371 protein-coding genes, 6 tRNA genes and 2 pseudogenes (1 of these 379 only partly in view) are annotated in these 445796 nt (G+C 68.0%); 152 read left to right on the forward strand and 227 right to left on the reverse strand.

Going from position 1 to position 445796, the window contains the following annotated elements:
- A protein-coding gene (locus tag AB0M22_RS09700; protein WP_364723078.1) for an acyl-CoA dehydrogenase family protein crosses the window boundary here: on the reverse strand, window positions 1–1077 show its 5' portion. Its footprint begins 543 nt before the window's first position; the window shows 1077 of its 1620 coding nt (coding positions 1–1077); it begins with the start codon at window positions 1075–1077; the stop codon falls past the left edge of the window.
- A complete protein-coding gene (locus tag AB0M22_RS09705) occupies window positions 1064–1711 on the reverse strand; it encodes a TetR/AcrR family transcriptional regulator (protein ID WP_364723080.1) in 648 nt (215 codons plus the stop codon). The genes AB0M22_RS09700 and AB0M22_RS09705 overlap by 14 nt, the downstream gene beginning before the upstream one ends.
- 94 nt (window positions 1712–1805) lie before the next feature.
- On the opposite strand from AB0M22_RS09705, the gene AB0M22_RS09710 reads away from it, so the two are divergent.
- Window positions 1806–2567, forward strand: a complete 762-nt coding sequence (locus tag AB0M22_RS09710; protein WP_364723082.1) for a crotonase/enoyl-CoA hydratase family protein — start codon at window positions 1806–1808, stop codon at window positions 2565–2567.
- Window positions 2564–3850, forward strand: coding sequence for a hypothetical protein (locus tag AB0M22_RS09715; protein WP_364723084.1), 1287 nt, complete (start codon window positions 2564–2566; stop codon window positions 3848–3850). Before AB0M22_RS09710 ends, AB0M22_RS09715 begins: the two co-directional genes overlap by 4 nt.
- Window positions 3851–3857: 7 nt before the next feature.
- On the opposite strand, the gene AB0M22_RS09720 is transcribed toward AB0M22_RS09715, so the two are convergent.
- Window positions 3858–5057 (reverse strand): helix-turn-helix domain-containing protein, encoded by a 1200-nt coding sequence (locus AB0M22_RS09720; protein ID WP_364723086.1) that lies wholly within the window; start codon window positions 5055–5057, stop codon window positions 3858–3860.
- Window positions 5058–5254: 197 nt separating this feature from the next.
- On the opposite strand from AB0M22_RS09720, the gene AB0M22_RS09725 reads away from it, so the two are divergent.
- Window positions 5255–6655, forward strand: a complete 1401-nt coding sequence (locus AB0M22_RS09725; RefSeq protein ID WP_364723088.1) for a lipase family protein — start codon at window positions 5255–5257, stop codon at window positions 6653–6655.
- On the opposite strand, the gene AB0M22_RS09730 is transcribed toward AB0M22_RS09725, so the two are convergent.
- Together AB0M22_RS09730 and AB0M22_RS09735 are read right to left on the reverse strand one after the other, a co-directional pair.
- On the reverse strand, window positions 6652–7542 hold the full coding sequence (locus AB0M22_RS09730; RefSeq protein ID WP_364723090.1) for a DUF4436 domain-containing protein: 891 nt from the start codon (window positions 7540–7542) through the stop codon (window positions 6652–6654). The two genes, AB0M22_RS09725 and AB0M22_RS09730, sit on opposite strands and share 4 nt — an antisense overlap.
- Before the next feature lie 75 nt (window positions 7543–7617).
- Window positions 7618–8310, reverse strand: a complete 693-nt coding sequence (locus AB0M22_RS09735; protein WP_364723092.1) for a pyridoxamine 5'-phosphate oxidase family protein — start codon at window positions 8308–8310, stop codon at window positions 7618–7620.
- 80 nt (window positions 8311–8390) lie between these two features.
- On the opposite strand from AB0M22_RS09735, the gene AB0M22_RS09740 reads away from it, so the two are divergent.
- From AB0M22_RS09740 to AB0M22_RS09755, 4 genes are read left to right on the forward strand one after another with little or no spacing between them, the layout of a single operon-like run.
- Entirely contained in the window at window positions 8391–9761 is a 1371-nt protein-coding gene (locus AB0M22_RS09740) for a PLP-dependent aminotransferase family protein (RefSeq protein WP_364723094.1), read from the forward strand.
- Window positions 9762–9771: 10 nt separating this feature from the next.
- A complete protein-coding gene (locus tag AB0M22_RS09745; RefSeq protein WP_364723096.1) occupies window positions 9772–10017 on the forward strand; it encodes a DUF2630 family protein in 246 nt (81 codons plus the stop codon).
- A 5-nt stretch (window positions 10018–10022) separates the two neighbouring features.
- Window positions 10023–11459: an NAD(P)/FAD-dependent oxidoreductase gene (locus AB0M22_RS09750; protein ID WP_364723098.1), complete on the forward strand. Its 1437-nt coding sequence runs from the start codon at window positions 10023–10025 to the stop codon at window positions 11457–11459.
- Window positions 11460–11472: 13 nt separating this feature from the next.
- Window positions 11473–12978, forward strand: a complete 1506-nt coding sequence (locus AB0M22_RS09755) for a carboxylesterase/lipase family protein (protein ID WP_364723100.1) — start codon at window positions 11473–11475, stop codon at window positions 12976–12978.
- Window positions 12979–12981: 3 nt separating this feature from the next.
- Here the strand turns inward: AB0M22_RS09755 and AB0M22_RS09760 are convergent, their stop codons facing one another.
- Window positions 12982–13851 carry a DNA-formamidopyrimidine glycosylase family protein gene (locus AB0M22_RS09760; protein WP_364723102.1) on the reverse strand — a complete coding sequence of 290 codons (870 nt, stop codon included), beginning with the start codon at window positions 13849–13851 and terminating at the stop codon, window positions 12982–12984.
- Between the two features lie 40 nt (window positions 13852–13891).
- The gene (cobF, locus tag AB0M22_RS09765; protein WP_364723105.1) at window positions 13892–14629 is read right to left on the reverse strand and encodes a precorrin-6A synthase (deacetylating); all 738 of its coding nucleotides are present in this window, start codon (window positions 14627–14629) and stop codon (window positions 13892–13894) included.
- Between the two features lie 43 nt (window positions 14630–14672).
- Here cobF and AB0M22_RS09770 point away from each other — a divergent pair, with 43 nt between their 5' ends.
- The 7 genes from AB0M22_RS09770 (at window position 14673) to AB0M22_RS09800 (ending at window position 20458) form a co-directional block, all read left to right on the forward strand.
- On the forward strand, window positions 14673–15473 hold the full coding sequence (locus AB0M22_RS09770) for a thymidylate synthase (RefSeq protein WP_364723107.1): 801 nt from the start codon (window positions 14673–14675) through the stop codon (window positions 15471–15473).
- On the forward strand, window positions 15470–15970 hold the full coding sequence (locus tag AB0M22_RS09775; protein ID WP_364723109.1) for a dihydrofolate reductase: 501 nt from the start codon (window positions 15470–15472) through the stop codon (window positions 15968–15970). Before AB0M22_RS09770 ends, AB0M22_RS09775 begins: the two co-directional genes overlap by 4 nt.
- Before the next feature lie 201 nt (window positions 15971–16171).
- Window positions 16172–16498, forward strand: coding sequence for a cupin domain-containing protein (locus AB0M22_RS09780; protein WP_150401995.1), 327 nt, complete (start codon window positions 16172–16174; stop codon window positions 16496–16498).
- Window positions 16499–16558: 60 nt separating this feature from the next.
- On the forward strand, window positions 16559–17578 hold the full coding sequence (locus AB0M22_RS09785) for a Dyp-type peroxidase (RefSeq protein ID WP_364723112.1): 1020 nt from the start codon (window positions 16559–16561) through the stop codon (window positions 17576–17578).
- Window positions 17575–18375: a family 1 encapsulin nanocompartment shell protein gene (locus tag AB0M22_RS09790; protein WP_364723115.1), complete on the forward strand. Its 801-nt coding sequence runs from the start codon at window positions 17575–17577 to the stop codon at window positions 18373–18375. The genes AB0M22_RS09785 and AB0M22_RS09790 overlap by 4 nt, the downstream gene beginning before the upstream one ends.
- Window positions 18376–18488: 113 nt before the next feature.
- Window positions 18489–19019 (forward strand): hypothetical protein, encoded by a 531-nt coding sequence (locus AB0M22_RS09795; RefSeq protein ID WP_364723118.1) that lies wholly within the window; start codon window positions 18489–18491, stop codon window positions 19017–19019.
- Window positions 19020–19066: 47 nt separating this feature from the next.
- Window positions 19067–20458: a TerD family protein gene (locus AB0M22_RS09800; protein WP_364724056.1), complete on the forward strand. Its 1392-nt coding sequence runs from the start codon at window positions 19067–19069 to the stop codon at window positions 20456–20458.
- A gap of 3 nt (window positions 20459–20461) precedes the next feature.
- Here the strand turns inward: AB0M22_RS09800 and AB0M22_RS09805 are convergent, their stop codons facing one another.
- Window positions 20462–21130 (reverse strand): TetR/AcrR family transcriptional regulator, encoded by a 669-nt coding sequence (locus AB0M22_RS09805; RefSeq protein WP_364723121.1) that lies wholly within the window; start codon window positions 21128–21130, stop codon window positions 20462–20464.
- A gap of 208 nt (window positions 21131–21338) precedes the next feature.
- Here AB0M22_RS09805 and AB0M22_RS09810 point away from each other — a divergent pair, with 208 nt between their 5' ends.
- The 4 genes from AB0M22_RS09810 to AB0M22_RS09825 all read left to right on the forward strand — a co-directional run bounded on the left by AB0M22_RS09810 (window position 21339) and on the right by AB0M22_RS09825 (window position 26393).
- Window positions 21339–22877, forward strand: coding sequence for an amino acid permease (locus AB0M22_RS09810; RefSeq protein ID WP_364723124.1), 1539 nt, complete (start codon window positions 21339–21341; stop codon window positions 22875–22877).
- Between the two features lie 71 nt (window positions 22878–22948).
- On the forward strand, window positions 22949–23704 hold the full coding sequence (locus AB0M22_RS09815; RefSeq protein WP_364723126.1) for a DUF1989 domain-containing protein: 756 nt from the start codon (window positions 22949–22951) through the stop codon (window positions 23702–23704).
- A complete protein-coding gene (locus AB0M22_RS09820; RefSeq protein ID WP_364723130.1) occupies window positions 23701–24321 on the forward strand; it encodes an urea amidolyase associated protein UAAP2 in 621 nt (206 codons plus the stop codon). Before AB0M22_RS09815 ends, AB0M22_RS09820 begins: the two co-directional genes overlap by 4 nt.
- A complete protein-coding gene (locus AB0M22_RS09825; protein WP_364723133.1) occupies window positions 24318–26393 on the forward strand; it encodes a 5-oxoprolinase/urea amidolyase family protein in 2076 nt (691 codons plus the stop codon). Before AB0M22_RS09820 ends, AB0M22_RS09825 begins: the two co-directional genes overlap by 4 nt.
- Before the next feature lie 6 nt (window positions 26394–26399).
- Here the strand turns inward: AB0M22_RS09825 and AB0M22_RS09830 are convergent, their stop codons facing one another.
- From AB0M22_RS09830 to AB0M22_RS09840, 3 genes are all read right to left on the reverse strand, one after another.
- Window positions 26400–26624 (reverse strand): hypothetical protein, encoded by a 225-nt coding sequence (locus AB0M22_RS09830; protein WP_150401986.1) that lies wholly within the window; start codon window positions 26622–26624, stop codon window positions 26400–26402.
- Window positions 26625–26681: 57 nt separating this feature from the next.
- The gene (locus AB0M22_RS09835; protein ID WP_364723135.1) at window positions 26682–26834 is read right to left on the reverse strand and encodes a hypothetical protein; all 153 of its coding nucleotides are present in this window, start codon (window positions 26832–26834) and stop codon (window positions 26682–26684) included.
- 87 nt (window positions 26835–26921) lie between these two features.
- Complete coding sequence (locus AB0M22_RS09840) at window positions 26922–28076, reverse strand: epoxide hydrolase family protein (protein ID WP_364723138.1); 1155 nt, start codon at window positions 28074–28076, stop codon at window positions 26922–26924.
- 63 nt (window positions 28077–28139) lie between these two features.
- On the opposite strand from AB0M22_RS09840, the gene AB0M22_RS09845 reads away from it, so the two are divergent.
- Window positions 28140–29090, forward strand: coding sequence for a YafY family protein (locus AB0M22_RS09845; RefSeq protein WP_364723140.1), 951 nt, complete (start codon window positions 28140–28142; stop codon window positions 29088–29090).
- A gap of 1 nt (window position 29091) precedes the next feature.
- On the opposite strand, the gene AB0M22_RS09850 is transcribed toward AB0M22_RS09845, so the two are convergent.
- Window positions 29092–30108, reverse strand: a complete 1017-nt coding sequence (locus tag AB0M22_RS09850; protein WP_364723142.1) for an NAD(P)-dependent alcohol dehydrogenase — start codon at window positions 30106–30108, stop codon at window positions 29092–29094.
- Between the two features lie 92 nt (window positions 30109–30200).
- On the opposite strand from AB0M22_RS09850, the gene AB0M22_RS09855 reads away from it, so the two are divergent.
- Window positions 30201–30866 carry a TetR/AcrR family transcriptional regulator C-terminal domain-containing protein gene (locus AB0M22_RS09855; protein WP_364723144.1) on the forward strand — a complete coding sequence of 222 codons (666 nt, stop codon included), beginning with the start codon at window positions 30201–30203 and terminating at the stop codon, window positions 30864–30866.
- 3 nt (window positions 30867–30869) lie between these two features.
- Here the strand turns inward: AB0M22_RS09855 and AB0M22_RS09860 are convergent, their stop codons facing one another.
- Window positions 30870–31358 (reverse strand): MarR family transcriptional regulator, encoded by a 489-nt coding sequence (locus AB0M22_RS09860; protein WP_364723146.1) that lies wholly within the window; start codon window positions 31356–31358, stop codon window positions 30870–30872.
- A 109-nt stretch (window positions 31359–31467) separates the two neighbouring features.
- Here AB0M22_RS09860 and AB0M22_RS09865 point away from each other — a divergent pair, with 109 nt between their 5' ends.
- Window positions 31468–32607, forward strand: a complete 1140-nt coding sequence (locus tag AB0M22_RS09865) for a GDSL-type esterase/lipase family protein (RefSeq protein WP_364723148.1) — start codon at window positions 31468–31470, stop codon at window positions 32605–32607.
- Window positions 32608–32628: 21 nt separating this feature from the next.
- Here AB0M22_RS09865 and AB0M22_RS09870 read toward each other — a convergent pair whose 3' ends face one another.
- Window positions 32629–33240, reverse strand: coding sequence for a TetR/AcrR family transcriptional regulator (locus AB0M22_RS09870; protein ID WP_364723150.1), 612 nt, complete (start codon window positions 33238–33240; stop codon window positions 32629–32631).
- Window positions 33241–33312: 72 nt separating this feature from the next.
- Here AB0M22_RS09870 and AB0M22_RS09875 point away from each other — a divergent pair, with 72 nt between their 5' ends.
- Window positions 33313–33873 (forward strand): peroxiredoxin-like family protein, encoded by a 561-nt coding sequence (locus AB0M22_RS09875; protein ID WP_364723153.1) that lies wholly within the window; start codon window positions 33313–33315, stop codon window positions 33871–33873.
- Window positions 33870–34352, forward strand: a complete 483-nt coding sequence (locus AB0M22_RS09880; RefSeq protein ID WP_364723156.1) for a DUF1772 domain-containing protein — start codon at window positions 33870–33872, stop codon at window positions 34350–34352. Before AB0M22_RS09875 ends, AB0M22_RS09880 begins: the two co-directional genes overlap by 4 nt.
- A 95-nt stretch (window positions 34353–34447) precedes the next feature.
- On the opposite strand, the gene AB0M22_RS09885 is transcribed toward AB0M22_RS09880, so the two are convergent.
- The 5 genes from AB0M22_RS09885 to AB0M22_RS09905 form a co-directional block, all read right to left on the reverse strand.
- Window positions 34448–78028, reverse strand: coding sequence for a non-ribosomal peptide synthase/polyketide synthase (locus AB0M22_RS09885; protein WP_364723158.1), 43581 nt, complete (start codon window positions 78026–78028; stop codon window positions 34448–34450).
- A 377-nt stretch (window positions 78029–78405) separates the two neighbouring features.
- The gene (gene cobM / locus AB0M22_RS09890) at window positions 78406–79155 is read right to left on the reverse strand and encodes a precorrin-4 C(11)-methyltransferase (protein WP_364723161.1); all 750 of its coding nucleotides are present in this window, start codon (window positions 79153–79155) and stop codon (window positions 78406–78408) included.
- Between the two features lie 29 nt (window positions 79156–79184).
- Window positions 79185–79610 (reverse strand): PPOX class F420-dependent oxidoreductase, encoded by a 426-nt coding sequence (locus AB0M22_RS09895; RefSeq protein WP_364723164.1) that lies wholly within the window; start codon window positions 79608–79610, stop codon window positions 79185–79187.
- 59 nt (window positions 79611–79669) lie between these two features.
- Window positions 79670–80287, reverse strand: coding sequence for a response regulator transcription factor (locus AB0M22_RS09900; RefSeq protein WP_364723167.1), 618 nt, complete (start codon window positions 80285–80287; stop codon window positions 79670–79672).
- Window positions 80284–81480: a sensor histidine kinase gene (locus AB0M22_RS09905; RefSeq protein ID WP_364723170.1), complete on the reverse strand. Its 1197-nt coding sequence runs from the start codon at window positions 81478–81480 to the stop codon at window positions 80284–80286. The genes AB0M22_RS09900 and AB0M22_RS09905 overlap by 4 nt, the downstream gene beginning before the upstream one ends.
- A gap of 130 nt (window positions 81481–81610) precedes the next feature.
- Here AB0M22_RS09905 and AB0M22_RS09910 point away from each other — a divergent pair, with 130 nt between their 5' ends.
- On the forward strand, window positions 81611–82669 hold the full coding sequence (locus AB0M22_RS09910) for an ABC transporter permease (RefSeq protein WP_364723174.1): 1059 nt from the start codon (window positions 81611–81613) through the stop codon (window positions 82667–82669).
- A 45-nt stretch (window positions 82670–82714) separates the two neighbouring features.
- Window positions 82715–83458 carry an ABC transporter ATP-binding protein gene (locus AB0M22_RS09915; protein ID WP_364723177.1) on the forward strand — a complete coding sequence of 248 codons (744 nt, stop codon included), beginning with the start codon at window positions 82715–82717 and terminating at the stop codon, window positions 83456–83458.
- A gap of 13 nt (window positions 83459–83471) precedes the next feature.
- Here AB0M22_RS09915 and AB0M22_RS09920 read toward each other — a convergent pair whose 3' ends face one another.
- Window positions 83472–84398 carry a LysR family transcriptional regulator gene (locus tag AB0M22_RS09920; RefSeq protein ID WP_364723179.1) on the reverse strand — a complete coding sequence of 309 codons (927 nt, stop codon included), beginning with the start codon at window positions 84396–84398 and terminating at the stop codon, window positions 83472–83474.
- A 140-nt stretch (window positions 84399–84538) separates the two neighbouring features.
- Between AB0M22_RS09920 and AB0M22_RS09925 the strand changes: the two genes are divergently transcribed.
- Both AB0M22_RS09925 and AB0M22_RS09930 read left to right on the forward strand, forming a co-directional pair.
- A complete protein-coding gene (locus AB0M22_RS09925; RefSeq protein WP_364723182.1) occupies window positions 84539–85921 on the forward strand; it encodes an MFS transporter in 1383 nt (460 codons plus the stop codon).
- Complete coding sequence (locus AB0M22_RS09930) at window positions 85918–86664, forward strand: 3-hydroxybutyrate dehydrogenase (protein ID WP_364723185.1); 747 nt, start codon at window positions 85918–85920, stop codon at window positions 86662–86664. The genes AB0M22_RS09925 and AB0M22_RS09930 overlap by 4 nt, the downstream gene beginning before the upstream one ends.
- A gap of 8 nt (window positions 86665–86672) precedes the next feature.
- Here AB0M22_RS09930 and AB0M22_RS09935 read toward each other — a convergent pair whose 3' ends face one another.
- Window positions 86673–87266: a TetR/AcrR family transcriptional regulator gene (locus AB0M22_RS09935; RefSeq protein WP_150408041.1), complete on the reverse strand. Its 594-nt coding sequence runs from the start codon at window positions 87264–87266 to the stop codon at window positions 86673–86675.
- Between the two features lie 93 nt (window positions 87267–87359).
- On the opposite strand from AB0M22_RS09935, the gene AB0M22_RS09940 reads away from it, so the two are divergent.
- The 9 genes from AB0M22_RS09940 (at window position 87360) to AB0M22_RS09980 (ending at window position 99777) form a co-directional block, all read left to right on the forward strand.
- Window positions 87360–88958, forward strand: coding sequence for a carboxyl transferase domain-containing protein (locus tag AB0M22_RS09940; RefSeq protein ID WP_364723189.1), 1599 nt, complete (start codon window positions 87360–87362; stop codon window positions 88956–88958).
- A 5-nt stretch (window positions 88959–88963) separates the two neighbouring features.
- On the forward strand, window positions 88964–91000 hold the full coding sequence (locus AB0M22_RS09945) for an acetyl/propionyl/methylcrotonyl-CoA carboxylase subunit alpha (protein WP_364723191.1): 2037 nt from the start codon (window positions 88964–88966) through the stop codon (window positions 90998–91000).
- Window positions 90997–92157, forward strand: coding sequence for an acyl-CoA dehydrogenase family protein (locus tag AB0M22_RS09950; protein WP_150408044.1), 1161 nt, complete (start codon window positions 90997–90999; stop codon window positions 92155–92157). Before AB0M22_RS09945 ends, AB0M22_RS09950 begins: the two co-directional genes overlap by 4 nt.
- Entirely contained in the window at window positions 92154–92654 is a 501-nt protein-coding gene (locus AB0M22_RS09955; RefSeq protein ID WP_364723193.1) for a MaoC family dehydratase, read from the forward strand. Before AB0M22_RS09950 ends, AB0M22_RS09955 begins: the two co-directional genes overlap by 4 nt.
- A complete protein-coding gene (locus AB0M22_RS09960) occupies window positions 92651–93463 on the forward strand; it encodes a CoA ester lyase (RefSeq protein ID WP_364723195.1) in 813 nt (270 codons plus the stop codon). The genes AB0M22_RS09955 and AB0M22_RS09960 overlap by 4 nt, the downstream gene beginning before the upstream one ends.
- Before the next feature lie 30 nt (window positions 93464–93493).
- Window positions 93494–95437 carry an acetoacetate--CoA ligase gene (locus tag AB0M22_RS09965; RefSeq protein ID WP_364723198.1) on the forward strand — a complete coding sequence of 648 codons (1944 nt, stop codon included), beginning with the start codon at window positions 93494–93496 and terminating at the stop codon, window positions 95435–95437.
- Between the two features lie 110 nt (window positions 95438–95547).
- Complete coding sequence (locus AB0M22_RS09970; RefSeq protein ID WP_364723201.1) at window positions 95548–96888, forward strand: cytochrome P450; 1341 nt, start codon at window positions 95548–95550, stop codon at window positions 96886–96888.
- A gap of 210 nt (window positions 96889–97098) precedes the next feature.
- Window positions 97099–98343 (forward strand): TetR family transcriptional regulator, encoded by a 1245-nt coding sequence (locus AB0M22_RS09975; RefSeq protein WP_364723203.1) that lies wholly within the window; start codon window positions 97099–97101, stop codon window positions 98341–98343.
- A 189-nt stretch (window positions 98344–98532) separates the two neighbouring features.
- Complete coding sequence (locus tag AB0M22_RS09980) at window positions 98533–99777, forward strand: helix-turn-helix domain-containing protein (RefSeq protein WP_364723206.1); 1245 nt, start codon at window positions 98533–98535, stop codon at window positions 99775–99777.
- Here AB0M22_RS09980 and AB0M22_RS09985 read toward each other — a convergent pair whose 3' ends face one another.
- Genes AB0M22_RS09985 through AB0M22_RS10035 form a run of 11 tightly spaced genes read right to left on the reverse strand, consistent with a single transcriptional unit; the run spans window position 99778 to window position 109411 of the window.
- The gene (locus AB0M22_RS09985; protein WP_364723209.1) at window positions 99778–100422 is read right to left on the reverse strand and encodes a hypothetical protein; all 645 of its coding nucleotides are present in this window, start codon (window positions 100420–100422) and stop codon (window positions 99778–99780) included.
- 11 nt (window positions 100423–100433) lie between these two features.
- Window positions 100434–101612, reverse strand: coding sequence for an MlaD family protein (locus AB0M22_RS09990; RefSeq protein WP_364723212.1), 1179 nt, complete (start codon window positions 101610–101612; stop codon window positions 100434–100436).
- Window positions 101609–102679 (reverse strand): MCE family protein, encoded by a 1071-nt coding sequence (locus AB0M22_RS09995; RefSeq protein ID WP_364724058.1) that lies wholly within the window; start codon window positions 102677–102679, stop codon window positions 101609–101611. The genes AB0M22_RS09990 and AB0M22_RS09995 overlap by 4 nt, the downstream gene beginning before the upstream one ends.
- A gap of 59 nt (window positions 102680–102738) precedes the next feature.
- Entirely contained in the window at window positions 102739–103839 is a 1101-nt protein-coding gene (locus AB0M22_RS10000; RefSeq protein WP_364723214.1) for an MCE family protein, read from the reverse strand.
- Entirely contained in the window at window positions 103839–104861 is a 1023-nt protein-coding gene (locus tag AB0M22_RS10005; RefSeq protein WP_364723217.1) for an MCE family protein, read from the reverse strand. Before AB0M22_RS10005 ends, AB0M22_RS10000 begins: the two co-directional genes overlap by 1 nt.
- Window positions 104861–105883 (reverse strand): MlaD family protein, encoded by a 1023-nt coding sequence (locus AB0M22_RS10010; protein WP_364723220.1) that lies wholly within the window; start codon window positions 105881–105883, stop codon window positions 104861–104863. Before AB0M22_RS10010 ends, AB0M22_RS10005 begins: the two co-directional genes overlap by 1 nt.
- 2 nt (window positions 105884–105885) lie before the next feature.
- A complete protein-coding gene (locus AB0M22_RS10015) occupies window positions 105886–107250 on the reverse strand; it encodes an MCE family protein (protein WP_364723222.1) in 1365 nt (454 codons plus the stop codon).
- A gap of 9 nt (window positions 107251–107259) precedes the next feature.
- The gene (locus tag AB0M22_RS10020) at window positions 107260–108123 is read right to left on the reverse strand and encodes an ABC transporter permease (RefSeq protein ID WP_364723224.1); all 864 of its coding nucleotides are present in this window, start codon (window positions 108121–108123) and stop codon (window positions 107260–107262) included.
- 1 nt (window position 108124) lies between these two features.
- Window positions 108125–108979, reverse strand: coding sequence for an ABC transporter permease (locus AB0M22_RS10025; protein ID WP_364723227.1), 855 nt, complete (start codon window positions 108977–108979; stop codon window positions 108125–108127).
- A 19-nt stretch (window positions 108980–108998) separates the two neighbouring features.
- On the reverse strand, window positions 108999–109187 hold the full coding sequence (locus tag AB0M22_RS10030) for a hypothetical protein (protein WP_364723229.1): 189 nt from the start codon (window positions 109185–109187) through the stop codon (window positions 108999–109001).
- Window positions 109187–109411: a hypothetical protein gene (locus AB0M22_RS10035; protein WP_364723231.1), complete on the reverse strand. Its 225-nt coding sequence runs from the start codon at window positions 109409–109411 to the stop codon at window positions 109187–109189. The genes AB0M22_RS10030 and AB0M22_RS10035 overlap by 1 nt, the downstream gene beginning before the upstream one ends.
- Before the next feature lie 291 nt (window positions 109412–109702).
- Between AB0M22_RS10035 and AB0M22_RS10040 the strand changes: the two genes are divergently transcribed.
- Window positions 109703–110605 carry an oxygenase MpaB family protein gene (locus AB0M22_RS10040; RefSeq protein WP_364723233.1) on the forward strand — a complete coding sequence of 301 codons (903 nt, stop codon included), beginning with the start codon at window positions 109703–109705 and terminating at the stop codon, window positions 110603–110605.
- 15 nt (window positions 110606–110620) lie between these two features.
- On the opposite strand, the gene AB0M22_RS10045 is transcribed toward AB0M22_RS10040, so the two are convergent.
- Window positions 110621–111748 carry a serine hydrolase domain-containing protein gene (locus tag AB0M22_RS10045; protein WP_364723236.1) on the reverse strand — a complete coding sequence of 376 codons (1128 nt, stop codon included), beginning with the start codon at window positions 111746–111748 and terminating at the stop codon, window positions 110621–110623.
- Between the two features lie 175 nt (window positions 111749–111923).
- A complete protein-coding gene (locus AB0M22_RS10050; protein WP_364723239.1) occupies window positions 111924–113075 on the reverse strand; it encodes a transposase in 1152 nt (383 codons plus the stop codon).
- 92 nt (window positions 113076–113167) lie between these two features.
- Here AB0M22_RS10050 and AB0M22_RS10055 point away from each other — a divergent pair, with 92 nt between their 5' ends.
- The 3 genes from AB0M22_RS10055 (at window position 113168) to AB0M22_RS10065 (ending at window position 115751) form a co-directional block, all read left to right on the forward strand.
- Window positions 113168–113989 (forward strand): carboxymuconolactone decarboxylase family protein, encoded by an 822-nt coding sequence (locus AB0M22_RS10055; protein ID WP_364723242.1) that lies wholly within the window; start codon window positions 113168–113170, stop codon window positions 113987–113989.
- A gap of 51 nt (window positions 113990–114040) precedes the next feature.
- Window positions 114041–114736, forward strand: coding sequence for a type 1 glutamine amidotransferase domain-containing protein (locus AB0M22_RS10060; protein ID WP_364723245.1), 696 nt, complete (start codon window positions 114041–114043; stop codon window positions 114734–114736).
- A 142-nt stretch (window positions 114737–114878) separates the two neighbouring features.
- The gene (locus AB0M22_RS10065; protein WP_364723248.1) at window positions 114879–115751 is read left to right on the forward strand and encodes an aldo/keto reductase; all 873 of its coding nucleotides are present in this window, start codon (window positions 114879–114881) and stop codon (window positions 115749–115751) included.
- Between the two features lie 48 nt (window positions 115752–115799).
- On the opposite strand, the gene AB0M22_RS10070 is transcribed toward AB0M22_RS10065, so the two are convergent.
- The gene (locus tag AB0M22_RS10070) at window positions 115800–115988 is read right to left on the reverse strand and encodes a hypothetical protein (RefSeq protein WP_364723250.1); all 189 of its coding nucleotides are present in this window, start codon (window positions 115986–115988) and stop codon (window positions 115800–115802) included.
- A gap of 257 nt (window positions 115989–116245) precedes the next feature.
- On the opposite strand from AB0M22_RS10070, the gene AB0M22_RS10075 reads away from it, so the two are divergent.
- On the forward strand, window positions 116246–117592 hold the full coding sequence (locus tag AB0M22_RS10075) for a helix-turn-helix transcriptional regulator (protein WP_150408067.1): 1347 nt from the start codon (window positions 116246–116248) through the stop codon (window positions 117590–117592).
- A gap of 27 nt (window positions 117593–117619) precedes the next feature.
- Here the strand turns inward: AB0M22_RS10075 and AB0M22_RS10080 are convergent, their stop codons facing one another.
- The 10 genes and pseudogenes from AB0M22_RS10080 to mftA all read right to left on the reverse strand — a co-directional run.
- On the reverse strand, window positions 117620–117781 hold the full coding sequence (locus AB0M22_RS10080; RefSeq protein WP_191094439.1) for a hypothetical protein: 162 nt from the start codon (window positions 117779–117781) through the stop codon (window positions 117620–117622).
- Window positions 117782–117904: 123 nt separating this feature from the next.
- Window positions 117905–118123: an MbtH family protein gene (locus AB0M22_RS10085; protein WP_150408068.1), complete on the reverse strand. Its 219-nt coding sequence runs from the start codon at window positions 118121–118123 to the stop codon at window positions 117905–117907.
- Window positions 118124–118162: 39 nt separating this feature from the next.
- Window positions 118163–143419, reverse strand: a complete 25257-nt coding sequence (locus AB0M22_RS10090) for a non-ribosomal peptide synthase/polyketide synthase (RefSeq protein ID WP_364723256.1) — start codon at window positions 143417–143419, stop codon at window positions 118163–118165.
- On the reverse strand, window positions 143419–161112 hold the full coding sequence (locus AB0M22_RS10095) for a non-ribosomal peptide synthase/polyketide synthase (protein ID WP_364723259.1): 17694 nt from the start codon (window positions 161110–161112) through the stop codon (window positions 143419–143421). Before AB0M22_RS10095 ends, AB0M22_RS10090 begins: the two co-directional genes overlap by 1 nt.
- Before the next feature lie 426 nt (window positions 161113–161538).
- The gene (locus AB0M22_RS10100; RefSeq protein ID WP_364723263.1) at window positions 161539–162900 is read right to left on the reverse strand and encodes a GAF domain-containing protein; all 1362 of its coding nucleotides are present in this window, start codon (window positions 162898–162900) and stop codon (window positions 161539–161541) included.
- Between the two features lie 125 nt (window positions 162901–163025).
- Complete coding sequence (gene mftG, locus AB0M22_RS10105; protein WP_364723265.1) at window positions 163026–164489, reverse strand: mycofactocin system GMC family oxidoreductase MftG; 1464 nt, start codon at window positions 164487–164489, stop codon at window positions 163026–163028.
- 33 nt (window positions 164490–164522) lie between these two features.
- Window positions 164523–165923, reverse strand: coding sequence for a mycofactocin biosynthesis glycosyltransferase MftF (mftF, locus tag AB0M22_RS10110; RefSeq protein WP_364723268.1), 1401 nt, complete (start codon window positions 165921–165923; stop codon window positions 164523–164525).
- Window positions 165924–166152: 229 nt separating this feature from the next.
- Entirely contained in the window at window positions 166153–167460 is a 1308-nt protein-coding gene (gene mftC / locus AB0M22_RS10115) for a mycofactocin radical SAM maturase (RefSeq protein WP_364724062.1), read from the reverse strand.
- 3 nt (window positions 167461–167463) lie between these two features.
- Window positions 167464–167706: pseudogene (gene mftB / locus AB0M22_RS10120) on the reverse strand (mycofactocin biosynthesis chaperone MftB); the annotation flags it as partial.
- A 17-nt stretch (window positions 167707–167723) separates the two neighbouring features.
- Window positions 167724–167789, reverse strand: a pseudogene (gene mftA, locus AB0M22_RS10125) (mycofactocin precursor MftA); the annotation flags it as partial.
- Window positions 167790–168137: 348 nt separating this feature from the next.
- Between mftA and mftR2 the strand changes: the two are divergent.
- Together mftR2 and AB0M22_RS10135 are read left to right on the forward strand one after the other, a co-directional pair.
- Window positions 168138–168761: a mycofactocin system transcriptional regulator MftR2 gene (gene mftR2, locus AB0M22_RS10130; RefSeq protein WP_150399698.1), complete on the forward strand. Its 624-nt coding sequence runs from the start codon at window positions 168138–168140 to the stop codon at window positions 168759–168761.
- Between the two features lie 61 nt (window positions 168762–168822).
- Entirely contained in the window at window positions 168823–169878 is a 1056-nt protein-coding gene (locus tag AB0M22_RS10135) for a ferredoxin--NADP reductase (protein WP_364723272.1), read from the forward strand.
- Between the two features lie 7 nt (window positions 169879–169885).
- Here AB0M22_RS10135 and AB0M22_RS10140 read toward each other — a convergent pair whose 3' ends face one another.
- From AB0M22_RS10140 to AB0M22_RS10150, 3 genes are all read right to left on the reverse strand, one after another.
- A complete protein-coding gene (locus tag AB0M22_RS10140; protein ID WP_364723274.1) occupies window positions 169886–170611 on the reverse strand; it encodes a DNA alkylation repair protein in 726 nt (241 codons plus the stop codon).
- 28 nt (window positions 170612–170639) lie between these two features.
- Window positions 170640–171401 carry an aspartate/glutamate racemase family protein gene (locus AB0M22_RS10145; RefSeq protein ID WP_364723277.1) on the reverse strand — a complete coding sequence of 254 codons (762 nt, stop codon included), beginning with the start codon at window positions 171399–171401 and terminating at the stop codon, window positions 170640–170642.
- A gap of 138 nt (window positions 171402–171539) precedes the next feature.
- Entirely contained in the window at window positions 171540–172751 is a 1212-nt protein-coding gene (locus tag AB0M22_RS10150) for an FAD-dependent oxidoreductase (RefSeq protein WP_364723280.1), read from the reverse strand.
- A gap of 154 nt (window positions 172752–172905) precedes the next feature.
- On the opposite strand from AB0M22_RS10150, the gene AB0M22_RS10155 reads away from it, so the two are divergent.
- From AB0M22_RS10155 to AB0M22_RS10165, 3 genes are all read left to right on the forward strand, one after another.
- Window positions 172906–173265 (forward strand): SPW repeat protein, encoded by a 360-nt coding sequence (locus tag AB0M22_RS10155; RefSeq protein ID WP_364723282.1) that lies wholly within the window; start codon window positions 172906–172908, stop codon window positions 173263–173265.
- Window positions 173265–173930 (forward strand): TetR/AcrR family transcriptional regulator, encoded by a 666-nt coding sequence (locus AB0M22_RS10160; protein ID WP_364723286.1) that lies wholly within the window; start codon window positions 173265–173267, stop codon window positions 173928–173930. Before AB0M22_RS10155 ends, AB0M22_RS10160 begins: the two co-directional genes overlap by 1 nt.
- Before the next feature lie 191 nt (window positions 173931–174121).
- Window positions 174122–175078, forward strand: coding sequence for a type IV toxin-antitoxin system AbiEi family antitoxin domain-containing protein (locus AB0M22_RS10165; RefSeq protein WP_364723289.1), 957 nt, complete (start codon window positions 174122–174124; stop codon window positions 175076–175078).
- A gap of 80 nt (window positions 175079–175158) precedes the next feature.
- Here AB0M22_RS10165 and AB0M22_RS10170 read toward each other — a convergent pair whose 3' ends face one another.
- Window positions 175159–175989: an alpha/beta hydrolase gene (locus AB0M22_RS10170; RefSeq protein ID WP_364723291.1), complete on the reverse strand. Its 831-nt coding sequence runs from the start codon at window positions 175987–175989 to the stop codon at window positions 175159–175161.
- A 148-nt stretch (window positions 175990–176137) separates the two neighbouring features.
- Between AB0M22_RS10170 and AB0M22_RS10175 the strand changes: the two genes are divergently transcribed.
- Window positions 176138–176809 (forward strand): hypothetical protein, encoded by a 672-nt coding sequence (locus AB0M22_RS10175; protein WP_364723294.1) that lies wholly within the window; start codon window positions 176138–176140, stop codon window positions 176807–176809.
- Window positions 176810–176863: 54 nt separating this feature from the next.
- A complete protein-coding gene (locus tag AB0M22_RS10180) occupies window positions 176864–177463 on the forward strand; it encodes a DUF4232 domain-containing protein (protein ID WP_364723296.1) in 600 nt (199 codons plus the stop codon).
- A 74-nt stretch (window positions 177464–177537) separates the two neighbouring features.
- Here the strand turns inward: AB0M22_RS10180 and AB0M22_RS10185 are convergent, their stop codons facing one another.
- The 10 genes from AB0M22_RS10185 to hppD all read right to left on the reverse strand — a co-directional run bounded on the left by AB0M22_RS10185 (window position 177538) and on the right by hppD (window position 185785).
- Window positions 177538–177891 carry a hypothetical protein gene (locus AB0M22_RS10185; RefSeq protein ID WP_364723298.1) on the reverse strand — a complete coding sequence of 118 codons (354 nt, stop codon included), beginning with the start codon at window positions 177889–177891 and terminating at the stop codon, window positions 177538–177540.
- Window positions 177888–178370, reverse strand: coding sequence for a hypothetical protein (locus AB0M22_RS10190; RefSeq protein ID WP_364723301.1), 483 nt, complete (start codon window positions 178368–178370; stop codon window positions 177888–177890). The genes AB0M22_RS10185 and AB0M22_RS10190 overlap by 4 nt, the downstream gene beginning before the upstream one ends.
- A gap of 122 nt (window positions 178371–178492) precedes the next feature.
- Complete coding sequence (gene tuf, locus AB0M22_RS10195) at window positions 178493–179683, reverse strand: elongation factor Tu (RefSeq protein WP_107659457.1); 1191 nt, start codon at window positions 179681–179683, stop codon at window positions 178493–178495.
- A 116-nt stretch (window positions 179684–179799) separates the two neighbouring features.
- The gene (fusA, locus tag AB0M22_RS10200) at window positions 179800–181902 is read right to left on the reverse strand and encodes an elongation factor G (RefSeq protein WP_364723304.1); all 2103 of its coding nucleotides are present in this window, start codon (window positions 181900–181902) and stop codon (window positions 179800–179802) included.
- A 136-nt stretch (window positions 181903–182038) separates the two neighbouring features.
- Entirely contained in the window at window positions 182039–182509 is a 471-nt protein-coding gene (gene rpsG / locus AB0M22_RS10205) for a 30S ribosomal protein S7 (RefSeq protein WP_150399709.1), read from the reverse strand.
- A gap of 1 nt (window position 182510) precedes the next feature.
- A complete protein-coding gene (gene rpsL, locus AB0M22_RS10210) occupies window positions 182511–182885 on the reverse strand; it encodes a 30S ribosomal protein S12 (protein WP_019049359.1) in 375 nt (124 codons plus the stop codon).
- A gap of 269 nt (window positions 182886–183154) precedes the next feature.
- The gene (locus AB0M22_RS10215; protein WP_364723307.1) at window positions 183155–183700 is read right to left on the reverse strand and encodes a DUF3558 domain-containing protein; all 546 of its coding nucleotides are present in this window, start codon (window positions 183698–183700) and stop codon (window positions 183155–183157) included.
- Between the two features lie 14 nt (window positions 183701–183714).
- On the reverse strand, window positions 183715–184245 hold the full coding sequence (locus tag AB0M22_RS10220; protein ID WP_364723309.1) for a DUF3558 domain-containing protein: 531 nt from the start codon (window positions 184243–184245) through the stop codon (window positions 183715–183717).
- A gap of 64 nt (window positions 184246–184309) precedes the next feature.
- Window positions 184310–184516 (reverse strand): hypothetical protein, encoded by a 207-nt coding sequence (locus AB0M22_RS10225; RefSeq protein WP_364723311.1) that lies wholly within the window; start codon window positions 184514–184516, stop codon window positions 184310–184312.
- 69 nt (window positions 184517–184585) lie between these two features.
- On the reverse strand, window positions 184586–185785 hold the full coding sequence (hppD, locus tag AB0M22_RS10230) for a 4-hydroxyphenylpyruvate dioxygenase (RefSeq protein WP_364724065.1): 1200 nt from the start codon (window positions 185783–185785) through the stop codon (window positions 184586–184588).
- Window positions 185786–185971: 186 nt separating this feature from the next.
- Here hppD and AB0M22_RS10235 point away from each other — a divergent pair, with 186 nt between their 5' ends.
- The gene (locus tag AB0M22_RS10235; RefSeq protein WP_364723314.1) at window positions 185972–186493 is read left to right on the forward strand and encodes an Lrp/AsnC ligand binding domain-containing protein; all 522 of its coding nucleotides are present in this window, start codon (window positions 185972–185974) and stop codon (window positions 186491–186493) included.
- Window positions 186494–186498: 5 nt separating this feature from the next.
- On the opposite strand, the gene AB0M22_RS10240 is transcribed toward AB0M22_RS10235, so the two are convergent.
- The 8 genes from AB0M22_RS10240 to AB0M22_RS10275 form a co-directional block, all read right to left on the reverse strand.
- Window positions 186499–187152 carry a GntR family transcriptional regulator gene (locus AB0M22_RS10240; protein WP_364723317.1) on the reverse strand — a complete coding sequence of 218 codons (654 nt, stop codon included), beginning with the start codon at window positions 187150–187152 and terminating at the stop codon, window positions 186499–186501.
- A 33-nt stretch (window positions 187153–187185) separates the two neighbouring features.
- On the reverse strand, window positions 187186–188175 hold the full coding sequence (locus tag AB0M22_RS10245) for a 2-oxoglutarate and iron-dependent oxygenase domain-containing protein (protein WP_364723320.1): 990 nt from the start codon (window positions 188173–188175) through the stop codon (window positions 187186–187188).
- A 28-nt stretch (window positions 188176–188203) separates the two neighbouring features.
- Entirely contained in the window at window positions 188204–189370 is a 1167-nt protein-coding gene (locus AB0M22_RS10250) for a nitrate ABC transporter substrate-binding protein (protein ID WP_364723323.1), read from the reverse strand.
- A gap of 20 nt (window positions 189371–189390) precedes the next feature.
- Window positions 189391–190233 (reverse strand): ABC transporter permease, encoded by an 843-nt coding sequence (locus AB0M22_RS10255; RefSeq protein WP_364723325.1) that lies wholly within the window; start codon window positions 190231–190233, stop codon window positions 189391–189393.
- Entirely contained in the window at window positions 190233–191021 is a 789-nt protein-coding gene (locus tag AB0M22_RS10260) for an ABC transporter ATP-binding protein (RefSeq protein ID WP_364723328.1), read from the reverse strand. The genes AB0M22_RS10255 and AB0M22_RS10260 overlap by 1 nt, the downstream gene beginning before the upstream one ends.
- 101 nt (window positions 191022–191122) lie before the next feature.
- Window positions 191123–192454, reverse strand: a complete 1332-nt coding sequence (locus AB0M22_RS10265; RefSeq protein ID WP_364723330.1) for an amidohydrolase family protein — start codon at window positions 192452–192454, stop codon at window positions 191123–191125.
- 124 nt (window positions 192455–192578) lie between these two features.
- Window positions 192579–193691, reverse strand: coding sequence for a winged helix DNA-binding domain-containing protein (locus AB0M22_RS10270; RefSeq protein ID WP_364723332.1), 1113 nt, complete (start codon window positions 193689–193691; stop codon window positions 192579–192581).
- A 7-nt stretch (window positions 193692–193698) separates the two neighbouring features.
- Window positions 193699–194673: an NADPH:quinone oxidoreductase family protein gene (locus tag AB0M22_RS10275; RefSeq protein WP_364723335.1), complete on the reverse strand. Its 975-nt coding sequence runs from the start codon at window positions 194671–194673 to the stop codon at window positions 193699–193701.
- Between the two features lie 193 nt (window positions 194674–194866).
- Between AB0M22_RS10275 and AB0M22_RS10280 the strand changes: the two genes are divergently transcribed.
- Together AB0M22_RS10280 and AB0M22_RS10285 are read left to right on the forward strand one after the other, a co-directional pair.
- Window positions 194867–195193, forward strand: a complete 327-nt coding sequence (locus AB0M22_RS10280) for a type VII secretion target (RefSeq protein WP_364723338.1) — start codon at window positions 194867–194869, stop codon at window positions 195191–195193.
- Window positions 195190–196335, forward strand: a complete 1146-nt coding sequence (locus AB0M22_RS10285; RefSeq protein WP_364723341.1) for a transglycosylase SLT domain-containing protein — start codon at window positions 195190–195192, stop codon at window positions 196333–196335. The genes AB0M22_RS10280 and AB0M22_RS10285 overlap by 4 nt, the downstream gene beginning before the upstream one ends.
- Here AB0M22_RS10285 and AB0M22_RS10290 read toward each other — a convergent pair.
- The 3 genes from AB0M22_RS10290 to AB0M22_RS10300 all read right to left on the reverse strand — a co-directional run bounded on the left by AB0M22_RS10290 (window position 196332) and on the right by AB0M22_RS10300 (window position 199112).
- The gene (locus AB0M22_RS10290) at window positions 196332–197549 is read right to left on the reverse strand and encodes a hypothetical protein (protein ID WP_364723344.1); all 1218 of its coding nucleotides are present in this window, start codon (window positions 197547–197549) and stop codon (window positions 196332–196334) included. The two genes, AB0M22_RS10285 and AB0M22_RS10290, sit on opposite strands and share 4 nt — an antisense overlap.
- The gene (locus AB0M22_RS10295; protein ID WP_364723347.1) at window positions 197549–198589 is read right to left on the reverse strand and encodes a hypothetical protein; all 1041 of its coding nucleotides are present in this window, start codon (window positions 198587–198589) and stop codon (window positions 197549–197551) included. Before AB0M22_RS10295 ends, AB0M22_RS10290 begins: the two co-directional genes overlap by 1 nt.
- Window positions 198590–198920: 331 nt before the next feature.
- Complete coding sequence (locus AB0M22_RS10300; RefSeq protein WP_364723350.1) at window positions 198921–199112, reverse strand: hypothetical protein; 192 nt, start codon at window positions 199110–199112, stop codon at window positions 198921–198923.
- 152 nt (window positions 199113–199264) lie between these two features.
- Between AB0M22_RS10300 and AB0M22_RS10305 the strand changes: the two genes are divergently transcribed.
- A complete protein-coding gene (locus AB0M22_RS10305; protein WP_364723353.1) occupies window positions 199265–200041 on the forward strand; it encodes an acyl-ACP thioesterase domain-containing protein in 777 nt (258 codons plus the stop codon).
- 44 nt (window positions 200042–200085) lie between these two features.
- Here AB0M22_RS10305 and AB0M22_RS10310 read toward each other — a convergent pair whose 3' ends face one another.
- A complete protein-coding gene (locus tag AB0M22_RS10310) occupies window positions 200086–201756 on the reverse strand; it encodes an FAD-dependent oxidoreductase (RefSeq protein ID WP_364723356.1) in 1671 nt (556 codons plus the stop codon).
- 158 nt (window positions 201757–201914) lie between these two features.
- Between AB0M22_RS10310 and AB0M22_RS10315 the strand changes: the two genes are divergently transcribed.
- The gene (locus AB0M22_RS10315; RefSeq protein ID WP_364723359.1) at window positions 201915–202406 is read left to right on the forward strand and encodes a histidine phosphatase family protein; all 492 of its coding nucleotides are present in this window, start codon (window positions 201915–201917) and stop codon (window positions 202404–202406) included.
- Between the two features lie 8 nt (window positions 202407–202414).
- On the opposite strand, the gene AB0M22_RS10320 is transcribed toward AB0M22_RS10315, so the two are convergent.
- Window positions 202415–202618 (reverse strand): hypothetical protein, encoded by a 204-nt coding sequence (locus AB0M22_RS10320; protein WP_150399729.1) that lies wholly within the window; start codon window positions 202616–202618, stop codon window positions 202415–202417.
- A gap of 58 nt (window positions 202619–202676) precedes the next feature.
- Here AB0M22_RS10320 and AB0M22_RS10325 point away from each other — a divergent pair, with 58 nt between their 5' ends.
- Window positions 202677–203045, forward strand: coding sequence for a glyoxalase superfamily protein (locus tag AB0M22_RS10325; protein ID WP_364723363.1), 369 nt, complete (start codon window positions 202677–202679; stop codon window positions 203043–203045).
- A 65-nt stretch (window positions 203046–203110) separates the two neighbouring features.
- Here the strand turns inward: AB0M22_RS10325 and AB0M22_RS10330 are convergent, their stop codons facing one another.
- Window positions 203111–203698, reverse strand: a complete 588-nt coding sequence (locus AB0M22_RS10330; RefSeq protein ID WP_364723366.1) for a Uma2 family endonuclease — start codon at window positions 203696–203698, stop codon at window positions 203111–203113.
- Between the two features lie 161 nt (window positions 203699–203859).
- Between AB0M22_RS10330 and AB0M22_RS10335 the strand changes: the two genes are divergently transcribed.
- The 3 genes from AB0M22_RS10335 to AB0M22_RS10345 are packed head-to-tail and all read left to right on the forward strand — an operon-like array spanning window position 203860 to window position 204808.
- Window positions 203860–204315 carry a MerR family transcriptional regulator gene (locus AB0M22_RS10335; RefSeq protein ID WP_364723370.1) on the forward strand — a complete coding sequence of 152 codons (456 nt, stop codon included), beginning with the start codon at window positions 203860–203862 and terminating at the stop codon, window positions 204313–204315.
- On the forward strand, window positions 204312–204488 hold the full coding sequence (locus AB0M22_RS10340) for a hypothetical protein (protein ID WP_364723372.1): 177 nt from the start codon (window positions 204312–204314) through the stop codon (window positions 204486–204488). Before AB0M22_RS10335 ends, AB0M22_RS10340 begins: the two co-directional genes overlap by 4 nt.
- A 29-nt stretch (window positions 204489–204517) precedes the next feature.
- Entirely contained in the window at window positions 204518–204808 is a 291-nt protein-coding gene (locus AB0M22_RS10345; RefSeq protein ID WP_364723375.1) for a putative quinol monooxygenase, read from the forward strand.
- 55 nt (window positions 204809–204863) lie between these two features.
- Here the strand turns inward: AB0M22_RS10345 and AB0M22_RS10350 are convergent, their stop codons facing one another.
- Window positions 204864–205034: a hypothetical protein gene (locus AB0M22_RS10350; RefSeq protein WP_364723377.1), complete on the reverse strand. Its 171-nt coding sequence runs from the start codon at window positions 205032–205034 to the stop codon at window positions 204864–204866.
- A gap of 173 nt (window positions 205035–205207) precedes the next feature.
- Between AB0M22_RS10350 and AB0M22_RS10355 the strand changes: the two genes are divergently transcribed.
- Together AB0M22_RS10355 and AB0M22_RS10360 are read left to right on the forward strand one after the other, a co-directional pair.
- On the forward strand, window positions 205208–206002 hold the full coding sequence (locus AB0M22_RS10355) for a GNAT family N-acetyltransferase (RefSeq protein ID WP_364723380.1): 795 nt from the start codon (window positions 205208–205210) through the stop codon (window positions 206000–206002).
- Window positions 205999–206985 (forward strand): pirin family protein, encoded by a 987-nt coding sequence (locus tag AB0M22_RS10360; RefSeq protein ID WP_364723382.1) that lies wholly within the window; start codon window positions 205999–206001, stop codon window positions 206983–206985. The genes AB0M22_RS10355 and AB0M22_RS10360 overlap by 4 nt, the downstream gene beginning before the upstream one ends.
- A 12-nt stretch (window positions 206986–206997) precedes the next feature.
- Here AB0M22_RS10360 and AB0M22_RS10365 read toward each other — a convergent pair whose 3' ends face one another.
- Window positions 206998–207369, reverse strand: coding sequence for a VOC family protein (locus tag AB0M22_RS10365; RefSeq protein WP_364723385.1), 372 nt, complete (start codon window positions 207367–207369; stop codon window positions 206998–207000).
- An 84-nt stretch (window positions 207370–207453) separates the two neighbouring features.
- On the opposite strand from AB0M22_RS10365, the gene AB0M22_RS10370 reads away from it, so the two are divergent.
- Both AB0M22_RS10370 and AB0M22_RS10375 read left to right on the forward strand, forming a co-directional pair.
- Window positions 207454–207927 (forward strand): MarR family winged helix-turn-helix transcriptional regulator, encoded by a 474-nt coding sequence (locus AB0M22_RS10370; protein WP_364723387.1) that lies wholly within the window; start codon window positions 207454–207456, stop codon window positions 207925–207927.
- A gap of 101 nt (window positions 207928–208028) precedes the next feature.
- On the forward strand, window positions 208029–208661 hold the full coding sequence (locus tag AB0M22_RS10375; RefSeq protein ID WP_364723390.1) for a hypothetical protein: 633 nt from the start codon (window positions 208029–208031) through the stop codon (window positions 208659–208661).
- Between the two features lie 80 nt (window positions 208662–208741).
- Here the strand turns inward: AB0M22_RS10375 and AB0M22_RS10380 are convergent, their stop codons facing one another.
- A complete protein-coding gene (locus AB0M22_RS10380) occupies window positions 208742–209614 on the reverse strand; it encodes a helix-turn-helix transcriptional regulator (RefSeq protein WP_364723392.1) in 873 nt (290 codons plus the stop codon).
- 100 nt (window positions 209615–209714) lie between these two features.
- On the opposite strand from AB0M22_RS10380, the gene AB0M22_RS10385 reads away from it, so the two are divergent.
- Window positions 209715–210725, forward strand: a complete 1011-nt coding sequence (locus tag AB0M22_RS10385; RefSeq protein ID WP_364723394.1) for an aldo/keto reductase — start codon at window positions 209715–209717, stop codon at window positions 210723–210725.
- A 34-nt stretch (window positions 210726–210759) separates the two neighbouring features.
- Here the strand turns inward: AB0M22_RS10385 and AB0M22_RS10390 are convergent, their stop codons facing one another.
- The 24 genes from AB0M22_RS10390 to rplJ form a co-directional block, all read right to left on the reverse strand.
- Window positions 210760–211227: a DUF4442 domain-containing protein gene (locus AB0M22_RS10390; protein ID WP_364723397.1), complete on the reverse strand. Its 468-nt coding sequence runs from the start codon at window positions 211225–211227 to the stop codon at window positions 210760–210762.
- Window positions 211228–211294: 67 nt separating this feature from the next.
- Window positions 211295–211370: transfer RNA gene (locus AB0M22_RS10395), tRNA-Glu, on the reverse strand.
- A gap of 11 nt (window positions 211371–211381) precedes the next feature.
- Window positions 211382–211457, reverse strand: a tRNA-Glu gene (locus AB0M22_RS10400).
- Window positions 211458–211716: 259 nt separating this feature from the next.
- Window positions 211717–212781, reverse strand: coding sequence for a glycerophosphodiester phosphodiesterase family protein (locus AB0M22_RS10405; protein ID WP_364723399.1), 1065 nt, complete (start codon window positions 212779–212781; stop codon window positions 211717–211719).
- A 52-nt stretch (window positions 212782–212833) separates the two neighbouring features.
- A complete protein-coding gene (locus tag AB0M22_RS10410; protein ID WP_364723401.1) occupies window positions 212834–213805 on the reverse strand; it encodes a zinc-binding dehydrogenase in 972 nt (323 codons plus the stop codon).
- A 52-nt stretch (window positions 213806–213857) separates the two neighbouring features.
- Entirely contained in the window at window positions 213858–214001 is a 144-nt protein-coding gene (locus AB0M22_RS10415) for a hypothetical protein (protein ID WP_364723403.1), read from the reverse strand.
- A 9-nt stretch (window positions 214002–214010) separates the two neighbouring features.
- Entirely contained in the window at window positions 214011–215045 is a 1035-nt protein-coding gene (locus AB0M22_RS10420; RefSeq protein ID WP_364723406.1) for an alpha/beta fold hydrolase, read from the reverse strand.
- A 256-nt stretch (window positions 215046–215301) separates the two neighbouring features.
- On the reverse strand, window positions 215302–215586 hold the full coding sequence (locus AB0M22_RS10425) for a hypothetical protein (RefSeq protein ID WP_364723408.1): 285 nt from the start codon (window positions 215584–215586) through the stop codon (window positions 215302–215304).
- A complete protein-coding gene (locus AB0M22_RS10430) occupies window positions 215573–215842 on the reverse strand; it encodes a hypothetical protein (protein WP_364723411.1) in 270 nt (89 codons plus the stop codon). Before AB0M22_RS10430 ends, AB0M22_RS10425 begins: the two co-directional genes overlap by 14 nt.
- Window positions 215843–216006: 164 nt before the next feature.
- Window positions 216007–219960, reverse strand: a complete 3954-nt coding sequence (locus tag AB0M22_RS10435; protein ID WP_364723413.1) for a DNA-directed RNA polymerase subunit beta' — start codon at window positions 219958–219960, stop codon at window positions 216007–216009.
- Window positions 219961–220065: 105 nt separating this feature from the next.
- Window positions 220066–223572, reverse strand: a complete 3507-nt coding sequence (locus AB0M22_RS10440) for a DNA-directed RNA polymerase subunit beta (protein WP_150399745.1) — start codon at window positions 223570–223572, stop codon at window positions 220066–220068.
- 387 nt (window positions 223573–223959) lie between these two features.
- Entirely contained in the window at window positions 223960–224679 is a 720-nt protein-coding gene (locus tag AB0M22_RS10445) for a hypothetical protein (RefSeq protein WP_364723416.1), read from the reverse strand.
- 11 nt (window positions 224680–224690) lie between these two features.
- Window positions 224691–225428: a hypothetical protein gene (locus AB0M22_RS10450; RefSeq protein WP_364723419.1), complete on the reverse strand. Its 738-nt coding sequence runs from the start codon at window positions 225426–225428 to the stop codon at window positions 224691–224693.
- Window positions 225429–225457: 29 nt separating this feature from the next.
- Window positions 225458–226699, reverse strand: coding sequence for an MlaD family protein (locus AB0M22_RS10455; protein ID WP_364723422.1), 1242 nt, complete (start codon window positions 226697–226699; stop codon window positions 225458–225460).
- On the reverse strand, window positions 226696–227889 hold the full coding sequence (locus AB0M22_RS10460) for an MCE family protein (protein ID WP_364724068.1): 1194 nt from the start codon (window positions 227887–227889) through the stop codon (window positions 226696–226698). Before AB0M22_RS10460 ends, AB0M22_RS10455 begins: the two co-directional genes overlap by 4 nt.
- Before the next feature lie 41 nt (window positions 227890–227930).
- Window positions 227931–229184, reverse strand: a complete 1254-nt coding sequence (locus tag AB0M22_RS10465; protein ID WP_364723425.1) for an MCE family protein — start codon at window positions 229182–229184, stop codon at window positions 227931–227933.
- 1 nt (window position 229185) lies between these two features.
- A complete protein-coding gene (locus AB0M22_RS10470; RefSeq protein WP_364723428.1) occupies window positions 229186–230196 on the reverse strand; it encodes an MCE family protein in 1011 nt (336 codons plus the stop codon).
- Window positions 230196–231272, reverse strand: coding sequence for an MCE family protein (locus AB0M22_RS10475; protein ID WP_364723431.1), 1077 nt, complete (start codon window positions 231270–231272; stop codon window positions 230196–230198). Before AB0M22_RS10475 ends, AB0M22_RS10470 begins: the two co-directional genes overlap by 1 nt.
- A complete protein-coding gene (locus tag AB0M22_RS10480; RefSeq protein ID WP_364724070.1) occupies window positions 231269–232621 on the reverse strand; it encodes an MCE family protein in 1353 nt (450 codons plus the stop codon). The genes AB0M22_RS10475 and AB0M22_RS10480 overlap by 4 nt, the downstream gene beginning before the upstream one ends.
- A complete protein-coding gene (locus AB0M22_RS10485; protein ID WP_223884852.1) occupies window positions 232618–233382 on the reverse strand; it encodes an ABC transporter permease in 765 nt (254 codons plus the stop codon). Before AB0M22_RS10485 ends, AB0M22_RS10480 begins: the two co-directional genes overlap by 4 nt.
- Window positions 233383–233487: 105 nt before the next feature.
- On the reverse strand, window positions 233488–234282 hold the full coding sequence (locus AB0M22_RS10490; RefSeq protein ID WP_364723433.1) for an ABC transporter permease: 795 nt from the start codon (window positions 234280–234282) through the stop codon (window positions 233488–233490).
- Between the two features lie 11 nt (window positions 234283–234293).
- Window positions 234294–235370, reverse strand: a complete 1077-nt coding sequence (locus AB0M22_RS10495; protein WP_150399751.1) for an ABC transporter ATP-binding protein — start codon at window positions 235368–235370, stop codon at window positions 234294–234296.
- A gap of 241 nt (window positions 235371–235611) precedes the next feature.
- The gene (rplL, locus tag AB0M22_RS10500; protein ID WP_364723436.1) at window positions 235612–235992 is read right to left on the reverse strand and encodes a 50S ribosomal protein L7/L12; all 381 of its coding nucleotides are present in this window, start codon (window positions 235990–235992) and stop codon (window positions 235612–235614) included.
- Between the two features lie 65 nt (window positions 235993–236057).
- The gene (rplJ, locus tag AB0M22_RS10505; RefSeq protein ID WP_364723439.1) at window positions 236058–236603 is read right to left on the reverse strand and encodes a 50S ribosomal protein L10; all 546 of its coding nucleotides are present in this window, start codon (window positions 236601–236603) and stop codon (window positions 236058–236060) included.
- Window positions 236604–237014: 411 nt separating this feature from the next.
- Here rplJ and AB0M22_RS10510 point away from each other — a divergent pair, with 411 nt between their 5' ends.
- Window positions 237015–238637, forward strand: a complete 1623-nt coding sequence (locus AB0M22_RS10510; protein WP_364723441.1) for an MFS transporter — start codon at window positions 237015–237017, stop codon at window positions 238635–238637.
- On the opposite strand, the gene AB0M22_RS10515 is transcribed toward AB0M22_RS10510, so the two are convergent.
- From AB0M22_RS10515 to AB0M22_RS10565, 11 genes are all read right to left on the reverse strand, one after another.
- The gene (locus AB0M22_RS10515; RefSeq protein ID WP_364723444.1) at window positions 238630–239163 is read right to left on the reverse strand and encodes an NADPH-dependent FMN reductase; all 534 of its coding nucleotides are present in this window, start codon (window positions 239161–239163) and stop codon (window positions 238630–238632) included. The genes AB0M22_RS10510 and AB0M22_RS10515 overlap by 8 nt on opposite strands.
- 104 nt (window positions 239164–239267) lie before the next feature.
- Window positions 239268–239984 carry a 50S ribosomal protein L1 gene (rplA, locus tag AB0M22_RS10520; RefSeq protein ID WP_364723446.1) on the reverse strand — a complete coding sequence of 239 codons (717 nt, stop codon included), beginning with the start codon at window positions 239982–239984 and terminating at the stop codon, window positions 239268–239270.
- 76 nt (window positions 239985–240060) lie between these two features.
- Window positions 240061–240495, reverse strand: a complete 435-nt coding sequence (gene rplK, locus AB0M22_RS10525; protein WP_150399757.1) for a 50S ribosomal protein L11 — start codon at window positions 240493–240495, stop codon at window positions 240061–240063.
- Between the two features lie 96 nt (window positions 240496–240591).
- Entirely contained in the window at window positions 240592–241302 is a 711-nt protein-coding gene (nusG, locus tag AB0M22_RS10530) for a transcription termination/antitermination protein NusG (RefSeq protein ID WP_364724074.1), read from the reverse strand.
- 221 nt (window positions 241303–241523) lie between these two features.
- Window positions 241524–241910 carry a preprotein translocase subunit SecE gene (gene secE / locus AB0M22_RS10535; protein ID WP_364723451.1) on the reverse strand — a complete coding sequence of 129 codons (387 nt, stop codon included), beginning with the start codon at window positions 241908–241910 and terminating at the stop codon, window positions 241524–241526.
- Between the two features lie 29 nt (window positions 241911–241939).
- Window positions 241940–242012, reverse strand: a tRNA-Trp gene (locus AB0M22_RS10540).
- Between the two features lie 226 nt (window positions 242013–242238).
- Window positions 242239–243297, reverse strand: a complete 1059-nt coding sequence (locus AB0M22_RS10545; RefSeq protein ID WP_364724077.1) for a fused (3R)-hydroxyacyl-ACP dehydratase subunits HadA/HadB — start codon at window positions 243295–243297, stop codon at window positions 242239–242241.
- Between the two features lie 189 nt (window positions 243298–243486).
- On the reverse strand, window positions 243487–243657 hold the full coding sequence (rpmG, locus tag AB0M22_RS10550) for a 50S ribosomal protein L33 (protein WP_150399758.1): 171 nt from the start codon (window positions 243655–243657) through the stop codon (window positions 243487–243489).
- A gap of 42 nt (window positions 243658–243699) precedes the next feature.
- Window positions 243700–243775 (reverse strand) — tRNA-Met (locus AB0M22_RS10555).
- Window positions 243776–243864: 89 nt separating this feature from the next.
- Window positions 243865–243937: transfer RNA gene (locus AB0M22_RS10560), tRNA-Thr, on the reverse strand.
- A gap of 213 nt (window positions 243938–244150) precedes the next feature.
- A tRNA-Tyr gene (locus AB0M22_RS10565) sits at window positions 244151–244233 on the reverse strand.
- 164 nt (window positions 244234–244397) lie between these two features.
- Here AB0M22_RS10565 and AB0M22_RS10570 point away from each other — a divergent pair.
- Both AB0M22_RS10570 and AB0M22_RS10575 read left to right on the forward strand, forming a co-directional pair.
- Window positions 244398–244889, forward strand: a complete 492-nt coding sequence (locus AB0M22_RS10570; RefSeq protein ID WP_357385561.1) for a YajQ family cyclic di-GMP-binding protein — start codon at window positions 244398–244400, stop codon at window positions 244887–244889.
- 20 nt (window positions 244890–244909) lie between these two features.
- Complete coding sequence (locus tag AB0M22_RS10575; RefSeq protein ID WP_364723455.1) at window positions 244910–245383, forward strand: MarR family transcriptional regulator; 474 nt, start codon at window positions 244910–244912, stop codon at window positions 245381–245383.
- Here the strand turns inward: AB0M22_RS10575 and htpX are convergent.
- Entirely contained in the window at window positions 245377–246258 is an 882-nt protein-coding gene (gene htpX / locus AB0M22_RS10580; RefSeq protein WP_364723457.1) for a zinc metalloprotease HtpX, read from the reverse strand. The two genes, AB0M22_RS10575 and htpX, sit on opposite strands and share 7 nt — an antisense overlap.
- Window positions 246259–246340: 82 nt before the next feature.
- Window positions 246341–247363 (reverse strand): polyprenyl synthetase family protein, encoded by a 1023-nt coding sequence (locus tag AB0M22_RS10585; RefSeq protein ID WP_364723460.1) that lies wholly within the window; start codon window positions 247361–247363, stop codon window positions 246341–246343.
- A 184-nt stretch (window positions 247364–247547) separates the two neighbouring features.
- On the opposite strand from AB0M22_RS10585, the gene AB0M22_RS10590 reads away from it, so the two are divergent.
- The 3 genes from AB0M22_RS10590 to AB0M22_RS10600 all read left to right on the forward strand — a co-directional run bounded on the left by AB0M22_RS10590 (window position 247548) and on the right by AB0M22_RS10600 (window position 249816).
- A complete protein-coding gene (locus AB0M22_RS10590; protein ID WP_364723462.1) occupies window positions 247548–248813 on the forward strand; it encodes a geranylgeranyl reductase family protein in 1266 nt (421 codons plus the stop codon).
- A gap of 79 nt (window positions 248814–248892) precedes the next feature.
- On the forward strand, window positions 248893–249321 hold the full coding sequence (locus AB0M22_RS10595) for a helix-turn-helix transcriptional regulator (RefSeq protein ID WP_364723465.1): 429 nt from the start codon (window positions 248893–248895) through the stop codon (window positions 249319–249321).
- A gap of 57 nt (window positions 249322–249378) precedes the next feature.
- Window positions 249379–249816: a VOC family protein gene (locus AB0M22_RS10600; RefSeq protein ID WP_364723468.1), complete on the forward strand. Its 438-nt coding sequence runs from the start codon at window positions 249379–249381 to the stop codon at window positions 249814–249816.
- 52 nt (window positions 249817–249868) lie between these two features.
- Here the strand turns inward: AB0M22_RS10600 and AB0M22_RS10605 are convergent, their stop codons facing one another.
- Window positions 249869–250375, reverse strand: coding sequence for a DUF2505 domain-containing protein (locus AB0M22_RS10605; RefSeq protein ID WP_364723470.1), 507 nt, complete (start codon window positions 250373–250375; stop codon window positions 249869–249871).
- A 40-nt stretch (window positions 250376–250415) separates the two neighbouring features.
- Between AB0M22_RS10605 and AB0M22_RS10610 the strand changes: the two genes are divergently transcribed.
- The 4 genes from AB0M22_RS10610 to AB0M22_RS10625 all read left to right on the forward strand — a co-directional run bounded on the left by AB0M22_RS10610 (window position 250416) and on the right by AB0M22_RS10625 (window position 257218).
- A complete protein-coding gene (locus AB0M22_RS10610) occupies window positions 250416–250868 on the forward strand; it encodes a DUF3592 domain-containing protein (RefSeq protein ID WP_364723473.1) in 453 nt (150 codons plus the stop codon).
- A 127-nt stretch (window positions 250869–250995) separates the two neighbouring features.
- A complete protein-coding gene (locus AB0M22_RS10615) occupies window positions 250996–252135 on the forward strand; it encodes a glycosyltransferase family 1 protein (protein WP_364723476.1) in 1140 nt (379 codons plus the stop codon).
- An 86-nt stretch (window positions 252136–252221) separates the two neighbouring features.
- The gene (locus tag AB0M22_RS10620; RefSeq protein WP_364723478.1) at window positions 252222–252926 is read left to right on the forward strand and encodes a demethylmenaquinone methyltransferase; all 705 of its coding nucleotides are present in this window, start codon (window positions 252222–252224) and stop codon (window positions 252924–252926) included.
- 113 nt (window positions 252927–253039) lie between these two features.
- The gene (locus AB0M22_RS10625) at window positions 253040–257218 is read left to right on the forward strand and encodes a bifunctional nitrate reductase/sulfite reductase flavoprotein subunit alpha (RefSeq protein ID WP_364723481.1); all 4179 of its coding nucleotides are present in this window, start codon (window positions 253040–253042) and stop codon (window positions 257216–257218) included.
- Window positions 257219–257238: 20 nt separating this feature from the next.
- On the opposite strand, the gene AB0M22_RS10630 is transcribed toward AB0M22_RS10625, so the two are convergent.
- Complete coding sequence (locus AB0M22_RS10630) at window positions 257239–258273, reverse strand: aldo/keto reductase (RefSeq protein WP_364723483.1); 1035 nt, start codon at window positions 258271–258273, stop codon at window positions 257239–257241.
- Window positions 258274–258355: 82 nt separating this feature from the next.
- On the opposite strand from AB0M22_RS10630, the gene AB0M22_RS10635 reads away from it, so the two are divergent.
- Entirely contained in the window at window positions 258356–258988 is a 633-nt protein-coding gene (locus AB0M22_RS10635; RefSeq protein ID WP_364723485.1) for a TetR-like C-terminal domain-containing protein, read from the forward strand.
- 69 nt (window positions 258989–259057) lie between these two features.
- On the opposite strand, the gene AB0M22_RS10640 is transcribed toward AB0M22_RS10635, so the two are convergent.
- A complete protein-coding gene (locus AB0M22_RS10640; protein WP_364723488.1) occupies window positions 259058–259636 on the reverse strand; it encodes a TIGR03086 family metal-binding protein in 579 nt (192 codons plus the stop codon).
- A gap of 196 nt (window positions 259637–259832) precedes the next feature.
- Between AB0M22_RS10640 and AB0M22_RS10645 the strand changes: the two genes are divergently transcribed.
- Together AB0M22_RS10645 and AB0M22_RS10650 are read left to right on the forward strand one after the other, a co-directional pair.
- Window positions 259833–260069 (forward strand): hypothetical protein, encoded by a 237-nt coding sequence (locus tag AB0M22_RS10645; RefSeq protein WP_150399775.1) that lies wholly within the window; start codon window positions 259833–259835, stop codon window positions 260067–260069.
- A 132-nt stretch (window positions 260070–260201) separates the two neighbouring features.
- Window positions 260202–260417, forward strand: coding sequence for a hypothetical protein (locus AB0M22_RS10650; protein ID WP_364723492.1), 216 nt, complete (start codon window positions 260202–260204; stop codon window positions 260415–260417).
- A gap of 18 nt (window positions 260418–260435) precedes the next feature.
- Here AB0M22_RS10650 and menD read toward each other — a convergent pair whose 3' ends face one another.
- The 3 genes from menD to AB0M22_RS10665 form a co-directional block, all read right to left on the reverse strand.
- Window positions 260436–262079, reverse strand: a complete 1644-nt coding sequence (gene menD / locus AB0M22_RS10655) for a 2-succinyl-5-enolpyruvyl-6-hydroxy-3-cyclohexene-1-carboxylic-acid synthase (protein ID WP_364723495.1) — start codon at window positions 262077–262079, stop codon at window positions 260436–260438.
- A gap of 161 nt (window positions 262080–262240) precedes the next feature.
- Entirely contained in the window at window positions 262241–262690 is a 450-nt protein-coding gene (locus AB0M22_RS10660; RefSeq protein WP_150400817.1) for a hypothetical protein, read from the reverse strand.
- Between the two features lie 85 nt (window positions 262691–262775).
- Window positions 262776–263432 carry a PaaI family thioesterase gene (locus tag AB0M22_RS10665; RefSeq protein WP_364723498.1) on the reverse strand — a complete coding sequence of 219 codons (657 nt, stop codon included), beginning with the start codon at window positions 263430–263432 and terminating at the stop codon, window positions 262776–262778.
- A gap of 93 nt (window positions 263433–263525) precedes the next feature.
- Here AB0M22_RS10665 and AB0M22_RS10670 point away from each other — a divergent pair, with 93 nt between their 5' ends.
- The 5 genes from AB0M22_RS10670 to AB0M22_RS10690 all read left to right on the forward strand — a co-directional run bounded on the left by AB0M22_RS10670 (window position 263526) and on the right by AB0M22_RS10690 (window position 268245).
- On the forward strand, window positions 263526–264419 hold the full coding sequence (locus AB0M22_RS10670; protein ID WP_364723501.1) for a 1,4-dihydroxy-2-naphthoyl-CoA synthase: 894 nt from the start codon (window positions 263526–263528) through the stop codon (window positions 264417–264419).
- Window position 264420: 1 nt separating this feature from the next.
- Entirely contained in the window at window positions 264421–264813 is a 393-nt protein-coding gene (locus tag AB0M22_RS10675; RefSeq protein WP_364723504.1) for a VOC family protein, read from the forward strand.
- A gap of 411 nt (window positions 264814–265224) precedes the next feature.
- A complete protein-coding gene (menE, locus tag AB0M22_RS10680) occupies window positions 265225–266358 on the forward strand; it encodes an o-succinylbenzoate--CoA ligase (protein WP_364724081.1) in 1134 nt (377 codons plus the stop codon).
- 67 nt (window positions 266359–266425) lie between these two features.
- Complete coding sequence (locus AB0M22_RS10685) at window positions 266426–267412, forward strand: ATP-binding cassette domain-containing protein (protein ID WP_364723506.1); 987 nt, start codon at window positions 266426–266428, stop codon at window positions 267410–267412.
- Window positions 267409–268245, forward strand: coding sequence for an ABC transporter permease (locus AB0M22_RS10690; protein ID WP_150399782.1), 837 nt, complete (start codon window positions 267409–267411; stop codon window positions 268243–268245). Before AB0M22_RS10685 ends, AB0M22_RS10690 begins: the two co-directional genes overlap by 4 nt.
- 64 nt (window positions 268246–268309) lie before the next feature.
- On the opposite strand, the gene AB0M22_RS10695 is transcribed toward AB0M22_RS10690, so the two are convergent.
- A complete protein-coding gene (locus tag AB0M22_RS10695; RefSeq protein WP_364723510.1) occupies window positions 268310–271690 on the reverse strand; it encodes a BTAD domain-containing putative transcriptional regulator in 3381 nt (1126 codons plus the stop codon).
- Between the two features lie 87 nt (window positions 271691–271777).
- On the opposite strand from AB0M22_RS10695, the gene AB0M22_RS10700 reads away from it, so the two are divergent.
- Window positions 271778–272245, forward strand: a complete 468-nt coding sequence (locus tag AB0M22_RS10700; protein ID WP_364723513.1) for an SRPBCC family protein — start codon at window positions 271778–271780, stop codon at window positions 272243–272245.
- Window positions 272246–272281: 36 nt separating this feature from the next.
- Window positions 272282–273151 (forward strand): 1,4-dihydroxy-2-naphthoate polyprenyltransferase, encoded by an 870-nt coding sequence (locus AB0M22_RS10705; RefSeq protein ID WP_364723516.1) that lies wholly within the window; start codon window positions 272282–272284, stop codon window positions 273149–273151.
- A 14-nt stretch (window positions 273152–273165) separates the two neighbouring features.
- On the opposite strand, the gene AB0M22_RS10710 is transcribed toward AB0M22_RS10705, so the two are convergent.
- The 5 genes from AB0M22_RS10710 to AB0M22_RS10730 all read right to left on the reverse strand — a co-directional run bounded on the left by AB0M22_RS10710 (window position 273166) and on the right by AB0M22_RS10730 (window position 276041).
- On the reverse strand, window positions 273166–273552 hold the full coding sequence (locus AB0M22_RS10710; protein ID WP_364723519.1) for a phage holin family protein: 387 nt from the start codon (window positions 273550–273552) through the stop codon (window positions 273166–273168).
- A gap of 83 nt (window positions 273553–273635) precedes the next feature.
- Window positions 273636–274232 carry a Clp protease N-terminal domain-containing protein gene (locus AB0M22_RS10715; RefSeq protein ID WP_364723523.1) on the reverse strand — a complete coding sequence of 199 codons (597 nt, stop codon included), beginning with the start codon at window positions 274230–274232 and terminating at the stop codon, window positions 273636–273638.
- Entirely contained in the window at window positions 274232–274453 is a 222-nt protein-coding gene (locus AB0M22_RS10720; protein WP_150399788.1) for a helix-turn-helix domain-containing protein, read from the reverse strand. The genes AB0M22_RS10715 and AB0M22_RS10720 overlap by 1 nt, the downstream gene beginning before the upstream one ends.
- Window positions 274454–274605: 152 nt before the next feature.
- Window positions 274606–275691 carry a PLP-dependent cysteine synthase family protein gene (locus AB0M22_RS10725; protein WP_364723526.1) on the reverse strand — a complete coding sequence of 362 codons (1086 nt, stop codon included), beginning with the start codon at window positions 275689–275691 and terminating at the stop codon, window positions 274606–274608.
- On the reverse strand, window positions 275688–276041 hold the full coding sequence (locus AB0M22_RS10730) for a DUF4229 domain-containing protein (RefSeq protein ID WP_364723528.1): 354 nt from the start codon (window positions 276039–276041) through the stop codon (window positions 275688–275690). The genes AB0M22_RS10725 and AB0M22_RS10730 overlap by 4 nt, the downstream gene beginning before the upstream one ends.
- 183 nt (window positions 276042–276224) lie before the next feature.
- On the opposite strand from AB0M22_RS10730, the gene AB0M22_RS10735 reads away from it, so the two are divergent.
- Together AB0M22_RS10735 and AB0M22_RS10740 are read left to right on the forward strand one after the other, a co-directional pair.
- Window positions 276225–276434 (forward strand): BldC family transcriptional regulator, encoded by a 210-nt coding sequence (locus AB0M22_RS10735; protein ID WP_040739417.1) that lies wholly within the window; start codon window positions 276225–276227, stop codon window positions 276432–276434.
- 118 nt (window positions 276435–276552) lie between these two features.
- Entirely contained in the window at window positions 276553–276762 is a 210-nt protein-coding gene (locus AB0M22_RS10740; RefSeq protein WP_364723533.1) for a hypothetical protein, read from the forward strand.
- Between the two features lie 29 nt (window positions 276763–276791).
- Here AB0M22_RS10740 and AB0M22_RS10745 read toward each other — a convergent pair whose 3' ends face one another.
- Window positions 276792–277004: a hypothetical protein gene (locus AB0M22_RS10745; RefSeq protein WP_364723536.1), complete on the reverse strand. Its 213-nt coding sequence runs from the start codon at window positions 277002–277004 to the stop codon at window positions 276792–276794.
- Window positions 277005–277576: 572 nt separating this feature from the next.
- On the opposite strand from AB0M22_RS10745, the gene AB0M22_RS10750 reads away from it, so the two are divergent.
- The 4 genes from AB0M22_RS10750 to AB0M22_RS10765 are packed head-to-tail and all read left to right on the forward strand — an operon-like array spanning window position 277577 to window position 279588.
- On the forward strand, window positions 277577–277969 hold the full coding sequence (locus tag AB0M22_RS10750; protein ID WP_364723538.1) for a hypothetical protein: 393 nt from the start codon (window positions 277577–277579) through the stop codon (window positions 277967–277969).
- The gene (locus tag AB0M22_RS10755) at window positions 277959–278735 is read left to right on the forward strand and encodes a hypothetical protein (protein WP_364723541.1); all 777 of its coding nucleotides are present in this window, start codon (window positions 277959–277961) and stop codon (window positions 278733–278735) included. The genes AB0M22_RS10750 and AB0M22_RS10755 overlap by 11 nt, the downstream gene beginning before the upstream one ends.
- Window positions 278732–279205, forward strand: a complete 474-nt coding sequence (locus AB0M22_RS10760; RefSeq protein WP_364723544.1) for a roadblock/LC7 domain-containing protein — start codon at window positions 278732–278734, stop codon at window positions 279203–279205. Before AB0M22_RS10755 ends, AB0M22_RS10760 begins: the two co-directional genes overlap by 4 nt.
- Window positions 279206–279216: 11 nt before the next feature.
- Window positions 279217–279588, forward strand: a complete 372-nt coding sequence (locus AB0M22_RS10765; protein ID WP_364723547.1) for a hypothetical protein — start codon at window positions 279217–279219, stop codon at window positions 279586–279588.
- Between the two features lie 100 nt (window positions 279589–279688).
- Here AB0M22_RS10765 and ccsB read toward each other — a convergent pair whose 3' ends face one another.
- The 7 genes from ccsB to hemL all read right to left on the reverse strand — a co-directional run bounded on the left by ccsB (window position 279689) and on the right by hemL (window position 286278).
- Complete coding sequence (gene ccsB, locus AB0M22_RS10770) at window positions 279689–280654, reverse strand: c-type cytochrome biogenesis protein CcsB (RefSeq protein ID WP_364723550.1); 966 nt, start codon at window positions 280652–280654, stop codon at window positions 279689–279691.
- 2 nt (window positions 280655–280656) lie between these two features.
- Window positions 280657–282297 (reverse strand): cytochrome c biogenesis protein ResB, encoded by a 1641-nt coding sequence (locus tag AB0M22_RS10775; RefSeq protein WP_364723552.1) that lies wholly within the window; start codon window positions 282295–282297, stop codon window positions 280657–280659.
- Window positions 282298–282359: 62 nt separating this feature from the next.
- A complete protein-coding gene (locus AB0M22_RS10780; RefSeq protein WP_364724084.1) occupies window positions 282360–283202 on the reverse strand; it encodes a cytochrome c biogenesis CcdA family protein in 843 nt (280 codons plus the stop codon).
- Window positions 283203–283230: 28 nt separating this feature from the next.
- A complete protein-coding gene (locus AB0M22_RS10785; RefSeq protein ID WP_364723555.1) occupies window positions 283231–283401 on the reverse strand; it encodes a hypothetical protein in 171 nt (56 codons plus the stop codon).
- A gap of 77 nt (window positions 283402–283478) precedes the next feature.
- Window positions 283479–284120, reverse strand: coding sequence for a TlpA disulfide reductase family protein (locus tag AB0M22_RS10790; protein ID WP_364723557.1), 642 nt, complete (start codon window positions 284118–284120; stop codon window positions 283479–283481).
- Window positions 284117–284734 (reverse strand): histidine phosphatase family protein, encoded by a 618-nt coding sequence (locus tag AB0M22_RS10795; protein ID WP_364724087.1) that lies wholly within the window; start codon window positions 284732–284734, stop codon window positions 284117–284119. Before AB0M22_RS10795 ends, AB0M22_RS10790 begins: the two co-directional genes overlap by 4 nt.
- A gap of 206 nt (window positions 284735–284940) precedes the next feature.
- Window positions 284941–286278, reverse strand: coding sequence for a glutamate-1-semialdehyde 2,1-aminomutase (gene hemL, locus AB0M22_RS10800; protein ID WP_364723560.1), 1338 nt, complete (start codon window positions 286276–286278; stop codon window positions 284941–284943).
- A gap of 176 nt (window positions 286279–286454) precedes the next feature.
- On the opposite strand from hemL, the gene AB0M22_RS10805 reads away from it, so the two are divergent.
- Entirely contained in the window at window positions 286455–286826 is a 372-nt protein-coding gene (locus AB0M22_RS10805; protein ID WP_364723563.1) for a hypothetical protein, read from the forward strand.
- Window positions 286827–286833: 7 nt separating this feature from the next.
- On the opposite strand, the gene AB0M22_RS10810 is transcribed toward AB0M22_RS10805, so the two are convergent.
- The 6 genes from AB0M22_RS10810 to hemB form a co-directional block, all read right to left on the reverse strand.
- Window positions 286834–287076 carry a hypothetical protein gene (locus tag AB0M22_RS10810; RefSeq protein WP_364723565.1) on the reverse strand — a complete coding sequence of 81 codons (243 nt, stop codon included), beginning with the start codon at window positions 287074–287076 and terminating at the stop codon, window positions 286834–286836.
- A 156-nt stretch (window positions 287077–287232) separates the two neighbouring features.
- Window positions 287233–287472, reverse strand: coding sequence for a hypothetical protein (locus AB0M22_RS10815; protein WP_364723567.1), 240 nt, complete (start codon window positions 287470–287472; stop codon window positions 287233–287235).
- A gap of 44 nt (window positions 287473–287516) precedes the next feature.
- Window positions 287517–287765, reverse strand: a complete 249-nt coding sequence (locus tag AB0M22_RS10820) for a hypothetical protein (RefSeq protein WP_364723569.1) — start codon at window positions 287763–287765, stop codon at window positions 287517–287519.
- Window positions 287762–288307, reverse strand: a complete 546-nt coding sequence (locus AB0M22_RS10825) for a hypothetical protein (RefSeq protein WP_364723572.1) — start codon at window positions 288305–288307, stop codon at window positions 287762–287764. Before AB0M22_RS10825 ends, AB0M22_RS10820 begins: the two co-directional genes overlap by 4 nt.
- A gap of 312 nt (window positions 288308–288619) precedes the next feature.
- Window positions 288620–289144, reverse strand: a complete 525-nt coding sequence (locus AB0M22_RS10830; RefSeq protein WP_364723575.1) for a hypothetical protein — start codon at window positions 289142–289144, stop codon at window positions 288620–288622.
- Window positions 289141–290118 (reverse strand): porphobilinogen synthase, encoded by a 978-nt coding sequence (gene hemB / locus AB0M22_RS10835; RefSeq protein WP_364723578.1) that lies wholly within the window; start codon window positions 290116–290118, stop codon window positions 289141–289143. The genes AB0M22_RS10830 and hemB overlap by 4 nt, the downstream gene beginning before the upstream one ends.
- A 245-nt stretch (window positions 290119–290363) precedes the next feature.
- Between hemB and AB0M22_RS10840 the strand changes: the two genes are divergently transcribed.
- The 4 genes from AB0M22_RS10840 to AB0M22_RS10855 all read left to right on the forward strand — a co-directional run bounded on the left by AB0M22_RS10840 (window position 290364) and on the right by AB0M22_RS10855 (window position 294888).
- Complete coding sequence (locus AB0M22_RS10840; protein ID WP_364723581.1) at window positions 290364–291149, forward strand: hypothetical protein; 786 nt, start codon at window positions 290364–290366, stop codon at window positions 291147–291149.
- A 10-nt stretch (window positions 291150–291159) separates the two neighbouring features.
- Window positions 291160–292242: a tetratricopeptide repeat protein gene (locus AB0M22_RS10845; protein ID WP_364723584.1), complete on the forward strand. Its 1083-nt coding sequence runs from the start codon at window positions 291160–291162 to the stop codon at window positions 292240–292242.
- Between the two features lie 502 nt (window positions 292243–292744).
- Window positions 292745–294508 (forward strand): hypothetical protein, encoded by a 1764-nt coding sequence (locus AB0M22_RS10850; RefSeq protein ID WP_364723587.1) that lies wholly within the window; start codon window positions 292745–292747, stop codon window positions 294506–294508.
- A gap of 107 nt (window positions 294509–294615) precedes the next feature.
- Window positions 294616–294888: a hypothetical protein gene (locus AB0M22_RS10855; RefSeq protein ID WP_364723590.1), complete on the forward strand. Its 273-nt coding sequence runs from the start codon at window positions 294616–294618 to the stop codon at window positions 294886–294888.
- Window positions 294889–294948: 60 nt separating this feature from the next.
- Here AB0M22_RS10855 and AB0M22_RS10860 read toward each other — a convergent pair whose 3' ends face one another.
- The 6 genes from AB0M22_RS10860 to AB0M22_RS10885 form a co-directional block, all read right to left on the reverse strand.
- The gene (locus tag AB0M22_RS10860; RefSeq protein ID WP_364723593.1) at window positions 294949–295182 is read right to left on the reverse strand and encodes a hypothetical protein; all 234 of its coding nucleotides are present in this window, start codon (window positions 295180–295182) and stop codon (window positions 294949–294951) included.
- A gap of 213 nt (window positions 295183–295395) precedes the next feature.
- Window positions 295396–296961, reverse strand: a complete 1566-nt coding sequence (locus AB0M22_RS10865) for a bifunctional uroporphyrinogen-III C-methyltransferase/uroporphyrinogen-III synthase (RefSeq protein WP_357385440.1) — start codon at window positions 296959–296961, stop codon at window positions 295396–295398.
- A 73-nt stretch (window positions 296962–297034) separates the two neighbouring features.
- Window positions 297035–298114 carry a hydroxymethylbilane synthase gene (gene hemC / locus AB0M22_RS10870; RefSeq protein WP_364723597.1) on the reverse strand — a complete coding sequence of 360 codons (1080 nt, stop codon included), beginning with the start codon at window positions 298112–298114 and terminating at the stop codon, window positions 297035–297037.
- A gap of 49 nt (window positions 298115–298163) precedes the next feature.
- Window positions 298164–299603 (reverse strand): glutamyl-tRNA reductase, encoded by a 1440-nt coding sequence (locus AB0M22_RS10875; protein ID WP_364723600.1) that lies wholly within the window; start codon window positions 299601–299603, stop codon window positions 298164–298166.
- A complete protein-coding gene (locus AB0M22_RS10880; RefSeq protein WP_364723603.1) occupies window positions 299600–300457 on the reverse strand; it encodes a redox-sensing transcriptional repressor Rex in 858 nt (285 codons plus the stop codon). The genes AB0M22_RS10875 and AB0M22_RS10880 overlap by 4 nt, the downstream gene beginning before the upstream one ends.
- Window positions 300458–300708: 251 nt before the next feature.
- The gene (locus tag AB0M22_RS10885; RefSeq protein ID WP_150399830.1) at window positions 300709–300969 is read right to left on the reverse strand and encodes a glutaredoxin family protein; all 261 of its coding nucleotides are present in this window, start codon (window positions 300967–300969) and stop codon (window positions 300709–300711) included.
- Between the two features lie 186 nt (window positions 300970–301155).
- On the opposite strand from AB0M22_RS10885, the gene AB0M22_RS10890 reads away from it, so the two are divergent.
- Window positions 301156–302109, forward strand: coding sequence for an HAD-IB family hydrolase (locus AB0M22_RS10890; protein WP_364724090.1), 954 nt, complete (start codon window positions 301156–301158; stop codon window positions 302107–302109).
- Window positions 302110–302179: 70 nt separating this feature from the next.
- Here AB0M22_RS10890 and AB0M22_RS10895 read toward each other — a convergent pair whose 3' ends face one another.
- The 9 genes from AB0M22_RS10895 to AB0M22_RS10935 form a co-directional block, all read right to left on the reverse strand.
- On the reverse strand, window positions 302180–303205 hold the full coding sequence (locus tag AB0M22_RS10895; protein ID WP_364723606.1) for a lysophospholipid acyltransferase family protein: 1026 nt from the start codon (window positions 303203–303205) through the stop codon (window positions 302180–302182).
- Window positions 303202–304236, reverse strand: coding sequence for an NAD-dependent epimerase/dehydratase family protein (locus AB0M22_RS10900; protein WP_364724092.1), 1035 nt, complete (start codon window positions 304234–304236; stop codon window positions 303202–303204). The genes AB0M22_RS10895 and AB0M22_RS10900 overlap by 4 nt, the downstream gene beginning before the upstream one ends.
- A 247-nt stretch (window positions 304237–304483) precedes the next feature.
- On the reverse strand, window positions 304484–304585 hold the full coding sequence (locus AB0M22_RS10905; protein ID WP_003402602.1) for an AURKAIP1/COX24 domain-containing protein: 102 nt from the start codon (window positions 304583–304585) through the stop codon (window positions 304484–304486).
- 263 nt (window positions 304586–304848) lie between these two features.
- Window positions 304849–305034 carry a helix-turn-helix domain-containing protein gene (locus tag AB0M22_RS10910; RefSeq protein ID WP_014988570.1) on the reverse strand — a complete coding sequence of 62 codons (186 nt, stop codon included), beginning with the start codon at window positions 305032–305034 and terminating at the stop codon, window positions 304849–304851.
- 293 nt (window positions 305035–305327) lie between these two features.
- Complete coding sequence (gene proC, locus AB0M22_RS10915; protein WP_364723609.1) at window positions 305328–306188, reverse strand: pyrroline-5-carboxylate reductase; 861 nt, start codon at window positions 306186–306188, stop codon at window positions 305328–305330.
- Between the two features lie 22 nt (window positions 306189–306210).
- The gene (locus AB0M22_RS10920) at window positions 306211–307092 is read right to left on the reverse strand and encodes a thioesterase family protein (RefSeq protein WP_364723612.1); all 882 of its coding nucleotides are present in this window, start codon (window positions 307090–307092) and stop codon (window positions 306211–306213) included.
- A 266-nt stretch (window positions 307093–307358) separates the two neighbouring features.
- Entirely contained in the window at window positions 307359–308264 is a 906-nt protein-coding gene (locus tag AB0M22_RS10925) for a sugar phosphate isomerase/epimerase (RefSeq protein WP_364723614.1), read from the reverse strand.
- 14 nt (window positions 308265–308278) lie between these two features.
- A complete protein-coding gene (locus tag AB0M22_RS10930; protein WP_364723616.1) occupies window positions 308279–309829 on the reverse strand; it encodes a hypothetical protein in 1551 nt (516 codons plus the stop codon).
- The gene (locus tag AB0M22_RS10935) at window positions 309826–310857 is read right to left on the reverse strand and encodes a Ppx/GppA phosphatase family protein (RefSeq protein WP_364723618.1); all 1032 of its coding nucleotides are present in this window, start codon (window positions 310855–310857) and stop codon (window positions 309826–309828) included. Before AB0M22_RS10935 ends, AB0M22_RS10930 begins: the two co-directional genes overlap by 4 nt.
- A gap of 143 nt (window positions 310858–311000) precedes the next feature.
- On the opposite strand from AB0M22_RS10935, the gene AB0M22_RS10940 reads away from it, so the two are divergent.
- Together AB0M22_RS10940 and AB0M22_RS10945 are read left to right on the forward strand one after the other, a co-directional pair.
- Window positions 311001–311798, forward strand: a complete 798-nt coding sequence (locus AB0M22_RS10940) for a hypothetical protein (protein ID WP_364724095.1) — start codon at window positions 311001–311003, stop codon at window positions 311796–311798.
- Between the two features lie 79 nt (window positions 311799–311877).
- On the forward strand, window positions 311878–312210 hold the full coding sequence (locus tag AB0M22_RS10945) for a hypothetical protein (RefSeq protein ID WP_364723621.1): 333 nt from the start codon (window positions 311878–311880) through the stop codon (window positions 312208–312210).
- A gap of 133 nt (window positions 312211–312343) precedes the next feature.
- Here AB0M22_RS10945 and AB0M22_RS10950 read toward each other — a convergent pair whose 3' ends face one another.
- The 3 genes from AB0M22_RS10950 to AB0M22_RS10960 form a co-directional block, all read right to left on the reverse strand.
- Window positions 312344–313033, reverse strand: coding sequence for a response regulator transcription factor (locus tag AB0M22_RS10950; RefSeq protein WP_069160635.1), 690 nt, complete (start codon window positions 313031–313033; stop codon window positions 312344–312346).
- Window positions 313030–314265 carry an ATP-binding protein gene (locus tag AB0M22_RS10955; protein ID WP_135233643.1) on the reverse strand — a complete coding sequence of 412 codons (1236 nt, stop codon included), beginning with the start codon at window positions 314263–314265 and terminating at the stop codon, window positions 313030–313032. The genes AB0M22_RS10950 and AB0M22_RS10955 overlap by 4 nt, the downstream gene beginning before the upstream one ends.
- A 153-nt stretch (window positions 314266–314418) precedes the next feature.
- Window positions 314419–314823 carry a helix-turn-helix domain-containing protein gene (locus tag AB0M22_RS10960; RefSeq protein WP_364723625.1) on the reverse strand — a complete coding sequence of 135 codons (405 nt, stop codon included), beginning with the start codon at window positions 314821–314823 and terminating at the stop codon, window positions 314419–314421.
- 92 nt (window positions 314824–314915) lie between these two features.
- Here AB0M22_RS10960 and AB0M22_RS10965 point away from each other — a divergent pair, with 92 nt between their 5' ends.
- Window positions 314916–315575 carry an NAD(P)-binding domain-containing protein gene (locus AB0M22_RS10965; protein ID WP_364723627.1) on the forward strand — a complete coding sequence of 220 codons (660 nt, stop codon included), beginning with the start codon at window positions 314916–314918 and terminating at the stop codon, window positions 315573–315575.
- 94 nt (window positions 315576–315669) lie between these two features.
- On the opposite strand, the gene AB0M22_RS10970 is transcribed toward AB0M22_RS10965, so the two are convergent.
- From AB0M22_RS10970 to AB0M22_RS11000, 7 genes are all read right to left on the reverse strand, one after another.
- Window positions 315670–317700 (reverse strand): CocE/NonD family hydrolase, encoded by a 2031-nt coding sequence (locus AB0M22_RS10970; protein WP_364723630.1) that lies wholly within the window; start codon window positions 317698–317700, stop codon window positions 315670–315672.
- 204 nt (window positions 317701–317904) lie between these two features.
- Entirely contained in the window at window positions 317905–319962 is a 2058-nt protein-coding gene (locus AB0M22_RS10975; RefSeq protein ID WP_364723633.1) for a CocE/NonD family hydrolase, read from the reverse strand.
- A 402-nt stretch (window positions 319963–320364) separates the two neighbouring features.
- A complete protein-coding gene (locus AB0M22_RS10980; protein WP_364723636.1) occupies window positions 320365–321102 on the reverse strand; it encodes a phosphoglyceromutase in 738 nt (245 codons plus the stop codon).
- Between the two features lie 24 nt (window positions 321103–321126).
- Window positions 321127–322032: an ROK family protein gene (locus tag AB0M22_RS10985; RefSeq protein WP_364723639.1), complete on the reverse strand. Its 906-nt coding sequence runs from the start codon at window positions 322030–322032 to the stop codon at window positions 321127–321129.
- Window positions 322033–322042: 10 nt separating this feature from the next.
- Window positions 322043–322537, reverse strand: a complete 495-nt coding sequence (locus tag AB0M22_RS10990) for a YbjN domain-containing protein (protein WP_364724098.1) — start codon at window positions 322535–322537, stop codon at window positions 322043–322045.
- Between the two features lie 5 nt (window positions 322538–322542).
- On the reverse strand, window positions 322543–323955 hold the full coding sequence (mshA, locus tag AB0M22_RS10995; RefSeq protein ID WP_364723642.1) for a D-inositol-3-phosphate glycosyltransferase: 1413 nt from the start codon (window positions 323953–323955) through the stop codon (window positions 322543–322545).
- A 139-nt stretch (window positions 323956–324094) separates the two neighbouring features.
- Window positions 324095–324916, reverse strand: coding sequence for an alpha/beta hydrolase (locus AB0M22_RS11000; RefSeq protein ID WP_364723645.1), 822 nt, complete (start codon window positions 324914–324916; stop codon window positions 324095–324097).
- A 72-nt stretch (window positions 324917–324988) separates the two neighbouring features.
- On the opposite strand from AB0M22_RS11000, the gene AB0M22_RS11005 reads away from it, so the two are divergent.
- Window positions 324989–325723: an SDR family NAD(P)-dependent oxidoreductase gene (locus AB0M22_RS11005; RefSeq protein ID WP_364723648.1), complete on the forward strand. Its 735-nt coding sequence runs from the start codon at window positions 324989–324991 to the stop codon at window positions 325721–325723.
- Between the two features lie 135 nt (window positions 325724–325858).
- The gene (gene mscL, locus AB0M22_RS11010) at window positions 325859–326314 is read left to right on the forward strand and encodes a large conductance mechanosensitive channel protein MscL (protein ID WP_364724101.1); all 456 of its coding nucleotides are present in this window, start codon (window positions 325859–325861) and stop codon (window positions 326312–326314) included.
- Here mscL and AB0M22_RS11015 read toward each other — a convergent pair whose 3' ends face one another.
- From AB0M22_RS11015 to AB0M22_RS11025, 3 genes are all read right to left on the reverse strand, one after another.
- Complete coding sequence (locus AB0M22_RS11015) at window positions 326315–327115, reverse strand: patatin-like phospholipase family protein (RefSeq protein ID WP_364723650.1); 801 nt, start codon at window positions 327113–327115, stop codon at window positions 326315–326317.
- Between the two features lie 47 nt (window positions 327116–327162).
- Complete coding sequence (locus tag AB0M22_RS11020) at window positions 327163–328395, reverse strand: Ig-like domain-containing protein (protein ID WP_364723652.1); 1233 nt, start codon at window positions 328393–328395, stop codon at window positions 327163–327165.
- Window positions 328396–328463: 68 nt separating this feature from the next.
- Window positions 328464–329558, reverse strand: a complete 1095-nt coding sequence (locus AB0M22_RS11025; RefSeq protein WP_364723654.1) for a UDP-N-acetylmuramate dehydrogenase — start codon at window positions 329556–329558, stop codon at window positions 328464–328466.
- 24 nt (window positions 329559–329582) lie between these two features.
- On the opposite strand from AB0M22_RS11025, the gene AB0M22_RS11030 reads away from it, so the two are divergent.
- The 3 genes from AB0M22_RS11030 (at window position 329583) to AB0M22_RS11040 (ending at window position 331496) form a co-directional block, all read left to right on the forward strand.
- Window positions 329583–330068, forward strand: coding sequence for a DUF2505 domain-containing protein (locus AB0M22_RS11030; RefSeq protein WP_364723657.1), 486 nt, complete (start codon window positions 329583–329585; stop codon window positions 330066–330068).
- Between the two features lie 112 nt (window positions 330069–330180).
- Window positions 330181–330702 (forward strand): DUF2505 domain-containing protein, encoded by a 522-nt coding sequence (locus AB0M22_RS11035; protein WP_364723659.1) that lies wholly within the window; start codon window positions 330181–330183, stop codon window positions 330700–330702.
- Window positions 330672–331496, forward strand: a complete 825-nt coding sequence (locus AB0M22_RS11040) for a class I SAM-dependent methyltransferase (RefSeq protein ID WP_364723662.1) — start codon at window positions 330672–330674, stop codon at window positions 331494–331496. The genes AB0M22_RS11035 and AB0M22_RS11040 overlap by 31 nt, the downstream gene beginning before the upstream one ends.
- A gap of 1 nt (window position 331497) precedes the next feature.
- Here the strand turns inward: AB0M22_RS11040 and AB0M22_RS11045 are convergent, their stop codons facing one another.
- On the reverse strand, window positions 331498–332106 hold the full coding sequence (locus AB0M22_RS11045) for a hypothetical protein (protein WP_364723665.1): 609 nt from the start codon (window positions 332104–332106) through the stop codon (window positions 331498–331500).
- A gap of 99 nt (window positions 332107–332205) precedes the next feature.
- Between AB0M22_RS11045 and AB0M22_RS11050 the strand changes: the two genes are divergently transcribed.
- Window positions 332206–332937 carry a DUF2993 domain-containing protein gene (locus tag AB0M22_RS11050; protein WP_364723667.1) on the forward strand — a complete coding sequence of 244 codons (732 nt, stop codon included), beginning with the start codon at window positions 332206–332208 and terminating at the stop codon, window positions 332935–332937.
- A gap of 77 nt (window positions 332938–333014) precedes the next feature.
- Here the strand turns inward: AB0M22_RS11050 and deoC are convergent, their stop codons facing one another.
- Window positions 333015–333683 (reverse strand): deoxyribose-phosphate aldolase, encoded by a 669-nt coding sequence (deoC, locus tag AB0M22_RS11055; protein WP_364723669.1) that lies wholly within the window; start codon window positions 333681–333683, stop codon window positions 333015–333017.
- Window positions 333684–333842: 159 nt separating this feature from the next.
- Here deoC and AB0M22_RS11060 point away from each other — a divergent pair, with 159 nt between their 5' ends.
- On the forward strand, window positions 333843–334403 hold the full coding sequence (locus tag AB0M22_RS11060) for an N-acetyltransferase (RefSeq protein WP_364723671.1): 561 nt from the start codon (window positions 333843–333845) through the stop codon (window positions 334401–334403).
- Between the two features lie 69 nt (window positions 334404–334472).
- Window positions 334473–335363 carry a formyltetrahydrofolate deformylase gene (gene purU, locus AB0M22_RS11065; RefSeq protein ID WP_364723674.1) on the forward strand — a complete coding sequence of 297 codons (891 nt, stop codon included), beginning with the start codon at window positions 334473–334475 and terminating at the stop codon, window positions 335361–335363.
- 8 nt (window positions 335364–335371) lie between these two features.
- Here purU and AB0M22_RS11070 read toward each other — a convergent pair whose 3' ends face one another.
- The 5 genes from AB0M22_RS11070 to AB0M22_RS11090 all read right to left on the reverse strand — a co-directional run bounded on the left by AB0M22_RS11070 (window position 335372) and on the right by AB0M22_RS11090 (window position 339590).
- Window positions 335372–336409, reverse strand: coding sequence for an alpha/beta hydrolase (locus AB0M22_RS11070; protein ID WP_364723677.1), 1038 nt, complete (start codon window positions 336407–336409; stop codon window positions 335372–335374).
- Window positions 336410–336558: 149 nt separating this feature from the next.
- Window positions 336559–336864 carry a DUF2516 family protein gene (locus AB0M22_RS11075; protein WP_150399860.1) on the reverse strand — a complete coding sequence of 102 codons (306 nt, stop codon included), beginning with the start codon at window positions 336862–336864 and terminating at the stop codon, window positions 336559–336561.
- 115 nt (window positions 336865–336979) lie between these two features.
- Window positions 336980–337648, reverse strand: coding sequence for a heparin-binding hemagglutinin (locus AB0M22_RS11080; protein WP_364723681.1), 669 nt, complete (start codon window positions 337646–337648; stop codon window positions 336980–336982).
- Complete coding sequence (locus tag AB0M22_RS11085; protein ID WP_364723684.1) at window positions 337645–338148, reverse strand: helix-turn-helix transcriptional regulator; 504 nt, start codon at window positions 338146–338148, stop codon at window positions 337645–337647. Before AB0M22_RS11085 ends, AB0M22_RS11080 begins: the two co-directional genes overlap by 4 nt.
- Before the next feature lie 104 nt (window positions 338149–338252).
- Window positions 338253–339590, reverse strand: coding sequence for a DUF445 family protein (locus AB0M22_RS11090; protein ID WP_150399862.1), 1338 nt, complete (start codon window positions 339588–339590; stop codon window positions 338253–338255).
- A 203-nt stretch (window positions 339591–339793) separates the two neighbouring features.
- Between AB0M22_RS11090 and AB0M22_RS11095 the strand changes: the two genes are divergently transcribed.
- From AB0M22_RS11095 to AB0M22_RS11115, 5 genes are all read left to right on the forward strand, one after another.
- On the forward strand, window positions 339794–340477 hold the full coding sequence (locus AB0M22_RS11095; RefSeq protein ID WP_364723687.1) for a TetR/AcrR family transcriptional regulator: 684 nt from the start codon (window positions 339794–339796) through the stop codon (window positions 340475–340477).
- Window positions 340478–340632: 155 nt separating this feature from the next.
- The gene (locus AB0M22_RS11100; protein WP_364723690.1) at window positions 340633–342069 is read left to right on the forward strand and encodes an AarF/ABC1/UbiB kinase family protein; all 1437 of its coding nucleotides are present in this window, start codon (window positions 340633–340635) and stop codon (window positions 342067–342069) included.
- Window positions 342070–342087: 18 nt separating this feature from the next.
- A complete protein-coding gene (locus AB0M22_RS11105) occupies window positions 342088–343338 on the forward strand; it encodes a saccharopine dehydrogenase NADP-binding domain-containing protein (RefSeq protein WP_364723693.1) in 1251 nt (416 codons plus the stop codon).
- A 75-nt stretch (window positions 343339–343413) separates the two neighbouring features.
- Complete coding sequence (locus AB0M22_RS11110) at window positions 343414–344046, forward strand: methyltransferase domain-containing protein (protein WP_364723696.1); 633 nt, start codon at window positions 343414–343416, stop codon at window positions 344044–344046.
- Between the two features lie 72 nt (window positions 344047–344118).
- Complete coding sequence (locus AB0M22_RS11115; protein WP_364723699.1) at window positions 344119–345246, forward strand: serine hydrolase domain-containing protein; 1128 nt, start codon at window positions 344119–344121, stop codon at window positions 345244–345246.
- 6 nt (window positions 345247–345252) lie between these two features.
- Here the strand turns inward: AB0M22_RS11115 and AB0M22_RS11120 are convergent, their stop codons facing one another.
- The 4 genes from AB0M22_RS11120 to AB0M22_RS11135 all read right to left on the reverse strand — a co-directional run bounded on the left by AB0M22_RS11120 (window position 345253) and on the right by AB0M22_RS11135 (window position 348352).
- A complete protein-coding gene (locus AB0M22_RS11120) occupies window positions 345253–345819 on the reverse strand; it encodes a hypothetical protein (RefSeq protein WP_364723702.1) in 567 nt (188 codons plus the stop codon).
- Window positions 345820–345971: 152 nt separating this feature from the next.
- On the reverse strand, window positions 345972–347225 hold the full coding sequence (locus tag AB0M22_RS11125; protein WP_364723704.1) for a serine hydrolase: 1254 nt from the start codon (window positions 347223–347225) through the stop codon (window positions 345972–345974).
- Window positions 347226–347333: 108 nt separating this feature from the next.
- The gene (locus AB0M22_RS11130) at window positions 347334–347540 is read right to left on the reverse strand and encodes a hypothetical protein (protein WP_364723707.1); all 207 of its coding nucleotides are present in this window, start codon (window positions 347538–347540) and stop codon (window positions 347334–347336) included.
- A gap of 86 nt (window positions 347541–347626) precedes the next feature.
- Window positions 347627–348352, reverse strand: a complete 726-nt coding sequence (locus tag AB0M22_RS11135) for a GntR family transcriptional regulator (RefSeq protein WP_364723710.1) — start codon at window positions 348350–348352, stop codon at window positions 347627–347629.
- Between the two features lie 169 nt (window positions 348353–348521).
- Here AB0M22_RS11135 and AB0M22_RS11140 point away from each other — a divergent pair, with 169 nt between their 5' ends.
- Genes AB0M22_RS11140 through AB0M22_RS11155 form a run of 4 tightly spaced genes read left to right on the forward strand, consistent with a single transcriptional unit; the run spans window position 348522 to window position 351184 of the window.
- The gene (locus AB0M22_RS11140) at window positions 348522–348914 is read left to right on the forward strand and encodes a hypothetical protein (RefSeq protein WP_364723713.1); all 393 of its coding nucleotides are present in this window, start codon (window positions 348522–348524) and stop codon (window positions 348912–348914) included.
- Window positions 348915–348941: 27 nt separating this feature from the next.
- A complete protein-coding gene (locus tag AB0M22_RS11145) occupies window positions 348942–349580 on the forward strand; it encodes a hypothetical protein (protein ID WP_364723715.1) in 639 nt (212 codons plus the stop codon).
- Window positions 349577–350305, forward strand: coding sequence for an ESX secretion-associated protein EspG (locus tag AB0M22_RS11150; RefSeq protein ID WP_364723718.1), 729 nt, complete (start codon window positions 349577–349579; stop codon window positions 350303–350305). Before AB0M22_RS11145 ends, AB0M22_RS11150 begins: the two co-directional genes overlap by 4 nt.
- Before the next feature lie 30 nt (window positions 350306–350335).
- Window positions 350336–351184, forward strand: coding sequence for a polyphosphate kinase 2 family protein (locus tag AB0M22_RS11155; RefSeq protein WP_364723720.1), 849 nt, complete (start codon window positions 350336–350338; stop codon window positions 351182–351184).
- A 6-nt stretch (window positions 351185–351190) separates the two neighbouring features.
- On the opposite strand, the gene AB0M22_RS11160 is transcribed toward AB0M22_RS11155, so the two are convergent.
- Window positions 351191–352051 carry an LLM class flavin-dependent oxidoreductase gene (locus AB0M22_RS11160; protein ID WP_364723723.1) on the reverse strand — a complete coding sequence of 287 codons (861 nt, stop codon included), beginning with the start codon at window positions 352049–352051 and terminating at the stop codon, window positions 351191–351193.
- Between the two features lie 192 nt (window positions 352052–352243).
- On the opposite strand from AB0M22_RS11160, the gene AB0M22_RS11165 reads away from it, so the two are divergent.
- Together AB0M22_RS11165 and AB0M22_RS11170 are read left to right on the forward strand one after the other, a co-directional pair.
- Window positions 352244–353020 (forward strand): thioredoxin domain-containing protein, encoded by a 777-nt coding sequence (locus AB0M22_RS11165; protein ID WP_364723725.1) that lies wholly within the window; start codon window positions 352244–352246, stop codon window positions 353018–353020.
- The gene (locus AB0M22_RS11170) at window positions 353017–353583 is read left to right on the forward strand and encodes a vitamin K epoxide reductase family protein (RefSeq protein WP_364723728.1); all 567 of its coding nucleotides are present in this window, start codon (window positions 353017–353019) and stop codon (window positions 353581–353583) included. Before AB0M22_RS11165 ends, AB0M22_RS11170 begins: the two co-directional genes overlap by 4 nt.
- Here AB0M22_RS11170 and AB0M22_RS11175 read toward each other — a convergent pair.
- On the reverse strand, window positions 353580–354668 hold the full coding sequence (locus tag AB0M22_RS11175) for a trypsin-like peptidase domain-containing protein (RefSeq protein WP_364723731.1): 1089 nt from the start codon (window positions 354666–354668) through the stop codon (window positions 353580–353582). The genes AB0M22_RS11170 and AB0M22_RS11175 overlap by 4 nt on opposite strands.
- Window positions 354669–354845: 177 nt before the next feature.
- Between AB0M22_RS11175 and AB0M22_RS11180 the strand changes: the two genes are divergently transcribed.
- The 3 genes from AB0M22_RS11180 to AB0M22_RS11190 all read left to right on the forward strand — a co-directional run bounded on the left by AB0M22_RS11180 (window position 354846) and on the right by AB0M22_RS11190 (window position 361369).
- Window positions 354846–355898: an NAD(P)-dependent alcohol dehydrogenase gene (locus AB0M22_RS11180; protein WP_364723734.1), complete on the forward strand. Its 1053-nt coding sequence runs from the start codon at window positions 354846–354848 to the stop codon at window positions 355896–355898.
- A 181-nt stretch (window positions 355899–356079) separates the two neighbouring features.
- Window positions 356080–360087, forward strand: a complete 4008-nt coding sequence (locus AB0M22_RS11185) for a hypothetical protein (protein ID WP_364723737.1) — start codon at window positions 356080–356082, stop codon at window positions 360085–360087.
- 67 nt (window positions 360088–360154) lie between these two features.
- Window positions 360155–361369: an AI-2E family transporter gene (locus tag AB0M22_RS11190; RefSeq protein WP_364723740.1), complete on the forward strand. Its 1215-nt coding sequence runs from the start codon at window positions 360155–360157 to the stop codon at window positions 361367–361369.
- Here AB0M22_RS11190 and AB0M22_RS11195 read toward each other — a convergent pair.
- Window positions 361344–362657: a hypothetical protein gene (locus AB0M22_RS11195; RefSeq protein WP_364723742.1), complete on the reverse strand. Its 1314-nt coding sequence runs from the start codon at window positions 362655–362657 to the stop codon at window positions 361344–361346. The two genes, AB0M22_RS11190 and AB0M22_RS11195, sit on opposite strands and share 26 nt — an antisense overlap.
- Before the next feature lie 96 nt (window positions 362658–362753).
- On the opposite strand from AB0M22_RS11195, the gene AB0M22_RS11200 reads away from it, so the two are divergent.
- On the forward strand, window positions 362754–363311 hold the full coding sequence (locus tag AB0M22_RS11200) for a TetR/AcrR family transcriptional regulator (RefSeq protein ID WP_364723745.1): 558 nt from the start codon (window positions 362754–362756) through the stop codon (window positions 363309–363311).
- A gap of 79 nt (window positions 363312–363390) precedes the next feature.
- Window positions 363391–364122 carry a ZIP family metal transporter gene (locus AB0M22_RS11205; RefSeq protein ID WP_364723748.1) on the forward strand — a complete coding sequence of 244 codons (732 nt, stop codon included), beginning with the start codon at window positions 363391–363393 and terminating at the stop codon, window positions 364120–364122.
- 4 nt (window positions 364123–364126) lie between these two features.
- Here AB0M22_RS11205 and AB0M22_RS11210 read toward each other — a convergent pair whose 3' ends face one another.
- Entirely contained in the window at window positions 364127–364540 is a 414-nt protein-coding gene (locus AB0M22_RS11210; protein ID WP_364723751.1) for a VOC family protein, read from the reverse strand.
- A 71-nt stretch (window positions 364541–364611) separates the two neighbouring features.
- Here AB0M22_RS11210 and AB0M22_RS11215 point away from each other — a divergent pair, with 71 nt between their 5' ends.
- Genes AB0M22_RS11215 through AB0M22_RS11225 form a run of 3 tightly spaced genes read left to right on the forward strand, consistent with a single transcriptional unit; the run spans window position 364612 to window position 366349 of the window.
- Window positions 364612–364842 carry a hypothetical protein gene (locus tag AB0M22_RS11215; protein ID WP_364723754.1) on the forward strand — a complete coding sequence of 77 codons (231 nt, stop codon included), beginning with the start codon at window positions 364612–364614 and terminating at the stop codon, window positions 364840–364842.
- A gap of 2 nt (window positions 364843–364844) precedes the next feature.
- Window positions 364845–365321, forward strand: a complete 477-nt coding sequence (locus AB0M22_RS11220; protein WP_364723757.1) for a Clp protease N-terminal domain-containing protein — start codon at window positions 364845–364847, stop codon at window positions 365319–365321.
- A complete protein-coding gene (locus AB0M22_RS11225; protein WP_364723760.1) occupies window positions 365318–366349 on the forward strand; it encodes a serine hydrolase domain-containing protein in 1032 nt (343 codons plus the stop codon). The genes AB0M22_RS11220 and AB0M22_RS11225 overlap by 4 nt, the downstream gene beginning before the upstream one ends.
- A gap of 34 nt (window positions 366350–366383) precedes the next feature.
- Here the strand turns inward: AB0M22_RS11225 and AB0M22_RS11230 are convergent, their stop codons facing one another.
- The 4 genes from AB0M22_RS11230 to aceA form a co-directional block, all read right to left on the reverse strand.
- Window positions 366384–367991: a DEAD/DEAH box helicase gene (locus AB0M22_RS11230; RefSeq protein ID WP_364723763.1), complete on the reverse strand. Its 1608-nt coding sequence runs from the start codon at window positions 367989–367991 to the stop codon at window positions 366384–366386.
- 323 nt (window positions 367992–368314) lie between these two features.
- Window positions 368315–370618, reverse strand: coding sequence for a 5-methyltetrahydropteroyltriglutamate--homocysteine S-methyltransferase (gene metE / locus AB0M22_RS11235; protein ID WP_364723766.1), 2304 nt, complete (start codon window positions 370616–370618; stop codon window positions 368315–368317).
- 90 nt (window positions 370619–370708) lie between these two features.
- Complete coding sequence (locus AB0M22_RS11240; RefSeq protein WP_150399891.1) at window positions 370709–371581, reverse strand: 3-hydroxybutyryl-CoA dehydrogenase; 873 nt, start codon at window positions 371579–371581, stop codon at window positions 370709–370711.
- A 195-nt stretch (window positions 371582–371776) separates the two neighbouring features.
- Entirely contained in the window at window positions 371777–373066 is a 1290-nt protein-coding gene (aceA, locus tag AB0M22_RS11245; protein WP_357385317.1) for an isocitrate lyase, read from the reverse strand.
- Between the two features lie 499 nt (window positions 373067–373565).
- Between aceA and AB0M22_RS11250 the strand changes: the two genes are divergently transcribed.
- Window positions 373566–374699, forward strand: coding sequence for a lipase family protein (locus AB0M22_RS11250; RefSeq protein WP_364723771.1), 1134 nt, complete (start codon window positions 373566–373568; stop codon window positions 374697–374699).
- Between the two features lie 50 nt (window positions 374700–374749).
- Here the strand turns inward: AB0M22_RS11250 and AB0M22_RS11255 are convergent, their stop codons facing one another.
- From AB0M22_RS11255 to AB0M22_RS11285, 7 genes are all read right to left on the reverse strand, one after another.
- Window positions 374750–374944 (reverse strand): hypothetical protein, encoded by a 195-nt coding sequence (locus AB0M22_RS11255; protein ID WP_364723774.1) that lies wholly within the window; start codon window positions 374942–374944, stop codon window positions 374750–374752.
- A gap of 118 nt (window positions 374945–375062) precedes the next feature.
- Window positions 375063–375254, reverse strand: coding sequence for a hypothetical protein (locus tag AB0M22_RS11260; protein WP_364723777.1), 192 nt, complete (start codon window positions 375252–375254; stop codon window positions 375063–375065).
- Window positions 375255–375355: 101 nt separating this feature from the next.
- A complete protein-coding gene (gene puuE, locus AB0M22_RS11265; protein ID WP_364723780.1) occupies window positions 375356–376276 on the reverse strand; it encodes an allantoinase PuuE in 921 nt (306 codons plus the stop codon).
- Complete coding sequence (gene alc / locus AB0M22_RS11270) at window positions 376273–377241, reverse strand: allantoicase (protein ID WP_364723783.1); 969 nt, start codon at window positions 377239–377241, stop codon at window positions 376273–376275. Before alc ends, puuE begins: the two co-directional genes overlap by 4 nt.
- Window positions 377238–378428, reverse strand: a complete 1191-nt coding sequence (locus AB0M22_RS11275) for an aldolase/citrate lyase family protein (protein ID WP_364724104.1) — start codon at window positions 378426–378428, stop codon at window positions 377238–377240. Before AB0M22_RS11275 ends, alc begins: the two co-directional genes overlap by 4 nt.
- A 38-nt stretch (window positions 378429–378466) precedes the next feature.
- On the reverse strand, window positions 378467–381379 hold the full coding sequence (locus tag AB0M22_RS11280) for a molybdopterin cofactor-binding domain-containing protein (RefSeq protein ID WP_364723786.1): 2913 nt from the start codon (window positions 381377–381379) through the stop codon (window positions 378467–378469).
- Entirely contained in the window at window positions 381376–382233 is an 858-nt protein-coding gene (locus AB0M22_RS11285; RefSeq protein WP_364723789.1) for an FAD binding domain-containing protein, read from the reverse strand. The genes AB0M22_RS11280 and AB0M22_RS11285 overlap by 4 nt, the downstream gene beginning before the upstream one ends.
- Before the next feature lie 615 nt (window positions 382234–382848).
- On the opposite strand from AB0M22_RS11285, the gene AB0M22_RS11290 reads away from it, so the two are divergent.
- Entirely contained in the window at window positions 382849–383535 is a 687-nt protein-coding gene (locus AB0M22_RS11290) for a 2OG-Fe dioxygenase family protein (protein ID WP_364723792.1), read from the forward strand.
- On the forward strand, window positions 383528–384760 hold the full coding sequence (locus AB0M22_RS11295) for a M20/M25/M40 family metallo-hydrolase (RefSeq protein ID WP_364723795.1): 1233 nt from the start codon (window positions 383528–383530) through the stop codon (window positions 384758–384760). The genes AB0M22_RS11290 and AB0M22_RS11295 overlap by 8 nt, the downstream gene beginning before the upstream one ends.
- A 5-nt stretch (window positions 384761–384765) precedes the next feature.
- Here the strand turns inward: AB0M22_RS11295 and AB0M22_RS11300 are convergent, their stop codons facing one another.
- Entirely contained in the window at window positions 384766–387651 is a 2886-nt protein-coding gene (locus AB0M22_RS11300) for a tetratricopeptide repeat protein (protein WP_364723798.1), read from the reverse strand.
- Window positions 387652–387882: 231 nt separating this feature from the next.
- Here AB0M22_RS11300 and AB0M22_RS11305 point away from each other — a divergent pair, with 231 nt between their 5' ends.
- Window positions 387883–388269, forward strand: coding sequence for a hypothetical protein (locus AB0M22_RS11305; RefSeq protein WP_364723801.1), 387 nt, complete (start codon window positions 387883–387885; stop codon window positions 388267–388269).
- A 4-nt stretch (window positions 388270–388273) separates the two neighbouring features.
- On the opposite strand, the gene AB0M22_RS11310 is transcribed toward AB0M22_RS11305, so the two are convergent.
- The 4 genes from AB0M22_RS11310 to uraD are packed head-to-tail and all read right to left on the reverse strand — an operon-like array spanning window position 388274 to window position 391353.
- Window positions 388274–389635 carry an 8-oxoguanine deaminase gene (locus AB0M22_RS11310; protein WP_364723804.1) on the reverse strand — a complete coding sequence of 454 codons (1362 nt, stop codon included), beginning with the start codon at window positions 389633–389635 and terminating at the stop codon, window positions 388274–388276.
- Window positions 389623–390528 carry a factor-independent urate hydroxylase gene (gene pucL / locus AB0M22_RS11315; protein WP_364723807.1) on the reverse strand — a complete coding sequence of 302 codons (906 nt, stop codon included), beginning with the start codon at window positions 390526–390528 and terminating at the stop codon, window positions 389623–389625. The genes AB0M22_RS11310 and pucL overlap by 13 nt, the downstream gene beginning before the upstream one ends.
- A 7-nt stretch (window positions 390529–390535) precedes the next feature.
- Window positions 390536–390853, reverse strand: coding sequence for a hydroxyisourate hydrolase (gene uraH, locus AB0M22_RS11320; protein ID WP_364723810.1), 318 nt, complete (start codon window positions 390851–390853; stop codon window positions 390536–390538).
- The gene (gene uraD, locus AB0M22_RS11325; protein ID WP_364723812.1) at window positions 390850–391353 is read right to left on the reverse strand and encodes a 2-oxo-4-hydroxy-4-carboxy-5-ureidoimidazoline decarboxylase; all 504 of its coding nucleotides are present in this window, start codon (window positions 391351–391353) and stop codon (window positions 390850–390852) included. Before uraD ends, uraH begins: the two co-directional genes overlap by 4 nt.
- Before the next feature lie 150 nt (window positions 391354–391503).
- On the opposite strand from uraD, the gene AB0M22_RS11330 reads away from it, so the two are divergent.
- Together AB0M22_RS11330 and AB0M22_RS11335 are read left to right on the forward strand one after the other, a co-directional pair.
- Window positions 391504–392103, forward strand: a complete 600-nt coding sequence (locus tag AB0M22_RS11330; RefSeq protein WP_364723814.1) for a nucleotidyltransferase family protein — start codon at window positions 391504–391506, stop codon at window positions 392101–392103.
- Between the two features lie 13 nt (window positions 392104–392116).
- Window positions 392117–393136, forward strand: a complete 1020-nt coding sequence (locus tag AB0M22_RS11335; protein ID WP_364723817.1) for an XdhC family protein — start codon at window positions 392117–392119, stop codon at window positions 393134–393136.
- Here AB0M22_RS11335 and AB0M22_RS11340 read toward each other — a convergent pair.
- The 4 genes from AB0M22_RS11340 to AB0M22_RS11355 form a co-directional block, all read right to left on the reverse strand.
- Window positions 393133–394227, reverse strand: coding sequence for an ABC transporter substrate-binding protein (locus AB0M22_RS11340; RefSeq protein ID WP_364723819.1), 1095 nt, complete (start codon window positions 394225–394227; stop codon window positions 393133–393135). The genes AB0M22_RS11335 and AB0M22_RS11340 overlap by 4 nt on opposite strands.
- A gap of 80 nt (window positions 394228–394307) precedes the next feature.
- On the reverse strand, window positions 394308–395129 hold the full coding sequence (locus AB0M22_RS11345; RefSeq protein ID WP_364723821.1) for an ABC transporter permease subunit: 822 nt from the start codon (window positions 395127–395129) through the stop codon (window positions 394308–394310).
- Complete coding sequence (locus tag AB0M22_RS11350; RefSeq protein WP_364723824.1) at window positions 395126–395872, reverse strand: ABC transporter permease subunit; 747 nt, start codon at window positions 395870–395872, stop codon at window positions 395126–395128. The genes AB0M22_RS11345 and AB0M22_RS11350 overlap by 4 nt, the downstream gene beginning before the upstream one ends.
- Before the next feature lie 127 nt (window positions 395873–395999).
- Window positions 396000–396842, reverse strand: coding sequence for an ABC transporter ATP-binding protein (locus AB0M22_RS11355; protein WP_364723827.1), 843 nt, complete (start codon window positions 396840–396842; stop codon window positions 396000–396002).
- Between the two features lie 160 nt (window positions 396843–397002).
- Between AB0M22_RS11355 and pnuC the strand changes: the two genes are divergently transcribed.
- Window positions 397003–397686 carry a nicotinamide riboside transporter PnuC gene (pnuC, locus tag AB0M22_RS11360; RefSeq protein ID WP_364724107.1) on the forward strand — a complete coding sequence of 228 codons (684 nt, stop codon included), beginning with the start codon at window positions 397003–397005 and terminating at the stop codon, window positions 397684–397686.
- Between the two features lie 21 nt (window positions 397687–397707).
- Here the strand turns inward: pnuC and AB0M22_RS11365 are convergent, their stop codons facing one another.
- The 10 genes from AB0M22_RS11365 to AB0M22_RS11410 all read right to left on the reverse strand — a co-directional run bounded on the left by AB0M22_RS11365 (window position 397708) and on the right by AB0M22_RS11410 (window position 410767).
- Entirely contained in the window at window positions 397708–398454 is a 747-nt protein-coding gene (locus tag AB0M22_RS11365) for a TetR/AcrR family transcriptional regulator (RefSeq protein ID WP_364723830.1), read from the reverse strand.
- An 8-nt stretch (window positions 398455–398462) separates the two neighbouring features.
- Window positions 398463–400004 (reverse strand): cytochrome P450, encoded by a 1542-nt coding sequence (locus tag AB0M22_RS11370; RefSeq protein ID WP_364723833.1) that lies wholly within the window; start codon window positions 400002–400004, stop codon window positions 398463–398465.
- Between the two features lie 460 nt (window positions 400005–400464).
- Window positions 400465–401256, reverse strand: coding sequence for a DeoR/GlpR family DNA-binding transcription regulator (locus AB0M22_RS11375; protein ID WP_364723836.1), 792 nt, complete (start codon window positions 401254–401256; stop codon window positions 400465–400467).
- Window positions 401257–401367: 111 nt separating this feature from the next.
- The gene (locus tag AB0M22_RS11380; protein ID WP_364723839.1) at window positions 401368–403485 is read right to left on the reverse strand and encodes a CocE/NonD family hydrolase; all 2118 of its coding nucleotides are present in this window, start codon (window positions 403483–403485) and stop codon (window positions 401368–401370) included.
- 147 nt (window positions 403486–403632) lie between these two features.
- Window positions 403633–405255 carry an AMP-binding protein gene (locus tag AB0M22_RS11385; RefSeq protein ID WP_364723842.1) on the reverse strand — a complete coding sequence of 541 codons (1623 nt, stop codon included), beginning with the start codon at window positions 405253–405255 and terminating at the stop codon, window positions 403633–403635.
- A gap of 138 nt (window positions 405256–405393) precedes the next feature.
- Entirely contained in the window at window positions 405394–406047 is a 654-nt protein-coding gene (locus AB0M22_RS11390) for a TetR/AcrR family transcriptional regulator (protein ID WP_364723844.1), read from the reverse strand.
- Window positions 406048–406115: 68 nt separating this feature from the next.
- A complete protein-coding gene (locus tag AB0M22_RS11395; protein ID WP_364723848.1) occupies window positions 406116–407513 on the reverse strand; it encodes a lipase family protein in 1398 nt (465 codons plus the stop codon).
- A gap of 144 nt (window positions 407514–407657) precedes the next feature.
- Window positions 407658–408566 (reverse strand): carbohydrate ABC transporter permease, encoded by a 909-nt coding sequence (locus AB0M22_RS11400; protein ID WP_364723851.1) that lies wholly within the window; start codon window positions 408564–408566, stop codon window positions 407658–407660.
- A 67-nt stretch (window positions 408567–408633) separates the two neighbouring features.
- Entirely contained in the window at window positions 408634–409461 is an 828-nt protein-coding gene (locus AB0M22_RS11405) for a sugar ABC transporter permease (protein WP_364723854.1), read from the reverse strand.
- 55 nt (window positions 409462–409516) lie between these two features.
- Entirely contained in the window at window positions 409517–410767 is a 1251-nt protein-coding gene (locus AB0M22_RS11410) for an extracellular solute-binding protein (RefSeq protein WP_364723856.1), read from the reverse strand.
- A 128-nt stretch (window positions 410768–410895) separates the two neighbouring features.
- Here AB0M22_RS11410 and AB0M22_RS11415 point away from each other — a divergent pair, with 128 nt between their 5' ends.
- The 6 genes from AB0M22_RS11415 to AB0M22_RS11440 all read left to right on the forward strand — a co-directional run bounded on the left by AB0M22_RS11415 (window position 410896) and on the right by AB0M22_RS11440 (window position 417107).
- Entirely contained in the window at window positions 410896–411840 is a 945-nt protein-coding gene (locus AB0M22_RS11415; RefSeq protein WP_364723859.1) for a sugar isomerase, read from the forward strand.
- 73 nt (window positions 411841–411913) lie between these two features.
- Window positions 411914–412960 (forward strand): ROK family protein, encoded by a 1047-nt coding sequence (locus tag AB0M22_RS11420; RefSeq protein WP_364723862.1) that lies wholly within the window; start codon window positions 411914–411916, stop codon window positions 412958–412960.
- A 24-nt stretch (window positions 412961–412984) separates the two neighbouring features.
- Window positions 412985–414136, forward strand: a complete 1152-nt coding sequence (locus AB0M22_RS11425; RefSeq protein WP_364723865.1) for an amidohydrolase family protein — start codon at window positions 412985–412987, stop codon at window positions 414134–414136.
- A complete protein-coding gene (locus tag AB0M22_RS11430) occupies window positions 414133–415086 on the forward strand; it encodes a hexose kinase (protein WP_364723868.1) in 954 nt (317 codons plus the stop codon). The genes AB0M22_RS11425 and AB0M22_RS11430 overlap by 4 nt, the downstream gene beginning before the upstream one ends.
- Window positions 415087–415152: 66 nt before the next feature.
- A complete protein-coding gene (locus tag AB0M22_RS11435) occupies window positions 415153–415980 on the forward strand; it encodes a class II fructose-bisphosphate aldolase (protein ID WP_364723871.1) in 828 nt (275 codons plus the stop codon).
- 260 nt (window positions 415981–416240) lie between these two features.
- Window positions 416241–417107 (forward strand): DUF559 domain-containing protein, encoded by an 867-nt coding sequence (locus AB0M22_RS11440; protein WP_364723873.1) that lies wholly within the window; start codon window positions 416241–416243, stop codon window positions 417105–417107.
- A 542-nt stretch (window positions 417108–417649) separates the two neighbouring features.
- Here the strand turns inward: AB0M22_RS11440 and AB0M22_RS11445 are convergent.
- A complete protein-coding gene (locus AB0M22_RS11445; RefSeq protein ID WP_364723876.1) occupies window positions 417650–417844 on the reverse strand; it encodes a DUF397 domain-containing protein in 195 nt (64 codons plus the stop codon).
- An 11-nt stretch (window positions 417845–417855) separates the two neighbouring features.
- Window positions 417856–418716, reverse strand: a complete 861-nt coding sequence (locus AB0M22_RS11450; RefSeq protein WP_364723878.1) for a DUF5753 domain-containing protein — start codon at window positions 418714–418716, stop codon at window positions 417856–417858.
- A gap of 155 nt (window positions 418717–418871) precedes the next feature.
- On the opposite strand from AB0M22_RS11450, the gene AB0M22_RS11455 reads away from it, so the two are divergent.
- Window positions 418872–419321: a DUF4254 domain-containing protein gene (locus tag AB0M22_RS11455; protein ID WP_364723881.1), complete on the forward strand. Its 450-nt coding sequence runs from the start codon at window positions 418872–418874 to the stop codon at window positions 419319–419321.
- 8 nt (window positions 419322–419329) lie between these two features.
- On the opposite strand, the gene AB0M22_RS11460 is transcribed toward AB0M22_RS11455, so the two are convergent.
- From AB0M22_RS11460 to AB0M22_RS11485, 6 genes are all read right to left on the reverse strand, one after another.
- Complete coding sequence (locus AB0M22_RS11460) at window positions 419330–419644, reverse strand: DUF3349 domain-containing protein (RefSeq protein WP_364723883.1); 315 nt, start codon at window positions 419642–419644, stop codon at window positions 419330–419332.
- A gap of 18 nt (window positions 419645–419662) precedes the next feature.
- Window positions 419663–419998 (reverse strand): DUF3349 domain-containing protein, encoded by a 336-nt coding sequence (locus AB0M22_RS11465; RefSeq protein WP_364723885.1) that lies wholly within the window; start codon window positions 419996–419998, stop codon window positions 419663–419665.
- Window positions 419999–420008: 10 nt separating this feature from the next.
- Window positions 420009–420293, reverse strand: coding sequence for a hypothetical protein (locus AB0M22_RS11470; protein ID WP_364723887.1), 285 nt, complete (start codon window positions 420291–420293; stop codon window positions 420009–420011).
- An 11-nt stretch (window positions 420294–420304) separates the two neighbouring features.
- Window positions 420305–421570: an inorganic phosphate transporter gene (locus AB0M22_RS11475; protein ID WP_364723890.1), complete on the reverse strand. Its 1266-nt coding sequence runs from the start codon at window positions 421568–421570 to the stop codon at window positions 420305–420307.
- 112 nt (window positions 421571–421682) lie between these two features.
- Window positions 421683–422918, reverse strand: a complete 1236-nt coding sequence (locus tag AB0M22_RS11480; RefSeq protein WP_364724109.1) for a lipase family protein — start codon at window positions 422916–422918, stop codon at window positions 421683–421685.
- 184 nt (window positions 422919–423102) lie between these two features.
- Entirely contained in the window at window positions 423103–424614 is a 1512-nt protein-coding gene (locus AB0M22_RS11485; protein ID WP_364723894.1) for an ATP-dependent DNA ligase, read from the reverse strand.
- A gap of 93 nt (window positions 424615–424707) precedes the next feature.
- On the opposite strand from AB0M22_RS11485, the gene ramB reads away from it, so the two are divergent.
- Window positions 424708–426114 (forward strand): acetate metabolism transcriptional regulator RamB, encoded by a 1407-nt coding sequence (ramB, locus tag AB0M22_RS11490; protein ID WP_364723897.1) that lies wholly within the window; start codon window positions 424708–424710, stop codon window positions 426112–426114.
- 95 nt (window positions 426115–426209) lie between these two features.
- Here the strand turns inward: ramB and AB0M22_RS11495 are convergent, their stop codons facing one another.
- Window positions 426210–427445, reverse strand: coding sequence for an MFS transporter (locus tag AB0M22_RS11495; protein WP_364723900.1), 1236 nt, complete (start codon window positions 427443–427445; stop codon window positions 426210–426212).
- A gap of 75 nt (window positions 427446–427520) precedes the next feature.
- Between AB0M22_RS11495 and AB0M22_RS11500 the strand changes: the two genes are divergently transcribed.
- On the forward strand, window positions 427521–428360 hold the full coding sequence (locus tag AB0M22_RS11500; protein WP_364723903.1) for a TetR/AcrR family transcriptional regulator: 840 nt from the start codon (window positions 427521–427523) through the stop codon (window positions 428358–428360).
- Window positions 428361–428416: 56 nt separating this feature from the next.
- On the opposite strand, the gene AB0M22_RS11505 is transcribed toward AB0M22_RS11500, so the two are convergent.
- A complete protein-coding gene (locus tag AB0M22_RS11505) occupies window positions 428417–430243 on the reverse strand; it encodes an acyl-CoA dehydrogenase (protein WP_364723905.1) in 1827 nt (608 codons plus the stop codon).
- Window positions 430244–430571: 328 nt separating this feature from the next.
- Here AB0M22_RS11505 and urtA point away from each other — a divergent pair, with 328 nt between their 5' ends.
- From urtA to AB0M22_RS11535, 6 genes are all read left to right on the forward strand, one after another.
- Window positions 430572–431852, forward strand: a complete 1281-nt coding sequence (gene urtA, locus AB0M22_RS11510; protein WP_364723907.1) for an urea ABC transporter substrate-binding protein — start codon at window positions 430572–430574, stop codon at window positions 431850–431852.
- A 72-nt stretch (window positions 431853–431924) separates the two neighbouring features.
- Window positions 431925–432809 (forward strand): urea ABC transporter permease subunit UrtB, encoded by an 885-nt coding sequence (gene urtB / locus AB0M22_RS11515; protein ID WP_364723910.1) that lies wholly within the window; start codon window positions 431925–431927, stop codon window positions 432807–432809.
- Window positions 432806–433954, forward strand: a complete 1149-nt coding sequence (urtC, locus tag AB0M22_RS11520; protein WP_364723912.1) for an urea ABC transporter permease subunit UrtC — start codon at window positions 432806–432808, stop codon at window positions 433952–433954. Before urtB ends, urtC begins: the two co-directional genes overlap by 4 nt.
- Window positions 433951–434793, forward strand: a complete 843-nt coding sequence (urtD, locus tag AB0M22_RS11525; RefSeq protein WP_364723914.1) for an urea ABC transporter ATP-binding protein UrtD — start codon at window positions 433951–433953, stop codon at window positions 434791–434793. Before urtC ends, urtD begins: the two co-directional genes overlap by 4 nt.
- On the forward strand, window positions 434793–435485 hold the full coding sequence (gene urtE, locus AB0M22_RS11530) for an urea ABC transporter ATP-binding subunit UrtE (protein ID WP_364723916.1): 693 nt from the start codon (window positions 434793–434795) through the stop codon (window positions 435483–435485). The genes urtD and urtE overlap by 1 nt, the downstream gene beginning before the upstream one ends.
- Window positions 435486–435495: 10 nt before the next feature.
- The gene (locus tag AB0M22_RS11535) at window positions 435496–436200 is read left to right on the forward strand and encodes a GntR family transcriptional regulator (RefSeq protein WP_364723919.1); all 705 of its coding nucleotides are present in this window, start codon (window positions 435496–435498) and stop codon (window positions 436198–436200) included.
- 3 nt (window positions 436201–436203) lie between these two features.
- Here AB0M22_RS11535 and AB0M22_RS11540 read toward each other — a convergent pair whose 3' ends face one another.
- Window positions 436204–437073 carry a nuclease-related domain-containing protein gene (locus AB0M22_RS11540; RefSeq protein WP_364723922.1) on the reverse strand — a complete coding sequence of 290 codons (870 nt, stop codon included), beginning with the start codon at window positions 437071–437073 and terminating at the stop codon, window positions 436204–436206.
- A gap of 193 nt (window positions 437074–437266) precedes the next feature.
- Here AB0M22_RS11540 and AB0M22_RS11545 point away from each other — a divergent pair, with 193 nt between their 5' ends.
- Window positions 437267–437800, forward strand: coding sequence for a carboxymuconolactone decarboxylase family protein (locus tag AB0M22_RS11545; protein WP_364724112.1), 534 nt, complete (start codon window positions 437267–437269; stop codon window positions 437798–437800).
- Window positions 437801–437823: 23 nt separating this feature from the next.
- On the opposite strand, the gene AB0M22_RS11550 is transcribed toward AB0M22_RS11545, so the two are convergent.
- Window positions 437824–438639, reverse strand: a complete 816-nt coding sequence (locus tag AB0M22_RS11550; RefSeq protein ID WP_364723924.1) for a TetR/AcrR family transcriptional regulator — start codon at window positions 438637–438639, stop codon at window positions 437824–437826.
- A gap of 128 nt (window positions 438640–438767) precedes the next feature.
- On the opposite strand from AB0M22_RS11550, the gene AB0M22_RS11555 reads away from it, so the two are divergent.
- Window positions 438768–439145 (forward strand): VOC family protein, encoded by a 378-nt coding sequence (locus tag AB0M22_RS11555; RefSeq protein WP_364723927.1) that lies wholly within the window; start codon window positions 438768–438770, stop codon window positions 439143–439145.
- Window positions 439146–439218: 73 nt separating this feature from the next.
- Here the strand turns inward: AB0M22_RS11555 and AB0M22_RS11560 are convergent, their stop codons facing one another.
- Window positions 439219–440070, reverse strand: coding sequence for an SDR family oxidoreductase (locus tag AB0M22_RS11560; RefSeq protein WP_364723930.1), 852 nt, complete (start codon window positions 440068–440070; stop codon window positions 439219–439221).
- Window positions 440071–440169: 99 nt separating this feature from the next.
- Between AB0M22_RS11560 and AB0M22_RS11565 the strand changes: the two genes are divergently transcribed.
- Window positions 440170–440568: a helix-turn-helix domain-containing protein gene (locus AB0M22_RS11565; protein WP_364723932.1), complete on the forward strand. Its 399-nt coding sequence runs from the start codon at window positions 440170–440172 to the stop codon at window positions 440566–440568.
- 47 nt (window positions 440569–440615) lie between these two features.
- Window positions 440616–441032, forward strand: a complete 417-nt coding sequence (locus AB0M22_RS11570; RefSeq protein WP_364723934.1) for a PPOX class F420-dependent oxidoreductase — start codon at window positions 440616–440618, stop codon at window positions 441030–441032.
- Here AB0M22_RS11570 and AB0M22_RS11575 read toward each other — a convergent pair whose 3' ends face one another.
- Together AB0M22_RS11575 and lpdA are read right to left on the reverse strand one after the other, a co-directional pair.
- Complete coding sequence (locus AB0M22_RS11575; protein WP_364723937.1) at window positions 441033–441734, reverse strand: polysaccharide deacetylase family protein; 702 nt, start codon at window positions 441732–441734, stop codon at window positions 441033–441035. It abuts the gene before it with no gap.
- 108 nt (window positions 441735–441842) lie between these two features.
- Window positions 441843–443246, reverse strand: coding sequence for a dihydrolipoyl dehydrogenase (gene lpdA, locus AB0M22_RS11580; RefSeq protein WP_364723940.1), 1404 nt, complete (start codon window positions 443244–443246; stop codon window positions 441843–441845).
- Between the two features lie 144 nt (window positions 443247–443390).
- Between lpdA and AB0M22_RS11585 the strand changes: the two genes are divergently transcribed.
- Window positions 443391–444440, forward strand: a complete 1050-nt coding sequence (locus AB0M22_RS11585) for an AraC family transcriptional regulator ligand-binding domain-containing protein (RefSeq protein ID WP_364723943.1) — start codon at window positions 443391–443393, stop codon at window positions 444438–444440.
- A gap of 181 nt (window positions 444441–444621) precedes the next feature.
- Window positions 444622–445662, forward strand: a complete 1041-nt coding sequence (locus AB0M22_RS11590; RefSeq protein ID WP_364723945.1) for an NADP-dependent oxidoreductase — start codon at window positions 444622–444624, stop codon at window positions 445660–445662.
- Window positions 445663–445796 lie beyond the last annotated feature (134 nt).

Consider the following 445796-nt stretch of genomic DNA (forward strand, 5'->3'; position numbering starts at 1 on the left):
GCGGTCGGTGGCGCCGGCCAGCCGCATCATCACGGTGGTCGCGGCGTCCGACTCGATCACCAAGTCCGCCAGCACATTACGCATGGCTGGTTGATCGATCAGCTTGGCGCCGAAAGCTTCTCGATGCCGCGCGTGGTGCGCGGCGAACACCACCCCGGTGCGCATGCCGGTGGCCGAGCCGATCACGCAGTCCAGCCTGGTCATGTTCACCATCTCGATGATGGTCTTGACCCCGGCGCCCTCCGCGCCGACCAGCCAGCCGGTGGCGTTCTCGTATTCGATCTCCGAGGAGGCGTTGGACTTGTTGCCCAGCTTGTCCTTGAGCCGCTGGATGCGGATGGGATTGCGGGTGCCGTCCGGCAGCACCCTGGTCAGCAGGAAGCAGGACAGTCCGCCGGGGGCCTGGGCCAGCGTGAGGAACATGTCCGACATGGGCGCCGAGGTGAACCACTTGTGCCCGACAATCCGGTACGAGCCGTCGGGTTGCGGTGTCGCCGTGGTGGTATTGGCCCGGACGTCGGAGCCGCCCTGCTTCTCGGTCATCGACATGCCCGCGATCAATCCGGCCTTCGACGACGGCTCGCGCAGGCCGAAGTCGTAGACCCGGGAGCCGAGCAGCGGTTCGAACTTCGCCGAGAGTTCCTGGTTGTGCCGCAACGCGGGCACCACGGCGTAGGTCATCGAGATTGGACACATGTGACCGGCCTCGACCGCGCCCCAGGTGAAGAACTTCGCTGCCCGCGCGACATGCGTACCCGGCCGGTCGTCCACCCAGGGCGAACCGTGCAGGCCATGGGACACAGCGACATTCATCAGGTCGTGCCAGTGCGGGTGGAACTCGACCTCGTCGATCCGATTGCCGTAGCGGTCGTGCGTGCGCAGCACCGGCGGGTACTCGTTGGCGATCCGCCCCCACTCCTGCGCCTCGGAACCGCCTGCGAGCACACCGAGTTCGCGCACCTCGGCCTCGGCCCAGCCCGCGCCCTCCCGGTGCAGACCCTCGATCAGCGCCGGGTTGCGCGAGACATCGAACGGTGCGATGTCGGGGACCTGGTTGAAGACTTCATGCGTCTGCATCGGACACTCCTGATTCCGGCCGAGCGATAACGCTCGACTCCACACGCACGCCGAGTGCGCGCAAGGCAAAGGTAATGAGTTCGGGGACAACGGATTCCCCGTGTGGCGCCGAGGCCAGCGGGCCGACCAGCACCTCGCCGATCGCGCCGACCAGCGCGGCCGCGCTCATCCGGGCGTCCTGCGCGGGCAGCTCGCCGCGCGAAACACCCTCCGCGACCGCCGATTCGAACGCGTCGGCGAAGGCCCGGCGAAAGTGCAGCCGTTCCGCGTCGACCACGGTGTCCACCGGCTCGACGAGCAGCACGTAGGCGAGCTTCGGATTCTTCAACGCACGTCCGGCGAAGGTCTCCACCGCGGCGGTCACCCGCTCCACGGCGGTGCCCTCCGCGCTCGCCGCGGCCACCGCGGCAACCTCCCAGGCGACCACCTTGCGGAACACCGCGGTGATCAATTCCGTCTTGCCCGCGAAGTTCTTGTAGACGGTTCCGGTGGCCACGCCTGCCTCGGCCGCGACGGCCGCCATGGACAACCCGGCATAGCCCGCGCTGGACAGCACCGTGGTCGCGGCCTGCACGATCAGCCCCGCCTGCGCATCCAGGCGGGCCTGCACTGCGGGGGTTCTGCGGTAGGCCACCCAAGAAGTGAACCACGAATTCATTTCTTGCCACAAGGGGGGTTTTACGGCGTATGGTCGAGGTCGTGATCGAGCGAACCTGTGCGGTGCTGTCATGAGCGTCCGAGTCGAGCGCCAAGGACCGGTGACCACGGTCATCCTGCATCGACCCGAAGCACGCAACGCGGTCGACGGACCGACGGCCGCGGCGCTGGCCGACGCCTTCCGCGAATTCGACGCCGATCCCGACGCCGCGGTGGCGGTGCTCTGGGGCGAGGGCGGCACCTTCTGCGCGGGCGCCGACCTCAAGGCCCTCGGCACCGAGCGGTCCAACCAGGTCACCGAGGACGGCGACGGCCCGATGGGGCCGACCCGGATGCGGCTGTCCAAGCCGGTGATCGCCGCCGTCTCCGGCTTCGCGGTCGCGGGCGGGCTCGAGCTCGCGCTGTGGTGCGATCTGCGAGTTGCCGAGCAGGACAGCACCTTCGGCGTGTTCTGCCGCCGCTGGGGCGTGCCGCTGATCGACGGCGGCACGTTGCGCCTGCCGCGGCTCATCGGCGGCAGCCGCGCCATGGACCTGGTGCTCACCGGCCGCCCCGTCGACGCCGCCGAGGCGTTGCAGATCGGTTTGGCGAACCGGGTCGTCCCGACCGGCGAAGCCCGCAGTGCCGCAGAACAACTCGCCGCCGAGCTGGCCGCGCTGCCGCAGGCCTGCCTGCGCTCGGATCGGATGTCGCTACTGGAACAGGACGGCATGGACGAGGAGTCCGCGCTGCGCAACGAGCTGAAGCACGGCATCACCGCGCTGACCAACGGAGCCCTCGACGGGGCGCAGCGTTTCGCCGCGGGCGAGGGCAGGCACGGCGCGCGAGCATGAGGCAGCGCAGGCTGAGCGTGGTCGACGAGATCTTCCTGCGTACCCATCGCAGCCTCGGCACTCCCATTGCGCTGCAAGGGTTGTGGCGCACGGCCGACCGGATCGATCCGGCGTTGCTGCATGCGGTGCACGCGGCGTTGCGGACCGGGCCGTTGGGGCGGCGGGTAGTTCGGCCGCGCGTGCCGGGTGCGCGACGGTTCTGGCAGCGGAATACCCGCGCCTATCCGCTCGCGCTCACCGATCGGCCGATCCGCACCGCCGAGCTGATGGAGTGGGCCGACGCACAGGGCGCTGATCTCGACCCCGAATTCGGTCCCGGCTGGAGATTGTCCGCCGTCGCGCTGGACGATGGCGGTTCCCTTGCCTCCCTTACCTGTTCGCACGCCCTTGCCGACGGTCGAGCGCTCGTACTCGCGGCGGACGATGCGCTCGGCGGTACTTCCCTGACCTCTGGCGACTCGTCCGGTCCGCCCGCAGCGCCTGGCCGAGCAGGGATCAGCGCGGCGGCACCCGACTCGGACTGGGCCGATGCGCGAATGCAGTGGTCGATCGTCTTACGCGGGACCGCCGGCGCACTGCGTCGCGGGATTCCCGACCAGCCGCCACGGGTATCGAGCCGGGTCGGCACCGATGCGCCCGTCCTGACGCACAGCGCCGTACTTCAATGCTCCGTCGCCGATTGGGATGGCGCGGCCACCGCACAATCCGGCACCGCCAACAGCTTGTTCATTGGGTTGACCGCGAACATGCTGTGGGCCAGTGGCTTTCAGCCCGACACGATCGACGCCAGCCTTCCGGTCGACACCCGCGACGAACCCCGCGTCGACAACGATCTGTCGATGACCGACATCGCCATCGACCGCGCCGATACCCCCTCGACCATCCGCGAGAAGGCCCGCGCCGCCTACGAGCGCCGCATGTCCAGCCCCGGCGGGATGCCCGAGGAACTGCTCCAGGTGATCCCCGACCGCTGGGCCTACGCGTTGTCCAAGGGCGCCGGCGAGCGAGACATCCTGTGCTCCAACATCGGAACCCTGCCCGCCACCCTGCGCACCCTGGGTCCGCATCGCTGCCTCGGCGTCGCCGCCCGCGCCATTCACCCCGGCCTGACCGCGGCACACCTCCCGCGAACCCGCCTGTCCGGCTATCTCTGCCGTATCGGCGACGACTACCTCCTGTCGCTGGTCAGTCTCGATCCGGTGGGCATCGAATCATCCACAGCCCTAACGGATTTAGCGCACCAGGCGCTGCTCGAATCCGGCTTGCGCGCTCGCCCTTGGTGACCCGCCGTCATTCCATCTCGTCGATGTCACTGGCGGTGAGCGCCGCGGCAAACAGCTGAGCATGATCCGGCCGGTTGGGGTCGTAACCGGTGACAGTCCCGATCCGGTTGAGCCGGTAGTTGAGCGTATTCCGGTGCACGACAAGCGCGGCCGCGGCCTGCTGCCGGTTGTAGTCGTTGTCGATGAGCGCCCGCAACGCCTCCATCAGGTGCGGCTGGTCGCGCAGCGGATCGAGCAGGGTGAGCAGCCACGTCCGTGCGGGCCCCGGTCGCGCGAGTTGGTACTGCAAGGCCAGGTCGGCCATCCGGTACACCGCGGTCGGCCGCCGGAGTTGGTAAGCGAGCCTGGCGATTTCCCCCGCCTCCTCCGCGGCGGCGGGCACGTCGTCCACCCCGGCCGCGGTGGCGAATCCGGCGACCGTCCGCACGCCGGTCCCCTGCGCGACCCGGGTGACGAAAGCGTCCAGGGCGGTGGCGAGTTCGCCCTCCGCACCCGGCACCAGCACCACGCCGCCGCCGCGCTCGACGGAACTCAGCACCCGGCTGGACACCGCGTCGATCTCGGTCTGCACGATGCGCAGCACCGGCCGGTTCCCACCCGACGACTCCGGCTCGGCCACCCGGAACACCAGCACATCGAACCCGCCGTCCAGCGCGATGCCGAACCGTTCGGCCAGCAGGTCGACGGGGTTGCCGCGCACCAGTGCCTGCGCCACCGCGCGTTTGGCCTCCCGCTGCTCCCAGTGCAGATCCTGCCGCTCGCTCAGATACGCGCCGGCGACGCCGGGCGTCACCGCACCGAGATAGCCGAGCACGTAAGGCACTGCGGCCAAGAGTTGTTCGCGCTGCTCCGGCGTTGTGGCCAAGGCGGCCACCGAGTTCCACGCGGCCACCGCACCCAGGTGATACACCGACAGCACGGTGTCGAGCGGGATCCCGGCCCTGGCCCGCCGCACCGCGATGTCGATCAGTTCGGTCAGCTCGTCCGGGCGCGGCGCCCGCCCCTCGGCCAGCGACCGCAGGAACAGCCGCAGGTTCGCCTCCGCCGCCAGCGGTAGATCACGGCCGATCTTGTCCGCGGACAGCTCCCGGTACGACGGCACCTCGCCGAGCACCACGGACAGCAGATCACGAGCAACATCGGGCAGCGCGGCCCGCACATAGTCGGAGAACTCGGCCAGCGCGGCGGGATCGGAGGGAGCAGTCACCCGCACATTGTTTACATACACAAACCGCTCTCGACAATAGGCACTTCCGGACAACATCGATTAGTGCACGCGGCCAACCTGGCATCCCGTCCGATGCACAAACGCCCGGCCGGTTTCCTTGTCGCACGAACGGTGACCCACAGCACATTGCCCTGCCACGGTGTATCGCATTGGGATCGCGCACAGAGAGAAGCTTGATGAGACAACCGCAACGACGCCGCGTCATCACCACCACCGCAACCGTGCTCGGCCTACTGCTATCGCTGTCCACACCCCTCCTTGCGACGGCCGAGCCGCCGGATACCGCGGTGCGCATCGAGCCGACGCCCGCCCTCACCCTGCCGCCCGAACTCGACGAGTTCTACAAGCCGGCGGCCGGCGTCGTCGCGGCCGCAGAACCGGGACAGGTGTTGCGCGCCCGCACCATCACCCCCGCGTATTTCGGCTTCGCCCAACTGAATATCGATGCCTGGCAGCTGCTCTACCGGACGACGAACAGCTTCGGCGAAGCCATCTCGACGGTCACCACCGTGCTGAAGCCGCGCGGCCGAGCGCCGGAAGGCGGCCGCAAACTGCTGTCGTATCAGATCGCCGAGGACAGTGCCGCCCAGTACTGCGCGCCGTCCTATGTCGTTCAATCCGGCTCCATCCCAGCGGATTACGTCAACGCGGCGGAGATCCTGATCCCGATCGCGGCCGGCATCGGGCAGGGCTGGACGGTCGCGCTGCCCGACTACGAGGGCCCCAATTCCGCGTACGGCGTCTCCCGGATCAGCGCGCAGGCCACGCTGGACGGAATCCGCGCGGTGGAGAGTTTCGCGCCCGCGCAACTGTCCGGCGTGGATACGCCGACGGCCCTGTGGGGTTACTCCGGCGGCACCATACCCAGTTCGTTCGCCGCCGAGCTGAAACAGCAGTACGCGCCGGAGCTGAACATCGTCGGCATCGCGGCCGGCGGAGTCGCCGCGGCAGATTTCCCGGAAGCGTTGCGGCACAACAATGGTGGCGTCTACACCGGTCTGCTCACCGGCGTCCTGGCCGGCTTCGCCAACGAGTATCCGGAATTCCGTCAGCTGATCCGGGACCGGGTCGATCCGCTCGGCCAGCTCCTGATCGGGTCGAAGTTGATCCTGTGCCATCCCATGGGTACAGCGATCGTGCCGTTCTACAACTTCTTCGGCGCCTTCCGCGGCGGCAATCCGCTCGACGAGCCGGTCGTGCGGCGCATGATCGCGGACAACGCACTGGGCCAGGCCACTCCGTCGGTGCCGGTGTACATCTACCACGCCCAGAACGACGAGATCCTGCCCGGCTCCGCCGTCGACCGCCTGGTCGACAAGTACTGCGCCGAGGGCGCGCCCAGCGTCACCTACGTGCGAGAACTATTGGCAGAGCACATCTCCGGCGTGGCAACCCATCTGCCCGGAGCTTTCCACTGGCTGCGTGATCGACTGAACGGCGTTCCCGCACAACCGGGTTGCGCGATCAGCAGCCCGGCCACCACCGTGACCGATCCGCAATTCGCCCAAGCCGCAACGGAAATCCTCCCCACCGCGGTGCAGGCTCTGCTCGGTCAGGCCATCGGCGCCGGCAACTAGGTGTCCGCGCGCTCCTTCCCGATCTCGTGCCGATACCCGACCAGCACCGTGCAGATCAACGACAGCGCCACCACGGTCTCGGCGATGAAGAAGGAGCCGAAGTCGATGATCGAGCCGATCGGCGGCGCGCCCGGCACCGCGTTGCGCAGCGGGATCATCGCGAACAACACGGCCGCCATCAGCGTGTTCGCCGGCCAGATCAGACCGCGACGGCCGGCGAGCACGTAGAACGCGGCCGTCGCTGCGGCCAAGGCCAATCCGAGCATCAGCACGATCACGAAAAGCGCGAAGGTGAGCGACGCGGTCGACCGGGCCACCGTCACGGTGGTGCCGACCGCGTCGCCGTGCTGCTCGTCGTCCACCTGCGGCACGATCTTGAAGAACGCGTCGAGGCTGTACAGGTCGATCGCCACCGGCACCGCGGTGTCGCCGATGTCCGCGGCGACGCTGAGGTGCGCGTTGTACTTGTCGAACGGATAGTCGGTGATCATTCCGCCGCCGCCCATGGCGATCCGGATCTCCGCGGCCGAGATCAGATCGCCCGCCTTCACCTTGATCGGTTCCGGTTTCATGCCGGAGGTGTAAATGGTTGCGTCGCTGCGGAATCGACCGAACTCGTCGGCCAGCGCGCCGCGCGGCGTCACCACCACCTGAACGGTCAATTCCTGCACGGCGGCGTCGATCCGGATGATCGCGACTTCGACGTCGACCCGGTCGGCCACGTCGCTGTCCCCGATGATGTGCATGGTCTGGCCGTGGTCCTTCTGCACCTGATACAGCGTCAGACTGACCACCATCGCGACCACCACGGCCAGCACCGCGGCCAGCGCCGCGAAGGTCTTGCGGAATCTCGTCACGCCGGCCTCCGGTGAGGTGGTGCGAAACATGAGCAACCACCCCACCATAGGGTCCGCTCAACCCGCCGCCTGGCTACCCCGAGGCAATCAGATTCCGTGTCGGTATCACCGCACCGGGACGCGACCGGGTTCCGCGCGCTCGAGCACGTCGTCGGGCACCGCGAGCCCCGCCTGGAGGTCGGCCGAATCTATCGGCTCGCCCCAGACCTGGCGCACCGGCAGCACACCCGCCCATACCCCACCGGTCTCGATATCCGCCGGATCGTCGTTGGGGCCACCGCTGCGGACCTTCACCGAGGCCTCGGTCAGGTCGAGCGCGAGCACGATGGTCGCGGCCAGTTCCTTCTTGTTCGGCAACCGCACCCGTGACCAAGCGCCCGGCGCGGCGTGCTCGGTGATCACCTCGAGCGCGCGCAACCGCTCCGCGGCGTCGGTGACCTCCACCGCTCGGCCGTGCACCACCGCCGAGCGGAAGTTCATCGAGAAGTGAAACGCCGAGCGGGCATAGACGACGCCGTCGACCAGCGTGACCGCGACCGAGACATCCCCGGCCAAGGCCGCGCGCAGATTGCCGGCACCGGTCGAGCCGTGCAGGTAGAGGGTGTTGCCGTCGCGTCCGTAGATGGTGGGCAGCACTACCGGGGCACCGCCGAGCAGCACGCCGAGGTGGCAGACCAGGCCCGCGTCGAGGACGGCGTCCAGGTCCGCGCGCTCGCTCCGCGCTCGTTCCTTCGACCGGGTCAGCGTGCTGCGCGGGGTCGGCGAGAGTGGGGTCCGGAGATCGGCCGATTGGGTCATAAGACCAGGATCTAATCCGGAGTGGCATTATGAAAGTGCCAATTCAAGCAAATTCGCGCAGTCCATTCGTGAGGTGACCGGTGCTCGACGAACTCCCCCTCGACCTCGACCGCGCGCTGCCGGAGCCGCTGTCGGTGCAGGTCGCCGACGGTCTGCGGGCCGCAGCGAGCAATGGGCTGCTGTGCGGCGGGGACCGGTTGCCGTCGTCGCGCTCGCTCGCCGAACGGCTCGGCGTGAGCCGCACCGTCGTGGCCGCCGCCTTCGACCAACTGCATGCCGAAGGCTGGATCAGCGGCAAGCGCGGTTCCGGCACCTACCTGACCACCGCGCCGCCGGCCGCACCGCTGCGCGCGCTCCCGCCGGACGGCGTGGACGACGGCCCGGCCCTCCTCGACCTGCAACCCGGTGCGCCGTGCGCCGACGCCATCGATCGACCCGCATGGCGGCGGGCCTGGCGGGCCGCCGCCGACCTTTCGCCGCTGGTGCGCAAGGACCGGGCGGGCGAGCCGGACTTCCGGGCGGCGATCGTCGAACATCTGCTGCGGCATCGCGGACTCGGCGCGGGCAGCGAGACGGCGGTGCTCACCACGGCCGGAACCAGTTCCGCGGTAGGCGAACTCGCGGCGGCACTGCTGTCGCCCGGCGACGCCATCGCGATGGAAGATCCCGGATATCAGCGCGCCGCAGGAGCTTTCGCCGCGGCCGGGATCCAGGTCCTCCCGGTCCCGATCGATACGCACGGTCTCCGCGTCGACCTGCTGCCGCCGAACATCAAGGCCGTGTATTGCACACCGGCACACCAGTTTCCGCTCGGCGCGCGCCTGCCCGCCGCGCGCCGGGTCGAACTCGTCGAGCACGCCCGCCGCGCGGGGCTGCTCATCATCGAGGACGACTACGACGGCGAATTGCGCTACGACACCGCGCCATTACCCTTGCTCGCCGCGATGGCGCCCGACGTGGTCGTGCATCTCGGCACCACCAGCAAGATCCTCTCGCCGAGCCTCGGCGTCGGCTGGCTGGTCGCGGCGCCGGAGATCGCCGATGCCGTTGTCGCGCACCGCCATCGGACCGGGACCAGTCCGAGCCCGGCGGGTCAGCAGGTGTTCGTCGCGCTCGCCGCGCACGGCGACCTGGCCAGGCACCTGCGCCGCCTGCGCCGCGAACTGCCGCCCCGCCGCGCCCTCATGGTGAGCGAGTTGCGCCGCCACGGGCTCGAGGTCCTCGGCGACGACGCGGGCTCGCACGTGGTGGTGCCGCTCGCCTCGGCCGAGGCGGAGGAACGCAGCGTCGCCGCCGCGCGTGCGCAGGGCGTCGCCCTCGACCCGCTCGCCCGCTACCACCTGAGCGCGCGGCGACACCACTTCGGCGTCACGCTCGGTTACACCGCGCTGTCCTGGCCCGACCTGGCCACGGCGGTGCCGATCGCCGCCGCGTGCCTGGCGCGGCCGTAGCATGGTCGCCATGACCGAACAGGACGTTTTGGCCCGGATCAAGGCACTCGTCGATCAGGAGCACGAGCTCCGCGCGCAGGCCGCCAAAGGCGACCTGGACCCCAAGGCGGAACGCCAGCAACTCGCCGAGCTCGAGGTGATGCTGGACCAGGCGTGGGATCTGCTGCGGCACCGCCGGGCGCGGATCGACCAGGGTGAATCGCCCGACGGCGCCGAACCGAGCTCCCCCGCTCAGGTCGAGGGCTACCTGCAATAACCACCATGCCGAGCGCACCTACCGAATACGACGTCATCGTGATCGGTGGCGGCCCGGCGGGCGAGAACGCCGCCGACTACGCCATCGCCGGGAGCGACCGGACCGCCGCGATCGTGGAACGCGAACTCGTCGGCGGCGAATGCTCCTACTGGGCCTGCATTCCGAGCAAGGCTCTGCTGCGACCCGGCCATGTGCTGGGCGCCGCGCAGGCCATGGACGGGATCACCGCGACCGGTCTCGACGTCGAGGCGGTGCTGCGGCGGCGTGATTCCTTCGTCAGCGACCACGACGACACCTCGCAGGTGAAGTGGGCGAACGACCATCGCATCGAGGTGATCCGCGGCGCCGGCAAGCTGGTCGGCGAACGACTGGTCGAGGTCGGCGGACGGGTGCTGCGCGCCCGGCACGCGGTGGTGCTGGCCACCGGCACCACGGCCGGTGTCCCGGACGTGCCCGGTCTGCGCGACGCGCTGCCCTGGATCTCCCGCGACGCCACCAACCTGCACGAGGTCCCCGGCCGCGTGGTGATCATCGGCGGCGGCGTGGTGGCCTGCGAGGCGGCGACCTGGCTGAGCGCGCTCGGCGCGCAGGTCAGCATGGTCGTGCGCGGCGGGGCGGTGCTCGCGTCCGCCGAACCGTTCGCGGGCGAACGCGTGGTCGCGGCGCTGAAAGAACGTGGCGTGCAGGTGCTGCTCGATACCTCGCCGACGAGCGTGCACCGACCCGACGCCAAGGACACCGGCGAAGGCCGGATTCACGGCGGCCCGGTCACCGTGCGAGTGCACAGCGCGCGGGGCGATACCGAACTCGAGGCCGACGAGATCATCGTGGCCGCCGGGCGCGCACCCGCCACCGAGGGGCTCGGCCTGGACTCCGTCGGGCTGAAAGACGGCTATGTGGCGGTCGACGATCAGCTGACCGTGCGCGAGGTGGACGGCGACTGGCTCTACTGCGTCGGCGACCTGAATCACCGTGCCGCGCTGACGCATATGGGGAAGTACCAGGCCAGGGTCTGCGGCGACGTGATCGCGGCCCGCGCCGAAGGCAGGTCGCTCGATGATGCCCGGTTCACCGCGAGCGCCGACCACGGGCAGGTTCCGCAGGTCGTGTACACCGCACCCGAGGTCGCGTCCGTCGGGCTGACCGAGGCCGCGGCCCGCGATGCCGGCCATGCCGTCGAGACCGTAGAACTCGATATCGCGGTCGCCGGTTCGTCGTTGGCGCGCAACGACTTCGCGGGCCACGCCAAGCTGGTCATCGATACCGCCACCGACACGCTGCTCGGCGCCACCTTCGTCGGCCCGGAGGCGGGCGAACAGCTGCACGCGGCCACCATCGCGGTGGTCGGCAAGGTGCCGTTGGCAACCCTGTGGCACGCGGTGCCCGCATTTCCCGCGGTGAGCGAGTTCTGGTTACGCCTGTTGGAGACACGGCGCGCGTAAGTACCATTGGCGGATGGTGGCATCGACAGATATCCAGACCGCCGACGGAGTCGTTCGGGGTCGTCGCGGCCGCCGCGTCTTGCGCTGGCGGTCCCTCCCCTACGCGGCCGCACCGGTGGGTGACTTGCGTTTTCGCGCTCCGCAACCGGTCACGCCGTGGACCGGGGTGCGGGAGAGCACCGAGTACGGGTTCGCCGCGATGCAGCATCGGGCCGGCGCGCGGATCGGGCCGCGCCGGTACCAGCCGACCCACGAGGACTCGCTGACACTCAATGTCACCGTGCCCGTGACGCCGTCGAACAAGCCGCGGCCGGTGCTGGTGTTCATCCACGGCGGCGGCTATCTCACCGGCACGTCGGCGCTCGCGCTGTACTCCGGTGGGCGGCTCGCGGTGCGCGGGGATGCCGTGCTGGTGTCGCTGAACTACCGGCTCGGCGCGTTCGGCTATGTCGATTTCGGTGAATTCTCCACGCCGGGGCACACTTTCGAGTCGAACCTCGGCCTGCGCGATCAGGTGGCCGCGCTGGAATGGGTGCGCGCCAATATCGCCGCGTTCGGCGGCGATCCCGGCAACGTCACCATCTTCGGCGAATCCGCGGGCGCCCACGCGGTACTCAGCCTGCTCGCCACACCGTCCGCGAAAGGCCTGTTCCACCAGGCCATTTCCCAGAGCCCACCGGCCGACTGGGCGATGACCGCGGACGACGCACGCCGGTTCGCCCGGCGCTGCATCGAAACGCTCGGCGCGACCCCGGATCAGGCGGCCACCGCACTGCTCACCGCGAGCGCCAACGACCTCCGACGCGCGGTCGACCGCACCAGCAACCGGGTCCTGCGCGAACGACGCGGCCTGTTCCCGATTTCTCCGGTGGTCGACGGCGTACTACTGCCGCAGGCGCCGATCGATGCGATCGTCGACGGCAATGCCCATCGGGTGCCGCTCATCATCGGCACCAACCGCGACGAAGGCACCCTGTTCGCCAAGTTCGCGGATTCGCTGCCCACTACCCCGGATCGGCTGCGCGAAGCCATCGCCGACGAGGACGCCGAATCCCGAATCGCCGCAGCCTATCCCGGTTATCCGGAGGCCAAGGCGGCCGTGCGCGCCGGTGGCGACTTCGTCTTCTGGCGCCCGTCCGTGACCGTCATGGCCGGACACAGCCGCCACGCCCCCACCTACGCCTACCGCTACGACTTCGCCCCGCGCTCAATGCATCTCGCGGGCCTGGGCGCCACCCACGCCTCGGACCTGATCCCCGTCTTCGGCGGCGGCGACGCGGCATTCGGCCGCGCCATCACCGCCGCGGGCGGCCGCCGCGGCCTCCAGTCCGTCACCCACCAATTCCAAGACAACTGGCTCGAATTCGCCCGCACCGGCGCCCCACTCCCCTCCTGGCCCGCCTACACCGAATCCCGCCGCACCACCCTGATCATCGACACCCCCACCCGCCTGGAACACGACCCGGACAAACCCAAACGCCTTGCCTGGCAAGGAGTCCGAGTACCCACCCTGACCTGACCGCTACTTGAGCAGCCGGGACATCCGTCGGTCGGCGAGGATCTTGCCGCCGGTCTGGCAGGTCGGGCAGTACTGGAAGGAACGTTCGGCGTAGGACACCTCGCGGACGGTGTCGCCGCAGACTGGGCATGGCTGGCCGGTCCGGGCGTGGACCTGCATGCCGGAACGCTTTTCGCCTTTGAGCCGGGCGGCGGCCTGGCCCGACGAACGCTGCACGGCGTCGGTGAGCACCGCGCGCATGGCGGCGTAGAGCTGGGGACCGTTGTTCGCCGCGAGGGTTTTGGTGTTGGCGAACGGGGAGATCTTGGCGGCGTGCAGGATCTCGTCGGAGTAGGCGTTGCCGATGCCGGCCAGCAGGGTCTGGTCGACGATCGCGGTCTTGATCCGCTGCGAGGTGCCGCGCAGGATTTCGATGAACTCCGCCTCGGTCACCTCGAGTGCGTCCGGTCCGAGCCGGGCGATGCCGGGCACCAGTTTCGGATCGTCGACTATGTAGACCGCGAGCCGCTTCTTGGTCCCCGCCTCGGTGAGGTCGAAGGCGGGCGTCGCGCCCTCCGGGGTGAAGAAATGCACGCGCAGCGCCAGTGGACTCTTGCCGCCCGGTTTCGGCGGCGTCTGGCTCGGTTCATCGATCCAGCGCAGCCAGCCACCCCGGGACAGGTGCGTGATCAGCCACAGTCCGCCGCAGTCCATGCCGAGAAACTTCCCCCAGCGCCCCGCCCCGGTCACGTCGCGGCCGGACAGCGCCGTCACCGGCGGCTCGAACGTCTTCACCGCGCTGAACGCCGCCACATCCACGCGCCCCACCACCGCGCCGACCGCATGCTCCCGCAGAAACTGCGCCAGCGCCTCCACCTCAGGTAGTTCGGGCACAGGGTCAGGTTACCGGCGATCACCGACAAGAGCAGGGCAGTCAGCCTCGACTGAGCAGATAGATGTCCATGATCCAGCCCTTTTCGGCGCGCAGCCGGGCGCGGCGCTCGACGATCTCCTGTTCCACCGCGCGCAGCGGGCCTTCGATCAGCGTTTCGTCCGGCATGCCGAGGTAGGCGCCCCACCAGATATGCACGTCCGCGCCCGGCACCTCGGTGAACGAGCAGTCGCAGTCCAGCATCACCACCGCGGAGTCCGCGAGCCCCTCCTCGCGCAGCCGCCTGCCGGTGGTGATGTGCACCGGTTCGCCGATCCGGTGCAGCACCATGCGATGCCGCGCGGCCAGCGCCTGCACGCTGGTGACGCCCGGAATCACCGTGTAATCGAAGTGCGCGTTCCCCCGCGCGAGCACCCGCTCGATCATCCGCAGCGTGCTGTCGTACAGCGCCGGATCACCCCACACCAGAATTCCGCCGACCCCGTCGACCTGCGCGAACGCCTCTTCCAGCAACGCCGAGCGCCGCTCGTGCCAGTCCTCGACGACGCCCTGATAGTCCGCGGGCGTCCGATCGCGCGGCGGGTCGGCGATCTCCACGATCCGATACGGCCGCTCGACGTGCTCGGCCAGGATCGCCGTCCGCACCTCGACCAGCTCGCGCTTCTCGGCGCCCTTGCCGATGACGAAGAACACCTCGACCTGCCGCATCGCCTTGATCGCCTGCACCGTCACCTGGTCGGGGTCGCCCGCGCCGATGCCGATCACGTAGAGCTTGCGCATGCGGCGAGCTTGCCAGGCGACCCGAAGACTAGAGTTGGCGACCGTGGCGACCGATACCCAGTACGAGGATCTGCTCCGGCTGGTGCTGGAGTCCGGCACGAAGAAGGCGGACCGCACCGGCACCGGCACGCGCAGCATCTTCGGCCATCAGCTGCGCTACGACCTGTCGGCGGGCTTCCCGCTGATCACCACCAAAAAGGTGCACCTGAAGTCCATCGTCTACGAGTTGCTCTGGTTCCTGCGCGGTGATTCCAACGCGCGCTGGCTACAAGAGCACGGCGTCTCGATCTGGGACGAATGGGCCGACGCGAACGGTGAACTCGGCCCGGTCTACGGCGTGCAGTGGCGGTCCTGGCCGACGCCGGACGGCATGCACATCGACCAGATCTCCGAGGTGCTGCACACCCTGCGCACCAACCCGGACTCGCGGCGCATGCTCGTCTCCGCCTGGAACGTCGCCGAGCTGGACAAGATGGCGCTCGCCCCGTGCCACGCGTTCTTCCAGTTCTATGTGGCCGACGGCAAGCTGTCCTGCCAGCTGTATCAGCGCAGCGCCGACCTGTTCCTCGGCGTGCCGTTCAATATCGCCAGCTACGCGCTGCTCACCCAGATGGTCGCGCAGCAGACCGAGCTCGAGCTCGGCGATTTCATCTGGACCGGCGGCGACTGCCACATCTACGACAACCACCTCGAGCAGGTCGGCGAACAGCTCACGCGCGATCCGTTCCCGTTCCCGAAGCTGACGCTGCGCCCGGCGACGTCGCTGTTCGACTACGTCTACGAGGACGTGGAAGTCGTTGGCTACCAGCATCATCCGGCGATCAAGGCCCCGGTGGCCGTGTGAGCCGCACGATCGGACTGATCTGGGCGCAAACCCCGGACGGGGTAATCGGTTTCGAGAACACCATCCCCTGGCGCGTGCCCGAGGACATGGCGAATTTCAAGTCGGCCACCATGGGACATCCGGTCGTGATGGGCAGGCGCACCTGGGATTCGCTGCCGCCGAAATTCCGCCCGCTGGTCGGCCGCCGCAACATCGTGGTGACCAGGCAGCCGGACTGGACCGCCGAAGGCGCCGAACGCGCCGGTTCGGTGACCGAGGCGCTCGCGCTGAGCGGACCGGACACGGTGTGGATCGCCGGCGGCGGTGAGATCTACCGCGCCGCTATGGATTTCGCGACCGACCTGCTCGTCACCGAGGTCGACACCACGGTCGCGGGCGACGCGTACGCCCCGCTCATCGGCCCGGAATGGGCGGCCGACGAGAGCGCGCGGTGGCAGGAGTCGAGCACCGGTCTGCGGTATCGGATCCAGCGCTACACCCGCCGCGAATCCGACTAGCCGGCAAACTCTCCGCATCGATCATCGCGGCCGCACAACACCGTTCGATCACAGAACGCCGCGGCCACGCAAACCCGACTCGAGACCGAGCACGGTCGGGCATACTCCTGGATAAGTGGGGCCGGGCCTTCGTCCGTCCGGACTCCCGAGCCGGTGCGACCAGCCCTCGTACCGGCTGTTGTCATTTGCGAAAGGCGGTCCATGGACAAGAAATCGCTGACTGCGGTTGCCCGGCAACAGCTCAAGATCGCGAGCACCGCCACCAGCGGGCGGAGTTCGCAAACCATCTACGGTGGGCACGCGAATTCACTGCGGCAGACCGTGGTCGGCCTCAGCGCCGGCCAGAGCCTGGCCGAGCACGACAACGCGGGTGAGGCCACGCTGCTGGTGCTCAGCGGCACGCTCACCCTGATCAGCGGCAGCAACGAATGGAAAGGTTCGACGGGCGATCTGCTCGTGGTGCCCAAGGCACGGCACAGCGTGATGGCCGTGGACGATGTGGCCTTCCTGCTGACGGTCGCGAAGTAGTAGCCGCGGTGCCCGTGCCACCTGGCCGAGGTGTCGGTGCCGGGCACTAGGCTGAAGATCATGAGTGAGCCGCAGCCGATTCTCGATCCGCTCACCCCGGCCGCGATCTTCCTGGTCGCCACCATCGATGAGGGCGGCGAGGCGGTCGTCCGGGACACCCTCGCCGATGTGCAGGGCCTGCGCCGCTCGGTCGGCTTCCGGATCCCCGGCGCCGGCCTGAACTGCGTCACCTCGATCGGCTCCGCGGCCTGGGACCGGCTCTTCGCCGGACCACGGCCCGCCGAACTGCACGACTTCCCCGGCTTCGTCGGCAAACACCACCAGGCCCCGGTGACGCCGGGCGATCTGCTGTTCCACATCCGCGCGGAAAACCAAGACGCCTGCTTCGAGCTGGCCATGACCATCGGCGACCGGCTGGCCGGCGCGGCCACGATCATCGACGAGACCGTCGGGTTCCGCTACTTCGAACAGCGCGACCTGCTCGGCTTCGTCGACGGCACGGAGAACCCGGAGGGCCAGGGCGCCTATTCCGCCGCGCTGGTCGGCGACGAAGACCCGGACTTCCGTGGCGGCAGCTACGTCATCGTGCAGAAGTACCTGCATCCGATGGCGGATTGGCGCGCGCTGTCGGTCGAGGAGCAGGAGAAGGTGATCGGCCGCACCAAGCTCGACGATTTCGAGCTGTCCGACGCCGACAAGCCCGCCGACTCGCACGTCGCGGTGAACACCATCGTCGACGCCGACGGCACCGAACGCGAGATCCTGCGCGCCAACATGCCGTTCGGCAGCGTCAAGGACGGCGAATTCGGCACCTACTACATCGCTTACGCGGCCACCCCGAGCGTCACCGAACTGATGCTCACCCGCATGTTCGTCGGCACCGACGAGGCCGCCTACGACCGCATCCTGGACTTCTCCATCGCGGTCACCGGCACCTCGTTCTTCGCGCCGTCGCTCGACTTCTTCGATGAACTTCCCCCGCCGCCGGACGAGGCCATAGCGGCAGCAGACGTGCAGCCCAACGACATCGGGTCGGGCTCACTCGGTATCGGCACGTTGAAAAGGAGCACGCAGGCATGAACAACCTCTATCGCGAACTCGCGCCGATCACCGCCGAGGCATGGTCGGCGATCGAGGAAGAGGCGACGCGCACCTTCAAGCGGCACATCGCCGGGCGTCGCGTCGTCGATCTGTCCGGCCCGCACGGCGCGGACTACTCCGCGGTCGGCACCGGGCACACCACCCCGATCACCGCGCCCGACGAGGGGGTGCAGGCCCGCCAGCGAGTGGTCGCGCCGCTGGTCGAGCTGCGGGTGCCGTTCCGGCTCTCGCGCGAGGAGCTGGACAACGTCGAACGCGGCGCCATGGATCCCGACCTGGATCCGGTGAAGGACGCCGCGAAGAAGATCGCGTTCGCCGAGGACCGGGCCATCTTCGAGGGCTACCCGGCCGCGAACATCACCGGCATCCGGAAGAGTTCGACCAATCAGGCGATCGCGCTGCCGAGCGATCCGCGGCTGGTGCCGGAGTCGGTCACCCAGGCGCTCACCGCGCTGCGCCTGGCCGGCGTCGACGGGCCGTACTCGGTGCTGCTGAGCGCGGAGCTGTTCACGGCGGTCAGCGAGACCTCCGATCACGGGCATCCGATCCGCACGCACATCGAGCGGCTCATCCCGGACGGCGAGATCATCTGGGCGCCCGCCATCGACGGCGCGTTCGTGCTGACCTGCCGCGGCGGCGACTACGACCTGCGGATCGGTCAGGACCTGTCGATCGGCTACCTGTCGCACGACGCCGAGTCGGTCGAGCTGTACTTCCAGCAGAGCCTGACGTTCCTGGTCTACACCGCCGAGGCCGCAGTCGCCCTGGAAGCCTGATCAACCCGCACACCTGCTGATCTCCCGCAGACCTGATCGCCGGGAATCAGGAGGTGTGCGGCGCAACGGCGGGCGGTAGCGTGTGCCGCAGCGAGCCGGAAGTGGTGGGTGAGATGACGATGGTGCGGGCCGGTGTGGTGCCGACGCGGCGCGCGGCGCTGTACAGCTCCCTCGGGATCCTGGTGACCGTTGCGCTGTGCGCGGGCGTGATCGCCTTGTTCGGGGTGAACCGGGTGTTCACGGGTCTACTGGCCGGTGCGGTCGCGGGCATCGCCGTCGTCGCGGCACTGTTCACCAGGGACGCCGTCGTGCTCACCGAGCGCACGATCTACCGGCGCACCCCGTGGACCGAATCCAGCGTCGACTGGGACCGGGTGGTCGCCGGACGCTTCACCCTCGACGAACGATCCCGCTGGTCGCTGGCGCTGGATCTGGCCGGCGGGGACGAGGAGCACGGTGAGCTGGTGCTGCTGTCCATCCCGCCGGTGCTCCGTCCGGTCTCCGGCGCCTACGACCTGCGCAAACGCGAGCAGGTGAACGAGATCCGGGCGCTGTTGCGGCGCAAGCGGATTCCGGTCACCGTGCTTCCCGAAATCGCCGGCGCGCTGCAGCAGCACTGGGAGATCGCGCCGCCGACCCGCTGATCAAGTACCCAATCGGCGCGTTTGCCGATACGTTGGCAAGTGTGACGATGACCAAGGGCGCCAACGTTGCGGTGCCGCAGTCCGCCGTCCGGATCGAGCTGGGTTGGCAGAGCGGGCCCGGGGTGCCCGACGCCGATGCCTCGGCGCTGCTGCTGGTGGCAGGCAAGGTGCGCGACGACAGCGACTTCGTCTTCTACAACCAGCCCGCGCATCCCTCCGGTGCGGTGCGCCACGAGGGTAAACAGCAGGGCCCGACCGTGCTCGACGTGCTGTCGGCGAACCTGGGGCAGGTCGAACCGCAGATCGAGACCATCGTGATCGCGGCCTCCGCGGACGGCGGCACCTTCGGCCAATTCCATGGGCTCTACGTGCGTTTGGTCGATCCGGGCACCGGTGCCGAGGTGGCCCGGTTCGACAGTGCCGGTGCGACCACCGAGACCGCGTTCGTGCTCGGCGAGCTGTATCGACGGCAAGGCGGCTGGAAGTTCCGCGCGGTCGGGCAGGGCTATGCCTCCGGATTGGCCGGTCTGGCCACCGATTACGGCATCTCGGTCGACGACGCCCCCGCACCGGCCGCGCCACCGCATCAATTCACCCCGCCACCGCCGCCCGCCGCGCCGCCGCATCAGTTCACCGCGCCGCCGCCCCCGGCCCCGCCGATGCCGCAATACACCCCGCCGCAGCCACAATTCCCGCCGCCGCAACAGCCGCCCGCCGGATACCCGCCGCCGCCCGGCAGTTACGGCGCGCCGCCGCCGAACCCGGCTCCCCCGCAGCAGTTTTCACCGCCGCCCGGCGCGCCGGTCAACCTGAGCAAGATCTCGCTGACCAAAGACGCCCCCTCGATCTCGCTGACCAAGCAGGGCGCGACCGGCGGCATCATGCGGATCAACCTCAACTGGACCGGCGCCGCCGCACCCGCCCCGCGCAAGTTCGGCAAGCGCAAGGGCGCGGGCGGTCTCGACCTGGATCTGTGCTGCTTCTGGGAGATGACCGACGGGACGAAGGGCTCGATCGGCCCGCTCGACAGCTTCGGCTCGCTGCGCAAGGCGCCGTTCATCCAGCTCGATCAGGACGACCGGACCGGCGCCGTCACCACGGGCGAGAACCTCGACATCAACCTCGATCACACCGCGAAGTTCCGGCGCATCCTGGTGTTCGCCTCGCTGTACGCCGGCGCGGAGGACTTCCGCGGCGTGCACGCGACGGCCACCCTGTATCCGGTCGGTTCGCCGCCGATCGAGATGCTGGTCGACGGATGCACCGACAACTCGCGCGAGATGGTGCTCGCGCTGATCGAGAACATCAACGGCGAGTTCGTCGTTCATCGCCAAGGCGTGTTCATCCGCCCGCCCGCCGGACGGCCGCTGTGGGGCAAGAAGGAAGTCGATCAGGCGTACGGGTGGGGCCTCAAGTGGGGACGTAGCGCCGGAAAGTAGGGCTTACGCCGAATCGAGCTGATCGAGCAGCCGCTGCGCGTCCTCGCGCAGCACGTTCAGATCACCCGGCCAGCCGAGCACGCGCAACGCCGCCTCGGGGATGCTCCGCTCCGCGTCCGCGGGCGCGGTGCCCTCGTCCGAGCGCAGGCTGATCACCATCTCGACCAGCCGGAACGGCAGCGCCTCGGCCCCGACGATGCCCGCGCCGCCGGCCTCGGTCAGTACCGCCGCCGCCAAAGTCTCGTAGTGCCCGCGCAGTTCGTCGCGCCGCAGCCGGAACGTCGCGAACCGCTCGGTGCGCAGTTCCGGAAGCAGGTACAGCGCACCGAGATTCCAGCGCGCGGCGCACAGTTGCCGGACGTCGAACAGCGCGAGCGCGTAAAGCCGGGTTGGCGCGGACGCCGGCACATTCCCCAGTCGCTCGGCGAGTTCCAGTGGGGCAGCTATGGTTTCAGCAAGCAGCGCATCGAGGATGTCATCCTTGGCGGCGAAGTGGTGATAGAGCGATGCCTGACGGATGCCGACCGCGTCGGCGACCACACGGGTGGAGGTGTTCGCGTAGCCATTGGTGGTGAACAGCTCCCCCGCGGCGTCCAGGATCTCGGCGCGCGGCGTCTGGCCGCGACGGCGTCGCTGTTCCACCCGGGGACGGCCGGGGCCGAGGTTTGCCACAGGCCCATTCTGGCAGGTCCGCACCGGGCCGATCCGCGACGCCCGGTGGCCCGGTAGCTGGTGAGAGGTTTCTGTCACTCGATAGAAATCTCGGCAACGCAGAAGTTACCGGAGTTACCGCAAGCGATACACGTGGGTCACCGAAAGCGCGATCGCCGACGCAAAACTGTCATCTGATAGGTATTGGCCGCTTCGCCGAAGGACCCTCATGGCCACAACGTTCGCCCCCGCCCCTCCGCCCGACACCAGCCGCGACGGCGCCGACCTGGCCCGATTCGGCTACGAACCGGTACTCCATCGCAAACTGGGCCGCTACGCCTCGTTCGCGGCCGGCTTCTCGTTCGTCTCCATCCTCACCACGATCTTCCAGTTCTTCGGCTTCGGCTACTCGTTCGGCGGCGCTGCCTTCTTCTGGACCTGGCCGATCGTGTTCGCCGGGCAGTTCCTCGTCGCGCTGAACTTCGCCGAACTGGCCGCCCGCTACCCGATCTCGGGCTGCATCTACCAGTGGTCGCGCCGGCTCGGCGGTGAGCTCATCGGCTGGTTCGCCGGCTGGATGATGGTCATCGCGCAGATCGTCACCGCCGCCGCGGCCGCGATCGCGCTCCAGGTGGTGCTGCCGTCGATTTGGAGCGGCTTCCAGCTCGTCGGCGACGACACCGCGCTCACCTCGTCCTCCGGCGCGACCAACGCGGTGCTGCTCGGCAGCATCCTGCTGGTGCTCACCACGGTGATCAACGTGATCGGCATCGACCTGATGTCGCGGATCAACTCGATCGGCGTCACCGTGGAGATCGTCGGCGTGCTCGCGATCATCGGACTGTTCTTCACCCACACCGAGCGCGGGCCCGGCGTGGTGGTGCAGACCGATCAGGCCGTGCCCGGCTCGTATTGGGCCGCGTTCCTGGTGTCCGGCCTGATGGCCGCCTACGTCATGGTCGGATTCGATTCCGCCGGTGAGCTTTCCGAGGAGACGAAGAATCCGCGCCGGGTCGCGCCGCGCACCATCCTGACCGCGCTCGCGGTGTCCGCGCTCGGCGGCGGGCTGCTGCTGATCGGCGCGCTGATGGCCGCGCCGAGCCTGTCCGACGGGTCGCTGGCCACCGAGGGCCTGGCCTACGTGCTCACCTCGAAGCTGGACAGCCCGGCGGGCACGGTGCTGCTCGGCTGTGTCGCGGTGGCGATCACGGTGTGCACCTTGGCCATTCAGACGGCGGGTTCGCGGCTGATGTTCTCGATGGCCCGCGACGGCAAGTTGCCGTTCGCCGAGCAGCTCGCCGCGGTGCACCCGCGCTTCGGCACCCCGGTGCTGCCCGCGGTCATCATCGGCGTGCTCGGCATCGGCCTGCTCGTGCTGAATCTCGGCAACGCCGCGATCTTCGCGACCCTGGCCAGCGTCTGCATCGTGACGCTGTACCTGGCCTATCTGCTGGTCACCGTGCCGCTGCTGGTCCGGCGGATCAAGGGCATGCCCGCCGACGAAGGCACCGAGGCCGGGCTGTTCAGCCTGGGGCGCTTGGGCATTCCGGTGAACGTGCTCGCCGTGCTGTGGGGCATCGCGATGGCGGTGAACCTGGCCTGGCCGCGCGCCGAGGTCTACACCCCCAACGGCGGCGGCTGGTGGATGCTCTGGGCCGCACCGTTGTTCGTGCTGCTCGTGGTCGGCGTCGGTGTCGTCGTGCACCGATTCGTCCAGCACCCGCCGAACCTCGCCGAAAACCCGGAACCCGCACCTCGATCCGCCTGACCGGTGACGCGGTGGTGGTGCCGGCCACCACCGCGCGCAGGTTCGTATCCGACCCGACGAAGGGGGCCCGAATGACCAGCAGCACCGCATCCACCGAGAGCGCGCGGGCACACGCGCGATCCCAGGCCGCCGCGGCCACCATCGAGGGACCCGACCTGCCCGCGGGCGTCGAGTCGGCGAGAATCACCTTCGCCCAGCGCATTCCACGCGACGGCTACGCGAACATCGTGCTGGGCCGCGGAACTCGGATCCGGTTGGCCGACCCGGCCGGCGCTGCCTGCGCGCACCTGCTGCTGGTGCGCCCCGAAGCACCGTGGGAACGCCTGAATGTCGCTGACACAGTGAAGGTTCCGTGGCAGGCCTATCTCGGCGACGGCCATCCGCTGCTGTCGGACCAGGGGCGCATTCTCGCCACCGTGCTCGCCGACACCTCGGGCAGCCACGACACCCTGTGCGGACCGACCGCCGAGGCGCGGCAGCTGCTGCGCCTGGCCGGCGCCAAACACGGTCTGGAACCGCGTGATATCGGACCGACGGTGTCCTTCTTCCGCGGCGTGCGCGTGGAATCCGACGGCGCACTGACCGCCACCGGCAGCGCCGCGCCCGGTTCGTCGGTAGACCTGCTGGTGCATCTGCCGGCGGTGCTGCTCGTCGCCAATGCCGCGCACCCGCTGGACGACCGCGCCGCAACGGATCTCGACGTCGTCGCCTGGGCCGCACCGGAGGATCTCGCCGTCACCCACAACACCGACCCGGAATACCAACGGGCCGTACAGAACACCGAACGCGCCTGGACGGCCGCACTGACGCTGGAGGTAAGGGAATGAACACCGCCACGGCACGCACCATCGTGCTCGACGAGACCGTCCCCGCCCGCGCACCCTGGTCCGCGGTGGTCAAGGCGGGCGAGCAGCTGGAGATCATCGACCTGCACGGCAACCAGGCGGTGGACTGCCTGCTGTACTCGGCGGCCGACCACACCGATCGCTACAGCGCGCAGGCCACCGTCGCCGCGCAGCGCAACATCTTCCTCAGCACCGGCAGCGTGCTACTGACCGACGCGGGCACCGCCCTGATGACCGTGGTCGCCGACGAGGTCGGCAATCACGACACCATCGCGGGCGCCTGCTCCCAGGAGTCGAACACGCTGCGCTACGGCCAGCACACCCGGCACCAGCACGCCTGCGTGGAGAACTTCCTCACCGCGGCACTGCAATGGGGCCTCGGCAAGCGGGACCTGGTGTCGAACATCAACTGGTTCATGAACGTTCCGGTGGAGGCCGACGGCACGCTCGGCATCGTCGACGGATTGTCCGCTCCGGGAAAGAAGGTCACGCTACGCGCCGAGATCGACACCCTCGTCCTGGTCTCCAACTGCCCGCAGATCAACAACCCCTGCAACGGTTTCGACCCCACCCCGGTGCGCATGGTGGTGTCCAAATGACCATCACCGAGCTATCCGCCGACCGGCTGGCGACCCGCACGACAACAGGCGCAGCGTGCGCGGAACCCGATTCCGTCGTCGAGGTCGTCCGGCCCGGAATGCTGACGACAGTGCAGGATTGGCCGGGACGGACCGGCTACTGGCACGTGGGCGTACCGCCGTCCGGCCCGATGGACGACCTGTCGTTCCGGCTGGGCAATCGGGTGCTCGGCAATGCCGAAGGCGCGGCCGGACTGGAATGCACCCTCGGCGGTCCCGCACTGAAGTTCTCCGCCCCGACCTGGGTGTGCGTCACCGGCGCACCGACCGACGTCTCGGTCGACGGCGTTCCCGCGGAGCAATGGCGAACCATTCAGGTGCCCGCGGGCGGCGTACTCGACGTCGGCGCGGTGCGCGGGCCGGGCATGCGCTGCTACGTACTCCTCGCCGGCGGCATCCAGTTGCCCGAATACCTCGGCAGCACCGCGACATTCACGCTCGGCCGATTCGGCGGCAGCGAGGGCAACGCCCTGCGCGTCGGCGAGTCATTGACGCTCGGACCACACCGCGACCCCGTCGCGACCGCCGTCCCGATGGACGACCAGCCGGTGCTGTCCAAGCGCTGGGAACTGGCGGTGACCGAAGGTCCGCACGGCGCACCGGAATTCTTCACCCGCGCCGACTTCGACACCATCCTCGGCACCGACTACGCGGTGCACTTCAACTCCGACCGCACCGGCGTCCGGCTGATCGGGCCGAAACCCGAGTGGGCCCGCACCGACGGCGGCGAAGCCGGGCTGCACCCGTCCAATATCCACGACACCCCGTATTCGGTAGGCGCACTGGACTTCACCGGCGACACCCCGATCCTGCTCGGTCCGGACGGCCCCAGCCTCGGCGGCTTCGTCTGCCCGGTCACCGTGGTCGCCGCCGACCGCTGGAAGCTCGGGCAGTTATCCCCTGGCGACGCAGTACGTTTCGTGCCGATCCGCAGCGAACGCGCCGCCTCGATTCGCGAACTCGGCACCGGCCGCCGAGCCAACTGGCCCATCGTGCTGTCTGCCGGTGGCGACGGTGACGACGGCATCCTGCGGCGCACCGAGGTCGACGACGAAACCGGCGTCACCTATCGCCGCGCGGGCGACGACGCCGTCCTCGTCGAATACGGCACCATGACACTGGATCTCGCGCTGCGCGCCCGCGTGCATGCCCTGCACCAGCACCTGCTGGCCGCGGGCGTGCGCGGCGTGACCGAGCTGACCCCAGGCATCCGCTCGCTACAGATCCGGGTCGACCCCCACATCCTGCCCGTCCCCACCCTGCTCGACCTGCTGGCCGAAGCCGAACAGCACCTGCCCGCCGCCGATCAGCTGATCGTCCCGAGCCGCACCGTGCACCTGCCGCTGTCCTGGGACGACCCGTCCACCCGCGAGGCCATCACCCGCTACATGCACGGCGTCCGCGCTGACGCCCCCTGGTGCCCGTGGAACATCGAATTCATCCGCCGGATGAACGGATTGGCCGCGGTGGCAGACGTTTACGACACCGTCTTCGGCGCCGAGTACCTCGTCCTCGGCCTGGGGGACGTGTACCTCGGCGCGCCCGTCGCCACCCCGACCGACCCGCGCCACCGCCTGGTCACCACCAAGTACAACCCCGCCCGCACCTGGACCCCGCAGAACGCGGTCGGCATCGGCGGCGCCTACCTGTGCATCTACGGCATGGAGGGTCCCGGCGGCTATCAGTTCGTCGGCCGCACCACCCAGGTGTGGAACCACCACGCCGGTCCGCTCGCCGGTCGCCCCGGCGCGGACCGCCATCCGTCCGGCGACGAAACCCCTTGGCTGCTGCGCTATTTCGATCGGATCCGCTGGTACCCGGTCGAGGCGGACGAATTGCTCGACCTGCGCGCCGATTTCGCCGCGGGCAATGTTCAGGTGCGGGCGGAGGACGGTGAATTCCGGCTCGCCGACTACCGCAAATTCCTCGCCGACAACGACGCCTCGATCACCGACTTCCGCACCACCCAGGCGGCCGCCTTCGCCGCCGAACGCGACTCGTGGCGGCTGGCCGGTGAACTGTCGACCGGCTAGCCGCGCTCAGGTCATCGTCGTCGGCACGACGGGCCCGCTCCACCCGCACGGCAACCCGCAGGTGGCGACCACCAGTTGCTCTACCTCGTCGTCGTCGAAATGCGCGGTGATCGTCGACGCGTGCGCGGGATACCCGCACAGCGGACACTTGCCGAAATAGTTCAGGACCGGATCCACCCGCGACGAAACCATCGTGCGGTCCCGGTGACTCGGTAACCCCGATGTGGTCATGCTCGTTCCTCCCGACCTGATGGTGCGCCACAGATCGGGCCACGGCAAGCCCCGATTTCACCAGCCGAAAAGTTCGGCCAGATCGATCGCATCGTCGTCCCACTGGCGTTCGATCGCCGCGCGCTCGGCCTCCGGGAGTTCGGGTGACCACCCGCAGCGGCGCCAGAACTCTTCCCGGTGTTCCTGGGTGAAGGGTTTGGGTTTGTCCATGGGCTGCACCTCGCCGACGGTCCGCTCCCCTGATTGTGGGCCTGCTCCGGCGGCGACATGCCGGAACAGGCCCACAGACTTCGGTTTTCAGCGCAGGTCGCGGAAGAACTCGCGGACATCGGTGGTCAGTAGCACCGGCTCCTCCAGCGCGGCGAAGTGACCGCCGTGGTCGACCTCGGTCCACCGGGTGATGGTGTTCTCGGGTTCCGAGTAGCGCCGGATGCCGACATCATGGGCGAGAATCAGTGCCGCGGTGGGCACTCCGGAGTTCGTCTTCGGCGCACCCCACGCATCGGAATGCGCGTAGCCGACGTAGGCCGCCGAACCCGCCGTACCGGTGAGCCAGTACAGCATCACGTTGGTCAGCAGCCGATCCCGGTCAATGATCTTGTCCGGGTCCACGTTTCGCGGATGCGTCCACTCCCGGAACTTGTCCATGATCCAGGCGAGCTGCCCCACCGGCGAATCCACCAGCCCGTAGGCCAGCGTCTGCGGGCGGGTGGACTGAATCGCGATGTAGCCGAACTCCTCCTGCATGAACGCCTCGATCCGGCGTACCCGATCGCGCTCGACCTCGTCCAGGCTCGCCAGCTCCGCGTCGGACAGCGGCAGCTGCGGCATCGGACCCGGTCCGCCGTTGACATGCACGCCCACAACGCTTCCCGGCGCGAGCCGGCCGACCTCCGGGCTCACGCCGGCGCCGACGTCACCGCCCTGCACGCCGTAGCGCTCGTAACCGAGCCTGCGCATGAGTTCGACCCACGCCTGCGCGGTTCGCTCGATCCGCCAGCCCGATTCCGTGACCGGTCCGGAGAAGCCGAAGCCCGGCAGCGACGGAATCACCAGGTGGAAGGCGTCTTTCGGGTCTCCGCCGTGCGCCCGCGGATCGGTCAGCGGACCGATCACGTCGAGGAATTCGACCACCGAACCGGGCCAGCCGTGGGTCAGCAGCAGCGGCAGCGCGTCCGCTTCGGGCGAACGCACGTGCAGGAAGTGGATGTGCTGCCCGTCGATCTCGGTCGTGTACTGCGGGTAGGCATTGAGCTGCGCCTCGGCCGCACGCCAGTCGTATTCGGTGCGCCAGTAGTCGACCAGTTCGCGCAGCCAGGTGGTCGGCACGCCGGTGTCCCAGCCATCGCCGGGCAGCGGTGCCGGCCAGCGCGCGCCATCGAGGCGAGTGCGCAGGTCATCGAGCTGTTGCTGCGGGATGTCGATGCGGAATTCGGTGATCTCGTTGGTCATGAAAACAACGATATGACCCACCTAGGACACCTTCTGCCCTAGGTCTGCGGCAGACTGAATTCCATGTTGGATACCTCCGCTCGACTGCTGCGGCTGCTCTCGCTGTTGCAGACTCCCCGCGACTGGACCGGCACCGACCTGGCCGAACGCCTCGAGGTCGACGTGCGCACGGTGCGCCGCGACATCGACAAGCTGCGCAGCCTCGGTTATCCGGTGGATGCCACGCCCGGCGTCGCGGGCTATCGGCTCGGCGCGGGCGCGAAGCTGCCGCCGTTGCTGCTGGACGACGACGAGGCGGTCGCGGTCGCGATCGGCCTGCGCACCGCGGCGGGCGGCACCATCACCGGGATCGAGGACAGCTCGCTGCGCGCGCTCACCAAGCTCGAGCAGGTGCTGCCGTCGCGGCTGCGTCACCGGGTCAGCCTGCTGCAATCGGTGACGGTCACGGTGCGCGCCGGCGGCGCTACCGTCGACCCCGATACGCTCACCGCGATCGCGGGCGCCATCCGGGACAGTCACCGCCTCCGGTTCGACTACCGAAGTCATGACGGCACAACCTCTTTGCGCACCACCGAGCCACATCGCCTGGCGCACATCGGCCGTCGCTGGTACCTCATCGGCTGGGACGTGGACCGCGCCGACTGGCGCAACTATCGCTGCGACCGCCTGCACCCGCGCATCCCCACCGGCCCCCGGTTCACCCCGCGCGAGGCGCCCGACGTCGACCTGTCCGGGTATCTCTCCCGGGGAGTGACGAGTTCGCCGTATCGCTACGCCGCTCGCGTCACGCTCGGCGTTTCCGCCGAGGCCGCCGCCGATCGCATCGCGCCGACCATCGGCGCCATAGAGGCGGTGGACGCCGAAACCTGCGTGCTGCGCACAGGTTCGGACTCGCTCGACGAATTAGCCGTCTACCTCGCCACTTTCGGCTTTCCGTTCCGGGTGCACGAACCGCCGGAACTCATCGCGCACATTCGCGAGCTGACCACGCGGCTCGCCGCATCGGTCGACTAACTCAGCCGACGAGCACCGTCTTGCCCTGGGCGTGCCCGTCGATGATGTGCTGCACGGCGCTGGCCGCCTCGACCAGGGGATACTGCTTCTCGATCACCGGCCGGAACCTGCCGTCCGCGGCCAGTCCGGCCAGGAACTCCAGATCGGCGCGTTGCGGACGCATGAGCAGCACGCCGATCTTCTGGCTGACGAACAGGTTGGCCAGCAAGACCTTTCCCATCCAGACCACCGGTCCCGCCCAGTTGCCGCCGGGCGCACCGGCCGAGGAGACGAAGACGCCCTTCGGCGTGAGAATCCGCCGGGAGTCCCGCAGCGATCGGTTGCCGATCAGGTCGAGCAGCACGTCGTAGCGTCGCCCGCTCGCGGTGAAATCATCAGTGGTGTAGTCGATTACGTGATCCGCGCCGAGTGACCGCAGCAGCTCGATATGGCGGGTACTGCACACGGCGGTGACTTCGGCGCCGAGCGCTTTGGCGAGCTGGATCGCGGCAGTGCCGACGCCACCGGACGCACCGTTGACGAGCACGCTCTGCCCGGCCCGCAAGCGGCCGACATCACGCAACCCCTGAAGCGCGGTCATGCCCGAATCAGGCAGCGCCGCAGCCTCTTCGATGGACAATCCGGTCGGCGCGAGCGCGAGTCGCTGCTCCGCGACACAGACGTACTCCGCGAAGGCACCCGCGTTCACCGAGCCGAAAACCTGGTCACCGCGCCGGAATCCGGTCACCTCGCGCCCGACCGCGACCACCTCGCCGGCCAGGTCGTGCCCGATGATCGGATCCTTGGGCCGGCGCAGGCCGAAGCCGAGCCGCAGCAGGTAGGGCGTTCCGGTGAGCAGATGGGCATCGCCCTGGCAGACCGCCGCGGCCCGCACCCGCACCAGAACCTCGCCGGGCCGCGGATTCGGCCGGTCCACCACCTCGGTCCGGAGCACCGAGCCGGTGCCGTATCGCGGCGCGATCACCGCCGTCATCGTGCTGATATCGACCGTCGATTGCGGGCTCTTGGCCTCGGACATGGGATTTCCTCGCCTGAAAATATGTACTTACAGCGTAAGTCTCTCCATCCGGACGGTACGCTTACACCGTAAGTACGTCAAGAGAGGGGCCCATGCCCAAGACATCCGCCAACGGCACCCAGCGCGCGCCGCTCAGCCGGGACAAGGTGCTGCGCACCGCCGTTCAGCTCGCCGATGAGCAGGGCCTGGCGGCGCTGTCCATGCGCAAACTGGCACAGACGCTCGGGGTCGAGGCGATGTCGCTGTACAACCACGTGCAGAACAAGGACGACCTGCTCGACGGCATTGCCGACCTGGTCGTCGCCGAGATGGGCGTGCCGGAGATCGGCGGGAACTGGAAGGCGGCCATGCGCGCGCGGGCGAGGGCCGCGCACGAGACGCTCCTGCGCCATCCGTGGGCGACGGGCCTGATCGGTTCGCGACTCAATGTCGGACCAGCGATGCTGCGCTATGTCGACGCCACCGTCGGCTGCCTGCATGCCGCGGGCTTCTCCTACCAGCTAGCCGACCGCGCCTGGAACGCGATGGACAGCCATATCTACGGATTCACCTTGCAGCAGGTCAACTTTCCGCTACAGCCGGACGAATACGCCTCCGCCGCAGCACAGTTCCTGCCACTCATCCCGGCGGACCGGTTCCCGTACATGAACGCGCTGTCGCAGCTGGTGATCGATGGAAAGCACACGGGCATAGCCGATTTCGACTTCGGGCTGGAGCTGATCCTGGATGGATTGGACCGGCTACTCGAGTCCGACTGACGGTCAGACCTTGGCCGATCGGTCGATGCCCTCGGTCGCCCGCGGGTTGGTGACGTCGCGAACGACCCGCAGCGCGGCGATCAGCCCGTCGAGCTGCGCGGGCGTCAGCAGTCCGGTGAACCAGCGCTCGACCGCGTCCAAATAGTCCGGCAGCACCTCTTCCAACCGCGCCGCCCCGGCGTCGGTCAGCACCGCATACGCACTGCGGCGGTCACCGGGATCGAGTTCACGCTCGACCAGCCCGGCCCGCGTCAGCCGATCGACGAGCCGGGTGACGCCGCTGGTGGACAACGTCGTCTGCGCGGCCAGATCCGTCATGCGCAGCCGCCTGTTCGGCGAACGACTCAGGCGCATCAGCGCATTCAGATCCAAGCCGGACAGGCCGTGCGACTTCCACACCGGCTCCAGGTTGGTGACCACCCCTTCGTACGCCTCGAACAGCAGACCCATCGTGGTCAGCCGGGGGTCGTCGAACAGTTCGGTCGCATCCATACCGCCAACCTACCCGAAGTACTTGCTACGAGGATAGTTGACACGGGGAATACCTCGTTGTAGAAATATGCCAACGCATTATTCCGCACGACAACTACTGGAGCTTTCGATGTCTGACACCACCGCCTGGGTCGCCGGTTTCCGTTCCGCGGTCATCAGCCCGTACGAACAGGTCAAGCTCACCGAGTCGCAGGCGTTCGCCGACCAGACCGTGCGTCAGGTGCTGCACCTGGCCGGTGGCGGCGAGCAGGTCCGGATCCACCTGACCAACCTTTACGGCCGTACCCCGCTGGTCATCGGCGCCGCCCGGGTCGGGCTGCGCAAGTCCGGCAGCGAGATCATCGCGGAGACCGATCTCGCGCTGCGGTTCGACGGCGCGGACCAGATCACCATCCCGGTCGGCGGCGCGGCAGTCAGCGATCCGGTCGAGCTGGCGGTCACCGCCGGCACCGATCTCGCGCTGAGCCTTTACCTACCCGAGCAGACCGGTCTCGCGACCCTCTCGCACCAGCCCAGCGAAATCGCCTATGTCGCAGCAGGAAACGTCACCTCGACTCCGGATCTCGCAGCCGCCGAGGAGGTTCCGGCCCGGTTCTACGTCACCGGCGTGGACGTGCTCGCCCCGGCGGGCACCGATATCGCTGTCGCACTCGGCGACTCGTGGTTCGAGGGTGTCGGCTCGACCATGAGCGCGAACCTCCGTTCCGTGGACATCATCAACAGCAGGCTCGATCGCGGCTGGGCGGTCAACCAGGGCATCGGCGGAAATCGCCTGCTCACCAACGAAATCGGCGTGCCCGGCCTGGAGCGATTCGACCGGGACGTGCTCAGCGTCCCCGGCGTCGGCACCGTCCTGATCAACTTCGGCATCAACGACCTGATCCTCGGCGGCATGTCCGGCGAGCCGCCCGCCACCACCGACCAGCTGATCGCCGGCTTCACCGAGATCGCCCGCCGCGCCCACGAGGCGAACCTGACCATCCACGCCGCCACCATCGGCCCCTACGCCGGCTGCGTCTACCCCGGCATGCCGCTCGAGGAAACCCAGCAAACCCGCAACGAAGTGAACGAATGGCTGCGCAGCACCGACGTTTTCGACTCCGTCTTCGACGTAGCCCGCGCCGTCGAAGACCCTGCCCGCCCCGGCTTCATCCTCCCCGCCTACGACAGCGGCGACGGCATGCACCTCAACGACGCAGGCCACCGCGCCATGGCCGAAACCGTAGACATCACCGCCCTGTTCAACTGAAACACGGTCCCGAGAGCCCGGCTAGGATTCCAACCCGCGCAACACGATTCGAAGACCACCGCGGAACTCCTCGTCGACCGACATCGTCCGGGCCTGCGCTGCGGTCTGCGTCAGCATCGGATACTCCTCGGGGGAGAGTTGCGCGATGGCCGTGGTCGCGGGGGCGTTGATCGACGCGTAGTGCTGGTTCTCCAGGGAGCCGAGCAGGAAGGCGACCAGCGTGCGCTGGGCGATGACTCGGTCGGGTCCGGTGAAGCCGCCGTCGTCGAGTACCGACAGCATCGCCTCCATCCAGCGCCGCGTGCCGGTCGCCGACTTCCGGTGGCGAGGTACCAGCGGCACGGTCGCCGGGTGGGCGGAGATGGCCGCCCGCATCCGCTCGAGCAGACTGGTCAGCCGGTCTCGCCAGTGCGCATCGGCGGGGGTCGACACATCGATCCCCGCGAGCACCTCGTCCACGACCAGGACCTCCAGTTCCTCCCGGTCCGAAACGTAGCGGTACAGCGCCATCGTCGCCATGTGCAGTTCCTTCGCCACCGCCCGCATGGTGAGCGCGGCCAGCCCGTCGCGGTCGATCACCGCCAATGCGGCGACGCCGAGATCGCGTTTCGTCAGCGAACGAGGACGTGGCATGGCTTGACAGCGTACAAGCTACCCGCATACTGAACGTAGGAGTACAAGGTACGCCTACGAAAGGAATCGCTCATGCCCTTGCCGACGTCCGTCTCCGATCGGGTCTTGACCACCATCGCCGGCGCACCCGTGTCCGTCCCCGACCCGGATTGCCTGATCCACCTGCAATTCCGCCGATTCGCCGGCTGCCCCGTCTGTAATCTGCACCTGCGCTCGATCGTCGCCCGCCGGTCCGAGATCGCGGCCGCGAACATCCGCGAGGTGGTCGTATTCCACTCCAGCGCAACGGAATTACGCACCTACACCGAAGACATCCCGCTCGACCTGATCGCCGACCCGACCCGCAAGCTCTACCGGGAATTCGGCGTCGAATCCTCCCCGCGAGCCCTCCTCGACCCCCGCGGCTGGCCCGCCATCCTCCGCGGCGTCACCCACGCCGCGACGGCCGCTCTCCGCAAGCAACAACCCACTCCCCCAACCAAACCCGAAGGCGGCAGCCTAGGCCTCCCTGCCGACTTCCTCATCGCCGCCGACGGCCAGGTCCTCGCGGCCAAACACGGCGTCCACGTCTACGACCAATGGTCGGTAGACGAACTGCTCTCCCTGGCAACCGTTTCGGAGCCACGCCCTTGACCACCTTCGAAAAGCCCACCCTCGCAAGAGCATCCGCGCTCTGCTTCGGCGGCCTGCTGGCCGGCGCATTCGGCTACGGCGCGATCAACGTCGTCTACGCGTTCCGCAAGGTCCCAACCGAGGTCCGATTCACCTTCCACACCGCCCTGATGTCGGTAAACGGCCTGGTCATGCAGTCCCTCATGGGCCTGACCATCCTCAGCTGCGTGGTCCTGGCGTTCCGCACGACCGCCCGCGACCGCTGGTTCGCCGGAACCGCGGCGGGCCTCGCCATCGCCTCGTTCCTCATCACCCGCCTCGGCAACGTCCCGATCAACCAGCACATCAAACAGTGGGCGGTCACCGCCCCACCACCCGACTACGCCGAGATCCTGAGCCGTTGGGAGACATTCCATTTCGCCCGCACCGCTTGCGCCCTCCTCGCCTTCCTCCTGATCGTGACCCGCACCATGGTCCCGGCGAAGAGAGCGACCCCATGATGTCCGCCGAGATGAAGCCGGCGCACTGAGCCGAAACGAAACCGCCGGTGCGGAGCGCTGCCACGCTCCGCACCGGCGGCTGGTCGTTGCCCGTCCTACTCCGCGATCACGATCTTGATCTCGGCATCCGCCGCGTCCGTCGCCTCGTTCGGGGTGACGAACCAGTGGGTGACCTCGCCGTCGGTGAGGTCGGTGGCGACCTCGCCGGTCGGGAGGACCGAGAGGGCGCCGGCGGTGGCGGAGGCCAGGAACTCGAGCATGGCGGCGCGCCCGGAGGGGGCGGTGGTGTACGTGGTCGACTCGTAGTCGATGCCGTACTCCTCGCGGACGTGCTCGGCCCGGGCCAGCGCCTCGGTCTGGGTGATCGCCAGGACACCGTCGCCGGTCGGGACGACGAAGGCCGGGTGGTCCTCGCCGAGCGGGCGGACCCGGTCCGCGTAGGAGACCGGGTGCGACGGCGCCGCGACCAGGTCGGCCTGCATGTCGGCCGGGACGAGCCAGCGAATCGGGCTGTCCGGCACCGACTTCGAACCGATGCCGAAGGTGGCTCCGGCAGCGACCAGGTCGTCGACGGCGAGATCACCGGCGAACAACAGTGCCGCACCGGCCTTCTGCACCGCCCAGGCCGCGACCACCGCGTCCAGCGAACGCGGCAGCGCCAGCGCGACGATGTCGCCCGGCCCCGCACCCCGATCGATGAGCACCCGCGCCAGCTGCGAGGAGCGTCGATCCAGGACGTGGTAAGCGATTTCGTCGCCGTCGGCGAGCAGCGCGGGCGCCTCCGGATCCTCCTCGACCACCTCGGCGAGCACCTTGGCGACCGTGTGCGCGCCGACTCGGCCGGCCGGTTCCGGCGCGGAAGTGCTTGCCGTGATGCCGGATTCGACGAGCAGGCGGGCCCGCTCACCGGCATCGAGGATGTCGATGTCGCCGACCAGGCCGTCCGGATCGCCGAGCAGCGCCTCCAGCACCCGGATCAACCGCGCGGACATGATCTCCACCTCGTCCGCGGAGAACCGGCTGCCCAGGTACTTGAGCGTCAGCTCGATGGTCGCCTCGGCGGTCACCAGCAGCGTCAGCGGGTAGTGCGTGGCGTCGTTGACACCCACACCGGTCACCGACATGCCGTCGATGGAGCTGGCGGCCGAAATGGCCTCCTTGTCCATCGGATACGACTCGAACACCAGCAGCGTGTCGAACAGCGATCCGGTGCCCGCCACCCGCTGGATGTCGGTGAGCCCCACGTAGTGGTGCTCGAGCAGATCGGCCTGATCGTGCTGCAACCGCTCCAGCAGCTTGCCGATGGTCTGGCGATCATCGATGCGCAACCGCACCGGCAGCGTATTGATGAACAGGCCGACCATCGACTCCACGCCCGGCAGTTCGGCCGGCCGCCCGGACACGGTGGCGCCGAACACGACATCGCCACGCCCGGTGAGCCTGCCGAGCAGGATGCCCCAGGCCGCCTGCACCAGCGTGTTCACCGTGACGCCCAATTCGGCGGCGTGCTTGGTGAGTTGGCGCGTGCGGTCGGTGTCGAGCTCGGTGACCAGCTTGCCGATCTCGTACTGCTCGGCCGAACGCGGTTGCGGCGCGAGCTGAGTCGGCTCGCTGACCCCGTCGAGCGCGGTCGCCCAAGCGCGCAGCGAGGCCTCGCGGTCCCGCCCGGCCAGCCAGCCGAGGAAGTTGCGGTACGAGGCCACCCGCGGCAGCGCGGTCTGATCGCCGCGCACCGCGTACAGCACCAGCAGATCCCGCATGAGCAGCGGCATCGACCAACCATCCAACAGGATGTGATGGGTGGTGATGGCCAGGTGCCACTGGCTCTCGTCGGTACGGAACAGGGTGAACCGCAGCAACGGCGGCGTCGCCATGTCGAAGTGCGTCGCCTGATCGGCCGCGACCTGCCTGCGCAGTTCCGCGGTCCGCTCGTCCGCGGCCAGCGCGGTGAGATCCACCTCGCGCCACGGCGCCTCGATCCGATCGAGCACGACCTGCACGGCCTGCCCGTCGGAGTCGGTGACGAACGCGGTCCGCAGGTTCGGGTAGCGATCGATGATGCCCTGCGCCGCCGAACGCAACCGCTCGACATCCAGCGTGCCGCCGAGATCGACCACAGCCTGCATGGTGTACACGTCGACCGTCGCCTGCGTCATCATCGCGTGGAACAGCAGACCCGACTGCAGCGGCGAGAGCGGCCACACCTCGGCCAGCGCCGGGTAGCTCCGTTCCCACAGCTCGATATCGGTCTGCTCGACCCGCACCAGCGACATGTCCGACGGCGTGAAGCCACCGGCGTCCGGCCGCTGCGCGTGCGTGGCCAGCGCGGTGAGGGCGGCGACCCAGTGGTCGGCGAACTCCTGCACCTGCTCCTTGGTCAGCAGCCCGGTCGGGAACGCGAACGCCGCGCCCAGCTCCGGACCGTCCGCACCGTCGGTGACGATCGCGTTGATGTCGATCGTCGCGTTGGCGGGCATGTCCAGATCCATGTCGCCGTCGAGCTGACCGAGGTCCGACACCGGCACCCAGCCGATCTCGGCGAGCTGCTCGGGGATCTCCCCGGCCGACATGCGACCCAGGTAGTTGAAGCTGATCTGCCCCGCGGCGCCGAGTCGCTGACCGGTCGCCGAGTTCAGGTGCCGCAGCAGGCCGTAACCGAGACCCTTGTCCGGCACCGCGAGCAGCTGCTCCTTGATCGACTTCACGATCTCGCCGAGCGCGGCGCCACCGGCGAACGCGTCGGACAGATCGGCGCCGCCCAGATCCAGCCGGACCGGGTAGGCCGTGGTGAACCAGCCGACCGTGCGCGAAAGATCCGCGCCCGGAACGACTTCCTCTTCACGACCATGGCCCTCGAGCTTCACCAATGCCGCCGAACCCGTGCCGCGCCAGCGCGCGACCGCCATGGCCAGCGCGGACAGCAGCCCGTCGTTCACCCCGCCGCGGTAGAGGCCGGGGATCGCGGTGAGCACCGCGTCGGTGACCTCGGCGGGCAGCGTGACCTCGACCCGCTCGACCGTGGCGAAGGTGTCCACCGCCGGATCGAACGGACGCGCGCCGAGCAGCGGATCCGGCGTGGTCGAGACCTGCTGCCAGAACGGCAGTTCCGCGACCCGCTCGGCCGAGGTGGCCGCCTCGACCAGGCTGTGCGCCCAGCGCCGCATCGACGTTCCGTTGGCGGGCAACGCAACGTGCTGACCGGCGGCCAGCTGCGACCACGCGACCGCGAAGTCCGGAATCAGGATCCGCCAGGACACACCGTCGACCACGAAGTGATGCGCGACGATGAGCAGCACATCGCGCCGCTCACCCTCGAACGCGAACCAGATGAACTGCGCCATCACGGCATTCGCCGGATCCAACCGGCCGAGCGCGGCGTCGAACGCCGCGCTGCCGACCCGCTTCAGCTCCGCGTCGTCGACGTCGGCGGCCAGCTCGACCCGATGCACCAGGGCATCCACGTCGACCGCACCGGTCGCCAGCGCCTCGAACGCCCACTGATCGTCGTTGCGGCGCAACCGAGTCCGCAGCACATCGTGGTGGTCGAAGACCGCCGCGATGGTCCCGACGAGCGTCGCCCGGTCGATCCCGTCCGGCAGGCGCAGCGCCATCGTCTGCGAGAAGCGTTCGTAGGACGAGCCGCTCGCGAGGATCTGCGTCATGATCGGCGTCAGCGGAATCTCGCCGACCCCGCCGCCCGGCAGTTCCTCCAGCTTGATCTGTTCGGTACCCGCGCCAAGCGAGGCGACCTCGGCCAGCGAGGCCACGCTGCGCCGCTCGAACACGTCGCGCGGGGAGAACACCACGCCGCGCGCCTTGGCCCGCGACACCAGCTGGATGGACAGGATGCTGTCGCCGCCGAGCGCGAAGAACGAGTCGTCCAGGCCGATCTGCTCGACCCCGAGCACCTCGGCGAACACCTCGGCGATGACCGCCTCGACCTCGCTGGCCGGCGCCCGGAACTCGCGCGGCGCGAGCACCGGCTCGGGCAGCGCCTTGCGATCGAGCTTGCCGACCGGGGTCAGCGGGATCTCGTCCAGCACCATGATCGCCGACGGCACCATGTGCGGCGGCAGGCTCCGCGAGGCGTGCTCGCCGAGCTTGACCGTGTCGATCTCGTGGCCGGGCACCGCGAGCACATAGGACACCAGGATCGTGGCGCCCGCCGCGGTCTGTTTGCCGAGCGTGATCGCGAACTCGACGTCCGGATGGGCCGCGAGCACGGTGTCGATCTCGCCGAGCTCGATGCGGAAGCCGCGGATCTTCACCTGGAAGTCCGAGCGCCCGACGTAGTCCAGCTCCCAGCGCACCTCGGGCACCGCGGCGTTGCCCGCGCGCTCGCCCGGTTCGGCGAACCAGCGCACCACGTCACCGGTGCGATACATCCGCGCGCCCTCGTTGCTCCACGGGTTGGCGACGAATCGCTCCGAGGTGAGGTCGGGGCGGTTGTGGTAGCCCCGCGCCACCGCGCCACCGGCGAGGTACAGCTCGCCCGCGACGCCCGGCGGCACCGGGTTGAGCCGGTTGTCCAGCACCAGCGCCGACATGCCGCGCACCGGCAGGCCGATGGTGACGTGCCGTCCCGGGGTCAGGCTCGCGTAGGACGAGATGATCGTCGTCTCGGTCGGACCGTAGGCGTTGAAGTACTTGCGGCCCGGGTACCACTTGGCCAGCAGCTCCGGCGTGGTGACATCGCCACCGACGGAGGCCACTTCGAGCGCCTCCATGCCGGCCGGATCCACCGTGCCGAGCACCGCGGGCGTGATGATCGTGTGCGTCACCCGCTCCGTGCGCAGCAGCTCGGCCAGGTCCGGGCCACCGATGATGGTCGACGGCACGATCACCAGCGTCGCGCCGGTGTACGCGGCGCACAGCCATTCGAGCACCGACGGGTCGAAGCTCGGCGAGCAGATGTGCAGGAACCGGTGGTGCGCCTCGAGCTGGTACAGGTCGGTGGCGACCCCGACCAGGCCACCCATGCCCGCGTGGGTCACGGTGACGCCCTTGGGCATACCCGTCGAACCCGACGTGTAGATGACGTACACCGGATGCCGCATGGCCAGCGACGAGATCCGGTCCGCGTCCGTCACCGAGTCCGGCGACTTGGCCTCGATCAACTCACCCAGCGCCGGATCGTCCAGGCGCAGCCATTCGACGTCGCGCGGCAGGCGATCCACATGCTCGGTCGCGGTGATGCCGATGACCGCGCCGGAGTCGTTGATCATGTGCCGCATGCGGTCTTCGGGGTAGGTCGGGTCGACCGGCACGTGCGCGCCGCCCGCCTTCGCCACCGCCCAGAACGCCGCGACCATCTCGTAGGAACGCGGGAAGGACAGCGCCACAATGCGTTCCGGACCGACACCGCGCTCGATCAGTACCCGCGCCAGCCGCGAGGAGTACTCGTCGAGCTCGCGATAGGTGATCGAGCGGCCCTGGTAGCGAACCGCGATCTGCTCCGGGTTCAGCTTGGCGCCGCGCTGCAACAGATCCGGCAGCAGCCCGGTGGCCATCACGTCTTCGCCGTGCACGTGCGTGAGCAGCTCGTACTCGTCCGCGTCGAGCAGCGGCAGGTCACCGATCGGCAGGTCGCGTTCGGTCACGATGGCGTCGAGCAGGCGGGTGAACCGCTGCGCGAACACCTCGACCGTGGCGTCGTCGAACAGGTCACGGGCGAAGGAGAACTCGGCGTACATGCCCGCGCCGTCGGCGGCGGGAGCTTCCCGAATCGTCAGCGACAGATCGAACTTCGCCGTGTCGACGTCGAAATCGACCGCGCTGACGTGCAATCCGGGCAGCTCGAAGCTCGTCTCCGGCAGGTTCTCGAACGACAGCGCCACCTGGAACAGCGGGTGCCGCGCGGTCGAGCGCTCCGGGTTGAGCAGTTCCACCAGCCGCTCGAACGGCAGGTCGGCATGCGCGAACGCCTGCAGATCCGCGTCCTTGGTCCGGGCCAGCAGCTCGCCGAAGGTGAGGTCGCCCTCGACGTGCGAGCGCAGCACCAGCGTGTTGACGAACATGCCGATCACGTCGTCGAGTTCGGCCTCGCCACGACCCGCGATCGGCGTGCCGATGGCGATGTCGTCGGTGCCGGACATGCGCGCCAGGAACAGCGCGAGCGCGGCGTGCACCAGCATGAACATGGTCGCGTTCTGTTCCCGCGCGATCTCGGTGAGCCTGCGGTGCAGCTCGCCGTCGATCGGGAACACCACGCGGCCGCCGGCGAACGACTGGGTCGTCGGCCTGGTCCGGTCGGCGGGCAGGTTCAGCTCGTCCGGCAGCCCGGCCAGCGCGGCCCGCCAGTACTCGGCCTGCTGGGAGATCAGGCTGGCCGGATCGGCCTCGGAGCCGAGCACGTCGCGCTGCCAGAGGCTGAAGTCCGCGTACTGCACCGGCAGCGGCGCCCAGCCCGGCGGCACACCGTTCGAGCGAGCCGCGTAGGCGAGCATCACGTCGCGGGTCAGCGGGCCCATCGACCAGCCGTCCGCGCTGATGTGATGCACCACGAACACCAGCACGTACTCGCCGTCGCTGATCCGGAACAGCTTGGCCCGCAACGGAATTTCCGCGGTCACGTCGAACCCGGCGGCGATCACGTCCACGATCCGCTGCTGAATGTCTTCGACGGCAACGTTTTCCGGCGTCAGGTCCGGCACCGACTGCTCGGCGGTCAGGATCACCTGACTGGCCGCGCGCCCCTGCTCCGGGTACACCGTGCGCAGCGTCTCGTGCCGGGCGATGACATCCGCGACGGCGTCTTGCAGCGCGGCGACATCGAGGTCGCCGGTCAGCCGCACGGCGACCGGGATGTTGTTGACGGCCGAGGCCACATCGAACTGGTTGAGGAACCACATGCGCTGCTGCGCGAGCGACAGCGGAACCTGGTCCGGGCGCGGGCCCGCCACCAGGGCGCGCCGGCCGCCGGCACCGGCGTGCTGTTCGACCTTCACGGCCAGGCCGGAAACGGTGGACGCCTCGAACAGGGCGCGCACCGGCACCCGCGCGTCGAGCGCCGCGCCGATCCGGGCGGCGACCTGCGTGGCCAGCAGCGAGTTGCCGCCGAGGCCGAAGAAGTCGTCGTCCGCACCGACCTGATCGACACCGAGCACCTCGGCGTACACCGAGGCCACGATCTCCTCGATCGGAGTCGACGGCGCACGGAACGCCTGCGCCTCGAACTCCGGCTCCGGCAACGCCTTTCGATCCAGCTTGCCGTTCACGTTCAACGGCAACGCATCCAGCACGACGAACGCCGCGGGCACCATGTACGACGGCAGGCCGGCGATGAGCGCCGACTTCACCTGTGCGACATCGACATCGCCATTCGACGCCACCAGGTACGCGACCAGACGATCGCCGGTCTTCGGATCGGACTTGGCCACCACCGCGGTCTGCGCGATCTCCGGCATGGCCAGCAGCGCGGCCTCGATCTCGCCCAGTTCGATGCGGAAACCACGGATCTTCACCTGGAAGTCGGTGCGGCCCCGGTACTCCAGCTCACCGGAGGCGTTCCACGCCACCAGGTCACCGGTGCGGTACATCCGCGCACCGGTCTGGAACGGGTTGGCCACGAACCGATCCGAGGTCAGATCCGCCCGACCGAAGTAGCCACGAGCCAGCTGCGCACCGGCCAGGTACAGCTCACCGGCGACACCGGCGGGCACCGGCCGCAGGCGCGAATCCAGCACGTAGACCTGGCTGTTCCACTCCGGCAGGCCGATGGACACCGAGGTCTCGTCCGCCCTGGTCACCCGATGACTGGTGATCGAGACGGCGGCCTCGGTCGGGCCGTACAGGTTGAACAGCTCGGTCCGCGAGTGCTCACGCACGAACCGCTGCGCCAGCGCACCCGGCAGCGCCTCACCGATCGCCAGCACCCGCCACAGCGAGTTCGGGAAATCGCCGGCCGTGAGTGCGTCGAGCATCGACGGCACCACATGCAGCGTGGTGACCCACTCGCGAGCCATCAACTCGTTGAGGTACGCGGGATCCTGATGCCCGTCGGGCGCGGCGATGACCAACCGGCCACCACACACCGCCGCAGACCAGAACTCCCACACCGAAAGATCGAACGTCGCAGCGGTCTTCAACAGAATCGCATCCGCCGCATCGAGACCGAACTCGGTCATCTTCCACTGCAACTGATTCGCGATCGCCGCATGCGACACCGCAACACCCTTGGGCCGACCCGTCGAACCCGACGTGAAGATCACATAAGCCGTGTTCTCCGGACGCAACGGCGCGACCCGATCGGCATCGGTGACAACCGCCTTGTCCACCTCGGCCAGATCCAGCTCATCGATCCGCACCAAAGGCGCGATATCGGTATCGAACTCGGCATCGGCGTTGGTCAGCACACACACCGGTGCCGCAGTCTCGAGGATGTAGCTCGTCCGCTCGGCGGCCTGCGCCGGATCCACCGGCACATACGCGCCACCGGACTTCGCCACCGCGTACATCGCCACGACCAGGTCGACCGAGCGACGGAACGCCAAGGCGACCCGCGACTCCGGCCCGACTCCGATCGAGATCAGGTGCCGCGCAAGACGATTCACCCTGGCATCGAGATCGCCGTAGGTGATCGACGCGCCGTCCTCGGTGACCAGCGCGACTTCCTTCGGCCCGGCCGCCACCGAGGCGTCGAGCAGCGAAACCAGCGTCGCCGCCGAATCCACCGCGTTGTCGGTCGCATTGCGGCCGGTGACCAGCTGCGTGCGCTCCGCATCCGCGAGCAGTTCGATGTCGCCGACCGCGGTGCGCGGCGCGGCGATGATCTCCCCGATCAGGCGCGCGAACCGATCGACGAAGCCCTGCACCGTGTCCCGCTCGAACATGTCGGTGGCGTAGGTGAAGAACCCGGTGATGCCCTCGGGCTCGCCGGCCTCGCTGTAGCGGTCGGTCGCGATCAGGTGCAGATCGAACTGCGACAGCGCCGTGTCGATATCGAGCCCGGCCACGGTGAGGCCCGGCAGTTCCAGCCCGGCCTGGGCCAGGTTCTGGAACGAAAGACCCACCTGGAACAGCGGATGCCGCGCGGTGGAGCGCACCGGGTTGAGTACCTCGACGAGGCGCTCGAACGGCACGTCCGCGTTGGCGAACGCCTGGATGTCGGTCTCGCGTTGCCGCGCAAGCAGTTCGGTGAACGCCTCGCCGGCATCGATCCTGGTGCGGAACACCAGCGTGTTGACGAACATGCCGATCAGGTCGTCCAGCACGGCCTCGCCACGACCCGCCATCGGCGTGCCGATGGCGATGTCGTCGGTGCCCGACAGCCGGGCCAGCAGCACCGCGAGCGCGGTGTGCACGACCATGAACAGCGTCGCGCCCTCGGTGCGGGCCAGCTCGATCAGCGCCTGATGCGTCTGCGCGTCGATGCGCAGCTCGACCTTGCCGCCGGCGAAGGACTGCACCGCGGGCCGCGGGCGATCCGACGGCAGATCCAGCTGATCCGGCAGCTCCGCCAGCGCGTCGCGCCAGTAGGCGACCTGCTTGGACGCCAGCGACTCCTGATCGTCCTCGCTGCCGAGCAGCTCACGCTGCCAGATGCTGTAGTCCGCGTACTGCACCTCGAGCGGCGCCCAGTTCGGCGCCTCGCCGGCCGAACGCGCGGCGTAGGCGATCATCAGGTCGCGGGTCAGCGGGCCGACCGACGAGCCGTCGCCGGAGATGTGGTGCACGACCATGGCCAGCACGTATTCGACGTCCGGCGTCGCGGATTCGGTTGCTTCCCCGGCGATCTGGAACAGCGCGACCTTCATCGGCACCTCGGTGGTGACGTCGAACATCGTCGAGGTCAGGGCCACCACGGCGGATTCGATCTGCGCCGGCGCGACCACGCGCACCTCCAGCCGCGGCACGGCCTGGGCCGGCGGCAGGATCACCTGCACCGGACCGCTGTCCGTCTGCGGGTAGATGGTGCGCAGGATCTCGTGCCTGCTGACCAGGTCCGCGATCGCGGCACGCAGCGCGGCCACGTCGAGGGCGCCGGTGAGCCGCACCGCGATCGGCACGTTGTAGGCCGCCGACTGGGTGTCGAACCGGTTGAGGAACCACATCCGCTGCTGCGCGAGCGAGAGCGGAATGTGTTCCGGCCGTGGGCCGGCCGTGAGCGCCTTGCGGCCACCCGCGTCGGCGTGCTGCTCGACCCGCACCGCCAGCGCGGCGACGGTCGACGCCTCGAACATCAACCGGACCGGCACCCGCGTGTTCAGCGCCTCGCCGAGGCGGGCCGCGACCTGCGTGGCCAGCAGCGAGTTACCGCCCCAGGCGAAGAAGTCGTCGTCGAGGCCGAGGCGCTTCGATTCCGCCCCTTCGCGATCGGCGAGGCGCAGCACGTCGGCGAAGGTGTTCGCGACGATCTGCTCGATCGGCGTGACCGGCGCGCGGAACACCGCCTTCTCGAAGGTGGGCTGCGGCAACGCCTTACGGTCCAGCTTGCCGTTCGCGTTGAGCGGCAGCGCGTCCAGCTGCACGAGCACCGACGGCACCATGTAGGACGGCAGCTCCGCGGCGAGCGCGGCCTGCAATCCGCGCTTGTCCAGCTGCCCCGCCCGCGGCACCACGTAGGCCACCAGGCGGTCGCCGATGCTCGGATCGGTGTGCGCGAGCACGGCCGCCGCGGTGATCGCCGGCTGCCGCAGCAGCGCGGCCTCGATCTCGCCGAGCTCGATGCGGAAGCCGCGGATCTTCACCTGGAAGTCGGTGCGGCCGCGGTAATCCAGTTCCCCGGCGGCGTTCCAGGCCACCAGGTCGCCAGTGCGGTACATGCGCTCGCCCGCCGCGCCGAACGGATCGGCGACGAACCGGTCGGCGGTCAGCTCGGCCTTGCCGAAGTAGCCGCGCGCCAATTGCGCGCCGGCCAGGTACAACTCGCCGGAGACCCCGACCGGGACCGGCCGCAACCTGGCGTCGAGCACGTAGACGCGGCTGTTCCATTCCGGCGCGCCGATCGACACCGACAGCTCGTCGGCGTCGGTGACCAGGTGGCTGGTGATGGACACCGCGGCCTCGGTCGGGCCGTACAGGTTGAACAGCTCGGCGGCGTTGTCGCGGCGGAACCGCTGCGCGGTCGCGGCGGGCAGCGCCTCGCCGATGGCCAGCACCCGGCGCAGCGAAGGCGTCAGGCGGCCTGCGGATTCGGTGAGCAGCGAGTCCAGCATCGACGGCACCACGTGCAGCGTGGTGACGCCGGTCGAACGCATCAGCTCGTTGAGGTAGGCCGGATCGCGATGGCCGTCGGCGGCCGAGATCACCAGGCGCCCACCCGATGCGGCGGCGGTCCAGAACTCCCACACCGAGAGGTCGAACGTGGCCGCGGTCTTCAGCAGGATCGCGTCGTCCGCGCCCAGGCCGAAGTTCGCGATCTCCCACTGCAATTGGTTGGCGATCGCGGCGTGCGGGACCGCGACGCCCTTCGGCTGGCCGGTCGACCCGGAGGTGAAGATCACGTACGCGGTGTTCGCCGGGGTCAGCGTGCCGCGCCGTTCGGTCGCGGTCACCGGGCTCGACGCGAGCACGGTCAGGTCGAGCGCGTCGATCTGCACCGTTTCGGTTGCCGCGGTACGGAATCCGTCCCGGCCGGTGGTCAGCACGCAGACCGGTGCCGCGGTCTCCAGGATGTAGTCGGTCCGCTCGGCCGGCTGATCCGGATCGATGGGCACATACGCCGCACCGGATTTCGCGACCGCGTACATGGCGACCACGAGATCGGTGGACCGGCGGATGGCCAGCGCCACCCGGTCCTCCGGGCCGACGCCACGCTGAATCAGGTAGCGGGCCAGGCGGTTCACCCTGGTGTCCAGCTCGGCGTAGGTCAGCTCTTGCTGACCGGTCGGCTCGTCGGCGACGAGCGCGACCGCGTCCGGAGTACCGGCAACCGAGGCATCCAGCAGCGACACCAGCGTCGCGGCCGGGTCGACCGGGTGCGCGGTGTCGTTCCAGGTGCCGAGTATGCGGGTGTGCTCGTCGGCGGCCAGCAGGTCGATCTCGCCCACCGGCAGCGTGGCATCGGCGACCACGGCGTCGAGCACGCGCACGAAGCGGTCCGCGAAGCCCTGGACCGTGTCCTCGTCGAACAGGTCGATGGCGTAACCGAATTCGGTGATGATCTCGGCCGGCGTGCCGTCCTCGGCGTAGCGGTCGTACAGCGTGACGTGCAGGTCCGTCTTGGCCAGCTGCGAGTCGAAGTTGACCGCGCTCACCGACAGGCCCGGCAGTTCGAAGGTGGTCTCGGCCAGGTTCTGGAACGAAAGACCCACCTGGAACAGCGGATTGCGCGCGGTGGAGCGGACCGGGTTGAGCACCTCGACGAGGCGCTCGAACGGCACGTCGGCGTTGGCGAACGCCTCCAGGTCGCGTTCCTTGACGTCGGCGAGCAGATCGGCGAACCGGTCGCCCGGCGCCACCCTGGTCCGGAAGACCAAGGTGTTGACGAACATACCGATCAGGTCGTCGAGTTCACGCTCGCCGCGACCCGCGATCGGGGTGCCGACCGCGATGTCGTCGGTGCCGGACAGCCGGGAGAGCAGCACGGCCAGCGCCGCGTGCACCACCATGAACAGCGACGCGTTGTTCGCGCGCGCCAGTTCGTGCAGGCGGGCGTGCCGCTCCGGGGAGATCTCGAAGCGAATCGCCTTGCCGTGGAACGACTGCGCCGGCGGGCGCGGCCGGTCAGCGGGCAGCTCGAGCTGATCCGGCAGCTCGGCCAGCGCGCTCTGCCAGTAGGCGACCTGCTGGGCGGCCAGGGATTCCGGGTCCTCTTCGGAGCCGAGCACCGCGCGCTGCCAGAGCGCGTAGTCGGCGTACTGCACCGACAGCGGAAGCCACTGCGGCACATCGCCTTGCACGCGGGCCACGTAGGCGGCCATCACGTCGCGGGCCAGCGGGCCCATCGAGGAGCCGTCGGCCGCCACGTGGTGCACGGTGAACGCCAGCACGTGCTCGTCCGGCGCGATCCGGAACAGCGCCACCGCGAGGGGCACCTCGACGGTGACGTCGAAGGTGGTCAGCGCGAACGCGATCACCGCGTTGAGCAGATCGGCCTCGGTGACGTCGACCGGGGTGAGCGCGGCCGCGGACTGAGCCGCGGGGCGGATCACCTGGTGCGGTCCCTCGGCGGAGCGCGGGTAGGTGGTGCGCAGCACCTCGTGCCGGGCGAACACGTCGCCGATCGCCTGTTCCAGCGCCGCGACATCCAGCGCGCCGGACAGCCGCACGGCGAGCGGGATGTTGTCGACCGCCGAAGTGGCCGTGTCGAACTGGTTGAGGAACCAGTAGCGCTGCTGGGCCGGCGACAGCGGGATCCGCGCGGGGCGCTCCCCCGTCTCCAGCTTCGGCCGCTGCCTGCCGGATCCGGCGTTGCGCTCGACCTGGGTGGCCAGCGCGGCCACCGTCGACGCCTCGAACAGGTCGCGGACCGCCAGGCGGGTGTCCAGCGCGGCGCCGAGCCGCGCGGTCACCTGGGTGGCCAGCAGCGAGTTGCCGCCGAGTTCGAAGAAGTCGTCGTCCAGGCCGACCCGGGCGACGCCGAGCACGTCGCCGAAGGTGCCCGCGACGATCTCCTCGATCGGGGTAGACGGCGCGCGGAACACCTTGGCCTCGAACACCGGCGCGGGCAGCGCCTTGCGGTCGAGCTTGCCGGAGGCGTTGAGCGGGAACTGGTCGAGCACCACGAACGCCGACGGCACCATGTACGCGGGCAGCTCGCCACCGAGTTCGGCGCGCACGCCGTCGAGGTCGATCGCCTGCCCCGCGGTGGGCACCACATAGCCGACGAGCTGGTCGCCGAGCCGGTCGTCCGAGCGCACCACCACGACCGCCTGCGCGATGGAATCCAGTGTGGTGAGCGCGGATTCGATCTCGCCGAGCTCGATCCGCAGGCCACGCAGCTTCACCTGGAAGTCGGTGCGGCCCAGGTATTCCAGCTCGCCACGCGAGGTCCAGGTGACCAGGTCACCGGTGCGGTACATGCGCTCGCCGCCGGCGCCGAACGGGTTGGCCACGAACCGATCCGAGGTCAGCTCCGGGCGCGCGACATAGCCGCGGGCCAACTGCACACCCGCGAGGTACAGCTCACCCGCGACGCCCACCGGCACCGGGTGCAGGCGCGAATCCAGCACGTACACCTGGGTGTTGAACACCGGGGCGCCGATCGGCACGGACACCGCGTCGGCCTCGTCCACCTCGTGGAAGGTGACGTCGACGGCGGCCTCGGTCGGGCCGTACAGGTTGTGCAGGCGCGCGCCGGTCAGTTCCTGCATCCGCTGCGCGGTGGCCGCAGGCAGCGCCTCACCGGAGGCGAAAACGTTGACCAGGCTGGTGCATTCGTCCGCGCGCTGCTCGGCGACGAACACCGAGAGCATGGACGGCACGAAGTGCGCGGTGGTGACCTCTTGCTCGGTGATCACCTGGATCAGGTAGCCGGGATCGCGGTGGCCGTCCGGCTTCGCGACGACCAGGCGCGCACCGATCTGCAAGGGCCAGAAGAACTCCCACACCGACACGTCGAAGGTCGCGGGGGTCTTCTGCAACACCACATCGTTGCGTTGCAGGTTGTACTCGGCCTGCATCCACACCAAGCGGTTGACGATCGCGCCGTGACTGACCGCGACGCCCTTCGGCCGACCGGTGGAACCGGAGGTGAAGATGACATAGGCGGTGTTCGATGGGCGCAGCGGCGCAAGGCGATCCGCATCGGTCACCGGCGCATCGGAGTACTCCGACAGCGTCAGGCGATCAATCTCGACGGCAGGCGTCTTCCCCGCGTCGAACTCGTCACGCGCAGTGGTCAGTACGCAGACCGGCCGCGCGGTATCGAGCACATAGTGAGTGCGCTCAGCCGGATGATCCGGATCCAACGGCACGTAAGCACCACCGGCAACACTCACCGCGTACATACCGACCACCAGATCGATAGACCGGCGCATACCCAGCGCGACCATCGAGTCCGGGCCGACACCCAGCGAGACCAGGTGACGTGCCAGACGATTCACCTTCGCCGAGAACTCGGCGTAGGACAGACTCGTCCCCTCGAACGTCACCGCAATCGCCTCAGGCGTCCGAACAACCTGCGCCTCGAACATCGACACCAACGTCGCCGACTCGTCCACCGCGTGCGCGGTGTCATTCCAGCGCGCGACCACCTGTGCGTGTTCAGCCGAATCCAGCAGCTCGACATCGCCGATCGCCACGGACGGATCCGCGACGACGGCGGTCAGCAGCCGGACGAGCCGCTCCGCGACCGCGGCGATCGTGCTCGCGTCGAACATGTCTGTCGCGTAAGCGAATTCCGCGGTCATGCCGTCGGCGGAGCCTTCGGCGTCGAACCGGTCGGACAGGCTCAGATGCAGATCGAACTTGGCCGTCACCACGTCCAACGGCACGCCGGCGACCTCGAGACCGGGCAGCTCGAACGAGGCCTCCCCGGTGTTCTGGAACGACAGCATGACCTGGAACAGCGGGTGCCTGGCCTGCGAGCGGGCCGGGTTGAGGATCTCGACCAGGCGCTCGAACGGCAGGTCCGCGTGGCCGAAGGCGGCCAGGTCGCGGTCCTTGGTGCGGGCGACCAGGTCCGCGAACGGCGCCGCCGGATCGACCTCGGTGCGCAGCACGAGCGTGTTGACGAACATGCCGATGGCGTCGTCGAGCACGGCCTCGCCGCGCCCCGCGACCGCGGTGCCGATGGCGATGTCGTCGCTGCCGGACAACCGGGCCAGCAGCGCGGCGAACGCGGCGTGCACCACCATGAACAGGCTCGCGCCGTGCTCCCTGGCCAGCGCGTTCAGGTCGCGCAGCAGCTGTGCGTCGAGCGAGAACTCGTACACCCCACCGCGATTCGACGCGACGGCGGGCCGCGAGCGGTCCGACGGCAGGTCGAGCTGGTCGGGCAGCCCGGCCAGGCTGCCGGACCAGTAGGCGACCTGCTGCGCGATCAGCGAGGCCGGATCGTCCTCGGAGCCAAGGGTTTCCCGCTGCCACAGCGCGTAGTCGGCGTACTGCACCGGCAGCGGCGGCCAGGCCGGGGCGTCGCCGCGCGAGCGGGCCGCGTAGGCGATCATCACGTCGCGGGCCAGCGGCCGGACCGACCAGCCGTCGCCGGAGATGTGGTGCACCACGAAGACCAGCACGTGCGTGTCGGGCTGCGAGCCGTCCATCGAGCCGGCCACCCGGAACAGCTGGGCGCGCACCGGTACCTCGGCGGTGACGTCGAAGCCGGTCAGCACCAATTCGCTGACCCGGTCCTGGATTTCGGTCTCGGACACCTCGATCGGGGTCAGGTCGATGGTTTCCTGCCCGGCGGGCAGCACCACCTGAACGCCCTGGCCGTCGGCGGTTTCCGGGTAGACGGTGCGCAGCACCTCGTGCCGGTCGACCACGTCGGCGACCGCCTGGCGCAGCGCGTCGGCGTCGAGCGAGCCGGTGAGCCGGACCGCGAGCGGGATGTTGTTGACCGCGGAGTCCGTGTCGAACCGGTTGAGGAACCACATCCGCTGCTGGGAGAGCGACAGCGGAATCCGGGCCGGACGCTGTCCCGCGACGAGTTCGCGGCGGCGTCCGGTGCCCTGGTGAGCCTCCATCCGGGCGGCCAGCGTGGCGACGGTCGGCGCCTCGAACAGCATCCGCACCGGGACGCGGGTGTCCAGTGCCGCGCCGAGACGGGCGACCACCTGGGTGGCGATGAGCGAGTTGCCACCCAGCTCGAAGAAGTCGTCGTCGACGCCGACCGCGCGTTCGCCGTCGGTGCTGATCAGCCCGAGCACCTCGGCGAAGGTGTTGGCCACGATCTCTTCGATCGGGGTGGACGGTGCGCGGAATTCCCTGGCCTCGAAGGCCGGTTCGGGCAGCGCGCGCCGATCCAGCTTGCCGTTCGGGTTGAGCGGCATGGCATCGAGCACCACGAGCGCGGCGGGCACCATGTAGGACGGCAGGCGGCCGGACAGGTGGGTGCGGAGCTCGTCCACGTCCACCGTCGCGCCGCCGACCGGCACCACATAGCCGACCAGCTGATCGCCGGTATGCGCGTCCGAGCGCACCATGGCGACCGACTGGGCCACCGAATCGTGTGCGGTGAGCGCGGTTTCGATCTCGCCGAGCTCGATCCGCAGGCCGCGCAGCTTCACCTGGAAGTCGGTGCGGCCGATGTAGACGATGGCCCCGGTGTCGTCGCGGGTGACCAGGTCACCGGTGCGGTACATCCGGGCGCCCGCGGCGCCGAACGGGTTGGCCACGAAGCGATCCGCGGTCAGGTCGGTGCGGCCGAAGTAGCCGCGCGCCAGCTGCGCGCCGGCCAGGTACAGCTCACCCGCGACGCCGGACGGCACCGGCTTCAACCGGGCATCCAGCACGTAGGCCTGGGCGTTCCACACCGGCAGGCCGATGGGCACCGCGCCGGTGACGTCGTCGGCCACCGGGCCGTGCGTGGCGTGCACGGTGAATTCTGTTGGGCCATAGAGGTTGTACAGCTCCGCCGAGCTGACCCGGCGAATCGCCTCGACCGCGTCGGCGGTGAACGCCTCACCGGCCACGAACAGCGTCCGCAGCGAGGCGAGCGCGTCGCTGCCACCGGTGACGTCGACGTTGCCGGCGAACACGGTCAGCATCGACGGCACGAACGAGGTCATGGTGACGCGTTCGGCGGCGATCACGTCCGCGAGGTACTGCGGATCGCGATGCCCGTCCGCGCTCGCGACCACGATGCGGCCGCCGGTGGTCATCGGGCCGAACAACTCCCACACCGACACGTCGAACGTGGCGGGCGTCTTGAACAGCACGATGTCGTCCGCGCCGATGCCGTACTCGCCGGTGATCCAACGGATCTGGTTGACCACGGCGGCGTGCGGCACCGCTACGCCCTTGGGGCGGCCGGTCGAGCCGGAGGTGAAGATCACGTACGCCGGGTGTTGCGGCCGCAGCGGCGCGATCCGATCGGCATCGGTCACCGGCTCGTCCGAGTAGCCGGACAGATCCAGCTCGTCGATCGTCAGCGTGGTGTGGCCGTCCGCGTCGAACGCGTCGCGGGACGTGGTCAGCACGCACACCGGAGCTGCCGAATCCAGTACGTAATTCACCCGATCGGCGGGCTGGTCCAGGTCGAGCGGCACATAACCGCCGCCGGCCTCGTGCACGGCGTACGCGGCGACCACCAGGTCGACCGAGCGCCGCAGACCGAGGGCGACCAGGGTCTCCGGGCCGACACCGGCCTCGATCAGCTTGCGCGCGAGCTGGTGCACGCGGGCACCGAACTCGGCGTAGGTCAACGAGTTTCCGGAGGCCGGGTCGACAACGGCGACCGAATCCGGAGTAGCCGCGGCCTGAGCGGCGAACTCGGCGACCAGCGTGCTGGGCGCGCCGAGGTCACGCGCGGTGTCGTTCCAGCCGCGCAGCGCCTGCTCGGTCTCCCGCTCGTCCAGCAGCGCGATGTCGCCGATCGGCCGATCCGGTTCCGCGGCAAGCGCACCCAGCAGACGGTTGAACCGCTGCCCGAGCTCCGCCATCGTCTCCGGGTCGAAAAGATCCGTGGCGTAGATGAATTCGGCACTGATCCCGGCCGGCGCGGCATGCGCGCCGTTGGCCGCCTGGGTGGCCGTCTTCTCCGACAGCGTGAGCTGCAAGTCGAACTTCGCCGTGTCGATCGGCAATTCGACGCCGCTGACCGTCAGCCCAGGCAGCTCGAGACTGTTCTGCCCGAGGTTCTGGAACGAGAGCAGCACCTGGAACAGCGGGTGCCGCGCCTGCGAGCGGGCCGGGTTCAGGATCTCGACCAGCCGCTCGAACGGCAGGTCGGCGTGCCCGAACGCGGCGATATCGGTGGCGCGCACCGTGCGCAGCAGATCGGTGAACGTGGCGCCGCTGTCGATCGGGGTCCGCAACACCAGGGTGTTGACGAACATGCCGATCAGGTCGTCGAGCGCGCGCTCGCCACGACCGGCCACCGGGGTGCCGATGGCGATGTCGTCCTCGCCGGACAGGCGGGCGAGCAGCACGGCCAGCGCGGTGTGCGTGACCATGAACAGCGTCGCGCCCCGGGTACGGGCGAGTTCGGTGAGCCTGGCGTGGGTTTCGGCGTCGATCTCGAAGCTGTGCGTCGCGCCGCGACCGGAGGCGACCGCGGGCCGCGGCCGGTCGGTCGGCAGGTCGAGCTGGTCGGGCAGCCCGGCCAGCGAGTTCGACCAATACGCGATCTGCTGGGCGATCACCGATTCCGGATCGCCCTCGTCGCCGAGGACCGCGCGCTGCCACAGCGCGAAGTCGGCGTACTGGACTTCCAGTGGCCGCCAAGCGGGTTCGCCACCCTCGACGCGAGCGCCGTAGGCGGTCATCACATCCCGGGTCAGCGGACCCATGGAGAAACCGTCGGCCGAGATGTGGTGCACCACCAGGGCGAGGATGTGCTCGGTCGGGCTGACCTCGAACAGCCTGGCCCGGAACGGCACCTCGGTGGTGACGTCGAACGCGGTCAGCACCAGCTCGGAAAGCCGTTGCGGCAGTTCGGCCTCGGTGACGTCGAACGGCGCGAGATCCGGGATCACCTTGGCGGTGGGCACGGTCACCTGATGGGCGGCGCCGTCGACCTCCGGGTAGAAGGTGCGCAGCGACTCGTGCCTGGCCAGCACGTCGGCGACGGCGATCTGCAACGCCTGCCGGTCCAGCAGACCGGACAGCCGCACCGCGGCCGGGATGTTGTCCACCGCCGAGTCGGGATCGAACCGGTTGAGGAACCACATCCGCTGCTGCGCCAGCGACAGCGGCACCTGGTCGGGCCGCTGCTGCGGCGCGAGGGCCGCCCGCGCACCGGCACCGGTGTGGGTCTCCGCCCGGGCCGCGAGCGCGACCACCGTGGACGCCTCGAACAGCTCCCGGACCCCGAGATCGGCATCCAGCGCGGCGGACAGCCGCGCGGCGACCTGGGTGGCGGTCAGCGAGTTGCCGCCGAGCGCGAAGAAGTCGTCGTCCAGGCCGACCCGCTCCAGGCCGAGCACCTCGGCGAAGGTCGCCGCGACGATCTCCTCCACCGGCGTGGTCGGCGCGCGGAACACCGCGGCCTCGAACACCGGCGCGGGCAGAGCCTTGCGATCGAGCTTGCCGGAGGCGTTGAGCGGGAACTCGTCGAGCACCAGCACCACGGACGGCACCATGTACGCGGGCAACCGCTCGGCCAGGTCCTCGCGCAGCAGCTCGGTGTCCACCCGGACATTCGGCGCGGGAACGACATACGCGACGAGCTGATCGCCGGTGTGCTGATCGCCGCGGACCACCACCACCGACTGGGCGACCTCGTCCAGCGCGGTCAGCGCGGTCTCGATCTCGCCGAGCTCGATCCGCAGGCCACGCAATTTCACCTGGAAGTCGGTGCGGCCCAAGTACTCCAGCTCACCGGTCGCCGTCCACGCGACCAGGTCGCCGGTGCGGTACATCCGCTCGCCGGTAGCACCGTACGGATTGGCCACGAACCGGTCGCTGGTCAGATCCGGACGCGCGACGTACCCGCGAGCCAGCTGGGTGCCCGCCAGATACAGCTCACCCGCGACACCCACCGGCACCGGGCGCAGACGCGAATCCAGCACGTACACCTGCGTGTTGAACACCGGCGCACCGATCGGCACCGTGTCGGTGTCGGAATCGATGACCTCGTGGAATGTGACGTCGACCGCGGCCTCGGTCGGCCCGTACAGGTTGTGCAGCGCCGCACCGGTCAGCTCGCGCAGCCGATGCGCGGGCTTGGGCGGCAACGCCTCACCGGAGGCGAACACCAGTCGCAGCGAATCACACTGTGCCGCAGCACCATCGGCGACGAACACGGCGAGCATCGACGGCACGAAGTGGGTGACGGTGATCCGCTCGCCACTGATGACCTCGGCCAGGTACGCCGGATCCCGATGACCGTCGGGCTTCGCGACCACCAGTCGCGCACCGATCTGCAAGGGCCAGAAGAACTCCCACACCGACACGTCGAACGTGGCGGGCGTCTTCTGCAACACCGCGTCCGCGGCGTTCAGCTGGTAGGCGGACTGCATCCACACCAGGCGGTTCACGATCGCCGCGTGCGAAACACCCACACCCTTGGGGCGACCGGTCGAACCGGAGGTGAAGATCACGTACGCGGTGTTCGACGGGCGCAACGGCGAGCGGCGATCCGCGTCGGTGATCGCGTCCTCGGACAACCCGCTCAGATCGAGCAGGTCGATCCGCACCTGCGCGGTATCGATGTCCAGGTCGGTGCCCGAGGTCAGCACACACACCGGATCGGCCGTGGCCAGAATGTATTCCGTGCGCTCGGCCGGATGATCCGGGTCCAGCGGCACGTACGCGCCACCGGCGACGGCGACCGCGTACATGCCGACGACCAGATCGATCGAGCGCCGCATACCCAGCGCCACATACGATTCCGCGCCGACACCGCGGGCGATCAGCCAGCGGGCCAGCTGGTTGACCCGTCCCGCGAACTCGTCGTAGGACAGATGTGTCCCCTCGAAGCTCAGCGCGGTCGCGTCGGGCGTGCGCGCGGCCTGGTCGTAGAACATCGAGACCAGGGTCGCGGCCGGATCCACCTCGTGCGCGGTGTCGTTCCAGCCGGCCACCACGAGCTCGCGCTCCACGGTGTCGAGCAGCTCGATATCGCCCACCGGCACAGCCGGTTCGGTGGTGATCGCGGTCAGCACCCGGATCAGGCGATCGGCGATGCGGCGCACGGACTGCTCGTCGAACAGGTCGCGCAGGTAGCCCGCGCGGACCCGCAGCTTCGAATCCAGCTGGGCGATCAACGTCAACGGGTAGTGCGTGGCATCGGCCGCGTCGAGGCCGACGACCGCCATGCCGTCGATGTCCGACGCCTGCGCTTGCAGCCCCTCGGCATCCACCGGGTAGGACTCGAACACCACGAGCGTGTCGAACAGGCCACCGACGCCGGCGGCGGACTGGATGTCCGCGAGACCGACGTAATGGTGATCGAGCAGATCCGCCTGCTCACCCTGGGTCCGGGCGAGCAGCTGCTGCGCCGACTCCGCCGGGTCGAAGCGCACCCGCACCGGGACGGTGTTGATGAACAGGCCGACCATCGACTCCACGCCGGACAGATCCGCCGGGCGCCCGGACACCGTGGTGCCGAACAGCACGTCGTCGCGGCCGGTCATCCGGCCGATCAGGATGCCCCACGCGGTCTGCAACACGGTGTTCGGCGTGACGCCGAGCGAACCGGCCAGCGCGGTGAGCCGCGCCGTGGCCTGCTCGTCCAGCTCGAAGAAGTACTCACCGGACAGCGAGGTGATCTCGCGTCCGGCGTCCGGCCGGGCCAGCAGCGTCGGCTCGGTGACCCCGCGCAGCGCGTGCGCCCACGCCGCGACCGAGGCCGAATGATCCTGCTGCGCAGTCCAGTCCAGGAAGTGCCGGTAGGACCGCACGGCGGGCAGCACGCTGGTGTCCGCGTGCGCCGCGTAGAGCACCAGCAGGTCCTGCATGAGCAGCGGCATAGACCAGCCGTCGAGCAGGATGTGGTGATTCGCCACCACGAACTGCCAGCGGTCGCGCGCGACCTGGATCAGTGTGAAGCGGATCAGCGGCGGCTCGGTCAGATCGAAGCGCTTGGTCCGGTCCGCGGCGATCAGGTCGTCGCCCTCGCCCTGCTCGATCCGGTCGTGCTCGGACCAGGCGACCCGGACGCTGTCCAGGACCACCTGCACCGGGCTGCCGTCGCGATCGGTGACGAACGCGGTGCGCAGGTTCTCGTAGCGATCGACCAAAGCCTGTGCGGCCGAACGCAACCGGGCCGCGTCCACCCGGCCGGTGAGGGTGAGCACCGCCTGCGCGGTGTACACATCCACCGAGGTGGCGGCGAGCCTGGCGTGGAACAGCAGACCGGCTTGCAGCGCGGACAGCGGCCAGATGTCGGCCAGGTTCGGGAAGCGACGCTCCCAGTTGTCGATATCGCCCTGCGTGCTGCGCACCAGCCCGAAGTCGGACGGCGTGTGCCCACCGGCGCCGGTCGAATTGGCGTGCCGGGCAACCGCTTCCAGCGCGGTCGTCCACAGCTCGCCGAACTCGCGGACGGCGGCGGCGTCGAGCAGCGTCGACGGGTAGCCGATGTTCGCGGTCAGCTTGTCGCCGGTGACGATCGCGTTGATGTCCAGCGGCGCCATCGCGGGCATGTCCGCGTCGTAGGCCCCGCCCAGCGCGCCCAATTCGGCGGCCGGGATCCAGCCGAAGCCGCGCAGCGACTCCGGCACATCGCCCTCGGACACGCGGCCGAGGTAGTTGAAGCTCACCTGGCCGGGCAGCTCGACGGGCAGCTCGGCGGCGGTCTCCGGGTTCAGGTAGCGCAGCAGGCCGTAGCCGACGCCCTTGTCCGGCACCGCGAGCAGCTGCTCCTTGATCGCCTTGACCGCCTGGCCGAGCGCGGGACCACCGGCCAGCGCGGCATCGATGTCGATGCCGGACAGGTCGAAGCGGACCGGGAAGATCGCGGTGAACCAGCCGACGGTGCGGGACAGGTCCGCGCCGGGCACGATGTCCTCTTCGCGGCCGTGGCCCTCCAGGCGGATGAGCAGCGAATCGCCGCGGGCGCCCGCGCGGCGCGCCCGCCATTTCGCGGTCGCCAGCGCCAGCGCGGTGAGCAGGCCGTCGTTCACGCCGCCGTGGAACAGCGCGGGCACCTTGGTCAGCAGGGCCTTGGTGACCTCGGCGGACACCTCGACCTGAAGCTTCTCGATGACGCCGGAGGTGTCGACCGACGGGTCCATCGGCCGCTCGGTGAGCAGCGGATCGGCCGCGTCGACCACCGAACGCCAGTGCTCGAGTTCGGCGACCCGCTCGGCACTGCGCGCCTCACGTTCGAGGGCGTGCGCCCAGGCGCGCATCGAGGTGGCCGGCGCGACCAGCTCGGGCTGCTGCCCCGCGGTGCGCTGGCCCCAGGCCGCGACGAAGTCCGGCACCAGGATGCGCCAGGAGACACCGTCGACCACCAGGTGGTGACCGACGACGATCAGTCGTCCGGCGCGTTCGCTGCTCGACGGCTCCAGCCAGACGAACCGAACCACCACGCCCGCGGCGGGATCCAGCAGATCCAGCGCGGAATCCAAGGCGGCCGAAGCGATCTCGATCAGCCCGGCATCATCGATGCCCGCGTCGAAGGTGTGGTGGTCGACCAGCGCGTCCACGTCGGTCGTTCCCGCAGCGGCGGTTTCGAGAATCCACTCGCCGTCGACCTGGCGCAGGCTCGACCGCAACATGTCGTGGCGGTCGATGACCGCGCCGGCCGTCGCGACGATGCCCGCCCGGTCGATGCCGACCGGCAGCTCCAGCGCGAGGGTCTGGTTGAACCGTCCGAACGAGCCGCGCCGTTCGGCCATGAACCGCACGACCGGGGTCAGCGGCATCGTGCCGACGCCGCCGCCGGGCAGCTCGGCGAGCACCACGGCCGAAGCCGCTGCGGCATCGGCGGTTTCGGCGACCGCGGCCAGCCCGGCCACCGTGCGCTGCTCGAAGACGTGCCGCGGGGTGAACACCACGCCGCGCGCCTTCGCCCGCGACACCAGCTGAATGGAGACGATGCTGTCGCCGCCCAGGGCGAAGAACGAGTCGTCGACGCCGACCCGCTCCACGCCGAGCACCTCGGCGAACACCTCGGCGATGGTCTGCTCGACCGGCGTGCGCGGCGCCCGGAACACGACCTCGGTCGCGAACACCGGCTCCGGCAACGCTTTTCGGTCCAGCTTGCCGACCGGGGTGAGTGGCACCCGGTCGATCACCATGATCGAGGACGGCACCATGTAGGCGGGCAACCGATCCTCGACGTAGGCGGTCAGCGCCGCGACATCGATCGAACGGCCGTGCGCCGCAACCACATAGGCGACCAGCGAGGTGGCGCCGGCCGAGCCCTTGTGCCCGACGGTGACCGCGAAGTCGACATTCTCGTGCGCGGCCAGCGCCGCGTCGATCTCGCCCAGTTCGATGCGGAAACCGCGCACCTTGACCTGGAAGTCGGACCGGCCGACGTATTCGACCTCGCCGGTGCGAGTCCAGCGGACCACGTCACCCGTGCGGTACATCCGGGCCCCGGCGACATACGGATTCGCCACGAACCGGTCCGCGGACAGCCCGGCCCGCGCGTGGTAGCCGCGGGCCAGCTGAACGCCCGACAGATAGAGCTCACCTGCGACACCCACCGGCACGGGCCGGAGCTGGGCATCCAGGATCAGCGACTGCATGCCGCGGGTCGGGCCACCGATGGTGACCAGATCGCCCGGCGTCAGCGCGTCGCTGATGTTGGTCATGATGGTGGTCTCGGTCGGGCCGTAACCGTTGTGGAAGCGCCGCCCGGAACCGTCCGGCGCGCCACCCCACTTGGTCACCAGGTCGGCCGGGACCGCCTCGCCGCCGGCCACGATCACCCGCATGCCGGCCAGCGCGGCCGGGTCCAGCGAGGCGAGCACGGACGGCGTGATGAACGCGTGCGTGACCCGCTCGGCGCGGATCAGCTCGGCCAGTTCCTCGCCGCCGTACACGCCGGGCGGGCAGACCACCAGGGTGCCGCCGCGGCCGATGGCCAGCAGGAACTCCAGGATCGACGCGTCGAAGCTGGGCGAGGCGAAATGCAGTGCGCGGGTGGACGAATCGACGTCGTAGCGGGCGTTCTGCTCGTCCCGGAAGTTGGCCAGACCGATGTGGGTGACCACGACGCCCTTGGGGACGCCGGTGGAACCGGAGGTGTAGATGACGTAGGCCGGATGTTCCGGCCGCACCGGCCGCACGCGCTCGGCGTCGGTGATCGGCGCGGCGTCGACGCCGGACAGATCCATCTCGTCGAGGACCAGCCATTCGACCGAATCCGGCAGGTCGGCGCGCACCGACGTCACGGTCAGGCCGACCGGGGAGCCCGAGTCGGTGACCATGTGCGCGATGCGGTCGGCCGGGTAGGTCGGGTCGATCGGCACGAAGGCGGCGCCGGACTTGGCCACCGACCACTCGGCGAAGTAGGAGTCGTCCGAACGCGGCACTGCCACCGCGACCAGATCCTCGGTGCCGAGGCCGCGCTCGATCAGCAAGCGGGCCAGGCGGTTCGAGCGCTCATCCAGTTCGGCGTAGGACAGACTGCGCCCCTGGAACACCACCGCGGGTGCCGCCGGGTCGATGGCGGCGGCCTCGGCGATCAGGTCCGGCAACGTCCGCGCCGGGGTGGCCTCGGGGCCGGTGCGCGCGGTCAGGTCGGCCAGCTCCGCGGCATCGAGCACGTCGATCTGGCCGACCGCGATCGCCGGGTTCGCGGCGATCGCCTCCAGGACCCGCTGCCAGCGCTGCGCGATCTCCGCCGCGGTCGACTCGTCGAACAGTTCGGTGGCGTAGGTGAGCGCCAAAGCCATTCCGGCCGTGCCGGGTTCACCCAGCTCGGACAGCGTGAATTGCAGGTCGAAGCGCGCGATGTTCTCTTCGAGATCGAGCGCGGACACCGAGAGCCCGGGCAGTTCGAGGCTGGTGCGGTCCAAGTTCTGGAACGCGAGCATCACCTGGAACAGCGGGTTGCGCGCCTGCGAGCGTTCCGGTGCGAGCAGCTCCACCAGTCGCTCGAACGGCACGTCGGCATTGCCGTACGCGTCCAGGTCGGTGCGCCGCACCCGGTCGACCAGCTCGGTGAACGACTCGGCGGCGTCGATCCCGGTGCGCAGCACCAGGGTGTTGACGAACATGCCGACCAGGTCGTCGAGGGCCTGCTCGCCGCGGCCCGCGATCGGCGTGCCGACCGCGATGTCGTCCGCGCCGGAGAGCCGGGACAGCAGCACGGTCAGCGCGCCGTGCATCACCATGAACAGCGACGCACCGCGTTGGCGCGCAATGTCTTCCAGCGCGGCGACCAGGTCACCGGGCAGCTCGCGGTGCAGCGTCGCGCCGCGGAACGAGGCGATCGCCGGGCGCGGCCGGTCCGCGGGCAGGGTCAGCTCGTCCGGGACACCGTCGAGGGCCCGCTGCCAGTGCGCCACCTGGCGCGCCATCAGCGAGTCCGGATCGTCTTCGGTGCCGAGCACTTCGCGCTGCCAGACCGCGAAATCGGCGTACTGCACGGCCAGCGGCGCCCAGCCGGGCGCGCTGTCCTGGGTGCGCGCCGAGTAGGCGAGCATCACGTCGCGGGTCAGCGGGCCCATGGAGAAGCCGTCGGCCGCGATGTGGTGTACCACGACGACCAGCACGTGCTCGTTCGGACCCGCGCTGTAGAGCCGGGTGCGCAGCGGAACCTGTTCGGCCACATCGAATCCGGTGGTGACGAAGTCGGTCACCACGGCGATCAACTCGGCCGGATCCACCTGCACCGGATGCAGGTCGAGCGCGATGTTCTCGGCGGGCACGATCACCTGGACCGGGGTGCCGCCGTGCTCCGGGTAGCGGGTGCGCAGCGATTCGTGCCTGCGCACCACGTCGGCCACCGCGAGCCGCAGCGCGGCCACGTCGAGCGCGCCGGTCAGGCGGATGGCGACCGGCAGGTTGTAGGCGGCCGAAGAGGTGTCGTACTTGTTCAGGAACCACATGCGCTGCTGCGCGAACGACAGCGGCACCAGTTCGTCGGCCTTGCGCGGCCGGGCCACCAGCCGGGCCCGTGCGGCACCGTCGGCGTGCGATTCCACCCGCGCGGCCAGCGCCGCGACGGTGGGCGCCTCGAACAGCGCGCGCACCGCGACCGTGGTGCCGAGCGCGGCGCCGATGCGGGACACGACCCGCGTCGCGATCAGCGAGTTGCCGCCGAGATCGAAGAAGTCGTCGTCGACGCCGACCCTGGGCAGGTCGAGCACCTCGGCGAACACCGCGGCCACCGTCTCCTGCACCGGGGTGACCGGCGCGCGGAAGGCCCGCGACTGCACTGCGGGGGCGGGCAGCGCCCGGCGATCGAGCTTTCCGTTGACGGTCAACGGAATCCACTCGAGCCGCACCAGCGCCGAGGGCACCATGTAGGACGGCAACCGCTCGGCGGCGCCGTCGCGAACCCGGTCGAGCACCGGGAGCACATCGGGCTCGGCGACCACGTAGGCCACGATCCGCTGATCGCCCGGCTGGTCCTCGCGCACGATGACCGCCGCCTGGGCGATGCCCGGCTGGGCCAGGATCGCGGACTCGATCTCGCCGAGTTCGATGCGGAAGCCGCGGACCTTCACCTGATCGTCGGCGCGGCCGAGGTATTCGAGTTCACCGAAGCGGTTCCAGCGCGCGAGGTCACCGGAGCGGTACAGGCGCGAGCCCGCCGAGTCGGAGCCGGCCAGCGGGTTGGCGACGAACCGGGTGGCGGACAGGTCGGGGCGACCGAGGTAGCCGCGGGCCAATTGCGGTCCGGCGACATACATTTCGCCGGCCACGCCGACCGGGACCGGCCGCAGCCGGTTGTCGAGCACGAACACCCGCAGACCGGCGATGGCCCGGCCGACCACGCTGCCGGAGGCGGCCGCGATGGTCGCGGCGTCCAGCGCCCGATAGGACACGTGCACCGTGGTCTCGGTGATGCCGTACATGTTTACCAGCAGCGGGGCTGAATCACCGTGGCGGGCAACCCAATCCGAGAGCCTGCGCAGTTCCAGTGCCTCGCCGCCGAACACCACGTAGCGCAGCGCGAGCGGGGTGGCGTCGGGTGCGGCGTTGCGATCAGCTTCGGCCAGTTGGTAGAACGCGGACGGGGTCTGGTTGAGCACCGTGACCCGTTCCGCACGCAGCAGTTCCAGGAACTGCTCGGGCGAACGCGAGGTGTAGTAGTCGACCACGACCAGGGTGCCGCCGAACAGCAGCGGGCCCCACAGCTCCCACACCGAGAAGTCGAAGGCGTAGGAGTGGAACAGCGTCCACACGTCGTCGGGACCGAAGTTGAAGTCGCGATCGGTATTGGCGAACAGCCGCACCACATTCCGGTGCGCGACCGCGACACCCTTCGGGCGGCCGGTCGAACCGGAGGTGTAGATGACGTAGGCGACATGATCGGGCGAGAGCGCCGCGTTGCGGTCCGCGTCGGTGATCGGCGCGTCGTCAGCGTCCTCGATATTGCCGGTTTCCACGGCGAAGCCGTCCAGCACCACGCTCGGCAGGTCCACCGGCACCGTCACCTGAACCGTCGAGTCCAGGATCACGCTGGTCGGCTGGGAATCCGCGAGCACGAAGGCGATGCGATCCGCCGGGTAGGTCGGGTCCACCGGCACGTAACCCGCGCCGGTCTTGACCACCGCGACCAGCGCGACGACCAGGTCGAGCGAGCGCGGCAGGATCACCGCGACCAGCGACTCCGGTCCGGCCCCGTCCGCGATCAGCCTGCGCGCCAGGATATTCGCGCGCCGGTCCAGCTCGCCGTAGGTCAGCGTCTCGACGCCGAAGCGGGCGGCGATCCGGTTCGGATGCGCGGCGACGGCCGCGTCGAACACGGTGACCAGGGTGGCGTCGGGTTCACCGAAAACGCCTGCGCCACCGTCCATTCCGGAGGACACCCAGCGCTGCGAGACATCGAGGCGCTCGGACTCGCCGAGCAGGTCGATGTCGCCGACCGCGATCTGCGGATCCTCGGCGATGGTGTGCAGCACGCGCACCAGCCGGTCGGCGAACGAGGCCACCGTCTCCGGATCGAACAGCTCGGTCGCGTAGTTCCAGGACAGGGCCAGCGCACCGTCCGCGGTCTCGCCGACGGTCAGCTGCACGTCGAACTTGGCGGTGCCCGCGTCGAATTCGACCACGTCGAGATCGAGGCCGGGCAGTTCCACGGTGCCCATGTCGGCGGCCGAGGCCGCCTCGAAGGTCAGCGCGACCTGGAACAGCGGGTGATGCGCCTGCGAGCGAGCCGGGCTGATGACATCCACCAGCCGCTCGAACGGCACGTCGGCGTTGCCGAACGCGGCCAGGTCGGTCCGGCGTACCTGCTCGAGCAGTTCGCTGAAGCTGGCGGCCGGATCGACCTCGCTGCGCAGCACCAGCGTGTTGACGAACATGCCGACCAGGTCATCGAGGGCCCGCTCGCCACGTCCGGCGATCGGGGTGCCGATGGCGATGTCGGAGCTGTTGGACAGCCTGCCCGCCCACGCGGCCAGCGCCGCGTGCACGACCATGAACAGCGTGACCCCGCGCCGGCGGGCCAGTTCGGCCAGCGCGGCGTGCAGCTCGGCGTCGACCGAGAAGTTGTGCGTGCCACCGGCATTGGAGGCGATCTCCGGCCGCGGCCGGTCGGCGGGCAGCTCGAGCTGATCGGGCAGGTCGCGCAGCTGCTCGACCCAGTAGGCGATCTGCTGGGCCGCAACCGATTCCGGATCGTGCTCGACGCCGAGCACGTCGCGCTGCCACAGCGCGTAGTCCGCGTACTGCACCTCCAGCGGCGCCCAGGACGGCGTCTCGCCGCGGGTGCGCTCGCTGTAGGCGACGACCACGTCCCGCAGCAGCGGCCGCAGCGAGAAGCCGTCGGCGCTGATGTGATGCATGACCAGCACCGCGACGTGGTTGCGCTCGTCCAGGCTGAGCAGGCTTGCGCGGAAGGCGATCTCGCGGGTCACGTCGAAGTGGAAGCTCGCCAGCTCGACGATGCGCGCGGGCAGTTGTTCCGCGGTCACCGCCTCCGCGACGACCTCAGACGACACCTCGGAGACCGGCAGGATGCGCTGGTAGCCGGTGCCCTCCACCTCGGGGTAGACGGTGCGCAGCGCCTCGTGGCGGGCCAGCACATCGCCGATCGCGGCATTGAGCGCCGCGATATCGAGTTCGCCGGTGAGCCGGATGGCGACCGGGATGTTGTTGACCGCGGTGCGGTTGTCGAACCGGTTGAGGAACCACATCCGCTGCTGCGCCAGCGACAGCGGCACCAGCCCGGAGCGCTCCTGCGGCACCAGCGGCGCCCGGCCGCCCTGTCCCGCAGCCGATTCCACGCGGGCGGCCAGCGTCGCGACGCTCGACGCCTCGAACAGCGCGCGCACCGGAACCTGAGTGTCCAGCGCCTCACCGAGCCGCGCCGCCACCTGGGTGGCGACCAGGGAGTTGCCGCCGAGTTCGAAGAAGTCGTCGTCCAGGCCGACCCGCTCGACGCCGAGCACCGCGGCGAAGGTGTCGGCGACGATCTCCTGCACCGGGGTGGCCGGGGCGCGGAAAGTCTTGGCCGCGAACGTCGGTTCGGGCAGCGCCCGGCGATCGAGCTTGCCGGACGGGTTCAGCGGGAACGCGTCGAGCTCCACATAGGCCGAGGGCACCATGTACGCGGGCAGCTGCGCGCCGAGTGCGGTCTTGACCGACTCGACGTCCAACGCCCGGTCCGGATCGCCGACCACATAGGCGACCAGTTGATCGCCGGTCCGCTCGTCGGTGCGCACCAGCACGACCGCCTGGGCGACGGATTCCAGTGCGGTGAGCGCGTTCTCGATCTCGCCGAGCTCGATGCGCAGACCGCGCAGCTTCACCTGGAAGTCGGTGCGGCCCAGGTACTCCAGCTCGCCGTCCTCGGTCCAGGAGACCAGGTCGCCGGTGCGGTACATGCGCTGGGCCTCGCCGAACGGGTTCGCGATGAACCGCTCGGTGGTCAGGTCCGGGCGGGCCACATAGCCGTGCGCCAGCTGCGCGCCGGCCAGGTACAGCTCACCGGGCACGCCGACCGGAACCGGCCGCAGCCGCGAATCCAGCACGTACACCTGGGTGTTGAACACCGGGGCGCCGATCGGCACCGAGCTGGTGTCGGCCTCGGTCACCTCGTGGAAGGTGACGTCGACGGCGGCCTCGGTCGGGCCGTACAGGTTGTGCAGCCGCGCACCGGTCAGGGTGCGCAGTCGTTGCGCGGTGACCGCGGGCAGCGCCTCACCGGAGGCGAAAACGTTACGCAGACTGACGCATTCGCCCGCGCGCTCCTCGGCGACGAACACCGAGAGCATGGACGGCACGAAATGCGCCGTGCTGACCCGTTCTTCGATGATCAGCCGGGCCAGGTAGGCGGGATCGCGGTGGCCGTCCGGCTTGGCGATCACCAGGCGCGCGCCGACCTGCAAGGGCCAGAAGAACTCCCACACCGACACATCGAAGGTGGCGGGCGTCTTCTGCAACACCACGTCGTAGGCGGCCAGGCCGTACTCCGCGTGCATCCAGACCAGGCGGTTGACGATCGCCGCGTGCGAGACCGCGACACCCTTCGGGCGGCCGGTCGAGCCGGACGTGAAGATCACGTACGCGGTATTGCCCGGGCGCAGCGGCTTGTGCCGGTCCGCGTCGGTCAGCGGCGCGTCCGAGAACTCGGACAGGTCGAGCTGATCGATGCGCACCTGGCGCGAGCCGGTGGACTCCAGGTCGGTGCCGGAGGTCAGCACGCAGACCGGTCGCGCGGTGTCGAGGATGTAGTCGGTGCGCTCGGCCGGGTGGTCCGGATCCAGCGGCACGTACGCGCCACCCGCGGCGTTCACCGCGTACATGCCGACGACCAGGTCGATCGAGCGCCGCATGCCAAGGGCGACATACGATTCCGGACCGACCCCGTTCTGCTTGAGCCAGCGCGCCAGCCGGTGCACCCGCCCGGCGAACTCGGCGTAGGACAGACTTGTCCCCTCGAACGTCACCGCGTGTGCTTCCGGCGTGCGCGCGACCTGGGCCTCGAACAGCGAGACCAGCGTCGCCGCGGCGTCGCCGACCGGCGAGGTCAGCGCCGCGTCCACCGGGAATTCGGTGTCGTTCCACCGCTGCACGACCAGCTCGCGCTCGGCCGCGTCCAGCAGCTCGATATCGCCCACCGCCGCGGTCGGCTCGGCGGCGACGCCGGCCAGCACGCGCAGGAAGCGCTCCGCGAAGGTGTTCGCGAACGCGTTGTCGAAAAGGTCGGTGGCGTAGAGCAATTCGGCGTCCATCGACGCCTCGGCGCCCTGCACCTCGCTCAGCGTGAGTTGCAGGTCGAACTTCGCGGTCGGCTGGTCGATGCCCAGCTCGGACACCAGCAGGCCGGGCAGCTCGAGCGACGCGCGGCCGAGGTTCTGGAACGACAGCATCACCTGGAACAGCGGATGCCGCGCCTGCGAGCGAGCCGGGTTCAGCACCTCGACCAGCCGCTCGAACGGCACGTCGGCGTGCGCGAACGCCTGGAGATCGCGTTCGCGGACCTGGGCGAGCAGGTCGGTGAACGACGCGTCGGTGTCGACCTGCGCGCGCAGCACCAGGGTGTTGACGAACATGCCGACCAGGTCGTCCAGCGCCCGCTCGCCACGACCGGCCACCGGGATACCGATGGCGATGTCGTCGGAACCGCTCAGCCGGGCCAGCAGTGCCGCGAAGGCGCTGTGCACCACCATGAACAGCGTGGTGCCGTGTGCGTGCGCGACCCGGTTCAGCTCGTCGATCAGCTCGCCGGGCACCCGGAACCGGTGTGTCCCAGCCTGATACGACGCGACCGCGGGCCGGGGGCGCCCGGCCAGGCGCAGTTCGTCGGGCAGGCCGTCGAGCGCGGTGCGCCAGTAGTCGAGCTGCTCGGAGATCAGCGAGGTCGGATCGTTCTCGGAGCCGAGGGTCTCCCGCTGCCACAGCGCGAAATCCACGTACTGGACCGCGAGCGGCGGCCAGCCCGGCTCGGATGCCGAGGTGCGCGCCACGTAGGCGGTCATCAGGTCGCGGACCAGCGGCCGCATCGAGAAGCCGTCCGTCGCGATGTGATGCACCACGACAACCAGCACGTAGTCCTGGTCGCCGAGCTGGTAGGCGCGCAGCCGCACCGGCGGCTCGGCCGTCACGTCGAAGCCGCGCTCGACGAATTCGTAGAGGGCGCCGAGCAATTGGCCCTCGGCGACCGGGAAGACCTCCAGGTCCGGGATCGCCCTGGTCGCGGGCAGCACCCGCTGGTAGGCGACGCCGTCCTGGGACGGGTAGACGGTGCGCAGCGATTCGTGCCGCGCGACCACGTCGGCGACCGCGCCGCGCAGCGCTTCCAGATCCAGCGCGCCCTCCAGCCGCACCGCGGCCGGAATGTTGTTGGCGGCCGAGTCGGCGTCGAAGCGGTTGAGGAACCACATCCGCTGCTGCGCCAGCGACAGCGGCGGCCGCTCCGGGCGCACCTGTGCCGTAAGCGCCTGGCGCGCACCGGTTCCGGCCCGCGACTCGACGCGAGCGGCCAGCGCGGCCACGGTCGGCGCCTCGAACAGCGCACGCACGCCGACCTCGGTGTCCAGCGCCGCACTCAGCCGCGCGACCACCTGGGTGGCCACGAGGGAGTTGCCGCCCAGCTCGAAGAAGTCGTCGTCCACGCCGACGCGCGCCAGTCCGAGCAGGTCGGCGAAGACCTCCGCGACGATCTCCTCGATCGGCGTGGCCGGAGCGCGGAACTGCTTGGCCTCGAACACCGGCGCGGGCAGCGCCCGGCGATCGAGCTTGCCGCTGGCGTTGACCGGGAAGGAGTCGAGCACGACCAGCGCGGCCGGAATCATGTAACCGGGCAGCAGACCAGCCAGCGCGAGCTTCACCGCGTCCGTGTCGATGACCGAATCCGACTCGGCGACAACGTAACCCACCAGCTGATCGCCGGCATGCGCGTCGGCGCGCACCACGACGACCGACTGCGCGACGCCGGGCTGGGTCAGCAGCGCGGCCTCGATCTCACCGAGCTCGATGCGCAGACCACGCAGCTTCACCTGGAAGTCGGTGCGGCCCAAGTACTCCAGCTCACCGGCCGGGGTCCAGGTGACCAAGTCACCGGTGCGGTACATCCGCTCCCCCGCGCCGCCGTACGGATTGGCGACGAAGCGATCCGAGGTCAGATCCGAACGGCCGAGGTAGCCGAGCGCGAGCTGGTCGCCCGCGAGATAGAGCTCACCCGCGACACCTGGTGCGACGGGGTGCAGCCGGGCGTCGAGCACGAAGACCCGGGTGTTCCACACCGGGGCGCCGATCGGCACCGAGACCGAATCTGCTTCCGTCACTTCGTGATACGTGACGTCGACGGCGGCCTCGGTCGGGCCGTACAGGTTGTGCAGCTTGGCGCCGGTCAGCTCGCGCAGGCGCTGCGCGGTCGGCGCGGGCAGCGCCTCACCGGAGGCGAACACCTGCCGCAGCCGCGAGGACGGGTAACCGTCCGCGTCGCCGTTCTCGTTGCCGAGGGTGGACACGAACACCGACAGCATGGACGGCACGAAATGCGCCGTGGTGATGCCGTGCTCGGCGATGATCTGCGCCAGGTACACCGGGTCGCGATGCCCGTCCGGCTTCGCGACGACCAGCCGCGCGCCGGTCTGCAAGGGCCAGAAGAACTCCCACACCGACACGTCGAAGGTGGCGGGCGTCTTCTGCAACACCGCGTCGCCGGAGCCGATCGGGTACTCGTGCTGCATCCACAGCAGCCGGTTGACGATCGCGGCATGGCTGACCGCCACGCCCTTCGGCCGACCGGTCGAACCCGAGGTGAAGATGACGTAGGCGGTGTTGCCCGGCCGAAGCGGCTGGGTGCGTTCGGCATCCGTGATCGGGGCGCCGCTGGACGCGGCCATCCCCGGCACGCCCTCGATGCCCTCGATCGCGATGACCGAGACCTCACGCTGTAGATCGATATCGAACCCGTCCGCGGAGCGGTACAGGATCATCCGCGGGCGCGCGGTGTCGACGATGTGGTTGATCCGGTCGGCGGGCTGATCCGGGTCGAGCGGCACGTACGCCGCACCCGTCTGCAACACCGCGTACATCGCGATGACCAGCTCGTTGGAGCGCCGGATCGACAGGGCGACCAGCGATTCCGGGCCGACGCCCGCCTTGATCAGCTGCCGGGCGATGCGGTTGGCCCGCACCTGTAGCTCGCGATAGGTGAGCCGCTCTTCGTCGAAGACCAGGGCCACCGCGTCCGGCGTGGCCGCGGCCTGCGCGTCGAACAGCGAGACCAGCGTCGCACCGGGCACCTGGTGCGCGGTGTCGTTCCAGTCGACCAGCACCTGCGCCTGCTCTTGCGGCGCGAGCAGATCGATGTCGCCGATCGGCACGTTCGGGTCGGCGGTGACGGCGGCCAGCACCCGGTCCAGCCTGCGCGCGAACGCGGCCACCGTGCCCTCGTCGAAAAGGTCCTCGGCGTAAGAGAATTCGGCCGACATGCCGGCCGCGTCGCCGAGTTCGTCCTGGGTCTCCTGCAAGGTCAGCTGGAGATCGAACTTGGCCAGTCGCGCGTCGTAGTCGACGCCGTTGACCGAGAGTCCGGGCAGCTCGAGGCTGGCCTGCCGGGTGTTCTGGAAGGTCAGCATCACCTGGAACAGCGGATGCCGAGCCTGCGAACGAGCCGGGTTGAGCACCTCGACCAGCCGCTCGAACGGCACGTCCGCGTGCGCGAACGCGTGCAGGTCCTTCTCCCTGGACTGCGCGAGCAGGTCGGCGAAGCTCGCCGCGCCGTCGACCTCGGTGCGCAGCACGAGCGTGTTGACGAACATGCCGATCAGGTCGTCCAGCGCGGCCTCACCACGACCGGCCACCGGCGTGCCGATGGCGATGTCGCCGGTGCCGCTGGCCCGGGCGAGCAGCACGGCCAGCGCGCTGTGCATGACCATGAACAGCGAGGCGTTGTGCCTGCGGCCCAGGTCGACCAGCGCGCGCTGGGTCTCACCGGAGATCACGAACGGGTAGGTGCCGCCGCGATAGGACGCCGCCGCGGGGCGCGGCCGGTCCGAGGGCAACACCAGTTCGTCCGGCAGATCCGCGAGTTCGCGGGCCCAGTAGCGAATCTGGTTGGCGATCAACGAACTCGGGTCGTCCTCGGAGCCGAGCACCTCGCGCTGCCACAGTGCGTAGTCCGCGTACTGCACGGGCAGCGCCGACCAGGCCGGCGCCTCCCACGAGGTGCGCGCGGCGTAGGCCACCATCACGTCGCGGGCCAGCGGGCCCATCGACCAGCCGTCGGCGGAGATGTGGTGCACCACCATGCCGAGCACGTACTCGGTCTCGCTGATCTCGAAAAGCCTTGCGTGCAAGGGCACTTCGTTGGTCACGTCGAACGCCATGGAGGCGAGCTGGACCAGGTGGTCGATCAGGTTGTGCTCGGTCACCGGGATCGGCGTCAGGTCGGGCACGATCTGCGCCGCGTCCAGCACCACCTGCACCGGACCGGTCTTGGTCTCCGGGAACACGGTACGCAGCGACTCGTGCCGGTCGATCACGTCGATGACCGCCACCTGCAACGCGGCCACGTCGAGATCGCCGGAGAGCCGGATGGCGACCGGGATGTTGTTCACCGCGGACGCGGTGTCGAACCGGTTGAGGAACCACATGCGCTGCTGCGCAAGCGAAAGCGGCACTTCCTCCGGGCGGACCCGGGCGACCAGAGCCTTGCGCGCGCCGTCACCGGCATGCGACTCCACCCGGGCCGCGAGCGCGGCGACGGTGGACGCCTCGAACAGCATGCGCACCGGGACACGGGTATCCAGCGCGATGCCGAGGCGGGAGGCGACCTGGGTCGCGATCAGCGAGTTGCCGCCGAGCTCGAAGAAGTCGTCGTCGACGCCGACCCGGTTGATGCCGAGCACCTCGCCGAAGATCTGCGCGACGATCTCTTCGATCGGCGTGGTGGGCGCGCGGAATTCGCGCACCTCGAACACCGGCGCGGGCAGCGCCTTGCGGTCGAGCTTGCCGGACGGGTTGAGCGGCAACGCCTCCAGCACCACGATCGCCGACGGCACCATGTAGGCGGGCAACGTGCGATGCAGGGCGTTCTTGATGTTGTCGATGTCGACCGGGCCGGCCGGGGTGACCACGTAGGAGACCAGCTGGTCGCCCGCGACGGTGTCCAGCACGAGCACGACCGCCTGGGTGACGGCCGGGTGGTCGAGCAGCGCGGCCTCGATCTCGCCGAGCTCGATGCGCTGGCCGCGGAACTTCACCTGGAAGTCGGTGCGGCCGATGTACTCCAGCACGCCTGCCGCGCCGACCTCGGGGTCGTGCGGCTCGACCCAGCGGACCAGGTCACCGGTGCGGTAGAGGCGGGTGCCGGGTGCGCCGAAGGGGTTGGCGACGAAGCGTTCCGCGCTCAGGTCGGGGCGGCCGTGGTAGCCGCGGGCGGTCTGCACGCCGCCCATGTACAGCTCGCCGGGCACGCCGACCGGGACCGGGTCCAGGCCCTCGTCCAGCACGTAGGCCTGCGCGTTCCACACCGGACGGCCGATCGGCACCGAGGTGGGGGCGACCTCGTTGAGGTGCCAGGCGGTGGCGTGCACGGTGAACTCGGTCGGGCCGTACAGGTTGTGCATCGCGGCGGTGGAGAACTGCCGGAACGCGGCGACGGTGGCCGGCGGCAGCGCCTCACCGGCGACGAGAACCGCACGCAGCGAAGCGCATTCGGCGGTGGACGCGGCGCCGGCGAACACCGAGAGCATGGACGGCACGAACGAGGTCATGGTGACCTGATGCCGCCCGATGATCTCGGACAGGTACATCGGATCGCGGTGCCCGTCCGGCGCGGCGATCAGCATGCGGGCGCCAACGGTCAAGGTGCCGAACAACTCCCACACCGACACGTCGAAGGTGACCGGGGTCTTCTGCAACACCACATCGGCCGGGCCCATGCGGTATTCGCCGGTGATCCAGGCGATCTGGTTCAGCACGCTGGCGTGGCTGACCGCAACGCCCTTGGGCCGGCCGGTGGAGCCGGAGGTGTAGAGCACGTACGCGGTGTTCGTCGGGCGCAGCGGTGCGCGGCGCTCGGCGTCGGTGACCGGTCCGTCGCCGAACTCGCTCAAATCCAGGGTGTCGACGGCGATCACCGGGCAGTCGGCGGACTTGACGTCGTCGGACAGCGTGGTCAGCACACACACCGGCGTCGAGTTGGCCAGCACGTAATCGGTGCGCTCGGCCGGATGATCGGGGTCGATCGGCACGTAGCCGCCGCCCGCGGTCATGGTGGCGTAGATGGCGACCAGCATGTCCACCGAGCGGCGGATGCCGACGGCGACCAGCGATTCCGGGCCGACGCCCTCGGCGATCAGCTTGCGCGCCAGGCGATTCACCCGCGCCGAGAACTCGGCGTAGGTCAGCTGGACCTGCGGGCCGAATTCGCCGGCGCTGCGGGTGCCGCCGTCGAACAGGACGGCAATGTCGTTCGGGCGCAGGCGGACCTGTTCCTCGAACAGCTCGAGCACCGTCGCCGCGGGCAGCTCGTGCGCGGTCTGGTTCCAGCCGGTGAGCACCGTGGCGCGCTCGGCGTCGTCCAGGATGTCGATGTCGCGCACCGCGGCCTGCGGTGTGCTGACCGCGGCCTCGAGCACGCGCAGGTAGCGGCGGGTGAACTCAGTGACCGTCGCGGCGTCGAACAGATCGGTGGCGAAGGAGACCACGGCGGCCATGCCGGCGGGTTCGCCTTGCGCGCCACGCTCTTCGGTGACGGTCCATTGCAGGTCGAACTTGGCGATGTCGACCTCGAGCTCGTCGGCGGTGACCGACAGTCCGGGTAATTCCACGGTCGCGTGCGACATTTCCTGGAACGACAGCATGACCTGGAACAGCGGGTGCCGCGCCTGCGAGCGGGTCGGGTTGAGCACCTCGACCAGGCGCTCGAACGGCACGTCGGCGAACGCGAACGCGGCGAGGTCGGTTTCCCTGGTGCGGGTGAGGAACTCGGTGAACGGCTCGCTGCCGTCGACCTCCGAACGCAGCACCAGGGTGTTGACGAACATGCCGATCAGGTCGTCGAGGGCCTGCTCGCCACGCCCGGCGACCGGGGTGCCGATGGCGATGTCATTGGTGCCCGACAACCGCGCGAGCAGCACGGCCAGCGAGGCGTGCATGACCATGAACAGGCTGACGCCCTGTGCGCGCGCCAAGCCCGAAAGCCGTTGGTGCAGATCGGCATCGATGTCGAAGGCGACCCGGCCACCGCTGAAGCTCTGCACCGGCGGGCGCGGGCGGTCGGCGGGCAGATCGAGCTGATCCGGCAACCCCGCCAAAGCCCTGCGCCAGTAGGCGATTTCGCGGGCGGCCATGGAGCCGGGGTCGGACTCGGCGCCGAGCAGCTCGCGCTGCCAGACGCTGAAGTCCTGGTACTGCACCGGCAGCGGCGCCCAGCTCGGCGCCTGCCCCGCGGCGCGCGCGAGGTAGGCGGCGGCGACGTCGCGGGCCAGCGGGCCGAACGAGAAACCGTCCGCGGCAATGTGATGCACCACGAACGCGACCGCGTAGTCGGCGGTGCCGTTGTCCCGGCCGCCGGTCACCGCGTAGACCCGGACCCGGATCGGCAGTTCCCGCGACACGTCGAAACCGGTGGACGCGAAAGCGGTAAGCACACCGTGCAATTCGGCTTCGTCGATCGGCTCGATCGCGATGCCGAGATCGACCTGGTCGACCGGCAGCACCTGCTGGTAGCCGCCGTCGCCGGACTCGGGGAAGATCGTGCGCAGCGACTGCTGGCGCGCGACCACATCGATCAGCGCGGCCTGCAACGCGTCCAGGTCGACCTCGCCGCGCAACCGCACCACGAACGGCAGGTTGTAGGCGGGCACGGTCGAGTCGAACTGGTTGATGAACCACATCCGCTGCTGCGACAGCGACAGCGGCACCCGCTCGGGCAGCTGCTGGGCCACCAGCGGCGGCCGGGCGCCCTCGGTCTGGCTCGCGTTCTCCGCGCGGGCGGCGATCCCGGCCACGGTCGGGGACTCGAACAGCGCCCGCACCCCGATCTGGGTACCGAACGCCACCCCGATCCGCGACACCACCTGGGTCGCGACCAGCGAGTTGCCGCCGAGATCGAAGAAGTTGTCGTCGATGCCGATCCGGTCCTGGCTGAGCACGTCGGCGAAGATGCCCGCCACGATCTGCTCGGCCTGGGTGCGCGGGGCGCGGAAGCTCGTCGCGTCCACGCTGAACACCGGCTCCGGCAACGCCTTTCGGTCCAGCTTGCCGGAGGTGTTGAGCGGGAACGCGTCCAGCACCATGATCGAGGCCGGCACCATGTAGCTCGGCAGCTTCTCGGCCGCGAACCTGGTCAACTCCGTCGGATCCACCGAATGACCCGGCGCGGGAACCACATACGCCACCAACTGCTGACCGGTGGCGGTATCCATCACCAGGACAACGGCTTGGCTCACCGCGGGATGCGCGAGCAGATCGGTCTCGATCTCGCCCAGCTCGATCCGCTGACCACGGAACTTCACCTGGAAATCGGTGCGGCCGATGTATTCCAGCGTGCCCGCGTCGTTCCAGCGCACCAGGTCGCCGGTGCGGTACATGCGTTCGCCGTTGTCCGACAACGGATTCGCGACGAAGCGGTCCGCGCTCAGATCCGGGCGGCCACGGTAACCGCGGGCCAGCTGACGGCCACCGAGGTACAGCTCACCCGGCGCACCGATCGCGGCCGGTCGCAGCCGCGAATCCAGCACGTAGACCGAGACATTCCACTCCGGGATGCCGATCGGCACGGTCACCGTGTCGGCGGCGGTCGCCTCCCAGTAGGTCACCGAGACCGCGGCCTCGGTGGGGCCGTACAGGTTGTGCAATCCGGCCGAGGTGATCGCGCGGAAACCGGCGGCGGTCTCCGGCGGCAGCGCCTCGCCGATCACGAAAACCGCACGCAGCGTGGCACATTGCGCCCGCGTCGCGTGCGAGACGAACACCGTCAGCATGGACGGCACGAAGTCGGTCACGGTGACCCCGTGCCGCTCGATCATGTCCGCGACGTACAGCGGATCGCGATGGCCGTCCGGCGAGGCGATGACCAGCTTCGCGCCGACCAGCAGCGGCAGGAAGTAACCCCACAGCGACACGTCGAACGTGGTCGCGGTCTTCTGCAGATACACGTCGTCCGCGGTCAGCCGGTACTCGTCGAGCATCCACAGCTGCTGGTTGACGATCGCGTGATGGGTGACCGCCACGCCCTTGGGGCGTCCGGTCGAACCCGAGGTGTAGATGACGTAGGCGGTGTTGTCCGGGCGCAGCGGCGCGAGCCGGTCCGCGTCGGTCACCGGCGCGGCGGAGAATTCGGACACGTCCAGGGTGTCGATCTGCACCTGCCGCACCGCATCCGGCAGTTCCAGCTCATCCGCCGACAGCGTCAATACACAGACCGGTGCCGCGCTGTCGAGGATGTAGGCGGTGCGATCGGCCGGATGATCCGGATCGATCGGCACGTACGCGCCACCGGCCTTCAGCACCGCGTGCATGCCGATGACCAGCTCCAGCGACCGCCGCATGCCCAGTGCGACCAGCGATTCCGGGCCGACGCCGTCGGCGATCAGGAACCGGGCCAGCCGGTTGACCCGCGCGTCGAACTCCGCGTAGGTCAGGGTCGCGCCCTCGAAGTCGAGCGCGATATTGTCCGGCGCCAACGGCATCTGCGCGTCCAGCAGCGCGGACAGCGTGGTGTCGGGCACCTCCTGGTCGGAGTCGTTCCACTCCAGCAGCGAGCGCTCCCGCTCGTCGGCGGTGGTGACGTCCATGGCCCAGACCGCGGCGTCGTCCACGGCCGCGAGGAACCGGTCGAAGAACTCCAGGAAGCGCGAATGATGGCGCTGCGCTTCGGCTTCGGTGTAGAGGTTCGGGTTGGTCTCGAAGTCGATGTGCGAGCGGGTGCCCGCGACCGACTGATAGAAGTTGACGCCGAGATCCTCGATGCTGCCGGTGGACAGCACGTGCAGCTGGCCGACCATCGGGCCCATCACCAGCTCGTCGTGGAACAGCATGATGTTGACCCACGGCCCGAAGAACTCGGTGGTCACCATGCCGTCGCCGGCGGTGTCGCGGCGAATGTCCTCGTGCCGGTAGCGCTGATGGCGCAGCGCGCCGGATACCTCGACCGTGACCTGCTTGAGCAGTTCGCTGACCGTGGTGTCGTGGCCGACGTGCAGCCGCAGCGGCACGATGTTCGACGAAACACCACCCGAGCGGCGCATCGCCGCGGTGGTGCGCGCGGTCACCGGAAGGCTCAGGATGACGTCCTCGACGCCGTTCCACTGCGCCAGATAACCGGCGAACGCGGCCAGCAGCAGCCCGGCGGGCGACGAATCATGGCGCCGCACAGCCGCTTCCAGCAGCGTGTTCTGCTCGTCGGACAGCGCCGCGCTGGCGATCCCGTTGATCGCGGCGGGCGGGGCGGACCGGCCGGTCAGGCTGGTGCCGTCCTCCAGGCCCGCGACCCGCTCGGTCCAGTACTTCTTGTCGGAGCTGAACCGCGTGCTCTCGCGGTAGGCCATTTCCTGCTCATAGAGCGTGTGCAGGTCGGTGGCCTTGGAGACGGCGGGCTCGGTGCCGTTGGTGTACGCGGTGTAGAGCTCGGCGATCCGGTTCAGGTTGGTCATGGCGCCGAAGCCGTCGAGCGTGACGTGATGCGCCCGGGAGTACCAGTACCAGTGGTCGTCGGCCAGTTGCAGCGCCGCGACCGCGATCAGGCGATCTTTCGTCAGATCCATCGGCCGGCTGTACTCGGCCCGCATCCACGCCATCGCGGCCGCGGCCGGATCGGCCTCGGCGCGCAGATCTACATAGGTGACCTTGTCGTAGTCGGCGATGCTGTGATCGACGTACTGCAACGGCTCGCCGTCGCGTTCGATGATGCGCAGGAAGCCCGAACCGAGCTCGTGCGAGGCGTCGATACTGGCCTGTTCCAGGATCTCGACATCCAGCGCGCCGTGCAGATCCACGTACTGCGCGATGTTGACCGGCACCTGCGGGTCGACATGCTGCGCGTACCAGATGCCCAGCTGCGCAGGAGACAGCGGGAAGTAGTCCGAACCAGCGTGTGCCCGTTCGTCACCAGCTTCGCCGTTTCCGCCGAAATCCAGCCGGTCCAACCGTAACCTCGCTTCCGGAACACCACGCAAGCGCTCCCCGACGACACCCGGACAGGACGCTCACCTATCCCAGCGTGGCGCCCGCGTCTCGGGGTTCAGTTCTCTAATCAATCAGGCAAAAAAAGCTCATTGGCACTATCTGTTCGCCAGGGTGACCTTGTTACATAGGCGCGACCGCGCCCACTACCCACCGACCGGCGATGCCGGGAATCTCGCTGCAGATCACCGAACCAATCTACCGTCGTCGCCCGCACCGAACCAACCAACCTCGATAGCCGACCGACATCATCACAGGCAGTCGAGTTGTCGGCACTTTGCGGGCCTCATGTTGCAGACCTCACATCCTGCGCGACGCGCTGCGCGGACGGCGCGGCGGGTCACCGATGGCGGGCGCGGGCCGGGTCGTAGAGGTGGGATTCGGCACACGACACCGGGCTCGCGAGGGCCTTGCCGACCAGGATGATCGCGGCCTGTCGCAGGTCGGCGGCCTCGACCTGATCGGCGATGCCGGCCAGGGTGCCGCGCAGGATCAGCTGGTCCGGCTGGCTGGCGCGGTACACCACGGCGACCGGGCAGGCACTGCCGTAGTCGGCGACCAACTCGGCGGCGAGGGTGCGGATGCGGGTGATCGCGAGGTGCAGCACGAGGGTCGCGCCGGTGGCCGCGAAGTTGGCCAGGGCCTCGGTATCGGGCATGGCCGTCGAGCGGGCCTGGGTGCGGGTCAGCACGACCGACTGCACGACCTCGGGGACGGTGAGTTCGGTGCCGAGCAGGGCGGCCGCGGCGGCGTAGGCGGGGACGCCGGGGGTGACGTCCCAGGCGATGCCGTGCGCGTCGAGCCTGCGGGTCTGTTCGGTGAGAGCCGAATAAATGGACGGGTCACCCGAACACAGCCGGGCCACGTCCTTGCCTGCGCGGTCCGCGCGCACCAGCTGCTCGGTGATCTGGTCGAGGTCCAGGTGCTGGGTGTCGATCAGTTCGGCGTCGGGCGCGCAGTGCGCGAGGACCTCGGGGTCGAGGTAGGTGCCCGCGTACAGGCACACCGGCGACGAGCCGAGCAGGGTGACCGCCCGCACGGTCAGCAGGTCGGCCGCACCCGGCCCGGCGCCGATGAAGTGCACGGTCATGCGGGTGAGTGTATTCAGGCGGGTCCGGGTCAGGCCGTCGCGTCGAAGTGGGCGATCACCTTGGTCGGGCGCAGGCGGACGACGAGTTCGCCGGGGACGCCGTTGCGCTTGCCGAATTCCTCGGCGCGGTCGGCGCCCATGTAGCGGCCGCCGATCTCGGTGGCGGTGCGGAGCAGTTCTTCCGGATCCTCGGACAGGGTTACGGTGCCTTGCAGTTGCACCGACGGGTACGGCTCGGCCTCGACGTCGACGATCACCGCGATCCGGCCGTCACGGGCGAACGCCTTGCCCTTGGCGGTGTCCTTGCCGGTGTTGAAGACCAGTTCGTCCTCCTCGAGCACGAACCAGACCGGCGTCACCATCGGCCGGCCGTCGGCGGCGGCGAACGCGACCTTGCCCGTCCGCGTGCCGTCGAGAAGGAACTCACGCACCTGAGGATCCGAGAGAGATGCCATTGCTTCACCCTAGGGGCACGCAGGCGGCCGGACGGGGCAGCCGCGGGCGCATGTCGCGCTCAGATCGCGCCTTGCTCGCGGGCGCGGGCGACGGCCGAGGTGCGGGACCGGACACCGAGTTTCGCGTAGATGTGCACCAGGTGGGACTTGACCGTGGTCTCGCTGAGGAACAGCTCCTTGGCGATCTCCCGATTGGAGCGGCCGTCGGCGACCAGCCGCAGCACCTCGATCTCGCGGGCGCTCAAGGTGGTGTCGGCGCGGCGCACCCGGGTCATCAGCTTCGAGGCGACCGCGGGCGAGAGCACGCTCTCCCCCGCGGCGGCCGAGCGGACGGCGGCGAGCAGTTCGGTGGGCGGGGTGTCCTTCAGGATGTAGCCGCAGGCGCCGGCCTCGATCGCGCCGAGGATGTCGGCGTCGGTGTCGTAGTTGGTGACCACCAGGACATTCGGCGGCTGCGGGAGCGCGCGCAGCTCGGCGGTGGCGTCCGCGCCGGAGCGGCCGGGGCCGAAGCTCAGGTCCATCAGCACCAGGTCCACCGGGGTGGTGGCGCAGAACGCGACGGCCGCCTCGCCGGTCGGCACGTCGCCGACGACGGTGATGTCGTCGCCGCCGTCGAGCAGTGCGCGCAGGCCGGCCCGGACGATCGCGTGGTCGTCGGCCAGCAGCAGGCGGATCATGCGGGCGCTCCCGGTTCGGCCGAATCCGGTTCGGGTGCGGCGGGTTCGAGGGGGAAGGCGACGGTGACGGCGGTGTGTCCCGGTTCCGATTCCACCGCCATGCTGCCGCCCTGTTGCTCGACCCGCGAGCGCATGGCGGCGAGGCCGAACGAGCCGGACGGCGAGTGGTCGAGGACGTCGGGGGCGATGCCGATGCCGTCGTCCACCACATCTAGGAGGACCTCGGCGTCGGCGTAGGTCAGGGTCAGGCGCATCCGGTCGGCTTTCGCGTGTTGCACGACGTTCGAGACCGCGCCCTGGGCGATGCGCACCAGGGCTGCCTCGATCGGCATCGGTAACCGTTCGGGGGCGCCCTCGACCACCAGTTGCGCGGCGAGGCCGGGTGCGTTGGCGCGCAAGCAGATTCGTTCCAGTGCCTGCGCGAGCGATTGCCCGTCGAGGGCGGCGGGGGTCAATTCGGCTATGAGTCTTCTGGTTTCGGCGAGGTTCTCTGCGGCAGTTTCCCTGGCCAGTTGAATCTGTTGCAGCGCAGGGTGATCCGGCGCGGATTGTTCGGCGGCGTGCAGTAGGAGCTGGATACTGCTCAGGCCCTGGGCGACGGTGTCATGGATCTCCTGAGCCAATCGCTCGCGCTCGGACAGCTTGCCCGCGGTGCGCTCCTGTTCGGCGAGTATCGCTCGGGTACTGAGCAATTCGTCGATCAGGCGCTGCCGCTCGGCGGATTCCCGGAACAGCGCTTGATAGCCGAGGCCGATGCCGACGGCGACCGCCGCGCCGAAGATCGGGCCGATCGCGCCGGCAACCGACCAGCCGCGGTGCACCCCGAAACCCACCACGGCGATCACGGTTGCCGCGCCCACCGCCACCAGGCTCCACGGGCGCGGGAGCAGATGCAGGTAGAGGAAGAAGAGGCCGAAGGCCAGGTATCCGGCGTCCGGGGCGAGCACGACGAGACAGAGCCACCATACGGTCAAGGCGGTCAACCAGATCGCGATTCCGCCGCGGCGGCCGCTCAGCACGTGGCCGGCGAAGTACGTCGCCAGGAAGCCGGCGGTCAGCGCCACCACCGGGATCGGGTGCGGCGCTCCGGGCAGCAGCGCACGCACAGCGATCACCACCGCCAGCGCCGTCATCAGCACGTGCAGTCCTAGCCGCAGCGCGGTGAAGACGGGCGTGAGCGGGGACGAGTGCACCTTGCCAGCTTATGTGCGGCTACCCCGGCGGCATCCATCGAAAGGTGTAAAACGCCACCCACCGTTCGATGGTGCGCCTTTCCTTCCCGCGCGCGATGGCCGCGGGCTCCCCGCGCGGAACAGTGAAGGCATGTTCGTCGCACTCCGAGATCTGCGCGCCGCCCGCGGCCGCTTCCTGCTCATCACCCTGGTCGTCACGCTGGTGGCGCTGCTGGTGAGCTTCCTCAGCGGGCTCACCGCCGGGCTCGCCCACCAGAACATCTCGGCCGTCGAATCGTTCCCCGGCGACACCGTCGTGTTCGCCGACACCGGCGCCGCTCCCTCGTTCGACGCCTCGGCGCTGACCGCCGAGCAGGTCGCCGCCTGGCAGGCAGCGGCAGGCCCGAACGGCGCCGTCGACCCGATCGGGATCAGCCACGGCAAGGTCGATCCGCGCGGTCGTGCCTCAGTGCAGGTCGCGTTCTTCGGCAGCACCGGAACCGCTTTCGGCAACCGGTCCGCAACCGAGAACGGAAGCGTGGTGCTCAGCACGGGTGCGGCCAAAGATCTGGGCGCGGCCACGGGTGACTCCGTCACGATCAGCGGCCGGGACTTCACCGTGGCCGCGGTGCGCGGAGACGACTGGTACAGCCACACGCCGGTGGTCTGGACGACCCTCGCCGACTGGCAGGCGATGAGCCCTCGCGCCGGCGCGGCGACCGTGCTCGCGGTCTCCGGCGTACCGGATCAGGCAGCGTTGAACGCCACCGCCCACACCCAGACGACCGACCCGTCCGGCGCGCTGTCCGCGCTCAGCGCCTACCAGGCCGAGAACGGTTCGCTGACCCTGATGACCGTGCTCCTGTTCGCCATCTCCGCCTTGGTGATCGGCGCGTTCTTCACCGTCTGGACCGTCCAGCGCATGCCCGATATCGCCACGCTCAAAGCGCTGGGCGCTACCTCCGGCTCACTGGTCCGCGACGCACTCGCCCAGGCCGCGATCGTCCTGTCCGCCGGTGTTGCCGTCGGACTCGGAATCACCGTCGCCGCAGCAGCTTTCATGGGCGACGCACTCCCCTTCGTCCTGAGCCCAGCGACCACGTTGCTCCCCGCCGTGGCCCTCATCGTCCTCGGCCTACTGGGCGCGGCCTTCGCACTCCGCTTCCTGTTCACCACCGACCCGCTGACCGCACTCGGCGCAGGACGCTGACTCGGCACCACCCAAGACTCGTTGACGCACTGGAGCTTTCGACCTATGACCACCACCCTGACCCTCGATGACGTCACCCTCACCTACCCCGACGGATCCGGCAGACTCACCGCACTCGACCACGTCGACCTGCGCGTCGCGGGCGGTGAAATCGCCGCCATCACCGGCCCGTCCGGCTCGGGCAAATCCAGCCTGCTCGCCGTCGCATCCACCTTGATCCGTCCCGACTCGGGCCGCATCGAACTCCAGACCTCAGCCGGCAACGTCGATCTCGCCACGGTCGGCCGCCGCGAAGCCGCCGAACTGCGCCGCACATCCATCGGCATCGTCTTCCAGCAACCGAACCTGATCCCCGCCCTCACCGCCGTCGAACAACTCCAGGTCATGTCCCACCTGGGCCAGCGCCTGCACACCTCAGCCCGTCAGCGCAACGAGACCCGCACCCGGGCAATGGAACTCCTGGACGCGGTCGGCCTGGCCGACCAACACGCCAAACGCCCCGCCCAACTCTCCGGCGGCCAACGTCAACGCGTCAACATCGCCCGCGCCTTGATGAACAACCCCGCCCTGCTCGTCATCGATGAACCCACCAGCGCCCTGGACACCGAACGCGGCGCCGCGATCATCGACCTGATCCTCACCATCGTCCACGACCACAACGCCGCCACCCTCCTGGTCACCCACGACCGCACCCACCTGCACCGCATGACCGCCGTCCACACCATGACCGACGGCCACCTGACCCAAAACTCGGACGTTCCGGCACAATTCGTTCCCCATCTGGCCTGAAGCCGACCGGGAATTACTTGCGGTGGCCGAGTAGGGCGTTCTGTTCGCGGTAGACCTTGGCGCGGAGGGCATCGACGAAGGCGGCCACCTCTGGGCGGCGGAGGGTTTCGGCGCGGGCGACCAGCCAGTAGACGAGTTGGACGGAGACCTCGGCGGGGAGGACACGGACAAGGTCGGGATGGCGGTCGGCCATGAAGCAAGGGAGCAGACCGATGCCCGCGGCGGCGCGGGTGGCTTCGACGTGGACGAAAACGTTAGTGGAGGTTACGGATTCGCGCATCGCCGGGGCGAAGCTCGAGGCCAGGTCGAGATCGTCGACCTGGAGCATGGAGTCGATGAAGTAGACCAGGGGGTGCTCGGCCAGGTCATCGATGGTCGCGGGAGTTCCGTGCTCGCGCAGATAGTCTCGGCTGCCGTAGAGGCCGAGGCAGTAGTCGGACAGCCGAATCGCGGTGGCGCGGTGGACCTGGGGTTCGCCGACGACCACTTCGAGATCCAGGCCGGACCGCTGGGTGGAGGCTCGCCTTGTGGTGGCGACGATTTCGACGGTGATCTTGGGGTGCAGGCGTTGGACCTCGGCGGCCGCGGGGGCGGCCAGGTAGGCGCTGAAGCCGTCGGTGGCCGAAATCCGGACCACGCCTTCCAATACCCGGCTGCCGTCGGCGTCGGCGGCGAGCGACTTGACCGCGGACTCGACCACTTCGGCGGCCGCCAGTGCTTCCTTGCCCAGTTCGGTGAGCTCCCAGCCGCCGGCGGCGCGCGTCAGCACTCGCCCGCCGAGCGTGTGTTCCAGCGCGGCGATGCGCCGGGAGATGGTGGTGTGGTTGATGCCGAGTTCCTCGGCCGCCGACACGAAGCGACCCGATCGGCCGACGGCGAGCAGCACCAGCAGGTCGTCCGCGCTCGGCCGACGGGCAGACCCCGCGGAACCGACGTTCATATCTGCATCCTCGCAGATACGTACTGCACATCTAGTCATTGCGGACAAACCGATCTGCACTAATACTTCGTTGCAGCCGAGTTTTGTGGGGGCCATCACATCTACACCCTGATGTGACCCCTGGCACGAAGGAGAGTTCGATGAGCGTGCGCAGTGCATTGTGGCCAAGCGACCCGGGCGGGGTGCCGACCGGCCTGAGACGGGTGGTCGCCGCATCGATGGCGGGCACGGTCGTCGAATGGTACGAGTTCTTCCTCTACGGCACCGCCGCGACGCTGGTGTTCAGCAAGGTGTTCTTCGCCAAGGGCACCAGCGATCTGGACGCGATCCTCGCCGCCTTCATCACCTACGCCGTCGGCTTCGCCGCACGCCCGTTGGGCGGCATCGTCTTCGGGTATTTCGGCGACAAGTACGGCCGCAAGAAGCTGCTGCAATTCAGTCTCATCCTGGTCGGCGCCTCGACGTTCCTGATGGGCTGCCTGCCGACGTTCGGCCAGATCGGTTACTGGGCGCCGGCCCTGCTGGTCGTGCTGCGCTTCATCCAGGGCTTCGCCGTCGGCGGTGAGTGGGGCGGCGCGGTTCTCCTTGTGGCCGAACACAGTCCGAGCCGCAGCCGCGGTTTCTGGGCAAGCTGGCCGCAGGCCGGCGTGCCGATGGGGAACCTACTGGCGACGGTCGTACTGCTCGCGCTGACCACCTGGCTCTCGGACGCCGCCTTCCTCAGTTGGGGCTGGCGCGTGGCCTTCTGGCTCTCGGCGGTGGTCGTGCTGGTCGGCTACTACATCCGCACCAAGGTCACCGACGCGCCCATTTTCGTTGCCGCGCAACAGGAATTGGAGCAGATCAAGGCGACCTCGCTGAGCGTCGTCGAGGTGCTCAAGCGCTACCCGCGCGGCGTGCTCACCGCCATGGGACTGCGGTTCGGCGAGAACATCCTGTACTACTTGGTCGTCACCTTCACCATCACCTATCTCAAGGTGCAGGTGCATGTCGACACCAAGGTCATCCTCTGGTGGCTGCTCGCCGCGCACGCCGTGCATTTCGTGACCGTCCCGCTGGTCGGGCGGCTGTCGGACCGCTTCGGCCGGCGGCCGATCTACCTGATCGGCGCGGTCACCGCAGGCACCTGGGGCTTCTTCGCCTTCCCGATGATGGACAGCGGGCACAACGCGGTCATCCTGTTCGCCATCATCATCGGCCTGGTCTTCCACGCCTTCATGTACGCGGGTCAGCCCGCGATCATGGCGGAGATGTTCCCGACCCGGATGCGGTATTCCGGTGTGTCCCTCGGCTATCAGGTCACCTCGATCGTGGCCGGATCGCTCGCGCCGATCATCGCGGTCCGCCTGCTGAACACCTACAAGTCCGCGGTGCCCATCGCCATCTATCTGGCCATCGCCGCGGCCGTCACGGTCGTCGCCGTCTACTTCGCCCGGGAAACGAAAGGTCTGGATTTGGAAACCGTCGATCTCGCCGATGCCGAGTACCTAGCCGGCAAGCCCGCCACAGTGGCCGCCAAATGAGCGACCTCACCGGCCGTTCCGCCCTGATCACCGGCGGCGCCAGCGGGATCGGCGCCGCCTGTGCGCGGGCCCTCGCCGCCCGCGGCGCGCAGGTCACCATCGCCGATATCGACGAGGTCGGTGCCAAGGCGCTGGCCCGCGAGCTCGACGGAAAGTCCTGGGCGGTAGACCTTCTCGAAACCGACACGCTGGAATCGCTCGGGCTCGAGATCGACATCCTGGTGAACAACGCAGGGGTGCAAAGCATCAGCCCGATCGAGGAGTTCGCCCCGTACCAGTTCCGCACCCTACTCACGCTGATGGTCGAGGCGCCGTTCCTGCTCATCCGCGCGGCCCTGCCGCACATGTACCGGCAGGGCTTCGGCCGGATCATCAACATCTCGTCGGTGCACGGACTCCGGGCCTCGGAGTTCAAGTCCGCCTACGTGACGGCCAAGCACGGACTGGAGGGCCTGTCCAAGGTCACCGCGCTGGAGGGCGGCCGGCACGGCGTCACCAGCAACTGCGTCAGCCCGGGCTACGTGCGAACCCCGTTGGTGGACAAGCAGATCGCCGACCAGGCCAAGGCGCACGACATCCCCGAGCAGGAGGTGCTGGAGAAGATCCTGCTCACCGAGAGCGCGATCAAACGCCTGGTCGAACCGGAAGAGGTGGCCTCGCTGGTGAGTTGGCTCGCCTCGGCGGACGCGGGCATGGTGACCGGCGCCTCCTACACCATGGACGGCGGGTGGAGCGCTCGATGATCGAGCCCTCACCCCAAGGCGGACAACGCCATTCGGCGCAGCACGGGCCTGGCCCGGACGGCCGTCGCGGTGCTCGCGCTGTGCGGGGTGGAGTTGATCAGCCCGAAGGCGGCGTGGGCCTGCACCCGCGCCGTCTCCTCGGGTAGCCCGGGATGCAGCTCGCGCAGCACCGTGACCCAGATTTCCACGTACTGGCGCTGGGTCCGGCGCAGTTCCCGGCGGGCGGTGGCGGGCACGTTCTCCAGATCGCGGTCCTGGATCCGGATCAGGTCCGGATCGCCGAGCGCGAAGTCGAGGTGGAAATCGACGAGCCCGTCCAGTGCCTCGGCCGCGCCGGCCGTGCGTGCGACCACCGCCTTGCCGCCGTCGAGCAGCCGCTGGCTGACCCCGACGAGCAGTTCCACCAGCAACGCTTCCTTGTTCGGGAAGTGCCGGTAGACCGCGGGCCCGCTGATGCCGACGGCCGCGCCGAGATCATCGAGGCGCATGCCGAGGAAGCCGCGGTCGGCGATGAGCCGTGCACCGGCGTCGAGGAGTTGCTGCCGCCGCTGCGCCTTCAGCTGTTCGCGGCGGGTGAGCGTGACAGGGTCAGTGCTGGTCACACGCGCTCCTTTCGCCCTACCTGGACATCTCGGTTAACCAAGATTAACCTGATTTACAGTTATCGGCGACTAACTGACCGACAGGATCACGTGATGACCGTTACTGAACAGGCCGTCGACAACCGAGTCGCCCACAAGGCACTGGTGGACGACCTGAGCGCCCGGCTTGCCGCCGCCGCGCTCGGCGGGTCTGCGAAGGCCCGGGACCGCCATGTGGCGCGCGGCAAGCTGCTGCCCCGCCAGCGGGTGGACCAGCTGCTCGACCCGGGCAGTCCATTCCTCGAACTCTCCCCACTGGCCGCGACCGGCATGTACGGCGACGAATCCCCCGGCGCCGGGATCATCACCGGGATCGGGCGGGTGTCCGGCCGCGAGTGCGTGATCGTGGCCAACGACGCCACCGTCAAGGGCGGCACCTACTACCCGATGACGGTGAAGAAGCATCTGCGCGCGCAGGAGATCGCGCTGCAGAATCAGCTGCCGTGCCTGTACCTCGTCGATTCCGGCGGCGCCTACCTGCCCGAACAGGACGAGGTGTTCCCCGATCGCGAGCACTTCGGGCGCATCTTCTTCAACCAGGCGAACATGAGCGCCAAGGGCATCCCGCAGATCGCCGCGGTGCTCGGCTCCTGCACCGCGGGCGGCGCGTACGTGCCGGCGATGAGCGACGAGGCGGTGATCGTGCGCAATCAGGGCACCATCTTCCTCGGCGGCCCGCCGCTGGTGAAGGCCGCGACCGGCGAGGTGGTCACCGCGGAGGAACTCGGCGGCGGCGAACTGCATTCGCGCACTTCGGGTGTCACCGACCATCTGGCCGAGGACGATCAGGACGCGCTGCGCATCGTGCGCCGCATCGTGGCCACCCTCGGCCCGCGCCCGTCGAGCCCCTGGGCCGTGCTGCCGCCGGTGGAACCCGCAGCCCCCGAGTCCGAGCTGTACGACGTGGTGCCGGTCGACCTGCGCACCCCGTACGACGTCCGCGAGGTGATCCATCGCCTGGTCGACGGTGACCCCAACGGGGACAGCGCGTTCCACGAGTTCAAGGCCGAGTACGGCAAGACCCTGGTCACCGGCTTCGCGCACATCCACGGCCACCCGGTCGGGATCGTCGCCAACAACGGCGTGCTGTTCAGCGAATCCGCCATGAAGGGCGCGCATTTCATCGAGCTGTGCGACAAGCGCAAGATCCCGCTGCTGTTCCTACAGAACATCACCGGCTTCATGGTCGGCCGCGACTACGAGGCGGGCGGCATCGCCAAGCACGGCGCGAAGATGGTCACCGCGGTGGCCTGCGCGCGGGTGCCGAAGCTGACCGTGGTGATCGGCGGATCCTATGGCGCGGGCAACTATTCGATGTGCGGGCGCGCGTATTCGCCGCGCTTCCTGTGGATGTGGCCGAACGCCAGGATCTCGGTGATGGGCGGCGAGCAGGCCGCCTCCGTCCTGTCGACGGTGCGCGGCGATCAGCTCGACAGCTCGGGTCAACCGTGGTCGGCCGAGGACGAGGAGGCGTTCAAGGCCCCGATCCGCGACCAGTACGAGAGCCAGGGCAATCCCTACTATTCGACGGCCCGGCTCTGGGACGACGGCGTGATCGATCCCGCGGACACCAGAACCGTCCTCGGACTTGCCCTTTCGGTCTGCGCGCAGGCGCCGCTCGAACCCGTTTCCTACGGCGTCTTCCGGATGTGAGAGCGATGCTGAACAAGTCTCATCCCGTCGGGTTCGACACCGTCCTCGTGGCCAACCGCGGCGAGATCGCGGTGCGGGTCATTCGCACGTTGCGCGCCATGGGCATTCGCTCGGTCGCGGTCTACAGCGACGCCGACGCCGACGCCAGGCATGTGCACGAGGCGGACACGGCCGTGCGCCTGGGTCCGGCCCCCGCGCGCGAAAGTTACCTCGCCATCGACAAAGTCGTGGACGCCGCGGTGCGCACCGGCGCGCAAGCCGTGCACCCCGGATACGGATTCCTCTCCGAGAACGCCGCTTTCGCCGCGGCGCTCGCGAAGGCGAACATCGTCTTCCTCGGCCCGCCCGCCCGGGCGATCGAGGTCATGGGCGACAAGATCGCGGCGAAGAACACCGTTGCCGCCTTCAATGTCCCCGTCGTGCCCGGCATCGCCCGGCCCGGCCTGACCGACGCCGACCTGATCGAGGCCGCGCGCGAGGTCGGCTACCCGGTGCTGGTCAAGCCCTCCGCCGGCGGTGGCGGCAAGGGCATGCGGCTGGTCGAGGATCCGGCGCAACTGCCGGACGCCCTGCTCAGCGCGCGCCGCGAGGCCGCGTCCGCGTTCGGCGACGACACCCTGTTCCTGGAGCGCTTCGTCACCCGGCCACGGCACATCGAGGTGCAGGTGCTCGCCGACCAGTTCGGCAACGTGCTGCACCTCGGCGAACGCGAGTGCAGCCTGCAACGCAGGCACCAGAAGGTGATCGAGGAAGCCCCGTCCCCGCTGCTCGACGCCGCGACCAGGGCCCGGATCGGCGCCGCCGCCTGCAACACCGCGCGCAGCGTCGACTACGTCGGCGCGGGCACGGTCGAGTTCATCGTCTCCGCCGACCGGCCGGACGAGTTCTTCTTCATGGAGATGAACACCCGGCTACAGGTGGAGCATCCGGTCACCGAGCTGGTCACCGGCGTCGACCTGGTGGAATGTCAGGTCCGGGTCGCGGCCGGGCAGAAGCTCGCGGTCGAGCAGGACGAGATCCGGATGATCGGGCACGCCATCGAGGCCAGGGTCTACGCCGAGGATCCCGGTCGCGGGTTCCTGCCCACCGGCGGCACGGTGCTCGATCTGGTGGAGCCCGAAGGCGTTGGCATCCGGGTGGATTCGGGCCTGCGCGCCGGGACGGTGGTCGGCAGCGACTACGACCCGATGCTGTCCAAGGTCATCACCCACGGCGCCGACCGGACCGCCGCGATCGCGAAACTCGATCGGGCGCTGGGCGATACTGTGCTGCTCGGCGTGACCAGCAATATCGAGTTCCTGCGCTTCCTGCTCGCCGACCCGAATGTCGCGGCGGGACAACTGGATACCGGGCTGCTCGATCGCCGGGTCGCCGACTTCCACCCCGCCCCCGTGCCCGACGAGCTGTTCCTGGCCGCCGCCGCCTATCGCTGGCTGCGGCGCTGGCCGGCGCCGCCGAGCGATCCCTGGCAGGTCCCGTCCGGCTGGCGCATCGGCGACGCCGCGCCGACCTCGATCCGGCTGACCGGCGGCGATCGGACCGAGCACGTGTACCTCACCGGTACCCCCGCCGCCGCGACCGCACGTATCGCCGAGGGCGAATCGACTTCGGTGACAGCGGCTTTCGCGGACAACCTGCTGACGCTGACCCTGGACGGCATCCGGCGCGAATACCGGATCGCCGAATCCGACGGCCAGCTCTGGCTCGCCGGTGCCACCGGCATCGCCATGCTGCAGGAGGTCGCCGAGGCGAGCGTGCGCGGCGCCACCGAACACGTCGGCGACGCCGAAATCAAAAGCCCCATGCCGGGTTCGGTCATCGCGGTGCAGGCCGGCACCGGCACGAAGGTAGCCGCGGGCGCGCCGGTCGTCATCGTGGAGGCGATGAAGATGGAGCACTCGCTCACCGCCCCCATCGCCGGAACCGTCGAGATCCTCGTGACGCCCGGCACCCAGGTGCGCCTCGATCAAGTACTGGCCCGCATCATCGCGGCACCCGCCGAAGACTCGAATACCGCCGAGCGAGAAGGAAACCCAGCATGACCGACTTCCTGTCCACCGGCGCCCTGCCGCAGGAGTACCGCGACCTCGCCATGACCGTGCGCGATTTCGCGCGGACGGTGGTCGCGCCGGTCGCCGCCGAACACGACGCCAAGCACACCTTCCCGTACGAGGTGGTCGCCGGCATGGCCGACATGGGCCTGTTCGGCCTGCCGTTCCCCGAGGAGTACGGCGGCATGGGCGGCGACTACTTCGCGCTGTGCCTGGCCCTGGAGGAACTCGGCAAGATCGACCAGAGCGTGGCCATCACCCTGGAGGCCGGCGTCTCGCTCGGCGCGATGCCGATCTACCGCTATGGCAACGACAAGCAGAAGCAGGAGTGGTTGCCGCAGTTGACCAGTGGGCGTTCGCTCGCCGCGTTCGGGCTCACCGAACCCGGCGCGGGCAGCGACGCGGGCGGGACCAAGACCACCGCGATCGCCGACAGCGGCGACTGGGTGATCAACGGCAGCAAGCAGTTCATCACCAACTCCGGCACCGACATCACCACGCTGGTGACGGTGACGGCGGTGACCGGTCAGGCGGGCGGCAAGAAGGAGATCTCCACCATCCTGGTGCCCACCGACACCCCCGGCTTCGTCGCCGAGCCCGCCTACAACAAGGTCGGCTGGAACGCCTCGGACACCCACCCGCTCAGCTTCACCGACGTCCGGGTGCCCGAGGAGAACCTGCTCGGCGAGCGCGGCCGCGGCTACGCCAACTTCCTGCGCATCCTGGACGAGGGCCGCATCGCCATCGCGGCGCTCGCGGTCGGCGCGGCGCAGGGCTGTGTCGACGAGAGCGTGCGCTACGCCAAGGAGCGCGAGGCGTTCGGCCAGGTCATCGGCCGCAATCAGGCCATCGCGTTCAAGATCGGCCGGATGGAGGCGCGGGCGCACACGGCCCGCACCGCCTACTATGACGCCGCAGCGCTGATGCTGGCCGGCAAGCCGTTCAAGAAGCAGGCGTCCATCGCCAAGCTGGTGGCCAGCGAGGCGGCCATGGACAACTCCCGCGACGCCACCCAGATCTTCGGCGGCTACGGCTTCATGAACGAATACCCGGTGGCCCGGCACTACCGGGACAGCAAGATCCTCGAAATCGGCGAGGGCACAACGGAGGTGCAGTTGATGCTGATCGGACGGGAGCTCGGGCTATGACCGACACCGACAACTTGCGCCGGGTCGTGCAGACCGGCATGTGGTTCGAGGAACTCGAGACCGGCGTGCTGTACGAGCACCGGCCCGGCCGCACCATGACCGAGACCGACAACGTGCTGTTCAGCACGCTGACCATGAATCCGCAGGGGCTGCACATCGACGCGGCCTACAGCGAGGCCCAGGAGCCGTTTCATCAGCGCCTGGTCAACTCGCTGTTCACCCTCGGCACCATGGTCGGCCTCGCGGTGGCGCACCTGACCCAGGGCACCACCGTCGCCAATCTCGGCTTCGCCGAGGTGAAATTCCCGGCGCCGCTGTTCCACGGGGACACCGTCTACGCCGAAACCGAGGTGCTGGACAAGCGGGTGTCGAAGAGCAGGCCGGGCGAGGGCATCGTCACCTTCCGGCACACCGCGCGCAACCAGCACGGCGCCGTCGTCGCGGTCGCGGTGCGCAACGCGATGATCCGCCTGCGTCCCGAGTCCGGCCGGTCATGACCTGGGCGATGCCGGGACCCGCGTGGTTGTTCTGCCCCGCGGATCGGCCGGAGCGCTACGAAAAGGCCGCCGCCGCAGCGGATGTGGTGATCCTCGACCTCGAGGACGGCGTCGCCGCCGGCGACAAGGCGGCCGCGCGCAAGGCGCTCGTCGAGACGCCGCTGGAGCCCGAGACCACGTTCGTCCGGGTCAATGCGGCAGGCACCGACGAGCACGCCCTCGACTTGGCCGCGCTGGCCGGCACCCGGTATCGGCGCATCATACTGCCGAAATGTGAATCGGCCGAACAGATCACGACGCTGACGGAGTACGAGGTGCTCGCGTTGATCGAATCCCCGCTCGGCGCGATCACGGTCGGCGACTCGATGACCGCGGACAACGCGATCGGCGTGATGTGGGGCGCCGAGGACCTGGTCGCCGGCCTCGGCGGCCAGTCGAGCAGGCACGCCGACGGCAGCTATCGCGATGTGGCACGCCATGTTCGGTCCACCTCGCTGCTCGCGGCCAAGGCGTACGGGAAGTTCGCGCTCGACTCGGTGTACCTCGATATCCGCGATCTCGACGGCCTGCGGGCCGAGGCGCTGGACGCGGTCGCCGTCGGTTTCGACGGGAAGGTGGCCATCCATCCCAGCCAAGTGGCGGTCATCCGCGCGGCCTACGCGCCGTCGGGGACCGAAATAGACTGGGCTCGAAGGGTACTCGACGAGGTGCCCAAGCATCGCGGTGTGTTCGCCTTCGAGGGCCGCATGGTCGACGCCCCCGTCCTGCGACATGCCGAGCAGATCGTGCGGCGCGCCGAGCGCGCCTGACCACCAGTTCGAACAGCCAGGAGGAACGCGGTGCAACCACAGTGGGTGCCGACCGAGCAGGATATCGCCGACGCCAGGATCACCGACTTCGCGAAGTTCGTCGAGGCGCGCACCGGTGTCGTCGCGCCCGACTACCACACGCTGTGGCAGTGGTCCGTCGATGAGCTGGCCGAATTCTGGCATGCGGTCTGGGACTACTTCGAGCTGGGCGAGATCGCCGGCGAGGTGCTGGCCAGTGCCGAAATGCCAGGCGCACAATGGTTTCCGGGTACGCGGCTGAACTACGTCGATCAGCTCATCCGCCAGTTCCGCAGCGACCGGCCCGCGATCATCGGAGTCTCCGAGGACGCACCGGCACGCGAGGTGTCCTGGGCCGAATTGATCGACGACACCGCGGCGCTGGCCCGCACCCTGCGCGCCATGGGCGTGCAGGCGGGCGATCGGATCGCGGGCTATCTGCCCAACATCCCGGAGACGGTCGTCGCGTTGCTGGCGACGGCCAGCATCGGCGCGGTCTGGAGCGCCTGCGGCCAGGACTACTCGGCCAAGGCCGCACTGGACCGGCTCGGTCAGCTCGAACCCACCGTGCTGATCACCGTGGACGGCTACCGCTTCGGCGGCAAGGCGCACGACAAGCGCGACGACATCGCCGCGCTGCAAGCCGGTCTCGGCACGCTGCGCGGCACGATCGCGGTCTCCCAGCTCGGCCTCGAGGTAGCGGACGCGACCGCGTGGACCGAGGCGATCGCCTACGACGAGGCCGCGCCCGCCGTGATCACCACGGAGCCGGTCGATTTCGATCATCCGCTGTGGATCGTGTTCTCCTCCGGCACCACCGGGCTGCCCAAGGGCATCGTGCACGGCCACGGCGGCGTGCTGCTCGAGCACCTCAAAGCCGTTGCGCTGCAATCCGATATCGGACCCGCCGACACCTTCTTCTGGTACACCAGCCCGAGCTGGATGATGTGGAACTTCCAGGTCTCCGGCCTGCTGACCGGCGCGACCATCGTCTGTTACGACGGCAGCCCCACCTACCCGGCTCCGGATGCGTTGTGGCGCATCGCCGCCGAGACCGGGACCACCGTGCTCGGCACCAGCCCCGGCTACGTGCTGGCCTGCATGAAGGCGGGCGCCGTGCCGCGCACCGAGCACGACCTGTCCGCGCTGCGCACGGTCGGCATCACCGGCGCCTCGCTGCCCACCTCGTCGGCGATCTGGTTGGGCGAGAACACCGGTGACCACGTCCAGGTCAACTCGCTCAGCGGCGGCACCGACGTGGTGTCGGCCTTCATGGGCGGCGCCCGCACCGTCCCGGCCTGGCCGGGCGAGCTGTCGGTCCGCTTCCTCGGCGCCGCGCTGGAATCCTTCGACGGCACCGGGCAACCGGTGCGCGACGAGGTGGGCGAGCTGGTGCTCACCAAGCCGATGCCGTCCATGCCGGTGCGCTTCTGGCACGACGCCGACGGAAAGCGTTATCACGACGCCTATTTCGACATGTATCCCGGCGTGTGGCGGCACGGCGACTGGATCACCATCACCGACCGCAACTCCATCGTCGTGCACGGCCGCTCGGACTCCACGCTCAACCGGCACGGCATCCGGATGGGCAGCGCCGACATCTATCAGTCCGTCGAGCGTCTTCCCGAGATCGCCGAGGCCCTGGTCATCGGCGCCGAGCAGCCGGACGGCGGCTATTGGATGCCGCTGTTCGTCGTGCTCGCGCCGGGCGCCGAACTCACCGACGAGCTGAAGACCCGGATCAACAGCACCATTCGCACCGAGGTCTCCCCGCGCCACGTCCCGGACGAGATCCTGCTCGCCCCCGGCATTCCGCACACCCGCACCGGCAAGAAGCTCGAGGTACCGATCAAGAAGCTGTTCCAGGGCGCGGACGCCGCCCGGGTGGTCGAACGCAGCGCCGTCGACAACCCGGACCTGCTCGACTGGTACGCCACCCAACGCCCAGGAAGCTAGCGGCGCGGGGCCAAGTACCGTTGATTACCTGCCGCGTTATAGACCGTGCGGCGTAGATCTCCTAGCGTGGTATGAAACAGGTTCGTCTCATACTCAACGAAGGTGGCACCGTGGCCGCACAGGACGTCCGAGAGCGTGACGAGACCACCGCCTACCCGCCGGGGTCGCGGCTGCCTGCCTTCGTGCAGAGCCTGCTGTTCCAGCTCGATCGCCAGCGCTTCGTGCCCGCCATCGCGCGCAAGTACGGCGACGTCTTCACGCTGCGCATCCCGCCGGTCGCCGACCACTCCGTGGTGTTCTCTCGCCCGGAGCACATCAAGGAGATCTTCGCCGGCAACCCCCGTGACCTGCACGCGGGCGAAGGCAACCAGATCCTCGGCGTGGTCATGGGCCAGCACTCGCTGCTGCTCACCGACGAGGACGAGCACGCGCGCGCCCGCCGGCTGCTGATGCCCGCCTTCAACGGCTCGGCGCTGCGCGGCTACCGCGACCTGGTCGCCGAGATCGCCGTCGCCGAGATCGACCGCTGGACACCGGGTTCCACGCTGATCACGCTCGACCGGATGAACGCGCTCACCCTCGAGGTGATGATCCAGGTGGTGTTCGGGGTCTCCGACGAACGGGCCCGCGCCGAACTCGCGCCACGACTGCGGCGCATCGTGCACCTCAACCCGCTGGTGTTCCTCGGGATCAAGTCCCCCATACTCCGCCGCATCGGGCCGTGGAAGCGGTTCGCCGAGAACCTGCACGCGGTCGACGCCCTGCTCTACGCCGAGATCGCCGGCCGGCGGCGCGCGCCGGACCTGGCCGAACGCACCGACGTCCTGTCCCGGCTGCTGCACGCGGGCACCGGCGACGACCACGACCCGCCGCTCACCGACGCCGAGCTGCGCGACCAGCTCATCACGCTGCTGCTCGCCGGACACGAGACGACCGCGTCCGCGCTGTCCTGGGCGTTGTACGAGATCGCGACGCATCCCGAGATCCAGGCGGCGGCGCTCACCGCCGCGCGCACCGGCGACGACAAATACCTCGAGGCCGTGCTGAAGGAGGCGATGCGGCTGCACGTCATCATCAACGGCACCAACCGAAAACTGACCAGGGACATGACCGTCGGCGGCCGGCGACTGCCCGCCGGCGCGGTGGTGAACACCTCGATCCTGCTCGCGCACCGCAGCCCGGACAACTATCCCGACCTCACCGTCTTCCGGCCGGACCGCTTCCTCTCCGGCGAGGTGGCCCCGAATACCTGGCTGCCCTTCGGCGGCGGGGTCCGGCGCTGCATCGGCGCGGGCTTCTCGCTCATGGAGGGCACCGCTGTGCTGCGGGAAATCATTGTGCGCCATTCCCTTTCGCGCCCGGACGGGGCGGAGCCGGAACGCGGGAAGACCCGCAACATCACCACGGTCCCCGAGGGCAAGGCCCGTCTGGTCATCACGCCGCGCGACTGATCCCGAAACCGCGCTCGGCCCCCGCGCGGCATATCGGCTGTGTCGGCCCTCACCTGCGCCGACCCGCGCCTACGGATCGGGTCGACGGCCGCAGCCTTCCGGCAGGTACCGCCCCCGATTCCGGGTGACCTGGGGCACCCGGCCGATCCGGCGGCCGCCCCGTACCGAGCCGTAGCCCGTCCCACCTGCTCGGATAAGTACGATGTCCGCATGAGTGTCGACAATCGCCGTACGGCGCGGAAGGCGAGCACCGGCGACTCGGCACCCCGGGAGATCCGGCGCAGGCCGAAGAATCGACGGGCCCAGATCGCCGCCGCCTCGGCCGCCGCGTTCGGCGCGCTCGGCTATCACGGCGTCAGCATGGAGGACATCGCCACCGGTCTCGGCATCAGTTCGGCCGCGCTGTACCGGCACTATCCGAGCAAGTACGCGCTGTTCCGGGAGGAATTGCTGCGGGTCGGCCGGGCCATGACCGAGGCGGTCGAGCTGCCCGCGGAGGCTACCGCGTGGCCGCCCGAGCGGCGGCTGCGTCACGTGCTGGACGCGCTCATCGCGGTCACCATCGAGAACCGGCCGACGGTCACGCTGGTGCGCTGGGAGGGCCGCTACCTCGAGCCCGAGGACCTGGCCACGCTGAACGACCAGCAGTTCGCCGTGCTCGGCGCGCTCGGCGACCAACTCGCCGTGCTGCGGCCGGAGCTGACCGAGGACGACATCCGCGTGCTGCGCATGGCGCTGCTGAGCACGATCACCAGCATCGCCGACCACCACGCCACGCTGCCCGCGAAATCCCTTGCCCGGCTGTTGAGTTCGGCCTGCGAGCCGATCATCGGCACGGAATTGCCGGCGGAGCGGCCCGCCGAGCCGCTCCAGGTGGTGGAGATCCCGGACTCGTTCAAACACGAGCTGCTGCTGCGCAAAGCGGTGGAGCTGTTCCACGAGCGCGGGTATCCCAATGTGAGCGTGGAGGACATCGCCACCGCCGCAGGGCTTTCCGCCGCTTCGGCGGTGTATCGGTTCTATCGCGGCAAGAGCGATCTGCTGGCCGCGGCGTTTCGCCGTGCGGCGGAACGGGTTTCGGGTGCGGTCGGTCCGGCGGTCGCGACGGCGGCGAGCCCGGAGGGCGCCCTGACCACGCTGATCGACCAGTACGTCGTGGGGTCGTTCGCCGAGCGCGCGCTGACCTACGTGTATTTCACCGAGTTCCAGCATGTTCCGGCAGAGGAACGCACGGTGCTGCGAAACATCCAGCGGCTCAGCGTCGAAGAGTGGGCGCGGCTGCTGCGCGAGGTGCGGCCGGAGCTCGCGCCGGCCGAGGCGCGTTTCCTCATTCACGCCGCGTTCGCGTTGGTGGTGGATCTGGGCCGCGCGTTCGACAACCAGCCGATGGCGGCGCAGGAACGGGTGCGCTTGTTGATGCAGGTGGTTCTTTTCGGGCGTCCCGCCGCGGCTTGAGCACCGGAGCAGACGGGCAGCACCGGGGTACCGACCGGTCGTTTATGTTACGCGCTATTCCATTGTGGTGAATCGCAAGCGGTAGAGGTAGCAGCCCAAATTATACCTCCTATTGTGATCTTCCATTCAGTTTGATTCCAAGTGATCAAGGCCCCGCTGCCGAGCGTCCGATTCGGCTACCATCGCGGCATGGGTGCCCAGGAAGGCCGCGCCGCGGACAAGGCGTCCGACGGATCCGCAGCGCGTGTGGTCCGGCGGCGGCCGCGCGATCGGCGGGCGCAGATCGCCGCCGCCTCCGCGGAGGCGTTCGGGTCGCTCGGCTACCACGGCGTGAGCATGGAGGACATCGCGTCTCGGCTCGACATCAGCTCGGCCGCGCTCTACCGCCACTATCCGAGCAAGTACGCGCTGTTCCGCGAGGAGGCCCTGCGGCTCGGCGGGCTCAGCGAAGCGGCGGTGCGCCTGCCGGACTCGGCCAGGGAGCTGCCGGCCGAGGCGCGGCTCGGACAGGTGATCGACGCGCTGATCGCGTCCTCGATCGCCAATCGGCGCAGCGCCGCGCTGTTGCGCTGGCAGCGCCGCTATCTCGAGGACGCCGATGCCGCGATCCTGGATGGTCAACTGGCACAGGTAACTTCGGCGCTCATGGCGCTGCTCGCCGAGACCCGGCCGGAGCTGGACAAGGCGGATCGGGCCGTGCTGTCGGCCGCGATTCTCAGCGTGCTCAGCAGCATCGGCGACCATCACGTGTCGATTCCGGTGCGGGCGTTGACCACTCTGCTCAGCACCGCCTGCCGTGCGGTCGCCTCGTGCACGCTGCCGCCTTCGGCCGCGCACACCGAACCCCTTGCGGCAACCGAGATTCCGCTGACCTTCAAGCACGAACTGCTGCTCGCGCGGGCCATCGAGTTGTTCCATGAGCGCGGCTATCCGAATGTGAGTGTCGAGGACATCGCCACCGCGGCCGGGTTGCCCGCCTCGTCGGCGGTGTACCGCTTCTACCGCAGCAAGGGCGATATCCTCGCGGCCGCGTTCCGCCGTGCGGCGGAACGGGTTTCGGCCGCGATCGGGCCGGCGGTCGCGGCGGCGGACGGGCCGGAGCAGGCGCTGACCACACTGATCGAGCTGTACGTCGCCGGCTCGTTCGCCGAGCGCGAGCTGACCTTCGTCTACTACGCCGAGATCAGCAATGTGCCCGCCGACGACCGGACGGTGCTGCGAAACATCCAGCGGCTCAATGTCGAAGAGTGGGCGAAGCTGCTGGCCGGCGTCCGGCCCGAGCTGTCCGCCGCCGATGCCAGGCTGCTGGTGCACGCGGCGCTGGCCCTGGTGGTCGATCTGGGGCAGCGCTTCGGCTCCGACGACCCGGTGTGCTCGCGGCAGCGGGTGATCCACCTGATGCGGGTCGTCCTGTTCGGTCCCGACGGCGAGTAGCTACTGCTGCGGCGGCGGGGCCAGCGGCGAGTTCACCTTGTTCACCAGCCAGCGGTCGCCGACCTTCTCCAGCCGCATCACCATGGACAGCTGGCCGGGCGCGGGCTTGCCCTGAGTGCCCATGCTGGTGATGGTCTGGCCGATCACCACGATGGCCTCGGCCGAGCTCTCGTCGCCGGTCTTGATCGCGCACTGCACGTCGTTGACCTTCGACACCACCTCGCCCTGGGTGAGCACCTCGCGCAATTCCTTACTGGTGCTGTCGAATTGCTTCTTCCAGTCGCCGGTCGCGCCGTCGAGCACGGCGGCGAAGTAGTCGTCCAGCTTCTTCGCGTCGTAGTCGGCCAGGATCGGGGCGTACTTGCAGGCGGCGGTGCGCGCGTCCGCGTTGGCGTCGATGGTGGCCTTGTTCCCCTTGTTCTGGAGGTAGAAGAAGACGGTCGAAGCGACTGCGGCACAGAGGAGTACGGCCGTGGCCACTTGCAGGACGAGGCGTCCGGTGCGGCCCGGGACCAGCCGACGCCATTTGCGCGCGGCCGGAGTCTGGTCTGTCTGTGCTGAAACTGGCTCAGCCACAGCATCACTGGACTCGACAGGCGTCGATCCCTCGGGTGCTGTGGCGATCTCGCCTTCGTTGTCGTTCATCGGATGTGCTCCTATCTGCCGGGTGCCGGTCGGGACAGCTCGTCGCCGGTGACGCCGGGCGGCGGGCCGGACCCGTTGTCCGGCACATTCGGTCGGGGCGCGTTCGCCGAACCACGCACCTGTAGCGCCGGATTGCTGGTGACGCAGTAGTTGTAGAGCCGCACCCTGGTGTCCACGGTCTTCGTGGTCGGCACCACGGGCACGGTGTCGTAGTCGCAACTCGGGCGCGGCCACGGGTCGACCAGGGTGTGATAGGCGTTGTCGTGGGCCGGAATTCCGATCGCCTCCGAACCCGTGCGCAGCGCGGGGAACAGGGCCGCGATGGCCGGTGCCCGCAGCTTGGCGGCCTTGGTGATCGCGACGAAGTTGGTGACCAGGTTGGTCATCGGATCCTCGGTGTCGCGCACGATGCCGTCGAGCGTGGCCAGCTGACCGGGCCCGAGGTCGAGGAACTTGCGCACCTCCTGATCCGCGGCGGTCAACTGCTGGAACAGGGCGCTGGAACCGGTGGTCAGGGTGGTCAGGTCGGGTTGTGCGTGCGCCGTCGTATCGGCGATCACCTGAAGGTTCTCGATGAGCTGGCGAGTCTGCGGCAACAGATCGGTCAGCCCGGCCATGGCCCGGCTGATCCCGGAGATCATGTTGCGCAACCGATCCGGGCCGCCGGCCAAGGCCTTGTCGAGTTCGTCGACGATCACATTGAGGCGCGCCGGGTTCATCCCGCCGATCAGGCCGCTCATGCTGCCGAGCACCGACTGCACCGTCACCGGAGCGGTCGTCCGGGCGCGCTCGACCACCGCGCCGTCGCCGAGAAACGGGCCGCCGTCCACGTCCGGCCGGAAGTCGAGATACTGCTCCCCCGCCGCGGACAGCCGGCCGACGGCGACCGTGCCGCCCACCGGAATCCTGGCCGCCTTGTCGATTTCGGCGATCGCCGCGACGCCGTCGCCGGATATCCGCACCTCGTGCACGCGGCCGACCCTGGTGCCGCGGAACGTGACGTCGTTGTTCGCCGCCAGGCCACCGGAATTCGCCAGCTCCACCCGCACCGTGTACGTGCTCGGCAGCAGATTGATCCGCAGTACGTTGGCGCCGAGATAGGCCGCCCCGAGCACGAGCACCACGATCAGGCCGAGATTGGCCACCGCGATCCGGTGCCGGACCAGCCATTGCCACAGCGGTGGATTCATCGCCCACCGCCTTGCAGCCGGCCGATGACCTTCTCGATGACCTGCGCCAAACTGCCGATAAATGCCGGCACGTCACCGATTTCGGGCGGCCTGCTGCCCTTCGGATCGGTCAGCGCGCCGACACTCAGGTAGGACACCGTGGCCGCGACCGCGAGTACCGGACCATCCAAGCTGGCCGAGATCGACGGGTAGATGGCGTGCAGCCCATCCAACGCACCCGCGAGATCGTCACCCATCTGGGCGAATCCGGACATCAACCGCTGGATGCTGTCGAACAGGCTGAGGAAATCCGGGCCGGTGGTGTCGGTGAAGTCGCCTAGCGCGGCCATGGTCACCGAGACCTTGGCGATGAGATCGGCGATGGCCTTGTTGTTTTCGGCGACCAGTCCGATCAGCGGCGGGAAGGTGTCCGCCGCCGCGCCCAATTCGGCTTTGCGCCTGGCCAATTCGCCGGTGAGCGTATTCAGCCCGGACAGCACGCCGTCGACATCGGCCGTGCGTTTGTTGAGTGCGGCGAGCACGTCGGTCATTTCGGTGATCAGATGCGATAACTCCGGCGCTCGCCCGGCGAACATCGAGTTCATCTCGGCAGTGATCCGCGCCGCCTGGTTGAGCCCACCTCCGTTCAGCAGCAACGAGACCGACATCATCAGCTGCTCCACCGACGCGCCGGTCGCGGTGTGGTCGGGCGCGATGGTGTCACCCGGGCGCAGCAGTTCGGCGCTGTCCTGCTTGGCGGGCAGGGTCATCGCGACGAACATGTCGCCGAGCGGGGTGGCCTGGCGCAGTTCGGCGGTGGTGCCGCGGGGCAGCTGAATGTCCTGGCGGATCTGCATTTCCACGTCGGCGAGGAAGTCGGTGGTACTGATCGCGGACACCGTGCCGACATCGGTGCCGCCGATCTTGACGTGCGCGTTCGCCGGCAGGTTGAGCGCGTCCTTGAACACCGCGTGCAGGGTGTAGCCGGGGCCGCCGATGCCCGGTTTGGGCAGCGGGACGTTGTCCACCGTCACCGCGCAGCCGGAGGTCGCGCCGATGGCCGCCGCTACGGCCAGCGTGAACAGCATCGCGCAGCGATTCCGTGGTGGGCGGTGGCCGGGCGACGGGTGGGCGAGCGCGCGTGCCCTCATTTGGTCAGTCCGAGCAGTGCGGCGGTCAGGCCGAAGTCCGGGCCGAAGTCCTGGATCTTGCCGGTCCGGCAGCCGTCCAGGCGCATCTGCACCCGTTCGCAGAACACCGACAGCGCCTCGCCGTCGAGGACCGACTTGTCCAGCAGGCCGTGCAGGCGCAGCGCCTGATGCTCCCGGCTGGTCGCATTGGCGAGGTTCTGGAAGAACAGCGGTGTGACGTCGGCGATTTCGGTGACCGATCGTGCGTTGGCCCGCATCTGACCGGTGAGCGCGGTGAATCTGGTCAGTGCGCCGAGCAATTGCTCACGATTGGTGCCGACCACCGTGGAGGTGTTGGTGACGAAGTCGTTGAGCTGCGTCAGCACAGCCTGCAACCCCGGCGCCTGATCCCCCATGAGCTGCACCATTTCGGTGAGCCGGCCGCTGAAATCACGCACCGTCTGGTCGTTCTCGGCAATGATCTGGGTGATCTCGTTGAGTTTCACGATGGTGTTGGAGATCTGGTCGCCGTTGGCCAGGCTCACCTCGAACGCCGAGGACATCGCGTCGAGCGTCTCGCGCAGCTTGTCCCCGTTGCCGTCGAGCAGCGGGAAGAGCACCCGGCTGGCCATCGGCCCGGTCTCGTTGTCGCCCTTCAACGCTCGGCCGAGCTGATCGAAATTGTCCAGGATGCGGTCGAGTTCGACGGGCGTGCGGGTGTGTTCGAGCGGGATGTGCGCGCCATCGGCCAGCACCGGGCCGTTCCCCTCGTAAGCGGGGGCGAGTTCGACGTGCCGGTTGGTGATCAGCTGCGGTGACACCAGCGCGGCAATCGCGTCCGCGGGCACCTTGACGTTCTTGTCGATGGACATGGTCACCTCGACGTAGCTGCCCCGGGCGGTCACCGTGTCGACCTTGCCCACCGGGACGCCGAGGATCGCGACGTCGTTGCCCGCGTACAGGCCGGCCACGTTCTCGAAATCGGCGCTGATCCGGAGGTGTTCGCCGAGATACTCCGCAGGCAGCGTGCTGAGACTGTCCGGCAGCAGCGAGCAGCCGGAGGCCACCGCCGCGGCCCAGCACAACACGGCGGTTTTCCGGAAAGTACCTATTTTCATCAGTTGCACCCCTGTACCGCACCGGCGAAACACAGCCAGTTGTCCGGGAAGATCCACGGCGCCCACACGTCGCCGTAGGGGCCGTTGCCCAGCGCGTTGTTGAACTGCCGCAGGGCCACCGGCATGATTTCGTAGAGCGAGTCGAGGTTGTCCTTGTTCTTCTCCAGGCCCTCGGACATGGTGTTCAGGCTCTGGATCATCGGCCCGAGCTGATCGTTGTTCTCCAGGCCCATCTGTTGCAGCAGCCGGGACAGCTCGGCGACGTTGTCCAGCAACGACTTCAGCATGGTCTGGCGCTGCGCGACCGCGTTGCCGATCGCCTCGCCGCGGGTCAGCAGCAACAACACGCTGTTGCGGTTGTCCGACACCAGCTGCGAGACCTGATCCATGCTCTTCAACAGCACGTCGACCTCGTCGCGACGGTCGTTGATCACCCTGGCGAGCGCGCCGACGCTGTTCAACGCCTCGACGGTGAGCTGCGGCGAGTCACCCATCTGCCGGCTGAGCAGATCCAGCGACTGGCGCAGCTTGGCCGGGTCGATCCGTTCGATGCGCTCGAACGAGGACTTGTACACCGGATCCTGAATCACCTTGCCGAGGTTGTACGGCACCGAGGTGTTCGCCAGCACGATCCGGTTGTCCGGCAGCCCTTTTCCGTTGCCGGGGATCAATTCGACGTGCAGCTTGCCGAGAATGGTGGTCATCTTGATCGCCGCGTGCGCGTCCGGCCCGAGCCGCAGATCGCGGCGAACCCGCAGGTCGACAATGACTTTCGCGCCCTCCAGTCGCACCGCGCGCACCGTACCCACCTCGATACCCGACACATCCACCGACGCACCCGCCCGAAGCCCAGCGGCCTGAGCGAATTCCGCCTGAATAGTCTTGTCCCCCAACCGAGCCTGCGACAGCGCGCTGGACCCGACCAGCAGCAGCACCACCGAGCCCGCCGCGAGCAGACCCAGCCACAGCAGCCGGTTCCGCGGCAATCGGACCCGGCCGAACATCGACCGCGCTCGTGTCATCACCGGCACACCTCCGATTGCGAATTGCCGCCGACCTGCGAGAACAGCCCTGGTGGCAGCAGCACGCCCCACAGCGAGACATCCAGGCGGCAGATGTAGGCATTGCCGTAGGCGCCATAACTGGTGAACCTGGCGATGCCGTTGAGCAGGCTCGGCAGCTCGACGGCCGCCTGATCCAGCGACGCGCCGTTGAGCAGCAGCAGCGCCACTCCACTCGTCGCATCGTTCTGTGCGCGAGCGATATTCGGCTTCACCTGGCCGATCAGTCGCGCCAGCGAGTCGGTCGAGGTGGCTACCTGATCGACCGAACCCTTCAGCGACTCACCTTGCGCGTAGAGCGATTCGACCAGCGAACGCGCCTGGGTGATCAGCGTTTCCAGGTCGCCGCTGCGGTGCGCCAGTCCGGCGATGACGCTGCTCAGGTTGCTGATCACGTCGCCGAGAATCTTATCGCGTTGCCCGAAGGTCCCCGCGAGTTCGGCGGCCTGGGTGATCAGCGCGCTGAGCGAGACATTGTTGCCCTGTAGCGCCTGGATCAGCGTCTCCGACAGCGAGTTGATCTGATCCGGTTGCAGCACGCTGAACAGCGGCTCGAACCCGGACAGCAGCGCGGACACGTCGAACGAGGGCTCGGTGCGCTCCAGCGGTATCGCCGAACCGGCTGCCAGCACCTGACCGTCGCCGGTGCCCGGCACCAGCGCGACATAGCGCTGCCCGATCAGGTTCTGGTAGCGCACCAGGGCCTTCGTGGTGGTGGTGAGGTGCTGCCTGCGCTGGATGCGGAACTCGATACGCGCGCGGTAGTCACTGTCGAAGTCGATCGCGTCCACCCGGCCGACCCGCACGCCGGCCGTCCGGATGTCGTCGCCGACCCGCAGGCCGAGGACGTCGGTGAAGGTCGCGGAGTAGGAGTCGGTATCGCCGGTGACCGAACGCTGCAAGGTGGACCAGATCGTGTACGTCAGCGCGATCGCGACGACGGCGAAGAGGCTGAAGCCGATCAGCGCCTTTCTCGATTTCATGATCAGCGACCGCCCTTGTCCGCCGGAGCGACCGAACCGCCGGCCAGCAGCGGCGAGAGCAGCAGATACTGCGCGGCGGTCGGTGTACCGCCGACGATCGCCGCTACCGCATCGGTGCCACGTAAACTATTGGGCTCCAACGCGTTCGGTGCCGGGTCCTTCGCCGCGGCCGGTGCGGTGAGGCCGGGGATCATCGGAATGCCCGGAATGGCAGGCAGTGTGGGCACCACCGGCGCGGGTCCCGCCGACGCCAACCACTTCGGCGTCATCTGCGCCGGAAACTCCTGTGGCGGCGCGGTTTCCGGAACCGAGGAACCACCGCAGCGCGGCCCGGCCATGCTGCCGTAACGCGGGCAGTCCGCGGCCGTGTACTGCTGGAACGGGGTGAAGGACACGTCCATCTTCCAGATCATCTGGCGGCTCGGGCCGAAGCCGAACACCGAGCGCAACTTCTGTAGCGAGACATTGAGATTGGCTGCCGTCTGCTGCAACGCCCGCGGATCCTCGGCCAGGCTGCCGAAGAGTTCGCCGAGGCCGGAGACCACTTCCTTGCCTGCGTCCGGGTTGCGGGCAAACAGCGAATTCACCGAGTCGACCGCACCGCTCGCGTTGGTCAGCAGCGCTACCAGCTGGTCCCGGCGTTCGGTGAGCGTCCGCGCGGTGGTCACCGACTCCGACAGCACCCCGACCAGATCGGGCGCGGACGCGCTCAATGCCGTTGCGGCCCGGCCGAGATTGCCGAGCAGGTCGCCGATCCCGGGAACGGCATGCATCTGGGTCAGCCAGAGATCCAGGCGTTCGATGGTGGACCCGGGCACGCGCACGGACGGGTCGAGCGCGTCGGCCAGCGTCGCGAGCACCCGGCCCAGCTTCTCCGGCTGGATGTGGTCGAGCACGTCGCGCAACACGCTGAGCGTGGTCTGCAACTGGACGGTGCCCTCGCTGGTGTCCTCGGGGATCTCCGCACCGGCGCGCAGCGTCTGGGTGGTGTGCCCGTTGTCGACGAGTTCGATCGCGGTCACGCCGAAGATGTTGTTCGGGATGACCCGGGCCGTGACCGCGGCCGGAATCATCGCCGCGACCGCCGGTTTCAGGTCGAGCTCGGCGCGCTGGCGCTCGCCCTTGGCAACCACCTCCACGTCGGCCACCGAGCCGACGATCATGCCGCGGAACTTCACGTCGGCATGTTCGGGCAGCCCGTCGCCGGTGCTGGTGAGCAGGGCGACCACGCCGACCTTGTCCTCGAAACGACCGGTGTAGCGCAGCCCGAGCAGGAACAACAGCAGCAACAGCACCGTGGTCAGCGCGATGCCGGCCAGCGAGAGCTGGCGCGCGCTCGGCCCGCGGCCACTGGGATCGATGATCATCGCGGGCCCCTATCCCGAGATCCGGAAGCCGGGGTCGATGCCCCAGATCGCCAGCGTGAGAAACAGATTCGCGAACACCATGACGACGATCACCATCTTGATCGCGCGCCCCGCCGCCTGCCCGACCCCTTCCGGCCCGCCGGTCGCGACATAGCCGTAATAGCACTGCAAGAACGTCGAAATCATCACGAACACCACCACTTTGAGCACCGAGTAGAAAACGTCCGTGCCGTTGAGGAATTGGAAGAAGTAGTGGTCATAGGTGCCCGCCGAGGTGCCGCCGAGGAACAGCACCGACAGCTTGGTCATCAGATACGCGACCGCGAGGCCGACGCTGTAGAGCGGGACGATGGTCAGCGTCGCGGCGATCATCCTGGTCGTGATCAGGTACGGAAGCGGCCGGATGGCAATGGATTCCAGCGCGTCGATCTCCTCGGAGATCCGCATCGCGCCCAGCTGCGCGGTGAATCGGCAACCCGCCTGGATCGCGAACGCCAAAGTCGCCAGGATCGGGCCGATTTCGCGCGTGGTGGCGAACCCGGAGATGGCGCCGGTCAGCGGGTTCATCGTGAGCAGGTTCAGCGCGGTGTAGGACTCCATGCCGACGGTGATCCCGCCGAATCCACACAGGATGACCACCACGCCGACGGTGCCGCCGCCGACGATCAGCGACCCGTTGCCCCACCCGACGTCGGCGGTGAGCCGCAGCACCTCTTTGCGATAGTGCTTGAGCGCGAACGGTATTGCCACGATCGCCGCGACGAAGGTGAGGGCCTGATGACCGAGCCGCTGATTGGCCCGCACCGGTCCGCGGACGGCGCCGCCGACCACCTTGAACGGTTGCAACGCCGGTGGCGTATAGCGCGACCCCATATCAGAGCACCTTCGCCGGGAACAGCGTGTTGTACACCTGCGTGATGATGATGTTGGTGGCGAACAACATCAGCGCCGAATTGACCACCGCCGCGTTCACCGAATTCGCCACGCCCCCGGGCCCGCCCTTGGTGTGCAGGCCGATGTCGCAGGCGATGATCGCGGTGAGCGCACCGAAGATCGCGGCCTTCACCAGCGCGACGATCAGGTCGTCGGCGACCGCGAACGAGGCGAACGTGCTGATGAACGTGCCCGACGTGCCACCCTGCGCATAGACATTGAACAGATAGCCGGTGGCGAAGCCGACGAACACCACGAAGCCGCACAGCAGCATGCTCACCAGCACCGCGGCCGCGAGCCGCGGCGCGACCAGCCTGCGGATCGGATCGACGCCCATCACCATCATGGCGTCGATCTCCTCCCGGATCGTGCGCGAGCCGAGGTCGGCGCAGATGGCCGAGCCGACCGCGCCGGCGATCATCAGCGAGGTGACCAGCGGCGCGCCCTGGCGGATGATGCCGAGGCCGCTGACCGCGCCGATGAAGGTGGTCGCGCCGACCTGACTCACCAACGCGCCCAACTGAATCGAGACCACCACCGCCACCGGGATCGCGACGAACACCGTCGGCGCGGCGGAGACGCTGGCCATGAACGCGCACTGCTTGATGAACTCCTGGAACGGGAATCGGCGGGTGAGGATCGCGCGCAACATCTCCAGCACGGCGTCGCGACCCAGCTTCACCTGCCTGCCCAGCGTCTCCAGCGACCGCTGGGGATGCCGCTGCCACAGACCTCTGAGGTCGTCGACGGCCCGCTCCAGATCGGTCCGCTCCGGCGGTCGTTCGGTGGTGGTCACTCGTTACTGCCTCTCCGGGTCACGCGGTGCCGCTCAACTGCCGTTGCAGCAGCACCAGGAGGTAGCCGACGACGGCGACGCCCGCCACGAGGGTGCTCAGCACGGCCAGCCACAGGCCGAACCGCAGCACCGGATCGACCCGCGTGCGCCCGCCGAGGACCTTGACGCCGATCACCACGATGTCGATGAGCCAGACCAAGATCATCATCAGGTCATGCACACATTCGAGAAGGTGAGCACCGGCCAGCAGACGATCGCGCCCAGGAACGAGATGACCACGTCGATGCCGTGCATATTCCGTAGATGGCTGGTGTGCGTGAGCGTCCAGATGACACCGATCAACCCGTACGGGATGCCGAGAATGACCAGCGTCCCGAGGAACTCCGAGACCTTCATCTCGTAGCTGAATATCCGATCCAGCCGCTTGAGCATGCGTGTCCTTTCGCGTGCCGGCCGACGCGACCGGACGCCCACGGCAGGCCCCGAACCGGGATCCGCCGTTGGATCCTTCCCGGACACCCTACGGTCCGGCATGGGCCCGTATGTTACGCACGATTCCGCACTTTGCGGAACCCTTTCGCATACATTGACAGCCAGACAGCCAGGAATATTCGCATGCAGCCGGACCCGTTGACGCGAAGGGCGCATCCGACTTAAGTTATCAATAGTTCACAGGTTGTTCACGCCCTGCGGAGTCGATTCCGGACCCGAAAGGACTCCCTCATGACCACCGCCGCTCACCCCTCGGAACAGGCCATCCCGCTGTCGAAGGACCAGACCCGCATCCACATCGGCACCGCTCACCGACCGATCACCAAACGAGCGATCAAGCTGACCGACGCGCTGGACTTCTGGTCCTTCGCGGGCGCGGCGGCCAATGTCGCGATGCAGATGGCCCGGCCGGGCGTCGGCTATGGCGTCGCGGAGAGCAAGGTCGAGTCCGGATCCTTGATGCAGCATCCGTGGAAGCGGGCCCGCACCACGACGCAGTACCTGGCCGTCGCCATTCTCGGCACCGACGAGGAGCGCCTCGCCTATCGCGAAGCGGTGAATGTCGCGCACCGGCAAGTACATTCGGCGCCGGGCGCACCGGTGAAGTACAACGCGTTCGACCGCAATCTCCAATTATGGGTCGCCGCTTGCCTGTACATCGGCTTCGAGGACACCTACCAACTGCTGCAAGGCCGGATGAGCGACGAGCAGGCCGAGGCGTTCTACGTGTCGTCCTCGACGCTGGGCACCACGTTGCAGGTGACCGAGGAGTTGTGGCCCGCCACCCGGGCGGAGTTCGATCAGTACTGGAACGAGGCCTGCGCGCAGGTCTCGATCGACGAGTATGTCGGCGCCTACCTCGATGACCTGCTGAACCTGCGGATGATCCACTGGTATCTGCGGCTGCCGTTCCGAAACCTGTTGAAGTTCCTCACCATCGGCTTCCTCGCGCCGATCTTCCGCGAGCAGCTCCGGGTCGAATGGAGCGCCGCCGATCAGCGGCGCTTCGAGCATCTGTTCGTGTTCGTCGCCTTCGTCAACCGGTTCATCCCGCGCTTCCTGCGCCACGGCGGAACCTACAGCCTGATGGCGGATGTGCGCCGCCGGATCCGCAAACAGAAGAACCTCATCTGAACGAGTGGAATTGCCCTACGGGCAGAGCGCGTGGCCGAGCATGCCGACCAGGTCGGGCATCGAACTCAGGTCATGGTTGAAGGTGAAGGTGACCGCACGGCCGTCCGGCGTCGCGCCGGACACGCTGTTGTAGCCGTAGATCCCGCCCGAGTGACCGAAATACTCTGCGCCGCATGGCAATGTGGTGTGCCCCAGGCCGAGTCCGTAGTACATCTTCGAGCCCTCGTCCGTCAGCACGCCGTTACGCATCTCGCGCAACCCGGCCTCGGGGACCACCCGACCGGCCAGCAATGCCGAGTAGAAGCGGTTCAGGTCGGCACCCGTCGAGATCAGCGCGCCGGCCGCCCACGGCACCGACGGCTCGATGCGTGTCACGTCGGTCAGTGAACCATCCACCACCGCATAGCCTTTGGGGTGCGGTCCGCGGATATCGCGATCACCCGAAGCGGGCAGGTAGGTGTCGGCCAGCCCTTGCGGTTGCAGGATGCGCCGGTTCAGCTCGTCGGCATACGCTGCGCCGGTGACCTTTTCGACCAGCATGGCGGCAACGTAGTAGTTGGTGTTGCTGTATTGGTAGCGAGCGCCGGGGGCGAAATCGGCAGGCCGCTGCAAAGCAATCGCCATCCCCTCGGCCGGCATCATGGTCCGGTTCTCCAACGCCGCACGATATTCGTCGACCCGCGGATCCTTGGTGATCTCCGGCAATCCGCTCTGATGCCGCAGGATCTGGCGCACCGTGATCGCCCGCCCGTCGATCCCCTCGCCTCGCAGCAGGCCGGGCAGATAGGTCTCGACCGGCTCGTCCAGCCGCACCATGCCCTCCGTGACAAGCTGGAGAACGATCGCGCTGGTAAAGGTTTTCGAGATGCTGCCGACCCGGACGCGCTGCGCCGGATCGGTGGGAATCTTTGCGCCCGTGGTGATATCGGCGACGCCACTGGTGAGCACGACCGTCTTGCCGTTATCGGTGACGGTGGCGATCGCACCGGTGGCACCCGCCGCCACGACGCCGTCGATATCGGCCTGCACGGCGCGAATCCTGTTGTCCGGCATACCGGAAGGGGCGTTCGACTGCTGGCCCGACGTGCACCCGGCGAGCAGGGCAACCGCGGAGAGGGCGACGATGATCGGGGCGAATCGCATACCGAAACGCTATGGAGCAGGGCGCCGGGCCACATCGGGGACGCACCCCGAGATTCCCCCTGATCTCACCTCCCCGTCAAGGATGAGCCGTCCGCGGCACTTGCGCTGGAGCGCACTCCAACTTCTACAGTCGTGCCTTAACGCTTCCCCCACCCGAAGGCAGGAGATCTCACGCTCAGACCGCAACCGAACCAACCGCCCGAAGGAGGTGACCCGATTGTCTGACATCCTCGACACGTGTGTGGCCGCGCTCTGCCACAGCCAGAATCACTCTGGCAGCGTTCCGGTCACGGTCGTCGGTGTATCCGCAGGCCTGGCACCGGAAGGTTCGCTCCCCGAGTTCGAGTCGCTGCTTGGCTCTCGCGAAACAACTCGAACACGTCATGCTCGTATAGGCGGGCCGCACCAACACCACCCTCCGGCCGGCCCGCACACCACGCTCGATCAACTCCCGCTTCGCCGCACCGATCGCCGCATCCGCAGCCTTACGCGCCATCGTGGACTTCGCCAGAAAGATCGGTTCGAAATCCTCCACCGCGATCACCTCATGATGCTCGACAACACTTTTCGCCCACACCCGCGAATCATGCACGGTCTGCCGAGCCGCCTTCTTATGCAGCTTCGCCGCCACCCGCGCCGCGCGCTGATACCCACCCGACTGCTGACCGCGCTTACGCCTTCGCCTGGCCATCTTGCGTTGCGCCCGAGCAAGTTCCGCCGCGCAGCGGGCACGGTACCCACGATAAGGAAGATCGAATGCAAGATCGGTCGTGGTGGCAGTAGTACTTACGCCCCAGTCGATGCCGATACCGTCTCCCGCCGTAGCTGCGGGATCGACGGTACGTCGCACGACAAACGACGCGTACCAGTGCCCGAGCGAATCCCGGGTAATCCGCACGCTGCTCGGCTCAGACGGAAACGTCCGCGACCATACCACTGGAATACTGATGCCCTTGGCCAGCACCAGCCGCCCGTCGCTAATGGTGAATCCGCGGCGCGTGTACTCCAGCGACACCCGGGCCCGCTTGCGGGCCTTGAACACGGGCCGTCTCCGCCCCTTGACAGTGAACGACTGACCAAGCGCTTGCGCGTACGACCGCAGCATCTGCTGCTGTGCGACTTGCGATCCCTCCCGCAACCATGTGTTCTGGCAGCGGGCCTCGGTCAGCAGCCTACTCAGTCTGCCGAACGTCGGTTTGTTCCCTGACCTCTGCTGGTAGACGGCCTCATTCCACAGAAACCGGCAACGATCCCACTCGGCCAGTAATGCAACTTCCGCAGTGCGCCCCGGCCGCAACCGGAAGTTGTACCGCACCACCTCATCCACGCCCGACAACCTAACCCACACCACCGACACCGAACGGAGGACGGCGCTTCCTCCCCTGCGGAAACGAGGAGGTCACTGCGCTACCACATCTGATGACCAGCACACAGGACGCCACCGGCCAGAACGATCGTTACGAGCGCGGCCTCGCGCTGCTCCAGCACATCGGCGGGCAGGAGCGGCCGGCCGTGCTGGACAGCCTGGCCGACATCGCCCCCGACCTGGGCCGCATCACCGTCGAGTTCGGCTACGGCGACATCCTCTCGCGTCCGGGCCTGACCCTGCGCGAGCGCCAGCTCGCCACCGTGGGCGCGCTGGCCGCACTCGGCAATGCCGCACCTCAGCTGCGGTTCCACATCGACGGGGCGCTCAATGTCGGCGCGACCCGCACCGAGATCGTCGAGGTCATGGTGCATGCGAGCGTCTACGCGGGTTTCCCGGCCGCGCTCAACGGCCTGACCGCCGCCAAGGAGGTGTTCGCCACCCGGACGGACCTGCCCGCCGAGCCCGCCGCGGCAGGCCCGCCGGACGGTGACCGATTCGAGCGCGGATCGGCCAAGCTGGCCGAGGTCGACGGGCACGCGGGCGAGCAGGTGATCGCCTCGCTGCAGGACATCGCCCCGGACTTCGCCCGCATCCTGATCGAGTTCTCCTTCGGCGACATCTACTCCCGGCCCGGGCTCGACCTGAAGACCCGCGAGCTGGTGTCGGTGGCCATGTGCACCGCGCTCGGCGTCGCGCCCCAGCTCGGTGTGCACATCCACGGGCTGCTCAATGTCGGCGGCACCGAGACCGAGGTGGTCGAGGTGCTGATCCAGATGGCGGGCTACGCCGGATTCCCGGCCGCGCTCAATGGAATCGGGGTGGCGCGCACGGTCTTCGCCGAGCGCAAGAGCCATCAGAATTCCGATGTCTGATATCGGCGATCCCATTGGCCACGCTTCGGCGACGGTCCTAGTGTCGATGACATGGCGAAACTACTTTTTGTACTGACCGGCGCCGACACCTGGACCCTGGCCGACGGCACCCCCCACCCGACCGGCTTCTGGGCCGAGGAGTTCGCCGTGCCCTACGAGGCGGCGAAGGCCGCGGGCCACGAGATCGTGGTGGCCACCCCCGGCGGCGTCGTGCCGCCGGTCGACCAGGGCAGCCTGGCCCCCGACTTCAACGGCGGCCAGGAGGGCGCCGATAAGCGGGCCGCGGTGTTGGCCGCGAGCACCGAATTGCAGCATCCCATCAAGCTGTCCGAGGTCGACCTCGACGACTACGCCGCGGTCTTCTACCCCGGCGGCCACGGCCCGATGGAGGACCTCGCGGTGAACGCCGAGTCCGGCGAACTCCTCACCGCCGCACTGCACTCCGGCAAGCCGCTCGCCATCGTCTGCCACGGCCCCGCCGCGCTGCTCGCCGCGGTCGGCCCCGACGGCGCCAACGCCTTCGCGGGTTACACGCTCACCGGTTTCACCAATGTGGAGGAGCAGCAGGCCGGACTGGCCGACCAGGCCAAGTGGCTGCTGCAGGATCGGCTCGTCGAGTTCGGCGCCGACTTCCAGGAGGGCGAGCCGTGGGCGCCGAAGGTGGTCGTCGACCGCAACCTGATCACCGGGCAGAACCCGGCCTCGTCGGCGGCGGTGGCCGAGGAACTGCTGCGCGCGATCGGCTGACCTTTCGCGCACCGCGAACTTAACCCTCGTGCGGGGAATCGACGGCGCGGTAGAGACGTTGCTTGCGGAAGCAACGTCGCCAGGCGACGTCATACGAGCTCGTCCGCTTTCGCGTAATTCCACTCCGGAAGGAACCGAACCTGTGAGCACCAACCTCCACGCACGGCCTGCCGAAGCGTCCGGCACCTTCGCAATCGGCGGTGACCTTCCCGTCCACCGGCTCGGCTACGGAGCTATGCAGCTCACCGGCCCCGGCGTATGGGGTGATCCGAAGGACCCCGACGAGGCGGTCCGGGTGCTGCGCCGCGCCGTCGAACTCGGCATCAACTTCATCGACACCGCCGACTCCTACGGCCCGTTCGTCAGCGAACTGCTCATCCGAAAGGCGTTGCACCCCTACGCCGATGACCTGGTGATTGCCACCAAGGCAGGACTGACCCGCAGCGGGCCGGGCGACTGGCGTCCGGTCGGCAGGCCCGAATACCTCCGCCAGCAGGCCGAACTCAGCCTGCGCCACCTCGGCGTCGAGCAGATCGGCCTCTACCAGCTGCACCGCATCGATCCGCAGGTGCCGCTGGCCGACCAGCTCGGCGAACTCGTGCTGTTGCAGCAGGAGGGCAAGATCCGGCACATCGGCGTATCCCAGGTGAGCGTCGAACAGTTGAAGCAGGCCCGCGAGATCGCCACCATCGTCTCCGTGCAGAACCTCTACAACCTGACCAACCGGACCGACGAGGACGTGCTCGACTACGCCGAACGGGAGAACATCGCGTTCATCCCGTGGTTCCCCATCGCCACCGGCGAACTTGCCAAGCCGGGTGGACCGCTCGACGCGATCGCGAAGGAACACGGCGCGACCCCCGCCCAGCTCGCGCTCGCCTGGCTGCTGCGTCGTTCGCCGGTGATGCTGCCCATTCCGGGCACGTCCAGCATCGCGCATCTCGAAGAGAACACCGAAGGTGCGCGGATCACGCTGACCGACAAGGAGTTCGAGGCGCTGTCCGCGGCGTCCTGAATCAACCCCGAAACAAGGCGGGCTCGGCTGCGGTCGAGCCCGCCTTGCTCACTTCTCGGCGGCTCGGCGACAGCAGTAGGCCGACGCGCCGAGGTACTGGTGACAACGGGCGCCGTGACCGCCGTGCACGGTGCGGATGAACTGCGCTCGGTCGTAGCTGAGACCCACCGGATCCTGTGTGCAGTCGCGGCTCTGTACCAGCCACAATTCCCGAACATCCGAGTGCAATACGTCCATTGTTCACCTCCGAGTAAAGTCAGTGCACCCGGCGCCTGAGCGCCCCACGGAATCACCGCTCGACACGGATGGATCGGGCCGTGTCGGGACCGTGCGTCGGATTCCGGAATGCCGGCGCCCCGGTAAGGGTTTGGGCAGAACCCCGGCGCCGGGTGCTGATTCAGCGTGCATGTTGCGATTCGGTGGATAACAGACCCGAATGCGGTAATTGCGGGTAGTTTCCGTTTGTATCAGCCTGGTGCGAGGAAGCAGGACCTATGGTTGAGATCGACTGGACGGGCGAGGATGTCCGTGCGCTTCGCGCCGCGATGCGGCGAAGTCGGTACGAATTCGCACGTCTGGTGGGCGTCACCCCGCGCACCGTGGTCTTGTGGGAAAACGGCCGGACAACCCGGATGCATGCCGCAAGCCAACGTCTGCTCGACCAGGTCGTGTCAGAAGCCGATCCGGTCGTCGTCGCACGATTCGAGCGTGCCGTCACCGCGGGCCGGGACACGGGCTTCGACCTCGAAGCCTCCGACTCGGCGCCCGATACGGAAACCCAGCTCGGTAGGGACATCGGGCTCGACAAGGAAGTCGAGGATGACGACGTGAGAAGGCGAGAGTTATTGGCCTGCATCGGGGTCGGCTTGACCGGCACGGCCGCCGACCTGGTCGCGGGCGAGCCGGAGAAGATGCTGGCCACCCTGGATGCCGGATCCATCAGCGAGCGCAGGCTGGGGCTGCTGGAGCAATCGGCCGAGGCGCTCGGCAAACGGGTGGTGCAGGTGCCGCCGCACGAGCTGCTGCACACCACACTCGAGCAATTCCGCACTGTCCGTGGCACTCTCGCGCAGCGGCAGGCCACCCACCATCAGGTCCGGCTGGTCCGCACGGCGGGCAGGCTGGCCAACGTGGTCGGCGAAATCCTGTTCAACGAAGGACATTTGGGCCAGGCCAGGATGTGGTACGCCACCGCGATCCACGCCGCGCAAGACATAGGCGATCGCTATTCCGAGGATATCGCGCTGGCCGGTCTCGCATATTTACCGACATACAGCGACAAACCGGCGGAAGTCTTGAGCTTGCTCGACGGACGGCTCGAAGAAAATCCGGCGCACGGTCCCGCCGCCGCCTGGCTGTGGGGAATGGCCGCGCGGGCGCATGCCAGTCTGGGAAATGCTGTCCAGTTTGCCCGGTGTATCGAGAAATCCGGGCGCGCATTGGAAAATGTTGGGCAGGAAGAGCTTACGATTGGGATCTTTTCCTATAGACCGGAGAAACTTGCTTTTTATCAGGCGATAGGCAACTCGAATCTCGGCCGGGCGGCGGAAACCGCCAAGGCCGCGGCGCGTGCGCTCAGCCTGTACGACCCGCAGGAAACAATGGAGCCCGCGCTCGTTCGCTTCGAGCATGCCACCGCGTTGCTGAGCGCCGGCGAGATCGACGAAGCGTGTTCCGTTGCGACACAGGCGATCACCAGTAATCACACGTATATCGGGCTGACCGTCACCAAGCGGGCGAGCAAGTTCGACGCGGCGCTCACCGGATTCCGCGGTCGCGCGGTCGCGGAGTGGCGCCAGCATGCTCGCGCGGTCATCGAGTCGGCGCGAACCAAGGCATAGCGGAGCGTCATTCGCTCCGCCGGGCCGCTATGCCTGCGCGGCGTCCTGCGGGTGCTGGCGGTGCATCACTCGATCCAGCCAGCCGCTGATCTGTTGCGTCTGTGCGGGTGTCGGACGTCCGCCCGCCCAGCGACGGGCTGCTTCGATCAACGTCTCCGGCAGCGTGGGGGTGATCCGTTGATTCGTCATACGTCCATGATGCACTGGGGCGCAGCGAAGTACGAGTAGGGGGCGGGGCGCGGCGGTCAGCAGGGGGGATGTGGACCGACGCGCCCCGCGCATACAGGTGGATTTGGGCGGTTGTCCGGAACCTCAGGGACTTTCGTTGGACATGGCCTCGATGAGTGACTTGGGTCGCATATCGAGCCAATGCGTTTCGACGTAGTGCAGACAGGCTTTACGCGCCGCGGCGCCGTAGGCGATCGTCCAGCCGCCCGGTACGGCGGCGAATATCGGCCAGAGCGAGTGCTCGCCCTCGTCGTTGATCAGTACGTAGAACTGTGCGCCGTCATCGTCGAAAGGGTTGTTCATCGGGTTTCCTTCTTCCTGGTTGGGTCAGGTATGAGGGGCTCAGGTGCGGTCGGCACGCTCCAGTAGGGCGGTGAGGACGTGGCCGATCCTGGCCAGCGCCGACTCGGTGGTCATCCGCCAGTGCGAGGTATGCACGGCGTGGTTGTGCACGGTGCCGTCGACGGCATCCGCCCAGGTTGCGGCCCCGGTGGCACCGGTGGGATCGTCCAGGGCCGCGGTGAAATAGACGAGATTGCCCTTGTAGGGGCGGGGTCGGTAGCGCGTGATCAGCTCCGGTGCGCGGACCCCCGAGTCCAGCACCCGGCGGAGCCGGTCGGCGCCGAACGAGGCGAACGGCTCGGGCAGTTCGGCCATTCGGCGCGCCAATTGGGTGAGCTCCAGGCCGGTTTCGGCGGCGTGGTCGCCGAGCAGCCCGCCGAGTAGATCCGCCACCGGGACGGGCGCGGATTCGTCCACCGTGACCAGTCGCGAGCTGTCCATCATGGCCAGCAGCGCGACATGCTGGCCCGCGTCCTGCAATTGGACCGCGACCGCGTGTGCGAGTACGCCGCCGAGCGACCAGCCGAGCAGGTGATACGGGCCCTCCGGCTGCACGGCGCGGATCTCGCGCACGTACTGCCCGGCCCAGTCCTCGATCGACTCCGGCAGCGGCGCCGCGGAACTCAGCGCGGGCGACTGGATCCCGTATACGCCGCGCTCCGGGTCGATGTGGGCGGCCAGGCCGGCGAACGACCACGCGACGCCGCCCGCCGGATGCAAGCAGAACAACGGTTCCCGGGATCCGCCGCCCCGCAAGGGCAACAGCACGTCGAACGCGGCGGCCGCGTCGACTCGCCCACGGCCGGACCGGTGTTGGGCCAACTGGGTGAGCATCGCTCCCGGCGTCGGCGCGGCGAACAGCCAGACGACCGGAATCGGCTCGGCGAGCGCCGCGCTCAGCCGGGCGGACAGGCGGGTGGCGAGCAGGGAATTGCCGCCGTGTTCGAAGAAGTTGTCGTCCAGGCCGATCCGGTCCGCGCCGAGCACCTCGGCGAAGCAGGCGCAGAACTGCCGCTCCAGTTCCGTCGCGGGGGCGCGGAACTCGTGGGTGCGCGGCTCGGGTCTGGGCAATGCCGCCCGGTCGACCTTGCCATTCGGGTTGCGCGGCAGCGTGTCCAGTTGCCGCAGCACCGCGGGCACCATGTAGCTGGGCAGCAGGTCCGCCACCGCGGCGCGCAGTATGTCCGTATCGACCGGCTCGGTGGCGGTGAAATACCCGGCCAGCATCGCGTTCTCGTCGCCGGCGTGCTGCGCGACGACGATCGCCTCCGTCACCGCGGGCCGCGAGCGCAACGCGTGCTCGATCTCGGCGAGTTCGATGCGGTAGCCGCGGACCTTCACCTGGAAGTCGCGGCGCTCGACGTATTCGAGGTTCCCGTCGACGCCCCAGCGCACCAGATCACCCGTGCGGTACAACCGGGTACCCCGCGCGCCGAACGGGTCCGCCACGAAGCGCTCGGCGGTCAATTCCGGCCTGCCGTGATAGCCGCGGGCCAATTGCGCGCCGCCTAGGTACAGCTCGCCGGTGACGCCGGCCGGGACCGGATGCAGCCGGTCGTCCAGCACGTAGACGCGACTGCCGGATTCCGGGGTGCCGATGGGCACCACCGTGTGCCGCGTCCCGGGGACGGTCCGGTAGCGCGTCACCGAGACCGCCGCTTCGGTCGGCCCGTACAGGTTGTCGATCCGGGCATCGGTCCGGGCGCGCGCCTGCTGGACCGTGGTCGCCGGCAGTGGTTCACCGATGACGAGCAGCCTGCGCAGCGAGCGCGGCAGTCGATCGCCCGCTGCCTCGGTCAGCATGGCCAGTAGCGACGGGACCAGCGTCACGGTGGTGATCGAGGCGCGCCGGATCAGGTCGAGGACCTGGGCCGGGTCCCGGTGTGCGGCAGCGGGGGCCAGCACGATTCGGGCGCCGGTCCGCGGCGCCCACCACAATTCCCAGATCGACAGGTCGAAGGCGGCCGAGGTCATCAGCAGGGTGGCGTCGTCGGCGCCGAGGGCGTATTCCGACTGCAGCCAATCCAGCTGATGGGCGACGGCAGCGTGCGGAACCGCCACGCCCTTCGGGGTTCCGGTGGAGCCGGAGGTGAAGATGAGGTACGCGGTGTTCGACGGCGACAGCGGCGCAGCACGCTCGCCGTCTTGTACCGGCCGCGCATCGATGGATTGATCGACCGTCGAAATATCCAGCACCACAGCGTGATTCGAGACGGTGACCGGGAGCATCGGATGCGCGGCCGAGGTGAGGACCAGTTCCGGGCTCGCGGCGGCGAGAATCCGCACGGTGCGATCCAGCGGGTGGGCCGGATCGAGCGGCAGATAGGCACCGCCCGCCGTGACCACCGCGTACATCGCGACGAGCAGATCGACGCTGCGCGGGATCGCCAGGGCGACAACCGATTCCGGTGCGACGCCGCGATCGATCAGCACGCGCGCCAACCGGTTTACCCGAGCACCGAATTCACCATAGGTGAGGGTTTCGGCGTCATCGACGATCGCCACCGCGTCCGGCGTCCGAGCCGCCTGCGCCTCGAAGGCGGAAAGCAGTGTGGTCGTGTCGAATTCGCGTTCAGAACGGTTCCACGCGACCAGCATGCGCTCGGACTCCGCCCGGTCGAGCAGAGCGAGATCGCCGACAGGCAACTGCGGATCAGCACAGACCGCACCCAGCAGTCGTTGCAGTCGACCCGCGAATCCGGCGACGGTGCTCTCGTCGAACAACGCGGTCGCGTAGCTGATCGAGGCCGCCATCCCGGTCGGCACACCATCGGCGTCATACCGGTCGGTGACCACCAGGTGCAGATCGAACTGTGCGACCTCGGAGTCGAAATCCGCTGCGGTAGCGGTCAATCCGTCCAATGCGAAGTCGGCGCCCGCCTGATTGTGGAAGGAGAAGCCGACCTGGAACAACGGATGCCGCGCCGTCGACCGCTCCGGGTTCAGCACCTCCACCAGCCGCTCGAACGGAACGTCGGCGTGCGCGAACGCGGCGACATCGGCGGCCCGCACCTGGTCGAGCAGCTCGGTGAACCCGGTGCCCGCGTCGATCCGGGCCCGCAGCACGAGCGTGTTCACGAACATGCCGACCACGTCGTCGAGTTCGGCGGCGCCGCGCCCGGCGACCGGCGTGCCGACGGCGATGTCCGTGGTGCCGGACAGCCGAGCGAGCAGCACCGCGAACGCCGCGTGCAACACCATGAACAGCGTGGCCCCGGACTCCCGGCCGAGCGCGACCAGACCGGCGTGCGCCCGGGCGTCGATGGCGAAGTCGACGTGGCCGCCGCGGGTGGCCACGATGGCGGGCCGCGGCCGGTCGGTGGGCAGGGTCAGCTGAGCGGGCAGGCCGGCCAGGGTGTCGGTCCAGAACCGGAGTTGGCGCGAGACCAGCGAATCCGGATCGTCCTCGGCCCCGAGCAGCTCGCGCTGCCACCGGCTGTAGTCCGCGTACTGGACCGGCAGCGGGGCCCATTCGGGCGCACGACCTTGCCTGCGCGCGGCATAGGCGACCATCACGTCCCGGGCCAGCGGCGCCAGCGACGAACCGTCGGCGGCGATGTGGTGCACGACGACCACCAGCACGTGTTCGCGCGCCACCGCGTCCGCGGCGACCGGCACGAACAGCCTGGCACGCACGGGAACCGCTTCGGCGACATCGAATCCGCCGCCGACGAAGTCCGCGACCGCGGCGGCGAGATCATCGGCGGGAACGGCGATGGGCGCGAGCACCGGCGTGCCCGACTCCCCCGCCGGGAGCACCACCTGCACCGGGCCCGACTCGTGCTGCGGGTACACGGTGCGCAGCACCTCGTGCCGGTCGACCACGTCCGCGATCGCGGCATTCAGCGCGGCGACATCGAGATCGCCGGTCAAGCGGACGGCGAGCGGGATGTTGTAGGCGGTCGATTGCCGATCGAGACGGTTGAGGAACCACATGCGCTGCTGTGCCAGCGAGAGCGGCACCGGTCCGGTTTCGGTACGCCTCGTCAGCACCGGACCCGACTGTGTCGCGCCGGACGCCGCCGCGGCGAGTGCGGCGACGGTCGGATGCTCGAACACCGACCGCACACCGACGCCGACCGCGAGCCGGTTGCCGAGCCGTGCGGCGAGCTGCGTCGCGGTCAGCGAGTTGCCGCCGAGGGCGAAGAAGTCGTCATCGAGCCCGATCCGCGACTCTAGGCCGAGCACGTCGGCGATGACCTCGGCGACGGCCTGCTCGGCGGCGGTGCGCGGCGCCCGGAACTCGGCCGTCCGGAATTGCGGCTCCGGCAAGGCCTGCCGATCGAGCTTGCCGACCGGGGTCAACGGCAACTCGTCGAGCACCATGACGGTGGCAGGCACCATGTAGGCGGCCAGCGAGCGACCGGCATGGGCCCGCAGCTCTTCGGCATCGATCCCACGACCGACTACATACGACACCAGCGATGTCACGCCCGCGGCGTCCGTGTGCCCCAGGGTGACCGCCGCCTCGACCGAGGCATGAGTCGCGAGAACGGCATCGATCTCGCCGAGTTCGATGCGCAACCCACGTACCTTCACTTGCTGATCCGAGCGTCCAACGTAGTGGACCGCGCCTGTCGTGGTCCACCGCACCAGATCGCCGGCGCGATAGAGCCGCCCGCCTGCCGGACCATAGGGGTCGGCGATGAACCGCTCGGCCGAAAGACCAGGCCGTGAATGGTAACCCCTGGCCAGGCCGGGTCCGCGCAGGTACAGCTCGCCGGTGACCCCGACCGGCACCGGTCGCAGCCGGGCATCGAGGATCACCGCCGACATGCCGTGGATCGGGGTGCCCATGTCGAACGGATCGTCCGGGCGCAGGCGGGCGCTGATCGTGGCGATGATCGTGGTCTCGGTCGGGCCGTAGGTGTTGTAGAAGGCGCGGCCGATTCCCCAGCGCCGCACCATATCCGGGCCATAGGACTCGCCGCCGACGGTCAGGTGCCGCAGCTCGTGCAGGTCGGTCGGGTCGAGCGTGCGCACCACCGCGGGGGTGATGAAGGCGTGCGACACCCGCCGCTCGCGCAGGAGGGTGGTCAGTTCAGAGCCGCCGTAGACACCGGCCGGCGCGATCACCAACGCCGCGCCAGCCGACAGGGCGAGCAGCAGTTCGAGCATGGACGCGTCGAAGCTCGGCGAGGCGACGTGCAGGATGCGGGCGGCCGCGGTGATCTCGTACCGGTCGCGCTGGGCGCGGGCCACTCCGGCGAGGCCGGCGTGAGTCGCGAGCACGCCCTTGGGCGTTCCGGTCGAGCCGGAGGTGTAGATCATCCAGGCCGGATTGCCCACGCGGACCGGGCGGATCAGCTCGTCCTGCGCGATCGGGGTCGCGCTGGTGTGCCGCATCCTGACCGCGGTCGCGGGTGCGTCGAGAACCAGCCAGTCGACGTCGGCCGGCAGCGTCCGGTGCGACCGGCTCGTGGTCAGCCCGAGGGCCGCCGCCGAATCCGACAGCATGTGGGTGATGCGCTCGGCCGGGTAGGTCGGGTCGACGGGGACGAAGGCGGCGCCGGTCTTGGCGACCGCCCAGACCGCCAGCAGGGATTCGATCGAGCGCTCGATGGCGATGGCGACCACGTCTTCGGCGCCGATGCCGTGGCCGATCAGCATTCTGGCCAGGCGGGCCGATTGTTCGTCGAGTGCGCGGTAGGTCAGGGTGCGGTCGGTCGAGATCAGCGCGGTGGCGGCGGGATTCATGGCCACGGCGGCGGTCATCAGGTCGGCGAGGGTGCGCGGTTCGACGGGGTGCGCGCCGCGGCGGGCGAGCAGCTCGGCGCGTTCGGCCGGAGCGAGCAAGTCCGCGGCGCCGATCGGACGGTCCGGTTCGGCGGTCAGGGTGCCGAGCAGGCGACCGAATCGGCGGAGCAGGCCGGCGGCGGTGGTTTCGTCGAACAGGTCGGTGGCGTAGTCGAGTTCGACGGCGAGGTGACCGTCGGCGTCGGGCTCGGCGGCGATGGTGAACTGGAGATCGAATCGGGCCACCGGCTCGTCGAATTCGACTGCGGTGAGGTCCAATCCGGGCACGGCGAAGGTGGCCGCGCCGGTGTTCAGGTAGCTCAGCGCGACGGTGAAGAGCGGATGGCGGGCCGGGGAGCGTTCGATGCCCAGCTCGTCGACCACTCGGTCGAACGGCACGGTCGCGTTGCCGAATGCGGCCAGGTCGGTGGTTCTGGTCTGGGCGATCAGGTCGGTGAACGATCGGCCGAGGTCCGGGCGGGTGCGCAGGACGACGGTGTTGACGAACATGCCGACCAGATCGTCGAGGGCCGCTTCGCCACGGCCGGCCACCGGGGTGCCGATGGCGATGTCGCTGGAGCCGGACAACCGGGCCAGCAACACCGCCAAGGCGGCGTGCACCACCATGAAGGGAGTTGCGTTGTGCTGCACCGCGATTTCGCCGATTCGGGTGGCGACTTCGCCGCCGATTCGGGCACGCACGCTCGCGCCACGCCCTGTCGCAACCGCCGGACGTGGACGGTCCGTCGGCAAGGCCAGTTCGGTCGGGAGATCGCGCAGCGTCTCGGTCCAGTACGAGAGTTGCTCTCGTGCAGCAGAATCCAACGCATCGGTCTGCCACAGCGCGTAGTCGGCGTACTGAGCGGTCAAGTCCGGCCAATTCGGTGCCGTATCCAGCACTCGAGATAGGTAGGCGGACAGCAGGTCTCGCAGCAGCGGGCGCATCGAATAGCCGTCGGCGGCGATGTGGTGCAGCACCACGACCAGCACGTGCTCGGCTTCGTGCACCCGCAGCAGCACCGCGCGCACCGGCACCTCGGTGGTGACATCGAAACCGGCGACCAGGAATTCGGCTATCCGCTCGGAGACCGGACGGCCATCGAGGTCTTCGCTCGCGAGCTGTATCGGTGCCGGGTCGGCGGGCAGGATCACCTGGTGGCCGCTACCGGCCGCGTCGACGGGGAAGACCGTGCGCAATACCTCATGCCGGGCAACGACATCGGCGAACGCCGCTCGCAGAGCGACAACATCGAGTTCGCCTTCGATGCGCAGTGCGACAGGGATGTTGTGGGTGGCCGAGGCGGGGTCGAGCCGGTTGAGGAACCACATGCCGCGCTGCACCGGGGCCAGCGGAATGATTCCCGGACGCGGACCCGCGATCAGCGGCACCGACTGTTCCAGCGCGGCAGCGTCATCGGCGATCCGCGCGGCCAACGCGCGCACGGTCGGCGCTTCGAACACCAGGCGGACCGGAACGCGATGGCCGAGTCGCGCACCGACCCGGGCGAGCACCCGGGTGGCGATCAAGGAGTTGCCGCCGAGGTCGAAGAAGCTGTCGTCGGCGCCGATCGGCCCGCTCGCCAGCACCGCTTCGAAGGCCTCGGCGACGAGGCGTTCGGCCGGAGTGACCGGGGCACGGAAGGCAACTCGGTCGAATACAGGTTCCGGCAATGCTTTTCGATCCAGCTTGCCGGAAGCGTTGAGCGGGAACGCGTCCAGCACAACGATGGTCGACGGGATCATGTAGGACGGCAAGGTCTCGCGTACTACGCGCAAAACTTCGTCTTCGGCAACCGTGTTGTGCGCGGTGACGTAGCCGACCAGTTGGTCACCGGTGCGGGTTGCGACAACGGCTGCGGCGGCTTGGAATACGCCGGGCACGGCGGCGAGGACCGCCTCGATCTCGCCCAGTTCCAGCCGCTGACCACGGAACTTCACCTGGAAGTCGGTACGGCCCAGGTACATCAGTTCGGCGCTGTCACCGGTGGCATCCCAACGCACCAGATCACCGGTGCGGTACATGCGTTCACCGGGTGTGCCGAACGGGTTGGCCACGAACCGATCCGCCGTCAGGTCGGGCCTGCCGTGATAACCGCGAGCCAGCTGAGTACCCGCCAGGTACAGCTCGCCGGCGACACCGGGCAGGGTCGGGCGCAGGCGCGAATCCAGCACGTAGACCCGGCTGTTCCACTCCGGGTTGCCGATCGGCAGGACCGTGCCCCCGATTTCGCCGGTGACGTCGCGGTAGGTGATGCTCACCGCCGCCTCGGTCGGGCCGTACAGGTTGTGCAGCCGGGCCCGGCTCACCGCACCGAAGGCGCGGACCGTCTCGGCGGGCAATGCCTCCCCGATCACGAAGACGGTGCGTAGCGAGGCGAGAGCCGTACGCAGGCCGGCGGTTTCGACGTGTCCGGCGAACGCACTGAGCATCGAGGGCACGAAATCGGTGATGGTGACGCCGTTGGCCTCGATGACCTCGGTGAGGTAGCCGGGATCGCGGTGGCCGTCCGGGGCGGCGAGCACCAGCGGTGCGCCGATGCGCAGGGGCAAGAAGTATCCCCAGAGCGACACATCGAAGGTGGTCGCAGTTTTCTGGAGGTACACGTCCTCGGCGGTCAGCTGGTACTCGGACTGCATCCAGGTCATCTGGTTGACGATCGCGGCGTGGGAGACGCTGACGCCCTTGGGTTTTCCGGTGGAGCCGGAGGTGAAGATCACGTATGCCGGGTGCTGCGGGTGGATCGGTGCGCGGCGCTCGTGCCCGGCGATCGGGTCATCCGCAAGGCCGTCGAGCGCGAGTTCATCGACGCACATGACCGGACCGGCACAGTCGATGCCGACCAGGTCAGCCGTGGTGGTGAGCAGCGCCGCGGGTTGTGCGGTGCCGAGGATGTGCGCGATCCGTCGCGCCGGATGGTCCGGGTCGATCGGCACATAGGCGCCGCCCGCCTTGAGCACCGCGTACATGGCGACGACCAGGTCCACCGAGCGCCGGATCGCCAGCGCGACCAGCGATTCCGGGCCGATGTTCGCCGCGATCAGGTGCCGCGCCAGCTGATTGGTCCGGCGGTCCAGCTCGCCGTAGGTCATCGTCGTCGCGCCGGTGCCGTTGTCCGGGACGAAGATCAGTGCCGGATCGTCCGGTGTCGCCGCGGCCTGGGCTTCGAATTCGTCGAGCAGCATTTCCGCGAGGCAGGCGGTGTGCGCGGAGTCGTTCCACTCGGTCACCACTCGATGCAGCTCACCGGCGCCGAACAGGTCGATGTCGCCGACCACCTGCTCCGGATCGGTGGTGACCGCGCCGAGCAGGCGGAGGAACCGGGATCCGAAGGTCGCGACGGTGCCTTCGTCGAAAAGATCCGTGGCGTAGGTGAACTGGATCGCCTCGTCGGTCACGGTGAGCTGGAGATCGAATGGTGTTGTCTGGTAATCCAACTCGTGCTCGGCGACGACGACGCCCGCCATATCCAGTTCGACGTGGGCGAGATTCTGGAAGAACAACGCGATCTGGAACAGCGGATGCCGTGCCTCGGATCGCGGCGGATCGAGCACCTCGACCAGCCGCTCGAACGGCACCTCCGCATGGGCGAAGGCGTCGAGGTCGCTGTCCCGCACGCGCCGCAGCACCTCGGCGAACGGGTCCGCCCCGGCGACCTCGGCGCGCAGCACCAGGGTGTTGACGAACATGCCGACCAGGTCGTCGAGCGCGGCGTCGCCACGGCCCGCGATCGGCGCGCCGATGGCGATGTCGCCGGTGCCGGACAGCCGGGCCAGCAAGGTGGCCAGGGCGGCATGCACCACCATGAACGGGGTTGCGTCATAGCGCGCCGCCACAGCGGTAATACCCGCGCGGACAGCATCATCCAGTTCGATCTTCGTGTCGGCCGCGGCGTGCGTGGCGACGGCCGGTCGCGGTCGATCGGTGGGTAGCTCGAGTTGCACGGGCAAGGCCCGCAGCGCTTCCTGCCAATAGCGCAGTTGGCGCGCGGCCACCGATTCCGAATCGTCTTCGGCGCCCAGCACTTCGCGCTGCCACAGTGCGTAATCGGCGTATTGCACCGCCAACTCGGCCCAGGCGGGCGCGGTTCTGGTCGCGCGCGCCGCGTAGGCGGTGGCGATGTCGCGGGCCAGCGGCGCCATCGAGAAGCCGTCGGCGGCAATGTGATGCACGACCAAGGCGAGCAGGTGCGCGCGATCGGCCAACCGGATCAGTCCGATGCGCAACGGCACCTCGCTGGTCACGTCGAACGGCGTGGCAACGAACTCCGGCAGCGCGGCGGCCGAATCGAGCGATTGCAGCGATGACACCTGGCCGGGTTCGAGAATCCGCTGGTAACCGGTGCCGTCGAGGTCCGGGTAGACCGTGCGCAGCGTCTCATGCCTGCCGACCACGTCGGCGACCGCGGCGGCCAGCGTGTTCGGGTCCAGGTAGCCGGTGAGCCGGACGACGACCGGGATGTTGTGCACGGTGCCGGCGGGGTCGAAGCGGTTGAGGAACCACATGCGCTGCTGGGCCGGCGACAGGGGTACCAGCTCCGGGCGGGGGCGCGCGGTGAGCGGCGGCCTGCTGCCGGTGCCGATCTGCCGCCCGGCCCGTGCCGCCAGCCCGGCGACGGTCGGCGCTTCGAACAGCATCCGGACCGGGATCTCGGCGTCGAAGGCGGCGCCGAGCCGGGCCGCGACCTGCGTCGCGATCAGGGAATTGCCGCCGAGGGCGAAGAAGTCGTCGTCGGCGCCGACCCGGTCGAGGCCGAGCAGCTCGCCGATGATGTCGGCGACCGCGCGTTCGGTGTCGGTGGCCGGCGCGCGATAGGCGGTCGCCTCGAAGACCGGCGCGGGCAGGGCTTTACGGTCGATCTTGCCGGAGGTGTTGAGCGGCAGCTCATGCAGCGGAACGATCGCCGAAGGCACCATGTACGCGGGCAATTCCGCGCTCAGCGCGGACCGGGCCCCGTCCAGGTCCACCGAATGGCGCGCGGCGGCAACCACGTACGCCACCAGCCTGTCGCCGAGCCGATCCTCGGAATGCAGCACCACGACGGCCTGCGCGATCGAATCCACCGCGGTCAGCGCGGTCTCGATCTCGCCGAGCTCGATCCGCAGGCCGCGCAGCTTCACCTGGAAATCGGTGCGGCCCAGGTACTCCACTTCGCCATCGGCGTTCCATTTGACGAGATCGCCGGTGCGATACATCCGCTCGCCGCCGGCGAACGGATTCGCGACGAACCGATCCGCGGTCAGATCCGGCCGGGCGAGATAGCCGAGCGCCAGCTGCGCGCCCGCCAGGTACAGCTCCCCCGGCACACCCACCGGCACCGGTCGCATCCGCGAATCCAGCACCAGCAGTCGGGTATTGAACACCGGCCTGCCGATCGGCACGCTGACCACATCGGCCGCGGTCACCTCGTGGAAGGTGACGTCGACGGTGGCCTCCGTCGGTCCGTACAGGTTGTGCACCCGCGCTCCGATCACCTCACGCGCCCGCTGCGCGGCCAGCGCGGGCAATGCCTCACCGGAGGCGAATACGTTGCGGAGCGTAATGCACTCGTTTGCCCTTCGCTCGACAATGAACATCGACAACATGGCGGGCACGAAATGGGCCGTGGTCACCCCCTCTTCGATGATCAAGCGGGCTAGATAGGCGGGGTCGCGATGCCCGTCCGGGCGGGCGACGACCAAGCGCGCACCGACCTGCAGGGGCCAGAAGAACTCCCACACCGACACGTCGAAAATGGCCGGGGTCTTCTGCAATACCGCGTCGTCGGCGGCGAGGTGGTAGGTCTGCTGCATCCAGTGCAGCCGGTTCACGACGGCCGCGTGCGAGACCGTGACTCCCTTCGGGCGGCCGGTCGAGCCGGAGGTGAACAGGACGTAGGCGGTGTGCGCCGAGGTCAGCACGCCGACTCGGTCCAGGTTGGTCAACGGGGTCGGCGCGTAGCCGGTCAGGTCCAGGCGGTCGATGCGGAACTGCCGGGCCGCGACACCGTCCAGGTCCATGCCGGAGGTGAGCACGCAGACCGGCTTGGCGGTCTCTAGCACGTGGTCGATGCGCTCGGCGGGATGGTCGGGATCCAGCGGGACGTATGCACCACCCGCCACGGTGACCGCGTACATGCCGGCGATCAGCTCGATCGAGCGCCGCATACCAAGCGCGACAAGGGAATCCGGGCCCACGCCTTGGTCTACGAGCCATCGGGCCAGGCGGTGCACCTTCGCGGCGAAGTCCGCGTACGACAGGCTGGTTCCCTCGAAGGTGAGCGCGATCGCCTCCGGTGTTCTGACTACCTGCGCCTCGAACAAGGAGACCAGCGTCTGTCCGGCGTCCATCGGGTGCGCGGTGTCGTTCCAGTCGTTCAGCACGAGCGCACGTTCCGCGGCGTCCAGTAGTTCGATATCGCCGAGGACGATGGACGCATTCGCCGAAACGGTTTCGAGCACACGCACGAACCGCGCCGCGAACGACTCGACCGTGCGTTGGTCGAAAAGGTCTGTCGCGTAGCGCATCACGCCGCGCAACGCGGTGCCCGTGTCGGCAACATACTCGGCCAGTTCGAGACTCAGGTCGAACTGCGCGACCTGGCTGTCGATCGGGTACGCCGACACCTCGAGTCCGGGCAGTCGCAGGACGGTGTCGTCGCGATGCTCGAAGGTGAGCAGTGTCTGCACGATCGGGGAATGCGACTGTGCACGTACCGGATTCAGTTCGTCGACGAGCCGCTCGAAGGGTAGGTCGGCATGGGCGAACGCGCGGACGTCGGCGTCGCGCACCACGCTGAGTAGTTCGGCGAACGACATGTCCGGAGCTACGCGGGAGCGCAGCACGAGGGTGTTCACGAACATGCCGACCAGGTCGTCCAGTGCGGCTTCGGCGCGCCCCGCGATGGGAGTGCCGATGGCGACGTCGTCCACCCGGGCGAGCCGGGCGAGCAATGTCACGAAGGCGGCGTGGATGACCATGAACGACGAAACACCATGCCTGCGTGCCAGATCCGCGATCGATCCGGTCAGCTCGGTAGACACGGCGAACTCGACGGCGGCACCCCGGCCGGAGGCAACGGGCGGTCGCGGGCGGTCGGCGGGCATTTCGAGCACCGGCGCGAGTCCGGCGAGTTCCGTGCGCCAGTAGGCGATCTGCGCGGCCAGCAGTGATTCGGGGTCATCGGCCGCCCCGAGCACTTCGTGCTGCCACAGCGTGAAGTCCGCGTATTGGACCGGCAGCTGACGCCATTGCGGGGCCGCGCCCGTTGTCCGTGCGGTGTACGCAACCATGAGATCCCGCGCGAGCGGTGCGGTCGAGACGCCGTCCGCGGCGATGTGGTGCACCACGACGACGAGTACGTGGTCGTCCGGCGAGACCCGGAACAGGGCGGCCCGCACCGGCATTGCGGTGCGCAGATCGAAGCCGACGGCGGCCGCCGCCAGTACGGCTGCTGCGAGGTCCAGTTCGGCCACGTCGACGGGTTGCAGGTCGAACTCGGCCACCTCGTCGCCGGACAGCACCACCTGAGTCGGCCCCAGCTGGTCCGACGGAAATATGGTGCGCAGCGATTCGTGCCGCTCGACTACGTCACGCAAAGCCGTCCGCAACGCGTCCGTATCCAGCGCACCGGCCAGCCTGATGGTGATCGGGATGTTGTAGACGGCAGATTCCGGATCGAGGCGATTCAGTAGCCACATCCGAGTCTGCGCGAGCGACAGCGGAATACGAGCAGGGCGCTCCCGCACCGCCAGCTCCGGCCGCGGCGTGTCGGAGGCGGGCCGCGCGGAATCCGCGACCCGCGTGGCGAGTTCGGCCACCGTCGGCGCTTCGAACACCGCGCGCACCGTCAGCGCGCAGCCGAACGCCGCATTGACCCTGGCGACCAGCCGCATGGCGAGCAACGAGTTGCCGCCGCGGGCGAAGAAGTCGTCGTCTGCTCCGATCCGGTTGCCGGTCACGCCGACCAGGTCCGTGATCAGCGCGGCGAGCACCGACTCGACGCCCTCCCGCGGAGCGCGGAATCCCGCTGCCGTGCCGGTGAATTCGACGGCCGGCAACGCGGCGCGGTCGAGTTTCCCGACGGTGGTAAGCGGCATCTCGTCGAGTACGACCAGATGCGCGGGAACCATGTACGCGGGCAGTCGATCCCGCAGGTCGTCCAGCACCGCTTCGGGATTCAGTTCGGCGCCGGTGGCGTAGCCGACCAGGCATTCGTATCCGGCCGTGTCCCGGGCGAGCAGGACGGCGGCGTTCGTGACGCCTGCCGTCCCGGCCAGCGCCGCCTCGATCTCTCCGAGTTCGATCCGCTGGCCACGCAGCTTGATCTGGAAGTCGTTGCGGCCCAGATACACCAGGTCGCCGCCCCGGTTCCAGCGCACCAGGTCACCGGTGCGGTACATCAGCCGGCCCGGCACCCCGAACGGGTCCGCGGTGAACCGTTCCGCGGTCAGTCCGGGTCGTCCCTGGTAGCCGCGAGCAAGTTGGTCACCGGCGAGGTACAGCTCACCGGTGACCCCGATCGGCACCGGCCGAAGCCGGGCGTCCAATACGTAGGTGCGGGTGTTCCAGCACGGCCGGCCGATGGCGACGTCCAGCCCGGAGCCGACGTCGGAATCGGAGAACTCGTGGAAGACAGCCGAGATCGCTGCCTCCGTCGGCCCGTAGGCGTTGTGCACCACGCCGTCGAGGGTGGAGCGGAGCGCCGCGAGCAGATCCGGGGTGAGTGCCTCACCACCGCAGTGCAGGTGCCGGAGTGAGCGCAACGCGTCGCCCATGCCCTCACCGATCAGCGCGGCGAGCACCGACGGCACGTATTCGGCGATGGTGATGCCGTAGGTGCGGAGTAGACCCGCCAGGTATGCCAGGTCCAGATGCCCACTGGGGCGGGCGATCACCAGCGGAGCGCCGACGGCGATCGGCAGGAAGCATTCCCAGACCGACACGTCGAAGGTCAGCGGGGCACGTTGCAGGATTCGGTCGGCGGCGGTGACTTCGTAGCGGAATTCCAACCAGCGCAGCTGATTCACGATGGCGCGGTGGGTGACGGCAACACCCTTTGGTCGTCCGGTAGATCCGGAGGTGAACAGCACGTACGCCGTATTGTCCTGGCGCAGTGGCGCTCCCCGCTGGGCATCGGTCACCGGACCGTCGGAGAATTCGTCCAGCGGAAGTTCGGCGAGGTCGACAACGCGCACCCCGTCGAGTTCCGGCAGTTCGGCGCCACCCGCGGTCAGCACCAATGCCGTTGCGGCGCTGTCGATGACCTGTGCGATGCGGTCGGCGGGATGTGCGGGATCGATCGGCAGGTACGCGCCGCCTGCCCGCACGATCGCGAACATCGTCACGAGCATGTCGACCGATCGCAGTGTGGCGAGGCCGACGATCGTCTCCGGCCCGACGCCCGCCGAAATGAGCCAGCGGGCCAGGCGATTCACTCGAGCCGCAATCTCGGCATAGGTCACCGCGGTGCCCTCGTAGTACACGCCGATCTCATCACCGCTCGCCTGAACCCGGGTGGTGAGCAGATCGTCGAGCGTCTCCGGCGGCAGCGCTCGGGCGGTGGCATTGCGATCACACAGCAGCAGGCCGCGTTCGGCACTCGACATCAGGTCGACATTCGCGACCAGCGTGCGCGTGTCGCGCACCAGCGCACGCAACACGCGCTCGAAGGCGGCGAGGTAGCCGTGCACGGTCTGCTCGTCGAACAGGTCGAGCGCGTAGTGCAGGTGAACGTCGATGCCTGCGGGCGCACCGTCCGCGGCGTAGCGGTCGGTCAGTGTCCAGTCCAGGTCGAGCTGGATCGGGGCCGGGCCGACCTCGAGTGCGGCGATGTTCAGCCGGTGCAGCTGGAAGTCGGGGTCTGCCTGATTCTGGAGAGTGAGAGCTACCTGGTAGAGCGGCGAGTGTGCCTGGGAACGAACTGGATTCAGGGCGTCGACGAGTTGCTCGAACGGCACCATCGCGTGGTCGAAGGCGGCGAGGTCGGCCGTGCGGACGGCGGCCAGCAGCTCGGCCAGGGTCGCGTCGGATCGAATCTCGGTGCGCAGCACCAGGGTGTTGACGAACATGCCGACGAGTTCATCGAGCGCGGCGTCACCTCGGCCCGCGACGGGAGCGCCGATCACGGTGTCGGTGGACGCGGCGTAGCGGCTCAACACCACCGTCAACGCGGTGTGCAGCACCATGAACGGCGTCACCCGGTGGGTGGCGGCCAGGTCTTGAATCTCTTGGTGCAGCACCGAATCCAACCGTCCGACGACGGCTCCACCGAGATTTGTGGCGACCGCCGGTCGCGGCCGATCCGACGGCAAGGTGAGTACCTCGGGGATGCCCGCGAGTCGGTCTGTCCAATACCCGAGCTGGCGGGCGAGCACAGAACGGCGATCTTCGACCGAGCCGAGCACGGTCCGCTGCCAGACCGCGAAGTCGGCGTACTGCACCGGAAGTGGGCTCCACGCCGGCACCGTATCCGCGCAGCGCGCGACGTATGCCGCGGCCAGATCGCGGGTCAGTGGTGCGAAAGACCAACCGTCGGCGGCGATGTGATGGACGACGAACAGCAGGACGTGCACCCGGCCGCCCGGCGGCACGGACAACTCGCCGTCGTCCAAGCGCAGCAGGCGAACTCGCAGCGGAACCTCGACGGTGACGTCGAACTCGCTCGCGGCCGCGCTGGCGATCAGGTCGGGTAGCTCGGCCGGGCGCACCGGACGGGCCACCAGGTCGACCAGCTTCGTCTCCGCCGGAAGCACCACCTGGGTTGCGGCGCCGTCCTGTTCGGGATAGATCGTGCGCAGCGTCTCGTGCCGCGCGATCACGTCGGCAATGGCCGCTTCCAGCGCGGCAACGTTCAGCGCGCCGGTGAGCCGCAGTGCGAAGGGGATGTTGTAGCCGCTACCGGTGGTGTCGAACCGATTGAGGAACCACATGCGCTGCTGGGCGATCGACAACGGGATCGGATCGGGACGGTCCTGTGCCGTGAGTGGCGGCAGGACAGTCGCTTCGGCTTCCACCGAGCGGTCGACGGTGAGCCGCAACGCCAGTTCGCGCACGGTCGGCGCGTCGAAGATCGTGCGCACCGGGACCGCGGTGCCCGTCGCCTTCCCGAGGCGGGCGGCGAGTTGAGTAGCGATCAGCGAGTTTCCGCCGAGTGCGAAGAAATCATCGTCGGCACCGACGCGATCGGCGCCGAGCAGCGCAGTAAATGTCTCGGCGACAAGCGATTCCGCGACCCCCACCGGTTCCGCGAACTCAGTAGGCGCGAAGATGGGCGCGGGCAGTGCCTTTCGGTCCAGCTTGCCGGAGGCAGTGACCGGAAGCCGGTCGAGCATCACGAAGGCGCGCGGCACCATGTATCCCGGCAGTCGGGTGGCCAATTCGGCACGTAGCCAATCGCCGGCGACCGACGCATCGGCCACCACGTAGGCCACCAGTTGGTCGCCGTTCGCGTGGTCGTCCCGAACCAGTACGACGGCTTGGGCAACGGCGGGCAAGGACAGCAGCGCCGATTCGATCTCACCCAGCTCGATCCGCAGACCACGGATCTTCACCTGGAAGTCGGTGCGACCCAGGAATTCCAGCTCACCGGCAGACGTCCAGGCCACGAGGTCACCGGTTCGGTACATGCGCCCGCCCGCTGGATCGAACGGATCGGCCACAAACCGGTCACCCGTCAAATCCGCGCGGCCCCAATAGCCACGGGCCAACTGCGCCCCCGCCAGATATAGCTCCCCCGGCACCCCCACCGGTACAGGCCGTAGCTGTGCGTCGAGGACATACGTCCGGGTGTTCCAGATCGGTGCACCCATCGGCACCGTGTGCGTATCACCATCGGTGACCTCATGGAATGTCACCTCGACCGCCGTCTCGGTAGGCCCGTAGCCGTTGTGCACCCGCGCGCCGGTCAGCTCGCGCATCCGCTGCGCGGTCACCGCCGGCAGTGCCTCGCCGGAACAGAACACGTCTCGCAGCGTGGGCACCTCGATCTCGTCCGCAACGAACACGGCCAGCATCGACGGCACGAAATGCGCGGCGGTCACGCCCTCTCGACGCATCAGCTCACCGAGGTAAGCGGGATCCTGATGACCATCCGGCTTCGCGAGCACCAGCCGCGCGCCGACCTGCAACGGCCAGAAGAACTCCGGCACCGACACATCGAAAGTGGCGGGCGTCTTCTGCAACAGCACATCGTCGGCGTCGAGCGCGACATAGGCCGACTGCATCCACCGCAGCCGGTTCACGATGCCCGCGTGGCTCATCGCCACGCCCTTCGGCCGTCCGGTCGAGCCGGACGTGAACAAGACATACGCGATGTTCGCGGGACGCAGCGGTGCCCGCCGGTCCGCATCGGTCAACGGTGCATCCGAGTACCCGGACAGGTCGAGTCGATCGATACGTTGCTGTGCCACCGTGAGATTCAGGTCTGTGCCAGAGGTCAGCACGCAGAGCGGGGCGGCGGTATCGAGGATGTGTTCGGCGCGCTCGGCCGGGTGATCCGGATCGAGCGGCAGGTAGCCGCCGCCCGCGGTGATGATCGCGTACATCCCGGCCACCAGATCGAGCGAACGCCGCATGCCCAGCGCGACCAGCGAATCCGGGCCGACACCCTGCGCAACGAGCCAACGCGCCAACCGATTCACCCGGCCCGCGAACTCGGCGTAAGACAGACTCGTGCCCTCGAAGGTGAGCGCTGCGGTATTGGGTGTGCGGGCAGCTTGTCCAGCGAATAGTGCAGCGAGCGTCTGTGTCTCGTCGATTGCTTGCGCGGTGTCATTCCACCGGCGCAGTACGAGTTCACGTTCCGTGTCCGCGAGCAGCTCGATGTCACCGATCTTCTGCTCCGAGTCCACGGCCGCGGCGGTGAGCATCCGCAAGAAGCGGGCTACGAACGACTCGATAGTCACCGTGTCGAACAGATCGGTGGCGTAGCGCAGACTGCTCGTCAGGCCCGCGCCGTCCTGACGCTCGTTGATCACCAGGTGCAGGTCGAATTTGGCTCCGCTGTCCTCGATCTCGACCGGCTCGATCGCAAGCCAAGGCACCTCGACCGCGCCAGTGCGGAGCACCGGCTGAGCTTCACCGAAGCTGAGCATCACCTGGAACAGAGGGTGTGCACCGGTATCGCGGTCGACGGCCATGGCGTCGACCAACCGCTCGAAGGGCAAGTCGGCGTTGGCGAACGCGGCCAGATCGGCATCGCGTGTCTGCTGGACCAGCGCACTGAACGAGGCGTCCGTAGCCACCGGTGTCCGCAGCACCAGCGTGTTGACGAACATGCCGATGAGCGCGTCGAGTTCGCGCTCACCTCGCCCGCCGATAGGCGAACCGATCACGATGTCGTCGCTGCCGCTGAGCCGCGCGAGCGTCGCCGCGAACGCGGCATGCAGCACCATGAACAATGTCGCGCCGGTGCGCCGCGCAATCACGCGCAGCCCGGCGACCACCGCGGGCTCGATCACGAAGTGCACTGCCGCACCATGATTCGACGGCACGGCCGGTCGTGGCCGATCGGTCGGCAAGGCAGTCTGCGCCGGTGCGCCGTCGAGTACGTCGCGCCAGAATCGCAGCTGCTGATAGGCCGGATCACCCGGGACATCCGGTGCGCCGAGCAATTCCCGGTGCCACAGGCTGTAATCCGCGTACTGCACCGGAAGCTCCGCCCAGTCCGGCGCGTGGCCGATCAGCCGGGCGAGATAGGCGCGCACCAGATCGGTGACCAGCGGCGGCATCGAGAGCGCATCGGCGGCGATGTGGTGGACGACGAACACGAGCACGTATTCGTCGCCGAGGACACCGCGTCCGTCATCGACCCGGTCGACCAGCAACAGCGCCACGCGCGCGGGGAGTTCGGTGGTGACGTCGAATCCGGCTCGGGCAATCGCGGCAACCGCCGACGCGACCTCGGACCGGTCCGCCGGCACCGGGTTGAGGGCGAGACCGATATCGCCGCCGTCCAGAATCAGTTGGTAGGGACCGGCTTCGGTATCGGGATACAGCGTGCGCAGCGATTCATGCCGGACCAGCACGTCCACCACGGCCCGCTCCAGCGCGGCGACATCGAGCCGGCCGGTGAGCCGGAGCACGACCGGCAGGTTGTAGACGCCGGACGAACCATCCTCGGTCTCCAGCCGGTTGAGGAACCACAACCGTTGCTGCGCGGGCGAAAGCGGAACGCGCTCCGGTCGATTCCGGCGCGTCAACGCCGGCCGGAGCACCTCCGCGGTGCTCAACACATCCACGGCGGCCGAGAAGCCCTCCACCGTGGCTGCTTCGAACAAGGCGCGCAATGGAACTCGAACGCCGATGGCCTCACCTACCCGAGCCGTCACCTGAGTGGCGTCCAGCGAACTGCCGCCGAGCGCGAAGAAGTCGTCGTCCAGACCGACCCGGTCGACGCGAAGTACCTCGGCGAATACCGCAGCGACCAACCGTTGTGCCGCGTCTACCGGAGCGCGGAACCGCTCGACCTCCAGCACTGGAGCGGGTAACGCCGCACGGTCCAGCTTGCCGCTGCTCCCCAGCGGGAACTCGGTCAGTTCGACCAACGCGGTCGGCACCATGTAGGCGGGAAGACGCTGTGCCAAAGCAGCTTTGAGGACAGCCTGATCGAGCTCAGCTCCCGGCGTGCGGACTACATAGCCCGCCAAGAATTCGCCGGACGCACCGGTGACGAGTCGGACTGCCGCCCGGCTCACCTCGGGCGACGCCAGCAATGCCGTCTCGATCTCGGCGAGTTCGATGCGCTGTCCACGGAACTTTACCTGGAAGTCCGTGCGGCCCAGGTAGACCAGCTCACCGTCCTGGCTCCACCGGACCAGATCGCCGGTTCGATACATGCGTTCGCCGCTGTTGCCGAACGGATTGGCGACGAAACGATCCGCGGTCAGGTCGACCCGGCCGTGATAGCCGCGCGCCAGCTGGTTTCCGGCCAGGTACAGCTCCCCCGGCACCCCGATGGCCACCGGTTGCAAACGTGCGTCCAGCACATACACCTGGGAGTTCCACTCCGGCTCACCGATCGGCACGACCGCCGTGTCCTCGGTGGTCACCTCGCGGTAGGTGATCGAGACCGCCGCCTCGGTGGGTCCGTAGAGATTGTGCAACCCGGCATCACTCACCCCCTGGAATGCGGCCACCGTCTCCGGCGGGAGCGCCTCGCCGATGACGAAAACGTCGCGCAGGGAATCGAGTTCGCCGGGCAGGACGTGTGCGGCGAAGACGGAAAGCATGGCGGGCACGAAGTCGGTGAGCGTGACGCCTTGGCGGGCAATGGTTTCCGCGAGGTATCGCGGATCGCGGTGGCCATCCGGTGTGGCGAGCAGCAGTGTGGCGCCGACGCGCAGCGGCAGGAAGTATCCCCAGAGGGATACGTCGAAGGTGGTTGCGGTCTTCTGCAAGTATATATCGCCGGTGCGTAGGCGGTATTCCGCGTGCATCCAGGCCAGCTGATTGGCGATGGCGCGATGACTGACCGACACCCCCTTGGGCTTGCCGGTCGAGCCGGAGGTGAAGATGACGTACGCGGGGTGTTCCGGATGCAGCGGGGCACGCCGCTCGCGTTCGCCGATCTTGGCGGCGGAGTACGTCTCCAGGTCGAGCTCATCCACGTGCTGCACCGCCACCGTGGCGGGAACTGTTGCGGGAAGCTCGAATCCGGCCGCACGCGTGGTCAGTACGGAGTGCGGCCGGGCGGTGTCGAGAATGTGTCCGATACGTTCGGCCGGATGCGTGGGGTCCACCGGAACGTAGGCCCCACCTGCCCGCGCGACCGCGTACATGGCGACGACCAGTTCGATCGAACGCGGCATCGCCAGCACCACAAGCGATTCCGGACCGACGCCGGATTCGATGAGCATTCTGGCCATCCGGTTGGCTTGATCGGACAGCTCGGTATAGGTCAGCTGCAACAGATCCGTTTTCACGGCAACGGCATTCGGCGTGCGCCGGACTTGATTGTCGAATCCCTCGTGCAGAAAGCGGTCGGCGACCTTGTGCCCGCTGGCATTCCAGCTCGCGGTGACATAGTCGAATTCGCCCGCATCGAGCAGGGAGATGTCACCGACCGGGATCTGCGGTTCGGCCACCGCCGTGCGTAACAACCGGACCAGCTTGGCCGCGAACTCGCGCACGGTCGGCGCATCGAACAGATCTGTCGCGTAGGTGAATTCGGCGCGGTACTCGGTATCCGAATCCGAGATCGTCAGTTGCAGATCGAATTTGGCGAAGCCGGGATCGAAGTCGACCAGATCGGTGGCCAGGTCCGGCAGATCCGGTGTGACCGGCCCCAGGTTCTGCATGAACAGCGCCACCTGGAACAGCGGATGCCTGGCCTGGGAGCGGGCCGGATTCAGCACCTCGACCAAGCGCTCGAACGGAAGGTCGGCGTGAGCGAACGCACGAAGGTCTCGTTCGCGGGCATGCGCGACCAGCTCGGCGAAGGTCGCCGCGCCGCGGATCTCGGTACGCAGCACGAGAGTGTTGACGAACATGCCGACCAGGTCGTCCAGCGCGGCATCGCCACGGCCTGCCACCGGCGTACCGATAGTGATGTCGGTCGTACTCGACAGCCGGGCCAGCAGCGCCGCCAGCGCGGCGTGCAGGACCATGAACGGCGTCGCGTGGCAGCGGGCGGCGACCTCATCGATCGCCGCGCGCAGTTCCGCGTCGAGGCGAAATTCGTGGGTCGCGCCGCGATAGGACGCGCGCGCGGGTCGCGGCCGGTCGGCAGGCAGATCCAACTGTGCGGGCAGGTCGGCCAATTCGGTATGCCAGAACGCCAGCTGGCGGGCCGCCGCGGAATCCGGGTCGGCCTCGTCCCCCAGCACGTGCTGCTGCCAGAGCGCGTAATCCGCGTATTGCACCGCAAGCGGGGCCCAGCCGGGCGCACGTCCGGCGCGACGAGCGGCATACGCGGTTCCCAGGTCACGCACCAGCGGCCCCAGCGAGACACCATCTGCGGCAATGTGATGCACGACCAGCACCAGCGTGTGATCCGCCGGCCCGCAACGCAGCAGTCGCACGCGGACCGGGATCTCCTCGGCGACATCGAACCCCTGAGCCGCGACAGCCAGGACCGCAGCCGCCAGCTTGGGCTCTGACACGTCGGACGGCGTCAGGTCGAACACGGCGTGCACCCGGCGGATCAACTGCGCGGGACCGGCCACCCTCTGCGGATAGACCGTGCGCAGGACTTCATGTCGCGCAACCAGATCGGTGATCGCCGCGGAGAGCGCCGCCACGTCGAGTTCGCCCCGCAGCCGCAAAGCCACCGGAATGTTGTCCACCGCAGCGGTGTCGAGTTCGCGGGCCGATTCCGCGTCGGTGCCGAATCGGTTCAGGAACCACATGCGCCGCTGCGGTGGTGACAGCGGAATGTGCTCCGGCCGTGGGCCTGCCACCAGCGGTGAGCGGTCGGCGCCGCACTGCGCCGAGGCCGCGATAGCACCCGCCGTCGGTCGATCGAAGAAGTCCCGGACATCGATGGTTACGCCGAGCGCCGTCGAAATGCGGGCGATGGCTCGCGTGGCGATCAGCGAATTCCCGCCCAGCGCAAAGAAATCGTCGTCGGCGCCGATCCGGTCGAGGCCGAGCAAGCCAGCGAAGATCTCGGCCACCCGCACCTCGGCGGCCGACTCCGGTGCGCGATATTCGGCTGCATCAGAACCGAATTCAGGCTCCGGCAAAGCGCGGCGGTCCAGTTTGCCGTTGTTGTTCAACGGCATCGCTTCCAGCACCGTGACCAGCGACGGCACCATGTACTCCGGCAGTTCCTGCCGCACGGAGGTCAGCACCGCAACCGGATCGATGACGCCGCTGCCCACCACGTAGCCGACCAGATGGTCGCTGCCCCGGTGCCGGTGCAGTACGACCGCCGCCTGTGTCACCCTCGGGTGCCGCAGCAGTGCCGCTTCGACCTCGCCCAGTTCGATCCGCAGGCCGTGCAGCTTCACCTGGAAGTCGGTGCGGCCCAGGTATTCCAGTTCGCCCGGTCCGCCGTCGCGGCCGGCCATCCAGCGCACCAGATCGCCGGTCCGGTATATCCGCTCCCCCACCGGTCCCTCCGGGCTGGCGACGAACCGCTCGGCCGTCAATCCGGGGCGGGCGACATAGCCGCGGGCCAGTTGCACACCGGCGAGGTAGAGCTCACCGACCACGCCGGTGGGTACCGGGCGCAGATTGTCGTCGAGCACGAGCAGATCGGTGTCGTCCGCGGGCGTCCCGATCGGCACGCCGGTCACGTCGGCGCCGGTGACCTCGTGTGCGGTCACGTCGACCGCGGCCTCGGTGGGGCCGTACAGGTTGTGCAGCGTCGCGCCGCTGATATCGCGGAACGCGGCGGCGGTCGCCGCCGGAAGCGCCTCGCCGGAGGCGAAGACCAAGCGCAGTGAATCCGCTGCCGCTTCCGCCGCCGGCTCACCGGCGAAGACCGCCAGCATCGACGGCACGAAATGCGCTACGGTGACCCGGCTTTCGTCGATGATCCGGGCGAGGTACGCGGGGTTACGATGCTCGTCCGGTGCGGCGATCACCAGCCGGGCGCCGACGTGCAACGGCCAGAAGAACTCCCACACCGAGACGTCGAAGGTGAACGGCGTCTTTTGCAGGACGACGTCGTCGGCACACAGCCGGTACTTGCGCTGCCGCCAACGCAGATTGGCCAGGATCGACCGATGCGAGACGGCGACGCCCTTGGGGCGGCCAGTCGAACCGGAGGTGAAGATGACGTACGCAGTGTTGTCCGCATTCAGCCGCACGGATTCGGCAGTCGGCGATCCGGCTGAGGTGCTGTCGAATTCGTCGATGTCGAGAGTTGCGACCGCACCCAGCTCCGGCTGGTCGCGGGTCGTCGTGAGCACCAGGATCGGGCGCGCGACGTCGAGCACATAGGCGATGCGCTCGACGGGGTGATCGGGATCGATGGGTACATAGGCGCCCCCGGCTTTCAAGATCGCGTACATGCCGATCAGCAGGTCGAACGAGCGGCGAACAGCCAGTCCCACCAGTGATTCCGGGCCGACGCCTTGCGAGATCAGCTGATGGGCAAGCGCGTTCACCCTGCCGTCGAACTCGGCGTAGGTGAGGGTATTGCCGGCGTATTCGAGCGCCACCGCGTCCGGAGTGCTGCGCACCTGCCGCTCGAATTCGCTGACCAGCGTTTCGACCGGCGGTAAGTCGACGGACAGCACGCTTTTGGCCGCGCTCAGCGCGTCGTCCAGCAGCTCCGTCAGCACGGTGCCCAGCGCCCCGTCGGCCGATTCCAGCAGCGCGGGAAGCTGACTCGACACCACCACCGGCACCAACGCCTCCGGGCCCAGGCCGTCGCCCATAGCATCGGCCAGGAGCGCCAATTCGTTGGCGAGCACCTCGTAGGTGACGGCCACTTCGGCGTGGCGCAACGCGACTCGGTCCGGCTCCAGCCCGGCCACGGTCTCGATCAACACGGGCAGGTCGTCGACTCCGTACGCACGGCGCAGCGCGGTTCGGCCGCCGAGCGCCGATCTGGTGCCGAGTCCGTCGGGTGTAACCGAATCTGGGTGGGACATCAGCTGTTTCCTTCCGAATCGACTACCGACGCCGAGTCGGCGAGCACCGCACGCACCTCGGCCAGCAGGGTCCGCAGCAACGCCGCGAGACCGCCGCCACCGAGGGCGGTGAGGATGCCGGGTGCCAGCCCGGCGAGTGAAATGTTGATCAGGGCTTCGGGTTTCGCGGCGGCACCCATCGCCTTCGCGACGCTCGTCAGTTTCGCGTCGAGTTCGCGATAGGAGATCGCCCGATCGCCGTGGGTGAAGGCGATGATGTCCGGGGCGACGCGGGCGGCGGCCGAGATGAGCGCGGGCAGATCTGCCGGGGCGGGCTGAGGTTGTCGTTCCGCCGCGGAGCGGATATCGATCGAGCGGATCGCGATCGCTGGATCGGTGACGACTGCGGTCAGCACCTGGATCAGCCGGGCCGCGAACGAGCGGACGGTCGCGGCCTCGAAAAAGTCTGTCGCGTAGCCGAACCGCATACTCAGGCCCGCTCGAGCCCCATTGGTGTCGAACAGCTCGACGGCGGTGAGCTGAAGGTCGAACTTCGCCTCGTCCAGGCCGAGATCGAGGGCCTCGACCTCCAGGCCCGGTAGCGCGACGGTGCCGACCGGCAGGTTCTGGAAGGTGAACAGCACCTGGAACAGCGGTGGGTAGGCGCTGGACCGCGGGCGACCGATCGCCTCGACCACCTGCTCGAACGGGACGTCCGCGTGGGACAAGGCCGCTAGATCCCGCTCGCGCGCTTGGCGCAGCAGGTCGCGGAAGCTCGCGCGCGGGTCTACTTCCGTGCGCAGCACCACGGTGTTGACGAACATCCCGATCAAGTCGTCCAGTTCGCGGGCACCGCGTCCGGCAACGGGAGCGCCGATGGTGATGTCGGTGGTTCCGGCGAGCTTGGCGAGCAGTACCGCGAATGCGGCATGGAGCGTGGTGAACAGCGTTGTGTCGTGGTCACGCGCGAGTTCGTCCAGCCGGGCGGTGAGTTCGGCATCGATGTCGAATTCGATGGTTGCGCCATGCATGTCGCGACGGGCGGGCCGAGGTCGGTCGGTGGGCAACGCGAGTAGTTCGGGTGCGCCGGCCAATTCGCGCTTCCAGTAAGTGAGTTGGCGCGCGGCGAGGCTGTTCGGAACGTGTTCGGAGCCGAGAAGTTCGTGCTGCCAGCTGCTGTAGTCCGCGTACTGGATGTCCAGCGGAGCCCAGTCGGGGGTTCGACCGGATGCTCGGGCGACGTAGGCGCGCATCAGGTCCCGAGTCATCGGTGCCACGGAGTATCCGTCGGCGCTGATGTGGTGCAGCACGACGACGAGCACGTACTCATCGGCGGCTACCGCGAAGAGTGCCACACGAACTGGTGGTGCCGTCGTGATATCGAAAGCGATAGCGACGAATCCGGCGATGCGTCCCTGGATGTCCGGCTGCGACACCGCTATCGGGGTGAGGTCGAAGCGCAGTTCGGTGACCGACAGCACCTCCTGGACGGGTCCGTCGGCCGAGTCCGGATACCTGGTTCGCAGGGCATCGTGCCTGTCGAGGATGTCGTCGATTGCCGATCTCAATGCGGCCAGGTTCAGTTCACCCGTGAGGCGCAGTGCCGTCGGGATGTTGTAGGCCGCGGAATCCGGTGCCAACCGGTTGACCACCCACATCCGTTGCTGCGCCGGCGACAACGCCGCCGGTCCTGAGCCGGTACGTCGCACCAGTGCGGGTCGCGCAGCACTGTCATCGAGAGTCATGAGGTACTCGGCGAGCCCACCGACCGTCGGTTCCTCGAATACCGCGGACACCGGCACATGAACGCTCAGAGCGGCGCTCAGTCTGGCGGCCAGGCGAGTGGCCATCAGCGAGTTGCCGCCCATGGCGAAGAAGTGGTCGTCGAGTCCTGCGGTGTCGGTGCCGATCACGTCGCCGAAGGTGGCCGCGACGACCTTCTCCAGCTCGGTAGCCGGAGCACGGAAGGCTGCCACCGCGAACACCGGCTCCGGCAGCCGGGCTCGGTCGACCTTGCCATTCGCGTTGAGCGGCAACGCTTCCAGCACGACGACCGCGGCGGGAACCATGTAGGTCGGCAGCTCACGCGCGAGCGCCTCCCGCAGCGCGCCGGGCAGATCAGCTCGATACCGTGAATCCTGCCCCGGTACAGCCACATACGCGATCAGGCGCGCGCCGGCTCGTTCGTCTTCCCGAGCCACCGCGACGGCGGCCCGTACGCCAGGCTGTCGCCGCAGCGCGGTCTCGACCTCACCGAGTTCGATCCGGAAGCCACCGATCTGCACCTGGAAGTCCGCACGCTCCAGGTATTCGAGGGTCCCGTCGGAACGCCACCGCACGAGGTCGCCGGTCCGGTACATCCGGCCGCCGGCATACGGGTCGGCCACGAACCGGTCCGCGGTCAGCCCAGGTCGGCTCTGGTAACCACGAGCCAATTGAGCGCCCGCCAAATACAACTCACCCGGAACGCCCACCGGGACCGGCCGCAGTCGTGCGTCGAGCACGTAGACCCGGCTGTTCCAGGCAGGCGAACCGATCGGCACCGTGTGCGCCGGGTCGGTATCCACCGCGTAGGCCGTGATCGACACCGCAGCCTCGGTGGGACCGTAGAGATTGAACAGCTGAGCCGCTGTGCGGCGCCGGAATTCGATCGCGGTCGCCGGCGGCAACGCCTCGCCGATGGCGAGCACCTGACGCAGGGATGCGGGCAACGTGGGTGCGGCCGAAAGGAGCATGCCGATCAACGAGGGCACCGCATGAAGAATCGTGACGCCATGACGCTCGATGAGATCGTGGAGCCGATCCGGATCTCGCTCTGTGCCAGGCTCGGTGATGACCAGGCGGCCGCCGGTCACCAGCGGTGACCAGAACTCCCAGACCGACAGGTCGAAGGTGGCCGGGGTCTTCAGCAGGACACGATCAGCCGGACCCAGTCCGAAATCGGCGCTCAGCCAGGCGAGTTGGTTCACGATCGCCGCGTGCGGGATGGCCACGCCTTTCGGCTGCCCGGTCGAGCCCGAGGTGAAGATCACGTAGGCCGGGTGTTCGGGGCGCAGCGGACGAATGCGGGCCGCGTCGTCGATTGCGGTCGCCGCCATACCGGTGAGGTCTACGCGGTCGACTTCCATGGTGGGAACCGATGTTTCGATCGGCAGGCCGTCGCGCGCGGTGGTCAGGATCACCACCGGAGCCGCCGTATCTACGCTGTAGACAATGCGATCCGCGGGGTGGTCGGGGTCGATCGGAACGTAGGCGCCGCCGGCGCGAATCACGGCATACATGGCGACTACCAGGTCGATCGAACGTCGCATTGCGAGCACCGTCGTCGTCTCGGGACCGACGCCGCTCGCGATCAACCTGCGCGCCAAACGATTCACTCGCGCGTCGAAATCCGCGTACGTGAGTTCCTGTCCGGATGCCGCGTCGATCAACGCCACTGCCTGCGGTGTCCGCGTGGCCTGCGCATCGATCAGGTCCGCCAGCGTCACCGACTCGACCGGATACGCGGTGTCGTTCCACTGGCGCAGGACCCGATTCCGTTCGGCACCGAGCACATCGATGTCACCGACGACGACTTCGGGTTGGGCCACTACGGATTCGAGCAGGCGGAGCAGTTGAGCGCCGATCCGTTCGGCGGTCGCAGGCTCGAACAAGTCCGTCGCGTAACCCAGGGTCAGATCGACACCCTCGGGCGTTCCGTCCGGACCGTAGTGATCGACGGCGAACAGATGGAGGTCGAATTGGGCGACCTCGCTGTCGAATTCGATCTCCTGCACCTCGAGGCCAGGAAGCTCGAAGGTGCCCCGTTCGTGATTCTGGAACGAATAGCCGACCTGGAACAGCGGATGCCGCGCCGTCGACCGGGTCGGATTGAGTACCTCGACCAGTCGCTCGAACGGCACGTCCGCGTGCGAGAACGCCGCGACATCCACCGCCCGCACGCGCCGCAGCAGGGCGTCGAACGGCTCGTTGCCCTCGATGCGGGCGCGCAATACCAAGGTGTTGACGAACATTCCGATGACGTCGTCGAGTTCGGCGACGCCGCGTCCCGCGATCGGCGTGCCGACGGCGATATCCCCGGTGCCGGACAACCGCGCGAGCAGGGCCGCGAACGCCGCGTGCACCACCATGAACAGCGTCGCGCCGTGCTTCCGGCCTAGTGCGACGAGATCCGTGTGCAGCTGCGCGTCGACCGCGCACCGGAGCTTCTTGCCGCGCAGGCTCTGGCGTGCGGGGCGCGGATGGTCGGTCGGCAGGGTCAGCTGGTCGGGCAGCCCGGTCAGCGTCTCCGACCAGAACCGGAGCTGTTGTGCGCCAATCGATTCGCCATCATTCTCGACACCGAGCAGCGCTCGCTGCCACAGCGCGTAGTCCGCGTACTGCACGGCGATCGGCGGCCAGCTGGGCGCGCGCCCAGCCAACCGTGCGGTGTACGCGACCAGCAGATCGCGCACGAACGGCACCACCGATGAACCGTCCGCGGCGATGTGGTGCAGGACTGCGACCAGGACGAATTCAGCTCGGGACGCTCCGTCATCGCTGATGCGGAACAGGCGCATACGTACCGGCACTTCGGCGGTGACATCGAAGGCGGTGTCGGCCAGCGCGCGGATACGTTGTGGCAGACCGGGTTCGGTCACATCGACCGGCCACAGAGACGGAACTTCCTGGTCAGCAGGCAGAATCAGCTGCACCGGCACACCTTCGCGCTCTGGATAGCGAGTACGCAGCGATTCGTGTCTGCCGATCACGTCACCGACGGCCGCCTGCAACGCCGCGACATCCAGTTGCCCGGACAGGCGAAGGGCCAGGGGGATGTTGTAGGCGACGGAGTTTCGGTCGAATCGGTTCAGGAACCACATTCGCTGCTGGGCCGGCGACAGCGGGATCCCCTCCGGGCGAGCACCGGCCACCAGTGCGGGCCGGTCATTGCCGGCCGTGGCCGCGCTCACGAGGGCGGCGAGATCGGCGACCCGTGGCGCTTCGAACAAGGCGCGCACGCCGACCGTGCGATCCAGCGCGGCACCGATGCGGGCGACCGCCTTGGCCGCCAGCAGCGAGCTGCCGCCGAGGGCGAAGAAGTCGTCGTCCGCGCCCACCGTCGCGCCCGAACCCAGCACCTCGGCGTAGACAGCGGCCACGATCTGCTCGGCCATCGTGGCCGGGCGGCGATAGGCGGTGGACTCGAAGACCGGCGCGGGTAAGGCGGCGCGATCGAGCTTCCCGTTGACCGTCAAAGGGATTCGGGCGACCGGGACGATCGCGGCAGGAACCATGTGTTCCGGCAGTCGATGTCCGAGGGCCTGCCGTAGTACCGCGACATCGAGGTCTTCGTCGCCAACCACATACGCAACGATGCGTGGCTCGTCGACCAGATCGGCGCGGACGACCACCGCCACTTCGCGGATCGCCGGCTCGTCGAGCAGCGCGGCCTCGATCTCGCCGAGTTCGATGCGGAAGCCACGCAGATTCACCTGCTGATCGGCGCGACCGAGGTACTCCAGATCGCCGTCAGCGGTCCAGCGGGCCAGGTCACCGGATCGGTATGCGGGTGCGCCGTTCTCGGCATAGGGATCGGCGACGAATCGACTGGCGGTCAGCGCGGGGCGGCCGAGGTAGCCGCGCGCGAGCTGCCTACCGGAGACGTAGATTTCGCCGGGTACGCCGACCGGGACCGGACGCAACCGGTCATCGAGAACCCGTACCACCAATCCCGGTATCGCACTGCCGATTACGCTTGCCGATCCGGTGCTCGCATCGATGGGGCGGAAAGACACGTGCACCGTGGTCTCGGTGATGCCGTACATGTTCACCAGGCGCGGACCCTCGGGATGCCGGTTGAACCATCCCGTCAGGCGCTGCGGCTCCAAGGCTTCGCCACCGAAAATCACCTGCCGCAACGCGAATTCGGCGGTGTCCTCCGCGGCGAGGTCGGCGGCCATCAACTGATAGAACGCCGACGGCGTCTGATTGAGCACGGTGATCCGCTCCGCGATCAGCAGTTCGCGGAATTGCTGCGGTGAGCGGGAGGTGTAGTAGTCGACCACGACGAGGGTGCCGCCGTGCAGCAGCGCACCCCACAGCTCCCACACGGAGAAGTCGAAGGCGTAGGAGTGGAACATCGTCCACACATCCGACGGACCGAAATCGAACTGCCGCTGAGTGTTGTCGAGCAGACGCAGAACGTTGTGGTGCGGTACGACAACACCTTTGGGCTTTCCGGTCGATCCGGAGGTGTAGATGACGTAGGCGATCTGCGCCGGATCCTGTGGCGCGCGCCGGTCCGCGTCGGTAATGGGCGAGCTGCCGGCAGCCGATTGCGTCGCATCGATGTCGATCACCGGGCCGCCGAACCAACCGCGCGCCAATTCCGTTGCGGTGCTGGTGATAGCGCAGATCGGACGGGCGTCGTCCAGGATGTACTCGATCCGGTCGGTGGGATAGTTCGGATCGATGGGGAGATATCCAGCGCCCGCCTTGACCACCGCGAGTAGCGCTACGACCAATTCGGCCGAGCGCGGCAAGGCCACCGCCACCAGTGTTTCCGGTCCGACGCCGGCGGCGATCAGCCGACGAGCCAGGCGATTGGACCACTCATCCAGTTCGGCATAGCTCAGCGTGCGCGCACCAGCGCGAACCGCATCCGCCGCCGGATCCAACGCGGCGACCTGCGCGAATCGATCCGCGAGTGTGCCGACGGCGGCCTCATCCGTGCCGGTACTCGCCCATTCATAGAGCGCCCGATGCTGCTCCTCAGCGCTGAGTAACTGGATGTCGCCGAGCACCACGGTCGGGTCGGCCGCGATGGCCGCCAGCACCTGGGTAAAACGGCGGCCGAGCACAGCGATCGTCTCGGGATCGAAAAGATCGGTGGCATAGGTGATCTCGATGTCCATGCCGTCTGCCCGGCCACCCTGATCGATCGCCTCGACCACCGTGAATTGCAGATCGAACTTGGCTGCGGCGGCGTCGAATTCACAGGGTTGTGTGCGCAGGCCGGCCATTTCGAGCCGAGGCAGCGTGAAGTTCTGGAAGGTCAGCGCCACTTGGAACAGGGGGTGGCGACTCTGCGCACGGGTCGGGGCGAGCAATTCGACGAGCCGCTCGAACGGGACATCTACCTGCGACAACGCATCGATGTTCTGATCGCGGACGGTATCCAGCAGGGTCTCGAACCGGGTCCTGGAGTCGACCTGGGTGCGCAGGACGAGTGTGTTGACGAACATGCCGACGAGCCGATCCAGGGCGGCCACGCCGCGACCGGCCACCGGGGTGCCGATCGCGATGTCGGTGCTGCCGGAGAGCCGGGCGAGTAGCACGGCAAGCGCGGCGTGCACGGTGCTGAACAGGGTGGTCTCGCGTTTGCGAGCCAATTCGCCTAGTTCGCTGTGCAAGTCGGAGTCGATCCGGAGCCGGTGTATTGCGCCGCGATGCGATGCCACCGTCGATCGTGGACGATCGGCGGGAAGGTCGAGTTGATCGGGGAGGCCGTCGAGGGTGTGCCGCCAGTAGTCGAGTTGGCGGTCCGTGTGCGCGAAATCCGCCTGCCACAGCGTGTAGTCGGCGTACTGCACCGGCAGCGCGTCCCACGTCGGGGGTACACCTTCCCGCCGAGCAGCGTAGGCGTTCATCAGATCGCCGGACAAGGGGCCAAGCGAGAAGCCGTCCGCGGAAATGTGGTGCAGCACTATCGCTAGCACGTGATCATCGGCAGAGATGGCGAACAACGCTGCCCGCATGGGGGTTTCATGAGTCAGATCGAAGGTGGCGGCGGCCAGCATGCTGAGCCGATCGGCCAGTGCTTCCTCGGCGATCCGCTCGGCATGGAGATCCGGAACAGCTTGCGCCGCCGGGACGATCACTTGCTCGGGGCCGTCGGGGCTGTCCGGGTAGACGGTGCGCAGCGTTTCGTGCCGCTGCACTACATCGCCGAGTGCGGCGGTCAGTGCGGCGATATCGAGGGCACCGGTCAGGCGGAGCGCGACGGGAATGTTGTCGACAGCGTCGCCGGGACCCGCTTGCTCATCTGCCAGGAACCGGTTGAGAAACCACATGCGCTGCTGGGCAGGTGAGAGAGGGATCCGTTCCGGCCGGGGTCGCGGTTGCAGTGCCGCGCGGCCGCCGAAACCACGTTGGGCTTTGGCGTAATCGGCCAGCGCCGCTACCGTCGGCGCATCGAACAACGCGCGCACAGGCAGGTCCGCGTCCATAGCGGCACCGAGTCGGGCCACCACCTGCGTGGCGGTCAGTGAGTTGCCGCCGAGGGCGAAGAAGTCGTCGTCCAGGCCGACGCGCTCGGCACCGAGCAGATCGGCGTAGATGCTCGCGACGAGTTGCTGCACCGCAGTGGCCGGCTCGCGGAACTCGGCGGTGTCGAATGCCGGTGTCGGCAAGGCTTTCCGGTCGAGCTTGCCGGAGGCATTGACCGGGAGTTCATCGAGCACGACGTAGGTCGTCGGCACCATGTATGCCGGTAGTCGGCCGGCGAGGTCGGCTTTCACCGCATCGAGATCGATAGCAGCACTCGTGGTTGGGACGAGGTACGCAACCAGCTGTTCGCCCGCCGCATTGTCGTCCCGCAGTACGACGACCGCCTGCGCGATCTCGTCCAGCCCGGTGAGGGCGTTCTCGATCTCGCCGAGTTCGATGCGCTGGCCGCGCAGCTTCACCTGGAAGTCGGTGCGGCCCAGGTACTCCAGTTCCCCATGCGGCGTCCAGGTGACGAGGTCGCCGGTGCGGTACATCCGTGCGCCGGTGGCGAAAGGGTTCGCCACGAAGCGATCGCTCGTGAGGTCTGGTCGTCCGAGGTAGCCACGGGCCAACTGGGTGCCCGACAGATACAGCTCACCCGCTACACCCACCGGCACCTGGCGCAGGCGTGAATCCAGTACGTGCACCTGCGTGTTGAACACCGGTGCGCCGATCGGCACCGTGTCCGCATCCAGGTCGACGACCTCGTGAAAGGTCACGTCGACCGCGGCTTCGGTGGGGCCGTAAAGGTTGTGCACCGCCGCACCGGTCAATTCCCGCAACCGATGTGCGGGCCTCGGCGGCAACGACTCACCCGAAGCGAACACCATGCGCAACGAATCGCACTGAGCGACAGCGGTGTCTGCGATGAACACCGCAAGCATCGACGGGACGAAATGCGCGACCGTCACCCGCTCGCTGCTGATGACTCCCGCGAGGTATGACGGATCACGATGCCCGTCCGGCCTTGCGACGACCAGCCGCGCACCGATCTGTAAGGACCAGAAGAACTCCCACACCGACACGTCGAAGGTCGCGGGGGTCTTCTGCAACACCACGTCGGTGTCGTTCAGGCGGTACTCCGCCTGCATCCAGGTAAGGCGATTGACGATCGCGGTGTGCGCAACCGCGACACCCTTCGGCCGACCGGTCGAACCCGACGTGAAGATGACATAGGCGATGTTCGATGGGCGCAGCGGCGCAAGGCGATCCGCGTCGGTGACCGGCGAACCCGAATAGTTCACAAGGTCGAGGCGATCGATCTCTGAAGCGGCGGTCTGTCCTGTGTCGAAGCCATCGCGCGCGGTAGTCAACACGCAGACTGGTCGCGCGGTATCGAGGACATAGTGAGTGCGCTCAGCCGGATGATCCGGATCCAACGGCACGTAAGCACCACCGGCAACACTCACCGCGTACATACCGACCACCAGATCGATAGACCGGCGCATACCCAGCGCGACCATCGAGTCCGGGCCGACACCCAGCGAGACCAGGTGACGTGCCAGACGATTCACCTTCGCCGAGAACTCGGCGTAGGACAGACTCGTCCCCTCGAACGTCACCGCAATCGCCTCAGGCGTCCGAACAACCTGCGCCTCGAACATCGACACCAACGTCGCCGACTCCTCCACCGCGTGCGCGGTGTCATTCCAGGTGCTCAGCGATACCCGCTCGTCAGCAGTCACCAGGTCGATATCGCCCACGACTGTCGCCGGGTTCGCGACGACCGCGTCGAGCACACGTTGCAGGCGAGTCGCGATCATCGCGACCGTCGCCGCATCGAACAGATCCGTCGCATATTCGAGCACCGCGGCGAGACCGTCCGAGCCGGCTTCCGTCAACGTCAGCTGTAGATCGAACTTCGCCGTATTCGTGTCGATCTCGATCCGCGATGCTTCGAGACCGGCCAGCTCGATGGACTCCTGCGCGGTGTTCTGGAAGTCGAGCATGACCTGGAACAGCGGATGCCGCGCCGCGGATCGCTGCGGCCGCAGCACCTCCACCAGTCGCTCGAACGGGACATCGGCATGAGCGAATGCGGCCAGGTCGTCATCACGAATGGCGGCGAGCAGTGCCGTGAACGGCAGCTCCGGCGGCACCTGGGCGCGCAGTACGAGCGTGTTGACGAACATGCCGACCAGGTCGTCCAACGCCTGCGCGCCACGTCCGGCAACCGGAGTGCCGATCGCAATATCTTGCTGCCCAGCGAGTTTCGTCAGCAACGTCGCAAGAGCCGCGTGCATCACCATGAACAACGAGGCATTCGCCGCCTCGGCGACCTCCCGCAGTTTCCGATGCGTCGCCGCATCGATGGTGAAGCCATGGCGGGCACCGCGACCCGAGGCGAACGCCGGACGTGGGCGGTCGGCAGGCAGGGTCAGCACGTCCGGCAGTCCGTCGAGCCGGTCCGACCAGTACCGGATCTGCCCGGCCAGCAAGGACTCCGGATCGTCTTCGGATCCCAAGGTCTCGCGCTGCCACAGGGTGTAGTCGGCGTACTGCACCGGAAGCGGCGACCAGTCCGGTGCCACCCCGATCCGGCGAGCCGCATAGGCCCGCACGAGATCTCGGGTCAACACCGCGATGGACCAACCGTCCGCGCTGAGGTGGTGCATCGCGACGATCAGCACATGCTCGTCGGAACCGGTGCGCAGCAAGGTCAGTCGAACCGGCGGCTCCCGGTCCACCTGGAACGGTGCCGCCGCGGCGGCCTCGAGCCGCCCGCCGAGTTCGGCGGCATCAATCTGTTCGGGCTCTAGGACGATAGACACCTCGTCGACCGCCGATACCTCTTGCCACGGAATGCCTTCGGCCGCAGGGTAACTGGTGCGCAACGCTTCATGCCTGACGAACACATCGGTGACCGCCGCCGTCAATACCGTGCAGTCGAGCACACCGCGCAGTCGAACCGCAGCCACCAGATTGTTCGCCACCGAGTCCGCGTCGAACTGGTGCAGAAACCACATCCGTTGCTGCGCATACGACAACGGCACCTGCCCTGGACGCTCCGCCGCCGTCAGCTCACTCCGGGCCCGCATCGGGCTCGAGGCGGCCAGGTGTGCGGCCAGCGGCCCGACGACCGGATACTCGAACAGCATCCGCACCGGCGCATCGACATTCAACTCCGCGGCGATCCGAGCGGCGATCTGGGTGGCTACCAATGAATTGCCGCCGAGCGCGAAGAAGTCGTCGTCCAACCCCACCTGATCGAGCCCGAGTACCTGACCGAAGATCTCGGCGACAACCCGCTCGGCACCCGTGACCGGCGCTCGAAACTCCTTGGCGGCAATCACCGGATCCGGCAGCGCCTGACGATCCAACTTGCCCGAAGCGCTCAACGGCATCGCCGCCAGCGATACATACGCAGTCGGCACCATGTACGAGGGCAGCACCGCCCGCAACCGTGCTTCGAGCGTCGACGCATCAACCCTTGTCACCACGTACGCAACGAGCAATTCACCTGCCGGGTGGGCGAATACCCGCACCGCCGCCGCGCGCACCTCAGCCAACGCCAGCAACGCGGCCTCGATCTCACCCAGCTCGATCCGCTGCCCGCGCAGCTTCACCTGGAAATCACTGCGCCCCAGATACTCCAGCGCACCGGTCCGGTTCCGCCGAACGAGGTCTCCGGTGCGATACATCCGCACCCCGGCCGGCCCGTACGGATTCGCCACGAACCGTTCAGCGCTCAGGTCCGCTCGCCCGTGATATCCGCGCGCCACCTGAACACCTGACAGGTACAACTCACCGATTACGTTGTCCGGCACCGGACGCAGCCGAGCGTCGAGGACCAGCACATGACTGTCGAGCACCGGGCGGCCGATCGGCACCGACCCGCGCACCGCGGTGTCGACGGGTGAGTGCGTGGCATGCACGGTGAATTCCGTTGGGCCGTACAGGTTGTACAACTTCGCGCAACTGACGGCGGCAAACGTCGCGGCGGCGTCACCAGTCATCGCTTCACCGGCAACGAACACAATGCGCAGCGAGCGGAGGGCGGCGGCCGGGACGGCGTCGGCGAATACGGTCAGCATCGACGGCACGAACGACGTCATCGTGACCCCATGGGCAGCAATGACATCCGCGAGATAGGCACTGTCCCGGTGCCCGTCGTGCTCCGCGACCACCACCCGAGCACCCCGGGCCAACGGAGCGAACAGCTCCCACACCGACACGTCGAACGTCGCCGGCGTCTTGAACAACACGACGTCGCGGGGTCCGATGCCGTACTCGCCCGCGATCCAGGTGATCTGGTTCACCGCCGAAGAGTGCTGAACCGCCACACCTTTCGGCCGCCCAGTCGACCCGGACGTGAAGATGACATAGGCAGTGTCGGCCGGGCGCAGCGGCGCTCGCCGATCCGCGTCGGTCACCGGCGCATTCGAGTACCCGGAGTAGTCGAGGACATCGACGGCAATGGCGTCCCGCTCCCCCGCCCACCCATCGACGGAACGAGTCAGAACGCAGGCCGGACGGGCCGCAGCGACAACGTGCTCGATCCGCGCCCTCGGCTGATCCGGATCGACCGGCACATACGCGCCACCCGCGGTCAGCACCGCGTATACCGCAATCACCAGCTCGACAGACCGGCGCATACCGAGCACCACAAGCGCTTCCGGCCCGACTCCCGCCTCGATCAACACCCGCGCCAGCCGGTTGACGTCCGCCGCCAGCTCCGCATACGTCAGCGCACGATCGCCCTCGACAACCGCGATCGCGTTCGGTGTCCGCCGCACCTGCGCCTCGAAGGCCGCGAGCAAGGTGCCCGCACCTGCCCGCCGAGCGTCCCGCCCACCTTCGATGGCCCGGCGTGCCTCCGCGGCATCGAGCAGCGGCAGATCGCCCACCGCGATATCGGTGTCGTCGATGATCGCCCGCAGAAATCGCACGAACCACCGCGCGTAATCGGCGATGGTGGATTCGTCGAATAGATCCGTGGCGTAGGCGAATTCCGCCCGGATCCCCGCCGGTGCCGAACCTTCCCTGAGTCCGGCACCGGCGAAGCCTTCCGTGACCGCCGAGCTTGCGGCAACCTCCGAGCTTCCGGTCACCGTGGCTTGCTCGGTCACCGTCAACTGGAGGTCGAACTTGGTCACTCCGGTGTCCAGGGTACTGGTCAGCACCGACATGTCGGGCAGTTCGAACGCGATTGGTTCGGCATTGTCGAAGGCGAGCATGACCTGGAACAGCGGATGCCGTGCTTGCGAGCGTGCCGGGTTGATGGCCTCGACTAGCTGCTCGAACGGGAGTTCGGCGTGTCCGAGGGCCGCGAGATCGGCTTCGCGGACCCGGGCGAGCAGGGTCGAGACGGGGTCGGCGAAGTCGATCGTGGTCCGCAGCACCAGCGTGTTGACGAACATCCCGACGAGGTCGTCCAGCGCCCGGTCGCCGCGCCCGGCGACCGGGGTGCCGATCACGAGGTCGGAGCTGCCGGACAACCGCGCCAGCAACGCCGCCAGCGCGGCGTGCAGCACCATGAACGTCGAAACGCCGTGGGCGCGTGCGAGGTCGGCGATCCCGGCGTGCACCGGGCCGGGCAGCTCGAAGCCGAACACCGCGCCGCGCCCGGAACTCACCGCGGGCCGCGGCCGGTCGGCGGGCAGGTCGAGCTGATCGGGCGCGCCGGCCAACGTCTCGGTCCAGAACGCCAACTGGTCGGGGTAGATCGAGGATTCGAGCAGTTCCCGCTGCCAGCGGCTGTAGTCCGCGTACTGCACCGGCAACGGCGTCCACTCCGGCGCGACACCGCCCTGCCGGGCTCCGTAGGCGATCATCACGTCGCGCGCCAGTACGCGCAGCGAAAGGCCGTCGGCGGCAATGTGATGCAGCACCAGCGCCAAGGCGCAGCTGCCGTCGTCCAGTACGAACACCCGCGCCCGGATCGGGATCTCGCGTTCCACATCGAACCCGCGCGCCGCGAATGCGGCCAGCTCGTCGTCGAGTTCGTCCGCGCCGATCGATTCCGGCGCATCGCTCACCGCGGCGACCGACAACACCACCTGCCGTGCCGCCGCGCCGGTGGCATCGCCGGGCAGCAGGGCGGGGAAGATCGTGCGCAGTACCTCGTGCCGGGCGACGACATCATCGAGCGCGCGACGCAGCGCCGCGATCTCGACCGCGCCGCGCAGCCGGACCACGAACGGCATGTTGTAGGCCGCGCCCGCTTGCTCGAATCGGTTCAGGAACCAGATCCGCTGCTGTGCGGGTGAGAGCGGAACCAGCGGCGGCCGTGGCCGTGCCCGCAGCTGCGCGACCACGGGCGCGCCGCTGGATCCACCCGCCCGCTCGATCAGTTCGGCGAGGTCGGACACCGTTGTGGCGGTGAATACCTCGCGAACTCCGAGCAGGCAGCCGAGGTCGGTGCCGAGCCGGGCGGCGACCTGGGTCGCCACCAAGCTGTTGCCACCGAGGGCGAAGAAGTCGTCGGTGCGGCCGACCCGCTCGCGACCGAGCACCTCGCCGAACACGCGGGCCACCGCCTGCTCGGTGGGCGTGGTCGGCGCGTGGTACTCCGCACTGGATCGGACGGGGGCAGGCAGGGCGGACCGGTCCAGCTTGCCGGAGGCATTGACCGGCAACGCGTCGAGCACCACGTAGGTCGCGGGCACCATGTAACCGGGCAGCGCTCGCACGGCGGCGGCGCGCAGCTGCGCGGAATGCACGGTCCCCGGCTCGGATTCGACGACGTAGGCGACGAGCTGCTCGCCGGCCCCCGCGTCGTCGCGCACCACGACCACCGCGCGGACCACCGAGTCGACCGCGCCGAGCACGGACTCGATCTCGCCGAGTTCGATGCGCAACCCGCGCAGCTTCACCTGGAAGTCGGTGCGGCCCTGGTATTCGAGCTGCCCGCGGGTGGTCCAGCGGACCAGATCGCCGGTGCGGTACATGCGATTACCGGTCGCCGGCCCGCCGAACGGATCGGCCACGAATCGCGCCGCGGTCAGTCCCGGCTGGGCCACGTAACCCCGGGCGAGCTGTACCCCCGACAGATACAGCTCACCCGGCGCCCCGACCGGAACCGGCCGCAGCCGCGAATCGAGGACATAGAGCCTGGTATTGAATACCGGCGCGCCGATCGGCACCGAGAGGGTATCGGTGTCGATCACTTCGTGAAAGGTCACGTCGACCGCGGCCTCGGTCGGACCGTACAGGTTGTGCAGTCGGGCGCCGGTCGCCACCCGCAGTCGCTGGGCAAGCGCGGCAGGCAAGGCCTCGCCCGAGGCGAACACCGAGCGCAACGTCGTCCGGCGGGCGAAGTCGTAATTCGCCAGGAACGCCTCGAGCATGGACGGCACGAAATGCGCTGTGGTGACGCCGTACTCGGCGATCACCTGGCGCAGGTAGGCCGGATCGCGATGCCCCTCGGGGTGCGCGAGCACCAGCGTCGCGCCGATCTGCAACGGCCAGAAGAACTCCCAGACCGAGACGTCGAAGGTCGCCGGAGTCTTCTGCAACACAACATCTTCGGTGCTCAGCCGGTAGGTGGCCTGCATCCAGACCAGCCGGTTCACGATCGCCTGATGGGTGATCGCCACGCCCTTCGGCCGTCCGGTCGAGCCCGAGGTGAAGATCACATACGCGGGGTGTTCGGAACGCAGGGCGGCGGTTCGCTCGCGATCCCACACGCGGCCCGCGGGACAGGACGCCTCGACGCTGCCCAGACGCAGTACCGGTGTCGCGGAAACCACGTCGTCCTCGGTGATCAGCACGCACATCGGGCGCGCGAGGTCCAGGATGTGCGCGGTGCGCTCGGCCGGATGGTCCGGGTCCAGGGGCACGTAGGCGGCGCCGGCCGCGAGGATCGCGTAGATGGCGACCACGAGTTCGGGTGAGCGCCGAATGTGCAGCGCGACCAAGGTCTCCGGTCCGGCGCCCCGCGCGATCAGGTGTCGCGCCAGCCGGTTACTGCGCGCGGACAATTCGGCGTAGGTCAGATCCGCCGCGCCCGGGTAGCGCACGGCGACCGCGTCCGGGGTGCGCGCCGCCTGCGCCTCGAACATCGCGACCAGGGTGGCCTTGGGCGCGGCGCCCGAGCATCGGTCCGACAGCACCGCGTCCACGTCGAACGCGGTGGCGTTCCAGATCCGGGTGCTGACCTCGAGCTCCAGCTCGGTCGCGACCGGCACCTCGCTCATCGGCGTGCCAGCGTCGGTGACGAGCAATCGCTCCAGGTAGCGGAGGAAGCGGGCGTGATGCCTGGCGATGTCGTCGGCGGTGTAGAGATTCGGGTTCGCCTCGAAATCCACGTGCACGCCGTCGCGTTCGCCGTAGTAGACGTTCAGGCTGAGATCCTCGACCGAGCCGGTCGAGAGCACGTGGTAGTAGCCGACCGTATCGCCGAGGGTCAGGTCGTTGCGGAACAGCATGATGTTGGCCAGCGGCCCGAACAGCGCGCGGCGCGCGGAGCCGCCTGCGTGCTCGGCGTCGCGCCGGATGTCTTCGTGGCGGTAGCGCTGGTGGCGCAGCGCGCCGGTCACCTCGACCCTGGTCGCGCGCAGCAGCGCACCCCAAGTGGTCGCGCCGACCGGCAGCCGCAGCGGCACGATGTTCGACAGCATGCCTGCCGAGCGCCGCAGCGCCGCCGTGGTGCGCGCGGTGACCGGGAGGCTGAGCACCGCCTCGTCGCGGTCGGCCAGCCGGGCGAGGTAACCGGCGAACGCGGCGAGCAGCACGACCGCGGGCGTCGAATCCTGGCTTTCGGCAAGCATATTCAGTCGCGCCACCTGAGTCGCCGAGAGCGGTCGGCCGGCGATCAGGTTGCTCGGCGCGCGGGTGGCGGTGCGTCCGTCGAGGCTGGTCGCGCCGTCCAGACCGGCGACTCGTTCGGCCCAGTGCGTGCGGTCGGTCGCCTGGCGGGGGCTGTCCCGGTAATCGAGTTCGCTGCTGACCAGGTCCGCCAGCGTGCTCGGCCGCACCGGCGTGGGTTCGGCGCCGCGCAGCCGCGCGGTATACAGCTCGGCGATCCGCATCATGTTGGTCAGGGCGCCGTACCCGTCCAGCACGATGTGATGAACCCGCAGGTACCAGAGGTATCTGTGCTCGGCGATCCGGAGCACCGCGCCCGCGAACAGTCGATCGGTCAGCAGGTCGACCGGCGTGCTCGCGTCGGTGCGCATCCATTCGTGCGCGGCGGCCTCGGGATCGGGCTGGGTGCGCAGGTCGATCAGCGGAATGTCGATGGACAGCGCCGGGTCGACGCATTGGTAGGGCACGCCGTCGGATTCGCCGAGCCGCACCAGCACCGATTCGTACTCGCGGCCCGCCTCGGCCGAGACCTGCTGCAGCAACGCGGGATCCAGCTCGCCGCGCACATCGACGTATTGCGCGATATTGATCGGCACGTCCGGATCGAGCAGCTGCGCATACCAGACGCCGAGCTGCGCGGGGGTGAGCGGAAACGATGCGGGGACCGCGGCCGCCGGCGGCCGCACACTGAACCGGCCCAACTCCGTACCGTGCACCAGAGCCTCCTAGATTTGCGAAACAACAGCTGGCCGAATGCTTTTGGGCAGCGCGAATAAGCCATTGCATGAACGGGCTGAGCCCGAATGCATGGCGTCGACCACCACAGGCGATTCAGTGAATGCGCGTAACGCGAAGCGTCACCGCGAGATCCGACAGATTTCCCGCCGCCGGCCCAACTCTTGCTCGTTCCTCCAACTTCACTGCCGCTCGGCGGGCGTCGCGGCCATGTCGGCTACATCACACGAAGCTGATCCGTGCAGTGCGAACACTAGGCGCTCGGTTAATAAAAAGGAACTATTTCCCTTAAAAACTTCTGGTCGCTTGTCCAGGACCGCTACCAGGGCAGACGCGACCAGACAGAAGTGTGTGCGCGACCACATCAAGGTCACGTTTGTGAGCTACCACACGTTCGGAAGTGCAGACTATGAGCCGGAACGTTGCATCCACGTTGCATCGGCGCCGAGCCGCCGATCGAGCACCCGGATCTTGGCCTCGATCTGCGCATACAGGGGCGAATCACGATCGACTGTCGCCCGATAGGCGGCCCACGCGGCGGCGTCGTCGCGCCCCTCGGCGCCCGCGGTCCAGCGGCGCAGCACGCCGGAATCTCCGGAACTCAGGACCGCGGTGCGCAGTCGCACCCGCAGTTCGTCGCGAATGTCGATAATCCCCGGCGCGGTCGAGCGCGGGAGCACCGGTCCGGCGTAGAGCCGCAATGCCGCATCGACATCACCGGAGTCGAGCGCGGCCCGCAGCGCCTCCACATCGGTTGCGATATGGACGCGCAAACGGTATGGGCGCGAACCGAATACGGTCGGGCCGACCACGCTGCGCAAGCGGGACACCGCGGCGCGGATGGTGCCGTTGTCCAGATCCGTATCGTCGAGCAGCAGCGCGAGGTGATCGGCGCCGAGGCCCTCCAGGTGTTCGGTGAGCAGCAGCAGGATCTCGGCATGCCGCTGGGACAACGGAACCCGGTCGCCCGCGACACTCAGTTGCGGTTGCCCGAGACCGAGCACCTCCAGACCCAGTCGACCCGACGTCGGCGCGTCCAGCGCGTGGCCACCCGGGGAGCCGTGCCGGGTCGAGCGCATCGCGGCCAGCAGCAGATCCATCTCCGCGGCGGTCGCGGCGGCCTTGACCAGGGCGAGAATCTCCGGCTGGGCGACCCGCACACCGCCGGCGATCATCAGCACGCCGACCAGCCTGCCGTCCGGATCATGCACCGGCGCAGCGGCTCCGGTGATCTGATGCATCCGGTGCAGGAAGTGTTCGGGGCCGTGGATCCAGGCGGCCCGGCCGGTGCGCACCACCAGGCCGACCGCGTTCGTGCCGATGCGGCGTTCGCTCAGGTCGTCGCCGGCCCGCAACCCGATCTCGGCGGCCGCGCCGACCTGATCCGGATTGCCGTGCACGGACAGCACCCGGCCGAACTGATCGGCGACCACGACGATCAAACCCGTTCTGGCCGTGTCCTGTACGAGAAGTTTGTCGATCAGCGGCATCAGCGTGGCGATCGGATGCGCCTCGCGGTAGCGCTGCAGATCGGCGCCGCGCAGACCGCGCCCGTCCAGCGGATCCAGCGGATCGACGCCGCCGCGCACGCTGCGCAGCCAGGATTCGAGCACGACAGGGCGCAACAATCCGGCAAGCTGGGTAAGCTGATCGCCACCCGCGCTAAGGTATCCGTGGGCCTGCGCGGCATAGGCCTCGAGCGCGCCGAGTTGCGTGCCGGGCTCGACGCCGTGCTGTGGGGGCCGCCCACCTGCAATGTTGCTGACCATTTGCCTTTCTTTCCGACCCAAACTGTACCGGCGGTTATATCGCGGCACGGGCGGATGCCTGGGTTTGTCCGCCAGGTCACACCGTGTTTGTACCCCTTACAAATGTGACCTACTCGTCTTCCACATCACCGCCCGGGGTAGTCCGCGACGTTTTCCGCGATCATCACCGTGCTCGCCTGCGGGCCGCGGCTCAGCGGCACCGGGACGACGGAGAGATCGACCACCGACAAACCGGTCACTCCGTGCACTCGGCACAACTCGTCCACCACCGCCCGATCGTCGCCGGCGGGTCCCATCCGGCAGGTTCCGGACAGATGTTGCGAGGTAGCCAGATTCGCGTGCAGCCAGGCATCGGCGGCTTCCGGCGGCTGCGGCATGGGGTCGGTGACCGGTTGCGCGGACATCCGGTGCAGCACCTCCGTCGCCGTCGCGACCGCGGCGCGCAGCCTGGTCCGATCGTGCTCGGCCGCGAGATACCGATGCTCGATCACCGGCGGCAATGCGGGGTCTGCCGAGCGCAGCCGCAGCACGCCTGCGGACTGTGGGCGCATCAGGGCGACGCCGAGGCGATGCACGCCGGCGCTGAAAGCGACCGTGTACGGCCGGATTTCGATGTCGTCCAGCTCAAGCACGTATTCCAGTGGGACGGTTGCCCGTTCGTCGGTGCCGAGCCGGTATTCGAGGCCGATCTCGGGATGGTCGGTGAACCAGTCGCCGACCGGAGCATCCTGCACGACCGGGATATCCAGGGCCCGAAGGTGTTCGGCGTCGCCGACGCCGGAACGCAGGAGCAGCGCGGCGGATTCGATCGCGCCCGCGCTCAGCACGATGCGATCGGCCCAGAGGGTCTCGGTCCGATTCTCGTGCACCAAGTCGACACCGACAGCGTGCACGCCGCGAAAACGGATGCGTATCACCGATGTTGCGCCTTGAACGGCGAGGTTCGGCCTGGACAACGCGGGCAAGAGATATCCGGATGCCGCGCTGACCCGTTGACCGTCCTCGATATTGCACGGCACCGCGCCGATGCCGTCGACCGCGCCTCGTGCTTCGTTCAGATCAGGTATCGCCGGAAATCCCAGTGCCGCACAGGCCGTCGCGAACTGCTGACTCGACGCGACGGGATTCGCGCTGCGGCGCACCGGAATCGGGCCGGACTGCCCGTGCCACGGGCGATCGCCGAAGTCGAGGTCGCGCTCCGAACGGCAGTACGCGAGCAGTGCCGAATCGAACGACCACAGCTTCGACGGCCCGAGCTCGCCGCTCCACGCCTCGAAGTCAGCGGCGGTGGCCCGCACGAAGTAGCTGCCGTTGACCGCGCCAGAGCCACCGATCACCTTGCCGCGCACGATGTTTGCGGTGACCGGGACACCGTCGTCGGCGAGCGTGACCGGATAGCGCCACAGCCATGGCGCGTCCGCACCGACCGGCAGTCGGGCGGCGTCGAGCAGCTCCGCCGGGAAGCCGGCCTGCGCGCGCCACATCGGCCCGGCCTCCAGCAGCCGGACGGTGTGATCCGGATTCTCACTCAGCCGGGCCGCGAGCACGCAGCCCGCGGTACCGCCTCCGACGATGAGCGTGTCGGTCATCCGAACCCTGTCCGATCAGTGTGACCGCGCCGATCAGTGTGACGGCGCAGTAGGTTTCAGCGATTCCGGGCTGCGCGCGCGGAACGCGCCCACCCAGAGGCCGGTGCCGTAGGCAATGTCGTCGAGCCGCTTGTACGCCACGTAGCGCACCGGATCGAGGCCACCGGCATCGCGATGGGTGAACCAGTCGGCGAGGCCGTCCGCGACGGCCATGGTGATCGCGATGCGCCGAATGCGCCGCGAGGCAAGCATTGCCACCAGCGTCACCGGCCAGTAGTGCCTGCACATCGCCGAGGCCAGCCGCCACAGCCCGGCGAAGAAACCGCGGGACAGGTAGATCGCGGCGATCCGCGTCGGGTTGTCCAGCTCGGCGAAGACCCGGCGTAGTCGCACCAGCGCGGTGACCAAGGTGATCACCCCGCCGATCAGTCCCCACTTCGACAGCGTGGCGAACAGGAACGCGGCCAGCATCGTCCAGGAGGGCAGCGACAGCGGCGAAACCATCCCGGGATGGCGTTCGCCGAGCGGCGCTGCGCCCGTGCCGTAGAACATCTTTCGGCCGAACCAGGCGCGGAAGGAGACCCGGTGGTCGTGCGCGACGTGCGCGGCCGGCTCGTAGCGCAGCCGCCAGCCGGCCTGCTCGAGCCGCCAGCACAGATCCACGTCCTCGGCGACCAACATGGATTCGTCGAAGCCGTCCTGCGCCAGCAGCGCGCGGCGGCGCACCAGCAGCGCGGCGCTCGGCACATAGGAGACCAGACCGTGCGACTGCACGGCGGCCTCGCGCCGGCCCAGATCCAACGAGGAGCGGGTGTGCTCGTAGCGGGCGAGGGCATTGGACTCCGGATCCAGCGCGACGATCCTGGGGGCGACCAGCGCCACCTCCGGGTCGCTGAAGTGTCCGAGCATCACCTCGAGCCAGCCGCTGCGCGGCACCACGTCGGAATCGAGGAACGCGACGAAGTCGGTTGTCGCGGCCTTCAATCCGGCGTTGCGCGCGGCGGCGGGGCCCTGCTTCTCGTCGTGGCGCAGCACGGTCACCCGGCAGCGGGTGCCCCGGTCGCGCGGGATCTGCACCGGCTGGTCCGAGCCGTCGTCCACGACGATGACGTTGTGCCCGCGCAGGGCCGCCAGCAACCTGGCCAGCCCGTCGGGGTTGTTGTGCAGCGGCACAATGACGGTGACGTCCTCGGGGGACGGGAGCAGCCGGGGACGCGGGTTGGCAACTCCGGAGTCGAGCAGCCGTCTGGCAACGGTCGCGGACTTCGGGCCGGTCACCTCGAGGTACCCGTCGCCGATCATCTCGGCGGCCTCCGGGGCAAGTCGCAGCAACCGAGCGGGCGAGCCGCCGATCAGCACCCGCCCTCCGGAGTATGCGCGTACCCGTGGATCAATCCGCACCCCGAATCCGTCGGGCAGGCGATCATGGCGCATTCCTGGCATGCTAGGCGGAGATTCGCGCACAAGCATCATCCGTCCGGTTTAAAGGACAGAATTCCGCACGAATCCGGCACGCCGAGCCCCGCGACAGTCGTTGCGGCGGACGATGAAGCGCCGACTTCCACTCGATTCCAGCATCCGGCAACGCGGCGGCAATCGGCCGGTCGTGACCGGAAGACCGCCGCCGCGCGGACGGCAGCATACGACTGGCTACTGCCGTGCATCAGGCCAGTGGACTCTCGTCACAGGCCCGCGCCGGCGGACGTTCAGGCGGAAATACGCTCGGGCGCGTCACGGACAGGGTCAGCGGAACCGGCGCGGGTTTGCGCGCTCCGGCGCGCGGTGTCACCCGCCGGGAGTGATCGACCGACGAGCGCGGGATCAGCCGCGCGGTGTCGGCCAGCGCGGCCTCGCCGTAGCCCTGGACGCATTCCGGGTCCGGCCCGTCGGCGGGCAGGCCGGTGAAGAACTTGGCCGCCATGCAGCCGCCGCGGCACGAGTCGTAGTGACTGCACGACGCGCACGCGCCGCCGCCGCTCGGCTCGCGGAGTTCGGCGAACAGCGCCGACTCGTGCCAGACCGTGCGAAAACCACCGTCGGACACCACGTTTCCGGCATGGAACCGGTCGTGGATGGCGAACGGGCAGGCGTATACGTCGCCGAGCGGATCGACCAGGCAGACCACCCGGCCCGCACCGCACATGTTCAAACCGGGCAGCGCCTCGCCGAACGCGGACAGGTGGAAGAACGAGTCGCCGGTGAGCACGCCCTCGCCGTTGCGCACCAGCCAGTCGTAGAGCACTCGCTGTTGCTCCTGGGTCGGGTGCAGCTCGTCCCAGACGTCCGCGCCGCGACCGGACGGCCGCAGCCGGGTCAATCGCAGGGTGGCGCCGTACTTTTCGGCGATCGCCCGGAACTCGTCGAGCTGACCGATATTGTGCCTGGTCGCCACGACAGACAGCTTCGCGTCGCGGAAGCCAGCCGCCGCAAGGTTTTCCAGCGCGCGGATGGCCATGTCGTAGGAGCCGGGTCCGCGCACCGCGTCGTTCACCGCGGCATCGGCGCCGTCCAGCGAAATCTGTACGTCGACATAGTCACTCGCGGCCAGCCGGGTGGCGACCTCCGGAGTGATCCGAACCCCGTTGGTGGAGAACTTCACTCCGACGTGGTGTTCGGTCGCGTAGTCGACCAGCTCCCAGAAGTCCGGGCGCACAGTCGGTTCGCCGCCGCCGATGTTCACGTAGAAGATCTGCATCCGCTCGAACTCGTCGATCAGCGCCTTGCACTGCTCGGTGCTCAGCTCCCGCGGATCGCGGCGGCCGGACGAGGACAGGCAGTGCACGCACGACAGGTTGCAGGCGTAGGTGAGTTCCCAGGTGAGGCAAATCGGTGCGGCCAGACCGGTTTCGAACCGATCGACCAGTCGCACCGCCGTGTCGGACGACGGGACCACCCCCGCCGCCGACGGCGCCGCGGCCGAACGCACGGCGGCGGGCGCCTGCGGGGCATCCGCGGGCGCCCCGACGATCATGTCCGAATCGACCAGCTGGGTCAGGGCTTTCACGTATTGCGCGGAATTGGCGTCGGTGACGCCCGCCGCTCGCATGGCCGTGCGGGCCGAGGCGTGCTCCGGCAGCGACCGCACGATCTCGACGATCCGCGGGCTCTTCAGGAAGGAGAGCTTGCGGGTGCCGAAGTGGTAGAGCAGCGCACCGAACGGTTCCGGCCGCAGGGCCACCCGCGGATGCAGCTGCCATCGGGTATCGAGATCGAGCATGGTCTTCACCGCTTTCGTCAGTACACGCCGCACATGCCGTCGATGGACACCTCTTCGATGAGGGTCTCCTCGATCAGCGGTGCCGCGTCCTCGTGTGCCTCGACCGTGCCGACCGTTCCCGAGTGGTCGGTGTCGGTGTGTCCGTTGGATCCGTATTCCGGCATCTCTACCTCCGAGCGAGCGATCCGTGCCTGCGGCCGCCGACTGGTGGCCGCGATCACACGATAACGTCATTCGCTGACAAAATGGAACAGGTTCTACCAATCGGGACTACATCTGGACAGATATCGCTGGTCCGTGGTTCCGCCCAGTCGCACGCACACCGAACCCGCGGCAGCCGCGCCCTCTAGACTTCGGATGGAAAGCAGCTGAACAGGACGTGACGGGCGACACGCGCCCGCGGTGGTAGAGGTGGCATGGGAGTCGGACGAATGCAGGCGAGCGGAGGCGGCAATACCCTGTCGGAATCCGAGATCGTCGAGGCCGCGCTGCGGGTGGTCCGCGAAGACGGCGTGGAGAAGTTGTCGATGCGGCGACTCTCCCGCGAGCTCGGTGTCTCGCCGATGGCGCCGTACTACTACGTCGCGGACAAGCGCGAACTGCTGGACCTGGTCGCCACCGCCGCACTGACCGGAGTACGCACGCCACCAGCGGAATCCGGCCCGTGGCAGCGCCGGCTGCGCGATCTGATCGACCAGATCGACGACAAGCTGCGCAAGCACCCCGGCCTCGGCGATGTGCTGATCGAGCAGATGCTCGGCAAACAACTCGACCTGATCGCGGCGATCATGGAGATCCTGTTCGAGGCGGGCTTCACCGATCGCAATGTGCTCGCGGCGTATGCGACGATCCACACCTACCTGTTCGGCCGCAGCCGGGTGAATCCGCGCGATCGCGCGCCGCTGTCGGACGTCGCGCTGCCCGAGGCGGTCGAGCGCGCCACCAAGTACATGGCCGACCTGCGCGGTAAGTACGCCTACGACTTCGGCATGGAGGTGCTGATCTCCGGTCTCGAGGCTCAGCTTGTCCGGCAGCCGGAGTCCGACGTACGATAAAACTGCAACACGTTCTAGTTTTGCCGCCGCGCAGCGCCGGTACCAGGTTCGAGAGGACGACATGACCACAGTCGAGGTTCCGCATGGCTCGCGTTCGGTCGTGCTGCGGGTAGCCGCGGTCATTACCGAGACGGCCGATACCTGCTCACTGGTCTTCGACGTCCCGGACGAGATGACCGAGCGTTTCCGCTACCAGCCCGGCCAGTTTCTCACGCTGCGCATCCCCAGCGACCGGACCGGCTCGGTGGCGCGCTGCTATTCGCTGGCCAGCTCGCCCTACACCGACGACCGGCCGAAGGTCACCGTCAAGCGAACAGTCGAAGGCTACGGCTCGAACTGGTTGTGCGACAACCTGAAAGCCGGCGACTCGCTCGAAGTCCTGCCGCCCTCAGGCGTTTTCACCCCCAAGGATCTCGACGCGGACCTGCTGCTGTTCGGCGCGGGCAGCGGGATCACGCCGGTGATGTCGATCCTGAAGTCGGCGCTCGCGCGCGGCAACGGCCGAATTGTGCTGGTGTACGCCAATCGGGACCACGAGTCGGTGATCTTCGCCGCCGAACTGCGCGAGCTGGCAGACAAGCATCCGCAGCGATTGACCGTTATCCACTGGCTCGAATACCTCCAGGGCCTGCCGACCGCCGACGCGCTCGCCACCCTGGTCGCGCCGTACCAGGCGTACGAGGCGTTCATGTGCGGGCCGAAGCCGTTCATGGACCGGGTGCACGACGCGCTCGCCCAGCTCGGGGTGCCGCGCTCGCGCACGCACGCCGAGGTGTTCAATTCCCTTGCCGGAGACCCGTTCGCGGATCAGGCGCCGGTCGAGGTGTCCGACGAGGAAGCCGCCGGTGCGGCGACGGTCGAGGTGGAACTCGACGGCGAGGTGCACGAGCTGAAGTGGCCGCGCAAGCAGACGCTGGTGGACATCATGCTGGCCAAGGGTCTCGACGTGCCGTATTCCTGCCAGGAAGGCGAATGCGGGTCGTGCGCGTGCACGGTGCTCGAGGGCAAGGTCGAAATGGACAACGCCGAGATCCTCGACCCGGAGGACATCGAGAACGGCTATATCCTCGGCTGCCAGGCACATCCGGTGACGGATCACCTGAAGATCCAGTTCTGAGCCGGGGCTACCGCGCGCGATAGTCGGCGCGGAGTTGCGCGTCGAGGTGCTCGGTGGCGTAACTCAGGGCGGTGCGGCCCAGGTTCGCCGCGTGCTTGTCCAGGAAGCCGATCAGCAGCTGCCGATCGATGCGTTTGCCGACTTCGCGCAGCATCCAGCCGAGCGCCTTCTGGATGAGGTCGCGGCGGTCGTCGAGCAGGCGCTCGGACAGCGCGAAAGTGGTTGTGGCGTCGCCGGATTTGATGAACGCGAAGGTGGAGAGCAGGGCAACTCGGCGCTCCCACAACGAATCCGCGTCGGCCAGCTCGAAGAGCAGGTCGCGGGGTTTGTCCAACAGCCATGGGCCGACGATGTTTTCGGCGGACACGTCGACCAGGTCCCAGTTGTTCACCCGGCCGCGACGCACGGCGGCCAGATAGCGATCCACCATTTCCGCGCGGGCCGCGTCGTCGAAGGTGCTCGGCTTGGACGCCTTGGCGAACTTGGCGTTGAGGATGACCAGCCCGGCGAACCGGTCTTCGTGCACGGCGCTGGCCAGCAGCACGTCGATCTCGTCGAGTGACAGTGCCACAAAGCGTTTCGCGATGCCGCGACTGGCCGGCACGCGCACGCCGATGAACACATCGCCCGCGCCGTACTCCCCCGGACCGGTCTTGAAGAACCGCTGGAGATGGATCGCGTCCGCGGGGTTCGCCGCCGCGCGCAATGCGGCCTGCACGTCCGCTGCGGTCATCGAACGAACTCCCTTCGGCGCGGTGGCGTCACCCCTGGGCGCCCAGGATTCGGCCGGATTCGAAACTGGCGGCGCTGGCGGGCAATTCGCCGGGGCGCCCGCTGTTGCGCACGATCACCTCGCCGTTGCCCGGCGTCGGTCGGCCGAGCGCGTCCATCCGCCGAATGGTTTGCGCGGCAACGGCTTGCGCGCTGTCGAAGAGGCGGACGCCGTCGGGCAGCGCCGCGACGATCGAGTCGATCACCAGGGGGTAGTGGGTACAGCCGAGCACGACGCCCTCGACGTCGTCCGGGGTCTGCTCGACGGCGCGCGCGATGGATTCGCGGGCCGCGACCAGATCGCCCCGGTCGATCGAGTCCGCGAGGCCGTGGCAGGCCACGCCGACCACGTCCGCGTCGCCGCCGAACTTGGCGATCAGATCCGCCTGGTACCGGCTGGCGGTGGTCGCCGCGGTCGCCCACACCGCCACCGAGCGGCAGACGGCGGCCGCTGGTTTGATCGCGGGCACGGTGCCGATGACCGGCACATCGGGGCCGACCTCCACGCGCACGTGCTCCAAGGCGGTGACGCTCGCGGTGTTGCACGGGATCACGATCACCTCCGCGCCCAACTCGATCGAGGTGCGGGCGGTTTCGACCACGCGGTCGATCGTCCACTGATCCGGCTTGGGTCCCCACGGTGCGCCGTCGGGGTCCAATTGCAGCAGCAGATCCACGTCCGGCCGCAGCTTGCGCAGCCAAGCGGATGTGGGCAGCAGCCCGAGACCCGAATCGATGAGCGCGACGATCACAGGGTCAACCGTATTACAGTGCTCCGACGCGAATTGCGCGGCAGCGGTTCGACCGGCCGACGCGCGGTGCCGCGGCACCGGACGACCAGGCCCGGTTCGGGTCTCGAACAGCCGAGAAGTGCGGCCTGGCGGCGGAACTCAGCTGGGCGTGAGCAGTTCGGCGACCGGGACGCCCGCGGCGATCTTGGCTCTGGTCTTCATCACCTGGGCAGTCAGGCCCGCGCCGACGACGCCGGTGAGTTTGCCGTCCTGGGCGTAGTAGGCGAGGAACTTGTGGCCGTCCTCGACGACCAGGTGCACGTCGTCGGTGGCGCTCGGCGTGCCGAGGGCCTGGATCTTCACGTCGTACTGGTCGCTCCAGAAGTACGGGACCCTGGCCGCGGTCGGCGGGGCGGCGCCGAGCAGGGCGCAGGCCACCAGGCGGGCCTGTTCGCCGGCGTTGGTCCAGTGCTCGACCCGCTTGCGGTGGCCGGTCTCGTGCAGCCAGGCGGCGACGTCGCCGACCGCCCAGACCCGTTCGGCCGAGGTGCGACCCACCTCGTCGGCCACTACCCCACCGCCCTGTGCCGGGTCGGCGAGGGCGATGCCGGAATCGGCGAGCCATTCGGTCACCGGGCGCGAGCCGATGCCGATCACCACCAGGTCGGCGGCGACCTCGGTGCCGTCGGACAGCAGCGCGCCGCGCACCCGGTCGCCGTCGGCGAGCAGGGTGTCCAGGCCGGTGCCGCAGCGCAGATCGACGCCTTCGTCGCGGTGCAGCTCGGCCACCAGCGCGCCGACTTGTTCGCCGAGGACCGAGGCGAGGGGGGTCGGCTGGGGCTCGACCAGCACCACCTCGACGCCGCGGGCGCGGAAGCTGGCCGCGAGCTCGCAGCCGATGAAACCGGCGCCGACCACGAGGGCCGTTGTGGCCTCGGCCAATTCGGCGCGCAGCGCGGTGGCGTCGGTGTGGCCGCGCAGCACGTGCACGCCCTTCAGGTCGGGCAGGCCGGGCAGCCGGCGCGGGCGCAGACCCGTCGCGAGGATCAGCTGGTCGTAGCCGAGGGTCGAGCCGTCGGCGAGGCGAACCTGGCGCGCGTCGGTGTCGACGCCGGTCGCCGCGGCGTCCAGGCGCAGGTCGATCTGCTTCTCGGCGAAGAACTCGGCGGGCCGCAAGGTGGTGTCGTCGGTTTCGCCGCGGACGAATTGTTTGGACAGCGGCGGCCGGTCGTACGGCAACCGGCCTTCGTCGCCGAGCAGAATCAGTTCGCCCGCGTAGCCGGCGCGGCGCAGTTCCTCGGCGGTGCGCAGACCGGCGAGTCCGGCGCCGACGATCACGATCGGCGCGGAATCTGTTGCTGAAGGTGCCACGCAGCTCACCCTAACGTCTGCTTGGTTCAGTACTCGAGTGAACCCGATCACTCGGCAATAGCGGTGCAATCGTAGCCGTTCCGATATTGATCGGGCGGTCAATCAGGTCTATACCGAAGACAGGACATATTCCTGAGCCCATAGGAGGCACACCATGTTCACCGAAAGTCGCGCACAGGATTTCCTGGCCGTAGTGCTCGGAGTCTTCGCCGCGCTGTCACCCCTGTGGTTGGAGACCACCGACAAGGCGATGTGGTCACTGGTCGTGCTCGGCGTGCTCATCGCGCTCACCGGCCTGGCGCAGATGTACCGGCCCGCCCTCGGGGCGAACGCCGACTACGCGATGGGTCTGTTCGGCGTGTTGCTGTTCATTTCCCCCTGGGCGATGGACTTCACCGATTACCGCGGCGCATCCTGGACCGCATGGGTAGTCGGGGTAGTGACGGCGGTGGTCGCGGTAGCGGCGCTGCCGACGGTGTCGGGACGTCTGCACGGCGCGGCGACACACCACTGATGCAGATGCCGAAACCCGGTCGCCGGGCAGCCGCCAAGCGACCGGGTAAGGAACCGAGGGCCGGGCGTCGGCGCAGCGCGAAGGTGGACGGCGACGCCCGGCAACTCATCCTGGACGCCGCGGAAAGACTGTTCGCGGCACAGGGATTCGACGCCACCGCGACGGCCGCCATCGCCGGCGCGGCCGAGGTGCCGAAAGGTCTTGTCTTCTATTACTTCCCGACCAAGGATTCGATCCTGTCGGCATTGATGGACGAACGAGTGCCCACGCATCCGATCGACGACATCGATACCGTGGTCGCTCCCGGTGATCCCGCGGCCAGTCTGGTGGCCCTCGATGCGGCGCTGAATCTGCGCGATCATCATTCCTCGGTATTGCGGGTGATCATGTGGCGCGAAGCCGACACCCACCCCGACGTACGACGCCAATTGCGGCAGCTGCGTGATCAATTGCTGGATGTCACAGCGCGGGTATTGCAGGCGAGTGCGACGGTGCCGGTACGCCCGGGCACACTGCGTGCCTGCGCGGCCGCGTGGGTATCGGCCATGTTCGCCATCGCAAGTACCGATCGCCTGCACGCCTTGGACGGTGTGCCCATTCCAACTGCCGAGGACCTGCTCAATGTCGCCCAAGTGGTTGCCGCAGGAATGACCCAGCTCGGCTGAGACTCCGCACACCGCTTTGGTTCTTCGCAGGCCACTTTGGTTCTTCACAAACCGATTTGGTGGCCGAGACATATGTGGAGAACGACCGCAGTCTGCGAAGCCGCGGCCAGAGTTATCCACAGGTCGCGTGTTGTCCACAATTGGCGGAGTGGGGGTGGTGTTGGGGATGGGGGGCGGACACTATCGGGGGCATGGATGGACCGCAGCTTATTTCGCGTCGTGAAGCGTTGGCGTGTGGGATGTCGGATACGGATCTGCGCCGGTTGTGCCATAGCGGCGTGTGGCTGCGGGTGCGGGCGGGGCAGTATTTGCGATCGCCGCAATCCGAGCTGACTCCGGCGGGGCGTCATCTGATGCTGGCCCTTGCCACCGGCGAGGCAATGTCCGATGCGGCAGTGGCGAGCCATTGTTCTGCGGTGGTGATTCATGGCGCGCCGACATGGGCGCTGCCGCTGGACCGCGTGCATATGACGCGCGATCGGATCAACGGCGGGCGCAAAGGCAAGCAGCTCGTCGTCCACTCGGCGCAGATAGAACCTGATGAAATCACCATGGTCAACGGAATTCGGGTCACTACCCCGGCTAGAACAGTCATCGATATCGCGCGTTCGGAAGGCTTTGAGCTATCAGTGGTTATCGCTGATGCGTTCCTTCGTCAAGGGCTGACCACCGCTGACGAATTGCGGGCGCACCTGCTGAGGGCGCGGTATCGGCCGGGCTGTCGGAAAGCCGCGCAGGTTGTCGGCTTCGCCGATGGCCGCAGTGAAAGTGTCGGCGAGTCCCGTAGCCGGATAGTCATTCGTCGTGGCGGGTTACCCGCAGCCGAACTGCAAGCCCGCGTCTTCACCGATGACGGAATCTGCGTTGGGCGAGTCGATTTCCTGTTCGCGGAGCTCGGGGTAGTCGGCGAATTCGATGGGAAGGTGAAGTATCAGAGTGAACTGCGAGGTGCGCGCGAGTCCGAGCAGGTGGTGGTTGCGGAGAAGATCCGCGAGGACAAACTGCGCGCGCTGGGCTGGATGGTGGTCCGCTGGACCTGGAACGACCTGGACCATCCAGACGAGTTGATCCGGCGTATTCGCGCTGCCGCCGCGGCAGCGGCATGTGCCCGACGCATCGGCTGCTGGACGCCGACACCGGCCATCTGAGCTTCGCACAACCGGTTCGTCTTTAACACAGCTGGCAACAGCCTGATAGACGTGTGAAGAACCAGGTAGGCATGCGAAGTTCAGGTGAGCGGGTTTGCGGCGGTGAGGAATTCGGTGACGTCGGGGGCGAAGCGCGGGTGTTTGGGGACGCCCATGTGGCTGGTGCCGGGGTAGATGCGGAGGTGGGAGTTGGGGATGCCGTCGGCGGTGTAGTGGAAGTTGTCGGTGCTGTAGGCGGCGTCGCGCTCGCCACCGATGATCAGGGTGGGTGCGGTGATCTCGCCGAGGCGGCCGGACAGGTCGAACTCGTCTTCGGCGCGGACGAAGGCGAGGGTGTCGGCGGGGTTCTTCGGGCGGGCGAGCGGATCGATCAGCCACATCGCGGTGCCGGCCACGCGGGCCAGCAGTGGCGAGGAGACGGTGGTCGACGCCATGTGGTGCAACGCGCGGCGACCGGCGAATGCCGCTTCGCCGTAGCGGATCTGGCTCTCCTTGGCCAGCGGATCCAAACGGTAGCCGGACGAGGCGATCACCACGCGGCGGACCGCGTCCGGATGATCGGCGGCGAGTTGCAACGCCACCGAGCCACCCGAGGAGACGCCGAGCACGTCCACCGGTTCGCCGAACTCGGCCAGCAGCGCGTCCGCGTGCTCGGTGGCGATATCGGCCATCGTGGTGCCCTCGGCCATCCCCGGCGCGCGGTTGACCGCGTAGACCCGGAAGTGCCGGGCCAACGGCGCCAGCATCTTGATCTCCGATTCGCGCATCCAGCCGCGCGGATTCGCGTGATCCGGGGTGAACCAGCGCAGGAACACCAGCGGGCGTCCGGTGCCCATCGCCAGGTAGGGCATCCCGTGGCGCAGCGCGCCCGCGGTGACGTCGAGTTCGGTGGCGAGGGTGGACTTACGCATCTGTTCTCCGCATCGTCTGGTCGCGTTCTCGTTTTCGACGCTAACGGAGCGGTTCGCTCCGGCGCGATAACCTCGGCGGTCATCGAATCACCCCGCGGGGCCAACCACCGCCGGATTGCGTTGCGACACAACGACTAGTGTGGTGATCATGCGAATCGCGGCACTCGCTGCCCTAATCCTGGCGCTGAGCGCCTGCTCCCAATCCACCTCGGGTCGCCCCCAGCCCAGCGCGGACCAACCGCGGGCGACGGCGACCCCGACGACCGCCCCGGCCACCACCTCGCAGAGCCCGGAGAGTCAGCTGAAGGACCGGATCGCCTGGGCGCAGTCCGGCACCGCGGTCGACGTGAACCGCTACCACTCCGCGAGCACCGGCACCGGATCCGCCGCCGACCTGAAGGGCGACATCGCCTTCGTCAGCCCGTCCGGCAAGATCAGCTGCATCACCGGAACCGAATACCACATCGATGGATTCAGCTGCACGGTCAAACTGAAGAATCCGATCCCGAAGCCCGGCGAGGGCTTCGGCAACTGGGACGGCGGGTTCGTCAACTACTCCGGACAGAATCTGATGGTCGGCCAATTCCGTGGCGACCCAGGCCTTTTCATCCACGGCGACGGGCAGACCCTGCCGTACGACAGCAAGCTTACCTTCGGCGACTACGTCTGCCGCATCGCGACCAGCGGCCTCACCTGCGTCAACCCGGCCAGCCGCACCGGCGTGCAGATGAGCGACGACGGCATCGTGCCGTTCGGCTGCCTCCGGGAACTCTCGGACGCGAAGCGCGAGCCATCCGTCGGCCGCGCGTTCAGCTGCTGATCGACACTGCGCCGAACCCGGCGCAAACCCGGCGCGCGGGTCTAGTGTTGCGACATGCGCGGCACTGCATTGGTCCTCCTCGCTGCGGCCCTACCCCTGACCGCATGCGGCACCTCCACGCGGGACTCATCGACCGTGGCCACCACCCCGCCCGCGGCGGCGTCGCTGTCCCAGCGAACGTCGACGCTCGCCACCACCCCGCCCACCCCGGCGGCCACCCCCGATGGCGTACCCGCCTGCGCCCCAGCCGATCTCACGATTTCCCTGGGCCAGAGCAACGGAGCAGCAGGCTCCATCCACGTCCCTATTGTCTTCACCAACACCGGCCCGGCCCCCTGCGCCCTGTCCGGCTACCCCGGCGTCTCCCTCGCCGCAGGCACCCCGCCCACCCCATTGGGCCCACCCGCCGAACCGGACACCGCCTCCGCCGTCCCCCAACCGGTCACCCTCGCCCCCACCCAAGCAGCCCACGCCGCCCTCCGCTACTCCCAGGCCGGCAACTACGACTGCGAACGCACCCCCGCCCAATTTCTCCTGATCAACGCCCCCACCCAACCGACCCCCGTCCCCCAACCCTTCACCGCGGACGCCTGCACAAAACCCGCCTACCTCCTCCTGCACGTCGACTACATCAAGCCCGGCAAGGAGATCTAGCCGACGGCTCAGTGAGCGACCTCATCTATGAACAACGCGGCAACCCAACGAGCCCGGGTCAGAGAGTTGCCTGATCAGTCGGTAGCTTTCGGATGTCCCGTGCCTGCGTAGACGATCCACACTGTGTGCTGATCATCATCGATGAGGTACCAGATTCGGCCGCTGCCGGTGACCTCGTATTGCCAGCGCTCCAGCACTATTCCCTTCCAGGTAGCCGAGCTGAGGGAGCCCTTGAGCCGATGTTGCCGGTCGGGATTCGTCCGAGCTCTCGGATCGGCCCTGATCGCCTCGAACGCGCGGCGCAGATTGGTCGGCGCCTGAGCTGCCAATTGCTCCCATCCGACACAGGATTCGCTGGTGGCCAAGCGGATTTCGAATTCGCCGACAACCGCGGGCGGCGCGGCACGGTCGCCCCGCTTCGGGCTCACCGGTCGTGCTCGGTCGGATCGGGCATCGGGGCAGGTCCGAAATCACCCTCCGGTTCATTCGTGACCAGTTCCAGCAACACCGGGTCGGCGTAGACCTCCGCGGTATGCCGCCATTGGGTGAGCAAGCCGGCCAGCGGGGCCAGATTCTCCAACGCGGCCGCACCTTGCGCCACTGCGACGAGCTCGGTCAAGAACTTGTCGACGTCCGCCGCGGGGAGGAACGTGACCCAAGGAATCGCATCGGGCAGCACTTCCCGGACGGCTTCCGAACCGACCCGGCGGACCAGCCCAGCAAGCAAGCGCGCGGTGAAATCGACCACCACGCCTTCGGCATCCAGCTGCTCGATCCGCATCAATGCGAGATCGCCCGCATCCCGGCGACGCAGGCGGATGGCACGTACTTGATCGAGGAGCCCGGCGGTGACAGCAGGCCGATGTAGCAGGTCGCTGAACGGAACTACGTCATAGGCTGCACTCATGACATCCACACTACCTTGGATGTCCGACAGAGTCTCCAGCTTTCGCCGTGGCCAGGCCCCGGAAATGCCGAACGGCGCCGCTCCTTTCGGAGCGACGCCGTTCAGTTCAGTGATTCAGGAAATCACTTGATGATCTTCGTGACGCGACCGGCGCCGACGGTGCGGCCACCTTCACGGATCGCGAAACGCAGGCCCTCTTCCATGGCGATCGGCTGGATCAGCACGACCGACATTTCGGTGTTGTCGCCCGGCATGACCATCTCGGTGCCCTCGGGGAGGGTCACAACGCCCGTCACGTCAGTCGTACGGAAGTAGAACTGGGGACGGTAGTTGTTGAAGAACGGCGTGTGCCGGCCGCCCTCGTCCTTGGACAGGATGTAGGCCTGGCCCTCGAACTCGGTGTGCGGGGTGGTGGTGCCCGGCTTCACGATGACCTGGCCACGCTCGACATCTTCGCGCTTGATGCCACGAACCAGCAGACCGACGTTGTCGCCGGCCTGGCCCTGGTCGAGCAGCTTGCGGAACATTTCGATACCGGTGACCGTGGTCTTGGTCGAGGTCGGCTTGATGCCGACGATCTCGACTTCCTCATTCACGTTGACGATGCCGCGCTCGACGCGACCGGTGACGACGGTGCCACGACCGGTGATCGTGAACACGTCCTCGACCGGCATCAGGAACGGCTTCTCGGTGTCGCGGACCGGGTCCGGGATCGACTCGTCGACAGCGTTCATCAGCTCAACGATGGACTCGGTCCACTTCGGGTCGCCCTCGAGCGCCTTCAGACCGGAAACACGCACGACCGGCGCGTCCTCGTCGAACTCCTGGGCGGCCAGCAGTTCGCGGACCTCCATCTCGACGAGCTCGAGGATTTCCTCGTCGTCGACCATGTCCGACTTGTTCAGCGCGACCAGGATGTAGGGCACGCCGACCTGACGGGCGAGCAGCACGTGCTCGCGGGTCTGCGGCATCGGGCCGTCGGTTGCGGCGACCACCAGGATGGCACCGTCCATCTGCGCCGCACCGGTGATCATGTTCTTGATGTAGTCAGCGTGACCCGGAGCGTCGACGTGCGCGTAGTGGCGCTTTTCCGTCTGGTACTCGACGTGGGAGATGTTGATCGTGATACCACGAGCCTTCTCCTCCGGCGCCTTGTCGATCTGATCGAACGCGAACGCCGCGTTCAGATCCGGGTACTTGTCAGCCAGCACCTTGGTGATCGCTGCAGTCAGCGTGGTCTTGCCGTGGTCGACGTGACCGATGGTGCCGATGTTGACGTGCGGCTTCGTCCGCTCGAACTTCGCCTTCGCCACTGTGGTGTCCTCCTGGACTTGTTGGTGCGTGCAGTTGCAGCAGTGCGGTTATTACTGGGGTCGTGCTGACTCCCGGCTGATGTGGGGCAAGTCTTACACCTGCCCCAGCATCGGTATTACTCGCCGGTCGCCTTGGCGATGATCTCCTTCGACACGTTGGCCGGAACCTCCGCGTACGAGTTGAACACCATGGAGTAGTTCGCCCGGCCCTGGGTCTTCGACCGCAGGTCACCGATGTAGCCGAACATCTCCGAGAGCGGAACCAGCGCCTTGACGACACGGGCACCACTGCGTTCCTCCATGGCCTGAATCTGGCCACGGCGGGAGTTCAGGTCGCCGATCACGTCGCCCATGTAGTCCTCGGGCGTGATGACCTCGACCGCCATGAGCGGCTCGAGGATCACCGGACCGGCCTTACGAGCCGCTTCCTTCAGTGCCTGGGAACCGGCGATCTTGAACGCCATTTCCGACGAGTCGACGTCGTGGTAGGCGCCGTCGAGCAGGATCAGCTTCAGGTTCACCAGCGGGTAGCCCGCGAGCACACCGTACTGCATGGCATCCTGCGCACCGGCGTCCACCGAAGGGATGTACTCGCGCGGAACGCGACCACCCGAGACCTTGTTCTCGAACTCGTAGGTCGCGCCGTCCTCGCCGACGAACGGCTCGAGGGCGATGATGACCTTCGCGAACTGGCCGGAGCCACCCGTCTGCTTCTTGTGGGTGAACTCGAGCTTCTCGACCTTCTTGGTGATCGTCTCGCGGTAGGCCACCTGCGGCTTGCCGACGTTCGCCTCGACCTTGAACTCGCGCCGCATACGGTCGACGAGGATGTCGAGGTGAAGCTCGCCCATGCCGCCGATGACGGTCTGGCCGGTCTCCTGGTCGAGCTTGACCGAGAACGTCGGGTCTTCGCGGGCCAGCTTCTGGATCGCGGTGCCGAGCTTCTCTTGGTCGGACTTGGTCTTCGGCTCGATCGAGACCTCGATGACCGGGTCCGGGAAGGTCATGGACTCGAGCACGACCTGGTTCTGCGCGTCGCTGAGGGTGTCACCGGTGGTGGTGTCCTTCAGCCCGATCACGGCGTAGATGTGACCGGCAGACGCGGTCGCGACCGGCATCTCCTTGTTGGAGTGCATCTGGAACAGCTTGCCCAGACGCTCCTTCTTGCCCTTGGTCGAGTTGACGACCTGGGCGCCGGAGGCAACCTGACCCGAGTACACGCGCACGTAGGTGAGCTCACCGAAGAACGGGTGCACCGCGATCTTGAACGCCAGGGCCGCGAACGGCTCGTCGACGCTCGGCTTGCGGGTCAGCAGCTCGTCTTCCTTGCCGGGAACGTGGCCGGTGGTGGCCTCCACGTCCAGCGGCGAGGGCAGGTAGTCGATGACCGCGTCGAGCATGGGCTGAACGCCCTTGTTCTTGAACGCGGAACCACAGAGCACCGGGTAGAGCTCGGAGTTGACCGTCATCTTGCGGATGGCGCCCTTGATCTCCTCGATCGAGAGCTCCTCGCCGCCGAAGAACTTCTCCAGCAGCGCCTCGTCCGACTCGGCGACGGTCTCCAGCAGTTCCTGGCGGTACTGATCCGCGCGGTCCTTGAGGTCGGCCGGGATCTCGACGACCTCGTACTCTTCGCCGAGCTTGGTCTCGCCCTTCCAGACCTTCGCGTTCATCTCGACCAGGTCGACGATGCCCTCGAAGTCGTTCTCCGCGCCGATCGGCAGCTGGATGACCAGCGGCTTGGCTCCGAGACGATCCTTGATGGTCTGCACGGTGAAGTAGAAGTCCGCGCCGAGCTTGTCCATCTTGTTGACGAAGCAGATTCGCGGCACGTCGTACTTGTCGGCCTGACGCCACACCTGCTCGGACTGCGGCTCGACGCCTTCCTTGCCGTCGAACACCGCAACGGCGCCGTCGAGCACGCGCAGCGACCGCTCCACCTCAACGGTGAAGTCGACGTGCCCGGGGGTGTCGATGATGTTGATCTGGTTGTCTTTCCAGAAGCACGTGGTAGCCGCGGAGGTGATGGTGATACCACGCTCCTGCTCCTGCTCCATCCAGTCCATGGTGGCTGCGCCATCGTGGACTTCACCGATCTTGTAGGTGATGCCGGTGTAGAAGAGGATGCGTTCAGTTGTGGTCGTCTTGCCCGCATCAATGTGGGCCATGATGCCGATGTTGCGGACCTTGTTCAGGTCGGTGAGCACGTCCTGTGCCACGGAAATCTTCCCCGCTCGTAGCTAGATGGGATTTTCGGGGACGACCCTGTGGTCGTCTCTGTTCAACGCCGGCTGCGGCAGGTTGGTGCCGCGGCCGGCTGTGCCTCCCGACCCGAAACAACGGGCCGGGCAGACGTCACCAGCGGTAGTGCGCGAAGGCCCGGTTCGACTCGGCCATCTTGTGGGTGTCCTCACGACGCTTCACCGAGGCGCCGAGACCATTGCTGGCATCGAGCAGCTCGTTGGCGAGACGCTCGACCATGGTCTTCTCGCGGCGAGCGCGGGAGTAGTTGACCAGCCAGCGCAGGGCCAGCGTGTTGGAACGGCCCGGCCGAACCTCGACGGGCACCTGGTAGGTGGCGCCACCGACGCGGCGGGGCTTCACCTCGAGGGCAGGCTTGACGTTGTCCAGCGCGCGCTTCAGGGTGACGACCGGATCGGTGCCGGTCTTGTCGCGCGCCTGCTCCAGCGCGCCGTAGACGATGCGCTCGGCGGTGGACTTCTTGCCGTCCAGCAGGATCTTGTTGACCAGCTGAGTGACCAGCGGGGACCCGTAGACCGGGTCGTTGATCAGCGGACGCTTGGGTGCGGGGCCCTTGCGTGGCATATCAGCTCTTCTCCTTCTTGGCGCCGTAACGGCTGCGGGCCTGCTTGCGGTTCTTCACACCCTGGGTGTCGAGCGAGCCACGGATGATCTTGTAGCGAACACCCGGAAGGTCCTTCACACGGCCGCCGCGGACGAGCACCATCGAGTGCTCCTGCAGGTTGTGGCCCTCGCCGGGGATGTACGCCGTGACCTCGACCGCGCTGGTCAGGCGAACGCGCGCGACCTTACGCAGCGCGGAGTTCGGCTTCTTCGGGGTCGTGGTGTACACGCGAGTGCACACGCCACGACGCTGCGGGCTGCCCTTGAGCGCCGCGGTCTTCGTCTTGGAGACCTTGTCGCGGCGACCCTTGCGGACCAGCTGGTTGATGGTTGGCATAGACCGGCTTTCCTTATTAGTTACGCGGTGTCTGGAACTTCATGTCTTTGTCATCGAGCTTTCACTCGCACGTCCGGCCACGTTTTACGTGCCCCGAGGTCGGGCGTGTCGCGCGTGGTGTAGGGCCCGAATTGCGGGCACGCTGGAGGTGTCAGCCGCTTTCGCTGGCCTACGGTCACGCACGAACTTGCCCGTATGCTTCCGGGCACAGCGATCCACGATACTCGTGGTCGCGACACAGGGTCAAAGCGGGGTCGCTACCGACCCCGCTACCTGGCCAGGTTCAGGGTCAACTCTACGAGTTTCTTCGCGCCCGCGCACGGATCCGGGTGTCCGGACCCCTGCCGATAGTTGATCCAGAACCCGATCACGCCTTGATCCGCCGCGCCCGCGCTGACGCCGCAGGAGTCCGGATCATTCGGCCGCCGCGTCTCCAACCCCCGCCGGCCCTGCACGGTGATGTTGTTCGTCGAGTAACCCAACTTGTCGTTGTTGGCCTTCTCGTTGTTCAGCGAGCCGATCTCGTACCAGTTCAGGGTGACCAGTGCGCCCTGCACGTCCCACATGCAGACCGCGCCGTAGAACGACGGCTCCGCCGCGGCGCCCTTGACCCCGACCGCGTCCGCGATCTGATCGGGCGTGACGATCTCGCACTCGCGCAGCAGCTTGTCGAAGTTGGTGTTGACGGTGTCCCCGGTCCCCGAGCCGGCGGGATGGGCGGAACCGCTCACCGTCTGACCGCAACCGGTGACGGTGGCCGCGATGGTCAACGCGGCGGCCGCCGCGACTATTCCACGAGCACGACGAAGCTGCATGGCCGTCCTCTCCCTCACTTCAGCCGCTGCACGGTCAGCTCCGCCAGCTTGTGCATCAGGTCGCACGGGTTGGCGGTGGGCGGGGCGAAGAGCCCGAAGGACATGGACCATTCGAAGAAGTCGTCGTCGAGTTGCACGGCGAGGTCGCAGATCCGGCTGTCCGGTTCGAGCGCCTGCCATCCGGCGCGACCGCCGACATCGATCGTCTGGGTGGCGCGTCCCTGCGTGGTCACCCAGGCCTTCTCGCGGGCGATCGGACTGCCTCGGTAGGAGGCGAAGGTGACGGTGGGAGAGCCCAATCCGGCGGTCTGCCAATTGCAACCGACCGAATTCTTCAGCACCTGGGAGGTCTGGCCGATACCGGTCAGCGTGCGCACCTCGTCGTCGGTGACATTCCCGCACTCGCCGACGAACGGTCCGAGCGCGGCCACCTTCGGCGGCGGGCGAAGCGGGGTGCTGGTGTTGTCCGAGTCGCTCCCGGAACCGCACCCGGTCAGCACCAACGACAGCACTGCCGCGCAGCCGACCAACGCCCCTATCCGCATGCCTGCACTCTACCCACGCGCACGGTGGGCCAGCCCGGACGACGCGGAGCGCACCGGTGCCCGCTCAGCCACTCTGGACCCGTAATTCATAACCACCGATCGCGTCGATGTACGTGCACTGGGCGGGGCCGGTTTTGTATTTCGACATGGCGGCCAGGCAGGCGTCGAGGGTGGGGTAATAGGTGGGTGGGGGGTCGGCGTGGGCCGTCGCGCTCAGCGGGAGGGCGAGCGCGACGGCCAGTGCGAAGGCGGCGGCAGATCTCTCGAGCACTGCGACAGTCCCCTAAGCATCCGGCGAATCCCCAGGAGCGTACTGCCGGATACTCAGGGCCACAACCGATCACAGGTTGCCGCGGGCCTCCTGTTCGCGCTCGATCGCCTCGAAGAGTGCCTTGAAGTTACCCTTGCCGAAGCCGAGCGAGCCGTGGCGCTCGATGAGCTCGAAGAAGACGGTGGGACGGTCGGTGATCGGCTTGGTGAAGATCTGCAGCAGATAGCCGTCCTCGTCGCGGTCGACCAGGATGCCGCGGCTCTGCAATTCCTCGACCGGCACGCGGACGTGACCGATCCGGGCGCGCAATTCCGGGTCCTCGTAATAGGAGTCGGGGGCGTCGAGGAATTCGATGCCCTCGCGGCGCAGCGCGTCGACACAGGCCAGGATGTCGCCGGTGGCGAGGGCGATGTGCTGCACGCCGGGACCGCGGTAGAACTCGAGGTACTCGTCGATCTGCGACTTCTTCTTGCTGACCGCGGGCTCGTTCAGCGGGAACTTCACCCGGTGGTTGCCGTTGGCGACGACCTTGCTCATCAGCGCGGAGTACTCGGTGGCGATGTCGTCACCGACGAACTCGGCCATGTTGGTGAAACCCATGACGCGGCGGTAGAACTCGACCCACTCGTCCATCTGGCCGAGCTCCACATTTCCGACCACGTGGTCGATCGCCTGGAACAGCCGGGGCGGCGCGCCCTCGCGCGGCTGGTAGCCGGCGCTGCGGGTGATGTAGCCGGGCAGGTACGGCCCGTTGTAGCGGGAACGGTCGACCAGGGTGTGCCGGGTCTCGCCGTAGGTGGCGATGGCGGCGGACCGGACGGTGCCGAACTCGTCTGTCTCGTCATGGGGTTCGACGACGACGGTCGCGCCGTGCGTGCGCGCCCATTCGATGCAGCGATCCACATCGGGCACCTCGAGCGCGATGTCGACGACGCCGTCGCCGTGCCGGTCGTGGTGCGCGACCAGCGGGCTGTCCGGGTCGACCGCGCCCTTGACCACGAACCGGGCACCGCCACTGCGCAACACGTACGCCTTGTGGTCGCGGTTGCCGGTCTCGGGACCGGAGTAGGCCTCGAGGCGCATGCCGAAGGCGGACTCCAGGAAATGCGCGGTCTGGGTCGCGTTGCCGACGACCCAGACGAGGGCGTCCCAACCGGTCACCGGGAAATTGTCGACGCTGGTGTCATGGTCCACGAGACCGACGAGCTTGCGCAGCTCAGTGTCGGTCGGGGCGGTACTTGGCGCCGTGCTGGACCGGGCATTCGGCATCTGCTCGATGGTCATGCACCAAGTAATCGTCAGGGTCGGCGGTTAGGCAACAGCGGCGATTTTGGATAGACACTCTGGCGAATTCGGCTAGGAAGTGCCCTTGAATGCTGGACAATTTGAATAGCATCAGCTGGCTGGTGCTATCCATGGCTGGAATCCCAGCCTGTGCTCGGAACGGAGGCCGCCATGTCACGAACGCCGGCGAAACTTGACGAACTCGATCTCGCGATCCTGACCGCGATGCACGAATACCAGAAGGCGGGCATTCTCGAACTGTCCCGCCGGACGCGGGTGGCCAGAGCCACGGTGCAGTCCAGGATCGGCCGGATGGAGGAGTCCGGCGTCATCGCCTCCTACGATCCGCAGATCGATGTCACCGCAGCGGGTTTCGATGTGCAGGCCTTCGTCACGCTGGAGATCGCGCAGGGCGCGCTGGACGCGGTGGCGGCCGAACTGGAAACCATCCCAGGGGTTTTGGAGGCGTACGCGACCACCGGCACCGGCGATGTGTGGTGCCGGATCGGCGCGGATTCGCACGCCGGATTGCAGGCGGTGCTGTTGAGCATCGATCGGACCTCGTCGGTGGTGCGGTCGCACAGCGTGATCGTGCTGTCGACCGTGGTGCCGTTCCGCACGCTGCCGCTGCTGCGCACCCTGGACCCGGCGGGGAACACGAAGGCGCCGGCCTATCGGGCGCACGAGCGGTAGCCGGGTCATTGCCGGCCCAGCCGGGTGACCAGGCCGTGCACGTGTGCCTGCGCGGCGGCGCGTGCGGCGTCGGCGTGGCCTGACTCGAGCGCCTCGACGATCTGCCGGTGCTCGCGCAGCGCGACCCGGCGGTTGAGGTCGGAGCGCCACAGATCACCCCGGTAGAGGTGGGTCTGGGCCTCGAGGCGGGCCAGTTCGTCGGCGAGCGGGCGGTTGCCTGCCCGCTCGCGGATGAAGGTGTGGAACTCGACGTCGAGCTCGGTGTCGCGGGCGGTGTCCGCACCGGACCGCAGGTTCTCCTCCTGGGTGGCCAGGATGGTCGCCAGCTCGGCCAGGTCGGCCTCGGACAGCCTGGTCGCCGCCTCCGCGGCGGCCAGCCCGTCCAGCACGGCACGGACCGCGAGCACGTCGCGCACCTGCGCGTCACCGATCGCGGCGACCCTGGCCCCCGCATGCCGCACATTGACCGCCAGCCCCTCGTAGATGAGCTGCTGGACGGCCTCGCGGACCGGGCTGCGGCTGACCCCGAGCCGGGTCGCCAGCGCAGGCACGCTGAGCGGGTGCCCCGGCTCGAGTTCGCCGGTGAGAACCATCCGCCTGACCTGCCGGTGCACGGACTCGCCGAGCAGGGCGGAGCTCGTCGCGTCGTCGTCGGTCATCGCCTGGGGTCCTTTCCGTGTCCGACAGTGAAGTTACCCCTGTGGGCGGTAGTTGGCCTGTACCCGCTGGGTGAGGAAGTCGGCCGCGGTCACCGGCGGGTACTTGCCCTGCGGCCCCTGGATGACGGCGTCGCGGTCGGCCTGCGCGAAGTAGGCGATGCTGTAGCGGTCGCCCTGGTATTCGCCCTCGCCCGGGCTACGCACGCGATGGAAATTCGACGGCAGCAGATCGTCGCTCCAGCGGGTGAGCATGTCGCCGATGTTGCAGGTGATCAGGCTGGACGACGGGGTGATCGAGGTCCATTCCTGTTCGGCCATCTCCTTGCCGGGGCACACCTGCAGTCCGCCCTGCCCGTCGCGCTGGAAAAGCAGTGTCAGACAGTCGAAGTCGGTGTGCGCGCCGGCCCGCCAGCGCCCTTCCACGCCGCGCAGTTCCTCGGGCACCGCGAAATAGTGCAGCAGCCGCAGCGTGCTCTGGTACTGCGACGAATTCGGGTCGTGCGCCTTGGTGAAGTGGTCACGGTCCAGGGCGAGCCGGTCCGCGAAGCAGGACAGCACCCGCATCGCGACCGACCAGGCCTGGTGCTCGAAATCCAGTACGGCACTACGGAATCCGGCCAGCTCCTGCTCGCTCGGCCACAGCTCGGCCATGTGCGGTCGGGTGACCTGGTAGGACTCCTTCTGGTCCGGGACACCTATCGACGGGCGCACCTGGCTCAGGCTTTCCCAGCCCGCGTTGTTCGCTTTGACCAGTGGATAATTGGCCTTCACTGGCTCGGGGAGCGCGAAAAACCTTGCGGTGAGCTCGAATACGGTGTCGATCCGGTCTTGCGGAATGCCGTGGCCGGCGAGCTGGAAGAAGCCGATCTCGGTGGCGGCCGACCATAATTCGTCGGTGATCTCGGCGCGGCGGTCGGCGAAATCGGTCAGGTCGATCACCCGGATCTCCCGGTCGGTCTCCCGGCCGAGGCCGCCCATCTGCTGCTCGCGGGAAACCTCGGACAGGTCGTAGCTGGCGGTCATGATGTCCGTCCTTGTCTGCGTGGGTAGTTCACCCGGCGACGCTGATCGCCGGGTCCAGGAATTCTTTGGTGACGAGGTCGCGCGCGGTCAGTCCGGCGGGCACGGCGGCACCGCCGCGGCGCAGGATGGGGGCGAACTCGTCGATGACGCGCTGCACCCTTGCCTCGTCGAAACTGCCGAGCACGCCGTCGGTGTCGTTGCCGATCAGGCCGCCGTCGATCAGCGCCTTGGATCCGTAGGCGGCGAGTTCGGCGCTGTACGGGCTGAAATTGGCGCTCTTGGCGACGATGTCGACCACCGTGTCATCGACGTGAGTGGGATCGGCCTTGAATTGTGCTGTCGCCCTTTGGATCATCGGGACGAGCCGCTGGAGGCACGGGCGTAGTCCGGCCAGCTTGTCGGCGCGGACGTTCACGGTGCGCGCGTAACCCTCGTAGCCGACGTCGCGCAGCAGTTGGTAGGCCACCGGCTTGCCCCAGGCGCGAACCTCGTGCGCGTAGACGTACGGTTCGGAATTCAGGAAGCCCTGCTGCGCGAACGACGGTCCGGCGACGAAGCGGGACGGCGCGTTGTCGTAGGAGTTATCGATCTGCTTCGGGTCGACCAGGCCGCGCGACACCAGCCAGTCCGGATAAAGCTGGCCTTGCGAAACCACTATCGGCGCACCGGATTTCCCGATATCGGCGATGCCGTGCCAGTCCGGATGCGTCTTCGGATCCCACATGAGCAGCTGTGGACTGTTGCGCAACAAGGTGGTCACGGCGACGATCGGCTGCTGCCCCGCGGCGGCGATGGCGTGCTCGGAGTGCGCCAGGCCGAGCGTGATGCTCTGGTCGACGTACATCTGCGATGGCACCGTCTGGAAGCCGATGGCCGGGCCGCCCGCTCGAATCTCCAGCTTGACGCCGGTGTCCTTGCCATCGGTCACCAGCGGGCCGGTGACCTTGTTGTTGTCGGAATCGACCCGGTAACCCGGGCCGAGCAGACCGAAGAGGGGGCCGGAATCGGTCTCCGGTTCCCACTGCAACTGCACCACGACGGTGCTCGGGCAGACGCCGGACAGCTGTTGCTCGGCGGGTGCGGCGGGGAGAACTACTGCGGCGGTGTCAGATTCGCTGCTGGTGCAGGCCGCTCCGGACACGACGACGAAGGTCGCGATGGCGGCTGTGCCGAGCCGGCGAAGGGGTGTTCTCATGAGATTCTCCAAGCAAAGGACTAGCGACCGGACGCGTGCCAGCGGCCGACGGTGAGCTTCTGGGCGGCGGTGAAGAGGGCGAAGACGAGCACGCCGAACAGCGCGGCCAGCAGGAGCGCGGCGATCAGATCCTCGGATTGCAGTCGCGCGCGGTAGTTGTCGAGCAGGGTGCCGATGCCCGGCCGCCCCTGCGCGAAGAACATGTCGCCGATGATCGCGCCGGTCACGGCCAATCCGGCGGCGGTGCGCAGGCTGGTCATGATCGATGGCAGCGCGGCGGGCAGTTGCAGCGCCCAGAGCCGACGCCAGCGGCTCGCGCGGCCGAGCGTGAACAGCTCCTGGAGGTTACGGTCGACGGACTGGATGCCGAACAGGGTCATGGCGATGATCGGATGGATGGCGATCAGCACGCAGACGATGGTCCGCGCGGCGGTGCCGTAGCCGAACCACAGCCCGATCAACGGAACCACGGCCAGCACCGGAATCGCCTGAAGCACAACGGCATAGGGATACACCACGCGCTCGATCGGCTTGGCCTGGCTCATCAGGACCGCGATCGCGACGCCGAGCACCGCCGACACCGCGAGCCCGCTCACCGCCACCTTCGCGGTGACCGCCAGCGCCCGCAGCATCAGCTCGAGCTTGGCCGGATTCGCCAGCGACTCGGTGAAAACCGCGTGCGGTGGCGGCAACAGGAAGCGGCGGCTCGGGCCGAGCAGCACCATCGAGACCAGGTACCACACGGCGATCGCCAACCCGAAAGACACAAGGGGTGGAAGGATTTTGGTGACCGCGGCGCGGGGACGGACCACAACCCGGCGGATCGGCCGGACCAGCGTTACGGGTGCCGCGATACTGACCATCAGCAGGCCTCCTTCAGGGAATGCGAAGCGCGCGAGACCAATTCAGTGAACGCCGGATCGAAGCGCAGCTCACGGTCGCGCGGGTAGGGCAGGTCCACGTCGATCACCTCGTGCACCCGGCCCGGCCGGGCGGACATGACGACCACACGGGAGGCGAGGAACACCGCTTCCGACACCGAGTGCGTGATGAACAGCGCGGTGAACGCGTTGTCCCGATACAGCCGGAGCAACTCTTCCTGCATGTTCAGCCTGGTCAGCTCGTCGAGCGCGCCGAACGGTTCGTCGAGCAGCAACAGTTGCGGCTCGAGCGAGAGCGATCTGGCCAGCGACACCCGCATCCGCATGCCGCCGGACAGCTGACTCGGCAGGCTGTTCGCGACATCCGCGAGGCCGACCGCGGCCAGCGCACGAAGTGCGCGCTGCCGCCTTGTCTTTCGGTCGATGCCGCGCAGTTCGGCGGACAGCTCCACATTGCGCAGCACCTTGCGCCACGGCAGCAGGGTGGCCTCCTGGAAGATGAAGCCGATCGAATCCGCCTGCACCGCAACGGCTCCCGAGGTAGACCGCTCCAGCCCCGCGGCGAGCCGCAACAGGGTGGACTTACCGCAGCCAGACGGCCCGACCACCGCGACGAACTCGCCCCCGCGCAGCTCGAGGCTGATGTCGGCCAGTGCCTCGGTTCCGGTCGGTCCGCCGAATCGCTTGTGCACGTTGACGAACGAGACCGCCGGAGCCGAGAGCGACGTCCCTGCACCGACTTCCGGCAGCGTCTCTGAATAGCGCGTCATTGTTCACACCTTCTCTCGATATTGCGTGCAACTCGTGCACTCCATCAGTCTTATCGAGAGTGATTACATGCAATCGCCGATTGATTTCCGTCTGATTAACTTCATCGCATGTTGTTCAGCCGACGCGCGAGCAGTTCGGTGTCGACGCGGGTACTGCGGCCGTCACGGATGACGGCCTCACCGTCGACCCACACCGTGTCCACCACCCGGGGCGAGCCCGTGGTCAGCAGCGTCGCGCCCGGGTCGAGGACCGGCAGGCAGGCGAAGTCGCGGTCGAATCGGATGAGGGTGAGGTCACCACGATCGCCGATCGCGACACCCGGCTCCGCGGTCGGTCGGCCGAGGACCCGATCGGCGCCCCGGGTCGCCATGCGCAGCATCTCGTCGAATCCCAAGAGATCAGCGCGTTTTCGCGTGGCTCGCTGCAGGTAGGAACCCATCCGCAAGGTCAGCAGCATGTCCTGGGTGTCGTTGCTGGCGGCCCCGTCCACGCCGAGTCCGACGTCGATGCCGGCCGCCAGCATTTCCGGTACCGGCGCGACGCCACTGCCCAAGCGCATATTGCTCAGCGGGTTGTAGGAGACGGAGACGCCACGCGCGGCGAAGACCGAACGGCCGGAGCTGTCGAGATGGCAGCAGTGCACCGCCAGGGTACGGTCCCAGAGCAGTCCGCCCGCGTCGAGATAGTCGACCGCGCCGCGGCCTGCATGCAATCGGCACATTTCCTCGTCGGTCTCGGTCTCGAGTACATGTATCGACACCGTTTTGCCGGTCCGCTCGGCGTACTCGCGCGCGGCGGCCATGCCGTCCGGGGTGAGGCAGCGCGGATTCGGCACGGCCAGGGCGGTATCGATCCGCGAACCGGTCAGCTGTGCGTCGAGGTCATCGATGTGGGCGAACGCGTCCGGCAGCGGCTGCATCAGCCGCGGATCGAGACCCCAGCGCCGAGTGGGATCGGCGCGGTCGGCGATCCCGCGGCCGAGCACGACGCGGATGCCGAGTTCGGCCAGCGCGCGAATCATGGCGTCGTGCACGGCTTCCGAGCGGTTCGGCCACAGGTGCTCGACCACGGTGGTCACGCCGCTGCGTAGCAGTTCGAGTCCGCCGGCGAGGGCGGACAGGTAGGTCTGTTCCGGGGTCGCGGCGACCGTGCGCTCCCCCACGCAGCGCAACCATTCGAGCAGCGGCAAGCCCTCGCCGATCCCCCGCAGCACCGCCTGTTGCAGGTGCGTGTGGGTGTTGACGAAACCGGGGAGCAGATAGCCGCCGCTGCCATCGACGAACGGGAGACCGCGATGCGCGTCACGCGCGGCCGGACCCAGTGCGATGACGGCGCCGTCCCGGACGACGACATCCTGGCCGGAAAGCCAGGCGCCGCAGGTATAGACGGTGACATCACCGATGACGACGGAATGAGGTCGATTCTCGAACACGCGGCATTCCTCCTGGGAAATGCGGCTGGTTCGCCCGCTCGATCCGGCGGCTCGCGTCGCCCGTTGCAGCCATGAGCGACGTGCCGGGCAGCCTACCGAGCCCGTATTTCGACCCGGTTAAACCTCACGGACGCAGGTCCGCGCCGACCTCCAGGATCTCCACGCGCGGCTCCTTGTCGGCCTCCATGAAACCGAGCAGGGCCTGCGACTCGGCCTCCACCGCGGCGCGCTCCGCCTTCGTCCACTTGCGGGTCGGGCTGATCCGCAGGCGCGCGACGCCGGCCTCCGGGAAGATCTTGTACAGGCCGGTGAGATAGCCGTCGACCAGGACCGGGGCAACCGCGGCGGCGAACGCGCGCAGGTGCGGGGCGCCACCCTGCGGCACGATCCTGGTCCGATCCTGGTGCGAGAGAACGGCATTGTCGTACCAGCCGAGCAGGCGGACCGGGGCGGGCAGGTCCGGATCGGCCAGCTCGGCGTCGGCGGCGTCGTAGAGGGTGCGGCCGCGCTCGTCGGTGTAGGTGCGCACGCGGTCGCCGAGCTGTTCGATCGCTTGCTTCATGCCGAGCAGCTTCGACCAGGTCTGCATGTCCATGGTGGAGGCCGGGCCGAACGCGCGCAGATAGCGAAGGAGCAACTCCGCCAACGGATATGCCGGGTCGAGCGGTGCGCCGAGCCACGGCTCGACCCGGGACCAGATCGGCCTGCTGCTGTCCTTCCACTTGCCGCGCGGCGGGGTTTGCAGCACGGGCAGCTGGTAGAGCCAGGTCTGCACGACCATGCCCGGATTGCGGTCCGGATAGATCGCGGCGGCGTGCTCGCGCAGCTCGGCGGCGGACATCGGCTCGTCGCCGAGGACCCGCTCGCCGTGCCCGCGCACCTCGTAGGGGTCTAGGCCGACCATCGCGCCGTAGTTGAAACCCTTACGGAAGGGGATCTTTTCGAGCTCGGGCTGGATGTGCGGCGCGATCCGCAGCGCGTCCGGCGGGGTGACCAGGTGAATGGTGCCGCGCATCAAGGTGATCCGGACCAGCGAACGGTCTACCAGCGCATCCGACACCGTGGCCGGATCGAAATCCGTTATGCGGCTCCACAATGCGACGAACGGCGGCGGTGAGTCCTGGGCTTGCAGACCGACGAGGTGATCGCACATCTCGTGCACCGTCAGCCGCGAACGCTCCAGCAGGTGCTGGCGCGCCAGCAGCGTCCGGTTCAGAGTTCGATTGGACAGCTCCATGTTTCGGTCAGCGGAGGGTGACCACGACTTTGCCGGTCGCGGTGCGGTTGTCCAGCGAGGCGATCGCCTCGGCGGCCCGCTCCAGCGGGTACAGCACCGGCGTCGGCGCCGCGATCTTGCCCGCGGCCAGCAGCGGCGCCACCTCGTCCCACTGCTCGGTCAGGTAGCCGGGGTGGGTCATCACCCATTCGCCCCAGGCCGCGCCGATCACCTCGACGTTCTTCAGCAGCAGCCGGTTCACCTTCACCGTCGGGATCTCCCCCGCGGTGAAGCCGACCACCAGCAGGCGGCCCGCGGACGCCAGCGAACGGACGCTGTCGGTGAACCGGTCACCGCCGACCGGGTCGAGCACGATGTCCACGCCGCGGCCGCCGGTCAGTTCCTTCACCGCCGCGAGCCAGCCGTCGGCGAGTACCACGTCGGTCGCGCCGTTGGCGCGCGCCACCTCGGCCTTCGCCTCGGTGCTGACCACCGCGATCACCCGGCCCGCGCCGAGCGCGACGGCCATCCGCAGCGTCGAGGTGCCGATGCCGCCCGCGGCGCCGTGCACCAGGACCGTCTCGCCCTCGGCCAGCCTGCCGCGCTTGCGCAGGCAGAACTGCACGGTCAAGTCGTTGAACAGGATGCCGGCGCCGGCCTCGAGGGAGACGTTGTCCGGCAGTTTGAACACCATCTGCGTGGGCGCGACTGCCACCTCTGCCATGGCATTGCCGAGCAGCGTCAGCGCGACGACCCGGTCGCCCGCCTTGACGTGCGCGTCCGCCGGCGCCTCGCGCACGATGCCGGCCACCTCGCCGCCGACGATGAATGGCAGTTCCGGCTTCATCTGGTAGAGCCCGCGGGTCATCAGCACGTCCGGGAACGCGACCCCGGCCGCGTGCACGTCGATCACCACGCCCCCGGGGTATCCCTTGGGCTCCGGAAGATCGACGATCTCGACCGACTCCGGTCCCTCCAGCTTGCTGACCTGGGCTGCGCGCATCTGCCGACCTCTCTGTCGTGGCACCGGCTTTTCTCCACGCCGGCGCCGCCGTGATCAACGTAACCCGCATCGATTCGGCGTGCGCACCCTGTCCACGTTTGCCCGCACTGCCAGACCGGCCCGACGCCCCTGTTCAGCTGCCCCCGTTTTGCTATGCTGACCGCGACCTATGGTCGGGCGTGAAGGGGGACTCATGGTCGAGCGAAATCAACCGGCGTCGACAAGTGTGCAGGTAGATCCGGGCGCACTGCGATCGTTCGCGCAAACTCTCGGCACCGAGGCCGGGGAGGTGACCGGGCTGAACGCGGGGGGCGCGCTATCGGCCGCCGCGGGCGCGCTACCCGGCACCGAATTCGGCACCGCGGCAAACCAGGCCAACGATGTGGTCAACCGATGCCTGCAACGGATCGGCGGCCGGCTGACCACGATCGCCGACAACCTGCACAATGCCGCGGGTAAATACGAGCTGGCCGAGGACGATTTCGCCGCGAAACTCCGCGCGATCGGATTGACCGCATGACCCTCGGCATCCCGGACGTGGAGAACTGGAAGCCCGAACAGCTCACCGCCGCAGGCGAACAGGCCGGGACGATGTCGCAGGGCCTCGACACCGCCGTCGGCAAGGGCTCCACCCAGACGAAGTCGCTGGAAGACGGCCAGAAGTGGTCCGGAACGGCGGGCGCCGCGGCGAACGCGCGGATGGACACCGAAAAGACCCGTTCCTCCGCGGTGAGTGCCGCGCTGCTGGAACTGAAGACCGCCTTTACCTCCCAGACGCAGAACCTGGTCGAGGCGAAGAACAAGGTGATCCAGCTGCGCGACGACGCGATCAACCAGGCGCCGCCGTTCGACGTGGAGGCCAACGGCACCGTCAACGCCACCACCCGGATCGCGGCGCTGCGCGAACACGCGGACAAGGCGAACGTGGAGGGGCTCGTTTTCCAGGAGTCGTTGCAGGCGGCCTCGCGTACCTGGGAGCTGACCAATGCGCTCAAGACCGCGGAAACCGTGGCCGGCCAAGCGAAGACACAGGTCGATACCGCGGTCGGCAAGCTGGAGCAGGCGTTCAACGGGCTCGGCGACCCGAGCGCGAACGTGGCGCCGCCGGCCAGCACGGTGCCGGCGAGCGTCAGTTCGCCCGCCGCGGTGAACAACGGCAACGGCAACCCCTCGTCGAACAAGCCCAATTACGCGATGGGGAATCACAACAACTCCGGATCGTCGTCGGGTACCCCGTACAACAGCGGAAGTTACAGCGGTTCCGGCAGTCCCAGTTCGTCCGCGCCTACCGGACCGATGCCGAGCGGGGATATGGCGAAATGGATCGCGGAGGCGAAACAGAAACTCATCGAAATGGGTTACGACCCCAAGGATATCGATGAGCGCGCCATCGCCATGATCATCGAGCACGAGTCGGCGGGTAACCCGTACGCGGAAAACCAGTGGGACAGCAACTGGGTCGCGGGGCATCCGTCGAAGGGGCTGATGCAGACGATCGACAGCACCTTCAACTCCTACAAGGCACCGGGGCACGACGATATCTGGAACCCGGTGGACAATATTATTGCGGGCGTTCGCTATTCGATCGATAGGTATGGCTCGGTCAACAACGTTCCCGGCGTGGTCGCGGTCAATTCCGGTGGCGCATACCAGGGCTACTAGCGCCCACCGCTTTCGTTGGCGAGCAACGCGTACTGCGCGGCGGCGCGCTGCTGGGTTTCCCACAGTCGGCTGCCGAGCACCAGTGCCGCATACCTCCGATAGGAAACGAAGCACCTGAACTGTGCTTCCTTCGGCGCGACATAGTCCTGCACGCACGCCGCGCCGGGCACATCCGTCGGCGGATCCACCGCGCGCCGATCCGCCGCATTACCGAGTTCGGCGGACTCGGTGACGAATCGAGCCGCGGCAGCGTCGTCGGCCGCCCGGAATCCGAAGGCATTGGGCGTCACCGCGATCCGATCCACTCCCGCTTTCCGCAGAACCGGAAGGCGGCCCGACTGATCCTGGACGTAGTTCAGATAGCCGCGCAAGGTCAGCACCACCTCGCCCTGTCCATCCGGCGCGGGGACAACGCCTTTGTCCTGAATGACCCGGACCAGCAGGCCATCCGGATCCTGATGCAGCGTGTTGAATTTGCCGATCGGTGTCGCGCTGAACCTGTCGAGTTCGGCGATCTCCGCGGCGAGATACTTCTGGGTCGCGTCGACCAGCCGATCGATATCCGCCGTCCGCGTCTCCGCCAGCACGCTGATCACATAGTTTCCGTGCGGGGTCGTGCTGCCGAGCGTCGGAAAGGCCGGACGCCAGTGTGCGCGTGCGTCCGGGTATTTGGGCAGACCGACGGGCGCATTCTCCGGGTTGAGGCCGAGGTCGACGGCGTCGAGCTCGGCGGCCGCCGCCTTCGCGGCCGCCGCGTCCGGGAAACGTGACACCGTCACGGTCAGGCCGTCCCGCTGGCGAACGCCGGCCGCGGGATCGGTGAGCGGCGGCACGTCCTCGGCGGAACCGGTGGAGAACCCGAGCACGAAACCGTGATTCTGCAACACCGGGATGGCCGGCTCCGCGAGGTACTGCGCCACCGACTGGGCGTCGGTGTGCACGCGGGCCGACGCACCGACGGAGTATTTCGGGTCCACCTCGTGCGGACTCAGGACCGCGTCGGCCAGTCGTGCGGCCTCCAATCGCGCGTAGCCGAGATCGTCCAGGCGGGACGCGATCTTGGGCGGCGTGGTCGGGAACTTGCCGGTGTCCAACGCGCGCACATCGAGCTCGCTGGAAACGCTGGTTCCCTGCACTTCCGATGCGCAGCCGCTCACCCCGACGGTGGCGAGGACGGCGAGGAGCGCCGTGGCGACTCGTGTGTTCCAGTTCATCAACTCACCTGTGGGAGGTTGTCCAGGACGTTCTGCAGCACCACTTGTGCTGCCAGACACCTGAATTCGGGATGTTCGGCCAGGGTGGGATTATCGACCTGCACCGTCACCACCTCGGCGTCGCCGCCGTCGATGGCCCGGTACTGTGCGCGCCGGACACAGGTCGGCGAGCCCAATTCCGCCTCGTCCAAGAAGACGAAATTGCCGCCGCCGAGATCGAACGGTATCGGCTTCTCGGTCGGCGTCAACGCCTTCGAGCGTTCGAGCGCGACGGTGACCGTGCCGGTCGAGATCCATTTGCAGGTGTGCAGCTGATCCGGAGCGCCGTGCACCTGGTCGCCGATATTCAGCTTCACCACGACCGAATCGACCAGCGCACACGGATCTTGGCGAGCGAGTGAGGTGCGAATGTTCGGAAGTTGCGGCGGCCCTTCGGATATCCGATGGGCCAGCTCGGTGGCCGCCTCGTCCGCGACCTCGCAGAGCTTGTCGGACTGCGAGCCCTTCACCCGTACCGCGATGCCGAATTGCGGATCGGTTTTCGCGGGAAACAGGGCCCGCCCGCAGCCGTCCTTTCCGCTGTTCGCGTCCTCCAGCACGGGGACTCCCGCGGCTTTTTCACCATTGTCTCGATAGCCATCGACGCGCTTGATATCGAAGTCGAACTGATATCCGCCCGACTCGCCCGCGCAGGTGCCCCATTGGGTAGAACTCGGCGCTTTCGTCCACTCCCCCAGCGACGAGACCAGCGGATCCTGCACCGCGGCACACAGATCGATCGACCGGAGTTTCGTAAGATTCAGCGCCGCAAGCGGATTCACGGCCGGCGCGGTCGGTTCCTCGTCGTCGCCGCCGAACAGGGCCGTGCCCGCGAGCACGACGACGAGCAGGGCGGCCACCGCCGAGGCCCCGATCAGTGCCCGCTTCCGACGCCGGCGCAGCGAACTCGCCCGCTGGATCTCGACGAGCGCCTGCAAGCGCTGCTCGAAGGCGTCGACACTGGAGGCGTCGGACGCTCCTGTGGGTCCTTGCTCAAGCATGGAGATACCAATTCTCTTACTTCGGGCGGCAATCCGCTCATGTCGGGTTCGGTGTGCACAATGTTGTCGAGGGTGTGTGTGGGCTCGTCGCGCGCGAGCGGGCCGCACCAGATGGTAGGTCGCACACGTGCCGTCGGAATCTATACGGCGGGCAGCGGGTAAGTCACCAAGTGGGCCGCCGTTCACCGAGAACCTGGTGGCGGCCGGGCGCGCGCGAGTCGTGTCGGCCGAGCGGCTTCACTCGTGTTCCTCCCCTGTCGTGCCTGTTCCGGGGATCGTACCGGGGCACATGTGACACGTCTTGGGGGCGACCAGAATTCCGGTGCGGCCGTCAGGCGAAGGTTTGGTTGCGGGCGGCGAGGGCGGTGCGGAGTTTGGCGACGGCGGTCGGGCCTACCCCGTGCAGCGCGGCGAGATCGCGCTCGGTCCAGGAGGTGAGGTCGTCGAGGTCGCGGATTCCGGCCGCGGCCAGGGCGCGTTCCGCGGGTTTGCCGAGTTGGCCGGGCAGATCCGAATCACTCATGGCGTCCATGATGCCTGGTAGAGGCGTTGCTCGCGGGCACACCGGCGGCTACCTACGCACTCGACGCGATGGTGTGACGTACGACCCGTAAAGTCGTCTCACAACAGCACCACACGAAGAACGCGGCACACCGTGCAGCGCGAGGAGCACCAGTGTCACTCGATCAGCCACTCGCCCCGCTTCCCCAGGAGGGCATGGGCTTTGCTTCGGCGTGGCCCATCCGGGCTGGCGATGTGGACCCCTACGATCGGCTGCGCTTCGACGCCGTCGCCCGCTACCTGCAGGACATCGCCTGGGAAAACCTGCACAAGACGTTCCTGAGCCGCAGCGATCCGAACTGGATCGTGCGGCGCACGGTGATCGACGTGATCCGGCCGATCCTGTGGCCGGACGAGGTGCAGCTGCTGCGCTGGTGCTCGGCGATGTCGACCCGCTGGACGAACATGCGGGTGCGGGTGACCAGCTCGAACGGCGGGCTGATCGAGACCGAGGGCTTCTGGATCAATATCAGCGAGTCGACCGGGATGCCCGCGCGGATCAGCGACGAGGGCCTGGCCTACCTGGCGCAGACGACGCAGGAGCATCGCCTGCGCTGGCGGCCGTACCTGACCGACACCTCGCCGTCCGAGTCGGACACCGACATGCCGTTTCCGGTGCGCGCGACCGACATCGACCAGTACAACCACGTCAACAACACCTGTTACTGGCAGGCGGTGGAACAGTTCATGGTCGAGTACCCGAAGCTGCTCGCCGGGCCGCATCGCGCGGTCATCGAATATGTCGCGCCGGTGCTCGCGCGCCAGCACGTGACCGTGCGCAGCCGGTTCGAGCCGGGCGATCGCACCGGACGGCCGGTGCTGCGGCTGTGGTTCGTGGTCGGCGGGACGACCACCACCGTCGTCCGCATCATGCCGCTGCCGCCCGAATAGGCGGTGGCCGACCGGATCCGCGGGGATCCGGTCGGCCGGCCCGGTCAGCCGCGCGCGGCCTTCAGCAGATCCTCCCGGGTGGTGAACTTGACCCGCGGCCGGCCCGCGGACTTACCCGCGGCCTTCTCCGCCTGGTCGATCGCCCGCCAGCCGTCCCGATCCACCAGATCGGCCTGCCGCTCGCCGAGCAACGCCTTGAGCGCCGCGCGATTCGCCTCGGGCGCACCGAGTTTGCCGCTGGTGAAGTCGGCGATCAGGTTCTCCACGGTCTCCTCGGCATCGGTCCGGTTCGAGCCGATGACGCCGCGCGGGCCGCGCTTGATCCAGCCGCTCGCGTACACGCCGGACAGCGGGGTGCCGTCGGTGTCGTGCACCCGGCCGTGTTCGTTCGGCAGGACGCCGCGCCGCTCGTCGAACGGCAGGTCGGCGACGGCCGAACCGCGGTAGCCGATGGAACGCAGCACCAGCGAGGCCTCGATCCGCTCGGTGCGCTCGGTCGCCCGCGCCACCAATTGGCCGTTCTCCTCGAACAATTCGTTGTGCACGAACTCGATCGCCTCGACGTGCTCGGTGCCGGTGAGCGCGGTCGGCGAGGCCAGGTAGCGGAAGATGATCCGCTTGTGGCTCGGGTCGCGCGGCGCGCCGGCGTATTCCTCGGCGAGGGTGTACTTGAGCTTCAGCGACGGCTCGACATCCGGGTCGTCGAGCAGCGCCTGGCTGGCGTGATCGAGCGCGAGGTCGGACTCGTCGACGACGACGTCGATGCCCTCGAGGTGGGCCAGTGCGAGGAATTCCGACGACGTGTACGCCGCCTGCAGCGGGCCGCGGCGGCCGAGCACGACCACCTCGCGAATATTGCTGCGTCGCAGGGCGTCCAGCGCGTGGTCGGCGATATCGGTCTTGGCCAGCTCGTCCGGGTCGACGGTCAGCACGCGGGCGACGTCCAAGGCGACGTTGCCGTTGCCGACGATCACCGCCCGCTCGCCGGACAGGTCGAACTGCCGGTCGGCGAAGTCGGGATGACCGTTGTACCAAGCGACGAACTCGGTGGCCGAGTGGCTACCCGGCAGATCCTCGCCCGGCACGTCGAGGCGGCGGTCGGTCGACGCGCCGACCGCGTAGATCACCGCGTGGTGGTGCTTCAGCAGCTCCTCGTGCGAGATGTGCGTGCCTATCTCGACATTCAGGTAGTACTGCAAGGTCTCGCGCCGGAACGCGGACTCGAACAGGCTCGACACCGTCTTCGTGCCGGGGTGATCGGGGGCCACGCCCGCGCGGACCAGACCCCACGGGGTCGGCACCCGGTCGAACATCTCGATCTCCACGTCCGCGCGGCGGAGCAACTCGTCGGCGGCGTAACAGGCCGCCGGGCCTGCCCCGACGATCGCGACCCGCAGGGTGCCGAGTTCCTTCGGCGGCCGAGGCGGGGTGACGATCGGGTCGAAGTTCGACTCGAGCGGATGCCGTTCGAAATAGGCGGCATTGATCTCGCGGTATCTGGCCAGCGATGCGGTCAGGTCGTCTTCGGAGAAGATCGCCTCGACCGGGCACGCATCGACGCACGCACCGCAGTCGATACAGGTGTCGGGGTCGATGTAGAGCATCTCGGTCGTCGCGAACTCCGGTTGATCCGGGGTCGGACGGATGCAATCGACAGGGCACTCGGAAACGCAGCTGGCGTCGTTGCAACAACGCTGCGTGATTACGTAGGCCATATTGTGCAGATCCTCGAAGATGTACGTGGGCTGTAGGCCACCCGGTGGGCAGAGGTGGACAAAAACGGCACGCCGCGGAACCACCGCGATGTGACGCCGCTTTCAGTTTGCCTCGAGTGTGTTCGAGGCCATGCGACCGGAGGCCTTACGGTATCTCCATGGTGCGGACTCTGATCCTCATGCGACACGGCAAGTCGGCCTATCCCGACGGTGTCGGCGACCACGAACGCCCGCTCGCGCCGCGCGGACAACGCGAGGCCGGGCTGGCGGGTGACTGGTTGCGTACGACGCAACCACCGATCGATGCGGTGCGGTGCTCCACCGCGACCCGCACCCGGGAAACCCTCGCCGCCACCGGGATCGACGCGCCGGTGGTCTACGAGGCGGGCATCTACGAGGCGTCCCCGCAGAGCCTCATCGAGCTGGTCCAGCTCAGCGACGACGACGTGTCGACGCTGCTGGTGATCGGGCACGCGCCCGGAATGCCGTGGACGGCATGGGAGTTGGCGAGCAATCGGAGTTCGACGCCCGCCATCGAGCTCAGTCGCAAGTTCCCGACCTCGGCGCTGGCCGTGCTCGAATTCGACCGGCCGTGGGCACAGGTCGATCCGGGAACCGGTGAGCTGGTGCGTTTCCACATCCCCCGCTGAATGCGCGGTCAGCGCAGCAGCTTGCCGCCGACCACCACGACCGCGCCGAGCACGACCAGCAGCACGAACGCGGCGAATCCGCCGAGCAGCCACCACACCACGGCGAGTGCGAGTACCACCGGCGCCACCGCGATCGCGGTGATCACCGGGCTTTCCTTGACCGTTGCCAGGGCCGAGCGGGCCCTGATCCGGTTGACGTCCTTACCAGGCATGTCCCCAGCGTAGGCCGGAAACCGGGACTTTGTCGGCGACCGGTGAGATGCTCGGGCGATGGATTGGAAAATCGAGCTCATCGCGATTCCCGTCACCGACGTGGATCGCGCGAAGGACTTCTACACCAAGATCGGATTCAACGCCGACCACGATCACCGGGTCAACGAGAACCTGCGTTTCGTCCAGCTCACGCCGCCCGGATCCGCATGCTCGATCTGCATCGGCGAGGGCATCACCGAAGCCGCGCCGGGCAGTGTTCGCGGGATGCAGATCGTGGTTTCCAGCGCCGAAGAGGCATATCAGCAGCTGGTTGCCGCCGGCGTGGACGCGAAGCCGGTGGAAACACTGAGCTGGGGCAACTTCACCTACTTTGCCGACCCCGACGGTAATCAGTGGGCTGTGCAGGAATTGCCGAAGAAGGACTGAGCGCGGACGGATTGGTCCGACGGTGCGATTTCTCCTCGGAGCTAGGCGGCCTGCTCCTCGCCAGGTCAGTCCAACTGGTCGAACTCGTCCAATTGGATGGTCAGCGGACACGGCGAGGTGGTGGTGAACACATCGGTCACCTCGCCGTCATCGACATAGCCGAGTTCCTCGGTCAGCCGGAACGCCGCCAAGCTGAGCGGCGGATTCAGGTCGATGATCCAGTAGTGCGGTATTCCGGCGTCGGCGTACTCGCTGCGCTTCATGACGTAATCCGTTCGCCGTGAGCCCGGCGAGACAATTTCGACAACAAGACGGGTTGCGGACGCCCGAAGGATTCCGCCGTCGGAACGGACACGTTTGCGTTCGCTTCGTTCGACCACAACAAGATCCGGCCGGCGGACTGTGGCGGGCCCGTCCTCAGGAACCAATTGCAGGTTGAGATCGACATCGGGCACGGCGATCAAGTCAGGCGGAAGCTGAGGTTTCAGCTGGACATAGAGATCGCCGCCCACAATGTTGTGGTCCGGCGTGGGCGACGGCGAAATGGCGAGTACCCCCTCTTGCAGCTCCCTACGGCAACGCTCGTCGTCTTCCCCGAGCGCCATGTAGTCGGCAATCGTCAGCAGCCGCCCTGGATCCGGAAGTGCCGTCACCTTCGCTCCTCAGCTCGTCCCACCCCTGGTCAGCTCCCAGTGTCCCACGCAAGGTACACAGTCAGCCGGAACCCGACCACCGTTTTTGCGTACATTGGACTTGCTTGGAGTGCACTCCAGGTGGGTAGCGTCGTCGGTGTTCTACGGGAAGGGCGAGTGTCGTGGGTGAAGCCGCATTGAACGAGCGGGGCGGGGAGTGGGAGCAGCCTCGGTATTCGATCGGCGAGGTGTCCGAACGGTCGGGGCTGAGCCGGGACACGCTGCGCTGGTATGAGCGGATCGGGCTGATGGATTACATCGGTCGCGATCACGCGGGCAAGCGCCGGTTCAGCAATCGCGATCTGGAGTGGCTCGCGCTGATCGGGCGGCTGCGGACCACGGGGATGTCGGTGGCGGACATGGTCCGCTATGCCGAGCTGGTGCGCGAGGGGGAATCGACGTTCCCCGAGCGGCTGGAGATGTTCCGCAAAACCCGCGCCGAGGTGCTCGCCAAGATCGATGAACTGCAGCAGACCGTGGCCGTCTTGGACTACAAGATCGATATCTACGAGGGCAAGGCACAGCTCGCCCGGCCGGCCACGATCACCGTGCGAGACAGCGAAGGAATCACGGTATGAGCGAAACTTTGCCGACCACCACACCCCGCAGCAGGACTCGGCTCGCCGAGAATGTCGCGGCCGCGCGCATCGAGCTGACCACCGACGAACTGGCCACGCTGGAGCCGATCGCCGATCAGGTCGCCGGAAACCGTTCCGCGGACCTGTCGTTCGTCTCCGCAGGCCGGGAATAGCAAGCACCACAACAGATCAGGAGTTCACCGTGTCTACGCTGACGCTCAATGTCCGTTTCACCGCCAAGCCCGGCCACGAGGCCGAGCTGCGCGAGGTGTTGCAGGACATGATCGAGCCGACCCTCGCCGAGAGCGGCTGCCTCGGTTACGAGCTGTACCTGCACCCGACCGATCCGAGCCGGGTGGTACTGCTCGAGGAATGGGTCGACGCCGAGGCCTTGGCGGCGCACTTCGAGACCCCGCATCTGAAGCAGTGCGCGGCCGCCCTGGACCAGATCCTGGTCGAGCCGTTCAACCTGCGGCGCTTCGCCGAGATCTAGGCACGAACACGCGGCCCCGGCGACCCGAGTTCCGGATCGCCGGGGCCGCGGCATTTCAGTGGAAGGTGCGCCCGCCGAGCGAGGCGCTGATGATGGCCGGCGGCGTCCAGCCGACCATGAGATTCGCGCGCTCCTGCGGGGTGAGATCCTGCCTGGCCCAGAGGCGGTGCGCGCTGCGGCGGCAGGCGGCGACCAAGGTGGGTGCGGTGCGGTTGCGGAACCTCATGACGTTTTCTCCTTCGATGGACCTCCATATTTGTCCCGCGCGCACGCCCGCGACAGCGGTCGCGGACGATCTCTACGAGTTCTGTATGCCGGTGTAAATGGACTCGGACCCCGGTCCGTTTGAACCGGACCCCAGCGGATGCCTGACCGCCCGGGCTACTACCATCCAATGGAGTGAAGCCCGATGTCCCGCACGATCGCGTCTGGATCGACAAACAGACCCCCGCCGCGTTCCGCGCCCTCATCCGGGTCGCGAACGAAGTACACGCCGCAGCCGCCGAGGCCGGCCTGGACCGCAAGCTCATCGAGCTGATCAACCTGCGGGTTTCCCAGATCAACGGCTGCGCCTTCTGCCTGGACACACACCAGCGCGCCGCGCTCGCCGCCGGGAACACCGAACAGGAAATCGCGGTGCTGCCCGCGTGGCGGCGCACCGAGCTGTATTCACCGCTGGAGCAGGCCGCGCTCGGGCTGGCCGAGGTCACCGCGGTTGTTCCGGACGAGCACACGCTGGAGCGTGAGTACGCGCTCGCCCGCAAAGTTCTGACCGACGATCAGCTCTCGGTCGTCGTCTGGGCCGCCACCACGATCGGCGCGTTCAATCGCGTGTCGATCCTCAGCAGACATCCGGTACGCGCATCGAAGGAGAAGTCGACCATGACTACACCCGCCTCGGAATCCAAGGTTGTCCGCAACGACGAGAAGCACCGCTACGAGGTGTTCTACGGCGGCGACCTCGCCGGGTTCGCCGAGTACGAGGAGCGCGACGACGAGACGGTGTTCACCCACACCGAGATCGACGGCGCGTTCTCCGGCAAGGGGCTCGGCAGCACGCTGGCCAAGCACGCCGTCGAGGACGCGGTCGAGCGCAAGCGGGCGATCCGGCCGCTGTGCCCGTTCATCCGGGCCTACCTGGACAAGCACCCGCAGTACGACGCGCATGTCATCGGTAAGGGTATTACTCGGTGAGCGACCTCGATCCGCATCCGGCGGAGGCGTTGTGCGAACCCGCGGCCGGTCCGGGTCCGGTCGCGGAGCTCTATCCGTCGCGCGAGGTGCCGCTCGGCGGTGTGCGCGGCGTGTTCGTGGAACGCGTACTGCCGCAACGGGATCTGCCGACCGTCGGGGCGTGGTGCTTCCTCGATCACTTCGGCTCGCCGACGGTCACCGATACCGGGGCGTCGCCGGATATCGATCCGCATCCGCATATCGGCCTGCAGACGGTGACCTGGCCGTTCGACGGGCGGATCCGGCATCGCGACTCGGTGGGCTCCGATGTGGAGATCGAGCCGGGGCAGCTGAACCTGATGACCTCGGGGCGCGGCATCGCGCATTCCGAATACGGTGTCGCGGGCGCGCACACAGGACACGGCTTGCAGTTGTGGATCGCCTTGCCCGGCAACCAGACCGGGATCGATCCGCACTTCGAGCAGCATCGTGAGCTGCCGGTCTATCAGGCACCGGGCATCCGTGCGATCGTGCTGATCGGCGCGCTGGCCGGAATCACTTCTCCGGCAACCGCGTACACGCCGATCATCGGCGCGGACGTGCGGCTGGAGCCGGGCGCGGCCACCCTTCCGCTGGAACGCGGGTTCGAGCACGCGCTGATGGTGATCGAGGGCGAGGTGACGGTCGACGGCACGCCGCTGACCGCAGGCCCGCTGCTCTATCTCGGCACCGATCGCGACGAGATCTCGCTGAGCAGCACGGCCGGAGCGCATTTCGCGTTGATCGGCGGCGAGCCGTTCGGCGAGGAACTGGTGATGTGGTGGAACTTCGTCGGCCGCAGCCACGAAGAGATCGTGGCGGCCCGAAACGATTGGGAGAACCACGATCTCGGCCGCTTCGCCGACATCGCCGGCCATCCGCCCGAGCAGCGCATCCCGGCTCCGCCGCTGCCCGGCCTGCATCTCAAGCCGCGTAAGCGCCGGATCGGTCCGGCCAGAACCTGATTCGGACGCGGACTATGGGATCGCGGTGAACAGCTCGTAGCTGTGGCCGTCGGGCGCGTGGACGTAGACGCCCCGGCCGCCACCCAGATGATTGACGGCCCGGTCCCAACCGTGTTGCGGACCGGAGCCGTAGTCGACCGCGGGCCACCGGCTCAGCCGTTCGAGTACCGCGTCGAGGGTCTCGTCGTCGACGAGGAATCCGTAGTGGCCCGGTTCGACCCGGCCGCGGTCATCGAAGTCGAGGGTGAGGTCGGCATTGACCCGCACCGGCGCGAAGGGGCCGCTCGGCGCGCCCACGGTGAGCCCGAGCAATTCGGCGAAAAACGTTGCGGCGGCGTGCCGGTCCGTCGCGGGCACGATCGTGTGATTCAAGACGATGGTCATCACTGCCTCCTTGATGCATGCGATACGCACACAAATATACATGCGTATCGCATGTGATTACTAGGGGCGAGTTAGGCTGACACCATGAGCAGACGGGCGACCGCCAGGCCTGGAACCGCCGCCGCCGACGGCGGACCGGCGCTGTTTCGGCTGGTTCGATTCTGGTCGCGGCGGTGGATCAACCGGACGTCGGCGGATCTGCCCGACGAGCTACGGCATGCTCAGCACGTCCAGGTGGTCGAGGCGGTGGCGGCGACCGTCGAGCAGGACGCCGAGGCCACCATCACCTCGGTGTCGCATCAACTGGGGCTGGATCATTCGGGGGCGAGCCGGATGGTGCGCGACGCCACCGCGGCCGGCTTTCTCTCCCGCGCGGAATCCGAACACGACCGGCGCCGAACGGCATTGGCGCTGACCGCCAGCGGCGAGCGCCTGCTCACCGAGGCCCGCGACTGGCAGCGCCAGGTATTCACCGAGCTGACCGCCGACTGGGACGACCTCGATCGGCAGCGATTCGCCGGATATCTGCGTCGATTGAGTAACGAACTCGAGCTTTGAGCCGAGTTCTCTTGCGCCCGAACGGCAAGCCGTACTCGTCCGCGCCTGATACTGTCGCCGACGAACACACTGCGCAGGGGCAGCGCTACCGAAAGAACACGATGAGCTTTTCCAGAATCACCGCGACCGCACTGCTGGCCTTGGTGGCCACCGTCATCGGCACGAGTGCGACGCACGCGGATCCCGCCACCACGACACCCGACACCGCACTCGACGTGCACGGGTCCTTCGCCGAAATCGCCTACCAGGTCGCCGCATCCGAGGATCGGCGCGCCGCGGTGACGACAATCCAGGACGGCCGCTTCGAACTGATCCACGACGGCCGGGTCGTCACGCTGACCGATCGAGACGGCAGCGTCGTGGCCGCCCTGCCGATGGCATTGCGCGTCGGCGACAAGCGAGTGGCGCTGAATCCGGTCATCGAGGAGGCCGGTCACCGGCTCACCCTCGTGCCCGATCACATGTCGCAGGCGCCGCTGCGCGACGTGAGCAGCCAGGAACGCTTCTTCGCCGAGGTCGAGAAGGCCATGCCGATCGTGTTGGCGGGCGCGGGAATCGGCGCCGCGATCGGTTTCGTGCTCGGGTTCCCGCTCGGGCTCTTCGTCATCGACTTCATCACGGTGCCGATCACCACGGTGCTGGGCGCGGCGATCGGTGCAGCAGCCGGACTCGCGATGGCCGGCGGTCAGCCGGCGATCGACGCGGCGCTCGATTACGTCTCCGGCGCACCCTGATCCGGAAGCGGACGGGCGTCCGCTATCCACGAGGCCGACTATGCGATCGATGGTAGCGCGATCAAGACCGCCCGACCGAGTCAGGGGCGGCGTGCGTGATCGTCGATTTCGCTGGAGGAGTCCAAGGCCTGAGTTCCGATGACGCGCAACAGATCCAGCTTTTCGGCGGCGTCCGTGCCCGGCTGCGGCAGGTAGACGAGCAGGCGCTGGGCGGCGTTGGGGGTGAGCAGCGTTTCGCAGATCGTGTCGATCAGGCCGACCTGGGGATGCTGGATTCGCTTGGTGTCCGAAAGGCGCACCGCCACTACGTGTTCGTCCCAGAGCACGTCGAATTCCGTACTGACCGAACGCAGTTTCGCGATGAATTCGGTGACATCCGCATCGCCTGCGCGTCGCGCGGCGGTGGCCCGCAGATCGGCGACGTGCTTGCGGCCCAGGCGATCCCAGTCCTCCTCGGGGAAGGACGCGCGAGACCCGATGTCGGTGAACCAGCGATAGGCGTAGAAGCGCTCCCAGCCGCGCCGGTTGGCGAGGTCGCCGAGTAGCAGGGTGTGCATGCGGTTCTGCACCAGCACCTCACCGAGGTCGGTGATCACGGTGGCGGCGGTGTCGTCCAGCTTGGCCAGCAGGTGCATCAGGCCGGGGCCGACGTGCTTGTCGGACAGCTCGCGGACCGGCGCCGCGTGGTCGCACAGGTGGTAGAGGTGGTCACGTTCGTCGCTGCTGAAGCGCAGGGCGCGGGCCAGCGACGCGAGCACCTGGGTGGACGGCCGCGGACCGCGGGACTGCTCCAACCGGGTGTAGTAGTCCGTGGACATGCCCGCAAGCAACGCCACCTCGTCCCGGCGCAGGCCGGGAGTGCGCCGCCGGACACCGGGTGGCAAACCCACGTCGGCCGGCGTCAGCTGCTCCCGGCGGCGACGGAGGAAGTCGGCGAGCTCGGTTCGGTCCATGCCTCTACTGTCCCCCGGATCAGGCCGCTGAGCCAGGGATCGGCAATCCCCCGATAACCGATCTCTGCCGGATCCGCCGCCGGAGGTTCAGGCTGGTCCTATGACGACATCGAAGATCTCCACAGTTCAGCTCGGTAAGACCGGGCCGGACGTCGGCCGGATCGGGCTCGGCGCGATGGGCATGTCCGGCATGTACGGCGCGGCGGACGACGCCGAATCCACGGCCACCATCCACGCGGCGCTCGATTCCGGTGCGAACCTGATCGACACCGGCGATTTCTACGGCGCCGGGCACAACGAGCTACTGATCGGCAAAGCGATCGCCGAGCGGGCGCGCGAGGATGTGGTGCTCAGCGTGAAGTTCGGTGCGCTGCGCGGACCCGGCGGCGCCTGGGGTGGCGTGGACAACCGGCCCGAGGCACTGCGCAACTTCCTCGTCTACAGCATGCAGCGGCTCGGGGTCGACTACGTCGATGTCTACCGGCCGGCTCGGCTCGATCCGAACGTCCCGATCGAGGACACCGTCGGCGCGATCGCCGAGCTGATCGAGGCGGGGTATGTCCGGCACGTCGGGCTGTCCGAGGTCGGCGCGGACACCATCCGGCGGGCCGCGGCGGTGCATCCGATCGCCGATCTGCAGATCGAGTACTCGCTGATCTCGCGCGGCGTCGAGGCCGAGATTCTGCCGCTGTGCCGGGAGCTCGGGATCGGTATCACCGCCTACGGCGTGCTGTCCCGCGGACTGCTCAGCAGCTCGGTGCAGGCGGGAACCACGTTCGCCGCCAATGATTTCCGTGCGCACAGTCCGCGCTTCCAAGGCGAGAACCTCAGCCAGAACCTGAAGCTGGTCGACGCGCTGGCCGAAATCGCTGCGGGCAAGGATGTTTCGGTCGCTCAGCTGGCTATCGCGTGGGTACTGACGCGTGGCGCGGACATCGTGCCGATCATCGGCGCCCGGCGGCGCGAGCGGTGGGCCGAAGCCGCAGGCGCGCTGGATGTCTCGCTGACCGCGGACGAGTTGGCCACCATCGAGGCGGCGGTCCCCAGCGATCGGATCGCCGGTGCGCGGTATGCGGCGGCGCAGATGGCGATGCTCGACAGCGAGCGCTGAGTGGTGGGTGCGCTCGGTTTTCGAGCGCACCCCGCTACCTGCGCGGACGGATGACCGCGGTGAATGTCGCTGCGGCGACCGACTTTCCGGTGTTGTCGGTGATGTTCACCGGGACTTCCAGTTCGATCGGTGTCCGTGCCGCGATGTCCGCCCGCACCTGTTGAAGGACGGTGCCGGACAGCTCGGAGGTCGCAAGGTACGGTCCCGCATCGCCTTTGGCGCGCGCCCGGTATTCGATCCGCCCGTCCCTGGCCACGATGAAGGTCTCCGCCATCAGGTCGACGATGCCCGAGACGGATGCGCCCATCGCGGCGGTTTCGGCCAGGCCGAACAGCACCGCCGCGTGCAGGTCACCGTTGTGATTCAGATGCTCGGCCCGTGGCGCCATCCGCACCACGTTGCGGCCCGCGTCGAACTCGACGCCCTCGATCCCGGTGTACTGGATGAACCCCAGCTTCTGGAACCCTGCCATCACCAATTCGCCCATGGCCGCTGTGTCCACTGCATCTCCCACCGAATAACTGAAACGTGTTCTATTTTCATACCGTGCGGGGTGCGGGTTGTCCAGGTGGTGACCTCGGCGGGAATCGAACCCGCGTAGCCGTGATCGAGAGTCACGGTGCCCTACCAGCAGAGCACGAGGCCTGGAAATTGCGTGACGCAGATCGGAATCGAACCGACGTGGCTCCTGAATGAAAGTCAGGGTGCCCATGCCAACAGAGCAACTGCGCCTGGATCAGGAGCGGAATGAAAAAAGGGCGCCCCGTGGAGATTTCCCGGATGCGGCCCGTATGGTTCGGCGTTACGCCTTACTCATGAATCGGGACGTTCATCCGTCGACCGGTAACCGGATTCCTCGGCCGTCGCGAATTCACGCTGCGTCAGCGATGATTCGAGGTGGCTGAACATGTCCGTTACCTTTCGTCGTTCTCGATGAGTCGACGGTAACACCGGCTTCCGATCGTGGAAACCGATTATTTCCGGGCCGCGATCAGGGCCGGTGATAGGCCTTCGGCAGCTCGTAGCGGCGTTCGGCGAGGATGGTGCGCAACAGGTCTGGGCGGTTGGTGATGAGGCCGTCTACGCCGAGGTCCAGTAGCGCCATCATGGTGGGCCGGTCGTCGACGGTCCATGGCACTACTCGGATGCCGTGCTGGTGGGCGGCCTCTACCAGGGCGCTGGTCGTGAACGGCTGGTAGCCGGGATCTTCGACGCTGCCGCCCTGCGGGTCGCCGTGCACCGGCGATACCGCATCGGCGCCGAAAGATGCTGCCGCGCTGACGAATTTCTCTTGCAGCGAGCCGGAGAAGTCATCGATGTCGATGCCGCCCAACCACGGAGAGGCACCGGGCCGGCCCGCCTGTAGGAATTGCTGCCCGTTGGTCAATGCGACGAGCGGCAATTCCGGTGCCACCTCACGCATGCGCATCAGCGAACCCCAGTCGAAACTTTGGATGGTGACTTGGTTTTCGAGGTGTGCACGCCGTACTTCCGCGGCGATCACTTGCACGAACTGTTCGCGCGGCGCGGTTTGTTCCGGTGCTCCCGCTTCGACCTTGGACTCGACATTCAGCATGACGTCATCGGCCCGATAGGCGTGCACGAGGTCGAAAACCTCGGACAGTAACGGCATTCGAGCACCCGGTACCGTGCGCTGCTCCGGAAAGGCGGCCAATCGCTTCGAGCCGCAATCGATGGTGCGTACCTGCGCCAACGTCAGATCTCGAATGAACCTGGTACCCGGCACATAAGGGAACTCGGGATCGCCGAGGAAGGCAGGCAGCGTGTCGACGCACTTCTCCGGATTCGGATCACGGTCATGGGTCACCACCGCGTACCCGTCCTCGGTGATCTGCACGTCCAGTTCCAGCGTGCGGACGCCGAGCTCCAGGGCATTTGCGAAGGCGGGCAGCGTGTTCTCCACCACGAGCGCTGCCCCACCGCGATGCGCCTGGAGATCGAAGGGTGCCGGCGGGCCGTCCGCCGACGCCGCACCCACGTTCAGGACACCGGCCAGCAGGATCGACGCGACGCCCACCGCATACGTTCGACGCATGCCTCCATTGTGACCGCCGACGCCGACGTCGCGATGACGCTTGGATGAACCCCTACGGAACCAGTACGACCTTGCCGGTCGTCGCACGGTGCTCGAGCGCGGCGTGCGCGTGTGCCGCTTGGTCGAGCGGGAACGGCTGGACGGTCGGCACCATAGTTCCCTCGGCGGCTGCGGCCAGGGCGCGGGACTCCTCGCCGCGCACCTCGCGCGGCTTGCTCAGCATGAGAGACAGCGCGTCGATCACCGTAATGCCCTGTTCCCGAAGCTTTTTCGCGTCCGGTTGGAAACCCTCGCGCGACGCGTTCCCGTAGGTGACGTACCGCCCGCCCTCGGCGAGCAAACCCAGTGCGGCCCGGCCCTTTTCGCCCATGACGCCGTCGAGTACGACCGTCACCGGGCGGTCGCCGAACGCCCGCCGGACCTGATCGGTCCAGCCGGGTTCGTTGTAGTCGACGGCGAGGTCCGCGCCGAGCGCATCGACCGCGGCGACTTTGGCCGGTCCGCCGGCCGCGCCGATGACCCGGGCGCCGATGCTGCGGGCGTGCTGGACGATCAGTCGACCGATACCGCCCGCAGCCGAATTCACCAGGATCACGTCGTCGGCGGTCGGATTCGCGATGTCGAGCACTTCGACGGTGGTGGTGCCGGTGACAATCATGGCGACCGCCGTCGCGTAGTCCAATTCTGCTGGAATCCGGTGCAGTGTGGGCAATTCCGCGATCGCCAGTTCGGCATATCCGCCGGAGTTGCCGCTCGGTGTCACGACGGCGACCCCGATCCACGACGGATCGACCTCCGGGCCGACGGAATCGATGATCCCGGCGACCTCGCCGCCGAAGATCGCCGGAAGCTCCGGCAGCGGCGGGCCGATCGGCAGACCCGCGCGCATCGCCGTTTCGATCAGGTGCACGCCGGCGGCCTTGACGGTGATGCGCACCTGTCCCGGCCCCGGGACCGGATCCGGAACCGTCTCGTATCGCAGGTTTTCCGCGGGGCCAAATGTATGCAGGACTACGGCGCGCACAGCGTCTCCTCTGGTCAGAGCTCGATCAACCTTCGAGGATCAGCCTGCAACCTCAATGACGGTTGATGTCAATCTGCTCGTCCAGGGGTGGCCTGGTGCGCTCCTCGCCGCGGTCGCGTAGGTCGTCCCAGGCCGCGAGCACGACGATGCCGATGAGTAGCAGTGCGCCGAGCGCGACTGCGAGTGTGTAATGCACGGCCCGGAATCAGGCCAGGCCACCGGGTTTACCTAGTAGCTCGGTTAGAGCGGTATCGATGAACTTGGTGTCTTCCGGGTTTTTGCCGTGGCCGGCGAAGTGGCCCCAGATGCCGGGGATGACCCGGAGTTCGGCGCCGGGGATGTGCGAGACCGCCCAGGCCTCGTCTTCCGGCGGGAAGTAGAGGTCCTTTTCGGCGGGCAGGACCAGGGTGGTGGCCTTGATCGAGGCGAGGGCGGCCTCGGTGTCGCCGTCGAAGCCGGGGGTGCGGCCGACGTCGGCGTTCTGCCAGGTCCAGAGCATGGTGAGCAGGTTGTTCGGGTCGCGGTCGTCGAGGAAGAAGCCCTCCCAGAAGCCGATGAGGAAGTCCTCGAGCGAGGTGTAGCCGAGCTTCTCGTAATCCTTCTCCCAATAGAAGGCTTGGGAGTAGCCCCAGCCTGCGTAAACCCTTGCCAGAGCACGCAATCCGATGGTCGGCCAGTTCTCGCCGTACCAGCCGCCGGCGAACGCGGAGTCGGCGGTCAGCGCGGCCTTCACGCCTTCCAGAAAGACCTTGTTGTGCACGCTCGTTCGGGACGAGCCGCAGAACGGGGCGATCCGTTCGACCATCTCCGGATGGCTCACCGCCCACTGATAGGTCTGGCCGGCGCCCATCGACCAGCCGGTGACCAGCGCGAGCCGCTCGATGCCGAAAAGCTCTGTCACCAAACGGTATTGCGCGGCCACCTGGTCGTAGACGGTGATGTCAGGGAAGCGCGCGCGATCGTAGGGTTGCAGGGTGTTGCTCGGCGAGCTGGACAGGCCGTTGCCGAGCATGTTCGGCACGATGATGAAATACTCGGCCGGATCCAGCGCCATGCCCGCGCCGATCAACCACTCGTTGTCCCAATGTCGCCCCGAGTACCACGTCGGATAGACGATCGCATTGCTCTTGTCGGCATTGAGCTCGCCGTACGTGGCATACGCCAGGAAGGCGCCACGCAAGGTGGCGCCCCGCTGCGTGGTGAAGTCACCGAGATCGAAGATCTGGTGGTGCTCGGGCATGAAGCGACTCGCTTTCGCAACGGGCGGAACGGGATTCGGCAGGCCGCAGCCGCGCTCACGCACCACCCACCAACCAAACCCCTTCAATTGAAAATATTCTGACAGAAAATATTCCCCCAAAAGTAAATTTCCCATCACTCTTTCGCCACTCCAGCCGATCGGCTGCCCCGCCATCGCCGCCGCCAACAGCAACCAGAGATGCCCCCACCCAGCCCGGTGCCCGGCCGGGCAATGGGCGTACTCGTTCCTCAGCCGATCAGAGCGCGTCGATCACAATCACCAGGACAAGCACCTGAATCAGCAATGGACCGGTCTCGATCAGGTTGTAGAAGATGGTGACCCCGCCGACATCCCATTCGTAGGCATCCGGAATCTCATCGCCGCCCGCGCGAAAGGGCTTGGCACCCTTGGCCAGAGGCATCGGGTCATCCAGCAATTCCAGCAGGGCGAGGCGGACTTTGACCCGAAGGTGTTCCGGGAGTTCCTGTATCTGATGCTCCGCACGAGGAGCTACCTCTATGAGAACCCTACGGCCGGTCAAAGAGGTCTTCTCGCTGCAGATCCTCCCGGGTCAACGTGCGAAAAGACGCGGGATCGGCGGCGTACTGCGCCATCCCCTCATGGAACTGAGCCGCGATCAGACTCCGGCTCTCCTGCTCCCGCAGACGACGAAGCTCCTCGCGTTCGGCCTTGAGCTGCTGGTACTCGCTCAAGCTCACGATCACCTCGACGACACCGTCCGGGCCCGTGATCACGCGGTGCGGGTCACCGGCAGGTAGAGGGCTCGCGGGAGGCATGGACCAATGATATGTGATTCACAACGACAGCGGTTTGGCTACGGTGGGCGGGTCTGGGTCGAGGGGGGTGTTGACGGCCTGGTGGGATTGATTGGGCGGTAGATAACGCAAACGGCCCCCGCTCCGTGGGGAGCGGGGGCCGGATGGTGTTGCGCGGTACCGGGTTAGCGGTAGTCGCTGAAACCGTAGTCGTCGAGCGGGACTGCGGCGCCGGTGGTTTGGCCGAAGCTGTCCGGGCTGTAGTAGGTGTCGTCGTAGGACGGCACCGCGTACGCGGCGGCACGGGCTTCTTCGGTCGGCTGCACCGTGATGTTGCGGTAGCGGTTGATACCGGTACCGGCCGGGATCAGCTTGCCGATGATCACGTTCTCCTTGAGGCCGATGAGCTTGTCGGAGCGGCAGTTGATCGCCGCGTCCGTCAGGACTCGAGTGGTCTCTTGGAAGGACGCCGCCGACAGCCACGAATCCGTCGCGAGCGACGCCTTCGTGATACCCATCAGCACCGGGCGACCCGCCGCGGGCTCATTGCCCTCGGCGACGACGCGACGGTTGGAGGCCTCGAACTCGGACCGCTCGGTGAGCGAACCGGGCAGGAACTCCGTGGCACCGGAATCGATGATCGTCACGCGACGCAGCATCTGGCGCACGATGACCTCGATGTGCTTGTCGTGGATCGACACACCCTGCGAGCGGTAGACCTCCTGGACCTCGTGGACCAGGTGGATCTGCACCTGACGGGGACCCATGATGCGCAGCACCTCGTGCGGATCCGCCGCGCCTTCCAGCAGCTGCTGGCCGACCTCGACGTGGTCACCGTCGGAGAGCAGACGCTCGGTGCCGTCGTCGTGCTTGAAGACACGCAGACGCTGACGCTTCGAGAGCTTGTCGTAGACAACCTCTTCACCACCGTCATCCGGGATGATGGTGATCTTGTAGAAGCGGTCGTCGTCTTCCATCCGCACGCGACCACTGACCTCGGCGATCGGAGCCTTGCCCTTCGGCACGCGGGCCTCGAACAGCTCCTGCACCCGCGGCAGACCGCCGGTGATGTCATCGCCCGCGACACCACCCTGGTGGAAGGTACGCATGGTCAGCTGGGTACCGGGCTCACCGATGGACTGCGCGGCGACGATGCCGACGGCCTCACCGATGTCGACCAGCTTGCCGGTGGCCATCGAACGGCCGTAGCAGGTGGCGCAGACACCGGTGCCGGTGGTGCAGGTCAGCACGGAGCGGACCCGAACCTCGGTGATGCCTGCCCCGAGCAGCGCGTCGATCGCCGGGTCGCCGAGGTCGGCGCCCTTACCGATGACGAGGTTGCCCTTGGCATCCACCGCGTCCGAAGCGAGCGTGCGAGCGTACGCGGAGGTTTCCACGTGCGCGTCGCGGATGAGCGAGCCATCCGCCTGCTTGTCGGCGATGTGCACGATGATGCCGCGCTCGGTGGCGCAATCGTGCTCGCGCACGATCACGTCCTGCGAGACGTCCACCAGACGACGGGTCAGGTAACCCGAGTCGGCGGTACGCAGCGCGGTATCGGCCAGACCCTTACGCGCACCGTGGGTGTTGATGAAGTACTCGAGCACGGTCAGGCCCTCACGGAACGAGGACTTGATCGGGCGCGGGATGAACTCACCCTTCGGGTTCGTCACCAGACCCTTCATACCGGCGAGGGTACGAGTCTGGGTGAAGTTACCCGTGGCGCCCGACTCGACGATCGTGATGATCGGGTTGTCCGGCGGGTAGTGCGCACGCAGCGCCGTACCGACCTCTTCGGTCGCTTCCTGCCAGATCTTGACCAGGGCGTTGTTGCGCTCCTGGTGATCGAGCGCACCACGCTGGTACTTCTTCTCGATCTGATCGGCAAGCGCCTCGTAGCGCTCCATGATCTCGGTCTTCTCCGGCGGCACGAGCACGTCGGACATGGAGACCGTCACGCCGGAACGGGTGGCCCAGTAGAAGCCCGCGTCCTTCAGCTTGTCGACGGTCTGCGCGACCACGATCATCGGGTAGCGCTCGGCCAGATCGTTGATGATCGTCGCCTGACGCTTCTTCGGCATCTGCTCGTTGATGAAGGCGTAGTCCGCCGGGAGCAGCTCGTTGAACAGCACGCGACCGAGGGTGGTCTCGGCCAGCCACGCGTCGCCGCGGTTCCAGCCCTCCGGGAACAGCTTCGCCTCGATGTCCTTCGGCGGGCGCTGGTGGATGAGCCGGACCTTGATCAGCGAACGCACGGTGAGCTCACCGCGGTCCACCGCCATCTGCGCCTCGGCGGGCGAGGAGTAGACGGCGAACTCGGCCTTGTCCTTGCCTGCGGCCTTGTACTCGCCCTTCGCGCCCTCTTCGAGGCGGGTCAGGTAGTACAGGCCGGTCACCATGTCCAGACGCGGCATGGCGAGCGGTCGGCCGGAGGCCGGCGACAGGATGTTGTTCGAGGACAGCATCAGGATGCGGGCCTCGGCCTGCGCCTCCGCGGACAGCGGAAGGTGCACGGCCATCTGGTCACCGTCGAAGTCGGCGTTGAACGCTTCACAGACGAGCGGGTGCAGCTGGATCGCCTTACCCTCGACGAGCTGCGGCTCGAACGCCTGGATGCCGAGGCGGTGCAGGGTGGGCGCGCGGTTCAGCAGCACCGGGTGCTCGGCGATGACCTCTTCGAGGACATCCCACACCTGGGGACGCTGACGCTCGACCATCCGCTTGGCGGACTTGATGTTCTGCGCGTGGTTCAGGTCGACCAGACGCTTCATCACGAACGGCTTGAACAGCTCCAGCGCCATCAGCTTGGGCAGACCGCACTGGTGCAGCTTGAGCTGCGGGCCGACCACGATGACCGAACGGCCCGAGTAGTCGACGCGCTTGCCGAGCAGGTTCTGACGGAACCGGCCCTGCTTGCCCTTGAGCAGATCGCTCAGCGACTTCAGCGGGCGGTTACCCGGTCCGGTGACCGGACGGCCACGACGGCCGTTGTCGAACAGCGCGTCGACGGACTCCTGCAGCATCCGCTTCTCGTTGTTGACGATGATCTCGGGCGCGCCGAGATCGATCAGTCGCTTGAGGCGGTTGTTGCGGTTGATCACGCGGCGGTACAGGTCGTTCAGGTCGGAGGTGGCGAAGCGGCCACCGTCGAGCTGAACCATCGGGCGCAGCTCCGGCGGGATCACCGGAACGGCGTCGAGCACCATGCCCATCGGCGAGTTGCCGTTGGTCTGGAAGGCCGCGACGACCTTGAGCCGCTTGAGCGCGCGCAGCTTCTTCTGGCCCTTACCGCTGCGGATGGTCTCCCGCAGGTTCTCGGCCTCGGCGTCGATGTCGAAGTTCTCCATCAGCTTCTGGATGGACTCCGCACCCATGGCGCCGGTGAAGTACTCGCCGTAGCGGTCGATCAGCTCGCGGTAGAGCACCTCATCGACGATGAGCTGCTTGGGCGCCAGCTTGGTGAAGGTGGTCCAGATCTCGTCGAGCCGGTCCAGCTCACGCTGGGACCGATCGCGCAGCTGACGCATCTCGCGCTCGCCGCCGTCCTTGACCTTGCGGCGGACGTCGGACTTGGCACCCTCGGCCTCGAGCTCGGCCAGGTCGGCCTCGAGCTTCTGGGCGCGGGCCTCGAGGTCGGCGTCGCGCTGATCGGCGACCGCCTTCTTCTCGACCTCCATCTCGGCCTCGAGCGTGCTGAGCTCGTTGTGGCGCAGCTCGTCGTCGACCGCGACGATCACGTAGGCGGCGAAGTAGATGATCTTTTCCAGATCCTTCGGCGCCAGGTCGAGCAGGTACCCGAGGCGCGAAGGCACGCCCTTGAAGTACCAGATGTGGGTGACGGGTGCGGCCAGCTCGATGTGGCCCATCCGCTCACGACGCACCTTGGCGCGAGTCACCTCGACGCCACAGCGCTCACAGATGATGCCCTTGAACCGGACACGCTTGTACTTGCCGCAGTAGCACTCCCAGTCCCGGGTGGGACCGAAGATCTTCTCGCAGAAGAGCCCGTCCTTCTCCGGCTTGAGCGTGCGGTAGTTGATGGTCTCCGGCTTTTTCACCTCGCCGAAGGACCACTGGCGGATGTCGTCCGCGGTGGCCAGGCCGATCCGGAGTTCATCGAAGAAGTTGACGTCTAGCACGTAACTTCCTTTCCCCTATTCGGGTCGAATTCGAGCAAAAAGTTCACTAGTTGGTGGAACGCGGGGCCGGATGTCGTTGGAAGACAACGACATCCGGCCGACCGCCTAGTTCGCCAGATCGTCGACGGTGGCTGCTTCGTTCCTGGACAGGTTGATGCCCAGGTTCGCCGCAGCGCGCTCCAGATCCTCGTCGTCGCCATCGCGCATCTCGATCGCGGCGCCGTCCGAAGACAGCACCTCGACGTTGAGGCACAGCGACTGGAGTTCCTTGAGGAGCACCTTGAACGACTCCGGAATGCCCGGCTCCGGAATGTTCTCGCCCTTGACGATCGCCTCGTAAACCTTGACGCGACCGACGACATCGTCGGACTTGATCGTCAGCAGCTCCTGCAGCGTGTACGCCGCGCCGTAGGCCTGCATGGCCCAGCACTCCATTTCACCGAAGCGCTGGCCACCGAACTGGGCCTTACCGCCGAGCGGCTGCTGGGTGATCATCGAGTACGGACCGGTCGAACGGGCGTGGATCTTGTCGTCGACCAAGTGGTGCAGCTTCAGGATGTACATGTAGCCGACCGCGACCGGGTATGGGAACGGCTCGCCGGAGCGGCCGTCGAGCAGCGTCGCCTTGCCGTTGTCGTCGACCATGCGCTCACCGTCACGGTTCGGCAGGGTCGAGGCGAGCAGACCGGTCAGCTCCTCCTCGCGGGCGCCGTCGAACACCGGGGTGGCGATGTTCGAGTCGGACGGTGCCGCCAGCATCTCCTCCGGCAGCGCCTTCGCCCAGTCGGGACGGGAACCGTCCGCGCCTACGCCGACATCCCAGCCCGCCTTGCCGATCCACCCGAGGTGGGTCTCCAAGATCTGGCCGATGTTCATACGACGCGGCACACCGTGGGTGTTCAGGATGATGTCGACCGGGGTGCCGTCCGGCATGAACGGCATGTCCTCGGTCGGCAGGATCTTGCCGATAACACCCTTGTTGCCGTGGCGACCGGCGAGCTTGTCGCCGTCCTGGATCTTGCGCTTCTGCGCCACGTACACGCGCACCAGCTCGTTCACCCCGGGAGGCAGATCGTCGTCGTCTTCGCGCGAGAACACGCGAATGCCGATGACCTTGCCGGACTCACCGTGCGGCACCTTCAGCGAGGTGTCGCGCACTTCGCGCGCCTTCTCCCCGAAGATCGCGCGCAGCAAGCGCTCTTCCGGGGTCAGCTCGGTCTCGCCCTTCGGGGTGACCTTGCCGACCAGGATGTCGCCGTCGCGCACCTCGGCGCCGATCCGCACGATGCCACGCTCGTCGAGGTCGGCGAGGACCTCGTCGGAGACGTTCGGGATGTCCCGGGTGATCTCCTCGGCACCGAGCTTGGTGTCGCGGGCGTCGATCTCGTGCTCTTCGATGTGGATCGAGGTGAGAACGTCCTCTTCCACGAGGCGCTGCGACAGGATGATCGCGTCCTCGTAGTTGTGGCCTTCCCACGGCATGATCGCGACGAGCAGGTTCTTGCCCAGCGCCATCTCACCGTTCTCGGTGCACGGACCGTCGGCCAGCACCTGGCCGACCTCGACCCGCTGGCTCTCGTCCACGATCGGCCGCTGGTTCGCGCAGGTGCCCTGGTTGGAGCGGGCGAACTTGCGCATCCGGTAGCTCTTGCGGGTGCCGTCGTCGGCCATCACGGTGACGTAGTCGGCAGAGACCTCTTCGACCACGCCGGCCTTCTCGTTCACCACGACATCGCCGGCGTCGACGGCTGCGCGCAGCTCCATGCCGGTGCCCACGACGGGGGCCTCGGAACGGATCAGCGGCACGGCCTGACGCTGCATGTTCGCACCCATGAGGGCACGGTTGGCATCGTCGTGCTCGAGGAACGGGATCATGGCCGTCGCGACCGACACCATCTGGCGCGGCGAGACATCCATGTAGTCGACCTCGTCGGCGGCGACGAGCTCGTTCTCCTCGTTGCCCCGGCGGCAGAGCACCCGGTCCTCGAGGAAGCGACCGTCGGCGTCGACCGGCGAGTTGGCCTGCGCACGAACGTGGCGGTCCTCTTCGTCGGCGGTGAGGTACTTGACCTCATCGGTGACTCGACCGTCGACCACCTTGCGGTACGGCGTCTCGATGAAGCCGAACGGGTTGACCCGCGCGTACACCGACAGCGAACCGATCAGGCCGATGTTCGGGCCTTCCGGGGTCTCGATCGGGCACATGCGGCCGTAGTGCGAGGTGTGCACGTCGCGGACTTCCAGACCGGCGCGCTCACGGGACAGACCACCCGGGCCGAGCGCCGACAGGCGGCGCTTGTGGGTCAGACCCGACAGCGGGTTGTTCTGGTCCATGAACTGCGACAGCTGCGAAGTTCCGAAGAACTCCTTGATCGCGGCGACCACCGGGCGGATGTTGATCAGGGTCTGCGGCGTGATCGCCTCGACGTCCTGAGTCGTCATCCGCTCGCGGACCACGCGCTCCATCCGGGACAGGCCGACCCGGATCTGGTTCTGGATCAGCTCGCCGACGGTGCGCAGGCGACGGTTACCGAAGTGGTCGATGTCGTCGACGTCGACCGGGACCTCTTCGCCGCCGGGCGCGGTCATCACCCGGTCGCCCGCGTGCAGGCGCACCAGGTACTCGATCGTGGAGACGATGTCTTCCTTGGTGAGCACCGATCCGGTGACCTGCTCGCCGAGGTGGATGCCCAGCTTCTTGTTGATCTTGTAGCGACCGACGCGCGCCAGGTCGTAGCGCTTCTCCTTGAAGAACAGGTTCTCCAGCAGGGTCTGCGCGGACTCCTTGGTCGGCGGCTCGCCCGGACGCAACTTGCGGTAGATGTCCAGCAGCGCCTCGTCCTGACCGGCGGTGTTGTCCTTCTCCAGGGTCGACATCATGATCTCGGAGAAGCCGAAACGCTCGACGATCTCCTCGTTCGTCCAACCGAGCGCCTTCAGCAGCACGGTGACCGGCTGGCGACGCTTGCGATCGATGCGGACACCAACGGTGTCGCGCTTATCGATGTCGAACTCCAGCCACGCGCCACGCGACGGAATGACGCGCACGCTGTGCAGGTCCTTCTCGGTGGTCTTGTCGACGGAGTGGTCGAAGTAGACACCCGGCGAACGAACCAGCTGCGAGACGACGACGCGCTCGGTGCCGTTGATGATGAACGTGCCCTTGTCGGTCATCATCGGGAAATCTCCCATGAAGACCGTCTGGCTCTTGATCTCACCGGTGTTGTTGTTGATGAACTCCGCGGTGACGAACAACGGCGCCGCGTAGGTCATGTCCTTGTCTTTGCACTCGTCGATGGAGGCCTTGACCTCTTCGAACCGAGGGTCAGAGAAAGACAGGGACATCGAGCCGGAGAAGTCCTCGATCGGCGAAAGCTCCTCGAGCACCTCCTCGAGTCCCCCGACTAGCCCGACATCGCCGCGAAGGGCGACCTTTTCACGCCATGACGGCGAACCGATCAACCATGCAAATGAGTCCGTCTGTAGATCGAGAAGTCCGGGCACCTCCAAGGGTTCACGGATCTTCGCGAAAGACACCCGCAATGGGGCTCCGGGGATTCCGGCAACTGCCTTGGTCTGGGTGGAGACTGCCAAGATGCGTCCTTCCAGCACCTCACGCGCGCCGCGTGGTGGTCCGCGACCGTCGCTTGTCTGCTACGAATTCCGCTGGTTACAACCCGAACGAAACCCGAACAGGCAACAACGGAAGTAACACCGGAAGGTGGAACTTACGTGTGCAAATCGAGGTATGGACAGGAGGCAGCCAGCGCAACGTCCAACCATACACCAACCGTCACGGGGGTGTCAACCTACCACCCGTGCGCACATTCACGTGGCTGGCGCGCCGTGTCCGAATCGCTGGCTGCGTCGAGGACGACGGGACGTAATGGAGCCACTGTGACAGCTGCCGCTGTTGTGAATAGCGTGACGGCTCCAGCGAAACTCGTCAAGTAGCGGCACCGACCAGGGCGGGTTGAGATCCACTGGGCCGCTGGAAGATCACTGGTCGACGATGTCGTTGGCGAGCCAGCGATCGCCCACCTTCTGCATGTGCAGCACGATCGGACCCGCGACGCTCTGCTGCGCGGCGCCGTTCTTGGTGGCACTGACCACCAGATTGACCAGCAGCTCGGCTCGATCGTTGGTGAGCAAGGTCACAGCGATCGGATCGGCCTTGGCATCGGCGCTGGTCTGGGCCTGTTTTACCGCCGAGATGGTGGTGTCGGCGTACTTGTCCAGATCGGCCAGCATCTTGCCGGTGAGGACCTGCTTGGCGGTGTCGCGGTAGCTGTCGATGTTCTTCACGTCGTAGGCGTAGACGGTCTTCAGCGCGTGATCGGCGGCCGCCCGCACCTCCTCGGTGGCCTTGTTGTCGACGAACGCCTTGTTCGAGTCGTCGACGCCCGGACGCGACGCGGCGACGGCCGCGAATCCGCCGAGCAGCAGCGCGGCGATGAGCAGGGCGGCGACCAGCGACCAGAACGAGCGGCCCGATTTCGGGGCGCCGGAGCCGCGGGCGAGCTTCTTACGCGCGCCCGCCGTCTTCTGCTGCTCGGGACGCTTGTCCTCGCGAGCCGGACGCGTCGCGGCGGGCCGGGTGGCGCCCGTCACCCGCGGCTTGCGGGCCGGCGCGCTGCGCGGCGCGGCGGCGCGGGCCTGCTGCTCACCGGACGGGCGGCGCTTGGACGTGACCCGGTTGATCGGCTTACGAGAGGTCATGGCTGGTTCTCCTACGATCCCGGCTTGGGCGCGGCGGGCGGCTGGTCGACGGGCGGCGCCTGCGGCGACTGGCCCTGGCCGCCGCTCAGCAGCACCGGCTGGCTCAGCGAGGAGATCTGCTCGGCCTTCCAGACGTCGCCGGTCTTGGTCACGTCGACGTTCCAGCTGTAGCGGTACTCGGCCGGCGGCTTGTCCTTGGCCAGCTCGGTCACCTGCAGCACGACCAGCGCGGACGCCTTGTCCTTCTCGCTGTTCAGCGTGGTGAGCGCGGAGCCGAGCACCTTCGAGGTCATGCCGGTGTTCGTCTGCTTGGCCAGCGTCTCGGCCTGGTCCTTGTTCTTGTTCGCCGAGTCGAGCAGCGCGCCGGTCATCGACGAGCGGGCCAGGGCGAGCGAGCCGGGGACGTCGTCGAGGTTCATCGACGTCATGTTGAGCGCGGCCTGGCGGGCGGCATCGAGCGCGGTGTCGCGGGCATCGGCGCGCGGGGCGTCGCTGACCGCCGAGCGGACCCAGCCGGTGCCGAACCAGATGGCCGCGACGAGGGCGACGATCAGCAGGCCGGCCGAGCCGACCAGCGCGACCGTGCGGACGAGCCCGCCGCGGTCGGAGTCGGCGGCCTGGCCGGGCGCCTCGACCGCGCGGTCGGCCGGAGCGTCAGCAACCACGTCGGAGGCCACCACGCCGTCGGCGGGGTCCGGTGATTGCTGCGGCTCGGTCGAATCGAGCTGCTTGGTCGAATCTGAGGTCACGCCAGCCACCCTAACGTCGTCGTTCCTGGTCACCGCTTCGGCGTAACTCCCATCAGGGTTGCCATCTGCACGGCGATCGGATTCAGGTTCAATCGATCCGGATCGGTCTTGGGGTTGGAATCCCAAGGCTGCACGACATTCGGATCGGCCAGGTCGGCCTTCGAGCCGCCGCGCACCGTGGTCGGGTTACCTTGCGGCACAGTGCACTTCGCGTCCTTGTTGAACGGGAACTCGTCGCGGGTGTCGTCGAAGTCCGGATTCTGCGCCTTCATCTGTTCGAGGATCCGCTGCGTTCCCTCGTAGCCGACGGTACAGGCCGGCGGATTGTTGGCCTCCAGCACGAGACCGAAGTGCGTGGTGCCGTCGCCGGGGGCGGTGGACGAGCCGCCGATGGACAACTGCGGCAGGAATTGCAGCAGCGGGCGGATCGCGTAGAACTTCGGCGAGATGGCCAGCAGCAGCTGGCGCAGGTTGCCGAGGTCCTGGGTGAGCGCGCCGCCGCTCTCGTGCAGCAGCGCGTCGATCTGCTGGCCCGCGTCGTTGCCGGTGCCGATCAGCCTGCGGATGTCCGGGTCGCTGGAGCGCAGCTGCGCGGTGAGCTGGTCCAGGCCGTCGCTGAACTCGCGGATGGCGCCGGACTGCTCGGCCTGGGTGCCGAGCGCGATCTTGCTGTCCCGGATCAGCTGAATGGTCTGCGGCAGCGTCTCGTTGAACGTGGTGGTGAACTTGTTCAGCGAATCGACGAAGACCTGCAGGTCGTCGCCCTTGCCGTCGAACGCCTTGCCGAGCTCGCGCACGGTGGTGTTCAGCGCCGCGAGATCGACCGAGCGGGTGAAGGTGTCGACGCTGGCGACCAGCTGTTCCACCGGCACCGGCGTGGTCGCCGAGGCGATCATCGAACCGTCGTGCAGGTACGGCGAGCCGTCGGTGTCCGGTTGCAGGTCGACGTATTGCTCGCCGATCGCGGAACGGTTGGCCACCACGGCCTTCGCGGACGCCGGAATCTTCGGCGAGCTCGAATCGACGATCAGGTGCAGCACCACGCCGTCACCGGTGAGTTCCAGCTCGCCGACCCGGCCGACCGGCACGCCGCGGTAGGTCACCTCGGCGCCCTTGTAGATGCCGCCGGTCTGCGCGGCCTGCACCTTCACCTCGTACTGACCGAGGCCGACCATGTGATCGAGCCGAATGTATTTGGCCCCCACGTAGACAACGCCGACCACGGCGACGATGACAAAAGCGATCAACTGCCAACGGACCAACTTGGTCATCGGGTTCCACCCACTCCCAATTGCTCCAGAATCGCCCCCACCGGATTGGGCGGCACGCCCGGCGCGGGCGGCTGCGCCATGTTCGGCGGCAGCGGCAAGATCGACACGGTCGGCCAGCCCGGCCGCGGTCCGTTGCCGTTGTAGTACGGGTTGGTCGGATTCACCGGCACCGGCGGCCCGATCGGCGGGGTGTACACCGGATCCGGTTTGCCCACACCGAGATTGCTCAGCGTGACGCCGATCTGCTGATCCACCGACAGCCAGGTGTTGACCGACCCGCCGAAGGTGGACTCCAGCGTCGAGTCGGGGAACGGATAGGTCGGGATCAGCGGCAGCGCGGTGATCAGGTCCGGCGCGGACTTGCCCAGCTCTTGCAGCGTCGGGCGCAACGAGGTCAGATCCCGGATCAGGTCGTCCTTGGAGTGATCGAGCACGTCGAAACCGGCCTGCCCCACCCGATCCAGCTGGGTGAGCAGCCCGACCAGCTGCGGTCGCTGCTCCTCCAGGATCTTCACACCCTGCGGCAGCTCGTCCAGGATCTTGCCGATCTGGTCGGTCTGCCTGCTCACCCGGCTGCTCAAGACGTCGAGACCGTCGAGCGCCCTGGTGATGTCGTCGACCTGGTCATCGAGGCCCTTGATCAGGATGTTCGCCTGATCGAGCAGCGAACGCACCCGGTCCTCGCGACCGCCGATGGTCTTGTTCAGCTCGGTCACGATCGGTTGCAGCTGCGCGACGCCACCGCCGTTGAGCAGCAACGACATCGCGCCGAGCACCTGCTCGATCTCGGTGGCGTGCCGGGTGTGGTCGACCGGGATCACCGAGCCGTCGGCGAGTTTCTTGGTCTCCGGCTCGGCGGCAGGCTTGGACAGCTCGATGAACTTCTCGCCCAGCAGATTCGACTGCCGGACCTCCGCCCGCGCGTTCGCGGGCAGATCAACCGAGGAGTTCACCACGGCCCGCACGGTGGCGGTCCACTGGTCCTTGCCGATCTTGATGTCCTCGACCCGGCCCACCGGCAGGCCCTCGACCTTCACCGCGGACTGCGGCACCAGGTCGAGTACGTCGTCGAACTGGATGTCGATGTACATCGGATGGTCGCCGACGTCGGCGCCACCGGGCAGCGGCACGCTGTAGATGCCGTCGGACGCACACGAGGTGACCAGGGCCGCGGTCACCCCGATGGCCAGCGCGGCACCGAGACCGCGTGTGACGGAACGGATTCGGCTACTCACCGCTCACCTCCCTGCGACGGCGGAAGCCGATCGGACGGGATGCCGGGCACCGTGCCCGGCACCGGAGCGCGCTGCTCGTTCTCCCCGCTGAGCACGCCGAACGGCAGGATCAGCGTCGGCGTCTGCACGCCGGCGGTGATCTGGTCGGAGATCTCCTTGCAGTGATCGAGGATCGGGCGCATCTGCCTGCCCAGCGCCTCGAACTGCGGATCGCCCGGCCGCAGCTTGGACACGTCGATCAGCCTGCACATCACCCCGAACGGGTCTTGCAGGTCGGTGAAGTTGGCGCGCATGTCGAGGGTGCCGGACTCGGCGTTGTGGATGTTGATCAGGTTGCTCAGCGCCAGCGGCAGCACAGGCAGCGCGGCGGCCAGGTCGTCGCGCTGATCCGAGAGCGTCTTGGTCAGCGTGACCAGGCCCTCGGCATTGCTGGCGATCAGGTCGCGGTTGTTGTCGATGAACCGGGCGACGTCGCCGAGCGCGACCGAGAGCAGGTTCAGCGCGGCGCCGAGGTCGCTGCGTTCACTGGCCAGGAAGCTGGACAGGTCGGCCAGTTGGACGTTGAACTGGCGCACCTGCGCGTCGTTGTTGGCCAGCATGGTGACGAAGTTCTGCAGGTTCTTGACCGTGTCGAAGATGTCGCCGCGCGCGTCGGACAGGTACTTGGCCGCCTTGGACAGCTGGGTGAGGCTGTTGGCGAGCGCCTCGCCGTTGCCGTCCAGGTTCGCCGCTCCGGTGCGCACCAGCTGGTTGACCGCGCCGTCCTTGTTGGCGCCGTTGGGGCCCAACGCATCCGAGAGCTCGGTAATGCTCTTGTAGAGCTGGTCCACCTCGACCGGGGTCACCGTGCGGTCGCGCGGAATCGTCGCGGTGCGCGGCATCTTGTCCCCGCCGGTGTAGACCGGGGTGAGCTGGATGTAGCGGTCGGACACGATGGACGGCGTGATCTGCGCGGCCCTGGCGTCGGCGGGGATGTCGAAGGATCGATCGACGCTCATCACGATCTTCACCTGATCGCCTTGCGGCTCAACCGAATCCACCTTGCCGACCGGAACGCCGAGCACCCGCACGTCGGAGCCCTCGTAGATGCCGACCGAGCGATCGAAGTAGGCGGTGATCTTGGTGGTGGTCAGCCGATCGACCGTCCACCACAGCACCCCGGCGGCGACTATCGCCACCACCAGCACGAGCGCGATGGTGATCTTGGTGCCGCGCCCCGAATTGCGCAGCGCCTGCAACCGGTCCGCCATGTCAGTTACCTCCCATGTTGCGGATCGGCGGACGGGCGCCGGGGATCTCCGGCAGCGCGGGCGGGATCAGGTTGACGATCACCGCGTCGAACCAGCGGCCGGTGCCGAGCACGTTGGCGTAGATCCCGTAGAACGGGGCCGCCAGCTCCAAGGTCTTGGAGATGTTCTGCTGGTTGGCATTCAGCAGATCGATCGAGCCGCGCAGGTTCTTCAGTGCCGGGCCGATCTGCTCCTCGTTGTCGTGCACCAGCGCGGTGAGCTCCGCGGACACCGTCTTGGCGCCGGAGAGCAGCTGCGCGATCGACTGCTGGCGAATGTTGAGCTCGGCCAGCAACTGCCCGCCGTTGGCCAGCAGCCGCTCGAACTCCGCGTTGCGGTCGGCCAGCACCTGGGTGGTCTGCCTGGTCGCGGCGAACAGCTTCTTCAGCTCCTCGTCCCGCTTGGCCAGCGTCTCCGACAGCCGGGCCACGCCGTCGATCGAGCCGCGCAGCTCCGGCGGCGTGGTGGCGAACGCGTCGGAGAGCACCCGCATGCTGGTGGCCAGCTGGGCGGTGTCGATCTGGTCGATGTTCTTCGCCGCGTCGGTGAACGCGTCCACCACGTCGTACGGAGCGACGGTGCGGGACAACGGAATCCGGCTCGCCGGGTCGGCGGCGCGGGAGCCCTTCGGGTCCAGCGCCAGGTACTTCTGGCCGAGCACGGTCTTGATCTGGATCGAGGCAGTGGTCTCGCTGCCGATCCAGGCGTCCTGGGTGCGGAAGTCGACGAGCACCTTGGGTCCGTCGAGGCGCACGTCGGACACCGAGCCGACCTTCACGCCCGCGATCCGGACCTCGTTGCCCTTCTTCAGGCCCGCGGCCTCGGAGAATTCGGCGGTGTACTTGGTACCCGCGCCGATGATCGGCAGCCGGTCCAGGAAGAACGCGGACACCGTCACCAGCAGCACCATGGCCAGGCCGAGCACGCCCATGAAGACGGGGCTGCGGCGTCCGAGCAGAATCCGGTCGTCCATCAGCGGGCCTTCCCGGAGCAGCGCGGCGCGGCATTGGTGTAAATCGGCTGGTTGATCGTCGGCAGTCCGGCGGGCAGGTTCAGGTTCGGGGCGTCCGCCGTGCCCGGCCCGACGACGATGTCGATGCCGCACAGATAGAACTGGAACCAGGAGCCGTAACTGCCGACCCGGCCGAGCTTTTCCATCTTGATCGGCAGGTTGCGCAGCACGTCGTTCACGTCGTCCTGCCGGTCGTTGATGGTGCCGGCCAGCTGGCTGAGCCCGGCGATCGAGCCCTGCAGGGTCGGACGCACCGGGACGAGCAGATCGGCGGTGGCGGAGGCCAGGTTGCCCAGCGAGGTGACCGAGCGACCGATCGTGTCGCGTTCCGCGGACAGGCCGCTGACCAGCGCCTCGGTATTGACGATGAGCTTGTCGAACTGGTCGTCGCGCTGGTTGACCGTGTCGAGCACCGCGGTCAGATTGCGCACCAGTTCACCGATCACCGCGTCCTTGTCCGCGATCTTGTTGGTCAGGTTCGCGGTGGTGGCGACCAGGTCGTGGATGGTGCCCTGCTCGCCCTGGAACACCTGGATGATCTCGAAGGACAGCTTGTTCACGTCGTCCGCGGTCAGCGTGCGGAACAGCGGACGGAAGCCGTTGAACAACGTGGTGAGGTTGAGCGCGGGGTTGGTCCGCTCCAGCGGAATCGTGCCGCCCTCGTTGAGCTTTCGGCCCTGTTCGCCGGTGCCCTGCTCCAGCGCGATGTAGCGCTGGCCGACCAGGTTGCGGTAGCGGATGCTCGCGGTGGTCGAGGCGGGCAGCCAATTGCGGTCGGTGAGTTCGAAACTCACCTCGGCCAGGCGCTTGTCCACGATCGCGATATTGGTGACCTTGCCGATCCGCACACCCGCGACGCGTACCTCGTCCCCCTTGTTCAGCGAGGTGACATCGGTGAACCGAGCCTTGAACTTGGTGCCGTCGCCGCTGTAGTTGGCGATCGACAGCGCGAGCACCGTCGTCGCGAACAAGGTCACGACGACGAAGATGATCAGCTTGGTGAGCGGGCCACCGAGGCCGCGGAGTTTCTGCTTCATCGAACGCTCACCTCGCTGCCACGGAACGCGGGCGCGCCGGCCCTGGTCACCCAGCTCGGCACCTGGTCGGGCGCAACGCCATTGGCGGCGCCGTAGATCGCGCCGAGCGACTGCTGCTCGACCGGCGACCCGGCGATGGTCGGCACGCGACCGGCCGGGTAGACGCCGAACTGCGGCGGCGACAGCTTGCCGGTCTCCAGATCGCCGGTGTTGCGGCTGGGCACCGCGTAGGAACCGTCGTTGTTCGCGCCACCGGTGTACTGGCCGGGGTCGACGCCGAGCGGCTTCTCCGGAATGCACCACGGGCCACGGTCGTCCAGCCAGCGCGGCTCGTCCTGATTGGGCAGGTATTTGCCGCGCGGGTTGGTCAGCTCGATGCTCACCCGGGTGCCCGGATTCTTGGTGCCCTTGCCGAGGATCTCGTCGATGCGCGGCTTGAGCTGAGCGAAGTTCGCCATCACGCACGGGAAGGTCGGCGAGTAGGTGGCGAGTTGCTCGAGCAGCGGGCGGGAGTCGGCGGACAGGTCGATGATGTTGTCCCGGTTGGCCACCAGGAAATCGGCGCTGTTCGAGGAGGCGGGGGTCAGCACCGCGTAGAGCGAGTCGATGTCGAAGCGCCGTTGCACGATGGTCGCGTTGGTGGTCCGCAGGTTGTCCAGCGCGTTCACCAGCTGCGGCGCGGCGTCGGCGTAGGTGGCGGCCACCTCGGCGAAGCTGCGCAGGTCCTCCTGCAGGTCCGGCAGCACGCCGTTGACCTGACGGAAGATGTTGTCCAGCTTGTCCACGCTCTCGCCGAGCGCCAGGCCCTGACCGGACAGCGCCTGCGACAGCGCGCCGAGGGTGGCGGCGAGGTCCTGCGGCGGGATCGCCTGCAGCAGCGGCATCAGGTCGTCGAGCAGCTTGCTCAGCTCGATCGCGTTGCCGCTCTTGTCCTGTTGCAGGGTCACCCCGTTGGTCAGGTGGTTCGCGCTGCGGTCGGCGGGAATCATCAGGTCCACGTACCGCTCGCCGAACAGCGTCTTCGGCAGCAGCCGCGCGGTCGCGTTGGCGGGGATCTGGCCGGCCTTGTCCGGCTGGATGGCGAGATGCAGGGTCACCTTGCCGTTCTCGGAGTTGCTCGACCGCACATCGCCGACGGTGATGCCGCGAACCTTCACGTCCGCGTTCTTGGTGAGCGCGTTGCCCACGCTGTCGGTGACCAGGTCGACGTCGACCGTCTTCACGAACTGCTTGTTGTAGATCGCGATGGTTGTCGCGAGAAACAGCGCGACCACCACGAAGAACGCGATGCCGAGCACCCGGATGCGCAGCTTCTCGGTCGACCGCCAAGCCTGCACACCGCGGGTCATCCGGCCACCCGCACCGTCGTCGTGGTTCCCCAAATAGCCAGGCTGAGGAAGAAATCGAGCACGTTGACCAGCACGATGGCCGCGCGCACCGCGCGACCCACCGCGACGCCGACGCCGGCCGGTCCGCCGGTGGCGTGGAAGCCGTAGTAGCAGTGCACCATGATGATCACGAACGCGAACACCAGCACCTTGACGAACGAATAGAGCACGTCTTCAGGTGGTAGGAACAGGCTGAAGTAGTGGTCGTAGGACCCGCTGGACTGCCCGTTGAACCAGATGCTGATCATCCGCGAGGCCAGGAACGTGCCGAGCAGGCCGACGATGTAGAGCGGGATCACCGCGAGGAAGCCGGCGATCACCCGGGTGGTGACCAGGAACGGCACGCCGGGCACCGCCATCACCTCGAGCGCGTCGATCTCCTCGGAGATCCGCATGGCGCCGAGCTGCGCGGTGAAACCACAGCCCACCGTCGCCGACAACGCCAAAGCCGCGACCAGCGGCGCGATTTCGCGAGTGTTGATGTAGGCGGTGAGGAAGCCGGTCAGCACCGAGCTGCCGAGCGCGTCCAGCGCCTTGAAGCCCTGCAGGCCGACGACCACGCCGACCGACCCGGACATGAACACGATGACGCCGATGGTGCCGCCGATCACCGCGAGCGCGCCGCTGCCGAAGGTCACCTCGGCGAGCAGCCGCATGACCTCCTTGCGGTAATGCACGGCGGTGCGCGGGATCCAGGCGATGGCGCGCGTGTAGAACGACATCTGCTCGCCGGCCCGATCGATCACCTTCAGCGGTGAGCGCGCGATGCTGCCCGCCCGGCGAAGCGATTTGGCGAGAGCGGGGTTGCGGTACTGGGTGGCCACCGGTCAGGTGCCCTTGGCCGGGACGACCTGCAGGTACACCAGGGTGAGAATGAGGTTCACGAAGAACAGCACCAAGAACGTGATCACCACGGATTGGTTCACCGCTTCACCTACTCCCTTCGGGCCACCCTTGGGGTGCAGACCCTTGTATGCGGCGATCACACCGGCTAACAGACCGAATATCAGCGCCTTGAACTCGCCGATCCACAGGTCCGGCAGCTGCGCCAGGGCGGAGAACGAGGCGAGATACGCGCCGGGCGTGCCGCCTTGCAGCAGCACGTTGAAGAAGTAACCGCCCGCGATGCCGACCACCGACACCAGGCCGTTGAGCAGCAGCGCCACCACGGTCATGCCGAGCACGCGGGGCACGACCAGCTTGTGCACCGGATCGACGCCGAGCACTTCCAGCGCGTCGATCTCCTCACGGATGGTGCGCGAGCCGAGGTCGGCGGCGACCGCCGACCCGGCCGCGCCCGCGATGATCAGCGCCGTGACGATCGGCGCCGCCTGCTGCACGGTGGCGAGCACACTGGTTGCGCCGGTGAAGGATTCGGCACCGAGCTGTTTGATGAGCGAGCCGGTCTGCAGCGCGACGACCGCGCCGAAGGGAATAGCGACGAGTGCGCTGGGCAGGATCGAGACACTCGCGATGAACCACGACTGCTCGATGAACTCCCGCCACTCGAACGGCCGGCGAAACGTCTTGCGCAGCACGTCCACGAACAGCGCAAAGATGTTGCCGGCCTGGCCAAACCCCGACTCCAGTGGAGTCCGCAATCGCGCCAGGGAGGAATTCACGATCGCAGATGTTACCCGTTAGTTGTGTTGTGTCGAGTAGTGGTCTCGTACGCGCCGCCCTGGTAACCACCCAGGTCGCTGTTGTTGTACGCGAGCACCTGCGTCTCATCGTTCTGATCAAGTGATTCGCGAATCGCGGTCTGCGCAGCGTGCGGCAGGGTGTGCATGATCTCGCGGACCCGCTCCTTGCGGCGATTAACTGCCTGCCGGACCGGCATGCCGGGGGTCGCCTGCATCTGCGGGATGATGCCCTCGACCTCTTCGGCGCCGCCGTGGTGGTGGCCGCCGTCGAACATCGCTTGCTCGCGCGCCATCTGGGCCTCGTCCTTCTCCTCGGACATGCCGATCGGGCCCTGCATGCGTCCGTTGAGGAACTGCTTCACCACGGGCTCGTCGGAGGTCAGCAGGACCTCGCGCGGGCCGAACATGACCAGCTGGCGGCGGAACATCATGCCGATGTTGTCCGGCACGGTGCGGGCCAGGTTGATGTTGTGCGTGACGATCAGGATCGTGGCGTCGATCTGCGCGTTGATGTCGATCAGCAGCTGGCTGATGTAGGCGGTGCGCACCGGGTCGAGGCCGGAGTCCGGCTCGTCGACGAGGATGATCTGCGGGTCCAGCACGAGGGCGCGGGCCAGCCCGGCGCGCTTGCGCATACCACCGGAGATCTCACCGGGCAGCTTGCCTTCGGCCCCGAGCAGACCGGTCAGCTCCAGCTTCTCCATGACGATCTTGCGAATCTCGGATTCCGACTTCTTCGTGTGCTCACGAAGCGGGAACGCGACATTGTCGAAGAGGTTCATCGAGCCGAACAGCGCGCCGTCCTGGAACAGCACGCCGAAGAGCTTGCGGATCTCGTAGAGATCCTTGTTCGAGCAGGTGGTGATATCGGTGTCGCCGACGAAGATCGAGCCGCGCTCCGGGCGCAGCAGGCCGATCAGCGACTTCAGAAAGACCGACTTGCCGGTACCCGACGGGCCCAGCAATGCGCTGACCTCGCCGGTCGGCAAGGTCAGGGAGACATCCTGCCAAATTCGCTGGGATCCGAAGGACTTCGTAATACCTTCGGTTCTGACCTCGACGCCCACGCCAACCTCCACAATTTCTCAGCGAGCTGCCCACCAGCTAACCGCGTGCTCGGTCTCGCGGTGTGTCACGTCACAGTGGGTCGGGCCACTGTATCTCAAGAGCGAGACGGGGCACACCCCAACCTGACTGAAGAGTAACCCCGTTTCATTCGCTATTTCCGCATTGTTGGTGCAGGTCGCCACAAATAGCAAACGGGCGGCCCCCAAAGAGGGGACCGCCCGTCGGCGATTCGGTACGGAATTACTTGACCGACACCTTGGCGCCGGCATCTTCCAGCTTCGCCTTGGCAGCCTCGGCGGCATCCTTGGCAACCTTCTCCAGGATGGCCTTCGGCGCGCCCTCGACGAGGTCCTTGGCTTCCTTCAGGCCCAGGCCGGAGACGATCTCACGGACCACCTTGATGACCTGGATCTTCTTGTCGCCCGCACCCTCGAGGATGACGTCGAACTCGTCCTGCTCTTCGACGGCGTCCGCAACGGCGCCCGGGCCGGCCGGACCGGCGACGGCGACCGGAGCGGCAGCGGTGACCTCGAACTTCTCTTCGAACTTCTTGACGAAGTCCGACAGCTCGAGCAGGGTCATGTTGCCGAAGGTCTCCAGCAGTTCGTCAACGTTGGCCATGATGTTGTTCCTTTCGGTAGTTATTCGCTATGAGGGCGACGCGCACGCGAATCACCCGCACGGGGTTATTCAGCGGCGGCGGTTTCGCCACCGGTTTCGGCCTGCTTCTTCTCCACGAGCGCGGCGGCAAGGCGAGCCACCTGCGACGCGGGAGCGTTGAACAGACCGGCGGCCTTCGCCATGTTGCCCTTCATCGCACCGGCCAGCTTGGCCAGCAGGACCTCGCGGGACTCCAGGTCGGCGATCTTCTCGACCTCGGACACGGACAGCGGTGCGCCGTCCATGTAGCCGCCCTTGATGATGAGCGCCTTGTTGTCCTTCGCGAAGGTCTTGAGGGCCTTCGCCGCGGTAACCGGCTCACCACTGATGAAGGTGATCGCGGTCGGTCCGACGAACAAGTCGTCCAGGCCCTCTACGCCGGCCTCGGCGGCAGCGCGCTTGACCAGGGTGTTCTTGGCGACGGAGTACGTGGCTTCGGCGCCGAGCGCGCGACGCAGTTCGGTGAGCTTGCCGACCGACAGACCACGGTATTCCGTGACAACGGTGGCAGTCGAACTCTTGAACTGCTCCGCGATCTCCTCGACCGCAGTGACCTTCTCGGGTTTTGCCATACTTCGCCTCCTCTCTGATGGTCGGTTCGAAACGAGCTACCGATCAGGGGACGGCGACAAAACAAACGCCCCGGACGCAAGGCGTTCCGGGGCGCACAAATAACTCACGGCCTCGGTTCTCCCTGCGTGGGCCGCCGGCAATGTCGCCGGACCTTCGACCGAACCCATGCGGGCTCGACGACCAACGGTCTTCGGTAGAACGGATTGGGTAGGAATCGAACTAGTCGATAACTGTTGTCCAATGTACCTGGACCACCCCCCAACTGCCAAAACGGGGTGCCCCCGAGGGGAATTGGGACCATTCGGCGGCCGATTCGATGTGTCTTGCGACACAGTCACCCTATTGATGTGGCCGAGATCGCCGCCTGAAGGTGTTACCAACGGTGACAGTTACTGTTTGACTGCTCAACTATGGCAACCTCCATAGTCGATCCACCGGTGCTGCTGGAACGACGTAACCAGCGCTTTCTCGCCTTGGCCGTGATCTGCCTCGCCGAGCTGCTAGTCGTCCTGGACAACACCATCGTGAACGTCGCGCTGCCCTCCATCGGGGTGCAGTTGCGCACCGGCGTCAGCGGCCTGCAATGGGTCGTCGACGCGTACACCCTCACCTTCGCGGGCCTGTTGCTCGCGTTCGGCAACCTCGGCGATCGACTCGGCCGCCGCCGGGTCATGATGGTCGGCCTGGTCGGCGTCGGCGCGATGTCGGTGGCCGGCGCGCTGTCCGGCTCGATGGGCGGGGTGATCGCCGCGCGCGCCGCGATGGGCGTGTTCGCCGCGGCCGTGTTCCCCGCGACGCTGGCGCTGATCATCAACATCTTCCACGACAAACGCGAACGGGCCCTGGCCATCGCCGCGTGGACCGCGATGGCCGGCTTCGCCATCGCGATCGGCCCGATCTCCGGCGGCTGGCTGCTCGAGCACTTCACCTGGCATTCGGTCTTCTGGATCAATGTGCCGCTGGCGCTGGTCGCGCTGGTGGCGACGCTGCTCTGGGTGCCGGAATCGCGTTCCACCAAGGTCGGCCGGCTCGATCTGCCCGGCATCGCGCTGTCCATCGCGGGCATCACGCTGGTGGTCTGGTCCATCATCGAGGCGCCGCGATTCGGCTGGCTGTCCACCACCACGGTGGGCACCGGCGCGCTCGGTATTGTTCTGCTCGTCGCCTTCGTCATCTGGGAATTGCGCACTCCCGCACCGATTCTCGATATGGCGCTGTTCCGCAATCGGCGATTCTCGATGCCCGCCTTGTCGATTGCGATCTGCTACTTCTCGATGTTCGGATTTCTTTTCCTCATCACCCAATATTTCCAAGGGGTGCGTGAATACACGCCGCTCGAATTCGGTATCGCCTCACTGCCTTTCGCGTTCTCGGTGGCGATCGGCGCACCGATCGCCACGTTGCTCGCGCAGCGATTCGGGCCGACTCCGGTCATTGTGATCGGCCTGCTGAGTACCGGGCTCGGGCTGTATCTGGGCGGTCAGGTGACGGTGGACAGCCCGTATGTCACCGACGTGCTGCCCGCCATGGTGTTCATGGCGCTCGGCGTCGGCATCGTCCAGGGACCGGCCACCGAATCGATCATGGGGTCGCTGCCGCTCAACGAGGCGGGCGCCGGATCCGCGGTCAACGACACCACCCGGGAGATCGGCGGCACCCTCGGCGTCGCGGTGCTCGGTTCGATCGTGGCGTCGTACTACACGACCAGGATCGCCCCGCGCATCGACGCCCTGCCCGCCAACCTGATGAGCGAGAACGAGCGGGGTCTGGTGAAGTCCAGCCCGCTCAGCGTGCTGGAGATCCGCAAGCGCCCGCTCCCCCAGTTCTTCGAGAGCCAGCGCGAAAACCTCATCGTCGCCATGAAAACGGCCGCGCTGGAGGGCTCGCACGCCGCGTCGCTGGTCGCGGCGGCCGCGGTGGTGGTGTGCGCGATCGTGGTGGCGATATTCCTGCCGTGGGGCGCGCCGGAGGGCGAGTCGGTCCTACTCGCCTGGCGGAAAGAGGCGGAACCGCAGGAGGATTCGGTCAGCTGACCGTGGCCCTGGCCACCAGCTTGTTCAGCGCTTCGACTGCGCCGCTGCGGAATTCGGCGGTGGTGACCAGGCCGTCCGGTCCGACCGCTTCGCGGCCGACCGGCAGCCTGGCACCTCCGTCAGGATCGATGTCCGCGCCGACGTAACCGAGGACGAGGGCCAACGTCGCGGCGGCGCCGTCACCACGGCCGAGGGCGGCCACGTTGATCCAGGCGGTCGGCTTCTCGTACAGATCGGCATTGCCGACGGTCCAGTCGAGCAGGTTCTTCAGGCTGCCCGGCAGCGTGCCCGCGTACTCCGGGGTGCAGAACAGCACCGCGTCGGCCTGCGAAAGCTGCTCGCGCAGCGCGAGAACCGACGGATGCCCGGTGCCGTCATCGTCCGGGTCGAAGGCGGGCAGTGCGGCCAGGCCGTCGAACCAGCGCGCGTCCACGCCGTCGGCGGCCAGCGCCTGCACGGTGCGCAAGGCGGCGGAATTGGTCGAAGCACTGCGCGTGCTCCCGGAGATGAGCAGGACAACCGTCACGTCAGGGCCAACGACGCCGCGCCCGGAATTAGTCCGGCCCCACGAACGAGTAAGGGCGGGAACGCGATTCGCGTTCCCGCCCTTATCGACGTGCTAGGTGCTACTTAAGACGCATCCTCGTCGAGGAGGTTGCGGGTGCGGTTCGGGTCCACCGGGATGCCCGGTCCGGTGTTCGTCGAAACCGTCACCTTCTTGACGTAGCGGCCCTTGGCGGTCGACGGCTTCACGCGGAGGATCTCCTCCAGCGCGGCGCCGTAGTTCTCCACCAGCGCGGCATCGGCGAAGGAGGCCTTGCCGATGACGAAGTGCAGGTTGGCCTGCTTGTCGACGCGGAAGTTGATCTTTCCGCCCTTGATCTCGTTGACAGCCTTGGTCACGTCGTTGGTGACCGTGCCCGTCTTCGGGTTCGGCATCAGGCCACGCGGTCCGAGGACACGCGCGATCCGGCCGACCTTGGCCATCTGGTCCGGGGTGGCGATCGCGGCGTCGAAATCGAGCCAGCCGCCCTGGATCCGCTCGATCAGGTCCTCGGCGCCGACGGCGTCCGCACCGGCGGCCTCGGCCTCGGCGGCCTTCTCGCCGGCCGCGAACACGATGACGCGGGCGGTCTTACCGGTGCCGTGCGGCAGGTTGACCGTGCCACGAACCATCTGGTCCGCCTTGCGGGGATCGACGCCGAGACGAACGGCGACCTCGACGGTCGCGTCGGTCTTGGTGGTCGCGGTCTCCTTGGCCAGCCGCGCCGCGGCGAGCGGGGAGTACAGCGCGTCGCGATCGACCTTCTCGGCCGCGGCGAGATACGCCTTGCTTCGTTTTGCCATGATTCTCTGTCCTTAGTTTCTGGTTTCAGCCGTGGTTATCGGGCCTGGCCGGCCCTCCCACCTGGAGCGAGGTCGCTCAGCCTTCGACGGTGATACCCATCGAACGCGCGGTACCCGCGATGATCTTGGCCGCCTGGTCGATGTCCTTGGCGTTCAGATCTTCGGCCTTGGTCTTGGCGATCTCCCGGACCTGGTCCATGGTGATCTTCGCGACCTTGGTCTTGTGCGGCTCAGCCGAACCCTTCTGCACACCGGCGGCCTTGAGCAGCAGCCGAGCGGCGGGCGGGGTCTTCAGCTTGAAGTCGAACGAGCGATCCTCGTAGACCGAGATCTCGACCGGAATGACGTTGCCACGCTGCGACTCGGTCGCGGCGTTGTACGCCTTGCAGAACTCCATGATGTTCACGCCGTGCTGACCGAGCGCGGGACCCACCGGAGGGGCGGGGTTCGCCTGGCCGGCCTGGATCTGAAGCTTGATGATCCCGGCGAGCTTCTTCTTCTTGGGGGGCATCTTTCTTTCCTAGGTGTCTGTTTTCCTTGCTCTTTGCAAGTCCTGGTGAATCAACCCGTGACCCGGGTCGATTCATTCCGTCGGGGACGGAACGTCTTAGATCTTCGCGACCTGGGTGAAGCCGAGCTCCACCGGGGTCTCGCGGCCGAAGATCGACACGAGCACCTTGAGCTTCTGCTGCTCGGCGTTGACCTCGGAGATGCTGGCGGGCAGCGTCGCGAAGGGGCCGTCCATCACGGTCACCGACTCGCCGACCTCGAAGTCGACCTCGATGGTCGGCTTGGACACCGACTCGGTGGACGACTCGGACGAGCCTGCACCAGCGGCGGCCGGAGCCTTCTTCTGCTGGGCGGCGGGAACGAGGAACTTCACCACGTCGTCGATGGACAGCGGCGACGGGCGCGAGGTGGCACCGACGAAACCGGTGACACCGGGGGTGTTGCGCACCGCGCCCCACGACTCGTCGTTGAGTTCCATCCGGACCAGGATGTAGCCGGGCAGCACCTTGCGGTTGACGTTCTTGCGCTGGCCGTTCTTGATCTCGGTGACCTCTTCGGTCGGCACCTCGACCTGGAAGATGTACTCCTCGAGGTCGAGGTTCTGCACGCGGGTCTCGAGGTTGGCCTTCACCTTGTTCTCGTAACCGGCGTAAGAGTGGATGACGTACCAGTCACCGGGGGCGCGACGCAGCGCGGACTTCATCTCGGCGACCGGATCGGCGGGTTCGGCATCGATCGGGGCGGCCTCGGCAGCGGCTTCCGCCTCGTCGGACTCCGACTCGGAGTCGACGGAGCCCTCGGAGTCCACGTCCTCGGAGTCTTCGACGGTCGCGGCGTCTTCGGTCGTGGGATCCACCACCGCGTCCTCGACCGGGAACTCTTCGTTTGTGTCGTTCTCCGGGGTGCTCACTGGGGCACTCGCTTCCTGTGTCGTCACGTACATCCTCTGCGTGCCGGGGCCGGGCGCGCGGCGGAACTACTTCCGCCCGGGTCCGCCCCGGAGATCGGCCGGCGTCGGCTCGCTCTGCTCTAGCCGAACAGCCAGTTGACACCCTTGATGAACGCCACATCCAACCCGCTGATGAACGCGACCATGAAAATCACGAACACCAGAACAACGCTCGTATAGGTGACCATCTGCTTCCGGTTGGGCCAGATCACCTTGCGCAGTTCCGCGACTACTTCACGCAGGAACTTGATCAAACGCTTGAACGGATTACGCGTTCCGCGTTCGGCCCGATCGGTCTTGGCTGCCTTGCGCGACGTGGGTCGATCCAGAGTGGCGATCGAACCGGTGTCGGATGACGCGCTACGGGTCCGCCGTGCGGTTCGCTTACCACTCGGACGAGCTACCCCGGCGGTGTCATCGCCGTCGTCGGTCGCATGTGCGCCCAGGCGATCTTCCCGCTCGCTCACGTCGATCCTTTCGTCGCTGGCATCCAGGGCAGGGGCGACAGGACTTGAACCTGCAACCTGCGGTTTTGGAGACCGCTGCTCTGCCAGTTGAGCTACGCCCCTTCGGTTGGATCCGTGTAGGCCGTCCAACCACTGTTCGGTATTCAGTTGTGCAGTTCTGGTGTCACATAACACGCGCGCTGCTTGGCAGTTGCCGATCCCTTCGGCGAATCCTCACGAACTCGCCCGGAACCGGCTCTACAGAGCAGCGCGCAACGGCTGGTGACCCCAGAAATCTGAGTGTACGTTACCGTCCGCGTCGTTTGCCAATCAGGGTCAAGCGACCAGGTCAGGCGAGTTGGACGGTAGCCGTCGCGCGCCCGAAGATCTTGCGCCCCGCCGACTTCGCCACGATGGCGATGACCGCGGTCCGCGTCTCCGGATCCACGGACTTCACCTTACCGGTGTACTCGATCTCGGCGGCCTCATCCGTCCCCACATAGACCGGGCTGGTGAAGCGGACGTTGTATTCCTTGACCGCGCCGGGATCGCCGAGCCAGGAGGTGACGAAGCCGCCGCCAAGGCCCATGGTGAGCATGCCGTGCGCGACCACGTCCTCGAGGTCGACCAGCTTGACCACCTCGTCGCTCCAGTGGATCGGGTTGGCGTCGCCGGAGACGCCGGCATAGTTCACCAGGTCGCCACGGGTCAGCCGGACGATCCGAGTGGGGAGCTCGTCGCCGGCCGCGATGTCGTCGAAGCTGCGCGCGCGCTTGCTCGCCGCGACCTCGGGCACCTTGGCGGCGACCACCGGGGTGGGCACGTTGGCGCGGGGGCGGTGATCCGGGGCGTCCTCGCCGATGCCGTGCATCAGCACGTTGCGCACGACGTCGTTGAGGTTCGGGTCGATGTCGCCGCCGCTGCGGCCGATCAGCGTGGTGTAGGTGGTGAGCACCAGCTCGTCGTTCTGCGCGGTGACGATGTTCTTGGTGACGATGATGTCGCCGCCGAACGCCTGCCGGAACGAGTGCAGGTAGACGTCGCAGACCAGCTGGTCGCCGACCCGGATCGGCCGGTGGAATTCCAGGATCTGGTCGGTCTGCAGGATCTGGCTCAGGTCGTAGCCGGTGACAATCTGCTCGAAGAGCTTGCGCTGGGCCAGAATGCCGACCAGGGAGATGAAGGTCAGCGGCGCGAGCAGGCCGTCGTAGCCGTACTCCTGCGCGAGGTCCTCGTCCCAGTGCACCGGGTGGTAGTCCTGCACAGCGCGCGCGTATTCGCGCACCTTCTCGCGGCCGACCTCGTAGTAGTCGTCGACGCGGTAGTGGTGACCCACCATCGAGGCCGCGTGTGCTGCGGGGTCGAAGGACTCGACCGCCTGAACCGCTTCGTCTGTACCGGTGTTGATTGTCACGGGAGGACTGTACCTATCTGACCCCGAGGCCCGGAGTCGGCGGAGCGTCTACTACCGCGCTACTCGACCATGAAATGCGTCAGGGCCGGACAAACGTCCGGCCCTCGCACTGTCACGATCCAGATTGCCGAGAGCGTTCAGGCTCTCGACGCCGATCCACGCGGCAGCATCACGCGTGGCGGACTAGCGGGATTCTTTATGTCCCCGGTGCGTACCGCAGTTCGGGCAGAACTTCTTGAGTTCCAGCCGATCCGGGTCGTTGCGCCGGTTCTTCTTGGTGATGTAGTTGCGGTGCTTGCACTCTTCGCAGGCCAAGGTGATCTTTGGCCGGACATCGGTGGACTTCGCGGCCACGATATTCCTTCTTTCGGGTCAACCAGTTGGTCTGATCGGTTTTGGTAGCGATGGCCGGACTTGAACCGGCGACACAACGATTATGAGTCGTTTGCTCTACCGACTGAGCTACACCGCCACGGGGTCGCATTGCTGTAGTGCCGCGCCCGGCCCCACCAGAGTGGAACTATATGCGATGCCGAGTCGGTCACTACCGGCAATCCGGCGAGCCCCCTAACGGAATCGAACCGTTGACCTTTTCCTTACCATGGAAACGCTCTGCCGACTGAGCTAAGGGGGCATGACTACTTCCGCACCAGGCTCCGAACACCCGACCCCGGCGCGGCGAAGTCTTGAACGAGGTTACACACCTAAGGGTCAGAGCTCCAAACCGGGTGGTCAGACGCCTTTTTCGGCGGGCGATCCGGCATCTGGCGCACACCGGGGCCGCCGGCCGGGGGCCGACAACGAAAAACCCCCGCGGATCAGAACTTCGATCCACGGGGGCTTCCGGTGGCAGATGTAGGATTCGAACCTACGTAGGCTTTCGCCGACGGATTTACAGTCCGCTCCCATTGGCCGCTCGGGCAATCTGCCGTGCACTGAGTGCGGAGAGCAGAATACATCGCACCCGCACCCTGAATGCAAACCGGCTGGCCATCGGCCGTGCGGCGGGACTACCGTCGCGCTCCGGGGTACAACTAACGGTGACCGATCAACCGGTCGAGCGAGCAGCGGGACCGCCAGGACAGGAGCGAAGTGTGGCCGATTCGTCATTCGATGTCGTCAGCAAGGTCGAACGTCAGGAGGTCGACAACGCGCTGCATCAGGCGGAGAAGGAGCTGACCACCCGCTACGACTTCCGCAATACCGGCGCGGCCATCGAGTGGTCCGGCGAGGACAAGATCGTGCTGACCGCCGAGGCCGAGGAGCGGGTCAAGGCGGCGCTGGACGTGTTCAAGGAGAAGCTGATTCGCCGCGACATCTCGCTCAAGGCGTTCGACGCCGGCGAGCCGGTGGCCTCCGGCAAGACCTACAAGATCACCGGAACGCTGGTGCAGGGCATCGACACCGAGCACGCGAAGAAGATCACCAAGAAGATCCGCGACGAGGGCCCGAAGGGCGTGAAGGCGCAGATCCAGGGTGAGGAACTGCGGGTGAGCAGCAAGAAGCGCGACGACCTGCAGGCCGTCATCTCGCTGCTGAAGGGCGAGGATTTCGGCATCGCCCTGCAGTTCGTCAACTACCGATAGCGGGCTCGCGAGCTCCGGCGATGTCGACCGAACAGCAGCGGGCCGGGCTCGGCGTCGACGAGGGGATCCGCACCCTGCTGCTGCTCATGCCACGGGTGGTCGGGCGCGCCAAGCGATTACGGGTTCCGGACGAGCTCCGGGAGTTCTCGCTCGCGCCCCGGCACCTGTCGCTGCTGGCGATCCTGGTCTTCGAGGGTCCGAAGACGGTGAACGACCTCGCCGCGCGGCTGGAGGTGGCCCCGACGACGGTGAGCCTGATGGTCGGCGAACTCAGTCGCAGCGGGTTGCTGGAACGCACCACGGACGATCGCGATCGTCGCCGCGCATTCGTGGGAATCGCTGCGGCACATGAGGATTCGATCAACGAATGGCTCGGCGGCAGCGCCCGCGCGTGGCGCAGGGTGCTCGAACCGCTGACCCCGGAACAACGCCGGTTGTTCGTCGACACCTTCCGCGCGTTCGAGGAGGAGCTGGCGGGCGAACACCCTCAGTAATCCTTTGGGCCGCCGGCCATTTCCTCCAGCCGGGCGATGCGCTCGGCCATCGGCGGATGCGTGGAGAACCAGCGAGCGGCGCGCTCACCCGCGCGAAACGGGTTGGCGATCATCAGGTGTGACTGAGCGGTCAATTGCGGCTCAGGGGGCAACGGGGCGGCTTGCACGCCGCGCTCCAGCTTGCGCAGGGCCGAGGCGAGCGCGAGCGGGTCGCCGGTGAGTTCAGCGCCGGACTGGTCCGCCTGGAATTCGCGGGAGCGGGAGACGGCCAGCTTGATCAGGCTCGCGGCGATCGGGCCGAGCAGCGAGATGAGCAGCACGCCGAGGATGTTCGGGCCCCCGCCGTTGCGGTTGCCGCCGAACGCGGAGGCGAAGTAGGCGAGGTTGGCCAGGCCGGAGATGACCGCGGCGAGCGCGCCGGCCACCGAGGAGATCAGGATGTCACGGTTGTAGACGTGCGACAGCTCGTGGCCGAGCACCGCGCGTAGCTCGCGTTCGTCGAGGATCTGCAGGATGCCGCTGGTACAGCAGACCGCGGCGTGCCGGGGACTGCGGCCGGTGGCGAAGGCGTTGGGCGCGTTGGTCGGGCTGATGTAGAGCCGCGGCATGGGCTGGCGGGCGGTGGTCGCCAGTTCACGCACGATCCGGTAGATCACCGGCGCTTCCAGCTCGCTGACCGGCTGCGCGTGCATGGCCTTCAACGCGAGCTTGTCGCTGTTGAAGTACGCGTACGCGTTCATGCCGACGGCCAGCACGATGGCGATGATCAGGATCGTCGGGCTGCGGAACAACGCGCCCGCGACCACGATCAGCGCCGACAGGCCGACCATCAAACCGAACGTCTTCAGCCCGTTCGCATACCCGTGCCCGTGCATACGTCTCCTTTGCCCACTCCCCGATCGTTGAGTGTTGACAACAGGTCAACGATAGGAGCACGAACCAAAGTTCCTGCTCAACTCAGCCGACACGCTCGATGGTGTAGCGCACCAGGTGCTCGAGGGCGTCGTTGGCCGGGCCTGCGGGCAGGTTCGACAGCTCGGCGTAGGCGATGTCGGCGTAGCCCTGCAGCTTCTCCTTGGCCAGCACCATGCCGCGGGAGCGGGCGAGCAGATCCAGGGCCTCGTCCACCTCCGCGTCGGTCTGCAGCGGGTGGGCGAGCAGTTTGCGCAGCCGGTCGCCCTCGGCGCCGTCCTCGCGCAGCGCGTAGAGCACCGGCAGCGTGTGCACGCCCTCGCGCAGGTCGGTGCCGGGCGTCTTGCCGGACTGCTCGGCGGCGGAGGAGATGTCGATGATGTCGTCGGAGATCTGGAAGGCGGTGCCGACCGCGTCGCCGAGCCGGGCCAGCCGCTCGACGTGGTCGAGGTCCGCGCCGGAGAAGGTGCCGCCGAAGCGGCCGGACGCGGCGATCAGCGAGCCGGTCTTCTCCCAGACCACGCGCAGGTAGTGCTCGACCGGGTCCTGGGATTCGCGCGCGCCCATGGTCTCGCGCATCTGGCCGGTGACCAGCTCCGCGAAGGTTTCGGCGATGATCCGCACGGCGTCCGGGCCGAGGGTCGAGGTGAGCCGGGAAGCGTGCGCGAACAGGTAGTCGCCGGCCAGGATCGCGATGTTGTTGCCCCAGCGCGAATTCACGCTCGGTGCGCCGCGGCGCATGGTCGCCTCGTCCATCACGTCGTCGTGGTACAGCGTGGCCAGGTGCACGAGTTCGACCACGGTGCCCGCGGTGATCAGCGCGGGATCGGTCGGGCGCGGGCCGAGCTGGCCGGTGAGAATGGTGAACAGCGGACGGAACCGCTTGCCGCCGGCCTTGGCCAGGTGCAGCGCCGCCTCCTGGAGGAATTCCTCACCGTCGGACAGCTCGGTGACCAGGAGCTTTTCGACCTCTTCCAGGCCGTTGCGCACGGTCGCCGCGAGTTCGGCGTCGACGAGGTCGACCCCGGCCACCACCGTGCTCTCGTCCTTCACAGCCGATGTGCTCATTTCTTCTCCCACCGATCCGTCCGACCCCACGATAGAGAACCTAGCGTGTCCCCAGCCGATGGCCCATGAACACCATCACTATGCGGTGTATCAGACACTTTTGCACAACGTCGCCCGCGTGCCTCGGCGCGCCCGCGTCGCCCGCCGTCGACACGAACAAGATTGCCCTGCAAGTATTGAGCGCATGGGTTCACCGGATGTCACCCCCGCGGGCGGGGACGCGCTGCCCGCCAGGGCCGAGGTGCTGGTCGTCGGCGCGGGCCCGGCAGGCTCGGCGTCCGCGGCGTGGGCCGCGCGGGCGGGCCGCGATGTGGTGCTGCTCGACTCCGCCGTCTTCCCCAGGGACAAGACCTGCGGCGATGGGCTGACCCCGCGCGCGACGGCTGAACTGGAACACCTCGGTCTCGGCGACTGGCTGCGCGCGCACACGGTCAACCACGGCCTGCGGATGACCGGCTTCGGCCGGGAGGCGCTGCTGCCGTGGCCGGCCGGTTCCTTCCCGACCTACGGAAGTGCCGTCCCGCGAACCGAACTCGACGACAAGCTGCGCGAGACCGCGATGAAGTCCGGCGCGCGGATGATCGACGGCACCAAGGTGGTCGATCTCACCCGCGACGGCGACCGGATCACCGGTGTGATCGTGCGGACAGCGACCGGGAACCACACCATCGAGTGCGCGACGCTGATCGTCGCCGACGGCGTGCGCTCGCCGATCGGCCGGCTGCTCGGGCGCACCTGGCATCGGCAGTACGCGTACGGCACGGCCGCGCGCGCCTACATCAAGTCCGGCCGCAGCGACGATCAGTGGATCACCTCGCACCTGGAACTGCGCGACGCCGACGGCGAGCTGGTCCCCGGCTACGGCTGGGTGTTCCCGCTCGGCAACGGCGAGGTCAATATCGGGGTCGGCTCGCTGGCCACCGAGAAGCGCCCGTCGCACATCGCGCTGAAGCCGCTGCTGGAGCACTACACCAAGCAGCGGTTCGACGAGTGGGAGTTCGAGGGCTCGCTGCGCGCGGTGGCCTCGGCGCTGTTGCCGATGGGCGGCGCGGTGTCGAATGTGGCGGGGCGCAATTGGGTGCTGGTCGGCGATGCCGCGGGCTGTGTGAACCCGCTGAACGGTGAGGGCATCGACTACGGCCTGGAGGGCGGGCACATGCTCGCCGAGCTCCTCGACGAGCCGGACCTCACCCGCATCTGGCCCGAGCTGTTACGCGCGAAGTACGGCCGCACCTTCTCGGTGGCGCGGCGGATCGCCGGGCTGGCCACCCATCCGCGGATGGTGCCGATCGGCGGGCCGCCGGTGATGCGGTCGAAGTACTTGCAGCGCACGGCGGTTCGGGTGATGGGAAATCTGGTCACCGACGAGGACGTCGATCTGACCGCGCGCGCGTGGCGGGCGGCCGGGCGGATGTCGATGCGCGCAGACCAGCTCGCCCCCTTCGCCTGACCGCTCGGACCTGCGGTTTCGCCCGCTCGGGCGGTACGCTGAGGTCGGCCTTGCCCGCGCGAGGAACAGGTGATCGGTCATGGGCGGACAACAAGCAGGCGGACTGCCCGCGTTGTACCTGCTGCCGCATCTTCGGCGGGCGCGCGATCTCGCGGATCGTCGCTATGCCGACCCGCTGCGTCTGGATGAATTGGCCGCTGCCGCAGGGGTGTCCAAGTATCACTTCCTGCGCGCGTTCGCCGCGGTCTACGGGCTGACGCCGGCCGCGTATCTGGCGGAACGGCGGATCGAGCGCGCACAGGATCTGCTGCGGTCGTCCAATGTGACGGTGACCGAGGTGTGCATGCTGGTCGGCTACAGCAGCCTCGGCTCGTTCAGCAGTAAATTCCGGCAGCTGGTCGGTGTCACGCCGTCGGAGTACCAGGCAAAATTCGCCGACGGGGCGCCGCGCATTCCGGGGTGTTATGTGTTCATGCACGGCCTCAGCGATCGCCGGCGCGACGGCTGATCGGATCCCGCAATTTCGGAGAAGCCACCCGGCAGCAACCGCCCATAGCCTGGTCGCATGACATCGATAACGAACGTCTCCTTGGTCACCGTCTACGTCACCGACCAGGACGAATCGAAGCAGTGGTACCTGGACAAGCTGGGGTTCGTCGAGGTCACCGACATCACCATGGGCGACAACGGGTTCCGCTGGCTGACCGTCGCGCAGCCGGACCATCCGGAGCTCGAGGTGACGCTGATGGTGCCCGGCCCGCCGCTGGACGACAACCTGGCCGACGCCATCCGCCGCGCGCTCGCCAACGGCACGCATGGCGCGCTCGGCCTGCGCACGGAGAATTGCCAGAAGACCTTCGAGGAACTCACCGCGAAGGGCGTGGAATTCATTCAGCCGCCCGCGGAACGGCCCTACGGCACCGAGGCGATCATCCGGGACAACTCCGGGAACTGGCTGGTGCTGGTGGAGCAGAAGGAATACTCCCCCACGGATTTCACATAGTCCGAGCCCCCGCCGTTCCGGCGGACACCGGAACGACGGGGCGGGACGGGGATCAGGCAGTCGCCTGCGCGGCGACCCACTCCTCGACGAACGTGCGCTCGCTGTTGAGCACCCGGTGATGCAGCTGCTCGGCCAGCGGCTCGATGGCTCCGCCGACCACCGGCACCTTGACCTGCACGGTGCCGACCACCTCGATCTCGGAGCCCTCCGCGGTCGAGCGCATCTCGTAGGTGCCCGACATCTCGGTGCCGATGCCGGTGGTCTCGCCCTCGAAGGTGCCCTTGGCGACCTCACCGATCAGGGCCTGCCAGTTGTCCGTGCGGGCGAGCGTGAGCTGGCTCTTGAGCACCTTGCTCACCACGCTGGGAATCTTGTCTTCCGAGGCCTTTTCGGTCATATGGATGCGGATGGTGCCCTCGCCCTCGGGGTGCGAAAGGTCCAGGGTTGCGGTCTCGGCGTCGGCGAAACGCGCCTGCCAGACCTTGTCGTCGGTAAGTGCCCGGTGAAGATCTTCGACCGGGACGGCATAAGGCACGGTGAAGCTGAATTTTCGGGACATGCGCGACACCGTATCGGAGACGGTCAGTAGGCTTGTTGCGGTGTTGGAAACCACGCAGTCTGATCGGCGGTCTATCCGCCTGCGGCGGGCCAGGATCGGCGTGCTCACGGCTGCGACGGTGATCAGTGTGCTGGTCGTGCTGCTGGTCTTCGCCGCCTGGCGCAACGACTACCTGATCAGCTCGGACAAGGGCGTGACCAGCGCCGAGGTGCTCTCCGCCGGGCGGTTGCGCTCCGCGGTCATGTACGTGACCCCGGACGGAGAGACGCACAATCCGAAGGTCGGCGTGCTGTACCCGACCAATCTGACCGCGGGCGAACGCATCCGGGTCGAATACAACCGCGCGGACCCCGATCTGGTGCGGGTGGAGGGCCGCGATGTGCGCGTCGCCATTCCCCCCGCGTTGTCGGTGATCGTCGTGGTGTGGCTGGTCGCCCTGCCGACCCTGTACCTGCTGGCCCGGCTCGGCCGGCGCAGGCCGAAATCGAGCTGAGCCAGGACCGGCCGCTCCCCGCGTTCGGCGGGTGAAACGCCGTCCGGCCCGAGGAGTTCGCTCGATCTTTAGGTGTCCTTCACGCTTGTGTGGCGACCCGGCGCGCTGCGGGCGGCACCCTGAGAGGGTGCGTGTAGCGATCGTTGCGGAGTCGTTTCTGCCGAATATGAACGGCGTCGTCAACTCCGTGCTGCGGGTGGTCGAACACCTGGACCGGCACGGCCACGACGCGTTGATCATCGCGCCGGATACCCCGCGGGGACTGCCGCCGGCCGCGCGCTGGCACGAGCGGTTCCGGGTGCACCGGGTGCCCGCGGTGATGGTGCCGAAGATCAGTTCGCTGCCGGTGGGGTTGCCGCAGCCCGGCATCGTCGCGGCGATCGAGAACTTCGACGCGGACGTGGTGCATCTGGCCTCGCCGTTCCTGCTCGGGGCCGGTGGTCTCGGGGCGGCGATGCGGCTGGACCTGCCGACCGTGGCGATCTATCAGACCGATGTCGCCGGGTTCGCCAAGAGTTACGGGCTCGCGCTGGCCAGCCGGGCCGCCTGGGCCTGGACCCGGCGCATCCACGAGGGCGCGACCAGGACGCTCGCACCCTCCACCGCCGCCGCGGAAGACCTGGCCCAGCACGGCATTCCGCGGGTGCACCGGTGGGGTCGTGGTGTGGACATCGCCCGGTTCAACCCGGCCGCGCGCCGCACCGAACTGCGCGATTCCTGGCGGGCCGGGGACAAGCTGGTGGTCGGCTTCGTCGGACGGCTCGCGCCGGAGAAGCACGTCGAACGGCTCGCGGTGCTCGACGGCGACCCGGACATCCAGCTGGTGATCGTCGGCGACGGTCCGGAACGGGCTCGGCTCGCGCGCATGATGCCGAGCGCGGTCTTCACCGGCGAACTCGGCGGCCACACCCTGGCCGAGGCGTACGCCAGCCTGGACGTGATGGTGCACGCGGGCGAGCACGAAACCTTCTGCCAGGGCGTGCAAGAGGCGCTCGCCTCCGGGATCCCGGTGATCGGCCCCGACGCGGGTGGCCCGCGCGACCTGATCGCGCACTGTCGCAACGGATATCTGCTCCCGGTCGACCGGTTCAGCGAGCTGCTGCCGAGTGCGGTTGCGGCACTGCACGATCCGGTGCTGCGCGCCCGATTCGCCGGGGCCGCACGCAAATCGGTGCTGCACCGCACCTGGCCCGCGATCTGCACCGAGCTGATGGGGCACTACGCGGACGTGACCGGTACCCGAATGCGGTTACCTCATACGGCATAAAGGACGATGCCCGCCCACGATTCGATGTGACCGAGAATTCTCCGTACCTGCCTCGGCACGACCCATCGCGAGCGTTAGGGTCAGGCGTGGCGAAAACAGAAACGACCAGGGCCTCGTTGGACAAGCAGCCGCACGAGGTCGCGACCATGTTCGACGGTGTCGCACGTCGGTACGACCTGACCAACACGGTGATCTCCGGTGGTCAGGATCGCTACTGGCGCTGGGCGGTGCGCAAGGCGCTCGCGCCGCGGCCGGGCGAGCGGGTGCTCGACCTCGCCGCCGGCACCGGGGTGTCCACGGTCGACCTGGCGAAGTCCGGCGCCTGGTGCCTGGCCGCCGACTTCTCCCAGGGCATGCTCGCCGCCGGTAAGCACCGCAAGGTGCCGATGGTGGCCGCCGATGCCATGGCGCTGCCGTTCGTCGACGAGTCGTTCGACGCGGTGACCATCTCCTACGGCCTCCGCAATGTCGCCGATCCCGACGCCGCGCTGCGCGAGATGCTGCGCGTCACCAAACCGGGCGGCCGGCTGGTCATCGCCGAGTTCTCCACCCCGATCGTGCCGGGTTTCCGCACGGTGTACATGGAATACCTGATGAAGGCGCTGCCGAAGGTGGCGCGCGCGGTCAGCAGCAATCCGGACGCGTATGTCTATCTCGCCGAATCGATTCGGGCCTGGCCGAATCAGCGCCAGCTGGCGCTGCGGATCGCCGACACCGGGTGGTCTTCGGTGAAGTGGCGTAATCTCACCGGCGGGATCGTCGCGCTGCATCGGGCGTACAAGCTCGGCTGAGCAGCGATCTTCATCACACCTCACCATCAGCTTTTCCGCTGGTGAGGGTCATTGTCACTTGTCGATAACGCGCGGTAAAACCGTCGCAATCGGCGATGGCCATGATCGGGAGCATGGTGGACGCAGGCACGAAACCCGCGGTCGGCACCGCGCGGACGGCATGCTCGTACTGTGGCGTCGGTTGCGGCATCACGGTGCAGACCCGCGCGGGCGCCGACGGAGCACCGGTCATCGCCAAGGTCAGCGGGGACAAGCTGCACCCGGCGAACGCGGGTCGGCTGTGCACCAAGGGCGCCACCCACCTGGAACTGATGCGGACGCCGGGCCGGATGGAGACCGCGTACCGGCGGCCCGAGCGCGGTCAGGAACCGGTGCCGGTCCCGGTCGACGACGCGGTGCGCGAGGCGGCCGATCGGTTGCGCGCGATCCTGGACGAGCACGGACCGGACGCGATCGCGTTGTACGTCTCCGGGCAGCTGTCGCTCGAGGCGCAATATCTGGCCACCAAACTGGCCAAGGGCTATCTGCGGACCGTGCACATCGAGGCCAACTCGCGGCTGTGCATGGCGAGCGCGGGCACCGGCTACAAGCAGTCGCTCGGCGCGGACGGCCCGCCCGGCTCCTACGACGACTTCGAGCACGCCGACCTGTTCTTCGTGATCGGCGCGAACATGGCCGACTGTCATCCGATCCTGTACTTGCGCATGGCCGATCGGCTCAAGGCCGGCGCGAAACTGATCGTCGTCGACCCGCGGCGCACCGACACCGCGACGCGGGCCGACCTGTTCCTGCAGATCGCGCCGGGCACCGATCTGGCGCTGTTGAACGGCCTGCTGCATCTGCTCGTCGAAAACGGTGACATAGACCGGGATTTCATCGCCGAGCACACCGAGGGCTGGGACGGGATGGCCGAGTTCCTCGGCGACTATCCGCCCGCGCGGGTCGCCGCGATCACCGGGCTCGCCGAGGTCGATATCCGCACTGCCGCACGATGGATCGGCGAGGCGGGCGAGTGGATGTCGCTGTGGACGATGGGGCTCAACCAGTCCACCCACGGCACCTGGAACACCAACGCGCTCTGCAATCTGCACCTCGCCACCGGCGCGATCAGTCGTCCCGGCAGCGGGCCGTTCTCGCTGACCGGGCAGCCGAATGCGATGGGCGGGCGGGAAATGGGCTACATGGGGCCCGGCCTGCCCGGCCAGCGCAGCGTGCTCTCCCCCGCCGATCGCACGTTCGTCGAGACCGCGTGGGGGCTCGCGCCCGGGACCGTGCGTAGCGAGGTGGGGCCGGGCACCATCGAGATGTTTCGCGAACTGGCCGCGAGCAAGATCAAGGCGGCATGGATCATCTGCACGAATCCCGTTGCCACCGTGGCCAATCGCAAGACGGTGCTGGACGGGTTGGAGGCGGCCGAGCTGGTGATCGCCCAGGATGCCTACACCGAGACCGCCACCAATGCCTATGCCGATCTGCTGCTGCCCGCCACGCTGTGGGCCGAAGCCGATGCGGTGATGGTGAATTCGGAGCGCAACGTCACCTTGTTGCAGCGGTCGGTGGATCCGGTCGGTGACGCTCGGCCGGATTGGCAGTTGATCGCGCAGGTCGCGACCGCGATGGGTTTCGCCGGGTTCGAGTTCGCCTCCAGCGCCGAGGTTTTCGCCGAGATCAAGCAGTTCGCCAATCCGGCCACCGGATATGACCTGCGCGGCATGGATTTCGAGCGGTTGCGGGAAGGGCCGATGCAGTGGCCTTGCCCGGACAGTGCGCGTTCGCGCAATCCGATTCGGTACGTGAACGACGGGGTCAGCCAGAATCTGCACGTCGACGCGGACGGGCGTCGGCCGCGGCTGGCGTTCGCCACGCCCAGCCGGCGGGCGGTGTTCTGGCCGCGTCCGCATCTGCCGCCGGCCGAGATGCCCGACGACGACTTTCCATTCCTGCTCAATACCGGCCGGTTGCAGCATCAATGGCACACCATGACCAAGACCGGCAAGATCGGCAAGCTGAACAAGCTCAACGGGCAGCCGTTCGTCGAGGTGCATCCGGCCGACGCCGAGCGGCTCGGGCTGCGGGTGGGTGATCAGCTCGAAATCGCCTCGCGGCGTGGGCGGGCCGTGTTGCCGGTGCAGATCAGCGATCGGGTGCGGCCGAGTGATTGCTTCGCGCCGTTCCATTGGAACGACGAGCACGGTGAGTATCTGACGATCAACGCGGTCACCAACGACGCGGTCGATCCGGCGTCATTGCAGCCGGAGTTCAAGGCGTGCGCGGTGTCGTTGCGCCGGGTGGCCGTGCCGGAGCCCGAGGCGCCGGAATCGCCTGCCGTGCCGACGCCTTCGATGGCGGCCGCGCATCCGCTGGCCGCGGCGTTCGGGTTGGATGCGGCCGCGACGCCGACGCTCACCGAGACCGAGCGGATCTATCTCAGCGGGTATCTCGCTGCGCTACAGGCGATTCCGGTGACCGGGTTGCCGGTGCTGCCTGCCGCCGCGCCGATGTCCGCGCAGAGCAGGTTGTGGGTCGACGGTGTGCTTGCGGGCATGTACTCCCGGGCCACCGCCGCTGCCGACGCCGCGCCCGCGCATCCGGTGACCGTGCTGTGGGCGTCGCAGACCGGGTCCGCGGAGGAGCTCGCCGCGACGGTCGGCGCGCGGCTGGCCGAATGTGGTTTCGCGCCACGGCTGCTGGACATGGATTCGTGCGCGGTGGACGCGCTGGCCGGGGACGTGCTGGTGATCAGCAGCACCTTCGGCGACGGCGGGCCGCCGGACAACGGCACCGACTTCTGGAACCGGCTCGACGGCGCCGCGATTCAGCTCGACGGCGTGCGCTTCGCGGTGTTCGCGCTCGGCGACTCCGCCTACGACGACTTCTGCGGGCACGGGCGCAAATTGGACGAGAAGTTCGCCGAATACGGTGCGACGCGGCTGCTTCCGCGAGTCGACAGCGAGCCCGATTTCCAGGAGCCCGCCGAGCGCTGGCTCGACTCGATCGTGGGCGTGCTCGGCGAGTCGATGGAAGGCGGTGCGCCGGAGGATGATCCGCAGCCGCCGGCGCCGGACCGGACGGCTCGCACCCGCGGCAACGCCATGACGGCGGTGCTCACCCGGGCCGCCGCGCCCGCGCCGGGGCGTATTCGACGCGAGATCGCGCCGTTCACCCGGCAGGCGCCGGTGCCCGCGCCGCTGGTGCGCAACGAATCGCTCACCCTGAACGGTTCCTCGAAAGAGGTGCGGCAGTTCGGCTTCGACCTACGCGGGCTGGAGGCCGACTACGAGGTCGGCGATTCGCTCGGCGTCTGGCCCACCAATGACGCGGTGCTGGTGGACGAATGGCTCGCCACCACCGGCCTCGACGGCCGCCGGATCATCGAGGTCGACGATCGCGAACTGTCGCTGGCCGAGGCGCTGCGCACGCATTACGACATCAGCAAGGTGAGCAACGACCTGCTCGCCTTTATCGCGGAACGCAATTCGAACATCCGGCTGGCGAAGCTGTTGCGGCAGAACAACCGCAACGAGCTGGACAACTACCTGTGGGACCGCCAAGCCGTCGACGTGCTGCGCGATTTCCCGGTGCGCGCCGATCTGGTGGACTGGCTCGGCACGTTGAAAAAGCTGCAACCGCGCCAGTATTCGATCTCGTCGAGCCCGCTGGTCAGCCCGGACGAGGTGCAGCTGACCGTCGGCATCGTGCGCTACGGCGATCCCGCCGCCACCGGATCGGCCGCCCGGCGCGGCGGAGTCTGCTCCACCTTCCTGGCCGACCGAGCGGGCACCGACCCCGCGTCCGTGCCGATCTTCCTGCAACGCGCCCCGCATTTCCGCCCGCCCGCCGACCCGACCGCACCGATGATCATGGTCGGCCCCGGCACCGGCATCGCCCCGTTCCGCGGCTTCCTCCAGGAGCGCCGGGAACTCGGCTGCACCGGCCGCAACTGGCTGTTCTTCGGCGAACAGCACGCCGCCCGGAACTTCTACTACCGCACCGAACTCGAGAACATGTTCCGCTCCGGCTTCCTCACCCGCCTGGACCTGGCCTTCTCCCGCGACCAACGCGAACGGATCTACGTCCAGCACCGCATGATCGAGCACGGCGCCGAACTCTGGTCCTGGCTCTCCGACGGCGCCCACCTCTACATCTGCGGCGACGCAACCAGAATGGCCAAAGACGTAGACGACGCCCTCCTCCGCATCGCCCGAGTCCACGGCAACCTGGACGACCCCGGCGCCCAAGCCTTCCGCAAACAACTCATCACCCAAAAACGCTACGTCCGCGACGTCTACTGACCTGACCGGTCGATTTTCGCTTACACCGCAGGGGGGTTGAGGCGGGTGAAGTCGGGGAGGCGGTAGTACGGGTAGTAGGGGTAGGGCGGGGTGGTGGTGCTGGCTTTGTCCAGGCGGGCTATTTGGTCTGTGGTCAGTTCCCAGCCGATGGCGCCGAGGTTTTGGCGTAGTTGGGCTTCGTTGCGGGCGCCGACTATGACGGTGGCGACGGTGGGGCGGCGCAGTAGCCAGTTGAGGGCGATCTGGGGGACGGTTTTGCCGGTTTCGACGGCCAGGTCGTCGAGGACGTCGACTACGTCGTAGAGCTTTTCGTCGTCGACCGGGGGGCCTGCCTCGGCGGTCTGATGCAGGCGGCTGCCGGCCGGGATGGGTTGGCCGCGACGGATTTTGCCGGTGAGGCGGCCCCAGCCGAGGGGGCTCCAGACGACGGCGCCGACACCCTGGTCTCGGCCCAGTGGCATGAGTTCCCATTCGTAGTCGCGCCCGACCAGGGAGTAGTAGACCTGGTGGGCGACGTAGCGGGTCAGGCCGTGCTTGTCGGCTGCGGCAAGGGATTTCATCAATTGCCAGCCGGCGAAGTTGGAGGCGCCGAGGTAGCGGATCTTGCCGGCCCGGACCAGATCGTCCAGTGCGGCAACGACTTCCTCGACCGGGGTGCCCGCGTCGAAGGCGTGCAGCTGGAACAGGTCGATGTAGTCGGTGCCTAGCCGGCGCAGCGAGGCCTCGACCGCGCCGATCAGCCTGGCCCGCCCGGAACCGGCCTGCGCCGGGCCGGGCCCGGTGGGCAGCGAGGCCTTGGTGGAGAGGAGCAGTCGATCGCGCCGGCCCTTGATGGCCGCGCCGAGCACCTCCTCCGAGGCGCCGTCGGAGTAGACGTCGGCGGTGTCGAACATGGTGACGCCCGCCTCCAGGCTGATGTCGACCAACCGCCGCGCCTGCTCGGCATCGGTGTCGCCCCAGGCGCTGAACAGTTCGCCTCGTCCGCCGAACGTGCCCGCGCCGAAGCTGAGGGCCGGGACGAGCAGACCTGATGCGCCGAGCCGCCGGTAGTCCATGTTGACTCCTAAAGGGTCTATAGTTCCGTTAACTCGTCGAACGGTACACCCACTCGGCGCTAAATGAAACTGGAGACCCATTATGACTGAAGACGACGCCGCTCCCGGCTCGGTTCGCCCAGGTGGACGCACGGCGCGCGTCCGCGAGGCCGTGCTGCAAGTGGCCGGCGATCTCCTCGCCGAGCGCGGCTTCGCCCACCTGGACCTCGCCGAGGTCGCCGCCGCCGCCGAGGTCGGCAAGACCACCGTCTACCGCCGCTGGCGCAATCCGACCGGCTTGGTCACCGATCTGCTGGTCGACATGGCCGAGCAGTCGGTGTCGCACGCAGACACCGGATCGCTGCTCGGCGACCTCACCGCCAACGCCCGCCTGGTTGCCGAAACACTGACGGATCCGCGGCAGGGCAAGCTCTTTCAGGCCGTCATCGCCGCCGCCACCTGCGACGAGGCGGCCGCCACCGCACTGCGCCGCTTCTACGACGTCCGGCTCACCGAATGGTCGCCCTGCGTCGACCGTGCCATCGAACGCGGCGAAGCCCCGGCGGGCACCGATGCGCGCGCCGTGCTGTCGGCGGTGTCCGCCCCGCTGTACTACCGCCTGCTGGCCAGCGGCGATCCGATCGACGACCACGCCGCGACCTCGGCCGCCCGCGCCGCAGTCGATGCCGTCACCGCGGGCACCTTCACCACCGCAGACTCGACGCACACCTCCTGATGTCCCGCACCGGGATTCGCGTGCGTCAGATCAAAAGGGCTTGCGGCTGCGTGCGTGTGGTCGTTTCGCCTACGCGGTCCAGTCGGCGCTGCGCCCGGTGAGCGCGAGCACGCGGTCGAGCGCCGACGCCTCGGCCGGAACCGGGACCACCGGACCGAAGAGCCCCGGAGTTCCTTCGGGCGGAACACCATTGAGCATGTCGAGCAGCGTGGCGAGATCATCCGCGGTCGCGCTGAACGGCTGCCCGGTCGCCTTCGCCAGATCCCACCCGTGCACCACCAGTTCGTCCAACGCGATCCTGGCCATCACCGGCGCCGCCTCGCTGACCCCGCCGGCCTCGGTCACGCCGTCCCACGCGCCCGGGTCCCGCCACGCGCCGACGAGCGCCTTCAACTGCGCGGGAATGCGGGCGCGCCAATCGCCGGCCAGTGCCCGCTCCGCCCCGATGGACGGCGCGATCGACCCGCCGACCGCCTCCTTAGTCGCGGCCTGCCGGAACGCCTCGGTCAGGTCCACGACGTGCGCGAGCAGGTCACGCACGGTGGTCTCGGCGCACGGTGACGCGGCGTCGAGCTGATCGTCGGTGATGCGGCAGACCACCGTCTCGAGTGCGGTGGCGGCCGGTTCGAAATCGAAATCCTGATTCATCGGTTCTCCTGGGGGCACGCTGGACGTCTCTGGTTGTGCAGACGACGCGGTGCGCCAGGATTCATCGGTGCGCGTCCGAACCGCGCCCGGCCGCGCTCCGCCGGGCGAATTCACCGGCCGTCCGACGACGCCCGCGCGACCGCACCGCGACCAACTCGTGACAGCGAAAAGCGCTGGAAAAGAGGACAATTGGTAGATGAAGGGTGATCGAGTGGAGATCGTCGTCGACTTCGGCGACGGGTCTCGCAATTACGAAGTGGTCGCTACCCGGGCCGGGCGGCGAGTCGAAGTGCGCATCGCGCGCGGAGTCGTAGAAGTGACCGAGGTGACCCGAACCGGGACACCTGTGCGGACCGCGCGATTCATGGCCGGCCGCACGCTGGCCCTGGTCGAATTCCCGGCCGACGGAAACGGGGCACGCGCGGGTGAGTAGCGCGACGCCGCAGGGTTGCTCGCGCACCGGAGGTGGCGCATGCTCGACAGTGCTGGACCGTTGTCCGCCTTGATTACGGCGTGCCCGCGCGGGTACGCCTCGACCGAGGCCCACTGCCGAGAGGAGCGCACAATGACCGATCGCAGCACGTCCGACGACCTGTACGCGGTTCCGGAAGCCGACCTCGCCGAGCAGTCGATCCCCGCGTACCCGAACGACCTCGAGTACGCGGACGACCGATCGGACCAGGACGACCCGGCAATAGCCGAAACCTGGAACGCCGCTGAGGCAGATGTGATCGAACAATCGATCGCGGTCCCCTTCGACGACGAGCCGGACCCCGCCTGAGTTCAGCGAAAGATCCGGTCAGGGAGCGATCTTCGCGCGCACCGTCGCGTGCAACTCGCGCAGGCTGGACCGCTCGGTAGCCACTTCGAGCACCCGCGTCCCGTGCGCGTTGCCGGCCAGCTCGACCGCCAGCTGCGCGGGATCGACCTGCTTGTGCGGGATCCGGTAGGCCGCGCACAACGCGGCCAGATCCATCCCGTGCGGCGTGCCGAAGACCCGCTCGAAGACGCCCGCGTACTGCGGATCACCCTGCTCGAGCAGCTCGAAGATGCCGCCCCCGTCGTCATTGGCCACCACGATGGTCAGGTCGGCGGGCCGCGGCTCGCCGGGACCGATGAGCAGCCCGGACGCGTCGTGCAGGAAGGTCAGGTCGCCGATCAGCGCGACGGTCCGGCCCTCGTGCCGCAGCGCCGCCCCGACCGCGGTGGACACCGTGCCGTCGATCCCCGCGACACCGCGGTTCGACAGCACCCGGATGCCCGGCCGCGGATGCGACACCAGCGCCGCGTCCCGCACCGGATTGGACGCACCGAGCAGCAGCTGATCACCGTCGCGCAGCGCGTTCATCACGACCGCGGCCACGTGCAGTCCGGTCGGCTTCGGGTGCGCGTCGAGTTCCTCGCGCACCACCTGCTGCGCCTTCGCGTTCAGCTCACGGCAGTACGCCAGCCACTCCGGACGCGGCGCGCCGGAGGTGACCGCCCTGGTCCCGGTGCCGAGCACATTGCCGGAGACATCGGGCCAGCGCGGCCCGGTGGTGAGCGCGTAGACCCGAACCGCCGGGTCGGCAAGGACTTTGGACACCTGACGATGCAGTGTCGGCCGCCCGGTGATGATCGCCTGGCGGGGCTTCAGCAGCGGCAGCGCGAGCGGATGCAGCGCGGGACCGTGCATCGGCGCGGTGGGTTCGGCGACCGTGGGCAGGTCGGCCAGCTCCGGCCGCAGCCCGGCGCCGTGCCCGGAGATCACCACGGTGTCGGGGGTGAGATCGAGATCGAGCGGCACGTCCAGCGTGGCGTACTGGGTCTTGGTCCACGCCTGATCGTCCGCGCGTCCATCCGGGGTGAATTCACCCGGCGCGAGGTTGGGCACCAGCGGTTCGCGCAGCGGGATGTCGAAGTGCACCGGGCCCGCGTTGCCGGAACGGGTGCCGCGAGCCGCCGCGAGGACGCGGCAGACGGCCGAACGCCACTGGCTGTTCTGATGCCCGTAGGCCGCGCAGTCGGCGGTCACGACTTCTTCCTCGGCCAGGCCGAGGCTGATGGTGGCGCGGACCTGGCTACCGAACAGCCCGAGCTGTTCCACCGTCTGATTGGCGCCGGAACCGAGCATCTCGTACGGCCGGTTGGCGCTGAGCACGACCAGCGGAATGCGCGCGTAATTGGCCTCCAGCACCGCCGGGCCCAGATTGGCCACCGCGGTACCCGAGGTCATCACGACGGGCACCGGCAGACGGCTGGACACCGACAAACCGATGGCCAGGAAGCCCGCGGTCCGTTCATCGATACGCATGTGCAGCCGGATCCGCCCCGCGGCGTCGGCGGCCTGCAGGGCGAAGGCCAGCGGGGCGTTGCGTGAGCCGGGGCACAGGACGACGTCGCGCACCCCGCCGCGCGCGAGTTCGTCCACGATGACCTGCGCTTGCGCTGTAGACGGGTTCACGTCTCCAGCCTCTCAGACAGTGGCCTCCACGTCTTCGTCGCCCTGCTCACACCGGGCGGGTCGAATGGGGCCGGCCGGACAGCAAAACGCGCCGCACATCGGAAAGCCCGGCCGCGGGCGGCCGGTCGATGTGCGACGCGTTCTACGTGCACGAGGTTAATTCAGTTGGCGTGCTTCTGAATCAGGTCGCCGACGCGCGGCAGCGCCTCGATGACGTTCTTCTTCGCCGACGAACGCATCGACGAGTAGACCTTCTTCAGCGCGGGCCGGGTGGAGGCTTCGGCGCGGGCGTCGGTGACCGACAGGAGTGCCTCGGCGACCTGGTCGGACTTGGCGACCAGCAGATCGCCGAACTTGCCCGACGCTCCCGCTGCGGTGAATTCCTGCCAGAACGGGTCCAGCTGCGCAACGAGTTTGGGCGCCAACGACTCCAGGCCGTCGGGCACGATCGACGGGCTGATCTTCTTGACCGCCGCGTAGCCACCCTTCACTGCCAGGCCGGACGCACCACCCTTGTCCGAGACCTCGGCATCAAGAACCTCGACGGCATCGGCAAGGAAAGCCGGGCGCTTGGCGTCGTCGAGCAGGGATTCAGACAGTGCTGCAACCACTTTCAGGTCCTCCGGAATAGGTTTCGATGAACGAGCAGGCGCAACTATACGCATCCCCGCGCAACTGGTCGCGGCACTCACCGGCTCAAGGCTGCCAGGGCAGCAATTGCACCATCAATCCTTCACAATCTGCGAGCAGATTGCCCTGCTCATCGAGCAATTCGCCGGTGATGAAGGTCTTGCGCCCCTCGATCCGATCGACACGACCGCGCACCGTCAGCGGCGTTTCCAGCGGAGTGATCTTGCGGTAGTTCACATGCAGGAAAGCGGTGCGGCTGATCGGCCGGCCGGCGTAGTGCACGATCATGCCGAGCAGTTCGTCGAACAGCAGCGGCAGCACGCCGCCGTGCACCGCGCCGTTGCCGCCGAGGTGGTATCGGCGGAACTCGCCGGTCATCCGGATGCCGTCCGGACCCGCCTCGGCCAGTTGCCACGGCGGCAGCAGAAGGCTTCCGCGGCCGGGTAATTCGACCGCGCGGCCGGCCGGGCCCTGGAGTTCGGGCGCGCGGTGCGGCTCGAGCAGCGCGATGAGTTGTTCGGCCTGAGCGAGCGCGGCGCCGAAGACCTCGTCCGGCGCGTCCACGGATACCGCGAGATCCTGCAGGGTCCGCATGGCCTCGACGAACGGCCCGAAGCTGGGCCCGATCTTCGCGCGGGACGCCTTCGGGAATCCCCCGTGCCGTTCGTACCGGGACTCGTCCACCGCGCTACGGTCGATAACCGGTTTCACTCGATCACTCATATATGCACGGTAACGCGTTATTTTACACCGTCAAGTAGCAGATTTTCACACGCAGCTCGAGCCGAGTCAGAGCCGAGGGCAATAATCACTGGGGTGACGTTCAATCCGAAGTTGTGGCGACCCGTCCCCGGGTTCGAGAATCTGACCGACATCACCTATCACCGGCACATCGAACAGGGCACGGTCCGTGTCGCTTTCGATCGTCCCGAGGTGCGCAATGCGTTTCGCCCGCATACGGTCGACGAACTCTTCCAGGCCCTGGACCACGCACGGATGACCGCCGACGTCGGCGCGGTGCTGCTCACCGGCAACGGCCCGAGCGAGAAGGACGGCGGCTGGGCCTTCTGCTCCGGCGGCGACCAGCGCATCCGCGGCCGCAACGGCTACCAGTACGCCAGCGGCGACACCGCGGACACCGTCGACCAGGCGCGCGCGGGCCGGCTGCACATCCTCGAGGTGCAGCGGCTGATCCGGTTCATGCCCAAGGTGGTCATCGCGCTGGTGAACGGCTGGGCCGCGGGCGGCGGGCACAGCCTGCACGTGGTCTGCGACCTCACCCTGGCCAGCCGCGAGCACGCCCGGTTCAAGCAGACCGACGCCGACGTGGGCAGCTTCGACGGCGGTTACGGCAGCGCCTATCTGGCGAAGATGGTGGGCCAGAAGTTCGCCCGCGAGATCTTCTTCCTCGGCCGCCCGTACACCGCCGAGGAGATGCACCAGATGGGCGCGGTGAACAAGGTCGTCGACCACGCCGAACTGGAAAACGTCGCGCTGGAATGGACCGCCGACATCAACGGCAAATCCCCACAGGCCCAACGCATGTTGAAGTACGCGTTCAACCTGCTCGACGACGGACTGGTCGGCCAGCAGCTCTTCGCCGGCGAGGCGACCCGGATGGCCTACATGACCGACGAGGCCGTCGAGGGCCGCGACTCGTTCCTGGAGAAGCGCAAGCCCGACTGGACCCCCTACCCCTGGTATTTCTGACATGGACATTCTCAGCAGCCGGATCATCCTGCGCCCGGCCGACTACGAGCGGACGCTCGGTTTCTACCGCGACGGGCTCGGCTTGGCCGTCGCGCGGGAGTATCCGGGCGGCACCGTTTTCTTCGCTGGACAGTCGCTGATCGAGGTCGCCGCGCACGGCGGATCGGGCACACCGTCCGCGTTCGACGGCGCCATCTGGCTCCAGGTGCGCGATGCCGCGGACGCGGCGGCGGAGCTCGCGTTGAAGGGCATCGTCATCGATCGGGCGCCGGTGCAGGAGCCGTGGGGACTGATCGAAATGTGGGTGCGCGACCCGGACGGGGTGCCGATCGTGCTCGTCGAAGTGCCCTCGGATCACCCGATCCGGCGCGATACTCGCAGGTCGAAGGACTGACAGCGGCTTCGCCCCGGCCCACGCGCGGCGGAGCCGAGTTGCCAAGGGCGGCCACGGCGAGGACGATAGCGCTCGGATGGCCCCCGACCGCCGATGTCCGGCCCGGCCACCGTGCGTAACCCGTCCGACGAGTGAATCGCAGTCTCGATGCCTGGCGTACCTGAGCCCCATTTCTTGGGGGTGGCCGCACATGTCTCGCGCCACCCCAGCAAACCGACCACCCGTTCCGCGTTCGGCGACGCGGCCATGACACGATCGCTACCGTGAGCAAGCGCAGTGGGCGAGCCGTAGGCACAGCGCCTCTGGGAACGATGGGGCCGAACGGCGAGGTGGAGTCGTGACTGTTCCGCGAGCGGCGGGGGCCGGCGCCAGCGAGGTGAACTCGTGAGCCGCACTCTGCGCACGCTGCCGATGCCGACCGGCTCCGGCGCGGGCGAGGTCCTTCCACATCTGCGAGAAGCGTTGGAGGGCAACGGTCCCGCGTGGCTGCCGATCCCGACCAGCGACCGGCGCGAGGCCCGGCGCCTCAGCGACGCCCTCGCACCCGGCGAGACCATCGATGACGACGTCGCCCTCGTGGTGACCACCTCCGGCACCACCGGCGTGCCCAAGGGCGCGATGCTGAGCGCGGCCGCGCTGCGGGCCAGCGGCACCGCCACGCACGACCGGCTCGGCGGACCGGGCAGCTGGCTGCTCGCGCTGCCGACGCATCACATCGCGGGCATCCAGGTGCTGCTGCGCAGCATCCTGGCCGGCACCCAGCCCACCATTCTCGACGTCTCCGGCGGCTTCCTGCCCGAGGCGCTGGCCGGGGCGGTCTCCGGCATGCGCGGCGAGCGCCGCTACACCGCGCTGGTGCCGACCCAGCTGATCAAGGCGCTCGACGCACCCGTCGCCGCGGCGGCGCTGGCCCAGTTGGACGGCGTCCTGGTCGGCGGCGCGGCCACCCCGCTGCCGGTCTACGAGCGCGCGAAAGCGGCCGGTATCAACGTCGTTCGTACCTACGGCATGAGCGAGACCTGCGGCGGCTGCGTGTACGACGGCATCCCGCTGGACGGCACGCAGATCCGCATCGAGGACGGCCGGGTGCTGCTCGGCGGCGCGATGATCGCCTCCGGCTACCGCGGCCAGCCGGACAACCCCGCCTTCGCCGAGCCCGGCTGGTTCCGCACCGAGGACGCGGGCACCTTCACCGACGGCAGGCTCAGCATCACCGGCCGGCTCGACGAGGCCATCATGACCGGCGGCCTGCTGGTGATCCCGCAGGTGGTCGAGGCCGTGCTGATGAACCACCCGGCCATCCGCGAATGCGTGGTGCTCGGCCTGCCGGACGAACGCCTGGGCCAGCGCGTCGCGGTCGTGGTGGTCCCCGCCCCCGGCGCCACCCCCACCCTGGACGAACTGCGCGAACACGTGGTCGCCGAACTGGATTCGATCGCCGCCCCGCGCGAACTCACCCTGGTCGACGAGATCCCCATGCGCGGTCCGGGCAAGCCGGACCGCACCCGGCTCCGGGAAAGCCTGCTCGCCGACTCGGCCCACTGACGCCCGCAAGCGACGGCGTCACCGTCGTGCAAGGACCGTGCAAGAAGCGTGCCGCACAGTCCTACCCATGACTTCTTTCACACCCACTTCAGCACTCGCCGTCGAGGCGGACGGGCTGGTCAAGGTGTTCGGGGAACAGCGCGCCGTCGATGGTGTGAGCCTGGCGGTGCCGCAAGGCTCGGTGTACGGCGTGCTCGGACCGAACGGCGCGGGCAAGACCACGACCATCAAGATGCTCGCCACCCTGCTTCGCCTGGACGGCGGCAGCGCCCGCATCTTCGGCCACGACGTGGTCGCCGAACCGACGGCCGTGCGGTCGCTGGTCGGCGTCACCGGGCAGTACGCCTCGGTCGACGAGGACCTGTCCGCCACCGAGAACCTGATCCTGTTCTCCCGCCTGCTCGGCCTCAGCCGCACCGACGCCCGGCGCAAGTCGGTCGAACTGCTCGAGGAGTTCGACCTGACCGAGGCGGCGACCAAGCCGCTCAAGAACTTCTCCGGCGGCATGCGGCGTCGGCTCGATCTGGCCGCCAGCCTGATCGCGACCCCGCCGCTGCTGTTCCTCGACGAGCCGACCACCGGCCTGGACCCGCGCACCCGCGCCCAGATGTGGGAGACCATCCGCAGGCTGGTCCGCGAGGGCGCCACGGTGCTGCTCACCACGCAGTACCTGGACGAGGCCGACCAGCTCGCCGACCGCATCGCGGTGATCGACCACGGCAAGGTGATCGCGGACGGCACCGCCGACGAGCTCAAGGCCTCGGTCGGCGGCTCCTCGCTGCACCTGACCCTGGTCGACCGGGATCAGCTCGACGAGGCGCGCCGCATCGTCAGCGAGTTCCTCGATGCCGACGCCGTGATCACGCCGGAGGCCGGGCGGCTGACCGCACCGCTGCAGGATGCCGACCTGACCGCCGATCTGCTGATCCGCCTGCGCGAGCGGCAGATCGGCCTCGACGAGATCACCGTCAGCAAGCCGAGCCTCGACGAGGTCTTCCTCACCATCACCGGCCGCCCGGCCGACGACACCGACACCGAAAGGAGCGCGGCATGACCACGATCACCGCTCCCGCCCCCGCCCGCCGGGCCGCGCCCGTCAACATTCCCGAGGTCAGCAACCACATCAGCCTGCGCAGGTCGATCGAGACCTCGTTCACCATGGCCTACCGCGGCCTGCTGAAGATCAAGCACAACCCGGAACAGCTGTTCGACGTCACCGTGCAGCCGATCCTGTTCACCGCGTTGTTCGCCTTCATCTTCGGCGGATCGATCGGCGGGTCCGTGCACGACTACCTGCCGACCCTGATCCCCGGCATCCTGGTGCAGACGGTGATCCTGACCTCGGTCGTCACCGGAACCCAGCTGCGCGAGGACATGGACAAGGGCGTCTTCGACCGGTTCAAATCCCTGCCGATCGCGCGCATTTCGGCGCTGGCCGGCGCGCTGATCGCCGACATGGTGCGCTACACCATCGCCACGGTGCTCACCGTGGTGGTCGGCCTGTGCCTCGGCTACCGGCCCGGCGGCGGTTTCGCCGGCGTCGTGGTCGCCGGACTGGTGATCATCGTGTGCTCGTTCGCGGTGAGCTGGATCTGGGCGCTGGTCGGCGTCACCGGCAAGAGCGCCTCTGGCGTGCAAGGCATTTCGATGATGATCATGTTCCCGCTCACCTTCATGTCCGGCGCGCTGGCCCCGGTGAGCAAGATGCCGGGCTGGCTGCAAGGCCTGAACCACGTCAACCCGGTCTACTACATGGTGAACGCGGCCCAGGACCTGATGAACAGCAACATCTACGGCAGCAACCTGGCCTGGTCGTTGATCGGCTCGGCGGTGGTGATCGCGGTGTTCGCCCCGCTCGGGGTGAAGGCGTACATGCGCCGGGCCTGAGCCCGGACTCCGACGAGGGGATGACGAAACACCGGACGACCATGGGCCGTCCGGTGTTTCGCGTTCAGGGCTCGTCGTTCAATTCCCGCAGAATCTGCGAGATCCGCTGTGCCGACACCATCCGGCGCAGCTTGCCGACCTGAATCCTGGCCGCCGCCAACCGGTCCGGGCCGAGTAGCCGGTCGGCCAGCTCGGCGTGCGTGCGCCAGCGCATCGTCGGAAAGTCCTGGCGGCAGGACACATTGGGCGCCAAGGCGACCAGTTCCAGGCCGCGCTCCGGATCGCGCCCGGTGACGATCAGATACGAGCCGACGGCGCAGGCGATGCCGCCGGCCTGCGGCAGGTCGGTGTACTGCGCCATCATCGGCAGCCCCTGCTCGACCAACTGCCGCGCAAGTACGTCCGAGGTCGCCGCGGTGCCGTGCAGTACTCGTGCGTCCAGCGCCGCCGCGCCGAGCATGAGCAGGCCGGGGCCAGGGTTCGCACCGGTATCCGGCCAACCCTGCAACGTCAACGCGCGGTCGTAGCGGTGCAGGCCGTCCTCGACATCGCCCTTGCCCAGGGCCACTTCGGCGGCACTCTGCATCACCGCGGCGAGCAGATGATTCGTCCCGGGCATCGGTGCGTCGGAATCGGCGGAGCCGTAGGCGATGGCCAACTCGTGCTCGGCGCCGGCCTGATCGCCCACGCCCAACAGCGCCGCGATCAGCACGCTGCGGGTCTCGATGGTGTCCTCGTAGGCACCGAGCCGCTGCAACATTTCGAGCGAATGCCGGTAGTGCACAATCGCTTTCGAATATTCGGCGATCTGCCCGTACACCTGGCCGAGGTGCCTGCTCACCATGGCCGAGCTCCAGACGTTCTCGTGCCCATAGATGTCCAGCGCATGGACCGCGTCCACGGTGGAGCCGCGCACGTCGCCGAGGTTTTCTTTCAGGTTGGCGCGCAACAACAATGCGCTGGCCCGGGTTTCCGGATCCGCGGACCGGACGGCATGGGCGATCAACCGGGCCAGGCCGCGGCCGTCCGGCCGGCACAGCGTGATGCTGCTGGTGAACAGCACGCTGGGGCTGAGATCGGTTCGGCTGCGCCGCAATCGGCGCACCCGGACGCGCATCCGCGCGAGCTCTCGCCCCGCCCCGCCGCCGTAGGCCAGGTGCAGGAACATCGTTTGATAGCTCATCAGCACCAGATCCGCCGGTGGTGCGGTCGGGCTGGTCTCGTCGTACTCGAGCTCGCTGACCCGCCGCGCCCAGCCGACCACCTCCATGTGCGAGCCACGCATGATCCACAGCGTGGCGATCACCGGGAAGACCGTGTACGCGGTGTCCGCGTCGCGCCGGTCGAGCGCGAAACGCAGCGCCGCGAGCAGATTGTCCAGCTCGGTGGCCACCGACAGCGCGAGCTGGATCTGATCCCCGGTGAGGTACCTGGCTGCGACGTCGAGGCCGAATGCCCTGGCCCACTGCATCATTCGGATGGTGACCAGCTCGGCCTCGCCGGGCCAGGCGGCCAGCTGCTCCTCGCCGTACTCGCGCACCGTCTCCAGCATCCGATAGCGGGTGCCGAGCACATCGTCGTCGAGCACGGTGAGCAGCGACTGGTTCACCAGGCCGTCGACGGCCGCGGCGACATCGTCGACCTCGGGCCCGCCGGCCACCGCCTCGGCCGCGGACAGGGTGAAACCGGCCGGGAATCGGCACAATCGGCGCAACGCCACCTGCTGCGTCGCATCGAGCAGATTCCAGCTCCAGTCGATCACCGCGTGCAGGGTGCGGTGGCGGGCCGGCGAACTGCGATCGCCGTGCCGCAGCAGGGCGAACCGATCGGCCAGCCGCAGATTGATCTCCTCGACGCTCATCACCCGCACCCGCGCGGCGGCCAGCTCGATGGCCAGCGGCAGACCGTCGAGGGTGTGACATAGCTGCGCGACCACCTCGGGGTCGAGCCGGATGCCCGGCCGGACCGATCTGGCCCGCGCCACGAACAGCTCCGTCGCGGGCGCGTCGGCGCCGTCGATGATCAACGGCGGCAACGGATACACGGTCTCGGCGGTGATCATCAGCGGCGCCCGGCTGGTGGTCAGCACGCTCAGCCGGTCCGCGACGCCGATCAGGTCGGCGACCACCACCGCGGCGGCATCGATAAGGTGCTCGCAATTGTCCAGGATCAGCAGCATCGGCCGGGCCGACACCGCCTCGTGCAGCCGCTGGCGTGCGTCGGCGCGGCTGACCAGGGTGGTGGTGCCGTAGGCCACGTCGCTCAGGCCGAGCACCGCACTGATCGCGCCCTCGATCTCGCCCCTGGCGTCGGCGCCTTCGGCCCGCAGCGACGCCAGTTCCACCAGCACCACCCGGCGCGCGCCCGCGGACCGGGCGCCGACCTCGTTGGCAACCCTGGTCTTTCCCGATCCGCCGGGGCCGAGCACGGTGATCACCCTGGACGCGGCCAGCAGCGCGTCGAGTGCGGCCAGGTCGTCCGCGCGACCGAGCAGGGCGTTCGGTGCGGCGCGTAGGCCGATCGCGGCGGGCACCCCGAATTCCGGTGCGGGGTCGGGCAATTCGTTGCCGGTACGGTCCGAGAGAGCCGCCGAGCGCCGCAGCTGCCGGGTGGTATCCGCACCGGAGACGGCGATGCCGTTGCGCCCCAATGGTTCTCCGCGCAGGATCGCGGTGTTCAACTCGACCAGCGCCGCACCGGGGTCCGCGCCGAGCTGATCGACCAGCCGAATCCGGAAGGCGGCGAACGACTCCAGTGCCTCGTTGGGCCGCCCGGCCAGGGCGAGCAACCGCATCACCGTGAGCTGAGCGGGCTCGTCGAGCGGGCTCAGACCAGCCCGGAATCGGGCGATCCGCAGCGCGCCGTCGAGGTCGCCGGTCGCCTCGCGGGCGGCGAGTTCGAGTGCGTCCAGTTCGGCCAGCCGGCTCGTCGCCACCGCGTTCAGCGCGTCGGCCACCTCGCCCGGCGGCAGATCCGCGCCGGGCTCGCCGCGCCACAGCGCCCGCGCCTGCTCGATCGCGTCGAGGCAGCCCGCGTCGTCACCGGCGCTCCGGTACTCACGGGCCTGTCGGACCAGGCCGGCCACGAGCGTCAGGTCCACCTGGTCAGCGGGCAAGGTCAGGCGGTAACCGGCGGGGCCGATCTCCAGTGCACCGTCCGGCAGCGCGGACCGTAGCCGCGACACCTGGGTGTGCAGCGCGTTCATCGGCGCGCGCGGCGGCTGCTCGCCCCACACGTCATCGATCAGGGACTGGGCGCTGCGGCTGCGGCCGGGGTGAAGGGCCAAGGCGGCGAGCAATAGCCGGGACCGGGCGCCGGGTAGCGCGGTGAGCGCACCGTCTCGGCGCAGCGCGATCTCGCCCAGCAGGGCGACCGCGACCGGTTCACCTGCGGGCGCCCGCACCACTTGACCGCGACCGTTCGGGCCGCCTTGTTCCGACAACATCCCGCGGTAATCGTATGCGAGCAGGGCTGGTCGAGCCGACATGGTTTTTTACCCCATTTCCGGTGGTCGGTCGCCTACGCTGTCCGCATGGCTGAGTTCGAAGTGGTCCGGCAGGCCGTGATCTCGGCCGAGCCGTCGCATATTCACGGGTTGATCGACAACCTGCACGAGTGGACGAAATGGTCCCCCTGGGAGGACCTCGACCCGCAGTTGCAGCGCACGTACACGGGCCCGGACGCCGGCATCGGCGCCAAGTACGCCTGGGTCGGCAACCGTAAGGCCGGTGCGGGCAGCATGGAGGTCGTCGCCAGCGCCGATCGGGAGATCGGCATCCAGCTGGTCTTCGAGAAGCCGTGGAAGGCCACCAACCAGGTGCTGTTCGAGCTGAATCCGACCGAGTCCGGCGCCACCGAGGTGGTCTGGCGGATGACCGGGGAGCAGCAGGGCCTGATGAAGGTGCTGTCCAAGATCCTGCCGACCGACAAGCTGGTCGGCAAGGACTTCGAGAAGGGCCTGGCCCGGCTGAAGGCGGTCGCGGAGGCCAACGGGCGCTGAGCGGCCGATGCCCGACCGCGACACTATGCTGCGGGGATGGCTACCGCAGCGCAATGGATCGAGGGCGCACGTCCACGCACCCTGCCGAACGCAATCGCCCCTGTCCTCGCCGGCACCGGCGCCGCCGCGTCGCTCGATGGTGCCGTGTGGTGGAAAGCCGTTCTCGCGCTGCTGGTTTCGCTGGCCCTGATCATCGGCGTCAACTTCGCCAACGACTACTCCGACGGCATTCGCGGCACCGACGACGTGCGGGTCGGCCCGGTGCGGCTGGTCGGGCAGAAGCTGGCCTCGGCCGCCGCGGTGCGCAATGCCGCGATCGCGAGCCTGGGCCTCGCCGCGGTGGTCGGCCTGGTGCTGGCCGCGACGACGGCCTGGTGGTTGCTGCTGGTCGGCGTGGCCTGCCTGGCCGGCGCCTGGTTCTACACCGGCGGCAGTAAGCCCTACGGCTACAGCGGCTTCGGCGAGATCGCGGTCTTCGTGTTCTTCGGCCTGGTCGGCGTGCTCGGCACCGAGTTCGTGCAGGCGGAGCGGATCGACTGGGCGGGTGTGGTGCTGGCGGTGTCGGTCGGCGCGTTCTCCAGCGCGGTGCTGGTGGCGAACAACCTGCGCGACATCCCGACCGACTCGCAATCCGGAAAGGTCACCCTGGCCGTCAAACTGGGCGACCCGCGGACCAGGACGCTGCAACTCGCGCTGCTCGCCGTCCCGTTCATCGGCACGCTGCTGCTGGTGGCGCGCACCCCGTTCGCGCTGGTCGGCCTGCTGGCCATTCCGCTCGCGGTGCGGGCCAACGCTCCGGTCCGCTCCGGCAAGGGCGGCCTGGAACTCATTCCGGCACTGCGCGACTCCGGCCTCGCGATGCTCGCCTGGTCGGCGCTCACCGCGTTGGCCATCAGCTTCGTCTGAGCCGGCCGCGCAGGCTAGTCGTCGCCGTCCGGCACCAGGATGCCGAGCACCCAGTTGACGATCGAGACGATCAGGCCGCCGATCACCGCGGCCCAGAAGCCGTCCACGCGCAGGCCGTAGTCGGTGGTCTCGCTGATCTTCGCGGTCAGCCACAGCATGAGCGCGTTGATCACCAGCAGGAACAGGCCGAGCGTGACGATCACCAGCGGCAGCGACAGCAGCTTGACGATCGGTTTGACCAGCGCGTTCACCACGGTGAACACCGCGGCGACGGCCAGCACGACAAGCACCTTGCCGACATTGCCGTTGTCCGCCGGGCTGATGATGTCGATCTTGTCGACCCAGGCGGCGGCCAGCCAGATGGCCACCCCGTTGATGATCAACCGAATCAGAAGCTGCATGCGCCCATGCTAAGGCGGCGAGGTGGACATGTGTCGACTCGAAACGCGATTCCCGACCGCCCCGCCGACCCATGTCCACCGGCTCACGCCGCGCGATCGAGCAGCGCGTGCACCTTGGGCCGCAGGTCGTGGACCGACTGCGAGCCGCCGAGCAGGCGCACAGTGGTCTGATTGGGCGCGCGCAGGATGCCGAGCAGCACGTGCGCGGATTCGATGGTCTTGTCCTTGCGGGCCATGGCTTCCCGCAGTGACAGCTCCAGCACCTTCTTCGAGTCCCTGGTGAACGGGATGTGGCCGAAATTGCCGCCACGCCCCCAGCCGAACGGGCTGCGCCTGCCCTCTGGAATCGCGCGGTCGAGCGCGTCCTCGCCGAAGCTGGCCTCCAGCGACTCGCGCACCGCGCCGAGATCGATGCCGATCGACCGCAACGCCTCGGCGTCCTCCTCCCCCAGCGGTTCGCTGCCCAGCGGATCGCCGGGCCGCTGCGCCGCCAGCGTGCTCATCACGCCCGCGTGGGTGACGCCTGCGTCGGCCAGCAGCGCCTTCACCTCGTCCTCGCTCTGCGACAGCAGGCCGAGCAGCACGTGCTCGACCTCGATGGTCGACGAACGCAGTTCCCGCGCGTCTTCCTGGGCCAGCACGATGGCCTTGCGCGCCGTCTTGGTGAACCGTTCGAACATCAGCGGTTCCTGCCTCTCTGATTGTGCTTCTGGTGGGCTGCCTGCTTGCTGACCTCGAGCGCTTCGGCGATCTGCTGCCATGACCAGCCCTGTTCGCGGGCATTGGCCACCTGGATCGCTTCCAGCCGTTCGAGCAGCCGCCGCAGGGCGAGTACCGCGCGCAACCCGACCTTGGGGTCGGGGCTGCCCGCGGCGGCCGCCAGAGTGGTTGCTTCTGTCATGGCGTCAATTTTGATTGACACATCGACCGGATGTCAACAAAAATTGACGACGACGTTGTTCGCGCTCGGCGAAGCAGCACGAAGGCCACCTTCGCTCGGGTGCTACGTCCCGAATGAAGGTGGCCTTCGACCGACCGTGCGGCTGGGTGCGGTCAGCCCGCCCACTCGCCGGTGGCGGCGAACTTGTCCAGGATCGCGGTCGGCTCGACCAGGCTCATCCCCTGCGATTCGACCCAGGCATCGTCGAAATACGTTCCGGCATAACGATCTCCGCCGTCACACAGCAGCGTCACCACGCTGCCGCCGCGCCCCGCGGCGAGCATTTCGGCGATGATCGCGAACACGCCCCACAGGTTGGTGCCGGTGGAACCGCCCACCCGGCGGCCGAGCACCTTGCTCGCATATCGTGCTGCCGCAATGGATCCCGCGTCCGGCACGCCGATCATCCGATCGACCACCTGGCCGACGAACGACGGCTCCACCCGCGGGCGCCCGATTCCTTCGATGCGCGAAGACATTCCGGTCTCATAGCCCGAGTCGGCGGTCTCGTAGCCGCCGTAGAACGCCGAGTTCTCCGGGTCGACCACGGCCAATTTCGTTGCGTGCCTGCGGTATCGGATGTAGCGGCCGATGGTCGCGCTGGTGCCGCCGGTGCCCGCGCCGACCACCACCCACTCCGGCACCGGGTGCGTCTCCAAAGTCATTTGCTCGAAGATTGATTCGGCGATGTTGTTGTTGCCGCGCCAGTCGGTGGCACGCTCGGCATGGGTGAACTGATCCATGTAGTGCCCGCCGCACTCGGCGGCGAGACGCGCCGCCTCGGTGTACATGTCGGGTGGGCGCTGCACGAAATGACAGCGGCCGCCCTGCGCTTCGATCAGCGCGATCTTCTGCGGCGAGGTGCTGGCCGGCATCACCGCGACGAAGTCGAGGCCGAGCAGTTTGGCGAAATACGCCTCGCTGACCGCGGTCGAGCCGGACGACGCCTCCACCACCGTGGTGCCCTCGGTGACCCAGCCGTTGCAGATCGCGTACAGGAACAGCGACCTGGCCAGCCGGTGCTTGAGGCTGCCGGTGATGTGCGTGGACTCGTCCTTCAGATAGAGCTGGACGTTCCACGCGACGGGCAGCGGGTATCGGATGAGGTGGGTATCGGCGCTGCGCTGGGCGTCGGCGTCGATCAGCCGCACCGCGTTGTCGACCCAGTCACGCGGGGTGCTGCGATCACAGGACTTCACGATGCCCCCTGATTGTCCTCAGGCGTCTCGCCGCGCAGCCGGGCCCGCAATTGGGCCTTGTCGTGGCGGCGGCGTTCGTCCACCACCGCGATGTCCTCGTTGACCCGCACGCGCAGCCGCTTGAACAGCGTGAGCGAGAGCGGCATGGCGATGATCAGCGCGAACAAAGCGGCCACGACCAGCGGAATGTCCACTTTCACCAGCCGCGCGACCAGCACGATCAGCACGGTGATCACTACGACCAGGACCAGCCTGGCCGCGGTGTACAGACCGAGGTTGCGGGCGAGCCGACGGCCCGCGCCAGCGGTTTGCTGTCCTGGAACACCATCTGGTGGAGTTGCGTCACTCACGTCGCTCAGCCTATGCGAAGCTGTTGCCCGCCCTCGGCGCGCGCCCGTTGCCGAGGTCGGGAGCATATCCGATTTGTCTATTACTTCCCCTTTACCAACAGTAGGTGGTTCGAGTACCTAGGGGTTTCAGTGCAACGATGTCGCCATCTGATGAGGGAACTGTCGAGAACGGAGAGGTTTGCTATGAGTGCGATCACCGTCGGCGGCCAGGACACCCTGCTGACACCAGGGCAGGTTGCTGCCATGTTCCACGTCGATCCCAAGACGGTCACCCGCTGGGCCCATGCCGGGCGTCTCGGGTCGTTGCGCACACCGGGCGGACACCGCCGGTTCCGCGAATCAGAGGTAATGCAGCTGCTCAAGTCGCTCACCACCGAGGCGACCGCACGCTGACTGCGGGCCGCGCGGGCCCATCGTGCCGGGGCCCGCGCCCACCCGACGTACCGATTTCACGTCAGCGGTGTGCGCGAGCTACGCACGGGACTACCCTCGTAACCAGGAGGTGAGCGACGTGACGTACCTGTTGGCACTCATCGCGGTCGTGGCAGTCGCGGTGCTGTGCGGGAAGGCGTTCGGCCCCGAGAGATCTGCCGGACCGACCGCGACCCACACGCGATCACCGCAACGCAAGCGCGTCGTCGGACCCGACGACGACCCCGAGTTCCTCTGGCGGCTATCCCGCCAGCACCGCAACGGAGACTCCGACTCCACCGAGCGCTGAGCGCTCGGCCCGGATCCCACTCCCGCGGCTCACATCTCACCATCGGCGTAGTTGCGCGCGTGCAGTCCTTCGCTCGCGCGTAGTCGGTTCGCGAGCATCGCCAGATAGTGCTGCGCCTCCACGGAGAGTCCGGCTGCCGCCTGCACCAGCTTGCGCAATCCGCCGTCGTTCAACTGCTCGACCAAACTCCCGTCCGCGTCGACCACCGCAGCCGGGAGATAGGTGAAGTAATCGGAATCCAAGAGCCCGTCTCCTCAACCGTCTGTGCGCCGGATCGGCGCATCGCATGTAGACAGGACACGGCGTTTCGCCGAACGGCACGCCGAGCGACGCGTGATCTGCGCCACTTCCACGCATCCCGCTATCACCCGAGTGTCGAAGTGATGCCGGTTACTTTTCCCCGAAGGGGCTATTAAGCCGAACTTATTCCGGTGCGGCCGCGCTGAACATCCCACGCGGGCAGCGGGTTACGCCAGGCGGTGGGCACCGCTGCCGCCGACCATGCGTTAGCCGAGCTAACTATCAGTTTGCGGCCGACCCTCGGTTGCTTCGTCGTCACCGGCATAAGCCCAGGCCCATCGATCGCGAACGACCGCTCGCCGGGTACGGGCCGGCTCATCGACGGCCGGGATTATTCCGACCGGTCCGCCCGAATTATTTTGAAACCAAAAGGTATTCAATACAGAAAGGTATTTCTACTTTCGCAGCACCGAATTTTTTAGAGCAGAGTTTTGCGGCATTTACCGCGCGCCACGCATCGGCACTGTGTAGCCTCGGGAATTCTTGAGCCCCGAATATGACGAGTGGTGACGCGGTGATCGGTGTTGACGGCTGTCTGGAACGCATCATGAACATTCCCGGTGCGCGCAGCGCGATCCTGGTGGATGGCGCGAGCGGGCTGGCGATCGCCGAGGCGGGCCGACACGACGTGGTCGACCAGCACGAGAGTGCGGCGGCCACCACCGATGTGATGCGTACGGTGCTCGACTGCCCCGCGCTGACGACCGGCCAGGACGACGAGGACCTCACCGAGCTGATCGTCTACGGCACCAACGGATTTCATCTGTTGAATCCGTTGCGCGGCGACTTCGACGGCCGACTTTTCATCCATGTCCTATTCGACGACGCCGTCGGAAATTTGGCGATGGCGCGATTCCAGCTCCGCGGAATTCTCGACGAATTCGTCGGACCAGGTCATGAGTGGTGAACTGACGGACGAACTTTCGCGGCTCGAAATCGAGAAATGCACCGGCGTACTATTTCTCGGCGACGGCGCGTTCCAGCTCACCGACGGAGCGATCACCTCGGCGGACTGCCTGCGCACCAGCGGCCTGGCCCGGCTCGTCCTGGAGGCGGGCGTGGCGACCGCGGAGGATTGGCGCCGCGCCGAGGCCGGTGAGCCCGACCGCCTGCTGGCCCGGCCGCGGTTGGAAACCCTTGCGCTGCTTTCGGTTTTCGATGCCGCCTATTTCCTGCTCGCGTCCCCGTCGGTTCCCGAATTCCGGCCCGCGCCACCGCATTGGCTCGCCGGAGTCTGCCGGATCAGCCCGCACCTACTCGTGCAGGAGTGCGTGCGGCGCGGCGATCCCGAGTCCACGCCCTGGCCCGCGCGCCTGGTCGATCGCGCACCCGTCGTGCCGGTGCGCCGGGGCAGGCGACGGCGCGTCGTCCTCACCGGCGGCCAGGCCGAGGTGCTCGCCGCCGCCGACACCCGGCGCAGCGTCACCGGGATCGGCGACTATCTCGGCCGGACCACCTACGGGTGCCTGGTAGCGGTTCGCGAACTGACCACGGCCGGACTCATCGAAGCGCCTACCCCGGTCTCGCCCGCCGGGCCGCCGCCCACCCCGGTTCCGGCCGGTCCGCCCCGTCGACGCCGGGCGCGGCCGCCCGCCCCGGTTCCGGCCGCGGACCGCTGGAAACCCGACGCCGACTTACTCGTTCGCCTACGGGCGGCTTTGGAGGATGCGTGACCGCGCGGAAGAAACTGCTCGGCGAACTGATGGGAAGGTTGACCAAGGTGTCGATATCCGCACCTGAACCGAACGCGGCGGTGCTCGCGGAGCTCAAGGCGCTACGCGAGCGCGTGCCCCGGCTGACCGGCACGCTGGTGGCCTCCGGCGACGGACTACTCGTCGCGCACGACCTGCCTCCCCATATCGAACCCGCCGGGATGGCCGCGCTGGCCGCCGCGCAGCTTTCGCTGTCCTACCGGCTGGTGACCACCGCGAACGGCGGCGGGTTCCACGAGGTCGTGGTGCACGGCACCGAGGGACACGTGGTGGTTTACGCCGCCGGCTGGACCTCACTGACCGTGCTGGCCGGCCCCGAGGTGAACGTCGGCCGCCTCCATCTGGAATCCCGGCCGGTGGCCCGCACGATCGCCGACCAGATGGCGACCATCGCCAACCGCGGCAACGACCAGGCAATGAAATCCGAATGAAAGGAACAGACATGTCCAACCTGGATCTGTCACTGAAGGACATGATGGTGATCGACGGCGCGCTCGGCGCCGCCGTCGTCGACTACAACAGCGGGATGGCGCTAGGCACCCTCGGCAGTTCCAAGGCGCTGGACCTTCAGGTGGCCGGCGCGGGCAACACCGAGGTCGTGCGCGCCAAGATGCGCACCATGGAACAGCTCGGCCTCAGCGACACCATCGAAGACATCCTCATCACCCTGTCCGGCCAGTACCACATCATCCGACCGATGACCGGTCGCAAATCCAAGGGCCTGTTCCTCTACCTCGCCCTGGACCGCAATCGCGCGAATCTCGCGCTCGCCCGGCACCGCCTCAAGGGTATCGAGGAAGACCTCGAGGTGTAACCGCCAGCGCCGCGTGCCATCGCCTGGGTGGCACCGCTCGAAGTCGAAAGCCCCGCCCTCGTTGGTAATTCGAGGGCGGGGCTTCCGGATGTGCAGTGGGTCAGTTCAATCCGGCATAGGAGTGCAGGCCGCTGATCACCATGTTGATGATGAAGAGGTTGAAAAGCATTGCTATGAAACCGGCTACGTTGATCCAGGCGGCCTTGGTGTCGCGCCAGCCGGAGGTGGCGCGGGCGTGCAGGTAGGCGGCGTAGAGGACCCAGGCGATGAAGGAGCAGGTTTCCTTGGGGTCCCAGCCCCAGAAGCGGCCCCAGGCGGCCTCGGCCCAGATGGCGCCGAGGATGACGCCGGCGCCGAAGAGCGGGAAGCCGATGATGGTGGCCTTGTAGGCGAGGCGGTCGAGGGTGCGGGCGTCGGGCAGGCGGCGGGCGATGATGCCGAGGATGTTGTTCGACTCTTCACCTTCGGGCTGCCGCAGGCGGTAGAGGAACAGCAGGCTGGAGACACCGGCGAAGAGGAAGACGCCGCTGCCGATGCTGACGATGGTGACGTGGATGGGCAGCCAGAACGACTTCAGCGCAGGCACCACGGGGGCGGCGTCGGCGTAGAGGATGGTGCCCGCGAGGAACAGCAGGATGAGCACCGGCACGAGCAGGAAGACCCACATCGCGCGGTAGCGCTGCTCGCGCAGGAACAGCGCGCCCATCAGCACCGCGGCGGCGGTGGCCATGGTGACGAACTCGTACATGTTGCCGAGCGGGAAGCGGTGGGTGGCGAAGCCGCGCAGCACGATCGAGCCGATGTGCAGCACGATGGCGACGACCAGCACCGAGAACGCCATGTTGCCGAGCCGCTCGGACAGCGACTTCTCCGGCGGCCCGACCACCCGGCCCGGCAGCGCGGGATCGCTGGGACCGCCGACCGAGACGAGTTCGCGCTCCGCGACCTGACGGCTGCGCGCGGTGGCGTACTGCCAGATCAGCAGCACGAGCACCAGCGCGTAGACCACGATCGCGGTCTTGAACGAGAAATCGCTGTAGCGCGCGATGGTCTCGTTGATCGGCATCTCTACTCTCCCGTGGTCTTCGTGTCGGCCGCCGAGTCGGGCCGCACGTCGAGCAGGCGCGTGCGTAGCCGGTCGAACTCGCTGCCCCAGCCGGCCTGATCGGTCCGAGCCAGCCCGCCCATTTCTACTACGGTGCGTCGTTGGTCCAACGTACCGGCTGCGCTCTCGGCGGGGTAGACCCGGACCCAGATCCGGCGGCGCTTGATCAGCAGCGAGACCAGCAGGCCGAGCATCATGGTCACCGCGCTCACCAGCACCCACTGCTGCGCCGGATCGTGCGACACCTGCAGGTTGGCGAATTCCTGTGCGCCGTCGAAGGTCACCTTGGTGCCGTTGGGCAGGCTGGTCGACTCGCCGGGCCGCAGGTTCACCCTGGCCTCCTTGCTCAGTCGACCCTGCTTGACCTGCTCGGGATCCAGCGCGAACAGCGACTGCGGCTTGCCGGTGTCCAGCCCGGTGTCGCCGCGATAGATGTCGACCGCGACGGCCGGATCCTTCATCGTGGGGAACGACGAGGTCAGCAGGCTGCCGTGGAACAGCGCGGTGGGCGCGAACAGGCCCTCGATGGCGATCTGGTTCTTCCGCCGCTCCTCGTCGGTGGCATACATGCCGCCGGGCGGGTCGATCCGCAGCACACCGCTGGACAGGAAGGTCCGCGCGTCCTCGGGCCGCCATTGCAGCGACTCGGTGCGGGTCTGCCCGTTCGGGAAGGTGACGGTGAAGGTCGGCGCGTAGCCGTGGCCTTGCAGATAGATTCGGTCGCCGGCCACCCGCAACGGATGGTTCACCTGGATCCGGGTCGAGCGCCAGGTGTTGCTTTGCAGATCGGCGCCGGACTGGTACTCGATGTTCGAGGTGAACATCTCCGCCTGACCGTTTTCCAGGTAGTCGCCCTTGAAGTCCTTGACCCGCACGCAGATCGGCGCCATCCCGGTGCCGTCGTTGACGTTGCCCGCCTTGAACGAGTCGAAGACGGCGGGCGAGGTGGTGCAGAAGCCGGGGCCGTCGTTCGCGATGACGATGACGTTGCCCTCGTAACCGAACAGCTTGCCGACCGCGATGGCGACCAGCAGGCAGACCAGGGCGAGGTGGAAGACGAGGTTGCCGAGTTCGCGGGTGTAGCCCTTCTCCGCGGCAAGGGTGATCTCGCCGTCGCGAGTGCCGGGCCGGACCTCGGTGCGCCAGCCGCGCAGTTCCTTCCGCACGCCCGCAATGACTTCGTCCGGCGTCTGCTCGGCGCTGCCGGTGTAGTGATGCGGCAGCCGGGTGAGGTTGCGCGGCGCCCGCACAGGCGGGGTGCGCAGGGCGCGGTAGTGATCGAGGCAGCGCGGCAGGATGCAGCCGACCAGCGAAATGAACAGCAGCACATAGATGGCGGTGAACCAGAAGCTGCCGAACACGTCGAACAGCTCGAACCGGTCCATCCACGGTCCGAGCGTCGGCCGGTTCTGGATGTACTGATCGACCTTCTGCGCGTTCAGGCTTCGCTGCGGCAGCAGCGCGCCGGGAATCGCGCCCAGCGCGAGCAGGAACAGCAACACCAGCGCGGTGCGCATGCTGGTCAGCCCGCGCCAGGTGTTGCGCACGAACGCCCAGGCCTTGCCCAACGGCGATTGCCGGGGCACCGGCGCCGGTTCGGTCATCGGTTTCTCGGGCCCACCCGTCGCCCGACCGCCACCCCTCATGGAATCAATGCTGTTCATACTCATATCGGCAGCGTCACCTCGGAAACGAACCCGTCGCGCACCCAGCCGACGAACTGATCCCACACCCCGGTGACCAGCGCGATGCCGACCGCGACGAGCAGCAGTCCGCCGATGATCTGGATGGTGCGCGAGTTGCGACGCAGCCAGCCGACGCCGCGCAGCGCACTGGCCGAGCCGAACGCCAGGATCACGAACGGCAGGCCGAGGCCGAGGCAGTAGGCGACGATGAGCGCGACGCCGCGCACCGCGGTGGTCCCGTCGGTGCCCGCGGCCACCGCCATCACGCCGGACAGCGTGGGACCGAGGCACGGCGTCCAGCCGAGCGCGAACACCCCGCCGAGCAGCGGCGCGCCCGCGATGCTGGTCAGCCTGCGCGGTTCCATCCTGGTGTCGCGTTGCAGCGCGGGGATCAGGCCGATGAAGACCAGGCCCATCAGGATGGTGACCACGCCGCCGATGCGTTGCAGCAGTTCACGATTCACGTTCAAGGTCTGGATGACGCCGAAAACCGTTGCGGTGGCGAGCACGAACACGACGGTGAACCCGGCGACGAACAAGCCCGCCGCACCGGCCACCCGCATCCGCCCGGCCCGCGCGGCCTGCTTGGCCGACGCGAGGGCGACCGAACTCGGTTGCGCGCCTTGGGCTTGCGCGACCGTGGCGGGCGGCGCCTCCGCGCCGACGAGCCCGGCGAGGTAGGACAGATAACCCGGCACCAACGGCACCACGCACGGCGAGGCGAAGGACACCAGCCCGGCGAGCAGGCAGGCGCCCAACGCCAGTAGCAACGGTCCGGTCGCGGCGGTCTGCTGGAACGAATCCCCTACGGCGGCCAGCACCATCACGCGGCCACCGGCGTCACGCGGGGATTCACACGCCCTCCCCCTCCGGCGTCTCCTCGGCCGGGTCGGTGTCGCCGCGCAGCACGACGCGCTGTTCGGTGGCGTCCGCCGCCGGGTCGAACAGCACGCCGAAGTCGAGCAGCGAGTCCGCCGCGACGCTGCGCGGCACGGTGGCTATGCCCTTCCATCGGTCGTCCACGGCCCAGGCACCACCGATTCGGCGGGCGCCCTGCCGGTGGCGACAGGCACGCAGGGTACGGGTACGACGATCGCGATTCACTGTGCTTCCTCCGAGGCGATTTTTTGAACAATCGGTTGCAGATCGTCGGCCAGCAGGGGGCGCAGGTACACCGCGGCGACGCGGTGCTGACGATCCAAGATCAGGGTGGTGGGAATGACACTGGTCGGGAAATTCCCACCGAGGGCGAGCAGGGTGCGCATGGACGGGTCGTAGATGGACGGATATTCGACCTTGTTGTCTACGACGAAGTCCTGCGCCTTGTCCTGCTGCGGGTCACGGACGTTGATGCCGAGAAAGGCGACGCCGTTGTCTTTCGTTGCCGCATAAACCTTTTCGAGCGCGGGCGACTCCGCGCGGCAGGGTCCGCACCACTGCCCCCACAGGTTGATTACCACGACCTTGCCCGGGTAATCCTCCACCGAGGTGGTTTTGCCCTTGGTCATCAGATCCGGCCCGGACAGCTTGCCGATGGTGCCGCGCGCGCTCGGCGGGTCGTAGAAGATCTCGGTTTTGCCGCCGGGCGAGACGAATTCGAAGGTGCCGCCGGAGGCCACCGCGTCGCTACCGCCCGAGCAGCCGGCCAGCGCGGCGACCAGGCCGGCACAGGCGAGCAGAACGGCGGCGGCCCGCCTGGCCGAGGTGGCAGGCGGGGCAACGGACGCGGTGCGGTGGATCATGCGCCGTGTACCGAGGGGTCCGAACCGCCCGCGGGCTCGGAGTACACGATGTCGACGAGTGTGTCGCCGTGGTAGACCAGCGAGGTCAGCGACGCGAGCGAGCACTGCCGTTGGCGCGGGTCGTGCCAGAGCCGCTGGCCCTGCAGGAACCGGCGCAACGTCCAGACCGGCAGCTGATGCGAGACCAGCACGGCCTCACGCCCGGCCGCCTCGACCCTGGCCTTGTTCACCGCGGCCAGCATCCGGTGCGCGATCTGCAGATACGGCTCGCCCCAGGACGGGGTGAACGGATCGCGCAGCTTCCACCAGTGCCGCGGCTTGCGCAGCGCGCCGTCGCCGACGGAGACCCGCAGGCCCTCGAAGGTGTTGCCGGCCTCGATCAGGTTCTCGTCGGTGCGCACGATCAGCTGATGCTGGGCGGCAATCGGTTCCGCGGTCTCCTGGGCTCGCTGCAGGGGCGAGGCGATGACCACGGCGATGTCGTGATCGGCCAGCGCCCGGGCGACGGCGCCGGCCTGCGAGCGGCCGGTCACCGACAGGCTGAAGCCGGGGAGCCTGCCGTAGAGGATCCCGTTCGGGTTGTGCACCTCGCCGTGGCGCAGCACGTGCACGATCGTCTCGACCGGGTCGCCGTCCCGGGCCGGCTTCGGCTTCGACTCCGAAACCGTTGCCGCACCGGCTTTTTCGTCGACCGCCGGGATCTGCTCGGCCGGGCTCGACGCGGCGGCGGCGAACTGCGCGCCCGCGTCGATGACGGCGGATTCGGTGGCGGGCTGCGCTAGCTCGCGCGGGTCGGCCTCGGGCTGATCGTGATCGGAGCTCACGCGCGGGATCCTTCGGGAGTGGCGGCCGCGGCCGCGTGTGCGGCGGCGGGCAGGGCGGCGGCGATGCGGTCGAACGCGTCCTCGTCGAGTGCCGCGGAGACGAACCAGGTCTCGAACGCGCTCGGCGGCGCGTACACGCCACCGTCGAGCAGGGCATGGAAGAACGCGGGGTAGCGCCAGGTCTGGCTGGCCTTGGCGGAGGCGTAGTCGGTGACCGGGCGTTCGGCGAAGAACACGCTCACCATATTGCCTGCGAACTGGACCTGGTGCTGGACGCCTGCGGCACTGAGCGATTCGCCGAACAGCGCGCCCAGTCGCTGCGCGTTGCGGTCCAGCGCGGCGTACACCGCGTCGTCGGCGTTGCGCAGCGTGGCCAGGCCGGCGGCGACCGCCACCGGATTACCGGAGAGCGTGCCCGCCTGATAGACCGGGCCGAGCGGGGCCAGGTGGTTCATGATCTCGGTGCGGCCGCCGAACGCGGCGGCGGGCAGCCCGCCGCTCATCACCTTGCCGAATGTGTACAGATCCGCGGTGACGCCCGCGTGGCCGAACCAGCCCGCGCGGCTCACCCGGAAGCCGGTCATCACCTCGTCCATGATGAGCAGCGCGCCGTGCTCCGCGGTCAGCGTGCGCAGCCCCTCGTTGAAGCCGGGCAGCGGCGCGACGGTGCCCATGTTGCCCGCGGCGGCCTCGGTGATCACGCAGGCGATCGCGCCGGGATGCGCGGCGAACGCGGCGGCGACGGCCTCGAGGTCGTTGTAGGGCAACACGATGGTGTCGGCCGCCTGCGCGCCGGTGACGCCGGGCGAGGTCGGCAGCCCGAGGGTTGCCACGCCGGAGCCCGCGTCGGCGAGCAGCGCGTCGACATGGCCGTGATAGCAGCCGGAAAACTTGATGATCTTGGCGCGGCCGGTGTAGCCGCGGGCCAGCCGCACCGCGCTCATGGTGGCCTCGGTGCCCGAGTTCACCAGGCGCACCCGCTCGACCGGAGCGACGCGTTCGATGATGGCCTCGGCCAGTTCGATCTCCGCCTCGGTCGGGGCGCCGAAGGACAGGCCGCCGACCGCGGCACGCTGCACCGCGTCGACCACCGCGGGATGCGCGTGCCCGAGAATCATCGGGCCCCACGAGCACACCAGGTCGACGTACTCGTTGCCGTCGGCGTCGACGAGGGTGTAACCGTGGGCGGACGCGATGAATCGCGGTGTGCCGCCGACGGAGTTGAAGGCCCGCACCGGGGAGTTGACACCCCCCGGAATCACCGAACAAGCCCGGTCGAAGAGCTGAGCGGAAACCGGCACCGATGCGCTGGTCACGCGCGGAGAAGAACTCACGACCTCCAGTGTCTCAGCCCCGCCGAATCGGCTCGACGACAGGGTGTAGTGGGGGTGACGCAGACCGCAACACGCCGAGGCGCTGTTTACGCCGTATTCGATCGCCGCGAGATTGCTGGTGCGTAATCTCGGGCGTCACCATTCATCTGCCCCGGAGGATATTTATGCGGTTTGCCATGTTCAGTGCTGCTGTTTCCACCGCGCTCGTCGGTGCGGCCGTCGCGTTCGGCGCGGGTCCGGCCGCCGCGGTGGAACCGGTCGCGCAGCCGGACCGGATCGGCCTGCAGCTGAGTCATGAGGAGACCAAGACGATCGCCGACGGTCCGATTCCGGCCATCGTCACCATGTTCGTGCCGCTCAACCGGATCGGCGTCGGCCTCAAGGCGGACACCGGGATCTACAAGGACGAGAACGGTGGCGTGCACGCGTCGCTGCGGCAGGCGATCATGGAAGCGGCCAATCATTCCGACGGAACGATCACCCTCTTCGTCAATGCCCCTGGCACCCGCAACGGCCGCGTGCTCGACATGTATCAGAACTGGAGCTGAGCCGGGCTCAGCTGTACATGCACGGTGCCTGGGCCGAAATGGTGTGCAGGAAGCACATGAACGTGTTGTACGGGCCCGCGGAACCGGAGTCCGGCACCAGCACCGGCGCGTCGACCTGGCCCGCCGATACGTCCACCGAGCCCGCGGGCTCGAGCGGCAGTCCAGGGCTCGCCCCGGCCGGCGCGGCGCCGATCCCGATCGCGGCGGAAATCGCCAGTGCGGCACAGACTTTCACAGCAAGCCGGTTCATCAATCCCTATTCCTTGGTTTGAGGCACGAATACGGCCGAAATACTAACGGCCACAGAGATACTCCTGACAACGCACGGGTGGTCGCGAGCAGACCGCCCGGCGCCCCTGCACGCTAGTCGACGCCGGCCCGAACCTGCTCCGCAACAACCGATTTCTTAAGTGATGCCGATGCACCACAGGGCGAACCCGGTGGTCACCAGGCAGGCCAGCGGGGCGGGTAGCGCGTGCAGCAGCGGCGACGGTGGCGCCTGAACCAGGGCGGGCACCACCGCGGCCGGCGGCACCGGGGAAACCTCGGCGGGCGCCGCGGCCGCCGGGGCCACCGTTGCCGCGCCGATCATGCCGACGGCTGCGGCACCGAGAAGCGTGCGCTTGAGCGTGACTGTCGGTTTCATGGGTCCGATATTCCCGCGATCGGCGGGCCGAAACAGGCGCGGCGTCAGCGGTGTTGGCGCACGCGCACGAGGCGGCCGACCGCGTCGATGGCGCACAGACCCGCGATCGCGACCAGCACCGAGGCGAGCAGCAGCCACGGTGTGACGTAACGGGTCGCGACGAATTCGGGCGCCTGGCCGATGGCGGCGAAGGTGGTCTTCTCGATGCCCTGCTGCCAGCTCAGCACCGCGGCCACGAGCCCGAGCACCATCACGCCGAGTTCGGTGGCGGCCACCGTGATCGATCCCCTCATCGGTCGACTCCGTTCTCGCTGTGCTGGTCGTCGGTGCCGGTCTCGGTCACCGGATCGTCCGGTTCGGGCGGTTGGCCGATGGCCGTGGTCAATGTGGCGCGCAGGGTGCGATGGTCTTTCGCCCAAGCCTGCACCAGGCTGCCGTCGGTCAGGCGTAGGCCGATGCCGGTGCGCCGGCGGGGCACGCCGCTCAGTTCGCCGAGCGCCCGTGCTTCTTCCCAGTCTTCGTCGTCCCAGGCGTCTTCGTCACGTTCGGGCAGCACGGCGTCGATCGAGCTGAGCGGGAGCGTCTCGGTGCCGTCGCGCAGGGTGCTGTCGGTGAGTTCGACGCTGACGTGGCGTTGACCCGCGATCACTTGCAGCACAACGAACATGGCGATCAGCGAGCCGCAGAACAGCAGCGCGAACCAGTGCACGGAACTACCGGTGGTCAGTTCCACGACGAAGATGATCAGACAGAGAATGGGCCCGTAGGCGACGGTGCGCCAGCGCGCACCGGGCTCGGCGAACAGCACGCCGGAATCGTCGGGTTTCTCGCTCACGCGACGCCCACAGCGTCGCGAATCGGCAAGGCGGAATGCGGAATCAGCGAGTGAGACCGGGCAACAGCAGGACGGCGACGGTGACGACGCCGAACAGGATCAGCAGGCTCAACACGGCCAATTCCCGCCGAATGCTCTGCGGCTGTTGGATCACCACTCGCATTGATGCCTCCGATTCCCCGGAGCCATTCGACGAATTCCCGCACGCGATGTGTGACAACGTCTGACAAACAACTACCGGTTCCCATGTCCACTGTGACAACCCTCACGATACATGCCGGCGTTGCCCCGACAAATTCGGGCACCAACCGTTCACCGCCGGCTCACCTGGAAATAAGCGGTCGATTCCGGCCGGTGCGACAGATAGATCGCGCCGCCCGCGAGCACCGCCTGCACGATCGCGGCGCCGCCGGCCACCAGCGAGGCGGTCCCGGTCACCGAGCCGAACGCGAACAGCGCGCCGACGCCGATCACCACCAGCCACACCCCGGCGATGGTCAGCATGGTGCGCGCCCACAGCTTGCCGCGGGCGAACTGGTGCACGATGAGCAGCGCGAGCGCGGCGACGCCGAGCCCGATGAACACCACCACGACGTAGACCAGCGCCACCATCAGTTCGGCGCTGGCCAGGGTGACCTGCGGGTCCTTTTCCCTGGCCTGATCGAAGACCTGCTTGGCGAAGGTGTGCCGCTGCGAGAGCGCGGCCACCACCGACGCGATCAGCTGTACCACGCCGAATCCGACCACGCCCCACCACAATTGCCGCGCGGTGCCGACGTCCACCGGCATCGGCGCGGGTGCGGGCGCGGCGCCGATCGGTCCCGGCAGGTTCGTCACGACAACCAGTGTGCGGCTTCGGTCGCCCAGTAGGTGAGCACGAAGTCCGCGCCCGCCCGCCGGATGCCGAGCAGCGACTCGAGAACGGCGCCGCGGCGATCGATCCAGCCGCGCTCGGCGGCCGCGGTGATCATCGCGTACTCGCCGGAGATCTGATAGGCCGCGACCGGGACCGTCGAGCGGTCCGCGACGTCGCGCAGGATGTCCAGGTAGGACATGGCCGGCTTCACCATCACGATGTCCGCGCCCTCGGCCAGGTCCAGCTCGAGCTCGCGGATCGCCTCGCGGCGATTCGCCGGATCCTGCTGATAGGTGCGCCGGTCGCCCTCCAGCGACGAGCCGACGGCCTCGCGGAACGGGCCGTAGAACGCCGAGGCGTACTTGGCGGTGTAGGCCAGGATGCCGGTGTCGGTGCGGCCGACCGCGTCCAGGCCGCGCCGGATCGCACCGACCTGGCCGTCCATCATGCCGCTGGTGCCGAGCAGGTCCGCGCCTGCGGCGGCCTGGGCCAGCGCCATCTCGACGTAGCGGTGCAGGGTGGCGTCGTTGTCCACCGAGCCGTCGCCGGCGAGCACGCCGCAGTGGCCGTGATCGGTGAATTCGTCGAGACAGGTGTCGGCCATGAGCACGGTCGACTCGCCGACCTCGTCGGCCAGCGCCCGCAGGCCGCGGTTGAGGATGCCGTCCGGATCGCTGGCCTGGCTGCCGGTGGCGTCCTTGTCCTCGTGCCGCGGCACGCCGAAGAGCATCAGTCCGCCGACACCCGCGGTCACCGCTTCGACGGCGGCCTTGCGTAGCGAGTCCATCGAATGCTGGTAGACGCCGGGCATCGAGCTGATCTCGCGCGCCTCGTCCAAGCCGTCGGCGACGAACATCGGCAACACCAATTGCCGTGGCTCGAGCGTGGTTTCGGCTACGAGACGACGCAGCGCGGGGGTACGGCGCAACCGCCGCGGGCGGTCCAATCCGGTCATAACCGCACGATACGCCCGGCGCCGGGAGCTGTCGCGAGCACCCGCCGCCTGTCCGGCGGGGTGCTTCGGCACCGCCGCGCCGGAGCTGGACGTTTCGCCACGACACCAGCCCGGCACGCCTGGACAGCATGCACAAAACGAGCCGATCGACCTTGGATCGAGCGCAACGGTGTGTGAAATCACACCTGTCGTGCAGGCCGATGGCGCATACTCCGACAGGAGGGCGAGACCCCCTGGGGGACAGCATGACCGAACCGCACACCGAAATTTCGCTGGCCCGAGCCGCCGACTTCGAGTCGTGGGTCGCGGTACTACTTTCGGACTGGTGGCCGGTGCTCACCGGCGGACTCACCGCGCCGGCGACGACGCTGCGCGCGTGGCGGGCCGCCGACGGCAGCGGGCAGATCTTCCGCGTCGAGTTCATCGCGCGGCAGCTGGCCGAGCCGGAGCTGATGACCGTGGCCCGGCGGGCCTTCGACGATCTGGGCATGACGCCGGACGAACGCGAGATGACCCAGAGCCTGGGCAGGCATCTGGTCGGGCACACCGAGGACGCCACCGTGCAGCTGCGTTTCTCCGATACCGCGCACACCATCTTCCTGCGGCTACAAAGCAGGCCGTGCCAGGTCTCGGTGGCCGCGGGGCGGCAACTGAGCGCGATGCCGGACGCGACGCTGCCGTTCCCGAACACCGCGACCGGGCCGATGGACATCCGGGTCGCGCGCAACAGCGCCCGGCACCTGCTCGATCAGCACAGCGCGCGGTTCGCCGTTCCGGTCGATCCGTTCCAGCTCGGTCCGCAGGGGCACGTCTCCGATGTCGGCTGGGCGTTCGTGTTTCCGTGGTCGACCACGTCCTGGTACGCCGACGGCACCGCACCGGCGCTTTCGCCGGGTACCAAGGGGCCGATCGTGGTTGTGAAGGACACTGGAGACACCTGGTTGCTCGACAGCCTGAGCAGCTACGAATCGCAACTGGCCGAATACGCCGACACCCACGGCTATCGGCACGGCACACCTGACCCGGCCTGAAAGGTCCGTGATGACAGATCCCGTCTCGGGTGCCCGTCGCCTGTCCGACGGGCGACTGCTGATTCCGTGGCAGGGCAAGCAGCCGGACGGGACCATCGCCAACGGGATGGTCGAGATCGGGCCTGAGGACGACCGGTTCGCCGAGTGGAGCGCGTCGATCGCCAGCCGGGAGCGCGGCGAGCTGCCCGACGACGAGCATCCGGTGGATCCGTTCGGCCTGCAATTGTTCCGCGACCCGCGACCCGACCCCACGCCGACCACGCACGAGCGCAGGCGCGCCACGCTGCGGACGATCGCCGAGCGCGGCGACCTCGGCGCGATGGAGCAGCTCGCGCATCTACTGCGGGACGCGCACGAGCTGACCGAAGCCGAGCACTGGTTCCACCGGGCCGCCGAACGCGGCAGCGCGACCGCGATGGCCGATCTCGGCCTGCTGCTCGGCACGCACGGACGGATCGCCGACGCGGTCCACTGGCTGGAGTCCGCGATCGCCGCGGGATGCGCGGGCGCGGACCTGCAACTCGGACTACTGCATCTGGAACGCGGCAACATCGATGAAGCCGAACGGTGGTTGCGTCCCGCGGCCGAGGCGGGATCGCCGGAAGCGATGTGCAACATGGGCGTTGTGGCCAATCGGCGCGGCAGCAACGACGCGGCCGAAGCGTGGTACGAACTCGCGGCAAGCGCCGGAAACCCCACGGCCATGCGAACTTTGGGCCTTTACGTCGCCCGCCGCGGCGATATCGGACGAGCCGTCGAACTACTCACCGAGGCGGTCCGGCGCGGCCGCACCGATGCCATGGCGATCCTCGGCTCCCTGCACCTCGACCACGGCGACACCGAAGCAGGCGAGCACTGGCTGCGCCGCGGCGCCGAAGCGGGCGACCCCGACTCGATGTTCCACCTGGCCCTGTTCCTGCGCGAACAAGACGTCATCCCCCTCACCGGCGACCTCTCCGAACCCGGCGTCCTCCGCGCCGCCGCCGCGATCGCCACCGGCCGCACCCCGGGCCAACAGGAAGCCAGGCACTTGCTGGAACGCGCTGCCGCACTCGGTCATCCGCCGTCGCTGAAACTTCTTCATGACTTCTGAGCAGCTCACTATTCGACATTGATGCGACGACACTCCACATTTGCGGAGTGATTGCCGTCGTGGTTTCACCGAAGCTAGACTGCGGACGCGCCGCCCGGAGAGCGATTCCCCAGCCCGGAAGCGAGCAAGCCCATCTGTTGCGCTGCTTCCGGTCTCAGCGAGGAGTCCCCCGTCATGCGAGTGCGTCATCGAGTTCCGCGCGAGTGCCCCGGTGGCGCTCGCTGCTCGCCCATCACACCGGGTAGAAGCCCGCCGGCCGACGGCGTTCCCGGCGGCTGTCCGCCGGCGTCCGCGCGCAGCCCGATGTGGCGCGCCCGCACCGGAATCGAGATCGCTTCGGATGTTCAGGCGTCCCCCCGTTGGTAGCGAGGGGACGCCCGATTCAAGCGCCCCAGCGCGGCCACTACCGCCTGGAGCTGTCGCAGATTTGGAGAACTCTGCCATGACCACAGTAGATGCACCTGTCGTACGCGCACGCCCAGTTGCGCCGTCGGGATCGGAAATGTCCAGTACCGCCGAGTCATTGCGCACCGCGCTTCGGGGCCAGGACGGAGCAGTGCACCGGCGCGTACGCGCGGCGGTGCTCGCCCTCGGCGATCGGCCGCGCTCGGATATGACCTACGCCGAGGAGGCGGCGCTGGCTCCCGCATTGCTGCGCTCGGCGATCGCCGAGCTGGGCGGCTCGTCGGTCGCCATCGCGGCGGACGTGCGCCTGCGGGGCAGCCTGTGCGAGTGGGCCGCCATCGCCGCCCCGCACCTGATTCCGGTGCTCACCGGCCACCTGGATCTGTCGGTGGGGGCTATCGCGACGCTCGGCACCGGTGCGCAGTACCAGGCCGAGCTCTTGGCTGAGCTCGATACCGGCGCGGCGGTCGGCGAGCTGGCCCTGACCGAGCTGGGCGGCACCAACGGCAGCGATCAGCAAACCACCGCCACCTGGGACGCGGCCAGGGACGGGTACTGGCTGAATTCCCCGACCGCGGCCAGCTGGAAATTCATGCCGAACATCGCCTCGGCGACCCCGCGAATCGGCGTGACCACCGCCCGGCTGATCGTCGACGGCCAGGACGAGGGCGTCCTGCCGTTCCTGCTGCGATTCCGCACCGCAGACGGCTCGTTGGTGCCGGGCGTGGACGTGCACCCGCTGCCCGACAAGTCCTGGGCCCCAATGGATCACGCGATGATCCGGTTCAACGCGCGGTTCGTGCCGCGGGACGCGTTGCTCGGTGGCGATTGGGCGGTGATGACCCGGACCGGGCTGCGGTGCGCGCTCCCGCCGCGAGCCCGTTTCCATCGTGCGATCGCCATGCTGGGCGAAGGCCGACTAGACCTGGCCAACGCGGCGAGCGCGGTCGCCCGGGCCGGGCTCGCCCTGTTGGTCAACTACGCCACCGCGCGGCGGCCCGGCAAGATCGCCATGATCGAACGCGGAACCGTGCGCCGGGACGTGATTTCCGCGCTGGCGGCCGTCTACGCCACCAGCGTGCTCGGCTACCAGATCCAAGACATGCGGTCTCGAACCCGCGCCGGCGATCCGCGCCAGGCGGTGTGGTCGATGCTGGCCAAACCGATATCGGCCTACACCGCGCACCAGGTGCTGCTGACCTGCCGCCAGCGCGCGGCCGCGCAGGGAAGCCTGCGCGCCAATTGGATCGGGGACTGGATCGGCACGACCGAGGGGATCATCACCGCCGAGGGCGAGTCGCAACTGCTGCTCAAACAGGCGGGGCTGGCGGCGCTGGCCGGCGTGGACATCACGGCGTTCGAGCTCCCCGCGACCCCGGCTGATCGGCCCTGGTACCTCCAGCTGCTGGTCGAGCGAGAGGTGACTGTGGCCGCCGGGCTGCGCGGGCACGACCCGGCCGCGGCCGGTGTGGCGATCGACCGGGACACCGCCGCCATCGAACTGGCCACCGCAACCGCGGAACGGCTGGCGGCCACCGCGGTACACACCGCGGCACACCATGCCACCGACCCGACGGCGCGTGCGCTGCTGGAATCCGCCGCAGCGGTATATGCCCTGGAGCGGATCTACGCGCGCGGGATCTGGTACGCCGCGCACCGGCAGCTGTCGCAGAGCGCCGCGCGCGCGGTCGAGGCCGAGCTGCTGCGCCACCGCCTCGTGCTGGGCGAGCACCTGGACGTGCTCGTCGAGGCTTTCGACATCCCGCTCGCGGCGTTGGACGCTCCGATGGCCTCGACGGACTACCTGGCGTGGTGGCAACGATGGGCGGGCTGGCCGGGTTCGCCGGCGAGCGGCGGGTAGTCGTCAAACCCCTTGCGGCCAGCGGTTTTTGTCGGTGGGCCTTGGTATAATCGAAACAGTGTTCGAGGGGATTCGCCGAATCCCCGATCGCAACGGGAGGGAAGCCTGTGCCCGCGACGAAGACCGTCCTCATCGATCGTCCCTACACCCCGCTGGAGAAGCAGCGACTGCCCGCGGGGCGCCCGCGGTCGTGGTATGTCCGCCACAATCGGAAACTCAAGGCGATGCGGCTGACCATCGCGCTGCTGGACTCGGGGGTCTACAACCCGAGTTCGGCGAACAACAAGTGCATCCGGCACACCGCCGAGGTGATCGGCATTCGTCCGCCGTCCGATCTCACCTGCACGATGGTGCGCACGCTGATGCGAAAGCGATACTGAAGCAACGAGATAAAGGCAGGGACCGACGGCTTCCGCCGTCGGTCCCGGTCGTAATGTGCGCTAAACGGTGCAGATGCTGCCGACTCCGCCGGACATCGTCTTGAGCAGGCAGACGAACCCGCGCGCGATCGCGGGCAAACCCTGCACCGAACCGGTCGAACTGCCCGTCGACCCATCGATGTAGGCGGGTGCGGCGGCCGGCGCGGGCGCCGCGAAAGCCGAAGCGCCGCCGGACAATACGATGACCAGGCTGGCGAAGGTGGCCGCGCCGACGTGCACTATCGATCGTTTCATCAAAACCAACTCTCTCTTGTGATCGCGCTAACACGCCAGGCCAAACTAGCCCCGACCAAAAGAGGTGAGATGCCCATAGTTCTATGGGCATGGTCATCGATGCGGCGCGGAATCCGTTGCTGCCCAACCGATATCGATACAACGGCCACACTGTGAACGAAATGCACACTGCCCGTACCGAACTCGGTACGGGCAGTGTGGTGGTGGAACGAATCAGCGGCTGCGGCGGCTCTTCTTCCGCGGCGGCGGCAGCAGGCCCTCGGCACGCAGCCGGGCCGCGTGCTCGGCCAGCGCCTCGACCAACGGGCCGACCTGAGCCACCTCGGGCTGCACATCGACGCGCAGACCGAATTCGATGGCCGTCTCGGCGGTCTTCGGGCCGATGCACGCGACGATGGTACGCGCGTGCGGCTTACCCGCGATGCCGACCAGGTTGCGCACCGTGGAGGACGAGGTGAACAGGACCGCGTCGAAACCGCCGGTCTTGATCATCTCGCGGGTCTCGGCCGGCGGCGGCGAGGCGCGCACCGTGCGGTAGGCGGTGACGTCGTCGATCTCCCAGCCGCGGTCGCGCAGGCCCTCGGCCAGCGTCTCGGTGGCGATGTCGGCGCGCGGCAGCAGGACCCGGTTGACCGGGTCGAAAACGTCGTCGTAGGGCGGGAAGTCGGCGAGCAGGCCCTCGGAGGACTGTTCGCCGCTGGGCACCAGCTCGGGGTTGATGCCGAACGAGCGAACCCGGTCCGCGGTGGCCTCGCCGACGCAGGCGATCTTCACGCCGGAGAAAGCCCGTGCGTCCAAACCGAATTCGGCGAACTTCTCCCACACCGCGCGCACCGCGTTGGTCGAGGTGAACACCACCCACTGGTAGCGGCCGTCGACCAGGCCCTTGACCGCGCGCTCCATCTGCGCGGGGCTGCGCGGCGGCTCGACCGCGATCGTCGGCACCTCCATCGGAATGGCGCCGTGCGTGACCAGCCGCTCGCTCATCTCGCCGGCCTGGTCCTTGGTGCGCGGCACCAGAACGGTCCAGCCGTACAGCGCGCGCGACTCCCACCAGGACATCTTCGAGCGCGACGCGACCACCTTGCCGATGGTCACCACCAGCGGGCCGACCAGCTCGGAGGCTGCGCTGTTCAGCGTGGCCAGGGTGGCCTCGATGGTGCGCTGCTGGCGAGTGGTGCCGCGCACGGTCACCGCGACCGGGGTCTGCGGCGCCATGCCGTGTTCGACCAGGGCGCTTGCGGTTTCGGCCAGGTGGCCCGAGGTGGCGTGCAGCACCAGCGGTCCCGGCGCGGCGGCCAGTGCGGCCCAGTCGACCTCGCCACGCACGTCGGCCTCGGTGTGCCCGGAGCCGAGCGCGATGCCCGCGTAGCTCGGCACGGCCGAACCGTTGGGCAGGCCGGGCAGCACCTCGAACACCATGTGCGAGCGGGTCACCGCGTTGACCTCGGCGATCACCGAGTCGGTGGTCAACGGGTCACCGGCGACGACGCGGACCACGTCGTGGCCGTTGCGGGCCTCGGCGATCAGCGTCTTGGCCACCTCGGCCGGCTCGCCGAGGGCGGGCCGCACGTCCACCGGACGCTCGCCGTCTTCGCCGGGCTCGACCGCGGTCCCGATCAGGGCGAGCACACCCTTGTCGACATCGGGATCGGTGAACGCCAGCGTCGCGCGGCCGATCACCTCACGGGCGCGCACGGTGAGCAACGCCGGGTCGCCAGGACCTGACCCGACGAAAAGGATCCGACCTGGCTGCTTCTTGGTAGCTCGACCGCTCATGCCTCCACCTCGCTGGCGCTCGGTTCCGTCATGCGCGGTGCGCACTGTGTCATGAATCGCTCGCTGCGCTCGCTCATTGGTTGTTCTCCATTGGGCTGGGTTGGGTGAAGTCTGTGGCGGGCGCATTCACCGCCTGGGTGTTCGAACCGGGATCCGGTTCGGGGCCGCTTGGCCCTGGTTCGGCGACGCTGAGTAGTTCGCGCGCGCCCATGTCGAGGAGTTCGCGGGCCAGCGCCCGGCCGAGCTCGTCCGCGTTCGCCGGTGCACCGACGATCGAGGCCCGGACCACGTCGGACCCGTCGACGGCCGCCGCGCAACCGCGCAGCGAGAGCTCGTCGAAGATCCGGCCGTCCTCGTCGATCGACTCGACAACCTCGGCGAGCGCGCCGATCGGCGCGGTGCAGCCCGCCTCTAGTTCGGCGAGCAGCGCCCGCTCCGCGATGATCGACGCGCGCGTCGCGGCGTCGTCGAACGCGGTCAGCACCTCGATGAGTTCGGCGTCCTCGCTACGGCATTCGACGGCCAGCGCACCCTGGCCCGGCGCCGGGAGCATCTGCACCGGTTCCAGGGCCTCGGTCACGGCGTCGAGCCGGTCGATTCTGGCCAGGCCGGCTCTGGCGACCACGACCGCGTCGAGATCGCCGTCGCTGACCTTGCGCAGGCGGGTGTCCAGGTTGCCGCGCAGCGGGACGATGTCCAGGCCGAGGCCGAGCGCGCGCAGCTGGGAGGCGCGGCGCGGGGCCGAGGTGCCGACCTTCGCGCCCGCGGGTAGTTCGCCGAGCACCAGTCCGTCGCGGGCGACGAGCGCGTCGCGCGGATCCTGCCGGGGCGGGATGGCGGCGATGGTGAAGCGCGGGTCCTGCGCGGTCGGCAGGTCCTTGTAGGAGTGCACCGCGATGTCGATGTTGCCCGCGGCCAGTTCATCGCGCAGCGCGGAGGTGAAGACGCCGACCCCGATCTGCTGCACCGGCTCGGCGGACAGGTCGCCGAGGGTCTTGACCACCACCAGCTCCGCCTCGTGGCCCGCGGCGACCAGCGCGTCGCGGATGGTGCCCGACTGGGTGAGCGCGAGCAAGCTGCCGCGCGTGCCGATCCGCCACGGCGCGCGCATGCTGCCTGCCGTCACGTTGTCCTCTTCCTGCACGAGTGTCATGCCCGCACCTCGTGGGTGCGGGGCGCGGCCATACCGTTCCTGGGCGCCGTCATGCCGGCTGCCCCTGTTCGTCGCCTTGTTGACCAGCGGTGAAGTCGTCGGCCAGGGCGATGTCGGCGTCGGTGAGCAGCATGCCGGCGTGGTCGCCGATCGCGCTGATCTCCATCGGGGTGGCAACCGCTTGCGCCGCACCCGGTTTCAGCTCGAACAGCTCGCGCAGCGCCTCGGCGTAGCTGTCGCCGCCCGGCGTGGAGGCCAGCTGCTTGACCCGCACCGTCGGCGCGTGCAGCAGCTTGTCCACCACCCGGCGCACCGTGCGGGCCACCTCGTCGCGCTCCGGATCGGCCAGGCTGGGCAGCCGCGAATCCAGCCGCAGCAGTTCGGCTTCGACCACCTCGGCGGCGCGCTGGCGCAGCGCGGCCACGGTCGGGGTGACCTCGGCCATCCGCTGGCCGGTCAGGTATTTGGCCAGTTCGTCGGCGACGATCGCGCGGGCGGCGGCGGTGTCGTCGGCGGCCGCGCCGGCGGCGGGGTCGCGCTGCAAGGTCTCGATGTCGATGACCGTCACGCCGGGCAGGCCGGCGACGGCGTGCTCCACGTCGCGGGGCAGGCCGAGGTCGCAGAACACCAACGGCCGTTCGGCGGTGGCGAATTCGGCGCCGCGCTCGCGCTCGGTCAGGGCCCGGTGGGTGTCGGCCAGGGTCACCACGTTGCCGACCGCGCCGGTACAGGTGATGACCACATCGGCCGCGGCCATCGCCTCGGGCAGCCGGGACAGTTCCAGCGCCTCGGCGGCCACGCCGTAGCCGCCCGCGGTCTCGGCCAGCCGCGCCGCCCGGCCGATGGTGCGGTTCACCACGAGGATCCGGCCGATGCCTGCCCGCGAAAGATGGGCCACCGCAAGGCTGCCCATCGCGCCGGCGCCGACCACGACGGCGGTCCGCCCGGCCAGCGGGCCGAGCACGTGCTGCGCGCGCTCGAGCGCGACGGACACGACCGACGCTCCGGCACGGTCGATTCCGGTCTCCGAATGCACCCGCTTGCCCACCCGCAGCGCGTGCTGGGCCAGCTCGTGCAGGGTCCGGCCGACCGCCTGCTGCGCATCGGCGGAGGCGTAGGCGCCGCGGATCTGGCTGAGCACCTGCTGCTCGCCGATCACCATCGAGTCCAGCCCGCTGGCCACCGCGAACAGGTGCTCGGCGGCGGCCTCGCTGTAGCGGACGTAGGCGTGCTTGGTCAGATCCGGCAGCGGCAGCCCGGAATGCTTGGTGAGCAGGTCGCCGACCTCGGCGAGACCGCCGTGGAAGGCGTCGACTACGGCGTAGACCTCGACCCGGTTGCAGGTCGAGACGATCATCGCCTCGGAGACGTGGCTCGAGGTGAGCATGCGGTCGATCAGCTTGGGGCGGTCGGCGTCGGCGATGGCCACCTTTTCCAGCACCGAGACGGGCGCACTCCGGTGCGAAATCCCGACCAGAAGAACACTCATGGAGTAACCACCGATCCCTTGCTGCTTGGCTCCGTTGCCGTGTGCGAGGACGCCGAATGCGCGGCTGCCGCCGAATGCTTGAGGGCCTGATGCACGGCCGAGGTGTGCGCGGTGGGCGCGCGGTGGCTGATCCGGCTCGGCCGCGCCACCTCGGGCGTCTTGGCCGCGAGCGCGGATGCGTTGTCCGCGTTGCGCACTCGCTCGAACGAGAGCATCTGCAGTTCGACCGCCAGGTCGACGCGGCGCAGCTCGACCGTGCCGGGCGCGCTCAGCTCGACGGGCGCGAAACTCAGGATGGATTGCAGCCCGGCCGCGACCAGCCGGTCGCAGGCGTCCTGCGCGGCGTCGTCGGGCACGGTGATGACCGCGATGGTCGGGTCGAGTGCGGCGACCGCCTCGGCCAGTCCGGCGACGTCGCGGACCACCAACCCGGCGACCGAGAGGCCGATCACCTCGGGATGGTTGTCGAAGATGCCGACCACGGTGAAGCCACGCCGCTGGAATCCGCCGTAGCCGACCAGGGCCCGGCCGAGATTCCCGGCGCCGACGAGCACCACGCGGTGTCCCTGCGACAGGCCGAGCACATCCTCGATCCTTGTCCTCAGCCTGGCTACGTCATAGCCGACACCCCGTACGCCATTGGGTCCGAGGAAGGAAAGGTCCTTGCGCAACTTCGCCGAATTGACACCCGCCGCGACAGCGAGTTCCTCACTCGATACGATGGCAACACCCTCGTCGGCCAACGTGGCGAGGACCCGGAGATAGGTCGCCAGACGAGCGACGGTGGCCTGCGGGATGTCCTTCTGCAGAGCCCTGCCGGAGACGCCGCCCGGCGCCTCATGCTGCTCTGTCACGTCGTCGGCTCCTCGTTCCGGCCCGATCGGGTTCCGGTTCGTCGCTGGACCTCTGGCCCGGGACGGTCCGGTGCCATGGTCGAAGTGTCGCAATGCTGGGTTTCTGTACGCGGTGGGCCCGCAGCCTCGGCAAGCGGGTCCGCGTGCCACCACCGTAACTGCTTGTGCAGCCCTTCACAAAGTCGGTGAAATTGGCCTCATTTTCCGTCGCGACCAGCGCTGCGGCCGAAACGGACAGTCATCGCTACCCCTCAGCGGCTCAAGTCCGCCCGCAATCGGGCCTCGTCGACGTCGAAATAGCTGTGCTCACGACCGTTGAGCAGCACGACCGGCAAACGGTCGCCGAACTCCGCGCGCAGGCCGGGATCGGTGGCCGCGGCCTCGTCCACATCCAGCGTCGCCGGCTCGATGCCGAACTCGGCGCAGATCGTGCGCAGCTGGTCCAGCGCGGTTACGCACAGACCACAGCCGGATCTGGTCAACAGGGTCACCGAATGTGTGGGATTGGTCATGGCGGATATTAAATCCCCTCGCCACGCCCGGATCGGTCTGCCAGGTACTGCGATGACTGTCGGCCCGCCCGGTTACTGTGGACGTGGTTCGCGCGACGGGCGGAGGTATCGGTGCCGGAACGATCGAAGGTGGCAAGGGCCGGATTCATCGCGGGACGATTCGGCGAGTTTCCGGCGCGGTGGAATCTGGGCGCGATCGGCGAGGGTCTGCAAGATCAGCTGGCCCGTATCCCGCGCAGCCCCTTCGGCCCCAGCGAGGAAGAGCTGCGGGCCAACCTGGCCGGCGAGGCCAGCGCGAACGCCGCATTGTCCTTGCACGACGCGGAATTGGCGCTCGCCGAGCCCGACGACACCTCCCCCGAGGTGCCGCGCGATCTGACCGCGGCGGCGTTCTTCGACGTGGACAACACCATGGTGCAGGGCGCGTCGATCGTGCACTTCGCCCGGGGGCTGGCCGCGCGCAAGTACTTCAAGACCTCCGACCTGGTCGACGTGGCCTGGAAGCAGGTCAAGTTCCGGGTTACCGGGCGGGAGAACAGCTCCGACATGGTCAGCGGCAAGGAGAAGGCGCTGGCGTTCATCGCCGGGCGCCCCACCGCCGAGCTGGCCGAGCTCGGCGAGGAGATCTACGACGAGATCATCGCGGACAAAATCTGGCCGGGCACAAGGGCTCTCGCGCAAATGCACCTGGACGCGGGCCAGCAGGTCTGGCTGGTCACCGCGACGCCGGTCGAGCTGGCCCAGGTGATCGCCAAGCGGCTCGGGCTCACCGGCGCGCTCGGCACGGTGGCCGAGAGCGTGGACGGCAAGTTCACCGGACGACTGGTCGGCGACATCCTGCACGGCCTCGGCAAGGCACACGCGGTGCGCACGCTGGCGATCCGAGAAGGGTTGAACCTCAAGCGTTGTACCGCGTACTCGGACAGTCACAACGACGTGCCGATGCTCTCGCTGGTCGGCACCGCGGTCGCGATCAACCCGGATTCGGATCTACGCGAGGTGGCGAAGAACCGGGGCTGGGAGATCCGCGATTTCCGCACCGGGCGCAAGGCGGCGAAGATCGGCGTACCGACCGCGCTGGCGCTCGGCGCCGCGGGCGGCGCGGTGGCCGCCGCGGTGACCCGCAAGCGCGAGCACTGAGGGCTGCGCACGAGCGCCGGAAACCAGTGCGGCCGAGGGGTTTACCGACTGGTGCCCGGCGATCGGGCCACTACCCGGTGAACGGGTTGCGGCGCTTGGTGAGCAGCTTGTAGAGCGTCGACTGGATGGTCTCGCGGACCTGGTCGGTGACCTCGAACATGGTCATCGGGTCGTCGGCGGCCTCCGGCTCATAGCCGGTGGTCGGGATCGGGGCGCCGAATTCGATGTACCACTTCGACGGCAGCGGCAGCGCGCCGAGCGGGCCGAGCAGCGGGAACAGCGGCGTCACCGGGAAGTACGGCAGGCCGAGCAGCCGGGCGAGCGGTTGCAGGTCGGCCAGCTTCGGGTAGATCTCCTCCGAACCCACGATGGAGCACGGGATGATCGGCACGCCGGTGCGCACCGCCGCGGCCACGAAGCCGCCGCGGCCGAAGCGTTGCAGCTTGTAGCGGTCGGCGTACTGCTTGCCGACGCCCTTGAAGCCCTCCGGGAAGACGCCGGTGAGTTCGCCGGAGCGCAGCAGTCGTTCGGCGTCCTCGCGGCAGGCCAGGGTGTGCCCGGCCTTGCGGGCCAGCGAGCCGAGCAGCGGCGTCTCGAAGATCAGGTCGGCGGCCAGCAGGCGCAGCGCGCGTTGTTTCGGGTGCCGGTCATGGATGGCCAGTTGCAGCATCAGCCCGTCGAGCGGAATGGTGCCGGCGTGGTTGGCCACGATCAGCGCGCCGCCCACCTCCGGAATGTTCTCCATCCCGCTGACCTCGACCCGGAACCACAGCTCCGACATCGGGCGCAGCGCGGGCAGGATGACCGACTCGAGCAGGTGCTCGTCGAAACCGAACTCGTCCACCTGGTAGTCGCCGGTGATCCGGCGGCGGGTGAAGTCGGCGGTCTTGCCGATCTGCTTGCCCAGCGCGCCGCGCACCAGATCCGACAACGATTGCGGCGCAGGCGGTTCGGTGGCGGCCAGCCGATCGGTCAGCGAGGTCACCGGGCTGGGCGCTTCGCCCTGCGCATGCTCCGGCCAGCGCCGGGTGGTCGGCCGCGGGCGCGCGTCGTCCTGCAGGTCGTGGAGTTGGATGACTTTCGCTACGTCGTTCATTGCTGTGCTCCCGTACCGGCCCCGAGCAGGCCGAGCAGTTTGTTTTCTGCGGCATCGATCCACGCGGGATCGATTACGGGCCGCAACGCTGCGCCCCCGATGAAGTCGTCGAAGGCCTGCACCGTGGTCCAGCGCGGGACGAATCCGAGTTCGGCCCGCATCCGGGTGGTGTCCAGGCCACAGCCGAAATGGAAGTAGTCGAGCTGCTCGCCGGAGAACTCGCGCATGACCGGGCCCATCAGCACCCGGCCCGCCGTCCGGAACAGCGCGAACGGCACCGGCAGTTCGATCCGGCCCGCCCGCCGCACGGCCTGGGACAGCGCGAGCGCGCCGTCACCGGCGATGTTGTAGGTGCCGCCGCGGGCGGTCAGCGCGGCGTGCGCGAGCGCGGCGACCGCGTCCTCCTGATGCAGCAGCTGAATGCGCGCGTCCCGGCCGAAGACCGTGGGCGTGATCGGTGAACGCAGATACTGCACGCCCCGGCTGGCCAACCGCGGTCCGACAATTGGTGCCAAACGCAGAATGGCCGTTGCAATATCTGGACGCCGCCGCGCGAGTCCGCGCACGAAACCTTCGATGTCGATCATGTCGCGCGCGAACTCACCCCGCGGCGGGGTGCGCGCACTCATTTCTTCGGTGAATTTCGCCGGGTCCTTCGCGCTGCATCCGTACACCGCGGAGGTGGAGCGCACGACCACCCGGCGCACCGTCGGCGCCTTCTGGCACACCGCGAACAACTGCATCGCGCCGAGCACGTTGAGGTCCTTCATCACCGCGCGGTCGGCCCCGGCCGGCGGCTTGGCCAGCATCGCGGCGTGCACCACGGTGTCCACCGCGCCACCATCGATCACCTTACGGATCAACGGATTTCGGATATCCGCGCGCACGAATTCGGCGCGGCCCATGCGCCGCTGCAACTCCCGGCTCGGGGTCATGGTGTCGACCGCGATGATGCGATCGATATCGGGATCCTGGGCGAGACGAGCGACCACGTTGCCGCCGAAGAAGCGACTCGCACCGGTCACCAACACGACTTTCGGCGTGTGTCCGTCTCGAGTGTCAGAAGCCACCGGCACCGCATCCCACCTTGGCAAGCCCCCATTTCACTTATTCCCCGGTTCCTAGAGTAGCCGCTGCGTTCACGGGTTCTGTTGGTATTTACCAGGTTCTAACGATGACTTCAGTCACCTGAAACACACCGTGGTTTCAAAATTCGGTATTTCAAACAAAAAGACCCGCCACCTGATGGTGACGGGCCTTCGAGCTGACGCGCAGCGCTTACTTGCCGAGTTTGCGCCGCTGCACACGTGTGCGGCGAAGCAGCTTGCGGTGCTTCTTCTTCGACATGCGCTTGCGGCGCTTCTTGATCACAGAACCCATAGGGTTGTTCCTCGCGTTCTCTCTACTCGGCGCGCACGCTACACACGTGCGCCAACTGACCGGTCGTTCGGCAAGCCTCACGTCCAGTGTCCGCGCCGCCGGGTACCACCGGACACCACAAGTGATGCCACCGGCGGGCGAACACGAACCGAGGGTCCATCGTACCGGCACGTCCGGTCGGCCCCGAAACCGCCTGATCCAACGCCGCCGGACCAGGTCCGTCGGCGTCCCGCGGCCCGTGGGCCACGGAGTGGATCAGGCGCTCATCCGGCGTCGAAGTAGGACGTTTCCAGATAATCGTGCACCGCTTTGGCGTGCACCCGGAACGAACGACCCACCCGCACCGCGGGCAACTCACCGGAATGCACAAGCCGGTACACCGTCATCTTGGACACTCGCATCAGGCTCGCCACCTCGGCGACCGTGAGGAACTGAGTGCCGCCGAGCATGGGTTGACCCTGCGACCCGGAACCACCTTGCGTCCGGGAACCAGCCCGGGCGCCTGAGGGACCTGGGCCACTCGAACTTCCTGAGCTACTTGCAGACATCTTGTTAGACATCATTGCACCATTGACCTCCGGCACGCCCGCGCCGCCGGCTTCCCCACCGGCGGAACAGACACGCACGTGCTGCTTGAAGCTTAGCGGGACCAGTGGTGTTACTGCGACGGGAGTGAGAAATCAGCTTTTCCCATTGGGAACCGACCGGTTGCGTGCTTCCGAACGGATGATGTCCGGCAGGCTCACATCGCGCTGCCGACGCCCGGCCCGTCGCTCGTGCCGCCCACCTCGGCGGAGCGTTGCTTCGCCGCGTGCAGCGCCTCCAGGAAGGCGGAACGGACCCCGCCACGCTCGAGCTCGCGCACCGCGGCGGCGGTGGTGCCGGCCGGCGAGGTGACCGCGGCGCGCAGCTCGGCCGCGTCCTGATCGGACTCATCCAGCAGCGCCGCCGCGCCGACCATGGTCTGCACCACCAGCTGGGTGGCCACCTCGCGGGTCAGCCCGAGGCCGACGCCGCCGTCCACCATGGCCTCCGCGACCAGGAAGAAGTAGGCGGGCCCGGAGCCGGAGACCGCGGTGGCCGCGTCCATCTGCGCCTCGGCGACGGTGACCACCTTGCCGACCGCGCCGAGCACCTCGGTCACCAGTTCCAGCTGCGGCGGCCGCGCGTGCCTGCCCGGCGCGATGACGCTCATGCCCTGGCCGACCAGCATCGGCGTGTTCGGCATCACCCGCACCACCGGGAAACCGGCGGGCAACTTCGCCTCCAGCCGCGAGGTCGGCACGCCGGCCGCCAGCGATACCAGGATCTGGTCGCGGTCGGCGTCGACACTCGCGTTGTCGCTCAGCGCGGCCTTGCCCAGCGCGGTCATCACCGCGTCCACATCGGCGGGCTTGACCGCGACCACCAACAGGTCCGCGCCGACCGCGGCATCGGCCACCGAGTCGGTCACCCGCACGCCGAACCGCTCGGCGATCTGCGCGGCCCGCTCCACGAACGTCTCGACGACAACCAGGTCCTTCGCCAGCCGCCCGGACTCGAGTAAGCCCGCGATCAGCGCCTCCCCGATGCGCCCGCCACCGATTACCGCAATTCTCGTCATGGGGGAAAAGCCTAGACGGCGCTCATCCCTGCGGAATCAGCGCCAGCTGGCGGCTCTGTGCGACGACCGCGCCGGTGGAATCGAGGATGAGCTGGTCCTCGTCGAACAGTCGCGCGCCGACCTCGTGCGTGGTCGCGATGATCCGCAGCCAGCCGGGGGCGGGCTTGCGACGCAGGAAGGTGGTCATCTGAACGGTGGGTGACCAGCCGAAATGACCCAGGTTGTACGGGACCGGCGGGCTCATGTCCGCGCTCATCATGGCGAAGAACATGGCGACCTCGGGGTCCTGCTGATCGGCGGGGCGCGGGCGCATCCACAGCCGCAGCCGCGGCTCGGCGGTCTCGCCGTCGAGGAAGCGGGCCCACTCGCGATCGATGTAGACCTCGGCGGCCTGACCGACGTGCACGACCCGGCCCATCGGCGAGCCGGGTTCGTAGCCGACCGCGTCGGCGGGTGGTTCGACGGGCATGTCGTGGTGCTCGCGGGCGAACCGCGGCTCGGCGTCGTCCAGGTGGCCGAAGGTGAGCGCGGTGCGGACCAGCGTGCGGCCGTTCTGGATCAGGTTCGCGTCGGCCAGGCAGATCTGGCGGCCGGTCTTGCGGATGTGCACCTCGTATTCGACCTCGCCGGGATCGGGTGCGCCGAGGAAGTCGGAGCTCGCGGCGATCGGCGCCATGCCGGCCAGGGCCGGATCGGCGGCGCGCAGCCACTTCAGGCCCGCGGCCGCGCTGGCCGCGACCATGGTGCCGCCGTGCACCTTCTTGCCGATGGTCCAGGTCTTGCCGATATTGCCGAGGTAGCGACCGGTATCCGGGGTGGTCGCGGGCAGCTCGGTCAAGGCGAGCACCCGGCTGAAAGGCGCCTCGGCCTCGGTGACCGCCGCTAGGTCCAGCTCCGTCGTCATAGTCGCTCCTGTCGTCCACCGGCCGCGCGTCGGCGATCAGGGTTGCTGGTACGCGGCGTTCGTACAGCGTAGAACGAAGCGGTTCGGCAGGTGCATTCCCCTCGGCCGGGCGAACGCGATGTGCATCACATCGGGGCGCGCCGAGTCCGTGCACAAACCGGGCGGCATCAGCTCGACGAGACAGCGTCCGCTACCGCGAACCGATTACGATGGAGAGCTTTTCGCGCCTCGGTTACCAATTCACTTACGGCACAGAGACTTTCGTGTCAGGCGTGATGTGCCGGAGTCGGGGCGGGGGCGGTCTGCCCGTTCAGATGCAGCCGGGCGAACGCCAACGTCCGGTGCAGCATGGCCGCGCGATCCTGGGTGGTACGGGCGTTCTGCGTATTGATCTCGGCCACCGCCTGACCGGCAAAACCATTGCGGACCAGCGTGTCACACACCTCGACACACGGCTGGGTGCCTTCCCCGGGAACGAGATGCTCGTCGTGCGCGGCGCCGCGGCCGTCGGCCAGATGCAGGTGCGCCAGGCCCTGACCCATCCGCGCGGCCAGCGCCAACGGATCCGCACCGGCGGTCGCGGTGTGCGACAGATCGAGGGTGTAGTGCTCGAACCCGGTGTCGGTCGGGTCGTAGGACGGGCTGAACGCGGTGAGCCCGATCCCCGGCCCGCCGCGCCGCTCGAGCCGCTTCACCGAACGCGCGCCGCGCCCGAACAGTGTGTCCGCCCGCATCGGGAACATGTTCTCCACCGCGACGATGACCGGGCTGTGCTCCTCCAGCTCGCCGACCTGGTCGGCGAAGTTCTCGGCATAGCGGCGCTGCCAGCGGAACGGCGGATGCACGACGACGGTGGTCGCGCCGAGCGCCTCGGCGGTGCGCACGCTGCGCTCCAGCTTCGCCGCCGGGTCGGCGCCCCAGACCCGCTGCGAGATCAGCAGGCACGGCGCGTGGATCGCGATCACCGGCACGTCGTACTTGCGCGAGTAGGCCTGCACCGTGGCGATGCTCTGGCTGGCCGGTTCGGCCCAGACCATCAATTCGATGCCGTCGTAACCGAGTTCGGCCGCGTACCGGAACGCCGCCTCGGTGTTCTGCGGATACACCGACGCGGTGGAGAGTCCGACCAGGATCTGTCGCCGGGTCTCGTCCGTCTGTCCGATTTTCCCCACTGCCGCTCCCTGCCTCAGTTCGTACTGAGCAGAAAGGCTAGCGGTCCCAGCGTGACGAAGACGCCGACGACCACCGCGATCACCGTGCTGAGCACGTCGTCGGTCCGGCGCAGAATCCGCACGAGCGCCACCAGGCCGAGGATCACGATCATCGCCAGGGCCAGGGCCACCCAGGGGAGCATCTCCCACATCCGCTCGAAACCCTTGAACAGCAACATGCCCGCGACGGCCGCGCCGGTGCTCTGACCGCCCAGGATCATCCACTGGCGACGGTTGGCGTCGTCTTCGGCCTTTCTGGCCTTACGCGCGGAGCGGCGCGGCGACGCCGCGCGGTCGGACTGCTCGTCCTCGTCGAAATCATCGAGCTCGTCGTGCTCGTCGTCCAGCTCGACGGGCTCGAAGAAATCGGTCTTGCCGTCGTACAGCTCGAGCTCGTCGACCGGCGCGCGGTCTTTCGAACGGCCGCGCTTGCCTCGGCCGGCCGCCCGTTCGGCGTCCGCGCGTTCGGCGCGCTCGACCCCGTCCCGGAGCAGGTCGCCGGCCACGGTCTGGCCGGACACGAGTTGCTGGTCCTGACTGGCCAGCGACCAGGCGGCGGTCGAGATACCCTCGTCGGGCGGCGGGTCGTTGCGTTGCGGCGCCTCGGGTTTGCGTCTTCGCGCCGACCAGGCGGGCAGGGCGCCCTCGGGCGAACCGTTGCGGTGCGGGGCGCGCGGCGGCGGTTCGGGCGTCGGCGCCCAGGGCGCGGTGGCTCTGGACTCCGGCAGCGGCGGCGGCGGCGCGGGTTCGGGGTCGTAGTCGGTGGCCGACGGCGACCAGGCCGCGGTCGACGGGGCGAGGTCCTCGGCTTCGGCCTCCGCGGCGCGGCGCCGGGCGGCCCGGCCGCCGGTCACTCCGTTGCGGCCGTTGCGCTCCGGCGGCGCGGCGCTCGCTCCCCCGCGCTCGCGCAGCGGGCGTACCTCGGTGGTGGCGTCGTCGTGGTCGTCGTGCCTGCGCCGCCGACCGGAGCGCGGGGCCTCGTCCGGCAGCGGGTCGCTCGCATACGGATTGGGCGACGGGGCGTAGGGATTGGGCGAGGGCGCGTAGGGATTCGGCGACGGGGCGTACAGATCGGCGGCCGGCGTGTGCGACGACAGCGGATCCACGAGCGGGTCGTGCCGCGGCATGTCCCGGCCGGGCATCTCCCGGCCCGGCATCACCCGGTTCGATCGGCCAGGCAACGGGTCGGCTTGCTCGGGCTGGGCGTACGCGGCCAGCGGGTCGTACATCGAGATCGGGCCGGACATGGGCGAATACGCCGACGGGTCCGGCGCGGGTGGCGCGTATGCGACAGGTTCCGGCGCGGGCGGCTCGTAGGCCGGCGGTTCGTACACCGGCTCGGGCTCGGCCTCCGGCGCGGCATGCGACGACTGCCCGCTGCCGATGGCGGGCATGTCTCCGGTCAGCTCGGCCACCGAGATCCCGCGACCGCCGCGGCGGCGTCGGCCACCACCGGACGATGCGCCCTGCTGCCCGTTCCTGGCCAGCAGCTCAGCGACCGATAGCTGTTTAGAGTCCTCACTCATGACGACACCGTTCCTATCGGCCCCGGTAGCGCGGCACCACCCGGCACCGCGCGGCCGCTAGTGGCCGCGGGGCCCGGTAAGGGTGTCGCTCGGGGTCCGCCATTCATGTCGGTATCCAGTTTGCGCAGGATCAGACCTTCCCGCAGCGCCCAGGGACAAATCTCCAAGGATTCCAGCGATAGTGCCCGCATACTCGCCTCCGCGACCAATGCGCCAGCCACCAATTGCTGTGACCGATCGGAACTTACGCCTTCTAATTCTGCCCGGTCGGCCGCCGTCATCCGCGAGATGAACGCAATCAGTTGGCGCAGACCTGAGCTGGTGAGTGTACGACGCACCCGCGGGCCCGCCGCCGAGGGTGCCGCTCCGGTCAGCCGGGCCAGCGAGCGGAAGGTCTTCGAGGTGCCGACGGCCAGATCCGGTCTACCCGTGTCCAGCAGCTGTTTCGCCGGCAGCGCGAGCTCCGCGTCGAGCCAGTCGCGCAGCACGTTGACCCGGCGCTTGCCCGGCGGGTCCTCCTTCAGCCACTCCCTGGTCAACCGTCCGGCACCGAGTTGCAACGACAGCGCGAGATCGGGTTCCTCGTCGCCGCCGCTGGTCATTTCCAGCGAACCGCCGCCGATGTCCAGATTGAGGATGCGGCCCGCGCTCCAGCCGAACCAGCGGCGCACCGCGAGGAAGGTCAGCCGGGCCTCGTCGACCCCGGAGAGCACCTGCAGCGCCACGCCGGTCTGGGCGCGGACACGCGCGAGCACGTCCTCGGAATTGGTCGCCTCGCGCAGCGCGGAGGTGGCGAACGGCATCAGCTCGACGCACTTGGAAGTCTCGGCGATGCTGGCGAATTCGGCGACCGTGGCGATCAGCCGCTGCGCGCCCGCCTCGGTGATTCTGCCCTCGTCATCGATGTTTTCCGACAGCCGTAAAGTGGCCTTGGTCGAGCTCATCGGCATGGGGTGACCACCCCGATGCGCGTCCACCACCAGCAGGTGAACGGTATTGCTTCCGACATCGAGTACCCCAAGCCGCACATGAACACGGTACTGGGTGATCCGGTCCTATAGGTTAAGCGACTGAACTGTTAGCGTTCCCAGGTGTGACGGTAGGCGCATCAACCAGCGGCCAGACCCGGCCCCGACCAGCGGGGAAGATCGATCCGAGTCCCGAGGTCGATATGGATTTCCCCCGCGAGTGGATCGAGTTCGTCGATCCAGCAAACGACGAGCATCTGATCGTCGCCGATCTGACCTGGCTACTGTCGAGCTGGACGTGCGTGTTCGGCACTCCGGCATGCCAGGGCATCATCGCCGAACGACCCGACGACGGCTGCTGCTCGCACGGCGCGTTCCTGTCCGACAAGGACGATCGCAAGCGACTGCAGAACGCTGTGAAAATGCTCACACCCGAGGATTGGCAGCTCATGGGTGAGGCGACGGACGCGGCGGGCAAGGTGACCAAGAAGGGCTACCTGGAGCTCGACGAGCTGGAAGACGAACCCGCCCTGCGCACCCGGCGTTTCGACGGGGCCTGCATCTTCCTGAACCGGCCCGGTTTCGCCGGCGGCGTGGGCTGTTCGCTGCACAGCATGGCGTTGCGCCGCGGCATCGAGCCGCTGGAGGTGAAGCCGGACGTGTGCTGGCAGCTGCCGATCCGGCGCACCCAGGAGTGGGTCGACCGGCCCGACGGCGTGCAGATCCTGCGCACCACGGTCACCGAGTACGACCGCCGCGGCTGGGGTCCCGGCGGCGAGGACCTGGACTGGTACTGCTCCGGCTCGCCGGACGCGCACGTCGGCACCCGGCCGGTCTGGCAGTCCTACGGTCCCGAGCTGAAGGAACTGCTCGGCGGGCCGGCCTACGAGGAACTGTCCAGGCACTGCAAGCGTCGGCAAGGGCTCGGGCTCATCGCGATCCACCCGGCCACGGTGCACGCGGATCGGATGCGCGACAGCGCCGACACCGCGAGTGCGTGAAGCCCCCGGAATGCGAGCTTGCACCCCGTTCACCTCGAAGGCATGCGATCTTCACCTGTTTGCGGTTTGATGTGCGGTCATGTCCAAGAAAGTTTTGACCCTGGCCGCCGTCGCGCTCGGCGCCGCACTCTGTCTGCCCGCGATCGCCAATGCCGAACCGAACGGTGACCCCGCCAAGTACGCCGACTTCACCGCGGACTTCATGCCCGCCAACACCCCCGACGCCGTGGGCGCCGCGGCGGCAGGCAAGAACCTGATCATGAGCCCGTACGGCACCTCGCGCACCATCGCGTGCCGCGGCACCAGCGCGGCGGACGTGTACGACTGCATGCAGGAAGACGACCTGGGCTGGATCACGTTGCGCAAGATGGACGTTCCGGGCATCGGCCCCACGTGGACCTACATGCCCTGAGTAGCAGACAACTGAGTTACGGCCGAGAGCATCGCAGCGCTCTCGGCCGTTTCTTTGTGCCCGACAGTGGCATTGGCGCGCAGGCAGCACTCGACTGCCGACCGGCGGCCGGCAGTCGTTGGCCCGCTGAGGCTTACGCCTCCAATTTGTAGCCGAGGCCGCGGACCGTGACCAGATGTTCCGGCTTGGCCGGGTCCGCCTCGATCTTCGAGCGCAGCCGCTTCACGTGCACGTCAAGGGTTTTGGTGTCACCGACGTAGTCGGCGCCCCAGACGCGATCGATCAGCTGTCCGCGGGTGAGCACCCGGCCGGAGTTGCGCAGCAGGTACTCGAGCAGGTCGAATTCCTTGAGCGGCAACGTCACCGGCTTGCCGTTCACCAGCACGGTGTGGCGATCCACGTCCATCCGGACGGGGCCCGCCTCCAGCACGCCGCTCTCGTTGGTGCCGTCCAACTCGTCGCCCGCGCCGCGGCGCAGCACGGCCCGGATGCGCGCGATCAGCTCGCGCGCCGAGTATGGCTTCGTCACGTAGTCGTCGGCGCCGAGCTCCAGCCCGACCACCTTGTCGATCTCGCTGTCCCTTGCCGTCACCATGATCACCGGCACGCCGCTGCGGGTGCGCAACTGCTTGCACACGTCCGTGCCGCTCATGCCGGGAAGCATGAGATCGAGCAGCACGATGTCCGCACCGGACCGATCGAACTCGGCGAGCGCGGATGGTCCGTCACCGACAACGGTGACCTCGAAACCCTCCTTGCGCAGCAGGAACGCGAGCGGATCGGCCAGCGACTCCTCATCCTCGACGATCAACACACTCGTCATCTGCGTGCCTCCACACCATTGGGTCGGCCCGGCCCCGAGGGGCGCGGGCTTGTTTCTCTCATGCTCACCGTCGGGCCGGCGGAATCCTCTTCTCCGTCGGCCTCGTGGTGGGCAGGTATTCGCAGGGTGAACGTCGAACCGGTGCCCAACTTGCTCCACAGGGTGATCTCACCGTTGTGGTTGGCGGCCACGTGCTTGACGATAGCCAGGCCGAGCCCGGTACCGCCGGTGGCGCGCGAGCGGGCCTTATCCGATCGGAAGAAGCGTTCGAACACCCGCTCTTGGTCTTCTTTGGCGATGCCGATACCGCGATCGGTCACGGCCATCGCGACATGGTCGCCACGTAATGACCGGCTGACCGACACATGGGAGCCGGCCGGTGAGTACGCTATCGCGTTCTCCACCAGATTTGATAGGGCTGTGACCAGCAAGGTTTCATCGCCGAGCACTTCGAGCCCGCTGGGCCGGTCGGTACTGACGGTGATTCCGGCGGCCTCCGCGGCGGTGCGTGAGCGGTCGACCGCCTGCATGACGACGGTGTCCACGTCGACCACCTCGAGCTCGGGCAGCTTCTCCGCGCCCTGCAGCCGGGACAGTGCAATGAGTTCGGTCACCATTTTGCCGAGCCGCCGCGATTCGCCCAGCACGCGCTGTCCGAAATGTCGCACTGCTTCGGGATCTTCGGCGGATTCCAGCATCGCCTCGGCCAGCAGGCTCATCGCGCCGACCGGCGTCTTGAGCTCGTGGCTGACGTTGGCGACGAAGTCGCGCCGGGTCGCCTCCATCCGGGCCTGCTCGGAGTCGTCGTCGGCGAACAGGACGGTGAAGTTGGTGTCCTCTCGGGATAGCTGGCGGGCCACGCCGCGCACCGCGATCCGGCCGCGGCCGGGCACCGGGTTCTTCGCGGTCAGGTCGAACTCGGCGGACTCGCCGGTGGCCAGCACCTTCTCCACCGCGGCCCAGGCGCGCTCGTCGAGCAGCCGGTTGCGGACCAGGCCGAGTTCCTCGGCGCGCGGATTGACCAGCACCACGTCGCGGTATTCGTCGACCACCGCGATGCCGCTCTCGGAGGCGAGCACGATCAGGTCGAGCACCTGCGACATGGTCAGGCCGGAATCCGCTTGCCTGCGGGCCTGCTGCCTGGCATTCATATAGGGGATAAGTAGCCCGCCGACTGCCAGACCTACGACAGCCGCAAGGACTGCCAGTAGGACGGCTTGCGGAACACTCACCCTTGAATCGTACGGTTGCGTAGGACGTATCCAACTCCGGGTACACGATGTTTCGCGCAGGTCATGGCCACTTCTGATGCCGTTAGCCCGCCGTTTACGTGCCGTTCGGTATGTCTCAGCCGCATTGTTGTGTGCGCTGGTGGAGGCCGGATTTCAGTCGTCGTCGGGTTCCGGGCCCATCCGGCCCGCGCCGACGGCGCGGCCGTGCTTGTCCACCCAGTCGCCGAGCGCGTAAATAGGGATGAGCAAGTCGCGGCCGGCTTCGGTCAGCTCGTATTCGACGCGCGGCGGGGCTTCGGCGTAGCGGTGCCGGTCGATCAGGGTCATCCGCTGCATCCGGCGCAGGGTCTGGGTCAGCATCTTCTGGCTGATCCCGCCGATGGCGGCGCGCAGGTCGCTCGGGCGCATCGGGCCGTCGCGCAACATATAGACGACTACCGGTAGCCAGGAGTTGCCGAAGACGTCGACGCCCATCCGGGCGGGGCAGTCGGATTCGAACTCGCCGTAGGGCGCGAACTCGATCTGTTCGGCGGTGATCGGCGCGGGTACGGCGGTCATGCCTTCCAGCATGCCAGCGCCGTTGCGCACCCGCAGGTGCCTATCGGTCTGCCTAGCGTTTGTGCCGAAGACCTTTCGAGCTGGGAGTCGATATGCGAATCGGAATCATCGGGGCGGGCGCGATGGCGCGGGCGCTGGGCGGCGGGTGGGCCGCGGCGGGGCACGAGGTGCTCGTCGGGGCCAGATCCGCCGCCGCGGCAGGGGAATTGGCGGCGGCGATCGGCGGGCGGGCCGGAAGTATCCGGGACGCCGCCGGTTTCGGTGAGGTGGTGTTGCTCGCGCTGCCGGTGAGTGCTCTGGCCGAGGTGTTGCGGACGACAGACGGGTTGCTCGCCGGGCGGGCGGTCATCGATTGCACCAACGCCTTCGCACCGGACGACGCGGCACCCGCAGGCGCGACGGCGTTCGTGCTTTCGGAAGACGCTGTCGCCGAACGTATTGCGGCGAGCGCTCCGGGAGCGCACGTGGTGAAGGCGTTCAACATATGCGCGGCCGAGGTGTGGGAATCGGAGACCCGCGTATTCGAGGGACGCAGGCTCGCGGTGCCGCTGTGCGGTGACGATCCGGAGGCGCTGCGACAGGTCGCCACCCTGGTGGAAGACCTGAAGCTGCAACCGGTTTCAGCCGGCGGACTGCACCGGGCCAAGTACCTGGAGGCGGTGTCCGTGTTCACCGTCGGACTGTGGTTCGCCGGGCAGGACGCCCGCGCGATCTTCCCGCCGCTGGACGCGGCGTTCGCCGTCGCCGACTGACCATGGAATCCGGCCTGAGCATGCACTATTCGCTCATACCCCGCGAGTTCGAGCTTTGATGCGCGATAAGTGCACGCTCAGACCGGGTTACGGTTTACCAGCCCGAGTTACCGCGTACCGGGATATTCACGAAACTTGGCTGGTTCTGGTCGAGCAACAGGTGCTGCGGGCGCAGCCCACTGTCCACGAGCAGCGGCATCGGCGGCAGACCCCGCGGGAAGTTGCCCGCGTAGACATCCACCCGCAACCGGTGCCCGGGCTGCAGCACCGCTTCGATCCCGGGCACCGAAATGTCCAGCGCCGTCGGCTGTCCCGGCACCGTGGGCTGCCTGCTGTCCAGCGACAGGTCCGGCACCGGCTCGGTGTAGTCGCCGTTCGGCAGGCGGGTGCTGCGGCCCTCGTCGATGGCGCGCAGCGAGGAGACCAGCTGACCCGAGGACAGCACCGACGAGCGCCCGTCCGGCGCGACGTCGTTCACTGTGACGGTCCAGTAGCCGTCGGTCGCGTCGTGGACCGTGTTGAGCCGCAGCGCGATCGGGCCGGACAGGGTGGTCGGTTCAGGCACCGGAGCGCTGGTGAAGGTCAGTCCGCCGAGTTCCTGGATCCGCGCGTCCTTGCTGCACCCGTCGATGATCGAGGTGACGCCCGCCGACTCCTGCGCCATGTCCCGTGAGCACACCCCGGTCAGACCCGGTGCGACGGTGAGCTGGTCGAGGGCCGGGCTGGGCGCGCCGAACAGCGAGCCATCGTGCACGCTGGTCGCGGTCCCACTCGGCGCGGCGGACAGGTACATCCGCCGGTAGTCGACGCCGGGCTGCGGGAAGGACGGCGAGGTGATCCAGCCGCCGCCCTGCTGGCGCAGCGTCACCGGGCCGTACTCGTCGATGCCGTTGTCGATTCCCTTGAGCCACTTGTCGAACCAGGCGCGTTGCAACACGTCCATCCGCGGCGGCAGGCCGGGCCGACCGGACTCGTTGCCGTTGCTGATGTGGTAGCCGTCGCCGACGAAGAGCTGTTTCTGCCCGGGCGGCAATGGAATCTGCCGGTACACGTCGGCCTGCGAGTTGACGAACACGTCGTGCCAGCCGCCGGTCACGAAGGTGGGCACGGTGATTCGGCTCGGATCGGTCTCCCAGGACTGCCGGAACGGGCTGTCCGCCTGGAGCAATGCCTGCACCTTGGGATCGAGCTGGTCGATCTCCGGAGCGACGAGCACGTTCAACAGCGCGTCGACAAACGTGAACGGATCGGCGAGCCGATCTTTCAGCCACTGCATGTCGAACTGCCCGCGCGCCAGCGCCGTGAGATCGGGCATCAGCTTCGCGCCGTTGACCGCGAGCAGCCAGGCCGGCATGAAGGTGACGCCGATGGCGCCGCCCGGTGCGACCAAGTCGCGGAACGGATTCCGGCTCGGCACCACGGGAAAGATCGCCTTCAACGCGGGCGGGTTCTTCGCGGCGACCTGCAATTGGTTCAGCCCCGAATAGGAGACGCCGTTCATCCCGATGTTCCCGGTGGACCACGGCTGGTGTGCGGTCCAGTCGATCACCTCGACGGTGTCCTGCTGTTCCCGATAGCGCAGCAGATCCCAATCTCCTTGGGAGAAGCCGGTTCCCCGGACGTCGACGACGACCTGGGTGTACCCGCTCTTGATCAGCTGCCGGTCCACGGTGAAGTTGCGCAGCAGGCCGCCGCCGAGCGCCTTCGTGAGATCGGTGATGCCGGAGAACGGGGTGCCGGACAGGTCGACATCGCGCGCCACCTGCAGCACCGCGTCGGACAACCACGGGACCGAGATCAGGCTGTCCGCGATCATCGAGCCGAGCTTGGTGTAGGGCGTCATGTTCACGATGGTCGGCGTCGGCGCCGAAATTGGTTGCCCCGCGGCATCGGCCGGGTGATAGACGTTCCCCTTGAGCACGGTGCCGTCGCTCATGGTGATCGGCACGTCCCATTCGATGAAGACGTTCGGGTACTGCTGCGGGCCGTCCTCGGTGGCGGCCCAGGCCGCGCCGCTGGCGGCGCCGTCCGGGCCGACCGGGGTCGCGACGGCGGAGGGTGAAAGGAAGGGGGACAAGGCGACCGCCGCGACGCACAGCGCCGCGCTCCGGAGCGCATACCTCATTGGATCCACTCTCTTCGGGAACAGATGCTCTCTAACCGTAGGGAGGGAACCAGAAACTGTCTCAGATTCGTGGCAGAACCGCGAAAACTCGTGCAGGTTCACAAATATCGGCGCGCGGAACTGATACAGCGCCCGAAATGCGAAAGGGCGCCTTCGCTCGAATAGCTCGAAACGAAGACGCCCTTTCGGGTATTCAGCCCCAAATCACCAACCGGGATTTCCGCGCACCGGCACATTCACGAAGCTCGGCCGGTTCGGATCCAGTTGCACGTGTTGCGGTTTGAGGCCGGTGTCGATCAGCATCGGCAGGATCGGCAGCCCCTTCGGGAAGTTGCCCGCGTAGACGTCGACGCGCAGGCGATGCCCCGGTTGCAGGATCGCCTCGGTGGCGGGCAGCGCGATGTCCAGGGTGGTCGCCTCGCCGGGCACCGTCGGCTGCCGGTGATCCAGCGAGGTGAACGCCCGCGGATCGGTGTAGTCGCCGTTGGCCGACTTGCTGCTGTTGGCCTCGTCCACCTCGCGCAGCGACGCCATGATCTGCCCGGAGGACAGCACGGTGGACTGCCCGTCCGGCGCGACGTCGTTCACCGTGGTCACCCAGTACCCGTCCGGCGCGTCCTGAACCGTGTTGAGCCGCACCGCGATCCGGCCGGAGACCGTGGTCGGCTCGGCGACCGGCGCGCTGGTGAAGGTCAGCCCGTTGGACTCCTCGATCCGCGAGTCCTTCGCGCAGCCGTCGATGATCGACAGGATGCCCGCGCTGCCCTGCGCCGCGTCGTTGGAGCACAGGCTGGTCAGGCCGGGCGCGACGGTCAGCCGCGCGGTGTCGCCGTTGGCCTGGCCGGTCAGCGATCCGTCGTACACGCTGTTCGCGGTGCCGCTTCGGTTGGCGGACAGGTACATCCGCCGATGCGTCGGCTCCTGCGCGCCCGAGTTCTCGGTCGGCTCGGCGAACGAGTCGGTGGTGACCCAGCCACCGCCCTGCTGGCGCAACGTGATCGGGCCGTACCGATCGATGCCGTTGTCGATGCCCTTGAGCCACTTGTCGAACCACGCGCGCTGCAACACGTCCAGGCGCGGCGGCAGGCCGGGCTTGGCGTATTCGTTGCCGGAATTGACGTGGTAGGTGTTGCCCATCAGCAGCTGCTTCTGCCCGGCGGGCAGCGGAATCTCGTTGTAGATCTTGGATTCCGAGTAGGTGAACAGGTCGTGCCAGCCGCCGGTGACGAAGGTCGGCACCTGGATCTGGGACGGGTCGCTCAGCCAGCCCTCGCGCGGGCGGGAGGTGCCGGTGAGCAGCTCCTTGGCCCGCGGGTCCAGGTCGTCGATGCGGGCGGTGGTGTAGACGTTGAGCAGAACGTCCATGAAGGTCAACGGATCTCGCACCCGGTCGGCCAGCCACTGGGTGTCGAACTGCCCGTTGAGCACCGAGGCCAGGTCGGGCACCAGCTTGAGCCCGTTGATCGCGGTCAGCCAGAGCGGGATGAAGTTGAAGCCGAAGCCGCCGCCGGGGGCGAGCACGTCGTTCATCAGGTCGCTGCCCGGCACCACCGGGAAGATCGCCTTCAGCGCAGGCGGGTTCTGCTGCGCGGCCTGCACCTGGTTGATGCCGGAGTACGAGATGCCGTTCATGCCGATGCGGCCGTTGGACCACGGCTGGCGCGCCGCCCAGTCGATCACCTCGACGGTGTCCTGCTGCTCGCGCTGGCGCAGCATGTCCCAGACGCCCTGGGAGAAGCCGGTGCCGCGCACGTCGACGACCACCTGCGAGTAGCCGCTCTTGATCAGCTGGCGGTCCACGGTGAAGTTACGCAGCTCGCCGCCGGCGAAGCCCTTGGTCAGGTCGGTGACGCCGGACAGCGGGGTGCCGCTCATGTCGATCTCGCGCAGCAGGCCGAACAGCGCGTCGGACAGGCCGGGGATGGCCTGCGCGTGATCGGCCAGGTTCGACACCAGCTTGGTGTACGGCGTGAGGTTCACGACGGTCGGCGTCGGCGTATCGATCGGCCGGCCGGCCGCGTCCGCGGGGCGATAGACGTTGCCCTTCAGGACAGTTCCGTCGCTCATCGTGATCGGGACATCCCATTGGATGTTGATGTTCGGGTACTGCTGCGGACCATCCTGGGTCGCTTGCCAGGCCGCACCGGCGGCCCCACCGTCGGGACCGGTCGGGGCAGGCGCGGCGGACGCGCCGCTGGTGAGGAAGGGGACGAGCATCGCGGCGGCAACTGCCGCGACTGTTGCGCGCAACACGTGCTTCATCAGGCGTGATCTACCTCTCTGGCTGGTCGAACGACCAAAGTGTACATACCTACTTGTCGGTAATGACAAGGGGTAACACGTACTTATTTCGAATAGAGGTTCACATACGGCAACCGGAGCGATCATGCCACGCCCAAAGCCCAGGTAGTAGCCCCGGGACCGGAAAGACACCGGGAGAACCAAGGCTCACCGTGCAGTCGAACGAACTAGCCATTCAGCACTGGCAGTCAGCGAGTCAGTGTGGCAGAGAACACGCCTGACCAGCGCAGATAGCGGCCCGACCGGCGAGCAATGGCTAATTGTCAGCAGCCGCGCGACCGCACACCGCAGAGATCCACACCGGCCCGAAACAGCAACGCGCCGCGCCCCATTCAGGGCGCGGCGCGTCGGTGGTCGGAAAAGTTACTTGCCGCCCTGGTTCGCGACGGCGGCGGCGCCGGCGGCGGCCGCCTCCGGGTCCAGGTATTCGCGCGGGCGCACCGGACGCAGGTTCTCGTCCAGCTCGTAGCGCAGCGGGATGCCGGTCGGGATGTTCAGGCTCGCGATGTCCTCGTCGGAGATCTGGTCGAGGTGCTTGACCAGCGCGCGCAGCGAGTTGCCGTGCGCGGCGACCAGCACGGTCTTGCCGGTCAGCAGATCCTTGGAGATGGTGTCCTCCCAGTACGGGACCATCCGCTTGACCACGTCGAGCAGGCACTCCGACTTCGGCACCTCGATGCCGGCGTAGCGCGGGTCGCCCTCCTGGCCGTACTCGTCGCCCGGATCGATGGCCGGCGGCGGGGTGTCGTAGCTACGCCGCCACAGCATGAACTGGTCGTCGCCGTACTTGTCCCGCACCTGCGCCTTGTTCTTGCCCTGCAACGCGCCGTAGTGGCGCTCGTTGAGCCGCCAGTCCCGGATCACCGGGATCCAGTGCCGGTCGGCAGCGTCCAGCGCGAGATTGGCGGTGCTGATCGCGCGGCGCAGCAGCGAGGTGTAGACGACGTCGGGCAGGATGCCGTGCTCGGCCAGCAGCTCCCCCGCGCGCTTGCCCTCGGCGATGCCCTTGTCGGTCAGATGCACGTCCACCCAGCCGGTGAACAGATTCAGGGCATTCCATTCGCTCTCGCCGTGGCGCAGCAGCACGAGGGTGTAGGTCATGCGGGCCATTGTTCCATTCAGGTCTCAGCCGATCGCGTCGGCGGTGGCGTGGCCCGTGGCGAGCACGCCTGCGCCGACGAGGGTGGCGCCATTGCTGATGCTGGACAGTTCGACCCGCAGTTCGCGGGTGAAGTCGAGGCGGGCGTGCTTGTCCAGCGCCGCGCGCATCGGCTTCCACAGCGGCTCACCGGATTGCGCGAAACCGCCGCCGATGACGCAGGTATCCACATCGAGCAGCGCGGCGGCCGAGGCGATCGCCTGCCCCAGCGCGGTGCCCGCGCGGTGCAGCGCGGCGAGGGCGATCTCGTCGCCGGCGTGCGCGGCCTCGGACAGTTGCTTGCCGGTCGTGCCTATCCAGCCCTGCTGGGTCGCCCAGCGCACCGAGGACATGCCGCTGGCGACCGCCTCGACACAGCCGACGCCGCCGCACAGGCAGGGCGTGTCCCAGCCCGGCACCACGATATGACCGATGTGCCCGGCATTGCCGGTGCGCCCGACGACCACCCGGCCGTCCGCGATGATGCCGCCGCCGATCCCGGACGAGACCGTCATGGCCAACCCGTTCGGGATCCCGCGCAGCGCGCCGACGTGGTGCTCGGCCAGCGCCAGGCAGGCGCCGTCGATGGCGAAACTGATGGTCGCCGTGGGGAACAGCTTCTGCACGGCGGCGACGATCTCGAAGCCGGACTTCCATTCGGGGATGTTCAGCGGGGCGGTGACGCCGGTGCGCACGTCGACCGGTCCGGCCGAGCCGATGCCGATCGCGGTGATCGGCTCGTCCCCGGCGACCTCGAGCAACAGGTCGCGGCAGGCGGCCCAGACCGCCTCGGGCGGCACCACGATCTGGCGCACGCCGTGCACCGTCGTGCCGTCGTGCACCAGGCCGGCCGCGAACTTCGACGCGCCGATGTCCAGCGCAAGAACCGTCATCGCAGTGAATTTACGGCTTGTCGGCCGCGTCTACCAGGTGTTCGAAGGCACGCAGGTTCTTCAGCGATTCCCCGCGCGAGACCCGCCACTTCCATTCCTTGCGAATGGATTCGGCGAAACCGAGCTCGAGCAGCACGTTGAAATCGGCGTCGACGGCCTCGAGGATCTGTCCGAAGACCCGGTCGAGTTCGTCGGCGGTGAGGGCGTGCGTGGCGATCTGGCCGACCAGGTAGATGTCGCCGACCCGGTCCAGCGTGTAGGCCACGCCGTAAAGCCTGCGGTTGCGGCGGAGCAGGAACTTGTAGACGCCCTCGAAGTTCTCGTCCGGCTTGCGGCAGACGAACGATTCGATGCGCACCCCGTGCTTGCCGACGGTGAGCATGACGCTGGTCTTCAACTTGCGCTCGCCGGGGAGAATGACGACGAACGTCCCCTCGCCGGAGCGCTCGTACTCGATCTCCCGGTCCCGCAGGGTCTCATCGATCAGCTGAGCGCTTGCCTGCACCTCGTTCACCGGCGTGCTCCCATCCGGCGCCGCCACAGCGCCCGCGACCTGGCCTGACTGGATTCCAGGCTAATGCGTTCACCGGGTACCCGTTCGCGCATGTCGTCACGCAGCGTGCCGCCCACCCGGCCGGCGCCGAGCGCGGTGCGCTCGGCCCGGAAATCGGTGAGTGCGGCGGAATAGCTGGCGAGCAATCCGTCGGCGGTGTGCTCCCAGGAGAAGTTGGCGGCGTGCTCGACCGCGCGACCGCTCATCCGGTGCAGCCGGTCGGGGTCGTCGAGCAGATAGCCGAGGGCGCCGGCCCAATCCGGCGTCCGGTGACCGGGCACCAGCAGGCCGGTTTCGCCGTGCCGGACCGCCGTGCCGAGGCCGCCGACGTCGGCGGCCAGCACCGGGGTGCCGCTGGCCTGGGCCTCGATCGCGACCAGGCCGAAGGATTCGTTGTAGCTCGGCACCGCCACCAGATCGGCTGCGCGATAAACCAATACGAGCCGGTCCGGCGGTTGCGGCGGCAGGAAGGTGACCCGGTCGGCGATGCCGAGAGCGGCGGCCAGTTCGATCAGCGCGTCCGGGCGTTCCAGGCCGGAGCCGGACGGGCCGCCGACGATCAGCACGCGCAGTTTGTGGGCGGGGTCGGCGCGCAGCACCTCGGCCGCGGCGCGCACCAGCACGTCGGGCGCCTTCAACGGCTGGATCCGGCCGACGAACGCGACGACCTGTTCGTCGGCGGCCAGGCCGAGCGCCGCGCGGGCCGCGGCCTTGTCGCCGGGTTGATACCGGGTCAGGTCCGCGCCGGGCGGCACCACGTCGATGCGTTCGGGCTCGGCGCCGTACAGCTCGACCAGCTGCCTTGCCTCGTCCGCGGTGTTGGCGACCAGCCGGTCCGCCTCACCGATCACCTGCTTCTCGCCGATCTCGCGGGTCAGCGGCTCCGGACAGTCACCGTCGGCGAGCGCGGCGTTCTTCACCGCGGCCAGCGTGTGTGCGGTGTGCACCAGCGGCACCCGCCAGCGATCCCGGGCCAGCCAGCCGACCTGGCCGGACAGCCAATAGTGCGAGTGCACCAGGTCGTAGTAGCCGGGCAGATGACGTGCCTCTTGACGCAGCACTTCCGCGGTGAACGGGCAGAGCTGGGTGGGCAGGTCGTGCTTGTCGAGTCCCTCGAACGGGCCGGCGACCACGTTGCGCACCAGCACACCGGGGCCCGCTTCTTGCACGGGCGGCAGATTGGAGGCGGTGGCCCGGGTGAAGATCTCCACCTCGGTGCCGCGCCTGGCCAGCTGGAGCGCGGTTTGCAGCACATAGACGTTCATGCCGCCCGCGTCGCCGGTGCCCGGTTGAGCCAGTGGTGAGGTATGCACCGATAGCACGGCGACACGGTTCGGCCGTAGGTCCGGGCGTTGACTCACACTATCCATAGTGCACGTTGGATTCCCGGCCTCCACACCGTCACGCTCTCGAGTGAGAGCTATCACAGGCGTCCAGTGAACTCCCTCACAGGCGGCAACCGGCCTATTTTCCGGAATGCCCAGGAGAAAGGGTGCGCGCGGCCGGAAATCAGAGGCTGTCGGCAAACATGCCGATCTCGCCGGCGAAACGAGCCGGGTCTTCGATGAACAGCCCATGCTGGCTGCCCTCCCAGAACGACGCGCGCGCGTCCGGGACCGTCTCGTAGACGTAGCGGCCGTTCTCGATCGGCACCACCGGGTCGTCGGTGCCGTGCAGCACCAGCGCCGGGATATCCAGTGTGCGAAGGGTTTCGGTGTTGTCGACGGTGCGATAGAACAGCGCCTTGCGCACCGCGGGCAAGGTGGCGAGGCTCGTGCCGAACAGGCGCTGAGCGTCCGCGCCCTTGTCCGCGCCTGGGCCGGTATTGGCATTGCCGAAGGCGCCGAACGCCCGCACCGCGCGGCCCGCGCTCTCCTCGAAGACGCCGGGCAGCGCGCCCTGCATGGCCGGACCGGTCGCCGCGCCGGGCACCCCGCGGCCGATATTGGCCTGCGAACTGCTGAAGACGATGCCCGCGACCGCGTCGGTGCCGTACGCGGTCAGGTAGTCGCTGAGCACGATGCCGCCGTAGGACCAGCCGAGCAGGATCGCGCCGGACTCGATGCCCTCCCCTGCCAGCACCGCCGCGACGTCGGCGGCCCAGTTCTTCGGGTCGTCGTAGCCCGCGGCCGGGGCATCGGAATAGCCGTGGCCGCGCAGGTCGACGGCGAGCACCCGGAACCGGGCGGCGAGGTCGTCGGCGGCCCGGCCCCAGCAGCGCAGATTCGCCGACCAGCCGTGCAACAGCACCAGCGGACGCGCGCCGGCCGGGCCGCTCACTCGGTAGACGATGTTGGTGCCGTCCGCGCTCACCGCGTCCCGAATAGCCATACCGATCAGGCTAACGGTGATCCCCGCAACAGCGCTCCTGCCGGTAAACGCCGGACACTTAGGATCACTTTCATGAGCACTCGCACCGCTGTCGTCACCGGAGCCAGCTCCGGCATCGGCGAGGCCACCGCCCGCGAACTGGCCAAACAGGGCTATCACGTCTACGTCGGCGCCCGCAGGCTCGATCGCCTGCAGCGCGTCGCCGACGAAATCGGCGGCACCGCACTGGAACTCGACGTCACCTCGGACGAGTCGGTGGCCGCCTTCGCCGCCGCGATCGAACGAGCCGACGTGCTGGTCAACAACGCGGGCGGCGCCAAGGGCCTGGCCACCGTCGCCGACGCCGACCTGGACGACTGGCGCTGGATGTGGGAGACCAACGTGCTGGGCACGCTGCGGCTCACGAAGGCGTTGCTGCCCAAGCTGATTGCCTCCGGCGACGGCCTCATCGTCACCATCACCTCGGTCGCCGCCTTCGTCGCCTACGACAACGGCGCGGGCTACACCACGGCCAAGCACGCCCAGGCCGTGCTGCACCGCACCCTGCGCGGCGAGCTGCTCGGCCAGCCGGTGCGGCTCACCGATATCGCACCCGGCGCAGTGGAAACCGAGTTCTCGCTGGTCCGCTTCGACGGCGACGAGGAACGAGCCGCCAAGGTGTACGAGGGCATCGACCCGCTGGTCGCGCAGGACATCGCGGAGATCATCGGCTTCGTCGCGTCCCGGCCGGCGCACGTGAACCTGGACCAGATCATCGTCAAGCCGCGCGATCAGGCCGACGCGGGACGCTTCGCCCGGCGCAGCTGAATACCGATAGCCGAACCGCATAACTCACTACCGCCCGGGGGTTAGCGGCAAATTTGCCGAATCTTCGCCGGCTACCTCCGGCCGTTAGCATCTGATGCTTTGACGTCGTCTACATCAGATTGGGGTTTTCTGCTCATGTTCAAGGGCTTCAAAGAGTTCCTGATGCGCGGGAATGTGATCGACCTGGCCGTCGCCGTCGTGATGGGCACCGCGTTCACCGCGGTGGTCACCTCGGTGACCAAGGGCGTGGTCAATCCCCTGCTGGCGGTGTTCGGCAGCCAGAACGAGCTGGGACTCGGCGTTCAGCTGATCGCGGACAAACCCGCGACCTTCATCCAGGTCGGCCCGATCCTCACCGCGTTCATCAACTTCTTCGTGGTCGCCGCCGTGCTGTATTTCGTGCTGATGCTGCCGATGAAGACGATCAAGAACCGCTTCGGCACCACCAAGGCGGCCGAGCCGACCGAGACCGAGCTGCTCATCGAGATCCGCGATCTGCTGGCCGAGCGGCACGACGCGGTGCGCGCCCAGCGGGCGGCCGACCGCGAGGTCGAGAACGACCCCGATCTCGATATCTCCCTGCGGCGCTAGTCAGCGCCAGACCGCACGCACCTCGTCGGCCGCGGCCTTGCCCTGGCGCAGCCCTGCGGTGAACACCACGGGCCAGCTCGACCGGTCGTCGAGGTCCGGGCCGAAGGCGCGCAGCGCGGCGGTGTCCGGGACGATCCGGGCGACCCGCTGCGCGCTCGACGGCACCGTCGTCGGGAACGCGTGGGCCAGCGGTTCGACCAGGATCAGCGTCGAATTGCCTTCGGCCAGATCGGCATTCGAGCCGTTGCGGAGCGCGCCGTCGATGTGGCGGTGCGCGCCGATGGTGACCGGAGCGGCCAGGCCCGGCATCGCGGTGCTCGCCGTGACCACCTGGTGCACCGGTACGCCGTCGGCGCCCTGCCAGACCTTCGGCTCGCCGGAATCTATGTCGACAGTCGGGATGCGCAGCTGGGGGTGCGGCCAATCGCCTTCGCCCACCAGAACTTTCATGCGCTCGAGGCGCGCCTGCTCCGGACTGGTGTGCGCGCGCAACGCGAGCTTGCCGATGCGCTGCAGCTTGCTCGACGAACTGCCCGCGCCGCGCAACACCTCGAAAACCTCCGCCGTCACAACGGGATCCACGATCAGCGGATCGCCGGCCTCGACGGGCAGTTCGGCGTAGGCGTTCAGATCCCGGCCGTCGGCCAGCCCCGCCGCGGCGATGGCGCCGGCCGAGGTGCCGACGAGCAGGTCGGCGTCCGCGAGCTCGATGCGGTTGCGGCGCAAGCCTTCCACGACGCCGAGCAACCAGGCGGTGCCGACCACCCCACCGGGCCCGAGCACCACTGCACGACCACTCACCCTGTCACCCTCCGAACCTCACACCGCGATCTCGATCGAGCTCGAGCCTAGCGGGGCGGGCCAGGTGCGACCGGGGTCGCGGAAACGACCGAGGTGGAGCCGTCCTCGGCGGACATGGTCTTCCAGGTGGCCCAGTCGATGGTCCAGTCGTAGAGATCACCGTCGGCGGCGGACATCTGAATCGAGGTGCCGGTGACTTCCACCGGATCGCCGTAGAGCGCGGTCGGGAAGTACGCCTGGGCATCGGCGGGCGAGAGGTTGATGCAGCCGTTGGTGACGTTCGAAGATCCTTGGGCGCCCACGGATTCCGGGTTCGCGTGGATGAATTCGCCGTTGTTGGAAATTCTTACGGCCCAGCGCTCGCGAACATTGGTGTAGAACGGCGGATTCGACATCAGGAAGTCTTCGTACTTCTCGGTGACCACGTGCAACCCGGAGCGGGTCACGTTGCGCGGCTCGTTGCCCTCGCCGTAGCTGACCGCGAAATCGAAGACGGTCTTGCCGTCGCGGACCACCTGCATCCGGTGGCTCGGCGCGTTGGCCTTCACGATCTGGCTGCGACCGATGCGGAAATCGGTGGTCAGATCGGTGTAGCCGTAGTTGCCGCCGCCGAGATCGAGGCCGTAGAGCTTGGCCGAGACGTGCACGGTGGTGCCGGGCACCCAGTAATCCTTGGGGCGCCAATGCAATCGGGAGCCGTTGTCGTCCGGGAACCAGGCCCAGGCGCCCTCGGTGGGCGGGTCGGTGGTGATGGTCAGCGCCTTCTCCACCGCGGCCTTGTTCTGCACGGAAGCCTTGAACTGCAGGATGATCGGCGCGGCGATGCCGACCTCCTGGTTGTCCGCGATGTTGATGGTCGCCGGGACGGTGTTCTTCGGCGCGAGCGTGCTGAACGTGCCGTCGATCGGGACCGGCTTGCGATCGGTGCCGATCGCGGTGCCCGACCAGGTGTAGGTGGCGTCGTAGCCGAGCGCCTCGCTGATCTTGTAACTGCGCTTGTCCGGGCTGAATTCGCCGGCCACCTGCTTGCCCGCGGCGTTGGTCAGCGCGACCTGATCGAAGGTGCCGTCCGCGACGGTGACCGAGACCGGCGTGGTCGGGTTGACCTTCGTGGCGTTGTTCTCCGGCGCCAAGGTCACCTTGGCGACCGGGCCGGGATCGCGCGGCGTGCTGTTGTTACCACCGCTGCCGCTGCTGCATCCGGCCACCAAGGCGACCACGACGAGTAGCACGGCCGATACAGCGGCGACCGGTCTGCGGATCCCTGGACGGTTGCTCACTTCATCGAATTTACGCGGGCAAACTCGTTCGGTTGGCTAGCGAAAGGTGTGGTGTCCGTTTCACCCGGTTACAACGGCACATCAACCGTCACCGGTTCGGGCTCGAGCCGGATGCCGAATCGCGCGGCCACACCATCGCGCACCGTCCTGGCCAGATCCGCCACCTCCGCGGCGGTCGCGGCACCACGATTCGTGAGCGCAAGGGTGTGTTTCGTGGACAACCGGGCCGGGGCGTCCGGGCCCGGAAAACCCTTGGCGAAGCCGGCCCGTTCGATCAGCCAGCCCGCGGAGAATTTGACCCCGTCCGGCGCCGGATAGGTCGGCACCGTGACATCACCCACATAGGCCGCGATCGCGGCGCGCACCTCGGCCACCCGGTCCTCGGGCACCACCGGGTTGGTGAAGAAGGAGCCCGCGCTCCAGGTGTCGTGGTCGGCCGGATCGAGCACCATGCCCTTGCCCGCGCGCAGGCGCAGCACCGCGTCGCGGACCTCGGCGGCCGGGCGGGATTCGCCGTCGGCGGCGCCGAGCATCGTGGCGAGTTCGCCGTAGCGCAGCGGCGCGCTGTTGCCGGTCGGGTCGAGGGCGAACTCGACGGCCAGCACCAGGGCATCGTCGCGATGCTTGAGCACGCTGGTGCGGTAGCCGAAACCGAGTTCGCCGGGCTCGACCCAGCGGATCTCCCCGGTGTGCCGATCGAGCAGCTGCACCCGGCGCAGCAGGTTCGCCACCTCTGCGCCGTACGCGCCGACGTTCTGCACCGGCGTCGCCCCCGCCGAACCGGGAATCCCGGACAGGCATTCGAGGCCGCCGAGACCCGCCGCGACCGTCGCCGCGACGACCGCGTCCCAATTCGCGCCCGCCTCGGCCAGCACACCGTCCGCGCCGAGTTCGACGCCGTCGGTCGCCACCAGGACCACCACGCCGTCGAAGCCGTCGTCGCTGATCAACAGGTTGGAACCGCCCGCGATGAGCAGCACCGGAATGCCCGCCGCGTCCAGCGCGCGCACCGTCGCCACCAGCGATTCGGTGGTGGTGCATTCGGCGACCGTGGCGGGTCCGCCGACCCGCAGCGTGGTCAACTCGGCCAGCGGCACCGATTCGCGGATCCGGGCGCCGGTGGCGGCCAGCACATCCGACGGCACCACACGTGAAGTTCGCACAGGCAGACGGTAGCGTGTCCGACCATGGCTACACCGCTGGCGTACACGGCCCGCTACTCGCATCCCGCTGCCGCCGTGCGCGCGGCGTTCGCGAACGATCAGTACTGGAAAGACCGCGTCGCCGAGGTCGGTGGGCCGAACGCCCGGCTCGACTCGGTCCAGGTCGACGGCAACCAGATCCGGGTCCAGCTCGTGCAGGCCATCGCCGCCGAGCTGCTGCCCGCCGCGATCACCGCGGTCCGCCCCGGCGACCTGATCATCCCCCGGGTGGAGACCTGGGACGGCGACTCGGCCACCTTCCAGGCGACCGTCGACGGCGCGCCTGCCGAGGTGCGCGGCACCATCACGCTGACCGACGAGGGCGCGGGCTCCACCGCCGCCGCCAACGGCACCATCGAGGTGAAGATCCCGCTGTTCGGCGGCAAGATCGAGTCCGCGATCGCCGAGCACCTGACCGAGGTGCTGAAGAACGAGGAAGAGTTCACCAACACCTGGCTCAACACGCACTGACTCGCGGAACCGAGCGGGAAGTTGTTGCGGCAGCACACTTCCCGCTCTTTCTTTTTGTGGACCACACCGCCGAGCGCGGCCGGGGCGATCCCACCCAGTAATCTCTCGGTCCATGGCCCGTCGACTCGATTACTCCGCGCGCTACCCGTTGCACACCACCAAAGAGCTGTACGCGGCGCTGTCCAGCCGCGACTACTGGGACGCGCGGATGGCCGAGATGCGGAAGTACTCCCCGGGCAACGAGGTGGCGAACTTAGCCGCCGGCGACAGCGGCATCGAGGTCGAGCTGCACCACGTCCTGCCGCGCGAGATGCTGCCGGAGATCGCGCAGGCCGTGATGCGCAAGGACATGATCATCACCCGCAAGGAGACCTACGGGCCGTTCGACGCGGAGGAGGTGACCGGCAAGTACTCCGCCGCGATCCCGGCCGGGCCGGGCAGCCTCGGCGGCACCATCCGCCTGTTCCCCACCGACACCGGCTGCACCATGCGCTTCTCCTCCGAGGCCAAGGTGTTCATCCCGATGGTCGGTCCCCGGCTGGAGCAGCTGATGCTGGTGAACCTGGTCGATCTGTTCCGGGCCGAAGCGGAATTCACGGTGCAGTGGCTGGACGACCATCACCCAACCAGCTGACCAAACCGGTCGGCACCATCACCCGCGGTACCACCGGTGTCAATCGGCTACGGCGCAGCGATCGCTGGCTGATCCACGACGACCTGGTGGCCGGGCGGCTGCGGGCGGCCGCCGACCCGCTGGTCGTCGATCTCGGATACGGCGCGAGCCCGTGGACGACCCTGGAGTTGGCGGGACGGCTGCGCACCGTGCGGCCGGATGTGCGCGTCGTCGGGCTGGAGATCGACCCGGAACGCGTGGTGCCTGGCCGGGACGGCGTGCGCTTCGCCCGCGGCGGATTCGAATTGGCCGGTCTGCGACCGGTTTTGGTGCGCGCGTTCAACGTCCTGCGCCAGTACCCGGAATCCGCGGTGCCCGAGGCCTGGTCGACCATCCTGTCCGGACTCGCGCCCGACGGCGTGCTGATCGACGGCACCTGCGACGAACTCGGCCGCCGCTGCGCCTGGGTCCTGCTCGACCGCTCCGGCCCCCGATCGCTCACCCTCGCCTGGGACCCGTTCACCGTCGAACAGCCCTCCGACATCGCCGAGCGACTACCGAAAGCCTTGATCCACCGCAACATTCCGGGCGAACCCATCCACGCCCTGCTCACCGCCGCCGACCGGGCCTGGGCCCGCGCCGCCCCCCTCGCCCCCTTCGGCCCCCGCATCCGCTGGCGCGCCACCGCCGAATCCCTACGCCAGGAAGGCTTCCCCGTCCGCCCCTACCGGCGGCGCATGCGCGACTGCGTGCTGTCGGTTCCGTGGGCCACGGTCGCCCCGAATCTCGAACCGCCCCAGGCGAATTCGGCTTAGCTCACGCGCCGGTCAGTGCGCGGTAGACCCGTGAGGCCGCGCGGGGGGTGAGAGTGCCACCGGCGGTGCGGATTTCGTCGCTGGTGCAGCGGTTGATGGCGATCGCGTCGGCGACCACCTCGTCCAACGCGGACTGGCCGATGTCCCCCTCGGCCAGGTCGAGCACAGTGCGTAGCGGGGTGGTCACCAGGAATGGACCGGCCGACTCGATCTCGGTGCCGATCAGTGAGCGCCGCAGGACCACTAGTCGCGGGGTCACCGGCGGACGGCCGGAACCCACGGAGAGATGCAGGAATCGGGGGCGTAGTCGGCCGATACCGTGCAACTCGGCCGCGCTGTGGTGCGAGACCGCGGCGGCGCCGTCGAACCAGGCGGCCCACATGGCGTATTCGTCGAGCGGACCGGCGGGCCACTCCGATAGTCGCAACAGGCCGACCCCGGCCCTGGTCACCGAGCCGTCGCCGAGCGCGATCCGCACCCGCGCCTCGCAATGGGTGCGCAAGACCTGCCGAGTGGTGAAGAAACCCGCGTGGCGACCGGCCAATCGGCGCAGCACCCGCCATCCGTGGTCCGCGGAACCGAGGGCGCGGCCCGCCGCATCGCCAGCCATGGTGATCAGGCTACGCTCGATTCTTGTGTCAGACGTCACATTCGAACCCCTCAATGGGCCCTCAGAGACGGCACAGAAACGTGGGGAAGAATCAGCCGCATGAGTACGAAGCCTCCGTCCACCATGACGATCAACCGGCGGGCCCTGCTGATCGCCCTGATCGTGGTAGCGATATTGCTCGCCACGGCCTTGGTCGGCGGCGAGGCGTACGCCAGACACACCGTGTCTCGCTGCATCAGTACGCAATTCGAGAAGGAAATGGGTTCGAAGATCGACGTGAGCTTCGGCGCCAAGCCGATGCTGATCACCTGGTTCGACGGCAAGGTGCCGACGGTGAAGGTGGACAGCGACGACACCAAGTTCGGCCCCGCGGTCGGCATGGTGGTGCACGCCGAGTTCCACGACGTCGAGGTCACCGACAACGGGCGGGGCGGCGGCGTGATCGGCAGCTCCTCGGCCGATGTCACCTGGAACAACGACGGCATCCGGCAGACGCTCGGCGGCCTGGTCAGCGGCGTGAAATCGTCCGCGAGCTCGGGCATGCTGAGCCTGGACGTGCTCGGCGGCCTGGCCCAGTTGCAGGTGAAGCCGGTGATCAAGGGCGGCGTCATCGAGGTGGAGACCAAGTCGGCACAGCTGCTCGGCATGGGCCTGCCCACCGACCTGGTGCAGGGCATCGTCGAGGTGTTCACCAAGAGCTTGCAGGGCTACCCGTACAACATGCAGCCGACCGACGTGAAGGTCACCGACGACGGCATCGCGGTCAAGCTCGCGGGCACCCGCTCGGAGCTGCCCGCCGCCGAGCAGAACGCCGGCGCTACCTGCTCATAGGTCCGAAACGCACTGAACCCCGGATGGTTTCACGCACTGCCGCGTGAAACCATCCGGGGTTCAGACTTTTTCGAATATCAGGCGGGAAACCCGTCGAGCACCTCGCGCGACTTCGACAACCCGAGCCGCGTCGAGCCCGCCGCGATCAGCTCCGCCGCGGCCTCGGCGGTCCGGATGCCACCGCTCGCCTTGACCCCCAGTCGCCCGCCGACGGTCGCGGCCATCAGCTCGACCGCGTGCACGCTGGCGCCGCCCGCGGGGTGAAAACCCGTGGAGGTCTTCACGAAATTCGCGCCCGCGCGTTCGGCGACCCGGCAGACCTCGACGATCGCCTCGTCCGGCAGCGCGGCCGCCTCGATGATCACCTTGAGCACGGCGCGATCCCCCATCGCCTCGCGCACCGTCAGGATGTCGGCGAGCACCGCGTTGTAGTCGCCCGCGAGCGCCGCGCCGACATCGATGACCATGTCCACCTCGGCCGCGCCCTGGTCCACCGCGAGCCGCGCCTCGGCGCCCTTGACGAGCGAATGATGTTTGCCGGACGGGAATCCGGCGACCGTCGCCACCACCAGCCCCGGCGCCTGCACCGGCAGCATCGACGGCGAGACGCAGACGGCCAGCACCCCCAGCTCGCGGGCTTCGTAGATCAGCGCGGCGACGTCGTCGGGGGTCGCCCCCGGCGCCAGCAGTGTGTGATCGATCATGGCGGCCACTTCGGCCCTGGTCGGTGACGCGGAACTTGCCATGAGCTGAGAGTCTGGCACACCTGTGGCGAATTCCGTTGCGCGCCTGGTGACCCTTCCCGCACACTCGTACCTGGTGCCAGATCGCCGGTAGTGACGAAGCGGTCGACTGATTACCGTGTGCCGGATGGACCCCTACTTGGTTCGGGAGGAGACGACACCGTGCTGATCCGTCGCGAACGTGCCGACGATATCGCCGGAATCGCGGCGGTACATCGCAGCGCGTTCGGTCCGCACCACCCCGACGGCGACCTGACCGAGCTCACCGGTGAACCGCCGGCCGAGGACGGCGTCGACCCGCCGGAAGCCGATCTGGTCGCCCGGTTGCGCAGTGATCCAGGCTGGATCCCGACCCTCTCGATGGTCGCGGTGGAGTACCAAACCGTCATCGGCCACGTGTGCCTGACCAGAGCGAGCATCGGCCCGTTCCCGGTCCTGGCGCTCGGCCCGATCGGCGTGCTCGCCGAACACCAGCGCACCGGTGTCGGCTCGGCCCTCATGCACGCGGCGCTCGGCGCCGCCGACGCGCTCGACGAGCCGCTCGTCTGCCTGCTCGGCCACCTCGACTACTACCCCCAGTTCGGCTTCGTCCCCGCAGCCCGCCTCGGCATCACGCCGGACGATCCGTCCTGGGTGTCCCACTTCCAAGTCCGCGCGCTCAGCGCCTATGACCCGCGCATCACCGGCGAATTCCACTACGCCGAACCGTTTTACGAACTCTGAGGCTCCCCGGCCTCTTCGAGACTTCAGGCGGAGCTCAATCGTCCGGGGTGACCTGGAAGGATGGGTTTCATGAGTGCCGCTCTACCCGCCCTGGACGACCGCCGATTCGTGCTGACCCTCGGCTGTCCCGACCGGCCGGGCATCATCGCCCGGATCACCTCGTTCATCGCCGAGTTCGGCGGCTCGATCGTGGAGGCGGGTTACCACTCCGATGCCGACAGCGGCTGGTTCTTCACCCGCCAGGCGATCAAGGCCTCGACCGTGCCGTTCGGGCTCGCCGAACTACGCGACCGATTCGCCGCGGTGGCCGCCGAGCTGGGCCCGGAGACGGAATGGCAGCTGCTCGATTCCGGCGCCCGCCGCCGGGCCGTGCTGCTGGTCAGCAAGGACGGACACTGCCTGCACGATCTGCTCGGGCGCGCGGCCAGCGGCGAGTTGCCCGCCACCATCGAGGCGGTGATCGGCAATCACCCCGATCTGGCCGAGATGACCGAGGCGCACGGCGTGAAGTTCCATCACGTCCAGTTCCCGAAGGACCCGGCCGAGCGCGGCCCGGCCTTCGCCGAGGTCCGTTCGCTGGTCGACTCGCACAACCCGGACGCCGTGGTGCTCGCCCGATTCATGCAGGTGCTGCCGCCGGAACTGTGCGCGCACTGGACCGGCCGGGCGATCAACATCCACCACAGCTTCCTGCCGTCGTTCGTCGGCGCCCGCCCGTACCACCAGGCCTTCGCCCGCGGCGTGAAACTGATCGGCGCCACCTGCCACTACGTCACGGCAGAACTGGACGCGGGGCCGATCATCGAGCAGGACGTGAGCCGTATCGACCACGCCGACGACGTGCGCGACATGGTCCGGCAGGGCCGCGACATCGAACGCGTCGTGCTGGCCCGCGGCCTGCGCTGGCACCTGGAAGGCCGGGTGCTCGTGCACGGCCGGCGCACGGTCGTGTTCACCTGAGCTGAACGTCAGCCCGCGATCTCGGTGCGCAGCCGCACCGATTCGAGCACGTGGCCCAGCTCCTCGTTGAACTGCTCGAACGCCTCGGTGTTGCCGAGATGTCCGGTCGGGAGCGTGGTGAACCGGGCCAGACTGCCAGTCTCCCTGAGCATTTGGGCGATCCGCTCGGAATGGACCACGGGGGTCATGTCGTCGAACTCACCGGCGATCACCGTGGTCGGCACCACCAGGTTGCGCGCGGCCTCGCCCACGTTCATGTCGGCGAGCAACCGGCCGAACCTGGCGCGTACCACCGCGGGACACGAGCGCACGATGGCCATGCTGTAGTCGAGCAGGTCGCCCTTGGCCTTCGTGGTCATGATCGAGCGCGCGAACAGCCAGCGCATCGGCGCGATGGGCGGGAAGACCAGCGGCGCGCCGAGTCCGAAGCGGCCGAACAGGAACGGCAGCGGAACCTTCAGCTCCAGCAGCCGCATCGGCCGGTTCAGCAGCGGGATCACGGTGGTCTCGAAGACCAGCCGATCGGGTGCGGTATTGGTCAGCAGCACCGCGAGCGCCTGCTTGGCGACCCGGTCGGCATAGCGTCCGGCCCAAGCCTGCAAGGTCATGCCGCCGAGACTGTGGCCGACCAGGACGGCCCGCTGGCCGGGGCGCAGCGTCGCGTCGAGCACGGCGGCCAGGTCGGCGGCGAGCAGATCCATGCTCAGCGCACTGTCGCCGCGCTCGCTCTCGCCGTGCCCGCGCTGGTCGTAGGCGACCACCCGGTACTCGCCGGCGAAGGCGTTGATCTGCGCGTTCCAGTATTCGATGCAGCAGCTCCAGCCGTGCACCAGCACGATCACCGGCCGGTCGGCGGGTCCGTAGGCGTGCACGCGCAGCCGGGCGCCGTCCTTGGTGATCACCGGGATCACCTCGGGCGCGATCGCGGGCGGGTTGAACGCGGTGGTCGCGTAGGTACGCGAGCGCAGGTTTGCGCGGTGTGCGTCGAGCTTCCCGCGAAGCTGTTCCGGGAAGTTCACCAACGCAGTCGGCAGCAGGGCACGCATCGGACACTCCTTTGTGTTACTGCTAGATACAGTAACTCCGATGCGCGCTGCTAGCTAGTGCTAGCACTCGAAAAGTTATCGAGTATTCGACGTCCGACGCTTACCCGGGGCCGAAATCCGCCCGCCCACCTGGCCGGGACGCGATACCGCTACCAGCGCGGACCCCGCTGAATTTCGTCGACCTTCGGCCGCACGTCGGCCAGATAGATGCCGGTGGCGATGATGGCGATGAACGAGAGCAGGCCGAGGCCGGCCGGCGAGAGCAGCAACAAGACCACCGCGACCCCGAGGATGGCCAGCCAGATCTGCTTGGTCAGCTTGTCCACCGCGGTGAACGCGTCCGGACGCTGCCGCACCGCGTGGATCAGCGCGAAGATCGTCGCGCCGAGCGCCGCCAGCCACAGCACGAGCAGGATCATCCCGGTCAATCCGTGCACCATATTCACCTGTCCCATCATACGAGCAACGCCCCTGCACACCAGGGTGTGCAGGGGCGTTGCCGGGTAGAACTCCGATACCGGTGCCGCCCTTGATAAATCAGCGGTCAGGACGGCCGGTGCAGCGGGTGGATCAAGCCTTCTTCGGCGCGGCCTTCTTGGCCGGAGCCTTCTTGGCCGGGGCCTTCTTCGGGGCCGGCGCGACATCCTCGACCGGGGTGCCGTTGACCTCGGGGGCGGGGGTGGTCTCGGTGGTCACCGTGACGACCTCGGCGTCGACGACCGGCGCGACAACCGTTTCGTCCTCGACCTTGGCCGGGCGGCCGAGCAGGCCGTTGACCCGGCCCAGCACGTCTTCGGCGCGGGTCGCGGCGTCCTTGTACAGGCCCTCGACGCGCTCGATCTGCTCCTCGACCAGGTGGTTGGCGCGCAGCCGCTCCACCGTCTCCTCGCCGCGCACGGCGAGATCGGCGTAGATGTCGAGCACCTGGTGGTAGTACTTGTCGGCCAGCGTGCGCAGTTCCTCGGGGGTGAACTTCTCGCGCAGCTCGGCGAGGTCCTCCGGCAGTTCCGAGGGCAGTCCGGCCAGCCGCTCGCGCAGCGTCTCGAACTGGGCCTGCACATCGGCGGGCACGTTGGCGAAGCGCTCACGGGCCTCTTCGACCCGGGCGGAGACGTCGGTGGACGCGGCGCGCTCACGCACCTGGGTGACGACATCGGTCACGGCGGCGTAGATGGCATCGCCAGCGCCGACGGTCGCGAGCAGCGGCTTGGTCACGGTCGGGTTGGTCTTCTCGGTCATGGTATTTCGTTCTCCTGGCGTGGCGGAGTTTCAGTTGGTGTGCGCGGAACGACGCTGTCCCCATCCCCCCCGGGCTCGTTCCCTCCGTTTTCCCGGCGAAACGATTCATAGATTTCGAGCAGCACCTGCTTCTGCCGTTCGCTGACAGACGTATCGGCGAGCAGGGCATCCCGCACCGGGCTGTGTGGCCGCTGTTCGAGATAGCCGGCCCGGACGTACAACACCTCCGACGACACCCGCAGTGCCTTGGCGATCTGCGCGAGTACCTCGGCGGACGGATTGCGCAATCCGCGCTCGATCTGGCTGAGGTACGGATTGCTCACTCCCGCAAGGGTGGCGAGCTGACGCAGCGAGACTTGCGCGGCCTCTCGCTGTGCCCTGATGAAGCCTCCGATGTCGTGCGCCGCATCTAACACGCGGGCCGCTTTTTCTCCGACGCCGGTCGATTGCTCGGCCGAACTATCGGTGTACTCGGCGGAAACCTCGGGCTGGTCTGCCATCACTCACCTTCTGGCGGTTGTACGAGTTCAATTCTAGGGCAGGGTGCTAACTATTGCAAGCAGTCTGCTAGCACCCTCTCGGCAAACATCCGGCGCGCTATGTCTCAGCCACCGAACATCAGTTGCGAAATTGTGTAAATCACCAGGCCCGCAAGCGAACCGACGACCGTTCCGTTGATGCGGATGAATTGCAGGTCACGCCCGACCTGCAATTCGATCTTCTTGCTTGCCTCGTCCGCATCCCACCTGGCAACCGTATCGGTGACCAGCGTGCTGATCTCCCCGGCGTAGTTCCCGACGAGATACCTTGCCCCCCGGTCGATCCAGCCGTCCACCTTCGCGCGCATATCCGCGTCGTCCCGCAACCGTTCGCCGAGTTGCTGCACGTTCTCGCCGACCTTACGCCGCAACGTGCTGTTCGGATCGTCCGCCGATTCCAAGATCAATCGTTTGGCCGCGCGCCAGGTCGCCGAGGCCATGCCGGTGATTTCGTCGCGGCCCATGATCTGCGCCTTGATCCGCTCCGCCTTCTTGATCATCGCGTCGTCGTGTTGCAGATCGTCGGCGAATTCCTCGAGAAAGCGATTCGCGGCCAGCCGCACCTCGTGCTCGGGGTTCGACCGCACCTTCCAGGTGAACTCGACGAGTTCGCGATAGATCCGTTCGGAAAGCAAAATGTTGACGAATTTCGGCGCCCATTGCGGTGCATCGCGCAAGACGATCCGGTCGATCGTCTCCTGCGAACCGAGCGCCCACTGGTGCGCCCGCTCGGCGAGCAGGTCCAGCAGCACCAGCTGCCGGTTGTCCGCGAGCAACTCCGAGAGCACCCGCCCGATCGGCGGACCCCAGAGCGGTTCGGCGATCCGCTTGACGATCGTCTGGTCGATGATCTGCTCGACGTCCTCGTCGCGCAGCACGTCGACCACCGCGCGCAGCAGCGTCGAACTCTCCTCGGCCACCCGCGCGGCATGCCCGGGATCGGCCATCCACTTGCCGACCCGCCAGGAGATCTGCGCCGAGGTCACCTTCGCCGAAACCACCTCGGGGGAAAGGAAGTTGGTGCCGACGAAGGTGCCGAGGCTCTCACCCAGCTGGTCTTTCTTCTTCCGGATGATCGCGGTGTGCGGAATCGGCAGGCCGAGCGGATGCCGGAACAGCGCGGTGACGGCGAACCAGTCGGCCAGCGCGCCGACCATGCCCGCCTCCGACGCCGCGCGCACGTAGTCCACCCAGCCACCGCCGCTGCCCCGCGATTCCAGCCAGCGACAGAACAGATAGATCGCCGTTGCCACCGCGAGTAGCCCGGTGGCCAGCGCCTTCATTCGCCAGAGGTCGCGGCGCTTGCTTTCCTCGTCGAGCACGGCGGCGAAGCCGAGGGGCGCGGCGGCCGCGGGCGCCGGGGGCGTTTCCAGGACCGCGATGTTGCCGGGAGCTTTCTCCATGTCCTCCATTCTGCTGTGCCGGAGCGTCTGCCCGCCTGAGGCGCGGAAGATGTGCAACCCGTCGCATCCCTGCCCAAACGCGCATATCACCAGCGACCGGGACCTAAGCTGGTGGTCCGAGGAGAAACCGACCAACTAAGGAGCCCACGCTGTCCACCGATGACCTTGTCGACGTCGGCGAGCTCGCCGACCGACCGGCGGCGGTGCGCACCGGCCGACAGGATGGCCGCAAACGCCGTTGGCGCCAGCACAAGATCGACCGCCGCGAGGAACTCGTCGACGGCACGCTTGCCGCTGTCCGAGCCCGCGGCTCCAATGCCGGGATGGACGAGATCGCCGCCGAGATCGGCGTCTCCAAAACCGTCCTCTACCGGTACTTCTCCGATAAGAACGACCTGGTCCACGCGACCATGCAGCGGTTCATCGAGACCACCCTGATGCCCAGGGTCTACGGCGCGATCAGCCTGGACGCGGACGAGTATCAGCTGGTCCGCTCGGCGCTGGCCGAGTACGTCGGCACGGTCGACGAGGACCCCGAGGTCTATCGCTTCATCATGGGCAACGGCTCGGCCGATCAGTCCTCGCTGGCCGAATTCGAGAAGCTGTTCGCCGAGGTGGTGGCCGCGGTCATCATCGATCGCGCGACCGAGAAGGGCATTCAGACCGACGGCGCCATGCTGTGGTCCTACGTCCTGGTCGGCGGAATCCAGTTGGCCACGCACTGGTGGACCACGAACAAGACCATGTCCCGCGAAGAAGTGATCGACTACCTGACCATGATGGCCTGGAGCGCGATCGACGGGATGGCGCGTGCTAACGGCTCCGCCGAGGTGTTCAACGCGCAGCCGCATGTGCTGCCCTCACCCGGCGCGAACTCGGCTAACTGATCAAACGCCCGACTTCCTGGGTGCTAGCTGGGGTGCTAGCAAAAGTGTGACGAGGGGCTCGACTTTGCCGCGCGGTTGGCTACTCTGAACCCGAGCGGTGCGCCCGAGTGGGCTGCGTCACCGCCCCGCGCACTGGCACCAATGGAGGTACCTCGATGGCGAAGCAAGTACCGACCTCCCGGCTTGCTCGTGGCACCAAGCTCGGTGCCGTGGCAGCCAGCTCGGTTATCCGCACGCAACGCGCACGCCTGTCGATGCGGGGCCGATCCGAGGCGGTCCGCGCGAAGATGGCCGAGGAGTCCATGATTCGCACCACCGAGCAGGTGGTGATGGTGCTCGGCACCATGAAGGGCGTGGCCATGAAGCTCGGGCAGATGATGTCCGTGCTGGACATGGACCTGGTGCCGGAGGCGCATCGGGAACGGTTCCAGAAGCGGCTCGCGGTGTTGCGCAATGCCGCGCCGTCGGTGTCGTTCGAGTCGATGCGCCAGGTGATCGAGGACGATTTCGGCCAGCCGCTCGGCGCGATCTTCGCCGAGTTCGAGGCCGAGCCGATCGCGGCCGCCTCGATCGGGCAGGTCTACCGGGGCACGCTGCACGACGGCAGGCGGGTCGCGGTCAAGGTGCAGTACCCGGGCATCGACGCCGCGGTGCGCGCGGATCTGAAGAACCTGGCCATGTTTCGCCGGGTGCTGCAATCGGCGATGCCCTGGGTGACCCCGGCCGTGCTGGACGAGCTGCGGCTCAACATGGAGAGCGAACTCGACTACCAGGCCGAGGCCAACACCCAGCTACAGATCGCCGAGCTCTACGCCGGGCATCCGTTCATCGTGGTGCCGCGCTCGATGCCCGAGCTCAGCACCACCCGGGTGCTGGTCAGTGAATACGTGCCGGGCAAGGGTTTCGAGGAGATCCGCCAGCTGCCCGACGCCGAGCGCGACCGGATCGGCGAGATCATCTACCGCTTCTACGTCGGTTCGCTGTTCACCTTCAACGAGTTCTGCGGCGACCCGCATCCGGGCAACGTGTTGCTCGCCGACGACGGCAAGGTCGCCTTCCTCGACTTCGGGCTGTTCAACCGGATGGACCCGGAGCACGTGCAGTTCGAGCTGACCTGCCTGCGCGCGGCCGCCGAGGACCGCGCGGAAGACCTGCGCGAGTTGATGATCCAGCGCGGGGTGATCGATTCGCCGGAGGAGATCGGCGCCGAGGAGTGCCTGGAGTACGTGCTGGCCGCGTCCGAATGGTGTCTGATCGACGAGGACCTGACCATCACCCCGGAGCTGGCCAGCGGCGCGTTCCTGCTCGCGGTGGACCCGCGGGCCAGCGAGTTCACCGGCATGAAGCAGCAGAACCTGCCGCCGGAACACCTGTTCTCCCGCCGCGCCGACTTCCTCACCTTCGGCATGCTCGGTCAGCTCGGCTGCACCGCGAACTGGCATCAGATCTCCCGCGAATGGCTCTACAGCGAGCCGCCCGTCACCGAGCTCGGCAAGGTCCACCACGCGTGGCTGGCCGAGCATCCGCCCGTCGCGCCGAAGAAGCCGCGCGCCAGGGCCAAGAAGGTCCCCAAACCGAGCACCGATGCGTAACCGCAGAAACGGAAGACCATGGCAGACAATCGCGAGTTCGACCTAGTCCTTTTCGGTGCAACGGGTTTCGTCGGCAAGCTGACCGCCGAGTACCTGCTCACCGCCGCGCCGGCAGCCGCGCGGATCGCGCTGGCCGGGCGCTCGCTGGACAAGCTCACCAAGGTCCGCACCGAGCTCGGCCCGGCCGCCGCCGACTGGGGGCTCGTGGTGGCCGACTCCACCGACGAGGCCGCGCTCGCGTCGCTGGCCGCGCGGACCAAGGTCGTGGTCACCACGGTCGGCCCGTACCTGCGCTACGGCCTGCCGCTGGTCGCCGCCTGTGCGAAGGCCGGCACGCACTATGCCGACCTCACCGGCGAGCCGCTGTTCATCCGGGACGCGATCGACCAGTACCACGAGCAGGCCGTCGCGACCGGCGCCAAGATCGTGAATTCGGCGGGCTACGACTCGATCCCGTCGGATCTGAGCGTGTACCAGCTGTACAAGCGCTCGCTGGCCGACAACACCGGCGAGCTGGAGGAGACCACGCTGGTCGCGTCGCTGAAGGGCGGCGTCAGCGGCGGCACCATCGATTCCGGCCGGGCGATGATGGAGGCGATCGCCGCCGATCCGAGCAAGGGATCGGTGCTGTCGCACCCGTATTCGCTGAGCCCGGACCGGTCGATGGATCCGGACGTCGGGCGTCAGTCCGACCAGGCGTTGTCCCGGGCCAGCACCATCGACCCGAGCCTGGACGGCTGGGTGAGCACGTTCGTCATGGCCGCGCACAACACCAAGATCGTGCGCCGGACCAACGGGCTGCTCGGCTGGGTGTACGGCAAGAACTTCCGCTACCGCGAGGTGATGAGCGCGGGCAAGTCGCCGGCCGCCCCGCTGGTGGCCGCGGGCATGGCGGGCGGCATCGTCGCGGGCCTGGCCGCGGGTGCGCTGCTGTCCCGGGTGTCGGCCGGGCGCAAGCTGCTCGACCGGGTGCTGCCCAAGCCGGGCACCGGCCCGAGCGAAAAGGCCCGCGACAGTGGGTGGTTCGCGATGAAGACGTTCACCCGCACCTCCTCGGGCGCCAAGTACGTGGCGACCTTCTCCGGCAAGGGAGATCCCGGCTACAAGGCGACCGCGGTGCTGCTCGGCGAGAGCGGGCTGTCGCTGGCCTTCGACACCGACAAGCAGCCCGAGCTGGCCGGCATCCTCACCCCCGGCGCGGCGATGGGTGACGCGCTCACCGAGCGGCTGCGCGCGGCGGGCATGACCATCGAAGTCGCGCGAGTCTGAAAGACGTTGCGGCGGGCGGCATTCGGTAGTTCCGACCGAATACCGCCCGCGCGCAAGAGCAATGAGGAGTACCCGATGAACCTGGCGCGACGCACGATGAACCATCCGGCGCTGGCCGCGGTGTACGAGCGGGCGTGGCGGCCCGCGCTGTTCTACCTGGCCAGCGGGCGCACGACCGAGTCGGATCGTCGCGATGCGATCAGCACGCTGCGGCTCGGCGGGCCGCAGAAGGTACTCGATATCGCCTGCGGGCCGGGCAATTTCACCCGTCACCTGAGTACCGCGTTGACCGGTGACGGCTTCGCCATCGGCCTCGATTACTCGGAACCGATGCTCGCCCGCGCGGTCGCCGACAATGCCGGCCCGCGCGTCGGATATCTGCGCGGCGATGCCCGCGTGCTGCCGTTCGCGGACGGCACGTTCGACGCGGTGTGCTGTTTCGGCGCGCTCTATCTGATCCCCGACCCGATCGGCGCGACTCGCGAAATGCTGCGCGTGCTCGCGCCCGGCGGGCGGATCGCCATCACCACCAGTTACCGGGCGGACAACCCGTTCGGCGAGGTCAGCCGGGTCGTCGGCGGGTGGAGCGGGCTACGGGTCTTCGATACCAGGACATTTCCCGATCTGTTCGCCGCCGCGGGCCTGGTCGACATCGAGCAGGATGTGCACCGGCTGTTGCAGTACGTCAGCGCGACCCGGCCCGAATAACCGGAATCGGAAACGATCTTCGTCTGGCCAGGGATAACCCTACTGGCCCAGTCAGACGAACATGGAGAACCGGTGCGGCGATTCCTGATCAGTGCGGTTCTTGTTGGCGCGGCGGCGTTTTCGATCACGCCCGGTAGCGCGGTGGCCGAACCGGACTCCCCCACAGCGCAGTTGCAGACCTATCTCGACCAGTTGGTGCAGCTCGTCGGCGTTCCCGGCGCGCAGCTCGTGGTCGCCGGGGACGGCCTGAACGCTCAACTCGACAGCGGTATCGGGGATCTCGGCACCGGCGGCGCGTTCCCGGACAACGCCCAGGTCCGGATCGCCAGCAACACCAAGACTTTCGTCGCAACGGTCGTCTTGCAGCTGGCCGCGGAGCGGCGCATCGACCTGGATGCGCCGGTGGAGCACTACCTTCCCGGCGTGGTCAACGGTCCGGGCGGCGACGGGAACCTGATCACCGTGCGAGATCTGTTGCAGCACAGCAGCGGAATACCCGACTACCTGGCGTATCTGAATCTCGCCTCGGTCGCCGATTTGCAGCGGCCCCGTGCGGCAACGGAATTGATCCGGCTCGGTCTCGATCAGCCCGCCGAATTCGCCCCCGGGACCAGCACCGGCTACTCGAACACCGACTTCCTGCTGGCCGGGGAGTTGATCCAGCGGGTCACGGGTCAGCCGGTCGGCCTGGAGGTCACCCGGCGGATCATCCTCCCGCTCGGCCTGCGCGACACCTATTGGCCATTGTTCCCGCTGGAGAACATCATTCGGCTACCGCACCCCCGCGGTTACCACGAATTCGACGGCGCGCTGGTGGATATCACCGACATCGATCCGGGCTGGGGCCTGTCCGACGGCGCCATGGTGTCGACCGGCGCCGACCTGAATCGATTCTTCATGGCCCTACTGTCCGGCGAACTGCTCCCACCGGCCCAGCTGGCCGACATGCAACGCGTCGTCCCGTCCGGTGATCCGTTGCGCGGGGACGATTTCGGCCTCGGCCTGTTCCATCGGACCAACGCCTGTGGCCTGGAGGTCTGGAGTCACGGCGGCGCCATGAACGGTTTCGTCGTGATCAACGCCGCCACCCCGAACCGAGCGGTCACCATCACCCTCAACCAACTCCCCGACCCGATCACCACGGTGCTGCATCAGGCCGACATGAGCGCCGTCGCCGATGCGGCGCTCTGCCTCGGTTGAGCGGAATCAGCGACCGGCGCTGCCGGTGGACGGGCGGGCGCGGCGCAGTTCGCAGGCCACGCGGTCGGCGTCGGGGCGGTCGTCGCCGGTGCGGGCGCAGCCTTGGGCGGTGTAGCCCTGGCGGTCATAGCCTTGGCGGTCGTAGCCCCACTTGTCGTATCCCGCTCGGTCGTAACCGAATCGGTCGTAGCCCCAGTCGTCGAAGCCGTCGTGGTTGTAGGGGTCGTCCGGCTCGGTGGGTCGCGGGAACGTCGTTTCCGGCGGGGTGATGATCGGTGGGGTGGTCACCGGTGGCGTGGTGGTGACCGGGGGTGTGGTCGTCACGGGCGGGGTCGTGGTCACCGGCGGTGCGGTGGTCACCGGCGGCGCGGTGGTCACCGGCGGGGCGGTCGTGACCGGCGGCGCGGTCGTGACCGGCGCGGCGGTGGTGGTCTCGGTGGGTGCGGCGGAGGTTTCGGGGAAGGCGAAGGCGGGCACGATGATCGCCGCGGGCGCGAGCGCCAATGCTGCTGCGGCGGCGGATAACAGAACTATCTTTCGCGCCCTGGGTCTACTGGTGTTCCACTGCGACATGTTCGATCTCCATCTCGATCGGAGCGCGCGCACCACGCTCCGATCGGCGTATCGGCAGAATGTCCGAATCCGATACACCACAGTGATTTTGCGTACATATTGTTCGCGCGTGCCCCGCATTTACGGGGCTTGAATTTCCCGACCCCGGCAATTCATAGCCAGGACGGCTTATCGCCATCGCCGAGCCGATCGACGGTCGCGGAGATCTGCGCGACGAGTTGCGTCGGCCGCTGCGTGTCGGTGGTCGCCTTGCCGCTGGTCAGGATGGCGCCGGACAGGCCGCGGGCCGGGTCGGCCCAGCCGTACTGGGTGGTCAGTCCGCTGCGGCCGAAGTGGGATTGGGTATCGCGCCCGAACTTCGATCGGCGCCCGCCCAGTTCGAAGCCGGCCCGGCTGACCCGTCCGGCCAGGCCCGGCAGCCACGGCGCCGGTTGCATCGCCGCGCGCAACGTGTCGGGTCGCATGATCCGCACGCCGTCCAATTCCCCACCGTGGGTGAGGATTTCGTAGAAGCGGGACAGTTCGGCCGCGGTGGTGACCAGGTTGCCCGACGGGAGTTCCGCGGTGAGGAAGGTCCGGGTCGCGGCGTCGGAGACGGCGCCGCCCATGCCGCCGCCGAGCGCCTTGCGCGCCAGGTATTTCGAGATGCGCGACGGTCCCGGTCCGGTCTTCACGCCGGCCACGACTCGGTCGACGTCCTGGGGCCGGACGCCGAAGTTGTTCCAGCGGAAGCCCAGTGGCGTGAGCACCTGTTCGGCGAGGTGTTCGCGCATCCGTTTGCCGGTCGCCCGCTGCACCAGCAGCCGTTGAATCAGCCCGCTGGTCATCGCGTGATAAATGCGGAACCGACCCGGCGGCCAGCTGGGCACCAGGTCGGCCAGACCGCGCACCGCCAATTCCTCGTCGACCACCAATTCGAACCCTTTATACGGTGGCGTCACGAATGGCACGCCCGCCGAATGGGTCAGCACGTGACCGATGGTGATTCGTTCCTTGCCGTTGGCCGCGAATTCCGGAATGTAGCGGCTCACCGGATCGTCGAAACCGAACGCGCCCTGTTCGATCAGCATGAACATCAGCGCCGCGGCGACCCCTTTCGCGGTGGAGAATCCGCAGAACGGGGTTTCCGGCGTGGCAAGCACTTTCGTCGCGTCCGCGGCGTCGCCCGGCGAGTTTCCCCAGCCGTGTCCGATGGCCCGGTTCAGCACGATCTTCCGGTTGCGCCGAACACACACCTGGATGGCCGGGGTGGTCCCCAGCCGGTACCACGCCCGCACCGACTCCCACAGCGCCGCGACCTCGCCCGCGGTCAACCCGGCCGCAGCCGGATCGTCCTCGGCGCCGATCGTGGTCACCGAGTCCAGATCTTCGACCACCGTCACCAACGTGTCCGGGAGTGTGCTCATTTGCCCAGCATATCGACGTGGAGCTGAGATCCCGGTGAGAGAAATGCCTTCTCGCCGTACATTCCGGCGGACAGCGAGAAGGCGCGCGGCGACCGGGATTTCCGCGGCTCAGTCCGGGTCGTCGTCCTCGGGCGGGGGCTCGGCGCCTAGGGCGACCATGCGTCGTAGTATCTCCGGTGCCAGCGCGAGTTCGAATTCGTTTCCGCCGCTTTCGAAGACGTAGGTCAGGTGCGCGTCCATCTGCATGGGCGCGCGCCGGACCGAGCAGCGCTCGCTGACGATCACCCAGCTACCGATGGTCAATTGATCGAACATCGCACCTCCCACCCTTTGGCCTATGCCACTTCCGACAACCGCGACTATGCCATCCGTCACACCCGGGTGTCAATCGGAAAAAGGGCCTATGACCTGCTGGAATATTCCTTTTGGAACATCCATTTCGCGGGCGGGTGGACCATCTCGTCGAGCTGGATCACGCCCCCGTCGGCGGCGTGCAACGTCAGCTGGTGCACCAGCACGGCGGCCGGCCTGGGCAACCCGAGGTGCCGTCGCTCGTCGGCGGTGGCGAGCCGGGCGGTCACCCGGTCGCGGAGGTAGGAAACCCGAAGGGCGGCAACCGATTCCAGGTAGCGCAGGGTGCCGCCGGCCAGCCGCTCGGCGCGCAGCAGCCGCGGCGCGAGCTCGGCGAGATCGCCGCCGAACCAGGATGTCGCCAGCTCGGTCGCCTGAGTGTCGTTGCCGGTCAACCGTTTTCGCATCAGCACCGCACTCCCCTGTGGCACCCCGAGCACCTCGGCGACATGCTCGGGCGCGGCGACGACCGCGGCCTCGAGTACGGCCTCCGTCGCACCCTCCGCGTAGGCCGAGCCGTAGTGCGGCGCCCGCTCGCGCACGACCGGACTGTCGGACACATAGGTGCCGGAACCGCGTCGTGATTCCACAATTCCTTGCTGCCGCAACGTATTCAGCGCCTTGGCCGCGGTCGGCCTGGCCACTTTCCATTGCGCGGCGAGTTCGCGTTCAGACGGAACCTCGGCGCCGGGCGCGAGTTCACCGCGCTCGATTCGATCGCGCAGGTACCCCGAAATCCGCAGATACTTCGGCAGTACTTCATCGAATTCGGGCACCGGTCGCCTTTCTGCGCACACCGCCTCAGGCCACTGGCAAGTCTAACCATCGTGCCCCACATCACAGCGGGACCGCACGGCCAAGCAGGTCCCGGCGGGCGTTACCGCCCGGTAGAGTGCCCGTTCAAGTACGGCGCTACGGAGTGGACCAACAGAGGGGGTTTCCCAGATGGCGGTACCGGACACCGGGCAGGGGACGGCAAGACAACTCTACGCGGCGGCCACCGGGGCAGGCACCGGTCAGCCGTTCGAGTTGGCGCCCGACGTCGCCGAAAACCTCGCTGCCGCTTGCGACAAGCTGGTCGAGGACCTACACCACGCCATGGTCAACGGACATCTCGTCACCGACGTGACAGGCTTCCCGAATCTGCCGAGCGGACAAGGACTTACCCGCGGCTTCGGCGACAAGGGCAGGCAATACCTGGACACCCTGGCCGCCTTCCAGGAGACCGCGCTGCTGTTCAAGGCCGCGTATCTGGCGGCGGGCAAGATGTTCGCCGATGCCGAGGCCGCGAACAAGGCGGCCATCGATCTGGTCGCCGAGCACCTAGAGGCCCGATGACCCAGCACCGAGCAGGCTGAGGCAGTCATGGCAGATTCCGCCGCCCGCGCCGCCGCCGAGACCATCCGCCAGGAACTGGCCGGATTACGCACCGGCGCAACCGATCCCGCGTACGCGCCGGACCGCGAACGCTTCGGTTCCTACAGCCATCAGGAGATCTGGGACCTCGTGCACGAGGCGCTCGACCCGGCCGCGCTCGGCCAGGCCTCGGCCGCGTGGCAGGCGAACGCGGACGCGCTCGCGGAGGCGTTCCAGGTGTTCTCCGACGCCGCCAACCGGGAGTTCGCCCGCTGGTCGGGCCGCGCCGCCGATGCCGCCGCGCGGGCCACCAGGGAGTTCATCCTGGCCGGCACCGCGGCGCACGATGTGTGCCGCGCCGTCGCGCGCCTGATGGAATTGAATTGCGATGCCGCGCAAACCATCCGGGGCGCGATCCCGGCGCCGCAACCGTATCGCCCGCTGGCCGACCCGGCCGCCGAGGCGGTCTACGGCGGCCAGCGGCGGATGGCGCACGACAGCGCGGCGGCCGATGTCGAGGCCGATGTCCGGGACACGATGACCTACGTCTACGTGCCGACCATGCCCGCCTCCGGCAATCACGTGCCCCGCTTCATCCCACCTCCCGACGGACCACGGCCGGCGGGCGACGGGGGCGCGGCGCGGTGAAATGGGTGCTCACCCCGGACGAGTTCTCACACGTCTGGGAAAACGAAACCAGCCTCGACCGCAGGCCGTACCCGGTCAACATGGTGCCCGCGGCCACCGTGCGCACCGAATCCGAGTACGCCGCACTGCGTTTGCCGCAACGCTTCGCCCGGCAGGCCGACCCGGACCTGGCCGCTGCGCTCATGCTGTGCGGGCGCACCGACGCGACCACCATCACCGTCTCCGGCGAGCGCAGCACGCCCCCGCGCAACGGCAGCGGCGCGGACACCGAGCGCATCCTCGCCTTCGCCGCGGTGGTGCACAATCACGCGGGCATCCTGGTCGCCACCCCGGACAAGGTGACGGTGCTGATGTGTCACGCCCGTCAGGTCGGCGAGCGCCTGGTACAGATCATCGGCCCGGCCCAGCCGGGCAAGCTCGGCACCCTGCGCGAACCGCAGGACGCGGTGCTCGGCCCGGACCGCGACGAGCAGTTCCTCACCAACGGGCATCGCGCCGCCGCCCGGTTCCGCCAGACGCTGCGCAAACCGGTCGACGGACGCGGCTTCCTGACCGTGACCGTGGAGCCGGACAACCCGATGTCGCCGCCCACCCGGCACCGCACCTGGCTCGATTTCACCGGCGACGGCCGCTACCTGCTGACCACCTCGCAGGACCTCATCCTCACCCCGGTCTCGGACGAGGACTTCGCGGCCCAGCTGATCGGTCTCGCGCACATCCGCTGAGCCGGGCCCCCGCTGTGGTAGTTGTGGGAGATGGCGAAGAAGCAGTGGTCCGTTCCGGCCACCGAGGCCCTGAAAGCCGATGGATTGCGGATCGCTGACCTGGACACCAACGGCACGCCCGGGTTCAAGGGCGACAAGGCGGCAGGCCAGGAGCTGCAGGCCGAACGCACCGAGGTGCTCTCGGCGTTGCAGGAACGGCTCTATGCCAATGGGCGCTCCGGTGATTCGCGCAGCGTGCTGCTCGTGTTGCAGGGCATGGACACCGCGGGCAAGGGCGGCATCGTCCGGCACGTGATCGGCTCGGTCGACCCGCAGGGCGTCGACCACCACGCGTTCGGCGTGCCGACCGAGGAGGAGAAGCGCCACCACTACCTGTGGCGCATCCGCAAGGCGCTGCCGCGCGGCGGGCAGCTCGGCGTGTTCGACCGCTCGCACTACGAGGACGTGCTCGTCGTGCGCGTGCACGACCTGGTCCCGAAGAAAGAGTGGGAGCCGCGCTACGACGAGATCAACGCGTTCGAGCGCGAACTCGTGGACGAGGGCACCACTGTGGTGAAGGTGGCCATGTTCGTCTCGCTCGATGAGCAGAAGAAGCGGCTGATGGAGCGCCTCGAACGGCCGGACAAGTACTGGAAGTTCAATCCGTCCGACATCGATGAGCGCGCCTTCTGGCCCGCCTATCAAGAGGCCTACCAGGCCATGCTCGACCGGACCAACACCGATTACGCCCCGTGGCACGTGATCCCGGCCGACCGGAAGTGGTTCTCCCGCCTGGCGATCACCGAGCTGCTCATCGACGCGCTCGAACGCCTCGAGCTCGAATGGCCCGCGGCGCAATTCGATGTCGAGGAGCAGAAGCGCCGTCTCGCCGAGGCCTGACGATCTTCAGACCAGCGGGCGGACTTCCTCCGCGACGAAGCGGACGAAGGCTTCGGGATCCGGCTCGTCCGCGGTCGGCTGGATGATGACGGTGTCCGCGCCCGCCTCGACCAGCCGGTGCACCGCGTCGGCCACGACCTGCGCGCCACCGGCGACGCCCGCGCCCGGCGCGTGCTTCGGCGTCCGTTCGGCGGCCAGCCGAGCCTCGGCATCCGGGCCGGTGACCGCGAGCAGACTCGCGACGACCGGATGCGGATCGGTGCGCCCGGCCGCGGCCCGCCCCTCATCGATCAGTTTCCGCGCGGCTCGCACACCGTCCGCGTCGGTGATCGAATCCAGCAGCGTCCCATCGGCATGCGAGCCGCACAGACGGATCGAGCGCGGCCCCTGGGCGCCGGCGTAGATCTTCGGCGGCGCGAACGGCGGCCAGTCGAGCGCCACATGGTCGAGCCGCACGTAGCGACCGGAGGTGGTGACCCGCTCGCCGGCCAGCAACGCGCGCAACGCGTCCAGATATTCACCGAGCAACGTAACTGGGGATTCGACCCGCGCACCGACCTGACCCATCCAGTCCTGCACGCCGTGGCCGACGCCGAGCAGCACCCGATCCGGGAACAGCCGGTCGAGCGTGGCCGCCTCCATCGCGGTGAGCGCCACGTTGCGCAGCGGCACCGGCAGCAGTCCGATGCCGACGTGCAGCCGCTCGGTCCAGCCCAATACCGCTGCGGCACTGGCTATTCCGCTCTCCAGGAAACAGTCCTCCCAGAGCCAGAGCTGCTCCAGCCCGGACTCCTCGGCGACCCGGGCGACGGCCCGCAATCGCTCCGGCGGATTCTGTGGACGAAACACGGCACCGAGGACAGTCATCCTGCAATTCCTACCGGGTGGGTATGACAACCACGAGATACCACTGCCGCGTCGGCGCCCGATATTTCGGAATCTCTCAGGTTCACCGATGATGATGTGGCCGTGGCCCGACCACGCGGGGATGAGATTCCAGCTCTACCATCGTGGCGGCAGGTACCGGCAGTCTCGAGCGAAAGGCGTGGTGAACGCACGGTGAGCAAGAACCCGGGTGGGAAGAAGAACCCGTTGCTGGCGGCGGATCGCAGCGACCGCAACCGCAAGATCTTCATCCAAGTGGGCGTGGCCGCTGTCTTGATCGCGCTCATCGCGGCGATCGGTATCGGTGTCGCGGTGAAGAAGGCGCGCAAGGACGACCCCGGGCCGAGCCCCGCCATCGCGGCCGCCGCGAACGCGGACCCGGCGGGCATCACCGGCACGATCACCGACAAGGGCGCGATCCGCATCGGCAAGCCCGGCGCGAAGGTCACCGTCCGGGTGGTCGCCGACCTGCAGTGCCCCGCGTGCAAGGGCTTCGAGGCGGCCAACTCGCAGGTGCTCGACGACAACGTGAAGAACGGCACCATCGCGGTCGAATACAACGTGATCGCGTTCCTGGACAAGGCTTCCAGCACCCGTTACTCGACCCGCGCGGCGAACGCCTCGTACTGCGTCGCCGAGGCGGATCCGTCGAAATACATGGCCTGGCTGACCTCGATGTTCGCCCAGCAGCCCGCCGAGGGCGGCTCCGGCCTGCCGAACGACAAGCTGGTCCAGATCGCCAAGGACGCGGGTTACCCGGACTCGGTGGCCAACTGCATCACGGATGTGAAGTACGACAAGTACATCCAGGCCCGCACCGATGAGGTGCTCAAGAGCGGCATCCAGTCGACCCCGTCGGTCTTCGTCAACGGCAAGCAGGTCCAGTCGAGCCAGGAGCTGATGGGCCCCGGCGGCCTCGCACCGGCGATCGCTGCCGCCGCGGCGCAGTGACCACCGCCCCACCCCGGGCCGCCTGGATTCTGCTGCTGGGCGGGCTGGCCGGCTGGCTGGCCGCGGTGGCGCTGACCATCGAACGGTTCAAGCTGTTCACCGACCCGGGCTACACCCCCTCGTGCAGCATCAATCCGATCCTGTCCTGCGGATCGGTGATGGTGACCAAGCAGGCCGCGGTGTTCGGATTCCCGAATCCGATCATCGGCATCGTCGGCTTCTCCGTGCTGGTCACCCTCGCGGTGCTGTCGGTGGCCGGGGTGGGGTTCCCGAAATGGATCTGGGGCGGGCTGTGGATCGGCCTGCTGCTCGGCGTTGTGTTCGTCGGCTGGCTGATCTTCCAGAGCCTGTACCGGATCAACGCGCTGTGCCCGTACTGCATGGTGGTGTGGGCGATCATCACCCCGCTGCTCGCGGTGGTCACCGATCAGCTCTGGGGCGGGTCGCGTGGCCCGCTGCGCATCCTCGCGGAGTGGCGCTGGACCATCGTCGCGCTGTTCTACGCGGTGGTGCTGCTGCTGGTCTTCCTGCGGTTCCAGGATTACTGGCTGTCGCTGGTCTAGTTCGGCGTGCCGAGCGTCAGCACCAGGGCGACCGTGCGCCGGGCGCCCGCGGTGTCCAGGATGTCGAGCTGGATCGAGTCGCCGGGCTTGTGCACGTTGATCGCCGCGTGCAGCGTGCGGGCCGAGGTGATCTCGCGACCGTCCACGGCGACGATCACCTCGCCGTGCGTCAGCCCGGCCGCGTAGGCGGGTAGCCCGTAGAGCGCCAGGTCGATGCGGGCCCCGCTGGGTTTCGCGTCGGTGGTCAGCACGCCGAGCGTCGCGGTCGGCCCGACGTGCACGGTGTCGGTCGGCGTGCCGGAGCGGATCTGGTGGACCACCCGCATCGCGGTGTCGATCGGCACCGCGTAGCCGTTCGGCGGCCTGCTCACCGCGCGCGCCGGATCGCCGGACGCGGCGGCGATCACCCCGATCACCGCGCCCTCCCGATCGGCGAGCGCGCCGCCGGACTGCCCGGAGGTGACCGCGGCGGCGACCTCCAGCATCCCGGTGAGCGGTTTGCGGGACAGGTCGGCCGAATTCAGCGCGACGATGGTGCTGTCCAGATCGGTGAGGACGCCCTGGATCGCGGTCGGGGTGCCGCCGACGCCGCCCGCGTTGCCGATCGCCAGCACCTCGTCGTGCACCCGCGCGCCGGCCGAGGTGCCGATCCGCGCGGTCGGCAGTTCGGTCGCGCCGGTCAGCCCGAGCAGCGCGATATCGGCGTCGGAGTCGTAGCCGAGCACCACCGCGTCGTACTCGCGGCCGTTGCCGACATCGGTGACGGTGACCGTGTCCGCGCCCTTGACCACGTGATGGCTGGTCAGCACCTGACCGTCCGCGGTGAGCACGATGCCCGACCCGGCCGCACCGAGCCCGAACGGCCTGGTCGAGGCGGTGATATCGACCAGCGCCGGGTCGACCACGGCCGCGACGGCGAGCGGATCGAGCGGCGGCGGAGGCGGCGCGAGGATCGGCGCGGCGACCTCGGTGGCGCCGCCGGACCAGCTGGGCAGCTCGCCCCGGTAACCGAGGAACGCGGCCACGGCTAGCAGCGCGGCGACGATCATCGCCAGCGCGCGGCCGCCGAACCGTTGCTCATTCATCGCTTCTCCGCCTCGATACCTGCGAATTCCATTGTGGCCGGAGATCTTCACCGTAGATCAGAAAATGGCGCTGGCAGTCGGTGGTCCTCGCCGAAATACCCGCGTGTCGCTATTTCAGGCATGTCCGTTATGTGTCGTGTTTGGCAAGTGGGTGCATGCGGCGGTAGGCATGTATGCATGACAACTGCTGCCGCGTACGCCCTATCCGCATCCGATGGCGCATTCGAGAAGGTGACGATCGAGCGCAGGGACCTCGGTCCGCGCGATGTGCTGATCGATATCAAATACGCGGGCATCTGCCATTCCGACATTCACACCGCCCGCGACGAGTGGGGCGGCACCAAATATCCCCTGGTGCCCGGTCACGAGATCGCGGGCCTGGTCGCCGCGGTCGGGTCCGAGGTGAGCAAGTATCAGGTCGGCGATCGCGTCGGCGTCGGCTGCATGGTGAATTCCTGCGGCAAATGCGGGCCGTGCCTGGCCAACGAGGAGCAGTACTGCACCCGCGGCGCGACCATGACCTACAACACGCAGGTCGATCCGTCGGTTCAGGTCGACGGGTACACGATGGGCGGCTACTCGACCCAGATCGTGGTGACCGAGGGCTTCGTCGTCGGCATCCCGGAGGGCATCGGGCTCGACCAGGCCGCGCCGCTGCTCTGCGCGGGCGTCACCCTGTTCTCCCCGCTGCGGCACTGGAACGCCGGACCGGGCAAGCAGGTCGCCATCATCGGCATGGGTGGGATCGGGCACGTCGGGGTGAAGATCGCGGCCGCGCTCGGCGCCGAGGTCACCGTGCTCAGCCACTCGCTGAGCAAGCAGGAGGACGGCAAGCTGTTCGGCGCGAGCCACTACTACGCGACCAGCGAGCGGCAGACCTTCCGCGAGCTGCGCGGCAAGTTCGACCTCATCCTCAACACCGTCTCGGCGGACCTGCCGATCGACGACTACATGAAGATGCTGAACCTCGACGGCACCCTGGTGATCCTCGGCCTGCCGGAAAACCCGATGGCGATCAAGCCGTTCACCATCGCCGGCTACCGCCGCTCGCTGGCCGGCTCGATGATCGGCGGCATCGCGCAGACCCAGGAGATGCTGAACTTCTGCGCCAAGCACGGCATCGGCGCGGAGATCGAGGTGATCTCCGCCGACGAGATCGACGGCGCCTACGACCGCGTGGTCGCCAGCGACGTCCGCTACCGCTTCGTCATCGACGTGTCGACCATATGAGGTCCCGAGTAGTTCCAGGACTACTCGAATCGGGTCCGTTCACCGAACCACGCGCAGTCGCCCGAAACCGAAAACGTTGCGGTCTCGGGTAGTTCGCTACCCGCGACGATGACATATTTCCGCAGCTACCGTCCAGATCCAAACAATTTTCCAGTCATGACTCGGAAGAAATGGATCTGTCATGGACACGGTGCGTTCGCACACAAATCTCGGGCTCTTCCTCATCGACAAGGAGTCGGGTGCGCCGATCGCCCGGCATCCGGTTTATGCCGAGGTGGTGGTCCGGCGCTGCGGCGGCGGGTCACACACCCTCGAACGCGCGGAAACCGATTCGATATCCGACTCCGACTCGGACTCGGACTCGGACTCGGATATCGAATGGGCCGCGCCGCTCGGCGTGCTGTGGACCGACCACGTCGGGTACGTCTCCTTCGACCTGACCCGGTTGCCCACGCCGGTCAGCCGCCGGCTCGACAACACCGTCACCGTGCGCCGCTACGGCGCGGCCGCGGTCGCCGACGGTGACGGCGAGAACGACGACGAGCAGACGATGACCATCCGCGCCCTCGCCTACGGCGCCGCCGAATGGGTGGATGTGCTCGACCAGAACCGGTTCACCGCGGGCGCGGTGGTCGGCCGAATCGTCCTGCCGCCCACCGGCATCGCCCCGCCGCACTACGAGGGCGGCATGGCGACCATGCAAAATCCGAACCTCACCGACTGGGAGCTGTCCCCGTCCTCGTTCGCCACCAACCCCACGCAGCTGGTCGGCGAGAACGGCTGCGAGAACCTCTACCCGGCGACCCTGTCGCTGCACGAATTCACCACCCGCCAGGTCGTCCGGCTCAGCGACGACCCGCCCGGCATCACCATCCCCGAGCCCTATCGCGCGGCCTACATCGACGAGTACAAGGTCACCTGGAGCGCGCTGGGCCATTCCCTCGGCGAGATCCTCTACAGCCTCCCGCTCGCGCCGGGCGAATCGGTGAAACTCGCGATCCTGGACTGGTCCTGGGACAGCCTCACCCGGCGCGACGAGCACACCAAGCTCACCGAGGACGTCCTGCATCAGACCCACCGGGACCGCACGATCAGCGAGACGGTGCAGGCGGGCCTGCGGGAGATGCAGCACGGCTCCAACTTCATGGGCGGGGTCGCGCATTCCGGCGGCGGCAGCGGTAGCGGCAGCGTCGGGGTGGTCGGTATCGGCGCCGCGGTCGGCGATGCCTGGAGCATGGGCGGCAGCACCGCGACCAGCGAGGGCAGCCGCGATCTGACCGCGGAGAACGTGCAACGGCTCAGCGACAGCTTCAGCCAGGCGAGTTCGGCACAGCGCGAGATCAATTCGACGGTCGTGGTGCAGGCCAGGCAGGAGGAGCACGAGTCGATCCAGACCCGCACCTTCTCCAACTACAACCACGCGCACACGCTGACCATCCTGTATTACGAAGTGCTGCGGCACTATCGGCTCGCGGTGCAGTGGGTGCGCCGCCGCCCGGCGGTGCTCGTCCAGCATCCGGCGCCGATCGTGAATTTCGATATCGCGGAACTGCTGCGCCGGCGGGCCGTGCTGGAGCCGGTGCTGCTCGATCCGGCCCTCGCGCCCGGCTTCGCGGCGCTGGCGAAACAGGATCTGGTGGCCAAGAACCAGAGCCTGCACGGCGTCGACCCCGGCAGCCTGGACAGGCCGATTCGCCAATTCTGGGAGGGTGACCTGCAATTCGGCCTGTTCGAGTTCTACGTCAAGCCTTCCGAAGGCGGCGGCGACACCACCGACAAGCAGGTGATGCTGAACCTGATCCTGCTGGACGGCAACAACGTGGTCAGCCGGCCGCTGCTGCTCGAATGGGAGAAGGGGGACCTGACCCGCAACGTCAATACCGCTGAGCGACTGAACGATACGGCGACGGCCAGCTTCATCTCCAAGCCGGATCAGCCGGTCCCGTGGCGCGATCTGGTCGGGTTCGAGTTCGTGCTGCACGAGGACAACAACTGGCGGGCGGATCGCCTGGCGATCAACGCCTTCCATCCCGGCGGCGCCATTTCGCTCCTGGACAACGTGGACGTGGATCTGTTCTTCCGGCAGAACGGGTCCTCCAACACCGTCACCTTCATCCGGCGTCCCGGACCCCGGCCCGCCGATCTGCCGCCGAACTGGTCGCCGGCCAAATCGCTGACGCCGGAGGAATATCAGAACGCCCAGCGCCTCATCGACCACGTGAACACCAACAACGCCTACTACAACCGCGCGGTCATGCTCGCCACTCGCACCGCGGACATCAGCGTCGCGTTCGAGACGATGCCGTGGGCCGACGGCAAGACCCTGGCCGACGTGGCCGTGCCGACGCCGCTCGAGGTGTTCGGCAATCACGTCGCCTACCCGTTGACCGCGGCCGGGACCGTGGTGCTGGACCCGCCGCCCGAGGCCCAGACGGAACGGCTGATCACGATGCCGACCCGCGGTGTCTTCGCCGAAGGCAAACTGGGCCACTGCAATGTCGCGGAGGAGATCGACAACACCCGCTTCTGGAAGTGGGAGGAGCACCCGATCCCGATCCAGGCGCCGGAGATCGCGCCGGTCGTGCCGACCACGCCGACGCCGGTCCCGACCAACCCGACGCCGACCCCGTTCCCACAGTCGTTGGTCAACGTCGTATCACCCAGTCCCGCACCGGATCCGGTGGGCCTGGCCGCGGCCCTGCAACTGCTCGGCACGCCGGGGATCTTCCGGGACATGTCCGGCCGCGCGGAGGTCGCCGATCTGCTGAAGAAGTTGTCCGACAACACGATTTCGATCGCCGAGGCCGCGACCAAGGCGCGCGAGATCCAAGCCAAGTACGGCAGTCCGGGCGCGGGCGGCGACGGCGGGTCGAGCGGCCAACCGGCCGCCGGGCTCGGATCGGGCCGGACCTCGCCGAGCGACCGATCCTCCACCACCACCCAGGACCTGCAAGACCTGCAACACGTCCTCGGCAACGCACAGGCGAAGAACCTGATCACCGCCGAGGCCGCGAAGGAGGCGTATGCGCGGGCGTTGCAGGGCGCCTACGACCCCAATTATGTGAATGCCTCGACCGGGAAACCCCCTGCCGCCGTGCCGATTACCGCGGCCACCGACGCACAGCTCGGCCAGGCTGCGGCGGTCGAGTTCTTCAACGCGACCGACATCGACAACTACTTCCTCGATGTCACCGGGAAGACCTTCGCCGGCTGGTTCACCTCGACGCTGGCCGGGCGCGGTAGCTGGGGACCGCTGTCGATGTCGGTGGACGCCGACACCCTGAATCGCTTCACCGAGACCTGGAATGCCTTCCCGCCCATCGTCGGCACCGATCGCGGGGTCGGCGTCCCGGGGATCTCACTGCCCGAATTCGCCACGCTGATGGCCAAATTCCTGCACGAGACGGGTGGCAAGCTGCAATTCCGCGGCGCGGAAACCGTTGGCGGATACGGCCATCCAGGTCTGTCCTACGCCTTCGATTCGTTCCTGATCCAGCGTCCCGGCGAGGCAGCCTTCACCAAGGGGTCCTACAACACCGGCAACGGCAATCACACCGCGTTCGCCTGCTTCCACGACCCGATCTATCTGGCCGCGTTCGGCACGCTCGCGCCCACCGCGCAGGCGGTGCGCGACCGCACCGAGTGGAAGGGCACCACCTGGCCGGCCGGGGTGCCGACCTCGATCGACAGCTCGACCGCGTTCCTGCAGGAGGCCGACTTCTACAAGTTCCGCGGCCGCGGCGCCATCCAGTCCACCGGCCGGGTCGCCTACCTGCCGATCGTGAACTTCGTCCGCGGCTATGCGGGCGACGATGCCCGGATCACCGCGGTCAAGGACCGGTGGACGAATCTGGCGACCACCCTCGCCGCCCAGGGCGTCACCCTGACCAGCGACGACGACTTCGCCACCGCGTCGAGCAACGCTGACTGGGACGCGCTGTTCGCCACCATCACCATCCAGGCGGTGGCCATCCGCGGCCACAACAACCTGGCCGGCAAGCACTACCTGCCGATGTCGAACAGCGCCCCGGTGCTGCGCGGCACCGGGCGCGGGTCGGCCTACTTCGTCGCCATCGCGATCGCGGGGAACAACCCGTCCTACGGCAACGATGTCCGCCAGCGCATGCTCGATTTCATCGGCACGCTGTGGCGCACCCCGATGCCGGCCGCCGGTTCGATCGAGATCTGACCAAGCGCCCAGCCCGCGCCCGCATGTTGCGGGCGCGGGCTGTGGCGATCGTGGGTACGTTGGCGGTGTGCCCGCGGATGACGACGAAACGACGCCTCCCGCCGCGGCCCCGGCGGCAACCGGCGAGGCCGTGGTCACCGCCGAGGTGACCGCCGGCCCGCCGCCGTGGCTGTTGCGGGCGTTCCTGCTCGCCGCGGCGACGGTGGCCGGGTTGTTCGCGGGGTTCTGGGTGCTGACCCGGTTGCAGGGGTTGCTGACCATCCTGCTGGTTTCGCTGTTCCTGGCCTTCGCCATCGAGCCGGCGGTGAACGCGCTCGCCCGCCGCGGGATGAAGCGCGGACTCGCCACGGGCGTGGTCTTTCTCGTGCTGGCCGCGGTGGTGGTCGCGTTCTTCTGGACGCTCGGGGCATTGCTCATCGATCAGGTCACCACCCTGGTCAACAACGCGCCGGAGTATGCCGACCAGGGCATCGACTGGATCAACCGGACGTTCGACGCGAACCTGTCCGGCACCGATATCGAGAAGTACACCAGCGGCTGGAGCAAGTACCTCGAGGGCGCGGCGGGCAACGCGTGGGACATCGGGACGCGCACGGTCGGGGTGGTCTTCCAGTCGCTCGGCGTGCTGCTGTTCACCTACTACTTCGCCGCCGACGGGCCGCGCTTCCGCAACGCGGTGTGCTCGCTGCTGCCGCCGCGCAAGCAGCGACATGTGTTGCGCGCCTGGGATATCGCGGTGGAGAAGACCGGCGGCTACATCTACTCGCGCGGATTGCTCGCGCTCGCCTCGACGGTGGCGCACTATGTCGCGTTGCGCGTGCTCGATGTGCCGTCGGCGTTCGCCCTCGCGCTGTGGGTCGGCGTTGTCTCGCAATTCATTCCGACCGTCGGCACCTACCTGGCGGGCGCGCTGCCGATCATCGTCGCGCTGGTACACAGCCCGTCGGACGCGCTGTGGGTGCTCGGCTTCATCGTGGTGTATCAGCAGTTCGAAAACTATGTGCTGCAACCGAGAATCACCGCGACCACCCTGGACATGCACCCGGCCGTCGCGTTCGGCGCGGTCTTGGCGGGCGCGGCGCTGCTCGGTGCGACCGGCGCCCTGCTGGCGATTCCGGTCACCGCGACCGTGCAGGCGTTCGCCGGGGCCTACATTCGGCGCTACGAGGTGCAGACCGATGTGGACCACAACGCGCCGTTGCCGCCCGCACCGCCGAAGCCGCATCGGAAGTGGGCTCGCCAGTTGACCATTCGGTTCACCGGAGCTGACCGGCCGAAGTAGCCGCGCACCGCCGGATCTGTTCGAGCAGCGCCTGCGTGATCTTGCCCATCTGCGCGCGGCTGTGGTCCGCGGTGTCGTGCTCGACCTGGATGGTGAGCCGGTCGCCGACGGTGAACACGGTGAGTTTCGGCGGCATGCCCGGGCCCATCGCGAAGACATCGTCGCGGATGTGCTGGACGCCCGCGGGGGTCGAATGTGCGGGCAGGCGGCCGATATTGGACATGGCGAGGGTGGGCGGCGAGGCGAACGCGGCGGCCGTCGCCGGGTCCGTCACGCGCTGTGCGGCCAGCAGGAACCGGCCCGCGTCATGGCGTTCGGCGGCGGCCTGCATGCCCGCCGCCACCAGCAGACCGATGCCGATCGGGCTGTGGTCCGGCTCGACCTCGACGGCGGTGCCGACGCCGGACGCGACATTCAGCATCGTGCTCGCGGGCAACGGCGGCACCAGCTCGCCGCGCACGTCCACGGCGTGCCCGCAGATCATCGGCAGCGCACCGGTATCCGGCTCGAGCTGCGCACGGAACGCGACCAGCGCGGCGCCGGCGAGCAGGCTGTTGACCGAGAGGCCGTGCGCCCGAGCGGAATCGACCAGCGCGGTGGTCTCGACGGTGTCCAACTCGATGCGCCGCACCGCGAAACGTCCGAGCGGATCGTCGGACACACCGTCGTAGGGCAGGCTGCGCGGCGCCGCCGCCGGATCGATCATCGTCACACCCGCGGCCGCGAGTTCCAGGAACTCCGCCACCTCGGCCTCGGAAAAGACCTCGGCGAGCCGGGTATCCATCGCCTCGGGCAGGGACTGGTCCGAATCATCGACCGGCAGCGGGCTGCCCGCGACGTGCGCGGTGTAGCGCCGCCACAGCTCCGCGAGCAGCGCGAAAGCCGAACGGCCATCGGAGATTCCGTGATGGATGACCAGCACGACTTGCTGGCGCGGGCCGGCGCGGAACAGCTGGGCGCGGAACAACCCGTCGGTCCAGTCCCGCGGACCGTTCACCAGCCGCAGGTAGTCGGCCTCGTCGCCATCGGCGACGTCCAGGCGCGGGCGGTAGTCGTCGTCGCGACGCACGTGCGGTGTGCCGTCGGCCGCGGTCACCACCTTGCTGCGGAGCAAGGGATGAACGGCGGCCAGCTCGCCGAGTACGCGACGCAGGATCGCGGAGTCGATCGCACCGTGCACGGTCGAGCCGATGAACAGCGGCATGCCGCCGGCGGGGACGCTGCCGAGCTGGGTGTCCGTGCCGAAGAACATGGATTCGAAGGGGGAAATGGGTCGCTGTGCGGTCATGTTCCCGACCATACGCACGTTTCAAACAGTTGTCACAAACATATGTTTGAAACATTTGTCACAAACACACGTATGCCCGGCTGCTATCGTGCGGAGGTGGGAACCCGAGACGATCTACTCGCCGCGGCCAAGCAGTGCCTGGCCGAACGCGGCTACGCGCGCACCACCGTGCGCGACATCGTGGCCGCCTCCGGCACCAACCTCGCGGCGATCAACTACCACTTCGGCACCCGGGACAAGCTGCTCACCCAGGCGATGATGGAAACCACCGCGAGCGCGGTGCAGCAGATCCTCGACTCGCCGCCCGCCGACGATCCGGCCGATCCGGCCGTGCGCCTGCACGCCTTCCTGCAGCGCCTGATCGACTCGTTCACCGCGGACCGGCCGCTGTGGTCGGCCAATGCCGAGAGCTTCGCCCAGGCGCTGCACTCCCCCGAGCTGCGCACCGAGTTCGGCATAGCGCAAGCCCAAGCGCGCGAAGGTCTTTCACACTTCTTCGACGACGACTCCACCGATCCCGCGGTCGGCGCGGTGTTGCAGACGATGATCGGCGGACTGCTCATCCAATGGCTGGTCGACCCGGACAACGCGCCGACGGCCGAGACTCTCACCGCGGGCCTGCGCACGCTGGGCGAGGCCACCCGCCCGGCCTGACCGGCACCGGGCGACCGTCCGGCGAACTCACCGGCCCGTGCTAACGTTCCCGCCCGTGCCGATCACCCATGCTGGAACGATGGCGATTCTGCTGGGGCTGGTGTCGATGTGCGCCACGCTGGTCGGCGGGCTCGTCGCGGTGCGCATCGGCGACCGCAAACACCTGGTGCTCGGCCTGGCCGCGGGCGTGATGCTCGGCGTGGTCTTCTTCGATCTGCTGCCCGAGGCGCTGGAACAGTCCAGCCAGCACGTGCTCGGCGTGCCCGCCGCACTGATCGCCGCGGTGGGCGGCTTCCTGACCATCCACGTGATCGAGCGCGCGGTCGCCATCCACACCGGGCACGAGCAGGAATTCGGCACGCACACACACGGTTTCGAATCCGTCGGCCTACTCGCCGCGGCGGGCTTGATCTTTCACAGCCTGCTGGACGGTTTCGGCATCGGCCTCGGCTACCAGGCCGGCGCCACCGTCGGCGCCGCGGTCGCCATCGCGGTCATCTCGCACGACTTCGCCGACGGCTTCAACACTTTCACCATCTCCACCCTCTACGGCAACGCGCGCAAACGGGCGCTCACCCTGCTCGCCCTCGACGCCATCGCCCCCGTCGTCGGCGCGATCCTCGGCTCCCTCATCCACGTCCCACACGGCGTCGTCGGCCTCTACCTCGGCTACTTCGCCGGCTTCCTGCTCTACCTCGCCACCGCCGACATCCTCCCCGAGGCCCACGCCGTACACCCCTCCCGCCTCACCCTCGCCTGCACCGTGGCAGGCGCAGGCCTCATGCTCGGCGTAGCCGCCCTCAACCACTGACCCGTCAGAAGACCGGCTCCGGCATCAACACCACCCGCCAGCCATCCGGATCGGGAAAGGTCAAGCCGCCGTTGGCGGTCCAGTAGGGGTTCTCCGCCTCGACCGGTTCGACGCCGAACTCCGCGAGCCGCCGCGCCGCCTCGGACATCCGCGCGGCGTCGGAAAAGTACAGCACCAGTAGGTTTTCCGCACTCGGCGCGGCGCCCGGGCTGCCATTCACCTGCGTCGTGAACTCCAGGTGGTAGCCGACTCCCGGTAACCCGACCATCACTCCGGCATAGCCGTCGTGGTCCGCGAACCGGAAGATTTCGCGCAACCCGAGCCCGTCGACGTAGAACCGCACCACCTCGTCGAGTTGATCCGTCGGCCGGGCGATCCGCACCTGCGCCACCGGCCAGGCGTCATTGTCTGCTCCCACATTCCGACGATACGACCAGGTTCTTAGCAACCAAGGTTGACTATCGTGATTAGTCAACTAAAGTTGCTTGCATGGCCAACCCTGAAATTCCCGACTCCGGCGAGCCCGCGGACCGGCTCGCGGCTGTGGTCGCGTTGCGGCGCTTGGCCGATCAGCTGGAGGACAGTGCCGTCGAGGAGGCGATGCGGGCGGGTTGGGGGTGGCCGCAGGTCGCCGAGGCGCTCGGCGTCACCCGGCAAGCCGTGCACAAGAAGCACGCCAAGCGGCTCATCGCCGCGGGCGTCAGCCTGAGGAGGCGCTGACCATGACCCCATTCGACGAATATCTGCACACGGTCATCACCGAGGGCAGCAGCGAAGCGCGGCGCGACGGATCATCGACCGTCGAGGCGCAACACCTGCTGCTGGCGATCGCCGCGCAGACGGGCACCGCGCCACAGCGGGTGCTGGCCTCGGTCGGACTCGACCATCAGGCGATCCGCGACGCACTGCACCGCGAGTTCGAACACAGCCTGAGCGCGGCAGGCGTATCGCTCGCCGACCTGAACGTGCCGCGCGCACAGGGCGTCCGCAACGGCTCCCCGAATGTCGGCGCCTCGATGAAGCTCGCGCTGGAGCGCGGCTTCAATTCCGTTCCCCGCAAACGAGATCTACGCCCCGCGCACGTACTGCTCGGCATCCTGCGCGCCGACGTCGGCACCGTGCCGCGGGCGCTCGCCCTGGCCGGGGTGGATCGAACGGATCTCCAGACCCGAGTTCAGCACGCGCTGGAGGAAGCGTGACAACGGAACACCCTGAGGTGCAACGCCTTCTGGACGAGGCAGTGAGCAAGCGGGGTCTACCCGGCATCGTCAGCGAGATCCGCGACGAGCACGGTCGCTGGTTCGGCGCCGCGGGCGTGTCCGACACCGCAACCGGCTGCGGACGCGATCCGCAGGAACAGTTCCGCATCGGCAGCGCCACAAAGGCATTCACGGCCACCGTGGTCCTGCAACTGGTCGGCGAGGGCAAGCTGAGCCTCGACGACGCGGTCGACACATGGCTGCCCGGACTGATCACGAGCGACGGCGGCTCCGCGATCACCGTCCGCCAACTGCTCAATCACACCAGCGGACTGTTCACCCACACCGACGACGACCAGGTACGCGCCGGAACCGGCTGGCGCCCCGAACAACTCGTGCGCCTCGCCATGACCCACCCGCCGTACTTCGCGCCCGGCGCGGGCTTCCGGTACTCCAACACCAACTACGTTATCGCCGGAATGCTGATCGAACGGTTGACGGAAAACTCACTCGCCCAGGAGGTCTCGCGCCGAATCAGCGAGCCGCTCGGACTGGCCGCGACCTACCCGGCAGGCACCGAAACCGTGATCGACGGTCCCCATCCACGGCACTACACGACCTTGTTCAACCCGGCCCCCGACGCCGAGGTCTACGACATCACCGACGCCGACCAAACCTGGTCCGGCGCTTCCGGAGACATGGTCTCGACCACCGGCGATCTACAGGTGTTCCTGCACGCCCTGCTGACCGGGCAACTACTTCCACCCGACCAGCACCGCGAGCTGTGGACCACCGTATCGACCGACGGCGCGGAATGGGTCGCGAACACCCGATACGGCCTGGGCGTCTTCGAGCAGGAACTACCAGGCGGCCCAACGGTTTACGGACTGGCCGGAGCCACCATGGGCTCCTGGACCTGGGCCATGGGCAGCCGAGACGGCGAACGCATCGTGGTGACCCACACCAACGGCGACTGGAACGACCCCATGGCGGTCTTCCTCGCAGTGATAAAGGCCGCCCTCCCGTAAGGGGAAGACGGCCTTCATCTTTCAGCTGTTGAACTCAGGGACGCCCGGCCCGAGCGGCAGGCGCCTGCTCCCGGGTCGCGCGGGTGTGCGGCGCACCGCCACGCGCGGAGCGGGTCGCGGTACGACCGGCCGCATCGAAGCTGTGCACGGCGGAACCGTTGCCGCCACGCCCGTTACGGCTGCGCGGCTGACCACCGGCAACATCACCGGCGCCACGTCCGCCGCGACGCGGCTGGCCACCGGCGGCACCGCGCGACGCGTCATCCGTGCCCCGCGCGCTGCGGGTACGCGGCTGCCCACCGGCAACGGCGCCCTCGCGCGGTCCACGCTCGCCACGGCTGCGCGCCTGACCGGCGGGCGCGCCGTACCGGCGATCGCCGCCGCCGCGCCGATTGCGGTTGCCCTGACCGTCGGAGTTCGACGCCACGGGCATCGCGCTCGGCGCGACCCGCGGTGCGATGGTGCCGACCAGCGCCGTCACCGGCGCCGAATCGGCGGTCACCCGCTGGGATGCGACATTGATGTTCGCCTTGCGCAGCAGGGCCGCGACATCGCGACGCTGCTCCGGCAGCACTACGGTGACCACGTCACCGGCGCTGCCCGCGCGAGCGGTACGACCGGAGCGATGCAGGTAAGCCTTGTGCTCGGCCGGCGGGTCGACGTGCACGACCAGCTCGACGTCGTCGACGTGCACGCCACGCGCCGCGATATCGGTCGCGACGAGCACCCGGGCCGTGCCGTTGCTGAACGCGGCCAGGTTGCGGTCGCGGGCCACCTGGGACAGGTTGCCGTGCAGGTCCGTCGCGGGAATGCCCGCGGTGGTCAGCTGCTTGGCCAGCTTGCGGGCCTGGTGCTTGGTGCGCATGAACAGGATCCGGCGGCCGGAGCCGGCGGCGAGGGTCTCCACCAGGACGCGCTTGGCCTCGACGCCACCGACCTCGAAGACGTGGTGGGTCATCGCGGCCACCGGCGAGTCCGCCGTGTCCACGGAGTGCGTCGCCGCGTTGCGCATGAACTGCTTGACCAGCTTGTTGACGCCGTTGTCCAGCGTCGCGGAGAACAGCAGGCGCTGGCCGCCGCTCGGGGTGGCCGCGAGGATGCGGGTCACCGCGGGCAGGAAGCCGAGGTCGGCCATGTGGTCGGCCTCGTCCAGCACGGTGATCTGCACGTATTGCAGCGAAACCACGCGCTGACGCATCAGGTCCTCGAGCCGGCCGGGGCAGGCGACGACAATGTCGACGCCGGCGGAGAAGGCCTTGGCCTGCCGGTGCTGGGAGACGCCACCCATGATGGTGGTCACCTTCAGCCCGGCGGCGGTGGCCATCGGCTCCAGCGCGGTGGCGATCTGGGTGGCCAGCTCCCGGGTCGGCGCGAGGATCAGGCCGCGCGGCCTGCGGCCGGGGCGCTGATCGCCGCCGGCCAGGCGGTCGACCATGGGGATGGAGAAGGCGAGCGTCTTGCCGCTACCCGTCTTGCCGCGGGCGAGCACGTCGCGACCGGCCAGGGTGTCGGGCAGCGTGGCCGCCTGGATGGGGAACGGAGCCGTGATGCCGCTCGCGGTGAGGGCGCCGACCAGCTTCGCGCCGACTCCGAGAGCGGCGAACGACGTGGTGGGGGCAGGGCTCGAAACAGGGGTGGTCATATGTGGTGGGTGTGCCTTCCAGGCATCGGGGTGTACCCCAGCGCTGCGCAGGATTGTGGTCCGTGCGTTCGGTGTTATGACACCCAGCTGAGGCGCCGACGCGAAAGGTAAGACATCCACGACGGATCGAGAGGGAGCGTGAAGATCAACGCTTGCCTTTGGTAACTCTACCGCAACCTCGCGTATTCCTCGCCTTCGGACCGCGAGGTCTGTAGTGGGTTACGTCACGGCCCGCCGGACCGGACATAACCGGCCGACGCGCAGTCCCACGCCCGACGACGGCCGCCCCCTGCGAAAACAGGGGGCGGCCAACGCAGTTCGGCCTACTCGCCGGCCAGCGCCCGCCTGCGCACCCGGCGTGCCGCGGCGACCAGATTGCGCAACGACGGCTCCAGCTGCCAGTAGTGCCGCGTCTTCAAGCCACCGTCCGGATTCGCCCATAGTCGTTCCGGGGTGATGGCTTCCGCTGCGGCGGTGAGCAATTCGTCCAGCTCATCGATGTCCGGGATGCGCGCCGAGCGGCTCTCGTACACGCCGGGACCGACGCCGTGGGTGAGTCCGTGATCGGTGCCGCTGTCCGCCGCGAGCGCCTTCACCACCCATTCGATCGACCGGGTGGCCACGATCGCGGTGACGTCGCAGTCGAGCTCCTCGATCGCCTCGACCACCTCGGCCCGGCCGGAATACCCGATGTGCGTGTGGATCTGGGTCTCCGGCTTGACCCCGGAGGTGGCCAGCCGGAACGCGCCGACCGCCCAGCGCAGGTACTCCGCCCGGCCCTGCGGCCGCAGCGGCAGCATCTCCCGCAGCGCGGGCTCGTCGACCTGGATGATCGCGATGCCCGCCTTCTCCAGGTCGGCCAGCTCGTCGCGGATGGCCAGGGCCACCTGGTCCGCGGTCTCGTGCAGCGGCAGGTCCTGCCGGACGAACGAGCGGGCCAGCATGGTGACCGGCCCGGTGACCATGCCCTTGACCGGCTTGTCGGTCAGCGACTGGGCGTAGCTGATCCACTCCACCGACATCGGCGCGGGCCGGGACACGTCGCCGTAGATGATCGGCGGCCGCACGCACCGCGACCCGTACACCTGCACCCAGCCGAAGTGCGTGGTCGCGAAGCCGTCCAGCAGCTCGGCGAAGTACTGGATCATGTCGTTGCGCTCGTGCTCGCCGTGCACCAGCACGTCGAGGCCGATGTCCTCCTGCAACCGGATGGTCGCCTCGATCTCGGCTTCGATCCGCTTCTTGTAGTCATCGAAGGACAGCCGGCCCTGGCCGAGTTCGTAGCGCGCCTGCCGGATCTTGCCGGTCTGCGGGAACGAACCGAGTGTGGTCGCCGGGACCGGCGGCAGGTTCAGCTTGGCCTGCTGGGCCGTGCGGCGCACCGAATACGGTTCGCGCGTCCGCATTTCCGGCGTGACCGCGTAAACCCGTTGCCGCACAGCGTGCTTCTGCTTGAAGTGCACCTCGGTCGGCCGCTTGCGCCAGCTCTCCGACGGGCCGTCGGTGAGCGCCTTGGCCAGCGAAACCACCTCGCCCACCTTCTGTTTCGCGAAGGCGAGCCGGTCGGCGACGTTACCCGGGATGTCGTACTCGATGAGCAGGTCGTAGGGCACGTGCAGCAGCGTGGTGCCGGTCGAGACGACCAGGTCCGGGCACACCTGCGCGAGCCGGTTCAGGTACTCCAGCGTGACGTGCCGGTCGGCGCGCCAGACGTTCTGGCCGCTGATCACCCCGGCATAGAGCCGCTTGCGGCGAATGCCCGGGATCTCCGCCAGGTCCTCCGGCGAGATCCGGTAGCTGGCCAGGTCGAGGCCGATCGCCTCCACATTGCTGGTCGCCAGGATCCGCAGCGCCTCACCGAAATCGCCATACTGACCGGTGACGAGCATCCGCGGCCGCAGCGGCGCCTTCGACAGTCGTTGGTAGGCGGCCTCGAACGCGGCCAGCTCTTCGGGCGTGCGCTCGCTGGTGAACGCGGGCTCGTCCAGCTGCACGCAGGTCGAGCCGCGCTTGGCCAGGATCTCGAACAGCTGCTCATACGCGGGGAGCAACTTGTCCAGCAGCTTCAGCGTGTCGAACTCGTCCTGACCGGGGATCTGCCCTGCCTTGGACAGCAGCAGCAGCGACAGCGGACCGAGCACCACCGGGCGCAGCTCGATGCCGCGCTCCTTGGCCCGGTCGAATTCCGCCAGCAGCGCCTCGGGATGCAGCGAGAATTCGGTGTCGGCATCCAATTCCGGCTGCCGATAGTGATAGTTGGTGCCGAAGAACCGCACCAGTTCCAGCGGCGGCACATCCGGATTGCCGCGCGCCATCAGGAAATAGAAGTCGAGTGGATCCAGCTCGTCCCGGTACGGCTCGAACCGCTTGGGCACCGCGCCGAACAGCAGCGCGTTGTCGAGCACGTGGTCGTAGAAGGAGAAGGTGTTGCCGGGGACCTGGGTCAACCCGGTGGCGGCGAGTTCGTTGAACTGCCGGTCTTGAATGTCGCGGCCCACCGCGAGCAATTCGGCGCGGGGAATCGCACCGCGCCAATAGGCCTCGAGGGCCCGCTTGAGTTCTCGATGCGGTCCGATCCGCGGGTAGCCGAGGATGCTCGACCCGTAGCCGTCGGTCACGTTCACCATGAGCGCGCTGCTCCCTTCGATGGCTGTGCGGCGCCCACCGGAAACAATGGACGCCGCACGCTATAGCGCCTGGGTTGAATCGAAACGAGCTCAGGCCCGGTTGTACTGGTAGAAACCCGCGCCGGTCTTCTTGCCGAGCAACCCGGCCTCGACCATACGCATGAGCAGCGGCGGAGCCGAGTACAGCGGCTCCTTGAACTCCTGGTACATCGAGTCGGCGATCGACTTGACCGTGTCCAGGCCGACCAGATCGGTCAGCGCGAGCGGACCCATCGGGTGCGCGCAGCCCAGGACCATCGCCTTGTCGACGTCGTCCTTGGTGGCGAAGCCGGACTCGACCATCCGGATGGCCGAGAGCAGGTACGGCACCAGCAGCGCGTTGACCACGAAACCGGAGCGGTCGGCCGAACGGACGACCTGCTTGTCCAGCACGTCACCGGCGAACGCCTCGGCCCGCTTGGACACGGCCTCGCTGGTCTTCAGCGTGGTGACCAGCTCGACCAGCGGCAGCACCGGCACCGGGTTGAAGAAGTGCATGCCGACCACGCGCTCGGGCTGGGTGGTGGCGACCGCGATCTTCATGATCGGGATGGAGGAGGTGTTGGAGGCCAGCACGGCCTCGGGGTCGGTGACGACCTTGTCCAGCTCGGCGAAGATGGCGGTCTTCACCTTCTCGTCCTCGAGCACCGCCTCGACCACCAGCTGGCGGTCGGCGAAGTCGTTGAGGTCGGAGGTGAACCGCAGTCGCCAGGCGGCCTGCTCGCGTTCCCGCTCGGTGATCTTGCCGCTGCTGACGCCGCGGTCGAGCGAGCGCAGGATGCGAGAGCGACCCGCGGCGGCCAATTCCCTGGTCTGTTCGAAGACGAGCACGTCGACGTGCGCTCGCGCACACACCTCCGCGATTCCGGCACCCATCTGTCCGGCACCGATGATGCCGACGCGTTGAATCTTCTCGCTGCTCACGTCCCGCTCCTGCTGTTGGTCTGGCTAGTCGGTGGCTGGAGGGGGTGTGCTCTGGTGTGAGCGGCCCCTCGATGGTCCAAGGTATAGGGATGCCCTCCCCGCTGGGGCTGTTCAGCGGGGAGGGCGGTACACCCCTACTGGGGGCTATCGGTATTCACGTCGGGAACCTCATTCCCTGGGCGAATCACGAGTGGCTCAGTGGAACTGGCCTTCTTCGGTCGAGCCCTTCAGCGCCGCGGTGGACGTGTTCGGGTCAACGGTGGTGGCGATGGTGTCGAAGTAGCCGGCACCGACCTCACGCTGGTGCTTGACCGCGGTGAAGCCACGCTCGGAAGCGGCCTTGAACTCGCGCTCCTGCAGGTCGACGAAGGCGGTCATGCCCTCGCGGGCGTAGCCATAGGCCAGGTCGAACATGCCGTAGTTGAGCGAGTGGAAGCCGGCCAGGGTGATGAACTGGAACTTGAAGCCCATCGCGCCGAGCTCACGCTGGAACTTCGCGATGGTCGCGTCGTCCAGGTGGGCCTTCCAGTTGAAGGACGGCGAGCAGTTGTAGGCCAGCAGCTGGTCCGGGAACTCGCCACGGACGGCCTCGGCGAACTTGCGCGCGACCTCGAGGTCCGGCACGCCGGTCTCCATCCAGATGAGGTCGGAGTACGGGGCGTAGGCCTTGGCCCGCGCGATGCAGGGGTCGATGCCGTTCTTCACGCCGTAGAAGCCCTCGGCGGTCCGGGTGCCGTCCAGGAACTCCCGGTCGCGCTCGTCCACGTCGGAGGTGATCAGGGTGGCGGCCTCGGCGTCGGTGCGGGCGATGATCACCGACGGCACGTCGGCGACGTCGGCGGCCAGGCGCGCGGAGGTCAGCGTGCGGATGTGCTGCTGGGTGGGGATCAGCACCTTGCCACCGAGGTGGCCGCACTTCTTCTCCGAGGCGAGCTGGTCTTCCCAGTGCACGCCCGCGGCGCCGGCCGCGATCATGGCCTTCTGCAGCTCGTAGGCGTTCAGCGCGCCACCGAAGCCGGCCTCGGCGTCGGCGACGATCGGGGCGAGCCAGTTCTTGACCGAGTCGTCACCCTCGACCTTGGCGATCTCGTCGGCGCGCAGCAGCGCGTTGTTGATCCGGCGCACGACGCTCGGGACCGAGTTGGCCGGGTAGAGGCTCTGGTCCGGGTAGGTGTGGCCGGACAGGTTCGCGTCACCGGCGACCTGCCAACCGGACAGGTAGATGGCCTTCAGGCCGGCGCGGACCTGCTGGACCGCCTGGTTGCCGGTGAGGGCGCCCAGGGAGTTGATGTAGTCCTCGTTGTTCACGAGATCCCAGAGGATCTCCGAACCGCGGCGAGCAAGGGTGGCCTCTTCGACGACGGTGCCCTGGAGCTTCGACACCTGCTCGGCGGTGTAGTTACGGGTGACGCCCTTCCAGCGGGGGTTGGTGTCCCAGTCCTGCTGGATTTCCGCAGCGGTCTTCGGGGTGCCGGCGTTCGACATCTCTGACTCCACTTCCTCGTTTTAAGTCGATTGCCCCACGGCCGAGCGGTGAAACAGCTCGAACTGCTGGAGCGGCAATTTGCAGGCTTGCTAGGCCCATGGGGTGTACTTCCACACGATTGCACAATGCGAAATGGCCGTCTACCTGTTGCTAATGTGAATCTAAGCTAGGTTTCGATCCCCGTTTGCTAACTCTGCGAAATTTGCGAGCAAATTGCAAAGATGGAACCTACCGGCAAGTAGCCCTGACATGCGGTTTTAGCGTAACGCCCGTACTGTTAGACATCGGCCGCGTGTCGGTCATCGGCCCGGCCATCCATTCCGGGTTGTGAGGACGTTCACAAGTACGGGCGGGTGCCGACTGTGTGGGCCACGCCACCCGCACGTGGGCGGCAGACATCGGTTCGGGCAGACTGGGTCGAAGCCGAACTTGGACGTGCGTCCGGCTTCCGCTGGGGAAGCTTCCGGCGGCACGCGCACCCGGACAGGAGATCCACCTATGCGGAAATCGGTCATCGCCGTCGCGTTCACCCTCGCCTGCACCGCAGGCCTGCTGAATCTGCCCGCCGCGTCGGGCGCGCCCGTGGGCACGGTCGAGTCGGTCGCGCCGCTCGCCCCGGCCGCGACGCTGCCCGGCTCGGTGAATTCGTCCCGCATTTTGTACAGCTCGACCACCGCCAATGACGTGCCGACGACGGCAAGCGCGGCGGTCTACTTCCCGCCGGGCGCGCCGCCTCCGGGTGGCTGGCCGGTCATCGCGTGGGCGCACGGCACCGTCGGCCTGGGCGACGACTGCGCGTACAGCATCGCCGGGCCGGGCGCAGTCGAACGGGACTGGGCCTACCTGGGCACCTGGTTACAACAGGGCTATGCGATCGTGGCCGCCGACTACGCCGGGCTCGGCACACCGGGTGAGCATCCGTACCTCAACGGTGTCGTGGAGGCGCACAACGTCGTCGACGCGGTCAAGGCGGCCACCGAGCAGTACCCGTCGCTGTCGAAGAAGTGGGCGGTCGTCGGGCAGTCGCAGGGCGCGGGGGCCGCGGTCTTCACAGCGCGCTACGCCACCGAGTTCGGCGGTTCGGCACTCGACTATCGCGGCGCGGTCGGCACCGGCACACCGGCCTATATCGAGGACATCCTGGTGCCGCTCGGTCCGGGCGTGCCTCCGGTGAAGCTCAGCCCGCACACCACGGGCTACGTGCTCTACATCCTCAACGGGCTGCGCACCACCTACCCGGAGTTGAACATCGACTCGTTCCTCACCGACTCGGGCCGCTCGTGGCTGGCCAAGGCGCGCACCGACTGCCTCGTCCCGCTCGGCGACGAACTCGCCGCGGACGGCGTCGTGGTCGGCAATCTGTTCAGCAAGCCGCTCTCCCAGATCCCCGACCTGCACGGACTGCTCACCCGCTACCTCGGCCTGCCCGAATCCGGCTACGACAAGCCGCTCTTCCTCGGCCAGGGCCTGCGCGACACCGACGTCATCACGCCGGAGACGCTGCGCTTCGCCGCGGTCCTGAAGGCGAACGGACAACCGGTACAGCTACACACCTATCCCGAGGACCACAGCGGCACCGTGAACGCATCGCTGCCGGACTCGGTGCCGTTCGTGCGTGGTTTGTTCAGCTGATCCCCCGGCATGCGCGGCCGGCCTCGCCACCCGGCCGCGCAGTCATATCGCTAGCCGGACAGGCTGCTGAGCGTGCAGGTCAGTTGCGCGAGGGGGTGGATCACCCCGACGCAATCCTTGGCGACCGACTCGACCGCCGGGCTGGCAGGCTCCAGCGGAAGCGGTGCCGCGGTAGCAGCGCCGGCACCGATCAGGGTGGCGGCGCCGATGACAGCGCCGACGACGATTCCACGTAATACGGACATCCAGATACTCCTCATGTGGTTCGTGCAGGTTGAAAAGTATTGCGCCGGACATGATTTCCGCTGCCCCAGCGCGGCCCGATCCCCGAATAACCGGCCGCGTCATGTCCGTCGGCGTGGACTACGAGATCGAATTGAGGATGCAAGCCGGCAGAAAGATCTGCTGGCCGTAATCGCAACCCGACCCCTGGACGGGCTCGACCACCGGAGCGGCCGGCTCCAGCCAAATCGTGTCTGCCATGGCTGCCCCGCCGCCGACCAGGGTTGCGGCACCGATCAGGGCGCCGACGACGATTCCACGTACTGCGAACATTCAGAACTCCTCATGCTTCGGGTAGACGGCCGAACATAGTCGGCGAGCACCCGTAGTGCATGACCCGAATTATGTTGTCTCTCAATCGAGTCGACCGAAGTTCAGGCGGTCTTCGCCGGATGGACCCTGCGCCAGTGTTCGGCGATGTCGATGCGGCGGGTGATCCAGACCTGATCGTGGGATTGGATGTGGTCCAGGAAGCGTTCCAGGGCGGCGATTCTGGCCGGGCGGCCGACGATGCGGCAGTGCAGGCCGATCGACAGCATCTTCGGACTGCCTTCCGCGCCTTCGCGATACAGCACGTCGAAGGCGTCGCGCAGATGCGCGAAGAACTGCTCGCCGGTGGGGAATCCGGCGGACGAGGCGAAGCGCATGTCGTTGGTGTCCAGGGTGTAGGGCACCACCAGGTGGTCGTGGCCCCGCACGGTGACCCAGTAGGGCAGGTCGTCGGCGTAGGAGTCGGAGTCGTAGACGAAGCCGCCGTGCTCGACCACCAGCTCACGCGTGTTCGGTGAGTCGCGGCCGGTGTACCAGCCGAGCGGCGCGGCCCCGGTGAGCTCGGTGAGCAGGCGCACCGCCTCGGCCATGTCCGCGCGCTCGGTGTCGCGGTCGGTCAGCTGATAGGACTTCCAGCGCAGGCCGTGGCTGGCGATCTCGTGCCCGAGTTCGCGAAATGCAGCCACCGCCTCCGGGTTTCGCCGCATCGCGTGCGCGACGGCGAAGATGGTCAGCGGCAGCCCGCGGCGTTCGAAGGCGCGCAGCACGCGCCACAGTCCGGCGCGGGAGCCGTACTCGTAGAGCGACTCCATGCTCATGTGCCGATTCGGAAAGGCCTCGGCCGGCGTCATTTCCGAGAGGAAGGTCTCCGAGGCCGGGTCGCCGTCGAGGACGTTGTTCTCGCCGCCCTCCTCGTAGTTCAGCACGAACTGCACGGCGATCCGCGCGCCGCCCGGCCACTGCGGGTCCGGCGGGGTACGGCCGTAGCCGATGAATTCGCGGGCGGGCTCGTAGGATTCGCTCATCCGCCGAGTTCTCCGTAGAGGCGCAGCCGGGCCAGGCCGCCGTCCGGATAGATGTCCAGGCGCACCTCCTCGACCGAGGCCGCCATCGGCGCGATCGCGAACTGATGCCTGGTATCGGGCAAAAGCTCGGTGCGCGGCAGCAATTCGAGCTCGGTGCCGTCGTTGGTGCGGCCGGTGAGCCGCGCCGCGCCGGGGCTGTTGCCGAGGAAGTAGGAGGTATCGATCTCGGCGAGCCGGATCAGGCCGGGTCCGGCGAGCCGGATCTGCACCCAGTCGTTGCCGTCGTCGCGGCGGCGGGCGGTCTCCCAGCCGTCGCCCATCTTCCGGGCCAGCCCGGGATACAGCAGCTGATTCGGCGAGCTGTAGAAGCGATTGGAGCAATCGATCACCAGCGCACCGTTTTCCAGCGCCGCCAGGTCGAGCGGTCCGAGACCGAGCAGGCGCGGATCGGGACTACCCTCGCCGTGCACCCGAAGCCGGGCTACGCCGCCATCCGGATGCATGGTGAGTTTGACGTGGGTCCACCGTCGTTCGCTGGCGACGGCGAACGGATTACCGCTGTCCCCCTCGACCGGTGCCCGATCGACCAGGATCTCCCAGTCATCCCGTGCGGCAATGCTTTCCGCCGTCGGATAGTCGTCGATCTCCAGCGCGGCAATGGACACCGCGGGCGGATAGTTGCCCTTGAACCAGGCGGTATCGACCACGACGCCGCGGATCACGCCGGGCACGCCGAGCCGCACGATGGCCGAGTCGTCGCCGGGCCTGCCGCGGTGCCTGCGGGTTTCCCAGCCGTCGTAGACCTGACCCTTGTGCCCGAAGGTCGACGGCTGATATTCGGCCGGACCCGGATTGATCAAATTCTCCTTCTCCGCGAAGAATTCGTCGTTGGCCCAGATCACCGAGCCGCCGAGCGGGCGCACGGCGAGGTCGGGCAGCAGGGTGAACTCTTCCCGGTCGCTCACGACCGCACCTCCTGAGGAATCGGCGAACGCGTGACCAGCGCACGCAATACCGCCGGTGACAATTCGGGCGCTCGCGTGGCGAGATCTTCGGCGGTGCGCGCACCGCACTCGATGCCGCGCAATACGGTGGCCGCCAAGGCTTCCGCGGTGGCGGGTTCATCCATGACGCCGCCCGACCGACGATCGAGGTAGGCCTGCAAGCGCGGCACCGCCACGTCGATCGCCTGCCGGAAGAAGTCATAGGTCGCCAGCCAGCGGGTGATCAGATGACCGGGGTGCATGTCCCAGCCCTGGTAGTAGCCGCGTCGCAGCGACCGGCCGACCAGGCGGTGGTGATTGCGCAGCGCCACTTCCGGATCGGTGTCGGGCACGATCTGGGTCGAGCCGTCGCACACCCAGACGCCGGTCTGCGCCGCGGCGACCTGCATGACCGCCTTCGCGTAATCCGCGGCCGGGTGGTCCAGGGCCTGGTCCGGCGCGGCGACGCCGCACGCGGCCGTGTAGTCGTAGGTGCCGAAATGCAAAGCGCTGCAACGACCGTCGGCCAGTCCGATCATCCGCGCGATCGGCGCGGTGCCGTCCGCGGCGATGATCGCCTGCGGGCTCTCGATCTGCAGCTCGAAGCGCAGCGTGCCCGCGGCGAGGCCGTAGCCGCTCTCCAGTCCTTCACACAGCGCGACCAGCGGCGGAACCTGTTCGGCCGCACGGATCTTGGGCACGGTGAAGACGAAACCCGGTGGCACGTCGACCATCGCGGCCAGCACCAGTTCGAGGGTGCGCAGCGTGCGGTTCCGCTCGCTGACCGCCAGCCCCTTCGTCCGGATGCCATAGCTCTGCGGGCGATACGGCGTGTACGCCCAGGTCGCCAGCACGGCGCCGGCCGCGCTCGCCGCCGCGTCCTCTTCCGCGTCGGACCGGAAGCCGTAGCCGTCCTCGAAGTCGATCCGCAGATCCTGGATCGGGTCCCGCTCCAGCCGCCTGCGCACCTCGGGCAGCGATCCGGTCGTGTCCAGCTCGGCGAGCAGATCCGCGTGCCGGTCCAGCAATTCGAGCGCGGCGGCGCCCCAGACCTCGGGCGTGTCCTCGGCAATGCGGTCGGCAGGCACATACGCGGTGTGAATCGGCTGTGCTCGTCCGTCCGGCCCCGGGTAGTTCGCGCGCAACTGGGCGTCGACGGTGTCGAGCATGGCGTCGATGCCAGCCCGGACATTCTCCGGCAACCGTGTCACCTGGTGTCTCCTTCCTGCATGGCCCGCCAGATTCGGTCGGCGGTCATCGGCAGCCGATCCGGCCGCACCCCGACAGCATCCCGTATCGCGTTCGCCAGCGCGGGGGCGACCGGGTTGTACGGGGATTCACTCATCGACTTGGCGCCGAGCGGGCCGAACGCGTCGGCGGTGTCGGCGAAGTACACCTCGGTGCGCGGGACGTCGGCGAACTGCGGAATGTGATAGTGCCGCAGCGACTGCGTGGTGACCACGCCCGCTTCGCTGCGCATGTCCTCGTAGAGCGCCGTCCCGAGGGCCTGCGCGACGCCGCCCTCCACCTGACCGCGGCACTGCACCGGATTGAGCACGGTCCCGGCGTCGGCGGCCTGGACCGACTGCAGGATCCGGATCGATCCGGTGTCGAGGTGCACGGCGACCCGGAAGGCGTGCACGTTGAAGCTCACCGAGCGCGGGGTGCCCGAGTGTTCGCCGTGCGCGATCAGGTCGCCGTCGGCCAGCAGTTCGGTGACGCCGAATACCTGGTCGCCGCAGCGGACTCCGTCGGACTGGAGCACGCCGTCCCGTTCGGGCAGCCCGGCCACCTTCGCCGCGCGGGCCAGCAGCAGCCTGCGCAGTTCGAGCGCGGCGGCGTAGGTTGCCTTGCCCGCCACCACGATTCCGGTGGAGCCGAACGCGCCGGTGTCGTGGCCGATCAGGTCGGTGTCGGACTGCCGGACCACGATGCGCGCCGCGTCGGTCTCCAGTGCGGAGGCCGCGAGCTGGGCGTGCACGGTGGTGGTGCCGTTGCCGAATTCGGCGGTGCCGACCCGGAGTTCGTACCGCCCGTCGGGCAGCAGGGTGATCGTGGCATCCGCGGCATGTCCGCGCGGCGGGATGGTCGCGATCATCGCCACCGCCATGCCGGTGCCGACCCGCCACTCGGATCCGGGGTTCGGTATCTCGTTGCCGCGCAACAATGCTCGTTCGGCCAGGTCGATGCACTGGTCGAGGCCGTAGCTGCCGAACGACAGGTCGCTCTCGTCCACCTCGGCGCCGACGAACTCGTCGCCGGGCACGACCACATTGCGCCGCCGGAATTCGAACGGGTCTACGCCGATCTCGCGGGCCAGATCGTCGAGCGCGGACTCGATCCCGAAAATGACCTGCCCGAGGCCGTAGCCGCGGAACGCGCCGGAGGGAATGTTGTTGGTGTAGACCGCTTGCGCGTCCACCCGCTTGTTGGCGCAGCGGTAGACCCCGACCGACTCCCCGACGCCGTGGAACATCACGCCGGCACTGTGGTTTCCGTACGCGCCCGCGTCGGCGAGCACATCCACCTTCAGTGCGGTCAGCACCCCGTTCGCGTCGGCTCCGGCGGTCACCTCGACCCGCATCGGGTGACGGCAAGTGGCCGAGGCGAATTCGTCGGCCCGGGTGAATTCGTACTGCACCGGCCGGCCCGTCCGCAGCACCGCCAGCGCGATCAGGTCCTCGGCCAGCATTTCCTGCTTGGCGCCGAACCCGCCGCCGACCCGGGTGGCGAACACCCGCACCTGTCCGCGCCGCAGCCCGAACACCTGGCACAGCTCGTCGCGCACCAGGAACGGCACCTGAGTGCTGCATCGAATGACCAGCCTGCCGTCCGCGTCGAGCCAGCCGATGCCGCCGTGGGTTTCCAGGTGCACGTGCTGTCCGCGCGGCGAATGCCACACGCCGCGTACCACTTTCGCCGCCGCGGCGAGTCCAGCGGCGATATCGCCGACCTCGCCGTGCACCTCGGCGATCAGATTGCGTTCGGCATCGGCGATCCGCGCCGAATCCGGTTTCTCGCCATGCAGTTTCGGTGCGGCCGGAGCCAACGCCTCGGCTGGATCGAACACGGCGGGCAACACCTCGTACTCGACCCGCAAGGCACGACAGCCCGCCCGCGCGGCCGCCGAACTCTCCGCGACCACCGCCGCGACTCGCTGCCCGACGAAGCGCACCGTCCGATCGAGCACGTAGGTGTCGTCCGGGTCGTCGGCTCGCAGTTCGTGCCGTGCGGTGGAAAACGCCACGTCCGGGGCGTCCGCATAGGTGAGCACCGCGTGCACTCCGGGCAGGGCTTCGGCAGCTGTCGTATCGATGGACACGATGCGTGCGTGCGCGTGCGGACTCGGCAGCACCGCGAGGTGCAGCGGTGCGGTCGGCGGCGAAACCTCCGGCTCGCCAGGCGAACTCGCGTCCTGCGCGGTCAGACCGCCGGCGCCTGCACCCGGTCGAAAATCGAAGGTGAACGGCTCCATGCCGCGCACGATCCGCGGCCCGGCGGGTGCACCCACCCCGCTGCCGGCTCGACCCGCGATCGCAGATCCGCCACTGCCCGTACGCGTTTCGGCGGGGACCACGCCGCGCTGGCCGGCGCCATCAGGTTCACCGGCCAGCGCCTCGGCGATCGACCGATACCCGGTGCAACGGCACAGGTTTCCCTTCATCAACTCGGCCAGCTCGGCGTCGGAACGAGCCGCAACGCCATCGACCGGAACCGCGATCGCCGCACCCTGTGGGTGCGAGCCTTCGCCGCACGACGAGGTAGATGACTCATTCACAGATTTGCCGCAGCCGAGCCCAGCCGCGGTCACGACCATTCCCGCCGTACAGAACCCACATTGAAAGGCGGCGTTCTCGACGAATCGACGCTGCACCGGATGCGGTTCTTCGGCGGTACCGAGTCCAGCGGCGGTGGTGATCGTCCGATCGGCAGCGCGATGGGCCGGAATCAGACAGGAGTGCACGGTCATTCCATCGACCTGCACCGAACAAGCGCCGCAATCCCCTGTGTCACAACCTTTTTTGACAGAGAGCGTGCCTTGCTCCCGAAGCAGAGTGCGTAAGCATTGTCCAGGGCGCGGGTCGGCCTCCACGGATCTGCCGTCGACCTCGAACCTCATAGTCGCTCCCGATCCGCGGCCCGTAGCTCGGCGGCCACTTCACGGGCGAGCACCCCGCTGACCTGGCGACGCCAGTCGGGCGCACCGTGCGGGTCGTCGAACCACAGCAACGGATCGATCCCGCCGAGCACCGCATCGACCTCGGCATCACTCGGCGCCATCGCGAAATCCAGCACAACCGGCCGCTCGGTCGCGGCGGTAATGGTGACCACGCATCGACCATCTGGATCGCGCCGCCCCATCACCACGGACCCGGACCGACCGAGCGGCGCCAACGCGACCTTCCGGAAACTGGTGCGCGCCAGCAGACTCGACGCCGGCACGGTGATCGAGCGCAACACCTCACCGGGCAGCAGGACATTGCGCTCGGGTCCGAGCACGAACTCCCGCAACGGAATCCGACGATCCACGCCGTCCGCTCCCCACCCGAGCGCGACACCATCGAGCGCGGTCAGCGCGGCGAGCACCCCACCGGCGGGGAGGGACAAACAGATGTTGCCGCCGACCGTCGCGGTCCGCCAGATCTTGTGCGACGCAAGCAATGCCCGGCAACCCTGCGCGAACAACCTTGTCCCCGGCCATTCTTCGCGCAACACCGGCGCACCGAGTTCCCGCCCGGGCACCGACCCGGCGAATTCGGCCAGCGTGCAGGTCGCCGCGATCTCCAGACCGTCCGGCGCCGCGGTGAGCGCGGGCCAGCCCAGCGCGGTGATGTCGACCAGCCGGTCCAGGTGGTTCTGCGGTTCGGAGAAGAGGAAGGTCCCGCCCGCGAGCACCGCGCACGAACCGCCGATCGCACTCAGGTCCGCTCGTTCCCGCGCCGGCGCCACCTCCCGGATCGTGTCCAGGTCCACGTCTCACCTCACTCCACTGCCGTGTCCGGCCACCCTAGGAGCGGGGAGTTGCCGCGATGTTGCACAACTCCCGCCCCAGATTGCGCGGCCGTTACCTGGCCGACGTCCGACCGGCCTATTCCACTCCCGCGGATCGCCCGCGCGCCCCGCGACACTCGACGTCTGTACCGCGCGTCCCTGACAGTCAGAGACGCCACTGTTCCAGTATCCCGCATATGCCCTGAACTGGCCCAATGCCGATTCAATACCTGCCGGTCTATTTCCGCTCGACGCCTGCGCAGGCTAGGAAATCGGCGCGAACACCCGCCGCGAACGCCACCGCGGCGCAACACACCGAGCCGCCGGTCCGCGGCGCGCTGTCGACACGCGAGATCGAGCACGTCACACACTCGACAACCGGGCGGCTGCCGGATTAATGTCCATCGCGGCCCGGTCTGTGTGACATTTCCCACGCATACGCGGGCCGTCCCCTTACTGATGTGTGCCACCGACGGCCCCGCTGTCGGCAGCCCATGTCCCGACGCGGAAGGGCCAGCGATCAACCCCAACCAGCGGGCGGCGACTGCCGACCACGAGGTGCCAGCGCCCCGCTCCGAGGACCGACCGTCCTCCTGGATGATGTCGGCGGCCGACTTCCCCCTCACCGACCGCGACCTGCACGTCCTACGCCGCACCTTCCGCGACTACACCGAGCTGGACCGCTGGCTGCCCGGCGGCGAGCAGTACCGGCGGCGGGCCTATCAATGCTTCGACCTGGAGCTGGCCCGCCTGGCCGAGGACGGCGCGGACGCGCTCACCGCGATCGGCGACCCGCCGCCCTACGTGCAGTCCAAGCAGGTCAACCCGGTGGCCGGCGATATCGAACGCGCCTTCAAGCTGATCGCGCCCGACCACCCGGCGACCGAGCCGACCCGGCAGATCGCCACCGCGGTGGCCCGGCTGCTCGCGGCCAACGGCGTGCTGTCCGCGGACACCACCCCGCACTGCCTGGTCGACGCCCACTACATGCGGCTGATCGCGCCCGGCCACCCGGCTCCGGAAGGCAAGCACCGCGACGGCCTCATCGCGGGCTCCGCGCACCTGATCCAGCGGACCAACATCACCGGCGGCATCTCCGCCCTCTACGACCGTTACGAACCGGAGCGGGAGCTAGGTAAGTTCGTCCTCGAGCAACCACTCGACTCCTACGTCTTCGACGACGAGCGGGTACTGCACTACACGACGACAATCACGGTGACCGATCCCGCCGAGGGCGCCGGGTTACGCGATGTCCTGCTGATCGGATTCAGAAAGCGTGAATAGCTCCACAACGACCTTCGTCGACCAGCTGCCCCGGCTGCTGCCCGACGACGAACTCGTCCAGCTCGCCGCCGGGCTCACCGCGGTCCCCTCCTTCACCGGACAGGAGACGCCGCTGGCCTTCCATATCCGGAACACCCTTGCCCGCAACGACATTCACTCCTATCACCAGGAGGTGCAGCCGGGCCGGTTGCAGACCATCGCACGCCTCGGCCCCGAACACGGCAGGCCGGCCCTGCTGCTGAACGGTCACCTCGACATGGATCCGCTCGGCCGGGACTTCCCGGGCGAGCCGTTCGCCGCCCGCCGCGACGGCGACCGGCTCTACGGCGCGGGCCTGCACAACATGAAGAGCGGCCTGGCGGCGATCCTCGGCGCGGCGATCGCGGTGCGCCGCAGCGGTATTGCGCTGCATCGGCCGTTGCTGCTCGAGTTCGTGGTCGGCGAGCTACAGGGCGGGGTCGGCACCCGGCACGCCCTGCGCAGCGGCCTCACCGCGGACGCCGCTGTGGTCCCCGAACCGTATTCGGTGCGCCGGGTGATCACCCGCACCGCCGGGGTGCACAAGTTCGCCGTCGTCGTGCGCGGCGCCACGGCACACACCAGCAGGCACCACGAAGGCGTCGACGCGGTCGCGATCCTGCGCCGCGTGCTCGATCTGCTCGACACCGCCGACCTCGGCCTGCACAACCACGAATTCCCACCGCTACCAAGGCTTCAGGTGGCCAGCCTGATCGCAGGCCGCGGCGAATGCCACGACCTGTCCGGAGTGAGCTACTGCTCGGACAAGGCCACCGCGCTGATCGATCTGCGCTATCCGCCGCCGTACGAGCCGCACCAGGTCGGCAAGGCCATCGACGCGGTGCTGGATCACGCCAGGGACACCTTCCCGGAAGCGCAGATCACCATGGAGCATCCGGTCGATCCGCCATTCCGGGTCGGCGGCACCGATATGCCGCCGATGGACATGCCCGCCGACTGCTCGGTGGTCCGCGACCTCGCCGAATTACTGCCGCAGGTCTCGGATTTCCGGGTCGAGGAGACCGGACTGGCCCTGCCCTACTCCTATTGCGGCAACGACACCACCCACCTGAGCCGGGCCGGCATCGAATGCTGTTTGTTCGGGCCGCGCGGCGACACCCCCGACACCGAACACCACGTGCTGATCAGCGAAATGCGGGCCTGCACAGACACTCTCGCCCTCCTGGCGGCGCGCCGCTGCGGCTGACCGGCTCACCGGCCTCGGGTGCGTAGTTCGGCTCGCACCTGAGCCGCGAGTTGCAGCCCGATGCCGTCGTAGAGCGCGAGCGCCCGCGCCAGCAGCGCATCGGCCTGCGCGCCGGAGCCGGTCGCCGTCTCGACGCCGGCCAGGCTGCGCAGCGCGTCCGCCTGCCCGAGCGGATCGCAGATCCGATGCGCGACGTCCATCGACTCGAGGTAATACCTACGCGCAGCATCGAATCGGCCGAAGTGCCGATCGATGTGGCCCAGCCCGCGCAACGCATCGACCTGCCCGAGCGGATCGTTGATCTCCACCGCGATGTCGTAGGCCAGCTGGAACAGGCCGAGCGCTTCGGCGTGGTCCCCCGCCTTGCGCGCGAGATTGCCGAGCCCCCACAGGGTCCAGCCCTCGCCGTAGCGATCGTGGATGCGGCGGGCGATCTCGAGCGCGTCGTCGAAGTAGCGGCGCGCGGTCTCGTGATCGCCGACCAGCCGTTCGATGTGCCCGAGCCCGCGCAGCGCATCGCCTTCCAGCTTCTGATGATTCAGTCCCCGGGCGATCTCCAGCGCCTCCGCGTATCTGCGCTCGGCGCCCTCCGGATCGCCGAGCCGACGGATCACCTCCGCGAACCCCCACTGCGCGCTGGCAACCCGCACCGGATCGTCGATTGCCTCCGCGATGGCCAGCGCCTGCGCCGAGCAGTTCCAGGCGGCGCGGTATTCGGACGAGGCGCGCTCGACATGCGCTAGCCCGTCCAGCGCATCGCATTCGGTCGGTTGATCATCGATATCCCGTGCGATGCCGAGGGCTTCGCTGAAATAGCGGCGCGCCGCCGCGTGGTCGCCGGTGACCCGCGCCGTCTGCCCCAGCTCGCACAGCACGGCCGCGTGACATTGCCGATCGCCGAGCTCGACGGCCATCTTGCGTGCGAGCCGAAACCCGGTGCACGCCTGCTCGTGCTGACCGATCAGCCGGTCGACGCGCCCCTTGCCGACCAGCACCCAGGCCTGTGCGCGCCGGTCGCCGACCTTGGTCGAGATCTCCAATGCCCTTGCGTAGAGCCGTAATGCGAGCGACCAGTGACCGACGCCGGACAGGTGAGAGGCCAGCCGGGTGGCCAATTCTGCTGCCGCCGAGCTGGGTTCGGCGTCGCGCAGGCAGCCGACGAGCATCTCCCGTTCCCGGGTGAGCCAGGCCCGTGCGCGGGCCGCATCCGCCGAGGGATTCGAAAGATGTTCGCTGCCTGCGGGATCGAAGACCTGGTTGGTGTTGGCGCGGCGAGCCACGGCGAGACTGTCGCCGACGAGACGACCGATCACCGCGGCGTACTCCACCGGTGAGTCCTCCCGCTCCGCATGCAGGCGCGCGCACAGCCGGGTCAGATCGTGCATCCGATAGCGCGGCCCGCCCGGACCGCCGGGCGATGGATCGAGGAACCCGGCCTCGAACAGCCTGCGCACCAACATCTTCCCGTCCCGCAGCGGCACCGCGGCCATTGTCGCCATCGCCTCGGCGGTGATCTCCGGGCCGGGAAACCAGCCGAGCAACCGAACGGCGCGCTGCTGCCCGGCCTCCGGCAACCGCTGGTAGGACATCTCGAACGCCGCCCGCAGCGATTCGTCCTCGGCCGCGAACCGGTCCAGCAGATGTTCGGCCGCGGAGCCATTCGTGCGGTCCGCCGGCGCGCGTTTGATTCGTTCGCTCAGCTGCGCGATATCGGCCGCGCTGTCGGCCAGCATGGCCTCGCCGTGATGCGCGATCTGCCCGCCGATCAGCCGGATCGCCAGGGGCAGCCGTCCCGCGGTGTGCAGGATCTGGCGCACCGCGTCCCGGTCGTATCCCGCGCGCAGGTTGCCGAGTTTGACCAGCAGTTCCTCCGCCTCGGCCCACTCCATCACGTCCAGGCGCAGCGGTACCGCCTCGGCCAGCCCGGTGAGCTTGCTCCGGCTGGTGATCAGCACGAAGCAGCCGGGCGCCTGCGGCAGTAGCTGTTTCACCTGCGCGCTGTCGAGCGCGTTGTCGAACACGATCAGCATCCGGCGCTGCCGGGTCGCGGTGCGCCAGCGGTCGGCCCGCCCGGCCAGGTCCGTTTCGATGGTCTCGCGCGGCACGCCGATCTGGAGCAGCAGTTGTTCGAGCACGTCGACCGGTTCGCGGGGCTCGCGGCCGAGGGTGTAGCCGTGCAGGTCGATCCAGACGGTGCCGTCGGGATAGTGCTTGCCGAACACCGCGACCGCGTATCGGGCCAGCGCGGTCTTGCCGATCCCGGTCAGCCCGACGATGACGTGCACGGCCACCGTCCCGCTGCTCAGATGTGCGGTAACCCGCTCGCGCAGTTGCGCTTTCGGCCCTTCTCTGCCGGTGAAGTGCGGCACCTCCGCGGGCAGGTCGCGGCCGGCCCGCACCGGCTGCCGACCGATGGATCGCCTGGCCACCGCCTCGTGATATTCCATCCGCTCGGTATGCGGCATGTAGGCCAGATCCGCGACGTCGACCAGCTGGTCCCAAGCCGTACCGTAAATGGCGGCAAGGTTTTTCAGCACCCGGATGGTCGGGCGCGCGCCGCTGGGCCGGTGGTGCTCGTCGTCGGGATCCCCGCCGTCCCTGGCGAACGGCCACGCCTCGTATTCGGAGATCCGACTGGCCTTCATCGCCGCCCGTGCGCTGTCGGTCACCTCGTTGTAGCGCTCGGCGACCGCGGCCTGGGTGAGTCCGTTGGCGTAGCGCCAAGCCGCCCGCGGCCGATAGCCGCGCTGGCGCAGCTCCGCCGCCAGGGGTTCGAGCAGCTGCACCTCGGTCAGGCCGAGATCGGCCAGCCGGTCCCGCAGCCGCCGCCGCTGCTCGGCGGTCAAATTGCCGCCGGGACGCCATCGTTCGGTTCGGCCGGATCGATCCATCCCGCCACCCTCCCGCGCGCGATGGGTCCGGCAGGGTGCGCCGGAACCGGAGAATCGAGACGCTGATTGTGATTAATTCCTTGGTAGCAGTGCCGTTTTCCCAGGTCAAGTAATTGGGCCGACCCGATAAAACGCCGCGCCCGCTGGGATCGCGGCGCGCCGAAAAGAACTGGCACCCTGAAGGGGGTCACCTGGACAATGTGGCCGAGGCGGACGAAAGGGGGTCCCGCGATGGCGATCAAAGCCACTGACTGGCTCATCACCAGCGATGTCGCGCACGAGGCCGCGTTCCGGGTCGATCTGCCCGAGCAGGACCGGGGCAAATGGGTCTTGTCCTACCTGCCGACCAACCGGCGGCTCACCAAGAATCAGGCGATGGCCGGCCTGGTGCTCGCCGAGATGATCGTGCTCGGCGGGCTGTACCCGGTGGGATTGAATCATGAAGTCGCGCAACTGCATGCGGCCGAACTCGGCAGCACCCTGCACGACATCATGAGCCTGCTCGCCCTGCGGGCGCCCGCCGAATCGCCGGAGCCGGAGGCGCATTGGTGCCCGATCGATGACCGAGCGCGATCCGCGGCGGCGCTGATGCACGGCACCAGGTGTTTCGCCGCGTAGGGCGCTAACCGGCCTTGGCCACCAATGCGGCCTGCGCCCTGGCCACCTGGTTACCGACGGTCTCCTCGTCGACGGTGCGCAGCCGGCCGTCGCGAACGACCTCGCGACCGTTCACGATCAGCGCCGCGAGGGGTGGCGCGGAGCCGAGCACGAGCGCGGTCACCGGATCGTCGATGCCCGCGTGCGCCGGGGTGTCCAGCCGCCACAGCGCCAGATCGGCCAGCTTGCCCGGTTCGATCGAGCCGATCTCGGCGTCCCGGCCGAGCACCCGCGCACCGCCGATCGTGGCCAGCGCCAACGACGTTCGCACGGTCATCGCCCGCGGGCCGCCCCGGTTGCGCGCGAAGAACAGGGCGTTGCGCGGCTCCTCGATCATCGAGCTGGACTCGTTGCTCGCCGCGCCGTCCACCCCGAGACCGACCGGCACCCCGGCCCGCACCAGATCGGCGGTGCGGGCGATGCCCGCGCCGATGCGCGCGTTCGAGGTGGGGCAATGCGCCACGCCGGTACCGGTTTTCGCCATCGTCTCGATCGCCGAGTCGTCCAGGTGGATCGCGTGCGCCCACCAGACGTCGGAACCCACCCAGCCGAGCTGCTCCATGTACTGCGCGGGGGTACAGCCGAAAGTCTCGGCGCAGTAGTCCTGTTCGTCGATCGTCTCGGCGACATGGGTGTGCAGCCGCACCCCGGCCGCGCGCGCCAGCACCGCCGATTCGCGCAGCAGTTCGGGCGTCACCGAGAACGGCGAGCACGGGGCGAGCGCGATGCGCAGCATCGAGTCGAACGACGAATCATGGTGGCGGGCAATCACCGCCGCGCTGTCGGCCAGGATCTCGTCCAGCGTCTGCACCACGTGATCGGGCGGCAGGCCGCCGGCGCTGGCGCCCAGGTCCATCGAGCCGCGACACGGATGAAAGCGCAGGCCCACCTCGGCCGCCGCGGCGATCTCGGCGCCGAGCAGATCGCCGCCCGCGCGCGGGAACACGTAGTGATGGTCCGTCGTGGTGGTGCAGCCGGTCCCGGCCAGCGCGGCGAGCCCGCCGGTCGCCGCGATCCGCACCGCCTCCTCGTCGATGCCCGCCCAGATGGGGTAGAGCGTGGTGAGCCACTCGAACAGCGTGTTGTCCGCGGCCAGGCCACGGGTGATCCACTGGTATAGGTGGTGATGCGTGTTCACCAGACCGGGCGTCAGCAGACAGCCGCGGCCATCGATGCGCTGCACCTCACCGTCCGACGCGGGTGCCGCGCCCGCGCCGACGGCCTCGATCCGGTTGCCGCGCAACACCACATAGCCGTCGCGGTATTCGGTGCCGGCCGCGTCGACGGTCGCGACGGCGCACCCCTCGATGACTGTTACTGGGTCCATGCAGGTCCTGCCTCCGGTGCGTCGGTCCGCTGCACAGTCGCGTGGATCAGACCGTAAGGGCGATCAGCGGCATGGTAGACCTCGCCGTTGTTCTCGATCCCGAAACGTTGCAGGTCGTAGTCGAAATGGTGCTTGTTCGGCGCGGCCAGCCGGATCTCGGCCAGCACGGGATACGCCTCCAGCGCGGCCTTGCCCATCTCGAACAGCGTCTGCTGCAACGCCTTCGAATGCTGCGTCGCGAACGTCTCGACCAGCCGGGCCCGGATGCCGACGTACACCTCGTCCCAGGCGATGCCGGTGGTCGCCGCGAAACGCCATTCCACGACCAGCGAGGTGGCCAGCATCCGGTCGTGCGTCGGTGCGAGCACGGTGAATTCGTCGGTCAGGAAGTCGGCGAACTCCGAACCGGTCGACTTCAGGATGGTCAGATCCTTCACCCCGCCGATCACCCAGGCCTGCCGGTCCGCGCCCTTGCCCGCCACCGTGACCGCGGCGGTGCGCACCTCCGGGCCTTGCCGGACCCAGGTGTAGTCGTGTTCCTTGCCGTCGACCGAAACCCGTTGCCAGGCATACTCGTCGACCTCGATCCGCGCGCCGGTCACCGGCTCGACGTCGTCGACGAAATGACCGGCCAGGGCCAGCGCGTAATCCTCGATCGTCTGTAGCCCAGGCTGTTTCGCGTAGCTGTAGGCGGTCTGTTTCTGCGTGTCGGTCGGCAGCACCTTGCGCTGGTCGCCGGCGGTGTAGGCCTCGGCGAAATCGCCGCGCAGCACGGTGGACACGTTCACGTCGCGGATCTCGTGGCGCGAGTGCTGCCGCCAGATCCGGACAATCCGGTTCTCCGCCTTGCCGTATCGGTGGTCGGACAACACGATCGGCCCGGTCAGTTCCATGCTCGGTTCAGCTCCCTCGATAGGTGGAAAAGGCAAACGGCGACAGCAACAACGGGACGTGGTAGTGCCGCTCCTCGGTGATTTCGAAGCTCACCGAGACCTCGGGATAGAAGGTGTCGACCCGTTGTTTGGTGAAATAGGGTCCGGTCGCGAATACCAGGCGATAGCCGCCCGCCGGGAGCGCGCCGCCGAGTGCGCCGATCCGGCCGTCCGCGTCGGTCGTGCCCGAATCCAGCTGCTCGGCACCGCGATACAGCGTCACCGCGACGTCCTGGGCGGGCGCGCCGCGCATCGCGTCGAGCACGTGCGTACTCAGGGAGCTCATCCGGCCGCCGCCAGTAACGCGCGCAACCTGATTCGATTGATCTTCGCCAGTTCGGTTCGCATGACCCACCTTTCGGTCTCGGCATCGTTGCCCAGTCGCGCTTCGAGGATCGCGAGCAGCTCGCTGCCGGATCGGCCGCTCGCACAGACCAGATAGATGTGCCCGAACCGCGCCTCGTAGGCCCGGTTCCCGTCCGCGAGCGCCGACCGTACCGCGTCCTCGGCCGTGGCGACCCCCGCTTGCTCCCGCGCCGAGGCCGCCGTGTCCGGTCGCTCACCGATCCGGGGGTGCCCGGCGAGCGCTCGATCGATCTCGGACTCGGGCAGTTCGGCCAGCGCGGCGTCCGCGGCATCGAGCACGGCGTCGACGCTCGGATACGGCCGCCCCGCGGCCAGCACCCGCGCCCATTCGGGCGAAGAGCAACACGCGAGCAATGCCTCGGTGGCGGCGCTGCCGGGCAGCGCGTGGAACCCGGCGAGGCCCGCCTCGTCGTCTGTCATCGGAACAGCATCGAATACGACCCGCCCGGCCGCCACCCGAAAGAGATAGATCACCCTCGGCGTGTCGCCGCAATGAATCCGGTCCCGCAGGTCCCCGAGCAGCACTGTTCCGGCACGCGCGCGCCGCGGTTCCGGGCTACCGTCGTACCCATGGCTGTACCCGATCGCCCGGCCGCCCCGCCCGCCTGCGCGGGCATCGTGCTCGCCGCGGGCGCCGGAACCCGGTACGGACGGCCCAAAGCACTGGCCGAGGGCGGTGCCTGGCTGCGCGGCGCGGTGGCCGCGCTGCGCGACGGCGGCTGCGATCCGGTGATCGTGGTGCTCGGCGCCACCGGACCCGATCCACGCCCGCTCGACCTTCCGGCCGGCGTCCAACACGTCTGGGCCGCGGACTGGGCCACCGGGCTCGGCGCGTCCGTCCGGGCCGGGTTGATCGCCGCCGCGCGCACCCCGGCGCGCTACGCCGCGATCATGCCGGTGGATACGCCGGATGTCGGCGCGGATGTCGTCGCCCGGGTCACCGCCGCCGCGTTCGCCTCCGCGAGCGGCCTCGCGCGGGCTGTGTTCCACAACACACCGGGGCACCCGGTTGTGCTCGCGCACAAGCACTGGACCTCGATATGTCAGGAGGCCGTGGGAGATTCAGGCGCGCGCACCTATTTGTCTCGCAAGACAGATATGGTGTGCGTCACGTGCGACGATTTGGCGACGGGCGTCGATCGTGACTACCCGGCCTCGTCCGCACGGTGATCGGAGCGAGCAGATGCGGGACATCGTCGATGACCTATTGCGGGTGTGGCATTCCGGGCGTACCGGCGGGCTGGCCACCATCGTGCGCACGATGGGCTCCGCGACGTTACCGATCGGGTCCGCGATGCTGGTCGATCCGGACGGCGGCGTCTACGGCGCGGTGACCGACGGCGGGCTGGAGGAGATCGCCTACGAGGCGGTGCTCCAGGCCGCGCGCACGGGCCGGCGCGCGATGCACCGCTACGGCGTGGCAACCGTCGCCGACCGGGACAGCACGATGGATGTGTTCACCGAACCGTTCTCGCGCAGACACTTTCCCGAGTTTCCCCTCGTCGCCGCGGAGATCGCGGCGCACCGCCGGATCACCGTGTTCACCGTGGTGTGGAACTCCGACGCGGACCTGATCGGCCAGCACCTGGTCACCGACAAGAAGCACGGCACCGAGCTGCTCGCGCTGCCGGATTCGGATGTGTTCGTCGCGTCGTTCGCCCCGCCGCCGCGCCTGATCATCTTCGGCGCCAACTCTTTTGCCGCCGCGCTGACCGTGCAGGCCAGGCTGCTCGGCTACCGCGTGACCATCTGCGACTCCAGGGAGAACTTCGCCAAACCGGAGAAGTTCCCGGGCGCGGAGGTGGTCGTCGACTGGCCGCACCGCTACCTGAACACGCTGTCCTCGGCGGGCGAAATCGACAGCAGCACTGGGATTGTCGTCACTTCGCACGATCCGAAGTTCGAGATCCCGCTGCTCACCGTCGCGCTGCGACTACCCGAGCTCGGCTACCTAGGCGCCATGGGCGCGCACACCGTGCACACCCAGCGCATGGAAGACCTACGCGCGGGCGGCTTCACCGAAGCGACCCTGGCCCGCCTGCATTCCCCCGCCGGACTCGACCTCGGCGCCCGCACCGCCACCGAGATGGCCGTCGCGATCGCCGCCGAGCTGATTGCCGCCAGGACCGAACAGTCCGGGCGGCACTCGCTCGACCACAACACCCAGGCGCCGCTGAAAACAGTTGTCGGACTGAGTAGTTAAGCCTTCAGCCCCGGGTTCTCCGCGTACACCTCGCGCAGCACCGAAAGGTCGAACAGCTCCTCGGCCTTGATATCGAGATCGGCGGCCCGCAACGCGGTGATGTTCTGCTCGATCAGCTTGTCGGTCATGGTCAGCAGCCCGTTCGCGGTCGCGTCCGCGGAGGTGACCAGATCGTTTTGCGCCACTGCCTCTTTCGTCTGCTCGTCCAGATCGAGCTTCTGATCCTTGCCGTACACCTCGACCGCGAGCCGGGCGGATTCGGCCGGGTTGGCCACCGCGTCCTTCCAGCCCTTGATCTCCGCGACCAGGAACGCCTTCAGCTTGTCCCGCTCCTTGTCGATGGTGGACTGCTTGACCGTGAGCGTCTCGGCCACCAGCGGCAGGTTGTAGTCGGCGAACAGGAAGTGCGTGTTCGCGAATCCCTTGGCGGTCAGGGTGATCGGCTCGTTGGTCACGTAGCTGACCCAGCCGTCGACCTCGCCGTTGGCCAGCGGGGACGGATCGAACTGCGCGGGCACGATGGTGACGTCGCCGGGCTTGAGGCCGTTGGCCGTGAGCAGCGCCTTGAAGATCAGCTGGTTGGTGTCCTGCACGCCGATCTTCTTGCCCCGCATGTCCTCCGGCGTCTTGATCGGCTTGGCCGCCGAGCTGACGATCGCGAACGGGTTCTTCTGGTAGGTGGTCGCGATGATCTTGCCCGGCAGCCCCTCCAGCACCGCCTTGGCCGTGGTCTGCGGGGCGGACAGGCCGAGCCAGATCTTCCCGGTGTCCAGCCCGGCCTCCACCGAGGTGCTGGCCGCGCCGCCCGCGATGAGATTGACCGAGCCGAAACCGGCTTCCTTGAAATAGCCCTTGCTGTCCGCGAAGTACTCGCCGGCGAATTCGATGTTTTTCAGCCAGGACAGCTGCACCGCGACGGTGCCGTATTTGGAGCCGTCCGCGGTGGAACCACCCGAGGAGTCGGAGGCATTGTCGCCGCACGCGGCGAGCAGGCCCGCACCGCCGAGTGCGGCGCCGGCCATTGCGGAGTAACGAAGGAGAGACCGTCGGTTCAGTGTCGGCCCGAACGAAGAGCGTTGCACGGGTGTCATGCGCCGAATCTAGGTCGATTGCGTTTCATTTTCTTTACTTTGACGTTCCGAGCGGTGATTTGCTTGAATTTCGCCGAGAATCACGACCTACCGGCGTCGGCGCCGAAGCGGGCCAGCACCAGATTCTCGATGACGCCGACGACCGCGTAGAGCAGCACCGAAACGATCGTGACGATGACGATCGACGACCACAGCTGGTTGTACTGGAACGTCGGAATGGCGCGAATCAGGCTGGCGCCCAAGCCCGTTCCGCTGCCGAGCCATTCGCCGAGCAGCGCACCGATCAGCGCGCCGGGCACCGAGATCCGGGCTGCCGCGAACACCGAGGGCAGCGCGGCCGGCACCGCGACCATCCGCAAACCGGTCCATTTGGACCCGCCGTACGCGGCCACCAGGTCCATCGCCTGCCGCGGCGCGTTGCGCAACCCGGCCATGATCATCACCAGCGCCGGGAAGAACACCACGATCGCGGCCAGCACCGTGACCCCGCCGAGCCCGCGGCCGAACACCAGCACGATGATCGGGGCGAGCACCACCAGCGGCACCGAGCGCAGCAGCATCGCCACCGGCAGGAAAGTCTGCTCCACCGCGGCGAACGACACGAACAGCGCGGCCACCACCAGCGCGGCCACCATGCCGAGCGCGAACCCGATGGCCGCGTCGCGCAACGTGATCTGCAAGTCGTCGATGATCACCGCGCGCGCGGCACTCGCGCCGCGCGAGGTGACCAGGTAGCGCCAGATGTCTTCCGGCGACTTGCCCACCCGCGGCCCGACCTGTGGAAACGCCTTCAGGAAGACGTACCAGATGGCCAGCATCAACAGCAGCGAGGTGAACAGCGGGAACAAGAACTTCCCGATCCGCAGGACAACCTTCATCGCCCCTCCGTCTTTCGTGGTCATCGCGCCTCCTGGGTGGTCCATGGGGCGACCAGGCGGGCGGCCAGCGCGACGACCGCGTAGCCGAGACCGGCCAGTGCGGCGGCGGCCAGCGCCATACCCCAGGTGCGTGGCACGTTGTAGGCCGTCTGCGCGGCGGTCAGCGCAACCCCGATGCCGCTGTCGACACCGCCGAGATATTCGCCGATGATCGCGCCCAGCACCGCCGAGGGTGCGGCAATCTTCAACGCCGCGAACGTATTCGGCAACGCCGAGATCAACTGCACCCGGTACAGCTGCTGCCAGCGCCCGCCGCCATAGGCCCGCACCAGGTCGAGGCTTGTTCTATCCGCCGACCGCAAGCCGGTCACGGTGCCGACCATGGTGGTGAAGAAGCAGTACATCGCGGCCAGGAACACCGTCGGGGTGCGCCCGCCGAACACGACCAGGATGATCGGCCCGAGCGCGAGCAGCGGCGTGCAGTAACTCAGGATGGCCAGCTGCGTGGCCAGCGACTCGATCTGCGGAATCAACATGATGAGAATCGCCAGCGCGATGGCCATCCCGTTGCCCCACACGAATCCCTTCAACGCGCCGAGCGCGGTGATCCGGAAATTCGGGCCGTAGAGCCCCCAGCCGTCGGTGTACATCGTGTGCACCACCGTCCACGGACTCGGCACGGTGCCGCCCGCAACACCGAGCGCCGCGAGCAGCCACCACACCCCGATCAGCCCGGCCACGCCGAGCAATCCGCCGATCCGCTTCATCCCCGGCCTCCCTGACCACGCCGGACGCACAGCGCGACCGACCGCATCGGCTGCCCGTACAGCCGCACCCGCTGCCAACCCGGTCTCGCCTGCCACTGACAGCGCGCCGGTCGTTGTCCGTCGTTGCTCATGCCTGCACCGCGCCCGTGCTGGACTTCCCCGCGTCGGTGCCCAATGCGCCGCCGGTGCCGGACTTCCCGAACAGCAGCTCCGACAGGTAGTCGTGCAGCCGGTGGAATTCGGGGGTGCGCATCATCTCCGGGGTGCGCGGGCGCGGCAGGTCGATCTCCACCAGCTCCAGCACCCGGCCCGGTCGCGGGCTCATCACCGCGACCACGTCGGAGAGGAACACCGCCTCGGCGATGCCGTGCGTGACCATCAGCGTGGTCGCCGGCTTCTCCGTCCAGATCCGCAGCAGTTCCAGGTTGAGGCGCTGCCTGGTCATGTCGTCCAGGGCGCCGAACGGTTCGTCGAGCAGCAGCACGGTCGGCTTCACCACCAGCGCCCTGGCGATCGAGACGCGCTGGCGCATGCCGCCGGACAGCTGCGCCGGTTTGGCCTTCTCGAAGCCGTCGAGGCCGACCAGCTGGATCAGGTCGGCGATCAGCGCCGGGTCCGGGGTGAGGCCCGCCACCTGCAAGGGCAGCTTGATATTCGACTCCACCGTGCGCCACGGCAGCAGTGCCGAGTCCTGGAACGCGATGCCGAGTTCGTGCCTGCGGACCAGCTCGGCGGGTGTCTGGCCGTCGATGAGCGTCTTGCCCGCGCTCGGCGTCTCCAGTCCGGCCAGGATGCGCAGGACGGTCGACTTGCCGCAGCCGGACGGGCCGAGCAGCGACAGGAAGGTGCCCTGTTCGGTGTGCAGGTCGACCGAGTCGAGGGCCTCAACCGTCTTGCGCCCCACCTTGAACGTTTTGGTCAACCCACTGATGTGAATTCCGGTCCCCCCGGCACTGCTTTCCACACTCATGAAAGTCACCCTAGAAGGGGTCCGTTGCACAGATATTGCGAATCGCGACCCCAGATTTCGCAATCGTTACGCGAACCCGCGTGCACACCGGATTTCCGATCGTCGCGAGCCGATATCCCCGCGATGGATGACATCGGCGCGCCCGCTGGTTGCACCACAGGTGAACCCGATCTACGCGCTGCTCGACGCCAAGCTGCACATCGCCGGCTCGGAGATCCTCTGGCGCGAGGTGATCGGCAACGGCTTCGGCCTCGCCTCCGCGCTCGGCGGTATGCGCAGGCGGGTGTGGGCCTGGCCGATCGGCATCGCCGGGAACGCGCTGCTGTTCACCGTTTTCGTCGGCGGCGTCTTCAATACTCCGCAGCACCTGAACATGGCGGGGCAGGCCGGGCGTCAGCTGATGTTCGTCGCGGTCAGCGTGTATGGCTGGTGGAGCTGGCATCGGCACGCCAACGAGACCGGTCTGGAACATCGCGGCGTCGAACCGCGCTGGGCGAGTAATCGCGAACGCCTTGTGCTTGTCGCGGCCATGTTCATCGGGACGGCGGCCTTCGCGCAGCTCTTCGACCTGATCGGCTCCTACGGGCCGTGGGCCGAAGCGTGGATCTTCACCGGTTCCGTGCTGGCGACCTATGGAATGGCGCGTGGTCTCGCCGAGTTCTGGCTGATCTGGATCGCCGTCGACATCGTCGGCATCCCGCTGCTGGTGAAGGCTGGTTACTACCCGTCGGCGACGCTGTACTTCGTCTACGCGGGCTTCGTGGCCTGGGGATTCGTGGTCTGGATGCGCAGCATCCGGCCGGTGGCGCCGCCCGCGGCCGTGCCGGTGGCCTCGGCGCCCTAGCCGACCGAAAACGCTTGCGGCTCAGTCCTGCTGGGCCGCGGCGTCGGCGAACAGCTTGGCCAGGGTTTCCGCGATATTGGCGGACCGGTCGAAGTGGTAGCCGAGATCGGCGGCGTGACCGGCGAAGAGGTGCCAGGCCGAGGCGGTGAGCATGCGGGCGATGGTTTCCTGGTCCGGACGCGCGGGCCCGGGCGGCGTGCCGAGGTACTGGGTGACGATGCCCTCGACCAGGCCGACCAGGCCGTAGACCAGCGGGCGATACGGTTCGACGTCGATGGCGAGCATGCCGGTCCACGACGAAAACTGTTGCCACAGCGTCTCGGCCACCCGGTGCCTGCCGATGGTCAGGCTGTTCTCCCCGGTCGCGTGCCCGTGCACCGGGCCGTTCTGCCCGAACTGATAGAGATTGGGATGCTCCGCGGCCCAGCTCACCACCCGGCGCATGATCTCGTGGAACATCTCTTCCGCGGTCTTGGTCGGGTCGAGCACGAACAGCGACTCCACCTCGGACACATAGTGATCCGTGATGTACTCGCGCACCCGGGCGTCCAGATCCTCCCGGTTGTCGAACTGCCGGTAGACCACCGAGCGGGCCAGGCCGGCGCGCTCGGCGATCTGCTGGATCGACACCTCGGCCGTCGGGCCGTTCTCCTCGATCAGCGCGACCGCCGCCTCGAGGATCTGTGCCTGCCGGGTCGAATTGTGTTCGTCCCAGCGTTGGCCGCCCGAGCGCCTGCGATGGGTACGCATGTGGGCGGGCGGTTTCACGGATTCGACTATACGGCGGTGTCCGCGCGCTCCAGTTCCGGCAGGAACCGGGGGCGCATCGGCAGCGGTCCGTCCGGGCCGCCGGTGAACGAGATCTGCCGTCGCACTCGCTGATCCGACACCGCGTCGAATTGCAGCTGCTGGGCGAACGTGGCGACCACGAGCGAGGCCTCCATGTTCGCGAATCCCGAAGCGACGCACATTCTTTTGCCCGCGCCGAACGGCATGGTGGCTCGCTTGTGTTCGCGCTCAACGTTTTCCGGCAGGTAGCGGGTCGGGTCGAACTCGTCCGGGCGGTCCCATACCCGCTGGTTGTGATGCGATCCGTGGATGAGCGTGATCACCGTGGTGCCCGGCCTGATCAGGTAACCGCCCAGTGCGTCTTGTTCTTTCGCCGTTCTGGCCAGGCCGACCACCGGCGGCAGCACGCGCATGGTCTCGGCGACCACGGCCTGGGTCCATGGGAGTTGGTCGAGGTCGGCGGCGGTGGCGGGGCGGGAGCCGAGCACCGAGGTGACCTCGTCGCGTAGGCGGTCGCGGGCCTCCGGATGTTCGGCGAGCATCTGCCACACCCAGGTCAGGGCGGTCGCGGTGGTCTCCATGCCCGCGCCGATGAACGTCATCAGCTCGTCGTGGATCTCCTGATCGGTGTATTTGTAACCGGTTTCGGGGTCGGACGCGTCGATCAGCGCAGCCAGCAGGTTGTCCTTGCGGGTGATCCGGCCCGCGCGGTGATCGGCGATCAGGCCGTCGACCACGCCCTCGGCGTGCCGCAGGTCGCGCATGCTGCGCGGTTCGATGACCCAGCCCGCGGCGCGCATGACCCGCATCGGCAGCCGCGAATTCCCGGCGTCGTCGCGGTGGCGGCCGCGCTTGTGCAGCCAGGTCGCGAGGTGATGCAGCGGATGACTGAGATTCGTCATGAATCCACGGCCGAAGAATCGCAGCAGGCGGAACAGCACCACCTCCGACATCGGGCCGGTGATGTCGGTGCCGAACATCGTCCGCGACGTGACATCCAAAGTGAGCCGGTTCATTTCGGCATTGACGTCGACGACGCCGTCCTTCTCCGACAGTTCCCGGATCCGCGCGACCGCGTCCCGCGCCGCCTCGACCATCACCGGCGCGAACCCATCCACGTTGCGCTTGGCGAAGATCGGCTGCACCAAGCGCCGATTACGCTGCCACAGTTCATCATTCAGGTCGGTCACCAGGCCGCGCCCGAAGGCCACCGCGAGCATGTCGTAGTCCGGGCTCTTGGTGTAGTTGTTCTGGTTGGTCACCAGCACATGCCTGGCCAACTCCGGACTCCGCACGATGACGAACTTCGCGAACGGCACCCGGGCGACGAGCACATCGTCCTGTCCCGGGAAGTTCGTCACGTAATCCAGCACCGTGTGATCGCGCACCCGCGGCAGAATCCCGATCGACAGTTTCACCGACTCCCACCAGGTCACCGGCGTGCCGTGCCAGCGAATGAACGTAGGCGCCCACCTGGGCGGATGCAGCTTCGAATCAACGACGGAATCAACGGACTCGACATCGGCCATAGCAGGCTCACCTTGCCTTACACACTCACATGGGACGTGCTGTCCCACTCAGGGTAATGAGACACGATGACCCGGTCAATGGGTGAACATCACCGATCCACCGCCCCGGACACAGCACAGCCCGGCAGGCCATCCAAGGCCTACCGGGCTGGATCATCGACGGCCCCGCGATCAAGCGGAACTAAGCGTGGCGGCGCAAAAGAACAGGTCTCATCGACAAATCGGTGCTGCGAACAGAATCCCTAGTTGGGCGTATCGCCCTCATAATCCATATCCGCCGCCTGATCCTCCGTGGTCGCCGCAGCATCCCCCGTCGAATCCGGCTGATCAACGCCGTCACGGTCCACCTCAGTGTCATCGGAACGCCCTGTACCGGGTTCAGTGGTCATGGCCACCGACATGCCCGGCAAAACCATCTTCAAACAGCAGCCTGGCAATTCACCCCTGGCAGGAGGCTCACCTAGACGACGTCGACTCGGACGCCGGTGGCGCGGATGGCGGCTACCGCGGATGGGTCGGCTTCGGTGTCGGTGACCAGGACTTGGACCTGTTCTATGGTGCAGATTCGGGCGAGGGCGGTGCGTTCCAGTTTGTCGGCGGTGGCTACGACCATGACGTGGCGGGAGCGGCGGACCATTTCGGTGGTGACGCCGGCCTCGTCGATGTGGCGGCATTGGGCGCCGCCCTCGGCGGAGATGGCGTTGACGCCGAGGATCAGTTCGTCGAGGCGGAGTTCGGCGAGGGCGCGCTCGGCCAGCGGGCCGTGCAGTTCGTAGGACTCGCGGCGGGCCACGCCGCCGAGGACGACGGTGCGCATGTGCGGGCGCAGGACCATTTCGCCGGCGATGTTGAGCGCGTTGGTGACGAGGGTCAGTTGTTCGTCTCCGGTCATGCCGAGATCGGTCCGGCCGGCCAGCGCCCGCGCCACCGCGGTGGTGGTCGTGCCGCCGTTCATCGCGATGACCTTGTGCGGATCCACCAGGGACGCAGCGTGTTCCGCGATCCGCTGCTTCGCCTCGCCGCCGGTCTGCCGGTAGCGGGCGGGCAGGTCGTAGGCGACGGAGGTCGCGACGACACCGCCGTGGGTCCTGGTCGCCAGCTGCTGTTCGGCGAGCGCGGTGAAGTCGCGGCGGACCGTGGCGGAGGACACGCCGAGCCGCTCGGCGGCCTCCTCCACGGACAGTCGCCCGGATTCGGCGAGCAGTTCGAGGAGCCGGTTCCACCGCTGGGGGCGGTCGGTTGGTCCGGTCATCTCACACCGCCCCGAACCCGACCTGCTGTTTTTCTAGGCACGCGAACAATCTGACCATAGGCACGCTGCCGACCGTAGAGATTCCGGTGCGGCAATGCCAAGCGCGCCGCCTCAGCGATGCATCGCGGCGGCGCCGGCCAGCGGCACGGTGAGGAACGAGGCCGCCCCTTCGGCGCGCTGGACGTCGTAGACGCCGCCGAGCAGCGCCGGATAGTCCTTCGGGTTGAAGATGTGGGTGGGCGCGTCGCCGGAACCGATGGTGATCTGCAAACGATGGCCCGGCTGGAAGACGTGAAAGGCCGGACGGATCTTGACGTTGTACTCGGTCACCTGGCCGGGGACCACCGGCAGCATCGACTCCCGCGTGCCGGGATGGAACGCGCCGAGCACGCTGCCGTCCGGGGCACGCCACGTCCGGTCCTCGTCCAGCGCGCGAAAGCTGCCGGCGAGCTGGCCGTCGGTCAGCGCGAGGGCCGTGCCGTCGGGCGCGATGTCCTGCACGGTCACGCTGAACGCCGAGGCGGGCGTATTCGACGTGGCGAACAGGGTGGCGCCGATGGGCCCGCCGAGCACCGTCGGCTCGGTGAACGCGTCGGTCGTGTACTGCGGATTATCCAGCAGCGCAGGCACATCCGGATGCGCGGGGAACTGCGCACAGGGGTCATCGAGGCCGGCCATCGTGGTGAACAGCTCGTACACGCCGGAGAAGTTCCGGGAGAACGAGGCGTTGCAGATGGTGCCGCCGTTGACCGGGCTGAAGGTCACCCGGTCCGAACCGGCCGGAGCCGTCGGACGTTCCGGCGTCAACCGGCCACCCGACGCCAAATACAAGTTCTGCGTGGGCGTTTCCCGCATCGGGTAGGTGGCGCTCTCGATCACGTTGCCGTTGACGTCGATCGCGTGCAGCGGCGTCTTCGTCTCGTCGATGCCGTTGCGGTCGTTCTTCAACCACCGGTCGAACCAGGCCAACTGGATGGAGTGCATATCGATATCGGTGTTGCGCTGCTCGCCGGGCTGTATGTGGAACCAAGGGCCGGTGAGCATTTGGAAGCGTCCACTGGACGACGCGCCCGCCGGCATCGGCCCGTTGTGCGAGCGTCCCGCGTAAGCGTTCTGCAATCCGGCGAAGGTGCGCGGCGTCCCGTCCTGGAGCAGGTCGTATTGGCCGCTGATCAGGTAGGTCGGAATGTCGTTCGCCGCAATCTGTTCCACCACATTGTCGATCGCGCGCGACTCCCAGTACGGGCCGTTGTACGCCTTGTCGCCGTCGAGCAGCGCGTTGAACACCGAGTGCCAGGTGCCGTCCGCCCGGAAGTGCGAGATCAGATGGTCGACGAAAACGCTGGCCATCTTGTCCGGCTCCCGATACAGCCCGAGAATCGGATCGATCTGCGGCAGTAGGGTGATCGGGAATTGCAGCATGGAGGCCAGGAACGCGATGTTGTAGAACCCGTCGTGATCGAGCAGATCCTGGAACGCGTGATTGCCCGGCATCAACGGAAACAGCGCCTTGACCGGCGAATCCGGTTCCAGCACACCGGCGGTGAACAGTTCGCTCATCCCGAGATACGACAGCCCCCACAGACCGATCTCACCGGTCGAGTTGGGTAGCCCGGCGGCCCAATGGATTACCCGTTTGGAGTCCTCCCGCTCCTGCGGTTGCAGGATGCTCCACTGCCCGCCCGACGATCCGGTGCCGCGAATATCCACGATGACGCTGATGTACCCGCGCTTGACGAAGTAGTCGCCATAACCCGCCGCGTCACCGATCTGCTTGGCCACATCGATGACGCTGGGCAGCGCGTTCTGCAAGAGCGGCCCGAGCCCCTCGTAGGACAGCAGCCGGACGAAACCAGCGCTGTCCTTGCCATATGCCGTCTGGGTCAACATGATCGGGAACGGGCCGGGCGCCGGTGCGCCGGACGCGTCGGTCGGATACCGCACATCTGCCCGCAGCACCACACCGTCCGCCATCGGCAGTTCGACATTCTTCTGCTCGCCGACGCCATACAGCTCGGGTCCCGGATTCCACCCCTCGGGCAATCCGGTCCGAGCATCCGCCTTTGGAAATCCGTTGGCCGGCAACGGATCCGCGAGCGCACTCGGCGCGGCTATCGGCAGCACCGAGGCGACCGCGAGAATGCCGACCGCGATTCGAGCCGCGATCGAGGTCGCCGGGGCGGATCCCCGGCGTGTGGCACGCCGATTCAGCCAACTATCGGTCATCATCATTGATCACCCATTCGATTCCGCGAGCGGCAATCTTGCCTGCTCACGATCATTTTCGGTTCTATCGGCGGCCCGAACCGCCATATTGGTAAGTGATCTTTTCAGATTGAAGGACAGAAGTCCAGCACCTGTCCCAGACGATTGCGCTCAGCGTGCGGTCAGATCCCGGCGCAAGAGTTTTCCGGTACTGGTGCGCGGAAGTTCGTCGAGGAAGGTGACATCCCGCGGCACCTTGAACCGCGCCAGATTCGCCTTCACATGCGCCCGAACCGCGTCGGCATCCAGCTCCTGGCCGGGGTGCCGTACCACGAAAGCCGCCAGCCGCTGGCCGAATTCGGCATCGGGCACCGCGACGATCGCCGCCTCCGCAACGGCCGGATGGGCATACAGCAGTTCCTCGACCTCACCGGGGAAGACGTTCTCGCCGCCGGACACGATCATGTCGTCGTCGCGTCCGTCGATGAACAGCCGCCCACCCGAATCCCAGTGCCCCACATCGCCGGACGACAACAGACCGTCGATGCTGTCCTTGTTGCCGCCGCCGGAGTACCCGGCGAACGAGAGCAGGCTACGCACGTAAATGGTGCCGCGCACACCAGGTTCGGTGACCACCTTGCCGTTCTCGTCGTAGAGCCGGACCGTCACCACCGTCGGCGGTTTACCGACCGTCCCGGACGCCGCCCGCCAGTCTTCGGGCGTCGCGATGGCCGCCACGCCGACCTCGGTCGACCCGTAGAAGTTGTAGAGCACGTCGCCGAACACCTCGGTGGCCGAATCACCCAGTGCGGCAGGCAGCGCCGAGCCCGCACTGAACACGATGCGCAGACTGTCGGTGTCGTACTTCGCCAGGATCTCGGGGCCGAGGTCGAGTATCCGGCGCAGCATGGTCGGCACCAAGACGAGCACCTGCGCCCGATGGTCGGCGACCTCGGCCAGCGTCGCCTCGGCGTCGAATCGCCTGCGCAGCACCACCGTCGAGGCCAGCGACAGCGACAGGATGAACTGATTCAACGCGGTGCCGTGGAACAACGGCGCGGCCAGCACCAGAGTCTGATTGCGCCGCAACGGAATCCGCTCGAGCAACGCGGCCGCGGCCAGCGGCGACTTGACCTCCCGCGGCACGCCCTTCGGCGTCCCGGTGGTCCCGCCGGTCAGCAGCACGAATCCGCCTTGCCGCGGCGGCGGAGCCAGTTCCGCCGTGTCATTGCCCGCGATCAGGTCGGCGACGGTCGGGATGCCTTCCACTTCGACCCCATCGTGCACGGCGAGCACCCGCCGCACCTCCGATGGCAATACCTGCAACAGCTCGCCGAATTCCTGGTCGTACACGACAACGTTCACACCTTCGCGCGCCACGACATCGGCCAGCTGCGGCCCGGCGAACCCGGTGTTGAGCAATACCACCCGCGCACCGATCTTCGCCGCGCCCAGCATGGCGTCCACCAGCTCGCGCCGGTCCCGGATGAGCGCCGCGACGGTGTCGCCCGGCCCGAGACCGAGCGCGGTGAACCCGCGAGCCAGCGCATTACCGCGCGCCTCGAGCTCCCGATAGGTCAGCGGACCTAGCTCATCGATCAACGCGACCCGATCGGGCTCGCGCCGCGCCGACATCCGCACCGGCCCAGCGATCCCGCCGAACTGCCGGACCGCCCGCGAGGCCCGCACGAGATCGGCTGGCGCGAGCAGGTCGAGCACCCCGGCGCGTTGCAGCACGCCCACCGAATGCAGGTTGACCATCAGCGCGCGAACGGCACTTCCGATGGAGGACATGACCACTCCGTCCAGAGAATCTTCGACACCCTCGAACAAGGGAGCCGACTCGACTGTAGGAGATTTCCAGAATTTCGGCAAGACATCTTTTCAGATGAACACCGCACCGGACCGCTTGCCGGTTCCGCTGGTTTCACATCAGGTGAGCGCGAGCCCGGAGTTCACGAAATACGCGATCTCCTCGCATATTTCGTCCACGCTGATCACCGAATCGGGCAGCGTGCTCTGCACCAATTCCTGCGCGAGCGAGTTCACCGCGCCGATCACCGCGAGCGCGAAAAGATCGAACCGCCGCGGCTTGGCCTCGCCGCGCTCCACCCCGCGCTCGGCCTCGCTGATGATCAATGCGGAAAGCAGGCGCCGCTGATCCCTGCGCCACTCCTCCACCTTTTGGCTGACGCCGACCACTTCGACATAACAGACCCGGGCCGAGCGATGATCGGCACAGGTCACCGAGAGATAAGCGCGGAAGCTCTCGACCACTCGCGTGGAAAGCGGATCGCCCTCGGTTTTCGCCAGCGCCTCCAAGGCCCGTTCGACCGCGTGCGAGGTGGTCCGGTTGACCAGCGCGATGAGCAAAGCCTCGCGGCTGCCCATATCTTCGTAGAAACTGCGCGTGGACACATTCGCGACCGCGCACAGCCGCTCGATGGAAGTCGCTGCGTAACCCTGGGTTCCGAATAATTCGAGGGCGGCATCGATCAAACGAGTCTGCCGCTGCGCCACTCGTTGTTCCCGCGACAGCCCGCCGTAGCTGCGACCGTCCTTCGATTCCTCTTCCCGCCGTGCCACCGTTCGATGCTACCCGCTGACCCGCCCCGGCCCCGGCACGGACATCGGTCCGAGCCGGGGGACGACGACTAGTTGTGCTGGCCGATGGCATATCCGACGAGGGCCTGCGCCATGGGCGGCAGAATCTCCGCCAGGGCCTGGCCGAACTGCGGTTCCCCGAGGGTGCTGACCGGGCTGGTGATCGAGCAGCCCTGCGGCGCCGCGACACCGTTGAGCCGGTCTTTCAGCCAATAGAACGCACCGGGCAGATGGGAGAGCACGCCGGAGATATGTTCGGCGGCGAATTCCCGGACGTAGGTCACGCTCGGCGCACCCTCGGCACAATACTTCTGCACGGTCGAGTCGGTGCCCGCGATCGGAATCAGCTCGTCGTTCTGCGCGTGATAGAAGTAGATCGGCACGGTCGGTTTTTGTTGTCCGAGTGAGTTGTCCGCGATCGCCTCCCGAATCTCCGGCAGGGACAACGGATCACCGCCCTGGAAAGTGCCGAAGTAGTTGAAGCCGGGGAACAGGATCGCTCCCTGCGGATGGCACAGCACCTTCTTCGACGCCATGATGAATTGCCCGAGGAGATCGACCCGTTCGCGCATCACCCGCTGCATTTCCGGGTATTCGGTCGAGATGCCGACGATCGCGGCCGAGATGAGCCCGGCGTAGACCCCGCCGTTGTTGTGCCGCACCACCCCGGCATAGTCGCCCGCCGCGACGCCGCCCGCGGCGATACCGACGATATTCAGCTCGGGCGCATAACTCTCTTTGATCTCCGGGACGAACGCCGACGGAATCGTGCCGCCCGAGTAACCCCACAGGGCCGCCGGAGTTTCCGGCCCGCTCAGTTGCGCGGGCGCGAAGTTCTCCGCCGCCCGAATACCGTCGAGCGTCGCCTGCGCATTCATCCGCGACGCGCCGTACGCCGAATTCGGCCCCTGATAGTCGGGCATCGCGATCGTCCAACCCTGCCCGAGACCCGCGGCGATCGGAATGAGCGTCTCCGCCGCGTTCACGTAATCGACCGGGATGGCGCCGGATTGGGCCACATACGACGGTGCGCAATACTGCGCGACGCTGTCCTCGGCGATCTGATACGACAGCAGCTTCGATCCGCCGGCCGGCGCGGGACCGCGCGGCTTCAGGATCGTGGTGACCGTCGAGATCGGCTCCCCGTGGCTGTTGGTGGTGCGGTAAAGCAATTGCCACGCATCGACATTCAGCTGCAAGATGCCCATGAACGCCGGATAGATCGCCCGCGCGCGCAGAATCTCGCCGGGCTGTGCCGCGGCGACCACCCCCGCCGCCGGCTTGTAGAAGTCGTCGAGTTCGGGCGGCAGGGTGAGCGCGGGCGCCGGTTCGATCCGGACACTCTCCTGCTCCCCCGGCGCCGCCTGCCCCGAACCGAATGCCGTCCACGCCGCCATCAGCGCGATGACGCCGAGGACTACGACGCGCCCACCATTGCGCACGTTCATCGAAGTGCCTTCCCGTTACCGATCGTTACCGATACTGGTAAGGGATATTTTCAGATAACCGGCAAGAAGTCCAGACTCAGACAGTGGTTCGGCTCATAGCCAGCCAAAAGCGGGTGGTGCAGCACACCACCCGCTTCGGCGAAACTACTTGACGCTGCCCGCGGTAAGGCCCGCTACCAGGCGCTTCTCGATGAACGCGAACAGGATCACGACCGGGATGATACCGACCGTGGAGATAGCGAACACGTATTGCCACGAGGTGTCGTACTGGCCGACGAACTTGGTCAGCGCGACCGACAGCGGCTGATTTTCCGGCGTGGTCAGCACCACCAGGCTGGCGGCGAACTCGTTCCAGCAGGAGACGATGACGAAGATCGTCGCCGTCACGATGCCCGGCCAGACCAGCGGCAGGCTCACTCGGACCAGGATCTGCCAGCGACTCAACCCGTCCAGCATCGCGGCCTCCTCGATCTCCACCGGGATGGAGGCGAAGAAGCTGTGCAGGATCCACACCGCGAACGACAGGTTGAACGCCGCGTTCACCAGGATCATCGCCAGCCAGGTGTCGTTGATGCCGACCGCGAAGAACTCCCGGATCAGACCGGTGACCAACACCGTCGGCTGCAACATCTGGGTGACCAGCACCAGGCCGAGGAACACTGCGCGACCCGGAAACTTGTGCCGCGCTGTGTAATACGCCGCCGGAATGGCGACCAGCAGCACCAGCACCGTGGCGAACACCGAAATGATCACCGTGCTGGCCAGATTGAACGGCAGCGGTGTTTCCGGGGTGTCCCACATGGTGGAGTAGTTGTCCGGATGCCAGGTTTCCGGAATGTAAGTCGGTGGGATGCGCAGGATTTCGGCCCGGCTCTTCAGCGAGCCGAGCACCATCACGATGAACGGCAGCAGGAACAGCGCGGCCAGCACCGCGCCGACCGCGGTCAGTTCCCAGCGGCGCCGCTTCGCCCGGGCGCCGGGACGCGCGTCCGAATCGGCCACTGCCACCGCACCCGTGACCTTCTCGATGTGCGTCACATCCGCCGCGGTCATCCGTCGACCTCCTGTGCCATGCGGGACACCCGCACCCGGTCGGCCGATGGGAGAGGCTGCGCTTGTATCACCCGTCGACCTCCTGCGTCGGCCGGACCACTTTCACGTAGATCGCGATGATGACGATGATCAGCACGAAGTTCAGCACGCTCATCGCCGCCGCCGTGTCGATCTGCTGATTCTGCCGAATCAGCTTGAACATCAACGTGGTTGTGGTGTCGGCCTGGAAACCCGCGATACTGCCGGTGATCACCTGCAGAATCGGCAGCGAGTTGAACGAGTTGATGATGTTGATGATCGTCGCCACCGCGATGGCCGGACGCAGTTGCGGCAGCGTGAGGAAGCGGTAACGCTGCCACGCGCTGGCGCCGTCGACCCGGCCCGCCTCATTGATCTCGGCCGGAATCGATTGCAGCCCAGCCAGAATCGTGTAGGTGGTGAACGGGATGGAGACGAACACCGCGACGCCGATCGCGACCAGGAAGGCCGGCGTCGGCTGCTTGGTGAAGCCGTAACCCCGGTCCAGCAGGCCGATATCGACCAGGAACCGGTTGGCGATGCCGACGTCGGGATCGAGCATGTAGTAGAAGATCGTCGTCGTCATCACGACCGAGGCGGCCCACGGCACCAGGATCGCCATCCGCACCGCGGTGCGGCCGGGGAAATCCTTGTTGAGGAACTGGGCGAGGCCCGCCGAGATCACCAGGGTGATCAGCACGACGGCGACAACCCAGATCACCGTGTGCGCGAGAACAGATCCCAGCTCCGAGATCCCGAACAGCGTGCGGAAGTTCTCCAGGCCGGCCGCGCCCCGGTCTTGACCGTAGGCGCTGAGATCCCGGGTACTGGTCCACAGCATGTAGCAGGCGGGAAAGGCGACGATAGCCGCGATCAAGACCAGCGAGGGTCCGATCCACGGTATCGCCGCCAGAGTTCCTTTCCGTCGCACGCTATTTCGCGGCTTCCTGTATGCGCTGCAGCACCTGGGCCGGGTCGGTGCCCTGTGCGATGGTGCCCATCTGCTGGCGGATAGCGCCCTGCGCCGCAGCCCATTTCGGGTTGTTGCTCGGGTAGAACTGCGCCACCGCGAGGGTGGAGCCGAACGCCTTGGTCACCGGGTCGGCGGCCAGCTTGGCGGCCGCGGTGTTGGTGATCGGGATGAAGCCCTCGGTCGAGACGAACTTCGAGTAGACGTCGGCGCCGTAGAAGAAGTCGAGGAACTTCTTGATCGACTCGGTCTTCTTGCCGTCCTTCTTGAACGCCATCAGGTGATCGGCCACGCCCAGGGTCACCGGGGTGCCGGACTTGGTCGGCGTCGGCGCGGTCGCGTACTTCAGCGCCGGGTTCTTCGAGGCGATCTGGCTGATGGTCGGGGGCAGGCCCTCGATCATGCCGATCTTGCCCTGGATGAACGCGTTGATCACGTCCTTACGGTCGGTCGCACCCGGATTCGGCTGGGTGACACCGGCATCGGCGATCTCGCGCATCGCGCGCACGCCCTCCAGGTTGGCCGGGGTGTCGACGGTGACCTTGTCCCCGTCGGCCCACTTACCGCCCGCACCGAAGGTCCAGATGGAGGTCTCGCCCTGGGCTTCCTCGCTGCCGAGCGGCAGGCCGTAGCCGGAGACCCCGCCGCCGAGCGCCTGGATCTTCTTCGCCGTGTCGGTGAGCTCGGCCCACGTCTTCGGCGGCGCGGTGACGCCGGCCTTGGTGAACAGGTCGGTGTTGTAGAACAGGGTGCGGGTGGAGGCGAACAGCGGCAGCGCGTACTGCGTGCCGTTCAGCGACGCGTTCTTCGCGAAGCCGGGCTGGATGTCCGAAAGCACCTGCGGCGAGACAACTTCCGAGGCCGAGTACAGCTGGCCGTCACTGGCGAAGCTGGCGTAGGCGTCGATGTTGAGGATGTCCGGGGTGGTCGACTTCGACTGCAGCTTGGTGCGCACCACGTCGTTGATCGAGTTCCAGGACTCGATCTGCAGGTTCACCTTGATGTCCGGGTTCGACTTCTGGAAGTCCGCGATGATCCCGTCCCACAGCGCCTTCGTACCGTTGGCCCCGTCGCTGTAGGCCGGGGCTAAAAAGTTGATCGTGTTGTCGGAATCGGCGTTATCTTTCGAGCCGAACCCACAGGACGAGATCGCCAGCGCGAGGCCGGTGAACATCGCGACCCCCGCAAGCACGCCGTGGAGTGGTCTTTTCACGAGTAGAACCTTTCAAATTTGCACACCGGGCGCCACTGGACAGCCGATGATGGGATCGAACTGATCGACCGACTATCAACATAGACCCAAGCTTGATCATATGTGACCGATTCGCTCGTAAATTTGACATGAACGATCACCGGGCGGATTCTGTTGTTGTGCCGATCTCCGCCGAACCCACCCCCGTCACCCATCTGGCCAACGAGGTCGCCACCCAGCCTGACGACTGGGCGCGCGCCGAAACGATCGCTGCCGAACATCGCGACATCCTCCCCCACAAGGGCGAGCGAGTCGCCGTGATCGGTTGCGGCACTTCCCTGTTCATGTCCAAAGCGATTGCGGCGCTGCGCGAGGGCGCAGGCCACGGTCTGACCGACGCCTGGCCCGCCAGCGAGGTCCGCTACGGCCGCGACTATGACCGCTACCTGGTGATATGCCGGTCAGGCACGACCACCGAGGTGGTCAATGCCATGCGGGACATCCCAGCACACATTCCGCGCACCGTCATCTGCTCCAGCCCGGGCACCCCGGTGCTCGAGCTGGGCGATCCGATCCTGATCGACGAGGTCGACGAGGAATCGGTGGTGCAGACCCGCTTCGCCACCACCGCGCTGGCGATCCTGCGCTGGCACCTCGGCGAAGACCTCGCCCCGGTGATCGAGCAGGCGCGCACGGTGCTCGCCGAGGATCCGGCGGTATCGCTGGCCGACGTCCGCCACGCCGAGGAGATCAGCTTCGTCGGTATGGGCTTCGCCGCCGCCATCGCCGAGGAATCCGGCCTCAAGCTGCGCGAATCCTGCCAGTCCTGGACCGAGTCCTACCTGGCCACCGAGTACCGCCACGGCCCGGTCGCCATCTCGGCGCCCGGTCGCGCGGTCTGGGCCTTCGGCCCGCTCGTCCCGAACTTCGCCAGGGACATCGCCAGTACCGGTGCGCACTTCGAGCACCGCGACATCGACCCGATGGCCGACCTGCTCCGCGTGCACCAGCTCTGCGTGCTGCGCGCGGCCGACCTCGGCCTGGACCCCGACCACCCGCGTGGGCTCAATCGCTCGGTCGTCCTCGACCAGTGATCGGACCGGCCCGGTGAAACTCGACCAAGCTGGAGCCACCCTGCGCGACGCACCGGGAACTACTGTGCCAAGCATGGGAGTGGCGAACGAGACGTCCTCGACCAGTGCCGCCCGGCCCGCGGCCGGGACTGCCGGGTCGGCCGCGGCGGCCAACCGCGGCGGCACTCCGACGCGTTCGGCTGCGGTATCGCCGCAGCCGGACGCGTTGGCCGAGGACGCGCTGGTGCTCGGCCTCGATGTCGGCGGCACCACGATCAAAGGCGAGATCACCGACGCCGCGGGCACCGTGCTCGCGGTCGGAACCGTCGCGACACCGCAGGGTGAAGCCGCGTTCGAGGTGATGGGGGCGCTCGGCGATCGGTTGCTCGGTGAGTTGACCGAGGAGCAGCGGGCGCGCGTAGGCCGGGCCGCGGTCGTGCTGCCGGGCATCGTGGACACCGTTCGATCGATCGCGGTGTTCAGTAGCAATGTCGGGTGGCGCGACTTCGAGGTCGGCAGCCGGTTCATCGATCGCTGGGGTGTGCCCGTGCTGATCGAACATGATGTGGCCGTTGCGGGTTGGGCCGAGTGGCGGTTCGGGGCCGGGCGTGGGTACGACAACGTGTGCGTGGTCATTCTCGGGACCGGGATCTCCGGGACGTTGTCGGTCGGCGGGCGGTTGTTGCGCAGTACCTATGGTCAGGTCGGCGAGTACGGGCACATCCCGGTTCGTGCGGATGGACTGCCTTGTCCGTGCGGCAACACCGGATGTGTGGAAACCGTTGCTTCCGGGGCGTCGATCGCTCGTGCTTACACCCGGCGTACCGGGCGTGAAATCAGTGGTGCCGCTGAGGTATTCGCGTTGGTGGAGACCGATGCGGAGGCCAAGGCGGTGCTTGCGGATGCGGTCGATGCGCTGGCCGATGGGCTCATCGGGATCGTGCATGCCGCGTGTCCCGAGCTGATCATTCTCGGTGGCGGGCTGGCGGGTGCCGGTGCCGCGCTGACGGATCCGCTGCATCAGGCCATTGCCGACCGGCTTCGGCTGGTTCCGGCTCCGCGCGTCGTGCTCGGTGAGTACGGGGCGCGCGCGGGACTGACCGGGGCTGCGCTGTTTGCCCGGCAAGGGGCGCTCGAATGATCGGGCCGGCGAGGAGGTGTGCGCGTGACTGAAGTAGTTGTTCGCGGGCGCGTTGTCTCGGCGACCGCTCAGCTGGACGATGGCGTGGTCACGATCGTCGGTGATCGGATCGATGGTGTGCTGCCGTTCGCGGAGTGGGTTGCGGCGCATCCGGATTCGCCGGAGCCGCCCTTTGCGGGAACGCTGCTGCCTGGCCTCGTGGACATTCATAATCACGGCGGGTTCGGACATCGGTTCGACACCGTCGATGTGGCGGAGGCGCGGGCGGCGGCGGAGTTCCATCATGCGAGCGGGTCCACGACGGTGGTCGCGAGCATTGTCACCGCGGCCGCCTCGGACATGGTCGCGCAGACCGCTGTGTTGCGCGAGTTGGCTGCCGACGGGGTGATCGGCGGGATTCATGCCGAGGGGCCGTTTCTGTCGGAGGCGCGATGCGGGGCACAGGATCCGCGGTTTCTGCGCGATCCCGATCTCGAGCTGACCGATCAGCTGCTCGCGGCCGGCGGCGGGCAGCTGCGAGTGATGACGCTGGCGCCGGAACGGTCCGGGTATGACGCTGTCGCGCAACGACTTACCGAACACGACGTGGTGGTTTCACTGGGACACAGCAATGCCGACTATGCGTCATTCCTGAAGGCCCTGCGGCCCACCGGATTCGGCGCTTTGGTGACGCATCTGGCGAATGGGATGCCGCCGCTTCATCACCGCGACCCCGGTCCGGTCGGAGCCGGTCTGGTCGCCGCGTCGGCTGGGCAGGCGACGGTCGAGTTGATCGGGGACGGCGTGCATGTCGATCCCGGTTTCGCCGCGCTGGTCTTCGCGGCCGCGCCGGGCCGGGTCGCGCTGATCACCGATGCGATGCAGGCCGCCGGGTTGTCGGATGGCGAGTATCAGCTCGGTCCGCAGTCCGTGACGGTGCGACAAGGGGTCGCCCGGATCGCGAACGGATCGATCGCGGGCGGCGTCAGCACGCTGCTCGACAATGTGGCGCGCGCGGTGCGCGAGTCCGGCGTGTCGCTGGCCGACGCGGTGCGCGCGGCGACGTCCACCCCCGCGGCGGCGCTACGACTACCCGAGGTCGGTGACCTGCGGACGGGATACTTCGCCGACCTATTGATCGTTGGGGAGAGCCTGCGGTTGCGCCGGGTGCTCAGGCGAGGAGAGTGGTTGTCGTGATCCTCACCGTGACGATGAATCCCGCCTATGACATGACCTACCGCGTCGAGCACTTCGAGCGAGGCCAGGCACATCGGGTCCGCTCGGTCGAACAACGCATCGGCGGTAAGGGCATCAACGTCACGCGGGTGCTGAATCAACTCGGAAAGTACGCCAGGGCAACGGGTTTCTCCGATCACGCCTTCGCGGCCGCCGCCGAGCTGGAGATGCCGGTCGACTTCGTGCACGCGCTCCCCTGGGTCCGCCGCACCGTGGTGATCAGCGAATCCGAGGACGGCACCGCCACCGCCCTGTGGGAGCCCGGCGCCCGCGTCTCCAACCCGCACGCCGCCGAACAGCTCGCGGTCCGGGTCGCGGGCATGCTGCCCGACGTCGACGGCCTGGTCATCTCCGGGTCGCTGCCCGGCGGCATCGCGCCGTCGCTGCCTGCGGAGATCGCCCGCACCGCCATCGCCGCCGACGTGCCCACCATCTGCGATGTCGACGGCGAGGCCCTGCGCCTGGCCGCCCAGATCCCCGGCATCATCCTCATGCCCAACGGCGACGAGCTGCACCGCCTCACCGGCATCAAGCCCGCTACCGCCGACGAGGTCGTCACCGCCGCCTACCCGCTCATCGAGAGCGGTGTCCGCGCGGTCATCGCCACCCGTGGCGCCGACGGCATGGTCGCCGTCACCGCCGAGGGCGCGTGGTACGCCACCCTTCCCGAACCGTTGGCCGGAAATCCCACCGGTGCAGGCGATTCCGCCACCGCCGCGGTCATCGCCGCGCTCACCGCGGACGAAATCCCCGACTGGCCAGCCATTCTCATCGACGCCGTAGCCACGTCCGCCGCCGCCGTGGTCATCCCCGTCGCCGGCGAGATCGACCGCTGCCTGCGTACCCGCATCGCCCCCACCGTCCGCGTCACCCAGCTGGACCTACCCACCCGCCAAGAAACCGCCCCGTGAATCGAACGTTGCCCCAACCGCAACATTCACGCGGGCGGATGTGCTGAGTTCTCAGGAGATGTACCTATGCCGTTGACGCCTGTTTCCGACTTGATCACCGCCGCGCGACCGGGTGGGCTCGGCGCGTTCAATGTGATCACCTTGGAGCATGCCGAAGCTATCGCGGCGGCGGCGGAATCGGCGAAACGGCCTGTTGTGCTGCAACTTTCGGAGAACACGGCGGCCTATCACGGTAGCCTCGCCCCGCTTGCGCTCGCTTGCTTGCGCATCGCGGCGGACAGCACCGCCGACATCGCCGTCCATCTCGACCATGCGACCTCGCCCGAATTGGTCCGTGCCGCAGTCGAACTCGGTATCCGCTCGGTCATGTACGACGGCTCCACGCTCGACTATGCCGCCAACGTCGCCGCTACCGCCGACATCACCCGCTGGTGCCACGAGCGTGACGTGCACGTCGAGGCCGAACTCGGCGAGGTGGGCGGCAAGGACGGCGCGCACGCCCCCGGTGTTCGCACCGACCCCGACGAAGCTGTCGAATTCGTCGCCGGCACCGGCGTAGACGCCTTGGCCGTAGCCGTCGGCTCCTCACACGCCATGCACGACCGCACCGCCACCCTCGACAACGACCTCATCGCTCACCTGGCCGCCAAGGTCCCCGTCCCGCTGGTCCTGCACGGCTCCTCCGGCGTCCCCGACGACGGCCTGCGCGCCGCGATCGACCACGGCATCACCAAGGTCAACATCGCCACCCGGCTCAACGTCCTGATGACCGAGGCCATCCGCACCACCCTCGCCACCTCCCCCACCCTCTCCGACCCCCGCAAATACCTCACCCCCGCCCGAGCAGCCATCCAAGCCGAGGTCGAACACTTCCTCCAGCTCCTGGCCCGCTGACCACCCGGCCGAAGTATTGCGGTCGGCGACGCCAGGAGTAACGCCGCCGACCGCGGGGAAGGGTGAACCGGGGCAGCCGATCCACCAAAGCTCACCCCCTACCCTGCCCACCCCAGCTGAGCACTTCCCCCTTAGACACCTGAGAGTCCCCTAGGAAACCGTGCACCTCCGCTGTGGATAACCCGATTTGCTGGGGAGAACTGGGGATAACTCGCCTTGGTGGCGAGTTGGCAGCGAGGAGGGCGGGCAAGATCGGGCGGATGGGGGAACTCGATGAACCGTTTCCGGGTAGTTGGGCAGTACGTGCGGGGCAGGTGAGCCGATGGGAGCTACGCAAGGACTTCGAACGGGTACATCCGGACGTCTATATCCGCAAAGGGGTGCAACTCGACGCGCGTGGACGAGCACACGCGGCCGGGCATTGGGCGAAAGGCGAGGGGATCCTGGTCGGCTATTCCGCGGCCGCAATGCACGGCACCCGATGGCTGGATGACAAGCCTGCCGAGATCTGCCTGCCCCATCGAGCCCGTCCGGCGGCGCATGTTCGGACGTATCGAGACGTCATCCCCGCGGACCAGGTGTGCGGTATCGACGGCTTTCGGTGCACCGATCCGGTGCGCACCGCGTTCGACCTGGGCCGTCACCTCGCTTTCGACGAAGCGGTAGAAGTAATCGACGCCCTCTGCAACGCAACGAGGCTGACTCCGACAGAAATCGAGCAGTTCACCGAGCGGCAGCACCGTGCCCGCGGATGTGCCGATCTGCTGGCGCTGCTGCCCTACGTCGACGGTGGCGCTGAATCAATCCCGGAGACCCGCACCCGTCTCCTACTCCGGCACGCAGGCTTACCCGCGCCGGAAACCCAGATCCGGGTCACCGCACCCGACGGCTTCATCGTCGCGCGCCTCGACATGGGGTGGCGCGAATGGCAAGTCGGCGTTGAATACGACGGCGCCCACCACTGGACCGACCACCACCAACGCACCCATGACATCGACCGCACCGCCGCCCTCGAAGCCCTCGGCTGGACACTGATCCGAGTAAGCGCCACCCTGCTCAGCTCCCACCCGTACAAGATCATCGCCCGAGTCCGGTACGCCCTCCGCACTCGCGGCGCCAACATCTGACCTCACCTGAACGCCCGCCGCAGCCAGCTGGGAGTCGGTTGGGAGCCGAATCCATATTCAGTGGCACACCATGGCGGACCCTTCTCGCGTTTTGCCGCCATCATGTGCCACTGAATGTGGATTCGCTGGAGGGTGGGGTCGGGCGTTCGGCTAGTCGTGTGTGGCGGGCTTATCCAGCAGTGCCGCACCGGTTCCGCGTTTCACTCGATGCAGCTCTGGATGACGAAGGACCATGGTGGCGGGGCTGTTTGGAGGGTGGTGCCGTGATGTCCCGTTGGAAAGAGTGGGCGGCCGGCGGCGCGGGCGAGGGACCGGCGCCGCCGGCCGGCGGGGTGGTGGGCCGGGCAGTGGCCCACCAGGTGAGTGGTCGGGGGTTCGGGCGAATCCGACAGCAATCAGCTTGCTCGATACAGCTGAATGGTGGCCCCGTTTCAGCTGGGAGTCAGCTGGGAACCTTGCGGATGGTCGACGAGGCGCTTGTACGTTGCGCACGGAGCGGTGTCCTCGCGTTTTCGTGCCCATGTGCCACTGAACCGAGCCCGTCAGAGGTTGGCGAGGAAGACGGACCAGTCGGCGGTGGTGAAGGTGAGGATAGGGCGGGCCGCTGGTGCGCCTTGATATTTGCTGTCGCGCACCAGGACTCGCCCATCGTCGAACTTGATCTCTACGCACGCCGCTGCGTCGCTGGAGTACGAGGATTTGAACCAGCCGGTGGCGTCGGGCTTCTCGTTACTCATGGCCGCCGAGCTTACCCAGCCGACATTTTGCCCTCGATCAGCGCGAGCGACTCCGCGCGCGTTAGTGCGTTCTCCGCCATGGCTTTGACGAACAGAGTATCGAGATTCCGCACCGGTTCCGCGTCCTCGATGACACCCATGTGGATCAACGTTTCGGTCCAGGCGATATCCGGTAAGAGGGCGCTGTCGAAACCGAGCAGATGGAATGTCGCGCCGCCGAGCAACGCGCCGCCGCCGGCCTCGAACGGAATAACCCGTACATCGACGGTGTCCGGGTGCTGCTCGACCATGGCGGCGATATGGCGCAGCTGTCCGTCCAGCACCGCTCGACCACCGATCTGCTGAGTCAACGCCGCCTCGTTCACAATTGCCTTGAGGCGCAACGGATCCTGTCCGATCAACCGGTCCTGCCTGCGGAGCCGCACCTCCACCAGGCGGTCGACGTCCACCTGACGAATTCGCGCACTGTCGTTGGCGATCAGCGCACGCGCGTAGTCGTCAGTCTGCAAGAGACCCGGAATCAGCACACTCTCGTAAGTCCGGATGCTTTGGGCTCCGAATTCGAGCCCGTACAACCGCGCGAGGCCATCCGGTAGCAGACCCGCATAACTCGACCACCACCCGCGCCCCTTGGCGATCTCGCGTAGCCGCAGCATCTCCTCGCGTTCGTCCGGGTCGAACTCGAGTAGGGACATCAGCTTCTTCAGCTTGTCCTCGGCCAGGATTCGTTCCTTCTCCACCTTCGACCAGTAGGACAGGGTGAAGCCGAGTTCCTTGGCGATGACCGAGGCGTTGACGTCGAATTCGTTGCGGCGGCGGCGGATTCGGAGCATGAGCTCCCAGCGTGCGACCGTAGGCGAAAGTGGAGCCATGGCCCGATGGTGTCCTTCCAGCTCTGGCGATGCGTGGAGTCGACCGAACTTCGGTCAGCGTACGCCACGGAATTGTCGAGCGATAGGTCAACTTGACTTATCGACGGAAACCGACCTAACCTCGCCGTGTCACACGTCACAAGGGGGTTACCGCCATGGAACCGCTTCCGCCCAAAGCTATGGTCCTCGAAGCCTGCCGAACCGCACCCCACACCGGCCATCCGCTGCTCGAATCCGCCCATCTACTAGCCGGATTGCACGAACGCAGAGCACGCACCGAACCCGGTGCTGCCGCGGATATCGACGCGCACCGTGCCCGCCTGGTCCTCGCCATCGACCGCTGGGTCGCCACCGAAGTCCCACCACCACACGCCGACGCACACATGCACACCGAAACCGTCGGCATGGTGATCGACCGACTAGCCCAGCTCTCCGTCACCGCGAACGAATCCCTTTCCGGCACACCGGAATGGGCCGTCCACGATGCCTGGGAACGCCTCGCCGAACTAGCCATCGGCTACCACGACCTAGCCTTCGAAGTCTCCGCAGGCTTCCGCCGCCTCCCCCAGCTCAGCCGCCCCCGAACCTACAGCCCACCCACGTAACCGGACGGTCAGGCGAAGGGGGTTGGGCCTTCCGGGGAGGGATCGTCTTGGGGCCAGGCGTGTGCTTCCAGGCGGGTTTGCACGCGGAGAACGTCTGTCTCCGAGGGCATCTCGTTGGTGATCTTGGTGATCATCACCTGGATGTCGGTCTTGTCGGCGGGGAGGTCGCCGGTGGCGGCCAGTTCCGCGGCGATCTGGCGGACCTCGTCGTCGGAGAGGCGGCGGCGCAGGAGGGCGAGCAGCGGGATGTAGTCGGATTCCGGGACACCGTCCGGATATCCGGCCCGCAGCCAGTCGATGATGGCGTTCAAGAAGGGAGGCATCGGTGAACGCGTCTCGGGCTAGTCGACGTCGGCCGGTGGGGTGGCCAGCGGCCAACCGCCGGCCGCGAGGTGGGAGGCCACCCGCGCGACGTCGGTCTCGGCCGGCTGTTCCTTCGCGACCCGCGCGATGGCGTCCTCGATCTCGGTGCGGGTGATCGCGCTGTCCGGATTCTCCGCCGCCAGTTCCTCGGCGATCGCGACCACCTCGAAATCGGTGAGGTGCCGGTGCAGCACCGCGAACAGCGCCACATAATCCGAATGCGGGATGCCCTGCGGGTAGCCGGCGCGCAGCCAGCCGATGATCCGGCCGAGGACATTCGGCCGGAGCTCTGCGGATTTCGCTTGGTCGGTCACATTGCGCCCTTCAGGACTGTCCGAACAGGTGAATGCCGAACCTGGCGGCGATGAAAGCCTTTGCCGTGTACAGGATTCCGGTCACGATCGCCGCGATGATCAGCCCGAAGCACAATAGCGCGACGGCGAGCGCGGGGTAGTTGCGTTGGGTGACCCGGCCGTCCGCGGTGACGGAATCCCCGGTCGACCAGAATCGGACGCCGACCGCGAACACCAGCGGCAGCCCGGCGCCGAGAACCAGCCCGGCGAGCATGACCTTCCACAGCGCGTTCAGATTCGTGATGAGCGTATGCACGTCTACTCCTCCTAAACCTGCGCCGACCGGGTCGACTGCCCCGGCTCCACGGTCACGTCCGGGCTGTCCGGTGTGCCGGATTCTGCACCATCGGCGCGCGCCGCGCTGTCCGGCTTAACAACATCACCGGGGCCGCCCGGCGTGTCATCGGGCCATTCGTTGACGTTGTTGGTGTCGACCGGATCCCGGCGCGACCGCACATACATCAGACCGGACAGCCCGAGCAGGATCGCGAACACCACGAGCACGCCCGGCAGACCGCCGATGAAGTGCGCGATCGCCCAGCAGGCCGCGCCGGCCAGCCCGGCGAGCGGCAGCGTGAGCAGCCAGGCGACGACCATCCGGCCCATCACGCCCCAGCGCACCTCGGCGCCCTTGCCGAGCCCGGTGCCGAGGATGGAACCGGTCGCGGTCTGCGTGGTGGACAGCGGCAGCCCGAAGTGCGCGGAGCTGAGAATGATGGCCGCCGACGCGGTTTCGGCCGCCAGGCCCTGCGGCGATTCGATCTCCACCAGGCCCTTGCCCAGGGTGCGGATGATGCGCCAGCCGCCGAGGTAGGTGCCCGCGGCGATGGCGATGGCACACGCGGCCATCACCCAGATGGGCATCTCGGCGTTCTTGGTCAGGGTGCCGTGCGCGACCAGCGCCAGGAAGATGACGCCCATCGTCTTCTGCGCGTCGTTGGTGCCGTGCGCCAGCGAGACCAGCGAGGCCGAGCCGATCTGACCCCAGCGAAAACCGGCCTCCACCTTGTCCGGGTCGGACTTCTTGGTGATCCGGTAGACCAGCCAGGTGCCCAGCGCCGAGACCAGCGCCGCCACGATCGGGGCGAGCACGGCGGGCAGAATGATCTTGGTCAGCACGCCGTCCGAGCCGGCCGCCCAGATCACGCCGCTGAAGCCGAGCGCGGCCAGGGTGGCGCCGATCAGGCCGCCGAACAGTGCGTGCGAGGAACTCGACGGCAGGCCGAACAGCCAGGTGAGCAAGTTCCAGAGGATGCCGCCGACCAGACCGGCGAACACGATGATCAACAGGTCGTGCCCCTGCACCGCGTCGAGCCGGACGATGCCCTTGGCTACGGTGGCGGCGACCGCCACGGACAGAAATGCGCCGACCAGATTCAGCACCGCCGATAACGCCACCGCTACCCGTGGCCGCAGCGCGCCGGTGGCGATGGAGGTCGCCATGGCATTCGCGGTGTCGTGGAAGCCGTTGGTGAAATCGAATGCGAGTGCTGTGACGATGACGATCAGAAGAACCAGTAATTCGACGGTCACGTGTCCAGTGTGCGGCACAGGTCAATAGGATTGCCAGGTGGTTGCGGTTCACCGCGCGTCGCCGATGGGTTAAGTTGGACCCTGTCCTCTATCGGCCCGGATCCGGCATCTATCAGCCGAATCGAGTGCAGCCCTGCGGCACCGGTTTTCCGGCAAATCGATCTTCGATCCAGGCGAAGGCGCCCGGAATTCCGCTGGTGCTGACGATGAAATGTTCACCGAGATATACCTGGAAATCCACCTGGGTTCCGCCTCGGCACCAGTCCCGATACAGGTTCTCGGCGCCGGCCAGCGGCACCCACCATTCGTTCAGGCCGTGGTACATGAACACCGGGATGGTCGGCGGCAGGGCACCGAGCCGGTTCTCCGCCAGAATGTCGCGAATGAACGGCAGGTCGGTCGGCGCGGGCACATCGGTGAGCGCCTGCACCGGAATCGGCGCGACAAGCCCGACGGCCTCCTCGTGCGCCTCGCAGAAGTCCCGGCCGATCCGCGCGAGCCGCCAGCCGTTGTCGTTCATCAGGCCGAGCATCTCCGGATACTCCCGAGCCATCCCCAAGGTCGCGGCGAGGAAGATGCCGGAGGCGAAGTCCTTGCCGTTCATCGTGTGCAGCAGCATCTCGAAATCGGCGGGCACGCCGCCGAACGCGACACCGACGAGATTCAGTTCCGGCGCGTACTGCGGGGCCAGCTGCGCGGCCCAGGCCGAGGCGATGGCGCCGCCGGAATAGCCGGTGATCGCGGTCGGGGATTCGGGCCGCAAACCGAGTTCCGGGGTGCGCACCGCGGCCCGGATCGAATCGAGCACCGCGTGCCCGGCCATCAGCCCGGCCGCGTAGGCCTGACGTGGCCCCTGGTGATCCGGCACCAGCACCGCGAAGCCCTTGTTCAGCGGGATCTGCGCCATCCACAACTTGCTCGACACCATGCGCAGCTCATAGGACGGCGCGCACTGGTTCCCGAGCGAGTCGATCGCCGGATTCAAGGTCACCAGCGGACGCGGTCCCGCGCCGGTCCATGGCGTGGCCGGGATGAGCAGGGTGGCGACCACCGGGACGGGCTTGCCCTTGGCGTCGTTCGACCGGATCAGCAGCTCGGTCGAGATCAGCGGCACCCCGGTGACGCCGGTGCCACCCGGACGGGAGGCGAGAACCGTTCCCGGAGCGAGCGTTTCGAAGCCGGCCGGTGGCGTGTAGAACGGATCGCCCAGCGGCGTCGGCATGGCGTCGGCGATCTCGCGGGACGGAAAGAGCAGGTCATCGATCGGATTCGCGTGCGCGAGGGTGCCGAGCACCGCACTGACCGCCACCACCGCGGCCAGCGCCATCGCGCGCAGCCGCCACACCATTGAACCCAACCGTCTTCCCCGATCCCGAAGCAGAAACCTGCCGATCCCAGCGCAGTCCGGCTTGCCCCTTCACCCCTGAGGAGCCCTGACTCGCAGTGGCCCGACAATCGTCGCACCACCGGCCCGCTGCCGCTGGACATCGCCCAGACTGCCGCGAGTCGCCGGCGGCGAAGCGCGCGGACGGCTACGGGAGCAGGGCGCGGACTGCATCGATGGTGTCGGCTTCGCCCGGTTCCTTGTCGGGGCGGTAGCGGACCACGCGGGCGAAGCGCAGCGCGACGCCGCCGGGGTAGCGCGGGCTGACCTGCACCCCGTCGAGGGCGATCTCGACGACGAGTTCCGGCCACAGGTAGACGGTCTGCTCGTCGCGGGCGCGTTCGTGGCGTGGGAATTCGGCTGTCTGCCAGTGCAATAGCGCGTCGGTGAGGCCCTTGAAGGTTTTGCCGACCATGACCGGTTCGCCGGTTTCCGGGTCGCGGGCGCCGAGGTGCAGGTTGGACAGGTAACCGGTGCGGCGGCCGTAACCCCATTCGGCGCCGAGCACCAGCAGGTCCAGGGTGTGTGTCGGTTTGATCTTCTGCCAGGCCCGGCCGCGCCGGCCCGCGGCGTAGGGCGCGGACAGCGATTTGATCATCACGCCCTCGTGGCCCGCGGCGAGCGCGCCGTCGAAGTATTCGGCGGCGGCCTCCTCGTCGGGGCGGATCAGGGCGGGAATGCTCTGTGCGGCGGCCACTTTCGTGAGCGCGGCGCGGCGTTCGGACAGCGGGGCGTCGAGCAGTTCCACGCCGTCCAGGTGTAGGCAGTCGAAGAAATAGGGATGTAGCAGCAGTTCGCGGGTGGAACTCACCTCGGCGAAGCGGCTCATCGTCTCCTGGAACGGGCGCGGGCGGCCGGCATCGGTGAGCGCGAGGGTTTCCCCGTCCAGCACCACGCTGGTGCAGTCGAGCCCGGCGACCAGCTCGACCAGTTCCGGCACGCCGGCGGTGATGTCGCGCAGCGTCCTGGTGAACACCCACACCCGCGGACCCTCGCGATGCACCTGGATCCGGGCGCCGTCCATCTTGATCTCGACGCTCACGTCACCGTCGAACTCGGTGAGCGCCTCGTCCAGCGTCGCGCCGGGCGAGGCGAGCATCGGCTGGATCGGCCGGCCCACCTCCAGCCGGAACTCGCCGAGCGCCGCGACGCCGCCGGTCAGCGCGGCGATCGCGGTCACCGGCAGCCGGCCGGACAGCATGTAGGCGCGGCGCACCAAGTCGGCAGGCACGTCGGCGGCCACCGCGACGGCCTCGCTGACGATCGCGGTGAGTGCCCCCTGGCGCAGCTCACCGGTCAGCAGGCGCAGCAGGAAGGCCTGTTCGTCCGCGGTCGCGGCGGTCCACAGCGCGGCGAGCAACGCTTTGCGCCGGGCCGACGATCCGGAGCCGGAGGTCGCGGCCAGCTCGGTCAGTGCGGAGTCGACCGCCGAAACCGTCAGCGTCGCAACGGGTGCCGGGGTAGTGTCCACGGCAGCGAGGGTGCGCCAGCCGGTGCCGATCCGGCCCTGCCGTAACTCGCCGGACGCCCAGGCGACGACAGGCGCGAGTTCGTCCGGCGCGGCGGCGGTCAACAGCTCGGCGAAGGCGGCGATCTTCGTCTTGCGTGACCTGGTCGCGCGAACCGTCTCCGAAACCTGGACGACATGCGAGAACAACACGCGTCGACGGTAACGCCTACCTGTGACACAAAGCTCAGCAGAACTGCTAATTACCCATTGGCACGGTTGCGAAAACGCCCATAAACTGGACGCATGGCCAAGACTTACGTCGGGGCGCGGCTTCGTCAGCTGCGGACCGAACGGGGGCTGAGCCAGGTCTCACTCGCCCAGAAGCTGGAGATCTCGGCGAGCTACCTCAATCAGATCGAACACGACGTGCGCCCGCTCACCGTTCCGGTGCTGCTGCGGATCAGTGAGGTGTTCGGGGTCGACGCGACCTTCTTCTCCTCCCAGGACGACACCCGGCTCATCGCCGAACTCCAAGAGGTCGTGATGGACCAGGAGCTGGGCATCGAGGCGGACACCCAGGAGATCGCGGACATGGTGTCCGCGCACCCGAGCATGGCGCGCGCGCTGGTCAACATGCACAACCGCTACCGCAACACCTCGGCCCAGCTGGCCGCCGCCACCGAGGACCGGTTCGCCGACGGTTCGGGCAGCGCGGCGATCAGCAAGCCGCACGAGGAGGTGCGCGACTTCTTCTATCAGCGGCAGAACTACATCCACGAATTGGACACCGCCGCTGAGGAACTCACCGCGCGCATCCGATTCCACGGCGGTGACGTGAACAGCGAGGTGGCGCGGATCCTGCGCGCGCACGACGTGCGGATCGTGGAGCGCATCGACCTCGGCGAGGGCGTGCTGCACCGCTACGACGAGGACACCCAGCGGCTGGAGATCGCGCCGCACCTGTCCGGCGGCCAGCGCACCTTCAAGCTGGCCGCCGAGCTCGCGTATTTCGAATGCGGCGAGTTGCTCGAAAAGCTGGTCGAGGAGGGCAATTTCGCCTCCGAGGACACCCGAAAGCTGGCCATGCTCGGCCTGGCGAACTACTTCGCGGCGGCAACCGTGTTGCCGTACACGCACTTTCACGAGGTGGCCGAGGACTTCCGTTACGACATCGAGCGGCTCTCGGCGTTCTTCACCCAGAGTTACGAGACCATCTGCCACCGGCTGTCGACCTTGCAGCGCCCCAAGCTACGCGGCGTCCCGTTCTCCTTCGTCCGGGTGGACCGGGCCGGGAACATGTCTAAACGCCAGTCCGCCACCGGTTTCCACTTCTCCGCCAGCGGCGGCACCTGCCCGCTGTGGAACGTCTACGAGACCTTCGCCTACCCCGGCAAGATCATGACGCAGATCGCCCAGATGCCCGACGGCCGCAAGTACCTGTGGGTCGCCCGCACGGTGGAGCGCCGCGCCACCCGCTACGGCCAGCCGAGCAAGACCTTCGCCATCGGCCTCGGCTGCGAGCTCCGCCATGCCGGCCGGGTGATCTACGCGGACGGTATCGATCTCGACGAGGTCCAGCCCACGCCCATCGGCGCGGGCTGCCGGGTCTGCGAACGGCTCAACTGCCCGCAGCGCGCCTTCCCGCCGCTGGGCAAGGTGCTCGACATCAGTGAGCACCGCAGCTCGGTCTCGCCATACGTGCTCAAGTAGTCCCGAAGCTGTTGCGGGACAGCAGCTATCGATGACAGAGGCCGACATCGCGGAATCGCGATGTCGGCCTTCGCCGTTGAGCTGATGCAACCCCGCTACGCGACGGCGAGCGCCCGCCGTTGCACCCGCAGACCGACCAGGGTCATGGCCAGCGCGAGAACCAGCAGCCCGGCCAGGGTCCAGGCCAGCGCCGAGAAGCCGTGCGGCGCAGCGGCCGCCGCGACCAGCGGGCCCACCGTGGCGCCCACGTAGAAGCTGAACATCGCGACCGACATTGCGGCGGCCCTGGATTCGCCGCCGAGTTCGCCCGCGCTCTGCAAGACGGCGGGGCCGATCACGCCGAGGCCGCCGACCAGCACCGCGAGCAGGATGGTCAGCACGGCCAGGTGCGATCCCTCGAAGGTGGCCGCCACCATCGCGGCCGCGGCGACCAGGACGCCGAGCATGATCTGGTAGTGCTTGGTCAGCCGGGCCAGCGGGATGGCCAGCAGCGGCAGCGCCACCATCACCGGGAGGGCGCCGGCCCGCAGGGCGAGCAGCTCGCCGGAACCCTTGACCACGCCGGTGAGTTCGAGACCGGTGTAGACGCCGACCATGACCGCCATGCTCATCGAACCCGCGACCAGCATGGGCAGCAGCGGACGGATGCGCAGCACCGCGGGGATCGCGGCGTAGCTGTGCCGCAGCGGCAGATCGCGCCCGGTCGGGACGTCGTCGAGCATCACCCGGCGCAGCACGACGGCGAGCACCGCGAACACGATCGCGGAACCGATGAACATGGTGCGCCACGGGAACGAGGCGACCACGGCCTGCGAGACGATCTGCGCGATCACCGTCGCGGCCAGGAACGAGGTGGCCACCGACATGGTCGCCACGGCTCGGTGCGCGGGCGTGATCCGGGTCGCGACATAGGCCATGATCGCGGGCGGAATGGAGCCGACGACCAGGCCCTGCACGATCCGCAGGGCGACCGCGATCGGCGCGCTGAACGCCAGACCGGTCAATAGGGTGACCACCGCGGCGACAAGCATGCCGGTCATCAGCACCCGGCGGTGTCCGTAGCGGTCCGACAGCGGGCCGAACAGCACGAAACCGCCCGCGTAGCCGAAGGCGAACGCGCTGATGATCCAGGTCATCACGCCGGAGCCGACGTTCCAGTCCGATTTCATGGCCGCGAACAGGGGAATCGGCACGTACATCTGGCCGGTCGCGAGCAGCGCGGCCAGCACGAAAACGGGCACGGTGCGCGCGGTGTGGCCGCGTGCGGGGGCGCCCAGGGCGGGCGCGGCGGCCGGAGTACCGGTCGTGAGCGGAAGAGTCGGCGTAGCCATGAGGATGACAGTAGAACCGCGACGGATCGATTGTCAACCAAATAGTTGGTTTAAATAGATGGTAAAATTTCGACCATGACGGCCACGATCAAACGCAGCGACGCGACCAAGCAGGCGCTATTGCGTGCCGCGCGGGACGAATTCGCCGAATACGGCCTGGCCGGCGCGCGGGTCGACCGCATCGCCGAGGCGGCCGGGGTGAACAAGGAACGCATCTACGGCCTGTTCGGTAGCAAGGACAAGCTGTTCGACGTCATCCTGATCGACACCATGCGCGAGTTCATGGACGTGGTCCAGCCGTTGACCGAGACCGACCCGGGCCGCTACATCGGCAAGCTGTTCGACTACCACAACAACAACCCGCAACTGCTGCGCCTGCTGCTGTGGGAGGGCCTGCACCGCGGCGTCGACGCGCACGACATCGACGGCTGGCGCGCCCAGCACTACGAGCAGAAATTCGACCGGGCCATCGAACAATTCGGCGTCGACGCGCAGTACGCCGGGCGGCTGCTGCTCGCCCTGTGCGGCATGTCCAACTGGAGCCTGGCCGTGCCGCAGACCACCCGGCTGCTGCTCGGCAACGCCGCCGAGGACAAGGCCGCGACGCGCGAGTTCATGCAGGAGTTCGCCAAGGCGGCGATGCGGAATCTGCCGGAGGCCTACCAGCGGCGCGGGTCGGCACCGGCGCCGGAAGCCGAGCCGGTCAATGCATTGACCACCGAGCCTGCCGACACCGCGGTCGACCGCGCCGCGCAACGCCTCCGGGACGCGCAGGCAGCGGCCGACGCGGCCCGCGACGAACTGGCCGCGGCCCTGCGTGACGCGCACGCCAATGGCGCCGGCGCCAACCAGCTAGCCCGCCAGGTATCGGGGACGTTGTCCCGCCCGGTGGTGCTGAAGCTGCTCGCCGACTGAAAGCCCGAAGGCGCCCTTTCGCGGGAAGGACGCCTTCGGTCGATGCACGATCCGGCTCAGAAAGCCGCTTCGTCCAGCTTCATGATGTCGTTGTCGATCGCGGCGATGATCGCCGTGTTCGCGGTCAACTGCGGCAGCACGTTCTTCGCGAAGAAGCTTGCGGCAGCGACCTTTCCGGTATAGAACGGCCGATCCTTCGCCGGTGCGTCGGCGGCCAGCGCGGCGGCCGCGATCTCGGCCTGCACCAGCAACCGCCAGCCGATGAGCAGGTCGCCAACCGAGAGCAGGAAGCGCACCGACCCGAGGCCGACCTTGTACAGCTCGGCCGGATCCTGCTGGCCCGCCATCAGATAGCCGGTCAGCGTGGCCGCCATGGCCTGCACCTCGCCCAAAGCCGTACGCAGCAGCTCACGTTCGGTCTCGAAGCGCCCGCTCTTGGTGTCCAGGAACGCGGCGATCTGCCCGGTGACGTGCCCGATCGCCACCCCCTTGTCCCGAATGATCTTGCGGAAGAAGAAGTCCTGCGCCTGGATGGCGGTGGTGCCCTCGTAGAGCGAGTCGATCTTCGCGTCGCGGATGTACTGCTCGATCGGGTAGTCCTGGAGGTAACCCGAACCACCCAGCGTTTGCAGCGATTCCGTCAGGTACTCGTAGGCCCGCTCGGAACCGACACCCTTGACGATCGGCAGCAGCAGGTCGTCGACCCGGTGCGCCAGATCGGCATCCGCGCCCGAAACCAGCTGCGCCACATCGGGATTCTGATGCGCAGCGGTGTACAGGTACACCGCGCGCAGGCCCTCGGCGTACGCCTTCTGCAAGGCCAGGCTGCGGCGCACATCGGGATGCCGGGTGATCGGCACCCGCGGCGCGGCCTTGTCGGTCATCTGGGTCAGATCGGCGCCCTGCACGCGCTCCTTGGCGTACTCCAGCGCGGTCAGGTACCCGGTGGACAGCGTGCCGGTGGACTTGATGCCGACCACCATGCGCGCGTTCTCGATCACCTGGAACATCTGCGCGATGCCGTTGTGCACGTCGCCGACCAGCCAGCCGACCGCGGGCGCGTCGCCGCCGAAGGTCAGCTCACAGGTGGGCGAGGACTTCAGGCCCATCTTGTGCTCGAGATTGGTCGCGTACACGCCGTTGCGGGCGCCGAGCTCCAGCGTTTCGGCATCGAAGAGGAACTTCGGCACGTAGAACAGCGACAGGCCCTTGGTGCCGGGGCCCGCGCCCTCGGGGCGGGCGAGCACCAGGTGGAACATGTTTTCCGCGGTGTCGCCGACATCGCCGCCGGAGATGAAGCGCTTGATGCCCTCGATGTGCCAGGTGCCGTCGGGCTGTTCGATCGCCTTGGTGCGCCCGGCACCGACATCGGAGCCGGCGTCCGGCTCGGTCAGCACCATGGTGCCCTGCCAGCCGCGTTCGTAACCCTCGGTGGCCCAGCGCTTCTGCTGGTCGTTGCCGACGTTGTAGAGCACCGCGGCCATCACCGGGCCCATGTTGAAGAAGCTCGCCGCCGGGTTGGCGCACATGATCATCTCCTGGACCGCCCACACCACCGCGGCGGGCGCGGGCGTGCCGCCCATGCCCTCCGGCAGCCCGAGCCTGCTCCAGTCGGCGTCGTGCACGGCCGTGATGGTCTTGCGCAGCGCGTCCGGCACCGTGACGGAGTGGGTGTCCGGCACGAAGGCCACCGGATCGCGGTCCGCCGCGGCGAAGGACTCGGCGATCGGCCCCTCGGCCAGCCGCTTCACCTCGGCCAGGATCGCGCGCACGGTATCGGAGTCGAGATCACCGTAGGCGCCCGTGTCGAGCAGTTTGTCCAGCCCGAACACCTCGAAGAGGTTGAATTCGATGTCACGCACGTTCGCCTTGTAGTGACCCACGACGGTCCTCCCAGGTTTCGGCCGTTTTGACGATGTACAAACGCAGCCTGCCGTACCGCGGCGACGCTACGCAACCGTAGGCTCGCCGCCACCTCACCGAGGTTCACCAGACGGTAACCGCAAAGGTTCACACGGCCGAAACACAGGCAACGGACTCGTCACCGAGAGATATTCCGGCGCAACAACTTCTGACTAACGTTCGCACCACGAATACACCGCCTGTATACATCCCGGTCGACAGCTCTGACCGGGGCAAAAGGCGGAGGTGTTCGCCGCGGTGCACGTCGTGCCGCCGAATTACCTGATGAAGTGAGAAGGGTCCCGCCCCATGTCAGATTCCCGTGCCATCCATCGACACCGCTCCCGGCGCATGGTCAAGGCGATGGCGGTACCCACCGCGGTAGCGCTCGCCGGTTTGTTGCTGACCGCCTGCGGCGCCAAGGACGACGCCACGACCACCGGCTCGAACGCCGCCTCCTGCGTGGACACGTCGAAGGACTCGATCAAGGTCGGATCGCTGCACTCGCTTTCCGGCACGATGGCCATTTCCGAGGTCACCGTGGCCAACTCGACCAAGCTGGCGGTCGACCAGATCAACGCCGCGGGCGGGGTGCTCGGCAAGAAGATCGAGCTGGTGCTCGAGGACGGCGCGTCGGACCCGAAGACCTTCGCGGAGAAGGCCGAGAAGCTGATCAGCTCCGACTGTGTCGCGGCGGTGTTCGGCGGCTGGACCTCGTCGAGCCGCAAGGCGATGAAGCCGAAATTCGAGAGCCTGAACTCGCTGCTCTACTACCCGGTGCAGTACGAGGGCCTGGAAGACAGCAAGAACATCTTCTACACCGGCGCGACCACCAACCAGCAGATCATTCCGGCCCTGGACTACCTGAAGCAGAAGGGCATCACCTCCCTCTACCTGGTCGGCTCCGACTACGTCTTCCCGCAGACCGCCAATCGTGAGATCAAGGCGTACGCGAAGGCGAACGGCATCGAGATCAAGGGCGAGGACTACACCCCGCTCGGCTCGACCGACTTCTCCACCATCGTGAACAAGGTGCGTAATGCCAAGGCGGGCGCGGTGTTCAACACGCTCAACGGTGACTCGAACGTGGCGTTCTTCCGTGAGTACACCAATGCTGGGCTGAAAGCCGCTGAGATGCCGGTGGTTTCGGTGTCCATCGCGGAGGAGGAGGTCGCGGGCATCGGCGCGCAGAACATCGCCGGGCAGCTGACCGCGTGGAATTACTACCAGACCGTGGACACCCCGGTGAACAAGAAGTTCGTCGCCGACTACAAGGCCGCGTTCGGCGCGGACAAGCCGACCTCGGACCCGATGGAGGCCGCGTACGCCTCGGTCTACCTGTGGAAGAACACGGTGGAGAAGGCGAAGTCGTTCGCGGTGGCCGACATTCAGGCCGCGGCCGACGGCGTGACATTCGAGGCGCCCGAGGGTCTGGTGACCGTCGACGGGTCGAACCATCACATCACCAAGACCGCGCGGATCGGTGAGATCCGGCCGGACGGGCTCATCTACACGGTGTGGGACTCGGGCAAGGCGGTCACGCCGGACCCGTACCTCAAGTCCTACGAGTGGGCCAAGGGCCTCAAGTAATTCGCCCGATCGGTGTGGGGTGACCGTGCTTTCCCGGTCACCCCACACCGGCCCGATATCCGAGGAGTCCGCATGGACGTCGTGATCGGCCAGCTCTTCACCGGGTTGAGTCTGGGATCAATTCTGTTGCTCGCCGCGCTCGGCCTGTCGTTGACCTTCGGTCAGATGGGCGTGATCAACATGGCGCACGGTGAGTTCATCATGGCCGGGTGTTACACGACTTATGTTGTGCAGAAGGTCATTTCGTCCGCCGGTGTGTCGCTGGTGGTGTCGTTGCTGGTCGGTTTCCTGGTGGGCGGCCTGCTCGGTGCGGCGCTGGAGATGGGCCTGATCCGCTGGATGTACGACCGGCCGCTGGACACCCTGCTGGTCACCTTCGGTGTCGGGTTGGTGCTGCAACAGCTCGCCCGGGATATGTTCGGCGCACCGGCCAAGAATGTCGTTGCGCCGGAATGGCTCAGCGGTGGTGTCACCATCCTGGGCGCGGTGGTGCCGAAGAGCCGGATCTTCATTCTGGTGCTCGCGGTGGCCGCGGTGATCACGCTGGCCACGGTGATGAAGACGACGCCGATGGGGCGGCGGATCCGAGCCGTCGTGCAGAACCGCGGCTTGGCTGAAACCAGCGGTGTATCAAGCCGTTTCACCGATATCAGCACGTTCTTCATCGGCTCCGGCCTGGCCGGCGTCGCCGGGGTGGCGCTCACGCTGATCGGTTCGACCAGCCCGACCATCGGGCAGAGCTATCTGATCGACGCCTTCCTGGTGGTGGTGATCGGCGGACTCGGCCAGATCAAGGGCACGGTGATCGCGGCATTCGCGCTCGGCCTGCTCAACTCCTACATCGAATACTCGACCACCGCGTCGATCGCCAAGGTCATCGTCTTCGTCGTGATCGTCATCTTCCTGCAAGTCCGCCCGCAGGGCCTGTTCACCGTTCGCACAAGGAGTTTGGCATGACCACGCTGGTAGAACGGTGGCGCGCACACTCGACCCTGACCGCGTTGGGCGGCTTCGGCCTCGCCGCGATCCTGTTGTTCGCGGTCGCGCCGGCCGCGCTCAGTGACTTCCGGCTGAACCTGCTCGCCAAGTTCCTGTGCTTCGCGATCGTCGCGGTGGGGATCGGATTGGCTTGGGGGCGTGGTGGAATGCTCACGCTGGGGCAGGGGGTGTTCTTCGGCATCGGCGCGTACATCATGGCGATGCATTTGCAGATGGCGGATGCGGCGCGGCTCGGTAACGAGGTGCCGGAGTTCATGGAGATCTCCGGGATTCGTGAATTGCCGTCGTTCTGGCGGCCGTTCGCGTCCGGGCCGGTGGCGTTGATCGGGATTCTGGTGCTGCCCGCGCTGGTCGCGGCGGTGCTGGGGTACGGGGTGTTCAAGCGCCGGGTCAAGGGCGCCTATTTCGCCATCCTCAGTCAGGCGCTGGCGGCGGCGCTGGCCATCCTGCTGACCGGGCAGCAGGCCATCGGCGGGTTCACCGGGCTGTCGGACTTCCGCGCCTTCTTCGGGTTCAAGCTGTCCGATCCGGCGAACCGGAAGATGCTGTTCTTCATCGCGGCGGGCACGCTGCTGGTGGTGGTCGCGCTGGTGCGGCAGCTGATGCGCAGCCGGTACGGCGAGTTGCTGGTCGCGGTGCGGGATCAGGAGGAGCGGGTGCGCTTCCTCGGATACGACCCGGCCAACGTCAAGATCGTCGCCTACGTGGTCGCGGCGTTCTTCGCCGGCATCGCCGGTGCGTTGTTCACCCCGATCGTCGGCATCATCTCCCCCGCCGACATCGGCGTGGTGCCGTCCATCGCGTTCCTCATCGGGGTCGCGATCGGCGGCCGGACCACCCTGCTCGGCCCGGTGCTCGGCGCGATCGGCGTGGCCTGGGCGCAGACGGCGTTCTCCGAGGAGTTCCCGTCCGGCTGGACCTATCTGCAAGGCGTGCTGTTCATCGTGGTGATCGGATTCATCCCGGCGGGGCTGGCAGGTGTGTGGCCGATGCTGAAGGGCTTCTCGGACAGCAGATTCCGTCGTGCGATGCCGGTGGCGCCCGCGTCGGTCGTCGTCGAACCGCAACCCGAGATCGAGCCGGAGAAGGTGCAATCCCGATGACCACGACCACACCCGAGCCGAAGCTCGGCGGCAATGCCGGAATGTCGAGCGAGTACCTCGAAATCCGCGGTCTCTGCGTGAGTTTCGACGGCTTCAAGGCGGTGACCGACGTCGATATCACTGTGCTGCAAGGCGATCTGCGCTTTCTGATCGGCCCGAACGGCGCCGGGAAGACCACGCTGATCGACGCGATCACCGGCCTGGTCCCGGCGAGCGGATCGGCGCAGAAGACCGGCGTCGAACTGCTCGGCAAGAAGGTGCACCAGATCGCCCGGCTCGGCATCGGCCGCACGTTTCAGACGGCGAGTGTGTTCGAACAGCTCAGTGTGCTCCAGAATCTCGACATCGCCGCCGGTGCGGGCAGGTCGGCACTGACCATGCTGCGCCGGCGCACATCGGTGCTGCCGGGCATCGAGGAGGCACTGGAGATCACCGGTCTGGGCGACCTGCGGGACAAGCCCGCCGGGGTGCTGGCGCACGGGCAGAAGCAGTGGCTGGAGATCGGCATGCTGCTGGTGCAGAACGCCTCGGTGCTGCTGCTCGACGAGCCGGTGGCCGGCATGAGCGCCGAGGAACGCGAGGAGACCGGAAACCTGTTGCGCCGCATCGGCGGTGAACGCATCGTCGTCGTGGTCGAGCACGACATGGACTTCATGCGTTCGTTCGCCAGCTCGGTGACCGTGCTGGCCGGCGGCAAGGTGCTGAGCGAGGGCACGGTCGAGCAGGTGCAGGCGGATCCGAAGGTGCAGGAGGTCTATCTCGGCACGGCAGCGGCGATCGGCACCGCCCTCGAAGATGCTGGAACACCTGGAGATGTAACCGTGAAGGAGTCCGTCTGATGTTGGAACTCATCGATATCCACTCCGGTTACGGCCGCAGTGAGGTGATTCACGGTGTCTCGGTGACGGTTCCGGACGACAGCGTGGTCGCCATCATGGGGCATAACGGCGCGGGCAAGACCACGCTGTTGCGCACCGCGGTCGGGCTGATCGGGACCAAGTCGGGGCAGATCAAGTTCGACGGGGAGTCGATCACCAAGCTGTCGCCGTCGCGGCGGGTGCGGCGTGGGCTCGCGTATGTGCCGCAGGGACAACAGAGTTTCCCGCAGCTGACCACCGCGGAGAACCTCCAGGTGGTCGCGGACGGGCGCAAGCGCGGCAAGGCGCTGATCGACGAATCGCTGGACCTGTTTCCCGCACTGCGGGAACTGCTGGGCCGCAAGGCCGGCCTGCTCTCCGGCGGGCAGCGCCAGCAGCTGGCCATCGCCCGCGCGCTGATCACCGAGCCGAAGCTGCTCATCCTCGACGAGCCGACCGAGGGCATCCAGCCCTCGGTGGTCGCCGAAATCGAGCGCACCATCATCGATTTGACCGGGCGCGGCGGGTTGAGCGTGCTGCTGGTGGAGCAGCGCATCGGCTTCGCGCTACAGGCGGCGCAGCGCTATTACATCCTGGCGTCCGGCCGGGTCACCTCCACCGGCGCGGGCGGCGCGGGTGCGGAGACCGCGGTCCGCTCGGCGATGGCGATCTGAGCTGACCACCATGCCGCGCCGGGGGCGGATCCCGTTGAGCGAGCGCGTGTATCACTCGCTGCGCCGGGATCTGGCCACCGGCATCTTCGTGCCGACCGAACGGCTCGGCGAGGAACGGCTCGCGGAGATCTACGGGGTGTCGCGCACCCCGGTCCGCGAGGCGCTCGCCCGATTACAGGCCGATGGGCTGATCGAACGTCGCTCCGACGGCCTGTACCCGTACCGGCCGCGACTCGATGAACTCGACCACCTCTACGAGCTGCGAATCGTCCTGGAAGCCAGGGGTATTCAACGGGTCAGCACCGAATCACCCGAAACAGGCCGACCCGCACACGATCTCGACCTGATCCGAGCCGAGCTGGACACCTGGCGCACGCTGCGCGACAACCCGCCGGAGCCAGGCCCCGCGCTCGTCGCCGACGAGCAGTTCCACACGACTTTGCTGACGGCGGCAGGCAATACCGCACTGGCGGAAGCCCTTACCGCGGTGCACAGCCGAGTGCGCCCGGTCCGCACCCTGGACGTGCCGACTCCGGATCGCATCGCCACCATGACCGCCGAGCACATCGCGATCGCCGAACAACTCCTGTCCGGCAACGTGAAAGGCGCGTTGCACACGCTCATCACGCACATCGATATCTCCCGCGCACACGTCCTGGCTCGTGCCCAGCGCGCGCTGGAACTCACCAAACTGGCTCGGGCCGTGCGGGATTGATGATCAGCAGTCCTGCTGGAACGGCCAACAGGGGTGATACGACGTCGGCGGCGGCGTGCTCGTCGGGGTGACGCTGGTTACCGGCGGCTCGGGATGCGAGGACTCGTGGGCCAGCGAGTTGGCGATCACGCCGATCACCGCGAGCATGCCGACGACCGCCAGCGCGACGACCGCCCACCCCGCATACGAGTGCTTCTTCGTCGCGACACCCGGCGTCGGCTCGACCCGTGGTTTCGGCGGGCGCGGGACAACGCTCGGCGACTCCTGCGCCACCTGCTCGAACCCGGCCTCGACCAGGTCCGCGCGGGACGGCGTGCGGTCGGCCAGGCCGAGCGCGGTGCAGTCGCCGATCACCCGGTCCGCCGTCCACTTCCGCGGTCCGGCGGAGAAGCTTTCGAGATAGATGCGCAGCTCGGTGGCATCGGCGACATTGCCGACGACGACGTCCAGGCCCGGTCGCAGATTGGTGCGCGACGGCCGCACCACCGCGCCGCGGAACGGGACCAGTACGACGGCGCCGCACACATGCCCCGGGTCGATCAGCGCCCGCTCGAGCGTGGTCTTCACCGCCGAGATGCCGTGTTCCAGCCGGTCCGACGGGCTGCCGGACGGCTCGTCCAGGTCCGCGCCGGCATCGCTGATCTTCCACGGACCGTCGGCGGCAATGCTCAGAATGCCGCTCTGCCTGCGCCGGAAGCCTTTGACCTCGAGCACCGTCAGCCCGCGTGGCGTCCAGATCACCGCATCGATGCGCCGGTCGCCGACCGGCACGTCGATCATGGCGAGGGCCGCCGACGGATAGGAACGCAGGCATTCGACGAATTCTTGTTCAGCACCCGAGAGTTGCGCCCCGGGCTTGACCCTCACCAGCATGTCGAGCTCGTCCGCCTCTCCGCGTCGTCAGGACGGGCAGATTGATCGTAACGGGGTAATCCCCAGGGTGCGCGGGCAATTGACGACAGCCCTCGATCCGGGACGTACTCGCCGGTAGGCTGACGGCTCGGCCCGGTACCGCCTGGCCGCTCACCCCCTCACGCGGAGGAGCCGACCAAGCATGGTTTCAGCGCTGCGACCACGCATCTCGCCCGGACGCCTGCGGGAACTGGGCCCGATCAACTGGGTTGTCTGGCAGGTGCTTTCCAAGGCCGCGGGCACCGACGACGCACATCTGTTCAGCACGCTCGGGCGCACCAAGGGCCTGTTCCGCGGCTGGCTGCACTATTCGGGCAAGCTCATGCCCGGCGGGCGGCTGCCGCGGCACGAGTCGGAGCTGGTCATCATTCGCGTCGCGCATCTGAGCGGTTGCGAGTACGAGATGGACCATCACATTCGGCTCGGCAAGCGGGCCGGGGTGACCTCGGAGATTCTCCAGCGGCTGCGCACCGGGCCGGAGGCGCCGGGTTGGACGGACAAGCACCGGGCGCTGATCGCGGCGGTCGATCAGCTGGTGCAGACCCGCGACCTGGATGACGCGCACTGGGCCGCGCTGGCCGAGCACTACGACGAGCGCAGCCTGATCGAGATCGTGCTGCTGGTCAATCAGTACGAGGGGCTGGCGTCCACCATCACCGCGCTGCGAATTCAGCGCGACGGGGTCTAGCCGACCGCGAGGCCGGTTGGCGCTCAGCGCTTTTCGATGAGCTGAGCCAGGCCGTCGAGCACCCGGGCCAGCCCGAATTCGTAGGCGTGGTCGGCGCTGTAGGCGGAGTCGTGGGTCTGGCCCGCGGCGGAGCCGACGCGGACCGCCACCGGGAACCGCTCCGCGTCGAAGACCTGCGCCAGCAGCGGCGCCGCCCGCTCCCACCATTGGTGATCGGACATCGCGCTGTCCGCGGCGGCCCGGGCGGTGTCGATGGCGATGCGGGCGACCGACGTGACGAAGCCGAGGACGTAGGTGAGCGACGCGTCCATCGTGACGTCGTCTAGGCCGAGGTCTTCGAAGGCGCGCAGTTCGTGGTCGTATTTGGCGGCCATGCCCGGACCAAGGGGCGGGCGGGTGGTCGGCAGGTAGGCGACCCACGGGTGCCGTGCGAGCAAGGCGCGGTTCTCCGCCGCGATGCCGGCGACCCGATCGCGCCAGGGCAGATCCGACCGGTCCGCGCGGTCCATCTCGCCGTAGACCTGGTCCACCATCAGGTCGATCAGCTCGGCCTTGCCCGGCACGTAGGTGTAGGTGGCCATGGGGGTCAGGCCGAGCCGGGTGGCGACGGCCCGCATGGTGAGCGCGGCGATGCCGTCCGCGTCGGCGATCTCGATGGCCGCCGTGACCACGGCGTCCACGCTGCTGCGCTGCTTCGGTCCGCGCACGGGTGCCGGGCTGCTCGGAATTCGCCACAGCAACTCCAGTGTGCGAACGGGATCGCCTGCGCTGCTGCGGTCTTGCTTCTCGCGTCGCCGCGGTGACTGCGCGTCGGAACGTTGCGCCGAATCGTCGTCCACCCTGCCTCCTCGCCTGGTCGCCCCGATCGTATCGGCGTGACGCAGGTCATAGTGCAGCCGCCCGGTAATTCTTCTACAAAGTACAGCGTACTAAGTATAGAGTTAAATGACGAGCTCCAGGAGGGCCTATGAACATCACCGCTTCCGCCATCTCGCTCAACGTCCCCGATCCGCAGGCGTCGGCGAAGTTCCTGATCGACCACCTGGGTTTCGTCGAGAAGATGTCGGCCGACGGATTCATCTCGCTGGACCGGCCGGACGCCGGACTCAACGTGATCTACCTGCGTACCGGGTTGAAGTCGTTCAAGCCGGAGAGCGCGGCGGGCAGCGCGGGCGAGGGCCTGCTGGTCGTGTTCGTGGTGGAGGACATCGACGACCAATACGCCCGGCTGCAAGGCGAGGGGGTCCCGATCGCCACGCCGATCGAGACCGAGCCGTGGGGCGAGCGCTACTTCCAGATGCGCGATCCGAACGGGATCATCGTGCAGCTGGTGCAGTGGATGTAGCCGCACAGCGCTCGATTTCCCGCACACCGAATCGTCGGCGATTCGGTGTGCGGGAAATCAGCGGGTGTGCGGCTCAGCTCAGCGCCGCGCGAAACACCTCGGCGGCAGGGGTCGACGGGCGGCCGAGCAGCTTCTGCAGGTCGCCGCTGGTCACGTCGAGCAGGCCCTTCGGGATGCCGGCGTCGGCGTCGGCGAGCACGTTGGCGTAGTCCGCGGGCAGGCCGGCCTGCTGGAGCGCGGCCGCGTAATCGGCCTGCGGCAGGTCCTGGTAGCGGACCGGCTTGCCGGCCACCGCCGAAATCACCTCGGCCAGTTCGGCATACGTGAGGCGCTCGTCGCCGCCCAGCTCGTACACCTGTCCGGCGTGCCCGTCGGTGGTGAGCACCTTCGCGGCCGCGTCGGCGTAATCGGCGCGCGCCGCGCCGGCCACCCGGCCCTCGCCCGCGGCGCCGTTCAGCACCCCGGACTCGACGGCGTGCGCGAGGCCGCCGAGGTAGTTCTCCCAGTACCAGCCGTTGCGCAGAATCGCGTGCGGCACAGTCGAATCGGCGAGCGCCGCCTCGCTGCCGATGTGCTCCTGGGCCAGGATCATCGAGTTCTGCTCCCCCTGCGGAATGCTGGTGTAGACGAGCAGTTCGACGCCCGCGCGCTCGGCGGCGCGAATCACGTTGGTGTGCTGGGCCACTCGGGCGCCGAATTCATTACCGGAAACCAGCAGCACCCGATCGACCCCGGCCAGCGCGCGGTCCAGCGATTCGGCGTCGTCGTAACTCGCCTGACGCACGTCCACACCCTGCTCGGCCAGATCGGCGACCTTCTGCGGATCGCGCACGATCGCGACCACCGGCGTGGCGCCCTCGCGCAGCAGCGCCTGTACGACGAGACGGCCCAGCTGTCCACTGGCGCCGGTCACGGCAACGGTCATAACTACCTCCACGGGTATGTACGGTTCGTTAAGCACTAACTATTAGTAAGTACTATGCATTCATACACCACTTTGGTCAAGTTGGGTACTATCGGATGTATGAGTACGCAGCGCACATCGTCGCCAGACCTCGACGATCCGTCGCTGGAGCCCGATGTCTTCGCCAGAAACTGCACGTCACGGCCGGTTTTGCAGAACATAGCCAGCCGCTGGGGCATTCTCGCTCTGGTCGCGCTGCGCGAGGGGTCCTACCGGTTCAGCGCACTGCGCAGGCGGGTCGACGGGGTCAGCGAGCGGATGTTGTCGCAGACCTTGCAGGCCCTGGAACGCGACGGCATGGTGCATCGCGAGGTGCAGGAGACCATCCCGCCGCGGGTCGAATACACCTTGACCGAACTGGGCGCCCAGGTGGCGGACCAGCTGCATGCGCTGATCCTGGTCGTCGAGACGAACATGCCGCGCGTGCACGAGGCCCAAGCGGCCTACCACCGCGACTGAGCCCGCCCCGGGGAAGAGACCCGGATCACCACCGGTTGAATACCGGCATGGAACTCGCCCGAGCAGTCGACTTCGCCCGCGACCATCGCCGGTCCGTGCTGACCACCATCCGCCGCAACGGCCGCCCGCAACTGTCCAACGTGTTGCACGTGATCGGCGGCGACGGCAACATCCGCATCTCCATCACCGCGGACCGCGCGAAGTACCACAATCTGGTGCGCGAACCGTGGGCCGCCATCCACGTCACCCGCGAGGACTTCTTCGCCTACGCGGTGATCGAGGCCATCGCCTCGGTCACGCCGGTGGCCGAGGATCCGCACGACGACACGGTCGAAGCGCTCATCGACTACTACCGCAGCGCGAACGGCGAGCACCCGGACTGGGACGACTACCGCCGCGCCATGGTCGCCGATCGCCGGGCCTTGGCCATCCTCACCCCGTCCCATGCCTACGGGATGCTCTGATCAGTGCTTCATCAGCTCCGAGACGGTGACGAACCGATAGCCCTGCGCCCGTAATTCGGCGACGATGCGCGGGATCGCGGCCAGCGCGGGTTCGGCCCACTGATGCATGACGTGCAGCAGGATGATCGATCCCGGTCGCGTCTCGCGCACGGCCTGCGCCGCGATCTCGTCGGTGGTCGCGATTTCCCCGGAGTCGGGCTCGACATCCCAGGTCACCGAGGTGCGGTCGTGGTCGGACAGGTACTTGGGCAACGACCAGAGCTTCTTGCCGTAGGGCGGACGGAACGTAATCGGGCCCGAGTAACCGGTTTTCGCGATTTCGGCGTCGGTGCGTTCGATCTCGTCACGAACGGTGCTCGCGGAGCTGAAGACCATCCGGCGGTGGCTGTAGCTGTGGTTGCCGATCTCGTGCCCGGCCGCGGCGATCGCCCTGCCGTACTCGGGATGCGCGGCGAGATCACTGCCGACCAAGTAGAAGGTGGCTTCGATCTGTTGCTCGGCAAGCACTTTCAGGACGCCGGGCGCACGATCGGTCGGCCCGTCGTCCAGGGTCAGCGCCACCACCTTGGCACTCGTGTCGACCCGGTCGACCAGCCGCCCGGCCAACTGGAAACCGCGCGAGTTCATCAGGTAGTACCCGCCGACCGCCACCAGCAGCACCACGACAACTCCGAGCGCCCCGCCGATCAGCCACCTACGCATCCTCGCTGTCTAGCAAACCCGCGGCGAGACCACCAGACCCCGCCTACGAAAAACGGTGGCGCCCGGACCTTTCGGACCGGGCGCCACCGTTGGGCTATGCGGCTGCGCTCAGAAGTTGATCATGTGCCCGGCGAGGCCGTGGAAGGCCTCCTGCAGGGCTTCGCTGAGCGTCGGGTGCGTGTGCACGTTGCGGGTCAGCTCGTTGATGGTGAGGTCCCACTTCTGCGCCAGGGTGAGCTCGGGCAGCAGCTCCGAGACGTCCGGGCCGATCAGGTGGCCACCGATCAGTTCGCCGTACTTGGCGTCGGCGACCAGCTTGACGAAGCCGGTCGGATCGCCGAGGCCGTGCGCCTTGCCGTTGGCCATGAACGGGAAGGTCGCGACCTTCACGTCATAGCCCTCGTCCCGAGCCTGCTGCTCGGTCAGGCCGAAGCTGGCGACCTGCGGCTGGCAGAAGGTGGCGCGCGGCATCATCCGGTAGTCGCCCAGGGTGACCGTGTCCGCGCCGGCGATGGTCTCGGCGGCGACCACACCCTGCGCCTCCGCGACGTGCGCGAGTTGCAGCTTCGCGGTGACGTCGCCGATGGCGTAGATGTGCGGCACGTTGGTGCGCATGTAGTCGTCGATCGCGATGGCGCCGCGGTCGGTGAGCTCGACGCCGGCCGCCTCCAGGCCGTAGCCCTCGACGCGCGGCGCGAAGCCGACGGCCTGCAGCACCTTGTCGACGGTGACCGTCTCCACGTTGCCGGACTTGTTGTCCTTGATCGCGACGGTGACCTTCGAGCCGTCGTCGTCGATGGACTGCACCGCGGCACCGGTGGAGATGGTGATGCCGAGCTTCTTGTACTGCTTGGTGATCTCTTTCGAGACATCCGCGTCCTCGTTCGGCAGCGCGCGGTCCAGGAACTCCACGATGCGCACGTCGACGCCGTAGTTCTTCAGGACGTAGCCGAACTCCATGCCGATGGCGCCCGCGCCGACGATCAGGATCGAGCCGGGCAGGTCGCGGGTGAGGATCTGCTCCTCGTAGGTCACCACGTTGTCGCTGAGCTGGGTGCCCGGCAGCAGCTTGGTCACGGTGCCGGTCGCGATGATCACGTTGTCGAAGGTGACGGTCTCGGTGCCGCCCTTGGACAGCTCGACCGACAGCGTGTTCGCGTCGGTGAAGGTGCCCTTGCCGTCGAACTCGTCGATCTTGTTCTTCTTCATCAGGAAGTGGACGCCCTTGACCCGGCCGTCCGCCACCTTGCGGCTGCGATCGAACGCCACACCGAAGTCGAAGCTCACCTCGCCCGAGATCCCGAAGGTCTTGGCTTCCTTGGTGAAGATGTGCGCCAGCTCAGCGTTACGCAGCAGCGCCTTGGAAGGGATGCAGCCGACGTTCAGGCACACACCGCCCCAGTACTTTTGCTCGACGATCGCGGTACGGAGGCCTAACTGTGCCGCACGGATAGCGGCGACGTAACCGCCAGGACCGGCACCGAGAACGACAACGTCGTAATGGGAAGTCACGACACCGAGCCTAACTCTGTCGCTACGAGTTGGCCCACCGGTCCCCCACAACAATGAGCCGTGGGCCACACCTGGGCGCAAGTTCGGTGCTCGCGCGGCGGGTGGAGTGGCGAATCAGACATTTCGGCTAGCTAGGGTTGGGCCGTGGTCGGGCATGAATCGGTGGGCGGTGCGGCGCTCGGCGCTGCCATCGACAACACCGCGTCGACCCATCTGATCCGGTTGGTGCGCGACACCGCCCGGCGGTTCGGGGTCGGCGAGGATCGGCTCGCGGCGATCCACGGGACCGGCGACGCGATCCTGGCCGGCGAACTCAATCGGATTCCGCTCGGTTCGCTGATCGAGCTGTGGGGTCTGCTCGCGCAGGCGCGGCCGGAGCCGGGGGCCGGGCTCGCGGTGGTCGATGCCGCGCCGCTGGGGACCTTGACCACCTGGGACTATCTCGTCACGAACGGGCCGACACTGGCGGACGCGTTGCGCAGCGCGCAGCCCTATCACCGGTTGGTCACCGCGGCCGCCGAAGGATTCGATCTCACGCACGACGGCGAACTCACCGTCGGATTCCGGACCACGGCGGGCGATCCGGCGATCGTGGCGGTGGTCAACGAGTATGTGCTCGCGTATTACCTGCGGCGTGCCCGGGAGGCCACCGGCCGGCCGGTGATCCCGGCTCGGGTCGCGTTCAGCCGGGCCGCGCCGGGCAATCACGATGCCCTGCGCGATGCCTTCGGGACCGATCGGATCGAGTTCGACGCGCCCGCCGACACGATCACCTTCACCGCCGCGGACGCCACCGCCCCGCTGCCGCGCGCCGATCCGATGCTGGCGGATCTGCTGCGCAGTCACGCCGATCTGGTGCTCGCCACCGCCAAGCCGATCCCGGGTCCGCTGGCGGCATTCCGGATCGCCTTGGCGGCCGCGCTCGACGCGGGCGATCCGTCGCTGGCCTCGGTCGCGAACCGGTTGGCCGTCAGCCCGCGCACGTTGCAACGGCAGCTGGCCGAGCACGGCACCAGCTGGCGCAACGAATTCGACCTGATCCGCTACGAACAAGCGAAAGCCCTTCTGGCAGAGGGACATCTGACCACCTCGGCGGTCGCGGGCCGACTGGGTTTCACCGACGATCGAGCCCTGCGCAAGGCCTTCCGGCGCTGGAGCGGCACCTCCCCTTCTGGAGTCAGAGCCGCCGTCTGAGCCATCACTGTGGCGGACCTCGGGTGCGCCCGCGACCAACTCCCGTTCCGGGGTGGATCGGACGTGTCGTGTTTGGACCGGGCGGTGGCATTTGCGGACCTGGGAACCGGGGTTGCTCGCTCATAACGTTCTCGGTACCGGATCGAACGGGTTCGGGAGTCACCGAAGAAGAGGCAGCGTAATGAGCATCCAGACCACCACCACCGCGAATGTCGTTCTGCCGCAGACCGCGCGGGAGATCCAGCTGGCCGCGCGGCCGACCGGCGCGCCGACCGCTCAGCACTTCGCCCTCGTCGAGCGCCCGATCCAGGACCTGGCCGACGGGCAGATCCTGGTGCGCAACACCTGGATGTCGGTAGATCCGTACATGCGCGGACGGATGGACGATCGCCCGTCCTACATCGCGCCGTTCCAGCTGGGCGAGGCGCTGGAGGGTTCGGCGGTCGGCGAGGTGATCGCGTCCGAGGCGGACGGCATCGCGGTCGGCAGCACGGTCTCGCACTTCGCCGGCTGGCGGGAGTACGCGGTGCTGGACGCGGCCGCGGTCACCCCGATCGACACCACGCGCGCCGCGGCGCACCACTACCTCGGCGCGCTCGGCACCACCGGCCTCACCGCATACGCGGCGCTGACCGACGTGGCGCGGGTGAATCCCGGTGACACCGTGTTCATTTCGGCGGCGGCGGGCGCGGTGGGCAGCGTCGCCGGGCAACTGGCCAAGGCGTTCGGCGCGGCCAAGGTGATCGGCTCGGCGGGCGGGCCGGCCAAGACCCGGCTGCTGCTGGACGAGTTCGGCTTCGACGCCGCGATCGACTACCGGGCGGGCGACCTGGCCGGGCAGCTGGCGGCCGCCGCGCCCGAGGGCATCGATGTCTACCTGGACAGCGTCGGCGGCGAGCACCTGCGGGTCGCGGTCGAGGCCATCCGGCCGAAGGGGCGGATCGCGCTGGTCGGTGCGATCAGCGGCTACAACGGGGACAGCGCCGAGCCGGGTCCGGACCTGTTCAAGGCCGCGACGCGCGAGGTTTCGCTGCGCGGGATGCTGGTGAACAGCTACTTCCCGATCTTCGGCGAGTACATCGGCAAGGCGGCCGGCTGGCTGGCGGACGGGACGATCCGCACCACGGAGACCGTCTACGAGGGGCTCGAGCAGGCGCCTGCCGCCTTCCTCGGCGTGCTGTCCGGCGCGAACACCGGCAAGATGCTGGTCCGCCTCGGCTGATCCGACCAGGGTGTGTGGGGGGGGGGGGGGGGGCGCCCCCCCCCCCGTTTTGGGCCCCGGCGGGGGGGGGGTAGGGGAGATCGGGGGGGTGGGGGAGATTTTGGAACAGGGAGTGTTTATAAAAGGGGGGGGCG

The sequence above is a fragment of the Nocardia sp. NPDC051756 genome (genome assembly GCF_040681495.1).
Lineage (GTDB): Bacteria > Actinomycetota > Actinomycetes > Mycobacteriales > Mycobacteriaceae > Nocardia.

Excerpts from the sequence above, each read along its gene's own strand:
- AB0M22_RS09710 (WP_364723082.1), top strand. The coding sequence starts at position 1,806 with ATGAGCGTCCGAGTCGAGCGCCAAGGACCGGTGACCACGGTCATCCTG.
- AB0M22_RS09715 (WP_364723084.1), top strand. The coding sequence starts at position 2,564 with ATGAGGCAGCGCAGGCTGAGCGTGGTCGACGAGATCTTCCTGCGTACC.
- AB0M22_RS09725 (WP_364723088.1), top strand. The coding sequence starts at position 5,255 with ATGAGACAACCGCAACGACGCCGCGTCATCACCACCACCGCAACCGTG.
- AB0M22_RS09730 (WP_364723090.1), bottom strand. The coding sequence starts at position 7,542 with ATGTTTCGCACCACCTCACCGGAGGCCGGCGTGACGAGATTCCGCAAG.
- AB0M22_RS09735 (WP_364723092.1), bottom strand. The coding sequence starts at position 8,310 with ATGACCCAATCGGCCGATCTCCGGACCCCACTCTCGCCGACCCCGCGC.
- AB0M22_RS09745 (WP_364723096.1), top strand. The coding sequence starts at position 9,772 with ATGACCGAACAGGACGTTTTGGCCCGGATCAAGGCACTCGTCGATCAG.
- AB0M22_RS09750 (WP_364723098.1), top strand. The coding sequence starts at position 10,023 with ATGCCGAGCGCACCTACCGAATACGACGTCATCGTGATCGGTGGCGGC.
- AB0M22_RS09755 (WP_364723100.1), top strand. The coding sequence starts at position 11,473 with ATGGTGGCATCGACAGATATCCAGACCGCCGACGGAGTCGTTCGGGGT.
- cobF (WP_364723105.1), bottom strand. The coding sequence starts at position 14,629 with ATGCGCAAGCTCTACGTGATCGGCATCGGCGCGGGCGACCCCGACCAG.
- AB0M22_RS09780 (WP_150401995.1), top strand. The coding sequence starts at position 16,172 with ATGGACAAGAAATCGCTGACTGCGGTTGCCCGGCAACAGCTCAAGATC.
- AB0M22_RS09785 (WP_364723112.1), top strand. The coding sequence starts at position 16,559 with ATGAGTGAGCCGCAGCCGATTCTCGATCCGCTCACCCCGGCCGCGATC.
- AB0M22_RS09790 (WP_364723115.1), top strand. The coding sequence starts at position 17,575 with ATGAACAACCTCTATCGCGAACTCGCGCCGATCACCGCCGAGGCATGG.
- AB0M22_RS09795 (WP_364723118.1), top strand. The coding sequence starts at position 18,489 with ATGACGATGGTGCGGGCCGGTGTGGTGCCGACGCGGCGCGCGGCGCTG.
- AB0M22_RS09800 (WP_364724056.1), top strand. The coding sequence starts at position 19,067 with ATGACCAAGGGCGCCAACGTTGCGGTGCCGCAGTCCGCCGTCCGGATC.
- AB0M22_RS09810 (WP_364723124.1), top strand. The coding sequence starts at position 21,339 with ATGGCCACAACGTTCGCCCCCGCCCCTCCGCCCGACACCAGCCGCGAC.
- AB0M22_RS09815 (WP_364723126.1), top strand. The coding sequence starts at position 22,949 with ATGACCAGCAGCACCGCATCCACCGAGAGCGCGCGGGCACACGCGCGA.
- AB0M22_RS09820 (WP_364723130.1), top strand. The coding sequence starts at position 23,701 with ATGAACACCGCCACGGCACGCACCATCGTGCTCGACGAGACCGTCCCC.
- AB0M22_RS09825 (WP_364723133.1), top strand. The coding sequence starts at position 24,318 with ATGACCATCACCGAGCTATCCGCCGACCGGCTGGCGACCCGCACGACA.
- AB0M22_RS09830 (WP_150401986.1), bottom strand. The coding sequence starts at position 26,624 with ATGACCACATCGGGGTTACCGAGTCACCGGGACCGCACGATGGTTTCG.
- AB0M22_RS09835 (WP_364723135.1), bottom strand. The coding sequence starts at position 26,834 with ATGGACAAACCCAAACCCTTCACCCAGGAACACCGGGAAGAGTTCTGG.
- AB0M22_RS09840 (WP_364723138.1), bottom strand. The coding sequence starts at position 28,076 with ATGACCAACGAGATCACCGAATTCCGCATCGACATCCCGCAGCAACAG.
- AB0M22_RS09845 (WP_364723140.1), top strand. The coding sequence starts at position 28,140 with ATGTTGGATACCTCCGCTCGACTGCTGCGGCTGCTCTCGCTGTTGCAG.
- AB0M22_RS09850 (WP_364723142.1), bottom strand. The coding sequence starts at position 30,108 with ATGTCCGAGGCCAAGAGCCCGCAATCGACGGTCGATATCAGCACGATG.
- AB0M22_RS09855 (WP_364723144.1), top strand. The coding sequence starts at position 30,201 with ATGCCCAAGACATCCGCCAACGGCACCCAGCGCGCGCCGCTCAGCCGG.
- AB0M22_RS09860 (WP_364723146.1), bottom strand. The coding sequence starts at position 31,358 with ATGGATGCGACCGAACTGTTCGACGACCCCCGGCTGACCACGATGGGT.
- AB0M22_RS09865 (WP_364723148.1), top strand. The coding sequence starts at position 31,468 with ATGTCTGACACCACCGCCTGGGTCGCCGGTTTCCGTTCCGCGGTCATC.
- AB0M22_RS09870 (WP_364723150.1), bottom strand. The coding sequence starts at position 33,240 with ATGCCACGTCCTCGTTCGCTGACGAAACGCGATCTCGGCGTCGCCGCA.
- AB0M22_RS09875 (WP_364723153.1), top strand. The coding sequence starts at position 33,313 with ATGCCCTTGCCGACGTCCGTCTCCGATCGGGTCTTGACCACCATCGCC.
- cobM (WP_364723161.1), bottom strand. The coding sequence starts at position 79,155 with ATGACCGTGCACTTCATCGGCGCCGGGCCGGGTGCGGCCGACCTGCTG.
- AB0M22_RS09895 (WP_364723164.1), bottom strand. The coding sequence starts at position 79,610 with ATGGCATCTCTCTCGGATCCTCAGGTGCGTGAGTTCCTTCTCGACGGC.
- AB0M22_RS09900 (WP_364723167.1), bottom strand. The coding sequence starts at position 80,287 with ATGATCCGCCTGCTGCTGGCCGACGACCACGCGATCGTCCGGGCCGGC.
- AB0M22_RS09910 (WP_364723174.1), top strand. The coding sequence starts at position 81,611 with ATGTTCGTCGCACTCCGAGATCTGCGCGCCGCCCGCGGCCGCTTCCTG.
- AB0M22_RS09915 (WP_364723177.1), top strand. The coding sequence starts at position 82,715 with ATGACCACCACCCTGACCCTCGATGACGTCACCCTCACCTACCCCGAC.
- AB0M22_RS09920 (WP_364723179.1), bottom strand. The coding sequence starts at position 84,398 with ATGAACGTCGGTTCCGCGGGGTCTGCCCGTCGGCCGAGCGCGGACGAC.
- AB0M22_RS09925 (WP_364723182.1), top strand. The coding sequence starts at position 84,539 with ATGAGCGTGCGCAGTGCATTGTGGCCAAGCGACCCGGGCGGGGTGCCG.
- AB0M22_RS09930 (WP_364723185.1), top strand. The coding sequence starts at position 85,918 with ATGAGCGACCTCACCGGCCGTTCCGCCCTGATCACCGGCGGCGCCAGC.
- AB0M22_RS09940 (WP_364723189.1), top strand. The coding sequence starts at position 87,360 with ATGACCGTTACTGAACAGGCCGTCGACAACCGAGTCGCCCACAAGGCA.
- AB0M22_RS09945 (WP_364723191.1), top strand. The coding sequence starts at position 88,964 with ATGCTGAACAAGTCTCATCCCGTCGGGTTCGACACCGTCCTCGTGGCC.
- AB0M22_RS09950 (WP_150408044.1), top strand. The coding sequence starts at position 90,997 with ATGACCGACTTCCTGTCCACCGGCGCCCTGCCGCAGGAGTACCGCGAC.
- AB0M22_RS09955 (WP_364723193.1), top strand. The coding sequence starts at position 92,154 with ATGACCGACACCGACAACTTGCGCCGGGTCGTGCAGACCGGCATGTGG.
- AB0M22_RS09960 (WP_364723195.1), top strand. The coding sequence starts at position 92,651 with ATGACCTGGGCGATGCCGGGACCCGCGTGGTTGTTCTGCCCCGCGGAT.
- AB0M22_RS09975 (WP_364723203.1), top strand. The coding sequence starts at position 97,099 with ATGAGTGTCGACAATCGCCGTACGGCGCGGAAGGCGAGCACCGGCGAC.
- AB0M22_RS09980 (WP_364723206.1), top strand. The coding sequence starts at position 98,533 with ATGGGTGCCCAGGAAGGCCGCGCCGCGGACAAGGCGTCCGACGGATCC.
- AB0M22_RS09985 (WP_364723209.1), bottom strand. The coding sequence starts at position 100,422 with ATGAACGACAACGAAGGCGAGATCGCCACAGCACCCGAGGGATCGACG.
- AB0M22_RS09990 (WP_364723212.1), bottom strand. The coding sequence starts at position 101,612 with ATGAATCCACCGCTGTGGCAATGGCTGGTCCGGCACCGGATCGCGGTG.
- AB0M22_RS09995 (WP_364724058.1), bottom strand. The coding sequence starts at position 102,679 with ATGCTGTTCACGCTGGCCGTAGCGGCGGCCATCGGCGCGACCTCCGGC.
- AB0M22_RS10000 (WP_364723214.1), bottom strand. The coding sequence starts at position 103,839 with ATGAAAATAGGTACTTTCCGGAAAACCGCCGTGTTGTGCTGGGCCGCG.
- AB0M22_RS10005 (WP_364723217.1), bottom strand. The coding sequence starts at position 104,861 with ATGACACGAGCGCGGTCGATGTTCGGCCGGGTCCGATTGCCGCGGAAC.
- AB0M22_RS10010 (WP_364723220.1), bottom strand. The coding sequence starts at position 105,883 with ATGAAATCGAGAAAGGCGCTGATCGGCTTCAGCCTCTTCGCCGTCGTC.
- AB0M22_RS10015 (WP_364723222.1), bottom strand. The coding sequence starts at position 107,250 with ATGATCATCGATCCCAGTGGCCGCGGGCCGAGCGCGCGCCAGCTCTCG.
- AB0M22_RS10020 (WP_364723224.1), bottom strand. The coding sequence starts at position 108,123 with ATGGGGTCGCGCTATACGCCACCGGCGTTGCAACCGTTCAAGGTGGTC.
- AB0M22_RS10030 (WP_364723229.1), bottom strand. The coding sequence starts at position 109,187 with ATGATGATCTTGGTCTGGCTCATCGACATCGTGGTGATCGGCGTCAAG.
- AB0M22_RS10035 (WP_364723231.1), bottom strand. The coding sequence starts at position 109,411 with ATGCTCAAGCGGCTGGATCGGATATTCAGCTACGAGATGAAGGTCTCG.
- AB0M22_RS10040 (WP_364723233.1), top strand. The coding sequence starts at position 109,703 with ATGACCACCGCCGCTCACCCCTCGGAACAGGCCATCCCGCTGTCGAAG.
- AB0M22_RS10045 (WP_364723236.1), bottom strand. The coding sequence starts at position 111,748 with ATGCGATTCGCCCCGATCATCGTCGCCCTCTCCGCGGTTGCCCTGCTC.
- AB0M22_RS10055 (WP_364723242.1), top strand. The coding sequence starts at position 113,168 with ATGACCAGCACACAGGACGCCACCGGCCAGAACGATCGTTACGAGCGC.
- AB0M22_RS10060 (WP_364723245.1), top strand. The coding sequence starts at position 114,041 with ATGGCGAAACTACTTTTTGTACTGACCGGCGCCGACACCTGGACCCTG.
- AB0M22_RS10070 (WP_364723250.1), bottom strand. The coding sequence starts at position 115,988 with ATGGACGTATTGCACTCGGATGTTCGGGAATTGTGGCTGGTACAGAGC.
- AB0M22_RS10075 (WP_150408067.1), top strand. The coding sequence starts at position 116,246 with ATGGTTGAGATCGACTGGACGGGCGAGGATGTCCGTGCGCTTCGCGCC.
- AB0M22_RS10080 (WP_191094439.1), bottom strand. The coding sequence starts at position 117,781 with ATGACGAATCAACGGATCACCCCCACGCTGCCGGAGACGTTGATCGAA.
- AB0M22_RS10085 (WP_150408068.1), bottom strand. The coding sequence starts at position 118,123 with ATGAACAACCCTTTCGACGATGACGGCGCACAGTTCTACGTACTGATC.
- AB0M22_RS10090 (WP_364723256.1), bottom strand. The coding sequence starts at position 143,419 with ATGTCCCACCCAGATTCGGTTACACCCGACGGACTCGGCACCAGATCG.
- AB0M22_RS10100 (WP_364723263.1), bottom strand. The coding sequence starts at position 162,900 with ATGGTCAGCAACATTGCAGGTGGGCGGCCCCCACAGCACGGCGTCGAG.
- mftG (WP_364723265.1), bottom strand. The coding sequence starts at position 164,489 with ATGACCGACACGCTCATCGTCGGAGGCGGTACCGCGGGCTGCGTGCTC.
- mftF (WP_364723268.1), bottom strand. The coding sequence starts at position 165,923 with ATGCGCCATGATCGCCTGCCCGACGGATTCGGGGTGCGGATTGATCCA.
- mftC (WP_364724062.1), bottom strand. The coding sequence starts at position 167,460 with ATGATCGTCGGGGCGCCCGCGGATGCCCCGCAGGCGCCCGCCGCCGTG.
- mftR2 (WP_150399698.1), top strand. The coding sequence starts at position 168,138 with ATGCAGGCGAGCGGAGGCGGCAATACCCTGTCGGAATCCGAGATCGTC.
- AB0M22_RS10135 (WP_364723272.1), top strand. The coding sequence starts at position 168,823 with ATGACCACAGTCGAGGTTCCGCATGGCTCGCGTTCGGTCGTGCTGCGG.
- AB0M22_RS10140 (WP_364723274.1), bottom strand. The coding sequence starts at position 170,611 with ATGACCGCAGCGGACGTGCAGGCCGCATTGCGCGCGGCGGCGAACCCC.
- AB0M22_RS10155 (WP_364723282.1), top strand. The coding sequence starts at position 172,906 with ATGTTCACCGAAAGTCGCGCACAGGATTTCCTGGCCGTAGTGCTCGGA.
- AB0M22_RS10160 (WP_364723286.1), top strand. The coding sequence starts at position 173,265 with ATGCAGATGCCGAAACCCGGTCGCCGGGCAGCCGCCAAGCGACCGGGT.
- AB0M22_RS10165 (WP_364723289.1), top strand. The coding sequence starts at position 174,122 with ATGGATGGACCGCAGCTTATTTCGCGTCGTGAAGCGTTGGCGTGTGGG.
- AB0M22_RS10170 (WP_364723291.1), bottom strand. The coding sequence starts at position 175,989 with ATGCGTAAGTCCACCCTCGCCACCGAACTCGACGTCACCGCGGGCGCG.
- AB0M22_RS10175 (WP_364723294.1), top strand. The coding sequence starts at position 176,138 with ATGCGAATCGCGGCACTCGCTGCCCTAATCCTGGCGCTGAGCGCCTGC.
- AB0M22_RS10180 (WP_364723296.1), top strand. The coding sequence starts at position 176,864 with ATGCGCGGCACTGCATTGGTCCTCCTCGCTGCGGCCCTACCCCTGACC.
- AB0M22_RS10190 (WP_364723301.1), bottom strand. The coding sequence starts at position 178,370 with ATGAGTGCAGCCTATGACGTAGTTCCGTTCAGCGACCTGCTACATCGG.
- rpsG (WP_150399709.1), bottom strand. The coding sequence starts at position 182,509 with ATGCCACGCAAGGGCCCCGCACCCAAGCGTCCGCTGATCAACGACCCG.
- rpsL (WP_019049359.1), bottom strand. The coding sequence starts at position 182,885 with ATGCCAACCATCAACCAGCTGGTCCGCAAGGGTCGCCGCGACAAGGTC.
- AB0M22_RS10215 (WP_364723307.1), bottom strand. The coding sequence starts at position 183,700 with ATGCAGCTTCGTCGTGCTCGTGGAATAGTCGCGGCGGCCGCCGCGTTG.
- AB0M22_RS10220 (WP_364723309.1), bottom strand. The coding sequence starts at position 184,245 with ATGCGGATAGGGGCGTTGGTCGGCTGCGCGGCAGTGCTGTCGTTGGTG.
- hppD (WP_364724065.1), bottom strand. The coding sequence starts at position 185,785 with ATGCCGAATGCCCGGTCCAGCACGGCGCCAAGTACCGCCCCGACCGAC.
- AB0M22_RS10235 (WP_364723314.1), top strand. The coding sequence starts at position 185,972 with ATGTCACGAACGCCGGCGAAACTTGACGAACTCGATCTCGCGATCCTG.
- AB0M22_RS10240 (WP_364723317.1), bottom strand. The coding sequence starts at position 187,152 with ATGACCGACGACGACGCGACGAGCTCCGCCCTGCTCGGCGAGTCCGTG.
- AB0M22_RS10245 (WP_364723320.1), bottom strand. The coding sequence starts at position 188,175 with ATGACCGCCAGCTACGACCTGTCCGAGGTTTCCCGCGAGCAGCAGATG.
- AB0M22_RS10250 (WP_364723323.1), bottom strand. The coding sequence starts at position 189,370 with ATGAGAACACCCCTTCGCCGGCTCGGCACAGCCGCCATCGCGACCTTC.
- AB0M22_RS10255 (WP_364723325.1), bottom strand. The coding sequence starts at position 190,233 with ATGGTCAGTATCGCGGCACCCGTAACGCTGGTCCGGCCGATCCGCCGG.
- AB0M22_RS10260 (WP_364723328.1), bottom strand. The coding sequence starts at position 191,021 with ATGACGCGCTATTCAGAGACGCTGCCGGAAGTCGGTGCAGGGACGTCG.
- AB0M22_RS10270 (WP_364723332.1), bottom strand. The coding sequence starts at position 193,691 with ATGGAGCTGTCCAATCGAACTCTGAACCGGACGCTGCTGGCGCGCCAG.
- AB0M22_RS10275 (WP_364723335.1), bottom strand. The coding sequence starts at position 194,673 with ATGCGCGCAGCCCAGGTCAGCAAGCTGGAGGGACCGGAGTCGGTCGAG.
- AB0M22_RS10280 (WP_364723338.1), top strand. The coding sequence starts at position 194,867 with ATGGTCGAGCGAAATCAACCGGCGTCGACAAGTGTGCAGGTAGATCCG.
- AB0M22_RS10285 (WP_364723341.1), top strand. The coding sequence starts at position 195,190 with ATGACCCTCGGCATCCCGGACGTGGAGAACTGGAAGCCCGAACAGCTC.
- AB0M22_RS10290 (WP_364723344.1), bottom strand. The coding sequence starts at position 197,549 with ATGAACTGGAACACACGAGTCGCCACGGCGCTCCTCGCCGTCCTCGCC.
- AB0M22_RS10295 (WP_364723347.1), bottom strand. The coding sequence starts at position 198,589 with ATGCTTGAGCAAGGACCCACAGGAGCGTCCGACGCCTCCAGTGTCGAC.
- AB0M22_RS10300 (WP_364723350.1), bottom strand. The coding sequence starts at position 199,112 with ATGAGTGATTCGGATCTGCCCGGCCAACTCGGCAAACCCGCGGAACGC.
- AB0M22_RS10310 (WP_364723356.1), bottom strand. The coding sequence starts at position 201,756 with ATGGCCTACGTAATCACGCAGCGTTGTTGCAACGACGCCAGCTGCGTT.
- AB0M22_RS10315 (WP_364723359.1), top strand. The coding sequence starts at position 201,915 with ATGGTGCGGACTCTGATCCTCATGCGACACGGCAAGTCGGCCTATCCC.
- AB0M22_RS10320 (WP_150399729.1), bottom strand. The coding sequence starts at position 202,618 with ATGCCTGGTAAGGACGTCAACCGGATCAGGGCCCGCTCGGCCCTGGCA.
- AB0M22_RS10325 (WP_364723363.1), top strand. The coding sequence starts at position 202,677 with ATGGATTGGAAAATCGAGCTCATCGCGATTCCCGTCACCGACGTGGAT.
- AB0M22_RS10340 (WP_364723372.1), top strand. The coding sequence starts at position 204,312 with ATGAGCGAAACTTTGCCGACCACCACACCCCGCAGCAGGACTCGGCTC.
- AB0M22_RS10350 (WP_364723377.1), bottom strand. The coding sequence starts at position 205,034 with ATGAGGTTCCGCAACCGCACCGCACCCACCTTGGTCGCCGCCTGCCGC.
- AB0M22_RS10365 (WP_364723385.1), bottom strand. The coding sequence starts at position 207,369 with ATGACCATCGTCTTGAATCACACGATCGTGCCCGCGACGGACCGGCAC.
- AB0M22_RS10370 (WP_364723387.1), top strand. The coding sequence starts at position 207,454 with ATGAGCAGACGGGCGACCGCCAGGCCTGGAACCGCCGCCGCCGACGGC.
- AB0M22_RS10375 (WP_364723390.1), top strand. The coding sequence starts at position 208,029 with ATGAGCTTTTCCAGAATCACCGCGACCGCACTGCTGGCCTTGGTGGCC.
- AB0M22_RS10380 (WP_364723392.1), bottom strand. The coding sequence starts at position 209,614 with ATGGACCGAACCGAGCTCGCCGACTTCCTCCGTCGCCGCCGGGAGCAG.
- AB0M22_RS10385 (WP_364723394.1), top strand. The coding sequence starts at position 209,715 with ATGACGACATCGAAGATCTCCACAGTTCAGCTCGGTAAGACCGGGCCG.
- AB0M22_RS10405 (WP_364723399.1), bottom strand. The coding sequence starts at position 212,781 with ATGCGTCGAACGTATGCGGTGGGCGTCGCGTCGATCCTGCTGGCCGGT.
- AB0M22_RS10420 (WP_364723406.1), bottom strand. The coding sequence starts at position 215,045 with ATGCCCGAGCACCACCAGATCTTCGATCTCGGTGACTTCACCACGCAG.
- AB0M22_RS10430 (WP_364723411.1), bottom strand. The coding sequence starts at position 215,842 with ATGCCTCCCGCGAGCCCTCTACCTGCCGGTGACCCGCACCGCGTGATC.
- AB0M22_RS10445 (WP_364723416.1), bottom strand. The coding sequence starts at position 224,679 with ATGACCTCTCGTAAGCCGATCAACCGGGTCACGTCCAAGCGCCGCCCG.
- AB0M22_RS10455 (WP_364723422.1), bottom strand. The coding sequence starts at position 226,699 with ATGACCAAGTTGGTCCGTTGGCAGTTGATCGCTTTTGTCATCGTCGCC.
- AB0M22_RS10465 (WP_364723425.1), bottom strand. The coding sequence starts at position 229,184 with ATGGCGGACCGGTTGCAGGCGCTGCGCAATTCGGGGCGCGGCACCAAG.
- AB0M22_RS10470 (WP_364723428.1), bottom strand. The coding sequence starts at position 230,196 with ATGGACGACCGGATTCTGCTCGGACGCCGCAGCCCCGTCTTCATGGGC.
- AB0M22_RS10475 (WP_364723431.1), bottom strand. The coding sequence starts at position 231,272 with ATGAAGCAGAAACTCCGCGGCCTCGGTGGCCCGCTCACCAAGCTGATC.
- AB0M22_RS10480 (WP_364724070.1), bottom strand. The coding sequence starts at position 232,621 with ATGACCCGCGGTGTGCAGGCTTGGCGGTCGACCGAGAAGCTGCGCATC.
- AB0M22_RS10485 (WP_223884852.1), bottom strand. The coding sequence starts at position 233,382 with ATGTCGTTCTACACGCGCGCCATCGCCTGGATCCCGCGCACCGCCGTG.
- rplL (WP_364723436.1), bottom strand. The coding sequence starts at position 235,992 with ATGGCCAACGTTGACGAACTGCTGGAGACCTTCGGCAACATGACCCTG.
- rplJ (WP_364723439.1), bottom strand. The coding sequence starts at position 236,603 with ATGGCAAAACCCGAGAAGGTCACTGCGGTCGAGGAGATCGCGGAGCAG.
- AB0M22_RS10510 (WP_364723441.1), top strand. The coding sequence starts at position 237,015 with ATGGCAACCTCCATAGTCGATCCACCGGTGCTGCTGGAACGACGTAAC.
- rplA (WP_364723446.1), bottom strand. The coding sequence starts at position 239,984 with ATGGCAAAACGAAGCAAGGCGTATCTCGCCGCGGCCGAGAAGGTCGAT.
- rplK (WP_150399757.1), bottom strand. The coding sequence starts at position 240,495 with ATGCCCCCCAAGAAGAAGAAGCTCGCCGGGATCATCAAGCTTCAGATC.
- AB0M22_RS10575 (WP_364723455.1), top strand. The coding sequence starts at position 244,910 with ATGTCGACCGAACAGCAGCGGGCCGGGCTCGGCGTCGACGAGGGGATC.
- htpX (WP_364723457.1), bottom strand. The coding sequence starts at position 246,258 with ATGCACGGGCACGGGTATGCGAACGGGCTGAAGACGTTCGGTTTGATG.
- AB0M22_RS10585 (WP_364723460.1), bottom strand. The coding sequence starts at position 247,363 with ATGAGCACATCGGCTGTGAAGGACGAGAGCACGGTGGTGGCCGGGGTC.
- AB0M22_RS10590 (WP_364723462.1), top strand. The coding sequence starts at position 247,548 with ATGGGTTCACCGGATGTCACCCCCGCGGGCGGGGACGCGCTGCCCGCC.
- AB0M22_RS10595 (WP_364723465.1), top strand. The coding sequence starts at position 248,893 with ATGGGCGGACAACAAGCAGGCGGACTGCCCGCGTTGTACCTGCTGCCG.
- AB0M22_RS10600 (WP_364723468.1), top strand. The coding sequence starts at position 249,379 with ATGACATCGATAACGAACGTCTCCTTGGTCACCGTCTACGTCACCGAC.
- AB0M22_RS10605 (WP_364723470.1), bottom strand. The coding sequence starts at position 250,375 with ATGTCCCGAAAATTCAGCTTCACCGTGCCTTATGCCGTCCCGGTCGAA.
- AB0M22_RS10625 (WP_364723481.1), top strand. The coding sequence starts at position 253,040 with ATGGTGGACGCAGGCACGAAACCCGCGGTCGGCACCGCGCGGACGGCA.
- AB0M22_RS10630 (WP_364723483.1), bottom strand. The coding sequence starts at position 258,273 with ATGGACTACCGGCGGCTCGGCGCATCAGGTCTGCTCGTCCCGGCCCTC.
- AB0M22_RS10635 (WP_364723485.1), top strand. The coding sequence starts at position 258,356 with ATGACTGAAGACGACGCCGCTCCCGGCTCGGTTCGCCCAGGTGGACGC.
- AB0M22_RS10640 (WP_364723488.1), bottom strand. The coding sequence starts at position 259,636 with ATGAATCAGGATTTCGATTTCGAACCGGCCGCCACCGCACTCGAGACG.
- AB0M22_RS10645 (WP_150399775.1), top strand. The coding sequence starts at position 259,833 with ATGAAGGGTGATCGAGTGGAGATCGTCGTCGACTTCGGCGACGGGTCT.
- AB0M22_RS10650 (WP_364723492.1), top strand. The coding sequence starts at position 260,202 with ATGACCGATCGCAGCACGTCCGACGACCTGTACGCGGTTCCGGAAGCC.
- AB0M22_RS10665 (WP_364723498.1), bottom strand. The coding sequence starts at position 263,432 with ATGAGTGATCGAGTGAAACCGGTTATCGACCGTAGCGCGGTGGACGAG.
- AB0M22_RS10675 (WP_364723504.1), top strand. The coding sequence starts at position 264,421 with ATGGACATTCTCAGCAGCCGGATCATCCTGCGCCCGGCCGACTACGAG.
- menE (WP_364724081.1), top strand. The coding sequence starts at position 265,225 with ATGCCGACCGGCTCCGGCGCGGGCGAGGTCCTTCCACATCTGCGAGAA.
- AB0M22_RS10685 (WP_364723506.1), top strand. The coding sequence starts at position 266,426 with ATGACTTCTTTCACACCCACTTCAGCACTCGCCGTCGAGGCGGACGGG.
- AB0M22_RS10690 (WP_150399782.1), top strand. The coding sequence starts at position 267,409 with ATGACCACGATCACCGCTCCCGCCCCCGCCCGCCGGGCCGCGCCCGTC.
- AB0M22_RS10695 (WP_364723510.1), bottom strand. The coding sequence starts at position 271,690 with ATGTTGTCGGAACAAGGCGGCCCGAACGGTCGCGGTCAAGTGGTGCGG.
- AB0M22_RS10700 (WP_364723513.1), top strand. The coding sequence starts at position 271,778 with ATGGCTGAGTTCGAAGTGGTCCGGCAGGCCGTGATCTCGGCCGAGCCG.
- AB0M22_RS10705 (WP_364723516.1), top strand. The coding sequence starts at position 272,282 with ATGGCTACCGCAGCGCAATGGATCGAGGGCGCACGTCCACGCACCCTG.
- AB0M22_RS10710 (WP_364723519.1), bottom strand. The coding sequence starts at position 273,552 with ATGCAGCTTCTGATTCGGTTGATCATCAACGGGGTGGCCATCTGGCTG.
- AB0M22_RS10715 (WP_364723523.1), bottom strand. The coding sequence starts at position 274,232 with ATGTTCGAACGGTTCACCAAGACGGCGCGCAAGGCCATCGTGCTGGCC.
- AB0M22_RS10720 (WP_150399788.1), bottom strand. The coding sequence starts at position 274,453 with ATGACAGAAGCAACCACTCTGGCGGCCGCCGCGGGCAGCCCCGACCCC.
- AB0M22_RS10735 (WP_040739417.1), top strand. The coding sequence starts at position 276,225 with ATGAGTGCGATCACCGTCGGCGGCCAGGACACCCTGCTGACACCAGGG.
- AB0M22_RS10755 (WP_364723541.1), top strand. The coding sequence starts at position 277,959 with ATGAGTGGTGAACTGACGGACGAACTTTCGCGGCTCGAAATCGAGAAA.
- AB0M22_RS10765 (WP_364723547.1), top strand. The coding sequence starts at position 279,217 with ATGTCCAACCTGGATCTGTCACTGAAGGACATGATGGTGATCGACGGC.
- ccsB (WP_364723550.1), bottom strand. The coding sequence starts at position 280,654 with ATGCCGATCAACGAGACCATCGCGCGCTACAGCGATTTCTCGTTCAAG.
- AB0M22_RS10775 (WP_364723552.1), bottom strand. The coding sequence starts at position 282,297 with ATGACCGAACCGGCGCCGGTGCCCCGGCAATCGCCGTTGGGCAAGGCC.
- AB0M22_RS10780 (WP_364724084.1), bottom strand. The coding sequence starts at position 283,202 with ATGGTGCTGGCCGCCGTAGGGGATTCGTTCCAGCAGACCGCCGCGACC.
- AB0M22_RS10790 (WP_364723557.1), bottom strand. The coding sequence starts at position 284,120 with ATGATCCACCGCACCGCGTCCGTTGCCCCGCCTGCCACCTCGGCCAGG.
- AB0M22_RS10805 (WP_364723563.1), top strand. The coding sequence starts at position 286,455 with ATGTTCAGTGCTGCTGTTTCCACCGCGCTCGTCGGTGCGGCCGTCGCG.
- AB0M22_RS10810 (WP_364723565.1), bottom strand. The coding sequence starts at position 287,076 with ATGAACCGGCTTGCTGTGAAAGTCTGTGCCGCACTGGCGATTTCCGCC.
- AB0M22_RS10815 (WP_364723567.1), bottom strand. The coding sequence starts at position 287,472 with ATGAAACCGACAGTCACGCTCAAGCGCACGCTTCTCGGTGCCGCAGCC.
- AB0M22_RS10820 (WP_364723569.1), bottom strand. The coding sequence starts at position 287,765 with ATGAGGGGATCGATCACGGTGGCCGCCACCGAACTCGGCGTGATGGTG.
- hemB (WP_364723578.1), bottom strand. The coding sequence starts at position 290,118 with ATGACCGGATTGGACCGCCCGCGGCGGTTGCGCCGTACCCCCGCGCTG.
- AB0M22_RS10840 (WP_364723581.1), top strand. The coding sequence starts at position 290,364 with ATGACCGAACCGCACACCGAAATTTCGCTGGCCCGAGCCGCCGACTTC.
- AB0M22_RS10845 (WP_364723584.1), top strand. The coding sequence starts at position 291,160 with ATGACAGATCCCGTCTCGGGTGCCCGTCGCCTGTCCGACGGGCGACTG.
- AB0M22_RS10850 (WP_364723587.1), top strand. The coding sequence starts at position 292,745 with ATGTCCAGTACCGCCGAGTCATTGCGCACCGCGCTTCGGGGCCAGGAC.
- AB0M22_RS10860 (WP_364723593.1), bottom strand. The coding sequence starts at position 295,182 with ATGAAACGATCGATAGTGCACGTCGGCGCGGCCACCTTCGCCAGCCTG.
- AB0M22_RS10865 (WP_357385440.1), bottom strand. The coding sequence starts at position 296,961 with ATGAGCGGTCGAGCTACCAAGAAGCAGCCAGGTCGGATCCTTTTCGTC.
- hemC (WP_364723597.1), bottom strand. The coding sequence starts at position 298,114 with ATGACACTCGTGCAGGAAGAGGACAACGTGACGGCAGGCAGCATGCGC.
- AB0M22_RS10875 (WP_364723600.1), bottom strand. The coding sequence starts at position 299,603 with ATGAGTGTTCTTCTGGTCGGGATTTCGCACCGGAGTGCGCCCGTCTCG.
- AB0M22_RS10885 (WP_150399830.1), bottom strand. The coding sequence starts at position 300,969 with ATGACCAATCCCACACATTCGGTGACCCTGTTGACCAGATCCGGCTGT.
- AB0M22_RS10895 (WP_364723606.1), bottom strand. The coding sequence starts at position 303,205 with ATGAACGACGTAGCGAAAGTCATCCAACTCCACGACCTGCAGGACGAC.
- AB0M22_RS10905 (WP_003402602.1), bottom strand. The coding sequence starts at position 304,585 with ATGGGTTCTGTGATCAAGAAGCGCCGCAAGCGCATGTCGAAGAAGAAG.
- AB0M22_RS10910 (WP_014988570.1), bottom strand. The coding sequence starts at position 305,034 with ATGCTCGGCGGCACTCAGTTCCTCACGGTCGCCGAGGTGGCGAGCCTG.
- proC (WP_364723609.1), bottom strand. The coding sequence starts at position 306,188 with ATGACGAGAATTGCGGTAATCGGTGGCGGGCGCATCGGGGAGGCGCTG.
- AB0M22_RS10920 (WP_364723612.1), bottom strand. The coding sequence starts at position 307,092 with ATGACGACGGAGCTGGACCTAGCGGCGGTCACCGAGGCCGAGGCGCCT.
- AB0M22_RS10930 (WP_364723616.1), bottom strand. The coding sequence starts at position 309,829 with ATGAGTGAGGACTCTAAACAGCTATCGGTCGCTGAGCTGCTGGCCAGG.
- AB0M22_RS10940 (WP_364724095.1), top strand. The coding sequence starts at position 311,001 with ATGGATTTCCCCCGCGAGTGGATCGAGTTCGTCGATCCAGCAAACGAC.
- AB0M22_RS10945 (WP_364723621.1), top strand. The coding sequence starts at position 311,878 with ATGTCCAAGAAAGTTTTGACCCTGGCCGCCGTCGCGCTCGGCGCCGCA.
- AB0M22_RS10950 (WP_069160635.1), bottom strand. The coding sequence starts at position 313,033 with ATGACGAGTGTGTTGATCGTCGAGGATGAGGAGTCGCTGGCCGATCCG.
- AB0M22_RS10960 (WP_364723625.1), bottom strand. The coding sequence starts at position 314,823 with ATGACCGCCGTACCCGCGCCGATCACCGCCGAACAGATCGAGTTCGCG.
- AB0M22_RS10965 (WP_364723627.1), top strand. The coding sequence starts at position 314,916 with ATGCGAATCGGAATCATCGGGGCGGGCGCGATGGCGCGGGCGCTGGGC.
- AB0M22_RS10970 (WP_364723630.1), bottom strand. The coding sequence starts at position 317,700 with ATGAGGTATGCGCTCCGGAGCGCGGCGCTGTGCGTCGCGGCGGTCGCC.
- AB0M22_RS10975 (WP_364723633.1), bottom strand. The coding sequence starts at position 319,962 with ATGAAGCACGTGTTGCGCGCAACAGTCGCGGCAGTTGCCGCCGCGATG.
- AB0M22_RS10980 (WP_364723636.1), bottom strand. The coding sequence starts at position 321,102 with ATGACCTACACCCTCGTGCTGCTGCGCCACGGCGAGAGCGAATGGAAT.
- AB0M22_RS10985 (WP_364723639.1), bottom strand. The coding sequence starts at position 322,032 with ATGACGGTTCTTGCGCTGGACATCGGCGCGTCGAAGTTCGCGGCCGGC.
- mshA (WP_364723642.1), bottom strand. The coding sequence starts at position 323,955 with ATGGATAGTGTGAGTCAACGCCCGGACCTACGGCCGAACCGTGTCGCC.
- AB0M22_RS11000 (WP_364723645.1), bottom strand. The coding sequence starts at position 324,916 with ATGGCTATTCGGGACGCGGTGAGCGCGGACGGCACCAACATCGTCTAC.
- AB0M22_RS11005 (WP_364723648.1), top strand. The coding sequence starts at position 324,989 with ATGAGCACTCGCACCGCTGTCGTCACCGGAGCCAGCTCCGGCATCGGC.
- mscL (WP_364724101.1), top strand. The coding sequence starts at position 325,859 with ATGTTCAAGGGCTTCAAAGAGTTCCTGATGCGCGGGAATGTGATCGAC.
- AB0M22_RS11030 (WP_364723657.1), top strand. The coding sequence starts at position 329,583 with ATGGCTACACCGCTGGCGTACACGGCCCGCTACTCGCATCCCGCTGCC.
- AB0M22_RS11035 (WP_364723659.1), top strand. The coding sequence starts at position 330,181 with ATGGCCCGTCGACTCGATTACTCCGCGCGCTACCCGTTGCACACCACC.
- AB0M22_RS11045 (WP_364723665.1), bottom strand. The coding sequence starts at position 332,106 with ATGGCTGGCGATGCGGCGGGCCGCGCCCTCGGTTCCGCGGACCACGGA.
- AB0M22_RS11050 (WP_364723667.1), top strand. The coding sequence starts at position 332,206 with ATGAGTACGAAGCCTCCGTCCACCATGACGATCAACCGGCGGGCCCTG.
- deoC (WP_364723669.1), bottom strand. The coding sequence starts at position 333,683 with ATGGCAAGTTCCGCGTCACCGACCAGGGCCGAAGTGGCCGCCATGATC.
- purU (WP_364723674.1), top strand. The coding sequence starts at position 334,473 with ATGAGTGCCGCTCTACCCGCCCTGGACGACCGCCGATTCGTGCTGACC.
- AB0M22_RS11070 (WP_364723677.1), bottom strand. The coding sequence starts at position 336,409 with ATGCGTGCCCTGCTGCCGACTGCGTTGGTGAACTTCCCGGAACAGCTT.
- AB0M22_RS11075 (WP_150399860.1), bottom strand. The coding sequence starts at position 336,864 with ATGGGACAGGTGAATATGGTGCACGGATTGACCGGGATGATCCTGCTC.
- AB0M22_RS11080 (WP_364723681.1), bottom strand. The coding sequence starts at position 337,648 with ATGACCGAGAAGACCAACCCGACCGTGACCAAGCCGCTGCTCGCGACC.
- AB0M22_RS11085 (WP_364723684.1), bottom strand. The coding sequence starts at position 338,148 with ATGGCAGACCAGCCCGAGGTTTCCGCCGAGTACACCGATAGTTCGGCC.
- AB0M22_RS11090 (WP_150399862.1), bottom strand. The coding sequence starts at position 339,590 with ATGGAGAAAGCTCCCGGCAACATCGCGGTCCTGGAAACGCCCCCGGCG.
- AB0M22_RS11100 (WP_364723690.1), top strand. The coding sequence starts at position 340,633 with ATGGCGAAGCAAGTACCGACCTCCCGGCTTGCTCGTGGCACCAAGCTC.
- AB0M22_RS11105 (WP_364723693.1), top strand. The coding sequence starts at position 342,088 with ATGGCAGACAATCGCGAGTTCGACCTAGTCCTTTTCGGTGCAACGGGT.
- AB0M22_RS11110 (WP_364723696.1), top strand. The coding sequence starts at position 343,414 with ATGAACCTGGCGCGACGCACGATGAACCATCCGGCGCTGGCCGCGGTG.
- AB0M22_RS11120 (WP_364723702.1), bottom strand. The coding sequence starts at position 345,819 with ATGTCGCAGTGGAACACCAGTAGACCCAGGGCGCGAAAGATAGTTCTG.
- AB0M22_RS11125 (WP_364723704.1), bottom strand. The coding sequence starts at position 347,225 with ATGAGCACACTCCCGGACACGTTGGTGACGGTGGTCGAAGATCTGGAC.
- AB0M22_RS11130 (WP_364723707.1), bottom strand. The coding sequence starts at position 347,540 with ATGTTCGATCAATTGACCATCGGTAGCTGGGTGATCGTCAGCGAGCGC.
- AB0M22_RS11140 (WP_364723713.1), top strand. The coding sequence starts at position 348,522 with ATGGCGGTACCGGACACCGGGCAGGGGACGGCAAGACAACTCTACGCG.
- AB0M22_RS11145 (WP_364723715.1), top strand. The coding sequence starts at position 348,942 with ATGGCAGATTCCGCCGCCCGCGCCGCCGCCGAGACCATCCGCCAGGAA.
- AB0M22_RS11155 (WP_364723720.1), top strand. The coding sequence starts at position 350,336 with ATGGCGAAGAAGCAGTGGTCCGTTCCGGCCACCGAGGCCCTGAAAGCC.
- AB0M22_RS11160 (WP_364723723.1), bottom strand. The coding sequence starts at position 352,051 with ATGACTGTCCTCGGTGCCGTGTTTCGTCCACAGAATCCGCCGGAGCGA.
- AB0M22_RS11175 (WP_364723731.1), bottom strand. The coding sequence starts at position 354,668 with ATGAATGAGCAACGGTTCGGCGGCCGCGCGCTGGCGATGATCGTCGCC.
- AB0M22_RS11180 (WP_364723734.1), top strand. The coding sequence starts at position 354,846 with ATGACAACTGCTGCCGCGTACGCCCTATCCGCATCCGATGGCGCATTC.
- AB0M22_RS11185 (WP_364723737.1), top strand. The coding sequence starts at position 356,080 with ATGGACACGGTGCGTTCGCACACAAATCTCGGGCTCTTCCTCATCGAC.
- AB0M22_RS11195 (WP_364723742.1), bottom strand. The coding sequence starts at position 362,657 with ATGACCGCACAGCGACCCATTTCCCCCTTCGAATCCATGTTCTTCGGC.
- AB0M22_RS11205 (WP_364723748.1), top strand. The coding sequence starts at position 363,391 with ATGGCGATTCTGCTGGGGCTGGTGTCGATGTGCGCCACGCTGGTCGGC.
- AB0M22_RS11215 (WP_364723754.1), top strand. The coding sequence starts at position 364,612 with ATGGCCAACCCTGAAATTCCCGACTCCGGCGAGCCCGCGGACCGGCTC.
- AB0M22_RS11220 (WP_364723757.1), top strand. The coding sequence starts at position 364,845 with ATGACCCCATTCGACGAATATCTGCACACGGTCATCACCGAGGGCAGC.
- AB0M22_RS11230 (WP_364723763.1), bottom strand. The coding sequence starts at position 367,991 with ATGACCACCCCTGTTTCGAGCCCTGCCCCCACCACGTCGTTCGCCGCT.
- metE (WP_364723766.1), bottom strand. The coding sequence starts at position 370,618 with ATGGTGAACGTGACCGACGGCTACGGGTCGAGCATCCTCGGCTACCCG.
- aceA (WP_357385317.1), bottom strand. The coding sequence starts at position 373,066 with ATGTCGAACGCCGGCACCCCGAAGACCGCTGCGGAAATCCAGCAGGAC.
- AB0M22_RS11250 (WP_364723771.1), top strand. The coding sequence starts at position 373,566 with ATGCGGAAATCGGTCATCGCCGTCGCGTTCACCCTCGCCTGCACCGCA.
- AB0M22_RS11255 (WP_364723774.1), bottom strand. The coding sequence starts at position 374,944 with ATGTCCGTATTACGTGGAATCGTCGTCGGCGCTGTCATCGGCGCCGCC.
- AB0M22_RS11260 (WP_364723777.1), bottom strand. The coding sequence starts at position 375,254 with ATGTTCGCAGTACGTGGAATCGTCGTCGGCGCCCTGATCGGTGCCGCA.
- puuE (WP_364723780.1), bottom strand. The coding sequence starts at position 376,276 with ATGAGCGAATCCTACGAGCCCGCCCGCGAATTCATCGGCTACGGCCGT.
- AB0M22_RS11275 (WP_364724104.1), bottom strand. The coding sequence starts at position 378,428 with ATGCTCGACACCGTCGACGCCCAGTTGCGCGCGAACTACCCGGGGCCG.
- AB0M22_RS11280 (WP_364723786.1), bottom strand. The coding sequence starts at position 381,379 with ATGAGGTTCGAGGTCGACGGCAGATCCGTGGAGGCCGACCCGCGCCCT.
- AB0M22_RS11290 (WP_364723792.1), top strand. The coding sequence starts at position 382,849 with ATGATGTCGGCGGCCGACTTCCCCCTCACCGACCGCGACCTGCACGTC.
- AB0M22_RS11300 (WP_364723798.1), bottom strand. The coding sequence starts at position 387,651 with ATGGATCGATCCGGCCGAACCGAACGATGGCGTCCCGGCGGCAATTTG.
- AB0M22_RS11305 (WP_364723801.1), top strand. The coding sequence starts at position 387,883 with ATGGCGATCAAAGCCACTGACTGGCTCATCACCAGCGATGTCGCGCAC.
- AB0M22_RS11310 (WP_364723804.1), bottom strand. The coding sequence starts at position 389,635 with ATGGACCCAGTAACAGTCATCGAGGGGTGCGCCGTCGCGACCGTCGAC.
- pucL (WP_364723807.1), bottom strand. The coding sequence starts at position 390,528 with ATGGAACTGACCGGGCCGATCGTGTTGTCCGACCACCGATACGGCAAG.
- uraH (WP_364723810.1), bottom strand. The coding sequence starts at position 390,853 with ATGAGCTCCCTGAGTACGCACGTGCTCGACGCGATGCGCGGCGCGCCC.
- uraD (WP_364723812.1), bottom strand. The coding sequence starts at position 391,353 with ATGACAGACGACGAGGCGGGCCTCGCCGGGTTCCACGCGCTGCCCGGC.
- AB0M22_RS11330 (WP_364723814.1), top strand. The coding sequence starts at position 391,504 with ATGGCTGTACCCGATCGCCCGGCCGCCCCGCCCGCCTGCGCGGGCATC.
- AB0M22_RS11335 (WP_364723817.1), top strand. The coding sequence starts at position 392,117 with ATGCGGGACATCGTCGATGACCTATTGCGGGTGTGGCATTCCGGGCGT.
- AB0M22_RS11340 (WP_364723819.1), bottom strand. The coding sequence starts at position 394,227 with ATGACACCCGTGCAACGCTCTTCGTTCGGGCCGACACTGAACCGACGG.
- AB0M22_RS11345 (WP_364723821.1), bottom strand. The coding sequence starts at position 395,129 with ATGACCACGAAAGACGGAGGGGCGATGAAGGTTGTCCTGCGGATCGGG.
- AB0M22_RS11350 (WP_364723824.1), bottom strand. The coding sequence starts at position 395,872 with ATGAAGCGGATCGGCGGATTGCTCGGCGTGGCCGGGCTGATCGGGGTG.
- AB0M22_RS11355 (WP_364723827.1), bottom strand. The coding sequence starts at position 396,842 with ATGAGTGTGGAAAGCAGTGCCGGGGGGACCGGAATTCACATCAGTGGG.
- AB0M22_RS11370 (WP_364723833.1), bottom strand. The coding sequence starts at position 400,004 with ATGGCCGATGTCGAGTCCGTTGATTCCGTCGTTGATTCGAAGCTGCAT.
- AB0M22_RS11375 (WP_364723836.1), bottom strand. The coding sequence starts at position 401,256 with ATGACCGGACCAACCGACCGCCCCCAGCGGTGGAACCGGCTCCTCGAA.
- AB0M22_RS11380 (WP_364723839.1), bottom strand. The coding sequence starts at position 403,485 with ATGATGACCGATAGTTGGCTGAATCGGCGTGCCACACGCCGGGGATCC.
- AB0M22_RS11385 (WP_364723842.1), bottom strand. The coding sequence starts at position 405,255 with ATGTCCTCCATCGGAAGTGCCGTTCGCGCGCTGATGGTCAACCTGCAT.
- AB0M22_RS11395 (WP_364723848.1), bottom strand. The coding sequence starts at position 407,513 with ATGAACGTGCGCAATGGTGGGCGCGTCGTAGTCCTCGGCGTCATCGCG.
- AB0M22_RS11400 (WP_364723851.1), bottom strand. The coding sequence starts at position 408,566 with ATGACCGCGGCGGATGTGACGCACATCGAGAAGGTCACGGGTGCGGTG.
- AB0M22_RS11415 (WP_364723859.1), top strand. The coding sequence starts at position 410,896 with ATGAACGATCACCGGGCGGATTCTGTTGTTGTGCCGATCTCCGCCGAA.
- AB0M22_RS11420 (WP_364723862.1), top strand. The coding sequence starts at position 411,914 with ATGGGAGTGGCGAACGAGACGTCCTCGACCAGTGCCGCCCGGCCCGCG.
- AB0M22_RS11435 (WP_364723871.1), top strand. The coding sequence starts at position 415,153 with ATGCCGTTGACGCCTGTTTCCGACTTGATCACCGCCGCGCGACCGGGT.
- AB0M22_RS11440 (WP_364723873.1), top strand. The coding sequence starts at position 416,241 with ATGGGGGAACTCGATGAACCGTTTCCGGGTAGTTGGGCAGTACGTGCG.
- AB0M22_RS11445 (WP_364723876.1), bottom strand. The coding sequence starts at position 417,844 with ATGAGTAACGAGAAGCCCGACGCCACCGGCTGGTTCAAATCCTCGTAC.
- AB0M22_RS11450 (WP_364723878.1), bottom strand. The coding sequence starts at position 418,716 with ATGGCTCCACTTTCGCCTACGGTCGCACGCTGGGAGCTCATGCTCCGA.
- AB0M22_RS11455 (WP_364723881.1), top strand. The coding sequence starts at position 418,872 with ATGGAACCGCTTCCGCCCAAAGCTATGGTCCTCGAAGCCTGCCGAACC.
- AB0M22_RS11460 (WP_364723883.1), bottom strand. The coding sequence starts at position 419,644 with ATGCCTCCCTTCTTGAACGCCATCATCGACTGGCTGCGGGCCGGATAT.
- AB0M22_RS11480 (WP_364724109.1), bottom strand. The coding sequence starts at position 422,918 with ATGGTGTGGCGGCTGCGCGCGATGGCGCTGGCCGCGGTGGTGGCGGTC.
- ramB (WP_364723897.1), top strand. The coding sequence starts at position 424,708 with ATGGCCAAGACTTACGTCGGGGCGCGGCTTCGTCAGCTGCGGACCGAA.
- AB0M22_RS11495 (WP_364723900.1), bottom strand. The coding sequence starts at position 427,445 with ATGGCTACGCCGACTCTTCCGCTCACGACCGGTACTCCGGCCGCCGCG.
- AB0M22_RS11500 (WP_364723903.1), top strand. The coding sequence starts at position 427,521 with ATGACGGCCACGATCAAACGCAGCGACGCGACCAAGCAGGCGCTATTG.
- urtA (WP_364723907.1), top strand. The coding sequence starts at position 430,572 with ATGTCAGATTCCCGTGCCATCCATCGACACCGCTCCCGGCGCATGGTC.
- urtB (WP_364723910.1), top strand. The coding sequence starts at position 431,925 with ATGGACGTCGTGATCGGCCAGCTCTTCACCGGGTTGAGTCTGGGATCA.
- urtC (WP_364723912.1), top strand. The coding sequence starts at position 432,806 with ATGACCACGCTGGTAGAACGGTGGCGCGCACACTCGACCCTGACCGCG.
- urtD (WP_364723914.1), top strand. The coding sequence starts at position 433,951 with ATGACCACGACCACACCCGAGCCGAAGCTCGGCGGCAATGCCGGAATG.
- urtE (WP_364723916.1), top strand. The coding sequence starts at position 434,793 with ATGTTGGAACTCATCGATATCCACTCCGGTTACGGCCGCAGTGAGGTG.
- AB0M22_RS11535 (WP_364723919.1), top strand. The coding sequence starts at position 435,496 with ATGCCGCGCCGGGGGCGGATCCCGTTGAGCGAGCGCGTGTATCACTCG.
- AB0M22_RS11540 (WP_364723922.1), bottom strand. The coding sequence starts at position 437,073 with ATGCTGGTGAGGGTCAAGCCCGGGGCGCAACTCTCGGGTGCTGAACAA.
- AB0M22_RS11555 (WP_364723927.1), top strand. The coding sequence starts at position 438,768 with ATGAACATCACCGCTTCCGCCATCTCGCTCAACGTCCCCGATCCGCAG.
- AB0M22_RS11560 (WP_364723930.1), bottom strand. The coding sequence starts at position 440,070 with ATGACCGTTGCCGTGACCGGCGCCAGTGGACAGCTGGGCCGTCTCGTC.
- AB0M22_RS11565 (WP_364723932.1), top strand. The coding sequence starts at position 440,170 with ATGAGTACGCAGCGCACATCGTCGCCAGACCTCGACGATCCGTCGCTG.
- AB0M22_RS11570 (WP_364723934.1), top strand. The coding sequence starts at position 440,616 with ATGGAACTCGCCCGAGCAGTCGACTTCGCCCGCGACCATCGCCGGTCC.
- AB0M22_RS11575 (WP_364723937.1), bottom strand. The coding sequence starts at position 441,734 with ATGCGTAGGTGGCTGATCGGCGGGGCGCTCGGAGTTGTCGTGGTGCTG.
- AB0M22_RS11590 (WP_364723945.1), top strand. The coding sequence starts at position 444,622 with ATGAGCATCCAGACCACCACCACCGCGAATGTCGTTCTGCCGCAGACC.